Origin of the sequence: Pseudomonas sp. R11-23-07, assembly GCF_003852295.1 — a bacterium.
GTDB lineage: Bacteria > Pseudomonadota > Gammaproteobacteria > Pseudomonadales > Pseudomonadaceae > Aquipseudomonas.
Genome location: NZ_CP027761.1, coordinates 3192466 through 3653838 on the forward strand (window position 1 = coordinate 3192466; position 461373 = coordinate 3653838).

Annotated in this window: 410 protein-coding genes, 14 tRNA genes, 6 pseudogenes and 1 riboswitch (2 of these 431 cut by a window edge); of the genes and pseudogenes, 198 read left to right on the top strand and 232 right to left on the bottom strand. The window is 61.0% G+C overall.

Annotated elements, in window-relative coordinates:
* Positions 1–336, bottom strand: partial view of an aldo/keto reductase gene (locus C4J84_RS14540; RefSeq protein ID WP_124435601.1) — the beginning only. Its footprint begins 669 nt before the window's first position; the window shows 336 of its 1005 coding nt (coding positions 1–336); its start codon is at positions 334–336; its stop codon lies beyond the left edge, outside the window.
* 112 nt (positions 337–448) lie between these two features.
* Here C4J84_RS14540 and C4J84_RS14545 point away from each other — a divergent pair, with 112 nt between their 5' ends.
* Together C4J84_RS14545 and C4J84_RS14550 are read left to right on the top strand one after the other, a co-directional pair.
* Positions 449–1342, top strand: coding sequence for a LysR substrate-binding domain-containing protein (locus tag C4J84_RS14545; RefSeq protein ID WP_124435602.1), 894 nt, complete (start codon positions 449–451; stop codon positions 1340–1342).
* A gap of 191 nt (positions 1343–1533) precedes the next feature.
* Positions 1534–3696: a TonB-dependent siderophore receptor gene (locus C4J84_RS14550; protein WP_124435603.1), complete on the top strand. Its 2163-nt coding sequence runs from the start codon at positions 1534–1536 to the stop codon at positions 3694–3696.
* 3 nt (positions 3697–3699) lie between these two features.
* Here C4J84_RS14550 and C4J84_RS14555 read toward each other — a convergent pair whose 3' ends face one another.
* From C4J84_RS14555 to C4J84_RS14575, 5 genes and pseudogenes are all read right to left on the bottom strand, one after another.
* A complete protein-coding gene (locus tag C4J84_RS14555) occupies positions 3700–4137 on the bottom strand; it encodes a carboxymuconolactone decarboxylase family protein (protein ID WP_124435604.1) in 438 nt (145 codons plus the stop codon).
* Between the two features lie 93 nt (positions 4138–4230).
* On the bottom strand, positions 4231–5676 hold the full coding sequence (locus tag C4J84_RS14560; RefSeq protein ID WP_124435605.1) for a mechanosensitive ion channel family protein: 1446 nt from the start codon (positions 5674–5676) through the stop codon (positions 4231–4233).
* 119 nt (positions 5677–5795) lie between these two features.
* Positions 5796–5891: pseudogene (locus C4J84_RS26790) on the bottom strand (N-acetyltransferase); the annotation flags it as partial.
* A 65-nt stretch (positions 5892–5956) separates the two neighbouring features.
* A complete protein-coding gene (locus tag C4J84_RS14570; RefSeq protein WP_124435606.1) occupies positions 5957–6823 on the bottom strand; it encodes a pirin family protein in 867 nt (288 codons plus the stop codon).
* A gap of 76 nt (positions 6824–6899) precedes the next feature.
* Positions 6900–8105, bottom strand: a complete 1206-nt coding sequence (locus C4J84_RS14575; RefSeq protein ID WP_124435607.1) for a multidrug effflux MFS transporter — start codon at positions 8103–8105, stop codon at positions 6900–6902.
* A gap of 100 nt (positions 8106–8205) precedes the next feature.
* On the opposite strand from C4J84_RS14575, the gene C4J84_RS14580 reads away from it, so the two are divergent.
* From C4J84_RS14580 to C4J84_RS14605, 5 genes and pseudogenes are all read left to right on the top strand, one after another.
* The gene (locus tag C4J84_RS14580; RefSeq protein ID WP_124435608.1) at positions 8206–9312 is read left to right on the top strand and encodes an efflux RND transporter periplasmic adaptor subunit; all 1107 of its coding nucleotides are present in this window, start codon (positions 8206–8208) and stop codon (positions 9310–9312) included.
* 2 nt (positions 9313–9314) lie between these two features.
* Positions 9315–12388 (top strand): annotated as a pseudogene (locus C4J84_RS14585) (efflux RND transporter permease subunit).
* Positions 12389–12498: 110 nt separating this feature from the next.
* Positions 12499–17343, top strand: coding sequence for an RHS repeat-associated core domain-containing protein (locus C4J84_RS14590; RefSeq protein WP_124435609.1), 4845 nt, complete (start codon positions 12499–12501; stop codon positions 17341–17343).
* A 480-nt stretch (positions 17344–17823) separates the two neighbouring features.
* A complete protein-coding gene (locus C4J84_RS14600; protein ID WP_124371013.1) occupies positions 17824–18240 on the top strand; it encodes a hypothetical protein in 417 nt (138 codons plus the stop codon).
* Between the two features lie 151 nt (positions 18241–18391).
* On the top strand, positions 18392–18811 hold the full coding sequence (locus tag C4J84_RS14605) for a hypothetical protein (protein ID WP_124371014.1): 420 nt from the start codon (positions 18392–18394) through the stop codon (positions 18809–18811).
* A gap of 89 nt (positions 18812–18900) precedes the next feature.
* Here C4J84_RS14605 and C4J84_RS14610 read toward each other — a convergent pair whose 3' ends face one another.
* Complete coding sequence (locus C4J84_RS14610) at positions 18901–19551, bottom strand: hypothetical protein (protein ID WP_124371015.1); 651 nt, start codon at positions 19549–19551, stop codon at positions 18901–18903.
* Positions 19552–19963: 412 nt separating this feature from the next.
* Between C4J84_RS14610 and C4J84_RS14615 the strand changes: the two genes are divergently transcribed.
* Positions 19964–20377, top strand: coding sequence for a hypothetical protein (locus C4J84_RS14615; protein ID WP_305955286.1), 414 nt, complete (start codon positions 19964–19966; stop codon positions 20375–20377).
* 64 nt (positions 20378–20441) lie between these two features.
* Here the strand turns inward: C4J84_RS14615 and C4J84_RS14620 are convergent, their stop codons facing one another.
* From C4J84_RS14620 to C4J84_RS14630, 3 genes are all read right to left on the bottom strand, one after another.
* Entirely contained in the window at positions 20442–21671 is a 1230-nt protein-coding gene (locus C4J84_RS14620; RefSeq protein ID WP_124371017.1) for a M20/M25/M40 family metallo-hydrolase, read from the bottom strand.
* A 48-nt stretch (positions 21672–21719) separates the two neighbouring features.
* Positions 21720–22778 carry a diguanylate cyclase gene (locus C4J84_RS14625; protein ID WP_124371018.1) on the bottom strand — a complete coding sequence of 353 codons (1059 nt, stop codon included), beginning with the start codon at positions 22776–22778 and terminating at the stop codon, positions 21720–21722.
* A gap of 81 nt (positions 22779–22859) precedes the next feature.
* On the bottom strand, positions 22860–23492 hold the full coding sequence (locus C4J84_RS14630) for a LysE family translocator (RefSeq protein ID WP_124371019.1): 633 nt from the start codon (positions 23490–23492) through the stop codon (positions 22860–22862).
* Positions 23493–23648: 156 nt separating this feature from the next.
* Here C4J84_RS14630 and C4J84_RS14635 point away from each other — a divergent pair, with 156 nt between their 5' ends.
* On the top strand, positions 23649–25061 hold the full coding sequence (locus C4J84_RS14635) for a PLP-dependent aminotransferase family protein (RefSeq protein WP_124435610.1): 1413 nt from the start codon (positions 23649–23651) through the stop codon (positions 25059–25061).
* A gap of 12 nt (positions 25062–25073) precedes the next feature.
* Here the strand turns inward: C4J84_RS14635 and C4J84_RS14640 are convergent, their stop codons facing one another.
* Positions 25074–25544 (bottom strand): Lrp/AsnC family transcriptional regulator, encoded by a 471-nt coding sequence (locus C4J84_RS14640; RefSeq protein WP_124435611.1) that lies wholly within the window; start codon positions 25542–25544, stop codon positions 25074–25076.
* 123 nt (positions 25545–25667) lie between these two features.
* Here C4J84_RS14640 and C4J84_RS14645 point away from each other — a divergent pair, with 123 nt between their 5' ends.
* Positions 25668–26909, top strand: a complete 1242-nt coding sequence (locus C4J84_RS14645) for a methionine gamma-lyase (RefSeq protein ID WP_124435612.1) — start codon at positions 25668–25670, stop codon at positions 26907–26909.
* Between the two features lie 42 nt (positions 26910–26951).
* On the opposite strand, the gene aqpZ is transcribed toward C4J84_RS14645, so the two are convergent.
* From aqpZ to C4J84_RS14660, 3 genes are all read right to left on the bottom strand, one after another.
* Complete coding sequence (gene aqpZ, locus C4J84_RS14650) at positions 26952–27656, bottom strand: aquaporin Z (protein ID WP_124435613.1); 705 nt, start codon at positions 27654–27656, stop codon at positions 26952–26954.
* Between the two features lie 308 nt (positions 27657–27964).
* Positions 27965–29149, bottom strand: a complete 1185-nt coding sequence (locus C4J84_RS14655; protein WP_124371024.1) for a sugar transporter — start codon at positions 29147–29149, stop codon at positions 27965–27967.
* Positions 29150–29303: 154 nt separating this feature from the next.
* Entirely contained in the window at positions 29304–30302 is a 999-nt protein-coding gene (locus C4J84_RS14660; RefSeq protein ID WP_124435614.1) for a bile acid:sodium symporter family protein, read from the bottom strand.
* An 85-nt stretch (positions 30303–30387) separates the two neighbouring features.
* Here C4J84_RS14660 and C4J84_RS14665 point away from each other — a divergent pair, with 85 nt between their 5' ends.
* Entirely contained in the window at positions 30388–31176 is a 789-nt protein-coding gene (locus tag C4J84_RS14665; protein ID WP_124367360.1) for a helix-turn-helix domain-containing protein, read from the top strand.
* Positions 31177–31285: 109 nt separating this feature from the next.
* Positions 31286–31717: a hypothetical protein gene (locus tag C4J84_RS14670; protein WP_124371026.1), complete on the top strand. Its 432-nt coding sequence runs from the start codon at positions 31286–31288 to the stop codon at positions 31715–31717.
* Between the two features lie 120 nt (positions 31718–31837).
* Here the strand turns inward: C4J84_RS14670 and C4J84_RS14675 are convergent, their stop codons facing one another.
* The 5 genes from C4J84_RS14675 to C4J84_RS14695 all read right to left on the bottom strand — a co-directional run bounded on the left by C4J84_RS14675 (position 31838) and on the right by C4J84_RS14695 (position 36980).
* Positions 31838–33082, bottom strand: a complete 1245-nt coding sequence (locus C4J84_RS14675) for a zinc-dependent alcohol dehydrogenase (RefSeq protein ID WP_124371027.1) — start codon at positions 33080–33082, stop codon at positions 31838–31840.
* A gap of 60 nt (positions 33083–33142) precedes the next feature.
* Positions 33143–34282, bottom strand: a complete 1140-nt coding sequence (locus tag C4J84_RS14680) for a carboxylate-amine ligase (protein WP_124371028.1) — start codon at positions 34280–34282, stop codon at positions 33143–33145.
* A gap of 6 nt (positions 34283–34288) precedes the next feature.
* Positions 34289–35233, bottom strand: coding sequence for a class I SAM-dependent methyltransferase (locus C4J84_RS14685; protein ID WP_124371029.1), 945 nt, complete (start codon positions 35231–35233; stop codon positions 34289–34291).
* 10 nt (positions 35234–35243) lie between these two features.
* Positions 35244–36623, bottom strand: a complete 1380-nt coding sequence (locus C4J84_RS14690; protein WP_124371030.1) for an iron-containing redox enzyme family protein — start codon at positions 36621–36623, stop codon at positions 35244–35246.
* 177 nt (positions 36624–36800) lie between these two features.
* Positions 36801–36980 carry a stability determinant gene (locus C4J84_RS14695; RefSeq protein ID WP_124372439.1) on the bottom strand — a complete coding sequence of 60 codons (180 nt, stop codon included), beginning with the start codon at positions 36978–36980 and terminating at the stop codon, positions 36801–36803.
* Positions 36981–37174: 194 nt separating this feature from the next.
* Here C4J84_RS14695 and C4J84_RS26795 point away from each other — a divergent pair.
* A pseudogene (locus C4J84_RS26795) lies at positions 37175–37270 on the top strand (N-acetyltransferase); the annotation flags it as partial.
* An 84-nt stretch (positions 37271–37354) separates the two neighbouring features.
* On the opposite strand, the gene C4J84_RS14700 reads toward C4J84_RS26795, so the two are convergent.
* From C4J84_RS14700 to C4J84_RS14725, 6 genes are all read right to left on the bottom strand, one after another.
* Complete coding sequence (locus C4J84_RS14700) at positions 37355–39097, bottom strand: ABC transporter substrate-binding protein (RefSeq protein WP_124363236.1); 1743 nt, start codon at positions 39095–39097, stop codon at positions 37355–37357.
* 161 nt (positions 39098–39258) lie between these two features.
* Entirely contained in the window at positions 39259–39531 is a 273-nt protein-coding gene (locus tag C4J84_RS14705) for a DUF2160 domain-containing protein (protein WP_124363237.1), read from the bottom strand.
* A gap of 11 nt (positions 39532–39542) precedes the next feature.
* Positions 39543–40343: a carbohydrate ABC transporter permease gene (locus C4J84_RS14710; RefSeq protein ID WP_003232361.1), complete on the bottom strand. Its 801-nt coding sequence runs from the start codon at positions 40341–40343 to the stop codon at positions 39543–39545.
* Between the two features lie 10 nt (positions 40344–40353).
* A complete protein-coding gene (locus C4J84_RS14715) occupies positions 40354–41220 on the bottom strand; it encodes a carbohydrate ABC transporter permease (protein ID WP_124363238.1) in 867 nt (288 codons plus the stop codon).
* Complete coding sequence (locus C4J84_RS14720) at positions 41217–42314, bottom strand: ABC transporter ATP-binding protein (protein ID WP_124371031.1); 1098 nt, start codon at positions 42312–42314, stop codon at positions 41217–41219. Before C4J84_RS14720 ends, C4J84_RS14715 begins: the two co-directional genes overlap by 4 nt.
* Positions 42314–43408 (bottom strand): ABC transporter ATP-binding protein, encoded by a 1095-nt coding sequence (locus tag C4J84_RS14725; protein ID WP_124404513.1) that lies wholly within the window; start codon positions 43406–43408, stop codon positions 42314–42316. The genes C4J84_RS14720 and C4J84_RS14725 overlap by 1 nt, the downstream gene beginning before the upstream one ends.
* 337 nt (positions 43409–43745) lie before the next feature.
* Between C4J84_RS14725 and C4J84_RS14730 the strand changes: the two genes are divergently transcribed.
* The gene (locus tag C4J84_RS14730) at positions 43746–45563 is read left to right on the top strand and encodes a sigma-54-dependent Fis family transcriptional regulator (protein WP_124435615.1); all 1818 of its coding nucleotides are present in this window, start codon (positions 43746–43748) and stop codon (positions 45561–45563) included.
* A gap of 29 nt (positions 45564–45592) precedes the next feature.
* On the opposite strand, the gene C4J84_RS14735 is transcribed toward C4J84_RS14730, so the two are convergent.
* The 3 genes from C4J84_RS14735 to C4J84_RS14745 form a co-directional block, all read right to left on the bottom strand.
* On the bottom strand, positions 45593–47710 hold the full coding sequence (locus C4J84_RS14735; RefSeq protein ID WP_124436324.1) for a TonB-dependent receptor domain-containing protein: 2118 nt from the start codon (positions 47708–47710) through the stop codon (positions 45593–45595).
* An 81-nt stretch (positions 47711–47791) separates the two neighbouring features.
* Positions 47792–48073 (bottom strand): hypothetical protein, encoded by a 282-nt coding sequence (locus tag C4J84_RS14740; RefSeq protein WP_124371033.1) that lies wholly within the window; start codon positions 48071–48073, stop codon positions 47792–47794.
* 123 nt (positions 48074–48196) lie between these two features.
* A complete protein-coding gene (locus C4J84_RS14745) occupies positions 48197–48937 on the bottom strand; it encodes a hypothetical protein (protein WP_124435616.1) in 741 nt (246 codons plus the stop codon).
* A gap of 215 nt (positions 48938–49152) precedes the next feature.
* On the opposite strand from C4J84_RS14745, the gene C4J84_RS26470 reads away from it, so the two are divergent.
* On the top strand, positions 49153–49287 hold the full coding sequence (locus tag C4J84_RS26470) for a hypothetical protein (RefSeq protein ID WP_256657416.1): 135 nt from the start codon (positions 49153–49155) through the stop codon (positions 49285–49287).
* A gap of 8 nt (positions 49288–49295) precedes the next feature.
* Here C4J84_RS26470 and C4J84_RS14750 read toward each other — a convergent pair whose 3' ends face one another.
* Positions 49296–50216, bottom strand: a complete 921-nt coding sequence (locus C4J84_RS14750; RefSeq protein ID WP_124435617.1) for a LysR family transcriptional regulator — start codon at positions 50214–50216, stop codon at positions 49296–49298.
* A gap of 84 nt (positions 50217–50300) precedes the next feature.
* Between C4J84_RS14750 and C4J84_RS14755 the strand changes: the two genes are divergently transcribed.
* The 5 genes from C4J84_RS14755 (at position 50301) to C4J84_RS14780 (ending at position 56271) form a co-directional block, all read left to right on the top strand.
* Entirely contained in the window at positions 50301–51104 is an 804-nt protein-coding gene (locus tag C4J84_RS14755) for an NAD(P)H-dependent oxidoreductase (RefSeq protein WP_124435618.1), read from the top strand.
* Positions 51105–52002: 898 nt separating this feature from the next.
* Positions 52003–53718, top strand: a complete 1716-nt coding sequence (locus tag C4J84_RS14765) for a carbamoyltransferase N-terminal domain-containing protein (protein ID WP_124435619.1) — start codon at positions 52003–52005, stop codon at positions 53716–53718.
* A gap of 75 nt (positions 53719–53793) precedes the next feature.
* Positions 53794–54969 carry an MFS transporter gene (locus C4J84_RS14770; RefSeq protein WP_124435620.1) on the top strand — a complete coding sequence of 392 codons (1176 nt, stop codon included), beginning with the start codon at positions 53794–53796 and terminating at the stop codon, positions 54967–54969.
* A complete protein-coding gene (locus C4J84_RS14775) occupies positions 54935–55642 on the top strand; it encodes an HAD family phosphatase (protein WP_256681353.1) in 708 nt (235 codons plus the stop codon). Before C4J84_RS14770 ends, C4J84_RS14775 begins: the two co-directional genes overlap by 35 nt.
* The gene (locus tag C4J84_RS14780) at positions 55642–56271 is read left to right on the top strand and encodes a YdcF family protein (RefSeq protein WP_124435621.1); all 630 of its coding nucleotides are present in this window, start codon (positions 55642–55644) and stop codon (positions 56269–56271) included. Before C4J84_RS14775 ends, C4J84_RS14780 begins: the two co-directional genes overlap by 1 nt.
* Positions 56272–56589: 318 nt before the next feature.
* Here the strand turns inward: C4J84_RS14780 and C4J84_RS14790 are convergent.
* A tRNA-Ser gene (locus C4J84_RS14790) sits at positions 56590–56680 on the bottom strand.
* Positions 56681–56832: 152 nt separating this feature from the next.
* Here C4J84_RS14790 and C4J84_RS14795 point away from each other — a divergent pair.
* Positions 56833–57504, top strand: coding sequence for a Bax inhibitor-1/YccA family protein (locus C4J84_RS14795; RefSeq protein ID WP_053256786.1), 672 nt, complete (start codon positions 56833–56835; stop codon positions 57502–57504).
* 71 nt (positions 57505–57575) lie between these two features.
* Here C4J84_RS14795 and murB read toward each other — a convergent pair whose 3' ends face one another.
* The 8 genes from murB to C4J84_RS14835 all read right to left on the bottom strand — a co-directional run bounded on the left by murB (position 57576) and on the right by C4J84_RS14835 (position 64432).
* Positions 57576–58595 (bottom strand): UDP-N-acetylmuramate dehydrogenase, encoded by a 1020-nt coding sequence (murB, locus tag C4J84_RS14800; RefSeq protein ID WP_124435622.1) that lies wholly within the window; start codon positions 58593–58595, stop codon positions 57576–57578.
* Positions 58592–59056 (bottom strand): low molecular weight protein-tyrosine-phosphatase, encoded by a 465-nt coding sequence (locus C4J84_RS14805; RefSeq protein WP_124435623.1) that lies wholly within the window; start codon positions 59054–59056, stop codon positions 58592–58594. The genes murB and C4J84_RS14805 overlap by 4 nt, the downstream gene beginning before the upstream one ends.
* The gene (gene kdsB, locus C4J84_RS14810) at positions 59056–59820 is read right to left on the bottom strand and encodes a 3-deoxy-manno-octulosonate cytidylyltransferase (RefSeq protein WP_124363254.1); all 765 of its coding nucleotides are present in this window, start codon (positions 59818–59820) and stop codon (positions 59056–59058) included. Before kdsB ends, C4J84_RS14805 begins: the two co-directional genes overlap by 1 nt.
* Positions 59817–60002, bottom strand: coding sequence for a Trm112 family protein (locus C4J84_RS14815; RefSeq protein WP_003174668.1), 186 nt, complete (start codon positions 60000–60002; stop codon positions 59817–59819). The genes kdsB and C4J84_RS14815 overlap by 4 nt, the downstream gene beginning before the upstream one ends.
* A gap of 24 nt (positions 60003–60026) precedes the next feature.
* Positions 60027–61037 carry a tetraacyldisaccharide 4'-kinase gene (gene lpxK, locus C4J84_RS14820; protein ID WP_124435624.1) on the bottom strand — a complete coding sequence of 337 codons (1011 nt, stop codon included), beginning with the start codon at positions 61035–61037 and terminating at the stop codon, positions 60027–60029.
* Entirely contained in the window at positions 61037–61465 is a 429-nt protein-coding gene (locus C4J84_RS14825; RefSeq protein WP_124363256.1) for a biopolymer transporter ExbD, read from the bottom strand. The genes lpxK and C4J84_RS14825 overlap by 1 nt, the downstream gene beginning before the upstream one ends.
* Positions 61462–62097, bottom strand: a complete 636-nt coding sequence (locus tag C4J84_RS14830; RefSeq protein ID WP_122676958.1) for a MotA/TolQ/ExbB proton channel family protein — start codon at positions 62095–62097, stop codon at positions 61462–61464. The genes C4J84_RS14825 and C4J84_RS14830 overlap by 4 nt, the downstream gene beginning before the upstream one ends.
* A 109-nt stretch (positions 62098–62206) precedes the next feature.
* Positions 62207–64432 carry a DNA internalization-related competence protein ComEC/Rec2 gene (locus tag C4J84_RS14835; protein WP_124371044.1) on the bottom strand — a complete coding sequence of 742 codons (2226 nt, stop codon included), beginning with the start codon at positions 64430–64432 and terminating at the stop codon, positions 62207–62209.
* 135 nt (positions 64433–64567) lie between these two features.
* On the opposite strand from C4J84_RS14835, the gene C4J84_RS14840 reads away from it, so the two are divergent.
* On the top strand, positions 64568–65083 hold the full coding sequence (locus C4J84_RS14840) for a DUF2062 domain-containing protein (protein WP_124363258.1): 516 nt from the start codon (positions 64568–64570) through the stop codon (positions 65081–65083).
* A 3-nt stretch (positions 65084–65086) separates the two neighbouring features.
* On the opposite strand, the gene C4J84_RS14845 is transcribed toward C4J84_RS14840, so the two are convergent.
* Positions 65087–66445 (bottom strand): sensor histidine kinase, encoded by a 1359-nt coding sequence (locus tag C4J84_RS14845; RefSeq protein ID WP_124371045.1) that lies wholly within the window; start codon positions 66443–66445, stop codon positions 65087–65089.
* The gene (locus tag C4J84_RS14850) at positions 66432–67160 is read right to left on the bottom strand and encodes a response regulator transcription factor (protein WP_124371046.1); all 729 of its coding nucleotides are present in this window, start codon (positions 67158–67160) and stop codon (positions 66432–66434) included. Before C4J84_RS14850 ends, C4J84_RS14845 begins: the two co-directional genes overlap by 14 nt.
* A 205-nt stretch (positions 67161–67365) precedes the next feature.
* On the opposite strand from C4J84_RS14850, the gene C4J84_RS14855 reads away from it, so the two are divergent.
* The 4 genes from C4J84_RS14855 to C4J84_RS14870 all read left to right on the top strand — a co-directional run bounded on the left by C4J84_RS14855 (position 67366) and on the right by C4J84_RS14870 (position 72181).
* Positions 67366–70119 (top strand): response regulator, encoded by a 2754-nt coding sequence (locus tag C4J84_RS14855; protein ID WP_124371047.1) that lies wholly within the window; start codon positions 67366–67368, stop codon positions 70117–70119.
* 159 nt (positions 70120–70278) lie between these two features.
* Entirely contained in the window at positions 70279–71268 is a 990-nt protein-coding gene (locus tag C4J84_RS14860; protein WP_124435625.1) for a 2-hydroxyacid dehydrogenase, read from the top strand.
* Positions 71269–71339: 71 nt separating this feature from the next.
* A complete protein-coding gene (locus tag C4J84_RS14865) occupies positions 71340–71780 on the top strand; it encodes a hypothetical protein (protein ID WP_124371049.1) in 441 nt (146 codons plus the stop codon).
* Complete coding sequence (locus tag C4J84_RS14870; RefSeq protein WP_124435626.1) at positions 71777–72181, top strand: META domain-containing protein; 405 nt, start codon at positions 71777–71779, stop codon at positions 72179–72181. Before C4J84_RS14865 ends, C4J84_RS14870 begins: the two co-directional genes overlap by 4 nt.
* A gap of 140 nt (positions 72182–72321) precedes the next feature.
* Here C4J84_RS14870 and C4J84_RS14875 read toward each other — a convergent pair whose 3' ends face one another.
* Positions 72322–72783, bottom strand: coding sequence for a TlpA disulfide reductase family protein (locus C4J84_RS14875; protein ID WP_124435627.1), 462 nt, complete (start codon positions 72781–72783; stop codon positions 72322–72324).
* 115 nt (positions 72784–72898) lie between these two features.
* Here C4J84_RS14875 and arsC point away from each other — a divergent pair, with 115 nt between their 5' ends.
* From arsC to C4J84_RS14890, 3 genes are read left to right on the top strand one after another with little or no spacing between them, the layout of a single operon-like run.
* Entirely contained in the window at positions 72899–73252 is a 354-nt protein-coding gene (arsC, locus tag C4J84_RS14880; RefSeq protein ID WP_124435628.1) for an arsenate reductase (glutaredoxin), read from the top strand.
* On the top strand, positions 73249–73863 hold the full coding sequence (wrbA, locus tag C4J84_RS14885) for an NAD(P)H:quinone oxidoreductase (protein WP_124367392.1): 615 nt from the start codon (positions 73249–73251) through the stop codon (positions 73861–73863). Before arsC ends, wrbA begins: the two co-directional genes overlap by 4 nt.
* The gene (locus C4J84_RS14890) at positions 73847–74254 is read left to right on the top strand and encodes a DUF2069 domain-containing protein (RefSeq protein ID WP_124435629.1); all 408 of its coding nucleotides are present in this window, start codon (positions 73847–73849) and stop codon (positions 74252–74254) included. The genes wrbA and C4J84_RS14890 overlap by 17 nt, the downstream gene beginning before the upstream one ends.
* 62 nt (positions 74255–74316) lie before the next feature.
* Here C4J84_RS14890 and C4J84_RS14895 read toward each other — a convergent pair whose 3' ends face one another.
* Complete coding sequence (locus tag C4J84_RS14895) at positions 74317–74988, bottom strand: DNA-3-methyladenine glycosylase I (RefSeq protein ID WP_124363268.1); 672 nt, start codon at positions 74986–74988, stop codon at positions 74317–74319.
* 67 nt (positions 74989–75055) lie between these two features.
* On the bottom strand, positions 75056–75880 hold the full coding sequence (ttcA, locus tag C4J84_RS14900; protein WP_124363269.1) for a tRNA 2-thiocytidine(32) synthetase TtcA: 825 nt from the start codon (positions 75878–75880) through the stop codon (positions 75056–75058).
* A gap of 295 nt (positions 75881–76175) precedes the next feature.
* Here ttcA and C4J84_RS14905 point away from each other — a divergent pair, with 295 nt between their 5' ends.
* Both C4J84_RS14905 and C4J84_RS14910 read left to right on the top strand, forming a co-directional pair.
* On the top strand, positions 76176–76778 hold the full coding sequence (locus C4J84_RS14905; protein WP_124435630.1) for a Yip1 family protein: 603 nt from the start codon (positions 76176–76178) through the stop codon (positions 76776–76778).
* A gap of 128 nt (positions 76779–76906) precedes the next feature.
* A complete protein-coding gene (locus C4J84_RS14910) occupies positions 76907–77401 on the top strand; it encodes a SprT family zinc-dependent metalloprotease (protein WP_124363271.1) in 495 nt (164 codons plus the stop codon).
* Positions 77402–77494: 93 nt separating this feature from the next.
* Here the strand turns inward: C4J84_RS14910 and C4J84_RS14915 are convergent, their stop codons facing one another.
* Positions 77495–78670, bottom strand: a complete 1176-nt coding sequence (locus C4J84_RS14915; protein WP_124435631.1) for a CaiB/BaiF CoA-transferase family protein — start codon at positions 78668–78670, stop codon at positions 77495–77497.
* 159 nt (positions 78671–78829) lie between these two features.
* Here C4J84_RS14915 and tusD point away from each other — a divergent pair, with 159 nt between their 5' ends.
* From tusD to C4J84_RS14945, 6 genes are all read left to right on the top strand, one after another.
* On the top strand, positions 78830–79222 hold the full coding sequence (gene tusD, locus C4J84_RS14920) for a sulfurtransferase complex subunit TusD (RefSeq protein ID WP_124435632.1): 393 nt from the start codon (positions 78830–78832) through the stop codon (positions 79220–79222).
* 1 nt (position 79223) lies between these two features.
* Positions 79224–79574: a sulfurtransferase complex subunit TusC gene (gene tusC / locus C4J84_RS14925; RefSeq protein WP_124429884.1), complete on the top strand. Its 351-nt coding sequence runs from the start codon at positions 79224–79226 to the stop codon at positions 79572–79574.
* Entirely contained in the window at positions 79574–79852 is a 279-nt protein-coding gene (gene tusB, locus C4J84_RS14930) for a sulfurtransferase complex subunit TusB (protein WP_124435633.1), read from the top strand. The genes tusC and tusB overlap by 1 nt, the downstream gene beginning before the upstream one ends.
* Positions 79849–80184: a TusE/DsrC/DsvC family sulfur relay protein gene (locus C4J84_RS14935; RefSeq protein ID WP_124410224.1), complete on the top strand. Its 336-nt coding sequence runs from the start codon at positions 79849–79851 to the stop codon at positions 80182–80184. The genes tusB and C4J84_RS14935 overlap by 4 nt, the downstream gene beginning before the upstream one ends.
* A complete protein-coding gene (locus C4J84_RS14940; RefSeq protein WP_124435634.1) occupies positions 80181–81182 on the top strand; it encodes a glycosyl transferase family protein in 1002 nt (333 codons plus the stop codon). Before C4J84_RS14935 ends, C4J84_RS14940 begins: the two co-directional genes overlap by 4 nt.
* 88 nt (positions 81183–81270) lie before the next feature.
* Positions 81271–82266, top strand: a complete 996-nt coding sequence (locus C4J84_RS14945; protein WP_124435635.1) for a glutathione S-transferase family protein — start codon at positions 81271–81273, stop codon at positions 82264–82266.
* 114 nt (positions 82267–82380) lie between these two features.
* Here C4J84_RS14945 and cysG read toward each other — a convergent pair whose 3' ends face one another.
* From cysG to C4J84_RS14975, 6 genes are read right to left on the bottom strand one after another with little or no spacing between them, the layout of a single operon-like run.
* Entirely contained in the window at positions 82381–83775 is a 1395-nt protein-coding gene (cysG, locus tag C4J84_RS14950; RefSeq protein ID WP_124404539.1) for a siroheme synthase CysG, read from the bottom strand.
* Entirely contained in the window at positions 83776–85056 is a 1281-nt protein-coding gene (serS, locus tag C4J84_RS14955) for a serine--tRNA ligase (RefSeq protein ID WP_124435636.1), read from the bottom strand.
* A 16-nt stretch (positions 85057–85072) separates the two neighbouring features.
* Positions 85073–85447, bottom strand: a complete 375-nt coding sequence (gene crcB / locus C4J84_RS14960; protein ID WP_124435637.1) for a fluoride efflux transporter CrcB — start codon at positions 85445–85447, stop codon at positions 85073–85075.
* Positions 85444–86769 carry a replication-associated recombination protein A gene (locus tag C4J84_RS14965; RefSeq protein WP_124435638.1) on the bottom strand — a complete coding sequence of 442 codons (1326 nt, stop codon included), beginning with the start codon at positions 86767–86769 and terminating at the stop codon, positions 85444–85446. Before C4J84_RS14965 ends, crcB begins: the two co-directional genes overlap by 4 nt.
* A gap of 28 nt (positions 86770–86797) precedes the next feature.
* Complete coding sequence (lolA, locus tag C4J84_RS14970) at positions 86798–87421, bottom strand: outer membrane lipoprotein chaperone LolA (protein ID WP_124363283.1); 624 nt, start codon at positions 87419–87421, stop codon at positions 86798–86800.
* A 54-nt stretch (positions 87422–87475) separates the two neighbouring features.
* On the bottom strand, positions 87476–89884 hold the full coding sequence (locus C4J84_RS14975; RefSeq protein ID WP_124363284.1) for a DNA translocase FtsK: 2409 nt from the start codon (positions 89882–89884) through the stop codon (positions 87476–87478).
* A gap of 499 nt (positions 89885–90383) precedes the next feature.
* On the opposite strand from C4J84_RS14975, the gene aat reads away from it, so the two are divergent.
* From aat to infA, 3 genes are all read left to right on the top strand, one after another.
* Positions 90384–91064, top strand: coding sequence for a leucyl/phenylalanyl-tRNA--protein transferase (gene aat / locus C4J84_RS14980; RefSeq protein WP_124410229.1), 681 nt, complete (start codon positions 90384–90386; stop codon positions 91062–91064).
* 56 nt (positions 91065–91120) lie between these two features.
* Positions 91121–91828, top strand: a complete 708-nt coding sequence (locus C4J84_RS14985) for an arginyltransferase (protein WP_124435639.1) — start codon at positions 91121–91123, stop codon at positions 91826–91828.
* A 100-nt stretch (positions 91829–91928) separates the two neighbouring features.
* Positions 91929–92147: a translation initiation factor IF-1 gene (gene infA / locus C4J84_RS14990; protein ID WP_002553999.1), complete on the top strand. Its 219-nt coding sequence runs from the start codon at positions 91929–91931 to the stop codon at positions 92145–92147.
* A gap of 242 nt (positions 92148–92389) precedes the next feature.
* Here infA and clpA read toward each other — a convergent pair whose 3' ends face one another.
* Positions 92390–94660: an ATP-dependent Clp protease ATP-binding subunit ClpA gene (gene clpA, locus C4J84_RS14995; RefSeq protein WP_124363287.1), complete on the bottom strand. Its 2271-nt coding sequence runs from the start codon at positions 94658–94660 to the stop codon at positions 92390–92392.
* A 29-nt stretch (positions 94661–94689) separates the two neighbouring features.
* Positions 94690–95058: an ATP-dependent Clp protease adapter ClpS gene (gene clpS / locus C4J84_RS15000; protein ID WP_124363288.1), complete on the bottom strand. Its 369-nt coding sequence runs from the start codon at positions 95056–95058 to the stop codon at positions 94690–94692.
* Between the two features lie 224 nt (positions 95059–95282).
* On the opposite strand from clpS, the gene cspD reads away from it, so the two are divergent.
* Entirely contained in the window at positions 95283–95549 is a 267-nt protein-coding gene (gene cspD, locus C4J84_RS15005) for a cold shock domain-containing protein CspD (protein ID WP_124371064.1), read from the top strand.
* Positions 95550–95624: 75 nt separating this feature from the next.
* On the opposite strand, the gene icd is transcribed toward cspD, so the two are convergent.
* Complete coding sequence (icd, locus tag C4J84_RS15010; RefSeq protein WP_124363290.1) at positions 95625–96881, bottom strand: NADP-dependent isocitrate dehydrogenase; 1257 nt, start codon at positions 96879–96881, stop codon at positions 95625–95627.
* A gap of 494 nt (positions 96882–97375) precedes the next feature.
* Between icd and C4J84_RS15015 the strand changes: the two genes are divergently transcribed.
* A complete protein-coding gene (locus C4J84_RS15015; protein ID WP_124435640.1) occupies positions 97376–99601 on the top strand; it encodes an NADP-dependent isocitrate dehydrogenase in 2226 nt (741 codons plus the stop codon).
* A 69-nt stretch (positions 99602–99670) separates the two neighbouring features.
* Here C4J84_RS15015 and C4J84_RS15020 read toward each other — a convergent pair whose 3' ends face one another.
* The 5 genes from C4J84_RS15020 to C4J84_RS15040 form a co-directional block, all read right to left on the bottom strand.
* Positions 99671–100549 carry a LysR family transcriptional regulator gene (locus C4J84_RS15020; protein WP_124371066.1) on the bottom strand — a complete coding sequence of 293 codons (879 nt, stop codon included), beginning with the start codon at positions 100547–100549 and terminating at the stop codon, positions 99671–99673.
* Between the two features lie 139 nt (positions 100550–100688).
* Entirely contained in the window at positions 100689–102245 is a 1557-nt protein-coding gene (locus C4J84_RS15025; protein WP_124435641.1) for an FAD/NAD(P)-binding protein, read from the bottom strand.
* Between the two features lie 61 nt (positions 102246–102306).
* Positions 102307–103830, bottom strand: a complete 1524-nt coding sequence (locus C4J84_RS15030) for an acyl CoA:acetate/3-ketoacid CoA transferase (protein WP_124371068.1) — start codon at positions 103828–103830, stop codon at positions 102307–102309.
* Positions 103827–104252, bottom strand: a complete 426-nt coding sequence (locus tag C4J84_RS15035; RefSeq protein ID WP_124371069.1) for a cupin domain-containing protein — start codon at positions 104250–104252, stop codon at positions 103827–103829. Before C4J84_RS15035 ends, C4J84_RS15030 begins: the two co-directional genes overlap by 4 nt.
* A 39-nt stretch (positions 104253–104291) precedes the next feature.
* The gene (locus C4J84_RS15040; RefSeq protein WP_124371070.1) at positions 104292–105188 is read right to left on the bottom strand and encodes a DMT family transporter; all 897 of its coding nucleotides are present in this window, start codon (positions 105186–105188) and stop codon (positions 104292–104294) included.
* A gap of 270 nt (positions 105189–105458) precedes the next feature.
* Here C4J84_RS15040 and C4J84_RS15045 point away from each other — a divergent pair, with 270 nt between their 5' ends.
* The 21 genes from C4J84_RS15045 (at position 105459) to nuoN (ending at position 128930) form a co-directional block, all read left to right on the top strand.
* Positions 105459–105905, top strand: a complete 447-nt coding sequence (locus C4J84_RS15045; protein ID WP_124371071.1) for an NUDIX hydrolase — start codon at positions 105459–105461, stop codon at positions 105903–105905.
* 59 nt (positions 105906–105964) lie between these two features.
* Positions 105965–107089: a tRNA 2-thiouridine(34) synthase MnmA gene (mnmA, locus tag C4J84_RS15050; RefSeq protein ID WP_124371072.1), complete on the top strand. Its 1125-nt coding sequence runs from the start codon at positions 105965–105967 to the stop codon at positions 107087–107089.
* Complete coding sequence (gene hflD / locus C4J84_RS15055) at positions 107086–107709, top strand: high frequency lysogenization protein HflD (protein ID WP_017137510.1); 624 nt, start codon at positions 107086–107088, stop codon at positions 107707–107709. Before mnmA ends, hflD begins: the two co-directional genes overlap by 4 nt.
* Before the next feature lie 125 nt (positions 107710–107834).
* Positions 107835–109205, top strand: coding sequence for an adenylosuccinate lyase (gene purB, locus C4J84_RS15060; protein ID WP_124363294.1), 1371 nt, complete (start codon positions 107835–107837; stop codon positions 109203–109205).
* Positions 109206–109288: 83 nt separating this feature from the next.
* On the top strand, positions 109289–110455 hold the full coding sequence (locus tag C4J84_RS15065; RefSeq protein WP_124435642.1) for a cupin domain-containing protein: 1167 nt from the start codon (positions 109289–109291) through the stop codon (positions 110453–110455).
* Positions 110448–110870 (top strand): GNAT family N-acetyltransferase, encoded by a 423-nt coding sequence (locus C4J84_RS15070; RefSeq protein ID WP_124367415.1) that lies wholly within the window; start codon positions 110448–110450, stop codon positions 110868–110870. Before C4J84_RS15065 ends, C4J84_RS15070 begins: the two co-directional genes overlap by 8 nt.
* 220 nt (positions 110871–111090) lie before the next feature.
* A complete protein-coding gene (locus tag C4J84_RS15075; protein WP_124435643.1) occupies positions 111091–111828 on the top strand; it encodes a secretin N-terminal domain-containing protein in 738 nt (245 codons plus the stop codon).
* 177 nt (positions 111829–112005) lie between these two features.
* The gene (gene aceA / locus C4J84_RS15080) at positions 112006–113331 is read left to right on the top strand and encodes an isocitrate lyase (protein ID WP_124367417.1); all 1326 of its coding nucleotides are present in this window, start codon (positions 112006–112008) and stop codon (positions 113329–113331) included.
* Positions 113332–113972: 641 nt separating this feature from the next.
* Positions 113973–114386, top strand: a complete 414-nt coding sequence (locus tag C4J84_RS15085) for an NADH-quinone oxidoreductase subunit A (RefSeq protein WP_003192109.1) — start codon at positions 113973–113975, stop codon at positions 114384–114386.
* A gap of 10 nt (positions 114387–114396) precedes the next feature.
* Entirely contained in the window at positions 114397–115071 is a 675-nt protein-coding gene (locus C4J84_RS15090; RefSeq protein ID WP_124367418.1) for an NADH-quinone oxidoreductase subunit B family protein, read from the top strand.
* Positions 115072–115142: 71 nt separating this feature from the next.
* Positions 115143–116927: an NADH-quinone oxidoreductase subunit C/D gene (gene nuoC / locus C4J84_RS15095; RefSeq protein ID WP_124435644.1), complete on the top strand. Its 1785-nt coding sequence runs from the start codon at positions 115143–115145 to the stop codon at positions 116925–116927.
* A gap of 2 nt (positions 116928–116929) precedes the next feature.
* The gene (gene nuoE, locus C4J84_RS15100) at positions 116930–117427 is read left to right on the top strand and encodes an NADH-quinone oxidoreductase subunit NuoE (protein ID WP_003232080.1); all 498 of its coding nucleotides are present in this window, start codon (positions 116930–116932) and stop codon (positions 117425–117427) included.
* Positions 117424–118782, top strand: a complete 1359-nt coding sequence (gene nuoF, locus C4J84_RS15105) for an NADH-quinone oxidoreductase subunit NuoF (RefSeq protein ID WP_057024316.1) — start codon at positions 117424–117426, stop codon at positions 118780–118782. Before nuoE ends, nuoF begins: the two co-directional genes overlap by 4 nt.
* 136 nt (positions 118783–118918) lie before the next feature.
* Positions 118919–121633: an NADH-quinone oxidoreductase subunit NuoG gene (gene nuoG / locus C4J84_RS15110; RefSeq protein WP_124435645.1), complete on the top strand. Its 2715-nt coding sequence runs from the start codon at positions 118919–118921 to the stop codon at positions 121631–121633.
* A complete protein-coding gene (nuoH, locus tag C4J84_RS15115; protein ID WP_003174724.1) occupies positions 121630–122637 on the top strand; it encodes an NADH-quinone oxidoreductase subunit NuoH in 1008 nt (335 codons plus the stop codon). Before nuoG ends, nuoH begins: the two co-directional genes overlap by 4 nt.
* An 11-nt stretch (positions 122638–122648) precedes the next feature.
* On the top strand, positions 122649–123197 hold the full coding sequence (gene nuoI / locus C4J84_RS15120) for an NADH-quinone oxidoreductase subunit NuoI (RefSeq protein WP_003174725.1): 549 nt from the start codon (positions 122649–122651) through the stop codon (positions 123195–123197).
* A 9-nt stretch (positions 123198–123206) separates the two neighbouring features.
* Positions 123207–123710, top strand: a complete 504-nt coding sequence (gene nuoJ, locus C4J84_RS15125) for an NADH-quinone oxidoreductase subunit J (protein ID WP_065884950.1) — start codon at positions 123207–123209, stop codon at positions 123708–123710.
* Positions 123711–123712: 2 nt separating this feature from the next.
* Complete coding sequence (nuoK, locus tag C4J84_RS15130) at positions 123713–124021, top strand: NADH-quinone oxidoreductase subunit NuoK (protein WP_003174727.1); 309 nt, start codon at positions 123713–123715, stop codon at positions 124019–124021.
* Positions 124018–125871 carry an NADH-quinone oxidoreductase subunit L gene (nuoL, locus tag C4J84_RS15135; protein ID WP_124404549.1) on the top strand — a complete coding sequence of 618 codons (1854 nt, stop codon included), beginning with the start codon at positions 124018–124020 and terminating at the stop codon, positions 125869–125871. Before nuoK ends, nuoL begins: the two co-directional genes overlap by 4 nt.
* 55 nt (positions 125872–125926) lie before the next feature.
* The gene (gene nuoM, locus C4J84_RS15140; RefSeq protein WP_025858974.1) at positions 125927–127459 is read left to right on the top strand and encodes an NADH-quinone oxidoreductase subunit M; all 1533 of its coding nucleotides are present in this window, start codon (positions 125927–125929) and stop codon (positions 127457–127459) included.
* 7 nt (positions 127460–127466) lie between these two features.
* On the top strand, positions 127467–128930 hold the full coding sequence (nuoN, locus tag C4J84_RS15145) for an NADH-quinone oxidoreductase subunit NuoN (protein WP_124367423.1): 1464 nt from the start codon (positions 127467–127469) through the stop codon (positions 128928–128930).
* Positions 128931–129562: 632 nt separating this feature from the next.
* Here the strand turns inward: nuoN and C4J84_RS15150 are convergent.
* Positions 129563–130315: an outer membrane beta-barrel protein gene (locus C4J84_RS15150; RefSeq protein WP_124371078.1), complete on the bottom strand. Its 753-nt coding sequence runs from the start codon at positions 130313–130315 to the stop codon at positions 129563–129565.
* Positions 130316–130567: 252 nt separating this feature from the next.
* On the opposite strand from C4J84_RS15150, the gene C4J84_RS15155 reads away from it, so the two are divergent.
* Positions 130568–130804: a DUF6555 family protein gene (locus C4J84_RS15155; RefSeq protein ID WP_124363304.1), complete on the top strand. Its 237-nt coding sequence runs from the start codon at positions 130568–130570 to the stop codon at positions 130802–130804.
* Between the two features lie 43 nt (positions 130805–130847).
* Here the strand turns inward: C4J84_RS15155 and C4J84_RS15160 are convergent, their stop codons facing one another.
* Together C4J84_RS15160 and C4J84_RS15165 are read right to left on the bottom strand one after the other, a co-directional pair.
* Positions 130848–131045, bottom strand: coding sequence for a DUF6021 family protein (locus tag C4J84_RS15160; RefSeq protein WP_124367427.1), 198 nt, complete (start codon positions 131043–131045; stop codon positions 130848–130850).
* A gap of 14 nt (positions 131046–131059) precedes the next feature.
* A complete protein-coding gene (locus tag C4J84_RS15165) occupies positions 131060–131239 on the bottom strand; it encodes a hypothetical protein (protein ID WP_124367428.1) in 180 nt (59 codons plus the stop codon).
* 113 nt (positions 131240–131352) lie between these two features.
* Between C4J84_RS15165 and C4J84_RS15170 the strand changes: the two genes are divergently transcribed.
* Positions 131353–131862, top strand: coding sequence for a DUF3087 family protein (locus tag C4J84_RS15170; RefSeq protein WP_124368982.1), 510 nt, complete (start codon positions 131353–131355; stop codon positions 131860–131862).
* On the opposite strand, the gene C4J84_RS15175 is transcribed toward C4J84_RS15170, so the two are convergent.
* The 3 genes from C4J84_RS15175 to C4J84_RS15185 form a co-directional block, all read right to left on the bottom strand.
* Positions 131857–133230, bottom strand: coding sequence for an MFS transporter (locus tag C4J84_RS15175; RefSeq protein WP_124363308.1), 1374 nt, complete (start codon positions 133228–133230; stop codon positions 131857–131859). The genes C4J84_RS15170 and C4J84_RS15175 overlap by 6 nt on opposite strands.
* Positions 133231–133347: 117 nt before the next feature.
* Positions 133348–133737, bottom strand: coding sequence for a hypothetical protein (locus C4J84_RS15180; protein WP_124407561.1), 390 nt, complete (start codon positions 133735–133737; stop codon positions 133348–133350).
* A gap of 86 nt (positions 133738–133823) precedes the next feature.
* The gene (locus C4J84_RS15185) at positions 133824–134705 is read right to left on the bottom strand and encodes a Dyp-type peroxidase (RefSeq protein WP_124435646.1); all 882 of its coding nucleotides are present in this window, start codon (positions 134703–134705) and stop codon (positions 133824–133826) included.
* 138 nt (positions 134706–134843) lie between these two features.
* Between C4J84_RS15185 and C4J84_RS15190 the strand changes: the two genes are divergently transcribed.
* Both C4J84_RS15190 and C4J84_RS15195 read left to right on the top strand, forming a co-directional pair.
* Entirely contained in the window at positions 134844–136460 is a 1617-nt protein-coding gene (locus C4J84_RS15190; protein ID WP_124435647.1) for an NADP-dependent glyceraldehyde-3-phosphate dehydrogenase, read from the top strand.
* A 153-nt stretch (positions 136461–136613) separates the two neighbouring features.
* Positions 136614–137675 (top strand): FUSC family protein, encoded by a 1062-nt coding sequence (locus C4J84_RS15195; RefSeq protein ID WP_124363311.1) that lies wholly within the window; start codon positions 136614–136616, stop codon positions 137673–137675.
* A 166-nt stretch (positions 137676–137841) separates the two neighbouring features.
* Here the strand turns inward: C4J84_RS15195 and C4J84_RS15200 are convergent, their stop codons facing one another.
* Entirely contained in the window at positions 137842–138594 is a 753-nt protein-coding gene (locus C4J84_RS15200) for a TetR/AcrR family transcriptional regulator (RefSeq protein ID WP_124367434.1), read from the bottom strand.
* 352 nt (positions 138595–138946) lie between these two features.
* On the opposite strand from C4J84_RS15200, the gene C4J84_RS15205 reads away from it, so the two are divergent.
* Genes C4J84_RS15205 through C4J84_RS15220 form a run of 4 tightly spaced genes read left to right on the top strand, consistent with a single transcriptional unit; the run spans position 138947 to position 143555 of the window.
* Positions 138947–139654 (top strand): ABC transporter ATP-binding protein, encoded by a 708-nt coding sequence (locus tag C4J84_RS15205; protein ID WP_124367435.1) that lies wholly within the window; start codon positions 138947–138949, stop codon positions 139652–139654.
* Complete coding sequence (locus C4J84_RS15210) at positions 139651–140850, top strand: ABC transporter permease (protein ID WP_124371084.1); 1200 nt, start codon at positions 139651–139653, stop codon at positions 140848–140850. Before C4J84_RS15205 ends, C4J84_RS15210 begins: the two co-directional genes overlap by 4 nt.
* Positions 140843–142321 (top strand): TolC family protein, encoded by a 1479-nt coding sequence (locus C4J84_RS15215; protein WP_124435648.1) that lies wholly within the window; start codon positions 140843–140845, stop codon positions 142319–142321. Before C4J84_RS15210 ends, C4J84_RS15215 begins: the two co-directional genes overlap by 8 nt.
* Positions 142311–143555, top strand: coding sequence for an efflux RND transporter periplasmic adaptor subunit (locus C4J84_RS15220; protein WP_124435649.1), 1245 nt, complete (start codon positions 142311–142313; stop codon positions 143553–143555). The genes C4J84_RS15215 and C4J84_RS15220 overlap by 11 nt, the downstream gene beginning before the upstream one ends.
* A gap of 103 nt (positions 143556–143658) precedes the next feature.
* Here the strand turns inward: C4J84_RS15220 and C4J84_RS15225 are convergent, their stop codons facing one another.
* The 12 genes from C4J84_RS15225 to C4J84_RS15280 form a co-directional block, all read right to left on the bottom strand.
* On the bottom strand, positions 143659–145053 hold the full coding sequence (locus C4J84_RS15225; protein ID WP_124435650.1) for an FAD/NAD(P)-binding protein: 1395 nt from the start codon (positions 145051–145053) through the stop codon (positions 143659–143661).
* Positions 145054–145065: 12 nt separating this feature from the next.
* Positions 145066–145833 carry an ABC transporter ATP-binding protein gene (locus C4J84_RS15230; RefSeq protein WP_124367440.1) on the bottom strand — a complete coding sequence of 256 codons (768 nt, stop codon included), beginning with the start codon at positions 145831–145833 and terminating at the stop codon, positions 145066–145068.
* Positions 145834–145836: 3 nt separating this feature from the next.
* On the bottom strand, positions 145837–147177 hold the full coding sequence (locus tag C4J84_RS15235) for an ABC transporter substrate-binding protein (RefSeq protein ID WP_124435651.1): 1341 nt from the start codon (positions 147175–147177) through the stop codon (positions 145837–145839).
* A 21-nt stretch (positions 147178–147198) separates the two neighbouring features.
* Positions 147199–148248 (bottom strand): branched-chain amino acid ABC transporter permease, encoded by a 1050-nt coding sequence (locus tag C4J84_RS15240; protein WP_124435652.1) that lies wholly within the window; start codon positions 148246–148248, stop codon positions 147199–147201.
* A gap of 4 nt (positions 148249–148252) precedes the next feature.
* On the bottom strand, positions 148253–149134 hold the full coding sequence (locus C4J84_RS15245) for a branched-chain amino acid ABC transporter permease (RefSeq protein WP_124404562.1): 882 nt from the start codon (positions 149132–149134) through the stop codon (positions 148253–148255).
* Positions 149134–149904, bottom strand: a complete 771-nt coding sequence (locus C4J84_RS15250; protein WP_124435653.1) for an ABC transporter ATP-binding protein — start codon at positions 149902–149904, stop codon at positions 149134–149136. The genes C4J84_RS15245 and C4J84_RS15250 overlap by 1 nt, the downstream gene beginning before the upstream one ends.
* A complete protein-coding gene (locus C4J84_RS15255) occupies positions 149901–150749 on the bottom strand; it encodes an AMP-binding protein (protein ID WP_124435654.1) in 849 nt (282 codons plus the stop codon). Before C4J84_RS15255 ends, C4J84_RS15250 begins: the two co-directional genes overlap by 4 nt.
* A 112-nt stretch (positions 150750–150861) precedes the next feature.
* The gene (locus C4J84_RS15260; RefSeq protein WP_124435655.1) at positions 150862–152295 is read right to left on the bottom strand and encodes an LLM class flavin-dependent oxidoreductase; all 1434 of its coding nucleotides are present in this window, start codon (positions 152293–152295) and stop codon (positions 150862–150864) included.
* On the bottom strand, positions 152295–152621 hold the full coding sequence (locus C4J84_RS15265; protein ID WP_124435656.1) for an acyl-CoA dehydrogenase: 327 nt from the start codon (positions 152619–152621) through the stop codon (positions 152295–152297). Before C4J84_RS15265 ends, C4J84_RS15260 begins: the two co-directional genes overlap by 1 nt.
* Positions 152622–152633: 12 nt before the next feature.
* Positions 152634–153830: an SfnB family sulfur acquisition oxidoreductase gene (locus C4J84_RS15270; protein ID WP_124435657.1), complete on the bottom strand. Its 1197-nt coding sequence runs from the start codon at positions 153828–153830 to the stop codon at positions 152634–152636.
* Positions 153831–154128: 298 nt separating this feature from the next.
* On the bottom strand, positions 154129–154479 hold the full coding sequence (locus tag C4J84_RS15275) for a hypothetical protein (protein WP_124371096.1): 351 nt from the start codon (positions 154477–154479) through the stop codon (positions 154129–154131).
* 186 nt (positions 154480–154665) lie between these two features.
* Complete coding sequence (locus C4J84_RS15280; protein ID WP_124429917.1) at positions 154666–155229, bottom strand: helix-turn-helix domain-containing protein; 564 nt, start codon at positions 155227–155229, stop codon at positions 154666–154668.
* A 92-nt stretch (positions 155230–155321) separates the two neighbouring features.
* Between C4J84_RS15280 and C4J84_RS15285 the strand changes: the two genes are divergently transcribed.
* The 7 genes from C4J84_RS15285 (at position 155322) to C4J84_RS15315 (ending at position 162467) form a co-directional block, all read left to right on the top strand.
* The gene (locus C4J84_RS15285) at positions 155322–156251 is read left to right on the top strand and encodes a DMT family transporter (RefSeq protein ID WP_124435658.1); all 930 of its coding nucleotides are present in this window, start codon (positions 155322–155324) and stop codon (positions 156249–156251) included.
* Positions 156252–156424: 173 nt separating this feature from the next.
* Positions 156425–159349 (top strand): monovalent cation/H+ antiporter subunit A, encoded by a 2925-nt coding sequence (locus tag C4J84_RS15290; RefSeq protein ID WP_124371099.1) that lies wholly within the window; start codon positions 156425–156427, stop codon positions 159347–159349.
* On the top strand, positions 159349–159693 hold the full coding sequence (locus C4J84_RS15295; protein WP_124363330.1) for a Na+/H+ antiporter subunit C: 345 nt from the start codon (positions 159349–159351) through the stop codon (positions 159691–159693). The genes C4J84_RS15290 and C4J84_RS15295 overlap by 1 nt, the downstream gene beginning before the upstream one ends.
* Positions 159690–161372: a monovalent cation/H+ antiporter subunit D gene (locus C4J84_RS15300; protein ID WP_124371100.1), complete on the top strand. Its 1683-nt coding sequence runs from the start codon at positions 159690–159692 to the stop codon at positions 161370–161372. Before C4J84_RS15295 ends, C4J84_RS15300 begins: the two co-directional genes overlap by 4 nt.
* Positions 161369–161857 (top strand): Na+/H+ antiporter subunit E, encoded by a 489-nt coding sequence (locus tag C4J84_RS15305; protein ID WP_124371101.1) that lies wholly within the window; start codon positions 161369–161371, stop codon positions 161855–161857. The genes C4J84_RS15300 and C4J84_RS15305 overlap by 4 nt, the downstream gene beginning before the upstream one ends.
* Positions 161854–162132 carry a K+/H+ antiporter subunit F gene (locus C4J84_RS15310; RefSeq protein WP_005789171.1) on the top strand — a complete coding sequence of 93 codons (279 nt, stop codon included), beginning with the start codon at positions 161854–161856 and terminating at the stop codon, positions 162130–162132. The genes C4J84_RS15305 and C4J84_RS15310 overlap by 4 nt, the downstream gene beginning before the upstream one ends.
* Positions 162129–162467: a Na+/H+ antiporter subunit G gene (locus tag C4J84_RS15315; protein WP_124371102.1), complete on the top strand. Its 339-nt coding sequence runs from the start codon at positions 162129–162131 to the stop codon at positions 162465–162467. Before C4J84_RS15310 ends, C4J84_RS15315 begins: the two co-directional genes overlap by 4 nt.
* A gap of 139 nt (positions 162468–162606) precedes the next feature.
* On the opposite strand, the gene C4J84_RS15320 is transcribed toward C4J84_RS15315, so the two are convergent.
* On the bottom strand, positions 162607–163725 hold the full coding sequence (locus C4J84_RS15320) for an acyl-CoA dehydrogenase family protein (protein ID WP_124371103.1): 1119 nt from the start codon (positions 163723–163725) through the stop codon (positions 162607–162609).
* Positions 163726–163788: 63 nt separating this feature from the next.
* Entirely contained in the window at positions 163789–164550 is a 762-nt protein-coding gene (locus C4J84_RS15325) for a GNAT family N-acetyltransferase (protein WP_124371104.1), read from the bottom strand.
* A 366-nt stretch (positions 164551–164916) separates the two neighbouring features.
* Between C4J84_RS15325 and C4J84_RS15330 the strand changes: the two genes are divergently transcribed.
* Positions 164917–165246, top strand: coding sequence for a helix-turn-helix domain-containing protein (locus C4J84_RS15330; protein ID WP_124367459.1), 330 nt, complete (start codon positions 164917–164919; stop codon positions 165244–165246).
* Here C4J84_RS15330 and C4J84_RS15335 read toward each other — a convergent pair.
* On the bottom strand, positions 165243–166025 hold the full coding sequence (locus tag C4J84_RS15335; RefSeq protein ID WP_124371105.1) for an SDR family oxidoreductase: 783 nt from the start codon (positions 166023–166025) through the stop codon (positions 165243–165245). The genes C4J84_RS15330 and C4J84_RS15335 overlap by 4 nt on opposite strands.
* Complete coding sequence (locus C4J84_RS15340) at positions 166022–166348, bottom strand: nuclear transport factor 2 family protein (RefSeq protein ID WP_124371106.1); 327 nt, start codon at positions 166346–166348, stop codon at positions 166022–166024. Before C4J84_RS15340 ends, C4J84_RS15335 begins: the two co-directional genes overlap by 4 nt.
* Before the next feature lie 704 nt (positions 166349–167052).
* Here C4J84_RS15340 and C4J84_RS15345 point away from each other — a divergent pair.
* The gene (locus tag C4J84_RS15345) at positions 167053–167388 is read left to right on the top strand and encodes a DUF6124 family protein (protein WP_124371107.1); all 336 of its coding nucleotides are present in this window, start codon (positions 167053–167055) and stop codon (positions 167386–167388) included.
* A 182-nt stretch (positions 167389–167570) separates the two neighbouring features.
* On the opposite strand, the gene cysS is transcribed toward C4J84_RS15345, so the two are convergent.
* Together cysS and C4J84_RS15355 are read right to left on the bottom strand one after the other, a co-directional pair.
* The gene (gene cysS / locus C4J84_RS15350; RefSeq protein ID WP_124371108.1) at positions 167571–168959 is read right to left on the bottom strand and encodes a cysteine--tRNA ligase; all 1389 of its coding nucleotides are present in this window, start codon (positions 168957–168959) and stop codon (positions 167571–167573) included.
* A gap of 18 nt (positions 168960–168977) precedes the next feature.
* Entirely contained in the window at positions 168978–170678 is a 1701-nt protein-coding gene (locus tag C4J84_RS15355) for a glutamine--tRNA ligase/YqeY domain fusion protein (protein WP_124435659.1), read from the bottom strand.
* Between the two features lie 248 nt (positions 170679–170926).
* Between C4J84_RS15355 and C4J84_RS15360 the strand changes: the two genes are divergently transcribed.
* Complete coding sequence (locus C4J84_RS15360; protein WP_124410256.1) at positions 170927–171433, top strand: peptidylprolyl isomerase; 507 nt, start codon at positions 170927–170929, stop codon at positions 171431–171433.
* Complete coding sequence (gene lpxH / locus C4J84_RS15365) at positions 171430–172179, top strand: UDP-2,3-diacylglucosamine diphosphatase (RefSeq protein ID WP_124435660.1); 750 nt, start codon at positions 171430–171432, stop codon at positions 172177–172179. Before C4J84_RS15360 ends, lpxH begins: the two co-directional genes overlap by 4 nt.
* Positions 172180–172333: 154 nt before the next feature.
* On the opposite strand, the gene C4J84_RS15370 is transcribed toward lpxH, so the two are convergent.
* The 8 genes from C4J84_RS15370 to C4J84_RS15415 all read right to left on the bottom strand — a co-directional run bounded on the left by C4J84_RS15370 (position 172334) and on the right by C4J84_RS15415 (position 185712).
* Entirely contained in the window at positions 172334–173863 is a 1530-nt protein-coding gene (locus C4J84_RS15370; RefSeq protein WP_124367467.1) for a DHA2 family efflux MFS transporter permease subunit, read from the bottom strand.
* Complete coding sequence (locus tag C4J84_RS15375; protein ID WP_124371111.1) at positions 173863–175062, bottom strand: efflux RND transporter periplasmic adaptor subunit; 1200 nt, start codon at positions 175060–175062, stop codon at positions 173863–173865. Before C4J84_RS15375 ends, C4J84_RS15370 begins: the two co-directional genes overlap by 1 nt.
* 15 nt (positions 175063–175077) lie before the next feature.
* Complete coding sequence (locus C4J84_RS15380; protein WP_124435661.1) at positions 175078–176529, bottom strand: efflux transporter outer membrane subunit; 1452 nt, start codon at positions 176527–176529, stop codon at positions 175078–175080.
* Entirely contained in the window at positions 176529–176999 is a 471-nt protein-coding gene (locus C4J84_RS15385; RefSeq protein WP_124371113.1) for a MarR family winged helix-turn-helix transcriptional regulator, read from the bottom strand. Before C4J84_RS15385 ends, C4J84_RS15380 begins: the two co-directional genes overlap by 1 nt.
* 559 nt (positions 177000–177558) lie before the next feature.
* Entirely contained in the window at positions 177559–178926 is a 1368-nt protein-coding gene (gene ltrA / locus C4J84_RS15395; RefSeq protein WP_124435662.1) for a group II intron reverse transcriptase/maturase, read from the bottom strand.
* A 669-nt stretch (positions 178927–179595) separates the two neighbouring features.
* Positions 179596–183270, bottom strand: a complete 3675-nt coding sequence (locus tag C4J84_RS15405; RefSeq protein WP_124435663.1) for a translocation/assembly module TamB domain-containing protein — start codon at positions 183268–183270, stop codon at positions 179596–179598.
* Positions 183270–184997 (bottom strand): autotransporter assembly complex family protein, encoded by a 1728-nt coding sequence (locus C4J84_RS15410; protein WP_124435664.1) that lies wholly within the window; start codon positions 184995–184997, stop codon positions 183270–183272. The genes C4J84_RS15405 and C4J84_RS15410 overlap by 1 nt, the downstream gene beginning before the upstream one ends.
* A gap of 64 nt (positions 184998–185061) precedes the next feature.
* Positions 185062–185712, bottom strand: coding sequence for an N-acetyltransferase (locus C4J84_RS15415; protein ID WP_124367473.1), 651 nt, complete (start codon positions 185710–185712; stop codon positions 185062–185064).
* Positions 185713–185881: 169 nt separating this feature from the next.
* Here C4J84_RS15415 and xthA point away from each other — a divergent pair, with 169 nt between their 5' ends.
* On the top strand, positions 185882–186694 hold the full coding sequence (xthA, locus tag C4J84_RS15420; protein WP_124363347.1) for an exodeoxyribonuclease III: 813 nt from the start codon (positions 185882–185884) through the stop codon (positions 186692–186694).
* A 198-nt stretch (positions 186695–186892) separates the two neighbouring features.
* Positions 186893–188224 carry a substrate-binding domain-containing protein gene (locus C4J84_RS15425; protein ID WP_124435665.1) on the top strand — a complete coding sequence of 444 codons (1332 nt, stop codon included), beginning with the start codon at positions 186893–186895 and terminating at the stop codon, positions 188222–188224.
* Between the two features lie 121 nt (positions 188225–188345).
* Here the strand turns inward: C4J84_RS15425 and C4J84_RS15430 are convergent, their stop codons facing one another.
* Entirely contained in the window at positions 188346–189575 is a 1230-nt protein-coding gene (locus tag C4J84_RS15430) for an acyl-CoA dehydrogenase (protein WP_124363349.1), read from the bottom strand.
* A 151-nt stretch (positions 189576–189726) separates the two neighbouring features.
* Between C4J84_RS15430 and C4J84_RS15435 the strand changes: the two genes are divergently transcribed.
* The 3 genes from C4J84_RS15435 to C4J84_RS15445 all read left to right on the top strand — a co-directional run bounded on the left by C4J84_RS15435 (position 189727) and on the right by C4J84_RS15445 (position 192073).
* On the top strand, positions 189727–190662 hold the full coding sequence (locus C4J84_RS15435) for a LysR family transcriptional regulator (RefSeq protein ID WP_124363350.1): 936 nt from the start codon (positions 189727–189729) through the stop codon (positions 190660–190662).
* A 102-nt stretch (positions 190663–190764) separates the two neighbouring features.
* The gene (locus tag C4J84_RS15440; RefSeq protein ID WP_124363351.1) at positions 190765–191157 is read left to right on the top strand and encodes a MerR family DNA-binding transcriptional regulator; all 393 of its coding nucleotides are present in this window, start codon (positions 190765–190767) and stop codon (positions 191155–191157) included.
* 16 nt (positions 191158–191173) lie between these two features.
* Positions 191174–192073, top strand: coding sequence for a hydroxymethylglutaryl-CoA lyase (locus tag C4J84_RS15445; protein WP_124435666.1), 900 nt, complete (start codon positions 191174–191176; stop codon positions 192071–192073).
* Between the two features lie 675 nt (positions 192074–192748).
* Here C4J84_RS15445 and C4J84_RS15450 read toward each other — a convergent pair.
* Positions 192749–194380 carry an AMP-binding protein gene (locus C4J84_RS15450; RefSeq protein WP_124435667.1) on the bottom strand — a complete coding sequence of 544 codons (1632 nt, stop codon included), beginning with the start codon at positions 194378–194380 and terminating at the stop codon, positions 192749–192751.
* A gap of 150 nt (positions 194381–194530) precedes the next feature.
* Here C4J84_RS15450 and C4J84_RS15455 point away from each other — a divergent pair, with 150 nt between their 5' ends.
* The 4 genes from C4J84_RS15455 to C4J84_RS15470 all read left to right on the top strand — a co-directional run bounded on the left by C4J84_RS15455 (position 194531) and on the right by C4J84_RS15470 (position 200175).
* On the top strand, positions 194531–195694 hold the full coding sequence (locus C4J84_RS15455; RefSeq protein ID WP_124435668.1) for an isovaleryl-CoA dehydrogenase: 1164 nt from the start codon (positions 194531–194533) through the stop codon (positions 195692–195694).
* An 11-nt stretch (positions 195695–195705) separates the two neighbouring features.
* Positions 195706–197313: a carboxyl transferase domain-containing protein gene (locus C4J84_RS15460; protein ID WP_124435669.1), complete on the top strand. Its 1608-nt coding sequence runs from the start codon at positions 195706–195708 to the stop codon at positions 197311–197313.
* A gap of 133 nt (positions 197314–197446) precedes the next feature.
* Complete coding sequence (locus C4J84_RS15465) at positions 197447–198253, top strand: gamma-carboxygeranoyl-CoA hydratase (RefSeq protein ID WP_124435670.1); 807 nt, start codon at positions 197447–197449, stop codon at positions 198251–198253.
* Entirely contained in the window at positions 198250–200175 is a 1926-nt protein-coding gene (locus C4J84_RS15470; protein WP_124435671.1) for an acetyl/propionyl/methylcrotonyl-CoA carboxylase subunit alpha, read from the top strand. The genes C4J84_RS15465 and C4J84_RS15470 overlap by 4 nt, the downstream gene beginning before the upstream one ends.
* Here the strand turns inward: C4J84_RS15470 and C4J84_RS15475 are convergent.
* Entirely contained in the window at positions 200172–200807 is a 636-nt protein-coding gene (locus C4J84_RS15475) for a LexA family transcriptional regulator (RefSeq protein WP_124365171.1), read from the bottom strand. The genes C4J84_RS15470 and C4J84_RS15475 overlap by 4 nt on opposite strands.
* Before the next feature lie 130 nt (positions 200808–200937).
* On the opposite strand from C4J84_RS15475, the gene C4J84_RS15480 reads away from it, so the two are divergent.
* Together C4J84_RS15480 and C4J84_RS15485 are read left to right on the top strand one after the other, a co-directional pair.
* On the top strand, positions 200938–201288 hold the full coding sequence (locus C4J84_RS15480) for a DUF6124 family protein (protein ID WP_124363358.1): 351 nt from the start codon (positions 200938–200940) through the stop codon (positions 201286–201288).
* Positions 201289–201751: 463 nt separating this feature from the next.
* A complete protein-coding gene (locus tag C4J84_RS15485; RefSeq protein WP_124435672.1) occupies positions 201752–202903 on the top strand; it encodes a M14-type cytosolic carboxypeptidase in 1152 nt (383 codons plus the stop codon).
* A gap of 7 nt (positions 202904–202910) precedes the next feature.
* Here the strand turns inward: C4J84_RS15485 and C4J84_RS15490 are convergent, their stop codons facing one another.
* Positions 202911–203450, bottom strand: coding sequence for a cytochrome b (locus tag C4J84_RS15490; RefSeq protein WP_124435673.1), 540 nt, complete (start codon positions 203448–203450; stop codon positions 202911–202913).
* Complete coding sequence (locus tag C4J84_RS15495) at positions 203447–204529, bottom strand: catalase family peroxidase (protein WP_124435674.1); 1083 nt, start codon at positions 204527–204529, stop codon at positions 203447–203449. Before C4J84_RS15495 ends, C4J84_RS15490 begins: the two co-directional genes overlap by 4 nt.
* Before the next feature lie 168 nt (positions 204530–204697).
* On the opposite strand from C4J84_RS15495, the gene C4J84_RS15500 reads away from it, so the two are divergent.
* The 4 genes from C4J84_RS15500 to C4J84_RS15515 all read left to right on the top strand — a co-directional run bounded on the left by C4J84_RS15500 (position 204698) and on the right by C4J84_RS15515 (position 208473).
* Positions 204698–205204 (top strand): RNA polymerase sigma factor, encoded by a 507-nt coding sequence (locus C4J84_RS15500; protein ID WP_124367485.1) that lies wholly within the window; start codon positions 204698–204700, stop codon positions 205202–205204.
* The gene (locus tag C4J84_RS15505) at positions 205201–205938 is read left to right on the top strand and encodes an anti-sigma factor (RefSeq protein WP_124435675.1); all 738 of its coding nucleotides are present in this window, start codon (positions 205201–205203) and stop codon (positions 205936–205938) included. The genes C4J84_RS15500 and C4J84_RS15505 overlap by 4 nt, the downstream gene beginning before the upstream one ends.
* Positions 205939–206036: 98 nt before the next feature.
* Positions 206037–207131 carry a cell division protein ZapE gene (gene zapE / locus C4J84_RS15510; protein WP_124435676.1) on the top strand — a complete coding sequence of 365 codons (1095 nt, stop codon included), beginning with the start codon at positions 206037–206039 and terminating at the stop codon, positions 207129–207131.
* 40 nt (positions 207132–207171) lie between these two features.
* Positions 207172–208473 carry a protein kinase gene (locus C4J84_RS15515; RefSeq protein WP_124436326.1) on the top strand — a complete coding sequence of 434 codons (1302 nt, stop codon included), beginning with the start codon at positions 207172–207174 and terminating at the stop codon, positions 208471–208473.
* 411 nt (positions 208474–208884) lie between these two features.
* Here C4J84_RS15515 and C4J84_RS15520 read toward each other — a convergent pair whose 3' ends face one another.
* Together C4J84_RS15520 and C4J84_RS15525 are read right to left on the bottom strand one after the other, a co-directional pair.
* Complete coding sequence (locus C4J84_RS15520; RefSeq protein ID WP_124367488.1) at positions 208885–209592, bottom strand: YebC/PmpR family DNA-binding transcriptional regulator; 708 nt, start codon at positions 209590–209592, stop codon at positions 208885–208887.
* 99 nt (positions 209593–209691) lie between these two features.
* Entirely contained in the window at positions 209692–210549 is an 858-nt protein-coding gene (locus C4J84_RS15525) for a LysR substrate-binding domain-containing protein (protein WP_124435677.1), read from the bottom strand.
* Between the two features lie 111 nt (positions 210550–210660).
* On the opposite strand from C4J84_RS15525, the gene C4J84_RS15530 reads away from it, so the two are divergent.
* From C4J84_RS15530 to C4J84_RS15540, 3 genes are all read left to right on the top strand, one after another.
* Positions 210661–211770 (top strand): 2-aminoethylphosphonate--pyruvate transaminase, encoded by a 1110-nt coding sequence (locus tag C4J84_RS15530; RefSeq protein ID WP_124435678.1) that lies wholly within the window; start codon positions 210661–210663, stop codon positions 211768–211770.
* A gap of 28 nt (positions 211771–211798) precedes the next feature.
* Positions 211799–212626, top strand: a complete 828-nt coding sequence (gene phnX, locus C4J84_RS15535) for a phosphonoacetaldehyde hydrolase (protein WP_124435679.1) — start codon at positions 211799–211801, stop codon at positions 212624–212626.
* A 111-nt stretch (positions 212627–212737) separates the two neighbouring features.
* Positions 212738–213292 carry a cytochrome b gene (locus tag C4J84_RS15540; RefSeq protein ID WP_124371133.1) on the top strand — a complete coding sequence of 185 codons (555 nt, stop codon included), beginning with the start codon at positions 212738–212740 and terminating at the stop codon, positions 213290–213292.
* A gap of 1 nt (position 213293) precedes the next feature.
* Here C4J84_RS15540 and C4J84_RS15545 read toward each other — a convergent pair whose 3' ends face one another.
* Both C4J84_RS15545 and C4J84_RS15550 read right to left on the bottom strand, forming a co-directional pair.
* Positions 213294–214184 carry a 1-aminocyclopropane-1-carboxylate deaminase/D-cysteine desulfhydrase gene (locus tag C4J84_RS15545; RefSeq protein ID WP_124435680.1) on the bottom strand — a complete coding sequence of 297 codons (891 nt, stop codon included), beginning with the start codon at positions 214182–214184 and terminating at the stop codon, positions 213294–213296.
* A 68-nt stretch (positions 214185–214252) separates the two neighbouring features.
* On the bottom strand, positions 214253–216292 hold the full coding sequence (locus C4J84_RS15550) for an NADPH-dependent 2,4-dienoyl-CoA reductase (protein ID WP_124435681.1): 2040 nt from the start codon (positions 216290–216292) through the stop codon (positions 214253–214255).
* A gap of 211 nt (positions 216293–216503) precedes the next feature.
* On the opposite strand from C4J84_RS15550, the gene C4J84_RS15555 reads away from it, so the two are divergent.
* From C4J84_RS15555 to C4J84_RS15565, 3 genes are all read left to right on the top strand, one after another.
* Positions 216504–217634: a carbon-nitrogen hydrolase family protein gene (locus C4J84_RS15555; protein ID WP_124435682.1), complete on the top strand. Its 1131-nt coding sequence runs from the start codon at positions 216504–216506 to the stop codon at positions 217632–217634.
* A 4-nt stretch (positions 217635–217638) separates the two neighbouring features.
* Positions 217639–218673: an AraC family transcriptional regulator gene (locus tag C4J84_RS15560; protein ID WP_124435683.1), complete on the top strand. Its 1035-nt coding sequence runs from the start codon at positions 217639–217641 to the stop codon at positions 218671–218673.
* A 331-nt stretch (positions 218674–219004) separates the two neighbouring features.
* Positions 219005–220012 (top strand): pyruvate dehydrogenase, encoded by a 1008-nt coding sequence (locus C4J84_RS15565; protein ID WP_124435684.1) that lies wholly within the window; start codon positions 219005–219007, stop codon positions 220010–220012.
* 27 nt (positions 220013–220039) lie between these two features.
* Here the strand turns inward: C4J84_RS15565 and C4J84_RS15570 are convergent, their stop codons facing one another.
* The gene (locus C4J84_RS15570) at positions 220040–220510 is read right to left on the bottom strand and encodes a MarR family winged helix-turn-helix transcriptional regulator (RefSeq protein WP_124435685.1); all 471 of its coding nucleotides are present in this window, start codon (positions 220508–220510) and stop codon (positions 220040–220042) included.
* A 144-nt stretch (positions 220511–220654) separates the two neighbouring features.
* On the opposite strand from C4J84_RS15570, the gene aceE reads away from it, so the two are divergent.
* Entirely contained in the window at positions 220655–223315 is a 2661-nt protein-coding gene (gene aceE, locus C4J84_RS15575; protein WP_124371139.1) for a pyruvate dehydrogenase (acetyl-transferring), homodimeric type, read from the top strand.
* Position 223316: 1 nt separating this feature from the next.
* On the opposite strand, the gene C4J84_RS15580 is transcribed toward aceE, so the two are convergent.
* On the bottom strand, positions 223317–224141 hold the full coding sequence (locus C4J84_RS15580; protein WP_124371140.1) for a DUF2242 domain-containing protein: 825 nt from the start codon (positions 224139–224141) through the stop codon (positions 223317–223319).
* A gap of 233 nt (positions 224142–224374) precedes the next feature.
* On the opposite strand from C4J84_RS15580, the gene nhaA reads away from it, so the two are divergent.
* Positions 224375–225718: a Na+/H+ antiporter NhaA gene (nhaA, locus tag C4J84_RS15585; protein ID WP_124371141.1), complete on the top strand. Its 1344-nt coding sequence runs from the start codon at positions 224375–224377 to the stop codon at positions 225716–225718.
* A gap of 81 nt (positions 225719–225799) precedes the next feature.
* Here nhaA and C4J84_RS15590 read toward each other — a convergent pair whose 3' ends face one another.
* The 10 genes from C4J84_RS15590 to C4J84_RS15635 all read right to left on the bottom strand — a co-directional run bounded on the left by C4J84_RS15590 (position 225800) and on the right by C4J84_RS15635 (position 235226).
* Positions 225800–227674, bottom strand: coding sequence for a SurA N-terminal domain-containing protein (locus C4J84_RS15590; protein WP_124371142.1), 1875 nt, complete (start codon positions 227672–227674; stop codon positions 225800–225802).
* Between the two features lie 231 nt (positions 227675–227905).
* Complete coding sequence (locus C4J84_RS15595) at positions 227906–228178, bottom strand: HU family DNA-binding protein (protein ID WP_003174819.1); 273 nt, start codon at positions 228176–228178, stop codon at positions 227906–227908.
* Between the two features lie 149 nt (positions 228179–228327).
* Positions 228328–230724 (bottom strand): endopeptidase La, encoded by a 2397-nt coding sequence (lon, locus tag C4J84_RS15600; RefSeq protein WP_124367501.1) that lies wholly within the window; start codon positions 230722–230724, stop codon positions 228328–228330.
* A gap of 190 nt (positions 230725–230914) precedes the next feature.
* Positions 230915–232198 (bottom strand): ATP-dependent Clp protease ATP-binding subunit ClpX, encoded by a 1284-nt coding sequence (gene clpX, locus C4J84_RS15605; protein ID WP_010209414.1) that lies wholly within the window; start codon positions 232196–232198, stop codon positions 230915–230917.
* 112 nt (positions 232199–232310) lie between these two features.
* Positions 232311–232946, bottom strand: a complete 636-nt coding sequence (gene clpP, locus C4J84_RS15610; protein WP_003174822.1) for an ATP-dependent Clp endopeptidase proteolytic subunit ClpP — start codon at positions 232944–232946, stop codon at positions 232311–232313.
* 91 nt (positions 232947–233037) lie between these two features.
* The gene (gene tig, locus C4J84_RS15615) at positions 233038–234348 is read right to left on the bottom strand and encodes a trigger factor (RefSeq protein ID WP_124363387.1); all 1311 of its coding nucleotides are present in this window, start codon (positions 234346–234348) and stop codon (positions 233038–233040) included.
* A 400-nt stretch (positions 234349–234748) separates the two neighbouring features.
* A tRNA-His gene (locus tag C4J84_RS15620) sits at positions 234749–234824 on the bottom strand.
* 77 nt (positions 234825–234901) lie between these two features.
* Positions 234902–234986: transfer RNA gene (locus C4J84_RS15625), tRNA-Leu, on the bottom strand.
* Positions 234987–235041: 55 nt separating this feature from the next.
* Positions 235042–235117, bottom strand: a tRNA-His gene (locus tag C4J84_RS15630).
* A gap of 32 nt (positions 235118–235149) precedes the next feature.
* A tRNA-Arg gene (locus C4J84_RS15635) sits at positions 235150–235226 on the bottom strand.
* Positions 235227–235500: 274 nt separating this feature from the next.
* Here C4J84_RS15635 and folD point away from each other — a divergent pair.
* Positions 235501–236355, top strand: a complete 855-nt coding sequence (folD, locus tag C4J84_RS15640; RefSeq protein WP_124371143.1) for a bifunctional methylenetetrahydrofolate dehydrogenase/methenyltetrahydrofolate cyclohydrolase FolD — start codon at positions 235501–235503, stop codon at positions 236353–236355.
* Between the two features lie 206 nt (positions 236356–236561).
* Positions 236562–237485 carry a D-alanyl-D-alanine endopeptidase gene (gene pbpG, locus C4J84_RS15645; RefSeq protein WP_124363392.1) on the top strand — a complete coding sequence of 308 codons (924 nt, stop codon included), beginning with the start codon at positions 236562–236564 and terminating at the stop codon, positions 237483–237485.
* 114 nt (positions 237486–237599) lie between these two features.
* Here the strand turns inward: pbpG and C4J84_RS15650 are convergent, their stop codons facing one another.
* A complete protein-coding gene (locus tag C4J84_RS15650) occupies positions 237600–238262 on the bottom strand; it encodes a peptidase C39 family protein (RefSeq protein ID WP_124371144.1) in 663 nt (220 codons plus the stop codon).
* 213 nt (positions 238263–238475) lie between these two features.
* Between C4J84_RS15650 and C4J84_RS26290 the strand changes: the two genes are divergently transcribed.
* Entirely contained in the window at positions 238476–238637 is a 162-nt protein-coding gene (locus C4J84_RS26290; protein ID WP_164485263.1) for a hypothetical protein, read from the top strand.
* On the opposite strand, the gene C4J84_RS15655 is transcribed toward C4J84_RS26290, so the two are convergent.
* On the bottom strand, positions 238634–239044 hold the full coding sequence (locus tag C4J84_RS15655; RefSeq protein ID WP_124371145.1) for a hypothetical protein: 411 nt from the start codon (positions 239042–239044) through the stop codon (positions 238634–238636). The two genes, C4J84_RS26290 and C4J84_RS15655, sit on opposite strands and share 4 nt — an antisense overlap.
* Positions 239045–239249: 205 nt before the next feature.
* Between C4J84_RS15655 and C4J84_RS15660 the strand changes: the two genes are divergently transcribed.
* From C4J84_RS15660 to C4J84_RS15675, 4 genes are all read left to right on the top strand, one after another.
* Entirely contained in the window at positions 239250–242471 is a 3222-nt protein-coding gene (locus tag C4J84_RS15660; protein ID WP_124435686.1) for an efflux RND transporter permease subunit, read from the top strand.
* Positions 242461–243630, top strand: a complete 1170-nt coding sequence (locus C4J84_RS15665; RefSeq protein ID WP_124435687.1) for an efflux RND transporter periplasmic adaptor subunit — start codon at positions 242461–242463, stop codon at positions 243628–243630. Before C4J84_RS15660 ends, C4J84_RS15665 begins: the two co-directional genes overlap by 11 nt.
* Positions 243614–245032: an efflux transporter outer membrane subunit gene (locus C4J84_RS15670; RefSeq protein WP_124435688.1), complete on the top strand. Its 1419-nt coding sequence runs from the start codon at positions 243614–243616 to the stop codon at positions 245030–245032. The genes C4J84_RS15665 and C4J84_RS15670 overlap by 17 nt, the downstream gene beginning before the upstream one ends.
* A gap of 222 nt (positions 245033–245254) precedes the next feature.
* Positions 245255–245713 (top strand): transposase, encoded by a 459-nt coding sequence (locus C4J84_RS15675; protein WP_124435689.1) that lies wholly within the window; start codon positions 245255–245257, stop codon positions 245711–245713.
* Positions 245714–245832: 119 nt separating this feature from the next.
* Here C4J84_RS15675 and C4J84_RS15680 read toward each other — a convergent pair whose 3' ends face one another.
* Complete coding sequence (locus C4J84_RS15680; protein ID WP_124435690.1) at positions 245833–247116, bottom strand: Zn-dependent hydrolase; 1284 nt, start codon at positions 247114–247116, stop codon at positions 245833–245835.
* Positions 247117–247200: 84 nt separating this feature from the next.
* On the bottom strand, positions 247201–248688 hold the full coding sequence (locus tag C4J84_RS15685; protein WP_124435691.1) for an NCS1 family nucleobase:cation symporter-1: 1488 nt from the start codon (positions 248686–248688) through the stop codon (positions 247201–247203).
* Positions 248689–249291: 603 nt separating this feature from the next.
* Here C4J84_RS15685 and hydA point away from each other — a divergent pair.
* The 3 genes from hydA (at position 249292) to preA (ending at position 253537) form a co-directional block, all read left to right on the top strand.
* Positions 249292–250731: a dihydropyrimidinase gene (gene hydA / locus C4J84_RS15690; protein WP_124435692.1), complete on the top strand. Its 1440-nt coding sequence runs from the start codon at positions 249292–249294 to the stop codon at positions 250729–250731.
* A 164-nt stretch (positions 250732–250895) separates the two neighbouring features.
* Positions 250896–252263, top strand: a complete 1368-nt coding sequence (locus C4J84_RS15695; protein WP_124435693.1) for an NAD(P)-dependent oxidoreductase — start codon at positions 250896–250898, stop codon at positions 252261–252263.
* Positions 252263–253537 carry an NAD-dependent dihydropyrimidine dehydrogenase subunit PreA gene (preA, locus tag C4J84_RS15700; RefSeq protein ID WP_124435694.1) on the top strand — a complete coding sequence of 425 codons (1275 nt, stop codon included), beginning with the start codon at positions 252263–252265 and terminating at the stop codon, positions 253535–253537. Before C4J84_RS15695 ends, preA begins: the two co-directional genes overlap by 1 nt.
* A 111-nt stretch (positions 253538–253648) precedes the next feature.
* On the opposite strand, the gene C4J84_RS15705 is transcribed toward preA, so the two are convergent.
* Positions 253649–254269 (bottom strand): TetR/AcrR family transcriptional regulator, encoded by a 621-nt coding sequence (locus C4J84_RS15705; RefSeq protein WP_124367514.1) that lies wholly within the window; start codon positions 254267–254269, stop codon positions 253649–253651.
* 116 nt (positions 254270–254385) lie between these two features.
* On the opposite strand from C4J84_RS15705, the gene copC reads away from it, so the two are divergent.
* The 9 genes from copC (at position 254386) to C4J84_RS15750 (ending at position 263048) form a co-directional block, all read left to right on the top strand.
* Positions 254386–254751 carry a copper homeostasis periplasmic binding protein CopC gene (gene copC / locus C4J84_RS15710; RefSeq protein WP_124429965.1) on the top strand — a complete coding sequence of 122 codons (366 nt, stop codon included), beginning with the start codon at positions 254386–254388 and terminating at the stop codon, positions 254749–254751.
* Positions 254752–254754: 3 nt separating this feature from the next.
* Complete coding sequence (copD, locus tag C4J84_RS15715) at positions 254755–255612, top strand: copper homeostasis membrane protein CopD (protein ID WP_124435695.1); 858 nt, start codon at positions 254755–254757, stop codon at positions 255610–255612.
* Between the two features lie 274 nt (positions 255613–255886).
* A complete protein-coding gene (locus C4J84_RS15720; RefSeq protein ID WP_124435696.1) occupies positions 255887–257149 on the top strand; it encodes an OprD family porin in 1263 nt (420 codons plus the stop codon).
* 226 nt (positions 257150–257375) lie between these two features.
* A complete protein-coding gene (locus C4J84_RS15725) occupies positions 257376–258191 on the top strand; it encodes an NAD(P)-dependent oxidoreductase (RefSeq protein ID WP_124363408.1) in 816 nt (271 codons plus the stop codon).
* 30 nt (positions 258192–258221) lie between these two features.
* Positions 258222–259097, top strand: a complete 876-nt coding sequence (locus C4J84_RS15730) for an SMP-30/gluconolactonase/LRE family protein (RefSeq protein ID WP_124435697.1) — start codon at positions 258222–258224, stop codon at positions 259095–259097.
* Between the two features lie 51 nt (positions 259098–259148).
* Complete coding sequence (locus C4J84_RS15735) at positions 259149–260111, top strand: TRAP transporter substrate-binding protein (RefSeq protein ID WP_124367518.1); 963 nt, start codon at positions 259149–259151, stop codon at positions 260109–260111.
* 74 nt (positions 260112–260185) lie between these two features.
* Positions 260186–260713, top strand: coding sequence for a TRAP transporter small permease (locus tag C4J84_RS15740; RefSeq protein ID WP_124435698.1), 528 nt, complete (start codon positions 260186–260188; stop codon positions 260711–260713).
* A gap of 1 nt (position 260714) precedes the next feature.
* Complete coding sequence (locus tag C4J84_RS15745) at positions 260715–261995, top strand: TRAP transporter large permease (protein WP_124367520.1); 1281 nt, start codon at positions 260715–260717, stop codon at positions 261993–261995.
* Between the two features lie 147 nt (positions 261996–262142).
* Positions 262143–263048: an aldose 1-epimerase gene (locus tag C4J84_RS15750; protein ID WP_256681354.1), complete on the top strand. Its 906-nt coding sequence runs from the start codon at positions 262143–262145 to the stop codon at positions 263046–263048.
* 72 nt (positions 263049–263120) lie between these two features.
* Here the strand turns inward: C4J84_RS15750 and C4J84_RS15755 are convergent, their stop codons facing one another.
* The 5 genes from C4J84_RS15755 to C4J84_RS15775 form a co-directional block, all read right to left on the bottom strand.
* Complete coding sequence (locus tag C4J84_RS15755; protein WP_124435699.1) at positions 263121–264266, bottom strand: HlyD family secretion protein; 1146 nt, start codon at positions 264264–264266, stop codon at positions 263121–263123.
* Complete coding sequence (locus C4J84_RS15760) at positions 264263–265909, bottom strand: MFS transporter (RefSeq protein ID WP_124371165.1); 1647 nt, start codon at positions 265907–265909, stop codon at positions 264263–264265. Before C4J84_RS15760 ends, C4J84_RS15755 begins: the two co-directional genes overlap by 4 nt.
* 109 nt (positions 265910–266018) lie before the next feature.
* Positions 266019–266822 (bottom strand): sulfite exporter TauE/SafE family protein, encoded by an 804-nt coding sequence (locus C4J84_RS15765; protein WP_124435700.1) that lies wholly within the window; start codon positions 266820–266822, stop codon positions 266019–266021.
* Positions 266823–268067 (bottom strand): FAD/NAD(P)-binding oxidoreductase, encoded by a 1245-nt coding sequence (locus tag C4J84_RS15770; RefSeq protein WP_124435701.1) that lies wholly within the window; start codon positions 268065–268067, stop codon positions 266823–266825.
* Between the two features lie 51 nt (positions 268068–268118).
* Positions 268119–268454 carry a helix-turn-helix transcriptional regulator gene (locus tag C4J84_RS15775; RefSeq protein WP_005789341.1) on the bottom strand — a complete coding sequence of 112 codons (336 nt, stop codon included), beginning with the start codon at positions 268452–268454 and terminating at the stop codon, positions 268119–268121.
* Positions 268455–268548: 94 nt separating this feature from the next.
* On the opposite strand from C4J84_RS15775, the gene C4J84_RS15780 reads away from it, so the two are divergent.
* Positions 268549–269412: an MBL fold metallo-hydrolase gene (locus C4J84_RS15780; protein ID WP_124435702.1), complete on the top strand. Its 864-nt coding sequence runs from the start codon at positions 268549–268551 to the stop codon at positions 269410–269412.
* 121 nt (positions 269413–269533) lie between these two features.
* On the opposite strand, the gene bkdR is transcribed toward C4J84_RS15780, so the two are convergent.
* Positions 269534–270022 (bottom strand): Bkd operon transcriptional regulator BkdR, encoded by a 489-nt coding sequence (gene bkdR, locus C4J84_RS15785; RefSeq protein WP_122489983.1) that lies wholly within the window; start codon positions 270020–270022, stop codon positions 269534–269536.
* 194 nt (positions 270023–270216) lie between these two features.
* Here bkdR and C4J84_RS15790 point away from each other — a divergent pair, with 194 nt between their 5' ends.
* The 5 genes from C4J84_RS15790 (at position 270217) to C4J84_RS15810 (ending at position 276379) form a co-directional block, all read left to right on the top strand.
* The gene (locus C4J84_RS15790) at positions 270217–271452 is read left to right on the top strand and encodes a 3-methyl-2-oxobutanoate dehydrogenase (2-methylpropanoyl-transferring) subunit alpha (RefSeq protein WP_124435703.1); all 1236 of its coding nucleotides are present in this window, start codon (positions 270217–270219) and stop codon (positions 271450–271452) included.
* A gap of 1 nt (position 271453) precedes the next feature.
* Complete coding sequence (locus tag C4J84_RS15795; RefSeq protein ID WP_124363420.1) at positions 271454–272512, top strand: alpha-ketoacid dehydrogenase subunit beta; 1059 nt, start codon at positions 271454–271456, stop codon at positions 272510–272512.
* On the top strand, positions 272513–273772 hold the full coding sequence (locus C4J84_RS15800) for a dihydrolipoamide acetyltransferase family protein (protein ID WP_124435704.1): 1260 nt from the start codon (positions 272513–272515) through the stop codon (positions 273770–273772).
* A 4-nt stretch (positions 273773–273776) separates the two neighbouring features.
* The gene (gene lpdA, locus C4J84_RS15805) at positions 273777–275156 is read left to right on the top strand and encodes a dihydrolipoyl dehydrogenase (protein WP_124371171.1); all 1380 of its coding nucleotides are present in this window, start codon (positions 273777–273779) and stop codon (positions 275154–275156) included.
* A gap of 203 nt (positions 275157–275359) precedes the next feature.
* Complete coding sequence (locus tag C4J84_RS15810; RefSeq protein ID WP_124371172.1) at positions 275360–276379, top strand: branched-chain amino acid aminotransferase; 1020 nt, start codon at positions 275360–275362, stop codon at positions 276377–276379.
* Positions 276380–276508: 129 nt separating this feature from the next.
* On the opposite strand, the gene C4J84_RS15815 is transcribed toward C4J84_RS15810, so the two are convergent.
* The 5 genes from C4J84_RS15815 to C4J84_RS15845 all read right to left on the bottom strand — a co-directional run bounded on the left by C4J84_RS15815 (position 276509) and on the right by C4J84_RS15845 (position 282304).
* Positions 276509–277399 (bottom strand): GNAT family acetyltransferase, encoded by an 891-nt coding sequence (locus C4J84_RS15815; RefSeq protein ID WP_124435705.1) that lies wholly within the window; start codon positions 277397–277399, stop codon positions 276509–276511.
* A 799-nt stretch (positions 277400–278198) separates the two neighbouring features.
* Positions 278199–279032: a TIGR03915 family putative DNA repair protein gene (locus C4J84_RS15830; RefSeq protein ID WP_124435707.1), complete on the bottom strand. Its 834-nt coding sequence runs from the start codon at positions 279030–279032 to the stop codon at positions 278199–278201.
* A complete protein-coding gene (locus tag C4J84_RS15835; protein ID WP_124371175.1) occupies positions 279029–280249 on the bottom strand; it encodes a putative DNA modification/repair radical SAM protein in 1221 nt (406 codons plus the stop codon). Before C4J84_RS15835 ends, C4J84_RS15830 begins: the two co-directional genes overlap by 4 nt.
* 114 nt (positions 280250–280363) lie before the next feature.
* The gene (locus C4J84_RS15840; protein ID WP_124371176.1) at positions 280364–281701 is read right to left on the bottom strand and encodes a lysine N(6)-hydroxylase/L-ornithine N(5)-oxygenase family protein; all 1338 of its coding nucleotides are present in this window, start codon (positions 281699–281701) and stop codon (positions 280364–280366) included.
* Positions 281702–281821: 120 nt separating this feature from the next.
* Positions 281822–282304 (bottom strand): sigma-70 family RNA polymerase sigma factor, encoded by a 483-nt coding sequence (locus C4J84_RS15845; RefSeq protein ID WP_124363428.1) that lies wholly within the window; start codon positions 282302–282304, stop codon positions 281822–281824.
* Between the two features lie 256 nt (positions 282305–282560).
* Here C4J84_RS15845 and C4J84_RS15850 point away from each other — a divergent pair, with 256 nt between their 5' ends.
* From C4J84_RS15850 to C4J84_RS15915, 14 genes are all read left to right on the top strand, one after another.
* A complete protein-coding gene (locus tag C4J84_RS15850; RefSeq protein WP_124371177.1) occupies positions 282561–283730 on the top strand; it encodes an efflux RND transporter periplasmic adaptor subunit in 1170 nt (389 codons plus the stop codon).
* 1 nt (position 283731) lies between these two features.
* On the top strand, positions 283732–285705 hold the full coding sequence (locus C4J84_RS15855; protein WP_124371178.1) for a MacB family efflux pump subunit: 1974 nt from the start codon (positions 283732–283734) through the stop codon (positions 285703–285705).
* Positions 285698–287110, top strand: a complete 1413-nt coding sequence (locus C4J84_RS15860; protein WP_124371179.1) for an efflux transporter outer membrane subunit — start codon at positions 285698–285700, stop codon at positions 287108–287110. Before C4J84_RS15855 ends, C4J84_RS15860 begins: the two co-directional genes overlap by 8 nt.
* Before the next feature lie 108 nt (positions 287111–287218).
* Positions 287219–287974: an alpha/beta fold hydrolase gene (locus C4J84_RS15865; protein WP_124371180.1), complete on the top strand. Its 756-nt coding sequence runs from the start codon at positions 287219–287221 to the stop codon at positions 287972–287974.
* A 108-nt stretch (positions 287975–288082) separates the two neighbouring features.
* Entirely contained in the window at positions 288083–288850 is a 768-nt protein-coding gene (locus tag C4J84_RS15870; protein ID WP_124367538.1) for a FadR/GntR family transcriptional regulator, read from the top strand.
* A 224-nt stretch (positions 288851–289074) separates the two neighbouring features.
* Complete coding sequence (locus C4J84_RS15875) at positions 289075–290277, top strand: ABC transporter substrate-binding protein (protein ID WP_124371181.1); 1203 nt, start codon at positions 289075–289077, stop codon at positions 290275–290277.
* 41 nt (positions 290278–290318) lie between these two features.
* Entirely contained in the window at positions 290319–291179 is an 861-nt protein-coding gene (locus C4J84_RS15880; RefSeq protein WP_124363435.1) for a branched-chain amino acid ABC transporter permease, read from the top strand.
* Between the two features lies 1 nt (position 291180).
* Complete coding sequence (locus C4J84_RS15885; protein WP_124435708.1) at positions 291181–292191, top strand: branched-chain amino acid ABC transporter permease; 1011 nt, start codon at positions 291181–291183, stop codon at positions 292189–292191.
* Positions 292188–292937 (top strand): ABC transporter ATP-binding protein, encoded by a 750-nt coding sequence (locus tag C4J84_RS15890; protein ID WP_124367542.1) that lies wholly within the window; start codon positions 292188–292190, stop codon positions 292935–292937. The genes C4J84_RS15885 and C4J84_RS15890 overlap by 4 nt, the downstream gene beginning before the upstream one ends.
* A complete protein-coding gene (locus C4J84_RS15895; RefSeq protein ID WP_124367543.1) occupies positions 292937–293632 on the top strand; it encodes an ABC transporter ATP-binding protein in 696 nt (231 codons plus the stop codon). Before C4J84_RS15890 ends, C4J84_RS15895 begins: the two co-directional genes overlap by 1 nt.
* A gap of 13 nt (positions 293633–293645) precedes the next feature.
* Entirely contained in the window at positions 293646–294914 is a 1269-nt protein-coding gene (locus tag C4J84_RS15900) for a Zn-dependent hydrolase (protein WP_124367544.1), read from the top strand.
* A complete protein-coding gene (locus C4J84_RS15905) occupies positions 294911–296317 on the top strand; it encodes an amidase (RefSeq protein ID WP_124371186.1) in 1407 nt (468 codons plus the stop codon). Before C4J84_RS15900 ends, C4J84_RS15905 begins: the two co-directional genes overlap by 4 nt.
* Before the next feature lie 146 nt (positions 296318–296463).
* Entirely contained in the window at positions 296464–297327 is an 864-nt protein-coding gene (locus C4J84_RS15910) for a LysR family transcriptional regulator (protein WP_124367546.1), read from the top strand.
* Positions 297328–297385: 58 nt separating this feature from the next.
* Positions 297386–298390, top strand: coding sequence for a LacI family DNA-binding transcriptional regulator (locus tag C4J84_RS15915; protein ID WP_124363442.1), 1005 nt, complete (start codon positions 297386–297388; stop codon positions 298388–298390).
* On the opposite strand, the gene C4J84_RS15920 is transcribed toward C4J84_RS15915, so the two are convergent.
* From C4J84_RS15920 to C4J84_RS15965, 10 genes are all read right to left on the bottom strand, one after another.
* Positions 298387–299112 carry an SDR family oxidoreductase gene (locus C4J84_RS15920; RefSeq protein ID WP_124367547.1) on the bottom strand — a complete coding sequence of 242 codons (726 nt, stop codon included), beginning with the start codon at positions 299110–299112 and terminating at the stop codon, positions 298387–298389. The two genes, C4J84_RS15915 and C4J84_RS15920, sit on opposite strands and share 4 nt — an antisense overlap.
* Positions 299113–299419: 307 nt before the next feature.
* Positions 299420–300952 (bottom strand): FGGY-family carbohydrate kinase, encoded by a 1533-nt coding sequence (locus C4J84_RS15925; RefSeq protein ID WP_124435709.1) that lies wholly within the window; start codon positions 300950–300952, stop codon positions 299420–299422.
* Positions 300953–300954: 2 nt separating this feature from the next.
* Positions 300955–302034 (bottom strand): alcohol dehydrogenase catalytic domain-containing protein, encoded by a 1080-nt coding sequence (locus C4J84_RS15930; protein WP_124435710.1) that lies wholly within the window; start codon positions 302032–302034, stop codon positions 300955–300957.
* 26 nt (positions 302035–302060) lie between these two features.
* A complete protein-coding gene (locus C4J84_RS15935; RefSeq protein WP_124363446.1) occupies positions 302061–303053 on the bottom strand; it encodes an ABC transporter permease in 993 nt (330 codons plus the stop codon).
* Entirely contained in the window at positions 303019–304527 is a 1509-nt protein-coding gene (locus C4J84_RS15940) for a sugar ABC transporter ATP-binding protein (protein ID WP_124371190.1), read from the bottom strand. Before C4J84_RS15940 ends, C4J84_RS15935 begins: the two co-directional genes overlap by 35 nt.
* A 63-nt stretch (positions 304528–304590) precedes the next feature.
* Complete coding sequence (locus tag C4J84_RS15945; RefSeq protein ID WP_124435711.1) at positions 304591–305514, bottom strand: substrate-binding domain-containing protein; 924 nt, start codon at positions 305512–305514, stop codon at positions 304591–304593.
* 333 nt (positions 305515–305847) lie between these two features.
* Positions 305848–307290, bottom strand: a complete 1443-nt coding sequence (locus C4J84_RS15950) for a hypothetical protein (RefSeq protein ID WP_124435712.1) — start codon at positions 307288–307290, stop codon at positions 305848–305850.
* 149 nt (positions 307291–307439) lie between these two features.
* Positions 307440–308504, bottom strand: coding sequence for a lipocalin-like domain-containing protein (locus C4J84_RS15955; RefSeq protein WP_124435713.1), 1065 nt, complete (start codon positions 308502–308504; stop codon positions 307440–307442).
* Entirely contained in the window at positions 308494–310956 is a 2463-nt protein-coding gene (locus tag C4J84_RS15960) for an FtsX-like permease family protein (RefSeq protein ID WP_124371194.1), read from the bottom strand. The genes C4J84_RS15955 and C4J84_RS15960 overlap by 11 nt, the downstream gene beginning before the upstream one ends.
* 1 nt (position 310957) lies before the next feature.
* Positions 310958–311626: an ABC transporter ATP-binding protein gene (locus C4J84_RS15965; RefSeq protein ID WP_124371195.1), complete on the bottom strand. Its 669-nt coding sequence runs from the start codon at positions 311624–311626 to the stop codon at positions 310958–310960.
* Between the two features lie 280 nt (positions 311627–311906).
* On the opposite strand from C4J84_RS15965, the gene C4J84_RS15970 reads away from it, so the two are divergent.
* The 5 genes from C4J84_RS15970 to C4J84_RS15990 all read left to right on the top strand — a co-directional run bounded on the left by C4J84_RS15970 (position 311907) and on the right by C4J84_RS15990 (position 317883).
* Positions 311907–312584 carry a histidine phosphatase family protein gene (locus C4J84_RS15970; protein ID WP_177412778.1) on the top strand — a complete coding sequence of 226 codons (678 nt, stop codon included), beginning with the start codon at positions 311907–311909 and terminating at the stop codon, positions 312582–312584.
* A gap of 187 nt (positions 312585–312771) precedes the next feature.
* Complete coding sequence (arnT, locus tag C4J84_RS15975) at positions 312772–314427, top strand: lipid IV(A) 4-amino-4-deoxy-L-arabinosyltransferase (RefSeq protein ID WP_124371196.1); 1656 nt, start codon at positions 312772–312774, stop codon at positions 314425–314427.
* Between the two features lie 21 nt (positions 314428–314448).
* Positions 314449–315966 (top strand): glycosyltransferase family 39 protein, encoded by a 1518-nt coding sequence (locus tag C4J84_RS15980; RefSeq protein WP_124371197.1) that lies wholly within the window; start codon positions 314449–314451, stop codon positions 315964–315966.
* Between the two features lie 599 nt (positions 315967–316565).
* A complete protein-coding gene (locus C4J84_RS15985) occupies positions 316566–316871 on the top strand; it encodes a DUF6124 family protein (protein WP_124371198.1) in 306 nt (101 codons plus the stop codon).
* Positions 316872–317574: 703 nt separating this feature from the next.
* On the top strand, positions 317575–317883 hold the full coding sequence (locus C4J84_RS15990; RefSeq protein ID WP_124371199.1) for a DUF6124 family protein: 309 nt from the start codon (positions 317575–317577) through the stop codon (positions 317881–317883).
* 151 nt (positions 317884–318034) lie between these two features.
* Here C4J84_RS15990 and C4J84_RS15995 read toward each other — a convergent pair whose 3' ends face one another.
* A complete protein-coding gene (locus C4J84_RS15995) occupies positions 318035–318904 on the bottom strand; it encodes a hypothetical protein (protein WP_256681355.1) in 870 nt (289 codons plus the stop codon).
* Positions 318905–319027: 123 nt separating this feature from the next.
* Positions 319028–319975, bottom strand: a complete 948-nt coding sequence (locus tag C4J84_RS16000) for a type III secretion protein (RefSeq protein ID WP_177412750.1) — start codon at positions 319973–319975, stop codon at positions 319028–319030.
* A gap of 298 nt (positions 319976–320273) precedes the next feature.
* Here C4J84_RS16000 and C4J84_RS16005 point away from each other — a divergent pair, with 298 nt between their 5' ends.
* Entirely contained in the window at positions 320274–320501 is a 228-nt protein-coding gene (locus C4J84_RS16005) for a hypothetical protein (protein ID WP_124371200.1), read from the top strand.
* Positions 320502–320529: 28 nt separating this feature from the next.
* Here the strand turns inward: C4J84_RS16005 and C4J84_RS16010 are convergent, their stop codons facing one another.
* The 8 genes from C4J84_RS16010 to C4J84_RS16045 all read right to left on the bottom strand — a co-directional run bounded on the left by C4J84_RS16010 (position 320530) and on the right by C4J84_RS16045 (position 327822).
* Complete coding sequence (locus C4J84_RS16010) at positions 320530–321462, bottom strand: pyridoxamine 5'-phosphate oxidase family protein (protein ID WP_124371201.1); 933 nt, start codon at positions 321460–321462, stop codon at positions 320530–320532.
* Positions 321463–321542: 80 nt separating this feature from the next.
* Positions 321543–322427, bottom strand: a complete 885-nt coding sequence (locus tag C4J84_RS16015) for a LysR family transcriptional regulator (protein WP_124371202.1) — start codon at positions 322425–322427, stop codon at positions 321543–321545.
* Entirely contained in the window at positions 322427–323347 is a 921-nt protein-coding gene (locus C4J84_RS16020) for a LysR family transcriptional regulator (protein ID WP_124371203.1), read from the bottom strand. The genes C4J84_RS16015 and C4J84_RS16020 overlap by 1 nt, the downstream gene beginning before the upstream one ends.
* A 16-nt stretch (positions 323348–323363) precedes the next feature.
* On the bottom strand, positions 323364–323990 hold the full coding sequence (locus C4J84_RS16025) for a glutathione S-transferase family protein (RefSeq protein WP_124371204.1): 627 nt from the start codon (positions 323988–323990) through the stop codon (positions 323364–323366).
* Between the two features lie 141 nt (positions 323991–324131).
* Complete coding sequence (locus C4J84_RS16030; protein WP_124371205.1) at positions 324132–325379, bottom strand: ATP-grasp domain-containing protein; 1248 nt, start codon at positions 325377–325379, stop codon at positions 324132–324134.
* A complete protein-coding gene (locus tag C4J84_RS16035) occupies positions 325376–326293 on the bottom strand; it encodes a DMT family transporter (protein ID WP_164487779.1) in 918 nt (305 codons plus the stop codon). Before C4J84_RS16035 ends, C4J84_RS16030 begins: the two co-directional genes overlap by 4 nt.
* 19 nt (positions 326294–326312) lie before the next feature.
* Complete coding sequence (locus tag C4J84_RS16040; RefSeq protein WP_124371206.1) at positions 326313–326873, bottom strand: phosphoribosyltransferase family protein; 561 nt, start codon at positions 326871–326873, stop codon at positions 326313–326315.
* Positions 326851–327822 carry a cysteine synthase family protein gene (locus C4J84_RS16045; RefSeq protein ID WP_124371207.1) on the bottom strand — a complete coding sequence of 324 codons (972 nt, stop codon included), beginning with the start codon at positions 327820–327822 and terminating at the stop codon, positions 326851–326853. Before C4J84_RS16045 ends, C4J84_RS16040 begins: the two co-directional genes overlap by 23 nt.
* A 491-nt stretch (positions 327823–328313) precedes the next feature.
* Here C4J84_RS16045 and C4J84_RS16050 point away from each other — a divergent pair, with 491 nt between their 5' ends.
* The 5 genes from C4J84_RS16050 (at position 328314) to C4J84_RS16070 (ending at position 331817) form a co-directional block, all read left to right on the top strand.
* A complete protein-coding gene (locus tag C4J84_RS16050; RefSeq protein WP_124371208.1) occupies positions 328314–329390 on the top strand; it encodes an aldo/keto reductase in 1077 nt (358 codons plus the stop codon).
* A 70-nt stretch (positions 329391–329460) separates the two neighbouring features.
* Positions 329461–329697, top strand: coding sequence for a hypothetical protein (locus C4J84_RS16055; protein WP_124363466.1), 237 nt, complete (start codon positions 329461–329463; stop codon positions 329695–329697).
* Positions 329698–329736: 39 nt separating this feature from the next.
* Positions 329737–330567 carry a 5'-nucleotidase, lipoprotein e(P4) family gene (locus tag C4J84_RS16060; protein ID WP_124371209.1) on the top strand — a complete coding sequence of 277 codons (831 nt, stop codon included), beginning with the start codon at positions 329737–329739 and terminating at the stop codon, positions 330565–330567.
* Between the two features lie 33 nt (positions 330568–330600).
* Positions 330601–331158 carry a helix-turn-helix transcriptional regulator gene (locus C4J84_RS16065; RefSeq protein ID WP_124371210.1) on the top strand — a complete coding sequence of 186 codons (558 nt, stop codon included), beginning with the start codon at positions 330601–330603 and terminating at the stop codon, positions 331156–331158.
* An 86-nt stretch (positions 331159–331244) separates the two neighbouring features.
* The gene (locus C4J84_RS16070) at positions 331245–331817 is read left to right on the top strand and encodes an HD family hydrolase (RefSeq protein WP_124367567.1); all 573 of its coding nucleotides are present in this window, start codon (positions 331245–331247) and stop codon (positions 331815–331817) included.
* Between the two features lie 6 nt (positions 331818–331823).
* Here the strand turns inward: C4J84_RS16070 and C4J84_RS16075 are convergent, their stop codons facing one another.
* The 17 genes from C4J84_RS16075 to C4J84_RS16155 form a co-directional block, all read right to left on the bottom strand.
* Positions 331824–332246 (bottom strand): RidA family protein, encoded by a 423-nt coding sequence (locus C4J84_RS16075; RefSeq protein ID WP_124371211.1) that lies wholly within the window; start codon positions 332244–332246, stop codon positions 331824–331826.
* Positions 332247–332423: 177 nt separating this feature from the next.
* Positions 332424–334007: an FAD-dependent oxidoreductase gene (locus C4J84_RS16080; RefSeq protein WP_124371212.1), complete on the bottom strand. Its 1584-nt coding sequence runs from the start codon at positions 334005–334007 to the stop codon at positions 332424–332426.
* Between the two features lie 11 nt (positions 334008–334018).
* Positions 334019–334942: an ABC transporter substrate-binding protein gene (locus C4J84_RS16085; protein ID WP_124371213.1), complete on the bottom strand. Its 924-nt coding sequence runs from the start codon at positions 334940–334942 to the stop codon at positions 334019–334021.
* 18 nt (positions 334943–334960) lie between these two features.
* Positions 334961–335734 (bottom strand): amino acid ABC transporter ATP-binding protein, encoded by a 774-nt coding sequence (locus C4J84_RS16090; protein ID WP_124435715.1) that lies wholly within the window; start codon positions 335732–335734, stop codon positions 334961–334963.
* Complete coding sequence (locus tag C4J84_RS16095) at positions 335727–336698, bottom strand: amino acid ABC transporter permease (protein ID WP_124430012.1); 972 nt, start codon at positions 336696–336698, stop codon at positions 335727–335729. Before C4J84_RS16095 ends, C4J84_RS16090 begins: the two co-directional genes overlap by 8 nt.
* Positions 336699–336717: 19 nt before the next feature.
* A complete protein-coding gene (locus C4J84_RS16100) occupies positions 336718–339111 on the bottom strand; it encodes a TonB-dependent siderophore receptor (RefSeq protein WP_124435716.1) in 2394 nt (797 codons plus the stop codon).
* 462 nt (positions 339112–339573) lie between these two features.
* Complete coding sequence (gene gspD / locus C4J84_RS16105) at positions 339574–341700, bottom strand: type II secretion system secretin GspD (protein ID WP_124436328.1); 2127 nt, start codon at positions 341698–341700, stop codon at positions 339574–339576.
* Between the two features lie 5 nt (positions 341701–341705).
* Positions 341706–342206: a general secretion pathway protein GspN gene (locus C4J84_RS16110; protein WP_124371216.1), complete on the bottom strand. Its 501-nt coding sequence runs from the start codon at positions 342204–342206 to the stop codon at positions 341706–341708.
* Positions 342203–342805 carry a type II secretion system protein GspM gene (gene gspM / locus C4J84_RS16115; RefSeq protein WP_124371217.1) on the bottom strand — a complete coding sequence of 201 codons (603 nt, stop codon included), beginning with the start codon at positions 342803–342805 and terminating at the stop codon, positions 342203–342205. Before gspM ends, C4J84_RS16110 begins: the two co-directional genes overlap by 4 nt.
* Positions 342780–343772 (bottom strand): type II secretion system protein GspL, encoded by a 993-nt coding sequence (locus C4J84_RS16120; RefSeq protein WP_124435717.1) that lies wholly within the window; start codon positions 343770–343772, stop codon positions 342780–342782. The genes gspM and C4J84_RS16120 overlap by 26 nt, the downstream gene beginning before the upstream one ends.
* Entirely contained in the window at positions 343769–344470 is a 702-nt protein-coding gene (locus C4J84_RS16125; RefSeq protein WP_124435718.1) for a general secretion pathway protein GspK, read from the bottom strand. The genes C4J84_RS16120 and C4J84_RS16125 overlap by 4 nt, the downstream gene beginning before the upstream one ends.
* Entirely contained in the window at positions 344467–345075 is a 609-nt protein-coding gene (locus C4J84_RS16130; protein ID WP_124435719.1) for a prepilin-type N-terminal cleavage/methylation domain-containing protein, read from the bottom strand. The genes C4J84_RS16125 and C4J84_RS16130 overlap by 4 nt, the downstream gene beginning before the upstream one ends.
* On the bottom strand, positions 345072–345404 hold the full coding sequence (locus tag C4J84_RS16135; RefSeq protein ID WP_124363481.1) for a type II secretion system protein: 333 nt from the start codon (positions 345402–345404) through the stop codon (positions 345072–345074). The genes C4J84_RS16130 and C4J84_RS16135 overlap by 4 nt, the downstream gene beginning before the upstream one ends.
* Positions 345401–345826 carry a GspH/FimT family pseudopilin gene (locus C4J84_RS16140; protein WP_124371221.1) on the bottom strand — a complete coding sequence of 142 codons (426 nt, stop codon included), beginning with the start codon at positions 345824–345826 and terminating at the stop codon, positions 345401–345403. Before C4J84_RS16140 ends, C4J84_RS16135 begins: the two co-directional genes overlap by 4 nt.
* A gap of 7 nt (positions 345827–345833) precedes the next feature.
* Positions 345834–346244, bottom strand: coding sequence for a type II secretion system major pseudopilin GspG (gene gspG / locus C4J84_RS16145; protein WP_124363483.1), 411 nt, complete (start codon positions 346242–346244; stop codon positions 345834–345836).
* 19 nt (positions 346245–346263) lie between these two features.
* Positions 346264–347460 (bottom strand): type II secretion system inner membrane protein GspF, encoded by a 1197-nt coding sequence (gene gspF, locus C4J84_RS16150; RefSeq protein WP_124371222.1) that lies wholly within the window; start codon positions 347458–347460, stop codon positions 346264–346266.
* Positions 347457–349124, bottom strand: coding sequence for a GspE/PulE family protein (locus C4J84_RS16155; RefSeq protein WP_124371223.1), 1668 nt, complete (start codon positions 349122–349124; stop codon positions 347457–347459). The genes gspF and C4J84_RS16155 overlap by 4 nt, the downstream gene beginning before the upstream one ends.
* A 663-nt stretch (positions 349125–349787) precedes the next feature.
* Between C4J84_RS16155 and C4J84_RS16160 the strand changes: the two genes are divergently transcribed.
* The 12 genes and pseudogenes from C4J84_RS16160 to C4J84_RS16220 all read left to right on the top strand — a co-directional run.
* Positions 349788–350123, top strand: coding sequence for a hypothetical protein (locus C4J84_RS16160; RefSeq protein ID WP_124371224.1), 336 nt, complete (start codon positions 349788–349790; stop codon positions 350121–350123).
* 178 nt (positions 350124–350301) lie between these two features.
* Entirely contained in the window at positions 350302–351159 is an 858-nt protein-coding gene (locus C4J84_RS16165; protein WP_124371225.1) for a hypothetical protein, read from the top strand.
* A gap of 2 nt (positions 351160–351161) precedes the next feature.
* Complete coding sequence (locus C4J84_RS16170) at positions 351162–354737, top strand: hypothetical protein (protein ID WP_124371226.1); 3576 nt, start codon at positions 351162–351164, stop codon at positions 354735–354737.
* The gene (locus C4J84_RS16175) at positions 354734–356092 is read left to right on the top strand and encodes a hypothetical protein (RefSeq protein ID WP_124367584.1); all 1359 of its coding nucleotides are present in this window, start codon (positions 354734–354736) and stop codon (positions 356090–356092) included. The genes C4J84_RS16170 and C4J84_RS16175 overlap by 4 nt, the downstream gene beginning before the upstream one ends.
* A gap of 16 nt (positions 356093–356108) precedes the next feature.
* The gene (locus C4J84_RS16180; RefSeq protein WP_124435720.1) at positions 356109–366521 is read left to right on the top strand and encodes a peptidoglycan-binding protein; all 10413 of its coding nucleotides are present in this window, start codon (positions 356109–356111) and stop codon (positions 366519–366521) included.
* Positions 366522–367860: 1339 nt separating this feature from the next.
* Complete coding sequence (locus C4J84_RS16190; RefSeq protein WP_124435721.1) at positions 367861–368094, top strand: hypothetical protein; 234 nt, start codon at positions 367861–367863, stop codon at positions 368092–368094.
* Positions 368091–368312 carry a hypothetical protein gene (locus C4J84_RS26480; protein ID WP_124435722.1) on the top strand — a complete coding sequence of 74 codons (222 nt, stop codon included), beginning with the start codon at positions 368091–368093 and terminating at the stop codon, positions 368310–368312. Before C4J84_RS16190 ends, C4J84_RS26480 begins: the two co-directional genes overlap by 4 nt.
* A gap of 165 nt (positions 368313–368477) precedes the next feature.
* Positions 368478–369611, top strand: a complete 1134-nt coding sequence (locus C4J84_RS16200; protein WP_124435723.1) for an ImmA/IrrE family metallo-endopeptidase — start codon at positions 368478–368480, stop codon at positions 369609–369611.
* Positions 369608–370105 carry a DUF4411 family protein gene (locus C4J84_RS16205; RefSeq protein WP_046382958.1) on the top strand — a complete coding sequence of 166 codons (498 nt, stop codon included), beginning with the start codon at positions 369608–369610 and terminating at the stop codon, positions 370103–370105. The genes C4J84_RS16200 and C4J84_RS16205 overlap by 4 nt, the downstream gene beginning before the upstream one ends.
* Before the next feature lie 108 nt (positions 370106–370213).
* The gene (locus C4J84_RS16210) at positions 370214–370540 is read left to right on the top strand and encodes a DUF2388 domain-containing protein (RefSeq protein ID WP_124435724.1); all 327 of its coding nucleotides are present in this window, start codon (positions 370214–370216) and stop codon (positions 370538–370540) included.
* 185 nt (positions 370541–370725) lie between these two features.
* Positions 370726–370944: a hypothetical protein gene (locus tag C4J84_RS16215; RefSeq protein ID WP_124435725.1), complete on the top strand. Its 219-nt coding sequence runs from the start codon at positions 370726–370728 to the stop codon at positions 370942–370944.
* Positions 370945–371017: 73 nt separating this feature from the next.
* A pseudogene (locus C4J84_RS16220) lies at positions 371018–371182 on the top strand (helix-turn-helix transcriptional regulator); the annotation flags it as partial.
* Between the two features lie 83 nt (positions 371183–371265).
* Here the strand turns inward: C4J84_RS16220 and C4J84_RS16225 are convergent.
* Positions 371266–372567, bottom strand: coding sequence for an IS4 family transposase (locus C4J84_RS16225; RefSeq protein ID WP_124436329.1), 1302 nt, complete (start codon positions 372565–372567; stop codon positions 371266–371268).
* Between the two features lie 122 nt (positions 372568–372689).
* On the opposite strand from C4J84_RS16225, the pseudogene C4J84_RS16230 reads away from it, so the two are divergent.
* Positions 372690–372995: pseudogene (locus C4J84_RS16230) on the top strand (SOS response-associated peptidase family protein); the annotation flags it as partial.
* A 504-nt stretch (positions 372996–373499) separates the two neighbouring features.
* Here the strand turns inward: C4J84_RS16230 and C4J84_RS16240 are convergent.
* Positions 373500–374690 carry a hypothetical protein gene (locus C4J84_RS16240; protein ID WP_256681356.1) on the bottom strand — a complete coding sequence of 397 codons (1191 nt, stop codon included), beginning with the start codon at positions 374688–374690 and terminating at the stop codon, positions 373500–373502.
* A 480-nt stretch (positions 374691–375170) separates the two neighbouring features.
* Here C4J84_RS16240 and C4J84_RS26485 point away from each other — a divergent pair.
* Positions 375171–375323, top strand: a pseudogene (locus C4J84_RS26485) (integrase); the annotation flags it as partial.
* A gap of 78 nt (positions 375324–375401) precedes the next feature.
* On the opposite strand, the gene C4J84_RS16250 reads toward C4J84_RS26485, so the two are convergent.
* From C4J84_RS16250 to thrS, 9 genes are all read right to left on the bottom strand, one after another.
* Positions 375402–375478, bottom strand: a tRNA-Pro gene (locus tag C4J84_RS16250).
* Positions 375479–375568: 90 nt separating this feature from the next.
* Positions 375569–375925, bottom strand: coding sequence for a MerR family transcriptional regulator (locus C4J84_RS16255; protein ID WP_003174972.1), 357 nt, complete (start codon positions 375923–375925; stop codon positions 375569–375571).
* Positions 375906–376208 carry an integration host factor subunit alpha gene (ihfA, locus tag C4J84_RS16260; RefSeq protein ID WP_002553164.1) on the bottom strand — a complete coding sequence of 101 codons (303 nt, stop codon included), beginning with the start codon at positions 376206–376208 and terminating at the stop codon, positions 375906–375908. Before ihfA ends, C4J84_RS16255 begins: the two co-directional genes overlap by 20 nt.
* 3 nt (positions 376209–376211) lie before the next feature.
* Entirely contained in the window at positions 376212–378590 is a 2379-nt protein-coding gene (gene pheT / locus C4J84_RS16265) for a phenylalanine--tRNA ligase subunit beta (protein ID WP_124435728.1), read from the bottom strand.
* A gap of 26 nt (positions 378591–378616) precedes the next feature.
* On the bottom strand, positions 378617–379633 hold the full coding sequence (pheS, locus tag C4J84_RS16270; RefSeq protein WP_034099107.1) for a phenylalanine--tRNA ligase subunit alpha: 1017 nt from the start codon (positions 379631–379633) through the stop codon (positions 378617–378619).
* A gap of 109 nt (positions 379634–379742) precedes the next feature.
* Entirely contained in the window at positions 379743–380099 is a 357-nt protein-coding gene (rplT, locus tag C4J84_RS16275; protein WP_005789679.1) for a 50S ribosomal protein L20, read from the bottom strand.
* Positions 380100–380128: 29 nt separating this feature from the next.
* Complete coding sequence (rpmI, locus tag C4J84_RS16280) at positions 380129–380323, bottom strand: 50S ribosomal protein L35 (RefSeq protein WP_002553160.1); 195 nt, start codon at positions 380321–380323, stop codon at positions 380129–380131.
* Between the two features lie 60 nt (positions 380324–380383).
* Positions 380384–380935, bottom strand: a complete 552-nt coding sequence (gene infC / locus C4J84_RS16285) for a translation initiation factor IF-3 (protein ID WP_015884933.1) — start codon at positions 380933–380935, stop codon at positions 380384–380386.
* Positions 380935–382857: a threonine--tRNA ligase gene (gene thrS / locus C4J84_RS16290; RefSeq protein WP_124367643.1), complete on the bottom strand. Its 1923-nt coding sequence runs from the start codon at positions 382855–382857 to the stop codon at positions 380935–380937. The genes infC and thrS overlap by 1 nt, the downstream gene beginning before the upstream one ends.
* Positions 382858–383222: 365 nt before the next feature.
* On the opposite strand from thrS, the gene C4J84_RS16295 reads away from it, so the two are divergent.
* On the top strand, positions 383223–383537 hold the full coding sequence (locus C4J84_RS16295; protein WP_015884935.1) for a hypothetical protein: 315 nt from the start codon (positions 383223–383225) through the stop codon (positions 383535–383537).
* Positions 383538–383826: 289 nt separating this feature from the next.
* On the top strand, positions 383827–384039 hold the full coding sequence (locus tag C4J84_RS16300; RefSeq protein WP_003234260.1) for a cold-shock protein: 213 nt from the start codon (positions 383827–383829) through the stop codon (positions 384037–384039).
* 77 nt (positions 384040–384116) lie between these two features.
* Here the strand turns inward: C4J84_RS16300 and C4J84_RS16305 are convergent, their stop codons facing one another.
* Positions 384117–384437, bottom strand: coding sequence for an I78 family peptidase inhibitor (locus tag C4J84_RS16305; protein WP_124363571.1), 321 nt, complete (start codon positions 384435–384437; stop codon positions 384117–384119).
* Between the two features lie 144 nt (positions 384438–384581).
* Complete coding sequence (locus C4J84_RS16310) at positions 384582–384887, bottom strand: hypothetical protein (protein ID WP_124404693.1); 306 nt, start codon at positions 384885–384887, stop codon at positions 384582–384584.
* 156 nt (positions 384888–385043) lie between these two features.
* Between C4J84_RS16310 and C4J84_RS16315 the strand changes: the two genes are divergently transcribed.
* The gene (locus C4J84_RS16315; protein WP_124363573.1) at positions 385044–385250 is read left to right on the top strand and encodes a hypothetical protein; all 207 of its coding nucleotides are present in this window, start codon (positions 385044–385046) and stop codon (positions 385248–385250) included.
* A gap of 33 nt (positions 385251–385283) precedes the next feature.
* Here C4J84_RS16315 and C4J84_RS16320 read toward each other — a convergent pair whose 3' ends face one another.
* The 7 genes from C4J84_RS16320 to C4J84_RS16350 are packed head-to-tail and all read right to left on the bottom strand — an operon-like array spanning position 385284 to position 392252.
* Positions 385284–386312, bottom strand: coding sequence for a nucleoside hydrolase (locus C4J84_RS16320; protein ID WP_124435729.1), 1029 nt, complete (start codon positions 386310–386312; stop codon positions 385284–385286).
* 26 nt (positions 386313–386338) lie between these two features.
* Complete coding sequence (gene rbsD, locus C4J84_RS16325) at positions 386339–386743, bottom strand: D-ribose pyranase (protein WP_124363575.1); 405 nt, start codon at positions 386741–386743, stop codon at positions 386339–386341.
* A complete protein-coding gene (gene rbsK / locus C4J84_RS16330; protein ID WP_124435730.1) occupies positions 386740–387657 on the bottom strand; it encodes a ribokinase in 918 nt (305 codons plus the stop codon). The genes rbsD and rbsK overlap by 4 nt, the downstream gene beginning before the upstream one ends.
* A gap of 24 nt (positions 387658–387681) precedes the next feature.
* On the bottom strand, positions 387682–388704 hold the full coding sequence (locus C4J84_RS16335) for a LacI family DNA-binding transcriptional regulator (protein WP_124363577.1): 1023 nt from the start codon (positions 388702–388704) through the stop codon (positions 387682–387684).
* 3 nt (positions 388705–388707) lie between these two features.
* Positions 388708–389685 (bottom strand): ABC transporter permease, encoded by a 978-nt coding sequence (locus C4J84_RS16340; protein ID WP_003174987.1) that lies wholly within the window; start codon positions 389683–389685, stop codon positions 388708–388710.
* The gene (locus C4J84_RS16345; RefSeq protein WP_124435731.1) at positions 389682–391235 is read right to left on the bottom strand and encodes a sugar ABC transporter ATP-binding protein; all 1554 of its coding nucleotides are present in this window, start codon (positions 391233–391235) and stop codon (positions 389682–389684) included. Before C4J84_RS16345 ends, C4J84_RS16340 begins: the two co-directional genes overlap by 4 nt.
* A gap of 57 nt (positions 391236–391292) precedes the next feature.
* Positions 391293–392252, bottom strand: coding sequence for a sugar ABC transporter substrate-binding protein (locus tag C4J84_RS16350; RefSeq protein ID WP_124359095.1), 960 nt, complete (start codon positions 392250–392252; stop codon positions 391293–391295).
* Between the two features lie 450 nt (positions 392253–392702).
* Between C4J84_RS16350 and C4J84_RS16355 the strand changes: the two genes are divergently transcribed.
* The 3 genes from C4J84_RS16355 (at position 392703) to C4J84_RS16365 (ending at position 394902) form a co-directional block, all read left to right on the top strand.
* Entirely contained in the window at positions 392703–393791 is a 1089-nt protein-coding gene (locus C4J84_RS16355) for an asparaginase (protein ID WP_124435732.1), read from the top strand.
* 165 nt (positions 393792–393956) lie between these two features.
* Complete coding sequence (locus C4J84_RS16360; protein ID WP_124404699.1) at positions 393957–394208, top strand: DUF1654 domain-containing protein; 252 nt, start codon at positions 393957–393959, stop codon at positions 394206–394208.
* 4 nt (positions 394209–394212) lie between these two features.
* Positions 394213–394902, top strand: coding sequence for an endonuclease (locus C4J84_RS16365; RefSeq protein WP_124371242.1), 690 nt, complete (start codon positions 394213–394215; stop codon positions 394900–394902).
* Positions 394903–394936: 34 nt separating this feature from the next.
* On the opposite strand, the gene C4J84_RS16370 is transcribed toward C4J84_RS16365, so the two are convergent.
* On the bottom strand, positions 394937–395302 hold the full coding sequence (locus C4J84_RS16370) for an SPOR domain-containing protein (protein WP_124436330.1): 366 nt from the start codon (positions 395300–395302) through the stop codon (positions 394937–394939).
* A gap of 260 nt (positions 395303–395562) precedes the next feature.
* Between C4J84_RS16370 and csrA the strand changes: the two genes are divergently transcribed.
* On the top strand, positions 395563–395757 hold the full coding sequence (csrA, locus tag C4J84_RS16375) for a carbon storage regulator CsrA (RefSeq protein WP_003192511.1): 195 nt from the start codon (positions 395563–395565) through the stop codon (positions 395755–395757).
* A gap of 208 nt (positions 395758–395965) precedes the next feature.
* The gene (locus C4J84_RS16380; RefSeq protein WP_124435733.1) at positions 395966–396229 is read left to right on the top strand and encodes a hypothetical protein; all 264 of its coding nucleotides are present in this window, start codon (positions 395966–395968) and stop codon (positions 396227–396229) included.
* Between the two features lie 4 nt (positions 396230–396233).
* On the opposite strand, the gene C4J84_RS16385 is transcribed toward C4J84_RS16380, so the two are convergent.
* Entirely contained in the window at positions 396234–396905 is a 672-nt protein-coding gene (locus C4J84_RS16385) for an HAD family hydrolase (RefSeq protein WP_124435734.1), read from the bottom strand.
* 201 nt (positions 396906–397106) lie between these two features.
* Here C4J84_RS16385 and C4J84_RS16390 point away from each other — a divergent pair, with 201 nt between their 5' ends.
* Genes C4J84_RS16390 through C4J84_RS16400 form a run of 3 tightly spaced genes read left to right on the top strand, consistent with a single transcriptional unit; the run spans position 397107 to position 399477 of the window.
* Positions 397107–397367, top strand: coding sequence for a DUF2790 domain-containing protein (locus tag C4J84_RS16390; RefSeq protein ID WP_124435735.1), 261 nt, complete (start codon positions 397107–397109; stop codon positions 397365–397367).
* A 41-nt stretch (positions 397368–397408) separates the two neighbouring features.
* Entirely contained in the window at positions 397409–398080 is a 672-nt protein-coding gene (locus tag C4J84_RS16395; protein ID WP_124367657.1) for a heavy metal response regulator transcription factor, read from the top strand.
* A complete protein-coding gene (locus C4J84_RS16400; RefSeq protein WP_124435736.1) occupies positions 398077–399477 on the top strand; it encodes a heavy metal sensor histidine kinase in 1401 nt (466 codons plus the stop codon). Before C4J84_RS16395 ends, C4J84_RS16400 begins: the two co-directional genes overlap by 4 nt.
* Positions 399478–399489: 12 nt before the next feature.
* Here C4J84_RS16400 and C4J84_RS16405 read toward each other — a convergent pair whose 3' ends face one another.
* From C4J84_RS16405 to C4J84_RS16420, 4 genes are all read right to left on the bottom strand, one after another.
* On the bottom strand, positions 399490–399936 hold the full coding sequence (locus C4J84_RS16405; RefSeq protein WP_124371247.1) for an anti-virulence regulator CigR family protein: 447 nt from the start codon (positions 399934–399936) through the stop codon (positions 399490–399492).
* 65 nt (positions 399937–400001) lie between these two features.
* Positions 400002–400631, bottom strand: a complete 630-nt coding sequence (gene pcp, locus C4J84_RS16410) for a pyroglutamyl-peptidase I (protein WP_124435737.1) — start codon at positions 400629–400631, stop codon at positions 400002–400004.
* Positions 400632–400638: 7 nt separating this feature from the next.
* Positions 400639–401589, bottom strand: coding sequence for a DUF979 domain-containing protein (locus C4J84_RS16415; protein ID WP_124435738.1), 951 nt, complete (start codon positions 401587–401589; stop codon positions 400639–400641).
* Positions 401586–402302 (bottom strand): DUF969 domain-containing protein, encoded by a 717-nt coding sequence (locus tag C4J84_RS16420; RefSeq protein ID WP_124435739.1) that lies wholly within the window; start codon positions 402300–402302, stop codon positions 401586–401588. The genes C4J84_RS16415 and C4J84_RS16420 overlap by 4 nt, the downstream gene beginning before the upstream one ends.
* Before the next feature lie 156 nt (positions 402303–402458).
* On the opposite strand from C4J84_RS16420, the gene C4J84_RS26295 reads away from it, so the two are divergent.
* A complete protein-coding gene (locus tag C4J84_RS26295) occupies positions 402459–402821 on the top strand; it encodes a hypothetical protein (RefSeq protein WP_164487814.1) in 363 nt (120 codons plus the stop codon).
* A gap of 35 nt (positions 402822–402856) precedes the next feature.
* On the opposite strand, the gene C4J84_RS16425 is transcribed toward C4J84_RS26295, so the two are convergent.
* Positions 402857–402933: transfer RNA gene (locus C4J84_RS16425), tRNA-Val, on the bottom strand.
* Positions 402934–403117: 184 nt separating this feature from the next.
* On the opposite strand from C4J84_RS16425, the gene C4J84_RS16430 reads away from it, so the two are divergent.
* The gene (locus tag C4J84_RS16430; RefSeq protein WP_124435740.1) at positions 403118–404401 is read left to right on the top strand and encodes an FAD-binding oxidoreductase; all 1284 of its coding nucleotides are present in this window, start codon (positions 403118–403120) and stop codon (positions 404399–404401) included.
* Between the two features lie 157 nt (positions 404402–404558).
* Here C4J84_RS16430 and C4J84_RS16435 read toward each other — a convergent pair.
* The 19 genes from C4J84_RS16435 to leuC all read right to left on the bottom strand — a co-directional run bounded on the left by C4J84_RS16435 (position 404559) and on the right by leuC (position 423461).
* Positions 404559–404635, bottom strand: a tRNA-Asp gene (locus C4J84_RS16435).
* 106 nt (positions 404636–404741) lie between these two features.
* Positions 404742–404818 (bottom strand) — tRNA-Asp (locus C4J84_RS16440).
* 56 nt (positions 404819–404874) lie between these two features.
* Positions 404875–404950 (bottom strand) — tRNA-Val (locus C4J84_RS16445).
* Positions 404951–405050: 100 nt separating this feature from the next.
* Positions 405051–405815: an SDR family oxidoreductase gene (locus tag C4J84_RS16450; RefSeq protein WP_065892472.1), complete on the bottom strand. Its 765-nt coding sequence runs from the start codon at positions 405813–405815 to the stop codon at positions 405051–405053.
* An 11-nt stretch (positions 405816–405826) separates the two neighbouring features.
* Complete coding sequence (locus C4J84_RS16455; RefSeq protein WP_124435741.1) at positions 405827–407038, bottom strand: O-succinylhomoserine sulfhydrylase; 1212 nt, start codon at positions 407036–407038, stop codon at positions 405827–405829.
* 66 nt (positions 407039–407104) lie between these two features.
* On the bottom strand, positions 407105–408610 hold the full coding sequence (gene purF / locus C4J84_RS16460) for an amidophosphoribosyltransferase (RefSeq protein ID WP_124363594.1): 1506 nt from the start codon (positions 408608–408610) through the stop codon (positions 407105–407107).
* A 40-nt stretch (positions 408611–408650) separates the two neighbouring features.
* Positions 408651–409208, bottom strand: a complete 558-nt coding sequence (locus C4J84_RS16465; RefSeq protein ID WP_003192538.1) for a CvpA family protein — start codon at positions 409206–409208, stop codon at positions 408651–408653.
* A gap of 247 nt (positions 409209–409455) precedes the next feature.
* Positions 409456–410115 (bottom strand): SPOR domain-containing protein, encoded by a 660-nt coding sequence (locus C4J84_RS16470; RefSeq protein WP_124367669.1) that lies wholly within the window; start codon positions 410113–410115, stop codon positions 409456–409458.
* The gene (gene folC, locus C4J84_RS16475; protein ID WP_124435742.1) at positions 410099–411406 is read right to left on the bottom strand and encodes a bifunctional tetrahydrofolate synthase/dihydrofolate synthase; all 1308 of its coding nucleotides are present in this window, start codon (positions 411404–411406) and stop codon (positions 410099–410101) included. The genes C4J84_RS16470 and folC overlap by 17 nt, the downstream gene beginning before the upstream one ends.
* The gene (accD, locus tag C4J84_RS16480; protein WP_005789754.1) at positions 411403–412323 is read right to left on the bottom strand and encodes an acetyl-CoA carboxylase, carboxyltransferase subunit beta; all 921 of its coding nucleotides are present in this window, start codon (positions 412321–412323) and stop codon (positions 411403–411405) included. Before accD ends, folC begins: the two co-directional genes overlap by 4 nt.
* A gap of 245 nt (positions 412324–412568) precedes the next feature.
* On the bottom strand, positions 412569–413201 hold the full coding sequence (locus tag C4J84_RS16485) for a phosphoribosylanthranilate isomerase (protein ID WP_124435743.1): 633 nt from the start codon (positions 413199–413201) through the stop codon (positions 412569–412571).
* A gap of 64 nt (positions 413202–413265) precedes the next feature.
* The gene (gene truA / locus C4J84_RS16490) at positions 413266–414090 is read right to left on the bottom strand and encodes a tRNA pseudouridine(38-40) synthase TruA (protein ID WP_124368998.1); all 825 of its coding nucleotides are present in this window, start codon (positions 414088–414090) and stop codon (positions 413266–413268) included.
* 162 nt (positions 414091–414252) lie between these two features.
* Positions 414253–416772: a FimV/HubP family polar landmark protein gene (locus tag C4J84_RS16495; RefSeq protein ID WP_124435744.1), complete on the bottom strand. Its 2520-nt coding sequence runs from the start codon at positions 416770–416772 to the stop codon at positions 414253–414255.
* Between the two features lie 161 nt (positions 416773–416933).
* Positions 416934–417944 carry an aspartate-semialdehyde dehydrogenase gene (locus C4J84_RS16500; protein WP_124435745.1) on the bottom strand — a complete coding sequence of 337 codons (1011 nt, stop codon included), beginning with the start codon at positions 417942–417944 and terminating at the stop codon, positions 416934–416936.
* Positions 417945–418187: 243 nt separating this feature from the next.
* Complete coding sequence (gene asd / locus C4J84_RS16505; RefSeq protein ID WP_124363600.1) at positions 418188–419300, bottom strand: aspartate-semialdehyde dehydrogenase; 1113 nt, start codon at positions 419298–419300, stop codon at positions 418188–418190.
* Positions 419301–419364: 64 nt separating this feature from the next.
* Positions 419365–420447 carry a 3-isopropylmalate dehydrogenase gene (gene leuB / locus C4J84_RS16510; RefSeq protein WP_124371256.1) on the bottom strand — a complete coding sequence of 361 codons (1083 nt, stop codon included), beginning with the start codon at positions 420445–420447 and terminating at the stop codon, positions 419365–419367.
* A gap of 53 nt (positions 420448–420500) precedes the next feature.
* Positions 420501–421265, bottom strand: coding sequence for a class I SAM-dependent methyltransferase (locus tag C4J84_RS16515; protein WP_124435746.1), 765 nt, complete (start codon positions 421263–421265; stop codon positions 420501–420503).
* 124 nt (positions 421266–421389) lie between these two features.
* Entirely contained in the window at positions 421390–422031 is a 642-nt protein-coding gene (gene leuD, locus C4J84_RS16520; RefSeq protein ID WP_124435747.1) for a 3-isopropylmalate dehydratase small subunit, read from the bottom strand.
* Positions 422032–422042: 11 nt separating this feature from the next.
* Complete coding sequence (gene leuC, locus C4J84_RS16525; protein ID WP_124363604.1) at positions 422043–423461, bottom strand: 3-isopropylmalate dehydratase large subunit; 1419 nt, start codon at positions 423459–423461, stop codon at positions 422043–422045.
* Between the two features lie 140 nt (positions 423462–423601).
* Here leuC and C4J84_RS16530 point away from each other — a divergent pair, with 140 nt between their 5' ends.
* On the top strand, positions 423602–424492 hold the full coding sequence (locus C4J84_RS16530) for a LysR family transcriptional regulator (RefSeq protein ID WP_124410373.1): 891 nt from the start codon (positions 423602–423604) through the stop codon (positions 424490–424492).
* Positions 424493–424557: 65 nt separating this feature from the next.
* Complete coding sequence (locus C4J84_RS16535; RefSeq protein ID WP_124435748.1) at positions 424558–427836, top strand: EAL domain-containing protein; 3279 nt, start codon at positions 424558–424560, stop codon at positions 427834–427836.
* A 65-nt stretch (positions 427837–427901) separates the two neighbouring features.
* Here the strand turns inward: C4J84_RS16535 and C4J84_RS26490 are convergent, their stop codons facing one another.
* The 12 genes from C4J84_RS26490 to uvrB form a co-directional block, all read right to left on the bottom strand.
* The gene (locus C4J84_RS26490; RefSeq protein WP_256681357.1) at positions 427902–428858 is read right to left on the bottom strand and encodes a hypothetical protein; all 957 of its coding nucleotides are present in this window, start codon (positions 428856–428858) and stop codon (positions 427902–427904) included.
* A gap of 85 nt (positions 428859–428943) precedes the next feature.
* On the bottom strand, positions 428944–430002 hold the full coding sequence (locus tag C4J84_RS16545; protein ID WP_124435749.1) for a hypothetical protein: 1059 nt from the start codon (positions 430000–430002) through the stop codon (positions 428944–428946).
* 384 nt (positions 430003–430386) lie between these two features.
* Entirely contained in the window at positions 430387–431346 is a 960-nt protein-coding gene (locus tag C4J84_RS16550) for a tRNA-dihydrouridine synthase (protein ID WP_124371264.1), read from the bottom strand.
* 55 nt (positions 431347–431401) lie between these two features.
* Positions 431402–431836, bottom strand: a complete 435-nt coding sequence (locus C4J84_RS16555) for a thioesterase family protein (RefSeq protein WP_124367683.1) — start codon at positions 431834–431836, stop codon at positions 431402–431404.
* 39 nt (positions 431837–431875) lie between these two features.
* Positions 431876–432709, bottom strand: a complete 834-nt coding sequence (locus tag C4J84_RS16560; protein WP_124367684.1) for an alpha/beta hydrolase — start codon at positions 432707–432709, stop codon at positions 431876–431878.
* A 14-nt stretch (positions 432710–432723) separates the two neighbouring features.
* Positions 432724–433263, bottom strand: coding sequence for a TetR/AcrR family transcriptional regulator (locus C4J84_RS16565; RefSeq protein ID WP_124404730.1), 540 nt, complete (start codon positions 433261–433263; stop codon positions 432724–432726).
* Positions 433264–433445: 182 nt separating this feature from the next.
* A tRNA-Glu gene (locus tag C4J84_RS16570) sits at positions 433446–433521 on the bottom strand.
* A 78-nt stretch (positions 433522–433599) separates the two neighbouring features.
* Positions 433600–433675 (bottom strand) — tRNA-Ala (locus C4J84_RS16575).
* Between the two features lie 49 nt (positions 433676–433724).
* Positions 433725–433800, bottom strand: a tRNA-Glu gene (locus C4J84_RS16580).
* 78 nt (positions 433801–433878) lie between these two features.
* Positions 433879–433954: transfer RNA gene (locus tag C4J84_RS16585), tRNA-Ala, on the bottom strand.
* A gap of 147 nt (positions 433955–434101) precedes the next feature.
* Positions 434102–435583, bottom strand: a complete 1482-nt coding sequence (gltX, locus tag C4J84_RS16590; RefSeq protein WP_124367686.1) for a glutamate--tRNA ligase — start codon at positions 435581–435583, stop codon at positions 434102–434104.
* A gap of 185 nt (positions 435584–435768) precedes the next feature.
* Positions 435769–437784, bottom strand: a complete 2016-nt coding sequence (gene uvrB / locus C4J84_RS16595) for an excinuclease ABC subunit UvrB (protein ID WP_124363613.1) — start codon at positions 437782–437784, stop codon at positions 435769–435771.
* Between the two features lie 342 nt (positions 437785–438126).
* Between uvrB and C4J84_RS16600 the strand changes: the two genes are divergently transcribed.
* Positions 438127–439323 (top strand): amino acid aminotransferase, encoded by a 1197-nt coding sequence (locus C4J84_RS16600; RefSeq protein WP_124371269.1) that lies wholly within the window; start codon positions 438127–438129, stop codon positions 439321–439323.
* Positions 439324–439424: 101 nt separating this feature from the next.
* On the top strand, positions 439425–439634 hold the full coding sequence (locus C4J84_RS16605) for a hypothetical protein (RefSeq protein ID WP_124371270.1): 210 nt from the start codon (positions 439425–439427) through the stop codon (positions 439632–439634).
* A 108-nt stretch (positions 439635–439742) separates the two neighbouring features.
* Here C4J84_RS16605 and C4J84_RS16610 read toward each other — a convergent pair whose 3' ends face one another.
* On the bottom strand, positions 439743–440615 hold the full coding sequence (locus C4J84_RS16610) for a LysR family transcriptional regulator (RefSeq protein ID WP_124371271.1): 873 nt from the start codon (positions 440613–440615) through the stop codon (positions 439743–439745).
* Between the two features lie 105 nt (positions 440616–440720).
* On the opposite strand from C4J84_RS16610, the gene C4J84_RS16615 reads away from it, so the two are divergent.
* Positions 440721–442112: an aldehyde dehydrogenase family protein gene (locus C4J84_RS16615; RefSeq protein ID WP_124371272.1), complete on the top strand. Its 1392-nt coding sequence runs from the start codon at positions 440721–440723 to the stop codon at positions 442110–442112.
* 275 nt (positions 442113–442387) lie between these two features.
* Here C4J84_RS16615 and C4J84_RS16620 read toward each other — a convergent pair whose 3' ends face one another.
* On the bottom strand, positions 442388–442690 hold the full coding sequence (locus C4J84_RS16620; protein WP_124371273.1) for a protealysin inhibitor emfourin: 303 nt from the start codon (positions 442688–442690) through the stop codon (positions 442388–442390).
* Positions 442691–442718: 28 nt separating this feature from the next.
* A complete protein-coding gene (locus tag C4J84_RS16625) occupies positions 442719–443780 on the bottom strand; it encodes a M4 family metallopeptidase (RefSeq protein ID WP_124371274.1) in 1062 nt (353 codons plus the stop codon).
* 135 nt (positions 443781–443915) lie between these two features.
* Here C4J84_RS16625 and C4J84_RS16630 point away from each other — a divergent pair, with 135 nt between their 5' ends.
* From C4J84_RS16630 to C4J84_RS16645, 4 genes are all read left to right on the top strand, one after another.
* Positions 443916–444842 (top strand): DNA/RNA non-specific endonuclease, encoded by a 927-nt coding sequence (locus tag C4J84_RS16630; protein WP_124435750.1) that lies wholly within the window; start codon positions 443916–443918, stop codon positions 444840–444842.
* Between the two features lie 37 nt (positions 444843–444879).
* A riboswitch (cobalamin riboswitch) is annotated at positions 444880–445074 on the top strand.
* A 114-nt stretch (positions 445075–445188) separates the two neighbouring features.
* Positions 445189–446199: an ABC transporter substrate-binding protein gene (locus C4J84_RS16635; protein ID WP_124435751.1), complete on the top strand. Its 1011-nt coding sequence runs from the start codon at positions 445189–445191 to the stop codon at positions 446197–446199.
* Positions 446196–447200, top strand: a complete 1005-nt coding sequence (locus C4J84_RS16640) for an iron ABC transporter permease (protein WP_124435752.1) — start codon at positions 446196–446198, stop codon at positions 447198–447200. Before C4J84_RS16635 ends, C4J84_RS16640 begins: the two co-directional genes overlap by 4 nt.
* Positions 447197–447961 carry an ABC transporter ATP-binding protein gene (locus C4J84_RS16645; RefSeq protein WP_124435753.1) on the top strand — a complete coding sequence of 255 codons (765 nt, stop codon included), beginning with the start codon at positions 447197–447199 and terminating at the stop codon, positions 447959–447961. Before C4J84_RS16640 ends, C4J84_RS16645 begins: the two co-directional genes overlap by 4 nt.
* Here the strand turns inward: C4J84_RS16645 and C4J84_RS16650 are convergent.
* The 3 genes from C4J84_RS16650 to C4J84_RS16660 all read right to left on the bottom strand — a co-directional run bounded on the left by C4J84_RS16650 (position 447953) and on the right by C4J84_RS16660 (position 453291).
* Positions 447953–451792, bottom strand: a complete 3840-nt coding sequence (locus C4J84_RS16650; protein WP_256681418.1) for a response regulator — start codon at positions 451790–451792, stop codon at positions 447953–447955. The two genes, C4J84_RS16645 and C4J84_RS16650, sit on opposite strands and share 9 nt — an antisense overlap.
* A gap of 93 nt (positions 451793–451885) precedes the next feature.
* Entirely contained in the window at positions 451886–452851 is a 966-nt protein-coding gene (locus C4J84_RS16655; RefSeq protein WP_124435755.1) for an alpha/beta hydrolase, read from the bottom strand.
* Complete coding sequence (locus C4J84_RS16660; protein ID WP_124363626.1) at positions 452851–453291, bottom strand: TspO/MBR family protein; 441 nt, start codon at positions 453289–453291, stop codon at positions 452851–452853. The genes C4J84_RS16655 and C4J84_RS16660 overlap by 1 nt, the downstream gene beginning before the upstream one ends.
* Before the next feature lie 210 nt (positions 453292–453501).
* On the opposite strand from C4J84_RS16660, the gene chrA reads away from it, so the two are divergent.
* Positions 453502–454701, top strand: a complete 1200-nt coding sequence (gene chrA / locus C4J84_RS16665; protein WP_124371281.1) for a chromate efflux transporter — start codon at positions 453502–453504, stop codon at positions 454699–454701.
* On the opposite strand, the gene C4J84_RS16670 is transcribed toward chrA, so the two are convergent.
* Positions 454690–455262 carry a nucleotidyltransferase family protein gene (locus C4J84_RS16670; RefSeq protein ID WP_124371282.1) on the bottom strand — a complete coding sequence of 191 codons (573 nt, stop codon included), beginning with the start codon at positions 455260–455262 and terminating at the stop codon, positions 454690–454692. The genes chrA and C4J84_RS16670 overlap by 12 nt on opposite strands.
* A 417-nt stretch (positions 455263–455679) precedes the next feature.
* On the opposite strand from C4J84_RS16670, the gene C4J84_RS16675 reads away from it, so the two are divergent.
* Together C4J84_RS16675 and C4J84_RS16680 are read left to right on the top strand one after the other, a co-directional pair.
* On the top strand, positions 455680–455913 hold the full coding sequence (locus C4J84_RS16675) for a DUF6124 family protein (RefSeq protein ID WP_124371283.1): 234 nt from the start codon (positions 455680–455682) through the stop codon (positions 455911–455913).
* A 319-nt stretch (positions 455914–456232) separates the two neighbouring features.
* Positions 456233–456703, top strand: coding sequence for a hypothetical protein (locus C4J84_RS16680; protein ID WP_124371284.1), 471 nt, complete (start codon positions 456233–456235; stop codon positions 456701–456703).
* Between the two features lie 417 nt (positions 456704–457120).
* Here the strand turns inward: C4J84_RS16680 and C4J84_RS16690 are convergent, their stop codons facing one another.
* The gene (locus C4J84_RS16690; RefSeq protein ID WP_124371286.1) at positions 457121–457507 is read right to left on the bottom strand and encodes a hypothetical protein; all 387 of its coding nucleotides are present in this window, start codon (positions 457505–457507) and stop codon (positions 457121–457123) included.
* 589 nt (positions 457508–458096) lie between these two features.
* Here C4J84_RS16690 and C4J84_RS16700 point away from each other — a divergent pair.
* Positions 458097–458522 (top strand): hypothetical protein, encoded by a 426-nt coding sequence (locus tag C4J84_RS16700; protein WP_256681358.1) that lies wholly within the window; start codon positions 458097–458099, stop codon positions 458520–458522.
* Positions 458523–458763: 241 nt separating this feature from the next.
* Complete coding sequence (locus tag C4J84_RS16705; protein WP_124371287.1) at positions 458764–459201, top strand: VOC family protein; 438 nt, start codon at positions 458764–458766, stop codon at positions 459199–459201.
* Positions 459202–459282: 81 nt separating this feature from the next.
* Here C4J84_RS16705 and C4J84_RS16710 read toward each other — a convergent pair whose 3' ends face one another.
* Complete coding sequence (locus tag C4J84_RS16710) at positions 459283–460197, bottom strand: LysR family transcriptional regulator (protein WP_124371288.1); 915 nt, start codon at positions 460195–460197, stop codon at positions 459283–459285.
* Between the two features lie 140 nt (positions 460198–460337).
* On the opposite strand from C4J84_RS16710, the gene C4J84_RS16715 reads away from it, so the two are divergent.
* Positions 460338–460733 carry a RidA family protein gene (locus C4J84_RS16715; protein WP_124435756.1) on the top strand — a complete coding sequence of 132 codons (396 nt, stop codon included), beginning with the start codon at positions 460338–460340 and terminating at the stop codon, positions 460731–460733.
* 229 nt (positions 460734–460962) lie between these two features.
* Positions 460963–461373: the start of an alpha/beta fold hydrolase gene (locus tag C4J84_RS16720; protein WP_124435757.1), read on the top strand. It continues 489 nt past the right edge of the window; only the first 411 of its 900 coding nucleotides appear in the window; its start codon is at positions 460963–460965; its stop codon lies beyond the right edge, outside the window.

Genomic DNA, 461373 nt, shown 5'->3' on the forward strand with positions numbered 1-461373 from the left:
GTAGTCATTGAGCATTTTGTTCGGACGGCCGTGCTCGAACACACCGCTTTTCTCGCCCAGGTCACGGGCGCTTTCTTCGACCTCGTCGAGAATCACCCGGCCGACCTTGGTGCTGAGCACATAGTCGTCGCGGTTGTAATGGGACAAGGCCTGGCCCAGGCGGATTTCCGACAACCCCGAACCGTAGAACGGCGCGGTATCGAAATAACGCACGCCGTGATTCCAGGCAGCCTCGACGGTGGCCTGGGCTTCGTCTTCAGGAATGGCGCGGAACATATTGCCCAGCGGTGCGGTGCCAAAGCCCAGGACGCCGGGCAGTTTGTCTTTCAAGCTCATGGTGGTTCCTCAATCGGTTCAGGGTCGCGATGACCGTTGAGCAGATCCTAGATTGCCTGGATCGGACCGTCCAAGACATACTACGACCAACTTGAGTCCCGATAGGTCTTACATGATTGATCTACGCCAACTGCGCTACTTCGAAGTGGTCGCCGAAGAACAACACGTCGGCCGCGCCGCCGAGCGCCTGCACATCTCCCAGTCACCGTTGAGCCGGCAGATCGCCCAGCTTGAAGAGCGCCTGGGCCTGACGCTGTTCGAACGCAGCCAGCAACGTATCCGCCTGACCCGCGACGGCCAGACCTTCCTCGCCGAAACCAAGGCGCTGCTGACCCACGCCAACCGCCTGGAGTCCCTGGGCAAGCGCCTGGGCCGAGGTGAAGAAGGCGGTTTGTGCATCGGCTATATCGAGAACGCCATGCACGCCGGGGTATTGCCCACTGCCTTGCGCGTGCTGCGCGATGACCGGCCTAACGTGCATATCAAGCTGTATAACCTGCCCTCCCTTGAACAGTTGGAAGGCCTGCGCCAGCGCAGCCTGGACATTGCCCTGGTGGGCGAACCACCAGCGGCCGACGATCCGGACCTGACCGCCCGCCAGGTGCTCGATGAACCAATGCTGCTGGCCTTGCCCGAACATCACCCGCTGACGCAGCAGCGCGAGCTGTTGCCCGAGCACCTGGCCGACCAACAATGGATCGGCGTACAGCGCAAACCCGGCGCCAGCCCGGCTGATGACTTCGTCGCCGCGTGCATCCGTGCCGGTTTCACCCCGCAGATTCCCATGGAAGCCAGCGAGCCCTTCACCGCCTTGGGCCTGGTGGCCTCCGGACTGGGCGTGGCCATGGTCCAAAAAGGCCTGAGCCGCAACGCACCGCCCGGCGTGGTGTTGCGCGAGCTGCCCTGGCTGAGCTACACCACCCCGCTATGGGCGGCCTGGCACCGGATCAACCTGCGGCCGTTGGTGGAGACGTTTCGCAAAGTGCTGACCGAACCCCAAGGCTGACGCGATCCAAACTGTGGGAGGGGGCTTGCTCCCGATAGCGGTGGGTCAGTCAGCTCATCTATGGCTGATATACCGCAATCGGGAGCAAGCCCCCTCCCACAGTTTGACCGAGTCCATACTGGCATCTTGTAAAGTCCCCCACTTCCCCCTAGCTTATGCGCCCCCCGCCCAGCGCTTTAAGGCCTTGCCCCATGGTTTTGCGTTTTCGTCCCGTCGTCACTTCACGTTTCGCCCTTGGCCTGTTGTTCAGTGGAGGCATCGGTCACAGCCTGGCGGCGCAGGTTGAACTGCCGGCGGTGCAGATCCAGGGCCAGGATGAGGCCGGCTATCGCACGCAAACCGCCGCGGTCGGTGGCTTCGATGAGGCGCCCCTGCTCGATACGCCCGCCTCGATCAGCGTGATCGACACCACGCTGATCAAGGACCAGCAGGCCCGCCTGCTCAGTGAGGTGCTGCGCAACGACGCCTCGGTGGGCGACAGCTACGCACCCATCGGCTACTACGAAAACTTCGTGGTGCGCGGCTTCTCGCTGAATGCGGCGAGCAGTTACAAGATCAATGGGCGCACCATCACCGGCGAGCAGAACGTCGCCCTGGAAAACAAGCAACAGGTGGAAGTGCTCAAGGGCTTGGCCGGGTTGCAAAGCGGGATTTCCGAGCCCAGCGGGGTGATCAACTACGTGACCAAGCGCCCCGAGGACGTGCGTTCGGTGACGGTGTCCAGCGATGATCGCGGCAGCGGTTATGTGGCCACCGATGTCGGCGGCTGGTTCGGCAGTGAGCAGCAGTTCGGCCTGCGCGCCAACGTCGCCCGCGAGGACCTGAATTCGTACGTGGAGCATGCCAACGGCCAGCGCGATTTTTTGTCCCTGGCCTTCGACTGGAACATCAGCCCGGATGCCGTGCTGCAACTGGATGCCGAATACCAGAACAAACAGCAGCGCTCGGTGCCGGGTTATCAATTGTTGGGCGGTACCGAGGTACCCCACGACGCCTCGCCGAAAAAGCTGCTCGGCCACCAGACCGGCTCCAGACAAGTGGGCATCGACTCACTGAACCTCAACGGCAAATTCGAGTATCGTTTCAGCGATCAGTGGAAAGGCAACATCAGCGCGGCGCGCAGCAAGGTGGTGATTGACGATTACAGCTCATTTGCCTGGGGCTGCTACGGGTCGACCAGCTGCAGCTCGGCAAGCGTGCCGAACTACTTCAGCCCCGAAGGCAATTACGACGTCTACGACTACCGCAGCCCCGACGACACCCGCCGCGACGATGAAGTCCAGGCCGCCATGACCGGCCTGTTCGACACGGCCGGACTGGGTCATGAGCTGACCTTCGGCACCAGCGCGTTTCGCCGGGTGATCGACAAGCGCAAGTCGGTCAATGAGCTCATTGGCACCGCCAATATCGACGCAGATGCGCCGAGCTTCCCGCCGACTGACAAACCGTTAAACGACAGCCATCGCACCCTCGACAGCCGCCAGTACGGCCTGTTCGTCACCGATCGCATTCGCTTCAACGAGCAATGGCAAACCATCCTCGGCGGCCGCGAAGTGCGCCTGGACGAAACAGCCTTCGACGGCGTCACCGGCAACCAGGCCCGCCACACCCAACAGTATGTGTTCCTGCCGCAGGCTTCGTTGATCTACAAACCGATTGAAAACATCTCGCTGTACACCAGCTATAGCAAAGGGTTGTCCCTGGGCGGCACCGCGCCCTGGTTTGCGAACAACGCCGATGAAACCCTGGCGCCTACCACCTCGCGGCAAATCGAAGCCGGGGTGAAATACGACTGGCGCCGCATCAGCTTCGCCGCCGCCGTGTTCCAGACACGCCAGGCCTATCAGTATGCAAAGCCCGAAGACGGTGGGTTCAACTATGTGCAACAAGGCGAGCAGAAAAACACCGGGATCGAAGTGTCGGCCAACGGCTGGGCCACCGACCGCCTGCAGGTTTCCACCAGCGTCGCGGCGATCCGGGCGCGGGTGAACGGCAGCGGTACGCCGGAATACGAAGAGCACCAGGCGATCAACGTGCCCAAACTGCGCGCCAGTGTGTATGCCGACTATGCGCTGCCGTGGGTCAATGGTCTGGCGGTGCTTGGTGGTGTGCAATACAGCGCCAAAAAGTACGCCAACCGCACCGGCAATGTGGAGGTGGGGGATTACGCGGTGGTCAATATCGGCAGCCGCTATACCACCCGGGTCGATGGCTATGAAACGGTGTTTCGCCTGAGCGTCGACAACCTGTTCGACAAGCGCTACTGGCGCGACGCGGGCGAATACATGGGCGATGACTACCTGTTCCAGGGCGCACCGCTGACGGCGCGCCTGAGTGCTTCGGTGAATTTATAAGGGTTACTTGGGCATCTTGCGAAAGCCAACGGCCAGGCGATTCCAGCTGTTGATGGTGGCGATCACCACGCTCAGGTCAACCTGTTCCTGCGGGCTGAATTCGGCGGCCAGTGCGTTGAAGTCTGCGTCCGGGGCGTGGGTCTGGCTGAGCAGGGTCAGGCTTTCGGCCCAGGCCAGGGCGGCGCGTTCGCGCGGGGTAAAGAACGGCGTCTCACGCCAGGCCGACAGGGTGTACAGGCGGCGCTCGGTTTCGCCGCCCTTGCGCGCGTCGGCGGTGTGCATGTCGAGGCAGAATGCGCAGCCGTTGATCTGCGAGACGCGCAGGCGCACCAGTTCCAGCAGCGGCAGTTCGATGGACAGTTTGCCGACCGCCGCCTCGAGGGCAAGCATGGCTTTCATGGCGTCGGGGGAAGCGGTGTAGAAATCGGTACGGGTTTGCATGGTGGAACTCCAGAACGGTGGGATTGGTGAGCAGGTTAGTCACCTGGGCGTTCTGGAGAAATAGCCAATCCGGGCGAAGAACAGGTGACCAATCTACAGGCCACGGTTCTTCAACCACTGCAGGAAACCCTTCTTCACCGGCACCACCGGCGCGTCCTCGGTCAGCGCCTGGGCGGCATGCACGCGGAAATCCAACAGCGCCTTCATGGCTTCGCCGATGTCATGCCGTGCATCCAGGCAGGGCTTGAGGTATTCGTTTTCGATGCGGTACAGGGTGCAATAAGTCTTGGCGGTGAAGTCCGCCAGCGTGGCCTGGTCGGACAAGATGCCGGACTCGCCGATCACCTCCCCCGGCCCCATGCGCCCGGCTTCGAACTTATGGCCACCCTTGAGCAACATCACCGAAACCACGCCGGATTTAATGATGAACAAATGGTCGCTGACCTCCCCCGCCGGCAGGATCATGTCACCGGCGCGGTAGGTGTGCAGGGTCATGTTCTGGCTGAAGGTGTCTTTTTCCTCCTGGCGCAGCGTGGAAAAGATCGACGAACGCTCAAGCAAGGCCCGCGCGCCGGAGACCGTGGCGGGCGTGCTGCCTTCGGTGGCAGACAACAGGCCCACACCCGCCGCCTGCAAGTGCCGGAATGCCAGGTCGTAAAGCTGGTTGCGCACTTCGCGCTTGAGGCCCATGGCCGGCACAAAGCCGCTGATTTCATACTCCACGCCGCCACTTGCCGACGCCTTGAACGCCACACTGGGCGCCGGCTTGGCCAACAGCGCCCGGCAGCCCTGCATCGCCCGCTCGAGGGCCTCGATCACCGTTTGCGGGCGCGCATGGGGGCTCACTTGCAGGCTGACCGCCAGGCCGAACATATCCGCCGGGCGCGAGAAGTTGATGATCTTGGCCTTGGCCGCCAGGGAATTGGGGATGACCGCCAGGCTGCCCTGAGACGTCTGCAACCGCGTGGCACGCCAATCGATGTCGGTGACGCGGCCTTCGGTGCCGTCAATGGAGATCCAGTCGTCGATCTGGTAAGGCTTGGTGGTGTTGAGGACGATCCCGGAAAACACGTCGCTCAGGGTGCTTTGCAGCGCCAGGCCGACGATGATCGCCACGGCGCCGGAGGTAGCGAGCACGCCTTTGACCGGTAGGTCGAGCACGTAAGCCATGGCGGCGATGATCGCGATCAGGAAAATCACGGCGCCCATCAGGTCCTGCAACAACCGCCCGGTATGGCCGACCCGCTGCATCATCACCGCGCCGAGCAATACCGTGAGGGTGCGCGCGGCGAACAGCCACCAGCCGATCTGCAACGCGGTGGCCGCCAGGTGCAGGGTGGTGTCATCGGCGTAGGGCGCCGCTTGCATGGGGTTCATGCCGTCGTTGAACAACACCGCGCTGAACACCGCAAAGATCACCAGCCGCGCCGCGAGTTTCCAGTTGGCGAGCGTGGGCGAGATAAGGCGCCACACGGCAATGTCGATAAGGATCAGCGCCACGGCGCACAACATCGGGTGATCAGCGATAAATGAGGGCATCCAGGCGACTCCAGGGCGAATGCCGAGAAGATCGCATGAAATGGCGATGGCGGGTATAGCGCAGAAAAAAATGTGGGAGGGGGAAAGCCCTGATGCCAGTCAGTCAAGGCGACACCGAACCTGTGGCGAGGGAGCTTGCTCCCGCTGGACTGCGCAGCAGTCCCATTGTTTGGGGCCGCTTCGCGCCCCAGCGGGAGCAAGCTCCCTCGCCACAAGTTAGTTCTCGCTCCTGCTACTTCTTAACTGACTTGCATTAGGGCAAGCCCCCTCCCACGGGCTTTCAGGCCTGCATCCGCCCGAACTTGCCCGACTGGAAGTCGGCAAAGGCCTGGTGGATTTCCTGCTCGGTGTTCATCACGAACGGCCCGTGGCCGACGATGGGCTCGTCGATCGGCTCACCGCTGAGCAACAGCACCTTGGCGTCGTCATTGGACTCCAGGGTGAGCCGGTCACCGTCGCGCTCGAACAACGCCAGTTGCCCTTGACGCGCGACTTCCTCGCCGTTGATCAACACCGTTCCACTCAAGATCACCAGCGCGGTGTTACGCCCGGCGTGCAGGTCCAGCGTAACGGCCTTGCCGGCCTTCAAGCGCAAGTCCCACAGGTCAATCGGCGTGAAGGTACGCGCAGGCCCTTGAGTGCCGGCGAATTCACCGGCGATCAAGCGCAGTTGCCCCGCGTCGCCCGGCAGCGGCAACACCGGGATATCGTCATCGACGATGGTCTGGTAGCCGGCGTCGGCCATTTTGTCCTTGGCGGGCAGGTTGACCCACAGTTGCACCATCTCCAACGCTCCGCCTTTGCGCGCGAAAGCTTCAGAATGAAATTCTTCATGGAGAATGCCTTTGGCGGCTGTCATCCATTGCACATCGCCCGGGCCGATTTTGCCGCCGGCACCGGTGGAGTCGCGGTGTTCGACTTCGCCGTCATAGACGATGGTCACCGTTTCAAAGCCGCGATGGGGGTGCTGGCCGACACCGCGACGTGTTTCGGTAGGCGTGAAATCGGCCGGGCCGGCGTGGTCCAGCAGCAGAAATGGGCTGATGTGTTTGCCCATCGTGTCGTAGGAAAACAGGGTGCGCACCGGAAAGCCGTCGCCGACCCAATGGGCGCGAGGGCTGGTGTAGATACCGATCAGTTTTTTCATGGTGTACCTCCAAAGTGCCTACACCATAAGTCTCCCAACCGTTGAACACTAGGCGGCGAACGCGGCTTTGAGCGTTCTATGTATAGGACAATGCCTTGGGCGTACGCTGGCGCAACAGGTGGAACGCGACGAAGGCCGCGACGGCAAAAACGGCTTGAATAACGATCATCGGCGTCGCGCTGCCATCACGTAAATGGCTCAACAGCACGCCGCTGCAGGTGGCGCCGAACATCTGCGCAAACCCCATCAATCCGGCGGCCAGCCCGGCGCGATGGGCGTTGGGCATTACCCCGCCCGTGACCGCACCGGGCAGCACCAGCCCGCCCCCAAGCGTGGCCAGGGCAATGGGCAGGTCCAGGCCGACCACCGAGAGCCCGAACAGCGCATAAATCACCAGTGCCAACACCCCGCCGGCGGCCACCAGCGTCACGCCCATCGTCACAATCCGCTGCGGTCCCAGGCGCAAAATGTTGCGTCGGGTATAGGTGGAACCGACGATCAGCATCGACACGATCAGGCCAAAATTGATGCCGTACTCCAGGCTGCTCAACCCCAGCAGGTTGATGAACACCGCCGACGAACCAGCAATTACCGCGAACATCGCGCCGTAGGTACAGGCCAGCGCCACGGCATAGGCGCGGTACTGGCGGCCCCTGAGCAAATCCAGGTATTGCCCGCCGAGGGTGCGCCAATGCGCGGCCTTGGGATCGAGGTGAGGGTTACTCTCGCGAAAGAACGCCACCGCCAGCAGCCACACGACGCTGCCGATGACCACAGCGAGCACGATGGGCGCGTGCCAACCGAACAGCTTGATCAGCAAGCCGCCCGCCATCGGCGCCACGACAATGGCATAGAGCATGCCGATCATGGTCAGCGCCAGGGCCGGGCCCGCCTCGGTTTTCCACACATCGCGTACCACCGTGCGCGCCAGCACCAACGCGGCGCATGCCCCCAGGCCCTGCAGCACGCGGGCGGCGATAAATTGCTGGATGTCCGTCACCAGCAGCATCGACAGCGTCGCCAGCACGTACAGCGTGAGGCCGGCGATCAATACCGGGCGGCGGCCGATACGGTCCGACAACGGCCCGAACAGCAACTGCCCCAGGCCGAACGCGGCCACAAATGCCGACAGTGCCATCAACGCCGAGCCTGGCGGCGCCGCCAACGCCTGCTCGATGGCGCCCAGGCCCGGGATGATCAATTGCGTCGAGACTTCACCCAGCGCTGTCAGCGCAACCAGTAAGAACAACAAGCGGCGCGAAGGTGCCGGGGCGTTTGCCATGGGGAATGTCCGGGGGCTGGATTAATTTATATTTCGACCATAATATGAGCGAAAAATTATGTCCATAATTTTTTGCCCTGTGGTCACCCTGGAGTCCGTCATGCCGCCCCTTTCCCTTCGCCTCTTAACGCCCCTGGCTCTGTTGATGGTCCTCAGTGGCTGCAACAGCAAGGCGGACAGTGCCGCTCAAACCTCCCCGCCGCGTCCGGTACTCGCCGTCAAGGTCGAGGCTGGCGGCACCCAGCAAAGCGCGTACACCGGTGTGGTTGCCGCCCGTACCGAAAGCAACCTGGGCTTTCGGGTCAGCGGCAAGGTGATCGAACGCAAGGTCGATCCAGGCCAGCACGTCTCTCGGGGCGACACCCTGCTGGTGCTGGACATCGGCGATTTCGAACTGGCGTTGCGCTCGGCAAAAAACCGCGTCAACGCCGCCCAGGCGCAACTGCGCCAGCGCCGCGACGACGAAAACCGCTACCAGCGCCTGGCCAGTACCGGCGCGGTGTCGCGGCAGATTTTCGACCAGTCGGCGACCAACCTGCGCGTCGCCGAAGCGGAACTGGCGGCGGCGCAATCGGATGCCAGCCAGATCGAAAACCGGCGTACTTATAGCGTGCTCAAGGCCGATGGCGACGGCGTCATCACTGACGTCCTGGCGGATCGCGGCCAGGTGGTGGCCGAAGGGCAGATCGTCGCGCGCCTGGCCCATGACGGCGCCCGCGAAGCCATCGTCAACCTGCCGGAACAGCAGCGCGCCCAGGCCGCGCAAAACGCCCTGGCCTTCCCCTTCGGCGCCCCGGACCAGGCCGTCACCGCTACCCTGCGCGAGCTGTCCGCCAGCGCCGATCCCACCACCCGCACCTACCGCGCGCGCTATGTGCTGCATGGCCCGCTCGAACGTTTCGCCCTCGGTTCCACCATCACCGTGCGCCTGCAAGGCAACGGCCAGGCCCAACAAACCCGCGTGCCCATCGGTGCGTTGCAGGATGCGGGACAAGGCACCGGCGTGTGGCTGATCGGTGAAGACAACCGGATCAGCTTCGCCCCGGTGAAAGTCGCCAGTCTCGGTCAGGAAGAGGCCCTGCTCGACAGCGGCGTCACGCCCGGCCAAACCATCGTCGCCCTCGGCGCGCACCTGTTGCACAGCGGTGACAAAGTACGCCTGCTGCCCGCCCAGGCGCTGGCCCTCAACCGCAAACAGGACCAATGAGCATGCGTGGAATCGACCTTTCGGAACTGGCGGTCAAGCACCGTGCCGTCACGCTGTTCCTGATCATCGCGATTATCGCTGCCGGGATCTTCTCGTTCGGCAAACTGGGGCGCGCCGAAGACCCCTCGTTTACGGTCAAGGTCATGACCATCACCGCCGCCTGGCCCGGCGCCACTGCCGAAGAAATGCAGGAGCAAGTGGCCGACCGCCTGGAAAAGCGCCTGCAGGAACTGGACTACTACGACCGCGTCGAGACCATCGCCCAACCGGGTTTCGTTTCGATGCGCATGACCTTCCTTGAATCCACGCGCCCGAGCGAAATACAGGAGCTGTTCTACCAGACCCGTAAAAAACTCAGCGACGAAGCCGCGAAACTGCCCAAGGGCGTGATCGGGCCGTTTTTCAACGATGAGTATTCGGATGTCTACTTTGCGCTGTATGCCCTGGAGGCCGAACACCTGCCCCATCGCCAGCAGGTACAAATGGCCGAACGCTGCGCCAGGGCCTGCTCAACCTGCCGGGGGTGAAGAAGGTCAATATCCTCGGCGAACAGGCCCAGCGGGTGTTTGTCGAGTTTTCCTACGAGCGCCTGGCGACCCTGGGCATCAAGCCCGAACAGATCTTCGCCGCCCTCGCCGCACAGAACGCCGTGGCGCCCTCGGGGTTCGTCGAAACCGCCGGCGCCCGCGCCTACATCCGCATCGATGGCGCCTTCGACAGCCTGGCGCTGATCGAGAACGTGCCGGTGCAAGCCAATGGCCGGGTGCTGCGTATCGCCGATGTCGCTACCGTCAGGCGTGGCTATGAAGACCCGCCCAGCTACCGCATCCGCCATCAGGGCGACCCGGCGCTGATGCTTGGGGTGATCATGCAGAAGCATTGGAACGGCCTGGAACTGGACAAAAGCCTGCAGGCCCAGGAAGCCCGAATCCAGGCCGACCTGCCCCTGGGCGTAAATTTTGCCAAGGTGTCCGACCAGGCGAAAAACATCAGCCTGGCGGTGAACGAGTTCATGCTCAAGTTCTTCGTCGCCCTGGCGGTCGTGATGCTGATCAGCCTGTTGGCCCTGGGCTTTCGCGTGGGGTTGGTGGTGGCGGCGGCCGTGCCGCTGACGCTGTCGATCGTGTTCGTGATCATGCTCGTCACCGGCCGTGAATTCGACCGCGTCACCCTCGGCGCCCTGATCATTTCCCTGGGCCTGTTGGTGGACGACGCCATCATCGCCATCGAAATGATGGTGGTGAAACTTGAAGAAGGCTTTGACCGCATCCATGCGGCCACCTATGCCTGGAGCTCCACGGCAGCACCTATGCTGACCGGCACGCTGGTAACGATCATCGGCTTTTTACCCGTGGGGTTCGCGCGATCCGGTGCGGGCGAGTACGCCGGGAATATCTTCTGGATCGTAGGCTTTGCCTTGATTTCATCCTGGTTGGTGGCGGTGGTGTTCACGCCGTATCTGGGCGTGAAGCTGTTGCCGCAGATCAAGCCAGTGCCCGGCGGGCATGATGCGATTTATGCCGGGCGCTATTACCAGAAACTGCGCGGCCTGGTGGAGGCCTGTGTGCGAGGGCGCTGGCTGGTGACCGGGCTGGTGGTGGCGGCGTTTGTGCTGTGCGGCCTGGGGATGGCGGTGGTAAAGAAACAGTTCTTTCCCGACTCCGACCGCTCCGAGCTGATTCTGGAGGTGTACATGCCGCCCGGCAGCGCGTTCAAAAGCACCGAAGCGGTGGCGGCGCAGGTGGAAAAAGCCCTGTTGCAGGAACCGCAGACGAGCCTGGTCGACACCTATGTAGGCGGCGGCGCACCGCGCTTTTTCCTGTCGCTGAACCCTGAGCTGCCGGACCCGGCGTTCGCCAAGCTGATCGTGCAAACCCCGGATTCCCACGCCCGCGATGCCTTGAAAGTGCGCATGCGCGCGCGCATCGCTGCCGGCGAGTTTCCCGCCGCGCGGGTGCGCGTCACGCAACTGGTGTTCGGCCCGCCGGTGCCGTTCCCCGTGGTGTTCCGTGTGTCCGGGCCGGACCTGGATACGCTGCGCGGGCTGTCCGAACAGGTGCGCCAAGTGGTGGCCGGCAACAAACTGACCCGCGACGCCTTCCTCGAATGGGGCGAGCGCGCCAGCGGTTACCGCCTGGTGCTCGACCAGGATCGCCTGCGCCTGCTGGGTTTCACCCCCGACGAGGTCAAGTCGCAGCTCAACGCCCTGCTCAGCGGCAACCCGATCACCGAAGTGCGTGAAGGCAACCGCACTGTGTCCGTGGTGGCCCGCGCCCAGGGCAGCCAACGCGAAGACCTCGGCAACCTCAACAACATGACCCTGACCAACAGCGCCGGCACGTCGGTGCCGCTGGCCCAGGTCGGGCATTTCCAGGCGGTGATGGAAGAACCGATCCTCAAGCGCCGCAACCGCGCCACCACCGTGGAAGTGCGCGCCGACATCATCGACGGCGTACAACCGCCCGATGTGGAAATGGCCGTTTACAAAGACCTGCAGCCGCTGATCGCCCAACTGCCCACCGGCTACCGGATCGACATCGGCGGCCCGGTGGAAGAAAGCGCCAAGGCAAACGTCGCCCTGGCGGCGCTGTTCCCGATCATGATCCTGCTGACGCTCACGGTGATCATGTTCCAGGTGCGCTCCTTTGGCGTGATGTTGATGGTCTTCGCCACCGCGCCGCTGGGCCTGATCGGCGCGGTGCCGACCTTGCTGCTGTTCAACCAGCCGTTCGGGTTCAATGCGATCCTCGGGCTGATCGGCATCGGCGGGATTCTGATGCGCAATACGCTGATCTTCACCGACCAGATTCGCCAGAACCAGGACCACGGCATGCCGATCCGCGAGGCCATCGTCGAGGCCACCGTGCGCCGAGCGCGGCCGGTGATCCTCACCGCACTGGCGGCGGCACTGGCATTCATTCCGCTGACGTTGTCGGTGTTCTGGTCGTCCCTGGCCTATGTACTGATCGGCGGGGTGCTGGTGGGCACGGTGTTGACGCTGCTGTTCCTGCCGGCGCTGTGCAGCCTGGTGCTGCGCGACAGGGTTGCTGAAACTTCCCACGTAACCGCCGGATAAGCTCTACTCCCCTGCCCCGGAAACCTCTGCAAAGTCCTTCGCCTGATTAAACAGTGCGAGGGAGTGCAGATGGTTTTTCCAGTGAGAGCCCTGATCGATGGGGCTCACCCATGATCGAAGCAACCGGCCGAGCCATCGGCTTTCTGGTGCTGGCCGCGATGGATTCAAAGACGCGGGACGTCGAATCCGTGCTCAGCGATTTCCGCGGTTGCCTCAACCACTACGACACCTGGGCGCAGAACTTCTTCAGCTCTGCGGCACTGGATGTGGAGCAGGTGTTCAAGGTTGGGAACGAGGTGGCGCTGGTCGCCCCGATCAACCGTTCGATCTTCCCCAGCAGCACCGTCGCTACATGCCAGGCCAACGGCACGCTGACCCTAGTGCATATGTTCCAGAGCTCGCGCTTCGTGCCGATCGGCAACACGCCGGTGATGTTGCAGCGCATCGATCCAGACGGTGGCCCGCTGGGCGAGCCCATTCATAAAACCATCGGCCCAAGCGGCATCCTCGAAGTCACCGAGTGCGACCGCAACCAGCAGTACCGGGTCAGTTTCTACCCCGACGTTTCCTCGGCGCATTTCAAGGCGCTGTATGCCTCTTATCAGTCGGTCATCACGCCACTGGAAGACTGGCTGCGCAGCGAATGGGACACCACCTTCGAACCGCTATGGAAGAACTATTCCGAAGCGAATTTTCTCCAGCGCTACCTCTCGCTGCACCGCGCTTATGCCCAAGGCTTCGGCGAAGTCCTCTACTCGGTTTGGGACAACATCACGCAGTTACTCCAGTGGTTGTCCGACCCGCTGGCCAACGCTGAAAAGCTACTGCATTACCTTTCCCAGGACGAGCTTGAAAAGTTACTCGCGTTAAGTGCCGAGACCCTCGCCAAGGGTTTGCTGGTGCTCAGCGATGAGCCTTTGCTGTTCGTTCACCTGGCAGCCCTGGTCAGCTGGATGCGCATGCTGCCACCGCCATATATGAACGAAATGCTCGGGGCGATTGGCGCCGAAGTCGTCATCACCCTGTTATTGGGGCTGGCGACGGCCGGCATGGGTTTTGTGGTGCGCATCAGCACCAAAGTACTGGCCGGCATCAAGTCACGCCGGGTGCGCAGGTGGCTGGAGCAGATAGCCGCGCAGTTCGGCACAGCTCGCTTGGAGGGGCACACCGAAGCGCTTAAGCCGGTGCTGCTGGGCAGTGCCCCAATTCCGGTCAAGGCGGTGCCGGTGGCGCCGTTGAAGGCGGGTGACACGCTGGTTTCGAACCCGGTGCCGGCGGTGCGCAGCAAGACCCAGCGTACCGCCTTGGTGCGGCAGGAAGCGGTGGATGATGTGCCTGCCCCGTCTAAAAATCCGGCTGGGGAGGCTGCTGACTCTGCGGATAAAACCGTCACCCACGGCTGCCCGGTGTCGATGGTCACTGGCGAGGAACTGCTGACCCTTACCGATGGCGCGCTGGATGGGATTTTGCCGTTTGAGTGGACGCGTCTGTATCGCAGCAGTGCGGTGGAAGTGGACTGTGGCTTGGGGTTTGGCTGGAGTCATGCGCTGGCGCAGCGGCTTGTGGTGGCGGGCGATTCGGTGGTGTGGACGGACCACGAAAATCGCGCGACCACCCTGCCCTTGCCGACGGTTTCTCGACCGGCGATTACCAACAGCCTGGCGGAAGCGGCGATCTATTTGGGCTCGGTTCCTGACGAGTTGGTGCTGGCCCAGGCTTCTCGGTTTTATCACTTTTGCGACGGCGTGCTGACGGCGATCAGCGATGCGTATGACAACCGGTTGTTGGTTGTCCGGGATCGGTTGGGGCGGATTGAGCGGCTGGATAACGGCGTGGGCCGCTCTTTGCTCTTGCGCTACGAGCTGGATCGCATTGTCGCGGTGGACTACCAAGTTCATCGCGCCACGGGGCATGAACCCTTTGTTTGGGTGACCGAGCAGAACGTCGTTGCCTACGCCTATGACGACAGTGGACGACTGGTTTCAGCGACCAATGCTGTCGGTGAATGTGAGCGTTATCGGTACGACGAGCAGCACGTCATTCTTGAGCGCCAACTGGCCGGTGGGGCGAGTTTCTTTTGGGAATGGGAACGCGCCGGCAAAGCCGCGCGCTGTATTCGGCACTGGGCCAGTTTTTCGCAGATGGACACGCGGTATGTCTGGGGCGATGACGGTCGCGTCACCGTGCATAACGCCGACGGCAGCCAGGAAGTTTACGTACATGACCAGCGGGCGCGGCTGATACAGCGCATCGATCCCGACGGCGCTCAACACTTCAAATCCTACGATGACAAGGGCCGCCTGACGGTCGAGCAGGACCCGCTGGGTGCGGTGACGGCCTATCAATACGACGACGCCGGACGCTTGGTCGCGCTGTTTCCGGGGGATGACGAGCCAACATCCTACGAGCATGACAACGGTTTCGTACGAGTTGTAAGGCGCGGTGAGGCGGTCTGGAAATACGAGCGTAATGACCAGGGCGATGTCATTCGCCAGATCGATCCGGATGGCAACGCGACTGACTACAGCTACGACACACAGGGACAATTGACCGGGGTTTGGTATCCCGACAACAGCTGCCATCGCTTGGTGTGGAACGAACGCGGGCAGCTCGTTGAAGAGCAGTTACCGAATGGCGGGATCAAGCGCTACCGCTATGACGACCTGGGCCGGCAGGTTGCGCGTGAGGATGAAAATGGCGCGCTGACCCAGTATCAGTGGGACGCCATAGGCCGCCTGCTAAAGCTGACCCAGCCCGGCGGTACTTGCCGGGAATTCAGCTACAACCCCTACGGAAAAATCACCGCCGAACGCGACGAACTCGGCCACGTCACCCGCTACGAATACGCCGACGGCCTGCACCTGATCAGCCGCCGCATCAATGCCGACGGCACCCAGGTCAACTACCGCTACGACAACGCCCGCTTGCTGCTCACCGCCATCGAAAACGAAGTCGGCGAAACCTACCAGCTCGACTACCACCCCAACGGCCTGATCCAACAGGAAACCGGCTTCGACGGCCAACGCACCGCGTACGCCTACGACCTCAACGGCAACCTGCTGGAGAAAACCGAATACGGCGACGACGGCAGTCAGCTCGTCACTCAATACCAGCGCGACTATGCCGGCCGCCTCGTAAGAAAAACCCTGCCCGACGGCAGCGCTGTCGATTATGCCTACGACCGCCAAGGCAACCTCCTCAGTGTCGACGACGGCCACTGGTTCCTGGCCTACGAGTACGACCGCCAAAACCGCCTCACCGCCGAACACCAGGGCTGGGGCACGCTGCGCTACGGCTACGACGCCTGCGGCCAACTTCAACATTTACGCCTGCCAGACAACAACCGCCTCGCCTTCAACCACGACAAAGGCGGCCACCTTGCCACCGTCGAACTGAACGGTTCGCTGCTGACCTCACACCTGTTCAAAGCCGGCCGCGAACACCAACGCCAACAAGGCCAACTGCTCAGCCACTACCACTACGACGATCAAAACCGCCTGCACACCCACGCCGTCACGCAACAGCAAAACCACCTCTACCAACGCCACTACGACTACGACAAAACCGGCAACCTCACCCGCCTGCACGACACCCGCAAAGGCGAACACCTTTACCGCTACGACCCACTCCACCGCCTGACCCGCGCCGATCACTCGCAAGACATACAAGAACGTTTCGGCCACAACCCTGCCGGCAACCTGCTCATGCAAGATCGTCCTGGCCCGGACATCCTCGCGGGCAACCGCCTGGTGATCCAAGGCGATCACCATTACGACTATGACGCCTTCGGCAACCTGATCCGCGAGCGGCGTGGCAAGAGTCATCAACTCGTTACCGAATACCGCTACGACTGCCAGCACCGGTTGATCGGCATCACCAAGCCCAACGGCCAAACCGCCAGTTACCGTTATGACCCGTTTGGTCGGCGTATCAGCAAAACCGTCGACGGCATCACCACAGAGTTCTTCTGGCAAGGTGACAAGCTGATTGCCGAACATCATGCGGAACGCCATCCCAGCTACCTCTACGAACCAGACAGCTTCCGCCCGCTGGCACTGCTGGAAGGCTTCGGCCCAGCAGAAACCAAGCCCTATCACTACCAACTCGACCACCTCGGCACACCCCAAGAACTCACCAGCCCGGAAGGCGACATAGTCTGGTCCGCCCACTACCGCGCCTACGGTGAAATCAGCCGCCTCGACGTAGGCAAAATCGACAACCCGCTGCGTTTCCAAGGCCAATACTTCGACCCGGAAAGCGGCCTCCACTACAACCGTCATCGCTACTACAATCCAGATATTGGTCGTTACCTGACGCCAGATCCGGTGAAGCTGGCGGGTGGGATCAACGCATATCAGTACGTACCTAATCCGACAGGCTGGGTAGACCCGCTAGGCTTGAATAAATGCCCAGGCGGCGATGGCTGTAAACCAAGCGTTAGTGCCCAAAACCCTACGGCAAGTATTGACCACGGAGAGCCGGCATTACCGCAACTGACCCGTGCGGAACGGCAGGCTAGAATTGATGAGCTCGCAGAATCAAATGCTCATCGGCGTTTATCGGAGCTTGAAGCGTCAATTCCGGGTGCCCACTTTTTAGAAAAACACGGTGCTCAGACGTCGCTCGCATCTCAACTAGAGCGAGTAATAACAGCCAGAAACCCCACCACAGGAGAAGTTGAAAAACACCTAAAAGGGCCACGCATAGGAAAACCACGACCGCCAAGCGCTGCGACTCACTTTCTAAGCCATAGGGACCAATTGAATGCCATTTACCGTGCACAGCTAATTTTCAAGCTTCTTAACTTATCGGCGTCCAAACAACCTATGCATATGGGAAAAATAATTGGACAAGGGTATAAACGAGATGGTTATAAATATGACCATACGAAGAAGGCTAGAGTTTTCTTAAACGAAGACGGACAACCTATCACAGCATTTGCGGATCTCGAATGAAACTCAAGCCAAGCCTCTCGATAATACAAGGTCTGCTTTTCACATACTGCATCGAAAATACCACGAGCGCAGATAGAGAAGAGCTTATCACTTCAATAAACGTAAATAACCACGAGGAACTCACCGGACTATTTAACGAGCTAACCAAACCAGAATTTATCAGATACAAGCGAGATGAAAGAGAATGGCACATCAACACACTTCAACACTTTCTAAGTACCGACGAAAACTTCGAGTCAGTGTTCTACCTTTTTGACACCCATTTCAACGATGAAATAACCGATAAACGACAATTCATGAAAATCCTATTAGATTGCCTTAACAGATACAACCTTGAGGCCGGCGAGCACGAATCAAACACAGCCCCCTAACCCTTACCTATGACGAGCGAACCGTTCGCTCGCCACAAATAAAGCTGAGGCGCCACGCTCTCCACCTCAGTGCGTTCCTCAGGTCAGAATCACTTGTCGAGGAAAGACGATGTTGAAAGACCCATTCTTAAATGAGCTATTTTACCCAAGCCTAATGTGGTTTATCGGGGCCTTTGATATTTACGACCGCGAGCAAGAGCTCAGCATAGAGCTCAGTAAATATGACCCAAATAACAAGTCGGACAGAGAAAAACTAATAAAGCGTTACGCATTGAATTTAAGCTACCTATCATATAGACATAAATACGCGTTAATTGAAAACTTAAAAGACAAGCTGAATGACGAAACTTACAACTTTCATAGCTTATTTGAGATAAGCGAAGACGACACAGGATCGTGGCCAAGAGCCGAATGGTATCAACTGGACAACCCAAAAGATTTTCTAAGAGAGATTTATCTTCTAGCTAAAGATGTGTGGAAAGACGACCTTCAAAAAGCAAGCTGCGAAGACCAGTCGACCTGGTAGAAACGCCGACACTTTTCCGGAAAAAAATCAACCTCCTCTGGCGAGTGAGATAGCGCGTCCGCTACAAAAAATTCGCCAGCCAAAGTCCCGTGCCTATAGCAATAAGCGCGCACCAAACAAACCCGTAAACTTTCCAACGAATAAATAAAAAATGCTATTTCACCCATATTCGGACACTATCCACTTCGACGCCAGCCTTTACTATTTTGTGGGAATTTTTGATATTTATGACAGGGAGGAAACCAAGGGGAAGGAGCTCGCTTGCTTCAATCCTAATGACCGTAAAGATAGAGAAAGCCTCATAGTAAAATACTGCCTAGATCCATACAAAAAACTATCCTATCGACACAGATATAAACTAATAGAAAACTTATCTATCGCATTAAACACCCAAAACTTTAACTTCCACTCTTATTTTGAGGACAACCCAGAAAAGTGCTCTACTATGGCCTGGGATGAAACCGAAATAGCCGATCCCCGAGGTTTCTTCGCCGATATCTATCGCCTAGCCAACGAGGCCTGGAAAGACGATCTCGAAAAAGCCGGCCTCGAAGATCAATCAACTTGGTAAAACTAACACCGCTCTGCAAGACAACGCCCCACCTTGCAGTGCACAAACTTTCCCGCTCTCGGCTGCGAGCGACGCCAGCCGGATAAGAATTAATCTGAAGTGCTTGCAACCAATACACTTAGAGTACTCTTCCTTGGATTCCACACGGTCAGGCACCAAATGCCCCACCACTCCAGCCCCCACTCGAAAAACCCATCCCAAGGCCGCTCTACTGGCAGACTACCGTCTGGTCGCCGCCCCCATTTTTCCTCATACGCATCCACCCAATTTATGACCACAACGTCGTTCTGTGCTTCGATACCAAGCAATTGCAACCATTCACAATATAAAGACTGAGCCTCACTCTCACCTCTTTTAAACCGAGCGCTATAAGGCGGATGGCAAAAAGCGCTATAGAGCGCAGTAGGACCGAATAGATTTTTTTGCATAACCGTCAGGTTTTTGACTTCAGCTAATGTCAACGGCGTAGCCTCCGCACGCTCCACATCCCAATCCGGAATCGGAGCATAGTGAGAAGGGAGATAGTCGCCTGTCTCCGCCAGCTCTGGCGTTCTGTATGCAGCAGCCTGATAGCAACCCATGCCTAATAAAGCCTGCCGGTGGACATGCTCATCAACAGCGATATTGAGCTTTGGAGAAAACACTACAAACTCAAACACACAACCTGCTGTGCACATACGTTTGCGCAAAGAGGTAGTTTGCTCCTGCTCAACAACAGTTAAAAGAAACGGGGATTGCATGTTTATCCTTATGATTACTGCGATCGGTGGTCTCGCGTTAAAACATGTTATACCTCAGATTAAATGCGCAATGTCTTGCGCACAGACCTGTAACGCACGCCGCCAGTGCGTTTTACCGATTTGTAGCTAAATGCATCTAACCGCTAGGCATAAATAATTTAGATTGCCCCACCCCTAATACAAAAAACCCTCGACAACAAGATCCAGCCGATAAAATCGAAAAATCCTACAACGTATTCTCAAGAATCGAGCAACGCCATGCTTGCGCTGGCCCGCGAAGCTGCCCCAATCAAGGCGATGGGGTATTTCAGGTAGTTTAATTAATATATAAAAACCTGAATAACGTCGAAGTCAGATTCGACAACGAGGACAATTCGCCCACTCACTGCATTTCCGTACTGAGGTCACAATATTGAAATCGCCATTTGGAAATATGCCTTTTACGCCCAAGATCTCTTATATTTTGGCAGCACTGTCAATATACGACCTAGAGGAGACCAAAGGCGAAGCGCTTTGGAGATATAATCCTAACGACGCCAAAGAGCGAGAAACGATAATAAAGGACTTTATTCTTAAAGACCTTATGCACCTTACTTACAGGCATCGCTTCATATTAATAATAATGCTTCAAACTCCTTTAAAAAACCCTGAAATTGACTTCGCCAAAGAATTCGAAAGCGATTACGACGAATATATAACAATGGCCTGGGACGAAACTGAAATAGCCGATCCCCGAGGTTTTTTCGCTGACATCTACCGACTCGCTAACGAGGCCTGGAAAGACGACCTCGAAAAAGCCAGCCGCGAAGACCAATCAACCTGGTAGCCCCCTGAAATACCCCCACTTGTGGCGAGCAAGCAAGCTCCCTCGCCACAAGTACACGACCCGCTCAGCGCTTGGAAAGCTCCATAATCATCCGACTCAACAAATACACCCGAGGCACCACACTCTCCACCTCGGCATATTCCTCCGGCGTGTGAATATTCCCGCCCACTATCCCAAACCCATCCAATGTCGGCGTGCCGACCCCGGCCGACAAGCTTGCATCCGCGGCGCCGCCGCTGCCTTCGATGGTCAGGGTCTTGCCCAATTCGCCGTAGATGCCTTGGGCAATCGCGACCAATTTGTCTGACTCCGCCGTTTGCGGCATCGGTGGCAAGCCGCGTTGCAGGCTGGTCTTCACTTCTGTGTCCGGGATCAGTTTGTTCGCGGAGACCCGCGCCAGGTCCTTCTCGATGCGGTCGAACTCTTCCGGCTGCGCGGCGCGTACGTCGGCCTTGGCGGTGGCTTGGTCGGGGATGACGTTGGTGCGGTCGCCGGCCTTGAGTACGGTGAAGTTGATGGTGGTTTTTTTCTCGGCGTCGCCCAGCTTGCCCAGTTGCAGGATCTGGTGTGCGGCTTCCATGGCGGCGTTGCGCCCCAGTTCAGGCGCGACGCCGGCGTGGGCGGCTTTGCCTTTGACTTCAACCAACGCGGTGGCGCTGCCTTTGCGCCAGACCACCAGGCCGTCGGCTGGGCGGCCGGGTTCCAGGTTGAGGGTTACGTCGTGGCCCTTGGCGGTGGTGCGGATCAGTTCGGAGGCGGCGTCGGAGCCGGTTTCTTCGCTGGCGTCGAGCAGGAAGGTGATTTGTGCATAGTCCTTGAAACCTTGGCTTTTCAGGACTTTCAATGCGTAGATGCCGGCGACGATGCCGCCCTTGTCGTCCATCACGCCGGGGCCATAGGCGCGGCCCTCCTTGATGTGGAACGGGCGTTCGGCGGCCGAGCCTTCCTTGAACACGGTGTCCATGTGCGCCATCAGCAGGATTTTGGCCTTGCCGGTGCCCTTGAGAGTTGCGATCACATGGCTGTTGTTGGCGGCTTTGTCCGGCACCAGCTCGATGCTGAAACCCAGCTGTTTCAACTCATCCACGGCGATGTCGCGCACTTGGGTCAGGCCGGGCTCGTAGCCGGAGCCGGAGTCAATATTCACCAGGCGCTCCAGCAGTTTCAGGGCCTCGGCCTTGTACTGTTCGGCGTCCGCCTGGATCGGCTTGTGGGGTTCGGCGCTGTAGGCCGGCACGGCGAAGGACAAGGCCAGGGTGGCGGCCAGCAGGGTGCGGGGGAAGGTGAAGAGCATGGACCGATCCTTGTTTTTCATTGAGGGGGGCCGCCACACCCTACCCCACTAAACGGACCGCAACCAAGCCCCCTGCAGCGAACTGACCCGGTTGCGCCCGCTGCTTTTGGCCTCGTACAAAGCCTGGTCGGCATCGTTGAGCCAACTGGTGGCGTCGGCGTGGCTCGGCAGGTATGGCGCCAGGCCGATACTCAAGCTGGCGCGCAAGGTCGGGTCCTGGGCGTAGGCAAGGGCGTTGAAACGATCACGCAGGGCGTCCATCACTTCAGTGGCACGGTGGAGCGGCATGTCCGGCAGGATCACGCAGAACTCATCGCCGCCGTAGCGTCCGGCAAGGTCGGTGGCGCGCAGGTTCTGGCGCAATACCCGGCTTAACTGGCGCAGGACGATATCGCCGGTGACATGGCCATAGGTGTCGTTGATGATTTTAAAGTGGTCGATATCGATCAGCGCGATGGCCGCACCGGCAGGGCCGCGGCGGCAACGGTGGAACTCGATTTCCAATTGATCCTTCCAGGCGCCGTGGTTGAGCAGGCCCGACAGGCTGTCGGTGCGGCTCAGGGCCAACAGTTCGCGCTTGTGCCGCGCCAGGGTCACGGCCTGGCGGTAGCAGATCCAGCCCAGGGCCAGGGGATACAACGTCAGGATCGGCAGGCAGGCATACAGCTGGGCCTGGGTGGTGACGCCGATGAATGCGGGCGCGACTATCAGCAGCGCCGTGGCGATGCCCAGCGCCTGGGCCACCCACCCCGCCAGCAAAAAGCGCGGCCCGCCGATGGCGACGTTGTTCATGCTCATCATCGACAAGGTGGTGACGCTGGGCAGCGGGTTGAAGTGCATCGCGCCGACCCAGAAGCCGCCGCAGAAGGAATCGAACAGCAGGTTGCGACGCTCACTGCGCAGGGTATGAGCGGCACGCAAAGACGCTTGGAACGCCAGGTGCGGCCAGATAAACGCGTTGATCAGCATCCAGGCCCACACCCATGGGGACGGGTTCAGCGGATACATGCCGAACGCCACGCAAACAAAGCCGAGCGCCAGCCCCAGGAGGCGGGATTTGTACAAGCGCGAAGCGAGCGGAAGTCCATTTCCTCCGACGGCTGCCATGATGGGGGGGTAATCCTGGGTGAGTCCCTGGAGTCTATCAGGGCGACGGCAAATCGCCACCACTGCTTACAGGCTGATACTTCAGTGCGAAAACCCGCGTGCCAGCATCAATGCCACGCCGAGCAACATTATTGCCGTGATCCGCTGCAACATCACGCGCCGCTTGGGGTTTTCCAGCAGGTGTTTGATGCGCTGGCCGAAATAGCAGTAAAGGCAGCCACTGGCAAATTGCAGCAACAGGAAGGTCAAACCGAGGATCGCGATATCCGCCGCCGAGCTGTGCTCCCCGCCTCCGGCGAACTGCGGGAAGACGGCGCTGAACATGATGATGGTCTTGGGGTTGGAAAAGCCGGTCAGCAAGCCCTTGCCGAACAGGCTGCGCGAGCCCTCCACCGCGCCGGCCTTGTCGATCGACACGCCGCTGCTGGTCCACTGCTTGTAGGCCAGGTAAAGAATGTAGGCCACGCCGACAAACTGGATGGCCTGGGTAATCGCGAGGTTGCCCTTGATCAGCTCGGAAAAGCCCACGGCAAAGATCAGGATCGAAATCAGGTACGACACACTGGCGCCGATCTGCGCCGGGATCGAACTGCGCAGGCCGTCCTTCAGGCCCAGGCTCAATAACAACAGGGTCATGGGGCCGGGACTGAAGGTCATGGTCGCGCAAAACAACAGGAAGTAGAGAAACGAAGACAGCGTTAACGCACTTGTCATGGTCAGGGACCTTGAATGGATAGACAGGCAACAACGGTCAATTGCTGGCGAGATGGCGCGCAGTCTAGGGGAATGGCATTGCGCCAGGCAAGTAAAGTAATGCCTAATACGGCCTAACTTCACCGGTAAAAGTACCGGCAAACATAAGGACGCTTCATGTTGGTATCCGCCATCGCCTTTGTGGAAGGCACACCCAAGGTCCAGCAGATCGTCGAGGCCTTCAGCCAGGCCATCGAGGCCAGTGAATGGGCGCCCGGCAGCAAGTTGCCGTCGGTGCGGGCGTTGACCGAAATCCTCGGCGTCAGCAAATTCACCCTCAATGAGGCCCTCGACCGCCTGCGCGGGCGCAACCTGCTCACCTCCCGCCAGGGCCGGGGCTATTTCGTGGCGATGGACACTGCGCGCCCGGCGTCGGTGACCTGGGTCGACCTGCTGCCTCAGGACCTGCTCAGTGTGTTGCGCCGCCCTCTGGCCACCGCCAGTGGCGAGCTGCGCCCCGGCGGCGGGCACTTGCCGGAAGACTGGTTGAACGGCGAAGCGATCCGCCAGGCCATGCGCAGCGTGGTGCGCGCGCCGTCGCTGCGCATCGCCGGGCTCGGCACGCCGGCCGGGCTGTTGCCGTTGCGCCAGGCGCTGCAACAGAAACTGCACGGCGAAGGCCTGTCGGTGCCGGTGGAACAGATCATTACCACGCCCAACACCGTGCAAGGCCTGGACATGCTCATGCGCTTGCTGGTGCGTCCCGGCGACACGGTGCTGCTGGACGCGCCGTGCTACTTCAACTTCCACGCCAACCTGGCCCTGCACGGGGTCAAGGTGGTGACCCTGGAACGTCGCCCCGACGGCTTCGACTTCACCGCCTTGGAACACCTGCTGGCCGAACACCGGCCCAGCCTGTACCTGACCACCAGCGTCTTGCATAACCCCACTGGCCATTCCTTCAGCCCCAGCCAGGCGTTTCGCCTGCTGCAACTGACCCAGCAGTACCACTGCCATATCGTCGAGGATGATCTCTACGGCGACCTGCACCCCAACCCGCCGCCACGCCTGGCCGCCGTCGCCGGGCTGGATCAGGTCACCTACCTGTCGGGATTCTCCAAAATCCTCAGCGCCAACACGCGCGTCAGTTACGTGGTGGCCGCGCCACAGCTGGCCGCCAACCTGACCAATATGAAGTTGATGAGCGGCGGCGTGACCTCGGAGCTGTTCGAGCAGATCGTGTACCGCATGCTCAGTGAGGGCAGCTATGCCAAGCACCGCAAGCGCATGGTCCAGCGCCTGATGGAAGCCGGTGGGCGCGTCGAACAGTGGCTCAAGCGCTGCGGTTGCGAACTGCCGATGGCGTTTGAAGGCGGCATGTTTATCTGGGCGCGCCTGCCGCCCGGCGTCAACGGCGAACTGCTGGCCCAGGAAGCCTTGAAGCGCAGCATGGTGCTGGCGCCCGGCACGCTATTTGGCTATGACCCGGCGCATCGCGACCTGATGCGGTTCAATGTGGCCCACAGTGATGAGCCGCGGGTGCAGCGGGTATTCGAGGCGTTGTTGGTGCAGGCGGTACGGGCGGCTTGAGTGGCGGTGCCGTCACCCCGGCAACGGAATCACCCGCAACGGCCGCACCGACTTGTAGGAAAAGCTCGAATAGATTTCTTTCACACAGGGCAACGTCTGCAGGACTTCCCTGGCAAATTCGCCGAACGACTCCAGGTCCTTGGCCACCACTTCCAGCAAGAAGTCATAGCGCCCCGACACGTTATGGCAGGCCACAATCTCTGGAATCGCCAACAGCCGCTGCTCGAACGCCCGGGCGATTTCCTGGGTGTGGCTTTCCATCATGATGCTGACGAAGGCGGTCACCCCATAGCCCAGGGCCTTGGGGGACAGGATCGCCTGGTAACCGCTGATCACCCCGCTCTCTTCCAGGTTGCGCACCCGTCGCCAGCACGGCGATGTGGTCAGGGCAACGCGCTCGGCGAGTTCGGCCACGGTCAGGCGGGCGTTGCCCTGCAACGCGTTTAACAGGGCTTTATCGGTGCGGTCCAGGCTGACAGGCATAATGTGCCTCTATTCATTGTTTTTATCGGGTTTTCATCCATGAACGCCGGCGTATCCAGCCATTTTCGCAACGTTCAACTGTGGTTATGAGCATAGCATTGTAGGAAATAAGGAGCGCCCGACATGAACAATAAACGCCCTGCGTTCGGTTTTTCTACCCGCGCGATTCACCACGGTTACGACCCCAAGGACCATCACGGCGCCCTGGTACCGCCGATTTACCTGTCGGCCACCTTCGCTTTTCCGACCGCAGAGTACGGCGCGGCCTGCTTTGCCGGGGAGGCCAGCGGCCACTTCTATACGCGTATTTCGAATCCGACCCTTGCCCTGCTGGAGTCGCGCATGGCCGCCCTGGAAAACGGCGAGGCGGCGGTGGCGTTCAGTTCCGGGATGGGCGCGATTGCTGCGACGTTCTGGACCCTGCTGCGCCCAGGCGACGAGGTAATCGTCAGTCAGACGCTGTACGGCTGCACCTTCGCCCTGCTGCATGGCATCAGCGAATTCGGCATCAAGGTGCGCCATGTCGACCTGACCGACCTGGCCGCCCTGCAAGCGGCACTCGGCCCCGCGACCCGCATGATCTACTGCGAGACCCCGGCCAATCCCACCCTGCGCCTGGTGGACATCGCCGCCGTGGCCCGGCTCGCCCACCAGCAACCGAATGTCACCGTGGTAGTCGATAACACCTATTGCACGCCCTACCTGCAACGGCCCCTGGAGCTGGGCGCCGACGTGGTGGTGCACTCGGCCACCAAGTACCTCAGCGGGCATGGCGACATCACCGCAGGCATTGCGGTGAGCAGTCACGCGATAGCGCAACGCATCCGCCTGCAAGGGCTCAAGGACTTGACCGGCGCGGTGATGTCCCCGCAGGACGCCGCCTTGCTGATGCGCGGCCTCAAGACCCTCGCCCTGCGCATGGACCGCCATTGCAGCAACGCCCAGGCGGTGGCCGAAGCCCTACAGGCGCATCCCGCCGTGCAATGGGTGACCTACCCTGGGCTGGCGTCCTTCCCACAATACGAACTGGCTGCGCGGCAAATGAAGCGTTCCGGCGGCATGATTGCCTTCGAGCTCAAAGGCGGGATCGATACCGGGCGGCGCTTCATGAACGCGCTCAAGCTGTTTACCCGCGCGGTCAGCCTGGGCGACGCCGAATCACTGGCCCAGCACCCGGCCAGCATGACCCACTCCACCTACACCCCCGAGGAACGCGCGCAACACGGCATCAGCGAAGGCCTGGTGCGCTTGTCGGTGGGGCTTGAGGACGTCGCCGACCTGTTGGCGGATGTGCAACAGGCATTGGGCAAGTGTGCCCGTGCGGTTGCGCGTCCAACGTTGCTGGCCGCGCACGCGGGGAAATAACCGTCGGGCTGTGGTAACGGGCTATAAGGAGCCCCAGGTGCATCAATCCGGATCGCGGTCATCCAACGCACACGCCGCCAACGCACCCATCACCCCGCCTGCGATTGGCGCCAGCCAGAACAACCAGAGCTGTGACAGGTATTGCGCCCCGGCAAACAACGCCGGCCCCGTGCTTCGCGCGGGGTTGACCGACGTGTTGGTCACCGGGATCAGCGCCAGGTGAATCAGGGTCAGCGCCAGGCCGATGGCGATGGGTGCAAAGCCGGCAACCGCGCCCGGCGCCGTGGCGCGCATGATGATCAACACAAAAAAGAACGTGGCGATCAGCTCGGCCAATGCAGCGGACTTCATGTCGAAGTGCCCGGGACTCAGCGGGCCATAACCGTTGGCGGCAAAACCGCCGAGTTCGAAACCGGGCTGGCCGTTGGCGATCAAGTACAGTGCTGCGGCCGCCAGAATTGCGCCAATCACCTGCGCCGCGATGTAAGGCAACACATCAGCACCACACACTCGACGCCCCGCCCATAAGCCAATGGTCACCGCCGGGTTGAAATGCCCGCCGGAAATACCGCCCACTGCATAGGCCATGGTCAACACGGTAAGACCGAATGCCAGAGACACCCCTGCAAAACCAATACCCAACTCTGGAAACGCCGCCGCCAGGATGGCACTGCCACATCCGCCGAAGGTCAGCCAGAAAGTACCCAGAAGCTCTGCGATCAAACGCTTTTGCACAATTGACTCCATTGCAGTTCATGCCGTCACACGGGGGGTGGGCGGTCCCGCGCGACGGTAGCAATGGACATTGATGAGCCCTATAGGACTTGTCCGGTTTTGTGTGGGAGGGGGCTTGCCCTAATGCCAGTCAGTTAAGCGTACACCACCGTCTGTAGGAGCGAGCTTGCTCGCGAAAAACTCACAGGCACCGCGTTTATTCAGGAAGCACGCGTTATCGTTGACGTTTTTCGCGAGCAAGGGCTAGCCGCCCGCCTCGCTCCTACAAAAAGCCTTGACTGACTGGCATTAGCCCCAGGGCCGCCCTCTATTTTTCCCGTTCAGCTCTGCACCACACCCGTCCCAAACCGCCGAATCGCCAGGCAATACCCCACCAACCCCAGCGCCGCCAGCAACCCGCCCGCCGCACCGATCCAGGCGAAGCCGAAGTGGCTGCCGACCCAGCTGCCCATCAGCGCGCCGCCGCCGATGCCGATGTTGTAGATGCCGGAAAACATCGCCATCGCCACGTCCGTGGCGTCCGGCGCGAGCACCAGTACCTTGGACTGCATCGCCAGGCCGAAGCCCATGATCGCCATGCCCCAGAACACGCTCAGCACCACCAGGTAGGATTGGGCGCCGCTCAACGGCAGCATCAGCGCCAGGCAGGCCGCGAGCAGGAACACGCAGCTGATCACGAACACGTGCGGATTGAACCGATGCACCAGGCTGAACAGCAGCGAGCCGATGATGCCGGCGCCGCCGAACACCAGCAGGATCAGGGTGACCGCACTGCCGCCCAGGCCGGCGACACCTTCGACGAAGGGTTCGATGTAGCTGTAGGCGGTGAATTGTGCGGTGACGGTCATCGCGGTCAGCACGTAGAGCGCCACCAATGCCGGGCGCTTGAACAGCAACGGCAGGCTGCGCAGGGAGCCTGAGTTCTGGCTCGGCAGCGGCGGCAAGGTGCGCGCCAACCAGAACACCAGTGCGGCCGCAAACGCGGCGATCACCAGGAAGGTGGTGCGCCAGCCCATGGCTTCGCCGAGCAGGCGGCCAAGGGGAATGCCCAGCACCATCGCCAGGGAGGTGCCGGTGGCGAGCAGGCCAAGGGCTTGCACCTGCTTGCCCACCGGTGCCAGGCGTACCGCCAGGGAGGCGGTGATCGACCAGAACAACGCATGGGCCAGGGCGATACCGATGCGGCTGACCATCAGCAGGCCGAAGCTGGTCGCCACGCTGGACAGGATATGACTGGCGATAAACAAGCCAAACAACACGATCAGCAACTTGCGCCGTTCGACGTTACGCGTGAGCAGCATCACCGGCAACGATGTCAGCGACACAATCCACGCGTAAATAGTGAGCATCAGGCCGACGCTGGCCACGGGCATATCAAAGCTGGCGCCGATAGCGCTGAGCAGGCCGACCGGCACGAATTCGGTGGTATTGAACACAAACGCGGCCAGCGCCAGGGCGATGACCGGTTGCCAATTGGCTTGAGGGGTTGCGGCTGAAAGGCTCATTGACGGGCGAGGTACTCTGACAGTGATCAAACGGCCGCGCAGGACACGCGGGGCCGTTGAGCATTCTATAGGTTTCCTGCGGTGCTGTTGGCGCCGATCCTGCGACAATCGCGCGCAGTCTCAGGGCAAAGGCCGCCCGTCGATCAAGCCTGACTCACGGATCCACCTGCGTCATCAACTCAGGAATGCTCTCCGGTCGATTCGCATAGCGCTGGGCCAACGCCGCGCACACCATCAGCTGGATCTGGTGAAACAGCATCAGCGGCAGGATCAGCACGCCCATGGTCGCCCCGGCGAACAGCACCTGGGCCATGGGCACGCCGGTGGCCAGGCTTTTCTTCGAACCGCAGAACAGGATGGTGATGCGGTCTTCCTGGTTAAAGCCGAACGCCTTGCCCAGCAGCGCGGAGGCCACCAGCACCAGGGCCAGCAACACGCAGCACGCCACCACCAGCCCGCCCAGTTCCCACAGCGGAATCTGGTGCCAGATGCCTTCGTTGACCGCTTCGCTGAAGGCGCCGTACACCACCAGCAAGATCGAGCCCTGGTCGACGAATTTGAGCCAGTTTTTATTGCGGCCCACCCAGTCGCCGATCCAGCGCCGGGCGATTTGGCCGGCGACGAACGGCAGCAACAACTGCACGCTGATCTTCAGGATCGCGTCGACGGTGGAGCCGCCATCGCCGTGCACATCAAGCAGCAGGGTCACCAGCAACGGCGTCAAGAAGATCCCGAACAGGCTCGAGGCCGCCGCGCTGCAGATCGCCGCCGGGATGTTGCCGCGCGCCAGGGAGGTGAAGGCAATCGCCGATTGCACGGTGGCCGGCAGCGCGCAGAGATAAAGCATGCCCATGTACAGCTCGTTGCCGATCAGCGGTGACAGCAGCGGCTTGAGCGCCAGGCCGAGCAGCGGAAACAGCACGAAGGTCAGGCTGAACACCAGCAGGTGCAGACGCCAGTGCCCGGCCCCGGCGACGATGGCCTGGCGTGACAGCTTGGCACCGTGCAGGAAAAACAGCAGCGCGATGGCGAGGTTGGTGACCCAGCCGAAGGCCACAGCGGTCTGGCCGCTGGCCGGCAGCAAGGAGGCGAGGATCACCGTGGCGATCAGGGTCAGGGTGAAGTTGTCGGGCAGGAAACGTGGACGGGTCATAAGCAAATCTTCCAGGGGTTGCCAAGAGCATCTTGGCGACTCTAACGTAACGACCTGTTACCGACTAACGCCAATGAGCCAGTAAATGCCGCCTAAAGGACACGAAAAAACCGTCCGCCGCAGCGTACCCGGGCTGTCCAGCCTGCCACGACCGGTGTATGGGCGCACCGAATCCTTGCCCAACCGCGCGCTGACGCGGCGGCACAGCCATCCATGGGTGCAGTTGTCGTATGCGATTTCCGGGGTGCTGGAGATCCAGACCAGCGCCGGCCGCTTCGTTGCGCCACCGCAGCGTGCGGTGTGGATTCCGGCGGGCATGCCCCATCGCGTTTATAGCTCGCCCCATACGGAAATGCGCAGCCTTTACCTCGATTGCCGCGTGACCGCCTGGGCGGCCGAGCGCTGCCAGGTGCTGGCGGTGAGCAATTTGTTGCGCGAATTGATCCGCAGCTTCAGCGAACTGCCCGTGGAATATGCCGAGGATGGCCCCGACGGCCGCCTGGCCCAAGTGGTGTTGGACCAACTCGCTGCAGCGCCCCACGTGGATTTGATGCTGCCCTTGCCCCACGACCCGCGCCTGCGCCAGATTTACCGCAGCCTGAATCTGCATCCGGAGCAGCAGACCACCCTGGGCGAGTGGAGCCGCAAGCTGGGGGTGAGCGAAAAGACCCTCAGCCGTTTGTTTGTGCGCGACACAGGGTTGACGTTTCGCGCGTGGCGCCAACGCCTGCGACTGTTGAGCGCCCTGCCCGCCCTGGAGCAAGGTGAACGGGTGACAGATGTGGCGCTGGGCTGTGGTTATGAATCGACTTCGGCGTTTATCAACGCGTTTCGCCAGCAGTTCGAGGCCACGCCCGGTGAATTTTTTCGCTGAGCGTTGTCCAGTTGACCAAGCGCCACGTTCAAATAATCCCCAAACACGCGCTCGGCTGGTATTGTGCCGCGCTTTGAAAGACCGCTACCGACTTGCGAGGAAATGGACGTTGAACACTGACGAAAAAATGACCGGGGACCTGTTCGAGGTTGATAAGCGCCTGTCACTCAAGCCCGTGGTGGACTTCAACGCCTACCTGCGCAGCGCTTTCGGCGACGGCCCGTGCACCTGCATCCGCTGCAGCGCCAGCGGCGGCGATGAGAGCGGTTATGCGTTCCAGCACACCTTCAATTTCGACGGCAAGCCCACGCACCGCCGCTTCGCCTCCACGGCGGGCAGCGATGTGGTGATGGTGCTGAAGAAAGCCTGGTTGTCCTACACCAAGGCGGAGTTGCCGCTCAGCGGCGTGCTGGTGCTCGATACCGTCAAGGAATTCGTCGAGCCACAGTTGCATAAGCGCGTGGCGCCACTGCTGCTGGCCAGCGGGTTGGTCAAGGACCTGGATGACCAATTGCACATTCAGCCACAGGCTATGACTTGAGTTCACATTAAATGTGGGAGGGGGCTTGCCCCCGATGGCGGTGTGTCAGCTACCTATTACTTAGCTGGCCCACCGCTATCGGGAGCAAGCCCCCTCCCACATAGGTTTTGTATTAGCAAATTAAAACCCGGGAACGCCTTGCACCCGGATCTCAGGCGTCAGTTCTTCCAGCGGCTCGGTCAGCGGCCGATCGCTGCTCCCCGGCACCAGAATCACCTTGCGGCACTCCTCCTCGCATTTATCGAACAGCTCATAGCCGCGCGCCGCCTGCTCCAACGACAGCCGGTGGGTGATGATCGCTTCCGGGTTCAGGTGGCCCAGTTCGATATGCTCCAGCAGCTCCGGCAGGAAGCGCTGCACATGGGTCTGGCCCATCTTGAAGGTCAGGCCCTTGTCGAACGCGTCGCCAAACATGAAGCCGTGAATAAAGCCGGCATACACCCCGGCCACGCTGACCACGCCACCACGGCGTACGGCGGCGATGCATTGGCGCAGGGCCTTGCCGCTGCTGCCTTCGATCTTCAAGGTGGTGAGGATCGTTTCTGTGGTGCTGCCCTTGGCTTCGAAACCCACCGCATCCACTACGCCATCGACACCGCGCATGCCGGCGGTCTGGCGGATGATGGTGTCGGCGGGGTCGTCGTCCTCTTCGAAGTTGATCGGGATCACGCCGTACATCTTTTGCGCGTAGGCCAATCGATAGGGATGGTCGTCGACCATGAAAATCTGTTCGGCGCCGAGCATCTGCGCGCACGCTGCGCTGAGCAAGCCCACCGGGCCAGCACCATAGATCGCCACGCTGGAGCCTTTGCCGATACCGGCGTTGGTCACCGCCTGCCAGGCGGTGGGCAGGATGTCGGAAAGGAACAACACCTTTTCATCCGCCAGCACACCTGGCACCTTGAACGGCCCGGCGTTGGCCTTGGGTACGCGCACCAGCTCGGCCTGGCCACCGGGAATGCCGCCATACAGGCGGCTATAGCCGAACAGCGCGGCCCCCGGCGGGATCGCCTTTTTATTCAGGATCGCACCGCGCCCGTCGTTGGTGGTTTCGCAGGCTGCGTATTGCTGCAGCTGGCAGAAAAAACAGTCGCCACAGGCAATCACGAAGGGGATCACCACGCGGTCACCCCGTTGCACCGCCGTCACGGCCGGGCCGGCTTCTTCGACGATGCCCATGAACTCGTGCCCGAAGATATCACCATGCTCCACGGTCGGAATTTTGCCTCGGTACAGGTGCAAATCCGAACCGCAGATCGCCGTGGCGGTGACGCGCAAAATGATGTCGTCGGGCTGTTCAATGATCGGGTCAGGTACCGTATCGACCTGGACTTTGTGGGCGCCTTGGTAGGTCATCGCGCGCATGCTCTGCACTCCTGTGGTTGGGCTTATTAGTTAAGGGCGCACGCAGTGCCCAGTGTTCCCTCAACCTGCTGCGGCAACCGATAAATGGTCGCCGCGGCTCTGGGCCAGGAGCCCATCCACCACGCGGCACAGGCCGCCCGACGCATCGACACCCGCGCTGCGCGCCTGCGCGTACCAATGCAACTGCTCGGTTGCACTGTTACCACGCCGCAGCAACCTGTGCAGGCTGTCGAACAGCTGGCCTTCACCCAGGGCGTCGGCCGTGTCGGCGAACCTCTGGCAAGCGCGTTGCAACCACTGGTGCGCGCTGCAAAGGGCGCCTGAGGCGTCCAGCGCAAAGGTACCGGCTGCGCCAAAGCGCTTGGCTTGCCAGCGGTTTTCCTTGAGCAGCCAACGCGTCTCGGGGGTGAAGCCCGCACCGGGCTGCTGCATCGCGCAGGCATGGCTGACCATCACTCGAAATAACGTCGCCAGGGCCAGGCCATCTTCCAGCCGTGGGCATGCATCGGTCATGCGCAGTTCAAGGGTGGGATAGCGCGCCGCCGGGCGAATGCCCCACCAGCCGTTGCCATCGGCTTCGATCGCGCCCATGCGCTGCAACATTGCCAAGTAGCGCTGGTACTCGTCCCAGTCGGCAAAATGCTCCGGCACACCCATGCGCGGCCACTCATCGCAAGCGACCTGGCGGTAGCTCATGAACCCCGTGGGCGCACCGTTCCAGAAGGGTGAGGAGCAGCTGAACAACAGCAGTAACGGCAACCAGGGCAACACCTCGTTCATCACCGCGATGCGATCGACCCGTGCCGGTACCTCGACATGCACGTGCAAGCCACACAACACACTGCGTCGCGCCACGTACTGCACGTCCTCGAATAACTGCCGGAAATGCCCGTGCTCGGTGGGCCGTTGCTCACGCCAATCGGCCAAGGGATGGCTGCCGGCGCACACCACGCCCAGGCCGAAGTTGGCCAAGGCCCGCGCCAGGTCGCGGCGCACCGTTGCCAGGTAGTGGGCCGCCTCCTCGCCGCAGTGAAACACTGGTGAGGCGGCCTCTATCTGGCCCTGGAACATTTCATGGGTGAAGCCCTCGCCGATAGCCTCCCGGCAGGCCGCGATCACGGCTGCCGAGGGCGCGGCGAGCATCTGGCGCGTGTGCAGGTCAGTGATGAAATACTCCTCTTCGATACCGAAGGTGAGCATGAGCGTTCAGCGCAGGCGCGTAACGGTGAGTGCAACCACAGCGATCCGCTCGACGCGTTCATACCCCGGTTTATCGAGTTCTTCGCCGAAGACGTCGGGGTCCAGTTCACGGTAGGTCCAGCCATAAGCGTCGCTGGTCAGCAACGGCTTGACCGCTTCCAGAAACGCATCGCCGCCCGCCACCATGGCCACGCCGGTATACAACACCAGGCTCCCGCCAATGGCGAGGCGTGGGAGCGATTCGCTGACGATGCGCACCGACAGCTGTTCGCCCAACGCGCCACCGCCGTGGCGATAGGCGCGCTGGCGGTCGTCATTCATGTACGGCGGGTTGGCGACGATCAGGTCGAATTCACCCTCGACGCTGGTCAGCACATCACTCTGGTACACACTGACATTCGCCAGGCCGGCCAGCTCGGCATTCACCGCAGTCAGGCGCAGCGCACGGGGATTGATATCCACCGCCAGCACCTCGGCGTCGTGCCGCGCATGGGCGATGACCAGCGCGCCGACCCCCGCCCCGCAACCGATGTCCACCGCACGCTTGAGCGGTTCGAAACGCTGCTGCAGATGGGCTTGGATAACCTGGGCGAATCGATAGCTGTCGGGGCCGAAAAACACCGCGTCCGCCTCGACGGTGGGATACGGCGAATGGGCAAACAACAGGTCATCCAGGCTCGACCAGCGCACACTGCTGCGCCACAGCGCGTCGTGTTTTTCGATCACCTCGGCCTGCTGCAACTCGTCACGAAATGCCTCGGGCAACAGCTCGTTGTCGAACGGCATCGACCAGCCAAATACGTCACGCATACTCATCGCCAAGGGCGTGCCAAGGCGCCGGTACACGCGCTCGTGGGTCAGCGGCGTCGGCGTGATAAAACGGTAACCGCTCTCCTTCAAACCTCGGCCGAGGTTCAGCAGGGCGCGGTCAGCCAGTTGTTGTGCAGACATGGATGTTTCCTTAGCGCAGGCGTGCGCGCAGTTGGATAAAGCGGCGGGTGGCGTACAACCCTGCGGGACTGCAGTGGCGTCGCGCTGACATCCACGGGATCAGCGCGGTGAGCTGCTGGTCATCGGGCAAGTTCCATAACGAATCCACCAGGGCCTGGGTGTCAGGATCCGCAGGGCGATGCTGCTCGCGGGAGAAACGGCTGCCACGGCCCGGACGAACCGGCGGCACGCGCTGGCTGCTGATCCAGTCACCGGCGATCCAGTCGTGCAGCACCTGTTTTTCATAACCGCTGAACACGCCGAACATCGCCGCTCCTGCCCCCTCGATCAACTGCCAGAAGCGGCTCTCGGCGGGGTCCTGGTTGCGCTTGATCCAGCCCTTGTCTTCCATCGCCCGGAGAAAGTCTCCGATCTGGCCGGGCTTGGCCAGCCATTGGTTGACGGTCTTGCCTTCGAAGCGGCAGTAGTCCGAGTGCATGTGCTGGCCAAAGGTGCGCTTGCGTTCGAGCATGGCCACCACCTCTTCCTGCAGATCGAAATCTGCGATGACCGCCGTGGTGCCTGGGCCGAGATCGTTGAGGCGATACCCGGCCGCGACGCGACGGTAGAACGCCTCCCTGCCCTCGCCCAGCGGCAGCAGGTTCAACACCGATTGCGCGGCTTTGCTGGCGTGGCCGCTGCTGGCGTTGTCGATGGTCACGTGGAGGGTGAAGTAATAGGGGTCGATGCCCAGCTCACTGAGTTCGTATGACGTAATCAGCAGGTGCAGTGGCAACTGCTCGTAACCCAGGTTGTAACCGATGACTTCCGGCAGGAATTCGTCGGCGCACAGGCCCAGGGCCAACTGCAGGGCGCCTTGCAAATAGTGGCCGTCCTCAAGCCCCGCCTCGCTGTCGGCATCGTGCTCACTGAGCAGCTTGCGATAGATCACCACGTGGTTCTGCGCCGCTTCGCCGTCGCCCAACTCTTCGAGGTAGGTGGTCAGCAGGCCGTCGAAGCGCTGGTCCTGCCAATAGCGCAGCAGGCCGTAGAGCCAGGCGCCGTCGACCTGTTTGGTCGGGGCCACGCGCTGCAGCACATACAACGCGTGCGCCTTGTTCTGGAAATAGCGACGTGGCCGGCCCTGCTGGCGTTGCTCCAGGTACTCGGCATACGCCTGGGCCACGGCGGCGCAACGCTGTTCGACCCAGGCCAGCAACTGCTCGGGCACTTCGGGCAGGTCGCAGGCGGTGCTTTCCACGTGCGTCAGCTGATCCTGCAGGTAGTCACGCGCCAATGCCGCCGCGCCTGGAGCTTCGCCATACAGCTGTTGATACACCCGTTGATGCCGGCCAGGGGCCGAGTCGGTGAGAGAGGCCGGTTGGCCCGACAGCGCAGTGAGGAGTGTCATGGTGGCAGTTTCCGCAAAGTCCGTTACAACGGGCCACCCTGCAAGGCGGCCCCGCAAAAGCGCTTCAAAACACACGCTTATGGGATGCAGAGCATCGGAATGTGCGAAAAATTCAAATGAGGTTGTAAAAGGGGGGATAAGCGGTCGCGATTTCCTTCAAGCAGCAGGCGTTGGCAGCTAATCATGCTCAGCTTGTTGAATAATCGCCTCTACCCTTGCCATGACCTCATCATGCGCCACACCGGGGCCAGGATTGGTCAGGCTTTTTTCGACTTTTTTCCGAAACCAGAGATCATGGCTACTCGCCTGCTCTTCGGTTTCAAACTCCGAAACAATTGGGGAAAGTGGAACTGCCATCAGGTCACCTCCTGGATGAATGCTCAGCAGTTTAGCCGCAACCCTGGAAGCTGTCTTGAACCACCAGATGAAATGCAGCCAGCTCACCCGCAAGACGAAAAATGGCACACACGGCTCCGTTCTGCCCCAAGTGATGTGGGAGGGGGCAAGCCCTAATGCCGGTCAGTTAAGAAGTAGCAGGAGCGAGAACTAACTTGTGGCGAGGGAGCTTGCTCCCGCTGGGGCGCGAAGCGGCCCCAAACAATGGGACTGCTGCGCAGTCCAGCGGGAGCAAGCTCCCTCGCCACAGGATCGGTGTCGCCTTAACTGACTGGCATTAGGGCAAGCCCCCTCCCACACTGGTACTCAGCGCATCCAGGGTTTTCGTAGCCCTATTACTTACGCGCCGCCTCCCACTGCTTGAGCAGGTCGTTGTAGTTCACGGTCTCGCCTTTAGGCTTCTCGTTCGCCAGTTTCGGCTTCGGCGCGCCTGGCTGGTCGAACCAGTATTGCGCGTCACGCTCGGGGTTCATTTTCGGGCCGCACACCGGTTGCACCTTGGAGCGCTCCAGGCGCGTCATAATCGCGTCCTGTTCCTTGGCCAGGTTGTCCAGGGCCTGTTGCGGGGTTTTCTCGCCGCTGGCGGCGGCCGCGATGTTGCTCCACCACAGTTGCGCCAGGCGTGGGTAGTCCGGCACGTTGGTGCCGGTCGGCGACCACTCGGTGCGGGCCGGGCTGCGATAGAACTCCACCAGGCCGCCGAGTTTGGGGGCCATGTCGGTCATGGCCTGGGAGTTGATATCGGACTCACGAATCGGCGTCAGGCCGACTATGGTTTTCTTCAGCGACACGGTTTTCGAGGTCACGAACTGCGCGTAGAGCCAGGCCGCGAGTTTCTGCTTCTCCGGCGTGGACTTGAGGAAGGTCCAGGATCCTACGTCCTGATAGCCCTTTTTCATGCCCTTTTCCCAGTAAGGTCCGACCGGTGACGGCGCCATGCGCCATTTCGGCGTACCGTCGGCATTCACCACCGGCAGGCCCGGCTTGACCATGTCGGCGGTAAACGCGGTGTACCAGAAGATTTGTTGGGCGATGTTGCCCTGGGATGGCACCGGGCCGGATTCGGAGAAGGTCATGCCCGCCGCTTCCGGTGGCGCGTAGGCTTTCATCCAGTCCACGTATTTCTGCGTGGCAAATACCGCGGCCGGGCCGTTGGTGTCGCCGCCACGGGTAACGCTGGAGCCCACCGGGTGGCAGTCCTCCACGCGAATGCCCCACTCGTCCACGGGCAAGCCGTTGGGCAAGCCCTTGTCGCCGCCGCCGGCCATGGAGAACCAGGCATCGGTGAAGCGCCAGCCCAGGGACGGATCTTTCTTGCCGTAGTCCATGTGCCCGTAAATGCGCTTGCCGTCGATTTCCTTGACGTCTTCGCTGAAGAATTTGGCGATGTCTTCATAGGCCGACCAGTTCACCGGCACGCCGAGATCATAGCCGTACTTTTCCTTGAACTTGGCTTTCAGCTCCGGGCGCTCGAACCAGTCGGCGCGGAACCAGTAAAGGTTCGCGAACTGCTGGTCGGGCAACTGGTAGATTTTGCCGTCCGGGGCGGTGGTGAAGGACAGGCCGATAAAGTCCTTGAGGTCCAGGGTCGGCGAGGTGAAATCCTTGCCTTCGTTGGCCATCAGGTCAGTGATGGACTCGGTCTTGCCGTAGCGAAAGTGCGTACCGATCAGGTCCGAGTCGTTGACCCAGCCGTCATAGATATTCTTGTCGGACTGCATCTGGGTTTGCAGCTTTTCCACCACGTCGCCTTCCTGCAGCAGGTCGTGGGTCAGCTTGATCCCGGTAATTTCGCTGAAGGCCTTGGCCAGCACCTTGGATTCATACTCGTGGGTGGTGAGGGTTTCCGACACCACGTTGATCTTCATCCCACGGAACGGCTCCGAGGCCTTGATAAACCACTTCAATTCCTCCAATTGCTGTTCGGCCGTGAGGGTGGACGGCTTGAACTCGCTGCCGATCCATTTTTTCGCGGCATCTTCATACGCATCGGCCCAGGCCGTAGCGCTCAAACCACTGAGGGCCAGTACGGCGGCCAATGAAATGCTATGTCGCAGCTTATTGTTTTTATTCAACATAGAGACCTCCTGGTTAATTTCAAGACGGGACTCGCAGACACCCCTCTCTTGTAGGAGCGAGCTTGCTCGCGAAAAACTCAAAGACACCGCGGGCTACCAGGAACACCGCGTTATCGTTGACGATTTTCGCGAGCAAGCCCGCTCCTACAGGGTGTGCACACCTAGCCCCAGCGCATCACACTCAACAGCCACACCAGGGACAGCGCAGTCGCCACCCAGATGCTCCAGCCGGTGGCGCCGATTACCAGCAAATGCAGGTAGGCGCTGCCGAGAAGACCGATAAACAAGCGATCACCACGGGTGGTGCTGATCGGCAGAAAACCACGCCGAGGGATACTCGGCGCGCGCAACTCCCAGGTGGTCATGCCCGCCAGAATCAGCGCGATGCCGCCAAAGAACAGTGCAGTCGGGGTGGTCCAGGCCATCCATTCCATCATCGATTCCTCTAGACCCGGCCCAGGGCGAAGCCCTTGGCCACGTGGTTACGAACAAACCAGATCACCAGCATGCCCGGCAGGATGGTCAACACCCCCGCCGCCGCCAGTACGCCCCAGTCGATACCCGAGGCCGAGACCGTGCGGGTCATCACCGCTGCGATGGGCTTGGCATTGACCGAGGTCAAGGTGCGCGCCAGCAACAGTTCGACCCAGGAAAACATGAAGCAGAAAAACGCCGTGACGCCGATACCGGAGCCAATCAACGGGATAAAAATCTTCACGAAGAACTTGGGGAACGAGTAGCCGTCGATGTAGGCGGTTTCGTCGATTTCCTTGGGCACCCCGGACATGAACCCTTCCAGGATCCACACCGCCAACGGCACGTTGAACAAACAATGCGCAAGCGCCACCGCGATATGCGTGTCAAACAGGCCGATGGACGAATACAACTGGAAAAACGGCAGCAGAAACACCGCCGGCGGCGCCATGCGGTTGGTCAGCAGCCAGAAGAACAGGTGCTTGTCGCCCAGGAAACGGTAGCGCGAAAACGCGTAGGCTGCCGGCAATGCCACGCTCAGGGAAATCACCGTGTTCAAGCTCACGTAGTACAGCGAGTTGAGGTAGCCGGTGTACCAGCTGGGGTCGGTGAAGATCACCTTGTAGTTGGCCAGGGTGAAATCCTGCGGAAACAGGGTCAGCCCGCCAAGGATTTCGGTGTTGCTCTTGAACGACATGTTCAGCAACCAGTAGATCGGCACCAGCAGGAACAGGATGTAGATCAAAAGCGGTATCAGCTTGCGCTTGCTCATGTTGGTGGCCTCAGCGGTTGGCGTCGGAGTGGGTCATGGCGGTGTAGAACAGCCAGGACACCAACAGGATGATCAGGAAGTACACCAGCGAAAACGCCGCCGCCGGGCCGAGATCGAATTGGCCTACGGCCATCTGGGTCAAGGTCTGACTCAGAAAGGTGGTGGCATTGCCCGGCCCGCCACCGGTGAGTACGAACGGCTCGGTGTAGATCATGAAACTGTCCATGAAGCGCAGCATCACCGCGATCAACAGCACGCTTTTCATCTTGGGCAACTGGATGTGTCGGAAAACCGCCCAGGCCGACGCCCGATCGATGCGCGCAGCCTGGTAGTACACGTCCGGGATCGCCCGCAGCCCCGAATAGCACAGCAACGCCACCAATGAAGTCCAGTGCCACACGTCCATCACCAGCACGGTGACCCAGGCATCCATGGTGTTCGCCGCATAGTTATAGCTGATACCCATGGCGTTGAGGCTGTAACCGAGCAGGCCGATATCGGCGCGACCGAAAATCTGCCAGATGGTGCCGACCACGTTCCACGGAATCAGCAAGGGAATCGCCAGCACGATCAACACCAGCGACGACCAACGGCCTTTGGTCGGCATGGTCAGGGCGATGGCGATGCCCAGCGGGATTTCGATCAGCAGCACACAGGCCGAATAGATGAACTGGCGCAGCAGCGAGTCATGCAGGCGCGGGTCGAGCAGCACCTGTTTGTACCAGTCGGCGCCGACGAAATAGCGGCTGGACTGGTCGAAAATGTCCTGCACCGAGTAGTTGACCACAGTCATCATCGGGATCACGGCACTGAACGCCACCAGCAGGAACACCGGCAACACCAGCCACCAGGCCTTGTTGTTCTGCACCTTGTTCATGGCAGTTCCTCCAGCAGGTAATCGTCGGCGTAGAGCATCAGCCATTGCGCGGGGAAGCTGATGCAGGCGCGGCCTTCGGGCACCGGTTTGTCTTCGGCCAGGCGCACTTTGAGGGTGGCGCCGTCGAGGTTGAGGGTCATGATTTTGTAGGTGCCGAGGTCTTCCAGGTGTGTGACTTCGGCCTGCAAGGCGTCAGGGTTATGCTCGTCCCACACATGGATGAATTCCGGGCGAATACCCACCTGAAGCTTTTTGTAATCGGTGGCAGCGAGGCGTTGCTGCAACGCCTCGGATAACGGCAACAGCGTGTTGGCAAACCGCACCCCGCCCGCCTCGGCCTGCACCTCGATCAGATTCATCCCAGGGCTGCCGATGAAATAACCGACAAAGGTGTGGCTCGGCCGCTCGAACAATTCGCGCGGCGTACCGAACTGCACGATCTGCCCGCCGTACATCACGGCGATTTTATCGGCGAAGGTGGATGCCTCAAGCTGGTCGTGGGTGACGTAGACCATGGTGATGTTGAACTGCTCGTGAATCTGCTTGAGCTTGCGCCGCAGTTTCCACTTCAGGTGCGGGTCGATCACCGTCAGCGGTTCATCGAACAGGATGGCCGACACGTCGTCGCGCACCAGGCCACGGCCCATGGAGACTTTCTGTTTTTCGTCGGCGGTGAGGTTGCGGGCTTTTTTGCTCAACAGGTTTTGCAGGTCGAGAACCTCGGCAATTTCCTGCACCTTGCTGTGAATTTTCGCCTCGGCCATGCCTTGGTTGCGCAAGGGAAACGCCAGGTTATCGAACACTGTCATGGTGTCGTACACCACCGGGAACTGAAACACCTGGGCGATATTGCGCTTTTCCGGGGTGAGGTCGTTGACCACTTGGGTATCGAACAACACCTGGCCCTCGGACGGGCTGAGCAGGCCGGAAATGATGTTGAGCAAGGTCGACTTGCCGCAGCCCGACGGCCCGAGCAAGGCGTAGGCTCCGCCCTGCTCCCACACATGGTTCATTTCCCGGATGGCGTAATCCTCAGGGCCGCTCGGGGTCGCGCTATAGCTGTGCGCCAGGTTCTGCAAATGGATCTCGGCCATCAGGCAACCCTCGCGACACGGCGCCCGGGGGCCTGGACCAAACGTCCCTGGCCATCGAACACAAACAGTTTATGGGTGGGGATGTAAACGCGGATCGGCGCATCGACGTCGTACTCGTGCACCCCCGGCAGGTGCAACACCAGCAGGAAGTGTTCGCTGCGCACATGCAGGAAGGTTTCCGAACCGCTGATCTCGGCGACTTCCACGGTCACCGCCAGCTCCAGGTCATCGTCGTTGCTCGGCACCAGGCTGATATGGCTGGGGCGCACGCCAAAGCGGAACTCACCTTCGCCGATGGGGCGCAGGTCGACATTGAGCGGGAAATGCACGAAGTTGGCGAAACTCACTTCGTTGCCACTGATGCGCCCGGGCATCAGGTTGATCGGTGGCTCGGAAAACAACTCGGCCGCTAATACGCTTTGTGGCTGGTGATAGACCTCGGCGGCCTTGCCGCTCTGGATCACCCGGCCTTCGTGCAGGATGGTGGTAGTACCGCCCAGCGCCAGCGCTTCGTTCGGCTCAGTGGTGGCGTAGATGGCGATGGTGTGGCGCGCCTTGAACAGTTCGCGCATTTCCTGGCGCAGTTCTTCGCGCAACTTGTAATCCAGGTTGACCAACGGCTCATCGAACAGGATCAGCTCGGCGTCCTTCACCAACGCCCGCGCCATGGCCGTACGCTGCTGCTGGCCACCGGACAGTTCCAGCGGGTGGCGCTGCAGGAATTTCTCGATGCGCAGCATCCGCGCCGTTTCCAGCACCTTGCTCTGGATCAGCTCGTTGGACACACCGGCCTGGCGCAAAGGCGAGGCGATGTTCTCGAACACGGTCATGGTCGGATAGTTGATGAACTGCTGATACACCATCGACACGTTGCGCAGGCGCACCGGTTTTTGCGTGACATCCACACCGTTCATCAGGATGCGACCGCTGTCGGGCTTATCCAGGCCGGCCATCAGACGCATCAAACTGGTCTTGCCGGACAGGGTACGACCGAGCAACACGTTGAAGGAGCCCGCCTCGAAGCGCAGGTTGACGTCGTCGATCCAGGTTTGACCTTCGACAACGCGGGAGACATGTTCCAGGGTCAATGACATGACACGACCTTTTTATTATTGGAATGAATCTGGCCAGTTATCAGAGCGAGTTTCGTGCCAGAAATGGCAGGTGGTTGATGCATAAGGAAATGGGTCAATCTGGATGTTCAGGAATGAACACCCTGGCTGAACAAATGAACACTGAGGGGGTTGACAATGAACAGTTCTGAACAACACTGATCAGACTGTGGGAGGGGGCTTGCTCCCGATAGCGGTATATCAGTAAAAGAAATGCTGACTGACACACCGCTATCGGGAGCAAGCCCCCTCCCACATGGGTCTGGTTACATCCGTTAGATTGTGCACACTCAATAACAATAAAAATGAAGGTCAACACATGGCCGAACCACTGACTCACGACACCATCATCCAGGACTCCTGGCGCCGTTGCCGCGCGTTCGGCCTGGATCACCAGAGCGTCCCCAGCTTCGACCAACTGCCCGCCGAGGGCATTCGGCAGTTGTTGGAGAGCCAGCATTCACTGGTGCAGACCACCCATCAGGAAGTGCTGCCCTACTACGAGAACATCCTGAGCAATTCCAACTGCCTGATCATGCTGGCTGACAACCAGGGCCAGGTCCTGACGTCGTGGGGCACCCAGCGCTTTATCGAGCCCGGGCTGGCCCGTGGTTTCAGCGCGGGTGCGAGCTGGATGGAACACGCCAGCGGCACCAACGCCATCGGCACCGCGCTGGCTTGCGCCCAGGCGGTGCATATCGAGCACGACGAACATTTCCTCAAGGCCAACCGCTTCATGACCGGTTCGGCGGCGCCGATTTTCGACGCGCAACGCGAGATCATCGCAGTGCTGGATGTCTCCAGCGACAGCTACCTGCCGCCCTCCCACACCCTGGGCATGGTCAAGATGATGAGCCAGACCGTGGAAAACCGGCTGATCCTCAACCTGTTTCGCGGCGAGCATTTCCAGCTGACGTTCAACACCGGCCTGAGCAACCTCGACAGCCAGTGGGCGGGCCTGCTGATCTTTGATGAAAGCGGCCAGGTGCTGTCGGCCAACCGGCGCGCGGACAACCTGCTGGGGATCAGCTTGTCGAGGGTGATGATCGACAGCTTATTCAAGGTGTCGCTGCTGGAGTTGTTGAATCAGCCGGAGGGGCTGGCGTTTTCCCTGCAAGCGGCGGGACGCAATCGCTTCCAATGCCTGCTCAAGCGCCCCAGGCAGACGCCGGTACAAGCGCGGATGTTCAATGAACCGGCGCCTGCAAAGCCGAGCGCCGTGAGCCTCACCACCCTGCATTTTGGCGACGCACGCGTGGAGAAAGCCGTGCGCCAGGCCGAGCGCCTGCTGGAGAAGGACATTCCGTTGTTGATCCACGGCGAGACCGGCGTGGGCAAAGAGGTCTTCGTCAAAGCCCTGCACCAGGCCAGTTCCCGCAGCCGCCAGGCATTGATCGCGGTGAACTGTGCGGCGATTCCGGCTGAGCTGGTGGAATCGGAACTGTTCGGCTATGAAAAAGGCGCGTTCACCGGCGCCAATCAAAAGGGCAGCATCGGCCTGATCCGCAAGGCCGACAAGGGCACGCTGTTTCTCGATGAGATCGGCGATATGCCACTTCCCACCCAGGCGCGGCTGTTGCGGGTACTGCAGGAGCGCTGCGTGCAGCCGGTGGGCAGCAGTGAGGTGTTCCCGGTGGACTTGCGCATCATCTCGGCGACCAACCGCGCGCTACGGGAGCTGGTGCAAGCCGGGCGTTTTCGGGAGGATTTGTATTACCGCATTGGTGGCCTGACCCTGGAACTGCCGCCGTTGCGCGAGCGCAGCGACAAGCAGGCGTTGTTCCAGCAACTGTGGCAGCGACACCGCGACCCCACGCAGTGGGCCGGCCTGAGCGCCGAGGTGCTGAAGCTGTTCGAACAGCATCCATGGCCGGGCAATCTGCGCCAGGTCAGCAGTGTGTTGCAGGTGGCATTGGCGATGGCTGAGGAACAGCCGATCCGCCCGGAGCATCTGCCCGATGACTTTTTTGTGGATTTGCAGGGGCCGATACCGCAGCCCGCCAGCGAGCGATTGGATGACAGCATCGACCTGACGCAACGCTTGAAGGCGGCAGGCGGCAACATATCGCACCTCGCCCGCGAACTCGGGGTGAGCCGCAATACCCTGTACAAGCGCCTTCGCCAGAACGAAGGCTGAGCGGGCGCGTCACTCAGCCAGATGCCCCTTCAGCGCCAACGCCACGACACGCCGGTATAGAGGCCCCGGCCATCGGCCGGTGTGGAGCGCGCGACATCCAGGCCTTTGTCGTCATAGCCCGGGGTAACGGTGTTGGCATAACGCCGATTGGTCAGGTTGCGCAGGTCGACCCAGGCCTGCCAATCCTGCTTGGGCGCGTCAAAGCCAAACGTGGCGCCCAGGGTGGTGTAGGCCGCGGCGTAGTAAGAGTTGGCGTAGTCCACCGCCACCCGCGAGGCATGCTCGGTGTTGAGGCTGGTGTAGAAACCGCTCGGATGGCTGTAGCGCAACTGCGCCTGATAATAATGCTTGGGAATGCCGGGCAAGGTGTTGTCACCGAAACGCTCGTCATCGCGGTAGTGGAAATCGCTGAAGGTGTAGGCTTGGCGCAGCGCAAGCTGGCCGTTGCGACCGCCCTCCCACAGCGGGCTGAGCAGGCTCAGTTCCACGCCCTGATGCACGGTGGGGCTGGCGTTGGCTTCGGCGACGATGGCATTGCTGGTTGCGGTCTGGGCCTGGGTTTCCACAGTCAACAGCTCGTGGCGAACTTCAGAGCGGTAGAGCGCCAGGTCCCACTGGCCGAGCCAGGCCTCACCGCGGCCACCGACTTCCAGCGTCGTCGCCGTCTGGTTGCGCAACTTCACGCCTTCGCGCTGTAAGCCGGTGGCCGCGCCACTGCCGGTACCAAAGTATTTGTTGGAACCCCAGATCATCGACCAGGCGTGCGGCGGCTCCACCGAGCGGCTCAGGTTGGTGTACACCTGCAATTGCGGGGTGAAGTCATAGCGCAGGCCAATGCGTGGCGCGTAGTCCCAATCGTGCTGGCTGGTCGGGGCTTGGCCGTCTGGATAGGTGACCTGGGTTTCGCGGCGGGTATAGATCGCGGCCAAGCCGCTGGTCAGCCATAGGTCAGGCACCAGCTCCAGTTCGTTGCCGATATGCAGCACGGTGTCGGAACCCAGGTAGGTGTAGTCACGGGTCTTGGTGCCCGGAGCGTAGCCGGCCGTATTGCCCGCCGGGGTGCGCACGTACTCCGAGGCGCCGTTGTTCGGCATCGCCTGGGTGGTGCGCAAGCCGAGCGTGGTTTTGCTGTCGTGGCCGAACAGGCTGTCCTGGCGAATGTAATTGAGGGTGCCGCTGATGTCGGTGTAGGCGACTTTCAGGCGGTTGGTGCCTTCGCGCAGGTCCATCGGGTAGTCGTGATAGGCCAGCCCGACTTCGACGCGCGAAGCGTCATCCAATTGCAAGGTGGTCTTGTTCGCAATCCAGGTGGAACCCGGTTGCAAGCGCTTGGAATCGCGGGCGGCGTTGAGGCTGTTGGCGGCACGCGGGTCATGGCTGATCTGGTAGCGCGTGAGCTTGCCCGGGGTGTCGTTGGTGGTTTCGCGGTAGCGAAAATAGAAGCGCGTTTCCAGGTCCGGGTTGAAGCGATAGCCAAAGTTGGCCGCGACGCCCTTGCCGGTGCCGGCGCTCTGGTGTTGGTAACCGTCGGACGCAGAATCGGTGAGGCTGATGTAGTAATCGGCAGCACCGAGCACCTGGCCGGAACTGATCTCGCGCTGGGCGTAACCATGGCTGCCCGCCTCATAGCGCAGTTGCAGTTTGGGCGCGTCAAGACCGGTGCGGCTGACATAGTTGACCGCGCCGCCCAGGGCCAACGCGCCCCGGTCGAAGCCATTGGCGCCGCGCAGCACTTCTACCTGGCTTTGCCACAGCGCGTCCTTGAGTTCATAGGGCGTGCCGCCGGGACCGGTGAGCGGCAGGCCGTCGAACATTTCGTACAACCCGGAGGCATGGGCACCGGGGCTGCGGTTCAAGCCCGAACCGCGAATGGACAGCTTGACCCCTTCATTGTTCGCCGCCTTGGCGTACACCCCGGCCTGGTACTTGAAGACGTCCTCATTGGAGCTCACCCGGCCCTGTTGCACACTGTCCATGTCGATAAAATTAGTGCCGCCGGGCACGCTTTTGAGCTGTGCCTGGGCGATTTCGCCGGCGCTGGCTTCAGACGCAGTGACTTCGACCGGCGCCAATTGCAGGTCTTCGGCCTGTACCTGAGAACTGAGGGTCAGGGCGGCGAACAGTAGCGCAGGTTGTCGCAACAGCATGGGCAGGTCCTTGGAATACGGGGGCGTGGACGGCAGCGCCGGCACGCGAACAGTCATGGGAAGACGTCCACACCCGTCAGGTCACGTGCGCTCCTGGTTGCCCGGCAACTCCAGCGTCTGCATCAAGTCGTCAGCATCCGAGCCGATGGGGAATCTGAAACCATACATTTCATCGGTGGCCAGGATCTCGGCAAGCGTGTCGCGCAGCTGCATCTCCGTAGGCGAGCCGCGCAGCAGTTTGTGCGCGGGTAACAACACTTCCGAAGCGACTCCTTGAGCGCTCGCGGCGTCGATTACAGCAAACAGGATGAATCGCAGACGGATTTCGCGATCAGTAGGCCAAACCGTTTTTCGCTTACCCAAGGTAGGCACTCATGTTTAAGAAAAGTCCGAGGCTAGGGCTGACCGGTGCGTGGTTCAAGCGGTCCAGGGCATGAAAGGCAGTTTCCTACAGAGGAAAGGGAAACACCGCACCCAATGGCCCTGTCACTGCACAGGCAGGAAATTCATCAGCAACAGACTTTGCGCATAATTGAGGCCGATGCGTCGGTAGCGCTCATCGAGTATCTGGGTCAGCAGATCCAAGCGCGCGACGATCTTGCCGAATTCGACGGCGAAACTGAGGTTGCTGCCCTCCTCCGATATTTCATTGGAAAACAGCAGCAACACGCCATTGGCGTCTTGGCGCTGGCCGAGCAACCAGGTGGCTTTCTCGATATTCCGTGTGGCGTTGCTGACAAACTGCGGGTTAATCGAGTCGGTCACATAAAATTGCGTGCGCCCGCCGTGTGCGGTCACCAGCATGCTGCCGATCGCGTAGATGAACGCCCCCACCCGATCCCCCCGAAACTCCGGGCTCAGGGAGTAACTCAAGGCCGCCAGATCACGACGTTCCCCCAGCGCAGGCAATGGCTGACGCTTTTCGATAGCCTGGCGAATAGTGCGCGCAGCAGTTACCGCATCCGGATAACCGGACTGGCGCCACTGGCTGGGGTTACGCAGGTAAAGCTTGCTCATCAGCAGATAAAGGCTTTGCAGGTTGTCGCGCATGCCCAGGGTGGCCATGCGATCAACGCTGGTTTGAAAAAACTCATCGGGCTTGCCATCGCTGAACTGCCTGGCAATGTCGCGCCCCTGTTGCTGGCTGCAACCGACGGCACACAGCGCCAGTATCGCAACCAGCCACCGCGGCCATCGGGTGATAAAAACAGTTAGCGTTCGATGCATCGGTACCGGGTCTGTGGCTGTTGGCCACCCGCAGGATATGGGTGGCTGGGACAGAGGTAGATCAGAGGAATGGAAAAAAGTGCAGCCCTGGGGTTCAGATAAGCATCGGACTACAGGCCTGGCCTTCAACTATTAAACGTGTAGAAAATTTGAATTAGCGAGTTGCCCCCTCGGTCAAGAATTATGAACGCAGTAAATCTGACGAGGTAACCGCAATGACTATCCAGGCAGAGACACTCGTAGAACTGACCGAAGCGCTGAAAAAGCGCGGCCTGAATCTGGTTTCAGATGTGCACTTCACCCGCGCGCCCTATCGGCATAATCACCGCTGGATCTGCACGGTCGAGTAACGCTCCCATCAAACCTCTGGGTCGGGAGCCGCTTGCAACGTCGAGGCAATTAGATCGCGCAGCCACCGATGGGCGGGATCGCGGTGCAGCCGCTCGGGCCATAACATGAGCATTTCAAAACCTGGAATGGCCAGTGGAGGTGCCTGCACGTGCAGTGCTGGCTCATCCCGCACCAGCCTTTCCGGCACCACCGCAACCAGGTCGCTGTGCACCAGTGCCGAGACAAGCGAGTTGAAATTGGACACTGACAATACGACGCGTCGCTCCAGCCCTTTAGCGGCCAGCGCCTGGTCGGTACTCCCGACGAACCCGCCGCCATTGGGTGACATCACGGCATGTTCAAGGCCGCAGAACGCTTTGAGCGATAGCTTCGTCGCCAAAGCGGGATGACCGCGCCGCCCTGTCAGCACGTAACGCTCGTGAAGCAACGACCGCTGACGCAGTTTTGGCGGCGCATCATCGCGCGTGTGCAAGGCCAGATCGAGCTGACCGCTTTCCAGATCGTTAGCGAGGCTGGCGGGATGTTTGTTCAGCAATGCCAAGCGGGTATTCGGAGCCAGGCGCCTGAGCAGGGCCAGTGACGGCCAGACCAAAGCCGTCGCGGCGTAATCACTGGCCGCAACCCTCCACGTCTGATCAGACAGTGCAGGCTCAAACGTGCCGCCAGGACTCAGCGCGCCTTCCAATGCGACCAACGCGTCACGCAGCGGCCCGCGCAATTCACGGGCACGCTCGGTAGGCGACATCCCTCGCGGGCCGGGCAGCAACAATGGATCGTCGAGAAGTTCTCGCAGCCGACCCAGTTGCAGGCTGACGGTCGATTGCGCGAGATTGAGCAAGCGCGCCGCCCGTGTCACGTTTTGCTCAGACAACAGCGCATCCAGCGTGACCAGCAAATTGAGATCCAGACGTCGCAAGGTATTGTGCATGTAAATACCATATGTTTCGGAAATTCATTTCTATCATACCGCGTGGGTCGCTACGGTGAGGTATACATCCACTCGGAGCCCACCATGAAGCTGCTACTGATCTACGCCCATCCTGAACCTCGCTCACTCAATGGCGCTCTCAGGGATTTCGCGATCGCCCACCTGGAAGCCGCAGGCCATGAGGTCAAGGTCTCCGATCTATACGCCATGCGTTGGAAAGCGCCCATCGATACGGACGACGCCCCAGGCTATGACGACGCAAACCCCTTCAATCCGGCCATGGAATCGCAACGTGTATTTGCCGCCGGCACCCAACCGGCAGACATCGAGCAAGAGCAGGCCAAACTGCGATGGGCGGACGCCGTGATCTTTCAATTTCCACTGTGGTGGTTCTCGATGCCCGCGATCCTCAAGGGCTGGGTCGAACGCGTCTACGCCTACGGATTTGCCTACGGTGTCGGCGAACACAGCGAAAGCCACTGGGGCGACCGCTACGGCGAAGGCAGCATGACTGGAAAGCGCGCGATGCTGGTGGTCAGCATGGGCGGTTGGGAGTCCCACTACAGTGGTCGAGGGGTGAACGGTGCGCTGGATGACCTGCTATTCCCTATCCAGCATGGGATGCTCTTCTATCCTGGATTCACCGTTGTGCCGCCCTTCCCCATCTATAAGACCAGCAAGATGGACGCCACGCGGTTCGAACAACTATGCACGGCCTATGCTGCTCGGTTGGACAACCTGTTCATTGATCAGCCGTTGCCATTTCGTCGTCAGAATGCCGGTGACTATGACATTCCGGCATTGACACTCAAACCCCATCTTGCGCCCGGCCGTCAGGATTTGGGCATTCATATCGATATAGATGGGGGCGTCACGTCAGGAGACTAGCCGCTCACTGGCGTCCGGTGAGGGCTGCGATGGCAATTCAGACACTAGGCAATACCGGTGACCAGCAGCTCGATCGCAGCCAGTTCCGGCGCGGCGACGGACTACGTCTTTCGGGCCTACCCCGGTCCGCCCATACACTGCGCAGTACTGCAGAGTAATGCTCCGGCGTGTTTGACAAGGCTTCGCCACTCATCACTCGAGATGAGATCGGCTCGCTCCATGGCGTCAGCCCGCCGCAGCAATTCGAAGTATTTAACTTCTGCATCCATTCGATTTCCGCCCAGTGCGGAAAGCTCGCGCCATGCTGTCAGGGTCAGTCTTCGCTGCGCCTCTCTCATGGGAGCCTCTATCTCGATTGCTGGTGAATTCAGCATAGTCGCGGTGGCGAGTCTCAGATCTGGCTTTAGACCAATGGAGCCGCTAAACAGGCGGTGGAGGTCGTGCCCGACGGCAACTACCTTCGAAGCGGTAGGTAGGTCGACTCATGGCTTTGCACAGCGAAAAGCAAGACTTGAATGAGGTTGGTAATAACGTACGTGGTGCTCTTTTTCCTAATAGGTGAAAACGCTGGGCACATCAAGCAGGGCTTGGCGGGATTGAGTCCGAGCGTCTCGCGTTGGCAAAGCTCATATTCAGCATGTACAGCTACAAGAATTTAACTGCGTTCTCGGACAATCAATACTTATAACCAAATCCATGCAAAATTTTTCTTTATGAAAAATCTTCATACGGGTGTCACAATCCACTGCTACGCTGTTTGTGTCAGAGGGCAGGAACGCCCACTTGGGAGCTATTAAACGGCCCACTGGACGCCAGGGAATATTCTGAGGACAGAATTATGGGCGGTACTGATGCAGTGATCTCTGATAATCACTGAACTGCAAAACATGGAGTTGTTATGATAGTTTTAGGAATTACTAACAATGATTTATCAGGTGCTTGCCTGGTCCGCGACGACCGAATCCTCTCGGCGGTGAGTGAAGAACGTTTTACCCGCATCAAAGATGACAAAGTCTGGCCTGCGCAATCTATTTCATTTGTACTAGGTGAGGCGGGTGTAAGTTTAGAGGACGTAGACTATGTCGCCTATGGCTGGAACGCAGGCTTCACCGCTGAAAAGCACTTACCTTTATATTTCGATCGCATTGTAGATGAAGTTAAGAACAACCCTGATGGGCTACCTCTTTTTCGAAAACGTATTACTGACGAAATCACCAACGACAAAGAAAAAAGAGCTGAGTTCGATAAGTTTATCGCAGATAACGCGCTGTCCGCATACTACATAGACCACCATGAATGTCACGCTTTGGGTGCTTATGTATGCTCCCCCTTTGATGAAGCTTTAACCTTAACATGTGATGGGCGAGGTGATTTTCAATCACTGACGCTAACACATTACACACCCAACGAAACCACGGTATTACAGCGTGAAACAAGCGTTGATAGCTTGGGGTACTTCTACGGACGCATCACCCATCTGCTAGGTTACAAACCTAATCGTCATGAAGGCAAGATCACAGGCTTAGCTGCATTCGGCGATCCTGAGAAATTGCTTGGCGTAATGCAACAAATGATTAATGTTGAAGATGGGCGAATTAGAGCCAAATGCGGAGATCTTTTCCTGCCTTCATATAATGGTTATAGCGATACATTACAAAGTTTACTGGCCAAGGAAAAACCGGAAGATATCGCAGCCGCCGTTCAACGCCATGTCGAAGACATGCTAGTTAAAGTCGTAACTTACCATCTAGAAAAGATAGGGAGTAGTAACCTTTGCTTGGCGGGTGGTGTATTTGGCAACGTGAAGCTTAACCAGCGGTTACGAGAAATCCCTAAAGTGCGTAACGTTTATGTGCTGCCATGCATGGGAGACGGCGGCCTGGCATTGGCTGCTGCAGTGGGGGCTGCTTACTTAGAAAAGGGCACACGATTCAAAAACCCGGCGATGACGCTGGGCCCAGCGGCACGTAGTGTTTCACAAAACATAAACCTGATAAATCGTGACTACCCTGAATTGGGTTATCACAATCCGACTAATATCATTGAAACGCTCGTAGATGCTTTAATGGAAAACCAAGTTCTAGGAATGTTCAAAGGAAAAATGGAATTTGGCCCTAGGTCGTTATGCAACAGGAGTATCGTTTACCATGCCAAAGATGCTGACGTGAACGACTGGCTCAACAAACGGATGCACCGAACTGAGTTTATGCCGTTTGGCCCAGTGACAGCTGTCGAGCAGGCCGCCGAATGCTATATCGACTGGTCCGAAGAGCATATTGCCGCTGATACCATGACGATGACATATGATTGCCATCCGCAGTTTATCGAGGCCAGCCCTGCTGTCGTGCATATTGACGGTACTGCTAGACCACAGGTAATTCGTCCTGAAGCGGATCGTTTTATGCACAAGCTTCTAAATGCCTGGCACTCTCGAACAGGGCAATCTGCTTTGATAAACACTTCTTTCAATCGTCATGAAGAGCCGATTGTATGCTCTTCACAAGATGCCTTGGCTGCCCTTAAAGACGGCATGGTCGATTTGGTAGTTATGAGCGAGTCGTTAATCATATGGCGTAAAAACAAGAATAGTTTCGCATTACAGCGCTTTGAGTAAAACCGATGCGCTTAGGGGCTTCCTGAAGCCCCTTTTTTTCAAGATTGGTGTTCAACTGTTTTATTTGGTGACCCGATGTACATGATATTTTTTGGTTTTTTTGCAGCCGAGGGCATTATCTATCCATTCTGGCCAACTTGGCTAGATACTTTAGGATTTGGCGCCAGTCAGATAGGTTTGCTGATCGCGGCAGCTTATTGGCCTCAAATTGTAACAGGGGTATTAATTACTTACGTCGCGGACTGGCGCGTAGATCAAATTTACTTGGCCGCACTATTAAGTTTTTCAGCAGCTATTAGTACTCTGCTGTTTTATTTTCTACCCCCCTCTCTATTTACTTTTATCGCGCTAAGCATTTCGTTTGGCGGACTATGGATGGTCGTGCTGCCTCTGTCCGAGTCGTATCTGCTCAAACGAGACAAACAGTCCATTCAAAATTACGGCTGGGTAAGAGCAGTTGGCTCTTCAGCCTTTATTCTAACGTCAACACTTGGTGGTGTTTTTTTTACTATTTATGGGCTTTCCTGGGTGCCTGTCATTGTTGCCGCAAGCATGATTTTTACAGCGCTAAGTTGCTTATGGTTGAGATATCGAATTCCAAATATAAACTTCTCCAGCGATACTCAGATCATTAAAAAACCAGATTGGAGACGGCTATTCGAAAACAAAATACTGCTACTTGCAATCGCCTCTGCCAGTATAATTCAATTAAGCCACACACTATATTTTGCCACAGCCTCAATAAACTGGGGAATCAAAGGCTACTCATCAACTACAATTGGATTATTTTGGTCAGTCGCTGTAATTGCTGAAATCACATACTTTGCGCTCTCAAATAAAATTTTGAACTTTTTCTCTCCGTTATCCATTGTAATTCTGTCCAGTTTATGTGCATCGCTTCGCTGGGCGTTCTTCTCTAATAGCGATGCCCTATCACTAATCATTGTAGGGCAATGCATGCACGCGCTGAGTTTTGCTGCTTATCACACGGCGATTATGCGCTTTATCCGAGATAACGCTCCGCAAGACATACAGACTTTAACGCAGGGATTCTATTATTCTTTCGCAGTAGCAATACCGATGGGGGTGGCCACGCCTTTTTCCGGCTACCTTTACGAGATAATACCCAATGGCTCTTTTTATGTAATGGCCATTATAGCCTTACTCGGCGCGCTTCTAGCTTTAATCGCTCATCAAAAAATGCGGAACTCTAAACATGATGACACACACGTTTACAGCGGTCTGTTTTGATATGGACGGTGTTCTTATTCAGTCACGGCAAGTTATTGAACATGCCTGGATGAGCGTGGCACGGGAATACGGAATTGAAATCAGCCAAGATTTTATCCATGAGCACATCCATGGCCGACCAGGGGAATATACGCTTCACGCGCTCTTTCCTAACTTTAATCAGCCCACCCGCAGCATTATCAAAAAACAAGTAGATGCTGCTGAAGAGGTAGCAGTCTGTTTGTTGGTACCTGGGGTGAGAGAGCTAATTTCTCAATTGCGGGAACGCTCAGTTCCGTTGGCATTGGTGACTAGTAGTTGGCCCGCTCGTATCGCCTACGTACTCGAACAACATGGCTTGGAAACTAGCTTTGACTGTAGAGTCTCACGCGAGGACGTCAGCAATGGAAAGCCAGCTCCTGATTGTTATCAGCTAGCGGCTCGAAAACTAAACACCCCCATAAATGAGTGCCTGGTCTTCGAAGACTCCGTAAGCGGTGTGCAGTCGGCGGTAAGCAGTGGCGCATGGTGTATCGGTATCGGCAATGACGTTTCGCTAAGCAACTACGGCGCTAAGGCTGTGTATACTGACTTTACCACGCTGCCAACAATCGAACGTTTGACACCAACCTCCCTTTTTAATGACAAATTCTTGATTCTCGGCAACCATAGCTCTAGGAGATTACCTTCTTAATGACATCAACACTAAAGTACGCCGCTATTCTTTGGGAGTTCTTATCTGAAGGACGTCAGCATGAGAACTGTGATTTGTTAGTAGTCTGTGGATCGTACGATCTGCGTGTCTGCGATTACGCTTGCGAATTGCTTCGCAAGGGAGTAGCTGGACATTTATTGTTCACAGGCAATACCGGCAACTGGACTAGACATTTATGGGACAAGACTGAAGCCGAAATTTTTGCTCAGCGCGCGCTAGATCTCGGAGTTTTACATGAGCAATTCAGCTTAGAAAAACGAGCCACTAACTTTGCTGAAAATATTGCCTTTACCAAAGAAATATTTCCACAAATTAAGAGCGCTACTTTTCTTACCAAGCCAAACTCAATCCGCCGAGTAAGGTTAACTTTACCTATCCAGTGGGCGGGCCTTGACGCTTGGGTTGATGCGCCGAGGTATTGTTTCCCTGAGCAAGTTTCCAATCAGGTGGGGGTGCTCGGATTAATCGATGAAATGGTGGGAGATATACAGCGTATTATGCTGTATCCAAAAAAGGGATTTCAGATCGAAGAAGAATTACCGGAAAAAGTCCTAGCGGCCTGGAAGTACTTAATTGAGCAGGGATTTAAAAACCACCTTATTGGTTAGTATGGCGGAATAGAAGAGATAGGCCATGGCAGCAGAACCGCAGAAAGATCGCTTGGCCAAGTCTGCCAGGACGCGCGTGGCGAATGCCGAAGAGGAATTGAGGCTCGGGGGTTAGCCCAGGCACCCGGCAGGCCCTGGCCGCTCTGATGGAATGGTCAGGCATTACTGAGCAGAGCGAGGCGATGACGCTGATGATTCATCACCTTCATGCGCTGGGCTCAGCTAAGTGCCTGCCACCCTCGAATCCGCCGCGCCACGAAATTGCGCCTGCCCCCAGAAACGCAAAAGCCCCGCACTGCGGGGCTTTCGTGTAAATCTTGGCGGGAAACCAGGGATTCGAACCCTGGAGACGCTCTTAACGTCCGCCGGTTTTCAAGACCGGTGCATTCAACCACTCTGCCAATTTCCCTTGTGCGTTACAGAATCATAATAGCTCATCCTGCGTCAGCGGGCGCAATAATACCCGAATGAAACACACTGTCAAACTCTCTGCATAGCTTGTTACAGAGCGTCTGTTATGATCTTTGCGACTGAACGTTTCAAAACTGAAGGAGAGTCGCCATGCGCGAACAGAATTACGCAGTGAATGGCAACGCGCAGGCTGAGCAGCTTGAAGTCAGCCGCGTCTTGCGCAATACGTACGGCCTGCTCGCCCTTACCCTCGCATTCAGCGGCGTGATGGCTTATGTGGCCCAGCAGATGCGCGTCGGTTATCCCAATATCTTTGTCGTGTTGATCGGCTTCTATGGTCTGTTCTTCCTGACCAACAAGCTGCGTGACTCGGCCTGGGGCCTGGTGTCGGCCTTTGCCTTGACCGGTTTCATGGGCTTTATCCTGGGCCCGATCCTTAACCGTTACCTCGGCATGGCAGGCGGCGCGGAAGTGGTGAGTTCGGCATTTGCCATGACCGCGCTGGTGTTTGGTGGCCTGTCGGCGTACGTGCTGATCAGCCGTAAGGACATGAGCTTCCTGGGCGGCTTCATTACCGCGGGCTTCTTCGTGTTGCTGGCGGCAGTGGTAGCCGGCATGTTCTTCCAGATCAGCGGCCTGCAACTGGCGATCAGCGCAGGTTTCGTGCTGTTTTCCTCGGTGTGCATCCTGTTCCAGACCAGCGCCATCATCCATGGTGGCGAGCGTAACTACATCATGGCGACCATCAGCCTGTATGTGTCGATCTACAACCTGTTTATCAGCCTGTTGCAGATCTTCGGCATCATGAGCCGTGACGACTGATTGTTAACGCTATAAAAAATGCCCCGTATCGCGAGATACGGGGCATTTTCATTTCCGGGGCCCAAGGACGATCAGTACTGGTTAGGTTCCATTTCCAGTTCCACCCCGAAGCGCTCGACAATATCCTGCTGGATACGCAGCGCCAGGTTGGCAATCTCACGCCCGGTGGCCGAGCCATAGTTCACCAGTACCAGCGCTTGCAATGCATGCACGCCAGCGTCGCCCTCACGAAAGCCCTTCCAGCCCGCCTTGTCGATCAGCCAACCGGCGGCGAGCTTCGTTTGCCCGTCTGCCTGAGGGTAGGCCACCAGGTCCGGATACTGGCTTTTCAGCTCAGTAGCCAAGGCCTGGGGCACCAGCGGGTTCTTGAAGAAACTGCCGGCATTGCCAAGCTGAGCCGGGTCGGGCAATTTTTCGCGGCGAATGCTGCAAATCGCCCGGCTTACATCCATCGGCGTGGCATCGGTAATCCCCTGCCCGGCCAGACGCTGCTGCACCGGGCCGTAGTCGAGTTTCAGGTGGCTGGCGCGGCTCAAGGCAAAGCGTACCCGCAGGATCAACCAGCGGCCGACTTCATGCTTGAACAGGCTGTCGCGGTAGGCAAACCGGCACTCCTGCAGGCTGAAATCCCGCAGTTCGCCGGTCTGACGATCCAGCGCAGTGAGGCCGGCGAATACATCCTTGATCTCCACGCCGTAGGCACCGATGTTTTGCATTGGCGCCGCACCGACCGTGCCGGGGATCAGGCTGAGGTTTTCCAGGCCGCAGAAACCCTGTTCCAGAGTCCACAACACAAAGGGGTGCCAGGCTTCGCCCGCTTCGGCTTCGACCACCACCTGCAGGCCATCATCGTGCAGCACGCGAATGCCTTGGGTGGCCATACGCAACACCAGGGCAGGCACGTCCTGGGTCAGCAGCAGGTTGCTGCCGCCCCCGATCACCAGCAGCGGCACACTGTGCGCCTCGGCGTAGGCCAAGGCTTCTCGCACGTCGGCATCACTACGGGCCTCGGCAAATAGCTGGGCGCGCACGTCGATGCCAAAGCTGTTGAACGGCTTGAGGGAGACCTGCGCCAGTACTTGCAAGGTCATAACCGCCCCTTCAATTCGATCACCAATAAATCACAGGCGCGCTCGATAAGGTCCAGGACCCGCTCAAAACCTTGTTCGCCTTCATAATAAGGGTCTGGCACCTCGTCCACTTCACCGCCGAAGCGGCGCAGGAATATATCCAACTGCGCCTTACCCTGTGCAGGCCGCATGGCTTTGAGGTGGCGCAGGTTGCTGTGGTCCATGGCCAGGATCAGGTCATAGCGCGCAAAGTCGGCGCGGCAGACCTGCTGTGCACGTTGGGATGACAAGTCATAGCCCCGCGCCAGCGCCGCACGTTGGCTGCGCTGATCCGGTGGGTTGCCGATATGCCATTGCCCAGTTCCCGCTGACGCCACCTCAACCTGGCCGGACAAGCCTGCTTCGCGCAACTTATGGCGCAAAACGCCTTCGGCGGTGGGCGAGCGGCAGATATTGCCCAGGCAGACAAACAGGACCTCCATCAAGCCCCCAGCAGGCGACGGACGCGCTCGAGGTCTTCCTGGGTGTCGACGCCTGCAGGCGGCGCTTCCAGCGCATCGCCCACATGGATGCGCACGCCGTGCCACAGGGCCCGCAGCTGCTCCAGGGACTCGGTGTTCTCCAACCAGCACGGGCCCCAGCTGACGAAGTCATGCAGGAAGCCGGCGCGATAGGCATAAATGCCGATATGGCGGCGGTACGGCACACCTTGCGGCAGTGCATCGGGGTTGCTGGCGAAGGCATCCCGCGCCCAGGGCAGGATCGAGCGGCTGAATGTCAGGGCCAGGCCGTTGATATCGCTGACGACCTTCACCACGTTGGGGTTGAACAAGGTTTCGCTGTCTTCGATCGGTTCGGCCAAGGTGGCCATGCGCGCTTCGCCATGGGCCGCCAGATTGGCGGCGACCTGGTCGATGACGCTTGGCGGGATCAACGGCTCGTCGCCTTGCACGTTCACCACGATGGCGTCGGGCGCCAGGCCCAGTTGCGTGGCCACTTCGGCCAGGCGGTCGGTGCCGGAATTATGGTCTTCGCGGGTCAGCACCGCCTCGGCGCCGAAACCTTTGCAGGCTTCGATGATGCGCGGATCATCGGTCGCCACCACCACCCGTTCAGCGCTGCTTTTACAGGCCTGTTCCCATACCAGCTGGATCATCGGCTTGGCACCGATCATTTGCAGCGGCTTGCCCGGCAGGCGGGTCGACGCATAGCGCGAGGGAATCACCACGGTAAAGGCGGTAGTCATTTATCCAGGCGCTCATCGGTCGTCAGGGTACGGGCTTCGCTTTCCAGCATCACCGGAATGCCGTCACGGATAGGGTAAGCCAGGCCGGCACCTTTGCTGATCAGCTCGGTTTTGTCGGCGCTGAGCTTGAGCGGGCCTTTGCAGATCGGGCAAGCAAGGATGTCGAGCAGTTTGGTGTCCATGAGTAGTTCCTGGAAATAAACGGTTTAAGGCAAAAGACGGTTGGGCAGCAAGCGCATCAACTGCGTATCGAACCAGGCGACGAATGCTGGCGACGGCAGCGCATCCACCGCAAGGTACCACCAGTCGGGCCGGGCGAAGGCGCGGCACTTCACCGCGTCTTTTTCGGTCATGACCAGCGGCAATAGCGGCGTGAAATCCAGCACCTCGGCGCTATAGGGCGCGTGGTCGGCAAACGCATGGGGGATCGGCTGCCAGTGTAGCGTTTCAAGGGTATTGAAGAAACGTTGCGGATTGCCGATACCGGCAACCGCGTGTACCGGTTGGCCTACCGGAAAGTAGCTGACCGGCTTCCGCTCGCCGCTGTGCAGGTTGACCAGCGCAGAGGGTTGCAGACGGAAGGCAAAGCCGTCTTCGCGGTCCGAGGCGGCGCCGTTATAGAGCAGCGCATCAACGCTCTGCAGGCGCTCAACCGGCTCACGCAACGGCCCGGCCGGCAGGCAGCGGCGATTGCCCAGGCCACGGGCGGCATCGATCAATACCAGCTCGAGATCACGGGCCAGACGATAGTGCTGCAAGCCGTCGTCGGAAAGGATCAGATCCAGGGTTTCGCTGGCCAACAGCGCTTTCACCGCACGACTGCGGTCCGGATCGATCATCAACGGTACCCCGCAGCGCTGCACGATCAGCAACGGTTCGTCGCCGGCCACTTCGGCACTGTGGTTGGCCTCGACCCGCCACGGCAACTGTGGCGGCTTGGCGCCATACCCACGACTGACCACGCCTACGCGCAACCCACTGCGCCGACAGTGCTCGATCATCCACAGGATCAGCGGCGTCTTGCCAGTCCCGCCTACGGTGATATTACCCACGACCACAACGGGCACCGGCGACTGGTAGACAGCGCCCTCACCCGCCAGGAAGCGCGCGCGCTTGCGCTGCACCACCCGGCGATACAAGCACTCCAGCGGCTTTAACAGCACGAGGGCCGGATGCCCGTCGTACCAGGCCTTGAGCAAACGATCGGACATGGCCATCAGGGTGGGCTCGCCGCCTCGACGGTGGTCATGCGCAGATGACTGAAACCGAGCTTGCCGGCAGCGTCCATCGCGGTAATCACTGCCTGGTGCTGGGTTTTGCCGTCAGCGCTGATCGACAGTGGCATGTTGGTGTCGCCCCCGGACTCCTTCTGCAAGGCCTCCATCAAGCTGGCCAGGTCGTTTCTCTCCAGCAACTGGTTGTTTACCGAAAACACGCCATCGGCGCTGATGGCGATATCCAGTTGCTTGACCTGCTGGTCTTCGGCTGGGGAGCCGCTCACGGCTTCGGGCAAGTCGACGCGCAGCTGGGTTTCCCGGGTGAACGTGGTGGTAACGACGAAGAACAGCAGCAGGATAAACACCACGTCAATCAGCGACGCGAGGTTGATATCGACATTTTCCCGTTGCTTGCGGCGAAATTTCACGCTTTGCCCTCGACCAGGTCCACATCACGGTCGCCCTGCACCACCTCCACCAGCTTGATGGCTTCCTGTTCCATGCCGACCACCAGTTCATCGATGCGCCGTTGCAGGAAGCGGTGGAAGAACACCGACGGGATACCCACCATCAGGCCCGCAGCCGTGGTGATCAGCGCTTTGGAAATACCACCGGCCAGCACCGCAGCGTTGGTGGTCATGCCCGAGCCCATGAACGAGCTGAAGATGTCGATCATGCCCAGCACCGTACCCAGCAAACCGAGCAGCGGCGCCATGGCGGCGATGGTACCGAGGGCGTTGATGTAGCGCTCCAACTCATGGATCACCCGCGCTGCGGCTTCCTCGATGCACTCTTTCATGATCTCGCGACCATGCTTGGAGTTGGCCAGGCCGGCGGCGAGGATTTCACCCAGTGGCGAATTGGCGCGCAGTTCCTTGAGCTTCTGCTTGTCGAGCTGCTTGTTCTTGATCCAGCCCCAGACTTGCCCCAGCAGATGCTCGGGGGTAACGCGACTGGCACGCAGGGTCCACAGGCGTTCGGCGACGATGCCGAGTGCGGCAATGGAACTCATGATGATCGGCAACATCATCCAGCCGCCGGATTTGACCAATTCCCACACAGTGAATGCCCCCTCGAAAAAGTGCGCCACTTTATCATATAGGTTCGGCAGCGGGGTTCGTTGGCCGCAGACCGGACTGTCGCAGCCCGCGGTGTTTGGTAACGCCGGATTACGGTAACGGTTCGCGCCAGAACCGGCGTTGACTGCGCGCAACAACGGCGGGGTGGAACGCGCCCAACTGAAGACGCACGGCACCTTGCTCGGCGCTGTCGTATAGCCGGCTGCCCAGGGCCCGATAGCGTTCTACCACTTGCGAATGAGGATGACCAAAGGCATTGCCCCGGCCTCTGGAGATCAGCACCGATCCAGGCGCAAGCCGTTGCACAAAAGGCCTGGATGACGAGCTGCGGCTACCATGATGGGGCGCCTGCAGCCAATCGGTGGGCACCGCCAACGGTGTGTCAAGCAATGCGCGCTCCGCCGCACGGTCGATATCCCCGGTGAGCAGCAGCCGCTCACCGCTGGCCTGCACCTGCAATACACAGGATTTGGCGTTGCCACTGATGGCGCCGGACCACTGCCATAACACGAACGACACACCATCCCACTCCCATCGTTCGCCACTGATACAAGGCTCGGTCCCCAGAAACGCCGGCAACCCGTCGGTTTCACCGCCAACCACGCGCCGGATGGGCAGCCCACGGGCGATAGCTGCAGCACCACCGGCATGATCGGCGTCGGCATGGCTCAGTAGCAGCATGTCCAACCGCTCTACTCCGAACTTTTTCAACGACGGCAGAACCACGCGCGCGCCCAGGTCGACCGCCCCCGAACGCGGCCCCGCGTCGTAAAGCAAGGCGTGGTTGCGGGTGCGCAAGATCAATGCCTGCCCCTGGCCGACATCCAGCTGCACCACCGTTACCTGCCCATGGGGTACCGATTCCTTGGGTGGAAACACGGCCAACAGCAGCATGGGCCAGCCCAGCAACCGAAATGGCACGCCCTTGGGCAACAGCAATAACACCGCGCCCGCCAGGCTGACCAGCCAATAAACCAGCGGCACCTCAGCCAGCGTCCAGGCCGGCAACTGCCCCGCCAGCAGGGTCAGCCCCTTGAACCATCCCTCCAGCGCTCCGCCGGCCAACCAGAGCAAACCGTCACCGGCCAACGGCAGCCACAGCAGCGCCGTGCCCAGCAACGCCAAAGGCAACACCACCAGACTGATCCACGGCACGGCGAATAAATTGGCCACAGGCGCAGTGAGGCTGATGGGTAAACCCAGCACCAGCAGGACTGGAAACAAACCGATGGCAATCAGCCACTGAGGACGCGTCCAGGCCTGCCAGACACTCCAGGGCCCGAGCCGTCCGCCGAACGTCAGCACCAGGATCGCAACCGCTGCAAAGGACAACCAGAAACCCGGCTGCAGACTGGCCAGAGGCTCAAGCAGCAGCACAGCGTTGAAGGCCAGCAGCAACGGCCACCACACGCCCAAATGCCGAAAGCGCAGCCGCCATAGCAATACCAGGCCCACCATCACGCAGGCCCGCTGCACCGGCACGCCGAAACCCGCCAGCAGTCCATAACCCAGCGCTGCCATAAAGGCCAGGCCGCAGGCCCACGGCAGCCATGGCAGGTTGCGTGGCCAGCAACCGTAACGCGCCATCCCGGCCACCAGTGCGTAGATCAGCCCGGCCAGCAAACCAATGTGTTGGCCGGAAATGACCAACAGGTGCACGGTGCCGGTGTCTTGCAACACCTGCCATTGCTCCGTGCGCAGCCCGGAACCGTCACCCAGCACCAACGCCGCCACGGCGGCTTCATGGGTTTGCGCATCCGCAGCCATCAGGCGCTGGCGCAGGCTGTCGCGCAGGGCATTGCGGGCTGGCGCGAGGCGCTCACCGTCTTTCACCGAGCCCGTGGCGCCGATGCGTTGCGCCAGCAGCCAGGCCTCGTGGTCGAAACCGTGAAAATTGAGCAGGCCGGACGGCCGCTTGAGGGTGACAGCCAAGCGCCAGCGTTCTCCACTGCGCACCGGCGGCCCGCCGTGCCAGGACACCCGGATGCGCTTGGGTAGCCGGGCTTTGCGCGACCGGCTGTCGGCCAGGTCAAAACGCACGCCGGTGTCGGTCTGCTGAGGCAAGCCGATCACGCGCCCTTCCACCCATCGCGTTTCGCCGTCCAGTGTTGGTCGCAATCGATCATCCAGTGCCCACTGCGCGCTGATGCACGCCCAGCTCAAGCCCAGCAGGAAAAACGCCAGCGGATAGGTACGAAACGGCACTAACATCAATGCCAGCACCAGCATGGCCAACAGCCATCCGGTGGGCGGCAACACCGGTAGAAAACGCAGGGTCAGCAGCCCCAGCGCAAGCGCGAACATCCCTGTCCTCATGAGTCATTCCTTTAAATGATTCACTCAGTCTTAGCCGGGGTTCCCAACGGCGCCTTTGATGTTTTGTCACAAAGTCTGAATTTTCTGTTTATAGAATGCGCGCATACTTGCCCCTCGAACTGACCTGGACCCCTTATGCCCCGGCGCTTATTCAAACGGTACATGCCCGACCCCAGCAGTATCAGGGAACACAAGTCATTACAGTTTCTTGGCACCCTGCTGCATGACCCGAACCTCTGGCACCTCAACCGGCACTCGGTGGCCCGCGCCATGGCCGTGGGTCTGTTTGCCGCGTTTATCCCCATTCCCTTGCAAATGCTGCTGGCCGCGATCCTGGCGATCGTGGTGCGCGGTAACATGCCGATTGCCGTCAGCCTGGTGTGGCTGACCAACCCGATCACGATGCCGGTGGTGTTTGTCTGCACCTATATGACCGGTGCCTGGTTGATGAATGTGCCGCCACGCAGCCTCCCCGATAACCTCACCTGGGAATGGATCAGCGGCGAATTGAGCACGATGTGGCAACCATTCCTGCTGGGCTCGGTGGTATCCGGATTGGTCTTGGGCGCATTGGCCTATTGCCTGACCATGGGCTATTGGCGCTGGTGGGTCGCGCACCAGTGGAAGAAACGCAAACTGCGCCGCCGCTGATGGCTAACGGGCAGGCAAACGCAGATGTACGCGCAGGCCCTGCCCGGTATTTTCCGCCCAGATACGCCCGCCCTGGCGCTGCACCGCGTTGCGCGCAATGCTCAAGCCCAGGCCGAAGCCGCCGTCACCGGGCCGGGAACCGTCCAACCGGATAAAGGGCGCGAAGATACGCTCCAGGTCGGCCTCATCGATGCCGCCCCCCTGATCCTCCAGCCAGACATGCCAGTGCGCGCCTTCGCGTGCGCCGTCCAATGTCACCCGGCCTTGGCCTGGTGAGTGGCGTATTGCGTTACGCAGGATGTTTTCCAGGGCCTGGGCCAGTGCATTGAGATTGCCGCGCACCCAGCACTCAGCTGGCAACAGGCAGGGTAAACGCGATGCCGGCCAATGGCTTTCGAAACACGCGTTTTCCCGCAGCATGTCCCACAGCGCCGGCAGCTGAATGTCCTCCTGGGGCAGTGGCGCCCGGTCGCTGTCGAGCCAGGCCAGTTGCAGGCTGTCTTCCACCAGGCGCTGCATGGCGTCGATTTCCCGATTCAAGCGTTCACGCAACCGCGCCAGGTCCTGCTCGCTGTCGCAGGCCACGCGCAAGCGGCTCAGGGGCGTGCGCAACTCATGGGACATGTCCCGCAGCAGCTGTTGCTGCAACTGCACCGTGCCCTGCAAGCGTTCGGACATATGGTCGAAGGCGCGTCCCAATTCACCCAACTCGTCCTGGCGGCTGGTCGCGTCGCCGGACATCCGCGCCGTCAATTGGTCCGCACGCCAGGCATTGGCCTGCGCACGCAATTGATTGAGGGGCATGATCAGCAATCGATACAGGCCGATACACAGCAATAAGGTAAACAACCCAGGAATCAGGCCGTTGGTGATGACCCGCCAGAACAGTTGATAACGCCCCGGCATAAAGCGCTTGGGCAACTCGATCACCAGTGACCCCGCATCGGGGTCGACCGGGAAGGCGATTTTCAACCAGGGCAAGCCTTTGGCATGCCGGCTCACCGGCCAGTCCAGTCCGCGCAAGAAGGTCAGGCGCTGGCTTTGCTTGTCGCTCAACGGTGCGCTGCCAAGGGATTGCAAGTCATTGCCAATGACGCCCAGCCACGTGGTTTCACGCTCAGCCATATGCTGCAACCACGCATCCACACCGGCACTGCCCTGGGTACTCCACGCCAACTCGGCGCCGGCTGCATAGCCGCGGAGCGTGTCGCGGGCTTCGTCAGTGAGGTAGGCACTTTGCTGTTCCATGTAGCGGCCCCAGGACCAACTGAGCCAGATCATCAGCAAACAAAACGCGATCAGCAGGCACGCCAGCTTCCAGAACAACGAATGCCTGCCCGGCAACCGCTCAAAGCCCTTCATCGTGACCGCTCAACACATATCCCTTGCCCCACACCGTGCGCACTTCGCGCTCGGTGTAGCCGATCGCCTTGAGCTTGCGGCGAATCTGGCTCACATGCATGTCGAGACTGCGATCGTGTGGGGCATAACCGCGCTGCAGCACGTGCTGATAAAGGAAAGCCTTGCTGAGTACCTCTTCGGCGTTGCGGTGCAAGGTTTCCAGCAGGCGGTACTCACTGCGTGTCAGGCCGGCCCAGTGCGTGTGGTAGACGACATCGCACAGCCCCTCGTCAAACCGCAGGACCTGCGCATCATCGCGCAGGGGCGCAAGGCCCGGCGGCGGGCGACGGTCCAGGGCCACCCGGCGCAGGATGGCTTCGATGCGCACCCGCAGCTCGATCATGCTGAACGGCTTGGGCAGGTAATCGTCGGCGCCCAGGCGAAAGCCGCTGACACGGTCGGCTTCGGCGCCCAGGGCCGACATCAGGATCACCGGTATGGCATGACTCTGGCGCAAATGCGTAAGGACTGACAGCCCGTCCAGCCCTGGCAGCAGAACGTCCATCAGCACCAGGTCGAACGCTTGGTCGCGGGCCAGCTGCAAGCCTTGCTGGCCATTGCGGCACCATGTGACCTCGAAGCCACAGCGGCCCAGATGTTCATGGACGTAGGCGCCCAACACGGGGTCATCCTCGATGGTCAGGATACTGGGTAGGCCAACGGCTGCGGGATTCATTAGCGTCTGCAAGTCATTCTCAATGACTGATTATTCAAGATTAAAGTGTTACAGGCAATCGCAGGCCGCTACCGAATGGCCCGAAGATTGCCGTGTGTCATTAATTTACGAGATTCCTGGCGGCGCAAATGGCTACACTGCGCAGGTAGCGCGGGCCGGACGCCCGTGCGGAAGATTGATATCAATGTGGTAGCAGGAGAGTGGCGTGCTTAGAAGAATGGGGATAAAAGGCCGCGTACTGTTGCTTACGTTATTGCCGACCAGCCTGATGGCGCTGCTGTTGGGGGGCTATTTCACCTGGATGCAGCTCTCCGAGCTGCAAACTCAGTTGCTGCAACGCGGTGAGATGATCGCCGAGCAGTTGGCGCCGCTGGTTGCGCCCGCCCTGAGCAGCAAGAACACTGACCTGCTGGAACGCATCGCGACCCAATCCCTGGAACAACCGGACGTGCGCGCGGTGTCGTTCCTGGCGCCGGACCGCTCCTCCCTGGCCCATGCCGGCCCGACCATGCTCAATCAACCCCCCACCGGCAACAGCTCGCACCTGCTGCAGCGTACCGGCAACGATGCCACCCGTTACCTGATGCCAGTGTTTGGCCGTCATCGCAACCTCGCCGGCGAGCTGATTCCGGATGAGTCCGACCGCCTGTTGGGCTGGGTCGAGGTGGAACTGTCCCACAACGGCATGTTGCTGCGCGGTTATCGCAGCCTGTTCGCCAGCCTGCTGCTGATCGCTATTGGCTTGATCTGCACCGCGGCACTGGCCCTGCGCATCAGCCGCACCATCAATTCGCCGATCGGCCTGATCAAGCAAGCCGTGGCCCAGCTTAAAGACGGCAACCTGGAAACCCGCCTGCCGCCCTTGGGCAGCCAGGAGCTGGATCAGTTGGCGTCGGGCATCAACCGCATGGCCGAAACCCTGCAAAACGCCCAGGAAGAACTGCAACACAGCATCGACCAGGCCACCGAAGACGTGCGCCAGAACCTGGAAACCATCGAGATCCAGAACATCGAGCTGGACCTGGCCCGCAAGGAAGCCCTGGAAGCCAGCCGGATCAAATCGGAGTTCCTGGCCAACATGAGCCATGAAATCCGCACGCCGCTCAACGGCATCCTCGGGTTCACCCACCTGCTGCAAAAAAGTGAGCTGTCGCCACGTCAGCTGGATTACCTGGGCACTATCGAAAAATCCGCCGACAACCTGTTGGGCATCATCAACGAGATTCTCGACTTCTCCAAGATCGAAGCCGGCAAGCTGGTGCTCGACAGCGTGCCCTTCAACCTGCGCGACCTGCTGCAAGACACCCTGACCATCCTCGCCCCGGCCGCCCACGCCAAACAGCTCGAACTGGTCAGCCTGGTCTACCGCGACACGCCGCTGGCGCTGGTGGGCGACCCACTGCGCCTCAAGCAGATCCTGACCAACCTGATCAGCAACGCGATCAAGTTCACCCGCGAAGGCACTATCGTAGCCCGTGCGATGATCGAGGATGAGCAGGAAGACAGCGTACAACTGCGCATCAGCGTGCAAGACACCGGCATCGGCCTGTCCAACCAGGACGTGCGCGCACTGTTCCAGGCCTTCAGTCAGGCGGACAATTCGCTGTCACGCCAGCCAGGTGGCACCGGCTTGGGCCTGGTGATATCCAAGCGCCTGATCGAACAGATGGGCGGCGAAATCGGCGTCGACAGCACACCGGGCGAAGGCTCGGAGTTCTGGATCAGCCTGAACTTGCCCAAGACCCGCGACGACATCGAAGACCTGCCCAGCGCGCCGCTGCTCGGTCGCCGCGTGGCCGTGCTGGAGAACCACGAGCTGGCGCGCCAGGCCTTGCAGCACCAGCTGGAAGACTGCGGCCTGGAAGTCACGCTGTTCAATACCCTGGAAAGCCTGACCAACGGCATTACCAGTGCGCATCAGACCGAACAGGCGATCAACTTGGCGGTGCTCGGCGTCACCGCCAATGACATCCCGCCCGAGCGCCTCAACCAGCACTTGTGGGACCTCGAACACCTGGGCTGCAAAGTGCTGGTGCTGTGCCCGACCACCGAGCAAATGTTGTTCAACCAATCGGTGCCCAACCCCAACAGCCAGTTGCAGGCCAAGCCAGCCTGTACGCGCAAGCTGCGCCGCTCCCTGGCCGACCTGATCAGCCCGCGCCCCTCGCGCAGCGAGCCGGGTGAGCCGTTGTCCAGCCGTGCGCCGCGGGTGCTGTGCGTGGACGATAACCCGGCGAACCTGTTGCTGGTGCAAACACTGCTCGAAGACATGGGCGCCAAGGTTCATGCCGTGGAAAGCGGCTTTGCGGCCATTGACGCCGTGAAGCAGGAAACGTTCGACCTGGTGCTGATGGATGTGCAGATGCCCGGCATGGACGGGCGCCAGAGTACCGAAGCGATTCGCCAATGGGAAAGCGAACGGCATGGCACGCCGCTGCCGGTGGTCGCCCTCACCGCCCATGCCATGGCCAACGAGAAACGTGCCCTTCTGCAAAGCGGCATGGACGATTACCTGACCAAGCCCATCAGCGAGCGGCAGCTGGCCCAGGTGGTGCTGAAATGGACCGGCCTGGCCCTGCGCAACCAGGGGCCCGAGCGCGTCCCCGAAGGCCTTGGCCCAGGCGTGCAACTGCTGGTGCTGGACCATGAGGAAGGCCTGCGCCTGGCCGCCAACAAGGCGGACCTGGCGGCCGACATGCTCGCCATGCTGCTGGCCTCCCTGGAAGCCGATCGCCTGGCGATTACGGTCGCCCGCGAAGCCAATGACAACCACGCCCTGATCGAGCGCGTCCACCGCCTGCATGGCGCCACCCGCTACTGCGGCGTGCCGCAATTGCGCGCGGCCTGCCAACGCGCCGAAACCCTGCTCAAGCAGGACGACGCCAAGGCCATGGCCGCGCTGGATGAACTGGATATGGCGATTGCGCGGCTGGCCAGTGAAGCGCGGGTCAGCGCCTGACCCGATTTCATGGACGACGCCAATCAAATGTGGGAGGGGGCTTGCCCCCGATGGCGATGTGTCAGTCGAAATATCTGTCACTGATACACCGCTATCGGGGGCAAGCCCCCTCCCACATTCAGCTCGCATTTCAATTCGTAAATTGCAGGGAGCCTTTTAATGCGCGTGATTCTTTTCAGTAGCCAGGCCTACGACCGCGAGAGTTTTCTCGGTGAGCCGCGCCCTCAGGGCATTGAGCTGCAATTCCAACCCGCCCGCCTCAACCTCGACACCGTCGCCCTGGCCGAACGGCACGAGGTGGTCTGCGCGTTTATCAACGATGACCTCAGCGCCCCGATGCTCGAGCAACTGGCCAGTGGCGGTACGCGCCTGATTGCGTTGCGCTCGGCCGGCTACAACCATGTTGACCTGCACGCCGCCAAGCGCCTGGGCCTGAGCGTGGTGCGCGTACCAGCCTACTCGCCCCACGCCGTGGCCGAACATGCCGTAGCACTGATCCTTGCCCTGAACCGTCGCCTGCACCGCGCCTACAACCGTACCCGCGATGGCGACTTCAGCCTGCACGGGCTCACCGGTTTCGATCTGGTCGGCAAAACCGTCGGCGTGGTCGGCACCGGGCAGATCGGCGCCACCTTCGCCAGAATCATGGCCGGTTTTGGCTGTCAGTTGCTGGCCTACGACCCCTTCCCCAACCCTCAGGTGCAAGCCATGGGCGCACGCTACGTAAGCCTGCCCGAATTGCTCGCCGAGGCGCAGATCATCAGCCTGCATTGCCCGCTGACCGCCGAGAGTAAACACCTGATCGACACCCGCGCCCTGGCACACATGCAACCGGGTGCCATGCTGATCAATACCGGTCGCGGCGGCCTGGTCGACACGCCCGCACTGGTCGAAGCGCTCAAGAACGGCCAACTCGGTTACCTGGGGCTGGATGTCTATGAGGAAGAGGCGCAGCTGTTTTTCGAGGACCGCTCGGACCTGCCCCTGCAAGACGACGTGCTCGCCCGCCTGCTGACCTTTCCCAATGTGATCATCACCGCCCACCAGGCCTTCCTGACCCGCGAGGCGCTGGCGGCGATTGCCGGCACTACACTGGCCAATATTGCGGCGTGGGCCGATGGCCGCGCGCGGAACCTCGTCGAGGGATGATCAGCGGTCACATACCGGGCTCATGATGAGCCGGCACCCGTGATAGGATGCCGCGCCTATTTGGAGGATCCATGGCCGAACACGATTTCCGCTTCAGCTTGCTGAGCCCGCAACACACCCTGATCGAATGCCGCGCCTTGGTGCCGGGCCGTTATCAAGTCACCGGCAACGGTGGTTCGATCAAGCATGGCGACGTGCTGATCGTCACCCTGCGCGGCAGCAAAACCCTGTCGATGCGCCTGACCGTGGAAGGTGACGCGCGCTACTCCATCCGCCCGGCGGGCCAATGGGTCGCCATGGCCCTGGGGCCGAAATTCGGCGAGTTGGAGATTCACACCTGGAAGGTCAATTGCGACAGCTGCGACAGCGTGCTGGAGTTTGAATTCGCGGTGGAAACCAAGCTGACCAAAGAACCGCTGCAGCCGGCCGCCAACGCACGCATCAAAGAACTCGGCTGGGCCAGCGAAGGCGACCAGCACCGCTGCCCGAAATGCCAGCGGGCCGCACAATGAAGGGCCTGCTGCTGCTCGCCGCCGTGGGCGCGGCCCTAGGTGGCTGCGCCGGCGATGCGGCCAAGCTCAAGCAGGATCACAGCTATGTGGTGGAGTGGATAGGTGAGCGGCCCTTGATGGACTACGCGCACCTGACCGTGACCCTCGGTGCCGATGGGCGCGCCTATGGCAATGGCGGCTGCAACCACTGGTTTGCGCCGTACACCCTCGAAGGCGACAAGCTCAGCTTCGGCCCGATCGGCAGCACCCGCAAAATGTGCGCCGAGGCGTTGATGGAACAGGAGCACCGCTTCTTCCAGGCCCTGCAAGGCGTACAGCGCTGGGACATCTCGCCGATCGAACAGACCCGCTTCTGGCCGGCCCAAGGCAAGCCGATCCGCCTGTGGCTTGAAGAAGGCTGAATCTCCAAGCTGTGAATTGATGAGGATCCCAATGTGGGAGGGGGCTTGCTCCCGATAGCGGTGTATCAGCCAGCAATTATTAAGCTGACCCACCGCAATCGGGAGCAAGCCCCCTCCCACATTGGCTCTGAGTTGATGCTTTAACCGCGCAGGGCCTTGAGTTTGGCCAGTACCCCTTCCGCCGTCTGCTCACCCATCAGTTGTTCGCGCACCTTGCCTTTGTCATCGATGATATAGGTCACCGGCAGCGCCTCGCTGCGTGGAATATCGAAGATCCCTTCCGGGTTCTGCGCCAGCACGGTGAACTTGATACCCAGCTTGTCGCTGGCGGCTTTGAGCTCCTCACCCTGCACATTGTCGAAATTGACCCCGAACACGCCCACGTTCTGCGCTTTGAGTTGCTCGGCCAAGGCGTTGAGCTCGGGGATTTCCGTGCGGCACGGGCCACACCATTCAGCCCAGTAATTGACCACCAGCCACTGCTTGTCCAGGCGTTCGGCCGGTATTTTCTGGCCATACTGGTCAACGCCGTAATCGTTACCGCAGCCACTGAGCAGCAGGGTTGTGATGATCGCCAATGCACCGATCAGTCGCCTAGTCATGGGGTAATCCTTCGTAAAAATGAACATTGGCTGCGGCCTATCGCCTCTTACGGTTTAAGGACGGCCCGCAGCGCAGGTAGAATACCCGCCACCTTACGCAAGATGCGACCCGCACATGACCGATCTGACGCTTTATCACAACCCGCGCTGCTCGAAATCCCGCGGTGCGCTTGAACTGCTGGAAGCCCGCGGCCTCACGCCTACCGTGGTGCGCTACCTGGAAACCCCACTGAACGCGGCGCAACTACAGGCGCTGCTGATCAAACTTGGCCTAAGCGCCCGCCAATTGTTGCGCAGCGGCGAAGAGGAATACAAAAGCCTTAACCTGGCCGACGCCAGTCTCAGCGAAGCGCAGTTGATCGCCGCCATCGCCGAACACCCCAAGCTGATGGAACGTCCCATCCTGGAAACCGCCGATAAAGCCATCATTGGCCGTCCGCCGGAAAATGTACTGGAGCTGCTGCCGTGACTACCCCCTATGTGCTGGTGTTGTATTACAGCCGCAATGGCTCGGTCAGCGAAATGGCCCGGCAGATTGCCCGGGGTATCGAGCAAGGCGGCATGGAAGCCCGGCTGCGCACCGTGCCGGCGATCTCCACCGAGTGCGAAGCCGTGGCGCCGAGTATTCCGGACGAAGGCGCGCTGTATGCCAGCCTGGATGACCTGAAAAACTGCTCGGGCCTGGCCCTCGGCAGCCCGACGCGTTTTGGCAACATGGCTGCGCCGCTCAAGTACTTCCTCGATGGCACCAGCAACCTGTGGCTCACCGGCGCCCTGGTCGGCAAACCTGCTGGCGTGTTCACCTCCACCGCCAGCCTGCACGGCGGCCAGGAGACCACGCTGATGTCGATGCTGCTGCCGCTGTTGCACCACGGCATGCTGATCACCGGCCTGCCCTACAGCGAGCAGGCGCTGCTCGACACCCAGGGCGGCGGTACGCCGTATGGCGCCAGCCACCATGCCGGGCCTGATGGCAAGCGCATGCTCGACCCCCATGAAATCACCCTGTGCCGCGCCCTGGGCCTGCGCCTGGCAAAAACCGCCACACTGCTGGAGAACGGCCGTGGCCAGGCAGCCTAAGGTCCTGCCGCCCCAGGCGTGGCTGGAGCCGCGGGTCAAGCTCGCGCGCGCACTCAGCCTTCTGGCGTTTTTTGGCCTGGTGGGCTTGTTGTGCGTGTACTACCTGTTCGTCGCCGACCTGCACGGCGCGCGTCCGTGGGTGATCCTGCTGATCGAACTGGTGCCGCTGCTGGTGCTGGCGCCAGGCATGATCCTGGGCAGCGCACGCGGGCATTCGTGGATGTGCTTTGTGGTGAACCTGTATTTCATCAAGGGCGCGCTGGCAGCGTATGACCCGAACCGCCAGGGATTCGGGGTGCTTGAGATGGTGGCGAGCCTGGTGCTGTTTTGCACGGCGTTGCTGTATGTGCGCTGGCGCCACCAGTTGAATCGGCGGTTGGCGCCAGCCTGATACAGCAAGGTCTGGGACGCAGAGCGTCCTGGGCAGCATTCCCACGCAGAGCGTGGGAACGATCAATGGTTGACGGTGTAAGCCAGCATCATCGACAACTGGCACATCGGCCGCCCACTTTCGGCATGCCACTGGTTGAAGGCGCCCTGCACCGTCGCCAGGTCGCGCAGGCTGGTGGGCACCTTGTCGACGATCTTCTGCGCATTCAACGCCGCCACCACGTCATAGCTCGGCACGAACGTATCCTTGCCTACCATGCGCAAAAAGCGCGGTGCCGACAGGCCGCCCAATTGGTGGCCGTGCTTGCTCAGGTACTTCCATAGCCCAACGATATCGGTGACTGGCCACTCGGCGATAAACGCGCCGAAGCTGCCCTTCTCCTGGGTGATATCCAGGATCATCTGCGCATTGCGCGGCACGCTCTTGAGCTTGCCCAGGTGACGGATGATGCGGGCGTCCTGCATCAGGCGTTCCAAGTGCTCGGCGCCCATCAGCACGACTTTTTCCGGGTCGAAGCCAAAGAACACCTGTTCGAACGCCGGCCACTTGGCGTCCACCACGCTGTGCTTCAAGCCGGCACGGAACACGCGCAGCGCCAGGGTCGACAGGTAGCGGTCAGCGCTGATCCTGCGCAATTGCGCCGGGGTCTTGGGCACCGGCAGATGGGCTTCCAACTGGGCCGCTGAACCAAAACGGTTCAGACAATATTCGTGCAGCCACTTGTAATCGCGCATGCCCTCTCCTGGCAGGTGAAATGAAAACGGCGCCCGTGAGCGCCGTCCTTCAGAGCGTTGTAGAGCGTTAGAGGTTCACTACATTGACGAAACGCGACGCCGCGGTTTCATCGATTTTCAGGCTGGTGAAGTCGAACAGGTTGCGGTCGGCCAATTGCGACGGGATCACATTCTGCAGGCTGCGGAAGATGCTCTCGGTGCGGCCCGGCGTCTTGCGTTCCCACTCCAGCAGCATGTCCTTGACCACCTGGCGCTGCAGGTTTTCCTGGGAGCCGCACAGGTTGCACGGAATGATCGGAAACTGCTTGAAGTCGGCATACGCCTGGATGTCTTTCTCGTTGCAATACGCCAGCGGGCGGATCACCACGTTGCGCCCGTCATCGGCACGCAGCTTGGGCGGCATGGCCTTGAGCGAGCCGTTGAAGAACATGTTGAGGAAGAAGGTTTCGACGATATCGTCGCGATGATGCCCCAGGGCCATCTTGGTCGCGCCGATCTCATCGGCAAAGGTATAGAGCGTGCCCCGCCGCAGGCGCGAGCACAGCGAGCAGGTCGTCTTGCCTTCGGGGATCAACTGCTTGACCACCGAATAAGTGTCTTTCTCGACGATGTGGTACTCGACGCCCAGTTCCTTGAGATAGGCCGGCAGCACGTGCTCGGGAAAACCTGGCTGTTTCTGGTCCATGTTGACGGCGACGATCTCGAACTTGATCGGCGCGACCTTCTGCAGGTGCAGCAGCACATCGAGCAGGGTATAGCTGTCTTTGCCGCCGGAAAGGCAGACCATGACCTTGTCGCCCTCCTCGATCATGTTGAAATCGGCGACCGCTTCACCGGCCAGGCGACGCAGGCGTTTTTGCAGTTTGTTCTGGTTGACCGTAAGAGTGCCCATGGCGCTTGGATCCGCTGCAAGTGTGTGACGAAAAGCGGGGTATTTTAGCGACCTGAGCGCCCTCGATTCAATGTGGGAGCAAGCCCCTCCCACCTTGAATGCATTGCCCGCTACAGACCGTGCCGCGATTAGCACCTATGTTTACAGCGCGATTTACTCTAAAGGCCCTACAGTTTTCCAGGTCATCACTTCCTATACTGCGACTAGAGGTCGCACGACTATCCGGACCTTGCAGGCCATTTGGCCGGTAGCGCTCCGCTGGGGGGCGATGGTAATAACGACAGGAGTGACTGGCATGATCCATCACGTCGTGGGGCTGTTTACCCATCCCGATCAGGAATGGCGGGAAATTCGTGGCGATAAAGAAGAAAGCATCAGCCACATGTACCTCACCCATACCCTGGTTCTCGCGGCGATTCCTGCCGTCTCTGCATTTATCGGCACCACCCAGGTCGGCTGGGTGATCGGCAACCGCGCACCGGTCATGCTGACCCAGGAAAGCGCGCTGTGGATGACCCTGATGTCCTACGCTGCAATGCTCGGCGGCGTGGCGGTGATGGGCGCGTTCATTCACTGGATGGCCCGCACCTACGACGCCAACCCCAGCATGGCGCGTTGCATTGCCTTCGCCACCTACACAGCGACGCCTCTGTTTATTGGCGGGCTGGCGGCGCTGTATCCGCACATGTGGCTGGGCATGGTCGTGGGCACGGCGGCGATCTGCTACACGGTATACCTGCTGTATGTGGGGCTGCCGACCTTCATGAGTATCGACCCGGATGAAGGCTTCCTGTTTTCCAGCTCGGTACTGGCTGTAGGACTGGTGGTACTGGTGGCGATCATGGCGTTTACCGTGATCGTCTGGGGCCTGGGCGTTGGGCCGATCTACACCAGTTAAGCCTTTTTTACCGCAGGCAAAGCCACCACAAGGTGGCTTTGTGCGTTATGCATGACCATTCGGCGCCTGACAGATTCGGAAACACCCTGCTTTGCGGCATACTGGACGTCTCTGGAGATATGTACAGCATGCCCGAGCAACTCAATACCCGCGTCGAAGATTGTTTCCTGCAAGCCGAATCCTTTTTCAAACGAAGCTTCAAACGCCCCAAGGTCAGCCTCAAGCTGCGGGGCCAGAAAGCCGGTGTCGCGCATTTGCACGAAAACCTGCTGCGCTTCAACCCTCAGCTTTACCGTGAAAACAGCCAACATTTCCTCAAACAAACCGTGGCCCACGAAGTAGCGCACTTGATTGCCCACCAACTGTTTGGCGAGCGCATCCAGCCCCATGGTGAGGAATGGCAGTTGATCATGCGTGGGGTTTACGAACTGCCGCCGGACCGTTGCCACACCTATGAAGTCAAGCGGCGTCAGGTGACGCGCTATATCTACCGGTGCCCATGTGCCAACAGCGACTTCCCGTTTTCGCCGCAGCGCCATGGGCTGGTAGGCCAGGGGCGGCGGTATTTGTGTCGGCGGTGTCGGCAGACTCTGGTATTTACTGGGGAAACTCGGGTGGAATGAGGGCCTCATCGGGGGCAAGCCCCCTCCCACACTTTGATTTGTGAATACATTCAAAATGTGGGAGGGGGCTTGCCCCCGATGGCATCAGAACAGTCACCCAACAACCTTGGCCTGGCGCAAATCCGCAATCCGCTGAGCACTGAAGCCCAATTCCCCCAGCACTTCATCACTGTGCGCGCCGACAGCCGCGCCAATATGCCGTGGCGCCGGCAACCCCTCGGAAAACTTCAGTGGGCAGGCGATCTGCGCCTGGGTCGAGCCATCGCCCCTGGGTACCTGGCTGATCAGCCCGCGCGCCTGCAGCTGCGGATGCGCTACCGCTTCACTCAAGTTCAACACCGGTTCCACGCACGCATCCACTCCAGCAAACAACGCGCACACTTCATCAAAGCTGCGTTTTTCGAATTCCACCTGCAGCGCCTGCTTGAGGGCCGGCTGCTGCTCAGGCTTGAGGCTGTGCAGCGCCAACTCCGGTCGCCCCAGCGCTTCGCACAATTGCTGCATGAAGGCCGGTTCCAGGCTGCCCACCGACATCCAGCGCCCATCACGGGTGCGGTAATAATCGTAAAAACTGCCGCCATTGAGCACATGGTTTTCCCACGCCGGTTCCACCCCGCAGGCCAGGTAACCCGCGCCGGCCATGGCGTTCAGGCTGAACGCGCAGTCGGTCATGCTCACATCCAGGTACTGGCCGACGCCGCTCTGCTGCCGTGCGATGACCGCCGCGAGCAAGCCCACCACCGCATGCAACGACCCGCCGCCGATATCCGCCAGCTGCACGCCCAACGGCAACGGCCCGCTGTCGCGCCGCCCGCTGTGGCTGGCCACGCCGGCCACGGCCAGGTAGTTGATATCGTGGCCGGCTCGATCCCTGTAAGGGCCGGTCTGGCCGTAGCCGGTGATCGACACGTAGATCAGCCTCGGGTTGATCGCGTTCAAGGCCGCATACCCCAGGCCCAGACGCTCCATCACGCCGGGGCGGAATTGTTCGATGAGGATGTCGGTGCCCTTGACCAGCTCGAACACGATCTGCAGCGCCTCGGCCCGCTTGAGGTCCAGCGCCAGGCTGCGTTTGTTGCGATTGAGGTAGGCATGGCTCGCCGAGGTGCCCTGATCATGGGGCGGCAGGACGCGCAACAAATCCATGCGCGTCGGCGATTCGATGCGCAGCACCTCGGCGCCCATGTCCGCCAGCATCAGTGAGGCGAAGGGGCCGGGCAACAGGGTGGAAAAATCCAGCACTTTGAGGGACGCCAAGGGGCCTGTCATACAAACTCCGTTTCCGATTCGACGGTTCACAGCGTAGTCAGCCTTGAGCGTCGACGGCAATCGTCGGAACGATCAACCCCCCTGACCGTTTTGATCACGGCGGGCTTTTTCGTCGCCACGGCTTTATCATTGGCCCACGTTTTGTTGGCAGAGTGTTCCATGAAGTTCGCGATTGCAGTGTTCAGCGCCGCCCACGCGCCCTCCTCGCGCCGCGCCCTGTTGTTCGCCCAGGCGGCCCTGGCCGGCGGGCATGAGATTGTGCGGCTGTTTTTTTACCAGGATGGCGTGTACAGCGCGTCCAATAACGTCGTCGCGCCCCAGGACGAGCAAGACATCGCGCGCCAATGGCGCGAGTTCGTCAGCGCCCACCAGCTCGACGGCGTCGTGTGTATCGCCGCAGCCCTGCGCCGTGGCGTGCTCAACGCCGAGGAAGCCACGCGCTATCAACGCAGCGCGGTGAACCTGGACGCGCCCTGGGCGCTGTCGGGCCTGGGGCAACTGCATGACGCGATCCAGGACGCGGACCGCCTGATCTGTTTTGGAGGTTCATGACATGGCCAAGTCATTGCTGGTGATCAGCCGCCAGGCGCCGTGGTCCGGCCCCAGTGCGCGGGAAGCGCTGGATATCGTGCTGGCCGGTGGCGCGTTCGATCTACCGATCGGCCTGCTGTTTCTGGACGACGGCGTGTTCCAGCTTGCACCGCACCAGGACGCCAAGGCCGTGCAGCAAAAGGATTTGAGCGCCAACCTGCAAGCCCTGGGCCTGTTCGGCATCGATGACGTGTTCGCCTGCAGCCACAGCCTGGCCGAACGCGGGCTGGGTGTGCCGGCAAGCGCGCAGCCTTTGGACCCTGCCGCCATTTCCCAACTGATTGACCGTTACGACCAGGTGATTACCCTCTGATGTCGACTCTACATGTGGTGTCCCACTCCCCCTTTACCGACAGCCGTCTCGACAGCTGTCTGCGCGTCTGTGCCAGCGCGGATGCGATCCTGCTGTGCGGCGACGGCGCCTACGGCCTGCGCAGCCCGGCCCTGCACACCAAAGGCGTGAAGGTGTTCGTGCTGGCTGAAGACATGCAGGCGCGCAACCTGCCGTTGCCGGACTGGGCCGACAGCGTGGACTATCCGGGTTTCGTGCAGTTGTCGATCGACTATGACAAGGTCAACACTTGGTTATGAATACGCTGACCGTAGGCACGCGCACCCTCGAACTGGACAAGGACGGCTATCTGGTCGACCTCGACGCGTGGTCTGCCGAGATTGCCAACGCCCTGGCCGCCGCAGAATCGCTGGAACTGACCCCGGACCACTGGGAAATCCTCGAACTGCTGCGCGGCTTTTACGCGCAATATCAGCTGTCGCCGGCCACGCGCCCGCTGATCAAGTACGCCGCCTTGAAGCTCGGCCCGGACAAGGGCAACAGCCTGCACCTCAACAAACTGTTCAACGGCACTCCCGCCAAACTTGCCGCCAAGCTGGCGGGCCTGCCCAGGCCGACGAATTGCTTATGACCGACTTTGCCCCACTGACCCTCTCAACGCCTGAAGAGCACCCTTTTGCGCAGTTCGTGCGCATCCTCGGCAAGGGCAAGCGCGGCGCGCGCAACCTCACCCGTGAGGAAGCGCGGGAAGCCATGGGCATGCTGCTCGACGAAAAAGTCGAAGACACCCAACTGGGCGCCTTTCTCATGCTGTTGCGTCACAAGGAAGAAAGCCCGGAAGAGCTCGCCGGTTTCACCGAAGCGGTGCGCGAGCGCTTGAATCCGCCCGCCTTGAAGGTGGATATCGACTGGCCGACCTACGCCGGCAAAAAGCGCCATTTGCCGTGGTTTTTGCTGGCGGCCAAATGCCTGGCGCAAAACGGCGTGCGCATCCTCATGCACGGCGGCGGCGCGCATACGGCGGGCCGCCTGTACACCGAGCAATTGCTGGAGCGTTTGCAGATACCGTTGTGCCGCAATTGGCAGCAGGTCGAGGCGGCGTATGAACAAGGCAACCTGGCGTTTATCCCGCTGGGCGACTGGGCGCCTCAGTTGCAGCGCATGATCGACCTGCGCAACACCCTGGGCCTGCGCTCGCCGATCCATTCCCTGGCACGCTTGCTCAACCCACTGAATGCCCGTTGCGGCCTGCAAAGCATCTTCCATCCGGGTTACCAGGGCGTGCACCGCGATGCCAGCGGCCTGCTGGGCGACAACGTGATTGTGGTCAAGGGCGATGGCGGCGAAGTGGAAATCAACCCCGACACCCTCAGCCACCTGTACGGCACCACCAGTGGCCTGAGCTGGGACGAAGAATGGCCCGCCCTCTCCGCCCAGCGCCACGTCAAACCGGCGAGCCTGGAGCCTGAGCATCTCAAAGCCCTGTGGCGTGGCGAGGTCGAGGACAGCTACCCGCAACTGGCGCTGATCGCAACCATGGCCCTGGCCTTGCGCGGCCTCGGACACACCCGGGAGCAGGCATTTGAACTGGCCCAGCAGTATTGGGATGCGCGCGACAAATCGATTTAATCGATCATTCACCTCGGGTCTTTGCGCTTTTAGTTCGAACTCATCCCTTTAGACTGGGCTCCAACGCTTATTAGCCAAGGAGCCAGTCATGGGTTTGCTGATCGAAGGACACTGGAAAGACCAATGGTACGAAAGTAGCGCAGACGGCGCGTTCCAGCGCGAACAGGCGCAACGCCGCCACTGGGTGACCGCCGACGGCCAGCCCGGCCCGAGTGGCGAAGGCGGCTTCAAGGCCGAGGCAGGTCGCTATCACCTCTACGTCTCCCTCGCCTGCCCCTGGGCCCACCGCACCTTAATCCTGCGCAAGCTCAAGGGCCTGGAAAGCCTGATCGACGTCTCGGTGGTCAGTTGGCTGATGCTGGAAAACGGCTGGACCTTCGACAAGGCCCACGGCTCCAGCGGCGACGCGCTCGACGGCTTCGACTTCATGCACCAGCGCTACACCGCTGAGACCGCTGACTACACCGGGCGTGTCACGGTGCCGGTGTTATGGGACAAGAAGCTCAAACGCATCGTCAGCAATGAGTCGGCGGAAATCATCCGCATGTTCAATAGCGCATTTGATGAGCTGACCGGTAATACCCTGGATTTCTATCCCGACGCACTGCGCCCGGCCATCGATGCGCTGAACGAACGCATCTACCCGGCCGTGAACAACGGCGTGTACCGCGCAGGCTTCGCCACCTCGCAGCAGGCCTATGAAGGTGCCTTCGATGACGTGTTTGCCGAGCTGGACCATTTGGAACGCCACCTGGGCGAGCACCGCTACCTGGCCGGCGAGTACCTGACCGAGGCGGATGTGCGGCTGTTCACCACGTTGATTCGTTTTGATGCGGTGTATTACAGCCACTTCAAATGCAACCTGCGACGAATTGCCGATTATCCGAACTTGTCCAATTGGTTGCGGGAGATGTATCAGTGGCCGGGGGTGGCCGAGACGGTGAATTTTGAGCACATCAAGGGGCATTACTACGCCAGCCATCGGACGATAAACCCGACGGGGATTGTGCCGAAGGGGCCGCTGCAAGAATTTGACAACAGCCATGATCGGGCGCGACTTTCAGGTAAAGGTGTCTTTAGCTGATCTGGAATATCGGTCGTATTTGATGGCCTCATCGGGAGCAAGCCCCCTCCCACATCTTAGTCTGTGAACACAGTCAAAATGTGGGAGGGGGCTTGCTCCCGATGCTTTTGAGGTTCAGACCTGAGACTGGGCGCCTTCGAACCACTTGAGCTTCTCGCGCAACACCACCACCTCACCCACGATCACCAGCGTCGGCGCATGGACTTCATGCTCCGCCACCATGCGCGGCAAGTCGGCCAGGGTGCCGGTGAATACGCGCTGGTTGGCGGTGGTGCCCTGCTGAATCAACGCTGCTGGCGTATCTGCCGCGCGCCCGTGCTTGATCAATTGCTCGCAGATGATCGGCAACCCAATCAAGCCCATGTAGAACACCAGGGTCTGTGACGGTCCCACCAGGTCCTGCCAGGGCAGGTCCGAGGTGCCATTCTTCAAGTGGCCGGTGATAAACCGCACCGACTGTGCGTAGTCACGGTGCGTCAACGGAATGCCCGCATACGCCGCGCAACCACTGGCCGCCGTGATCCCCGGGACCACCTGGAACGGGATGCCATGGGCCGCCAATTCCTCGATCTCTTCGCCGCCCCGCCCGAAAATGAACGGATCGCCGCCCTTGAGGCGCAGCACGCGCTTGCCTTGCTTGGCCAGGTCCACCAGTTGCTGGTTGATCTGGTCCTGCGGCACGGCATGATCGGCGCGACGCTTGCCGACGTACACGCGCTCGGCATCCCGGCGGCACAGTTCCAGGATCGCTGGAGCCACCAACCGGTCATACAACACCACGTCGGCTTGCTGCATCAGGCGCAAGGCGCGGAAGGTCAACAGGTCTGGGTCGCCCGGGCCTGCACCCACCAGGTAAACCTCACCCGGCGCGTAAGGCGGCGCGCCATTGACCTTCTCGATCAACAGGCGCTCAGCCTCATCGCCCTGCCCGGCCAGTTGCCGGTCGGCAATCGGGCCCTGGAACACTTCTTCCCAGAACGCCCGTCGCTGCTGCACATCCGGGTACAAACCTTTGACCTGGGCACGAAAACGCGCCGCCAACCCGGCCAACTGGCCATAGGTGGACGGAATCCAGGTTTCCAGCTTGGCCCGGATCAAGCGCGCCAGTACCGGCGCATCGCCGCCACTGGACACCGCGATCACCAACGGCGAACGGTCGACGATCGCCGGGAAGATCACGCTGCACAGGGCCGGCGCATCCACCACATTGACCGGTACACAGCGCCGCTTGGCATCACTGGACACTTGCGCGTTCAGTGGCTCGTCGTCGGTGGCCGCGATGATCAGCACGCAACCGTCGAGGTCCGTCTCCTGATAACCGCGCAACATCAGGTCCCCGCCACTGCCCAGCACCAGTTCACGCAACTGGTCTTCGATCTGGGGAGCAACCACCCGCAGCAACGCCCCGGCATCGGCCAGCAGCCGGGATTTGCGCAAGGCAATCTCCCCGCCGCCGACGACCAGCACACGACTGCCGCGCAGGTTATGAAACAGCGGCAGAAATTCCATTTAGCCGATGACCTCGACGCCCGCCATGTAGGGCTTGAGCACCTCAGGCACACGAATCGAACCGTCGGCCTGCTGGTAGTTTTCCAGCACTGCCACCAGCGTACGGCCTACCGCCAGGCCCGAACCATTGAGGGTGTGCACCAGTTCCGGCTTGCCGGTTTCCGGGTTGCGGAAACGCGCCTGCATGCGTCGGGCCTGGAAATCGCCGCAGTTGGAGCACGACGAAATCTCGCGGTACTTGTCCTGGCTCGGCACCCACACTTCAAGGTCGTAGGTCTTCACGGCGCTGAAACCCATGTCACCGGTGCACAACGCCAGCACGCGATACGGCAGCTCCAGCAACTGCAGGACGCGCTCGGCGTTGGCCGTCAGGCCTTCCAAGGCTTCCATGGATTTGGACGGCTCGACCACCTGGACCATCTCGACCTTGTCGAACTGGTGCTGGCGGATCATGCCACGGGTGTCGCGCCCCGAGGCGCCGGCTTCACTGCGAAAGCACGGGCTATGGGCGACAAACTTGAGCGGCAGTTGCTTGGCATCGAGGATTTCGCCAGCGACGATATTGGTCAGCGACACTTCGGCGGTCGGGATCAGGTACAGGTCGGCTTCGCCGTCGCGGCTGATCTTGAACAGGTCTTCCTCGAATTTCGGCAACTGGCTGGTGCCCATCAACGCCGGCGCTTGCACCAGGTACGGGGTGTAGGCCTCTTCGTAACCGTGCTCGGCGGTGTGCAGGTTGATCATGAACTGCGCCAGGGCGCGATGCATGCGTGCGATCGGGCCACGCAACAGGGCGAAACGCGCGCCGGACATTTTCGCGGCGGTTTCGAAATCCAGGCCGCCGGTCAATTCGCCCAGGGCAACGTGGTCCTTGACGTCGAAATCGAAGGCTTTGGGCGTGCCCCAGCGACGCACTTCAACGTTGCCGTCTTCGTCCGCGCCAATCGGCACGGATTCGTGGGGCAGGTTGGGGATGCCCAGCAGGATCGAATCCAGCTCGGACTGAATTTTGTCCAGCTCGGCTTTGCCGTCGGACAGCTCGGTACCCATGCGCTCGACGTCCGCCATCAACGGCGCGATGTCTTCGCCGCGCTGCTTGGCCTGACCGATGGACTTGGAACGCGCATTCCGCTCAGCCTGCAGTGCTTCGGTGCGGGTCTGGACGGTCTTGCGCTGTTCTTCCAGCGCTTCGATGCGCGCAACATCCAAGGCAAAGCCACGGGATGCCAGGCGGTCCGCTACGTCCTGAAGGTTGCTACGTAACAGTTTGGAATCGAGCATGTCGGTCTCTCGTTTATCAAAGTTTGGTCAAGGACAGGCCGGCCCAGGTGGCAAGCAGCCCGCCGAATACGCTGATAGCTGCATAGCCAATCGCCAGCAGCACTTGCCCGCTTTCCAGCAGGCGTACGGTATCCAGTGAAAATGATGAAAAGGTCGTCAGGCCGCCAAGGAAGCCAACCATCAGGCCGGCGCGCACCTCAATCGGTACTTCGGGACGCACCAGGAACAGGCCGTATAAAACACCGATCACCAGGCAGCCCACGATATTAACGGCCAGCGTCGCGGTATAGAAGTGCTTGGGCCAATTCGCGTTGATCCAGTTACCCGTCGCAAAGCGCAGCAGTGTACCCGCGATACCGCCCGCCGAGACGGCGACCACCAAGGGAATCATGATTTTCTCCGCTGCCTGGGACTTAAACGATCAAGTGCGGCCAGATGATTGAGCTTTTCGCCAATCTTCAACTCCAGGCCACGGGGCACCGGCTGATAGAGCGGCAACGGTTCCAGCTCATCGGGAAAGTAGTCTTCACCGGCCGCGTAAGCGTCCGGCTCATCATGGGCATAGCGGTACTCGTCACCGTAACCCAGCTGTTTCATCAACTTGGTCGGTGCGTTGCGCAAGTGCATCGGCACTTCGAGCGAACCATGTTCGGCCGCCGCGCGCAGCGCCGACTTGAAGCCCATGTACACCGCGTTGCTTTTGGGCGCGCATGCCAGGTAGGTAATGGCCTGGGCCACCGCCAGCTCGCCTTCCGGGCTGCCGAGGCGCTCTTGCACGTCCCAGGCGGCCAGGCACAGGCTCAGGGCGCGCGGGTCGGCATTGCCGATGTCCTCGCTGGCCATGCGCACCACGCGGCGCGCCAGGTACAACGGGTCGCAACCGCCGTCGATCATGCGTGCAAACCAGTACAGCGCGCCGTCCGGGTTGGAGCCGCGGACGGATTTGTGCAGCGCCGATATCTGGTCGTAGAACGCTTCGCCGCCCTTATCGAAACGCCGGCGTGTGTCACCCAGCAGGCTTTGCAGCAGGTCGACGCCAATCTCGCCGCCATCTTCGGCAAGGTCCGAGGCGTTCTCCAGCAGGTTGAGAAACCGCCGGCCATCACCATCGGCGGCGGTGAGCAGGATCTTGAAGCCCTCCTCACTGACGCTCAGCTGGCGCTTGCCAAGCCCCTTGTCTTCGCTCAAGGCGCGCTGCAACAGCTTCTGCATGGCCGCCTCGTCCAGGCTCTTGAGCACGTAGACACGCGCCCGCGAGAGCAGCGCGTTATTCAATTCGAACGAAGGGTTCTCGGTGGTGGCGCCGATAAAGATCAGCGTGCCGTCTTCGACGTACGGCAGGAACGCATCCTGCTGGGACTTGTTGAAGCGATGCACTTCGTCGACGAACAGGATGGTGCGCTTGCCGTATTGCCCGGCCTGCTGCTTGGCGATTTCCACCGCCTGACGGATTTCCTTGACCCCGGCCAGCACGGCGGAGACCGTTTCGAAGTGCGCATCCGAGACCTTCGCCAGCAGCCGCGCCAGGGTGGTTTTACCCACCCCCGGCGGCCCCCAGAAAATCATCGAGTGCAGCGCACCCTGCTCCAGGGCTTCACGCAGGGGCTTGCCGCGAGCGAGCAGGTGTTCCTGACCGACGTACTCGTCCAGGTTGGTCGAGCGCAGGCGCGCGGCCAGAGGCTGGGCAATCGGGTCACTTCGAAACAGATCCATGGGCAGCGTTTGAAACCTCTGGGGGAGTTTATTCCTGGATCACGTCGGCACCCTTGGGGATGTCGAACTTGAACTTGGACGCGGGCACCGGCTGGTTGGCCTTGACCCCGGAGAACAGGATATCGGTGCGCTGGCCGACGCTGTCGATCAGGCGCATGTTATTGATCACACCGTTGCCGAACGACAGTTGCAGGCTGTCAAACAGCGTGTCCTTGGATTTTGGCTTGAGGGTGAATTCGATCACGTTGCTGGTTTGCTTGGAGGTGATATCGAAACTGTCGTTGATCTTCGATACATCGCCCGACAGCAGCAGCGCTGGCGTCTGGTTCAGCCGTGGGTCGAGCTTCTTGATGGTCGCCTGCTCCAGGTCCGGGTCCCACAGCGTGACTTTCTGGCCGTCGGAAACGATGGTCTGTTCGGCCTTGCCTTCGGTATGCCAGTAGAACAGGCCAGGACGCTGCACAGCCATTTCACCCGCGGTTTCCTGTAACTGGGTGCCACCGGCGTCCAGGGTCAGCTGGGAAAAGCGCGCGGTCAGGGTCTGGGATTTGTCCAGCAGGTTCTTCAGGCTGGCCACCGAAGCCGGGTCAGCGTGAGCCGAAGCGGCGGTCAGGGCCAGTACCGGCAACAACAGCATGCGGATAATGCGCATGGGAATCCTCATTGAGTAATCAGGGCGCGCCGCGTGCTGCCACGCGGCGCGGGATCAGTCGCGCATCTGCCCGGGGGCGATGATTTCACGCGAGCCGTTGGTGTTCATTGCAGTGACGACGCCAGCGTTTTCCATGGCTTCGATCATGCGGGCTGCGCGGTTGTAGCCAATCTTCAGCTTGCGTTGCACCGCAGAAATCGAGGCGCGACGGCTTTCCAGCACGAACGCCACGGCCTCGTCGTACAGCGCGTCGGTTTCGGCGTCATCGTCGCCACCGCCGCTGCCGCCGTCGAAGCCGCTACCGGCCTCTTCAACGCCGGCGAGGATCTCGTCGTTATATTCCGGTGCACCACGCAGTTTCCAGGCTTCCACCACGCGATGCACTTCATCGTCGGACACGAAGGCACCGTGCACACGAATCGGCAGGCTGGTGCCGGGCGGCATGTAGAGCATGTCACCGTGGCCCAGCAGTTGCTCGGCGCCGCCCTGGTCGATGATGGTCCGCGAGTCGATCTTGCTCGACACCTGGAACGCCATGCGCGTGGGGATGTTGGCCTTGATCAGGCCGGTGATCACATCCACCGACGGCCGCTGGGTTGCGAGGATCAAGTGGATCCCGGCCGCACGGGCCTTCTGGGCGATGCGTGCGATCAGTTCTTCGACCTTCTTGCCGACGATCATCATCATGTCGGCGAATTCGTCGACCACCACCACGATGGTCGGCAACTTGGTCAGCAGCGGCGCTTCATCGTGAATGTTCTCGCGCTTGTACAGCGGGTCGGTCAGCGGTGTGCCAGCGTCCTGGGCTTCCTTGACCTTGGCATTGAAGCCAGACAGGTTACGCACGCCCATCTTCGCCATCAGCTTGTAGCGACGCTCCATCTCGGCGACGCTCCAGCGCAGGGCGTTGGCGGCGTCCTTCATGTCGGTGACCACCGGGCACAGCAGGTGCGGGATGCCTTCGTAGATCGACAATTCCAACATTTTCGGGTCGATCATGATCAGCTTGGCGTCGTCCGGGCCGGATTTGAACAGGATCGACAGGATCATTGCGTTCACGCCCACCGACTTACCGGAACCGGTGGTACCGGCCACCAGCAGGTGCGGCATTTTTGCCAGGTCGGTGATCACCGGCTTGCCGCCGATGTCATGGCCGAGGGCCAAGGTGACCGGCGATTTGAAATTGTCATATTCCGGGGTTGAAAGCACCTCGGAGAACCGCACGATCTGGCGGTCTTCGTTGGGAATCTCGATACCCACGGTGGTTTTGCCGGGAATCACTTCCACCACGCGCACGCTGGTCACGGCCAGGGAACGGGCCAGGTCTTTGGCCAGGTTGGAAATACGGCTGACCTTGACGCCTGCGGCTGGCTGGATTTCGTAACGGGTAATCACCGGGCCTGGGTGAATCGAGTCTACCGACACTTCGACGCCGAATTCCTTGAGCTTGATTTCCAGCAGGTGGCCAACGGCCGCCAGGGATTCGGGCGAGTAGTTGAGCTGTTTCTTTTCCGCCGGGTCGAGAATCGAGATCGGCGGCAAGGTGCCTTCGACGGCGCTGTCGATGAACAGCGGAGCCTGTTTCTCTTTCTGCACGCGATGGCTTGGCTCGGGCGCCTTGGGCGGCGCGGGAGCGATCACCGGCGGCACCTGCTTCTCGCGGTCCGACATGTGCTTGCTCAGGGCCTGTTCGCGCTCGATCAGGCGCTCCTTGACCTTGGCTTGCTCGCGGCGGTCCGGCGTGCTTGGAGCCACCACTTCGTTGACGCGGGTGTCCACTTCGCGCAGCTGCGCAACCATTTGCTTGCGCTCGACACGCGCCGCCCACCAGCGGTTGGCGGCCCCCTGGAACAACTCGAACAGATCGAGGGTGATCTTGCCGGTCACGTCCATCACTTTGAACCAAGACAGGTCGGTGAACACCGTAAGGCCGAACAGAAACAGCGCGATGAACATCAGGGTGCTGCCCTGGATATTCAGGGTGCGGCGCGCCAGGTCGCCCAGGCTTTCGCCCAGCGCCCCGCCCGCACCTGCTGGCAAACCGGTGGGCGCGTGGAAATGGATATGCGCCAGGGCGGCGCCGGACAACACCAGGAACACCAGCCCGATCAGGCGCCAGGAAAACAGCCAGCCGCTCCACTGCCACGGCTCATGCCGCTGGCGGAAGATCTGCCAGGTCTTGATCGCCAGCAGCAGCGGGAAGATGTACGCGAAATAACCGAGAATCATGAACAGGATATCGGCGCTGTAGGAACCCACCGGGCCACCGAAATTCTGCACGTCGTCGATTTTGCTGTTATGGCTCCAGCCAGGATCGTCCTTGCCATAGGTGAGCAAGGCCATCATCAGGAACAGGCACAGCGCGCCGATAGCGATCAGCGCACCTTCCTTGAGTCGGTAATGCAGGTGCTGACGCCAGGCCGGCACGACTGCTGCTTTGGGTGTTGCGGCGGATTTCTTCAAAACGGGTCTTTTCCTGCGCCTTTTAGCGCGTCCATCTGTTGAATGACTGCACACGACTGCTCTGTTCCGAGCAGCTGAAAAATGACGAATGTTGCTGAATCTACTTTTAACACTGCCAAACCCATAGGCGAAATGGCGATAACGCCACGATCGCCGCATTGTACGGGTTTGCGTGCGCGATGCCACGCACTTGCCCGTCACCCGGCAGCACGGAACCTCCAGGTGTTGCAGCCTGTTCAATTTGAGCATGCATTGTCTTTGCTGACAAAGGCTTATGCGCTGTATTTAGTAAACCAGGCAAGCTTGGCAAATGGCCTGCACCGGCCAGACCCGATTACGACCGCGCCTTATGCACAGAGTTGCAGAAACACCCTTACACGCTAATCCGCGCCAAAAACCTATTCGGGCTGGCCCCGTGGCGCTGTGTCGACAATAATCACCGCCTGGGGCAGGCGCCTACAACCTGCCACTCCCCTCCCCTTCCGTAAGCCTGGATGCCATGCTGACCTGGTTGCAACGCGACACCCTCACCTTTCCGCCACTGGCCAAGGCCATGCGCGAACCCAACGGCCTGCTTGCCGCCGGCGGCGACCTGTCAGCCGAACGGTTGATCCAGGCCTATCGTCACGGCTGCTTTCCCTGGTTCTCCGAAGGCCAACCGATTCTCTGGTGGTCGCCGGACCCACGCACAGTGATATTCCCCGACGAGCTGCACGTCTCGCGCAGCCTCGGCAAATTATTGCGCCAGCAGCGCTATAGCGTGACCTTCGACCAGGACTTCGCTGCGGTTATTCAAGGCTGTGCGGCGCCACGCGCGTATGCCGATGGCACCTGGATCACGCAAGGCATCCAGAGCGCCTACCTGGAGCTGCATCAGCGGGGTTACGCCCACTCGGTGGAGGTGTGGGACCAGGGGGAACTGGTCGGAGGCCTTTACGGCCTGGCGATGGGCCAGTTGTTTTTTGGCGAATCCATGTTCAGCCGCGCCGACAACGCCTCCAAATTCGGCTTCGCCACGCTGACCCGGCAATTGCAGGCCTGGGGCTTTGTGCTGATTGACTGCCAGATGCCCAACGACCACCTGCACAGCCTGGGCGCGCGCGCCATACCGCGCAGTGAGTTCGCGCAGTGGCTGCGCAATCACCTGGACGTGCCCAGCTCTGGGCCGTGGGTTTCTTAAGCGCCATCCGCGTACCTGGCTTACACTTATTTCAAAGCTTATCCCGAGGGTTGATCATGACCGAGCTGGCGCGCTTGAAGTTCTATGCCACTCAAGCCCACTCTTGCAGCTATCTGCCCGACGAGCAGGCCACTACGCTGTTCCTCGACCCCAGCCAACCGATGGACGTGCATGTGTACGCCGACCTGTCGGAGATGGGCTTTCGGCGCAGCGGCGATCACCTGTACCGGCCTCACTGCCAAAATTGCAACGCTTGCGTACCGGCGCGGATTCCGGTGGCGCAATTTGTGCCGGATCGCAACCAGAAACGCATTCTCAAGCGCAACGCCGACCTCACGGTAACCGCGGTCAAACCGCAGTACAGCGAAGAATATTTCGATCTTTATCAACGCTACATTGAACAACGCCACGCCGACGGCGATATGTTCCCGCCCAGCCGCGATCAGTTTTCCACCTTCCTGGTGCGCGACCTGCCTTTTTCGCGCTTCTACGAATTCCGCCTCGACGGGCGGCTGCTGGCGGTGGCGGTCACCGACCTGCTGCCCAACGGCCTGTCGGCGGTGTACACCTTCTATGAACCCGCCGAAGAGCGCCGCAGCCTGGGACGCTTTGCCATTCTCTGGCAGATAGGTGAAGCACTGCGCCTGGAACTGGAGGCGGTGTACCTTGGATACTGGATCAAGAACTGCAAAAAGATGAACTACAAGACCCAATATCGGCCCATTGAACTGCTGATTAATCAAAGATGGGTAACGCTTAACTAGAACCCCTTGGCTTGAACACCCTTTTTCGGGCACAATGCACGCCGCTTTTGCCTGGCGCAGTTGCACCGGGCCATTCACTGGATACCGAGGGCTTTACTGCATGTCGAAAGAAGACAGCTTCGAAATGGAAGGCACTGTCGTCGACACCCTGCCCAACACCATGTTTCGTGTGGAGTTGGAAAATGGGCACGTCGTAACCGCGCATATCTCCGGCAAGATGCGCAAGAACTACATTCGTATTCTTACCGGTGACAAAGTGCGCGTCGAGCTGACGCCCTATGACTTGAGCAAAGGGCGCATCACTTACCGCGCTCGCTAAGCAAGTCAATACAAAACGCCCGGTTCTGCCGGGCGTTTTTGTGTGCGTAGAGTTTTTGGGCCACCAATAACCAAATGTGGGAGGGGGCTTGCTCCCGATAGCGGCGGTTCAGCCGGTGCATGTGTGACTGATATACCGCTATCGGGAGCAAGCCCCCTCCCACATTGGAACTCCATCATTTTTGGAATAGCATTCCAGCAAAAAGGCGCCTTTCGGCGCCTTTGTGTTATTGCAGTGAACGATCAGGCCATTTCAGCGGTGGTTTCGAAGTCGAAGGTCAGCTCGCCGTCCTTCAGATCGATATGCACCACGCCACCATGGTCGGAAAGCTCGCCGAACAGGATCTCTTCGGCCAGCGGCCGCTTGATCTTGTCCTGGATCAGACGCGCCATCGGGCGAGCGCCCATTGCCGCGTCGTAGCCGCCTTCCGCAATCCAGCTTCGCGCCGCTTCCGACACCTCCAGCTGCACGCGCTTGTCTTCCAACTGCGCCTGAAGCTCGGTGAGGAACTTGTCCACCACGCTTTTGATGACCTCATGGCTGAGGCGACCAAACTGGATAATGGTATCCAGGCGGTTGCGGAACTCCGGTGTGAAGCTCTTCTTGATCACTTCCATCGCATCGGAGGAGTGGTCCTGATGCGTAAAGCCGATCGACGCCCGCGCAGCGGTTTCAGCGCCGGCGTTGGTGGTCATGATCACGATCACGTTGCGGAAATCCGCCTTGCGCCCGTTGTTGTCGGTCAGGGTGCCGTGGTCCATCACCTGCAACAGCAGGTTGAAGACTTCCGGATGCGCCTTCTCGATTTCATCGAGCAACAATACGCAATGCGGCTGCTTGGTGATCGCCTCGGTCAACAGGCCACCCTGGTCGAAGCCGACATAGCCCGGAGGCGCACCGATCAGGCGCGACACGGTGTGACGCTCCATGTATTCGGACATATCGAAGCGCACCAGCTCGATCCCCATGGCTTTGGCCAATTGACGCGCCGCCTCGGTTTTGCCGACACCGGTGGGGCCGGCGAACAGGAACGAACCCACGGGCTTGTCCGGCGACTTGAGGCCCGCGCGCGACAGCTTGATCGCGGTGGACAACGCATCGATGGCCGCGTCCTGGCCAAACACGGTCAGCTTGAGGTCACGTTCCAGGTTACGCAGCAGCTCTTTATCGGAGCTGTTGACGTGTTTAGGCGGAATACGCGCGATCTTCGCCACGATGTCCTCGACCTGAGGCACGTCGATGCGCTTCACACGTTTCTCGACCGGCTGCAGGCGCTGGTAGGCCCCCGCCTCGTCGATCACATCGATCGCTTTGTCCGGCATGTGCCGGTCATTGATGTAGCGCGACGCCAGCTCAGCCGCCGCACGCAAGGCCTCATCGGTGTACTCGATGCCATGATGCGCTTCAAACCGGCCCTTGAGCCCGCGCAGGATGCCGATGGTGTCTTCAACCGAAGGCTCGGACACGTCGACTTTCTGGAAGCGGCGCGCCAGGGCACGGTCTTTTTCGAAGATCCCGCGGAATTCCTGGAACGTGGTCGAGCCAATGCAGCGGATATCACCCGACGACAGCAGCGGCTTGAGCAGGTTGGACGCGTCCATCACCCCGCCCGACGCGGCGCCGGCACCAATGATGGTGTGGATTTCGTCGATGAACAGAATCGCCTGCGGGCGTTTTTTCAGCTCGCCGAGCAGCGCCTTGAAGCGCTTCTCGAAATCGCCACGGTACTTGGTCCCGGCGAGCAACGCGCCCAGGTCCAGGGAGTAGACGACGCTGTTGGCCAGCAGGTCCGGCACCTGATTGTCCACGATACGCTTGGCCAGGCCCTCGGCGATCGCGGTTTTCCCCACACCCGCTTCACCCACCAGCAACGGGTTGTTCTTGCGGCGGCGCGCGAGGATCTGCGCTACACGTTCAACCTCGAGCTCACGCCCCACCAGCGGATCGATCCGCCCCTGGCGCGCCAACTCATTGAGATTGCTGGCATAGGCATCCAGCGGATTGCTTGAAGAAGAAGACTCACCGCCCTCGTCGTCCTGCATATCCTGCTCACCCTCGGAATGATCGCCGTGCCCCGGCACCTTGGAGATACCGTGGGCGATGTAGTTAACAACATCAATACGGGCAACGCTCTGCTGCTTGAGCAGAAATACGGCCTGGCTTTCCTGTTCGCTGAAAATCGCCACCAGCACATTGGCGCCCGTGACTTCACGCTTACCGGAGCTCTGTACGTGGAATACGGCACGCTGCAATACCCGCTGGAAGCCCAGGGTCGGCTGGGTCTCACGGTCCTCGTCATGCACGGGAATCAGTGGCGTGGTGGAGTCGATAAACTCCTGCAGGTCATGCTTGAGTTTGTCGAGGTTGGCGCCGCACGCACGTAGAACGGTGGCGGCAGCTTCGTTATCCAAAAGTGCCAGCAGCAGGTGCTCGACGGTCATGAATTCATGACGCTTCGAACGAGCCTCCTTGAAGGCAAGATTGAGGGTGACTTCGAGCTCGCGGTTTAACATAGCTTCACCTCATACCCAAGTGGTCGGCGTTAACCGTCCTTCTCGATTTCACAGAGTAGCGGATGCTGGCTGTCCCTGGCGTACTGGTTGACCTGCATGGCCTTTGTCTCGGCGATGTCGCGGGTAAACACTCCACATACTGCCCGTCCTTCTGTGTGAACGGCCAGCATTACCTTGGTCGCCAACTCGCGGTTCAGGTTAAAAAACACCTCGAGCACTTCGACCACGAAATCCATCGGTGTGTAGTCATCATTGAACAAAACCACCTTGTACATCGGCGGCGCCTGTAAAGCAGGCTTGGCCTCCTGAACAGCAATGCCTGCAGAACCGTCGTCGTCATGTTCCTGATCCGGGCGATCCTGATTGAATGTTAGTCGAATCTGGCTATTTGCATGCATGGAAAGAAAGGTTCGTCAGTGGTTCAAATACAGTGGTGGGGGCGAGCTGTCAGAATTTCAACTCTGACCGGTTGATCGCCTTGACTATCGGCAAATCGGTGTTACAACCAATAGAGCCCACAGTGGGTAAAAAAGGTCCGCGCAGTCAACCTTATTTATTCGGGTTAGGACGGATAGACAGGATGATACTCCAGTGATGGAGTCTGGTGCAGAGGGATAAGGGAATGGCTAGTGGTAAGGTCAAGTGGTTCAACAATGCCAAGGGTTATGGCTTCATTCTTGAAGATGGCAAGGATGAAGACCTTTTTGCGCATTTCTCAGTGATCGAGATGGATGGCTACAAGACATTGAAAGCGGGTCAGGCTGTCTGCTTTGAGATTATTCAAGGCCCCAAGGGCATGCATGCCGTAAAAATCAAAGCGCTGGAGGCTGTTAAAGACGCGCCGAAAGTAGAAGCGCCTGCTCTGCAATCGACGACGCAACTGGCCTGATCAGCCACTGAGCAAAGTTTTGAAAGCCCAACCGGCCATTCTGAGTTAATCAGCACGGCCGGTTTTTCTGCTTGTTTACATATGCTTGATCAGCGCATCACCAAAGCCCGACGACGACACCAGCGTAGCGCCCTCCATCAGGCGCTCGAAATCATAGGTCACGGTCTTGGCCGAAATCGCGCCGTTGGTGCCCTTGATGATCAAATCGGCCGCCTCTACCCAGCCCATGTGCCGCAGCATCATTTCCGCCGAAAGAATCAATGAGCCCGGGTTGACCTGATCCTTGCCCGCGTACTTCGGTGCCGTGCCGTGGGTGGCTTCGAACATGGCCACGGTGTCGGACAGGTTGGCACCCGGCGCAATACCGATGCCGCCCACTTCCGCCGCCAGGGCGTCAGACAGGTAGTCGCCGTTCAGGTTGAGCGTCGCAATCACGTCATATTCAGCCGGGCGCAGCAGGATCTGCTGGAGCATGGCATCGGCAATCGCATCCTTGACCACCACGTTCTTGCCGGTCTTCGGGTTCTTGAACTGCATCCACGGCCCGCCATCGAGCAGGGTCGCGCCGAACTCCTCGGCCGCCACTTCGTAGGCCCATTCCTTGAAGGCACCTTCGGTGAACTTCATGATGTTGCCTTTATGCACGATGGTCAGCGAGTCGCGGTCGTTATCCACCACATATTGCAGGGCCTTGCGCGCCAGGCGCTTGGTGCCTTCCAGCGATACCGGCTTGATACCAATGCCGCAATCCTGGTCGAAGCGGATCTTGGTGACGCCCATCTCCTCCTTGAGGAACTTGATCACCTTGATCGCCTCAGGCGAACCGGCCTTCCACTCGATGCCGGCGTAAATGTCCTCGGAGTTCTCACGGAAGATGGTCATGTCCACATCCCCCGGCTTCTTGACCGGGCTGGGCACGCCTTCGAACCAGCGCACCGGGCGCAGGCATACATAGAGGTCGAGTTGCTGGCGCAGGGCCACGTTCAGCGAACGGATGCCGCCACCGACCGGGGTGGTCAGCGGGCCCTTGATGGACACCACGTAATCCTTGACCGCATCCAGGGTTTCCTGAGGCAGCCAAGTGTCCTGGTCGTAGACTTGGGTGGCCTTCTCGCCGGCGTACACCTCCATCCACGAGATTTTGCGCTTGCCGCCGTAGGCCTTTTCAACAGCTGCGTCGACCACCTTGATCATCACCGGGCTGATGTCGACGCCAATACCGTCACCTTCGATATAGGGGATGATCGGTTGGTCAGGAACATTGAGAGAATGGTCTGCATTGACGGTGATTTTGTCGCCGACTGCAGGAACCTGAATCTTCTTGTATCCCATGCTGAACTCCATCTATGGATTGAACATCTGGCTGCGTTCGAGCCTACTCCAGATAAATGGCGACTGAAACCTTGCGCCATGCTCATTTGCATCGAAAACAGCATAAATTGTCGCCTACAAGCCTGAAAGCAAAGGCAAAATCGCCAATCTTGAGCACCACGTGCGACTTTAGCCGCACAGGCGCTGCCTGCGACCTTTAGACCAATGGACGACCCACCTTTTGTATGAAGGCTCAGCGTAAGCATAGCGACCTATGTATAATGCCGCCGCTGACCAAAGAGTCACGACGGTTGACCGCTCTAGACAGTAGCCTTCAGCCAGAAAGCAGGACTATTACAATAGTCCAAACGCTTGACGCTCGACTGATGCAACCCAACATCACCGCGAAGAAACCTCGACATTTCGCTCATGGATGACTTTGAACGAACGCGCTCCACCCGGCGCATCTCGAGTTTCTGCGCACGCTTTCAGCAAAGAAGAGAGTTAATCCGAATATGCCCACCCGCTCGAAGATCATCTACACCTTCACCGACGAAGCCCCAGCCCTCGCCACCTATTCACTGCTGCCTATCGTAGAGGCCTTCACCGCTTCCGCTGATATTGCCGTGGAAACCCGCGATATTTCCCTCGCCGGGCGCATCCTCGCAAGCTTCCCCGAGCAACTGGGCGACAAGGCTATCCCGGACCACCTCGCCGAACTGGGCGACCTGGCCGTTACGCCTGAAGCCAACATCATCAAGCTGCCTAACATCAGCGCCTCGACCCCGCAGCTGCAAGCCGCGATCAAGGAACTGCAGGCCCAGGGCTACGCCCTGCCGGACTACCCGGAAACCGTAACCACCGACGCGGAAAAAGAAACCCGTGCCCGTTACGACAAGGTCAAGGGCAGCGCCGTGAACCCGGTCCTGCGCGAAGGCAACTCCGACCGCCGCGCACCGCTGTCGGTCAAGAACTACGCACGCAAGCACCCCCACAAGATGGGCGCCTGGTCTGCCGACTCCAAGTCGCACATTGCCCACATGAGCAATGGCGACTTCTACGGCAGCGAAAAAGCCGTACAGATCGAAACCGCTGATGCTGTCAAAATCGAGCTGATCGCTCAAGACGGCACCGCCACCGTCCTGAAAGAAAAGACCTCGGTACAGGCTGGCGAGATCATCGACACCGCCGTACTGAGCAAGAAAGCCCTGCGCGCGTTCATCGCCGCCGAGATCGAAGACGCCAAGAAACAAGGTGTGCTGCTGTCGGTTCACTTGAAAGCGACCATGATGAAGGTCTCCGACCCGATCATGTTCGGCCAGATCGTTGCCGAATTCTATAAAGACGCCCTGGCCAAGCACGCGACCGTGCTGGAACAGATCGGCTTCAACCTGAACAACGGCATCGGCGACCTGTACGCGCGCATCAAGGCCCTGCCTGCCGAGCAACAAGCGCAGATCGAAGCGGACATCCAGGCGGTCTATGCCGCTCGCCCTTCGCTGGCGATGGTCAACTCCGACAAAGGCATCACCAACCTGCACGTGCCGAGCGACGTGATCGTCGACGCCTCGATGCCAGCCATGATCCGTGACTCCGGCAAGATGTGGGGCACCGACGGCCAACTGCACGACACCAAGGCCGTGATCCCGGATCGCTGCTACGCCACCATCTACCAGGCGGTCATCGAAGACTGCAAGGCCAATGGCGCCTTCGATCCCACCACCATGGGCAGCGTGCCAAACGTTGGCCTGATGGCGAAGAAAGCCGAAGAGTACGGCTCCCACGACAAGACCTTCCAGATCAAGGCTGACGGCGTAGTCCGCGTCACCGACAGCAAGGGCAACCTGCTGATGGAACAGAACGTCGAAGCGGGCGATATCTTCCGCATGTGCCAGACCAAAGACGCGCCGATCCAGGACTGGGTCAAGCTCGCCGTCAACCGTGCCCGCGCCAGCAACACCCCGGCCATCTTCTGGCTGGACCCGCAGCGCGCTCACGATGGCGTGGTGGTCGAGAAAGTTCAGGCCTACCTGAAAGACCACAACACCCAAGGCCTGGACATCCGCATCATGGCCCCGGTCGACGCGATGAAGTTCACCCTGGAGCGCACCCGCAAGGGCCTGGACACCATCTCGGTGACCGGTAACGTACTGCGCGACTATCTGACCGACCTGTTCCCGATCATGGAGCTGGGCACCAGCGCCAAGATGCTGTCGATCGTGCCGCTGATGAACGGCGGCGGCCTGTTCGAAACCGGCGCAGGTGGTTCGGCACCGAAACACGTGCAGCAGCTGCTGGAAGAAAACTTCCTGCGCTGGGATTCCCTGGGCGAGTTCCTGGCCCTGGCCGCGTCCCTCGAGCACCTGGGCGTGACGTACAACAACCCGAAAGCCCTGGTCCTGTCCAAGACCCTGGACCAGGCCACCGGCCAGTTCCTCGACAACAACAAGTCGCCATCGCGCAAAGTCGGCAACATCGACAACCGCGGCAGCCACTTCTACCTGGCGCTGTACTGGGCCCAGGCCCTGGCCGCCCAGACCGAAGACACGGCACTGCAAGCGCAGTTCGGCGAACTGGCCAAGACCCTGGCCGCGAACGAAGCAACCATCGTTGCCGAGCTCAACGCCGTACAGGGCAAGCCAGTGGATATCGGCGGCTACTACGCACCGAACCCGGAGCTGACCAGCAAGGCCATGCGCCCAAGCAACACGCTGAATGCGGCGATTGCCAAGTTGAAGTAGGGTTGTAAAGCGATACCACAAACCCCGGCCGAGTGCCGGGGTTTGTGTCTTCGGCGAGTGAGACTTTAGTCATAGGGAAGCATTGACGTACTCTGCAACCCATACGGAGCGAATCAACTCAAGCACCTCACGCCTGTAAACGGGATTCCAACCCGCTCGTTCTTTTGGCATCACGGCAAACTGAGGTAGCACGGGCAAACTGGAAATGCCTTCAAGACTCTTTAAACCCGATACCTGCGCGACAAACGGAAGCAATGTGATCCCAACTCCGGCCTGCACTGCAGAACGCAACGATATCAAGTCCTCTGACTCATAAACGCAATGCCATTTAATGCCGCGCTCCTCCAGACTTCGGATCGCAAGACTGCGAAATCCACAAGGCGGCTTGAACAAGGCGAGCGGAATATCATGTGGCTTATCGACCATGTCAACACTATCGCTGGCAAACCACCTGACCGATAACGCATGCCACGGTTGCTCATGCATTTTTTCCAGTTCGTCTATCACGAGGCACAGATCAATCTTTCCCTCTATTATCGCATCCAATAGCAAGCCGGATCTAGCAACCTTGACCACCATTTGTATTTTTGGAAAGTGAGTAGCCATGCTGGAAATAATCTTAGGGAGCACCTTCTCACAAAAATGCTCTGGCATGCCCACTATGAGTGTTTCTCGCTTTTCGGCTCTCTCAAATAGCGCACCGACTTTATCGTTACAAATAACAATATCCTTCGCATAACCAAAAAGCCTTTCTCCTTCCACGGTCAGTAATACCTGTCGATTTTCTCTTACAAACAACTCAACACCCAACAGATCCTCTAATCGTTTGATTTGCTGACTAATAGCGGGTTGGGTCAAGCTTAACGCTTCGGCTGCGCGCGTAAAGCTTTTGGTCTCGCCTACTTTGATAAAACTTCGCAACGACTGAACATCAAGATTGACTCTCATGGCACGCCACCGATCGAAACTGGTCTTCCGATTGTGGCAAATCAACGCTTTACTCGCCACTAGCTATTCGGCTAGGTACAAGCTAACTCCATGTATGAAAACATCCTGAAAATGTTTAAAAAAAGAATCGTCTGTCATCCTATGCCGACAATCGAGCACCGAACGTATTCACGTGCGTATCGGAAGTCAGCGCCAATTTCGCCAGAATGTACTCTGCTCGCGTCGCCGAATGACGAGCATTTATCTCTAAAGCACTGGTAAAAAAGAACGCACCACTTGTCAGCTCTCCCAAAACAATGATTCTGTCATCCACATGCCCTAACTGATTTATTAAGCCGCCCGACTCAGCGGATACCTTCACCCCGCCGAATGGGTCCGCACACGCTATTCCCCGCTCAAGAATATGTTGCACCAATGGGTTATCAAACTTGGTCACATCACGGGGCGTGCCTGTAGCCACCACAACGGAATCGTAGGTATGGAAACTTCTATCTGACTGATTAGCCACTTGCAAAACAAAACGCCCATCGCACTCAATTGCCTCAAGCTCACCCTTGATGATTGATAGTTGCCCAGATTCAAGTAATGACTTAATCTTTAGCGCATTTTCAACCGGAATAGAGACACGGTGAGCCATCCACCAACTCGAGTAACCCAAGAATATCTTTTTATCTTCATCCGGCATTGCAGGCCATATCAAATCAAGTACGGCATTTGTGGAATAAAGAACAGATTGCCAAAATCGAGGATGATGGGCAGCAGCTATTTCCGCTTCAAGAAATTCTACTGCTGGACGTTGAGAACATTTTGTTGACCAGTCAGGCCTGCATATCGGCTTGCCCTCCAAGGCCAACTCCTGCATCGTCCAACGAAGCACATCTTCAAGTCGCACCACCCCAGTTTGAGAGATACAAGATCTAACAGTTTCCGGTGTCAGTATCACCGGCTTATAGCGCCCCTGAGTTCCTCTGACACTTGGCAGGGCTCCCGTGCGCGAATGCAACGTAATGGGCCCTTCATGGCCATTAGCAGTAAGACCTATCACCGCATCAATAGCACTCAATCTCGATCCAACAATCGCAACACTCGCTTGCTTTTGAATCAGCCTGCATGTGCGTTTGATTGGATAAGGGCTGCAGAAAAAGCCTTTCATAGTAGTAAGGTGTTGGTATTCCAAGCTACACGCGTTACCACAGCTCAATACTACATGATCGCTAGGGAACGAGAGATTCCCCTTCGTTGAAACTACGACCCTGCCGTCATGTGAAAAGCTCATGTTGACGACCTCGTCGCGCACCGGAATCAACTGACACCCGAGCTCTACCGCTTTTTTGACTAGGAGCTGAATCATGTGCGCAAGATATAAACCAAACAAGGGTCGAGGTAGGAACGCCTCCGGACACAACTCAACATCACTGAAATCATCTTCCCAAATCTCACGACTAGCTAATAACCAGCGATAGAAATGCCCAGACTGATCAGGAAAAGGCGAAATGAATTCCGCTCGCGTATTTAAAATATTTGTCCTGCAGTCTTCAGAATAGGCAAGCCCGCGACCACATTGAAACTGCCTGTCTACCAAGAATATCGACACATCCGAATGACAGCCATATCTCCCTAAGCCATTTAAGACCGTATAGACAAAGGAGACGCTTGAAGCGCCACCCCCGATTACCGTAATCACCTTGTCAGCCATAACAACCTCCCACGGTTTTCCGTATGAAATATTTTATTATGCTACAGCCCTGAGCGAACACTTACATCGAAAAAACATCATCCGACATAGACTTGCAAGTGCCCGACACTACAAACCCGCCTTCTATGAAGGGCATAATTTCTTGCTCGACACTTATACCTGGAGCAACTTCCTCTAAATACACCACCCCATCTCTTAATGCAAAAACAGCTCGCTCCGTGATAAATATAACTTTTTGGCCCAATGATTGAGAGTAGGCGCCATTAAAAGTCATATGCGAGACTTGACGAACAAATTTATTTACACGACCTTCCCGGACTATGCGCAGCTTCCCTTCACTTATACCCAGCACCAATCCTATCGCTGTAAAAGTTCCGCAAAAAATGACATATCGAGCTGACTGAGAGATATTGATGAAACCGCCGGCACCTTGTAGCCTACGGCCGAACTTCGAAACATTGACATTGCCGAAGCTATCCATTTCAGCAAAGCCCAAGCACGCCACATCAATCCCACCGCCCTCATAAAAATCAAACAACGCCGCCTGCTCAATAATACTGACTGGACGATAACTGGCCCCAAACGACAATCCACGTGCAGGCCTACCACCTATAACACCAGATTCAACGGTAAAGCTCATTAGATCCGCACAGCCCAATTCTTCAGCTATCTGGCCGACGGCCACCGGTATACCGATGCCAAGATTGATAACGCGCGCATTTACGTACCGAATTTCCTGTAAGGCTCTTTTGGCAATTATTCTTTCAGCGCATGACATCGTACTTACACTGGGAATGAGCACTCCCGGACGTGTAAATGTTGAATTATGCGCCTCACCATAAGTTTGAGGATGCTCATCAGGGCGCGACACCGTCACATAATCGACCAATATTCCGGGTATTTTTACATCCTGCGGCTCAATATCATGCAACCCTACCAAGCTTTCAACCTGCACAATCACTATGCCACCGCTGTTCTTGACTGCCATTGCCTGCGCGAGCGCATCACTATAAGACACTTCCCGCTCCATCGAAATATTTCCTAAAGGGTCACAAAACGTCCCTCTCAATAACGCACAATTAACATTAAGTGCGGGAAAAAAAAGCGTTGAGTTTCCGTTAATAACGATCTTCTGAACCAGCGTGCATTCCGCTCGTTGATTCAAGCGCGCACCTTGGTGGTCGGGATCAACGAAGGTATGGAGGCCTATATTCGAGATCACACCAGGTTTCTTCGCCGCGATCGCACGAAATAGCTGGCTGATCACGCCTTGCGGCCAGTTATGTGCCTCTATCTCCCCTTGGCGCGCCATATTTCCCAATTGCGGTACAAGCCCCCAGAATCCTCCAATGGCCTTAGCGACCAAGCCACTTTGGGCTAAAATGTCCACGCCCCTTCCGTTAAGATCTCCAGCAGCGGAGGCAAAGAGCAGGCCAAGATTACGAGGCCGTCCTTCCCGCTTGAAACGATCGCTGATTGCCCGAGTAAGCCCATCAGGATGTCCACAACTACCAAACCCTCCCGGTATGATTGTCCATCCATCTTCAATTAGCTCTGCCGCCTGTCGCTCGCTTACAACTTTCATACTGCAGCCTCTGCATCCTGATCCGGCGCAGGCTTAACCGGCTGCTCCCAAACCACAAGAAACGTGCAACCTGATGGAGAGGAAAGTTGGTGTGTAGACCCAGGCGGGTATATTTGTAATGCTCCTTTAGCATGTCGGCCTCTATCATCAACAAGCTCACCATCAACCACCAATATTAACTCCCAACCCAAATGTCTATGCCTTGGTGTTAGAGCTCCACCGGCGTAACGAATCAACGCAGCAACTGGTCCTTTCGCATTAATCCGCGCATCATAAAGATAAAATATTGAAACGCCCTTGCGCCCATCAATATCGTAAGGCTTGAAAATTAGAGCATCGAGCTTGTCAACATACACCCCACCTCCAATACGACGTATTTCATTGTCAAATAGCTTTTTATCAGTTATCTCGATGTTAGACATTATTATTCTCCTGATAGGCCGGTTTAAATAATGAGTAGCTCACTTCGTTCGCGAATGATTCATTAAATAAACCCCAGCCCCCGAAACAATAAACCCCACTATTGCCACAATACTCGGCACCTCACCCAACACCAACGACGCCATAATCTGCGTGACCGCTGGAATCATATGAAACAAGTTCGTCGCTTTGCTCGCCTCCCCGCGCCGAATCATCAAATAGAGCAGCGTCAGCGCACCCACGGAGTTCATCAGCGTGATCCAGGCCACAGATGCTGCGAACGGAGCCCACTCAGTCACCTGCATGGTTTCGGTGGTATATGCCAACAGCAACATGACCAGTGACGCGGTAACCATCTGTATGAAACAACCCACCCATAGATTCACCCCGCCAAGGAAACGCTTCTGATAGAGCGTGCCAAGCGTGATACCCAATAGCGCTAAGCCCACCGCGCCGTAACCGCCAACTGACGCCTCGGAGCCAAAAAAACTGCTGGCCACGACGATGGCCACGCCGCCAACACCCAGGATCGAACCCGGCAGATCGCGCCAACTCAATTGTTCACCCAAGCAGAAATAGGCACCGATCACGACGAACACCGGCATCAGCCCGACGATCAACGCCGCCTGCCCAGCTGGGACGCCCTGACTTATCCCGGTGTAGAGACCGCCGAATTGCAGGGCTTGCAAAAGCAGGCCGACTGCCGCCGCATGAAGGTAAGGCGTAAGCCGCCGGGGCCACTGCGCCTTGATGACGAGCGCCACCCCCAGGAACACGAGGGCGGCCAAGGCAAATCGATAGAACGTCATGGTGAAGGGCTCGCCATAACGCACACCGAACGCACCGCCGATGTAGCCGGAACTCCACAGCAGGATGAACGTTATGGGCAGTGGCGATGTAAGGCGCACTTGGTAGCGTTTATGAGCAACCGGGTTCATGACACTCTCCAAACTGATAGTCCTGGAGAGATAAGCTGCGCCATGTGCTGAAATCGGTAAAATCATAAAATGTCAGATGTATCATGCAGATTGCTTATGCATCAGCTCTGAAGAAACCGAATCCAAATGTGGGAGGGGGCTTGCCCCCGATGGCGGCGTGTCAGCCGCCAATGTACTGGCTGACATACCGCTATCGGGAGCAAGCCCCCTCCCACACTGACCGCAATTCTGCTTGAAGAGCGGGTTGTATCCTGAATCGAGAGGCATCCCATGACCTGGCTCCCCCACATCACCGTCGCCACGATCGTTGAAGACAATGGCCGTTTCCTGATGGTCGAGGAACTCAAGGGCGGTCGCGCTGTGCTCAATCAGCCGGCCGGCCATCTCGACCCAAACGAAACTCTGACCGAAGCCGCGGTGCGTGAAACCCTCGAGGAGACCGGCTGGGACGTCGAAGCCACCGGCATCGTCGGCATCTACCTGTACACAGCCCCGAGCAATGGCGTGACCTATCAACGGGTCTGCTTTATCGCCAAGGCCCTGAAACACCACCCGGAGTATCAACTCGACGAAGGCATCCTGCGGGCCCGCTGGCTGACCCGTGATGAACTGTTGGGCCTGCGCGACGACTGGCGCAGCGAGCTGATCATCCGCTGTATCGATGATTATCTGGCTGGCCAGCGTCACAGCCTGGAATTGATCCGCCCTTCTCTTTAGCCTTGCGGGCCCAGGCCTGCTAGAATCGCGTCCTTTTTCAAGACACCCGTTGAAACCCTATGCGTGATCCAGCCCCTTCTGACACACAAAAGAAGCGCGTCATCGTCGGCATGTCCGGCGGCGTGGACTCTTCCGTTTCCGCCGTTCTGCTCATGGAGCAGGGTTATGAGGTGGAAGGCCTGTTCATGAAGAACTGGGAAGAAGACGATGGAACGGAATACTGCACCGCCATGGACGACCTCGCGGACGCCCAGGCCGTGTGCGACAAGATCGGTATCAAGCTGCACACCGCCAACTTCGCCGCCGAGTACTGGGACAATGTGTTCGAGCACTTCCTCGCCGAATACAAGGCCGGGCGCACGCCGAACCCGGATATCCTGTGCAACCGCGAGATCAAGTTCAAGGCGTTCCTCGACTACGCCATGATGCTCGGCGCCGATCTGATTGCCACCGGCCACTATGTGCGCCGCCGCGATATCGATGGCCGCACCGAACTGCTCAAGGGCCTGGACCCGAACAAGGACCAGAGCTACTTCCTGCACGCCGTCGGCGGTGAACAGATCGCCAAGACCCTGTTCCCGGTGGGCGAACTGGAAAAGCCCGAAGTGCGCAGGATCGCCGAACAACACGGCCTGGCCACCGCCAAGAAGAAGGATTCCACCGGAATCTGCTTTATCGGCGAGCGCCGCTTCAGCGACTTCCTCAAGCAATACCTGCCGGCACAACCGGGCGAGATCAAGACCACCGACGGTGAAGTGATCGGGCGCCACCACGGCCTGATGTACCACACCATTGGTCAGCGCCAGGGCCTGGGCATCGGCGGCCTGAAAGATGCCGGCGAAGAGCCGTGGTACGTGCTGGTCAAGGATCTGGAAAACAATGTGCTGATCGTCGGCCAAGGCAATGAGCATCCCTTGCTGTTCTCCGGTGCCCTGCTCGCTTCAGAAATCTATTGGGTCAACCCCATCGACCTGAGCACCCCGCGCCGCCTGACCGCCAAAGTGCGCTATCGCCAGAGCGACCAGCCCTGCACCCTGGAAAAAACCGCTACCGGCTACCGTGCCACCTTCGATGACCCGCAGCGCGCAGTCACCCCTGGCCAATCCGTGGTGTTCTATGACGGCGAAGTCTGCCTGGGCGGCGGCGTGATTGAAGTCGCGCAGGCCTGGAGCAACCCGGCATGAGCCCGACCCAGGAGCAATTGACCGCGCTGGGCGGGGTTTTCCTTGCAGCGGTGCTGGTGGACAAGATCGCCAAGACCGGCCAGGTCACCGAGGCGGGCCTGACCTGCATGCTCGGCAGCCTGCTGATCCGCGACCCCAAGGACACCCTGGAAGTCTACGGTGGCGACGACCTGGCGCTGCGTGAAGGTTACCGCGCCCTGATCGGCGCGTTGGAACGCGACCCCAGCACCCTGCAGCGCGAACCCTTGCGCTACGCCCTGTCGATGCTCGGCCTGGAGCGTCAACTGGCCAAGCGCGACGACCTGCTGGAGACCATTGGCAAGCGCCTGCCGCAGATCCAGTCCCAGGTGGAGCACTTCGGCCCGGCCCACGAGAACGTGATCGCCGCCTGTGGCGCGCTGTACCAGGACACCCTGAGCACCTTGCGCCAGCGCATTCAGGTGCACGGCGACATGCGCAACCTGCAACAACCGAACAACGCCTCGAAAATCCGCGCCCTGCTCCTGGCGGGTATTCGTTCGGCGCGGTTGTGGCGCCAGTTGGGTGGCCATCGCTGGCAACTGGTGATCAGCCGACGCAAATTGCTCAAAGAGCTTTACCCGTTGATGCGCAACGAATAAGTCGCACCAGCAGACCTTTTTCAAGCTGTTACGCGTAATACGCCGGTCAGTTGGCGACGGACCGGCGAATGTTTTCATGTATGATACGCGCCCCATTTCGTTGCCCGACTGTCCGAGAACACCCCATGCAGCTTTCTTCGCTCACTGCGGTTTCCCCTGTTGACGGCCGCTACGCCGGCAAAACCCAGGCCCTGCGCCCTATTTTCAGCGAGTACGGCCTGATCCGTGCCCGTGTCCTGGTTGAAGTGCGCTGGCTCCAGCGCCTGGCCGCTCACCCTGCCATCAGCGAAGTGCCGGCGTTTTCCGCCGAAGCCAACGCTGTCTTGAACACCCTGGCGGAAAACTTCTCCCTGGAGCACGCCGAGCGTGTGAAAGAGATCGAGCGCACCACCAACCACGACGTCAAAGCCATCGAGTACCTGCTCAAGGAGCAGGCGGCCAAGCTGCCGGAACTGGCCCAGGTCAGCGAGTTCATCCACTTTGCCTGCACCAGCGAGGACATCAACAACCTGTCCCACGCGTTGATGCTGCGCGAAGGCCGTGATGAGGTGATGCTGCCGCTGATGCGCCAGACCGCCGAGGCCATCCGCGAGCTGGCGATCCGTTTCGCCGCCGTGCCGATGCTGTCGCGTACCCACGGCCAGCCGGCCTCGCCGACCACCCTGGGCAAAGAACTGGCCAACGTGGTGTACCGCCTGGAGCGTCAGATCGCTCAAGTCGCCGCCGTGCCATTGCTGGGCAAGATCAACGGTGCCGTGGGCAACTACAACGCCCACCTGTCGGCCTACCCCGAGATCGACTGGGAAGCTAACGCTCGCGCCTTCATCGAAGACGAGCTGGGCCTGGGCTTCAACCCCTACACCACGCAGATCGAACCCCACGACTATATTGCCGAGCTGTTCGACGCAATCGCGCGCTTCAACACCATCCTGATCGACTTCGATCGCGATATCTGGGGCTACATCTCCCTGGGCTACTTCAAGCAGCGCACCATTGCCGGTGAAATCGGTTCGTCGACCATGCCGCACAAGGTCAACCCGATCGACTTCGAAAATTCCGAAGGCAACCTGGGCATCGCCAACGCCCTGTTCCAGCACCTGGCCAGCAAGCTGCCGATCTCGCGCTGGCAGCGCGACTTGACCGACTCCACCGTACTGCGCAACCTCGGCGTGGGCTTTGCTCACAGCGTGATCGCGTACGAAGCCAGCCTCAAAGGCATCAGTAAGCTGGAACTCAACGAGCAGAAAATCGCCGCTGACCTGGACGCCTGCTGGGAAGTGCTGGCCGAGCCGATCCAGACCGTGATGCGCCGCTATAACATCGAAAACCCCTACGAGAAGCTCAAAGAGTTGACGCGCGGCAAGGGGATTACCTCCGACGCACTGCAAACTTTCATCGATGGCCTGGACATGCCAGCCGCTGCCAAGGCCGAGCTGAAACTGCTCACCCCGGCCAACTACATCGGTAACGCTGTAGAGCAAGCCAAGCGCATCTGATCCACGCGAGCCCCTTGAGACGCCCGGCCGCGCCGGGCGTTTTTATTCCTGTCTTAAAAGTGCTTTTTTTCAATAGGTTACACATGAATCCTGATATCCCTCTTCAACTTCTGGGCGGCATCACGGCACGGGAATTCCTGCGCGACTACTGGCAGAAAAAACCGCTGTTGATCCGCCAGGCCATCCCTGATTTCGAAAGCCCGATCGACGCCGACGAACTGGCCGGCCTGGCGCTGGAAGAGGAAGTCGAATCGCGCCTGGTGATCGAACACGGCGAGCGTCCGTGGGAACTGCGTCGCGGCCCGTTCGCCGAAGATGCCTTCAGCACCCTGCCCGAGCGTGAGTGGACCCTGCTGGTGCAGGCGGTCGACCAGTTCGTGCCGGAAGTTGCCGAATTGCTCGAGCATTTCCGCTTCCTGCCAAGCTGGCGCATCGACGATGTGATGATCAGCTTCGCCGCGCCGGGTGGCAGCGTCGGTCCGCACTTCGACAACTACGATGTGTTCCTGCTGCAAGCCCAGGGCAAGCGCAATTGGAAGATCGGCCAGATGTGCAGCTCTGAAAGCGCGCTGCTGCAGCACGCCGACCTGCGCATCCTCGCCGAATTCGAAGAAAGTGCCGAATGGGTGCTCGAGCCGGGCGACATGCTGTACCTGCCGCCGCGCCTGGCGCACTTCGGCATCGCCGAAGACGACTGCATGACTTACTCGGTGGGCTTTCGCGCCCCAAGCGCCGCCGAAGTGCTGACCCACTTCACCGACTTCCTCAGCCAGTACCTGACCGACGAAGAGCGCTACACTGACGCCGACGCCCAGCCGGTCAGCGACCCGCACCAGATCCAGAGCGACGCCCTGGACCGCCTCAAGAGCCTGTTGGCCGAGCACATGAGCGACGAGCGCATGCTGCTGACCTGGTTCGGCCAGTTCATGACTGAACCGCGCTACCCGGAGCTGGTGGCGGGTGAAGAGTTGGGCGAGGACGATTTCATCAGCAGCCTGCAAGACGGCGCGATCCTGGTACGCAACCCGAGCGCGCGCCTGGCCTGGTCGGAAGTGGACGACGATGTGCTGCTGTTCGCCAGCGGCCAGAGCCGTTACCTGCCGGGCAAACTGCGCGAACTGTTGAAACTGGTGTGCTCGGCAGACGCCCTGCACAACGAAAATCTGGGCGCTTGGCTGGCGGACGAAGACGGTCGCGACCTGCTGTGCGAACTGGTCAAGCAAGGCAGCCTGGGGTTTGCGGATGAATAAGATTCACGTAAGTGTCGCGGACTGGCGAAAGGATATCGACGAGATTCGGCGCATTCGTGAAGCGGTATTTATCGCTGAACAATCGGTTCCACCTGAGCTGGAGTGGGATGCGGACGACGCCGGTGCGATGCATTTCCTGGCATTCGAAGGCGACTTTCCGATTGGCACCGCTCGCTTGCTGCCCAGTGGCGAAATCGGACGCGTATCGGTGCTCAAGGACTGGCGCGGGCTTAAAGTCGGCGACAAGCTGATGGAAGCGGTGATCGGCCAAGCCGAGAAGCGTGGCCAGACCCGGCAATTCCTCAGTGCGCAGGTGTACGCGGCACCGTTTTATGAGCGGCTGGGCTTCAGGATCGTCAGTGATGAGTTCCTGGAGGTCGGGATTCCGCATGTTGATATGGTGCGCGAGGGCTGAGCCGAGACCGCAGCGCTGCCATCGGGGGCAAGCCCCCTCCCACATTTTGACCTGTGAACCCAATCAAGTGTGGGAGGGGGCTTGCCCCCGATGACTATTCCAGCAACACCCCAAAATGCCCTGCCTTGCCAGGGCATTTTGCCGTCCACGATTCAACTTGCACCCCGCCAGGCCGACAAACTGGCACTATCAAGCCAAATGACTCGCCGAGATCACGGACATGTTCCTACGCACCCTGCTCACCGCCCTCCTCCTGACCGCCAGCGTTTCGGCCCTGGCAGACACCCAAGTCGTCAACCTGAGCAACCGCACCAGCGCCGACCTGCTGCCGGTGGCGCAGAATTTCATCGGTAAGGACGGTACGGTCAGCGCCTATGGCAACCAACTGATCGTCAACGCCGAACCGGGCAAGATCGAGGCGTTGCGCGCCCTGCTTACCCAATTGGATACCCCCGCCAAGCGCCTGCTGATCACCGTCGACACCAACGAAAACAACCAGCAGAATAGCGGCGACAGCCAGACCCGCATCATCAGCTACGGCACTACCAGCCGCGATGGTGGCATCCAGCAGATCCAGGCCAGCGAAGGCGTACCCGCGCTGATCCAGGTCGGTCAAAGCGTACCGCTGACCACGACCCAGCAGGACAGCTACGGGCGCCTGCAGAACCAGACCCAGTATCGCAACGTCACCCAGGGTTTCTACGTGACCGCCAGCGTCACCGGCGAGACCGTTCACCTCGCCATTAGTACCAACCGTGACCGCATGAGCCAGGAACGTCCTGATGTAGTGAACGTGCAAAGTACCGACACAAGCGTCAGCGGGCGCCTCGGTGAATGGATCTCACTGGCCGGCGTCAACCGCGAAACCCAAGCCGACAAATCCTCCACAACCCGCAGCTACTCTACTCAGGGCCGCGACGACCTGACTTTGCGAGTCAAGGTCGACACGCTGAACTGAAGCACCAAAAACTGACCGTCGAGTCGTCCCGGAACAAATATGTAGTGCCTGAAAAAAAGCACTACAAAACATTTGACGCCCTCAAAAAGGCTGTGCATGATGGCCTCGCTCCCGCTTATCAGGGGCCCTGGCAAGGGCCTTCGAACCCTACAAGACGCGACGACGAGGTTTATCTACATGGCACTGACACGTGAACAGCAAATTGCAGCCCTTGAGAAAGACTGGGCTGAAAACCCACGCTGGAAAGGCGTGACCCGCGCTTATTCCGCTGCTGACGTCGTCCGCCTGCGTGGCTCGGTCCAACCCGAGCACACCTTTGCAAAACTCGGCGCCGAGAAGCTGTGGAACCTGGTCACCCAAGGCGCCAAGCCGTCCTTCCGTCCCGACAAAGATTTCGTCAACTGCATGGGCGCCCTCACTGGCGGCCAGGCAGTGCAACAGGTAAAAGCCGGCATCCAGGCGATCTACCTGTCCGGCTGGCAAGTGGCAGCGGATAACAACTCCGCTGAATCCATGTACCCCGACCAATCGCTGTACCCGGTGGACTCGGTGCCAACCGTAGTCAAGCGCATCAACAACGCGTTCCGTCGCGCCGACCAGATCCAGTGGAAAGCCGGTAAAGGCCCGGGCGACCAAGGCTACATCGACTACTTCGCGCCGATCGTGGCTGACGCTGAAGCCGGTTTCGGCGGTGTACTCAACGCCTATGAGCTGATGAAGAGCATGATCGAGGCGGGCGCTGCCGGCGTGCACTTCGAAGACCAGCTGGCTTCGGTGAAAAAATGCGGCCACATGGGCGGCAAAGTACTGGTTCCGACCCAGGAAGCTGTACAGAAGCTGACCGCCGCCCGCCTGGCCGCTGACGTTGCCGGTACGCCGACCATCATCCTGGCGCGCACCGATGCCAACGCCGCCGACCTGCTGACTTCGGATTGCGACCCGTACGACCAACCGTTCGTGACCGGCGAACGCACTCAGGAAGGCTTCTACAAAGTACGCGCCGGCCTCGACCAGGCGATCGCCCGTGGCCTGGCCTACGCACCGTACGCCGACCTGATCTGGTGCGAAACCGCCAAGCCGGACTTGGACGAAGCCCGCCGCTTCGCCGAAGCGATCAAGAAGGAATACCCGGACCAGTTGCTGTCTTACAACTGCTCGCCTTCCTTCAACTGGAAGAAGAACCTGGACGACGCAACCATTGCCAAGTTCCAGCGTGAACTGTCGGCCATGGGCTACAAGCACCAGTTCATCACCCTGGCCGGCATTCACAACATGTGGCACAGCATGTTCAACCTGGCGCACGACTACGCCCGCAACGACATGACCGCCTACGTGAAGCTGCAAGAGCAGGAGTTCGCTGACGCCGCCAAAGGCTACACCTTCGTGGCGCACCAGCAGGAAGTGGGCACCGGCTACTTCGACGACATGACCACCGTGATCCAAGGCGGCACCTCGTCCGTGACCGCGCTGACCGGCTCGACCGAAGAAGAGCAGTTCCACTGAGTGACTGAGTACCCGGCCATTGCGGCACCAGGGAAGACCTAACCGCAGTGCCGCACAACATCACGCCCCGACTGGTTCGGGGCGTTTTTTTTGTTTCAGTCACACCCAAAATCTAATGTGGGAGGGGGCTTGCTCCCGATAGCGGTGTGTCAGTCAGCACATCTGTTGCTGATCCACCTCCATCGGGAGCAAGCCCCCTCCCACATTGGAATGCGATCAGCCTGAGGATTTGTGCAAAACCTTGATCCAGAGCGGTATTCGCTGCAGATAAATCGGTTACAAAATCCGCTCCATCAACCGACGACAATCACACAAGTAACGACAACTTCCCCCGCCACACGAGAAACATTCGCTTAAACCCTGCGCAAACAATATTCATTATCATTTAAACCATGAAAACTTTCTTACCGGTCAAACAAAACGCAATTGTTCAAAAGCCCGCTAATGCCCATGCTGCAAGGGCTACAGCCCCACAACGGTGCACTATGTGCTTATTCCATCGAATAATTTCGCCACAGGAATTTTACTTGCCCGGTGTTTAGCCATAAAATCACCGCGATTGATTGCAGTGCGACATATCGTCACTGCATCGTTACTTTTTCGAGCTCAGAGACCTTTGCTCTCTGTTAAGGATTTCCAGCATGACCGACGCGACAGGACTCATGGCCCACAACTGGGGCTTTGCCATTTTCCTCCTCGGTGTTGTAGGCCTTTGCGCTTTCATGCTCGGCGTCTCCAGCCTCCTCGGGTCAAAAGCCTGGGGCCGCAGCAAAAACGAACCGTTCGAGTCCGGCATGCTACCTACAGGTGGCGCCCGCTTGCGGCTCTCAGCCAAATTCTATCTGGTCGCGATGCTCTTCGTGATCTTCGATATCGAAGCCCTCTTTCTCTTTGCCTGGTCTGTGTCCGTCCGCGAAAGCGGCTGGACCGGATTCGTCGAAGCTCTCGTTTTCATAGCAATTCTGTTGGCAGGTCTTGTCTACCTGTTCCGAGTGGGCGCCCTTGACTGGGCTCCGGAAGCTCGTCGCAAGCGGCAAGCGAAGCTGAAACAATGAGGCTTTGGCGATGCAATACAATCTCACCAGGATCAACCCGGACGCTCCTAACGAGCAGTACCCCATCGGCGAACGCGAAACCGTTTCCGACCCGTTAGAAGACCAAGTCCACAAAAACATCTACATGGGCAAGCTGGAAGACGTGCTGAATGGCGCAGTCAACTGGGGGCGCAAAAACTCCCTGTGGCCGTACAACTTCGGCCTTTCGTGCTGCTACGTGGAAATGACCACCGCCTTCACGGCGCCCCACGACATCGCGCGCTTTGGCGCCGAAGTCATCCGGGCATCACCGCGCCAGGCGGATTTCATGGTTATCGCCGGTACGCCGTTCCTGAAAATGGCCCCCATTATCCAGCGCCTGTATGAACAGATGCTGGAACCCAAATGGGTCATTTCCATGGGCGCCTGTGCCAATTCCGGCGGTATGTACGACATCTATTCCGTAGTGCAGGGGGTCGACAAGTTCCTCCCCGTGGATGTCTACGTGCCCGGCTGCCCGCCCCGTCCCGAAGCTTTCCTGCAAGGCTTGATGCTGTTGCAGGAATCGATTGGCAAGGAGCGTCGCCCGCTTTCCTGGGTCGTCGGTGATCAAGGCGTGTACCGCGCCGAGATGCCGTCCCAAAAGGAACAGCGCCGCGAACAGCGAATCGCAGTCACCAATCTGCGCAGCCCCGACGAAGTCTGATCCAGCCCGCTTCTTTTATAGAACGAAAACCTGGCTTCATTCTTTACGTTGACCGAAAGCGATAAAAAACCATGACTACAGGCAGTGCTCTGTACATCCCGCCTTATAAGGCAAACGACCAGGACGTGGTCGTCGAACTGAACAACCGTTTTGGCGCCGAGGCGTTCACCGCCCAGGAGACCCGCACCGGCATGCCCGTGCTGTGGGTTGCCCGCGCCAGGCTCATCGAAGTCCTGACCTTCCTGCGCAACCTGCCCAAGCCCTACGTCATGCTCTATGACCTGCATGGCGTGGACGAGCGTCTGCGCACCAAGCGCCAGGGATTGCCGAGCGGCGCCGATTTCACCGTGTTCTACCACTTGATGTCGCTGGAACGTAACAGCGACGTGATGCTCAAGGTCGCCCTGAGCGAGAGCGACCTGAGCGTACCGACCGTCACCGGAATCTGGCCGAACGCCAACTGGTACGAGCGTGAAGTCTGGGACATGTTCGGCATCGACTTCCCGGGGCACCCGCACCTGACCCGCATCATGATGCCGCCGACCTGGGTAGGTCACCCGCTGCGCAAGGACTTCCCGGCGCGCGCCACCGAGTTCGACCCTTTCAGCCTCACCCTGGCCAAGCAACAGCTTGAGGAAGAAGCTGCGCGCTTCAACCCGGAAGACTGGGGCATGAAGCGCTCCGGCACCAACGAGGACTACATGTTCCTCAACCTGGGCCCGAACCACCCTTCGGCCCACGGTGCCTTCCGTATTATCCTGCAGTTGGACGGTGAAGAAATCGTCGACTGCGTACCGGACATCGGCTACCACCACCGTGGTGCCGAGAAGATGGGCGAGCGCCAGTCGTGGCACAGCTACATTCCGTACACCGACCGCATCGACTACCTCGGCGGCGTGATGAACAACCTGCCGTACGTGCTCTCGGTCGAGAAGCTGGCCGGCATCAAGGTACCGGACCGCGTCGACACCATCCGCATCATGATGGCCGAGTTCTTCCGGATCACCAGCCACCTGCTGTTCCTGGGTACCTATATCCAGGACGTCGGCGCCATGACCCCGGTGTTCTTCACCTTCACCGACCGTCAGCGTGCCTACAAGGTCATCGAAGCCGTCACCGGTTTCCGCCTGCATCCGGCCTGGTACCGCATCGGCGGTGTGGCCCACGACCTGCCGAACGGCTGGGAACGCCTGGTCAAGGAATTCATCGACTGGATGCCCAAGCGCCTGGACGAATACCAGAAGGCCGCCTTGGACAACAGCATTCTCAAGGGTCGTACCATCGGCGTCGCCCAGTACAACACCAAGGAAGCGCTGGAATGGGGCGTCACGGGCCCAAGCCTGCGTGCGACCGGCCTGGACTTCGACTTGCGCAAGGCGCGCCCTTACTCCGGCTACGAAAATTTTGAGTTTGAAGTGCCGCTGGCGGCCAACGGCGATGCCTACGACCGCTGCATCGTGCGCGTCGAAGAAATGCGCCAGAGCCTGAAGATTATCGAGCAGTGCATGCGCAACATGCCGGCCGGCCCGTACAAGGCGGATCACCCGCTGACCACGCCGCCGCCCAAAGAGCGCACGCTGCAGCACATCGAAACCCTGATCACGCACTTCCTGCAAGTCTCGTGGGGCCCGGTGATGCCGGCCAACGAGTCCTTCCAGATGATTGAAGCGACCAAGGGCATCAACAGTTATTACCTGACGAGCGATGGCGGCACCATGAGCTACCGCACCCGGATTCGTACTCCAAGCTTCCCGCACTTGCAGCAGATCCCTTCGGTGATCAAAGGCGAGATGGTCGCGGACTTGATTGCGTACCTGGGTAGTATCGATTTCGTTATGGCCGACGTGGACCGCTAAGCATGAACAGCACGCTTATCCAGACAGACCGTTTCACCTTGAGTGAAACCGAGCGCTCGGCCATCGAGCACGAGCTGCATCACTACGAAGACCCGCGCGCGGCGTCGATCGAAGCCTTGAAGATCGTCCAGAAGGAACGTGGCTGGGTGCCGGACGGCGCCCTCTACGCCATCGGCGAGATCCTCGGCATCCCGGCCAGCGACGTTGAAGGGGTGGCGACGTTCTACAGCCAGATCTTCCGCCAGCCGGTCGGCCGCCACATCATTCGCGTGTGCGACAGCATGGTGTGCTACATCGGTGGCCACGAGTCCGTGGTCAGCGAAATCCAGGCCAAGCTGGGCATCGGCCTCGGCCAGACCACCGCCGACGGCCGCTTCACGCTGCTGCCGGTGTGCTGCCTGGGCAACTGCGACAAGGCGCCGGCGTTGATGATCGACGACGACACATTCGGTGACGTGCAGCCTGCTGGCGTGACCCAATTGCTCGAGGGCTACCCATGACCCTGACTTCCTTCGGCCCGGCCAACCTGATCAAGCGTTCGGCCGAGACCCACCCGCTGACCTGGCGCCTGCGTGACGACGGCGAGCCCGTGTGGCTCGACGAGTACCAGGCCAAGAACGGCTACGCGGCCGCGCGCAAAGCCTTCGCCGACATGGCCCAGGACGACATCGTCCAGACCGTGAAAGATGCCGGCCTCAAAGGCCGTGGCGGTGCAGGCTTCCCCACGGGCGTGAAGTGGGGCCTGATGCCCAAAGACGAATCCATCAACATCCGCTACCTGCTGTGCAACGCGGATGAAATGGAGCCCAACACCTGGAAAGACCGCATGCTGATGGAGCAACTGCCCCATCTGTTGATCGAAGGCATGCTGATCAGTGCCCGCGCGCTGAAAACCTACCGTGGCTATATCTTCCTGCGCGGTGAATACACCACCGCCGCCAAGCACCTCAACCGTGCCGTGGCCGAAGCGAAGGCGGCGGGCCTGCTGGGCAAGAACATCCTCGGTTCGGGTTTTGACTTCGAGCTGTTCGTGCACACCGGCGCCGGGCGTTATATCTGCGGTGAAGAAACCGCGCTGATCAACTCCCTCGAAGGCCGCCGCGCCAACCCGCGCTCCAAGCCGCCCTTCCCTGCCGCCGTGGGCGTGTGGGGCAAGCCAACCTGCGTGAACAACGTCGAGACCCTGTGCAACGTGCCGGCGATCATCGCCGACGGCGTGGACTGGTACAAATCGTTGGCCCGTGAAGGCAGTGAAGACATGGGCACCAAGCTCATGGGCTTCTCCGGCAAGGTCAAGAACCCTGGCCTGTGGGAGCTGCCGTTCGGCGTGACCGCGCGCGAGCTGTTCGAGGACTACGCCGGCGGCATGCGCGACGGCTACACCTTGAAAGCCTGGCAGCCAGGCGGCGCCGGCACCGGTTTCCTGCTGCCCGAGCACCTCGACGCACAGATGTATGCCGGCGGCATCGGCAAGGTGGGTACCCGCATGGGTACCGGCCTGGCAATGGCGGTGGACAACACGGTGAACATGGTCTCGCTGCTGCGCAACATGGAGCAGTTCTTTGCCCGTGAATCCTGCGGCTTCTGCACCCCGTGCCGTGACGGTCTGCCGTGGAGCGTCAAGCTGCTGATGGCCCTGGAAAACGGCGAAGGCCGCGAGGGTGACATCGAAACCCTGCTCGGGCTGGTCGGTTTCCTCGGCCCAGGCAAGACCTTCTGTGCTCACGCACCGGGCGCCGTGGAGCCATTGGGCAGCGCAATCAAATACTTCCGCCCTGAATTCGAGGCCGGCATCGCGCCAACCCGCGCGGGCGAACTCACTCAGGTGGTATCACCGACCATGGTCGGTGCGTAACGCTTAAAGAAGCGAAGGGTTCGTGCCCTTCGCTTTTCTCATGTGCGGACGCCTTGATGGCTGTGTAGATGCACATGAATAACAAGATTCCATTAGCCACGCCCGCTGACAACGGGCCAACGAAGAACTTTGAACCATGGCCACTATCCACGTAGACGGCAAAGCGCTCGAAGTCGATGGGGCAGACAACCTGTTACAGGCATGTCTGTCACTCGGCCTCGACATCCCGTATTTCTGCTGGCACCCCGCGCTCGGTAGCGTCGGTGCCTGTCGCCAGTGCGCGGTCAAGCAGTACACCGACGAAAACGACACCCGTGGTCGTATCGTCATGTCCTGCATGACCCCAGCCACCGACAACACCTGGATTTCCATCGACGATGATGAATCCAAGGCGTTCCGCGCCAGTGTCGTCGAATGGCTGATGACCAACCACCCCCACGACTGCCCGGTCTGTGAGGAAGGCGGTCACTGCCACCTGCAAGACATGACGGTGATGACCGGCCACAACGAGCGCCGCTATCGCTTCACCAAGCGTACCCACCAGAACCAGGACCTCGGCCCGTTCATTTCCCACGAGATGAACCGCTGCATCGCCTGCTACCGTTGCGTGCGTTTCTATAAGGACTACGCCGGCGGCACCGACCTCGGCGTATTCGGTGCCCATGACAACGTGTACTTCGGTCGCGTTGAAGACGGTGTGCTCGAAAGCGAATTCTCCGGCAACCTCACCGAGGTCTGCCCGACCGGTGTGTTCACCGACAAGACCCACTCCGAGCGCTACAACCGCAAGTGGGACATGCAATTCGCCCCGAGCATCTGCCATGGCTGCTCCAGCGGTTGCAACATCTCGCCGGGCGAGCGCTACGGCGAACTGCGTCGTATCGAAAACCGCTTCAATGGCTCGGTCAACCAGTACTTCCTGTGCGACCGTGGCCGCTTCGGCTATGGCTATGTCAACCGCGAAGACCGCCCGCGCCAGCCACTGCTGGCCGATGGCGCCAAGCTGAGCCTGGACGCGGCGCTGGATAAAGCCGCCGACCTGCTGCGTGGCCGTAACATCGTCGGTATCGGTTCGCCGCGCGCCAGCCTCGAAAGCAACTTCGCACTGCGCGAACTGGTCGGCGCCGAGCACTTCTACAGCGGTATCGAAGCCGGCGAGCTGGAGCGCATCCGCCTGGTCCTGCAAGTGCTGAACGACAGCCCGCTGCCGGTACCGAACATGCGCGACATCGAAGATCACGATGCGATTTTCGTGCTCGGTGAAGACCTGACCCAGACCGCCGCGCGTATCGCGCTGTCGCTGCGCCAGTCGGTCAAAGGCAAGGCCGAAGCCATGGCCGACGCCATGCGCGTGCAGCCTTGGCTCGACGCCGCAGTGAAAAACATCGGCCAGCACGCGCTGAACCCGCTGTTTATCGCCTCCCTGGCTGAAACCAAGCTCGACGACATCGCCGAAGAATGCGTCCACGCCGCACCGGACGACCTGGCGCGCATCGGTTTCGCCGTGGCCCACGCCCTTGACGCCAGCGCGCCTGCCGTCGACGGCCTGGACGCTGAAGCCGTGGCACTGGCCAAGCGTATCGCCGACGCCCTGCTGGCGGCCAAGCGTCCGCTGATCATCGCCGGCACCTCGCTGGGTTCCAAGGCGCTGATCGAAGCCGCCGCCAACATCGCCAAGGCCTTGAAGCTGCGCGACAAGAACGGCTCGATCAGCCTGGTGGTACCGGAAGCCAACAGCCTCGGCCTGGCCATGCTCGGTGGCGAGTCCTTGGACGCCGCTCTGCAAGCGGTGACCGACGGCAACGCCGACGCCATCGTGGTGCTGGAAAACGACCTGTACACCCGCACCGATGCGGCCAAGGTTGACGCTGCGCTCAACGCCGCCAAGGTGCTGATCGTGGCCGACCACCAGAAAACCGCCACCAGCGAGCGTGCCGACCTGGTGCTGCCAGCTGCCACCTTCGCTGAAGGCGACGGTACCCTGGTCAGCCAGGAAGGCCGCGCCCAGCGCTTCTTCCAGGTGTTCGATCCCAAGTACATGGACGCCAGCATCCTGGTTCACGAAGGCTGGCGCTGGCTGCATGCCCTGCGCGCGACCCTGCTGAACCAGCCGATAGACTGGACCCAGCTCGACCACGTCACCGCCGCTACCGCTGCAAGCGCACCGCAGCTGGCGCGGATTGTCGATGCTGCCCCGTCTGCTTCGTTCCGCATCAAGGGCCTGAAACTGGCCCGTGAACCGCTGCGTTACTCCGGTCGTACCGCCATGCGCGCCGACATCAGCGTGCATGAACCGCGGACCCCGCAAGACATCGACACCGCGTTCGCCTTCTCCATGGAAGGTTATTCGGGTTCGGCCGAACCGCGTCAGCAGGTGCCGTTCGCCTGGTCGCCGGGCTGGAACTCGCCGCAGGCCTGGAACAAGTTCCAGGACGAAGTCGGTGGGCATATCCGTGCTGGCGACCCAGGCACCCGCCTGATCGAAAGCACCGGTGACTCGCTGAACTGGTTCGCTGCCGTACCGCGCCCGTTCAACCCGGCGCCAGGCACCTGGCAGGTGGTGCCGTTCTTCCACCTGTTCGGCAGCGAAGAGACTTCTTCCAAGGCCGCGCCGGTTCAAGAACGCATTCCAACCGCCTACGTGGCCCTGGCCAAATCCGAAGCCGACCGCCTGGGCGTCAACGACGGTGCCCTGCTCAGCCTGAACGTGGCCGGCCAGACCTTGCGTCTGCCGCTGCGCATCAACGAAGAGCTGGGTGCCGGCCTGGTTGCACTGCCTAAAGGCATCGCCGGTATTCCTCCAGCGATCTTTGGCCAAACCGTTGACGGTCTGCAGGAGGCAGCGCAATGACCTGGTTCACCCCTGAAGTGATCGACGTGATCATCTCGGTCGTCAAGGCCATCGTGATCCTGTTGGCCGTGGTCGTCGCGGGCGCTCTGCTCAGCTTCGTCGAACGTCGCCTGCTGGGCTGGTGGCAGGACCGTTACGGTCCGAACCGCGTTGGCCCGTTCGGCATGTTCCAGATCGCCGCCGACATGCTGAAGATGTTCTTCAAGGAAGACTGGACCCCGCCGTTTGCCGACAAGGTGATCTTCACACTGGCGCCGGTGGTGGCCATGAGCGCCTTGCTGATCGCCTTTGCGATCATCCCGATCACCCCGACCTGGGGCGTGGCGGACCTGAACATCGGCCTGCTGTTCTTCTTCGCCATGGCTGGCCTGTCGGTGTACGCGGTGCTGTTCGCCGGTTGGTCGAGCAACAACAAGTTCGCCCTGCTGGGCAGCTTGCGTGCCTCGGCGCAGACCGTCTCCTATGAAGTGTTCATGGGGTTGGCGCTGATGGGCATCGTGGTGCAGGTTGGCTCGTTCAACATGCGCGATATCGTCGAGTACCAGGCCCAGAACCTGTGGTTCATCATTCCGCAGTTCTTTGGCTTCTGCACCTTCTTCATCGCCGGCGTGGCTGTGACTCACCGTCACCCCTTCGACCAGCCGGAAGCGGAACAGGAACTGGCCGACGGTTACCACATTGAATATGCCGGCATGAAATGGGGCATGTTCTTCGTCGGTGAGTACATCGGCATCATCTTGATCTCGGCCCTGCTGGTCACGCTGTTCTTCGGCGGCTGGCACGGTCCGTTCGGCATCCTGCCGCAGTTGGCCTTCTTCTGGTTCTTCTTGAAGACCGCGTTCTTCATCATGCTGTTCATCCTGCTGCGCGCCTCGATTCCGCGCCCGCGCTATGACCAGGTGATGGATTTCAGCTGGAGATTCTGCCTGCCGCTGACCCTGATCAATTTGCTGGTGACGGCCGCCGTCGTGTTGTTGAACACGCCAGCAGCCGCGGTTCAGTGAGGATTTGACCCATGTTCAAATATATTGGCGACATCGTTAAGGGTACCGGTACCCAATTGCGAAGCCTGGTGATGGTGTTCGGTCACGGCTTTCGCAAACGCGACACCCTGCAATACCCGGAAGAAGCGGTATACCTGCCGCCGCGCTATCGCGGCCGCATCGTGCTCACCCGCGATCCCGATGGCGAAGAGCGTTGCGTCGCCTGCAACCTGTGCGCCGTGGCGTGCCCGGTGGGTTGTATCTCCCTGCAGAAAGCTGAAACCGAAGACGGTCGCTGGTACCCGGACTTCTTCCGCATCAACTTCTCGCGCTGCATTTTCTGCGGCCTCTGCGAGGAAGCTTGCCCGACCACCGCGATCCAGCTCACACCGGATTTCGAGATGGCCGAGTTCAAACGTCAGGACCTGGTGTACGAGAAAGAAGATCTTTTGATTTCCGGTCCCGGTAAAAACCCTGATTACAACTTCTATCGTGTTGCAGGTATGGCCGTTGCCGGTAAGCCCAAGGGCGCCGCACAAAACGAAGCCGAGCCGATCAACGTGAAGAGCTTGCTGCCTTAAGGAAGAAAGATGGAATTCGCTTTCTATTTCGCATCGGGTATTGCAGTGGTGTCCACGCTTCGCGTGATCACCAACACCAACCCCGTGCACGCCCTGCTCTACCTGATCATTTCGCTGATCGCCGTGGCCATGACCTTTTTCGCCCTCGGCGCACCGTTCGCCGGTGTGCTGGAAGTGATCGCCTACGCCGGCGCCATCATGGTGCTGTTCGTGTTTGTGGTGATGATGCTCAACCTCGGGCCGGCCTCGGTCGCCCAGGAACGCGTCTGGCTCAAGCCCGGCATCTGGCTCGGCCCGGTCGTGCTGGCAGCGCTGCTGCTGGGTGAACTGCTGTATGTGCTGTTCGCTCACCAGAGCGGCCAGGCCATCGGCCACACCACCGTAGACGCGAAAGCCGTGGGCGTCAGCCTGTTCGGCCCATACCTGCTGGTGGTCGAACTGGCGTCGATGCTGCTGCTCGCCGCAGCCATCACCGCCTTCCACTTGGGCCGCAACGAAGCCAAGGAGCAATGACGATGCCTGCTATCCCTTTGGAGCATGGTCTGGCGGTCGCCGGCATCCTGTTCTGCCTTGGCCTGGTCGGCCTGATGGTTCGCCGTAACATTCTGTTCGTGTTGATGAGCCTGGAAATCATGATGAACGCTGCCGCACTGGCGTTCATCGTGGCGGGTGCGCGTTGGGGCCAGCCGGATGGACAAGTCATGTTCATCCTGGTGATCAGCCTGGCAGCCGCCGAGGCCAGTATCGGCCTGGCGATCCTGCTGCAACTGTATCGTCGCTTCCACACGCTTGATATCGACGCTGCCAGTGAGATGCGCGGATGAACATGATCTTTCTGACTTTCGTATTTCCCCTGATCGGTTTCCTGCTGCTGTCGTTCTCTCGCGGACGCTGGTCGGAAAACCTCTCGGCCCTGATCGGCGTCGGCTCGATCGGCCTGTCGGCCATCGTGGCGGCCTACGTCATCTGGCAATTCAACGTGGCGCCGCCGGAAGGCGGTCATTACACCCTGGTGCTGTGGCAGTGGATGTCGGTGGAAGGCTTCAAGCCCAACTTCGCCCTCTACGTCGACGGCCTGTCGATCACCATGCTCGGCGTGGTGGTGGGTGTAGGCTTTCTGATCCACCTGTTCGCGTCCTGGTACATGCGCGGTGAAGCGGGCTACTCGCGCTTTTTCTCGTACACCAACCTGTTCATCGCCAGCATGCTGTTCCTGGTGCTCGGCGATAACCTGTTGTTCCTGTACTTCGGCTGGGAAGGCGTGGGCCTGTGCTCGTACCTGTTGATCGGTTTCTACTACAGCAACCGCAACAACGGTAACGCGGCACTCAAGGCCTTCATCGTCACCCGCATCGGCGATGTGTTCATGGCCATCGGCCTGTTCATCCTGTTCCAACAGGTGGGCACGCTGAACATCCAGGAACTGCTGGTGCTGGCACCGCAGAAATTCCAGGTCGGCGATTTCTGGATCACCCTGGCCACCCTGATGCTGCTGGGCGGCGCCGTGGGTAAATCCGCGCAACTGCCACTGCAAACCTGGTTGGCGGACGCGATGGCCGGTCCTACCCCGGTATCGGCATTGATCCACGCCGCGACCATGGTGACCGCCGGCGTCTACCTGATCGCGCGTACCCACGGCCTGTTCACCCTGGCGCCGGACATCCTGCATCTGGTAGGCATCGTCGGTGGCGTGACCCTGGTGCTGGCCGGCTTCGCCGCGCTGGTGCAGACCGACATCAAGCGCATCCTCGCCTACTCGACCATGAGCCAGATCGGCTACATGTTCCTGGCCCTGGGCGTCGGCGCCTGGGACGCGGCGATCTTCCACCTGATGACCCACGCCTTCTTCAAGGCCCTGCTGTTCCTTGCTTCCGGTGCGGTGATCGTGGCCTGCCACCACGAGCAGAACATCTTCAAGATGGGTGGCCTGTGGAAGAAACTGCCGTTGGCCTACGCCAGCTTCATCGTCGGCGGAGCCGCGCTCGCCGCCCTGCCGCTGGTGACCGCCGGTTTCTACTCCAAAGACGAGATCCTCTGGGAAGCCTTTGCCAGCGGTAACCAGAACCTGCTGTACGCAGGCCTGGTGGGTGCGTTCATGACCTCGCTGTACACCTTCCGCCTGATCTTCATCACCTTCCACGGTGAAGCCAAGACCGAAGCGCACGCAGGCCACGGCATCTCCCACTGGTTGCCACTGTCGGTGCTGATCATCCTGTCGACCTTCATCGGCGCCCTGATCACTCCGCCACTGGCCGGTGTACTGCCGGAAAGCGTCGGCCATGCCGGCGGCGAAGCCAAGCACAGCCTGGAAATCGCCTCCGGCGCCATTGCCATCGCCGGTATCCTGCTGGCGGCCCTGTTGTTCCTCGGCAAGCGTCGCTTCGTCAGCGCCGTGGCCAACAGCGGTATCGGCCGCTTCCTGTCGGCCTGGTGGTTCGCTGCCTGGGGCTTCGATTGGATCTACGACAAACTGTTCGTCAAACCTTACCTTGCGATCAGCCACGTGCTGCGCAAAGACCCGCTCGACCAGACCATCGGTTTGATCCCGCGCGCCGCCAAGGCCGGTCACACCGCCCTGAGCCGCAGCGAGACCGGCCAATTGCGTTGGTATGCGGCGTCCATGGCAGTGGGTGCCGTGCTGGTGATCGGCGCCATCGTCGTGGTGGCGGTCTGACTATGTTTAAGTGCACTGCGTACTTTGCGAACTTGCGAAAGGAAACGAGCCCGTCATGATTCTGCCCTGGCTAATCCTGATCCCCTTTATCGGCGGCCTGCTCTGCTGGATGGGTGAACGCTTCGGCGCCACCCTCCCCCGCTGGATTGCGTTGCTGACCATGTCCCTGGAACTCGCGCTCGGCCTCTGGCTGTGGGCCCATGGCGACTATTCATTCGCCCCCGCTCCGGGTGTCGATCCGACCTTCGCGCTTGAATTCAAGCACGTGTGGATCCAGCGCTTCGGCATCAACGTGCACTTGGCCCTCGACGGCCTGTCGCTGTTGATGATCCTGCTGACCGGCCTGCTGGGTATCCTCTCGGTACTCTGCTCCTGGAAAGAAATCCAGCGTCACGTGGGCTTCTTCCACCTGAACCTGATGTGGATCCTGGGCGGCGTTGTCGGCGTGTTCCTGGCGCTGGACCTGTTCATGTTCTTCTTCTTCTGGGAAATGATGCTGGTGCCGATGTACTTCCTCATCGCGCTCTGGGGTCACAGTTCTTCGGACGGCAAGAAAACCCGGATCTACGCGGCGACCAAGTTCTTCATCTTCACCCAGGCTTCCGGCCTGATCATGTTGGTGGCGATCCTGGGCCTGGTACTGGTCAACTTCAACAACACCGGCGTGATTACCTTCAACTACGCCGACCTGTTGAAAACCAAGATGTCCCTGACCACCGAGTACGTGCTGATGCTGGGCTTCTTCATCGCCTTCGCGGTGAAGCTGCCGGTGGTGCCGTTTCACTCCTGGTTGCCTGACGCCCACGCCCAGGCGCCGACCGCCGGCTCCGTGGACCTGGCCGGTATCCTGCTGAAAACCGCTGCCTACGGCCTGCTGCGTTTCGCCCTGCCGCTGTTCCCGAATGCCTCGGCCGAGTTCGCGCCGATCGCCATGACCCTGGGTCTGATCGGGATCTTCTACGGTGCGTTCCTGGCCTTCGCGCAAACCGACATCAAGCGCCTGATCGCCTTCTCGTCCGTTTCCCACATGGGTTTCGTACTGATCGGCATCTACTCCGGCAGCCAACTGGCGCTGCAGGGCGCGGTGATCCAGATGTTGGCCCACGGTGTCTCGGCCGCTGCACTCTTTATCCTGAGTGGCCAGTTGTATGAGCGCCTGCACACCCGTGACATGCGTGAAATGGGTGGGGTGTGGTCGCGCATCGCGTACCTGCCGGCAATCAGCCTGTTCTTCGCCGCCGCATCGCTGGGCTTGCCGGGTACCGGCAACTTCATCGGCGAGTTCCTGATCCTGATGGGTGCCTTCGTGCAGACGCCGTGGATCAGCGCCATTGCTACCTCCGGCCTGGTGTTCGGTTCGGTCTACTCGCTGATCATGATCCACCGCGCCTACTTCGGCCCGGCCAAGTCCGACACCGTCCTGCAAGGGATGGATGCGCGCGAACTGATCATGGTGCTCGGCCTGGCGGTACTGCTGATCTACATCGGCGTATACCCACAGCCGTTCCTGGACACTTCTGCCGCAACGATGCATGGCGTGCAGCAGTGGTTCGGCACCGCCTTCTCTCAACTCGCTTCGGCCCGGTAAGAGCGCTATGGAATTCACGATCCAACACTTTATCGCGCTTGCGCCGCTGCTGATCACCAGCCTCACCATCGTGGTGGTGATGCTGGCGATCGCCTGGCGCCGCAATCATTCGCAAACGTTCCTGCTGTCCTGCGCCGGGTTGAACCTGGCCCTGCTGTCGATCATCCCGGCCCTAAAGGTCGCACCACTGGCGGTCACGCCATTGATGATGGTCGATGACTTCGCGCTGCTGTATATCGCGCTGATCCTGGTCGCGACCCTGGCCTGCGTCACCCTCGCCCACGCCTACCTCGGCGAAGGCGGCACCGGCTACCCAGGCAACAAGGAAGAGCTGTACCTGCTGATCCTGCTGGCTGCGGCCGGCGGTATCGTGCTGGTCAGCGCGCAGCACCTGGCCGGCTTGTTCATCGGCCTGGAACTGCTGTCGATCCCGACCTACGGCCTGGTGGCCTACGCCTTCTTCAACAAGCGCTCCCTGGAAGCCGGCATCAAGTACATGGTGCTGTCGGCCGCCGGTTCCGCGTTCCTGTTGTTCGGCATGGCGCTGCTCTACGCCGAAGCCGGCAGCTTGAGCTTCACCGGTATCGGCCACGCCCTGGCCGCCACCAACAGCCCGGCGCCGATTGCCCAACTGGGCCTGGCGATGATGCTGATCGGCCTGGCGTTCAAGCTCTCCTTGGTGCCGTTCCACCTGTGGACCCCGGACGTGTACGAAGGCGCCCCGGCGCCTGTGGCCGCGTTCCTGGCCACTGCGTCGAAAGTGGCGGTGTTTGCGGTGATGGTGCGTCTGTTCCAGATCTCGCCTGCCGCCAATACCGGCGTGCTGAGCAATGTACTGACTGTGATTGCCATCGCGTCGATCCTGTTCGGCAACCTGCTGGCGCTGACCCAGAACAACCTCAAGCGTCTGCTGGGTTACTCGTCCATCGCTCACTTCGGCTACCTGCTGATCGCCCTGGTGGCGAGCAAAGGCCTGGCCGTGGAGGCCATCGGCGTGTACCTGGTCACCTACGTGATCACCAGCCTTGGTGCATTCGGGGTGATTACGCTGATGTCCTCGCCATACAAAGGCCGTGATGCCGACGCCCTGTACGAATACCGCGGCCTGTTCTGGCGCCGTCCGTACCTGACCGCCGTACTCACCGTGATGATGCTGTCCCTGGCGGGTATCCCGCTGACTGCCGGCTTTATCGGCAAGTTCTACATCGTCGCCACCGGCGTCGAGGCCCACCAGTGGTGGCTGGTCGCATCCCTGGTCCTGGGCAGCGCCATCGGCGTGTTCTACTACCTGCGCGTGATGGTCACTCTGTACCTGATCGAGCCGAACCTGCGCCGTGTGGATGCCGAGCTGCATTGGGAACAGAAGGCAGGCGGCGTGATGCTGCTGGCCATCGCCCTGCTCGCCTTCTTCCTGGGCGTGTACCCGCAACCGTTGCTGACGTTGGTGCAGCATGCGGTGCTGGGGGTTTGATCGCTTAGGTTGATGCAGTAAACAGAACGGCGCCTTCGGGCGCCGTTTTTGCGTTTCAGGGGGGAACACATTAGAGATGCAGTGCAACCACTATCGCCTTCGCGGGCAAGCCCACTCCACATTTGGAATGCACTCCCCTAGGGGGAGTGGGCTTGCCCTGCTAATGCCAGTCAGTTAAGGCTTTTTGTAGGAGCGAGGCTAGCCCTTGCTCGCGAAAAACTCACAGCCACCGCGTTCATTCAGAAAGCACGCGTTATCGTTGACGCTTTTCGCGAGCAAGCTCGCTCCTACAGACGGCGGTGTACGCTTAACCGACTGGCATTAGGGCTTCGCTACAGAACTGTTTGACTCAATACAGGGAGGGATACTCTGAGCTAACGGCCACGGGCAAAAAAACGCCCCGACCCATATCGGAGCGTTTTTATGATCGTTCCCACGCTCTGCGTGGGAATGCCACCCGGGACGCTCCGCGTCCTGCTTTAAGCGCAAGATCCGGCACTTGCGCAAGGGTGACGCGGAGCGTCCCGGGATGCATTCCCACGCGGAGCGGGGGAACGATCAACTGGGCTGATCTGAAACAGCTGCAAAAAAAACGCCCCGAATGTTCGGGGCGTTTTTATAGTGCAATAACGTCAGAACGCGATACCGACCTTCAAACCATACTCATCACGCTTGAGCTTGGTGTTGTCAGCGACATAGGAGTCGTCATCGAGCTTATACTCGGTGCGGGTGTAGTAAAGGCCCGCCATCACCGGCAGATCGCCCTTCTGGTTCATCAGCAGGCTCACTTCGGCGTATGGGTTGGTGCGGTCCTTGAGGTCCACGCTGTCGCTGCCGACGCCATCCACCTTGAGTTTGGCGCGACCATCGATGGTATGACGGGCGCCGGCTTCAACGCGCAGGGTCATGTCATCGAACTGGTGGTTGTAGCCCAGGGCTGCCTTGGCGAACGGCGACTTGTTGGTGAGCTTCATGTCGTAGCCATTGGTGTCCGGCTCATAACGGGTCCAGGTGTAGCCACCGCCGACGATCACATCGACAAAGTTGCGCGCATCCAGCGCGGCACGCCAGCCGAGGTCGAGGTCGGCCTGGCCTTCCTTGAGTTTGTTGTCGCTTTTCTCACCGTACTTGGCTTCGATACCGGCCTGGTAGATAAAGCCGGATTCAGCGGTGAGCTTGTTGCCGAAGTTGTAGAACAGGCCCGCTTCGGGCATGTGCTCCTTGTCGCTGTCGCTACCGCCTTCGAGTTTGAAGTCGTTATAGCTGCCGAGAATCCCGAAGGTGGAAATCGGGTCGGTGGACGGCGCAGCGAACACCACGGTTGGCGCGGCCACCAGGGCCAGCAACGAGGTGTTCTTGAGAAATTTTCCGAATAGTTTGGACATCGTTTACATCTCCATTTTTGAGTGGGCAAAGTATTCAGGAATCGGTTCGAACCTTGGCGGTTGCAAAAAGTTCGAACGGATTTGCACCAAAATGGACAAAAAACGGTTCAGCGAAGGCTCTAGGTCAATACTCTTCGCTATCGGCCAGGAGCCAGTGTTCAAGTCCACGCGCAAGTGCCGCTGCGAATTGTGATTTTGAATGAACCTTTCCGCGCGCCTACCTATCCATCTATAACAAGACAGGGAGGCAACATGAGTACCGCTAAGATCTACACCATCCACTATCAACTGCACGGTAAACCCAAGTCTTTCGTGGTACGCGCCGAGGTGATGAACAGCACCGAAGCCTGGCATTGGGCGGCCGTCGATGCCGACATCGCGCACGTCAGCCGCATCGGCCGCGTGGGGCACGAACAGGTGAAGAAAACCACCCGGCCCTGGGCTGAAAAGTACGGCATCACTGACGTGAGCTGGAACCCTCCAAAATAAGCCCCTCCAAATAAACAAAGCCCCGCAAATTGCGGGGCTTGGTTCACTTCTTCAAGTCGCCCAGCGGATCGTAGGGCGGCTTTTTTTCCGGCTGCTCTTTTTGCTTGTCCAGCGGCGCGATGGCCGGGCCGACGGGGTCGACCTGCGGGTCAGCCAGGTCAGGCGAGTCAGGGTCGAAACCCAACTCATCGTTACCGCTGGCGTGTTCGTCGGAACGCGGGCCGTTCGGGGGATTACTCATGAAGACCTCCTTGCTTACAACGGGCGGGCTTTGTCGTGAAGGGTTTCCAGGTCGTGTTCGACCCGCTCCACGTCGTCGTTGTCTTGACGCTCCGCCGGATCATTGGGGCGCAGTGCATCGTTATCGCGCTCCTCTTCACCGGGCGTTCGATCAGGATCAGGCGTGCCAGGTGGCGGTTGCTTGTGTTCGGACATGATGACTTACCTCATGGGGACTTCACGGATTTAGAGGAACCCCCTGTGGCCATCGTTCAACTTGATTGCTTCAAGCATGAGAAGATGCCCTCCCGTGCTGGAGGCCCGACCCGATGTTCGAACTCAAACCCTGTGACCCCGCTGTCTACCGGCAGCAGACCCGCCGCAGCACGCTGATCGTCGCTGTGGTGTTCCTGGCCCTGGCGATGTTGCTGTCGAGCCTGGCGGTGATGCTGTTCGGTGAACCGGGCGGTGATAACTTACGCTTCAATGTCGGCGGGGTGTTTGCCGGAGTGTTGATCACTGTCGCCCTGGTGCGCGGCCCGTTCTGGAACCAGGCGTGGTTGGCGCCGGCGGTATACGGCTGGCAGCTCAAGCGCAGCCTGATGAGCGTGACCAATGTGATGCATAAGGTCAGCGAACGGGTCCAGGCCAATGACCCCAGCGCGATCAAGCTGCTGCGCTTCTACCACCTGGGGCTGACGCAGATGCATGCCCTGGATGCCAACTCCAGCGCCCAGGCGCAACTGGCCGGTGAGATCGACGCGCATGCGGCGAAAATGCAGGCACTGGGCATCGATACCGAACAAACCCGCCTCGATCCCGCTTGGCTACAGCTATAAAGGCTGATCCGTGCGTTTATAGGGCAATAAACGCAGGCCGCTGGCCACGGCCCCGGCCAGCGCGAACACGCACCCCAGCCACAGCGCGTATTGCGGGCCACTGTCCACGAACAGATGAAAACACAACGCTACCAACGATGCGCCCAACGTCTGCCCCAGCAGCCGCGAGATCGCTACGATGCCACTGGCCCCGCCGCTGCGAGCCAACGGTGCGCTGGTCATCAAGGCCTTGAGGTTGGGCGACTGGAAAAAGCCGAAACCGGCGCCGCAGAGGGCCATGCGCCAGCCGATCTCGAAGGCCGAGGCGTCAGTGCCCAAGGTGGCCAGCGCGGCCATGCCGACGCTGAGCATCAACAAACCAATGCCACACAGCAGGCCCAGTGACACACGATCGGCCAGGCGCCCTGCGATCAAAGCCATGACCGCCACCACGGCCGGCCACGGTGTCATCAGAAAACCAGTTTCCACTTGGCTGTGGCCCAGCGTCGTTTGCAACAGAAACGGCAGCGCCACAAACGCCAGCCCCTGGGCACTGAAGGCACAGATCGCCGTCAACGAAGACAATGCAAACACCGGGCGCTTGAACAAATCCACCGCCAGCATCGGCGCCGGGTGCCCGGCCTCGCGGCGCAGCAGCAACGCGCCGAACACCAGCGCCAGCGCGATCAGCCCCAGGGTCAGCGCGCCCTGTGCGCCATGCACGGCGGCGCCCAGTCCCAAGACCAGCAAAGCGAACAAGCCTGCGCACAACAGCGCCGCCAAGCGGTCGAAAGCGTGACCCATGATTGGCAGCACGGGTAACGAACGCAGGCCCAGGCCGAGGGCCAGCAGCCCCAACGGCACATTGATCAGGTACAGCCAGTGCCAGGTGGCGACCGAAAGGATCGCCGACGCCGCGGTGGGACCCAAGGTGAACGCCAGTCCCACCACCAGCGAGTTATAGCCCAGGCCACGCCCGAGCATGTTTGCGGGGTAGATATGCCGCAGCAACGCGGTGTTGACGCTCATCAGCGCCGCCGCCCCCAGGCCTTGCGCCACCCGCGCGGCGGTCAGGGTCAGCAGCGAATCGGCCAGCCCGCACAACAACGACGAAACAATGAACAGCAGCAACCCGCCCAGGTACACGCGGCGATGCCCCAGTACATCGCTCAGCGCCGCGAACGGCAGCACCGTCGCGACAATCGCCAACTGGTAGGCGTTGACCACCCAGATCACCGAAGCCGAGTCAGTGCCAATACCCTCCGCCAGCGTCGGCAAGGCGGTATTGACGATGGCGGTGTCGAGGGTCGCCATGCCGATCCCCAAGGACAGGGCAATCACGGCCGGCAAGCGTTTGTTGAGGGGCAGCCCATCGGCAACAGAAGACATGAACGATCCGCACGGGTGGCAAGGGCGGTTAGATTACGGCCAGTGCAGATTTTTTTCAGCGGTCATTGGCGTGGCTGTCAATTTTTTCATGTTCGCCGAGGCCAGGCCTGGCCCGGATCAATAGGTGATCTGGACGGTGGTAACGGACGGGCTCATGCAGCGATTACAGGCTAACTGATCAGCCGCCATCTGCGGATTCCAAGGGCCAATCACGCCGTCGCGCTTGCCGTTGTCATCCACTGAATCCAGCGCCTTCAGGACGTTGTCACGTTTGAGTACTTCGCGGGCCAGTTGGGTTTCATTGTCTTTTTGCGCGTCGCCCGTCAGCGAACGTCCCGCCACTTCACGGATTTTGTCCGTGGTTGCATTCGCAGTGGTCGGGTGTTTGAACGCCTGGAAGTTGTCACCAAACGCCTTGGCCAGATCCGAATCCGACATCTTCGAATACTGGTTGGGGGACGGACGTGCCGGCGCGGCGTGCGACACGGAAATGCTTGAGATCAGCATGGTTAAGTGCTCCTGGAAGTTTGCCGAGGTCGCTGTTCTGTGGCCAGCGACCATCGGTCAGTTCCAAGGCTTCAGGGGGCAAGCTGTCACCTGTGGATCGGCGTAGCCGGGGTAATCGCGCTCAGGTCCAAATGCCCCTGTTTCAACGGCGGGCACCAGTAGTAGCCACCGGTCAACGGTGTGCTGATGCGATACAAGCCATCGACAATCCCGTCTTCCAGGCCACTCATGCGGCGCAGTTGCGCTTCGAATGCATCGAAGGAATGCCCGAACGCGAGAAACATCAGCCCCGCCTGGCCGTTCTCGGCCCATGGCATCGAACGACGCACCACGAAGGCCTCCGGGGTGAAGCTTTCCTGGGCGGTGCGCTTGGTGTGGGCAAATTGGGGGGCGTCGTCGAGCTCTTCGTTGTCACCATGGCGGCGGCCGATGATGTGGTCGCGCTCCTGGGCAGGCAGCGCAGCGAAACCGTCGAGGTCGTGCTGCCATTGCTGGATAGCGGCGAAGCTGGCGCCGCTGTCCGTCAGGGCCGCTTCAACGGCCGCGTCGTCGTGAGGGTTTTCGGTGCCGTCTTCGTAGTCGGTCAGGTCGAAACCGGTCTTGTAGCGAAAGCCTTCGGTCATTTGTACCAGGCGCAACGCCGGCGCCAGGGCTTTTTCGAACGCGCGACTGCGCAGCAACAACTCACCCCGGTCCACGCCATGCAGCCATACCCACAGGGCCTGCTGGGTGGAGGGGTTATGCGCGCCGGGGCCGCTGAGGGCCGGGAAGCTACGCAAGCCTTCGACGCGTGCACCCAATGCGTTTACCAGCGGCTCACCGAAACCGACCACCGCCGCGGAATCCGTCAACTGCACCAGTGCGTCCAGCGCAGCGGGCAAGGCCTGTGGTGACTCAATGGCAAAAAACAGATGGCGTGCCTGCAACGGCACCGGTGCGGCAAGAATGCCCGGCTGGTACTGACTCATGTGAACTCCTTCAAGAAAGCCGCGCAGTTTATCCCGAAGCACCCGGAATGCGCAGGGGAAAGCGCGCAAGCCTTGCCATAGAGCCCTGGTATGGGTGACTCTCTAGTCATGTTTTGCAACTATTCCAGGGGTAGCGCCATGACCACCAGTAACCTGCTCGCCCAGTTGTTTCCCGCCTCCACCGCCGACATTCCCGAGCCATTTCGCCTGGGCGCGCCGATTGAACAGCGTGATTACCTGGTCGACGGCCAGTTGCGGGTGTGGAATGGCCCGTTGGCGCGCATCCAAAGCCCGGTGCAACTTGGCGATGAACGCGTGCACATCGGCAGTACCCCGCTTCTGGACGCCGAGACCGCCCTCACCGCCCTCGACGCAGCCGTGCGCGCGTACGACCGGGGCCAGGGTGAATGGCCGACTTTGCGCGTGGCCGAGCGCATCCAGCATGTGGAAGCCTTCCTGCGGCGCATGCGCGAACAGCGCGACGCGGTGGTCAAGCTGCTGATGTGGGAGATCGGCAAGAACCTCAAGGACTCGCAGAAAGAGTTCGACCGCACCTGTGACTACATCACCGACACCATCAACGCCCTCAAGGAACTCGACCGGCGCAGCAGCCGCTTCGAACTGGAACAGGACACCCTGGGGCAAATCCGCCGCGTACCGCTGGGCGTGGCGCTGTGCATGGGGCCTTATAACTACCCGCTCAACGAGACCTTCACCACGCTGATCCCGGCGCTGATCATGGGCAATACCGTGGTGTTCAAGCCGGCCAAGCTCGGCGTGCTGTTGATCCGCCCGTTGCTGGAAGCGTTCCGCGACAGCTTCCCGGCCGGGGTGATCAACGTGATCTACGGCAGCGGCCGCGAAACCGTCAGCGCGCTGATGGCCAGTGGCAAGATCGATATCTTTGCCTTCATCGGCACCAACAAAGCCGCCAGCGACCTGAAAAAACTGCATCCAAAACCCCACCGCCTGCGCGCCGCATTGGGCCTGGATGCGAAAAACCCCGGCATCGTGCTGCCCGAGGTCGACCTTGATAACGCGGTCAGCGAAGCGCTCACCGGCTCGCTGTCGTTCAACGGCCAACGCTGCACCGCGTTGAAAATCCTGTTTGTGCACGCGGATGTGGTCGATAGCTTTATCGAGAAGTTCAACGCCAAGCTAGCGACGCTCAAGCCCGGTATGCCTTGGGACGATGGCGTAGCGCTGACGCCGCTGCCAGAAGTGGGCAAGGTGGATTATCTCAACGAACTGGTGGCCGATGCGGAGCGGCACGGCGCCAAGGTTGTCAACGCCGAAGGTGGCAGCAGCCGTGGGTCGTTCTTCTACCCGGCGGTGCTATACCCGGTGAGCCCGCAGATGCGCGTGTACCATGAAGAACAATTCGGCCCCGTCGTGCCGATCGTGCCCTACCGTGACCTGGATACCGTGATCGATTACGTGCTGGACTCTGATTTCGGCCAGCAGTTGAGCATTTTCGGTACCAACCCCGTCGAGGTCGGACGCCTGGTGGATACCTTCGCCAACCAGGTCGGCCGGATCAATATCAACGCCCAGTGCCAACGCGGGCCGGACACCTTCCCCTTCAACGGGCGCAAGAACTCGGCCGAGGGCACGTTGTCGGTACATGACGCGCTGCGTGTGTTCTCGATCCGCACCTTGGTCGCGACCAAGTTCCAGGAGAGCAACAAGGCGTTGCTCAGCGATATCCTGCGCAACCGTGACTCGAGCTTCATCAGCACCGACTACATTTTCTAAGCACAACGCCGATCTGAATGTGGGAGGGGGCTTGCCCCCGATGGCGGTGGATCAGTAAAGAGTCTGTTAGCTGACACACCGTCATCGGGGGCAAGCCCCCTCCCACATTGTTTGACCGAGTTTACCCTGATGGATGAGGCCCCTTTACTACCGATGAACCTGCCTATGCTCGCCCGGCGCCTGCTGCGCCCTGTGCTCGACCCGTACCGCCGCTATCGCCATGCCAAGCTGATCCACGCGGTACGCGTGTCCATCGGCTTGCTGGCGACGATCCTGCTGACCACCGGCATCAACCTGCCCCATGGTGAGTGGGCGTCGGTGACCATGCTGATCGTGATCGGCGGGTTGCAGCACCACGGCAATATCGGCAAGAAAGCCGTGGAGCGCGCCTACGGTACGTTGATCGGGGCCAGCGTCGGCTTGTTGGTGGTGGTGCAACATGCCTGGCTGGGTATGCCGCTGCTCACCTACTTATTGATGTCGGCGGTGTGTGGGTTCTTTTCCTACCACGCCATCGGCAAGGGCGGCTATATCGCGCTGCTGTCGGCGATCACGGTGTTCATCGTGGCCGGGCACGGCGACAACCCGATCTCGGATGGGTTGTGGCGCACCGTCGACATCCTGATCGGCATCGCGCTGGCCCTGGCGTTTTCCTTCGCCCTGCCGTTGTACGCGGTGTACTCGTGGCGCTACAACCTGGCCAGTGCCTTGCGCGATTGTGCAGCGATCTACAGCCGGATCATCAATGGCCAATCGGTCACCGATGACGAACACCTCAAACTCCTCAACCGCTTGAACGCGGCCATGCTGCAACTGCGCTCGCTGATGCCGTCGGTGTCCAAGGAAGTGCGAATTTCCATGACCGAGCTGGATAAACTCCAGCGGCACCTGCGCATGTGCATCAGCACCCTGGAGATTCTTGGCAATACCCGACCGGACCCGCGTGATGAGCAAGCTACCGCGCGGATGCGCGTGATGCTCAAGGCCGAGCATCGGCAGATTCGGGTGCAGTTGGTGGGAATGGCACGGGCGTTGAAATCGGGCGTTACGGAGCGTCTGCAACGCCCCCATACCGCCAGCGGCACCCAAACCACACTGGATGCACCCGTATACAGTGCGCTGGATGGTTATCGATTGTTGACCGTACAACTGGCGGATAACGTGGATCAGATGCGCCAGCGGCTGGCGAAAAGTGCCCCTCGCTGGAAAATTTAGAGAAGGCCTTTGGGTAAATTTGCTCGCATTAACGTATTCACACTTTCTCTTACATATTTTTCACGTTTTATTCACAAGCCGAGACGTAGTGTGAAGCCTCATCCGTTACAAACGTTGCATATCAAGCCCGCCGCCCCAGCGGGCTTTTTTTTGCCCTGGATTTGACCTAGCGCGCAACCTTGCCGGCAGGCGTTGTTGCCTGCTCACGAATCGCCCGCTGGGTCTCCAGCACTTTGGCCAAGGCCGTTTCGGCCTCAGCGCTCTGCTGCGGCACACGAATGGCCGCCGATACCAGGGTGATCAACTTGGCCATCACTTCGGCATCCGTCGCCGGGCGCCCGAGGCTCATGGAGTTCATCAACAGGCGCAATTCAGTGCCGGCCATTACCCCGGAAATCGCCTTGAGCGCGAATTGCAGGCGCACGCCCAGTTCATTGCGTGGCAAATCCGGCAATGCCAGGGCGAACGCCTCGAAGAAACGCTGGAACACCGGCTGGTAATGCACCTTGAGGTATTCCTGGATAAACGGCGAGGTGTCGCTGTACACCCGACCGAGAAAACGGATGAAGGAACGCCCTTCCCCACTGGCTGGATCGCTGCGTTCCAGGCCCATGGCCGGGGCGAACAGCACGCCGAGCAGCGTGTCGCAGTCCAGCGGGCCATCGGATTCGGCCTCGCAACGCGCCAGCAATTCCAGGCGCTGCTCGTTGAGCGGCTCCAGGCGCTGCATCAGCAGGGTTTTCATCAGGGAGTCCTTGTCCCCGAAGTGATAGTTCACCGCAGCCAGGTTGACCTGGGCGCGCTCGGTAATCTGCCGTAATAAAACCGCGTCATATCCGTACTTAATAAAGAGCGCCTCTGTCGCATCCAGCAGTCGAGTCTTGGTAATGTTTGGAGCGCTGAGCTTCTTCGCGGCCATAAGGGTTCCACGGGGGAAATATTGTTTTAAAAAATAATTTGATTTTTTATACCGGGGCCTTCGTTCGAATGCAAGTAATGACACGGTGCCATATGAGCAAAAGCCTTGCATGCGCGAATATTCATGGCCGCCAACGAATTTTCAACCCTTCGCGAGGCCTGCGCAAACGTCGTCTCAACGCAGCAAACCGCTCTACATCCATAGCTGGCGAAGCGGATTGAACGCGGTTACTATTCAAACAATTTTTTAAAAACAAGAAATTAAACTAGTCGGTGACGGCATCGGCAGCCCCGCAAACTTGTTACAAAGATTTGCAGGGCCACCCAAGACCGTCGAGACTGCAGGCGTAGTCATGATGACCGAGACCCCCGCGCACCCCAGCTTGATTTCCCTGCAAGGCATCGGCAAAAGCTATCAGCTTGCCGGGCAACAGCTGTCGATTCTGAATGACGTGTGCCTGTCCATCGCCAGCGGTGACAGCTGCGGCATCCTCGGCGCATCCGGCTCCGGCAAAAGCACCCTGCTCAATATCCTCGGCCTGTTGGACTTGCCCAACTGTGGCCAGTACCACTTCGCCGGCCATGACATTTTCAACGCCACGGCGGATGAACTGGCGGCGATCCGTAACCAGCAGATCGGTTTCGTGTTCCAGAGCTTCAACCTGCTGCCGCGCCTCAGCGCCCTCGACAACGTCGCACTCCCCCTCAGTTATCGTGGCGTATCTCGCCATGAATCGGTGGAGCAGGCCTTGCGCATGCTCGAGCAAGTCGGCCTGGCCGAGCGCGCCCACCATCGCCCCGCCGACCTCTCCGGTGGTCAACGCCAGCGCGTGGCCATCGCGCGGGCGCTGGTCGGCAAGCCCTCGGTCATCCTTGCCGACGAACCCACCGGCAACCTCGACAGCAGCACCGCCCAAGACATCATGGACCTGCTCCTCACCCTCAATCGCGAGCAACAGGTAACGCTGATCATCGTCACCCACGACGCGCAGATCGCCGAGCGGCTGGAGCGCAAGATCCGGGTGCGCAACGGCGTAGTGCACGAGGACCAGCGCCGATGAGCCTGCGGGTCGAGCAGAGCCTGAGCCAACTGCTGCATGAAGCGTTCATCAGCCTGCGCACCCTGGGCAAACGCTCGGTGCTGGCCCTGCTGGGTATCGTGATCGGCAGTTCATCGGTGGTGGCGTTGATCAATATCGGCCATAACGCCGCGACCGACGCCGCGATGATTTTCAAGGACATGGGCACCGACACCCTGGTCGTCCAGTTCCCGCCCAAAGGCACCAGCAACGTAGCGATGCGCAGCCAGATCGACCTGGAACCGGTGCGCCAGGCTGTGCCGGGCATCGCCCATATCGGCGCGCTCAGCCTGTTCAGCGGGCCCATCGTGTTCCATGGCCGCAGCGCCAATGCCAACTTCGTCGGCAGCACCCCCGATGTGCACGCCGCTATGCGCCTGGCGCTGCGCGAGGGGCGTTTCCTGTCCGCCTTCGATGCCAATGAAACCTATGGGGTGATCGGTGACCAGGTCGCCCAGGCGCTCGGCGCACCCGGTGAGCCGCTCAAACTGGGCGACCGCGTGCGCATCAACGACTACCTGTTCCTGATCATCGGCATCCTGCACAACCAGCCCCGCGCGATGCTGATGCCGGTACAAGCCAATGAATCGCTGTTCATTCCCGTCGAGGGCATGCGGCGTATCCTCGCCAGCCCGCAGATCAACAATGTGATCATCCGCGCCCAGCCTGGACAAGACATGGAACGTGTGGCGCGGGACGCCGCCGCCGCGCTGCAACCGCAATTGACCGAGCACACGGTCGACATCACCGTGCCCCAGCAAATGATCGATGGCATGACCCGCCAAAGCCGCACCTTCGCCTATCTGCTGTTGGCCCTCGGCGCGATTTCGCTGGTGGGCGGCGGTGTCGGGGTGATGAATGTGATGCTGATGAACGTATCTGAGCGGCGCCGTGAGATCGGCATCCGCATGGCCCTGGGCGCGCGCCAGCGGGATATCCGCAACCTGTTCCTGCTCGAAGCCGTCAGCTTGACCGCCGTCGGCGCGTTGTGCGGCGCGGTATTGGGCATGACCGCCGCCTGGTTCTACGCGTGGCTGTCGGGCTGGGCATTTTCCCTGGCGGTGGCCGCCCTGCCCCTGGGCGTCGGCAGTACGTTGCTGGTGGGTCTGTTCTTTGGCATCTACCCGGCGGTCTCGGCCTCACGGTTGCAACCGGTGGAGGCCTTGCGCGATGAATAAAGGGCTATTGCTGCTGGCGCTGGTCAGCCTGCCTGGCATGGCGGCCGACGTGGTGGTCAAACCCTCGGCGCCCAGCAGCACCCGCAGCGGCTATGACCGCGGCGTATCGCTGAACGCCCAGGTGACGACCTTGACCCTGGGCGACGCCGTGTACCTGGGCCTGCGCAACAACCCGGCGATCCGCAGCGCTTACCTGCAGCGGGTCGCGCAGAAGTTCGACCTGCGGGTCGCCGAAGACGTGTTCAACCCCAAGCTCACCCTCAACAGTTATTACCGTGGCACACGCGGTTCCCAGGACAGCGCGCGCAACGCCAACCTCGCACCGTCCACCAGCCTGCTCGGCGAATACGGCACCCGTTTGAGCATGGCCTGGACCCAGCAATTGAACAACGCTGACCGTGCCGGCCGTTACCGCAGCGACGGCCTTGACCTGGCCGTCATCCAGCCGCTGATGCGCGGCGCCGGCTGGGACGCCACCACGGCGCCGTTGCGCCTGTCGCGCCTGGCGGAACAGGCCAACCGTCTCAACCTCAAGGCTACCGTGGCGCAAACCATCAGCCAGATCATCGCGACTTACCGCGAGCTGCTGCGGGCCCAGGAACAACAGGTGATCGTCCAGGACGCGCTCAAGCGTTCCAACACCCTGCTGGAGGTGAACAAGGCATTGATCAGCGCCGGGCGCATGGCCGAGTTCGAAATCGTGCAGACCGAAGCCGACATCGCCACCCAGCAATTGGGCGTCGAAGAAGCGCAGAACCAACTGGATACCAGTCGCCTGGCCCTGCTGCGCCTGCTGGCCCTGGACCTGTCCACGCCGATTCGCGCCACCGAAGCCCTGGAGGCCAGGCCCATGGAAATAGACAGGCGCCAGGCGTTCAACCTCGCGCAAACCCAGCAACCGGAATACCTCGCCGCGCTGCTGGGCAGCCAGCAAGCCGACCTGAACCTGGTGATCGCCAAGGACTCCGGGCGTTGGCAAGTGGACCTGGTGGCCGGTGCGAATCAGGTGCGCGACGCCTACGATAACGATAACGGCCGTACCAATAACCGCACCTGGGACAGCTACGCCGGGGTACAGGTGCAGATCCCCATCGGTGACATCAGCACGCGCCAGGCAGAAGTACGCGCGCGGGTGAATGTCGAGGACCAGGAAATTCGCATCACCGACGCCCGCCAGGAACTGGAACGCAACGTCAACGACGTGGTGCGCGACCTCGGCACCCGTTGGCGCCAATATGAAATCTCCCAGCGCGCCGTGGAGCTGTCGCGGCGCAAGATCGAGATCGAACGGGAAAAACTCAGCGCCGGGCGCTCCACCAACTTTCAGGTGCTGAGCTTCGAGACTGACCTGCGCAACGCCGAAAACGCGCGCCTCAATGCGCTGATCGCTTATTTGAACGCTCAGACCCAGCTTGACTTGACGCTGGGCATGACCCTGGAAAGCTGGGAAATCGCCCTCAATGACTATTAATCGCAAACGCCTGCTGGGTGCTGGGTTGATCGTGCTGCTGGCAGCGGCGGGGCTCGCCCTGCGCAGCCCGGCCGAAGGGCCGGCCACCCGTGAACAATGGCTGGCGGTGAAGCCCGACCCGCTGGTGCACCAGATCGGCCTGGTGGGCAAGATCGAACCCGACACCACCGTTACGCTCACCGCGCCGTTCGACGGCAATGTCTTGGCCAACCTGGTCGAGCAAGGCCAACGCGTCGAGGCCGGCCAGGTGCTGTTGCGCATGGACCCGGCCACCTTAGAAGTGCAACTGCGCGAAGCCCTTTCGGCCCAGCTCAAGGCCCGGCGCACCGTGCAGGAAATGCAGGACTGGGACAGCAGCGCCGCCGTCAGCCGGGCCCGGCGCAGCCTGCGCACCGCAGAAATGACTGCCGGCAATACCCAGCGCAAACTCACTGAAAGCGAAAACCTGTTCAAGCGCGGCATCATCCCGCGCAACGAGCTCGACGACCTCAAGCAACAGACCCAGCAGCAACAGCTGGACCTGACAGCGGCGCGCAGTGAACTGCAACAGGCGCTGGAGCAGGGCAAGGGCGTATACCGGCAGATCGCCGATATGGAGCTGACCAACGCCACGGTCAAATATGACGCCCTGCACACCCTGCTCGAAGGCAAGGAGGTCAAGGCGCCCTTCTCCGGCATCGTGGTGCCCGCGCCCGGCATCAGCACCTCGTCCCAGGGCGGCAGCACTAACAACGCACCGGTACAAGCCGGCAGCAAGGTCAGCCAGGGCCAGGTGCTGTTCGGCCTGGCCAATATCGAGCGTTTGAAAATCGTCGCGAAGGTCTCTGAACTGGACATCAACCAACTGCATCAAGGGCAAGCGGTGGAAGTCATGGGCGATGGGTTTGACGGTGAGCGGCTGACGGGTTCGGTAAGCGTGGTCAGCGGCCTGGCGATCGCCAACGACAGCCAGGGCAGCGCGCAGTTTGCGGTGACCTTGTCGATCCCCAGGCTCACGCCGCAGCAATTGCAGCGGGTGCGGCTGGGGATGAGCGCGCGGTTGACCATTGTGACTTACAACAATGCGCAGGCGATTGTGGTGCCGAGCGAGGCGATCCAGGCGGACATGACCGTGGAATACCGCGAGGCGATGGATAAACCGGTGGAGCGGGTGAAGGTGACGACCGGGCAATCGACTGCTCAAGGGGTTGAGGTGTTCGGCCTCAAGCCCGGACTGGTGAAAATCTCAAAATAAATGTAGTTCCAAATGTGGGAGGGGGCTTGCCCCCGATGGCGATGGGTCAGTCACAGGTGCAGTGGCTGATATACCCTCATCGGGGGCAAGCCCCCTCCCACATTTAGATTTGGGTCAGTTTCAAGGCCAGTGCTTTGGCCTGGATCGCTACATCGGTGACCGCCGTGCTTTCCCACCACATCCCGCGCAATGGCGGGCCCATGGCGAACAGCCGCCCGCTCACCTGGCCCTGAGCATCGAGCACCGCACCGGACACATCCGCCGCAATCCCCAGCGCCAACGGCCCCGGCTGGATCAACCCGCGCTTGAGCAGTTGTTGCGGCAACGGCCTGGCTACGCGGCGCCAGTCGTATTCGATGCCGCTGGAGTTGATCAGCGCCGCTCCGTGTACCTGGGTGAGCGCCTGCTCACCGCGATGGCGCAGGCGAATCGCCACACCGCTGGCCGAAGGCACCAGCCCCTTGAACGACGCCGCGTGAATCTGCAGGCGTCCTTCTGCATGCAAGCGTTCCACCAACTGCGCACTCAACGGCGGCGAACGGTGGTGATGGCTTTCCCACCACGGCCGCACATGCCGCACGAACTGGCGTTTCTCGCGGTCGCTGGCCTGGCTCCACAGCCTTGCGATGTGCACCCGCACCGTGTCCAGCGGCGCCTGCCAATCGACGTCCTGCTCAAGCGCGATGTGGCATTGCCGCCGCACCTCACGCACCAGTTGCCGAGGGCTGCGCAGCCCGTAATCAGCGCCAAGAAAGTCGTCCCAGCCCGGCGGCTGGCGGCGCACATGGGGCAACAGACCATGGCGCGAGAACACCTCGATCGGCCCACGGTGCCCGGCGTGTTCCAGGGACACCACGGCATCCACCATGGTCAGCCCGGAGCCGATGATCAGCACGGTCGCATGCGGGTCGAGCTGGGTCATGGCCTGTACGTCCCACGGGTCCAGCGCCGCAGCGTTCAGTCCGCTGGATTCGGTCTGCGGCGTGCGGGCCGCCGGGAACATGCCGGTGGCCAATACCGCAAAGGTGCCACGCAGGCGTCCGCCGTTATCCAGGGACACCAAGGTGCCGGCAGCCTCAACCTGTAAGTCGACCACCTCTGCACGGACATGCTCGACCGTGGAAGCCGACAGCGCCTTGGCCTCAGCCAGGCGCTGCTGCGCGTACAGACCAAAAATCCCCCGTGGCGGGAACAGTTCGCTGATGGGCACGGGCTGTTGGGCCGATTCCGGCCACCCCCCGGCGCCAATGTAGGCGGTGAGCCATTGGGTCAGGTCATCGGCATTGTCCGGGTCGACACTCATGCGCGCCGCATTGCCGTTCAAGGTGTGGCCCAGCTCGACCGCACTATAGGCCTCGCCCCGCCCCAGTTCAGCGCGCGGCTCAATCACCAGGATGCGCCGCCGGCCTGGCAGGCGCAGCAACTGCACCGCCAGCATCGTGCCGCTCAGGCCGCCGCCGACGATCAGTACATCAGCGTTGCGGATGGATTCACTCATGCACGTTCGCCCTTAGCGTTTACCCAGATAAATGTCATGCAAATCACCCCGTGCCAACAGCTCGGCGGCACTGCCACTCAACACCACCCGCCCAGTATCCAACACGTACCCGTGGGACGCATAGGTGAGCGCAACATTGATATTCTGCTCGGCGATCAGAAAGCTCACCTGCTCGTCGCGGTTGAGCTGGGCAATGATCGCGAAGATCTCCTGCACGATCATCGGTGCCAACCCCATCGATGGCTCGTCGAGCAGCACCAACGCAGGACGGGTCATCAACGCCCGGCCAATGGCGACCATCTGCTGCTCGCCCCCGGAGGTCAGCCCTGCGCGGGTGTGGCGCTTGGTCTTGAGCCTGGGGAACCAGGTGTAGATGCGCTCCAGGTCGCTGGCCAGCTCCTTGCGACTCAAGCGCCGCACAAAACCGCCGCTGCGCAGGTTGTCTTCCACCGTGAGCTGGCCGAACACATGGCGGCCTTCCAGCACATGCACCATGCCCTGGCGCACGCGCTGGCTGGGGTCTACGCCTGCCAGGTCGTGGCCGGCGTATTCGATGCGGCCACGGCTGACTTCGGCGCGCTCGGCCCGCACCAACCCGGAAATGGCCTTGAGGGTGGTGCTCTTGCCGGCGCCATTGGCGCCGAGCAACGCAACGATGGCGCCCTTGGGCACACTCAGCGACACCCCGGCCACCGCCAGGATCGCACCGTCATAGATCACCTCGATGTCGTCGACCGTCAGCAACGCCGGGCGCCCTGGCTCGATGGCAGGCTGATTCATGGTTTATTCATCCCCGGTGCAGGTGCGTGGCGTCAGGTGTTTTTCCTTGGCGAACGCAGCGGATTTTTCATCGATCAGCGGACGCAACAGCGCACGGTCAGCGGCGATCCAGTCGCTGATCAGCGCCCAGTTGGCACCGTCCCACTGCTGCACCCGCGCCGAGCCGCCGCCCTCGTGGTCGCGGCAGGACAGCTTGAGGTTCTGCATCAGGCCCAGGTAGCCCATGTCTTTGAGGCGCGCATCGTCGATATTCAGGTGTTCCAGGCCCCAGCGGCCCTCTTCGCCATTGAGCGGGCGCTTGCCGAAGCGGGCCTGGCCCGTGCGGATCGCCTCCACCGCCACAGCGGCGTTCACCAGGCCTGAGTTGTAGTAAACACTGCCGAAGTTTTTCAGGTCCTTGAGGTCGCTGTGGCCCTTGTCGAGGACGTATTGCTTGAGGCGTTTGTGGATCTCGAAGTCGCTGCCTGCCGGGTACGGCGTAAGCGCCAGGTAGCCTTTGGCGGCAACACCGGCGGGTAACACGTCTTCGCTGGAACTGGCCCAGATATCGCCGATGATATGGTCGACCGGGAAGCCGAAGCGCGCCGCCGTCTTCACTGCCACCGGGGTCGACACGCCCCAGGTGCGCAGGAATACCCAATCCGGATTGGCCTGGCGGACCTGACGCCACTGCGCCGACTGCTCGTTGCCGGGGTCGGCCACCGGGATCTGGATATTTTCAAAGCCGTACTTTTCGGCAAGCAGCTTCAATGGGCCGAGGGTTTCGCGACCGTAGGCCGAGTCGTGATAGACCGTGGCGATCTTCTTGCCCTTGAGTTTGTCAAAGCCGCCTTCGCGCTCGGCGATGTAGTTCACCAGGGTCGAGGCCTCGCTGTAGAAGGTCAGCATCACCGGAAAGTTGTAGGGAAATACCGTGCCATCGGTGGCTTCGGTGCGCCCGTAACCCAAGGTGATCAGCGGGATCTTGTCCACTTCCGCCCGTTCGCTGAGGGCGTAGGCCGCCGGCGCGCCGTTGGGCTGGTACACCGCGACCGGCGCGCCGTCCAGGCCATTCTTGAAGCGCTCGTAGCACTCGATGCCCTTCTCCGCCGTCCATTCGGTCTCGCACTCCTGCCACACCAGCTTCACGCCGTTGATGCCGCCTTCGACTTCATTGATATAGCGCAGGTAGTCGATCATCCCGGCCCACACCTGCACGCCGCTGGAGGCATAGGCGCCGACCCGGTAGGTGGCCAGGGGAATGAATTGCTGGTCGGGCGAAGCCCAGGCCTGGGGCACGGCGCCAGCCAAGGCCGCCAGCGCGAATGCGCTGCCGACCAGGGAACGTTTCAGGGATGCACGCATGGAAATTCTCTTGAGGGAGGGTTAGAAGCGCAGCGGCCAGTGCCGCAGACGCTCACGCAGGTTGTGCAACAGGCGAATCAGGCCCTCGGGCTCCTTGATCAGGAACACGATGATCAACACGCCAAAGATGATTTTCTGCAGGTTCTGCAACTGCCCCGCATCCACCGCGCCGCCGAACAGCGCCTGCCCGGCGTGGCTGAGCAGGATCGGCAGCAAGCTGATAAAGGCCGCGCCCACGAAGTTGCCGGCGATGCTGCCCATGCCACCGATAATGATGATGAACAGGATCTGGAACGAGCGGTTGATATCGAAACTGCTGGCGCTGGCCGTGCCCAGGTAGGCGAAGGCCCACAGCGCACCGGCTACGCCTAAGTAAAACGAGCTGACCGCGAACGCCAGGCGCTTGTAGCGCACCACCGGGATGCCGACCACGGCGGCGGCGGTGTCCATGTCGCGGATCGCCATCCAGTTGCGCCCCACTTGGCTGCGCACCAGGTTGACGGCGGTCCAGGTCAACAGCAGCACCGTGACCAGGGTCAGCCAGTAGCGGCCCAACGGGGTATTGAGGTCGTGGCCGAACAGCGTCAGCTGCGGGGCGGAAATGGTCCCGGAAGAGCCGTAGTTATAGAGCCAGGGGAATTTGACGAACAACCATTCAAGGAAAAACTGCGCCGCCAACGTCGTCACCATCAGGTAAAAGCCCTTGATCCGCGAGCTGGGCAGGCCGAACAACAGGCCCACCAGCGCGCTGATAATCCCGCCGCCGAGCAACGCCACCGGCAAGCCCAACTCCGGCAGGCGCAGCAGAAAACCGTAGGTGGCGAAGGCCCCGACCGCCATGAAGCCCGCCGCGCCGACCGATGTCTGCCCGGTGTAACCGGTGAGCAGGTTCAGGCCCAGCCCGGCCAGCGACAGCACCAGGAAGGGCACCAGAATCGCATTGAGCCAATAATCATTGCCCCACAGCGGTACCGCGATAAACGCCAGCGCCAGCCAGGCGAACAGGCCCCAGGGCAAGCGACGCGGCACCAGCAGCAGCGGCGCGGTGGGTTGTGCAACAGAGGTCGACATGGCTTCAGACTCGCTCGATGGCGCGCTCGCCAAACAGGCCGGCGGGACGGATATACAAAAAGGCCAGGGCCACGACATAGGCAAACCACGGCGTGATGCCGCCGCCGATCCACGGGCCGATATACACCTCGGCGAGGTTCTCCGATGCGCCGACAATCAGCCCGCCGACAATCGCCCCGCCAATCGAGGTGAAGCCGCCGATGATCAGCACCGGCAAGGCCTTGAGCACCACCAGCGACAAGGAGAACTGCACGCCCTGGCGCGCGCCCCACAACAGCCCGGCCACCAGCCCGACGATGCCGGCCACTGCCCAGACGATCTGCCAGATGCGGTTGAGGTTGATGCCGATGGACAGCGCCGCCGTGGTGTCATCCGCCACCGCGCGCAACGACACACCGATACGGGTCTTGTTGAACAGCAGCGCGAGCACCGTCACCAGCACCACGGCGGTGGCCGCAGCGATCAGGTCGAACTGGCTGAGCATCAGCGGGCCGACGAACAGCGGCACGTCGTCGATGCCCAGGTCCAGCGCGCGCACCTGCGAGCCCATCAAGCCTTGCGCCAGGCCCTCGATGATGAACGAAAGGCCCAGGGTGGCCATGAACAGGGTGATCTGCGAACGGTTCACCAGCGGCCGCAGCACCAGGCGTTCGATGAGCAAGGCGCCGACGACCATCACGATCACCGTCAGCAGCAACGCCAAGGCAAACGGTACGCCCTGGTCATGCAGGCTGACGAATGTCAGCGCGGCAAACAGCAGCATCGCGCCCTGGGCAAAGTTGAACACGCCGCTGGCCTTGTAGATCAGCACGAAGCCGATGGCGACCAGCGAATACAAGGTGCCGGCGAGCAGGCCGCCGAGCAGGGTTTCAAAGAAGAAGGTCATCAATGTGTCACTCCCAGGTAGGCCGCAATCACCTCGGGATTGGCCTGCACCTCGGCGGGTGTGCCGTCGCCGACCTTGCGCCCGTAGTCGAGCACCACTACATGGTCGGACAGGCCCATCACCACGCCCATGTCGTGCTCGATCAACACCACGGTGGTGCCCAGGTCGCGGTTCACGTCGGCGACGAAGCGCGCCATTTCCTGTTTTTCCTCGGCGTTCATCCCGGCCATGGGCTCATCCAGCAACAACAGACGGGGCCCGGCGATCAACGCCCGGCCCAGTTCCACGCGCTTTTGCAAGCCATAGGACAGGTTGCCCACCAGCACCTCGCGATGGGCTTGCAACTCCAGGAAGTCCAGGATGCCCTGGGCGCGCTCACGGAACGCTTCGGCTTCTCGCCGCGCGCGGGGCAAGCCGAGGGCCTGCTCGATGAAGGTGCTGCGCATATGCCGCGACAGGCCGGTGAGGAGGTTGTCCAGCACGCTCATTTTCTTGAACAGCGCATTGTTCTGGAACGTACGGCCAATGCCTCTGCGTGCAGCGCCCAGCGGGTCGATGCGATGCAAGCGTTGCGCCTCGAACAGGATCTCGCCGGCATCGAAGCGATACACACCATTGAGCACATTGAGCAACGAGCTTTTACCGGCGCCGTTAGGGCCGATCAACGCGCAGATCTCACCGCGCCGCACCTCGAAAGACAACGCGTTGATGGCCTTGACGCCTTTGAACGACAGCGAAATATCACGCACCTGGAGAATGGCCTGGCTCATGCAATGTCCCGTTTGAATTCGGCCAGCCAGGTAGGCTCGGCAGTGGCTTTAAGCGGTTGCCAGATGTAGCCCAGGCGCTGGAAGCCCAGCAGCGTGCGCACACGATTCTTCAGCAACCGGCGCAGGCCGCTTTGCGGATGGGCGATGGCCCAGTCACACAGGCGTCGACGCCAGATGCCGCGTGGGGCAAGGCGGTTTTCGATGTCGTCGGCCAGGTGCTGCAAGCGTTCGGGCGACAGCAGCAGACCGGTGGGGGCAACTTCGCTGCGGTCGCGCCGCGCCGAGGCCAGGGTCTCCGGGAAGGCCAGGCCGTGGCCGCTGTTCAGCCATTGTTCCAACACCACCGCGAGGCCACCTTGCCAGTGGGTGCCCTCTTCGCTCCACAGCAGGGTTTCGCCAGTGGGGTGCCACCAGCGGCTGATGCGTTGCGCGGGGTCCACGGGGCCAAGCAACTGGGCGAAGTCCAACCGTTGGGTGAACTCCCAATCGGGTTGGCGACCCTGCACGTAGGCGTGGCTGGGGCGAATGCGCCACAGCTGTTGCTGCAAGGCCTGGGGCTCCAGGCTGTCGGCCAGCGTCAGCACCTGCCCGCCCACCGACTGGGCGGCCAGCGCCAGCAACAATAGGTTCGGCTCAAATGCGCCGCTGAGCGCCAGCCGCGACTGTTCGCTGAAGCCCTGCTGGCGCAAGCCGTCAGCCACGCGTTCGACGTCGCGCAACGCGTCGATCCAGCGCCAGGCATGCCATTGGCCCTGGCGCTTGTGGCGCAGGGCGATGTGCAACGGCGTGAGCTGTGCCCAGTGGTGCAGGCGTTCCAGGGCGGCTTTGGGTTCGGGCACGCTCATAGGGGTGATGCTCCTATTAGGGGTGGGCGTGCGGTGGTCCGCTGGCTGGGTTCTATCAAACAAAGAAGAACAAAATGTGGGAGGGGGCTTGCTCCCGATGGCGGTGGTTCAGTTAAACCACCTTTGACTGGCCCACTGCTATCGGGAGCAAGCCCCCTCCCACATTGGTTTTGTGTAGGGTAGAGATGTCGCGGTAGCCGGCGCCGGGGTGATTGGCGCCCAACCTCGGCCCCTCGCCAAACAACTTCTCGCGCAAGGTGCCCTGGGCGTATTCGGTCTTGTACACCCCGCGCTTCTGCAACTCCGGCACCAACAAATCCACCGCGTCGATGAAGGTTTCGTGGGTCAGCGCATAGGCCAGGTTGAAGCCGTCCACATCGGTCTCTTCCACCCATTCCTGGAGCAGGTCCGCCACCGTCTGCGGCCCGCCGACAAACAGCGGGCCAAAGCCGCCGATGCCGACCCAGTCGGCCAGTTCATTCGGCGTCCAGACCTTGTTCGGATCCGCCGTGGAGAAGGCTTCCACCGCCGACTGGATGGCGTTGGTCTGCACATGCTTGAGCGGCTCATCGGGCCTGAACCGGCTGAAATCGATACCGGTCCAGCCAGAGATCAGCGCCATCGCGCCTTCGTAGCTGACATAGGACTTGTAGTCGTCGAACTTGGACTTGGCCTGCGCGTCAGTCTCGCCGACGATCACCGTCTGCAGGTTGAAGATCAGGATTTTGCGCGGATCACGCCCGGCCTCGGTCGCGCGCCGGCGAATATCGGCCACGGTCTTTTTCAGCAGCACCTTGGACGGCGCGGCCACGAACACGCACTCGGCCTGTTCGGCGGCGAACTGCTTGCCACGGCTGGATGCCCCGGCCTGGTAGAGCACTGGCGTGCGTTGCGGCGACGGCTCGCACAGGTGAATGCCGGGTACCTGGAAGTGTTTGCCGACGTGGCGGATTTCGTGGATTTTGCTGGGGTCGCTGAAAATCCGGCGTTCGCGGTCACGCAGCACGGCGCCCTCTTCCCAGCTGCCTTCCCAGAGTTTGTAGCAAACTTCCAGGTATTCCTCGGCGTAGTCATAACGTGCGTCGTGTTCGGTCTGGGCCTTCTGGCCGAGGTTCTTGGCGCCGCTTTCCAGGTAGGAGGTGACGATGTTCCAGCCGATGCGGCCCTTGGTCAGGTGATCGAGGGTGGAAAGCCTGCGGGCGAACGGATACGGATGCTCGAACGACAATGACGCCGTGAGGCCGAAACCCAAGTGCTCGGTGACCAGCGCCATCGGTGCGATCAGCGACAACGGGTCGTTGACCGGCACCTGGGTCGCCTGGCGGATCGCCGCGTCGCCGTTGCCGTTGTACACGTCATAGATGCCCAGCACGTCGGCGATAAACAGGCCGTCGAACTTGCCGCGCTCAAGGATCTTCGCCAGATCGGTCCAGTATTCCAGGTCTTTGTATTGCCACGAGCGGTCACGCGGGTGCGCCCACAGGCCGGGGGATTGGTGGCCGACACAGTTCATGTCGAAGGCATTCAAGCGGATTTCACGGGACATCAAAGCACTCCGTTGAGGTGGTAGTTGCCGACAATCTGGTATTTCCAACGCAGCGGGTCATCGAGTGTGGGTGGCAGCGCGGTGCGTTGGCCGGTCAGTTCGAATTCGGCATTACTGGCGACGATGAGGGCTTCGGCAGCCGCAATTTGCGCTTCGGCCAAGGCGACCGGGCTCGGATGGGTTTCGGCGCGTTCAAACAAAGCGGCGGCCACGTCGACGCGAATCTGCAAATCACCGAAGCGGCTGATCACGTAAGGGTCATCACTTTTTGCGACAAAACGTCGGGTACTTTCCATCAGTTGGCGCGCCTGATTCAGTGCGGTCATGGGTAAGGTTCCTCAGTTCCAGGCGTGGCGCGCAGGCTTCACGCCGTTGAGCACGAAGTTGCCGATCAGGTGGTACTTCCAGCGCGCCGGGTCGTGCAGGGTGTGGGTGCGTGCGTTACGCCAGAAACGGTCGAGGTTGTGCTTGCCGGTCACCGAGCGGGTGCCGGCCAGTTCGAACAGCTTGCTGCTGGCGAGCAAGGCGGTTTCCGCCGACAGCACTTTGGCTTGGGCGACGACCAACGAGGCGTGGGCCACGCTGTCTTCGCTCGGCTCGGCCAGCGCCTGGTCCACTGCCTTGCCGGCTTTGGCGAGAATGGCTTCGGTGCCGTGCACGCGCCACTCCAGGTCGCCGATGGCGGCAATAGTGAACGGGTCTTGCCAGCCGTGTTCCTGCTGGCTGTCGATCCAGGGTCGTGCCTGGCGGGCGTGAATCTTCGCCTGCTCCAGAGCTCCCAGCGCGATGCCGGTGTCGACTGCGGCCTGGATAATCTGCGAGATCGGGCCGTTGGCGGTGGGTTGATCGAACGCCAGGTGTGCGGGGATGACCGCACTCGAGGGCACGCTCACACCGTCGAGGGTTACGCCACCACTGGCGGTCGTGCGTTGGCCGAAGCCATCCCAACTGTCGATCACCGTGAGGCCGGGCGCATCGCGTTCGATGAAGGCAATCAGCGCCTGCCCGTGCTCGTTGTTGCCGACGGCCGGTACGATGTGCGCAAACAGCGCGCCGGTGCAATAGAACTTCTCGCCGTCAATGCGCGCGGTGTCGCCGTCGACGCGAATCTGCGTGTCGAAGGTCCCGGCGTTTTTGCTCTTGGCTTCGGAAAACGCATTGCCGAAGCGATAGCCCGCCAGCACCTTGCCGAAGTAGTAGCGCTTTTGCTCCTCAGTGGCGGTTTGCAGCAGGATATCCACCACGCCCAGATGGTTCTGCGGGATCTGCCCCAGGGACGGGTCGGCGGCGGAGATCAACTTGATCACTTCGGCCACCGTCACATAGGACACCCCGGCGCCGCCATAGGCTTTGGGAATGGTGATGCCCCACAGGCCGCTGGCGGAAAACTCGTCGAGTTCGGCAACGGGCAGGCGGCGGTCACGGTCACGCGCGCTGGCGTCGACGGCAAAACGTTCGGCCAGGCGCGTGGCGATCTCGATGGCCTCGGCGTCCGAGCGAATGATGTGGGCAGGGTGTTGAGGGTGGGCTGACATGGGCCGACTCCAGGCTCCGAGGGGATAACGGAGTGATTGCAGGAGTCATGCCTGAACATAATATTGAATAAATTCAAATAGTTAAAATCTTACAAAAATAAGACCACGCACAATAAATCAGCAAACTGTTTGTTCTCTGTTGTTCAGCGAACAGTGTGAGTTAATCCAGAAATCTGGCGACCGCTATAGGATAGGTATCCCAAAACAGGGATAACGGGCGGACGCACGAGCAGGAAGACCCCAGCATGGGGGAGATGCCAAAACTACAGCAGGAGTCTTGCCTGAAACTAAACGACTTTCACTCGCTCGGATAGCCTAGTACTTTGTAATGAACTTTTGCGGAGTGAAATAATGGTTCGCCATCTAATTCCACAACATATAACGCAGTGACTTCAGGACAGTGAAAAACCTGCGGATACATTTTGACAATGTACTGTTTGACTTCTGTCACTTCAATAAAACCAAGAAGCACGCCATCACCATAGACTCTCCACTTAATAGTTTGCCCAGATGCCATATCCTTGTAGGGATTTATAATCAAAACCCCCTTACCATCCACTATATCTTGAAAATGAATAACACCATTATGCAGCGGCTCGATAGAAGGTGCTGGAACCATTTTATCCGATTCAGTATATATGCTGTTCATTAGACTATCTCCGTATGCTTAGTTATGTAGTAACTCTAAGAATGCTCGGCAGAGACAAAACATGTAGTTTTGTAAAAAAACACCGAATCTATATGAGGACTACCCAGTCAACATAAGCTTTTGCTACCGTCTTGACACCTGTGAACATTGACAGTTGACAGTGCAGTAACCGTCTTAAAGTTAAATCTAAAGCACCACGTTGCGTACGAAACGAGCTGCCATGACGCCATCATTGCGATAAGCGTGGGCCTGGCGGCTGGCAAACATGTAGAACTCACCAGCCACGACATGTGTCTCCTGGCCGTCCAATAGCAAGGTCAGGCAGCCTTCGAATACAAACAGCTGCACGCTCCAGCCTTCCGGGTCCGGTTCGGGGCTGTAGCGGTCTCCCGGCTCCAGACGCATCTCCCACAACTCTACTTCGCGCCGGGCAGTGGCCTTGGCGAGCAGCACGGCCTTGCTGCCGGGGATCTCACCCGCCCAGGCCAGTTCGTTGATGCGGCTGTGGTCGGGCGCATCCGGGGCCTGGATCAGGTCGCTGAACGCCACATCCAACGCTTCGGCCACGCGGTCGAGGGTGGAAAGGCTGACGTTCTTCTCCCCCGCCTCGATCGCCACCAGCATGCGCCGGCTGACCCCGGACTTTTCCGACAGCGCGGTCTGGCTCAGGTCGGCGGCGTGGCGCAGGCGACGCACGTTCTGGCTGACGTGTTGCAGGACCGAAGCCCGGTGTGGATTTTCTTTGTGCACTATATTGCTCAATGGGAGGGTGTGCGCAGTATACTGCCCAGGGTGCGGCGCATTGTGCGGTCCGTGCCTTTCCCTTGCAAGACCGAGCCGCCATGACTGCCCCGAACTCTCCTTCGCGTTTCAATCGCTTCAGCAAAGCCGAATGCATCCTGGTGGTGATCACCATGATCTGGGGCGGCACCTTCTTGCTGGTGCAGCATGCCATGACCGTCAGCGGGCCGATGTTTTTCGTCGGCCTGCGCTTTGCAGCCGCAGCCATTGTAGTCGGCTTTTTTTCCTTGCGTACCTTGCGCGACCTGACCCTGTTCGAGTTGAAGGCCGGGGTGTTCATCGGCGTGGCGATCCTGTTCGGCTACGGCTTGCAGACCATTGGCCTGCAGACAATCCTGAGCAGCCAGTCGGCGTTCATCACCGCGCTCTATGTTCCGTTCGTACCGTTGTTGCAGTGGCTGGTGCTGGGCCGACGTCCAGGGTTGATGCCGAGCATCGGCATCATGCTGGCGTTTGCCGGGTTGATGCTGTTGACCGGCCCGGCCGGAGCATCGCTGAATTTCAGCTCCGGTGAAATCGCCACGCTGATCGGCGCCGTGGCGATTGCCGCCGAAATCATTCTGATCAGCGCTTATGCCGGGCAAGTGGATGTGCGTCGGGTGACCGTGGTGCAACTGGCCACGGCGTCGCTGTTGTCGTTCCTGATGGTGGTGCCGATGGGCGAGGCATTGCCGGGCTTTTCATGGTTGTTGCTGTTCAGTGCGGTGGGCCTGGGCTTGACCAGCGCGGTGATCCAGGTGGCGATGAACTGGGCGCAGCAGAGTGTTTCGCCGACCCGGGCTACCCTGATTTATGCCGGCGAGCCGGTGTGGGCGGGCGTGGTCGGACGGCTTGCCGGCGAGCGATTCCCGCCGATTGCGATGGTAGGGGCGGCGTTGATTGTGCTGGCGGTGATTGTGAGTGAAATGAAAACCAAGGGGCAGAAGGCTTTCGAAGCACAGGATGAGATGGAACAGGAGCGCCAGGGCTAAGGTCGGATGATTGATCGTTCCCACGCTCCGCGTGGTAACGCCGACCTGGACGCTCCGCGTCCACGTTGTAGCTGTATTCTATTGCTCTTGTAGGATCCTGCCACATCTTGCCGTTTGGTGATCAAGAAAGCGGCACGTATGATGCATCCCAAACTCCCGCAGATTAGAAGCCTATGTCCCTGATAGTTCTACTGCTTCTGCCATTCGTTGGCAGCTGTCTGGCGGCCTTGCTGCCGCACAACGCGCGTAACACCGAGTCCTTGCTGGCCGGCCTGGTGGCCTTGGTCGGCACCGTACAAGTCGCCATGCTTTACCCCCAGATCGCCCACGGTGGCGTGATCCGTGAAGAATTCATGTGGTTGCCCAGCCTCGGGCTGAACTTCGTGCTGCGCCTGGATGGCTTCGCCTGGCTGTTCTCGATGCTGGTGCTGGGCATCGGTGCGCTGGTGTCGCTGTATGCGCGTTACTACATGTCGCCGGACGACCCGGTGCCGCGTTTTTTCGCGTTTTTCCTGGCTTTCATGGGCGCCATGCTCGGCCTGGTGATTTCCGGCAACCTGATCCAGATCGTGTTTTTCTGGGAACTGACCAGCCTGTTCTCGTTCCTGTTGATCGGTTACTGGCACCACCGCGCCGATGCCAGGCGCGGTGCCTACATGGCGTTGATGGTCACCGGCGCGGGCGGCCTGTGCCTGTTGGCCGGGGTGATGTTGCTCGGGCATATCGTCGGCAGCTATGACCTGGACCAGGTGCTGGCGGCGGGCGAGCAGATTCGCGCGCACTCGCTGTACCCGGCGATGCTCGCCCTGGTGTTGATCGGCGCCTTGAGCAAAAGCGCGCAGTTCCCCTTCCACTTCTGGCTGCCCCACGCCATGGCGGCGCCAACGCCGGTTTCAGCCTATCTGCATTCGGCCACGATGGTGAAGGCCGGCGTGTTCCTGCTGGCCCGCCTGTGGCCGTCGCTGTCGGGCAGCGAAGAATGGTTCTGGATCGTCGGCGGCGCCGGCGCCATCACCCTCCTCCTCGGCGCTTACTGCGCCATGTTTCAAAACGATCTCAAGGGCCTGCTGGCCTACTCCACCATCAGTCACCTGGGGCTGATCACCCTGCTGCTGGGCCTCAATAGCCCGCTGGCGGCCGTCGCGGCAGTGTTCCACATCCTCAACCACGCCACGTTCAAGGCCTCGCTGTTCATGGCGGCGGGCATCATCGACCACGAAAGCGGCACGCGGGATATCCGCAAGCTCAGTGGGCTGGTGCGCCTGATCCCGTTCACCGCGACCCTGGCGATGGTGGCCAGCGCCTCGATGGCCGGCGTACCGTTGCTCAATGGTTTCTTGTCCAAAGAGATGTTCTTCGCCGAAACGGTGTTTATCTCGGCGACAAAATGGGTGGAAATCACCCTGCCGTTGATCGCAACCATCGCCGGCACCTTCAGCGTGGCCTATGCGTTGCGGTTCACCGTGGATGTGTTCTTCGGTCCGCCTGCCACCGACTTGCCCCACACGCCCCACGAACCCCCGCGCTGGATGCGCGCGCCGGTTGAACTGTTGGTGTTCACCTGCCTACTGGTGGGGATTTTCCCGGCCCAGATGGTCGGCTCGATCCTCGCCGCCGCCGCGTTGCCCGTGGTGGGCGGCGTGCTGCCCGAGTACAGCCTGGCGATCTGGCACGGCTGGAACGCACCGTTGATCATGAGCCTGGTAGCCATGTGCGGCGGTGTGGTGCTGTACCTGATGCTGCGCAAACAACTCAAGCGTGGCCGCTTCGCCTACCCGCCCCTGGTCGGCTATTTCAACGGCAAGCGCGGCTTCGAGCGCTGCCTGGTGCTGATGATGCGCGGCGTGCGTCGCCTGGAAAAACGCATCAGCACCAAGCGCCTGCAGACCCAGTTGTTCCTGCTGGTGATCGTCGCGGTGATCGGCGCCATGATCCCCATGTTCAACAGCGGCCTGAGCTGGGGCGACCGGCCGAAAATCCCCGGTTCCATCGTGTTCGTCACCCTGTGGTTGCTGGCGATTGCCTGCGCGCTGGGCGCCGCCTGGCAGGCCAAGTACCACCGGCTGGCGGCCCTGACCATGGTCAGCGTATGCGGCTTGATGACCTGCATTACCTTTGTGTGGTTCTCGGCGCCGGACCTGGCGCTGACGCAACTGGTGGTGGAAGTGGTGACCACCGTGCTGATCCTGCTCGGCCTGCGCTGGCTGCCACGGCGGATCGAAGAAGTCTCGCCGCTGCCCAGCTCGCTGCGCAAGGCGCGTATCCGGCGCCTGCGCGACTTTCTGCTGTCTACCGTGGTGGGCGGCGGCATGGCGCTGCTGTCTTACGCGATGCTGACCCGCCAGACGCCCAACGATATCTCCTCGTTCTACCTCAGCCGCGCCCTGCCCGAGGGCGGCGGCAGCAATGTGGTGAACGTGATGCTGGTGGACTTCCGCGGCTTTGACACCCTTGGCGAAATCACCGTGCTCGGCGCGGTGGCGCTGACCGTGTACGCGCTGCTGCGGCGCTTCCGCCCGTCGAAAGAAAGCATGGAGCTGCCGCCTCAACAGCGCCAGCTCGCGCCCGATGTCGCCACCGACCTGGTCAACCCGCGCCAGGCCAGCGACACCGCCCTGGGCTTCATGATGGTGCCGGCGGTGCTGGTGCGCCTGCTGTTGCCGATAGCGCTGGTGGTGTCGTTCTACCTGTTCATGCGCGGCCATAACCAACCGGGCGGCGGCTTTGTCGCGGGGTTGGTGATGTCGGTGGCGTTCATCCTGCAATACATGGTGGCCGGTACGCAGTGGGTCGAGGCGCAGATGAGCCTGCGGCCGATGCGCTGGATGGGCTTCGGCCTGCTGTCGGCGACCCTCACCGGGCTTGGTGCGTTGTTCGCCGGGTACCCGTTCCTCACCACCCACACCTGGCACCTGAGCGTGCCGGTGCTGGGCGATATCCATGTCGCCAGCGCATTGTTTTTCGACGTCGGCGTATACGCCATGGTCGTCGGCTCGACCCTGCTGATGCTCACCGCCCTCGGTCACCAATCGGTGCGCGCGCACAAACCGAGCAACCAGCTCAAAGCCGTCGCCAACCCACAAGGAGCTGCCGCCTGATGGAAGAAGTCATTGCAATTGCTATTGGGGTGCTGGCAGCCTCCGGCGTCTGGCTGATCCTGCGACCACGGACATTCCAGGTGGTGATGGGCCTGTGCTTGTTGTCCTACGGCGTCAACCTGTTCATTTTCAGCATGGGCAGCCTGTTTATCGGCAAGGAGCCGATCATCAAGGATGGCGTGCCCCAGGACTTGCTCAACTACACCGACCCCCTGCCCCAGGCACTGGTGCTCACGGCGATCGTGATCAGCTTCGCCATGACTGCGTTGTTCCTGGTGGTGCTGCTGGCCTCGCGGGGCCTGACCGGTACCGACCATGTGGATGGCCGGGAGCCCAAGGCATGAATTGGGTCAATCAACTGATCGTTGCGCCGATCCTGCTGCCCTTGCTGACCGCCGCGCTGATGCTGATGCTCGGCGAGAAACGCCGCCCGCTGAAGGCAAAAATCAACCTGGTCTCGAGCATGCTGGGGCTGGGCATCGCCGTGCTGCTGTTGTACTGGACGCAAAAAGGCGGCCCCGGCTCGATCGGCGTGTACCTGCCGGGCAACTGGCAAGTGCCGTTCGGCATCGTGCTGGTGGTGGACCAACTGTCGGCGCTGATGCTGGTGTTGACCGGGATTATCGGCGTGAGCGCGCTGCTGTTCGCCATGGCCCGCTGGGACCGTGCCGGCACCAGCTTCCATGCGCTGTTCCAAGTGCAGATGATGGGCCTGTACGGCGCCTTCCTCACCGCTGACCTGTTCAATCTGTTCGTGTTTTTCGAGGTGCTGCTGGCGGCGTCCTACGGCTTGATGCTGCACGGTTCGGGCCGCGCACGGGTGTCGTCGGGGCTGCATTACATCGCAATCAACCTGCTGGCGTCGTCGCTGTTCCTGATCGGCGCGGCGATGATCTACGGGGTCACCGGCACGCTGAACTTCGCTGACCTGGCGCTGAAAATCCCGCTGGTGCCGGAGGCCGATCGCGGCCTGTTGCACGCCGGTGCGGCGATCCTGGCCACCGCATTCCTGGCCAAGGCCGGTATGTGGCCGCTGAACTTCTGGCTGGCCCCGGCCTACTCCTCGGCCAGCGCGCCGGTGGCGGCGATGTTCGCGATCATGACCAAAGTGGGCGTGTATACCGTGCTGCGCTTGTGGACGCTGCTGTTCTCCGGCCAGGCCGGCGCTTCGGCGTTGTTTGGCGGTGACTGGCTGGTGTACGGCGGCATGGCCACGATTGTCTGCGCGGCACTGGCAATGCTCGCGGCGCAGCGCCTGGAACGCATGGCGAGCCTGAGCATTCTGGTCTCGGCCGGCATCCTGCTGTCGGCGGTGGGCTTTGCCCAGCCGAGCCTGACGGCGGGGGCGCTGTTTTATCTGGTCAGCTCCACCCTGGCGCTGAGCGCGCTGTTCCTGCTGGCTGAATTGATCGAACGCTCGCGCTCGGCCAATGACCTGCCACTGGACGAAGAGATCGACGCACTGCCCAAGGCCATGGAATCCCTGCATCCACGGCCCGGCGTCAACCTCGACGATGAACAGAAAGCCGTGGTCGGCCAGGTGATTCCCTGGACCATGGCGTTCCTGGGGTTGAGCTTTGTCGCCTGCGCGCTGCTGATCATCGGCATGCCGCCGCTGTCCGGGTTTATCGGCAAGCTCAGTTTGTTAAGCGCGCTGGTCAACCCGCTGGGCCTGGGCAATGCGGTGGATGAACCCATTCGCCCGGCGGCCTGGGGCCTGGTGGCGCTGTTGATCCTGTCTGGCCTGGCCTCGCTGATCGCCTTCGCACGGCTCGGCATCCAGCGCTTCTGGACACCCGAAGAGCGCCCATCGCCCCTGCTGCGCCGCTACGAATGTATACCGATCTTCCTGCTGCTGGGCCTGAGCATTGCGCTGACCTTCAAGGCCGAGCCCTTGATGCGCTACACCCTGGCCACCGCCAACAGCCTGAATAACCCTGAGCATTACGTAATGGCAGTGATGGCGACGCGCCCGGTGCCCAGCCCTGAAGCCAAGGCCGCCGCCCTGGAGGTGCAGCCATGAAACGCCTGTTTCCCGCGCCGTGGCTGTCGCTGGCGTTATTGGGCTTATGGCTGGTGCTGAACCTGTCCATCAGCCCCGGCAACCTGCTGCTCGGTGCGCTGCTGGGCGTGCTTGCGCCGTTGATGATGGCGCCACTGCGCCCGCAACCGATCAGCCTGCGCCGTCCCGGCGTGATCCTGCGCCTGTTCCTGCTGGTGGGCCGCGACGTAATTGTCTCCAACCTGCAAGTGGCCTGGGGCGTCTTGACCTGTGGCTCACGCGCGCCGCGTTCGCGCTTTATCAAGATCCCCCTGGACCTGCGCAGCCCCAACGGCCTCGCGGCGCTGTCGATGATCACCACGGTGATCCCCGGCACCATCTGGTCCGAACTGGCGCTGGACCGCAGCATCCTGCTCTTGCACGTGTTCGACCTGGACGAGGAAGCGCCGTTTATCGAGCACTTCAAAGCCACCTATGAGCGGCCCCTGATGGAGATCTTCGAATGAGCGCCCTGCTCTCCAATGCGATCCTGTTCAGCCTGTTCCTATTTTCCCTGGCGATGGTGCTGACCTTGATCCGCCTGTTCAAAGGCCCCTCGGCCCAGGACCGGGTACTGGCGCTGGACTATCTGTACATCCTGGCGATGCTGATGATGCTGGTGCTGGGCATTCGCTATGCCAGTGACACCTACTTTGAAGCGGCGCTGTTGATCGCGCTGTTCGGCTTCGTCGGCTCGTTCGCCCTGGCCAAATTCCTGCTGCGTGGGGAGGTGATTGAATGATGCCGTTGTGGATGGAAATCGTCGTGGCAATACTGCTGGTGCTCAGCAGCGTGTTCGCGTTGATCGGAGCGATTGGCTTGCTGAGGATGAAAGACTTCTTCCAGCGCATGCACCCGCCAGCCCTGGCCTCGACCCTTGGGGCGTGGTGCGTGGCATTGGCGTCGATTATCTATTTTTCGGTGCTCAAGTCCGGGCCGGTGTTGCACGGTTGGTTGATCCCGATTTTGTTGTCGATCACGGTGCCGGTGACCACCTTGCTATTGGCCCGTACCGCGCTGTTCCGCAAGCGCATGGCAGGGGACGATGTGCCCGCCGAGGTCAGCAGCCGCCGTTGATTTAAAATGTGGGAGGGGGCTTGCTCCCGATAGCGGTGGTTCAGTCAGACATCTGTGACTGACACTCCGCCATCGGGGGCAAGCCCCCTCCCACATTTGGTTTTGTGTCAGGCGAAAGATCTGGTTCCCCCCAACCTTTTCAGCCCAGTTGCTCACATAGAAATGCGCTGCTGGCGACCCTGGAAGTCGGGTGGAACGCCAACACACGCGTTGCCACCAGCAGATAGGCGACTTCTTCCGACGATATGAACGCCATGCCGCCCATGAGTTCGAAGGCACGCGTGCCGATACGATTGACCGCTTCCTGCACCGAGAAGCGTGTGGCCTGTGCACGCGCCAGGTCGGCGCGCAAGAAGCGGTTTTCGTCTATCGAAGTGGCCAACCCCTGCAACGCCATCGTCGCCCCTTGCAGGTCGATCAGCAACAGTGCCCGGTCTTCCGGCGAACCTTTACCCGCCGTCAAAGCACGCGAGACCAACGCGGACGCCATGCCCAGGTAGGACGCCGCAGCCAGCAGCTGGAACCAGATCGCAAACAGGTGGTTACCCATCCCCTGTTGATCCTCATCGAGCTGCTCATCCACCGTGTTGCTGAAATGCATCATGGAATCGGGAACCACCAGGTTATTGAAGATGACCTCATGGCTGTCCGCCGCTTGCAGATGAGGAACGCCCCAGAACTTCTTACGCTCGATACGTGGATCACCCGCCAACCCCGCGCCGATGCCAAGATGCGTGCGGTCTTCTGGATCGATGTAATTGACGCCAAACGTGATCACGTCGAAGTGATGGGTCATCGTGCAGGGTTTCTTACTGCCATTCACGACATAGCCGTCGGCGGTTTTTTCCACGGTCATGGTCGAGGCCAGAATATCCGAATGCGCACGCCCTTCGGCGAACCCGGACGCCACCAACAAGTCGTTGCGTGCAACCAGGCTCAACAACTTCTCAAGATCAGGAAAGAAATAACTGGCGGCCATCATGCCGGCGATGGTGTGGTGGTGCATGGTCATCATCACTGCCAGTGAAGGGCAATGTGCGCCGACCCACGTGTGCAACTGCGCCAATTGGCGTGCACTGACACCCCCACCACCCAGCGCTTCGGCAATGGCAAGCCCAGGCCGGCCAACGGTGCGAAACAGATCGGCCAGTCGTTGGGACGGGCCCTGTTCCAGTTCCAAAAGCGATGCGGACTCAAGAAAGGCTGCCAATTGCGGTAGCAGTTCAAATGCAGTGGTTCGTTCTTCTGTCAACAACATAGCGTTAACCCCTTCGATGGTTCATGCAGCATCCCGATTCACACTAACGGAGTGCCGGCTTATTTACTTCACGTAATGGCGCGCATAGCGCTGATCTATATTCGATAACGGCATCAACACAAAGAAGTCAGCCGTATGAAAATCACAGTCCCAGGCCGGGTCGCCACATACCCAGGCACCACCGCGCAAATAACCTTTTAATAAGGGTGGCATGGGCACAGGTTTTTCATTTTTAACGTCATGAAGTGCAAAGGGTATATGAGGGGTAACACGGTATTCAGACGGCGCGAATTGTTTGGGTGTAATTGCACGATAAATGGCCGACGCTTGGTAACCGCCATCGGCCAAACTGACGCTGGCGCACCCCATTAAATAATCACATCCTTTACGTTGCATGTAGGCTATCAAGCCCGACCACAGCATCATGATCACGCTGCCGCTGCGGTAGTCAGGGTGCACGCAGGCATGCCCCACTTCGGTAATACGATCGCGCAAATGATCCAATCGGCTCAGGTCGAATTCCTTTTCCGAGTAGTATCCCAGGTGTCGGGCTGCCGTAGGACTCATTAAGCGATAGGTACCGACCACACAGCCAGTCGTGATGTCCCGTACTATAAGATGGTCGCAATAATCATCAAACTCATCGGCATTCAAACCTTGCGCGTTCGTAAGTGCCGTCGCCTGAAAAGTTTCATTGAATACTTTATAACGAAGGGCTTGTACTTCTCGCAGTTGCTCTGACGTACTGGCGAGGCCGACGATCAACTTACCGCCATGCGGCGGCAAGCCTGAACCCGCGTCTCTGGTTTCTGTAAGCATTTGCATATAGTTTCCCTTCTTACAACGACAAGTAATAAACAAAACATTAGCTGCCCTGCTTGAGGGGAGACTGTAAGGAAACTCTGAAACCTCGGGTTAATTTGGCAAGACTATAATCAAAGCGAAAGTCATCATTTTGACCGCCAGTCAGTTCCGACAGTGTTTAGGGTGTTGCTTGGAAAATGGCTGCACACCCTTCGGCGGTTGCTGCAAATTCATCGACCGCGTTTCGCGGCCCGGTTAAACTCCGAGCGCACAACGCCCGCACCTGGGTAGCGGGCGTTTTTTACGCCTGATGTAAAATGTGCAATCGATGCCAAGCGATGGATCGCATTCGTGCCGCCCATTTTGCCACCTTCCAGGAATCGAGCGATGAGCAACGCCTACACCCCCGCCACCGCCGCAGCCGACGTCGAAACCACCCTCGCCTGGCTCGGCGGGCGCTGGAAGCTGATCATCCTGTTCCACTTGTTCGGTGGACAGGTACAGCGCTATTCCGACCTGGAGCGGCTGATCCCGGATATCTCGCAGAAGATGCTCGCCCAACAACTGCGCCAGCTCGAAGCCGACGGCCTGGTGCACCGCACGGTCTACCCGGTAGTCCCGCCCAAGGTCGAATACCGCATGACCGAGTGGGGCCAGAGCCTGTGCCCGGTGCTCGATGGCCTGCTCAAATGGCAGGCGGTCAAGCCGGCGATTTAGACCGTGGGCACGGTACCGCCGTCGATCACGTACTCGGTACCGCTGATCGAAGCGGCCCGGGGCGATACCAGGAAGGCGATCAAATCAGCCACCTCCCGAGGTTTGGCCGGACGCCCGAGAGGAATGCCGCCCAGCGCCTGCATGATGATCTGTTTGCCGCCCTCATAATCCGTTCCCGCCTGGTGCGCCAGGCGCTCTGCCAGAGCCACCACCGCGTCGGTCTCCACCCAGCCCGGCGAAACCCGCACCACCCGAACCCCCTTTGGCGTCACTTCCTTTGACAGGCTTTTGCTGTAAGTCGCCAACGCCGCCTTCGCGGCAGCATACGCCGTAGTCGATTCGGGCAACGGCAACTCATGCTGAATGGACGTGACATGAATAATCACCCCAGCCCCACGCTTTATCATCCCCGGCAACAGTGCCCGATCCACCCGCACCGCCGCCATCAGGTTCTGCCCCAACGCACTTGCCCACTGCTCATCATCCAGCACGGCAAAACCACCGCCTGGTGCGCTGGAACCACCGAGCACATTAACGATGATATCCACACCGCCAAACCGGTCTTTCACCGCCTCGGTTGCGCTCGCACACCCGGCGGCAGTGCCGAGGTCGGCGGCGATGAAATGCACGCCTTCGGGTGTCGAATCTGCCGCCGAACGTGCGACCGAAAACGCTTGGGCGCCCTGTTCATGCAGCACAGCTACCACGGCGGCGCCGATGCCCTTGGTGCCGCCGGTGACCAGCGCGCGGAGGCCTTTCAGGCCGAGGTCGAAGCTCATACGCCGATCTCCAGCGCGGCAATCCTGTCGCGTTCCAGACTGAAGCAATACCGCAAGTCCAGCGGGCTTCCCGGGAAATTCCCTACCAGATGGCTGGTCACTACGGTTTTACCGCCCTGCTCTTCACAGGCAAAAGGTTCGCTGGTGTAGCTGTACTTGCCGGCGGTGTCGGTTTTCCAAGCCTGGATAGCCGGCAAACCGACATAGGTGTAGCCCTCGTCCTTGACCACCGCGTCGGCGGTGAAACACTCGCTGAAATCGCCTGCCTTGGCGGCGTCGGCGGCGAAGTAACGGGCGATGGCTGGAGGAAGCGCGAGGGTCATGGTGGGTACTCCTGAACATTCGATAGGCCGTCAGGATAGAAACCGCCGGAACTCGCCACAAGAACGCACAAAAAGGTAATGGGCTTACTGCAAAGTAAGCCATTGGATTCACGGGCCGGCCCGGACATTGAAGTGCGCGCATCCCCAATAAATGTGAAACCGAAGACTTCGCAAGGTGAGCACAGTCAAAAATGTGGGAGCGGGCTTGCTCGCGAATACGGTGTGTCAGCCACTGCTGCTCTGAATGAAAGACTGCATTCGCGAGCAAGCCCGCTCCCACAGTTGGTTTTGCATCAGACGAAAGACCTGATGCGCGCCGCCCATTTTGATCGTTCCCACGCTCCGCGTGGTAATGCCGCCTGGGGCGCTCCGCGTCCCGCCGAACAACTCAGATCAAGCATGAGGCTCAGACGGAAATTTCCGACAGCGTTTTAGGGTTGTCGCTCGGAAGATGGCTGCCTAATCTTCGGTGGTCGCTGCAAATTCAGCGACCGGGTTTCGCAGCCCGGTTAAACTCTAGACGCACAGCGTCCACCTCAGATAGCGGGCGCTTTTTTTATGCCTGATGTTATGGCGGCTGTGCGCGGGATACCTTCGGGTATGCCGGGTGCCTAGAGTCCCGGTCTGCGAACCTGCGTACAGCTGCCACCCTAATATCGTTTCGCAGCGATGGGTGGTGACTCCAATACTCTAGGAGCTTCGCCATGATTAAAGACAGTCCGAATCCGCCGCTTGATTCATCCCAGTTTCAAGTTTCTGCTCATCAAGCGATTAACCATTATTTGAACCCATCTTCGAAACCAGAGCCGTCAGGTAACGGAACAGGTCTGTTTGCTGTGCGCGAAGGATTAGATGCAGAAACCTTATTGATCAACGCTTCAGAGGACCTGGCGTCAGTTCAAGCGCTGGCAAATCATCTAGCTTTTGAGATCGACGGTAATCCGCGCAGCGTGGCTCTGGGAATTTGTCGAATGCTGGAAGGGATTCAGTTGATGGTGGAGAAAACACTAAACCTCAATGAAAGTAGACTTCAGAGATAAATCTGAGATCGAAGATTGGGCTAATCCATGGGAGGGGGCTTGCCCCGGATGGCGCTGGATCAGTGATCGCTCCCACGTCCTGCGCACTTGTGACGCAGAGCGTCACGGGATGCATTCCCACGCGGAGCGTGGGAACGATCGCCCCGAACCAGTCGGGGCGTTTTTCGTTCAGCGTTTACCAATCAGGCCTGATCAGCCAACCGCCAGGTCGTCCCGCCCTTCCCGTCTTCCAACACCACACCCATCGCGGTCAGTTGGTCGCGGATACGGTCGGATTCCGCCCAGTCTTTATTGGTACGAGCCGCCAGACGCGCCTGGATCAACGCATCCACCTCAGCCGCATCCACACGCCCTTCGGCGCCGGCTTGCAGGAAGTCATCAGCCTCCATCTGCAACACGCCCAGCACGCTCGCCAGTTCTTTCAGACGAGCCGCCAGACCCGCCGCCGCGTCGACATCAGTCTCACGCAAACGGTTGATCTCACGCACCATCTCGAACAGCACCGCACAGGCTTCCGGCGTGCCGAAGTCGTCGTTCATCACTTCGGTAAACCGTGCCACAAACGCTTCGCCGCCGGCGGGGGCCACGGCGGGCAGGCCTTTCAACGCATGGTAGAACCGCTCCAGGGCGCCCTTGGCGTCCTTGAGGTTGTCTTCCGAGTAGTTGATGGCGCTGCGGTAGTGGCTGGACACCAACAAATAACGCACAACCTCCGGGTGATACTTTTCCAGCACGTCGCGGATGGTGAAGAAGTTGTTCAAGGACTTGGACATCTTCTCGCCATTGATGCGGATCATGCCGCAGTGCATCCAGGCATTGGCGTAGGTCTTGCCGGTGGCGGCTTCGCTCTGGGCGATTTCGTTTTCGTGGTGCGGGAACTCCAGGTCGCTGCCGCCGCCGTGAATGTCGAAGGTCTCGCCCAGGCAGCAGGTGGACATCACCGAGCATTCGATGTGCCAGCCCGGACGCCCGGCGCCCCACGGCGATTCCCAGCTCGGCTCGCCGGGCTTGGTGGCTTTCCACAGCACGAAGTCGAGCGGGTCCTGCTTGGCCTCGTCGACTTCGATGCGCGCGCCGATGCGCAGGTCTTCGATTTTCTTGCGCGACAGCTTGCCGTAGCCCATGAACTTGGCGACGCGGTAGTACACGTCGCCGTTGCCCGGGGCGTAGGCGTAACCCTTGTCGATCAGGGTCTGGATCATCGCGTGCATGCCAGGGATGTGGTCCGTGGCGCGCGGTTCCATGTCCGGCTTGAGGATATTGAGGCGCGCCTCGTCCTCATGCATGGCGGCGATCATGCGCTCGGTCAGCGCGTCGAACGCCTCGCCGTTTTCATTGGCGCGGTTGATGATCTTGTCGTCGATGTCGGTGATGTTGCGCACATAGGTCAAGTCGTAGCCGCTGAAACGCAACCAGCGGGTCACCAGGTCGAAGGCAACCATGCTGCGGCCATGGCCGATATGGCAGTAGTCGTACACGGTCATGCCGCACACGTACATGCGCACCTTGTTGCCATCCAGCGGCTTGAAGACTTCTTTGGTCTTGCTGAGTGTGTTGTAGATCGTTAGCACAACGGCTTCCTTAGAGAATCACTGGCCCCACGAATCACGCAAGGTCACGGTACGGTTGAATACCGGATGACCAGGTTTGGAGTCCTTGATATCCGCGCAGAAGTAACCTTCGCGCTCGAACTGGAACCGATCTTCCGGCTGTGCGTCGCCAAGCGATGGCTCGGCACGACAACCCGTGAGGACTTGCAGCGAATCTGGGTTGATGTTGTCGAGGAAGCTTGCGCTGTCTTCGGCTTTCTCAGGGTTCGGCGAGCGGAACAGCCGATCGTACAGGCGCACTTCGCACTCGATGCTGGCAGCGGCCGGGACCCAGTGGACCACGCCCTTGACCTTGCGGCCTTCGGGGTTCTTGCCCAGGGTGTCCGGGTCGTACGAGCAGCGCAGTTCGACGATGTTGCCATCGGCGTCCTTGATGGTTTCATCGGCACGGATCACGTAGCTGCCGCGCAGGCGCACTTCGCCATTGGGTTCCAGGCGTTTGTAGCCCTTTGGTGGTTCTTCCATGAAGTCATCGCGATCGATGTAGATTTCACGCGCGAACGGCAGCTTGCGCACGCCCAGCTCTTCTTTCTGCGGATGACGCGGCAGTTCGAGGTTTTCGACCTGGTCTTGCGGGTAATTGGTGATCACGACCTTCAACGGACGCAACACGCACATGGCACGCGGGGCGTTCGCGTCGAGGTCCTGGCGGATGCTGAACTCGAGCATGCCGAAGTCGACCACGCCGTCGGAACGGTTGGTGCCGACCATCTCGCAGAAATTGCGGATCGACGCCGGGGTGTAGCCGCGACGGCGGAAGCCCGACAACGTCGACATGCGCGGGTCGTCCCAGCCGAACACGTGCTTTTCATCCACCAGCTGCTTGAGCTTGCGCTTGCTGGTGATGGTGTAGTTCAGGTTCAGGCGGCTGAACTCGTACTGGCGCGGCTGTGCCGGCACCGGCAGGTTGCTCAGGAACCACTCGTACAGCGGACGGTGGCTTTCGAACTCCAGGGTGCAGATGGAGTGAGTGATGCCTTCGATGGCGTCCGACTGACCGTGGGTGAAGTCATAGTTGGGGTAGATGCACCACTTGTCACCGGTCTGGTGGTGGTGGGCATGGCGGATGCGGTACATGATCGGGTCGCGCAGGTTCATGTTCGGCGAGGCCATGTCGATCTTGGCGCGCAGCACGCGGGCGCCATCCGGGAACTCACCGGCACGCATGCGGGCGAACCAGTCGAGGTTCTCTTCTACCGAACGGTCGCGGAACGGGCTGTTCTTGCCCGGCTCGGTCAGGGTGCCGCGGTATTCCTTGGCCTGCTCCGGGCTCAAGTCGTCGACGTAGGCCTTGCCGGCCTTGATCAGCTCGACGGCCCAGTCGTGCAACTGGTCGAAATATTGCGAGGCATAGCGCACTTCACCGGACCATTCGAAACCCAGCCATTTCACGTCGCTTTCGATGGCGTCGATGTATTCCTGGTCTTCCTTGGCCGGGTTGGTGTCGTCGAAACGCAGGTGCGTGACGCCGCCGAATTCCTGGGCCAGGCCGAAGTTCACACAGATCGACTTGGCGTGACCGATGTGCAGGTAGCCGTTGGGCTCTGGCGGGAAACGGGTGACGATCTGCGTGTGCTTGCCCGAATCCAGGTCCGCCTGGATGATCGGGCGCAGGAAATTGACCGGGACGGCAGGTCCGGCCTTGGAATTCGAGGTAGGGTCGACAGTGGGCTTGCTCATAGGATCCTTGAACAGACAGGTTCGTGGCCGGGTGAGGCCAGATAAAACAAAGGGCTTATCATAGCCGAACCTGTCAACCGCCTGACAGAGCGCGGTCAAAAACTGCTGCTTTAATTGCCTTGGCGGTAAAAAACCACCTCGAAATTCCTGCAGGGCACGCTAAACTGCGCGACTTGGCCGCCGTTTAGCCAGGCAGGTAAAGCGTTTATTCGCCCAACCCCACGAATTCCCTGAAAAGAGTAGTGAACATGACTCAAGTCAAACTGACCACCAACCACGGTGACATCGTCATCGAGCTGAACGCCGAGAAAGCGCCGATCACCGTCGCCAACTTCATCGAGTACGTCAAAGCCGGCCACTACGAAAACACCGTTTTCCACCGTGTCATCGGCAACTTCATGATCCAGGGCGGCGGTTTCGAGCCCGGCATGAAAGAGAAGAAAGACAAGCGCCCAAGCATCCAGAACGAAGCGGACAACGGCCTTTCCAACGACAAGTACACCGTCGCCATGGCCCGTACCATGGAGCCGCATTCGGCCTCCGCGCAGTTCTTCATCAACGTGGCCGACAACGCCTTCCTCAACCACAGCGGCAAGAACGTGCAGGGTTGGGGTTACGCGGTGTTCGGTAAAGTTACCGCAGGCACCGACGTTGTCGACAAGATCAAAAGTGTGTCGACCACCTCCAAGGCCGGCCACCAGGACGTTCCAGCCGAAGACGTGATCGTCGAGAAAGCCGAGATCATCGAAGCGTGATATTGCTGATTTCAGATTTGCATCTGGAAGAGGAGCGCCCGGACATCACCCGGGCGTTTCTGGATCTGCTCCACGGCCGCGCCCGTGGCGCCCAGGCGTTGTACATTCTGGGCGACTTCTTCGAAGCCTGGATTGGCGACGATGGGATGACACCGTTCCAGCGTTCGATCTGCGCCGCACTGCGCGAACTGAGCGACAGCGGCACCCCGATTTTCATCATGCACGGCAACCGCGATTTCCTGATCGGCAAGGCGTTCTGCAAAGCGGCAGGCGCAACGCTGCTCAAGGACCCGAGTGTCGTGCAGCTCGCCGGCGAACCCGTGCTGCTGATGCACGGCGACAGCCTCTGCACCCGCGACCTCGGCTATATGAAGCTGCGGCGCATTCTGCGCAACCCGATGGTGCTGTTCATCCTGCGCCACCTGCCCCTGCGCACCCGCCACCGGCTGGCACGCAAGCTGCGCAGTGAAAGCAGCGCCCAGGTACGGATGAAGGCCAACGACATTGTCGACGTCACGCCGGAAGAAGTGCCACGGGTCATGCAACACTTTGGCGTGCGCACCCTCGTTCACGGCCACACCCACCGCCCCGCCATTCATAAGCTGCAGATTGGTGACCAGGCGGCCAGGCGCATTGTGCTGGGGGATTGGGACAAGCAAGGGTGGGCGTTGCAGGTGGATGAGCAAGGCTTTCAACTGGCGGCGTTTGACTTCGTCAACCCGCAGTTGGCATTGCCTGGCGCCTAAACTTCAAACATCACCTATTGAATGTAAACAGAGATCAAAATGTGGGAGGGGGCTTGCTCCCGATAGCAGTGGGTCAGTCAGCCAATCTGTAACTGACCCACCGCAATCGGGAGCAAGCCCCCTCCCACATTTGATTGCATTTCACTCTTGAAGGTCAGTGCCCGGACGCTTCCGGCCCGGCCTTGGCGCCAAATGGCGGCTTGGCCAGCCACACCAACAGCATCAACCCCACGAAGACCCACCCCATCAACGTGAAGTAATCTACGGTAGACATCATGTACGCCTGGCTGGTGAGAATCTGGTCCAGTTGCGCATAGGCCTTGTGCCCTGCCCCACCCAGCGCCTGCACGGCATCGCGCGTGGTCGAGTCATAGACGGTCATGTTCTCGCTCATGTAGGCATGGTGCTGGTCGGCGCGGCGAATCCAGATCCAGGTGGTGAGCGACGCCGCGAAGCTGCCGCCCAGGGTCCGCAGGAAGGTCGCCAGACCGGCGCCGTCGGCAATCTGCTGCGGTGGCAGGTCGGACATCAGGATGCTCAAGGTCGGCATGAAGAACAGCGCCACGCCGATACCCATGAACAACTGCACCAGGGCGATGTGCTGGAAATCCACCTCGTTGGTGAAGCTCGCACGCATGAAACAGCTCAAGCCCATCGCCAGGAATGACAGCCCCGCCAGCAGGCGCAGGTCGAACTTGTGCGCGTACTTGCCCACGAACGGCGACATCAGCACCGGCAGAATACCGATCGGCGCCACCGCCAGGCCGGCCCAGGTGGCGGTGTAGCCCATCTGGGTCTGCAGCCATTGCGGCAGAATCAGGTTGATGCCGAAGAAACCCGCATAGCCGCCGACCAACACAATGGTGCCGATACGGAAGTTGCGATAGGCAAACAAGCGCAGGTTGACCACCGGGTGCTTGTCGGTCATTTCCCAGATGACGAATACCGCCAGGGCGATCACCGAAATGGCCGCACCGATGATGATGAAGTTGGACTCGAACCAATCCAGGTCATTGCCCTTGTCGAGGATGATCTGCAAGGCGCCGACCCCAACGATCAGGCTGAGCAGCCCGACGTAATCCATCGGTTGGTGGCTGGTCTGCACCGGGCGTTTCTTGAGCTGCGCACGCACCACCATCACCGCAAAGATGCCGATGGGCACGTTGATGAAGAAGATCCATGGCCAACTGTAGCTGTCGGTGATCCAGCCGCCGAGGATCGGCCCGGCAATCGGCGCCACCACCGTGACCATCGCCAGCAACGCCAGAGCCATGCCGCGCTTGGCCGGCGGGTACACCGCGATCAGCAAGGTTTGCGTCATCGGGTACAGCGGCCCGGCGACCAGGCCCTGCAGCACGCGAAAGCCGATCAACTCGGGCATCGAGGTGGAAATACCGCACAGGAACGACGCCAGCACGAACAGCAGGGTCGCCCACAGAAACAGCTTCACCTCGCCGAAGCGCCGGCTCAACCAACCGGTGAGCGGCAAGGCAATGGCGTTGCTCACCGCAAACGAGGTAATGACCCAGGTGCCCTGCTCCGAACTCACGCCCAGGTTGCCGGAAATGGTCGGCAACGCCACGTTGGCGATGGTGGTGTCGAGCACCTGCATGAAGGTCGCCAGCGACAGCCCGATGGTGGCCATCACCAGGCTTGGCGGCGTGAACGAGGCGTTATTGCTCATCAGCGTTGCGCAGCCTTGGGAGCGGCGACGCTGTTGTCATGGATCAACTGGTTGATCATGGCATCGGCTTCGGCCAATTGGCGGTCATACACGTTGGTGGTAAACGAAGCCTTCTGCGGCGCCTGTTGCGCCAGCACCGGGCCGCTCTGGTCATGCAGGTCCACGTTGACAACGGTACTCAAGCCGACCCGCAACGGGTGCTTGGCCAGCTCTTCGGCGTTGATATGGATGCGCACCGGCACCCGCTGCACGATCTTGATCCAGTTGCCGGTGGCGTTCTGCGCGGGCAACAAGGCAAACGCGCTGCCAGTGCCGGCGCCCAGGCTGTCGACGGTGCCGCTGTACTTCACATCGCTGCCGTAAATGTCCGATTCGATATCCACCGGCTGGCCGATGCGCATATCACGCAGCTGGGTTTCCTTGAAGTTGGCATCGATCCACAGCTGGTCCAGCGGAATCACCGCCATCAGCGCGGTACCCGGTTGCACGCGCTGGCCCAGTTGCACGGTGCGCTTGGCCACATAGCCTGTGACCGGGGCGATCAAGGTGCTGCGCGCGTTGGCCAGGTACGCCTGGCGCAGTTGCGCGGCGGCCGCCTGCACATCCGGGTGGGACGAAATCACCGTGTCATCCACCAGGGCATTGCTGGTTTTGAGTTGCTGCTCAAGGTTGGTCAAGGCGTTCTTGGCGGCGGTCAGGCTGTCACGGGCGTGGGACAATTCTTCCTGGGAGATCGCTCCGCCCTGGGCCAGGGTCTTACGCCGGTTGTAGTTGTCCTGGGCGGTCTGCACGTCCGCTTTCTGCGCGTTGACCTGGGCTTTCATCCCATCGACATTGCTGTACAAGCCGCGGACCTGGCGCACGGTGCGGGCCAGGTTGGCCTGGGCACTTTGCAGGCCGACGGCGGCGTCGTTGGGATCGAAGTTGACCAGCACCTGGCCTTCATGGACCAGGTCGCCATCATCGGCACCAATGCTGACCACGGTGCCGGTGACCAGCGGGGTGATTTCCACCACGTTGCCATTCACATAGGCGTCATCGGTGCTTTCGTTGAAGCGCCCGTAGAACTCGTACCAGGCCCAGACGCCAATGACACCGAGGATGACGATCAGCGCCAGGCCGATCAGCATGACTTTGCGTTTGCGCGGGTTGTTGTCTTTGGTTTGTTCGGGTGCGGTGTTGCTGTCGGCAGTGGCCATGACAAATACCTCAAATTATTCCGTGCGGTTGGCTGGGGTGGTCGCGGCCACGTTGCTGGCGTTGAACCCGCCACCCAGGGCCTGCATCAATTGAATCGACAGATCGATCTGCGCAGCATTCAAGGTCGCCAACTGACGCTGGGCCTGCAGCAATTGCTGCTCGATGCTGAGCACATCCAGATAGTTACCGATGCCGGAGCTGTAGCGTTGCACCCCGGTGTCATAAGACTGCTGGGCGATATCGGCGGCGTGTTGCTGCGCCTGAATCTGCCGCCCGGTGTCGCGCAGTTGCGACAGGGTGCTGCCGATGTCGCCCAGGGCTTGCACCAGAGTTTTGTTGTACTGGGCCACGGCCAAGTCGTAATCGGCGTCGCGGGCGTCGAGGTCGGCGCGCAGGCGGCCACCGTCGAAGATCGGCAGCGATATCGTCGGCGCGATATTGAAGAAGCGGCTGGCCGAACCGAACATGGCGTCGCCCAACAACGATTCGGCGCCGGCGCTCGCGCTCAGGTTGAGGTTGGGGTAGAAACGGGTCTTGCTGGCGGCGATGTCCTTGCTCGCAGCTTCTACCCGCCAGCGCGCGGCGATCAGGTCCGGGCGCCGGCCGAGCAGCTCGGCGGGCAACACCGACGGCACGGCGACCGCCGTGGGTTTCAATACATTCGGGCGCGCCAGTTCGTTACCACGGTCCGGGCCTTTACCGAGCAGCACGGCCAGGGCGATCTTGGCACTTTGCAGTTGTTTTTCCGCATCGATCAATTGCGACTGGGAGCTGGCTTCCAGGCTTTCGGTTTGCTGGTATTGGTATTCGCTGTCGATGCCGGAACTCAGGCGGCGCTTGCTCAGGTCGAGCATCTGGCGGGTGCGCTTGAGGTCGTCGGCAGCCAGGTCACGCACGATATGCGCCTGGCCCAGATCGCTGTAGGCCTTGGCCACGTTGGCGGCCAGGGTCAGGCGCGCGGCCTGCTGGTCGACTTCGGCGGCGCGGGCCTGGCCCAGGGCGGCTTCCCAGGCGGCGCGCTGGCCGCCCCACAGGTCGAAGTTGTAATTGAAGCTGGCGCCGATGTTGCGCACCGTCGAATAGGCATCGCCCTCCCCGCGCGGGTCCTGGTCCTTGGCCAGCCGCGAACGGCTGACACCGGCGCTGGCATCCAGGGTGGGCATGCGCGCGGCGTTGGCGGCATAGGCCGCAGCTTCGGCCTGGTGCGCACGGGCACTGGCGACCTGCATATCGGGGCTGTATTGCAGGGCTTCCTGGATCAGGCCGTCGAGCTGTGGGTCGCCGAGGCTTTTCCACCAGTCGGCGGCCGGCCAGGCGGCGCTGGACAGGCTGACACCGCTCAGGGATTTGCCGGTGTGCAAGCTATTGGCGTCGAGGCGTTTGCCCTGGGTGTCAAGGCCGCTGTAGTTGGCACAACCGGCCAACGTCATCGCCATCAGCACCAGGCTGAATGCGCGTGTGTTCATCATTGTCCTACCCGCTGAAGGGTGATGGGATCACCCGCAGCTATCAGAATTTTCTTGAGGATCCGCTCCAGGGTTTCCAACTCGCCCGCCTCAAGCACACCGGCCAGTTGGTTGAGGGCCTGGGCACCGATCTGCGGCAGCATGTCTGCCAGACGCTGGCCGTCGGCGGTGAGCACCAACTGCACCTGGCGGCGGTCCAGGTCGGAACGCTTGCGACTGAGCAGCTTTTTCTGCTCCAGCCGGTCGAGCATGCGCGTCATCGAACCGCTGTCCAGGGACAGGTTGCGGCACAGCTCGGCCGGCGTGTCGACACCGAACTGGGCCATGATGATCAACACCTTGAACTGCGCGGCGGTAATGCCGTGAGGTTCCATATGGGTGTCGATGATGCGGTCCTTGAGGATCGCAGCGCGGCCCAGCAACAGCCCGAGATGGCAGTTGTGGAAGTTTTCAGGGGTGAAATGCGGCATCGGAAGTCACCTTATTACTGCCTAGGCAGTGAATGTGTGACGAGATATTACTGCTTAGGCAGCGAATGTCAAATGGAATAGTTAGGTTGCTTGGTAACTGAATGGAATAAATACCAATGTGGGAGGGGGCTTGCCCCCGATAGCGGCCAGTCAGTCAGCTTATCTGCAGCTGACCCACCGCTATCGGGGCATAGGTATCTACACAACTTTGTAGCAGCCAACAGTAACCACGATGCGAAGCGAGCCGCTCTTGATCTTGCTCTTGATCTTAAGCGCCCCGTTAAACCACGCTGGCCGGAATTCGACAGTGATTTGGGGGGTAAACCGGCAGGGATGCCGGTTTAGCCGCCCCGCGCCATGGATGGCGCGTGGCGGCGGCCCCCCAAATCACTGTCGGATTACGGGCACACCGAGCCTAGGCGAGGTGCCGAGTGGTGGGGCAAGAGCGTTTTGCTTACTTTTGCGCTTTTCAAATCGGCATAGGGGGCGGCCATCTGGCCGCTCCCCTGCCACACCACCCGGCATGCGGGTCCGCACCGGGCGGTTCGAGAAGTTCAGGTTAACTGAGGCGGGGAAGCCCCAGCCGATCAAACCACGCGACCGTCAGAACGCTATGAATCAGCCCGGCGCTGTTGTGCCAGATCCTGTGGCTATCCACCGCTATTTGCGCAGCTAGATCCGGGGTCGCCCCCATCCTGCACAGCTCACGATAGGTCGTCCTGCCGGTCTTCCACTGCTTGAGCTGGATTGCCCTGAGTCTTCGACGTATCCATCCATCCAGCCGTTTCCACATCGCTATGGTTTGCGACAGGCAGAAATACGCCTTCCAGCCCAGTAGGTACGGCCTCAATCTTCCAATGACCTGCTCCAGGCTTCGACCGCCGTTACGCGAAGTCAATTCCCGGATGCGTTGTTTGAAAGCCTGGAGTGCCTTGTTTGTTGCCCAGCGCCTGATCTTTCCGTCGGGTGTCAGCCAGAAGCCGTACCCAAGGAATTTTCGACCGAACACACTGGCAACTGCGCTCTTGCCTTCGTTCATGCGCAACCCAAGGCGACCGTAGAGGCGTTGGAGCACTGCCATCACCCGCAGGCCGGCTTTGGGGCTGCGTACATAAACATTGGCATCGTCCGCATACCTGACGAAGCAATGACCTCTTCGTTCCAGTTCCTTGTCCACTTCATCCAGCACCACATTCGCCAACAGCGGTGAAAGCGGGCCGCCTTGCGGCGTCCCCTGCCTGTTGATCACTACGTCTTTTCCGATCAACGTCCCGCAGTTCAGGTGGGCCCGGATCAGGCACAGTACGCCCCGATCAGTCACCCTCCTGCTCAGTCGGGCGATCAGCAGGTCATGGTTGACGCAATCGAAAAACTGCTCGATATCGACATCCACCACAACCTGACGCCCCGAATGGATATATTGCTGCGCCGCCAGAACGGCCTGGTGAGCGCTGCGCCCCGGACGAAAGCCGTAGCTGTGTTCACTGAAACCAGGATCCAGCAACGGCTGGAGAACCTGCAATAGTGCCTGCTGAATGAGTCTGTCCGTGACCGTCGGGATGCCAAGCTTGCGCTCGCCACCATCCGGTTTCGGGATCAGGACCCTGCGCACGGGAGCAGGCCGGTATTCACCTGCCAGTAACTGGCTGCGTATTCCCGGCCATGCCGTTTTCAGGTGTTGCACGGTTTCGTCGATCGTCAGACCGTCCACACCCGCAACACCTTTGTTAGAACGCACCCGTTTGAGGGCAAGCAGTAAGTTTTCTTTGCTAAGGGCTGCTTGTAGCAGCCCCTCTCCTGTGGGGTTTGGATCATGTCGCGGACAGCCAGCTTCAACGCTGGACGCGCAGCTTGGAGATTCACCCTTCGCCGTCGCTTCCCGCCCCGGTTGCCCGGGCATCTGTTGCATGGCCTGCTGTATCGTCATGTCAAACCGCTTTTCTTCTCGTTTGGTCCTTCACTGCCAAGCAGCTACTACGACCTCTGCTGACTTCTCGCTCCGGCTCACACCGTCGCCCTTTCAGGCATGAGGCGAGATCTCCCCGGGTAAGAACGCCATCCTTCACCTCACAACCGCCGCATTTACGTATCCGGCCTTTAGGCCACAAGAGCTTCGCAGGCACTTGGCTGCTCGCCCTGACCGAATCCGCCTCAGATGCGATTCGTGTACCTCGGCTCGAGGTTTATGCTCCACGCTTCCTCCCCACAGTCGGTCACCCTTCTGCAGTTGCGCTTCGCTTCGTTCGCTGTGGCCAGCTTACGAGAGGACTTTCACCTCCAAGATGGCGCCCATGCCGGGCGCACAAGTGAGACGCCGTAAGGGCGGAACCCATAGCAGCCGTTACCGCAGCAACGGATATGTACTCGCCTTGACCCAATATCCTGGTCGGCTGTCAGGCCGCCATCGGGAGCAAGTCGAATCGTCGCACCGCCCCTCCCACATTTGGATCGCGCGGCATCAGTCAGATAGCTATAGGCCGCCAGGTCGCCACGGGAGCAAGCTCCCTCGCCACAGGTTCAGGGCTACGCCAAAGTTGTGTAGATATCTATGGCTATCGGGGGCAAGCCCCCTCCCACATTTTTAACCGCGTAGGGCTTAGAAATCGCGCTTGTAGAAGATGTCCAGCGAACTGGCGACGCCGGTGGCCACTTCCAGGTACACCTTCTTGCTCAGCAGGTAGCGCAAAGCGATGGTATTGGCCGGTTCGAACACCCCAACCCCGTAACGCAGGCTGAGTTTTTCGTTGATCTTGCCGCTGGCCACCACCGCCGTGCTGTTGCCGCTGCCTTGGGTATCCAGGTCGAAATCCTGGATGCCCAACTTGGTGGCGATGTCTGAGGTCACCCCGGCGCTGCCCATCAGGCCCAGGCCCAGGGCGGCTTCGGCGAGCATGTTGTTGTCTTCACCGTTGTTGGTGCGCGAACGCCCCAGCACCAGGTAGGACAACGCGTCTTCCTGGGCCATGGCGGGCTCGGAGAAGATCTGCGTGGTCGGCTGCTCGGCGCTGCCGCTCAACCGAATGCCGGCGGTGACCGTGCGGGAGGACTCGGTGGTCACGCGTACCGCCTCGATATCCAGGAACGGCTGATCCAACGGCCCGGCGAACAACAGGCGCGCACGGCGCACATTCAGGCGCTGGCCGTAGGCCCGGTAACGACCATCGTTGAGCCACAGTTCGCCACGGGTGTCCATGTTGTCGCCGATATGCACATGGCCTTGCACTTTGGCGGTGAGGCCAAAGCCGGCGAAGTTGAGTTGGTCTTCGCCCACTTCCACGTCGATATCCATGGCCATCGCCATCGGCGGCTTGCCCTCTTCGGTCTGGCTGCCGACGATCACCGTGTCATCGGACACCTTGACCGTCGACGGCGGCAGCTCGCGCACGGTGATATCGCCGCGCGGGATGTGCACCTTGCCGGCAATCGCCAGCTTGTCGTCCTTGAGGCTGATCTTCAGGTCGGGCGCCACTTCCAATACGGCATAGGGCTCGACCGTCACCGGCAGTTGCGAACCCTTGAGGCTCAGGTCCACCACCAGGGCGCGGCCCCAGTCGATCTGGCCCTTGAGACTGCCCTGCCCGGCCTTGCCACTGTGCCAGGCGCCATTGAGCTGTACGCTTTCGCCGGCAATCAGCGCTTGCACGTTCAGGCCTTCCAGGCTCACTGGCAGCTCGGGCCCGGAGATTTCGCCGTCGACCAGATTGACGCTGCCGTTGACCTGGGGTGCGAGCAAGCCGCCGGAAATTCGCCCGTTACCATTGAGCTTGCCGCTGAGTTTTTCCACCATCGGCACAAACGGCCGAGCCACCGCCAGGTCCAGCCCGGTAAGGCTGAAATTGCCGGTGATCGGCTTGTTGGCCGGCAGCGGATTGATCTGCGCCTGCAACAGCAACTCGCCGAGCTTGCCGCCACGGAAGTTCAACTGAGTGTCGATGCGCTTGGGGTTGAGGGTGGTTTCCAGCTTGAGGGTGTCGTACGGGAAATCCAGCCACTGGTGCTTGTCCTTGACGCGCAGGGTGCCGCCACCGGCGTCCACCGACACTACGCCTTTGGGGCCGCTGGCCGGCAGATCGAGCTGCACGTCGGCATTGAGCCTGCCCTGCCAGGCGAAGTCTTTGGGCAAAAAGCCCGCGAGGCTGTCGAGGGGGAATTGCTTGAGGTGGTACCGCAGCTTCGGCTCGGGCATCAGGCGCTGGTCTTCGCCGCACAGGCTGGCGCCACCGGACACCCAGCAATGGGCGGCAAAGGTCAGCTTGCCATCGGCCAGGCGCTCGATTTTCGCCGGGGCTTGCAGCCGCCAGTCCTGGCCACCTACTTGCACGTCGCCGCTGGCCAGGCGCCCGCGCCAGTTGCCTTTATCGAGGTTGCCGTCCAGGGCCAGGGCCAGCTTGAGCAAAGGACCGGCCAGATCCAGTTGGACCTTCTGGCTCTTGATATCACCCTGGGCGCTGGCGGTGAGCGTACCGACCTGGGTCTCGCCGCTCTGGATGCCGCTGCCTTTGAGGTCGATCCTGGCGCGCTGGGCGCTGTCCAGTGTCGCGTCGAGGCTGAGGTTTTGCAGGCGATTGTCGGCCAATGCCAGTTGCTGGCCCTTGAGATCGAGTTTGCCTTGCGGCGCCTTCAAAGTGCCGGTGACATCGACGCGGCCGTTGATCTGCCCACGCAGTTGCGGCCAGAGCTGGGCCAGGCGGGCCAGCTTGATGTCGATCTGCCCGGCCAGGCGTTGCTGCAGGCTGCCGCTGCCGTTGATGCGGTTGTCGCCTAAGCGGATGTCCAGGTTGGCGAGGGTCCATTGTTCGCCCGCGCCTTCGGCCTTGGCGGCCAGCACGGCGGTTTGCCCGCGCAGACGGCCCTTGAGGTCGAGGTCGGCGTTGAGCTTGAGTTGCCCGTTGTTGAATTCGCCTTTGCTGCGCAGCGGCCCGGCCAGGGTGCCGGGCAATTCGGCGACCCAATAGGCCGGGTTCAACGCGGTCAAATCCAACGCGGTGTCCCAGGCGATGCCGTCCGCGAACTGTACGCTCAAACGGCCTTCGGCCTTGCCCTGGCCGGCCGTCAGCTTCAGCTCGGGCAGGAAGATTTGCTTGAGGTCGCCACTGAACGGCGTGACCACATTGAACTTGCCCGCCGGGCCGTCGAGATCGGCCTTGAGGTTGCCCAGGTAGTTGCCGTCTTTATAGGAAACTTCACCGTTGAAGGTGCGCAAGGTCACCTGCGGTTCGTCGATCAGCGGGTACAAACGATGCCAGGGGAAGTCCAGCCAGGCGACCTTGGCATCGGCACTGAAGCCTTGTTGCCAGTCCAGGTTGGCGCTGAGCTTGAGGCTTTGCTGGTCGCCGGCTGTCAGGTCCAGGCCGGCGATCTGTGCGCCCTTGGCGTCGACCTTGCCTTGCAGCAGCAGGTCCACCGGGCCTTTTTCCGCCGGCAGTACCGCTTTGCCCAGCAGTTGGTAACCGTTTTTCAGGTCGCCCTTGGCGCTCAGGTCCAATTGATTGAGTTGCAGGTCGGCGCTGGGTTTGAAGGCGTCTGCGGTGATGCGCAATCGCGCCGGCAGATTGTCCACCAGCGGCTGCAGCTCGCCACTGAGCTTGGCCGGCAGATAGCCGCTGCTGTCGGCGTCGAGCTTGAGTGTCTTGAGCAAGTCGCCATCGACCTTGAGGGCCACCGTCCAAGGTGCGCCGCCCGGCGCGTAAGGCAGGCTGAGATTGCCGCTGGCCGTCAAAGGCCAGTCGCCGACGGGTTGCAGCAGGCCGGCGAGGTCCAGCACCAGGCCGTCCCGTTGCAGGTGCACGGCGTCGATCTGCATACCTGCGGAGGTCCAGTGCGCCGCCAGTTGCAGGCCCTTGAGTGCTTCGCTGCCGTTGAACAACAGGCTACCGACGCGAACGTCGCCCAACTGGATGGCCAGCGGCAGTTTCAGCTCGGGCAATGCGATGGGCCCGCTGCTGCTCGCTTCGGCGCCGGGGGGAAATTGCAGGCTGACCCGCTCCACATCCAGACGATCAATACACAGGGTCATACGCAACAGGCATCCCGGCGACCAATCAAACTTGGGCGCATCAAGCTCGACGCGGCTGCTGTCTTGCTGCCATAGCAGGTGATCGGCGCTCCACTGTCCGCCCAGGCGCCCCTGGAAGTTCTCCAGGCTCAAACCCGGCACCTGGCCCAGTGCCCAGCGACTGCCCGCCTGGGTTCCCAATACCGACCACAGCGCCAGTACCATCACGGCGAGGATGGCCATCAGGAGCAGCCCCGCTATTTTCAAACCACGCATCACAGCTCAGGCCCCATGGAAAAGTGCAATCGAATGCCGCCCGGGTCTTCCAGGGCATGGGCCAGGTCGAGGCGGATCGGGCCAACCGGCGAGACCCAGCGCACGCCCACACCTACACCGGTTTTCAGGCTGGGCATTTCCAGGGTATTGAACGAGTTGCCCTGGTCGATAAAGGTCGCGATCCGCCATTTGTCGGCGATGGAATATTGATACTCGGCACTCAGCGCCACCATATAGCGGCCGCCGATGCGGTCACCGCGATCGTTTTCCGGCGACAGGGTCTGGTATTCATAGCCGCGCACGCTCTGGTCGCCACCGGCAAAGAAGCGCAGCGACGGCGGCACCGACTTGTAGCCGTTGGTGGCGCTGCCGCCCACTTGCGCGCGGCCCAGGAACCGATGGTTATCCCACAAGGTGGTCAAGCCCTTGATCGTGGCGGTGCCGTACAGCAGATTGGTATCGGAACCGAGCCCTTCCTTGGCGACCTTGCTGTCGAACATCAGGCGATAACCGTTGTGCGGATCGATGCGGTTGTCGCTGCGCAGGTAGGAGTAGCTGATCCCCGGCATCACCAGGTTGCTCAGGCCCGAGTCATTGCCCAGGCGGTATTCTTCGCGCTGGTATTTGAGCGAGATAACCCGTGTCCAGCCGCTGGGCAATTTACTGTGCCATTCGGGCCCGACGGTGAGCAGCTTGCTCAGGGTGTCGGTGTTGGCCAGCTCTTCATTCTGGTAACCGCCGGCGAAGCGCAGTTTGTCGGTGAGCGGTGGGTCGAGCGGAACGTCATACCACAGGCCGACGTTCTGCCGTGGCGCCGAAAGCTCGGCCTCCCAGCCATAACTGTGGCCCTGGGGATTGACCCAGTGGCGCGTCCAGTTGGCCTTGCCGCGCGGGCCGACGTCCGTCGAGAAACCCAGGCCCAGGCCCATCGTGCGTGGCTTGCGCGTGTCCAGTTGCACGGCCACCGGAATTACGTCGTTGGTCGAGGCCGTGGGGCTGGCGTCCACGCGCACGCTGTCGAAGAAGCCACTGCCTTGCAGGTTCTGGTTGAGTTCGGCGATCAGCTCGGAGTCGTAAGGGGTGCCACTTTCAAAGGGCACCATGCGTTGCAGCAGTTCTTCATCGAAGGGGGTGTCGCCGCTAAAGCTGACCTTGCCCATGCTGTAGCGCGGGCCGCTGTCGTAAACCAGCTCGATATCGGCGACGCCCGCCTGGGGATCGACGGAGAGCGTCTGACGCGTAAAGCGCCCGCTGAAAAAGCCGTAGCGCGAGGCCTGGTTCTGGATCAGACGCTTGGCATCATCGTAATGACCGTGGTTGAGCACCGCGCCGGGCTTGAGATCGTCACTGGCGGGCACACGAAACGCCTTGAGGCTCGCCGCCGGGCCGTCGACCCGCAGGGTGACGTTGCGCAAATGCACGGGCTCGCCGGGGTCGATGGTGAGGATCAGGCGCGGGTTCTTGCCGCCCTGCACATCGCTGGCGATCTGTGGCTGATAGAAGCCCAGGGCCTGGGCCGCTTTGCGCGCCTGCTCCTCGGCGCCACGGCTGAACCGCAGCAGCGCTTCTTCATCACGATCGCCCATCCCGCCGATGTAGCCTTCGATGTTGGCTTTCAGCGCGTCGTTAGAGGGCTTGATCCGCACGTCCAATTCGCTTTGCGCCCATGCGCCGCAGCTTGTGAACAGCAGGATCAAGCCGCTGGTAAATCTTCCTGGAAACTTCATAGGCGCGGATGCTACACGAGCGAGAGAGGAACTTTGAACCCGGATTTGTCTGAATAATTCTGTCTCAAGTCGCTGCAGCACTTAACGGCTGGGGGTTGGGATGGAAAAACACATGCTCCAGCACAGGTCCTACGGCAATTTCACCGATTTCCTCATAGCCCTGGCGCTTATAGAACTCCAGGTAACGGGAATTGCCCGTGTCGAGCACCACGCCCGATGAATGCGGGTCTTCGGCGCACCAATTGTGAACCGCTTCAAGCAATTGTTCGCCGTAGTGGTGGCCCTGCAATTGCGGGTGAATGCCCAGCAATGGCAACACATGCACCGACTCGCTGGGCAGGCACGCCAGGACGGCCTGATGGTATTCAAGGTAACGCCGCGTGCCGCGTACCCCGGTGCTCAGCCACATGCGGATTTGCCAGGCCCAGCTCTCGGTGATGCCCAAGCGCCGTTGCGGCGGGGCGATCAGGGCAACGCCGACCAGACGGTCGTTGACGAACAGGCCAATGGCGGGAAGCTTCTGGAAGAAATGTTGCTTGACCAGCTCGCGCACGGTGGCGCGTACCCGCTGTTCATAACCGGGGCGCTCGGCTTCGAAGATGTAGGCGAAGGTCGGTTCGTGACGGTAGGCCTGGTACAGCAGGGAACGCGCTTCGCGGGAATAGCCGCTATTGAGCACACGGATTTCGGCAGCGGCCGTCGAAGTGTCAGGCATAACAGTCAATCTCCTGGGCGCCACTCAAAGAGGTGGCGTTCTTATGGGTACGAACCTGCGCAGCGCCAGTCGTTCCCAGACAGTAGCAGCGCATTCGCCCTACCGCCACGCTGGCCGCCGTCCGACTTGTCGGCTAGCATCGCCCTTTTGCCAGACTGGACTGCCGACCATGAAAATCGTCTCCTTCAATATCAACGGGCTGCGCGCCCGCCCTCATCAGCTGGCGGCGCTGATTGAAAAGCATCAACCGGATGTCATCGGCCTGCAGGAAACCAAGGTCCACGATGACCAGTTCCCGTTGGCCGAAGTCCAGGCGCTGGGCTATCACGTTTATTACCATGGCCAGAAAGGCCATTACGGCGTGGCCCTGCTCTCGCGCAAAGAGGCATTGAGCCTGCACAAAGGCTTTGCCAGCGATGAAGAAGACGCCCAGCGCCGTTTCATCTGGGGCACCTTCGCCGACGAGAACGGCCACCCGGTCACTGTCATGAACGGCTACTTTCCCCAAGGCGAAAGCCGCGACCACCCCACCAAATTCCCGGCCAAGCAGCGTTTCTACGAAGACCTGCAACAGCTATTGGAAAGCCAGTTCAGCAACGATCAGGCCCTGGTGGTGATGGGCGACGTGAATATTTCCCCGCAGGACTGCGACATCGGCATCGGCGCCGACAATGCCAAACGCTGGCTGAAAACCGGCAAGTGCAGCTTCCTGCCGGAAGAGCGCGAATGGATGGCCCGCCTGAAAAACTGGGGGCTGGTGGACAGCTTCCGGCACTTGAATCCTGAGGTGACCGACCGCTTCAGCTGGTTCGATTACCGCAGCCGTGGCTTTGAGGATGAGCCCAAGCGCGGGCTGCGCATCGACGTGATCATGGCGTCCACCGGCCTGGTGCCTCGGCTCAAGGACGCGGGAGTGGATTACGATTTGCGCGCGTTGGAAAAACCGTCGGACCATGCGCCGATCTGGTTGGAGCTGAGCTGATATCACGACGGGTGAAGATCAAATGTGGGAGGGGGCTTGCTCCCGATAGCAGTGTGTCAGTCAGCTGATCTGTAGCTGATACACCGCCATCGGGAGCAAGCCCCCTCCCACATTTTGATCTGCGATGTTTCAGTCACATTGCTGTAATCCCCCTGACTTAATCTCGCGGCACTCCCTTTGGCTGACGAAGGTGTCGGCATGATGCTGCGCGTTCTATTACTGCTGGCCCTTTTCCCTTTCTTCGCAGTGTCCGCCCCGCTGCCCCTGCCTGACCAAGGCCCGGCATTGCGTATCCAGGGCTCCAACACCATTGGCGCGGGTTTGGTCCCGGCATTGGTCAGGGGCTTGATGGAGCAGCAGGGTTTGCAAGGCGTGCACAGCGAACCCGCCGAGAGCGCCAATGAACAGCGTGTGACAGGCAAGACCCGTGAGGGCAAGACCGTGAGGGTCGACGTCGCCGCCCATGGTTCCAGCACCGGGTTTGCCGCGCTGAAAAACCACAGCGCTGACCTGGCCGCCTCGTCCCGCCCGATCAAGGACAGCGAACGGCTAGACCTCGCGCCCCTCGGCGACCTGAAAAGCCCCGGCGCCGAACACGTGATTGCCATTGACGGCCTGGCGATCATCCTTAACCTGCGTAATCCACTGAACAGCCTCAACACCGAGCAACTGGCGCAGATTTTCAATGGCGAGATCAGCACCTGGGAAACGCTCGGCGGCAGTGGCGCAGCTATTCATCTGTACGCGCGGGACGATCAGTCCGGCACCTATGACACCTTCAAGGAGCTGGTGCTGAACCGACGCGGAAAACCGCTGGCCGCGTCAGCCCAGCGTTTCGAGTCCAGTGAAGCGCTGTCCGATGCGGTCAGCCAGGACCCCCAAGGCATCGGTTTTATCGGCCTGCCCTACGTGCGCCAAGCCAAGGCCGTGGCGATTGTCGATGGCGACTCGCAACCAATGCCGGCGCTGAACAGCCTGATCGCCACCGAGGATTACCCGCTGTCACGGCGGTTGTACTTTTATCTGCCGCCGGCGACGCGTAATCCCTGGGCCAAGGCCATGGTGGACTTTGCTCAAAGCGATCAGGGCCAGGCGATCGTGGCGGCCAACGGCTTTGTCGCCCAGCATGTGCAGGCGATTGGCGTAGCGCCACGTGCCTCGATGCCCGAGGCGTATCAGGCGATTGCGCGCAACGCCCAGCGCCTGACGGTGAATTTTCGTTTCGAGGAAGGCAGCGCCAGCCTGGACAACAAGGCGCGCCAGGATGTGCAGCGGGTGGTGGCGTATCTGGAAAGCCACGACAAACTGCACAAGCAGGTGACGCTGGTGGGCTTCGGCGATGCCAAGAATGATCCGCAGCGGGCGGCCCTGCTGTCCAAGTTGCGGGCGATGGCGGTGCGCAGGGAACTGGTGAAAAGCGGCGTGGTGCTGCGTGATATTCGCGGGTTTGGCGCGCAGATGCCGGTGGCGGCGAATACCGAGGATGAGGGGCGGATCAAGAATCGGCGGGTGGAGGTTTGGGTGTACTGAAACTTGGGGTTTGTGGTGCTTGGACTGGCCTCATCGGGAGCAAGCCCCCTCCCACATTTTGACTGTATTCACAAATCTAAGTGTGGGAGGGGGCTTGCTCCCGATGGCAGGCGCCGCGGTGCTACTGCCCGCCGCGCATCAGCTCCTTGGGCACATACTTGCCAATCTCGAACTTGCCGATCGCCGCGCGGTGCACTTCGTCCGGGCCGTCGGCCAGGCGCAGGGTGCGTTGCATGGCGTACATATAGGCCAGCGGGAAGTCGTTGGAAACGCCGGCGCCGCCGTGAATCTGGATCGCACGGTCGATCACCTTCAGCGCCACGTTCGGCGCGACCACCTTGATCTGGGCGATTTCGCTTTTGGCGACTTTATTCCCCACGGTGTCCATCATGTACGCCGCTTTCAAGGTCAGCAGCCGCGCCATATCGATCTCCATGCGCGAGTCGGCGATCTTGTCGATATTGCCCCCCAGGCGCGCCAGCGGCTTGCCGAACGCGCTGCGGCTGACCGAGCGCTTGCACATCAATTCCAACGCGCGCTCAGCCATGCCGATCGAGCGCATGCAGTGGTGGATACGGCCAGGGCCGAGGCGGCCCTGGGCGATCTCAAACCCACGACCTTCACCGAGCAGTACGTTTTCGTACGGCACGCGCACGTTGTCGAACAGCACTTCGGCGTGGCCGTGGGGCGCGTCGTCGTAGCCGAACACCGGCAGCGGGCGCAGGATTTTTACGCCGGGGGTATCCACCGGTACCAGGATCATCGAATGCTGTTGGTGGCGTGGCGCATCCGGGTTGCTCAGGCCCATGAAGATCAGGATCTTGCAGCGCGGGTCGCAGGCGCCGGAGGTCCACCACTTCTTGCCGTTGATCACCCATTCATCGCCCTGGCGTTCGGCGCGGGCGGCCATGTTGGTGGCGTCCGAGGAGGCCACGTCCGGCTCGGTCATGGCGAAGGCGGAACGAATCTCACCGCGCAGCAGCGGTTCAAGCCAGCGTTGTTTCTGCTCTTCATTGGCGTAGCGCACCAGCACTTCCATGTTGCCGGTGTCGGGGGCGGAGCAGTTGAACGGTTCCGGACCCAACAGCGAGCGGCCCATGATTTCGGCCAGCGGTGCATATTCGAGGTTGCTCAGGCCGGCGCCCAGCTCGGATTCCGGCAGGAACAGGTTCCACAACCCTTCGGCTTTGGCCCGGGCTTTGAGTTCTTCCATGATCGCAGTGGGCTGCCAGCGATCACCTTCGCTGACCTGGCGTTCGAACACCGGCTCGGCCGGGTAGACGTAAGCGTCCATGAATGCGCTGACGCGTTCACGCAGTTCCTGAACCTTGGGCGAATAGGCGAAATCCATGAGCAGCTCCCTTCTCTGAGAGGTTGTTTAAGTCATGCAATCGATGCTAGAACAGCGCTGATAATTTACCTAGCCTATTCTCGGCGTGTATTAACATTCATCACCGATATATGATCGGCGTATGAATACCTAACAATAAGAGTGCAACGACATGAATCTGAGCAAGGTCGACCTCAACCTCTTTATCGTCTTTGACGCGATCTATACCGAAGCCAACCTGACCCGTGCCGGGCAGATTGTCGGCATCACCCAGCCGGCGGTGTCCAACGCCCTGGCACGCCTGCGCGAGACCTTCAACGACCCGCTGTTCGTGCGCACCGCCCAGGGCATGGTGCCCACACCGATGGCACAGAACATCATCGGCCCGGTGCGCAATGCGTTGTCGTTGCTGCGGGTTTCAGTGCAGGAGAGCCGGATTTTCAATCCGCAACAGGCGGCCAAGACCTACCGCATCAGCATGACCGACCTGACCGAAGCGGTCATTCTGCCAGCGCTGTTCCAGCGCCTGCGTCGCCTGGCGCCGACGGTGGTCATCGAGAGTTTTTTGTCCAAACGCCGCGAAACCACCAAGGAGCTGGCCGCCGGGCGCCTGGACTTTGCCGTGGATGCGCCGCTCAACACCGACCCGCAAGTGCGTCACGTCAAGCTGATGGAAGACCGCTACGTATGCGCCATGCGCAAGGGCCATCCGATGGCAGGCAAGGACAAATTCAGCCTGGATGACTACCTGTCCCTGACCCATATCCATATTTCCAGCCGCCGCAACGGCCTGGGCCATGTCGACCTGGCCCTGGGCAAGATGGGCATCCAGCGCAAGATCGCCCTGCGCTCCCAGCACTACCTGATGGCGTCGCAGGTATTGCAGCAGACCGACATGGTCATGACCGTACCCGAACGCTTCGCCCGCCGCCATGAACTGCACTGGTTCAACCTGCCGGTCAATGACGTGCCAGCGGTGGAAACCCACCTGTACTGGCACGAAAGCACCGACCAGGACCCGGCCAACCGCTGGATGCGCGAGCAGATGATCGAGTTGTGCCAGCAGGTAACAGCCCACGAGAAGAAACTCGACAGGCTAACGGTTTGAATCATTGTGGGAGGGGGCTTGCCCCCGATGGGCGCGCAGCAGTCCTTGACGTTTACGTCAACCTGCAATTAGCTTAGCGCCAAGACCTTCCTGAGCACCGCCATGAGTACCACCTACAGCATCTCCGACCTTGCCCGCGAGCTGGATATCACCACCCGCGCCATTCGTTTCTATGAGGAACAAGGCCTGCTGGCCCCGGAACGTCGGGGCCAGGAGCGTATCTACTCGGCGCGGGACAAGGTCAGCCTCAAGCTGATTCTGCGTGGCAAGCGCATCGGTTTCTCCCTGGCCGAATGCCGCGAGCTGATCGAACTCTATGACCCCACCAGCGGCAACCACATCCAACTCAACAGCATGCTCGCAAAAATCGCCGAACGCCGCGAGCAGCTTGAGCAACAGTTGCTGGATATCGAACAGATGAAGCTGGAACTGGACACCGCCGAAGAGCGCTGCACCCAGGCACTGGCAACTACCATGAGCCAGGCCGGCCATTGATCAGAAGGTAACCCTCATGTCCCTCCCCTCACACGTACGCTTGGTGGAAGTCGGCCCGCGCGACGGTTTGCAGAACGAAGCCCAGCCGATCAGCGTGGCCGACAAGGTGCGGTTGGTGGACGCCTTGAGCGGCGCTGGCTTGAGCTATATCGAGGTCGGCAGTTTCGTGTCGCCCAAATGGGTGCCGCAGATGGCCGGCTCCGCCGAGGTGTTCGCGCAGATCCAGCGCAAGCCTGGCGTGACCTACGGTGCGCTGGCGCCGAACCTGCGCGGCTTTGAAGATGCGCTGGCGGCCGGGGTCAAGGAAGTCGCGGTATTTGCGGCGGCGTCCGAAGCGTTTTCCCAACGCAATATCAACTGCTCCATCAGCGAGAGCCTGGAGCGGTTTGCACCGATCATGGCGGCGGCCCGGCAGCATGGGGTCAGCGTGCGCGGGTATGTGTCGTGTGTGTTGAGTTGCCCCTATGAAGGCGAAATCGCCGCGCAGCAGGTCGCGGCAGTCGCCCGCGAACTGTATGCCATGGGCTGCTATGAAGTGTCCCTGGGCGACACCATCGGCACCGGCACGGCCGGCGCGACCCGGCGGCTGTTCGAGGTGGTCGGTGCACAGGTGCCACGCGACAAGCTCGCAGGGCATTTCCATGACACCTACGGCCAGGCGATCGCCAATATCTATGCCAGCCTGCTGGAAGGTATCCAGGTATTCGACAGCTCTATCGCGGGCCTCGGCGGCTGCCCTTATGCCAAGGGCGCGAGCGGTAACGTCGCCACCGAGGATGTGGTGTACCTGCTCAATGGGCTGGGGATCGACACGGGTATCGACCTGGAACGCTTGATTGACGCAGGCCAGCACATCAGCCAGGTGCTGGGACGGGCGAGCGGGTCACGGGTGGCGAAGGCGCGTAACGCCGGTTGAGTAGCACGGATGTGACAATGTGTTACCGCACGCCGACACAGCGGGTAACGAGGGAACAGAATCCGTCGCGTTGTTTGAAAGATATGACGTGCTAAAAAATCAACTGCTTGATTTTAAAGGAATTTAAAAAGTTGGCACGGCTTCTGCTATCTCTACTGCATAACAAAAATAAAAAGCGCCAAACCTAATAAAAATAAGACGAAACGACTCTGACATAACAAAAACAACACGGCAGAGACGCAGCTAACAGATTTTTTTGGAGAAGATGTGCTTCGCAGGGTACGGCATGCCGAAACCCGCAACCGGTCAGAGAAAAATAAAACTACCTCAGGTAGCTGCCCACTGGTTGGATCGTTTACGAAGAAGCAGATCAGCGTTCAAAAAAATACGTTTGCTCTTGACCCCGGATGGGGGTCGCCAAAACAGCGGTAAAGGGTAACGGTTGCCAAAAACAACAATAGACCGCCCCTCAATAATAAAAAAAGAGCACGCAACGACAAATTAAAGGGGACCTTCGGGTCCCCTTTGTGCTTTCTGGCTGATCGTTCCCACGCTCTGCGTGGGAACGCTTCCTGTGACGCTCCGCATCGCGCCAGCCGCCGCACGTTTCGGCGACTGCGCTAAGGTGACGCGGAGCGTCACGGGCTGCATTCCCACGCAGAGCGTGGGAACGATCTAGCGTGTTTGCAGCTCTTCAATCGAGATTTCGCGCATGCGGAATTTCTGGATCTTGCCCGTCACCGTCATTGGAAACGCGTCTACGAACTTGAAGTGCCTGGGCATCTTGAAGTGTGCGATGCGGCCCTTGCACCAGGTTTGCAGTTCCAGTTCGCTCGCCACATGGCCTGGGTGGAGTTTGATCCAGGCGACAATTTCCTCACCATAGCGCTCATCGGGAATACCGATGACCTGCACATCGGCCACTGCCGGATGGGTGAAGAAAAACTCTTCAAGCTCGCGTGGATACACGTTCTCGCCACCGCGAATAATCATGTCCTTGTTGCGCCCGGCGATGCACACATAGCCATGCTCGTCCATGGTCGCCAGGTCACCGGTGTGCATCCAGCCCTCCGCGTCGATAGCATCGCGGGTGCCCTCGGGGTTGTTCCAGTAGCCGAGCATCACGCTGTAGCCGCGCGTGCACAGTTCGCCTGTCTCACCGCGTGGCACCGTGTTGCCGTCAGCGTCGATGATTTTGTTTTCCAGCTGCGGCTGGGTGCGGCCCACGGTGGTCACGCGGCGTTCCAGGTCGTCATCCGCGCCGGTCTGCAACGACACCGGGCTGGTTTCGGTCATGCCATAGGCGATCTGCACTTCACTCATGTGCAACTGGCCAATGACGCGGCGCATCACCTCGATCGGGCAGGTCGACCCGGCCATGATCCCGGTACGCAGGCTGGATAAGTCGAATTCGCCAAGGCGCGGGTGATCGAGCAGCGCAATGAACATGGTCGGCACGCCGTACAAGCCCGTGGCGCGTTCTTCGGCGACGGCGGTAAGCGTGAGCAGTGGGTCGAAGCCGTCATTGGGGTAGATCATGGTGGTGCCGTGGGTGATGCAGCCAAGGTTACCCATCACCATGCCGAAGCAATGGTAAAGCGGCACCGGGATCACCAGGCGGTCGTGCGCCGTAAGGCCAAGGCTCTGGCCGACCATGTAGCCGTTATTGAGAATGTTGTGGTGACTGAGGGTAGCGCCCTTGGGGAAACCGGTGGTGCCGGAGGTGTACTGGATATTGACCGGTTGGTCGGCGTGCAGGCCGGCTTGGCGAGCGCGCAGTTGTTCAGGCGCAACCTGCGCCGCCAACGCCGACAGGTGTGACCAAGGCAGGAATCCTGCGGGCGGGTCGGGGTCGAGACTGACGATGGCGCGCAGGTCGGGCTGGAGCGCTTGCAGCATGGCGTGGTAATCGGAGGTCTTGAACGAACCGGCGCACACCAGCCACGCGCAGCCGGATTGCTTGAGCACATATTCCAATTCACTGCTGCGATAGGCCGGGTTGATATTGACGAGGATCACCCCGAGCTTTGCGCTTGCCACCTGGCAGATCAGCCATTCGGCGCAGTTGGGCGCCCAGATGCCCAGGCGGTCGCCGACCTGCATCCCCAGGGCCATGAACGCACGGGCGTGCACGTCCACCGTCTCGGCCAGTTGCTGCCAGGTGTAGCGGCAATCCTGATGACGCACCACCAGCGCTTCACCATCAGGATAACGCGCGACAGTCCGATCAAAGGCCTGGCCAATGGTCTCGGCCAGCAAGGTCTTGTCCTGGGAGCCACGGCTGTAGCTCAGGTTCGGTTGATCCATAACGGCCCCTGTTGTCTTTTTTGTAGGTTGACGTAAACGTAAACTACGATTGACAGCGCCCCAACGCAAGCTTACGTTAACGTAAAGGTGAGCGCCCTCCTCCGCGCCTCGCCGACACAACAACAAAAGCTCACATTAAGGTGCCTGTCCATGAGTTACCCGTCCCTGAACTTCGCCCTCGGTGAGACCATCGACATGCTGCGCGACCAGGTGCAGGCCTTCGTGGCCAAGGAAATTGCTCCCCGCGCTGCCCAGATCGACATCGACAACCTGTTCCCCGCCGACCTGTGGCGCAAGTTCGGCGATATGGGCCTGCTGGGCATCACCGTGCCGGAAGAGTACGGCGGTGCCGGCCTGGGTTACCTGGCGCATGTGGTGAGCATGGAAGAAATCAGCCGTGGCTCGGCCTCGGTGGCGTTGTCGTATGGCGCTCACTCCAACCTGTGCGTCAACCAGATCAACCGCAACGGCAGCCACGAACAAAAGCTCAAGTACCTGCCCAAGCTGATCAGCGGCGAGCACATCGGCGCGCTGGCCATGAGCGAGCCGAACGCCGGCTCCGACGTGGTCTCGATGAAACTGCGCGCCGACAAGCAGGGTGACGCTTACGTGCTCAACGGCAGCAAGACCTGGATCACCAACGGGCCCGATGCCCACACCTACGTGATCTACGCCAAGACCGACCCGGAAAAGGCTGCCCACGGCATCACCGCGTTCATCGTCGAGCGTGACTGGAAAGGCTTCAGCCGCAGCAACAAGTTCGACAAGCTGGGCATGCGCGGCTCCAACACCTGCGAGCTGTTTTTCGATGACGTGCACGTCCCCGAGGAAAATATCCTCGGCGTGCTCAACGGCGGCGTCAAAGTGCTGATGAGCGGCCTCGACTACGAGCGCGTGGTGCTCTCCGGCGGCCCCACCGGCATCATGCAGGCCTGCATGGACCTGATCGTGCCCTACATCCACGACCGCAAGCAGTTCGGCCAGAGCATCGGCGAATTCCAGCTGATCCAGGGCAAGGTCGCCGATATGTATACCCAGCTCAACGCCAGCCGCGCCTACCTCTACGCGGTGGCCCAGGCCTGCGAGCGCGGTGAAACCACGCGCAAGGATGCGGCCGGGGTGATCCTCTACAGCGCCGAGCGCGCCACGCAAATGGCCCTCGACGCGATCCAGATCCTCGGCGGCAATGGCTATATCAATGAATTCCCCGCCGGGCGCCTGCTGCGGGACGCCAAGCTGTACGAAATCGGCGCCGGCACCAGTGAGATTCGACGGATGTTGATCGGTCGCGAACTGTTCAACGAAACCCGCTGAGGAGCGCGCCCATGGCCACCCTGCACACCCAGCTCAACCCACGCTCGGCGGAATTTATCGCCAACAGCGCGGCGATGGGCCAACAGGTCGACGCGCTGCACCACCTGCTCGCCCAAGTACAACAAGGCGGCGGCGCCAAGGCCCAGGAACGCCACACCTCACGCGGCAAGCTGCTGCCGCGCGAGCGCATCGATCGCTTGCTCGACCCGGGCTCGCCGTTCCTCGAATTGAGCCAGTTGGCCGCCCATCAGGTGTATGGCGAAGACGTGCCGGCCGCCGGAGTGATTGCCGGCATCGGCCGCGTGGAAGGCGTCGAATGCATGATCGTCGCCAATGATGCCACCGTCAAAGGCGGCTCCTATTACCCGTTGACCGTCAAAAAACACTTGCGCGCCCAGACCATCGCCGAGCAGAACCGCCTGCCGTGCATCTACCTGGTGGACTCCGGCGGAGCCAACCTGCCGCGCCAGGACGAAGTGTTCCCGGACCGCGAGCACTTCGGGCGGATCTTCTTCAACCAGGCCAATATGAGCGCCCAGGGCATCCCGCAGATTGCCGTGGTGATGGGCTCGTGCACGGCCGGTGGCGCATATGTGCCGGCCATGGCCGACGAAGCGATCATGGTGCGCCAGCAAGCGACCATCTTCCTCGCCGGCCCGCCGCTGGTGAAGGCCGCCACCGGCGAAGTGGTCAGCGCCGAAGACCTCGGCGGTGCCGATGTGCACTGCAGGATTTCCGGCGTGGCCGACCACTATGCCGACAACGATGAACACGCCCTGGCCCTGGCCCGTCGCAGCGTGGCCAACCTCAATTGGCGCAAACTGGGTGAGTTGCGCCAACGTCCGCCAGTGGCGCCGCTGTACAGCAGCGAAGAGCTTTACGGCGTGATCCCGGCCGATGCCAAGCAGCCGTTCGACGTGCGCGAAGTGATCGCCCGGCTGGTGGACGGTTCGGTATTCGATGAGTTCAAGGCGCTGTTCGGCGCCACCCTGGTCTGTGGCTTTGCGCACCTGCACGGCTATCCGGTGGCGATCCTGGCCAACAACGGGATCCTGTTCGCCGAAGCGGCGCAAAAAGGCGCGCACTTTATCGAGCTGGCCTGCCAACGCGGCACTCCACTGCTGTTCCTGCAGAACATCACCGGCTTCATGGTCGGCCAGAAGTACGAAGCCGGCGGTATCGCCAAGCATGGCGCCAAGTTGGTCACGGCGGTGGCGTGCGCCAAGGTGCCGAAGTTCACGGTGATTATCGGCGGCAGTTTCGGCGCTGGTAACTACGGCATGTGCGGTCGCGCCTATGACCCGCGTTTCCTGTGGATGTGGCCCAACGCACGCATCGGCGTGATGGGCGCCGAACAGGCGGCGGGCGTGCTGGTGCAGGTCAAGCGCGAGCAGGCAGAGCGCGCAGGCTTGGCATTCAGTGCCAGCGATGAAGCGGCGATCAAGCAACCGATCCTCGACCAGTATGAAACCCAGGGCCACCCCTATTATTCCAGCGCACGCTTGTGGGATGACGGCGTCATCGATCCGCTGCAGACCCGCGATGTGCTGGCCCTGGCGCTGTCCGCCGCGCTGAATGCCCCTATCGAGCCGAGCCGCTTCGGCGTGTTCCGCATGTAACCTGTAGGAGCGAGCTCGCTCGCGAAAAACGTCCAGTCAACGCGTGCATCCTGGATACCCGCGTTATCGTTGACGACCTTCGCGAGCAAGCTCGCTCCTACAGGAGGCCTCTCATTTTCATGGAGCTTCTTGCATGAGCGAATTCAACACCCTCGAACTGATCACCGACAGCCGTGGCTTCGCCACGCTGTGGCTCAGTCGTGAAGCCAAGAACAACGCGTTCAACGCCCAGATGATCCGCGAACTGATCATCGCCCTCGACCAGGTACAGACCGACCCTGCCCTGCGCTTTCTGGTCCTGCGCGGGCGCGGCAAACACTTCAGCGCCGGCGCCGACCTGGCCTGGATGCAGCAGTCAGCCGAGCTGGATTACCACACTAACCTGGACGACGCCCGTGAGCTGGCCGAGCTGATGTACAACCTGGCCAAGCTGAAAATCCCTACGCTGGCGGTGGTGCAAGGCGCGGCCTACGGCGGCGCGCTGGGCTTGATCAGTTGCTGCGACATGGCAATTGGCGCCGATGACGCGCAGTTCTGTCTGTCGGAAGTGCGTATCGGCCTGGCGCCGGCGGTGATCAGCCCGTTCGTGGTGCAGGCCATCGGTGAACGTGCGGCCCGCCGCTATGCCTTGACGGCCGAGCGGTTTGGCGGACAGCGCGCGCGCGACATCGGCCTGTTGGCGGAAAGCTACCCGGCCGACACGTTGGACCAGCGGGTGGATGAGTGGGTCGCCAACCTGCTGCAAAACAGCCCGGCGGCGATGCGCACCAGCAAAGACCTGTTGCGTGAAGTGGGCAATGGCGCCCTCACCCCGGCGCTGCGCCGCTACTGTGAAAACGCCATCGCGCGTATCCGGGTAAGTGCCGAGGGCCAGGAAGGCTTGCGCGCCTTTCTGCAAAAACGCACGCCGAGCTGGCAATCCCGGGAGCCGCGCCCATGAGCACACTCACCACCGTGCTGGTGGCCAACCGGGGCGAAATCGCTTGCCGGGTCATGCGCACCGCCAAGGCGATGGGGCTGACCACCGTGGCCGTGCACAGCGCAATCGACCGCGACGCCCGGCACAGCCGCGAAGCGGATATTCGCGTCGACCTGGGCGGCAGCAAGGCCACTGACAGTTACCTGCAGATCGACAAACTGATCGCCGCCGCCCACGCCAGTGGCGCCCAGGCAATTCATCCGGGCTACGGCTTCCTCTCGGAAAACGCCGGGTTCGCTCGGGCCATCGAGGCAGCGGGCTTGATCTTCCTCGGCCCGCCCGCCTCGGCGATCGACGCCATGGGCAGCAAGTCGGCGGCCAAGGCGCTGATGGAAACCGCTGGCGTGCCGCTGGTGCCGGGTTATCACGGTGAGGCCCAGGACCTGGAGACCTTCCGCGAGGCCTGTGCGCGCATCGGTTACCCCGTGCTGCTCAAGGCCACGGCCGGCGGTGGCGGCAAAGGGATGAAGGTGGTCGAGGATGTCAGCCAGTTGGCGCAAGCCCTGGCCTCGGCCCAGCGTGAGGCCCTGTCGTCATTCGGCAACGGGCAGATGCTGGTGGAGAAATACCTGCTGCAACCGCGCCATGTGGAAATCCAGGTGTTTGCCGATCAACACGGCAACTGCCTGTACCTCAATGAGCGCGATTGTTCGATCCAGCGGCGTCATCAAAAGGTCGTGGAAGAAGCCCCCGCGCCGGGGCTCGGCAGTGAACAGCGCAAGGCCATGGGCGAAGCGGCGGTCCGCGCGGCGCAGGCGATCGGCTATGTGGGCGCGGGGACGGTGGAATTTCTGCTGGATGCGCGCGGTGAGTTTTTCTTCATGGAGATGAACACGCGCCTGCAAGTGGAGCACCCGGTCACCGAGGCGATTACTGGCCTGGACCTGGTGGCCTGGCAGATTCGCGTGGCCCAGGGCGAGGTGCTGCCGATCACTCAAGCGCAGGTACCGCTGATGGGGCATGCGATCGAGGTGCGGCTGTACGCCGAAGACCCGGCCAATGACTTTTTGCCCGCAACCGGACGCTTGGCGGTGTACCGCGAGCCCAACCCCGGTCCGGGTCGGCGCGTGGACAGCGGCGTCGAGCAAGGCGACAGCGTTTCGCCCTTCTACGACCCGATGCTCGGCAAGTTGATTGCCTGGGGCGAGGACCGTGAGCAGGCGCGGCTGCGCTTGCTGAGCATGCTCGACGAATGTGCGGTGGGCGGGCTCAAGACCAACCTGGGATTTCTGCGGCGCATCATTGGTCACCCGGCCTTTGCCGCGGCTGAGCTGGATACCGGATTCATTCCGCGCTATCAGCAAGAGCTGCTGCCGGCGGCCGGCGCGCTGGACGATGAGTTCTGGCAGGCAGCGGGGTCGGCTTTCATGCTGAGCCTGCCGGCCGGTGACGGGCCGTGGGCAGACACCCGGGGCTTTCGTGCGGGGTTGCCGGCGCAGGTCACACTGCATCTGAGCTGTAACGGGCAGGATCGCCTGGTCACACTGGCCGGGCAATCGTCGCAGCTCACCGGCGAGCAACTGGTGATCGAACACCAGGGCGTGCGCTGCTCCCACCTGGCCGTGCGCGGTGAAGGCACGGTGTATCTGCGCTGGGACGGCGAGATGCAGGCGGTCAGCCTGTTCGACCCGATTGCGGCGGCCGAGGCCAGCCACTCCCCTCAAGGCGGACTCACCGCGCCCATGAACGGCAGCATCGTGCGCGTGCTGGTGGAGGTCGGTCAACGCGTCGAAGCCGGCGCGCAACTGGTGGTACTGGAAGCAATGAAGATGGAACACAGCATCCGCGCACCTGAGGCGGGTGTGATCAAGGCGCTGTTTTGCCAGGAGGGCGAGATGGTCGCCGAAGGCAGTGCGCTGGTGGAGCTGGAAACGGCGGACTAGAACTTCGCCGTGGCTTGCACGACGACGCCAAGGATGCGGCACTCGTCGGTGAACAGCAGCTTGGGATAGGTGGGATTGAGCGGCGCCAGGTAAAGCTGGCCGCTGTCTGCTTGCAACTGGCGAAAGGTCGCCTGGGGATTGTCGAGCCATTGCGCAACCACCAGTTTACCGGGCTCGGCCTCGATGGCCGGGTCGACCAGGATCAGCATGCCTGCGCTGATGCTCAGGCCACTGGGCGCGGTCATGGCGTCGCCGACCACCGGCAGCCAGAAGGCGTCGCCGTGGGCATGGTAATCCGTCAATTCGAAACGTGCCGGCCCATAGCTGGCGCGTGCTTCGCGCAGCTCGCACACGCCGTTCCAATCGCTGACCGGGTAGCGAAAGTACGGGTTGTGGTGATGCTCCAGTGCCGCCTTGGTGTCCGCCCTCTCGCGAATCTCCAGCGCGACCTCCAGATAGCCCAGCCCCAGTTCCGCCAGTACCCGGTTCATGTCCGCCAGGCTCGGCACGCGGCGCTTGTTGAGCCAGTGGCCGACGCCGCCCTGGGACATGCCCAGGCGCTCCGCCAGTTCATCCTGCGTGACCTTGCGGTCTTTCATGTTGGCTCGCACCAACGCTATCCAGTTATCCATGGCGCTGACAATACGTTGCGTATTTTCCAGGGCAATAAACAGTTTGTAGTAATCCATAAAACGACATAAATACGATACGTACTATCATCGACATAAAGGTTTTCGACACCCACCCGGAGCACCGCCCCTTATGACGACGAGCCCGTATCATCTGCCTGAAACACCCGAACACACTGACCTGCATGACATGCGCTGCAGCGGCGCCGCCCAGCGCGCGCTGGACTATTATTTGAAAGAAGATATGTCTGCGCGAGACGTGGACGAGGCCTTTTTCACCATCAAGCCAGGCATCAGCCAGGAAGAAGCGCTGGTGCATGCCTCGGACCTGCTGCGCAGTGCTGCGGCAACGGCCTACGAATCGGCGAGCAGCCATCAAGGCAATCATCGTGACCTGGCGTTTTCGGTGGTTTACTTGATCGATATGGCGAAAGCGATGGTGGAGCGGTCGTTGCGAGCGACTGAGGCGCAGGCGAACATTTAAAGGACGTGCACGAAAAAATTTCTATCGAGCGGATAAAAACATTTGACTTGCAAATGATAATGATTATTATTGGACCCAGCTGATCGCGAGATCAGTCGATAGACCAAGAGACCTTAGGTCGGACTCTTGGAATATCTCCTCATCAGGCTAATCACGGTTTTTGACCCGGCTCTTTGGCCGGGTCTTTTTTTGCCAGTTTTTCCTGGCGTGGCTTCAGGCTAATGAAGACTGTGTGCTGCTTGATGGCGCGCATGGTAGCAAAAGCCCATCGCGAAAAGAAAGGCGCAGCACCGCTCTAGCCCGGATCTTTGCGATTTAGCGCTTGAGAATCAATCTCACAAACCCTAAGCTGCGGCGGCGTCACGGATGACGCCCCCTCCCCCGTGCAACAATTTTGCTTCCAGAATGTGCCTACCGCCTGTGTAAGATAGCCGCCACATCCTCATATTCAGGCAACCAGACTATGACCGTGGCCTTGACCTCCATCAAGATCAGCACTGCTTTCGACAGCGGCAATATCCAGGTCCTGGATGCCAGCGATGCCTACCAGCTATTGCTGGCCATCAAGCCCGACACTCGTAGCCAGCACTACCAGTGGTTCCACTTCAAGGCCGAAGGCATGCACGTGGGCCACACCCACACGTTTCGCCTGAGCAACGCGGGCCGCTCGTCTTACAAGCATGCCTGGAGCGGCTATAACGCCGTAGCGTCTTATGACCATGTCAATTGGTTCCGCGTGCCGTCGCGCTTTGACGGCGAAATCCTGCATATCAGCCTCCAGACCCGGGAAAAACACGCGTGGTTCGCCTACTTCGAACCTTATAGCCGCGAACGCCACGACTGGTTGATCGAGCAGGCCCTGAAGTACGCCGGCGTCAAGCTATTGGCCACCGGCAAGAGCGTCGAGGGGCGCGATATCCAACTGCTGCGCCGTGGCAAAGGCGGCGAAGGTCTCCGCAAGGTCTGGATCATCGCCCAGCAACATCCCGGCGAACACATGGCCGAATGGTTCATGGAAGGCGTCATCGAACGCCTGCAACAGGACGGTGACGCCGAGCTGAAAAAGCTGCTGGCGGTGGCCGACCTGTACCTGGTGCCGAACATGAACCCCGATGGCGCGTTCCATGGTCACCTGCGTACCAACGCCATGGGCCAAGACCTCAACCGCGCCTGGCAGAGCGCCAGCCAGGAGCTCAGCCCGGAAGTGCTGTTCGTGCAACAGCAGATGGAAAAACACGGTGTCGACCTGTTCCTCGATATCCATGGCGACGAAGAAATCCCCTACGTCTTCACCGCCGGCTGCGAAGGCAATCCCGGTTACAGCCCGCGTATCGAAGCCTTGGAAAACCGTTTCCGCAGCAACCTGAGCCACCTGACCCGTGACTTTCAGACCACCCACGGCTACAGCCGTGATCTACCCGGCGAAGCCAATATGACCCTGGCTTGCAATGCGGTGGGTGAGAAATACGACTGCCTGTCACTGACCCTGGAGATGCCCTTCAAAGACAATGACGACGCACCCAACCCGAAAACCGGTTGGTCCGGCGATCGCTCCAAACAGCTGGGCAAGGATGTGTTGAGCAGCGTGGCCGATATCATCGGCCACGTGCGTTAACGCTCGGTCAGTGTTTGGTGCCGGTCATGCTTTGCAGCACGCCGTCACGGCGGATCAACCCATGAAACAGCGCGGCCGCCAAATGCACCAGCACCGTCAGGAACAACAGGTAGGCGAGATAACCGTGGGCCTTGCGCAATAGCGCAAACAACGGCGCATTCGCCGAGACCAGTGCCGGCAGTTGCACGGCACTGCTAAGCATCACCGGGTCGCCGGCGGCCGAAATCATTGCCCAGCCCAGCAACGGCAACACCAGCATCAACCCGTACAAAACCACGTGAGAAGCCTTGGCCGCCAACACTTGCCACAGCGGCAAGTCCGTCGGCAGCGGCGGTTGGCGCGTGGAAAAACGCACCACCAGCCGCACGATGACCAGCGCCAGAATGGCGATCCCCAGCGGCTTGTGCAGGTGAATCAACCACTCGTGGCGCTCGGAAACCGACGCCGCCAGCCCCGCGCCAATAAACAGCATGGCGATGACCATCAGCGCCATCAGCCAGTGCAGCAAACGCGCCAACGGGGCGAAAAACCTTGGTTGAACATTCATGGCTTCGACTCCTGAGAGGCACTGTGCAACGGGCCGACTTCACCGGCACGCCGCAGGTAGGAACTGGCATAGGCGGCTGAACGTGCAGCCAGCAGCGGGTCATTGGAGGCCTCGATACCGCTGGGCAGGATCAGCGGGTCGAAGTTGATATCGCGGCAATCGCCGTCGGCTTGTGGCTGGCTGCTCTGCAACACCAGGGTGCCGGCATTGAGCACTTTGTGTTCACCGGTCCAGGTCTTGCTGGCGTCATCCAGCGGGTCGCCGGGGTTGGCCAGCGTCATGTTCAATTGCCACTCTAGCGGCCCGGCAGCCAGGCGCTGCAACAGGTCTTTCTCCAGGAAGTCGCCGCCCTCGGGCGCAGTATCTCCGGCGGCGTCGCGGCTCTGTGGCACCACGGCCCAGCGCACGGCCTGGCGCTTGCCGTCGGCGCTCACCAGGTAAAACGCGTTGATGCCGTTGTAGGTTTCGGTCGCGTAACTGGCCGATGGCTTGGCGGTTTTAACCCACGCCAGGAACGCTGCGGTCTCCGGGTGTGCGGCAAAAAACGCCGGCATGCTCGAAGGGTTCGGCTTGCCGGTGGCGGGATCCGGCGCGCCGGCCTTGAGCAATTGGTAGAACGCCTCGGGCGTGCCCACCGGGAACACCGGCATGCTGTTCATCCCGGTGCGCCACTGCTGGCCGTTGGCCTGGCTGAACTGCACGGCAAAACTGCGGATCGGCACGCTGCTGTCCGGTGCGTAAGGGTTGCCGCTGGGCAAGGCAAACCGCCCGATCACCGGGGTTTTCGCCTCGTTGAACAGCTGGGCGCTGGAGTAGGTGCGCACCTCGGGATTGCTCTGGAAGTACCCGGCCACGCACACGCCCTTGGCATGGTTACGCCGAAACCCCGGGTGCACACCGTTATTGGTTTCCAGGGCATTGACCAAGGTTTTTGGCCGCAGGCGTTGTGGGTCGAGGGTGCCGTTGACGTAGGCAAATGCCCCGGCAACAACGGCAACCACAGCACCAATACCTGCAAGCCGCGCGATCAGGCTCGCAGTGCTCAACGCAGGACGAGGCGGTGAAGAGTGATCTACCATGCATGAACTCCAGGGCCAGAGGCCTTAGGGGGTAAAACATAAGGTCGGAACACTAAAGACGCACGCCAACAGGCTCTATTCCCTGGCCGCGTTTATTTTTCAACCGATGGAATAACCTTGAGCGCCGGACGTCTCCCTAGTCCCAGCGTAGCGACCAGCCAGCCCCCCATGCATGAACTCGACGAACAGTTACGTGAACTCATCCCCAGGCTGCGGCGCTTTGCCGTGTCCCTGACCCGTAACGCCAGCAGCGCCGACGACCTGGTGCAGGCCACCCTGGAACGGGCGATCATCGCGTGGGCCGACAAACGCATCGAAGGCGACCTGCGCGCGTGGCTGTTTTCGATCCTCTACCGGCAATTCCTCGATGCTCACCGGCGCAGCCGCCGCTACGCCCGCATGCTCGAATTCTTCACCGGCCGCGACGATGCGCAGCCCTCGGTGGAGCGCACAGTGATGGCCCAATTCACCCTGCAAGCCTTCGACCAGCTCACTACCGAGCAACGCGCCCTGCTGCTGTGGGTTTCGGTCGAAGGCTTGAGTTACAAGGAAGTCGCCGAAATACTCGACGTGCCCATCGGTACCGTGATGTCGCGCCTGTCCCGCGCCCGCCAGGCCCTGCGTCAACTCAGCGATGGCGAAATTGCCAGCCCTTCCCTGCGGATACTCAAATGATCAGCCTGCCCCCCAGCGAACGCGACTTACACGCCTACGTCGATCACCAATTGCTCGACAGTGATCGCCGGGCACTTGAAACCTGGCTGGCGAGCCACCCCGACGTGGCCGCCCAGGTGCATGCCTGGCAACAGGATGCGCAATTATTGCGCGCTTCTTTAAGCGGTGCCCTGCAACAGCCGGGTAACCCGGCACTGGACCCGGCGCTGATTCGCCAGCGCATCAAGCGCCAGTCCCGCCGCCACCTCGCCACGGCGGCGCTGCTGCTGATTGCCGTCAGCCTCGGCGGGATGGGCGGCTGGCACGCCCGCGATGTCGCCCAGCCAGCGCTGCTGCCGATGGCCGATGCCATGCAGGCGTATCGCCTGTTTGCCCAGGACGGCATCATGCCCGCCGACTACAGCGCCCAGGATCGCAATACGATGCAAGCCTGGCTCGACCGCTATTTCAACCAGGCCCATCGCTTGCCCGACTTGAGCCAGGCGGGGTTCACCCCGGTCAGCGGGCGCCTGCTCACCACCGACCAAGGCGCGGCGGCCATGGTGCTGTACGAAGACGCGCAAGGACGGCGCATCAGCTTCTACATTCGTCCGCCAGGCCCGAACAACGGCTTCCTGCCCCGTGGCAGTCGCAGCGCCGACGGTTTGCAGGCCGACTACTGGTCGGGCGGCGGGTACAACTATGCGATGGTCAGCCCGGTGGATCAGGCCGCCCCGCCGCAAATCAAGTTCTAGACGCCCACGTCCGGCCAGCTATGCACCGCCTTCTCTATTGGTCAAATCGCATCAGGCGCCCTAAAGTAAGCGACCAACGCAATAACGAGTGAGCTGTATTGGCCGTGCTTTCCCTGATCCGCCGCCTGCTGGGCAACACCCATCGCGTTTCGCGCGCCTCGCCTGTTCCGGCGTTTTTCCACAACAAGGCCCGGCAACAGGGCTACACCCTCAGTGCCGGCCAGGTGCAGGCAATTGCGGCCATGGCCCGCGAGACCCAGCACCTGCTCGATGGCCGACCCACGCGCAGCCTGTACCTGCACGGCCCGGTGGGGCGCGGCAAAAGCTGGCTGCTCGACGGTTTTTTCCAGGCGCTGCCGATCACCGCCAAGCAGCGCGTGCACTTCCACGACTTTTTTGCCGAACTGCACCGGGGCATGTTCCGGCACCGCGAGCAGAACGACGCGCTGGCCGTCACCCTCGACGAACTGCTGGCGGGCTGCCGCGTGCTGTGTTTCGACGAGTTCCATGTGCACGATATCGGCGATGCCATGCTTATCAGCCGCTTGTTCCAGGCCTTGTTCCGGCGCGGTGTGCTGGTACTGGTGACCTCCAACTATGCGCCCGAGGGCCTGCTGCCCAATCCGCTGTACCACCAGCGCTTCAAGCCGGTGATCGATCTGATCGCTGCGCGCATGGACGTGCTGGAAGTCAGCGCTCCCGAGGATTTTCGCCGCCTGCCCCAAGCGCATGCCGAGCAGCGCTTCAGCACTGGCCAGTACGTCTGGCCCGGCAGCGTGGCGCAACGTGCGGCGCTTGGCCTGCCCGCCGCCGATAGCCCGGCGCTGCCCTTGGCCGTCGGCAACCGGCAATTGCTGTGCCGCCGCTGTGAAGCACGCAGCATCGCCTTCACCTTCAACGACCTGTGCGAACAGCTCACCGCCGTGATGGATTACCTGTTGCTGTGCCAGGATTACGACCACTGGGTCATCGACGGTCTGCCCCACCTCGCCGACTGCCCGATTGCCGTGCAGCAACGCTTCATCAACCTGATTGACGTGCTCTACGACCGCGACAAACAGCTGATCCTGATCGGTGAACAACCCCTGGAGCACGCCTTGAGTGGCGAGGCCATCGACCTTGCCCGTACCGCCAGCCGCCTGGGGCAATTGCACGTGAGCAGCGTGCAACCGGCGCCCGACCCGGTATCATGAGCGCCTTTTCACGCCCCCTTGCCGAGTGACCGCGCCGTTGATCAATACCCTCGCCCACCTCAAGGCCGGCCAATTGGCCGGTGCGACACGCCTGGACCTGGCCTGCGGGCTGACTGAGTTTCCCCGGGAAATCTTCGAACTAGCCGACTCGCTGGAAATCCTCAACCTCACGGGCAACGCCTTGAGCAGCCTGCCCGACGACCTGCACCGCCTCAAACACTTGCGCGTGCTGTTCTGCTCGGATAACGCTTTCACCGAACTGCCGGCATGCCTGGGCCAGTGCGCCGCGCTGAGCATGATCGGCTTCAAGGCCAACCAGATCCGCCACGTGCCCGCCGCCGCCCTGCCGCCGCAGTTGCGCTGGCTGATCCTCACCGACAACTGCATCAGCCAGCTACCCGACGAACTCGGCCAGCGCCCGCTGCTGCAAAAGCTGATGCTGGCCGGCAACCAACTGACGCACTTGCCGCCCAGCCTGGCCCAGTGCGAAAACCTTGAGCTGATCCGCATCGCGTCGAACCGCCTGACGCACCTGCCGCACTGGCTGCTGACGCTGCCGAGCCTGACGTGGCTGGCCTATGCCGGCAACCCGGTGGAAATGGCCGTGGACATGGCCGGCGACGACGAGACAGCGGATATTCCCTGGGCCGAACTGGAACTGGGTGACGTACTCGGCGAAGGCGCCTCGGGGATTATTCGCAAGGCCTTGTGGAAGCCCCGCGCGTTACCCGTCGCGGTCAAACTGTATAAAGGCACGATCACCAGCGACGGTTCGCCGCTGCACGAAATGCAAGCGTGCATCGCCGCCGGGCTGCACCCCAACCTGATCAGGGTGCAGGGGCGCATCGTCGGCCACCCCGCTGACCAGGCTGCGCTGGTGATGGACCTGATCGACCCGAGCTACCGCAACCTCGCGGCGTTACCGAGCCTGGCGTCCTGCACGCGGGATATCTACGAACCGAGCCTGCGCCTGAGCCTCGACGTGGCGCTGCGCATGGCCCGCGGCATCGCCTCGGTGGCGGCGCACCTGCACCGGCACGGCATTACCCATGGCGACCTGTACGGCCACAATATTTTGTGGAACAGCGCGGGCGAGTGTTTATTGGGGGATTTCGGCGCGGCGTCGTTTCATGCCACGGCGGACACCCTGGAAACCAGGGCGTTGCAACGCATTGAGGTACGCGCTTTTGGGGTGTTGTTGGGGGAGTTGCTGGAGCGGGTTGATACGACGGTCCCCGACGAACTGGAAGACCTGCGCAAAAGCTGCTGCCAGCCCGATGTGCTGGCGCGCCCGAGCTTCAAAGTTATCGAAGCCGTACTGCAATCTTTCCAACACCACTAACCAATGTGGGAGGGGCGGTGCGACGATTCGACTTGCCCCCGATGGCGGAGTATCAGCCACGCTGTCCGTGTCTGACCCACTGCTATCGGGGGCAAGCCCCCTCTTATCAAACTTAAAATAACTCGCTGATTTTAAAGGATTAATTTTTCAGTTAAAAACTGAAATTTCACATTCAAAGATCGTTCCCACGCTCCTGCGTGGGATTGCAGCCCGTGACGCTCCGCGTCACCTGTGCGCAATCGCCGAAACTTGCAGCGCTTGGCGGGACGCGGAGCGTCCCAGGAGGCATTCCCACGCAGAGCGCGGGAACGATCACCTCAGCGCCAAGAATATTTGTAGGCGCCCCCAGTTTGCTGCGCGACAGCGCTACGTCGAAGAGGTAGTGGGGCCTCCCACATTTTTTACCGCGCTTTAACCCGCCAGACCGACAAACATATCCTGCACATCATCGTGGTTGTCCAGGCCTTCCAGGAAGGCTTCGACTTCCGCCATCTGCTCCTCGCTCAAGCCGGTCACCGGGTTCTTCGAGATGTAGCCCAACTTGGCCGACAGCACGGTGAAACCCTGCTCCGGCAAGGCTTTCTGCACCGCATCCAGGTCGGTGGTTTCGGTGATGAACAGGCTGGTGCCAGCTTCTTCGCCGTCTTCGAAATCCTGGGCGCCAGCTTCGATGGCGGCCATTTCCGGGTCAGCGTCCGGGGTGTCCGGCGATGCTTCGATCAGGCCGACGTGGTTGAAGTCCCAGGCCACCGAGCCGGAAGCGCCCAGTTGCCCCTTGCGGAACGCCACGCGGATTTCCGCCACGGTGCGGTTGATGTTGTCGGTGACGCACTCGACGATCAACGGCACCTGGTGGGGGGCGAAACCTTCGTAGGTCACGCGGTGGTACTGCACGGTTTCACCGAGCAGACCGGCGCCCTTCTTGATTGCGCGGTCCAGGGTTTCCTTGGGCATCGAGGCCTTCTTGGCCTGCTCCACCACCAACCGCAGGTGGGCGTTGGTCGAGGTGTCCGCACCGTTGCGGGCGGCGATGGTGATTTCTTTCACCAGCTTGCCGAAAATCTTGCCCTTGGCATTGGCTGCCGCTTCTTTATGTTTGACTTTCCACTGTGCGCCCATGACTCACTCTCTACTATCCATGGCGCCGAAACGTCTACTGGCCGGCGCTTTGGGGGCAGAGTTTATAGCGCAGCCACGCATCGTTCCACCAAAAAACCCTCAAGGCGCCAACTCGAAAAACGCCTGGATCAAGCGCAACGACCGGCGCCGCTCCAGGCAGCCGAGACTGTGCCGGTTCAGCAGGCCATCGCCGAGGATCGGCACGGCGTGTACGCGCGGGTCCTGGCTGACCTCTATCGACGACACCACCCCCATGCCCAACTCGGCGGCAACCGCTTCGGTCACCGCTTCCCGGCTGTCGAGTTCCAGCAGCACCCTGGGCCGCACCTGGGCGGCCAGGCACGCGTCGTCAAAGGTACGCCGGGTGATGGAGCTGGGCTCGCGCAGCACCATGATCACCTCGTTCAACTGCGCCAGTTCAATGCCCTCGGCCTGCGCCGCCCACGGATGCCCGGCCGGCACCAGCGCGCAGATACGCGACTCGCCCAAGGGTTGCAGGTGCAGGCCATTGCGCGGTTCCACTTCGGTCAGCACCGCCACGTCTGCATGCTCCGACAACAAGGCCGCGAGGGTTTCCTGGGCATTGCCCAGGCGCAGGTTCACCGTGATCCCCGGATAGCAGGCCCGCAAGCGGGCGATCATCGGCATCACCAGATGCGGGCCGTCCGCCGCCACTTCCAGGCGGCCGGTGAGCAATTGGCGGTTGGCTTCAAGCATGGCCTGCGCCTCGTCGACCAGACCGAAGATCGCGCGGGTGATCGCCGCCAGGCGCGCGCCCTCTTCGGTCAACTCCACTCGCCGCGCGGTGCGGCGCAGCAAGGGAATCTGGTAGTGCTCTTCCAGGGCCTTGATATGCCCGGTCACCGCCGGCTGGCTGATGAACAGCCGGGCCGCCGCCCGGGTAAAACTGCCCTCGCGGGCTACGGCATCGAATGCGCGCAGTTGAAACAGGTTCATGGCTATCGGCCTCACTGATAGCCCGCATAACAACAAACAATTTGATTGATGACAAGCCAAACTGCAATTTAGGCGCCGTAGAGTCGACCCGTTGTTTTACGAGGAGCCAAGATGCGCACTGCCACGCCAATCCTGCTGACCCCCGGCCCCCTGACCACGTCAAACCGCACCCGTCAGGCGATGATGGTGGACTGGGGTTCATGGGATGAGCGTTTCAACCAACTCACCGCCAGCGTGTGCGAGCAATTGCTGGCGATCATCCAGGGTGCCGAGCGTCATCATTGCGTGCCGTTGCAAGGCAGCGGCACCTTCGCCGTCGAAGCCGCCATCGGCACCCTGGTACCGCGCAACGGCAAGGTGCTCGTATTGGTCAACGGCGCCTACGGCAAGCGCCTGGCGAAGATCTGCGAGGTGCTCGGCCGGGCGTTCAGTACCTTTGAAACCCGGGAGGACGAACCCACCGCCGCCGCCGATGTGGAACGCCTGCTGCACGCCGACACCGCCATCACCCATGTCGCGCTGATCCACTGCGAAACCAGCACCGGCATCCTCAACCCGCTGGCGCAGATCGCCGAGGTGGTCAAACGCCACGGCAAGCGCCTGATCATCGACGCCATGAGCTCCTTCGGTGCATTGCCGATCGACGCCCGCGAAGTGCCGTTCGACGCGCTGATCGCCGCCTCCGGCAAATGCCTGGAAGGCGTGCCGGGCATGGGGTTTGTCTTCGTCGAAAAAACCGCGCTGGCCGCCAGCCGAGGCAACTGTCACTCCCTGGCGATGGACCTGTTCGACCAGCATTACTACATGGCCCAAACCGGCCAGTGGCGCTTCACCCCGCCCACCCACGTGGTCGCTGCCCTGCACGAAGCGCTGCTGCAATACCACGAAGAAGGCGGCCTGCCCGCCCGCTATCAACGCTACGCCGATAACTGCCAGACACTGCTGGACGGCATGGCCGAACTGCACCTGCGCAGCTTCCTGCCAGCGGCGATCCAGGCACCGATCATCGTCACCTTCCACGCACCGAAGGACCCGCGCTACCAGTTCAGGGAGTTCTACGAACGGGTCAAGGCCAAGGGTTTCCTCCTGTATCCGGGCAAATTGACCCAGGTCGAGACCTTCCGCGTGGGCTGCATCGGCCAGGTCGATGCCGCAGGCATGCAGGCCGCCGTCAACGCCATTGCCCAAGTGCTGCAAGACATGGACGTGCTGGACATCTGATTTCCCCTTTACCGACAGGATCTGCACCATGAACTATCAAAACCCCACCACCCTCCAGGCCGTCATCCTCGATTGGGCCGGCACCGTGGTCGACTTCGGCTCGTTTGCGCCCACGCAGATTTTCGTCGAGGCCTTCGCCGAGTTCGGCGTACAGGTTTCCATCGAAGAAGCCCGTGGCCCGATGGGCATGGGCAAGTGGGACCACATTCGCACGCTTTGCGACCAGCCGCAGGTTGCCGAGCGCTACCGCCAGGCGTTCGGTCGCACGCCCACCGACGACGACGTAACGGCGATTTACCAGCGTTTCATGCCGTTGCAGATCGAGAAAATCGCCGAACACTCGGCGCTGATCCCCGGCGCCCTCGACACCCTCGCCGGGTTGCGCGCACAAGGCATCAAAATAGGATCCTGCTCCGGCTACCCCAGGCAAGTGATGGACAAAGTGGTCGCCCTGGCCGCCAGCAACGGCTATGTCGCCGACCATGTGGTGGCCACCGACGAAGTCCCCAATGGCCGTCCGTGGCCGGCCCAGGCCCTGGCCAATGTGATCGCGCTGGGCATTGACGATGTGGCGGCGTGCGTGAAGGTCGACGACACCGTGCCGGGCATACTGGAAGGCCGCCGCGCAGGCATGTGGACCGTGGCCCTGACCTGCTCCGGCAACGCCCTGGGCCTGACCTACGAGCAATTCCGGGGCTTGGACAGTGCCGCATTGGCCAGCGAGCGCCAGCGTATCGAAGCGCTGTTCGAAGGCTCACGCCCGCACTACCGGGTGGACACCATTGCCGAGCTGCCCCAGGTGATCGCCGATATCAACGCGCGCCTGGCGCGTGGGGAAATGCCGCAAAGCGACTGACCGAGGTCAAGGCAACCGCGTTCGCAACGGGCGAAGCGCTTGAAACAGGCATACAGTTACCCTACTCCGTCAAAGAACGGAGGCATGCCCTGACAAGTGAGGAACCCAGTAATGCCGTGGAAAAATTCCGATACACGCTACAGCACCATGTCGATTGCGCTGCACTGGTTGATGGTGGTGCTGCTGGCGGTGGTTTACGCCTGCATTGAACTGCGCGGGCAGTTCCCCAAAGGCAGCGGCGCACGCACGCTGATTGTGGAAATGCACTTCATGCTTGGCCTCAGCGTGTTCGTGCTGGTGTGGTTGCGCCTGTTTGCGCGCAGCCTGGGCGTTGCACCGAAAATACTGCCGCAGCCGCCGCAATGGCAGAGCCTGCTGGCAACCCTGATGCACGCTGCGCTGTACGCCCTGATGATCGGCATGCCGATTGCCGGTTGGCTGATCGTCAGTGCCGAGGGGCATTCGGTGATGTTCTATGGGATGGAATTACCGCCGCTGATTGGCGAGAACAAGGCATTGGCCAAGCAGATCGAAGGCTGGCATGTGTGGTTCGGCAAGGCGGGCTATTGGCTGATCGGGCTGCATGCGTTGGCGGGGATCTTTCATCATTATGTGCTGCGCGATAACACGGCACTGCGCATGATGCCGGGCCGGAGTGTTCGCTGAGCTAGGCGTTGAAGCCTCGGCGGCCTTGCAAGCCGCCGGTGTGAATGAAGATCAGCCGAGTGCCGGCCGCAAAGCGTCCCGCCTCGATCTGCTGCTTCAACGCCAGCAGCGCCTTGCCGGTGTAGAGCGGTTCCAGGGGTATGCCACAGGCCTGTTGCGTGCTGTCGATGAAGTCGAGCAGTAGCGGGTCGACGCTGGCAAAGCCGCCACGGCTGGCGTCAAGCAAGTGGTAGCCGTGCTGCACAATGGTATTGACGTTCTGCGCCACGCCGTGATCATCCGGCACCGCCATCGCCCCGTACACCGCATGCGCGCCCGCCTCGGCCAGCGCCAGGCCGGCCAGGGTGGTGCCAGTGCCGGCCGCCAGCCACCAGGCGTCGTAGTCGGCCCAGCCCAGGTTCGCCAATTGCGCCCGCGCCTGTTCGAGCAATACCGTGCAACCCAACGCTCCGGTCAATCCGCCACCGCCTTCGGGCACCGGGTACAAATGCGGATACTGCTCATGCCAAGGCAACCAGAACCCCGGCGCATGCCGCTCGCGATAACCGCCATAGCCCAGCCAATGCAGGTGCATGCCGAAGGCTTTCAGGTCGAGCACGGTGGGGGTGTCTTGGGCATGGCCGCGCAGCAGGCCGACGGTGGCGAAGCCAAAGCGCTTGCCCGCCGCCGCCAGTGCGTGCAGATGGTTGGAGTAAGCCCCGCCGAGGCTGATGATACCGCTGGCGCAGGCCTGTTGCGCCTGGGCCAGGTGGCCGCTGAGCTTGAACCATTTGTTGCCGCTGATCAGCGGGTCGATACGGTCCAGGCGCAGTACGGCCAATTCGACGCCCTGCAGCCAGTCCAGTTGCACGGGTTCAAGAGGAGCATGGGGGAGCCAGTCGAAAGGACCCATGAGGGCGCATCTGCCTGAAAAAAGAGCGGCAGTCTACCACCACTCCTGTTCTTCACCGCTCCTGTGCTTCAAAGCTCAGCGGCGAGACGCGAGCCCTGGTTGATGGCGCGCTTGGCGTCCAGTTCGGCCGCCACATCGGCACCACCAATCAGGTGCACGTGCTGCCCGGCGGCGACCAGGCCGTCGTGCAGTTCGCGCAGCGGGTCCTGGCCGGCGCAGATGACGATGTTGTCCACCGCCAGCACCTGGGGCTCGCCCTCGGCGCCGATGCGGATGTGCAGGCCTTCATCATCGATCTTCAGGTATTCGACGCTGTTAAGCATCTGCACCTGTTTGTTTTTCAAGCCGGTGCGGTGGATCCAGCCGGTGGTCTTGCCCAGGCCGTCGCCGACCTTGGACGCCTTGCGTTGCAGCAGGAATACCTCACGCGCCGGTGCATGCCGCTCGGGCTTGATCCCGGCGACACCGCCACGGGCCTCAAGCAGGGTGTCGATGCCCCACTCCTTCCAGAACGCTTCACGGTCCAGGCTGGTAGACACGCCCTGATGCACCAGGAATTCCGACACGTCGAACCCGATGCCGCCAGCGCCGATCACCGCCACACGCTTGCCCACCGGCTTGCGCTCGAGGATCACATCCAGGTAACTCAGCACCTTGGCGTGCTCCACACCGGGGATCGCCGGGGTACGCGGCGCGATACCGGTGGCCAGGATCACCTCGTCATAACCGCGCGCCACCAGTTGCGCCACGTCGACACGGGTGTCGAGGCACAGCTCGACATGGGTGGTCTGCAATTTGCGCTTGAAGTAGCGCAGGGTTTCAAAGAACTCTTCCTTGCCCGGCACACGCTTGGCGATGTTGAACTGGCCGCCGATCTCGCTGGCGGAATCGAACAGCGTCACTTGGTGGCCGCGCTCGGCGGCCACCGTTGCCGCCGCCAGGCCTGCGGGGCCGGCGCCGACTACCGCGATTTTCTTGATCTGCTTGACCGGCAAGTAATTAAGCTCGGTTTCATAGCACGCCCGCGGGTTGACCAGGCAAGTGGTCAGCTTGCCGCCGAAGGTGTGGTCCAGGCACGCCTGGTTGCAGCCGATGCAGGTGTTGATCTCGTCGGCACGCCCGGCCGCGGCCTTGTTGACGAACTCCGGGTCGGCAAGAAATGGCCGCGCCATGGAGACCATGTCGGCATCGCCTTCGGCGAGGATCTGCTCGGCGACTTCGGGGGTGTTGATGCGGTTGGTGGTGATCAACGGGATCTGTACCGCCCCGCGCAATTTGGCGGTGACCTTGCTGAACGCCCCGCGCGGCACCTTGGTGGCGATGGTCGGAATGCGCGCTTCATGCCAGCCGATGCCGGTGTTGATCAGGGTCGCGCCGGCCTGCTCGATGGCCTTGGCCAGCTGCACGACTTCGTCCCAGATGCTGCCGCCCTCGACCAGGTCGAGCATCGACAGGCGGAAGATAATGATGAAATTCGGGCCTACCGCTTCACGCACCCGGCGCACAATTTCCACGGCCAGGCGCATGCGGTTTTCAAAGCTGCCGCCCCAACGGTCGGTGCGGTGGTTGGTGTGGGCGGCGAGGAACTGGTTAATGAAGTAGCCTTCGGAACCCATGATTTCCACGCCGTCGTACTCGGCGACCTGGGCCAGCAGCGAGCAGGTGACGAAATCCTGGATCTGCTTTTCGATGCCTTCCTCGTCCAGTTCCTTGGGCTTGAACGGGTTGATCGGCGCCTGGATCGCGCTCGGCGCCACTTGCTTGGGGCTGTAGGCATAACGCCCGGCATGCAGAATCTGCATGCAGATCTTGCCACCGGCGTCGTGCACGGCCTGGGTGACGATCTTGTGTTTTTGCGCTTCTTCGTCGGTGGTCAGCTTGGCCGCACCGGCATACACGCCGCCTTCATCGTTCGGGCCGATGCCGCCAGTCACCATCAGGCCGACGCCGCCACGGGCGCGCTCGGCGAAGTAAGCCGCCATGCGCTCAAAACCGCCGGGCTTTTCTTCCAGGCCAGTGTGCATGGAGCCCATCAGGGTGCGGTTGCGCAGGGTGGTAAAACCCAGGTCCAGCGGGGCCAGCAAATGCGGGTAGGCAGCAGCGGTCATGGTACAGCTCCACAACGGATCATCACGGGACGTGGAGAGCTCGAATGGCACCCCATCGGTTTATGTCCCACAGACTAAGAGGCGATCACCTACCGCTCAATGACTGAAACTGACAAGTTATTGATCCAAATGCACAGCACCCCTTGGCAAGCCAGGCCATGGGCCCTACCCTAGTCGCGAACCCTGCCCCCGGTGTGTTGTCTGTTGCCCCATGCGTAAATTACTCGTGTTCACCGTCTCCATGGCCCTGGTTGCCGCCCTTGCCGCGTATCTGGTCTGGACCCAGGAGCGCCCCGTGGGGCATTACCTGTCAGACCTGCGCATCACCCTCGCCGTCAACGAAGGCCAGCCGGCCGAGCGTGGCAACCTGCTGGGCATCCAGCCGGAGCTGTTCCCTGCCGACTACCAGAGCCTGGAACGCCTGCACTTGAAGCTCTCGGCCTATCTGCAAAAGGCCCGTGAGCTGGGCTTGATCAACGACAAGACCATCGTGGTACTGCCCGAGCACATCGGCACCTGGCTGATGCTGGGCGGCGAGAAAAACGAGTTGTACCAGGCGCCTCATCTCAGGGACGCGATGAACTGGTTGTCGATCAGCAACCCGGTGCAGTTCATGCGCGCCTGGATCAGCGCCACCGGCGAGAACCGCATGGACGATGCGTATTTGCGCATGAAAGCGCCAGGCATGGCGCGCGATTACCAAGTGCTGTTTGGCGGCTTGGCCAAGGAGTTCGGCGTGACCCTGGTGGCCGGCTCCATCGCCCTGCCCAACCCGAGTGTGAGCCTGGGGCAACTGCAGGTCGGCCACGGCGCGCTGTACAACGTCAGCCTGGTGTTTGCCGCCGACGGTTTGCCCCTGGGCCAGCCGCAACGTCAGTTGTACCCGATCTACGACGAACGCGGCTTTATCGAGCCCGGCGATGAAAATATCGTCAGCGTGGTCGACACCCCGGCCGGTCGCCTGGGCATCCTGATAGGCAGCGACAGCTGGTACCCGGATAACTACCGCAAGCTCAACGAACAACGCGCCCAACTGATCGCAGTGCCGGCCTACGTGACCGGCCGCGACACCTGGGACCGCCCGTGGCGCGGCTTCAAGAGCGTGTCGACGCCTTCGGAAGTCAGCCTCAAGCCCGAAGAAACCAGCGAGGGCGAAGCCTGGCGCCGCCTGACGTTGATCAGCCAGCCACCGATCAGCCAAGCCACGGCAGGCATGAGCGTGTTTTTGCGTGGGCAGTTCTGGGACCTGGGCAGCGCCGGGCAAAGCTTCCTCAGCCGCAACGGGCAACTGTTCGCCGACGGCGATGCCCGTGGCGCGCGCCTGCTGAATATCTGGCTGTAAGCGCGTGAAGCCGGTGCGCCTGGGGGATTTGTCGGTGGGCTTCGTGCACACCCTGGCCGATGCCGTGCACAGCCACGGCTTGGACCCGCAACCGCTGCTGCTGCAATACGGCCTGGACCCCGCCCGCCTGGCCGAAGCGGGCGCGCGTTTGTCGATACCGCGCTATATGCGCCTGGGCCATGCGGCCATCCAACTGACCGGCGATGCGGGGCTGGGCCTGCGCATGGGCCAGCTCAGCCGCCTGAGCCAGGCCGGGCTCGCCGGTGTCACCGCGGCCCAGGCACCGAATGTGCGCGAAGCCGCGCGCACGCTGACGCGTTTCGAACCCTTGTATGGCTCCAACTACCGTGGGCAATCGAGTTTTCATGAGGACGCCGAAGGCGCCTGGCTGCGGTTCTATTCGATCAGCCCCTACAACGCCTACAACCGCTTTGTGGTGGACTCGATCATCGCCGGCTGGCTGCATCAACTGTCGAGCCTGGCGCAACAAAGGGTGCAGGCCCAGCGCATCGAAATCGAGTTCGAAGCTCCCGAGTACAGTGAGCGGTATGACGTGCTGGGGGCCGCACCGCTGCAGTTCGGTGCCGAGAACAATCAACTGCGCCTCAGCCAACCTACCCTCGCCCTGCGCAACCCGCACCACTGCCCGAGTACCTGGCAGCTGTTGCTGCAACTGTGTGAACGGGAACTGGAGCAGCTGACGCGCACCCGCAGCCTGCGCGAGCGCATTACCCGGTTGCTCGGGCCGATGCTCAATGGCGGCCGGGAACCCGACCTGGAAGAAGTGGCGGCACGCCTGAAGCTGCCCACCTGGACACTGCGCCGCAAACTGGCCGACGAGGGCACCCAGTTCCGCGCGATTCTCAACGACACCCGCCGCGACCTGGCCATGACCTACATTCGCGATACGGAACTGGCTTTCGGCGAGATCGCCTACTTGCTCGGTTTCGCCTCAGCCCAAGCCTTCCAACGCGCCTTCAGGCGCTGGAACAACCAGACCCCAGGGGAATTTCGCCGCAGTCAGCGGCATTCCGCCTGAAGTCGGGCTTACAGCTCGGTGGCATCGTCGACCGGGTCCAGCGGGTCGAATTCGAATGCCTGGTACTCCAATAGTTCTTCCTGGTAATCGTCCATGGGGGACTCCTCGTTGAGTTAAAGCGACCGCACGATTAATGACCTGCACGATCAGCCTAAAGTGCCGTCATGACGAAAAAATGTCTGTGCCATGACGTTCCTGCACTCGAAGCTTAAACGCGTCGGCGGCGGACAAATTTAGCAGGTCAGCGCTGGCGCGCAATTGCAATCATTGCAATTGCAATTACAAGTCGAATTCCATTAGGGTAGGCCCTCTGTTGTCAGGAGCCACGCCCATGCCCGCCTCTACCGCGAATGCAGCGCAATTGTGCATCGACGCACTCACCCCCTGCGCGCACGCGCGCAACTCGCCGCTGTACACGGTCATGACCATGGCCAACACCTTGGAATCGAGCCGCCAAGCCTGGGTGATTCGCGGGCAGTCACGTAGCCGGCGTGTGGGCAATTGGCCCACCTGGTTTGCGCGCAACACCGGCGAAAAACCGCTGCTCTACCTGCACAGCGTGACGTCGTCCGCGCAGCTGTGCGCATTGTCAGACCAGACCGCCCAGCGCGGCATCTTGTGCAACGACAGCGAAACCCAGCCATCGCCTTGGCCGAAGGGCGCGCAGCCGTCGTTGCCATTGTGGCTGTCGGCCAATCCACGCTGCACGCCCTACGACCCCGCCTCAGGCGAAGAAGCACAGGCGATCGTGCTGGCGGGGTTGCGCACGTTATACGTCGATGGCTCGCCGGGGTTTTATTACCTGGCGTTGCATGACCAAGAAAGTGCCATCGCACCGCAGGCGCTGGACCGTGAAGGCACGGTCAAGGGCATGTACTCCGTGCGGCGACCGTGCGCAGGGGCGGCAGTGCGCCTGCTCGGTGCCGGGCAGGCACTGGAGGAAGTCATGCACGCCGCGCAGTTGCTGGAAGATGAATGGGGCATTGCGGCGCACGTCTGGAGTTGCCCCAGTTACACCCGGTTGGCCCGCGAAGCGGCGGCCGCTGAGCGCTGGAACCGCCTGCATCCGCATGCGCCCAGGCGTAGCTGCCATCTGCGCGACTGCCTGGCGGGGAGCCGGGCCCCGGTGATTGCCGTCACCGGCTACCCGCAGGCGGTTGTCGATCAGTTGGCGGCGCATGTGGATACGCGCTTCGTGGCGCTGGGCGCAGGCTCAGTGCAGGCGGCAGCACCGAATCGGTATTGGATTGCGGTGTTGGCGCTCAAAGCGTTGGCCGATGAGGGGCATCTGGACACACAAAGGGTGGAAAATGCGCTGCAGCGCTATCAATTGAAATGACTGGAATGCAGCCTCTTTCTCACTTCATCAGGTTTTGCGCCGGCCACGGATTTGCACAGCCGCCCCCATCGCCAATCCCGCCGTACGCTCCAGCGCATCGGCAAAGGCCTGGCGATGCTCGGGCTCGATCTGCGACAGGAACAGCTCGTCCACGGTGCTTTCGTAGATTTTCCACATTTTTTTGCGCAGGGTACGGCCCGCCTCGGTGATCGAGGCAAACGCCGCCCGGCCATCACCGTCGGAACGCGAGCGCACCACCAAGCCGTCTTTCTCCAGGCGATCAACCAGACGCGTGAGGTTGTAACGCTCGATGGCCAGTACATCGGCCAGTTCATGCATACGGCGGGTGCCCTCAGGGCCGCTCTCCAGTCCCCACAACGCGTCGTACCAGGCGTACGGCGGCAGTTGCGCCTCGGCCAACCGGCGCTCGATCTCACGGATGACCGTCCTGTGAGCCCTGACAAAACGGAACCATACATCAGGCTCTTTCGACGACATGCAACACCATCCGGGGAATTTCAAGAAGGTTGCAATAGTAGCTCATCCCGGGCTAAATTCCGGCATGTCGTTGCAATTGCAATTATATTGCGTCACGCCCACAAGGCGTTCGCCGCCTGGAATCCGCTTACCCTGGAGCCTCATATGAACCCGAATAACGCCGCGTCCCTGGACAACGATCCGCAGGAAACCCGCGAGTGGCTGGACTCCATCGAATCGGTGCTGTCGGCCGAAGGTCGCCCCCGCGCCCACTACCTGATCGATCAGTTGCTGGATTTCGACGTCGCGCGCCACGGCGATTTTTACGGACGGGTGACCACCCCATACGTGAATACCATTGCCGTCGATCGCCAGCTGCCCTACCCCGGCAATCTGGAAATCGAACGCCGGACCAACGCATTTATCCGCTGGAATGCCATGGCGATGGTATTGCGTGCAGGCAAACACTCCGGGGTGGGTGGGCATATCGCGACCTATGCGTCAGCCGCCGTGCTGTACGACGTAGGCTTCGACCATTTCTTCCGAGGCCGAACTGACACGTTCGACGGCGACCTGGTGTACATCCAGGGCCATTCCTCCCCTGGCATCTATGGCCGCGCATATCTGGAAGGCCGTATCAACGAAGCCCAACTGGATAACTTTCGCCGCGAGGCCGGCGGCGAAGGCCTGTCGTCATATCCTCACCCACGGCTGATGCCGGACTTCTGGCAATTCCCTACGGTTTCCATGGGGCTCGGGCCGATCACCGCTGCGTACCAGGCGCGCTTTATGCGTTACCTGGAGTTTCGTGATCTCAAGCCACACCAGGGTCGCAAGGTCTGGGCGTTCCTGGGCGATGGCGAAATGGACCAGCCGGAATCCCTGGCCGCCATTTCCGTCGCGGGCCGTGAAAAACTCGACAACCTGATCTTTGTGGTCAATTGCAACCTGCAGCGCCTGGACGGCCCGGTGCGCGGTAATGCCAAGGTGATCCAGGAGTTCGAGAGCCTGTACCGCGCCGCCGGCTGGAATGTGATCAAGGTAATCTGGGGCGGTGGTTGGGATGCGCTGCTGGAAAAGGACCACAGCGGCCTGCTGCGCCAACGCATGATGGAATGCGTGGACGGCGACTACCAGAATTACAAATCCCAGAATGGCGCCTACGTACGCGAACATTTCTTCGGTAAATATCCGGAGCTGCTGGCATTGGTTGCAGATATGTCCGACGACGATATCTGGAAGCTCTCACGGGGCGGGCATGACCCGGACAAGGTCTACAACGCCTACGCCGCCGCCGTGCGGCACAAGGGCCAGCCTACGGTGATCCTGGCCAAGACCGTAAAAGGCTTCGGCATGGGCGAAGCCGGCGAAGGCCAGAACATCAACCATCAATTGAAAAAGATGGGGGCCGACGCGGTGAAAGCCTTCCGCGACCGCTTCGGGCTGGAAGTGGCCGATGACCAGCTCGACGAAATCCCCTACCTCAAACCCGCCGCCGACAGTGTCGAAGCCCGCTACTTTGCCGCCCGACGCCAGGCCTTGGGCGGCTATGTGCCCGCTCGGCATAGCAGCGTCGCGGCGTTGACGATCCCGCCGCTGTCCGCATTCGCCACTCAACTCAAGGACACCGGCGAGCGCGCAATTTCCACCACCATGGCGTTCGTGCGCATCCTCGGCACGCTGCTCAAGGACCCACATCTGAGCAAGCTGATCGTCCCCATCGTGCCGGATGAGTCGCGCACCTTCGGCATGGAAAGCCTGTTCAGACAGATCGGCATCCACTCCGCCGTCGGCCAGTTGTACACCCCGCAGGACGCTGGGCAACTGAGCTACTACAAAGAGAGCAAGGACGGACAGATCATGCAGGAAGGCCTGAATGAATCGGGTGCCATTTCCTCGTGGATCGCGGCGAGTACGTCCTACAGCAACCACGGCCTGATGACCGTGCCTTTCTATATTTTCTATTCGATGTTCGGCTTCCAGCGCGTCGGCGACCTGGCCTGGGCGGCCGGGGATGCGCGGGCCCGTGGTTTTCTGCTGGGGGCCACGGCCGGTCGCACCACCCTGATGGGCGAAGGTTTGCAACATGACGACGGGCACAGCCATATCCTGGCGTCAGTGATTCCGTGCTGCGTGGCCTATGATCCGACCTTTGCCTACGAGCTGGCGGTGATCATTCGCGAGGGCATGCGCCGTATGTATGTCGAGCAAGAAGACATTTACTACTACATCACCCTGCTCAACGAAAACTACCCGCACCCGGCGATCCCCGAAGGCGTGGAGGATGGCATCCTCAAAGGTATGTACCCGTTGAGCACACACCCCGACTCACAGGTGCAATTGATGGGCAGTGGTTCGATTTTGCGCGAAGTGATCGCCGCAGCGGCCCTGCTTGAGCAGGACTTTGCCGTGCACAGTGACGTATGGAGCGCCACCAGCCTGACTGAGCTGCGCCGTGACGGGCACGCAACAGAGCGCTGGAACCTGCTGCATCCGGAGGGTGAGCTACGCCTGAGCTACGTGGAGCAGTGCCTCGTCGGTAAAGCCGGGCCAATGGTGGTGGCAACGGACTACATGAAGTTATTCGCAGACCAGATCCGCCCTTTCGTACATGGCCGCCGCTTCGTGGCGTTGGGAACCGATGGTTTCGGGCAGTCGGATACGCGGGAAGCGTTGCGCGAGTTTTTTGAAGTGGATCGACACTTCATCGTGCTGGCGGCCCTGAAGGCACTGGCAGATGACGGCGTGATAGGCCGTGACAAAGTCGTGGAGGCCATCAGCCGCTACGGGATCAATGCCGACAAGGCAGACCCCGTAGCGGTGTGAGTTACTGCGCAGGCGTTGGCAGGGGTGGAATCGCCTCTGTCGGCGCTGGCAGGTTCGGGTTGGTCGGTGCCGGTGCAGGTTCTGCTGCCGGGGCCGACGTGGCGTCCGGTACGGGCTCCGGCGCGACGCTCGGCGCGATCGGTGCGGCTTCGGCTGGCGGTGCAAGCGGTTGCGCAGCGGCAGGCGTTGCCGGTGTCTCCTGGGGCGCCTCGACCTTCTCGGCGGCCGGTGCGGCCTTGGGTTCAGGCATGCCAAGCTCATCCTTGGGCTTTTCGGGGATGTGCGCAGCCTGCTTCACTTCCTGGGGCAGGAACACATCCACCAACGCAAAGTAACGCTCATAGAACTTGGGCGCCGAAACGGTCTCGCTCGCCACCTTGACCATCGAGTCATCGGTGGAGCCGATCGGCATCGACACCGAACCCAGTACCCCTACCCCGAGACTCGCGGAGTTGTTGACCTTCTTCAGCGCATAGCGATCCTGCAAGGCGTTGGCAAACATCGTCGAATGATTGCTGCCTTTGCCATCCGCGGCGCACACCACGTTGAAGCTGATCTGCAGGTGGCTTTCGCCGGTCTGCTGGAAACTCTTGTTACCGGCCACCAGCTTCGGGTCGCTGCTGGTGATGATATAGCCCTGGCTCAGCAGGGCACGGCGCGCGGCTTCACAGGCCGCCACATCGCTCACCGGGTAATCGCGGGAAAACGTACCGGAATCATCGAAATTCTCATGTTCGTAAATAGCGGTCTTGGGCGACGAGCAACCCGCCGCGCCCGCCAGCACCAGCGCCAACCCTAGGTTTCGCAAGTGAAATGATGTCGACATCGAAAATCCTGAGAAAAACAGTCCGGGCGGTATTGTGCAACAGAACGAGGCGTTGGCGCGCGCATTCCTGTCGGTAAAACGTCACAGGCTTTTGGGACCGGTGCCGCTGACTATGACAAGTTTGTTTACAACTTATTCCCCAACTTCCTATTATCGCCCTGGGTGCGCTGCTGCATACGGCACAGCGCAGGTTAAAGGATAAGCGTTGGTCGGGCCGCCAATGGAGATTTGTCGTGCCTGATAAACACCCCGCCATCCCTCGCCCTCAGCGTTTGACCGAGGGCGCACTGTCGGCCCTCGAGCGCTTTTCACGGATTGAAGCCGTCAGCGGCATCGTTTTGCTGCTGGCTGCCATCGTCGCATTGATCTGGGCCAACAGCCCGGCGGCCGACACCTATGAGCACTTCTGGAACACACCGGTCACCCTTGGGTTGGGCGACTACAGTGTGTCGCGCTCCCTGCATTTTCTGGTCAACGACGGCCTGATGACCATCTTCTTCCTGGTGGTGGGCGCCGAGATCCGTCAGGAAATCAAGGACGGCGCGCTCGCCAACCTCAAGCTGGCCACCCTGCCATTAGGCGCTGCACTGGGCGGCGTACTGATGCCGGCGCTCATTTACACCCTGCTCAACCACGGCACTGCCGCCGCCAGTGGCTGGGCCGTGCCCACCGCGACGGACATCGCGTTTGCCGTCGGCGTGCTGGCACTGTTGGGTAAGTCGATCCCCAGCGGCGTGCGTATTTTGCTGCTGGCCCTGGCGATTATCGATGACATCGTGGCGATCCTGATCATTGCCGTTTTCTTCACCGCCAGCCTCGATTACATGGGGCTGGTGATTGCCGTCGCCGGGCTGGCACTGGTGCTGGTTTTCCAGCGCATGGGCATCGGTAAGGCCGCGATCTACCTGTTGCCTGGGGCGATTGTGTGGTTCGGCCTGCTCAAGACCGGCATTCACCCAACGCTCGCCGGCGTGATCCTGGGGCTGATGACCCCGGTTAACTCCAAGCCCACCACCGAGCGCCCGCTGGACACCATAGGCCGCACGCTCAACGAATTGATGGAGCGTTTTTCCCAGTCGCCTGAAGGCCCAGGGCACGTTACCCGGCCGTTGAAGCAATTGCGCGAAGCACAGCGGGAAATATTACCGCCAGTGCAAAGGGTGCAATCGGCGCTGCACCCGTGGGTGGCGTTCGGCGTGATGCCGTTGTTCGCCCTGGCCAACGCGGGTGTCAGCCTGAGCGGCTTCAACCTGGACGATCCCCTGCCCCACGGTGTGTTCATGGGCGTCATCTTCGCCCTGGTGCTGGGCAAACCCATCGGCGTGATGCTGGCGAGCTTCACGCTGGTCAAGCTCAACCTCTGCAAGCTGCCGGACGGCGTTACCTGGACAGGTGTGGGCCTGGTGGGTCTGCTGGCGGGGATTGGTTTCACCATGTCGATCTTCATCTCCTCCCTGGCCTTCTCCGACCCGGCTTTGCTGGCGGCGGCCAAGCTGAGCGTATTGACGGCCTCGACCCTGGCGGCGGTCATCGGCCTGAGCTGGGGCAAGCTCAAGTTCTCGGGCAAGCGGACTTGAGAAAGAAGGCTCGAACGCTTTAACGCGCGCAAAAAAAGACCCCGGCCTTTTCAGGACGGGGTCTTTTCATTCAAGCCGGCATCAGAACTTCTTGATGTCTGCCTGGGTTTCCAGCTGCTTGCGGTAGGCCGCAAAATCCTGCTGGCCAATACGCGAAGCGAGGGCGCGGCGGTATTGCGCCTTTTCTTCGTCCGTAGGCGCAGCAGCTTCATTGACACCGTTCAAACGCACGATCACTTGGCTGCCATCGCGCAGGCTGACAGTGGTGAAGCTCGGCTTGTCCTTGCCCGCAGGCTTGGGCATGCGGAACAGCGCTTGCAGCACGGCAGGGTCGACAGCTTCCTGGCCACGGGTAGCGGCTTCAGTCACCTTCCAGGCTTGGCCATCAATCGGCTGGCTCAGGGCGATCTTGCCATCACGCAGGCCGGCGATCAGCTCGTCGGCATGGGCTTTGGCGGCAGCGCTCGCACGCTCCTTGGTCATCTGTGCGCGAATCGCCGTGGCAACCTTTTCCAGCGGCAGCTGGGCAGGCTTGAGGTGCTCTTTGGCGCGCAGCACGATGATGGTTTCCGGGTCGAGCTCAATGGCGCTGCTGTTGGCACCCTCATCCAGCACTTCCGGGCTGAACGCTGCGGTGACCACGGCACGGTTGGCCGCGACGCCTTCGCCACCTTCACGGCCGAACGGCGCGGAAGTGTGTACGGTCAGCTTAAGATCGGACGCCGGCTGGGCCAGGTCGGACGCTTCGAACGCCGCATCTTCCAATTGCTTGGTCGCTTCGACAAACCGCTGTTCAACCTGCTGGGTCTTGAGCTCGCGGGTCAGCTTGTCTTTCAGGCTGGCAAACGATGGCACCTCGGGTGCTTCAACGCCCAGCAGCTTGATCAAGTGCCAACCGAAGGACGTACGCACCGGCACCGACACCTGGTCCTGCTTGAGGCCGTACAGCGCCGTCTCGAAGTCTGGATCGTAGACGCCAGGACCGGCAAACCCGAGATCGCCGCCATTGCTGGCCGAACCCGGATCCTGGGAAAACTCCTTGGCCAGGGCTTCAAACTGCTCGCCCTTGGCCAGGCGCGCCTGGATGTCTTCGATCTTGGCCTTGGCTTGCGCCTCGGTGACCTTGTCGTTGACCTCGATCAGAATGTGCGCAGCACGACGCTGTTCAGCGAGGTTGGCGGTTTCTTTCTCGTAGGCAGCCTGCAGTTCATCGTCCTTGACGGTGACCTGGTCGAAGAACGACGACTTCTTCAGCTCCAGGTAGTCGATGACCACCTGGTCCGGGGTCATGAACTCCTTGGCATGCTGGTCGTAGTACGCCTTGACTTCGTCATCGGTGAGTTTCACCGCTGCCGGGTCGGCTTTAACGTTGACGGTGGCGAAATCGCGCGTCTGTTTTTCCAGACGGGCAAATGCCAGCACCTCGGCATCGGTCACGAAACCACTGCCAGCGATGCCTGCGCGAACCTGGCCGATCAGCATTTCCTGAGTCAGCATCTGACGGAATTGCAGGCGGCTATAGCCCAATTGACGGACCACCTGGTCAAAGCGTTCGGCGTTGAACTTGCCGTCCACCTGGAACTCCGGCGTCTGCAGGATCACCTGGTCCAAGGCCGCTTCCGAGAAACCGAACTTGGCATCAGCAGCGCCTTGCAGCAGCAGCTTGCGATCGATCAGGCCCTTGAGGGCCGCGTCGCGCAGCAGTTTTTCGTCCAACAGGGAAGCATCGAAATCCTTGCCCAGTTGTTGCATCAGCTGGCGCCGTTGCATATCGACGGCCTGGCTCAATTCGGTCTGGGTGATTTCCTCACCGTTGACCTTGGCCACGTCCTGCTTGTTATTACCCGAAGCCTGGAAAATAGCCTCGATACCGGTGAACGCCATCAATGCGACGATGATCCCGATAATGGTCTTGGCAATCCAGCCTTGTGAATTGTCCCTGATATTTTGCAGCATGCGTCCCCCAGAAACGGTTGAACATCAAAAATAGGCAACCGTGGAGCGTGGGTAGAATCCGGATAGAAGAAAGGCGCATCCGAGGATGCGCCTTCTCGTAACTGGCGGAGCGGACGGGGGTTTTAACTCTGACCCCCGGCGTGGCGACCCAATGGATACGTGGGTCAGCTACCGCTCCGCTGCCAGGCCAGACCTGCGTCCGACCCGGGTAAGCAAAGGCTTGATCGAAGCTTAGTTAACGGCTTCTTTCAGGGCTTTACCGGCTTTGAAACCTGGTTTCTTGGCAGCAGCGATTTGCAGTGCTTTGCCGGTCTGTGGGTTACGGCCAGTGCGAGCTGGGCGGTCAGTCACAGAGAAAGTACCGAAGCCTACCAGTACCACGGAGTCGCCGGCCTTCAGAGCGCCAGTGACGGATTCGATTACTGCGTCCAGCGCACGGCCGGCAGCAGCTTTCGGGATATCAGCGGATGCAGCGATAGCATCAATCAGTTCCGACTTGTTCACTCTAAGTCCCCTTATATATCTATGAGTATGATTCTAAGTTTTTTGGTAAAAAGCAAAAACCAGTGCTGAATGGCCTACAGACACTTAAGAGCCGCTTTATAACAAGGGCTCTAAAAAGCTGTCAAGGAAGCCCCCCAGGCTTCAACACCTTAATGCGTGCTAATTCTTTCCTTGGAATCCGACTCGCGCTTTTCGTCCTTCGCGACAATCTCCGGAGCCACATCCGGCAAGGGCTCCGGCGCGTATTGCAGCGCAATTTGCAGGACTTCGTCAATCCATTTAACCGGTTTAATCTGAAGATCCTGCTTGATATTGTCAGGAATTTCCTTCAAGTCGCGAACATTCTCTTCAGGAATGATCACGGTCTTGATTCCACCCCGGTGTGCAGCGAGTAATTTCTCTTTCAGCCCACCGATGGCCAATACCTGGCCGCGCAGGGTAATTTCCCCGGTCATCGCCACATCGGCGCGCACCGGAATACCGGTCAATGCCGACACCAGCGCCGTGCACATGCCTACACCGGCGCTCGGGCCGTCCTTCGGCGTCGCGCCTTCCGGCATGTGGATATGGGTGTCGTGCTTCTCGTGGAAGTCCAGGGGAATACCCAGGCTCCTGGCGCGACTGCGCACCACGGTCTGCGCGGCGGTGATCGATTCGACCATCACATCGCCGAGAGAGCCGGTCTTGATCAACTGGCCCTTGCCCGGGATCACGGCAGCTTCGATGGTCAGCAACTCGCCGCCCACCTGGGTCCATGCCAGGCCAGTCACCTGCCCTACCTGGTCCTGCTGCTCGGCCAGGCCGTAGCGGAATTTACGCACACCCAGGAAATGCTCCAGCGCGTCGGCCGTTACCTTCACCGAGAAGCGTTTTTCCAAGGAATGTTCCTTGACCGCCTTGCGGCAGATTTTCGCGATCTGACGCTCAAGGCCCCGTACACCGGCCTCGCGGGTGTAATAGCGCACGATGTCACGGATCGCTTCGACGTCAAACTCGATCTCGCCTTTCTTCAGGCCGTTGGCCGCAGTCTGCTTGGGCGCGAGGTATTTGACGGCGATGTTGATCTTCTCGTCTTCGGTGTAACCCGGCAGACGAATCACCTCCATCCGGTCCAGCAAGGCTGGCGGAATGTTCATGGAGTTGGAGGTGCACAGGAACATTACGTCAGACAGGTCGTAGTCGACTTCCAGGTAATGGTCGTTGAAGTTGTGGTTCTGCTCAGGATCGAGCACCTCAAGCAACGCCGACGCCGGATCGCCACGCATGTCGCTGCCCATCTTGTCGATTTCATCGAGCAGGAACAGCGGGTTGCGCACACCCACTTTTGTCATCTTTTGAATCAATCTTCCTGGCATCGAACCGATGTAAGTCCGGCGATGGCCACGAATTTCCGCTTCGTCACGCACGCCGCCGAGGGCCATGCGCACGAACTTGCGGTTGGTCGCACTGGCAATCGACTCGGCCAACGAGGTTTTACCCACCCCAGGCGGACCGACCAGGCACAACACCGGGCCGCGAATTTTCTTCACGCGCTTTTGCACGGCGAGGTATTCAAGGATACGTTCCTTGACCTCTTCAAGGCCGTAGTGGTCGGCATCGAGGATTTCTTCGGCGCGGGTCAGGTCCAGGCGTACCTTGGTCTGAGCCTTCCACGGCACCTGCACCAGCCAATCGATGTAGGAACGAACCACAGTGGCTTCGGCCGACATCGGCGACATTTGCTTGAGCTTGTTCAGCTCGGCCGTGGCCTTGGTCAGCGCGTCTTTCGGCAGGCCGGCGGCATCGATACGCTTTTTCAGCTCTTCGATTTCGTTGTGGCCTTCCTCGCCGTCGCCGAGTTCTTTCTGAATGGCCTTCATCTGCTCATTCAGGTAGTACTCGCGCTGGCTGCGCTCCATTTGTTTCTTCACGCGGCCGCGGATGCGCTTCTCAACCTGCAGCAGGTCGATTTCGCCATCCAGCAGCGCCAGCACATGCTCGACACGGGCCGACAGATCGATGATTTCGAGAATATCCTGCTTCTGCTCGATCTTCAGCGCCATGTGCGCAGCCATGGTGTCGACCAGGCGACTTGGCTCATCGATGCTGTTGAGCGACGAGAGGACTTCAGCCGGGACTTTCTTGCCCAACTGCACATACTGCTCGAACTGCGAAAGCAGGCTGCGCACAAACACTTCGGATTCACGTTCAGGGGCTTCGACTTCGTCGATCAGCGCCACTTCGGCGCGCAGGTGACCATCCACCTCCATGAAACGCTCTACCGCGCCGCGCTGCTCGCCTTCCACGAGTACCTTGACGGTACCGTCAGGCAGCTTGAGCAATTGCAGGACAGTCGCAACGGTGCCGACCCGATACAGGGCGTCTTCGCCTGGATCATCATCAGCAGGATTCTTCTGGGCCAACAGCAGGATCTGCTTGTCGCCCGTCATCGCGGCCTCGAGGGCTTCGATAGACTTCTCGCGCCCCACGAACAGCGGGATAACCATGTGCGGATAGACGACGACATCACGCAACGGCAGGAGAGGCAATTCGATGGTTGTCTTCATGATTTCGCCTCTATGACAGTTGAAAAATAAGCTTGAAACCAAGATGGGGGTTGCATGCAAAAAAAACAAGCGCAATGCCAGCACTTAAACGCATGAATAAACGCGATTTAATCTACCACCCCGCAAAAACACCCGAAAAAAACAAGGGGCCCCGAAAGGCCCCTTGCTTGTACCGCCACTGCAAAGACGCTTACGCGTCAGGTGCAGCCTTGGCAGCCGGCTCACTGTTTTCGTAGATATACAGTGGCTTGGACTTGCCTTCGATAACGCTTTCGTCGATCACCACCTTGCTCACCTCGGACTGCGAGGGGATTTCGTACATGGTGTCGAGCAACACGCCTTCGAGGATCGAACGCAGACCACGTGCACCGGTCTTGCGCTCCAATGCCCGCTTGGCCACTGATTTGAGCGCGTCGGTACGGAACTCGAGGTCCACACCTTCCATCTCGAACAGCTTGGCGTATTGCTTGGTCAGGGCGTTTTTCGGCTCGGTGAGGATCTGAATCAAAGCCGCCTCATCCAGCTCGTCCAACGTCGCCAGGACCGGCAGACGACCGACGAATTCCGGGATCAGGCCGAACTTGACCAGATCGTCAGGTTCGACTTCACGCAGGGACTCACCTACCTTCTTGCCTTCTTCCTTGCTACGCACTTCCGCGCTGAAACCGATGCCGCCACGGGTGGAACGCTGCTGAATAACCTTTTCCAGCCCGGAGAACGCACCGCCACAGATAAACAGGATGTTACGCGTATCGACCTGCAGGAATTCCTGCTGCGGGTGCTTACGGCCGCCCTGGGGCGGTACCGAAGCGACCGTGCCTTCGATCAGCTTCAACAGTGCTTGCTGCACGCCTTCACCGGAAACATCCCGAGTAATGGACGGGTTGTCCGACTTGCGCGAGATCTTGTCGATTTCGTCGATGTAGACAATGCCCATCTGGGCCTTCTCTACGTCGTAGTCGCACTTCTGCAGCAGTTTCTGAATGATGTTCTCGACATCTTCACCCACGTAGCCAGCCTCGGTGAGGGTGGTGGCGTCGGCGATGGTGAACGGAACGTTCAGCAGGCGAGCGAGGGTTTCCGCAAGCAGGGTTTTACCCGAGCCTGTAGGGCCGATCAGCAGGATGTTACTCTTGCCGAGTTCGACTTCGTCGCCTTTCTTGTCACGCTGGTTCAAGCGCTTGTAGTGGTTGTACACCGCTACGGCCAGAACCTTCTTTGCACGCTCCTGACCAATTACGTACTGGTCAAGGATGCCGCTGATTTCTTTAGGCGATGGGAGTTTGTGCGCACTGCTCTCGGCCTGGGCTTCCTGCACCTCCTCGCGGATGATGTCATTGCACAGGTCGACGCATTCGTCGCAGATAAACACCGAGGGGCCGGCAATCAATTTGCGTACTTCATGCTGGCTTTTGCCACAGAAGGAGCAATAGAGCAGCTTGCCGTTGTCCTCGCCGTTGCGGGTGTCAGTCATTCGTTCGATCCAAATCCGATAGGCTTGCAACACAAGATGAAGGCTTATGCGGGCTTTTTCAAGCCCGCCAGTGGTCGGACATGCCGACCAGCCCTATTTTGAGCGGCTTATATTAAGCGGGGCGCTTTTCGATCACTGCGTCGATCAACCCGTACTCACGGGCGGCTTCAGCGCTCATGAAGTTGTCACGGTTGGTATCACGCTCGATTTCTTCAAGTGTGTGCCCGCTGTGCTTGGCCATCAGCGTGTTGAGGCGCTCACGAATGAAGAGGATTTCCTTGGCATGGATTTCGATGTCCGATGCCTGGCCCTGGAAACCACCCAGTGGCTGGTGAATCATCACGCGTGAGTTCGGCAGGCAGTAACGCTTGCCCTCGGCGCCGGCGGTCAGCAGGAATGCACCCATGCTGCAGGCCTGGCCAATGCAGGTAGTCGACACGTTCGGCTTGATGAACTGCATGGTGTCGTAGATCGACATGCCCGCAGTCACCGAACCGCCCGGCGAGTTGATGTAGAGATGGATGTCCTTGTCCGGGTTTTCCGCTTCAAGGAACAGCAGTTGCGCACAGATCAGGTTGGCCATGTAGTCCTCTACCGGGCCAACCAGAAAGATCACTCGCTCCTTGAGCAGGCGCGAGTAGATGTCGTAGGCGCGTTCACCACGAGCGGACTGCTCGACAACCATCGGGACCAGGCCGCCAGCGGCCTGGATATCAGAGTTCTGCTGAATATAGGAATTACGGAACATGCTCTGCAGTTACTCCCAAATAGTCATGTCTTGAAAACGCATAAGCCAGCGCGAGGCTGGCTTATGGTTGAATTTCCAACGAGTTGGACAATCAGTCGGCTTGTGCTGCTTCCGCCGGTTTGACTGCTTCTTCGTAAGAGACCGCTTTATCGGTCACCTTAGCCTTCTGCAGAACAGTATCCACAACTTGTTCTTCCAGCACAACCGAACGTACTTCGTTCAGCTGCTGGTCGTTCTTGTAGTACCAGGACACGACCTGCTCAGGTTCCTGGTAGGCCGACGCCATTTCCTGGATCATTTCGCGAACACGGTCTTCGTCTGGCTTGAGGTCGAACTGCTTGACCACTTCAGCCACGATCAGGCCCAGCACGACGCGGCGCTTGGCTTGCTCTTCGAACAGCTCGGCCGGCAGTTGGTCAGGCTTGATGTTGCCACCAAACTGCTGAACCGCTTGTACGCGCAGGCGATCCACTTCGTTGGACAGCAGAGCCTTAGGCACTTCGATCGGGTTGGCGGCCAGCAGACCGTCCATGACCTGGTTCTTGACCTTGGACTTGATCGCCTGACGCAGCTCACGCTCCATGTTCTTGCGAACTTCGGTGCGGAAGCCTTCGATACCGGTTTCCTTGATGCCGAATTGCGCGAAGAACTCTTCGTTCAGCTCTGGCAGCTTAGGCTCGGAAACGCTGTTGACGGTCACGGTGAACTCGGCGGCTTTGCCGGCCAGGTCCAGGTTCTGGTAGTCAGCAGGGAATTCCAGGTTCAGAACGCGTTCTTCGCCGGCCTTGGCGCCAACCAGGCCGTCTTCGAAGCCAGGGATCATGCGGTTGGAACCCAGCACCAGCTGAGTGCCCTTGGCGGAGCCACCGGCGAATACTTCGCCGTCGACCTTGCCAACGAAATCGATGTTCAGTTGGTCTTCGTTCTGGGCGGCACGCTCGACCACTTCGAAACGGGTGTTCTGCTTGCGCAGGATTTCGAGCATGTTGTCCAGGTCCGAATCAGCCACTTCGGCGCTCAGGCGCTCGATAGCGATACCGTCGAAGCCCGCTACTTCGAATTCCGGGAACACTTCGAATACGGCTACGTATTCCAGGTCCTTGCCGGCTTCCAGGGACTTGGGCTCGATCGAAGGCGAGCCAGCCGGGTTCAGCTTTTGCTCGACAACGGCTTCGTAGAAGGAAGCCTGGATCACGTCACCTACAGCTTCCTGGCGCGCATCGGCACCAAAACGACGCTTGATTTCGCTCATCGGCACTTTGCCTGGACGGAAACCAGCGATCTTGGCCTTCTGGGCAGTCTGCTGCAGACGCTTGTTGACCGCAGTCTCGATACGCTCTGCCGGCACGGTGATGCTCAGGCGGCGCTCGAGAGCAGTAGTATTTTCAACAGAAACTTGCATGGATATTCCTCGTTGCACAGACATTAGCCGGCCATTTCCGACCCCAATCAAGGGCATGCATTCTAGTGGGTCAAACTCAAGAAGTCACCCTACTGAAAATACACCCGGAAACCGCCGGCAATTTATCGGTACGAAGGCACTGAAGTACCCCGCCCCGGTGACAAATACAGCCAATTGCGCCAGGGCTCTGCGCCGCCCTTCTATATATAGAAGAAGCTGCCATTCATCTCCCTGACGGCCCACGCCGCGAGCGGAGCGGACAGGCAACGCGGCATCATCGAGACACACAAATACGACGAAACGCGCTGCCGATGCGGCCCAGTACCTGCGACCGCCGAGATAATCAAACCGCCAAAACCAAAAAAGGCGCCAGACTGTTAAATCTGGCGCCTTTCGAATATGGGGTGGACGAAGGGGATCGAACCCTCGACAACGGGAGTCACAATCCCGTGCTCTACCAACTGAGCTACGCCCACCATATTGCGTTAACAAAGAAACCAAACCACTTCTTTGTTAAACCCTGCCCTGCCTGACGGCCTAGCAACGTTTTATTTGGTGCGGATGAAGAGACTCGAACTCTTACGCCTCGCGGCGCTGGAACCTAAATCCAGTGTGTCTACCAATTCCACCACATCCGCGCTTAAAGCTCTTAAAGCAAAGGCGCCAGACGATTAATCTGGCGCCTTTCAAATATGGGGTGGACGAAGGGGATCGAACCCTCGACAACGGGAGTCACAATCCCGTGCTCTACCAACTGAGCTACGCCCACCATCTAACGCTACTTGTGCCAAAGCTGCCTAATGGCGCACCCGGCAGGACTCGAACCTGCGACCATCCGCTTAGAAGGCGGATGCTCTATCCAGCTGAGCTACGGGCGCCTGATTAATCTGTACTCTTGGAGGATTACAAACTAAGTGTTTCCAGCCTTGCAGCACAACAATTCTGCTCGACCTTCTAACCAGTGCTAGGCTGTGCCCGACAAGTGCGACGAATAGTATAGAGGGTCCCGAAACCCGTCAAATCTTTTTTAAAAAAAACTGATTTTATTTAAGGGGTTAGGGCAATTTGCAGACCAAGCGCCTTTGCCCTCGCGCCCTGGCGTGCGAGAATGCGCGCACTTTTCTTCCCCCTCTCGATGGTTAATCACGCGTAATGACTGCACAACTTATCGACGGCAAATCAATCGCCGCCAGCCTGCGCCAGCAGATCGCCAAACGCGTCACCGAGCGTCGCCAGCAAGGCCTGCGCACGCCTGGCCTCGCGGTGATCCTGGTCGGCAGCGATCCTGCCTCTCAGGTTTATGTCTCGCACAAGCGTAAAGACTGTGAAGAGGTCGGCTTTATCTCCAAAGCCTATGACTTGCCTTCGGAGACCACTCAACAGGCCCTGACCGACCTGATTGACAGCCTCAACGATGACCCGAACATGGACGGCATCCTGCTCCAGTTGCCGCTGCCCGAGCATCTGGACGCCTCCAAACTGCTGGAACGCATCCGCCCGGACAAAGACGTCGATGGCTTCCACCCTTATAACGTCGGCCGCCTGGCCCAGCGCATCCCACTGCTGCGCCCCTGCACGCCCAAAGGCATCATGACTCTGCTGGAAAGCACCGGGGTCGATCTGTATGGGCTCGACGCGGTTGTGGTTGGCGCCTCGAATATCGTCGGCCGCCCGATGGCCATGGAATTGTTGCTGGCCGGCTGCACCGTGACCGTTACCCACCGCTTCACCAAGGACCTCGCCGGCCATGTGGGCCGCGCTGATCTGGTGGTGGTCGCCGCGGGCAAGCCGGGCCTGGTGAAGGGTGAGTGGATCAAGGAAGGCGCAATCGTGATCGACGTCGGCATCAACCGCCAAGATGACGGCAAGCTGGTGGGCGACGTGGTGTACGAGACCGCCCTGCCCCGCGCCGGCTGGATCACCCCGGTTCCCGGCGGGGTAGGCCCGATGACCCGGGCGTGCCTGTTGGAAAACACGCTGTATGCAGCAGAAACCCTGCACAGCTGATAACCAGGCGTACTGAAAAAGCCCTGCCTTATCGCGGGGCTTTTTATTGCCCGAAAAAAACCTGTTTATTCATAGTTTTTAAGTACTTTCGTCCGGTTCTGGAAGAACATTCGACAGTTTCTGATCCATACTCCTAAAATGTAACGCCATTTGTCATCAAACCCGTTCCCAAACGGTACTTCTTACTTTTTAGCGAGTTCATCCGCGTGAAAATTCGTCTTTCCATTGTCAGCCTATTTTTTGCACTGACGGGCACCTTCGCAAACGCCGCCGAAACCACCTTGGCCCCGCGTGACGCCTCCAAACTGCAAATCGCCTCCGGCAGCGCCATGCTCGTGGATCTGCAGACCAACAAGGTCATCTATTCCAGCAACCCCGACGTGGTGGTCCCCATCGCTTCCGTCAGCAAGCTGATGACCGGCCTGATCGTGCTGGAAGCCAAGCAGGACATGGATGAATACATCGACATCAACATCACCGACACACCAGAGATGAAGGGCGTGTTCTCCCGGGTGAAGATCGGTAGCCAAATGCCGCGCAAGGAAATGCTGCTGATCGCGCTGATGTCCTCGGAAAACCGCGCCGCCGCGAGCCTGGCCCACCATTACCCGGGCGGTTACGCGGCATTCATTGCCGCGATGAACGCCAAGGCCAAGGCGCTGGGCATGACCAGTACCCATTACGTGGAACCTACGGGCCTGTCGATCCATAACGTGTCGACCGCCCGCGACCTGAGCAAGCTGCTGGCCTATGCACGCAAGTTTCCGATGTTGAGCCAGCTGAGTACCACCAAGGAAAAAACCGTGGCGTTCCGCAAGCCCAACTACACCCTGGGTTTCTCCAACACCGACCACCTGATCAACCGGGCCAACTGGGACATCAAGCTGACCAAGACCGGTTTTACCAACCAGGCCGGGCATTGCCTGGTGCTGGTGACCAGCATGGGTAACCGCCCGGTGTCGCTGGTGATCCTGGATGCTTTCGGCAAATTCACCCACTTCGCCGATGCCAGTCGTATTCGCAGCTGGGTCGAAACCGGCAAGGGCGGCGCGGTGCCGGATGTGGCGTTGCGCTACAAGGCTGACAAGAACCTGAAGAACCGTGCAGGTGTGACAGAAGTGCGTCGCTAGTCAACTGACAGCACCGATCAAATGTGGGAGGGGGCTTGCCCCCGATAGCGGTGGGTCAGATACATGAATATCTACTGATCCAGCGCATCGGGGGCAAGCCCCCTCCCACATTTATTATTTTCGTTCTGCCAGGACCTTGATAGCCTGGGCCGCCGCCCCTTCCTGCCCGGCCTGGGCCGTAGCGTTCGCCGCCTCGCGCCAACGCTGCGCGTCCACATTCGCCGGCAACTGGCTCGGACGCTGGGTAAGAATCGCCCAATTCCCTGCGCTCTTCCACGCCGACTCAAAGTCGCTGAATCCCATCATCAATCGCCGCTCCCTGCCGGAACGCAACAGCACCGTGCTCTTCTGCTGGTTGAATCCCACCACCACGACATAGCGCGGGTCAGACCAGAAGCTTGAGTTGATCCGCGCCATCACCGGGTAACCCGCCGCCACCTGCGCCAGCACCGCGGTCAACTTGGCATCCAGTGGATACACCATCAGCCCGTACTCGCGCGCCAGCTTTTGCATGTTGCGCTCAAGGTCGGCCTCGGCGCCTGGCAAGTGCAGCGGCTTATCAAGTAGCCCCGGTGTCATGACAATGCCTTGTTGCGACAGCATGCTGGCCAGAGCCGTAGGACCGCTCTGATAAGCCTCGCTGCGAAAGGTCGGTACGCCGTTGAGTTCAACCCGCTCCGGCAAGCCGGGGAGTTTCGAAGGGTGGCTGGAACAGGCTACCAGCCCCAGGGCGCAGGCCAGCAGGATGGATGCTTTAAGGTTCGACCGTAAGCGCAATTTTTTACTCTCTTGATCAACTGCCGGTGAGGGCCCCGATCATAGGACGCTCTTGGGCGGGGGTATAGCCTTCAGCGTAGGTAAAACGCCGGCGATAGAGCAAACGAGTTGGACAGACACGACCATTGGTCAATAGCAGGCAACCCCGGGGTAGCTAGACTGTCCATTGGAAAGACTGTGTATAGACCCCGGATGGGGCGAAGGGAGGCCTGAATGAGCCTTGCAACGACGATTTTCATGCTGATCTGCGGTTGGCTGGCGGTGGCCGCCGCCATGTTGTGGGGGGTCATGCGCGTGACCCGCCGCCATCATCACCCCCACGTCAAACCCACTGCGCCCGCCAAGCCGAGCAAGGCGACGGCGCATCACGCCTAGCCGGGCATGCAGGTAAAATCCTGCGTGGCGGCAACCTCCTTGCCGTGCCCATCCTTGAGCGCTGCGCGCACCGTGGTCCCGAGGCTCGACTCTTCCAAGGTGTAATGCTCACCCGCCTTGAAATGCCTGTACTCAACCCGGCCCTGGCAGTCCTGCTGATTATCGTCGCCGGGCTCTTCTTCAAACAACGTCACGTCCAGGCGATGGTCCCCAGGGCTCACTTCAAAGTAGCGCCCGTCATCCACGCGCTGACCGTCGACGCGCTCGGCCAACAGGTCGTTCGGTGCTTCTTCTTTCAAGCCGATCCAGGCTTCGCTCGGGTCGGCCTGGGGTATCGGGCCGGCACACGCCGACAACACCAAGGCGGCAGCCAGGGCGGGAATCAACAACAGGGTTTTCGGTGACATGGCAGGGCTCCAAAGCACATCAGTAAAAAAGGCGTATCCGATGGCTGACAAGCTTGAAGAGCTGCCGTTTGTAGAACAAATGAATACACATGAAAGGATCTTCAGCCGTTACCTAAATCTTCCTTCACCTGGCTGAAAGGTGCGTGTTAGGTGGGTCGGGCAAGACTGCCGGGGTTTGCAACCCTGCTCTTTCGGAGATCCACGCATGCTCGGGCTGGTAAAGACCGCACTGCACAAGCCGTACACCTTCATCGTGTTGGCCATTTTCATCTGCATCATCGGGCCGATGGCGGCCCTGCGTACGCCCACGGATGTGTTCCCCGATATCGGCATCCCGGTGGTCGCCGTGGTCTGGCAGTACAACGGCCTGTCGCCGGACGCCATGGCCGGGCGGGTGATCTACACCTACGAACGCTCCCTGAGCACCACCGTCAACGACATCGAACATATCGAGTCCCAATCCCTGCCCGGCATGGGCATCGTCAAAATTTTCTTCCAACCCGGCGTGGATATCCGCACCGCCAACGCCCAGGTCACGGCGGTGTCACAGACCGTGCTCAAACAGATGCCACCGGGCATCACACCACCGCTGATCCTCAACTACAGCGCCTCCACCGTACCGATCCTGCAAATGGCGTTCTCCAGCCCGAGCCTTTCGGAAGCCAGGATCCGCGACCTGGTGCAGAACAATATCCGCCTGCCGCTGAGCGCCCTGCCCGGCCTGGCGATGCCCACGCCCATGGGCGGCAAGCAGCGCCAGATCACCCTCGACCTCGACCCCCAGGCCTTGGCCGCCAAAGGTTTGTCGGCCCAGGACGTCGGCAATGCCCTGGCGCTGCAGAACCAGATCATCCCGGTGGGCACCGCCAAGCTCGGCCGCAACGAATACACGATTCTGCTGAACAACAGCCCCAAGGCGATCGATGAGCTCAATGACTTGCCGATCAAGAACGTCGACGGCGCGATCATCACCATCGGCCAGGTCGCTCACGTGCGGGATGGCTCGCCACCGCAGACCAATATCGTGCGCGTCGACGGCCACCGCGCCGTGCTGATGCCGGCGTTGAAGAACGGCAGTATTTCCACTCTGTCGATCATCGACGGCATCCGCCAGATGCTGCCGCGCATCAACGAAACCCTGCCGCCGTCGCTGAAAACCTCACTGCTGGGCGACGCCTCGGTGTTCGTCAAGCAGTCGGTGGGCAGCGTGGCCCAGGAAGGTATCATCGCCGCCCTGCTGACCAGTGCGATGATCCTGCTGTTTCTCGGCAGCTGGCGCTCGACGCTGATCATCGCCGCGTCGATTCCCCTGGCGGTGCTGTCAGCCATCGCGCTGCTGGCGGTCAGCGGGCAAACCCTGAATGTGATGACCCTGGGCGGCCTGGCCCTGGCGGTGGGCATTCTGGTGGACGACGCCACGGTGACCATCGAAAACATCAACTGGCACCTGGAACAAGGCAAGGCGGTGAAGACGGCAATCCTCGACGGCGCCGCGCAAATCGTCGGCCCGGCGTTCGTCTCGCTACTGTGCATCTGCATCGTGTTCGTGCCGATGTTCTTGCTGCAAGGCATCGCCGGGTATCTGTTCCGGCCGATGGCGCTGGCGGTGATTTTTGCCATGGCCAGTTCATTCATTCTCTCGCGCACCCTGGTGCCGACACTGGCGATGTACCTGCTCAAGCCGCACACGCCGGAGCAAGGTGCAGGGCATCATCCGGAAGATGAATTCATCAATCACCATGAAGGTGATCAGCACAAGAAACCGCGCAATCGAGTGCTGCAAGCGGTGCTGAATTTCCAGCAGGGGTTCGAGCGGCATTTCTCGAACATCCGTGACACTTACCACGGCCTGCTGCTGCTCGCGCTGGGCGCGCGAAAGCGCTTTATCGTCGGTTTTCTCGCCTGCGTGCTGGCCTCGTTCGCGTTGCTGCCGAGCCTGGGCGAGGATTTTTTCCCGGCGACCGATGCCGGTGCGCTGGCACTGCATGTGCGCCTGCCGCTGGGTACGCGCATCGAGGAAAGCGCCGCTGCGTTCGACCGCATCGAAGCGCGGATTCGCGAAGTGATCCCGGCCCAAGAGCTGGACACCATCGTCGACAACATCGGCATCCCCCTCAGCGGCATCGACATGGCCTACAGCAGCAGCGGCACCATCGGCCCGCAGGACGGCGATATTCAGGTCACGCTGAAGAAGGGCCACGCGCCCACCGCTGACTACGTAAAAAAACTACGTGAAGCCCTGCCGCAAAGCTTCCCCGGCAGCCACTTTGCGTTTCTGCCGGCGGACATCAGCAGCCAGATCCTCAACTTCGGCGCGCCGGCACCGCTGGACGTGAAAATTTCCGGGCGCAGCGATGCCGAAAACCGCGCCTATGCCGTGGAGCTCGAACGGCGCCTGCAACACGTGGCCGGCATCGCCGACCTGCGTATCCAGCAATCCACCGGTTATCCGTCGCTGCAGGTGAATGTGGACCGCCTGCGCGCCAATGGCCTGGGCATCACCGAGAAAGACGTGACCAACAGCATGGTCGCCTCCCTCGCCGGCAGTTCCCAGGTGGCGCCGACGTTCTGGCTGAACCCGGCCAATGGCGTGTCCTACTCGATCGTCGCCGCAACGCCGCAATACCGCCTCGACAGCCTGCCTGCGCTGGAGGCGCTGCCGGTAACCGGTGCCGACGGCCAGTCACAAATCCTCGGCGGCGTGGCGAGTATCTCGCGGGTACAAAGCCCGGCGGTGGTCACGCACTACAACATCGAGCCCACCCTGGACCTGTATGCCAACGTGCAGGGCCGCGACCTCGGCGGCGTCGCCCGTGATGTGCAAAAAGTGCTGGATGACACCGCGTCCATGCGCCCCAAAGGCGCAACGATCAGCCTGCACGGGCAGATCGATGCGCTGCACGAGGCGTTCAGCGGGTTGAGCTTCGGCCTGCTCGGCGCGGTGGTGCTGATCTACTTGCTGATCGTGGTCAATTTCCAGTCCTGGGCCGACCCTTTCGTGATCATCACCGCGTTGCCCGCTGCACTGGCGGGGATCGTGTGGATGCTGTTCCTCAGCGGCACCTCGTTATCGGTGCCGGCCCTCACCGGCGCGATACTGTGCATGGGCGTGGCCACCGCCAACTCGATCCTGGTGGTGAGCTTCTGCCGCGAACGCCTGGCCGAGCATGGCGATGCCTTGAAAGCCGCCATGGAGGCCGGTTACACGCGCTTTCGCCCGGTGTGCATGACCGCCTTGGCGATGATCATCGGCATGCTGCCCCTGGCGCTCTCCGAGGAGCAGAACGCGCCGCTGGGCCGCGCGGTGATCGGCGGCTTGATCTTCGCCACCATCGCCACCCTGTTGTTTGTTCCCGTGGTTTTCAGCCTGGTCCACGGCCGTCACCCTACTCGCGCAACTGCTGGAGAAATGCCCCATGTCGTCTGATCACAAACCCTCGCGCAAGCGTCTGATGCTCCTGGGTGTCGGCGGCCTGACCCTGGCCGCCCTGTTGGTCGCCAACGGCTTGCACGCCCGTGTGCTGCATGAACAGTCGGTCAGCGCCTGGACTGAAACCGCGGCTATTCCCCAGGTGCTGGTGTTCCAGCCCAAACAGAATGCCGCGGGCGATACCCTGCGCTTACCCGCGCACCTGGAGGCCTGGAGCAAAGCGCCGATCCATGCGCGGGTCAGCGGCTACCTGAAAGACTGGAAGGTCGACATCGGCAGCCAGGTCAAGGCCGGGCAGGTCCTCGCACAAATCGACAGCCCGGACCTGGACCAACAACTGGCGCAAACCCACGCACACCTGGTTCAGGAGCAGGCGAATGCGCGCCTTGCCGCCACCACCGCAACGCGCTGGCAAAACCTGTTGGCCAGCCATTCGGTGTCGCGCCAGGAAGCCGATGAAAAAACCTCGAACGCCGCCGCCGCCAAAGCCAATGCCCAGGCTGCCGCCGCCGACTATGCGCGGCTGTGCGCGCTGGAAAGCTACAAGACGATCCGTGCGCCGTTCGCCGGCACCATCACCGCGCGCAATACCGATATCGGCCAGTTGATCAAGGCCGATACCGACAGTGATCCGGAACTGTTCAGCATCGCCGACACCCACCAACTGCGCCTGTACGTGCCGGTGCCACAGAACTACGCGGCGGTGATCCGTCCTGGTCTGGAAGCCGAGCTGAGCGTGCCCGAACATCCGGGCGAACACTTCAAGGCGCACCTGATCGGCGACTCCACCGCCATCGACCGGCGCTCCGGCACCCTGCTCGCGCAGTTCGTCGCCGACAACCCGAACGGTGAGTTGCTGCCCGGCGATTATGCCGAAGCCACCCTGCCGATTCCGGCGGACACCCACGGCGTGAGCATCCCGGCCAGCGCCTTGATCTTCCGTGCCCAGGGCACCCAGGTCGCGGTGCTGGACCCGCACAACCATGTGCACCTGCAAGACATTCATATCGGCCTGGACCTGGGCGAACGCCTGGTGATCGACCAGGGCCTGAAACCCGCCGACCGCATCATCGACAACCCGCCCGACGCCCTGCGCGAAGGCGACCCGGTACAACTGGCCGACGCCACAGGGGGTGCCCATGCGCCCAAGGCTTAAACCTTTTGCGGCCTGCCTGTTGCTGGCGTTGCAAGGCTGCTCCCTGGCGCCCAGCTACCAGGTGCCGTCGGTTGACCTGCCAGCGGGTTATCGCGAACACACCAGCGCTGGCCCGTGGCACAGCGCGCAGCCGTCCGATCAATTGATGCCGCAGTGGTGGAAACTGTACAACGACCCAACGCTCGATGAGCTGCAACAGCAACTGCTCAAGGCCAACCCGGACCTGGCCGCGGCGCTGGCGCATTTCGACGCGTCCCAGGCGTATGCCAGTCAATTGCATGCCGGGCTTTTCCCACAGATCAGCGCCAGCGCGCAGCCGTTGCGCCAGCGGCAATCGGATTCCAGACCGTTGCGCGGCACGACACAGCCGTCGGTGTACAACAGCGACACCGCCGGGTTTTCGTTGAGTTACGACCTGGACCTGTGGGGCAAAATCCGCAACCAGGTCGCGGCCGGCGATGCCCAGGCCCAAGCGTCCGGCGATGACTTGGCGGCAGCGCGGTTAAGCCTGCAACGCCAGTTGGCGACGCTGTATGTGCAGCTCAACGGGCTGGATGCGCAGAGCCGGATTCTCGCCCACTCGCTGGAGGATTTCAGCCAGGCGCTGCAACTCACCCGCAGCCGTTATGAGGGCCAGATCGCGTCGGAACTGGACCTGACCCGTGCGCAGAGTCAACTGGCCGAGGCCAAGGCGCAGCTGGATGACGTGCGCGGGCAGCGCAACCTGACCGAGCATGCCATCGGCGAACTGGTCGGCGCGGCGGCCAGCGATTTCTCCCTGCCGCCGAGCCCGCAATTGATTGCCTTGCCAGGCATTCCCTCACAGCTGCCGAGCCATCTGCTGCAACGTCGCCCGGATATCGCGGCGGCCGAACGGCGCGTGTTTGCGGCCAATGCCAACATCGGCGTGGCCAAAGCGGCCTGGTATCCGGACTTCAGCCTGACCGGGTTGATCGGCGGCCAGACCCAGGGCGTGGGCAACCTGCTTGCGGCGGGTAATCGCTATTGGGCGCTGGGGCCGTTGATGAACCTGCCGATCTTTGATGGCGGGCGCTTGAGTGCCAACGAACGCCAGGCCAAGGCCGAGTTCGAAGAAGCATCGGCGCAGTACCGCAGCCAGGTGCTGAAGGCCGTGCGCGAGGTCGAAGATAACCTGGCGCAACTGCGGGATTTGCAGCAGGAGGCGCAGGATGAACAAGCGGCGGCGGATGCGGCGCAGCACACACAAGTATTGGCGATGAACAGCTATCAGGCCGGAGCCGTGAGTTATCTGGACGTGGTCACCGCGCAAACGGCGGCGTTGCAGGCACAGAGGACGTTGCAGGCGGTGCAGACGCGGCAGTTGCAGGCGAGTGTGGGCTTGGTTACGGCGCTGGGGGGTGGCTGGAAACCGGGGGGCTGAGGCTGCACGTTCGGCGGCGTTAGTTCCGGCCTCATCGGGAGCAAGCCCCCTCCCACATTGGTTTTGTGCCAGACACAGAATGTATGAACACTGCCGGGCCCATGTGGGAGGGGGCTTGCTCCCGATAGCGCCCTTCCAGACACATCCTGCCAAAAGCCTGCACGACACCTTCATCCCACCCCTTCTAGCCTTTCAGCATCCACTTAGCAGAGAGGCCAAGGAATGCCTGATCTACCCGCTTCACATCGACTGCGCATCGGTCGGTACAGCGAACCGAACCGCATCTACTTGATCACCACCAATACCCATGAGCGCATTCGCCTATTCAACGACTTTCACCTCGGCCGCCTGGTCGTCTGGCAGTTTCGGCTAGCCCAATACCAAGGGCTGGCCAACTCTCTGGCTTGGGTGATCATGCCCGACCATTTCCACTGGATTATCGAGTTGAAAAAAGGCTCGCTGGCAAACCTGATGTGCCAGGTGAAATCCAAAAGTACACGAACCGTCAACGGCGCGACCGGACGCAAAGGCCGCCTCTGGCAGGAAAGCTTCCACGACCGGGCACTGTGCAAAGAAGATGACCTTGTAAAAATAGCCAGGTATGTAGTGGCCAACCCATTGCGAGCGGGTCTGGTCGAGCGAATTGGCGACTACCCATTGTGGGATGCCATCTGGGTCTGAAGCACACCGTTCAAATGTGGGAGGGGGCTTGCTCCCGATGGCGGTGTATCAGCCAAAAACTTATCGACTGACCCACCGCCATCGGGAGCAAGCCCCCTCCCACATTTTTTAACCGCATTTCAGGCCGCAAGCGTGCCACTGGCAATGGCCGCCGAAGCGGCCAGCATGGCGCGCAACAGCACCGCACACCCCGCCGCCAGATCATCCGGCGCGGCGTTCTCGATTTCGTTATGGCTGATGCCGCCTTCACACGGCACGAAGATCATCCCTGCCGGGCCCAGTTCGGCGAGGAAAATCGCGTCGTGCCCGGCCCCGCTGACGATGTCCATGTTCGACAAGCCCAAGCCATTCGCCGCATCGCGCACGGCGTCTACGCAGCCTTTGTCGAAGTACAGCGGCGGGAAGTCGGCGGTGGGTTCCAGCTCGAAACTCAACCCATGTTTGGCGCAGGTCTCATCAATCACCGTGCGCACCTGGGCAATCATCGAATCCAGCCGCGCCGGCTCCAAGTGACGAAAATCCAGGGTCATGCGTACTTCACCGGGAATCACATTGCGCGAACCGGGATACGCCTGCAGGCAACCCACAGTCCCACAGGCATGCGGCTGATGCCCCAGCGCCGCCGCATTCACCGCAGCCACCACCGCTGCCGCGCCGACCAGGGCGTCCTTGCGCAGGTGCATCGGCGTAGGCCCCGCGTGTGCTTCGACGCCACGCAGTTTCAGGTCGAACCATTTCTGCCCGAGCGCGCCGAGCACCACGCCGATGGTCTTTTTCTCATCCTCCAGGATTGGCCCCTGTTCGATATGCGCTTCGAAGTACGCCCCGACCTTGTGCCCGCTGACCGGCCGCGTTCCCGCATAGCCGATCGCACCCAACGCATCGCCCACGCTGACGCCGTCCGTATCGACCTTGGCCAAGGTCTCGGCCAGGGTGAATTTCTCGGCGAACACGCCGGAGCCCATCATGCAGGGTGGAAAGCGCGAGCCTTCTTCGTTGGTCCACACCACCACCTCCAGCGGCGCCTCGGTTTCGAGCTTGAGGTCGTTGAGGGTACGCAAGACTTCCACCCCGGCCAGCACTCCGAAGCAACCGTCGAACTTCCCGCCCGTGGGCTGGGTGTCGATGTGGCTGCCGGTCATCACCGGCGGCAGGTCAGGATTGCGCCCGGGGCGCCGGGCGAAAATATTGCCGATGCCGTCGACGGTCACCGTGCACCCGGCCTGCTCGCACCACTGCACAAACAGGTCGCGGGCCTTGCGGTCGAGGTCGGTGAGGGCCAGCCGGCACACCCCACCTTTTGGGGTGGCGCCGAGTTTGGCCAGGTCCATCAGCGACTGCCACAAGCGGTCGCGGTTGATGTGCTGATGGGACGATTGCAGGACGTCGAGGGCAGCGTTCATGGGGATCTCCTCAGGCTACATTTCTTATGATTGGACCGCATTCCAATGTGGGAGGGGGCTTGACCCCTCCCACATTGACTGTGTTCACAAGGATGATTTGGCTGCGACTGGGGTGATCGCGCGCCTGGCATTGAGCGCGTAATACAACAGCCCGCCCAATGCCGAACCGGTAAACCAGCCGTAGCTGTAGAACCAACTGAATGCATCGCTGCCCAGGGACAGCAAGGTCAGCACTACCGGCACGCCAAAGGCGACGAAGCCGCTCCAGTTCCACGCCGGGTACACGTCGTCGCGGTACAAACCGGCCAGGTCCAGCTGCTGTCTGCGGGTGATGAAGTAGTCCACCACCATGATCCCGGCGATCGGCCCCAACAGGCTGGAGTAGCCGAGCAGCCAGTTGGAATACACCGTTTCCAGGCTGACATCGGACACGATCAGCCCGAGTTTTTTCAGCAGCTCATGGGCCATCAACGCCAGCCCCACCACCCCGGTAAGAATCACCGCCGTGGTGCGGTTGATCAACTTGGGCGCGATGTTCTGGAAGTCGTTGGTCGGCGAGACAATGTTCGCCGCCGTGTTGGTGGACAAGGTGGCGATGATGATCAGCGCCATGGCGATCGCGACCCACACCGGGCTCTGGATATGGCCGATCAGGGTGACCGGGTCGGACACGCTGACCCCCACCAGTTTCACCGAAGCCGCAGTCATGATCACGCCAAGCGCAGCGAACAGGAACATAGTCAGCGGCAGGCCGAAAATCTGCCCGAGAATCTGGTCCTTCTGGCTTTTGGCATAGCGGCTGAAGTCCGGGATATTCAGCGACAAGGTGGCCCAGAACCCGACCATGGCAGTCAGGCCCGCCATGAAATAACCCGTTAGGCTCGCGCCTTCGGGGCGCTTGGGTGGAATCGCCATCAGCTCACTGAGGGACACATTCGGCATTGCCCACACCAGCAAGCCAATGCCCACGGCGACCAGCAACGGCGCCGACAGGGTTTCCAGACGCTTGATCGACTCGGCGCCGCGCAGCACCACCCACAAATTCAGGCACCAGAAAATCATGAAACCGATCACTTCACCGGTGCCGCCAAGGGATTTCCAGCCCTCGAAAATCGAGCCCAGGAACAAGTGAATCGCCAGGCCGCCAAACATCGTCTGGATGCCAAACCAGCCACACGCCACCAGCGCCCGAATCAGGCATGGCACGTTGGAGCCGAGGATGCCGAACGATGAGCGCAACAGCACCGGAAACGGGATGCCGTATTTCGTACCGGGAAACGCATTGAGTGTGAGGGGGATGAGCACCACGATGTTGGCCAGCAAAATCGCCATCAGCGCCTCGCCCACCGACAACCCGAAATACGCGGTGAGCACACCGCCCAGGGTGTAGGTCGGCACACAGATCGACATGCCGACCCACAGCGCAGTGATGTGCCATTTGTTCCAGGTGCGTTCGTGCACCTTGGTCGGTGCCATGTCGTGGTTGTAGCGAGGGCTGTCGAGGACGTCGGGGCCGGCGTCGAGTTCGTACAGGCCGTTACGTTCGATGACTTGCGATCTGTTCTGTTGCATGGCCGCTCCACGGTTTTTTTAAAATTATTCTTGCTCACCTGCACGGTTAAGGCAGGTGGCCGGAGTACCTCGTCGACAACATGACATCTCGGGCCCGGCCAGCCGCCACTGCACTCAATAACCGTGCCGATAACTGCTTCCCGACCCACGCTGCATCTATAACTGGCTGATGTTTATCAGCTTTATCCGGTTGACCGATTGCGTCTTCGGAACTTGCCCTGGGAACTCAGGGTGAATAGCAAGGAAGTTGTCCGAACCTTCAGGACTCAATCTGGTGCAACACAATTATTTTTATTTCCCGGCCCCGTCAAGCGCCATCGTTCAACCGGCTGATTTGCAATAAGAAATGTTGTTCAAATCGACAACCTGTCAAGTGCGTCAAAATGGTGTGAGGCTGCTTCATTTTGGTGAATTTTGATTTTTAATCTTATAAATCAAAAAGTTATAGTAGTTATAAGCTTAATAAAAATATTCTTGCTCAATCGAAAAACTCGGGCTAGTTTCTATTCCTGTCACCGATGACAGGAATCAACCAGTTATCGGCGAGCCGTATTACAACACTTAGAACTGGCACAAGCCGGTCAAGCCTGTGAGGAACTCGACATGTCGCTGTTGATCCGTGGCGCTACCGTTGTTACCCATGATGAAAGTTACCGCGCCGATGTGTTATGCGCAGGCGGTCTGATTCGTGCTATCGGCACGGACCTGGATATTCCCGCCGGCACTGAAACACTCGATGGCAGCGGCCGGTACTTGATGCCCGGTGGCATCGATCCCCATACCCATATGCAACTTCCGTTCATGGGCACCGTGGCCAGTGAAGACTTTTTCAGTGGCACGGCGGCGGGGCTGGCCGGTGGCACCACGTCGATCATCGACTTCGTGATCCCCAACCCGCAGCAGTCGTTGATGGAGGCGTTCCACCAGTGGCGCGGCTGGGCCGAAAAGTCGGCGTCCGACTACGGCTTTCATGTGGCGATCACCTGGTGGAGCGAACAGGTCCGCGAGGAAATGGCCGAGCTGGTCAGCCATCACGGCATCAACAGCTTCAAGCATTTCATGGCCTACAAGAACGCGATCATGGCGGCCGACGACACCCTGGTGGCCAGTTTCGAACGTTGCCTGGAACTGGGCGCGGTGCCCACGGTGCATGCGGAAAACGGCGAGCTGGTCTATCACCTGCAACGCAAGCTGATGGCCCAGGGCATCACCGGGCCGGAAGCGCATCCGCTGTCGCGCCCTTCCCAGGTGGAAGGCGAAGCCGCCAGCCGTGCAATTCGTATCGCCGAGACCATCGGCACGCCGTTGTACCTGGTGCACGTTTCCACCCAGGAGGCGCTGGACGAAATCACCTATGCCCGGGGCAAGGGCCAGGCGGTCTACGGGGAAGTGCTCGCCGGCCACCTGCTGCTGGACGACAGCGTCTATCAACACCCCGACTGGCAGACCGCCGCCGGCTACGTGATGAGCCCACCGTTCCGCCCGCGCGGGCACCAGGAAGCGCTGTGGCACGGTTTGCAATCGGGCAACCTGCACACCACCGCCACCGACCACTGCTGCTTCTGCGCCGAGCAAAAGGCCGCCGGGCGTGACGACTTCAGCAAAATCCCCAACGGCACCGCCGGTATCGAAGACCGCATGGCGCTGCTGTGGCATGAGGGTGTCAATACCGGGCGCCTGTCGATGCAGGCCTTCGTCGCGCTGACCTCCACCAACACCGCGAAGATCTTCAACCTCTACCCGCGCAAAGGCGCGATTCGCGTCGGCGCCGATGCCGACCTGGTGCTGTGGGATCCCGAGGGCACACGCACCATTTCCGCCAAAACCCATCATCAGCAAGTCGATTTCAACATCTTCGAAGGCAAGACCGTACGCGGCGTGCCGAGCCACACCATCAGCCAGGGCAAGCTGGTCTGGGCCGATGGCGACCTGCGCGCCGAGCGTGGGGCCGGGCGATATGTGGAACGGCCGGCGTATCCGGCGGTGTTCGAACAGTTGCGCAAGCGGGCGGAGCATTCCAGGCCCACTGCGGTGAAACGCTGAACATACAGCGCACATGATCATTCCCACGCTCTGCGTGGGAATGCAGCCAGGGACGCTCCGCGTTCCAAGAGCGGACGCAGAGCGTCCAGTGAGACATTCCCACGCAGAGCATGGGAACGATCGCCCATCAGAGGCAGCACCTCAATAACCGTGAGGCCACCACCGTGATCCAGACCCTGACCCACCTCCCCCATCCCCATGACGACGGGCCCACCCTCGCCAGCCACTTCACCGACCTGGCTCCGCCCCTCAATGCCCGCCAGGCCCAGCTGGAAGCTTCGCGCTGCCTGTATTGCTACGACGCCCCCTGCGTGAACGCGTGCCCCAGCGAAATCGACATCCCCTCGTTCATCCGCAATATCCACACCGACAACGTCCAGGGCGCAGCGCAGAAAATCCTCTCGGCCAACATCCTCGGCGGCAGTTGCGCTCGAGTCTGTCCCACGGAAATCCTGTGCCAGCAAGCGTGCGTACGTAACAACGCCGACGAATGCGCCCCAGTGCTGATCGGCCTGTTGCAACGCTATGCCATCGACAACGCGCACTTCAGCCAGCACCCGTTCCAGCGTGCCGCGCCCACCGGCAAGCGCATCGCGGTGGTCGGTGCCGGGCCGGCGGGCCTGGCCTGCGCCCACCGTGCGGCCCTGCACGGGCATGACGTGGTGGTCTTCGAAGCCCGGGAAAAAGCCGGCGGCTTGAATGAATACGGAATCGCCAAGTACAAACTGGTGGACGACTTCGCCCAGAAGGAACTGGATTTCCTCCTGCAAATCGGCGGCATCGAGATCCGTCACGGCCAGCGCCTGGGCGACAACCTCACCCTGAGCGAGTTGCACGCGCAATTTGACGCGGTGTTTCTCGGCCTCGGCCTGGCGGCCAGCAAACGCCTCGGCCTGCCCGACGAAGACGCCCCCGGCCTGCTCGCCGCCACCGACTACATCCGCGAACTGCGCCAGGCCGATGACCTCACCCAGCTGCCGCTGGCCGACCGCTGCATCGTGCTCGGCGCCGGCAACACCGCTATCGACATGGCCGTGCAAATGGCGCGCCTCGGTGCGCGTGATGTGAACCTGGTGTACCGCCGTGGCCTGGATGACATGGGCGCGACCCACCATGAGCAAGACATCGCCAAGGCCAACCAGGTTCGCCTGCTGACCTGGGCCCAGCCGGAACAGGTGCTGCTCGATGACCAGGGGCATGTACGCGGTATGCGCTTCGCTCGCACGCGCATGGAGAACGGTCGCCTGCACCCCACCGGAGAAACCTTCGAATTGGCCGCAGACGCCATCTTCAAGGCCATTGGTCAGGGTTTTGACAACGACGCGCTGCACGACCCGCTGGCCCAGCAGTTGCACCGCGTGGGCGAACGCATCTTCGTCGACGAGCACCTGCGCACCAGTATTCCCGGGGTGTATGCCGGCGGCGACTGCGTCAGCCTCGGCCAGGACCTCACCGTGCAGGCGGTGCAACACGGCAAGCTGGCCGCCGAGGCCATGCACGCTCAACTCATGCTCAACGTGGAGGCCGCGTAATGGCTGATCTGTCGATTGTGTTCGCCGGCATCAAAGCGCCCAACCCGTTCTGGCTGGCCTCCGCACCGCCCACCGACAAGGCCTACAACGTGGTGCGCGCGTTCGAGGCCGGATGGGGCGGCGTGGTGTGGAAAACCCTGGGGGAAGACCCGGCGGCGGTCAACGTGTCGTCGCGCTACTCGGCGCACTACGGGGCGAATCGCGAAGTGCTGGGCATCAATAATATCGAGCTGATCACCGACCGCTCCCTGGAGATCAACCTGCGCGAAATCACCCAGGTGAAAAAGGACTGGCCGGACCGCGCATTGATTGTGTCGCTGATGGTGCCCTGTGTTGAAGAATCCTGGAAAAATATCCTGCCGCGGGTGGAAGCCACCGGCTGCGACGGTATCGAGCTGAATTTCGGCTGCCCCCACGGCATGCCCGAACGCGGCATGGGCGCGGCGGTCGGCCAGGTGCCTGAGTACGTGGAGCAGGTGACGCGCTGGTGCAAGACGTACTGCTCGCTGCCGGTGATCGTCAAGCTCACGCCCAACATCACCGATATCCGCGTGGCCGCGCGGGCGGCCTATCGCGGCGGCGCGGATGCGGTGTCGTTGATCAACACCATCAACTCCATCACCAGCGTCGACCTGGAACGCATGGTCGCCCTGCCCATGGTCGGCAGCCAGAGTACCCATGGCGGCTACTGCGGCTCGGCGGTGAAACCGATTGCCCTGAACATGGTCGCCGAAATCGCCCGCGACCCGCAGACCCAGGGCTTGCCGATCTGCGGTATCGGCGGCATCGGCAACTGGCGTGACGCCGCTGAATTCGTCGCCCTGGGCTGCGGCGCGGTGCAGGTGTGCACGGCGGCGATGCTGCATGGGTTCCGCATCGTCGAAGAGATGAAGGACGGGCTGTCGCGCTGGATGGACACTCAGGGCTACCAGAGCTTGCAGGAATTTTCCGGGCGTGCGGTGGGCAACACCACGGATTGGAAGTACCTGGACATCAACTACCAGGTGATCGCCAAGATCGACCAGGCGGCGTGTATCGGCTGTGGGCGTTGCCATATCGCCTGTGAGGACACCTCACACCAGGCCATCGCCAGCTTGAAGCAGGCGGATGGTACGCATAAATATGAGGTGATCGATGACGAGTGCGTGGGCTGCAATTTGTGCCAGATTACTTGTCCGGTGGCCGATTGTATCGAGATGGTGCCGGTCGACACGGGCAAGCCGTTTTTGAATTGGACTCAGGATCCGAGGAATCCCTACAGGGAGGCTGTGTAGGCCTTCAGACCGCTATCGGGGGCAAGCCCCCTCCCACATTTGATCGGGTTCACACAGCCAAGTGTGGGAGGGGGCTTGCTCCCGATGGGGCCCTCAACCTCACCACACTATTCAAGGCTCCAACCCAATCCCGCGCAATATCACCCCGGTCACCGTCTGTATCGCCCGCTCAAACTGCATATCTGACAACGGCTGATGATCATTCAAAATGTTCACCTGATGATCGAAGTCGGCATAGTGCTGGGTCGATGCCCAGATCATGTACAGCAGGCTCGACGGCTCCACCGGCAGGATGCGTTTGTCTTCCACCCAATGGCGAATTTTCGCTTCCTTCATCTTGGCCCAGTCGTACAGGCTTTCATCCAGCGCCTCACCCAGGGTGGGCGCACCGTGGATGATTTCATTGGCCCAGACTTTCGAACCATACGGCCGTGTGCGCGAGCGCTGCATCTTGGCGCGAATGTAGCTGCTGAGCACCACCCGTGGGTCATCGAAAGTTTCGAAGCTCAGGGCGTCCTGTTTCCACAGGTCCAGCAGGTCGAACAGCACCGCGCTGTACAGATCGCTCTTGGTGGTGAAGTAGTAATGCAGGTTCGAGCGCGGTAGTTGCGCCTCTTTGGCGATATCGGCCATGGCGGTGCTGCCATAGCCTTTTTCAGCGAAGACTTTCTCTGCGGCCAGCAGGATTTTCTCGACGTTGATCCGCCGAATTCCGATCTTGTGATTGCCCATAAGGTCTCCCTGACAACAACACGACCTAGAGACTACCATCCGCTCTAGATCGGGGCGACACGCCGAACCGAAACTTCGTACACTGCTCGCTTCCATCCTCTGATTGGTATTGAACAATGTTGATCAAGAAGTCCCTGACCATCGTCGCCCTGCTCGCCTCCCTGCTGGGCGCGTCTGCAGCCTTTGCCCACGCGCACCTGAAAGGCGCCACGCCAGCGGCAGACAGCAATGTTGCCGCACCGACAGACCTGCGCCTGACCTTCAGCGAAGGCGTCGAAGCGACGTTCACCAAGGTGTCCCTGAGCAAGGACGGCACGGAAATCGCGATCAAGGGCCTTGAAACCCCGGACACCGACAAAAAAACCCTGGTGGTCACCCCTGCCGCTCCGCTGGCGGCCGGTACTTACAAGGTCGAGTGGCACGCCGTGTCCGTCGACACCCACAAGAGCGAAGGCACTTACAGCTTCAAGGTTGGCCAATAATCCATGGCGACCCTGCTGGTGCTGTGCCGTTTTGTGCATTTCATCGTGGTGCTGCTGATGTTCGGGGCCTGTGTGTTCAGGCCTCTGTTGCTCGGCGCGGCTGCGCAACCGGCACTCGACCGGCGCCTGCTGCGCTTCACCCGAGGCCTGGCCTGGCTGGGGCTGGGCTCCGGGGTCGCGTGGCTGCTGCTGATCACCGCGAGCATGGCCGGCGGGTGGGACGCCGCACTACGACCGGCCACGGTGATGTTGGTGCTGAGCAACACCTTCTTTGGGCAGGTGTGGGTTTGGCACGTGCTGCTCAACCTGCTGCTGGTGATCGTATTGATCAAGCCGTGGCCGGCTCTGCGCCTGCCGCTGATTGCGCTGGTGCTGGCGACCCTGGCTCCGGTGGGCCACGGCGCCATGCTCGATGGCCTCAGCGGGCGACTGCTGATCCTCAACCAAGTGGTGCACTTGGCGTGCGTCGGTGCCTGGCTGGGCGGCTTGCTGCTGCTGGTGTTGATCCTCAGACAGCCACAGCCGCTGACCCTGCAGCCGATCCTGCGGCGCTTCAGTGGCGTGGGTTATGGCCTGGTTGCCGGCCTGCTGGTGACCGGTTTGGTCAACGTGCGCGTGCTCACCGGGCAACTGTGGCCTACCCCGCCGTTTGAAGGGTTTGCCTTGATTCTGCTGATCAAGGTGCTGCTGGTAGCGGGCATGTTGGTGCTGGCCTTGCTGAACCGATTGCGCCTGGAACAGTGTGGACAGCGAGTGGGCAGCTTGAAGGCCAGTGTCCTGCTGGAATGGCTATTGGGTATTGCAGCAGTGGCAGCGGTTTCCCTGCTGGGCACCCTGCCGCCAATGGTCATGGCCGGCTGAAACCCCGCCATTCTTATGATTGGTCACCAATCAAATGTGGGAGGGGGCTTGCTCCCGATGGCAGTGTGACAGTCAACTTATGTGTAGCTGACCCACCGCTATCGGGAGCAAGCCCCCTCCCACATTTTGACCGTGTCCACATTTAGATAGACCGAGCAAGTCATCCCATAACTTCTGCTTGACACTCCTTTAAAACCCCGTAAATATCGCGCCCATCGTTGTACGACAACGTATGACGAATAATAAAAACAACAAAAGAAAAGGGAGCCTCACTGTGAGTCAATTCGCCCGTCATTTGTCCTCGCGTCTCGGTTTGATCAGCCTTAGCAGCATCGCATGTACCTTACCCCTCACGGCCCACGCCGATGGGTTTGTCGACGATGCCAAGGCCACGCTCAACCTGCGCAACGCCTACTTCAACCGCAACTTCACCAACTCCGCCAATGCCCAAGGCAAGGCCGAAGAGTGGACGCAGAGTTTCATTCTGGATGCCAAGTCTGGCTACACCCGTGGCACCGTGGGTTTCGGCATCGACGTACTGGGCCTGTACTCGCAAAAGCTCGACGGCGGCAAAGGCACCGCTGGCACCCAATTGCTGCCGGTGCATGACGATGGGCGCCCCGCCGATAATTTCGGACGCCTGGGCGTGGCGTTGAAAACCAAGTTATCGAAGACAGAGTTGAAGGTCGGCGAATGGATGCCGGTGCTGCCGATCCTGCGCTCCGATGACGGCCGCTCCCTGCCCCAGACCTTCCGCGGCGGCCAGGTGACGTCCAACGAGATCGCCGGCCTGACGCTCTACGGCGGCCAGTTTCGCGGCAACAGCCCGCGCAACGACGCGAGCATGGAAGACATGTTCATGAACGGCAAAGCCGCGTTCACCTCCGACCGGTTCAACTTCGGCGGCGGCGAATACACGTTCAATGACAAGCGCACCCAGGTCGGCCTGTGGTACGCCGAACTCACCGATATCTACCAGCAACAGTACCTCAACCTCACCCACAGCCAGCCGGTGGGCGACTGGACCCTGGGCGCCAACCTCGGCTTCTTCAATGGCAAGGAAGACGGCAGCGCCCTGGCCGGCGACCTCGACAACAAGACCGTGTTCGCCCTGCTGTCGGCCAAGTACAACGGCAACACCTTCTACGTGGGCCTGCAGAAACTCACCGGCGACAGTGTGTGGATGCGCGTCAACGGCACCAGCGGCGGCACGCTGGCCAACGACAGCTATAACTCCAGCTATGACAACGCCAAGGAAAAATCCTGGCAGCTGCGCCATGACTTCAACTTCGTGGTGCTTGGCATTCCTGGCTTGACCATGATGAACCGCTACATCAGCGGCAGTAACGTGCACACCGGGGCAATCACCGACGGCAAGGAATGGGGCCGCGAATCGGAACTGGCCTACACCGTGCAGAGCGGTGCGCTGAAGGACCTGAACGTCAGGTGGCGTAACTCGACCATGCGTCGGGATTTCAGCAACAACGAATTCGACGAGAACCGGATATTTGTGAGTTATCCAATCTCACTGCTCTAAAGGGTGGCGAAGGTCTGAAAACCACTGCAAAACCAATGTGGGAGGGGGCTTGCCCCCGATGAGGGAGTGTCTGTGAATACATTTCTGACTGGGCCATCGCTATCGGGAGCAAGCCCCCTCCCACATTTGAATCTCACTCGCCTGCAAGAACGTTGACAACCTGGGGATCCCTAACAATACTTCGGCCTAGTCATACGACAACCTACAACAAAAAATTGGACTACCCATGACCACCACTACCCCCGTTCCCTTCAACCGCATCCTGCTCACCGGTGCCGCCGGCGGCCTGGGTAAAGTGCTGCGCGAGCGCATGCGTCCCTACGCCCAGGTGCTGCGCCTGTCAGACATCGCTGATATGGCCCCCGCCGCCGCCCATGAAGAAGTACAAACCTGCGATCTTTCCGACAAACAAGCCGTGCACCATCTGGTGGAAGGCGTCGATGCGATCCTGCACTTTGGCGGCGTGTCGGTGGAGCGCCCTTTCGAAGAAGTGCTCGGCGCCAATATCAGCGGCGTTTTCCACATCTACGAAGCCGCGCGCCGTCATGGTGTGAAGCGCGTGATCTTCGCCAGCTCCAACCATGTGATCGGCTTCTACCCACAGGACGAAAAGCTCGACGCCCACTCACCGCGCCGCCCGGACAGCTACTACGGCCTGTCCAAGTCCTATGGCGAAGACATGGCGAGTTTCTACTTCGACCGCTACGGCATAGAGACCGTGAGCATCCGTATCGGCTCCTCGTTCCCGGAACCGCAGAACCGCCGGATGATGCACACCTGGTTGAGCTTCGACGACCTGACCCAACTGCTCGAACGCGCGCTGTACACGCCGAACGTCGGCCATACCGTGGTCTATGGCATGTCGAATAACCAGGACACCTGGTGGGACAACCGCTACGCCGCGCACCTGGGTTTTGCGCCCAAGGACAGCTCCGAAGTGTTCCGCGCCCAGGTCGAGGCCCAGCCGCCGGTGGCTGACAACGACCCGGCCAAGCTCTATCAGGGCGGCGCGTTCTGCGCTGCTGGGCCATTCGGTGACTGAGTTCACAGCAACCCAAGGGAATGAGTGGCCATGAGTGCAGAATTGATTGTCGACGCCCGCAACGCCGTGGGCGAATGCCCGGTGTGGGTGCCCGAAGAAAACGCCCTGTACTGGGTGGATATTCCCAACGGTCGCCTGCAGCGCTGGGACGCGACCACAGGCCAGGTGGCAGCCTGGCAGGCCCCGCAGGTGCTCGCCTGTATTGCTCGCACCGATAAAGGCAACTGGGTCGCCGGCATGCAGAGCGGTTTTTTCCAACTGACCCCGCACAACGATGGCAGCCTCAAGACCACGCCGCTGGCCGGCGTCGAGCACCCGCGCGCGGATATGCGCCTGAACGACGGCCGCTGTGATCGCCAGGGCCGCTTCTGGGCCGGCAGCATGGTGCTGGACATGGGCTTGAACGCCGCCGAGGGCATTCTCTATCGCTACGCGTCAGGTGCGGCGCCCCACGCACAGCTGGACGGTTTCATCACCCTCAACGGCCTGGCGTTCAGCCCCGATGGCCGCACGATGTATGCCTCCGATTCTCACCCGTTGGTGCAGCAGATCTGGGCCTTCGACTACGACATCGAGACCGGCACGCCGTCCAACCGCCGCGTGTTCGTCGACATGCATCACCACCTCGGGCGGCCCGATGGCGCAGCGGTAGACGCCGACGGCTGCTACTGGATCTGCGCCAACGACGCCGGGTTGGTCCACCGCTTCACCCCGGACGGTCGCCTCGACCAGTCGCTGCCCGTACCGGTAAAAAAACCCACCATGTGCGCCTTTGGCGGCAGTCGCCTGGACACCTTGTACGTCACCTCGATCCGTGACGACGCGAGTGAACAATCGCTGTCCGGCGGCGTGTTTGCCCTCAACCCTGGCGTGCAGGGACTGCCCGAACCCAGCTTCATCCTCTAGCTGCATCGCTGTGCCTTGAATACAACAATAACAAGACAGGAATGACCGCCCATGGACTTCAAACGCACCTTGCTCGCCGCCACACTCGTGGCCCTCAGCAGCGCCGCCCACGCGCTGGAAATCAAGTTCGCCGACATACACCCCGCCGGCTACCCCACCGTTGTCGCCGAAAAAAACATGGGCGAGGCCCTGACCAAGGAGAGTAACGGCGAACTGACCTTTAAGTACTTTCCAGGCGGCGTGCTGGGTTCGGAAAAGGAAGTGGTCGAACAGGCCCAGGTCGGCGCCGTGCAGATGACCCGCGTCAGCCTCGGCATCGTCGGCCCGGTGGTGCCGGACGTCAACGTATTCAACCTGCCCTTCGTGTTCCGCGACCAGGCGCACATGCGCAAGGTCATCGACGGCGAGATTGGTGACGAGATCCTGGCCAAGATCACCGATTCCGAGTTCGGCCTGGTCGCCCTGGCCTGGATGGACGGCGGCACGCGCAATCTCTACACCAAAAAACCGGTGCGCAAGATCGAAGACCTCAAGGGCATGAAAATTCGCGTCCAGGGCAACCCGCTGTTCATCGACGCCTTCAATGCGATGGGCGCCAACGGCATTGCCATGGACACCGGCGAGATCTTCAGCGCATTGCAGACCGGTGTGATCGACGGCGCGGAAAACAACCCGCCGACGCTGCTCGAGCACAACCATTTCCAGAACGCCAAGTACTACACCCTCACCGAGCATTTGATTTTGCCCGAGCCCATCGTGATGTCGAAGATCACCTGGAACAAGCTCAGCCCCGCGCAGCAGGACATGGTCAAGAAAGCCGCCAAGGCCGCCCAGGCTGACGAGCGCGTGCTGTGGGATGCCAAGTCCGCCAGCAGTGAGGAAAAACTCAAGAAGGCCGGGGTCGAGTTCATCACCGTCGACAAGAAACCCTTCTATGACGCCACCGCACAGGTTCGCGCCAAGTACGGCGCGCCTTACGCCGACATCATCAAGCGTATCGACGCCGTTCAATAACGCCCTCCTTCCTGACAAGGCCCGGCGCGGCCCGCTGCTCATGCAGGGGGCCGCGCCCGGTTACGGTGAACGCCATGAAGAATCTACTGCTGCGCATCAACGACCGCATCTACATGACCTGCATCTGGGTCGCCGGCCTCTCGGTGCTCGGGGTCGCACTGATCATTCCGTGGGGCATTTTCGCCCGCTATATCCTCGGCACCGGCTCAAGCTGGCCGGAGCCCACCGCCATCCTTCTGATGCTGGTCTTTACCTTTATCGGCGCGGCCGCCAGCTACCGCGCCGGTGCGCATATGTCGGTGGCCATGGTCACCGACCGCCTGCCGCCCGCCCAACGCCGCGTCGTCGGCATTGTTTCGCAACTGCTCATGGGCACCATCTGCCTGTTCATGACGATCTGGGGCACCAAGCTGTGCCTGTCCACCTGGAACCAATTCATGAGCGCCATCCCGACGCTGCGGGTCGGCATCACCTACATGCCGATTCCGATTGGCGGCTTGCTGACCTTGATATTCGTGGTGGAAAAACTGCTGCTGGGCGACCAGAGCAACCGGCGCGTGGTGCGCTTCGACCTGGTTGAAGAAAGCGAAGGGGCCGCCTGATATGGACGCGTTTATTCTGTTGGGCAGCTTTATCGCCTTGATTCTGATCGGCATGCCGGTGGCCTATGCCCTGGGCTTGTCGGCGCTGATCGGCGCATGGTGGATCGACATTCCGTTCCAGGCCCTGATGATTCAGGTGGCGGGCGGGGTCAACAAGTTTTCGCTGATGGCGATTCCGTTCTTCGTACTGGCCGGCGCGATCATGGCCGAGGGCGGCATGTCGCGGCGGCTGGTGGCGTTTGCCGGGGTGCTGGTGGGCTTCGTGCGCGGCGGGCTGTCGCTGGTCAACATCATGGCCTCGACGTTTTTCGGCGCGATCTCCGGCTCCTCGGTGGCCGACACCGCGTCGGTCGGTTCGGTGCTGATTCCGGAGATGGAACGGCGCGGCTATCCGCGCGAATTTGCCACTGCGGTGACGGTCAGCGGCTCGGTGCAGGCGTTGCTGACGCCGCCCAGCCATAACTCGGTGCTCTACTCCCTGGCGGCAGGCGGCACCGTATCGATCGCCTCGCTGTTCATGGCCGGCGTGGTGCCAGGCCTGTTGATGAGCGCGTGCCTGATGGTGCTGTGCCTGATCTTCGCGAGAAAGCGCGATTACCCCAAAGGCGAAGTCATCCCCTTGAAGCAGGCGCTGAAGATCGCCGCTGACGCGCTCTGGGGCCTGATGGCCATGGTGATCATCCTCGGCGGTATCCTGTCGGGTATCTTCACCGCCACCGAGTCTGCCGCGATTGCAGTGCTGTGGGCGTTCTTCGTGACCATGTTCATCTACCGCGACTACAAATGGAGTGAGCTGCCCAAGCTGATGCACCGCACGGTGCGCACCATTTCCATCGTGATGATCCTGATCGCCTTCGCCGCCAGCTTCGGCTACATCATGACCCTGATGCAGATCCCGGCGAAGATCACCACGCTGTTCCTGACCCTGTCGGACAACCGCTACGTGATCCTGATGTGCATCAACGTGATGCTGCTGTTGCTCGGGACGGTGATGGACATGGCGCCGCTGATCCTGATCCTCACACCGATCCTGTTGCCGGTGATCCTCGGCATCGGCGTCGACCCGGTGCACTTCGGCATGATCATGCTGGTGAACCTGGGGATCGGCCTGATCACCCCGCCGGTGGGCGCGGTGCTGTTCGTAGGCGCGGCGGTGGGCAAGGTCAGCATTGAGAAGACCGTGAAGGCGCTGCTGCCGTTTTATGCGGTGCTGTTCCTGGTGTTGATAGCGGTGACCTACATTCCGGCATTGTCGTTGTGGCTGCCGAGCGTGGTGCTGTAACCCAGTGATTAAATGTGGGAGGGGGCTTGCTCCCGATAGCAGTGGGTCAGTCTGAGCATCTTTGACTGAAACACCGCTATCGGGAGCAAGCCCCCTCCCACCTTTCGGGCAGCGCTGTTTTTACTATTTCCATACGGCAGGTCGATCGTGTCTTTGAACTTCGTTGAGCTTACGGATCAATTCACCCATCTGGTACTCGCCCCCGCCCTCGGCGGCAGCCTCGTCAACTGGACGGTGCGCTCCACCGGCCAACCGCTGTTGCGGCACAGTGATGAGCAGGCAATCAATACCGGTTTGCCGGGCAAGCTGGGCTGCTATCCGTTGGTGCCCTGGTCCAACCGCATTGCCCACGGCGGTTTCGCCAACCCTGACGGCTGGCTCGCGCTCAAGCCCAACAGCCTCACCGATCCGCTGCCGATTCACGGCTCGGCCTGGCAGCAAGCGTGGCAGGTGGTCAGCCAGTCGGCGGATGAGGTACTGCTGCAAGTGCTCTGTGACACACCGTTCGCCTATCGCGCCGAGCAGCGCATCCGCTTGAGCGGTGGGGTGCTGAGGATCGAGTTGCGCGTCACGCATCTGGCCGAAACAGCCGCATGGCATGGCGTAGGCTTGCACCCGTACTTCCCGCGTCGGCCGGGTACGCGGTTGCAGGCCAAGGCGGCGCAGGTGTGGATGAGTGACGCGGCCAAGCTGCCGACGGGGTTGGCGCCGGTGCCGCAGGAGTGGGATTTCAGGCAACCCCAAACCCTGCCGGAAGGCCTGGTGGACAATGGATTCTGCGAGTGGGATGGGTACTGCTTGATCGAACAACCGGAGCTTGGATATACCCTCGAATGCCAGGCCAGCGGCGCCGATTACTTCCTGTTGTACTGCCCGCCGGGGCTGGGGTTTTTCTGCATCGAGCCGGTAAGCCATCCGGTCAATGCCCATCACTTGCCGGGTAGGCCGGGCCTGAAACTGCTGGAGCAAGGCCAGTCAATCCAACTCAATTTCAACCTGAAATACACTCCAAATGTGGGAGGGGGCTTGCTCCCGATAGCTGTGGGTCAGTAATCAATGGGGTGACTGACACACTGCAATCGGGAGCAAGCCCCCTCCCACAGTTTGTCCTGCACTGTGTCAGTGTCAGGGTGGTGAGTTTTTAAGCCTTCCTGCCGTGTCGATACTCACCACCACCGACAACCCCGGCCGCAACCGCTCGCTCTCGGCCTGGTCGGGGTCTACCGTGATCCGCACCGGCACGCGCTGGGCGATTTTCACGAAGTTGCCGGTGGCGTTGTCCGCCTGCAACAGGCTGAACTCCGACCCGGTCGCCGGGGAAATATGCTGCACCGTGCCGTGAAACTTGCGGTGGTTCAGCGCGTCCACGGTGAAGGTCACCGGCTGGCCGACCTGCACATTGTCCATCTGGGTTTCTTTCATATTGGCGATCACCCACAACTGCTTGGGCACCAGCGCCATCAATTGCGCGCCGGAGTTGACGTAGGCCCCCAGGCGCACGCCAATCTGCCCCAGTTGGCCGTCCCGTGGCGCGGTGACGCGGGTGTTGGACAGGTCGATCCGCGCCAATTCCACCGCCGCCTCCGCGCTGGCCACTGCCGCTTCCAGGGAGCCGCGATTGACGATCACCGTCTGCAGGTCCTGCCGGGCGATTTCCAGGCTGGCCTGGGCCTGGGCCACGGCAGCGATAGTCTGGGCATTGGCGGCGCGGGTCACGTCCAGTTCGCGCCTGGACACCGAGCCGTCGCTGATCAACTCCTCGTTGCGGCGCAAGTCTGCGGTGCTTTTGCGCGCCTGGGCCTGGCTGTCGACCAGCGCGGCCTGGCGCAATTTGATGGTCGCTTCGGCGCTGTTGCGTTGCTGCGCCACATTGGCCAACGACGCTTTCTGCACCGCCAGTTGCGCCAGGGCCTGGTCCAGGCGTTGCTTGTAGATACGGTCATCGAGGCGCACCAGCAGGTCGCCCGCTTTCACATACTGAAAGTCCTGCACCGACACTTCGAATACATAGCCGCTGAGCTGCGGGCCGATAATCGTCACCTGCCCGCGCACCAAGGCATTCTCAGTGGTTTCCACGGCGCTGCTGAACGGCGGCAGTTGCCAGGCATACAGCACGATCAGCACGCCGACGATGGCAATCGCGGCAAAGCCCAGGGACGAAAGGATGCGCACCCGCAACGAGCGCGGTTCGGTCACCGCAGCGCCCGGCGGCGTGGTGCCCTCGGGGGTGGAGGCGATCGCATTGGTAGTGGTGGTCGTGGGTTCGGTCATGAAGAGGCGCCGACAGGTTGAACGGGAGGGGTTGCCGCTTTGGTGGTGCTCATCAGCCACAGGCTGCGGATAAAGATCCAGATCATGGTCAGGATCGCGATGATCGCGATCAGCATGAACACATCGTTGTAAGCCATCACGTTCGCTTCACGGGTGGCCGCCGTGGCCAGGCTGCGGATGCCCATGAGGTTGCGCAACTCCGGGTCGGCGACGATACCGCCATAGGCCGAGCCACCACTCTGCACCCGCGCCGCGACACGCGGGTCAAGCAGGGTCAGGTGCTCGGTAATCAGGCTTGAGTGATACTTCTCGCGCACGATCTGGAAGGTGCCAAGCAACGCCGCGCCGATCAGGCCGCCGAGGTTCTGGCAAATCCCGAACATCACCGAGAAACTCACCAGGTTGCGCGGGTTGGTCAACACGTTCTTGGTGCCCAGCACCATGGTCGGCCCGAGAAAGAAGGTACCGCCAAAGCCTAGCAGGAACTGGCTGATATACAGGTTCTGCGGCCGAGTGAGGTTGCTGGAAAAACTGTCCATCACCGACCCGGTCGCCATCAGCGCCAGGGAAATCACCAGCGGCATCAGCAAGTGCGCCGGGTTGATCGTCAAGGCGCTGACCACCAGCCCGGCAATCGCCCCGGCCAGCATCACCACGTACAGCGTATGCATCTGCTGGTAACTCATGTTCAGCATCTGCATGAAACCTACCGCGCCGGTGGATTGTTCGGACAGCACCATGCGAATCAGGATCACCGCCAATGCCAGGCGAATCATGGTGCCGCTGCCCAGCCAGCGGGTCATCAGCAGCGGGTTGGCGCGGTTATGCTCAATAGCCAGCCCGGCCATGATCAACACCAGGGAACACGCCGAGGCGATGCCGATCCACGGTGCTTCCAGCCACCAGTCGATACGGCCCAGGGACAGTACCGCGCAGAGCAAGGCGACGCCGGTGGCCAGGATCGCGAAGGTGAGGAAATCGAGTTTTTCAAAGGTCTTGAAGCGGTCGCCGGGCGGCAGCTTGAGCAGGAACACACAGCCCAGGCAGATCAACGCCAGGCCCAGCTCGAACAGGTACAAGCCACGCCATTCGGCGATCTGCAGCAAGTCCTCGGAGAACAGCCGCGCCAGGGGCAACGCCAGCTGCGCCGTGCCCAGCCCCAGCACCAGGGCTTTCAAGCGCCATTTGGCCGGGAACGCCTGGATCATGTAGTACAAGCCCAACGAACTCAGCGCGGCCCCCACCATGCCATGGGCCGCGCGCACGGCGATGGCCGAATTGAGGTCGTTGACGAATAAATGGCCGAAGGTCACCAGCGCATACAGCACCAGGAACACTTCGGTAAACGCGCGCAGGCCGAACTGCTGGCGAAACTTCACCAGCAGCAGGTTCATGCACACGTTGGTCATCACATAGGCGGCGGGCAACCAGGCCATTTCCGCCGTGGTCGCGCCCAGGGCGCCTTGCAGGTATTGCAGGTTGGCGATGACCAGCGCGTTGCCCAACCCGCCGGTGATTGCCACCAGTACGCCGACCAGCGCAAACAGCCAGCGCTTATGGGTGGGGTGCAACGGCGTCGACGGCGAGCCGGGCAGGCTCGGCCGCTCGTGGGGTTGCCAGGCGTGTGGGGTGTATTTATCCATTCGGTGACCTTGATGAACCGACGCGCAAGGCCGGTGAAACCATGACTCAGAGAACAGTAAACCTGAGCGGGGTTCATTTTGTCACTTTTGAGCGCATAACTGAGGGTCCCTAGAAAGCCTTGAGCAGCATGCCTGCGGCCACAATCACACACAGACTGGCGAAGCCCACCTGCAGCGCACGCGCAGGCATCACCGAGCACAAGCGCCGCCCGGCCAACATGCCGACGATACTCGCGCCGATAAACACCCAGCCCACCGGCTCGATGCTCACCCCGGCGTGAAAGGCCCCCACCACGCCGATCAACGACAGCAGGCTGACGACCATCAACGAGGTGGCGACGATCCCGCGCATCTGCACATCGGTGAGTTGCTTGAACGCCGGCACGATCAGGAAACCGCCGCCCACGCCGAGCAGTCCCGACACGGCGCCCGTCACCGCCCCCAGCGCCGCCAGGGTCGCGGTGCATTTGGCGGTCCAGGCCAGGCGGCCGGTCTGCTGGTTGAGCATGCAATTCTTCTGGCCCCAGGAGGCGGCGCCATGGTCGCTCGGCCCGGCCTCGAGCTTTTCGCGCCGCAACATGCGCCAGGCCACCAGCACCATCAATGCGCTGAACAGGCCCATCAGCACCGGCTCCGACAGTTGATGGGCGACGAACACCCCCAGCGGCGAAAACAGCGCGCCCAGCAACGCGATCAATAAGGCCGCGCGGTAACGCACCAGGCCATGGCGCAGGCCGTCGATCGCGCCCACCGCAGCCGCCGCGCCCACCGCGAGCAATGACACCGGCGCGGCCTGGGTCATGGTCAGTCCCAACCCCAGCACCAATGCCGGCACCCCGAGGATGCCGCCGCCCGCACCGGTCAGGCCCATGACCAGGCCCATCAATACACCCAACACACTCGCCAGCAGCATTCAGTCCACCTTGCTCAGGCGGGTCAGCCACTCGCGGCCCTTGAGCATGCCGTTCCAGTAGAACCACGGCAGCAGCGTGGCCTTGAGGAACCACATCGAGCGGCGCGCCCGGGTCGGGTCGAGGGGAAAAGTCGGCAGCAGCTTGCCGCCATAACCGAACTCGGCCAGCACCACCTTGCCCTTCTCCACCGTCAACGGGCAGGAGCCATAACCGTCGTACTTGAGCGGCAGCGGCGCCTGTTTGCGCAGGGCCAGCAGGTTCTCGGCAACCACCACGATTTGCTTGCGCACCGCCGCAGCGGTCTTGGCGTTGGTGGTGCCGCACACATCGCCGAGGCCGAAGATATGCGGGTAGCGCAGGTGTTGCAGGCTGTGGGGGTTGACTTCGCACCAGCCGCCGGCGTCGGCCAGCGGGCTTTGGCGGATAAAGTCCGGGGAGACCTGCGGCGGCACCACATGCAGCAGGTCGAAGACTTTTTCGACGACACTGACGCTGCCCTCGGCGTCCTTCACTTCAAACCAGGCCTTGCGTGCCGGGCCATCGACCTTGATCAGGTTGGCATTGAACGCCAGGCGTGCGTTGTATTTCTCGACGTATTTCATCAACGGCGGCACAAAGGCCGGCACGCCGAACAGCGCGGCACCGGCCAGGTTGAATTCCACCTCGATGTTTTTCAGGACGCCCTGCCTGAGCCAATGATCGCAGGACAGGTACATGGCCTTCTGCGGCGCACCGGCGCATTTGATCGGCATGGCCGGCTGGGTGAAAAGCGCCTTGCCGCCGTTGAGTTGCTGCACCAGTTGCCAGGTGTAGGCGGCATGCTCGTAGCTGTAGTTGGAGGTGACGCCATGGCGGCCGAGGGTATCTTGCAGGCCTTCGATCTTCTCCCAGGCCAGGCGCAGGCCGGGGCAGACGATCAGGTGGTTCCAGCTGACGCGCTGGCCGTTGTCGAGCACCAGGCTCTGCTCGTCAGGCAGCAACTGGCTGACCGCGGCCTGGACCCAGGTGACGCCGTTAGGCAGTACGTCGGCCAGCGGGCGCCGGGTCTTTTGCAGGTTATAGGCGCCGCCGCCGACCAAAGTCCAGGCGGGTTGATAGCAATGGAAGTCGTTGGGTTCGATCAGGGTGATGTTCAGGTGCGGGTCGCGCTTGAGCAGGCTGGCCAGCAGGCCGATGCCTGCGGAGCCGCCGCCGATGACTACGATATCGCCACTGATGGTAGGTCCCCAGTGTTGTTCGGTCATTGTCTACTGCCTTTTTGAGTCAGTGCACACAAGGGTCGCTGCCGGATGGCGTCACGCCCAGCTTTTTATGACCGCGCCGCAGTACAGGCCGGACAGGGTCTTCATCACTTGAATCACTTCGTGGCTGGCCAATCCGTAGAAGATGTATTTGCCTTCCCGACGGGTGGCAACCAACCCTTCGTCCCGCAGGATGCCCAACTGTTGTGACAGCGTAGGCTGGCGTACGCCGGTCAGCGCTTCCAGCTCGCCGACGTTGCGCTCGCCCTGGGTCAACTGGCACAGGATCAACAGGCGGTCTTCGTTGGCCAGCGCCTTGAGCAAGGAACAGGCCTTGGACGCCGATGCACGCAACTGGGCGACTTCGCCCTCACTCAACGTAGATTCCATTTGCCTCGGCTCCTTTATCTCACTTAAGCTCAAAACATTATGTGTAAACGTAAACTGATTGTAACTACTTTTTTCCGCATCGGGGACAGCCGCCATGCCAGCGTTGATTCAAGCCTTTCTGGACGAGGCATCGTCGACCTATACCTACGTGGTCTATGAAGCGGACGGCGGTGCCTGCGCCATCGTCGACTCGGTGCTCAACTACGACCCGGCTTCCGGGCGCACCGAGACCACGCAGGCCGACCAGGTGATTGCCTTTGTCCAAGAGCATGGCCTCAAGGTGCAATGGCTGCTGGAAACCCATGCCCATGCCGACCACCTGTCCGCCGCGCCTTACCTGCGACGCACCCTGGGCGGCAAGATTGCCATCGGCCAGTCCATCAGCCAGGTGCAGGGCGTGTTCAAGCACCTGTTCAACCTGGAACCGGAGTTTCGCGTCGATGGCTCGCAGTTCGACCACTTGTTTGCGCCGGATGAGATCTTTCACATTGGCGGCCTGCAGGCCCAGGCGCTGCATGTGCCCGGGCATACCCCGGCGGACATGGCCTACCTGATCGATGGCCGCTTGATCCTGGTGGGCGACACCCTGTTCATGCCCGACGTCGGCACCGCGCGCTGCGACTTCCCCGGCGGCGATGCGCGGCAGTTGTACGCGTCGATGCGCAAGTTGCTGGCCTTCCCCTCGGATACCAAGCTGTACGTGTGCCACGACTACCCACCCGAGGGCCGTGAGGCCAAGTGCCTGACCACGGTGGCGGAACAACGGGCGGGGAATATCCATGTGCATGACGGGGTGGATGAAGCGGCATTTGTAGCGATGCGCACCGCCCGTGATGCGGGGCTGGGAATGCCGACGCTGCTGTTGCCGGCGATCCAGGTGAACGTGCGGGCGGGGAATATGCCGCCGGCGGAAGAAAACGGCGTGACGTACCTGAAGATTCCCCTCAACCAACTTTAGGAACACAGGACCAAATGTGGGAGGGGGCTTGCTCCCGATGGCGGTGGGTCAGCTACAGATAAGCTGACTGTCACACCGCTATCGGGGGCAAGCCCCCTCCCACATTTTGTTCCGTGTTGAGTCAGGTACCTAGGCTGATGCCGTTGGCTGGCAGTGGCAGTGCGGTTTTGTAGCGCACTTGCTTCAAGGCAAAGCTGGAACGGATGTTCGCCACACCCGGCACCTTGGTCAGAAAGTCCATCATGAAGCGCTCCAGGGCCTGGATCGTCGGCACCAGCACCCGGATCAGATAATCCGGATCGCCCGCCATCAGGTAACACTCCATCACTTCCGGCCGGTCGGAGATCGCCCCTTCGAACTGCTGCAACGCCAGTTCATTCTGCTTTTCCAGGCTGACATGGATGAACACATTCACATGCAGTCCCAGCAGGTCGGCATCCAGCAGCGTCACCTGCTCGCGAATCAAGCCCAACTCCTCCATCGCCTTTACCCGGTTGAAGCACGGCGTGGGCGACAGGTTGACCGAGCGGGCCAGGTCGGCGTTGGTGATGCGCGCGTTCTCCTGCAGGGCGTTGAGAATGCCGATATCGGTACGGTCCAGTTTGCGCATGAGACAAAATCACCTGTTTATTATGTTTATGCAGATTTTTTATCCGCAAATGATCTTGAGCGCAACGAAACACAGATAAATATTCTTCTACGCCACGCCTATGATTGTTGTAGGACAAGATTTCTTCTACCCGAAGACTGACTGTCAGCTAGCGCGCCCACTACAAGAAATTCACAAGATCGAGCGTAGAAGCCATGACCCAGCCGTACGAACCGCTGCGCCTGCACGTCCCTGAACCCTCGGGCCGTCCAGGCTGCAAGACCGACTTCACCTACCTGCGCCTGACCGACGCCGGCCTGGTGCGCAAACCCACCATCGACGTAGAGCCGGCCGACACCGCCGACCTGGCCAAGGGCCTGATCCGCGTGCTCGACGACCAGGGCCAGGCCTTGGGCCCGTGGGCCGAGGGTGTTTCCACCGACATCATGCGCAAAGGCATGCGCGCGATGCTCAAGACGCGCATCTTCGACAACCGCATGGTGGTCGCCCAGCGCCAGAAAAAAATGTCGTTCTACATGCAGAGCCTAGGCGAAGAAGCCATTGGCAGCGCCCAGGCCCTGGCCTTGAACATCGACGACATGTGCTTCCCCACCTACCGCCAGCAAAGCATCCTGATGGCCCGCAATGTGCCGCTGGTCGACCTGATCTGCCAACTGCTGTCCAACGAGCGCGACCCGCTCAAGGGCCGCCAGTTGCCGATCATGTACTCGGTCAGGGACGCCGGCTTCTTCACCATTTCCGGCAACCTCGCCACCCAGTTCGTACAGGGCGTGGGCTGGGGCATGGCCTCGGCGATCAAGGGCGATACCAAGATCGCCTCGGCCTGGATCGGCGACGGCGCCACCGCAGAATCGGACTTCCACACCGCCCTCACCTTCGCCCACGTCTACCGCGCCCCGGTGATCCTCAACGTGGTGAATAACCAATGGGCCATTTCGACCTTCCAGGCCATCGCCGGTGGTGAAGCCACTACCTTCGCCGGACGCGGCGTGGGTTGCGGCATCGCTTCCCTGCGGGTCGACGGCAACGACTTCATCGCGGTGTACGCCGCGTCTGCCTGGGCCGCCGAGCGTGCGCGCCGTAACCTGGGGCCGAGCCTGATCGAGTGGGTTACTTACCGCGCCGGCCCGCACTCGACCTCGGATGACCCGTCCAAGTACCGCCCCGCCGATGACTGGAGCCACTTCCCACTGGGCGACCCGATTGCCCGTCTCAAGCAGCACCTGATCAGGATTGGCCAGTGGTCCGAAGAGGAACACGCGGCAGTCAGTGCCGAACTTGAAGCCGAAGTGATCGCTGCGCAAAAACAGGCCGAACAGTACGGCACCCTCGCCGGCGGCCAGATTCCAAGCGCCGCGACCATGTTCGAAGACGTTTATAAAGAGATGCCGGAGCACTTGAAGCGCCAGCGTCAAGAGCTGGGGGTCTGACATGAACGATCACAACAACAGCATCGAACTGGAAACCGCCATGACCACCACCACCATGACCATGATCCAGGCCCTGCGCTCGGCCATGGATGTGATGCTTGAACGTGACGACAACGTGGTGGTGTTCGGCCAGGACGTCGGTTACTTCGGCGGCGTGTTCCGTTGCACCGAAGGCCTGCAGACCAAGTACGGCAGCTCACGGGTATTCGACGCGCCGATTTCCGAAAGTGGCATTATCGGCGTGGCGGTGGGCATGGGCGCCTACGGCCTGCGCCCGGTCGCGGAAATCCAGTTCGCCGACTACGTCTACCCCGCCACCGACCAGATCATCTCCGAGGCTGCGCGCCTGCGTTATCGCTCGGCCGGCCAGTTCACCGCGCCCTTGACCATGCGCATGCCGTGCGGCGGCGGCATCTACGGCGGCCAGACCCACAGCCAGAGTATCGAAGCGGTGTTCACCCAGGTCTGCGGCCTGCGCACGGTGATGCCGTCCAACCCTTACGATGCCAAGGGCCTGCTGATCGCCTCCATCGAAAACGATGACCCGGTGATCTTCCTTGAACCCAAGCGCCTGTATAACGGCCCGTTCGATGGCCATCACGACCGCCCGGTGACGCCGTGGTCGAAACACCCGCAAGCGCAAGTGCCGGACGGTTACTACACCGTGCCGCTGGACGTGGCCGCCATCGTGCGTCCGGGTTCGGCCGTGACCGTGCTGACCTACGGCACCACCGTGTACGTGTCGCAAGTCGCCGCCGAAGAAACCGGCATCGACGCCGAAGTCATCGACCTGCGCAGCCTGTGGCCGCTGGACCTGGAAACCATCGTCAACTCGGTGAAAAAGACCGGCCGTTGCGTCGTGGTGCACGAAGCTACGCGCACCTGCGGGTTTGGCGCCGAGCTGGTGGCGCTGGTGCAGGAGCATTGCTTCCACCACCTGGAAGCGCCGATCGAGCGCGTCACCGGCTGGGACACCCCCTACCCGCACGCGCAGGAGTGGGCGTATTTCCCAGGCCCGTCCCGAGTGGGCGCGGCGTTGAAACGGGTCATGGAGGTCTGAATGGGCACGCACGTAATCAAGATGCCGGACATTGGCGAAGGCATCGCGGAAGTTGAACTGTCGCAGTGGCATGTCAAGGTCGGCGACATGGTCGTCGAAGACCAGGTGCTGGCGGATGTGATGACCGACAAGGCGATGGTGGATATTCCCTCGCCGGTCCACGGCAAGGTGATTTCCCTCGGCGGCGAGCCAGGTGAAGTCATGGCGGTGGGCAGTATTTTGATCAGCATTGAAGTGGAAGGCGCGGGTAACGCCAAGGAAGCGCCAGCCGTGGCCGCACCGGTAGAAAAAGCCGCGCCGGTGGTGGAGAGCAAACCGGCACCGGTTGAAGCCAAGCCCGCGCCTGTCGCCACCAAACCTCAAGCCCCCGTGGCCCGCGATGCGGCTGACCGCCCGCTGGCTTCTCCCGCCGTGCGCAAGCGTGCGCTGGATGCGGGTATTGCGTTGCGCCTGGTACAGGGCACAGGCCCGGCCGGGCGGATTCTGCATGAAGACCTCGACGCCTACCTTCAGCAAGGCACGAGCAACACCGCGACAGCGGCCAACCCCTACGCCGAACGCAACGACGAGCACCAGATTCCGGTGATCGGCATGCGCCGCAAGATCGCCCAGCGCATGCAGGACGCCACCCGCCGCGCCGCGCATTTCAGCTATGTGGAAGAAATCGACGTCACGGCGCTGGACGAGCTGCGCGTGCACCTCAATGAAAAACACGGCGCCACCCGCGGCAAGCTGACCCTGTTGCCGTTCATCGTGCGCGCCATGGTGGTGGCACTGCGCGATTTCCCCCAGATCAACGCGCGCTACGACGACGAAGCCCAGGTCATCACCCGCCTCGGTGCGGTGCATGTGGGCGTCGCCACCCAGAGCGACGTTGGCCTGATGGTGCCGGTGGTGCGCCACGCCGAAGCCCGCAGCCTATGGGGCAATGCCGAAGAAATCGCACGCTTGGCCACGGCTGCGCGCAGTGGCAAGGCCAGCCGCGACGAGCTGTCGGGCTCGACTATCACCCTGACCAGCCTCGGCGCGCTGGGCGGGATTGTCAGCACGCCGGTACTGAACCTGCCGGAAGTCGCCATCGTCGGCGTCAACCGCATCGTCGAGCGGCCCATGGTGATCAAGGGCCAGATCGTGGTGCGCAAGATGATGAACCTCTCCAGCTCGTTCGATCACCGCGTGGTCGATGGCATGGACGCGGCGCAATTCATCCAGGCCATTCGCAGCCTGCTCGAACAACCCGCCAGCCTGTTTCTGGAGTAAGGGCATGACTTCGACATTACACACCACCCTGCTGATTATCGGCGGCGGCCCGGGCGGTTATGTGGCCGCGATTCGCGCCGGCCAGCTGGGCATCCCGACCATTTTGGTGGAAGGCCAGGCGCTGGGCGGTACCTGCCTGAACATCGGCTGCATTCCGTCCAAAGCCTTGATCCACGTGGCCGAACAGTTCCAGCAAAGCGTTCACCACAGCCAGGGCTCGCCCCTGGGCATCGAAATGGATGTGCCCACCCTGGACATCCGCAAAAGCGTAGAATGGAAAGACGGTATCGTCGACCGCCTGACCACCGGCGTCGCCGCGCTGCTGAAAAAACACAAGGTGCAGGTGGTTCACGGTTGGGCCAAGGTGGTGGACGGCAAGACTGTCGACGTGGGCGACCAGCGCATTCAGTGCGAACACCTGCTGCTGGCCACCGGTTCGAAAAGCGTCGAGCTGCCGATGCTGCCGCTGGGCGGGCCGGTCATTTCGTCCACCGAAGCCCTGGCACCGACCCGTGTGCCGAAGCGGCTGATCGTGGTGGGCGGCGGTTATATCGGCCTGGAGCTGGGGATTGCCTACCGCAAGCTCGGGGCCGAGGTCAGTGTGGTCGAGGCCCAGGAGCGCATCCTGCCGGCCTATGACGCCGAGCTGACCCAACCGGTCGGCGAGTCGCTCAAACGACTGGGCATCAAGCTGTACCTCCAGCACGCCGTCACTGGGTTTACCGACAACCGCCTGCAGGTGCGCGACCCTAATGGCGACACGCTGGCGCTGGAGACCGACCAGGTGCTGGTGGCCGTGGGTCGCAAACCCAACACCCAGGGCTGGAACCTCGAAGCGCTGAACCTGGCGATGAACGGCGCGGCGATCAAGATCGACAGCCGTTGCCAAACCAGCATGCGCAACGTCTGGGCCATCGGCGACCTGAGCGGCGAGCCAATGCTGGCGCACCGCGCCATGGCCCAGGGCGAAATGGTTGCCGAACTGATCAGTGGCAAATCCCGCGAATTCAACCCGGCGGCGATCCCGGCCGTATGCTTTACCGACCCGGAACTGGTGGTGGTCGGCAAGACGCCTGACGAAGCCAAGGCAGCCGGTGTGGAGTGCATCGTGTCGAGCTTCCCCTTCGCCGCCAATGGCCGGGCCATGACCCTGGAGTCGAACATCGGTTTCGTGCGGGTGGTGGCACGGCGTGACAATCACCTGATTGTCGGCTGGCAGGCGGTGGGCGCCGGTGTATCGGAACTGTCTACGGCGTTTGGCCTGAGCCTGGAAATGGGCTCGCGCCTGGAGGATGTGGCCGGCACCATCCATGCCCATCCGACGCTGGGTGAAGCCGTACAGGAAGCGGCGCTGCGCGCCCTGGGCCACGCGTTGCATCTGTAAATAACACACCACCTGTAGGAGCGAGCTTGCTCGCGAAAATCGCCAACGATAACGCGTGAAACCAGAATGAACGCGGCGCCCTGGAGTTTTTCGCGAGCAAGCTCGCTCCTACAGAGGACGTGGGGGATGCGAACGGGCCCGCGAATGAAGTATTGTTGCGCCCATCCAGAAAAAAATCCGACTTGACCAAGATAGAGGGTGTCATGGGTAACGAGAGCATCAATTGGGACACGCTGGGTTTTGACTACATCAAGACCGATAAGCGGTTTCTCCAGGTCTGGAAAAACGGCGAATGGCAAGACGGCACCCTGACCGACGACAACGTGCTGCACATCAGCGAGGGCTCCACCGCCCTGCACTACGGCCAACAGTGCTTTGAAGGCCTCAAGGCCTACCGCTGCAAGGACGGCTCGATCAACCTGTTTCGTCCGGACCAGAACGCCGCGCGCATGCAGCGCAGCTGTGCCCGCCTGCTGATGCCGCATGTGACGACCGATGCGTTCATCGACGCCTGCAAACAAGTGGTCAAGGCCAACGAGCGCTTCATCCCGCCTTACGGCAGCGGCGGCGCGCTGTACCTGCGCCCGTTCGTGATCGGCACCGGTGACAACATCGGTGTGCGCTCCGCGCCGGAGTTTATCTTCTCGGTGTTCTGCATCCCGGTCGGCGCCTATTTCAAAGGCGGCCTGGTGCCCCACAACTTCCAGATCTCCACCTTCGACCGCGCCGCGCCACAAGGCACCGGTGCCGCGAAAGTCGGCGGTAACTATGCCGCCAGCCTGATGCCAGGTTCGGAAGCAAAAAAATCCGGCTTCGCCGACGCGATCTACCTGGACCCGATGACCCATTCGAAAATCGAAGAAGTCGGCTCGGCCAACTTCTTCGGCATCACCCATGACAACCAGTTCATCACACCGAAGTCGCCTTCGGTACTGCCGGGCATCACCCGCCTGTCGCTGATCGAACTGGCCCAGAGCCGCCTGGGCCTTACCGTGGTCGAGGGCGAGGTGTTCATCGACAAGCTGGACCAATTCAAGGAAGCCGGCGCCTGCGGCACCGCTGCGGTGATCTCGCCGATCGGTGGCATCCAGTACAACGGCAAACTGCACGTGTTCCACAGCGAGACCGAAGTGGGCCCGGTTACCCAGAAGCTCTACAAAGAGCTGACGGGCGTGCAGACCGGTGATGTTGAAGCGCCAGCGGGTTGGATCGTCAAGGTCTAATAGCCACAACGCAAAACCCAATGTGGGAGGGGGCTTGCTCCCGATGGCGGTGTATCAGTCAACATCTTCGGTGACTGACACATTGCTATCGGGAGCAAGCCCCCTCCCACATTTTGATTACCGGTATTTTCAAGATTGGGGGATGTTACTGGCAATCCTCTTGCCCATGCTGATCCTCTGTTCCACCCCATACCCCAACGCCTCGTAAAACCCCGCCACCGCATCATTGCTGCTGGTGATCTGCAGGTTGATCTTCATGCAACCCAGTGCCGTCAACGCCTGTTCCGCGTGACGCACCAACGATGATCCCAGGCCGTGGCGACGATAGTCGGCGTGCACCGCCACCGAATACAGCCAGCCACGATGGCCGTCGTACCCGGCGAGGATCGTGCCGATCACGGTTTTTTTGTCGGTGGCGACAAAGAAAAGCCCGTCATTGACCGCCAGTTTCTTATCGATCGCCAGGGTCGGCAGGTTATGCGCGGTGTCATAGCCGAACGCTTCCTGCCATAACGCAACCACCTGCGCACGGTGCTGGCGGTCGCGATACGGGCCGATGGGGTGCCGAGACAGCAGCGCCTTTTCCATGACCAGCGTACGCTCGTTGCCGTGGTAGACATCGCGCACGGTATGAAAACCCAGCTTGCTATAGAACGGCTCGGCGGTCAGCGAAGACGGCACACTCAACACGCTCACCCCGGCTTCACGGGCGCGCAGCTCGATCTCGATCATCAGCAGCCGGCCAATGCCCTGCCCTTGCAGCACCGGATTGACGAACACCGAGCGCACCACATTGGCGTCCAGGGCCGCCGTGGCGACGATCACATCGGCTTTTACCGCCACCAGCACCACACGACGCTTGAGCAGTTCCAGCACCGCCTCGGGTGTGAAATTGCTCGCCACGCGAGCGATCACATCCGCCGGGTAATCCCGTGCATTGCTGCCGTGCAAGGCGGCGAGGATGACCTGGCTGATGCCCTCGGCATCTGAGGCTTGGGCAGTACGAACGACGGTAGACATGCTTGCTCCTGGCTGACGGCGCTATAACGAGCACCACAATACCAATGTGAGAGGGCCATGCCCTAACGCCAGTCGGTTAAGGCGACACCGAACCTGTGGCGAGGGAGCTTGCTCCCGTGGCAGCCTGGCGGCCTATAGCTATCTGACTGATGCCGCGCGATCCAAATGTGGGAGGGGGCTTGCTCCCGATGGCGGCCTCAGGGCCGACCAGGATGCTGGATCAGAGCGAGTACATATCCGTTGCTGCGGTAACGGCTGCTATGGGTTCCGCCCAACGGCGGCTCACTTTTGAAAAGCGCAAAAGTAAGCAAAACGCTCTTGCCCCACCACTCGGCACCTCGCCTAGGCTCGGTGTGCCCGTAATCCGACAGTGATTTGGGGGGCCGCCGCCACGCGCCATCCATGGCGCGGGGCGGCTAAACCGGCATCCCTGCCGGTTTACCCCCCAAATCACTGTCGAATTCCGGCCAGCGTGGTTTAACGGGGCGCCTAAGATCAAAAGCAAAAGCAAAAGCAAAAGCAAAAGCAAGAGCGGCTCGCTTCGCATCGTGGTTACCGTAGGCTGTGCTACAAAATCGTGTAGATACCTATGGCCATCGGGGGCAAGCTCTAATGCCAGTCAGTTAAGAAGTAGCAGGAGCGAGAACTAACTTGTGGCGAGGGAGCTTGCTCCCGCTGGGGCGCGAAGCGGCCCCAAACAATGGGACTGCTGCGCAGTCCAGCGGGAGCAAGCTCCCTCGCCACAGGTTCGGTGTCGCCTTGACTTACTGGCATCAGGGCAAGCCCCCTCCCACATTTTCTAACCGTGCCCACTTGAAATACGTTTGCCGGGTTTGGCGCCAACCAGCTTGGCCTGCCCATCTTTCTGCTTGCCCGTGCGCGCCTCGCTGATCAGCCCCGGAATCAACTTGCCCTCCGGCAGGTTCTTCCAGAACCGGCTCGGCAAATGTCCTTCCATCACCTTGGGGTTCAACCGCGCCGGGTTGAAGATGTGGCTGTAGTAGGTCAACCACATGGCGCTGTGCGGGTCCTCGACATTCTGCGCCAGTTGCTGCCAAGCCTCGGGGCACTGGCGTTGGTGAATCAATTGCTCGCCGTCGTAATACACCCCGTCCAGGGGCGTTGCGATCATCCAGCGATGCCGGCCCATGCGCCCGACAAAATGCTGGCTGGCGCTGTGCAGAATATCGTGAGCCGGTTCGTGCCAGGCCACGTACTCCGGCAGCTCCGGCCCTGCCCCCGGCGGCAGTGCGATAAACCGTACAAATGCGTGCAAGTGGTGGGCTTCACGACTGACCTGCTTGATGCGCCGCTGCAACTCGCTGCCCAACTTGTCACCGGCCAGCATCGCCGTGCGATCGCCATGGCTGACCCGCCACAACACCTCGTACAGCAAACTCCAGCGCTGGTCGCCGTGGTAGCAGGCGGCCGACTCCAGCAGGTGCAGCAACGCCTTGGGAATGCGCGCCTGGAACGGGCCAGGCCCAGGCGGAATCGGCTCTTCGGTGGCAAACAGATCCGCCACCTCGGCTTCGCCCCAACTCACCTGGCTGGGGTCGACCTGGTGGCTGAGCAGCCAGCGCGCCTGTTCGCGCCAGGTGCTGAACAGGTTGTCGCATTCCAGGCTGATCATCCCCACAACCCCATCTGTTGCGGTTGCGGGCGATCACGCAGCTGCTCGCGCAGCAAAACGCTGGTGGTGTCCGCTTGTTGGGGGTGGTAATCGCTGGTGATGAAAAACGGCTTGGCCTTGGCCAGTACGCAGCGCATGCGCGCCAGGTCTTCGAAGCGGATCTTGCGTTCGCGGCGCAGGTCGACCAGGCGCTGGGTGGTGCGCAGGCCAATGCCGGGGATGCGCGCGATCAAGGTCGGTTCGGCGCGGTTCAGGTCCAGGGGGAACACCTCCCGATGTTCCAGGGCCCAGGCCAGCTTGGGGTCGATATCCAATGCCAGGTGGCCGGGGCCTTCGAACAGCTCGTTGGCGCTGAAACCGTAGCTGCGCAATAGAAAATCGGCCTGGTACAAACGATGCTCGCGCATCAGTGGCGGCGCGGCCAAGGGCACGCTTTTCGGGCTGTTAGGGATGGGACTGAAGGCCGAGTAATACACGCGGCGCAGCTTGTAATTGCCATACAGGGCTTCGGCACCGTGCAGGATGGTGCTGTCGTCGGTGTCGTCGGCGCCGACGATCATCTGCGTGCTCTGCCCGGCCGGGGCGAAGCGCGGCGCGCGGGGTTCGTTGAGCACGGTCTGCTCACCGGTGTAGATGGTTTGCATGGCCTGCTTGATCGAGACAATCTGCTTTTCCGGCGCCAGGGTTTGCAGGCTGGCATCGGTGGGCAGTTCGATATTCACGCTCAGGCGGTCGGCATAACGCCCGGCCTCGGCGATCAGCGCCGGGTCGGCTTCGGGAATGGTCTTGAGGTGGATATAGCCGCGAAAGTCATGCTCCTCGCGCAACAGCCTGGCGACCCGCACCAATTGCTCCATGGTGTAGTCGGCCGAACGGATGATGCCGGAACTGAGAAACAGGCCGCTGACGCAATTGCGCTTGTAGAAGTCCAGGGTCAGGGTGACCACCTCCTCCGGGCTGAACCGCGCACGGGGCACATCGCTGGAACGGCGGTTGACGCAATACTGGCAGTCGTAGAGACAGAAGTTGGTGAGCAACACCTTGAGCAGCGACACGCAACGGCCGTCAGGCGTATAGCTGTGGCAAATGCCCATGCCGTCGGTGGAACCCAGCCCCGCCTTGCCTTCGGAGCTGCGCTTGGGTGCGCCACTGCTGGCGCATGACGCGTCATACTTGGCGGCGTCGGCGAGGATGCTGAGTTTTTCGATCAACTGCATGGAGAGCTACCGATACTGGTTTTTTGTACAGTATCAGGGGGTAGATGTAAGCTGCAAGCTTTTAGCTTCAAGCTTCAAGCTCCAAGCTTGCGGCTTGCGGCTTGCGGCTGGAACTCAGCTCGCCGTCGCCAACAACAGGTCCTGCACCGAACGCGCTGAATCATGGCTGCGGTCATTGGCATACAACGACGCCGCAATCTCATCCGCGCGAATCGGCAGCACCGACAGCAACGTATCGCTCAAGCCATGGCTGGCCTGGCTGAACCCCTGGATATAGATACCCGCCTTGCAGCGCTCATCGGTGACGATACGGTAGTCGCGGGCCACTTCGAAGTCGCCCATGTAGGCGTGCAGCGGCGCGAGCAGTTCGCGGTGCATCTGGCGCTCGTAACCGGTGGCGAGGATCACCGCGTCGTAGTGGCCGACGCTGGTTTCGCCGCTGGCGTTGTTGCGCAGCACCAGTTCGATGCCGAGCGGGCCGGGGGTGGCCTTTTCGACAACGGTCATGGTGCGGAACGCCTGGCGTGCGATGCCGGAGACTTTCTGCCGATAGAAAATGCCGTAGATACGTTCGATCAGGTCCAGGTCCACCACCGAGTAGTTGGTGTTCTGGTACTCGGCAACCAGCCGCTCACGCTCGGCGCCGACTTGCTGGAACACCAGGTCGGTAAAGGCCGGCGAGAACACTTCATTGACGAACGGGCTGTCGTCGGCGGGTTTGAGCGCCGAGCCGCGCAGGATCAAGTCGACCTGCACCGAGGGGAAGCTGTCGTTGAGGTCGATAAAGGCTTCGGCCGCGCTCTGGCCGCCGCCGATCACCGCAATGCGCATGGCCTTGCCGTCGACACAGGGCTGGCTGGCCATGCGCTCCAGATACTGGGAATGGTGAAACACCCGGCTGTCGCCCTTGAGCGCCTTGAAGGCTTCGGGAATACGCGGCGTGCCCCCGGCGCTGACCACCACCGCGCGCGTGGTGCGCACATGCTGTTCACCCTGGGCGTCACGGGAAATCACGCGCAGCGCTTCCACCTGCTGCTGGTGCAGGATCGGCTCGATGGCCAGCACTTCTTCGCCGTAGCGGGCCTGGGCCTGGAATTGCCCGGCGACCCAGCGCAGGTAATCGTTGTACTCCATGCGGCACGGGTAGAACGTGCCCAGGTTGATAAAGTCCACCAGGCGCTCGTGGGCCTTCAGGTAATTGACGAAGGAATACGGGCTGGTGGGGTTGCGCAGGGTCACCAGGTCCTTGAGGAAGGAAATCTGCAGTTCGCTCTGGGTCACCAGGGTATTGCCGTGCCAGCGGTAGTCGGCTTGTTTGTCGAGGAACAGCACGTCCAGTTTGCCCTGGGCCTTTTCACGCTCCTGCAGGGCGATGGCCAGCGCCAGGTTCGAAGGGCCGAAGCCGATACCGATCAGGTCGTGAACCGCGGGCGAAGCAATTGCCTGTGTCATTCCAGTGTCCTCTGGATAAGCCCCTTGGCGGTTGGGGCGGGAATACCTTCATGGCCTGCACAACAGGCCGTGTGTTGATAGGAAACGAGGACAGTGAAATAAAATTTAACTAACGGCGCATCAGTGGGCTTCCCACTCGCGCATGCGTGACCGGCAATGCTTCATGGCATTGACGATGTGCTTTTCCACCAGGCTGCGGGAAATGCTCAGGCGCTCGGCGATTTGCAGATGGGACAGGCCGTCGAGTTTGCGCAGCAGGAAACTGTCGCGGCAGGCCGCCGGCAACTCGGCCAGGGCGCGCTCGAGCAGCTCCAGACGCTGGCCCTGGTCGTGGCTGGCGTGGGGTGAACACGGGGCGAAGCGTTCTTCGCTGTCCAGCACCTCCAGCGGCTCGACCTGGCGCAGGGCGTTGCGCCGATGGCCGTCGATCACCAGGTTCAACGCGGTGCGATACAGGAACGCGCGCGGCTGTTCGATCGGGGTGTCACTGGAACGCTCCAGCACCCGCACATACGCGTCATGCACCACATCCTCGGCCACCTGACGGTTGCCCAGCTTGGCGTTGAGGAAACACACCAGCTCACGATAGTAGTTTTCCAACATGACTCCTGGCCCCATGGCCGTGGTGCTAACGATGCCAGTCCGAGTAGGAACAGGCCCATCGATGATGGCAGTTTGAGTAGGTGCAATTTATAGTAATTCTCATCTACTTTTAAAGAAGTCTCGCATCAACGGCCGATTTTTTTCGCCGCGCGTGCTGTAACCGCGCGTGTAACCGCCTAAATCCTGCGGCATTTTCTTCGTTTAACTGTCAGCTCTGCGCAACTGCGCCCCGATCTTTCCTGGCTGGAACCTACGCATGAAACGCCCTCGACCTGCCCGACGCGCCCTGCTTGTGGTGGCGTGCCTGATTCCCATCGTTGCGTTTGCCACCTGGCAAGGCCTGGCGCCGGGTCGCGACACCCTGGCCACCGTCACCGTCACCCGTGGCGATATCGAAAACAGCGTCACAGCCCTGGGCACCCTGCAACCGCGGCGTTATGTGGATGTGGGCGCCCAGGCTTCCGGGCAGATCCAGAAGATCCACGTCGAAGCCGGCGACCAGGTCAAGGAGGGCCAATTGCTGGTAGAGATCGACCCCTCGACGCAAAAGGCCAAGCTCGATGCCAGCCGCTACGCCATCGAAAACCTTGAGGCGCAGTTGCAGGAGCAGAAGGCCCAGCATGCATTGGCGCGCCAGAAGTACCAGCGCCAGCAACGCTTGAGCGCCGGCAACGCCACGCGCGAAGAGGATGTACAAACCGCCAAGGCCGAACTGAGCGCGACCCAGGCGCGGGTCGAGATGTTCCAGGCGCAGATCCGCCAGGCGCGGGCCAGCCTGCGCAGCGACGAAGCGGAACTGGGTTACACGCGTATCTATGCGCCGATGGCCGGTACCGTGGTCGCGGTGGATGCGCGGGTCGGCCAGACGCTCAACGCGCAACAACAAACCCCGCTGATTCTGCGCATCGCCAGGTTGTCGCCGATGACCGTATGGGCCGAAGTCTCCGAAGCGGATATCGGCCATGTCAAACCCGGTATGAGCGCGTACTTCACCACCTTGAGCGGCGGCAGCCGGCGTTGGACCAGCACCGTGCGCCAGATCCTGCCGATTCCGCCCAAACCCTTGAACGAAACCCAGGGCAGCGGCAGCCCGAGCAGCGCCAGCAAAAGTGGCAGCGGCCGCGTGGTGCTGTACACGGTGCTGCTGGACGTGGACAACGCCGATAACGCGCTGATGGCGGAAATGACCACCCAGGTGTTTTTCGTCGCAAACCAGGTCAAGGGCGTCCTCACCGTACCGGTCGCCGCGCTGCAAGGCACTCCCAACGCGGACACGCAAATCGCCCGGGTGGTGGCGAAGAACGGCAGCATCGAGCAGCGCACGGTGCGCCTGGGTGTCAGCGACCGCCTGCGCGTCCAGGTGCTCGACGGCCTCAGCGAAGGCGATCACCTGTTGATCGGCCCGGCCGACAGCAGCGGGGGTTGAATTGACCACGCCCCTGATCGAACTCAAGCACATCCGTAAATCCTACGGCGGCGGCGACAGCCCGCAGGTCGACGTGCTGCGTGGCATCGACCTGTCGATCCATGCCGGGGAGTTCGTCGCCATCGTCGGCGCGTCCGGCTCCGGCAAGTCCACATTGATGAATATCCTCGGTTGCCTCGACCGCCCAAGCGACGGTGACTACCTGTTCGCCGGTGAAAACGTTGCCCACCTGGGCAGCGACGAACTGGCCTGGCTGCGCCGCGAAGCCTTCGGTTTCGTGTTCCAGGGCTACCACTTGATCCCGTCGGCGTCGGCCCAGGAAAACGTCGAGATGCCGGCGATCTATGCCGGCATCAGTGCCAGCGAACGGCACGCCCGCGCCACCGCCCTGCTCACCCGCCTGGGCCTGGCCGACCGCACCGGCAACCGTCCGCACCAGCTCTCCGGCGGCCAGCAGCAGCGGGTGTCCATCGCACGCGCGCTGATGAACGGCGGGCATATCATCCTCGCCGACGAACCCACCGGCGCCCTCGACAGCCATAGCGGCGCCGAAGTGATGAGCCTGCTCGACGAACTGGCGAGCCAGGGCCATGTGGTCATCCTGATCACCCATGACCGCGAAGTGGCCGCACGGGCCAACCGCATCATCGAGATTCGCGACGGCCTGATCATCAGCGACTCGGCCGGCGCCCAGGCCTGCGCGCCCGCCGAAGCGGACAGCACTGCGCTGCAGGCCGTGGACCTGCGCCAGCGCCTGGTCGACGGCGCCGAACACAACGGCGCCTGGAAGGCCGAACTGCTCGACGCATTGCAAGCGGCTTGGCGCGTGATGTGGATCAACCGCTTTCGCACCGCGCTGACCTTGCTCGGAATCATTATTGGCGTGGCCTCGGTGGTGGTCATGCTGGCCGTGGGGGAAGGCAGCAAGCGCCAGGTCATGGCGCAGATGGGCGCGTTCGGCTCGAACATCCTGTATGTCAGTGGTTCGTCGCCCAACCCGCGCACGCCCCTGGGCATCATCACCCCACAGGATGTGGCCGCCCTGGCCACCCTGCCCCAGGTGAAACGGATCATGCCGGTCAACGGCGCCGAAGCCGGCGTGCGTTTCGGCAACATCGACTACATCGCCTATGTCGGCGGCAACGACACCCAGTTTCCGAGCATCTTCAACTGGCCGGTGGTCGAGGGCAGCTACTTTACCGAAGCCGACGAACGCAACGCCGCCACCGTCGCGGTGATCGGCGCCCGGGTGCGTGACAAGCTGTTCAAAGGCCTGGTCAACCCCATCGGCCAGTACATCCTGATCGAAAACGTGCCGTTCCAGGTGGTGGGCGTGCTCCAGGAAAAAGGCTCCAGCTCGGGCAACAAAGACAGTGATGACCGCATTGCCATCCCCTACTCCGCCGCCAGCATCCGCCTGTTCGGCAGCTATAACCCGGAGTACGTGGTGATTGCCGCAGCCGACGCCACCCGGGTGAACGCCGCCGAGCAGGCCATCAATCAGTTGCTCAAGCGCCTGCACCAGGGCAAGGACGATTATCACCTGACCAACAACGCCGCGATGATCCAGGCCGAGGCGCGCACGGCCAACACACTGTCGTTGATGCTAGGTTCGATTGCGGCGATTTCCCTGTTGGTGGGCGGCATCGGCGTGATGAACATCATGCTGATGACCGTGCGCGAACGTACCCGCGAGATCGGCATCCGCATGGCCACCGGTGCCCGTCAGCGCGACATCCTGCGCCAGTTTCTCACCGAGGCGGTGATGCTCTCGGTGGTCGGCGGGCTGCTGGGTATTGCCCTGGCCTTGCTGGTGGGCGGCGTGCTGGTACTGGCCGAGGTGGCGGTGCAGTTTTCCCTGATGGCGGTGCTCGGCGCCTTTGGCTGCGCGCTGGTCACCGGTGTCGTATTCGGCTTTATGCCGGCCCGTAAAGCTGCCCGGCTCGATCCGGTTAAGGCGTTGACCAGTGAATAAACGACCCCTCGCACCGCCGCTGGCGCTGCTCAGCCTGTGCTTGTTGCTCAATGCCTGTGCGGGTAATGCGCCCGCCGTCGACAGCGGCATCGCGCCGCCCGCCGCCTGGCAATACGCCGAGCGCGCGGCCAGCCAAGCCGCCAACCAGCGCTGGTGGACGCAATTTGGCAGCCCCTCGCTCAACCGCCTGATCGACCAGGCCCGCCGTGACAGTTTCGACGTTGCCGCCGCCATGGCCCGCGTGCGCCAGGCGCAGGCAACGGCGGTGATTGCCGGCGCGCCGCTGCTGCCTGAGGTCAAGTTCAACCTCACCGCCACCCGTGAAAAGCTGCTGCGCGGCAGCGGCAACTCGGACCTGAACGCCACCGAGAGCAACAGAACCGTCAGCAGCTATGACGCCAACCTCACGGCCAGCTACGAACTCGACTTCTGGGGCGGCCGCGCCGCCGCACGGGACGGCGCACTGCAGAGCCTGCAGGCCAGCCAGTTCGACCAGGCCAACGTTGAGCTGACCCTGCTCAGCAACGTGGCCGACCGCTACGCGCAAACCCTGGCCGCGCGCCAGCGCCTGCAGATCGCCGAGCTGAACCTGGCGAATGCGCGCAATGTGCTGAAGCTGGTGCAAACCCGCTACGACGCCGGTTCCGCCACAGCCCTGGAGCTGGCGCAACAGAAAAGCCTGGTGGCCAGCCAGCAACGGCAACTGCCGCTGATCGAGCAGTTGGCCGAAGATTCGCGGATCACCCTTGCCGCGTTGCTCGGCCAGCCCGTGCAGGCGCTGGCCCTGGGCAACGAGGCGTTCCAGGCACTGACCTGGCCAAGCATCGGGCCCGGCGTGCCGAGCCAGTTATTGAGCCGGCGCCCCGACCTGGCCCAGGCCGAGGCACAACTGGCGGCGGCGAGCGCCGACGTGCGCGTGGCCCGTGCGGCGATGTTGCCTGCCGTCACCCTGGGCGCGACCCTGGGTTCGGGCGCGTACAAAGCCGACGACATCCTGCGCAGCCCGTTCTACACCCTGACCTCGGGCCTGGTGGCGCCGATCTTCAACAACGGTCGTTTAAGCGCGGAACGCGACAAGGCCCGCGCGCGCCAGGATGAGCTGCTGCACACCTACCGAGGGGCGATCATCAACGGCTTTGCCGACGTGGAAAAAGCCCTCAGCAGCATCACCCGCCTGGACCAGCAGCGCCAATGGCAAGCCGAGGAGCTGCAACAGGCACAGACCGCGTTCCAGATCGCAGAAAGCCGTTACCAGGCCGGTGCCGAGGATTTGCTCACGGTGCTGGAAACCCAACGCACCTTGTACGCGGCCCAGGACTTGAACGTGCAACTGCGACTGTCGCGCTTGCAGGCCAGCATCGCGTTGTATAAAGCGCTGGGCGGTGGCTGGAGTAGCGGCAACTGAAAAACGAAACTCCAGTTTCGTACACAAACCGTTTAATCGCCTTACATTATTAGACCCAAGGTCCTTGGTAAAAAAGCCGCCTTCACACGGCTCTTCCAGGACCTTTTAATGAAACCCAGCGTTGTTGGAAAATGCCTGGTTTGCCTCGGCGCCTGGCTGATCGCCCACCTGGCCCTGGCCGATCCCTTGATCACGCCCACCGCCATTGACTGGTTACTGGATTGCCCCTTCCCGGCGTTTGAACGCCTCGACCCCGAAGTCCTCGCGCGCACCCAATGCGGCCAGGTGACGGTGCCCCGCGACCATGCCGCACCCGGCCGCGGCCGCCTACGCCTGAGCGTGACACGCGTCGGCGCACGCGACCCGCTCAACCGTGAGGGCGTGGTGTTTATCCAGTCCGGCGACCCGCGTGCAGCTAAAAACGCCACCTTTGCCCTGCATCTGGTCGGCCGCTGGGAGTCTTATGCCACCCAGGCTTACCGCACGTTGGTCGACCGCTACGACGTCATCGAACTGAGCCCCCGCGACCTGCAACAGGACGCCGCCGTCGAACAGGCGGCGCGGGATATGGAGTATGTCCGTGAGCAACTGGGCGAGGCTCAACTCAACTACGTCGGCAATGCCGACGCGGCGCGACTGGGCAACCGCTATGCCACGCTGTTTCCCGAACGCATCGCGCGCATGGTGCTGGTCAACGCCGGGCGCGGCGAACCTGTGGCTTCCGGCGTCGAGCTGCTGCTGCTCAAGGAACCCGCCCAGGCCAGCGGTGACGGCTGTGTCAGCCGCTGGCTCGGTGATTTTCTGGTTTTCGGCAAACGGCCACCGGCGAACACACGCTGCCTCGACCGTGGCGGCTGGGACTGACCCTGACGTTTACGACCTGTTGATACCAGAAACGACACCCTGCGTTGACGCTGCGGCCCGATCGTTATTAAGTGCTATTTATCCGCATTAATACGATAAATCGAAACCATGCTGAGCCGTCCACTACGCCGCAAACGCCAGAAGCTGTCCGATGTGATCGTCGAGTCGGTCAAGCGCTCCATCGTCACCGACGCCTTGAAGCCCGGCGACCGCTTGCCCACCGAACGCGAGCTGATGGAAAGCTTCCAGTGCTCCAAGGGCTCGGCCCGCGAAGCGCTCAAGGCGCTGGAAGTCGAAGGCCTGGTGAGTACGCGCACCGGCCCCAGCGGCGGCGCCTACCTGAACCAGGCCGGCACCGAACCCGCCAGCCGCGCACTGCGCAACTACCTGCACTTCCAGCACCTGGACGGCGAGCAGGTGTATCAACTGCGCAAGGTCATCGAAGTGGAGCTGGCGCTGTCGGTGCTCGGGCGCTTGAGCGAGAGCGACTACCAGGCCTTGCAAGACAACGTGGACTTTTGCAGCGCCCCCGAAGACAGCGAAGCCGGCCAGCGCGAACAGCGTCTGGCGGAACTGGAATTTCACAACCTGCTGGCCAAGGCCTGCCCCAACCCGCTGCTCGGTTTCATGGCGCAGTTCCTCAACGACCTGCTGCGCGACCTGGTGGTGCTGAAAAAAGCCTACAAGCCCAAGCGCAAACAGTTCGATGCGGCCAACCTCGACTACCACAAGCAATTGCTGATCGCCTTTCGCGCTGGGGATGAAAGCGCGGTGCGCAGCTTGATGCATGAACACATGTGCGATGCCGAACACCACATGACTGCACTGGAAGGCCAAGTCAGCCCGCACTTCCTGCTGGAGTTCGATCACTCTTAACCCAAACACCACAAATCCAATGTGGGAGGGGGCTTGCTCCCGATGACTGAGTGTCAGCCACTGCATCTGTACCTGATCCACCGCTATCGGGAGCAAGCCCCCTCCCACACTTGACCGAGTTCACCCGCTGAATCGAGTTATCCCATAAAAGCCTGCCCACAGGCCCTTGCTCCACCGTATCGCCCTTGCCGCTCCTGCCAATAACTAAACCAGGGAGTCACCCCATGCAGCGTCGTACGTTATTGAAAGCCAGTCTCACCTTCGCCTCCGCCCTCAGCCTCCCGCTGAGCGTGCGTGCGGCATTCGCCGCCGAGCCCTTTACCTTTTACGGCCTCAAGTCCATGTCTGGCGCCTTTGCCAGCTATGGCAAGTTTGCCGACATGGGTTCGCGCCTGGCGGTGGAGCAGCACCCGCAAGTGCTCGGCCGCCCGTTGAACTACAAGGTCATCGACACCGAAGGCAATGCCGGCAAGGCGGTGCGCAAGGTGCAGGAGGCGATTCAGCAGGACGGCGCGCGGTTCTTCCAGGGCTGCACGCTGTCCTCGTCGGCCCTGGCAGTGGCCAAGGAGGTCGACAAAGTCGGCGGCGTGTTCATGACCCCGGTGGGCGCCGACGAGGTCACCGGCAAGGACTGCAACAAGGCCACGTTTCGCTGGTCGGTGCCCACCTACGGCGCCATCCGCGAAACCATGCTGCCGCTGATCAAGCTGCTGCCGGACGCCAAGCGCTGGTACACCATCACCCCGCAATACGTGTTCGGTGAAGCTTTGCTCGAAGGCGCGAAAAACGTACTCAAGGAACACGGCCTGGAACACGTCGGCAACAGCTACCACTCCTTGCAGGAGCAGGAATTCTCCGGCTACCTGACCAACGCCATCTCCACCAGGCCCGATGTACTGGTGCTGCTCAACTTCGGCAGCCAGTCATCCAACACCCTGCGCCAGGCGGTGAATTTCGGCATCAAGGAACGCATGAAGGTGCTGCTGGTGTGGTCCGCCGGCCTCGACCAGTTCCAGGAACTGGGCAGCGATATTCTCGAAGGCGTGTACCTCGGTGCGCAGTACTGGCACCAGGTCGATACGCCGCTCAACCGCGAGCTGGTCAAGCTGACCCAGGCCAAATACGGCATCAACCCCACCTACCCGCTCGCCGCTGACTACATCAGCACCAAGGTGATGCTCGAGACCATCGTCGCTACCGGCAGCTTCGACGGGCCGACCGTGGCCAAGGCCCTGCAGGGCCTGAGTTATGAAGGCCCGACCGGCAAGGAATCGATCCGCGCCGGCGACCATCAGGTGATCAAGGACTACTACCTGCTGATAGGCAAGGCCGCCGCCGATATGACCGACAAGGACGACCTGGCCAAGGTGCTCAGCGCCGGCCAGTCCTTCCCGCCGGTGGAAGCCACGGGCTGCACGCTCGTCTGAGTTTCTGACTATCGCACCGGCATCCTGCTGAGGGCTTGCGCATGCTTAATCTTTACCTGTTCCAGATACTCAACGGCCTCGGGTTGGGAATGATCTACTTCCTGATCGCGGTCGGGCTGACGATCATTTTCGGCCTGCTCAACTTCGTCAATTTCGCCCACGGCGCGTTCTTCCTGCTGGGCGCCTATATCTGCTACACCGCCGTCAGCCTCACCGGCAGCTTCTGGCTGGCGCTGCTGATCGCGCCGCTGGTGGTGGCCGCGCTGGCGTGGGTGATCGAGCGCCTGCTGATCCAGCGCATCTATCACTTGCCGCATATGTTCCAGATCCTGGTAACGCTGGGCATCGCGTTGATCATCCAGGAAGCCAGCGTGATGATCTGGGGCCCGGTGGGCAAGAGCGTCGCGGTGCCGGAACTGCTGCGGGGCGTGCTGGTGGTGGGCGATTTCGTCTACCCCTACTACCGCCTGTTCCTCATCGTGTTTTCCGCGGTGGTGGGCCTGGGCCTGTGGCTGCTGCTGGAACGCACGCGCTTCGGTGCACTGGTACGCGCCGGCAGTGAGAGCACCGAAACCGTATCGCTGCTTGGCACCAATATCTTCCGCCTGTTCTCCATGACCTTCGCCCTCGGCGTTGGCCTGGCCGGCATGGCCGGTGTGCTGTTCGCGCCGTTGCGCGGTGCGCAGCCGTTCGTGGGCCCGGAGATTCTCGGCATCGCCTTCGTGGTGGTGGTGATCGGCGGCATGGGTTCGTTCAGCGGTGCGCTGGTCGGCGGTTTGCTGGTGGGCGTGGTGCAAAGCCTGATGACCACACTCTGGCCCCAGGGCGCGAGCCTGATGATCTACGGCGCAATGGCCGTGGTGATTCTGGTACGCCCCTACGGCCTGTTCGGGAGAGCCTGACATGAGCGAGAAAACCCCCCTGCCGTTTGCCAAGACGCAATCGCGCGCCATGTTGCTGTGGGTCGTGGCGGTGCTGATCGGCCTGCCGTTGATACTGCCTTCGGCGACCCTGGCCAGCGAAATCCTGATCTTTGCCATGGCCGCCCTGGCCTGCAACCTGTTGCTGGGCTACACCGGGCTGTTGTCGTTCGGCCAAGGCATTTTCTTTGGTGCCGGTGCGTATTGCGCGGCGTTGCTGATGATCCACCTGCAATGGGGCCTGTTCACGGCGTTGCTGGGTGCTGCCGTCGTCGGTGGTTTCCTGGCGTTGCTGGTGGGCGCCCTGGCGATCCGCCGCACCGGCATCTACTTCGTGATGCTCACGTTGGCGTTCAGCCAGATGGCTTACTTTGTCGCCTACACCCTGAGCGACTGGACCGGCGGCGACAACGGCCTGCTCAGCGTGCCGCGCCCGGAGATCCGTATCGGTGACAGCGTGCTGCTGTCACTGGCCGACGCCCGCGCCTTCTACGGCTTTGTCGCCGCGCTGTTCCTGCTGATTTTTATCGGCGCGCGCCGGGTTATCGCCTCGCCGTTCGGCAGCACCTTGATGGCGATCCGCGAAAACGAAACCCGCGCCTCGGCCATCGGCTACGACACGCGGCACTTCAAGATCCTGGTGTTTGTGTTGTCCGGCGCGGTCACCGGCATCGCCGGGGCGCTGTACGCGATGCTGCTGCACTTTGTGCCGCTGTCGAACATCGACCTGGCGATGTCCGAGAACATCCTGATCATGACCATCGTCGGCGGCACCGGCTCGCTGTTCGGCTCGTTGCTGGGTGCCGGTTCCATCGTGCTGCTGGGGGATTTCCTGTCGGACCTGTGGCCGCGCTGGCTGATGCTGCTGGGGGTGATTCTGATCCTGGTGGTGATCTTCATGCGCGGCGGTCTGTGGGGCGGGTTGGCCGCGCTGTACGAAAAAGTACGCGCCAGTCGCAAGCCCGGCGTCGTCACCAAGGAGGAAGTGCTATGAGCATCCTGCTGCAAACCCAAGACCTGGAACTGGCCTACGGCGCCTTCCATGCAGTCAATGGCGTCAACCTCAAGGTCGAGGCCGGCACCATCCACACCATCATCGGCCCCAACGGCGCGGGCAAGACCAGCCTGTTCCACTGCCTCACCGGTGAGCGCCAGGCCACTGCCGGTGCGATCCACTTCGACGGCAGGAACCTGATGCGCAAACCGGCCCACGCCCGCGTCGGCCTGGGCATGGCGCGTTCGTTCCAGCTCACCAGCCTGTTCCAGAACCTCAGCGTGCGCGAAAACCTGCGCCTGGCCGCCCAGGGCCGTGACGGGGCGCGCGCCCTGAATTTCTGGCGCCGCGTGGACAGCAAACGCGAACACCTGGAGATGGCCGACCAGGTGCTCGAGCGCCTGCAACTCACCGCCCGTGCCGACACCCTGGCCGGCGAGTTGTCCCACGGCCAGCAGCGGGTGCTGGAAGTGGGCATGTCGATCTGCTCCAGGCCCAAACTGTTGATGCTCGACGAGCCCACCTCGGGCATGGGCATCGATGACATTCCGATCATGACCCAACTGATCAGCGATCTGGGCCGCGACCACACGGTGCTGCTGATCGAACACAACATGAGCATCGTCATGTCCATCAGCCAACGCATCACCGTGATGAGCCACGGGCAGATCCTGGTGGAAGGCACGCCGGAATTCGTGCGCGCCGATGAACGCGTGCGCAGTGCTTATCTTGGGGAGGCTGCCTGATGCTGATCGTCGAGAATATCCATTCCTACTACGACAAAAGCCACGTGCTCGAAGGCGTGTCATTGACCGTCAACCCCGGCGAACTGGTGACGCTGCTGGGCCGTAACGGCGCCGGCAAGACCACGACATTGCGCAGCATCCTGGGCATCATCTGCCCGCGCCAGGGCCAGATTCACTTCAACGGGCAGGCGCTGGTGGGCCAGAAGATTTTTCAAATCGCGCGCCAGGGACTGGCGCTGGTGCCGGAGAACCGTGGGATTTTCCGCCTGCTCAGCGTCGAGGAAAACCTGCGCATCGCCGCCCGCAAGACCAGCCGCTGGCAGCTGGAGGATGTGTACGGCATGTTCCCGCGCCTCAAGGAGCGGCGCAAGAACGCCGGCCATGCACTCTCCGGCGGCGAGCAGCAGATGCTCGCCATTGCCCGCGCGCTGCTCAACGATCCCAAGCTGCTGATCCTCGATGAACCTACCGAAGGCCTGGCCCCGGTGATCGTCGACGAACTGGTGAAGATCCTGCGCAAGGTCAAGGACGACGGCCTGCCCGTGCTGCTGGTGGAACAGAACCTGATGGTCTGCGACAAGCTCGCCGACCGCCATTACGTACTCGAACAGGGCCGCGTGGTGTACGAAGGCAGCGCTGCAGATTTTCGCGCCGACCCGACCATCAAGAATCGTTACCTGGCCCTGAGTGCCTGACCGGAGAATGCCCATGAACAGCTTTGCGCAACCGCTAACCAGCAACGCCCCGCTGATCGATCGCGACCGCCTGTGGCAATCCTTGATGGACCTGGCCCGGCTTGGCGCCACGGCCAAAGGCGGCGTGTGCCGCCTGGCCCTGACCGACCTGGACCGCCAGGCCCGTGACCTGTTCGTGCAGTGGTGCGAAGCCGCCGGGTGCAGCGTCAGCGTGGATGCCATCGGCAATATCTTTGCCCGCCGCGCCGGGCGCAATCCCGCCCTGCCCCCGGTGATGACCGGCAGCCACATCGACACCCAGCCCACCGGCGGCAAGTTCGATGGCTGCTACGGGGTAATGGCCGGCCTGGAAGTGATCCGCACCCTGAACGACCTGCAAATCGAAACCGAAGCGCCCATCGAAGTGGTGGTGTGGACCAACGAAGAAGGCTCGCGCTTCCCGCCGTGCATGATGGGCTCCGGGGTATTCGCCGGTAAGTTCGACCTGCAGGACACCCTCGACAAACAGGACGAACATGGCCTGTCGGTGGGCGCAGAGTTGCAGCGCATCGGTTATGCCGGCTCCCGCCCTGTGCTGGGCCATCCGGTGGGCGCGTATTTCGAGGCGCATATCGAACAGGGCCCGGTGCTGGAGGACCAGGCCACCACCATCGGCGTGGTGATGGGCTGCCTGGGCCAGAAATGGTTCGACCTCACCCTTACCGGTGTCGAAGCCCATGCCGGGCCGACGCCGATGCACCTGCGCAAGGACGCCCTGGTGGGAGCCGCCGAGGTGGTCAGCGCGGTCAACCGCATCGCCCATCAGCAGCAGCCTCACGCCTGCGGCACCGTCGGTTGCCTGAGCCTGCACCCCGGCTCACGCAATGTGATTCCCGGCCAGGTGCACATGACCCTCGACCTGCGCCACCTGCATGCGGACAAGTTGCACGCCATGGTCGACGAAGTGCGCGGCGTGATCGAAGCCAGCGCCGCCCGGCACGGCTTGACGTTCGAACTGACCCCCACCGCCGACTTCCCGCCCCTGGACTTCAACCCCACCTGCGTGAACGCCGTGCGCGACGGCGCGAAGGCCTTGGGCTTGAGCCATATGGATATCGTCAGCGGCGCCGGGCATGACGCGATCTTCGTCGCCGAACTGGGCCCGGCCGGGATGATCTTTGTGCCGTGTGAAGGCGGCATCAGCCATAACGAAATCGAAAACGCCGCGCCGGATGACCTGGCGGCGGGTTGCGCGGTATTGCTGCGCGCCATGGTCAATGCCGCACAGGGAGCCCAGCCATGAGCGAAATAGGCCAACTGACGGCGGTGCAACTGCTGCAGCATTTTCGCGACAAGACCCTGTCGCCGGTGGAGGTCACCGAGGATGCGCTGTTGCGTATCGAGCGCTATAACCCGCTGGTGAATGCCTACTGCCATGTGGACCCGCAAGGTGCGTTGAATGCGGCACGCGCCGCCGAGCAACGCTGGCTCAAAGGCCAGCCCTGCGGCGCGCTGGATGGCGTGCCGGCCTCGATCAAGGATTTGACCTTGACGATGGGCATGCCCACCCGCAAGGGTTCGCGCACCACGTCCGCCGAAGGGCCGTGGGACGTCGATGCGCCCTTCACCGCCTTCATGCGCAAGGCCGGCGCGGTGCTGCTGGGCAAAACCACCACCCCGGAGTTCGGCTGGAAAGGCGTCACCGACAACCCGCTGTACGGCATCACGCGCAACCCCTGGGACACCCGCACCACGGCAGGCGGTTCGTCCGGTGGCGCCGGGGCGGCGGCTGCGCTGAACCTCGGCGTGCTGCACCAGGGCAGCGACGCGGGCGGCTCGATCCGGATTCCCTGTGCGTTCACCGGCACCTTCGGCATCAAGCCGACCTTTGGCTATGTGCCGCAATGGCCGGCAAGCTCGATGACGATCCTGTCGCACTTGGGCCCGATGACGCGCACCGTGGAAGACAGCGTGCTGATGCTGCAGGCCGTGGCGCAGCCGGACGTGCGGGACGGGCTGATCGGTGCGCCAAGGACCACGCCGTGGCTGACGCCAGGTAACGACCTGAAGGGATTGCGCATCGCCTACAGCCCCACCTTTGGTTACGTGGATGTGGACCCGCAGGTGGCCAGGGTGGTCGCCGCAGCGGTCGATGGCCTGGTGCAGTTGGGCGCCCATGTCGAACAGATCGACCCCGGCTTCAGCGACCCGTTGGAGGTGTTCAGCACCTTGTGGGCCGCCGGCGCCGCGCGCCTGACTCGCAGCATGAGCGAGGCACACAAGCAACTGCTCGATCCCGGTTTGCTGCGCATTGCGCAACGAGGCGAACGCTTGAGCCTGGATGATTTCAATGCGGCCCTGGAAGCCCGTGCGGCGCTGGTCGCGCGGATGGCGGCGTTCCATGAGCACTACGACGTGCTGGTGTCACCAATGATGCCGATCACCGCGTTCGAGGCCGGGCATACCGTCCCGCCGGGTTCGGGCCTGGAGGAATGGACGCAGTGGACGCCGTTCACCTACCCCTTCAACCTCACCCAGCAACCGGCCGCGTCGGTGCCGTGCGGGCTGGCGGCGAATGGGCTGCCGGTGGGGTTGCACGTGGTGGGCGCGCGGTTTGCCGATGAGCAGGTGTTGAGGGTGTGCCACGCCTACGCCAAGGCATTCCCCACCCAACACCTGCAAGCCCCAATCACCGGAACACTGTAGATCCAATGTGGGAGGGGGCTTGCTCCCGATGGCGGTGTGTCAGCCACTACATCCCTAGCTGACCCACCGCCATCGGGAGCAAGCCCCCTCCCACAGTTTTGACCGCATTCCACTACAATGCCCTCCATTCATTTCCGGGGGGCTTCATGGACATCGAACTGGCACGCACCTTCCTCGAAATCACCCGCTGCGGCAGCCTGGCCGCGGCGGCGGAGAAACTGCACGTCACCCAGACCGCCATCACCGCACGGGTGAAAAACCTGGAAAACCAGTTGGGCAGTACGCTGTTCGTGCGCAATCGCGCCGGGGCCAGGCTGACCGCCGATGGCGAGGCCTTCGTGGTGTACGCCAACCAGTTGCTGCAAACCTGGGAAGCGGCACGCCGTGACCTGCCGTTGCCCGATGGCTATCGCAATGTGCTGCATATCGGCGGCGAAGTCAGCCTGTGCAACCCGTTGATGCTCGGCTGGGCCAAGGCGCTGCGCGAGCGGATACCGGGGCACGCGTTGCGCACTGAAGTGCGTGAAGGCGAGTACCTGTTGCGCCAGTTGGAACTGGGCGTGCTCGACGCCGCGCTGGTGTTCCAGCCGCAGTACTGGCCGGGCTTGCAGGTGGAGCAGGTGCTGGAAGAAAAACTGATCCTGGTGCAACTGGCGAGCAAGCCCGAGCCCTACGTGTATATCGATTGGGGCCCAGGCTTTCGCCAGCAGCACGACGCCGCCCTGCCCGACCGGGCGCGCGCGGCGGTGAGTTTCAACCTGGGGCCGCTGGCGTTGCAGTACATCCTCGAGAACGGCGGCGCCGGGTACTTCCGCACGCGGGTGGTGCAGAGCTACCTGGACAGCGGCGTGATGCAGCGCGTGGCCAAGGCGCCGGAGTTCAGTTTCCCGACCTATTTGGTGTACTCGCGGGCCCGGGACTCGGCGGTGCTGCAGCAGGCGTTGACGCTGTTGCGCGAGGTGGTCAAGGCCGAAGGTGACTGGTCCCAACGCTGGGACCCGCTGATTTGAATCACCCTGCCCCTGCGCCCATGCTAGCCTGCGGGTGTTTCCTCTCGCAGCCTTACCGATGAACAAGAAAAAGTCCGTCACCATCAGCGACATCGCCAAACGGGTGGGCATGACCACCATCACCGTGTCCCGGGCGCTGAGCAAACCTGACCTGGTCAAACCCGCCACCCTGGCGCGCATTCTGGAAGTGGCGCGCGAGCTCGACTACGTGCCCAACGCCTTCGCGCGCGGGCTCAAGCGCAGTGAGAGCCTGATCATCGGTGTGATCACCGCATCCGTAGACAACCCGTTCTACAGCGAGATGATCAAGGCGATTTCCCGCGAAGCGAAAAAACACGGCTACACCATCATGCTGGTGGACACCGATGAGCTGGAAGAACTGGAAAGCAAGGCCGTCGATACCCTGCTGGGGTATCGCGTGGCGGGGATCATCCTGTCGCCGGTCTCCGATGAGCCAAGTTACCAGCCCGACTATCTCGAGCGCCTGGGCAACGGCAAGACACCGGTGGTGCTGCTTGACCGCACGCTGCATGACAGCCCATTCAGCCGCGTGGTGCTCGACAACTACCACAGCGGCATCCAGGCCGCGCAGTATCTGTTGCGCCAAACCCCGAACCTTGAGCGCCTGCTGGTGCTGACCGGCCCCGAGCACTCGCGCATCACCGTGGAACGCCTCAAGGGCCTGCGCGAAGTGCTCGCCGAACATCCCCAGGTGCAGGTCGAAGTGCAGGCCGGGGACTACACGTTGATGCCGGCTTACCTGCACACCCTCGACTACCTCGCCGCGCACTCGGCGCCGGACGCGATCATGGGTTTCAACCAGTTGATCACCCTCGGCGCCCTGCGCGCGTTGCGCATGCACAACATCGCCCATGACAGCCTGACCATCTGCGGCATCGACCGCCTGCCCTTCGCCGACATTTTCGGTGTGCCCATCGCCTGTGTGGCCCACGACGCATCCCTGGCTGGCAGCAGCGCGGTGCGCCTGCTGCTCGATCGCCTGCAAGACCCGCACAAACCCCGGGACAAGGTGGTTATCGCCGGGCAGCTGGAGAACGGCTAGCGGCTGGTATAGCCGCCATCGATGGGCAGGCTCACGCCGCTGATCATGCTGGCGGCATCGCTGAGCAGGAACAGCACGGGCAACGCCACTTCCACGGTTTGCGCAAACCGGCCGAGGGGAATCGCGGCCAGCGCCGGATCGCGCTTGGCCGGATCCGACCAGGCCATGGTCGCCATCGGCGTGAGCGTGACGGTGGGGTTGACGCTGTTGACGCGAATGCCGAAGCGGCCCCATTCAGCGCATTGCACGCGGGTGATCGCATCCAGCGCGGCCTTGGAGGCGCAGTAGCCGAGGTGATCATCCAAGGCCACCAGCGAGGCCTGGCTGGACACGTTGACGATACTGCCGGCGATGCTCGCCTCGATCATCCTCGCCGCGACACGGCTGGCCACCTGCGCAGCGGCGCGGGCGTTGACGTTCATCACCTGGTCGAAGGCCGCAGCGCTGATGGAAACGGCGGGCTCCAGGCGTGAAATGCCGGCGCAGTTGACCAGGCCGTGCAGGGGCGGCAAGTCTTGCAATGCTTTATCGAGGGCCGCGCTGTCGGCGATATCCAGGCTCAGGGTATGGCAGCCTAATTCGGCCAAAGCTTGAGCATCGCGGCCCAGGGCGAATACTTCAGCGCCGCTGAGGATGAGCTGCCGGGCGATCTCGCGACCGATGCCACTGCTGGCGCCGGTGACGAGGATGCGGTGACGGGTGAAGTCAAAGCTGGCCTGCATAAATGAATTCCCAAAATAATGAAGAACCCCTGTGGGAGGGGGCTTGCTCCCGATGAGGGCGTGTCAGCCAATGCAGCTGTGACTGACCCACCGCCATCGGGGGCAAGCCCCCTCCCACATTTGGATGGTGTTGAATCAGGTGGGGCCGAGGTGCAAAGCTGGCCTGCATAAATGAAATTCCGAAAACAACGAAGATCCCCTGTGGGAGGGGGCTTGCTCCCGATGAGGGTGTGTCAGCCACTGCTGCTGTGACTGACCCACCGCTATCGGGAGCAAGCCCCCTCCCACATTTTTGGGCGGTGTTGGCTCAGGTAGCTTGCAGGTTGTGCATGATCGGTTTCAGGGCTGGGTAGAGCTTCAGATATTCGGAAAACGCCTGGTCGTAGATCGCGACGTTCTCGCGCTTGGGCTGTGCGCGCAGCGTCAACTGCACCCAGCCCTTATCCATCTGCCCATCACTGACCATCCCCACCGTATGCGCCGCCAACAATGCGGCCCCGAGCGCTGCTTCGACTTCCTGGACAATGGTGTACACCGGGTAGCGCGTCACATCCGCGATGATCTGCATCCACAGATCCGAATGGCTCGCACCGCCCACCACGATCAAACGCGGGTCAAGGGAATGCGCGCCCTGGGTGCCGGCTTCGATGTTGTGGCGCAGGGCAAAACTCACCCCTTCGAGCACGGCGCGGTACAGGTGCAGGCGCGTGTGATACAGGTTCAGCCCGACAAAACTGCCACTGGCGCGGTCATCCCATACCGGGCTGCGCTCCCCCATCAGGTACGGCAGGAACAACAGGCCCTCGCTGCCCGCCGGGATCGTCATCGCGCCCTGTTCCAGCAGCGCGAGGCTGTCCTGGCCGGTGGCCTGGGCGCGTTGCTCCTCGGCCTGGCAGAACTGCTCGCGAAACCAGCTGACCGACGCCCCGGCGGTGATCGCGCCGCCGAAGATGTACAGGTCGCGATGGCCGTTATAGACATGGGGCATGCTCACCAACCCGTGGTGCGCGTCGACCTGCTGGTTGAGGTATCCCCAACACATGCTGGTGCCGATCATCGCCACATGGTTGCCCGGTTGGGTGACGCCTGCGGCCAGGGTCGCCATGGCCGCATCCACGCCACCGGCGAGCACCGGCGTGCCTGCCTGCAAGCCCAGGCGGTCGGCCCAGTCTTCCAGCAGACCGCCCACCACTTCACCGGAATACACCAACCGCTCGGGCATCATCGATTGCGCGATGCCCAGCGCGTCGAGCATCTCGCCCGACCAACTGCGCGCAGCCACATCGTAGACACCGCCGATATTGCCGGCGCTGCTGTGGTCCACCGCCAGCGCGCCAGTCAGGCACCAGTTGATGTAGCTGTTGGGCGGCAGCAGGTAGCGCGTTTTGGCCCACACCTCAGGCCGATACTGCTTGAGCCAGAGCATCTTGGTGAAGCCGTAGTAACTGTCCACCGAATTCCCGGTGATCGCGAACAGCCGCTCCAGGTCCATGTGCTCACGCACCCACTGCACCTGCTCGCCAGCGCGCCGGTCCATCCAGATCAGGCACGGGTGCAACGGGGTGATCTGCGCATCCACCGCAATCCCCGAACCGCCATACAGGCTGCTGATGCACAGCGCCTTGACCTGCGCCTGCTCCACACCGGCCTTGACCATGCACTGCGCCACGCACGCCTCGACCGCCGCCAACCAGACCTGCGGCCATTGTTCGGCCCAGCGCACTTTCGGGGTATCCACGCGATACCCCTGGCTGTGCTGGGCGATGAGCGTGCCGTGGGCATCCACCAGCAGCGCCTTGGTGCTCTGGGTTCCGATGTCGACCCCGATCACGTAGTCCATGGTCAGAGCACCGGCTTCAACAAGACCTTGATCGACTTCGTGGAATTGGCCAGCTCGAAGGCTTCGGCAAAGTCATCCAGCGGGAAGTCATGGGTCACGATGCCCTGGGAGGTGACCAGGCCGCGCTCGAACAGGTCGATGGCGATCGGGTAGCAATACGGGCCGAGGTGGGCGCCGCGCACGTCCAGCTCCTTGCGGTCGCCGATGATCGACCAGTCCACGCTGGTCTCGGCGCCGAACACGCTGAACTCGACGAAACGCCCGAGCTTGCGGATCAGGTCCAGGCCCTGGGTGACGCCGGCCGGTACGCCGGTGGTCTCGATGTACACGTCGCAGCCGTATTTATCAGTAAGGCCGTTGATGATCTCGCGGGCGTTGTCGCGGGACGGATTGATCACCACATCGGCACCGAACTTCTTCGCCAACGCCAGGCGCTCGTCGACCATGTCGATCACCACCAGTTTTTTCGGCGTCTTCAGCGCCGCCACCTGCACCATGCACAGGCCCAGGGTACCGGCGCCGGCAATCACCACCACGTCATCGAGCTGGATATCGCCACGGTTGACCGTGTGGATCGAGCAGGCCATCGGCTCGACCAGCGCCGAGTCTTCCAGGGACACCGACTCGGGAATCCGGTGCACGATGGCGGTCTTGGGAATGCGCATGTACTGCGCCATGCCGCCCTCGGCGACTTCACGCTGGAAGCCGAAGATGTTGTGCACTTCGCACATCCAGTATTTGCCCGACTTGCAGAAACGGCACTTGGCGCACGGCACGATCTGCTCGGCGATCACCTTGTCACCCACCGCCACTTCGAAGTGTTCCTCGGCGCCCTCGCCCGCCTCCACCACATAGCCAAAAAACTCGTGGCCCGGCACCACCGGCGCCTTGACCCAGGGGTTGTCGCCGCCCCAGAACATCGCCGCGCCGGAATGGCACTTGCAGTCGCTGGCGCAGATACCGCACGCGGCGATACGGATCACCAGTTCATTGGCGCGCGCCTGGGGTTTGCCGATGCGCTCCAGGCGGTAGTCTTTGGGGCCGTGGCAGACGACGGCTTGCATCTCGGTGTGCTTGTCCATGGTGTTCGTCCTGTGTTGATCAGTGTTTATCGATGGCGCTGACGGCTGATAAAGATCGCCAGCAAAATGATTGCGCCCTTGATCACGCTCTGCACGTAAGGCGAGACGCCAAGCATGTTCAGGCCGTTGTTCAAAACGCCGAGCAGCATCGCGCCCAGCAACGTGCCGACGATCACCCCACGCCCTCCGGCAATTGATGCACCGCCCAGTACCACGGCGGCAATCGCGTCCAGCTCGAACGACACGCCGGCATTCGGCTGGCCGCTCATCAAGCGCGACGTCAGCACCAGCCCGGCAATCGCGGCGGTGAGGCCGCTGATGCCGTACACCAGCAACTTGAAGCGCGCCGCCCGCACCCCGGACAAGCGCACCGCCTCTTCATTGCCGCCGATGGCGTAGATGTAGCGACCGATGCGTGTGTGCTGCAGCAGCACATAAGCCGCCAGGTAGGTGAGCAGCATGATCAGGATCGGCACCTGGATGCCCCACACGCTGGCGCGGCCGAAGAAGGCGAACCACTCCGGCAGCCCGGAAATCGGGTAGCCGTCGGTGTACATCAGCCCGAACCCACGGGCGATGCCCATGGTCGCCAGGGTCACGATGATCGGCGGCATATGCAGGTAGGCCACGAACAGGCCGTTGCCGATGCCGAACGCCACACCCACCAGCATCCCGGCGCCGATGGCCAGGCCCGGCGGCACACCCGCGACCATCAAGCCGGCCGTGAGCGTGCCGGACAACGCCATCACCGGCCCCACCGACAGATCGATGCCGCCGGTGAGAATCACGCAGGTCATGCCCACCGCGATAATCGCGTTGATCGACACCTGGCGGGCGATGTTCGACAGGTTGCTGGCGGTGAGAAAGGTGTCGCTGGCCAGGATCATCACCAGGGTCACCACCACCAGCCCGACGAAGGGATAAAACGCCGGCGAGCGCAGCAGCCGCGCCAGGTTCAGGCGCAACCGGCCGCTGCCTGCAAGGTTAATGGACGTATTCACTGGAGCCCCCTGTTGCATGGCGCATGACCTCTTGAGGATTGACGGCGGACGCTTCCAGCACCTTGACGATCGCGCCCTTGTGGAACACCGCGACGCGGTCGCACATGCCGATGACTTCCGGCAGTTCGGAGGAAATCATGATGATCGCGTAGCCCTGTTCGGTCAGGCTGCGCATCAGCGCGTAGATCTGCGCCTTGGCCCCCACATCGATGCCACGGGTGGGTTCGTCGAACACCAGCACGTCGCAGTGGTGGTTGATCCAGCGGGCGATCACGACTTTCTGCTGGTTGCCGCCGCTGAGGTTGAACACTCGGCTTTCCGCGCTGGGCGCCTTGATCGACAGCTGGCGCATCAGGGCTTCGACGCTGGCGCATTCCCTGGCCTTGTCGATCAGGCCCGTGGCGTTCTGGTATTTGGGCAGGTTATTCAGCGAGATATTTTCGCGAATGCTGAAGTCAGTGATCAGCCCTTCGCTCTTGCGGCTCTCCGGCAGCAGGCCGATGCCATGGGCAAGTGCCTGGGCCGGGTCGTCGAGGCTGACCTTTGCGCCGCGCAGCCATACGTCTTTGCTCACCGAGGGCAGCGCGCCCATCATGCCCAGGGCCAGCTCGGTACGGCCCGAACCGACGAGGCCGGCAAAGCCGAGGATCTCACCCTGGTGCAGGTTGAAGCGGTTGTGCGGGCCGTTGCGCACCAGCTGGATGTCCTTGACCTCCAGCAGCAAAGGCCCGCGTGCAGTGGTGGGCTTGGGCGGGAAACTGCAGGCCAGGCGGCGGCCGACCATCATTTCGACCAAGCGGTCGATGTCGCTGTCGGCCACATCGGTGACGCCCACGTTAGCGCCGTCGCGCAGCACGCTGATGCGGTCGCACACCTGGAAAATCTCCTCCAGATGGTGCGAGATAAAGATCACCGCCACGCCCTGGCGCTTGAGCTCGCGCATGATCTCGAACAGCAGCTCGGCTTCGCTGGGGGTCAGCGTCGCGGTGGGCTCATCGAGCACCAGCAAGCGCGCGTCCAGGGCCAGGGCCTTGGCGATTTCGACAAACTGCTGCTCGGCCACGCTCAGGTGCTTGACCGCGCAATCAAGGTTGATCGACACACCCAGGCGCTTGAACAGCGCTTCGCAGGCCTCACGCATGTCGCGCTTGCGCAACAGGCCGAAGCGGTTGCTCAGCTCATGGCCGAGAAAGATGTTTTCCACGGCCGTGAGGTAGGGAATCAGGCTGAACTCCTGGAACACGATGCCGATGCCGGCGGCAATCGCGTCCCGGTAGGTCGCAAATTGCCGGGCCTGGCCGTCGATCAGGATCTGCCCTTCGTCCTGATGCTCGACACCGCCGAGGATTTTCATCAGGGTGGATTTGCCCGCGCCATTTTCCCCGAGCAACGCGTGGATTTCGCCGCGCTCCACTTGCAGGTTGATGGACGTGAGGGCTTGCACCCCCGGGTAACGCTTACAGATGTTTTCCAGCTTCAGAAGACTGCTCATACCGCCGACCTCGCATTCAGAAGGACAACCCGAGCCCCACGGCGGGCGTGGGGCGCGGGCGATTTACCAGCTGAAGTCCTTGGCCTTGGCCTGGTCGATCAAGGTGATGTCCACCGGCAGCGTGGCGGGCACTTGCGCGCCCCACTTCCGGGCCAGGGCAATGCCCAAGGCAAGGCGGATCTGGTCGCGGGGGTATTGGGCCGAGGTGGCGATGAACTTGCTGCCGGGTTTCTGGATCGCCTTGATCGCTTCCGGCGCGCCGTCGACGCTGACCAGCTTCACATCCAGGCCGCTGGCTTCGATGGCCGACAGCGCACCGAGGGAGCCATTGTCGTTCACGCTGAAAATGCCCTTGAGGGTGGGCTGGGCCTGCAACATGTTTTCGGTGACGGTCAGCGCCTGGTCACGTTCCTGCTTGCCGTTCTGGATGCTGACAATCTTGATCTGCGGGTGCTTGGCCGCCGCCTCCTTGCAACCGCGCACACGTTCCAGGATCGGCACCACGGCGATGCCGTCGAGGATGGCGATGTTGCCTTTGTCACCGATATTTTTGGCCAGGTATTCGCAGGCCTGGAAACCGGCGTCGTAGTTTTTCGAGCCGACGAAGGAATCCAGCGGGCCATCGGCCTGGGCGTCCACCGCCACCACGACCACACCGGCGGCATGGGCGGACTTGACCGCCGATTGCACGCCCACCGAGTCGGTCGGGTTGATCAGCAGGATATCGATGCCTTTTTGCAGCATGTCTTCGACATCGCTGACTTGCTTGGACACGTCATGGCGGGCGTCGGTGATGATCAGTGTCGCACCAATGCTCGCGCCAGCTTCTTCCAGGGCGTTTTTCATGGTGACGAAATAAGGATTGTTGATTTCCTGGAACGAAGCGCCGATGCGGATCGGTTTGGCGACGTCGGCAAAAACGGCGGAAACGCTGCCCAGGGTGATGCTGGCAGCCAGTAAACACAGGGTTTTCGGGAGCATTTTCATGGCGTGGGTCTCTGTTTTGTTTTTATTTTTAGAGCAAATGTTATCGTTAACATTTTGCGAGAAGCTAGCAAGTAAATGAGGCCCGCGCAAGGGGCCGTTGATCAGTCTTGATTCAAATGTGGGAGGGAGCTGATCGTTCCCACGCTCTGCGTGGGAATGCCTTCTGCGACGCTCCGCGTCGCGCCAACCGCTGCACGTTTCGGCTACCGCGCACAGGTGACGCAGAGCGTCACGGGCTGCATTCCCACGCGGGAGCGTGGGAACGATCTATACACACGAAGCAAAAAAAGGGACAGCCTCTGGAGGCTGCCCCTTCTGTTTCACATCACGCTGTCAAGGGATGATGGTCTGGGTGCAGATATGCCCCAGGCTGACGTATGGCTTGCTATCACCGCCGACGCCCACGCCGGGGAACTCGGCCAGTTCGATGCGCCAGCCACCCTCGTTGTAGGTGGTTCTCCACCGGTACGGCACACCGGTGCTGCTGTCGTTGATCACCGTGGTGTAATCACCGAAGCAGGTGCCGATATTGGCCGTGGCCGTGGACGCACCGGCGCTGTTGGTGGTCGCCGGGTAGTCGACCCAGTGGAAGTTCAGGTCAACGAAGTGGTTGTCCACGCGCAGCACCGGGGTGACGCCCAGCAACGGCGCGCCGGTGGAGTCAGACCACTGGGTGGACCAATTCAATTGCCGTGCGGTTTGGGTGGCCAGCGGAGCCTCGCTGACCGGCACCCGCACGATGTTGTCACCCTTCACATCAAACGTCTTCAGGCTCGGCGTGGAACCCAGGCTCAACTGGTAATACTTGCTTGGGTCCTGCGCCACCGCCGGGTTGGCCCGCACACGCACCTTCACCGTAGTGCCCGGCGCGACGCTCGGGTAGGTCGAGGTGGAACCCGCCGGCACGGTGATCCAATTGGCACCATCGAAGCGATCGAAGATCCACTGCTCACGGCTGCCGTTCTCGTCGCCCGCCAGGTACATGCTCACGCTTTGGCCACGGACCGCCTTGAAGTCGAAATAATCCACGTCGCCGGCATTGTCGAGGTTACCGCTGAGCTTGTTCATCGAGTCCGGCAAGACGAACGCGGTTTGCGCGCTGTCGTTGGGCTCAAACGCGTCGACGTTGCTGTCCACCGCCACGCCGAAACTGAACTGCGCGTTATCGGCGACATTAGCCACCATGTACCAGTAATAATCACCGGCCGGCAGTACGCCGTTGAGGTATTCATCGGCATTGCCCGCGGCATCCGAAGTCCCTACCACACTCAGATTGCCCTGGCCGTCGTCCTGAAACAGGGTCAGCGCCATATCCGCGCCTGCGCTCTGGTTGACCAGTTGCACCTGCACCCGCGCGTTCTGCGGCAGGTTGAAGTGGTAGGCAAATTCGTTACCGGCCTGCACTCCATCGACGGTGTAGAGCGTGTTGATATCCAGGGTTGGGAACAGCGGCTCAAACGCTGCAACCGCCGCGTTTTTCAGCTCGCTTTGCGCCGGTTTCTTCAGCTCACCGACCACGCTGTCGAACGGCGCGGACTTGGGGGCTTTGGTCACTGCCTTGGATTGGCCGGACTTGGCCACCGACAGTTTCTTTTTGAGTTGCGGCGAGACCTGCGAGGCGTCCAGCTTGCCGCCGGACTTGAGCGCTTTGTTCGCGGCCTGCTTGACCGCTTCGGCACTGAGTGTCCGAGGCGCTTGATCAGCGAGGGAGAAGGCCGAGACGAAGCAGGAGGCCATCACGGCAGCACTTAGCATAAGGGCTTTTTTCGATTTCATTTTTTTATCCATCCATAGTTAAAAAATTGAAGCTCAGGTGAGCGGTGACATCCGGTCACCTGGGATGGACTGTAGGACAGCACTGTTTATATGTACAGTATTTTCTGAATTTTTTGTCGGACATGTCGGAGCAAGCCCGATGAAAAATCCTAGTACCCGGTCATCTCCAAATACCCTACTCCACCGTCGAACTTCACCGGCCCTTCCCAGTAGGGAATCCCCAGGTTCATCCACGCTTTCGGGTTGACGGCTTCGGTAGTGATATCCAGGTGTTTGCCGGGAATTTTCAGCGACCAGCGCGTGGGGATACTGCGCCCGTCGATCTGGGTGCTGGTCAGCGGCGCCAGTTGGATATCGGCGTTGTGCAAGGTCTCGGTACGGCCTTGCGCATCGATCCAGGTGCCGGTGAGGTAGCCGCCACCGTCCTTCTGCCGCACGCGAAACAGCATCAGGTGTTCGCCTCGGTCCAGGTGCAGGGAGAACCAGTCCCAGCCGGTCTGGTTCGCGGCCAGTGGCTGGCTGCTCCATTCACGGTCGAGCCAGGCAGGGCCGCTGACTTGGTAGGTCTGGCCGTCGATGCTGAGGCTGCCGTTGGCGTTGAAGAACGGCTGGCTGTAGTAGTAGGACGCCTGGCCCTGGTCGGATTTGCGGCTGTAGCCGTTGTCGCCCTGCAGCACCAGCGGGCGGCTGGAGGTCAGCTGCAGGTCGTAGGCGAACTGCGCGCCACGGGCCTTGAGTTGCATGGCGGCCAACGGGTTGGCGGCGCCGGCGCGGGTGGCGAAGGTCCAGTCGTCGATCCAGGCGTTGAAGGGCTGCGCCTGCGCCCCGGCCTGGCCGACGCCACCCCGGGCGAAGCGCTCGGCGGCGGAGTGCCGGGTGGCGGAGGTGACGGCGGCATGGCCGAGCCAGATCGTGGGGTCGCGCCAGCCCGCTTGTGTCGGCCCCGCTTTCACGGCATTGCGAAACAGCGTCCATTGCACGCCGAAGGCATTGCCCTGGGCGTCCTTGAGGTTGGCGGTGACGTACCACCATTCAATGCGAAAGCCCGGATGGGGGCCGTGGTCCTCGGGGAAGCTGAAGACTTTGCCGGGCACCACTTGGACGAAGTCTGCCGCGTCGCTGCCCAGGCCAGCAAAGCTCTCCTGGGGCGCCGGCGCCTGGTCGCAGGCGCTCAGCAGCAGCAACACCGCCCACCCCAACGCTTTAATCTTCATGGGCAAAGGTCCTCAACAAATCCGCCGGGCGGCTGCGATACAGCTGCCACAACGGCCAGGCCGAGGCGAGCAAGGTCGCAAGCATCGCCAGCCCCATCAATTGCGCCAGCTGCCACGGGAACACCTGCAACGGCAGGCGCCAGCCAAAGGCTTGTACGTTGATCACCGCATCCAGGCACCACGCCAGCAGCAGCCCCAACGGCAACGCCAGCACCAGGGTGAGTACCGCCAGCAGCCAGGTCTGGCCGAGGTTGAGCAGCATCAGTTGGCGCCGCGTCACCCCCAATGCCCACAGCGGCGCGAGTTGGCCGAGGCGGCTCTGACTCTGGGTCAGCAGGCTGATGAACAGCGCCACACCGGCCACGCCAAGGGTCAGGCTGTTCAACGCGGCGGTGGCGGCGAAGGTGCGTTCGAAGACCTGGCTGGACCAGCCCTTGAGTTGTTGTTGATCGACGATGCGGCTGTCTTCCAGGGCGAATTCACGCTGCACTTCATGTATCAGCGGCTGCACGTCCTGGGGCGCCACGCGCAAGTTGAAACGCACCGGTGACAGGCTCGGCCAATGCGCCAACAAGTGCTTGGCGTTGACCAGCAGATGGCCCTTGGGGTTGCCGTAATCGGCGTAGATTCCGACGATTTCCGGCGCCCATAGGCCTTGGGGCGTGGGGACTTGTACCGTGTCGCCCAGCCGGACGTTCAAGCGCCGCGCCAATTGCTCGCTGAGCATCACGCTGTCGTCCTGCAGCAAGCGGTCCCAGGGCGTACTCGCTGCCTCCAGCAACGGCCAGTGCTGGCGATAGGTGGGGTCGTCGACCACGCCAAACACCTCCGCCGGCCAGCCTTGCAGTTGCACCGCGACCTGCCAGCTGGGCAGTACCGCACGCACCAGCGGTTGTTGCGCCAGCCACGCCTGCAGGTGCTGCGCCTGGGCCGGATTTTGCGGGTTGAGGTACAGCTCGGCGGTAAGGCGCTGTTCCAGCCAATTGTTGAACGTGCTGCGAAAACCCGAGGTCATCGAGCCTGCACCGATGTTCGCCGCCAGGGCCAACAGCAACGCCATCAATGCCAGGCTCAAGGCCGGCAGTTGCTGGCGGCAATCGGCCAGGAACCACTGGCCCAGCACCGAACGGCTGCGCCCCAGCACACCCTTCAACAGCACATTGAGCAGAACCGGCAAGCCAAGTGCGGCGCCCAGCAGCAAGGCTGCCATCAGTACGAACCCGGCGGCCAGGCTGTTGCCCCAGACCAGCGCCAGCAAGGCGATGAGCAGGGCCGCGGCCGCCACCCAGCCCTGGCGTCGCAACCAACGCCCATGGGCCTCATGCCAGGCCTGGGCGTTGGCCAGCGCCAGCAGCGGCAAGCGTGCCGCACGCCACAGGCTGCTGGCCCCGGCGAGCAACGCACCGAGCAGGCTCAAGCCCAAACCGGCCAGCCACCACCACGGGCTCAAGCTCAGTTGGCCGGCGACTTCGGCACCGTACAGGCCGCGCAGGCTGGCCGCGACATCCGGCAGCAACAGGCTGGCGAGCAGGTAACCGCTGGCCACACCGAGCACGCCGCCGAGCAAGGCGAGGAACCCCAGCTCAACGCCCAGGCTCAGGATCAGCATGCGTGCGCTGACCCCGCAGGCGCGCAGGGTGCGCAGCAGGCCCCGGCGTTGCTCCAGGGCCAGGCCGATGGCCGCGTGCACGATAAACAGCCCCACCACAAAGGACAGAAAGCCCAAGGCGTCGAGGTTCAGGTGAAAGCTTTCGGTGAGGCGCGAGAGGTTATTGTCGTCGCCCTGTTTGAGTTGCAGCCCGGCGGGCGGCGTGGGATGGCCGGCGGCGAAGCGGTTGTCCAGGAGCAGGCGCGACAGCCGTCCATGCATGTCGAGCAAGGGCTGGGCAAAGCCGATGTCGGTGAGCAACATGCCGGGGGCCATGTCCGGCTGCACCTGCAGCGGCGGCAGGCGTTGCCCGTTAGCCGTCAGTGGTTGTTCGCCTGGGCGCAAGCCAAGGGCCTGCAAGGTTTGCGCGGCAATCCAGGTGCGCCCCGGCGCCTCGAAAAATGCCAGCATCTGTGCCTGGCTCAAGCGTTGCCCCGCCACGCTGCCGCTACCGGGCAACGACACCGGCTCGATGCCCATCAATTGCAGGCGCTGTTCTTCATGCCCTTTGAGCACTATTCGCCCCTGCACCACCGGTGACACCGGCCAGCCAGCGCGGCGCAGCTCGGCGAACAACGCCTGTGGGAAGCCGGCACCGTCCGGCGCGCTCAAGCTGGCTTGCGGTGCGCCGCCGATCAACTGGCTGGCGCGCGCATAGCCGTCGCGCGCCTGGCTGTTGAGGGCCTGCACCCCGGTCAATAACGCGGTGGCCAGCCACAGGCCGGTCAGCACGCTGAAAAACTGCACGGGGTGGCGCCGCCAATGGCTCAACAGCGCCCGCAGCGCCCAATGGAACACCGCCATCTCAGCGCGGGTCCATCGGCACGACGCGGCCGTGGTGCAGCACCACCTGCCGATCCAGGCGCGCGGCGAGACGCGGGCTGTGAGTGACCATCAACAGGCTGGTGGGGCTGTCGCGCAGCAGGTCGAGCAGCAGTTGCAGCACCTCGTCGCTGGTAGTTTCGTCGAGGTTGCCAGTGGGCTCGTCGGCCAAGAGCAGGCCGGGGCGCGACGCCAGTGCGCGCCCCACAGCCACCCGCTGTTGCTGGCCGCCGGAGAGCTGCTCCGGGTAACGCTTGAGCAGGTCGCCCAGCCCCAGGCGCTCCACCAACTGCGCCTGCCACAGCGGATCGAAACGCCCGGCCAGGCGCGCCTGGAACGCCAGGTTGTCCTCGACGCGCAAACTGCCGATCAGATTGAACTGCTGGAACACCAGGCCGATTTCGGTGCGTCGCCAATGGGCCAACTGCCCTTCGTTAAGGCGATCGAGGCGCTGGCCGCCGATCAGGATGCTGCCGCCATCCACGCGGTCGAGCCCGGCCACCAGGTGCAGCAACGTGCTTTTGCCACTGCCCGACTCGCCCATCAGCGCGAGGCTGCTGCGCGCCCCCAGGTGCAGATCGACGCCTGCCAGAACGGCCAGCGGGCCTTGAGGGGTCGCGTAATGTTTAACAACACCTTCTACCTGCAACATCACCAACACTCGGGTTAAGGACTGCAAACGAGAATAACGGCTGCCGCGCGTTTCTACGCAATTTTTTCACATTGATTTCACCGCGCGCCCACCCCAGACACTTTAAATTCCCACCCACGCCTCATTAACCGGACACTTCAAAGTTGCCCAAAGCAGTGTTTCTTAATATCCATATGTTCAGCTAAAAGACAGCAGCCCTATGACAGGCTTTTGCTCCACTAAGGGCATCTGCCGTATTAGTTGCGTCTGTCTTTTAACAACAAAACATTCATTCGTGTCCATGGTGAACAACGTGGCAGACATCACCCTGACCAAACCCCCACGGGCGAGGTTAAAGCGCCTGAAGAAATTCCGCGTGCCAGTAGCAAGTATCATTGTGTTCGCACTGCTCTTGACCGGTTTTGTATTCTGGCCACGGTCACCGGAAGATCTGGGCATCGGCAACCGCCTGGTCACCTCCGGGGTGCTCGCCAGCTGGCGCAACGGCGACCTGGTCGTGCTGGTGCGCCACGAAGAGCGCTGCGACCGCTCGCACAACCCCTGCTACGGTCCGGCCGACGGCCTGACGGTCAATGGCACGCAACGCGCGGCCGACCTGGGCATAGCCTTTGAGACACTGGGCATGGAGCGCACCGACGTGCTCAGCAGCCCCACCACGCGTACTGCGCAGACGTCGCTGTTCATGTTCGGCAAGACCGAGCTGTCCCCTGGCCCCCTCGCCATCTGCGGTAATGCCATGGGCGAAGAAATCCTCAGCCATAAACAGGCGGACCGCAACCTGATGCTGATCACCCATAGCGCCTGCATGAGTGATTTCCAGGAGGCACTCGGCTACCCCCATGCGCAAGCCGCCGAGTATGGCAGCGCACTCTTCGTACAGGTATTGCCCAACAGCACACTCAAAGCAATCGGCACGATGAAAATCCAGGAGTGGGCCGCCGCGCTGAAGCAACTTTAAATACACTTTTTTACATATTGCCCAGTAGTGCGTTCAGCAAGACGACAGCCTGCGTCTGGCATTTTAAGTGCGCCTGTTAGTTCAGGACGCCCTAACTTCCCAATGAATTAGTGACCCTCTTAATGCCTGACGTCTTTAACTGTTCAAACTTCGCACGCACGACTGAACGCCATGGCGTGACACGGTCATGAGCCGATTGCAGCCCTTGCCGGTGTTCTTGCTTGGCCTGGTCATTTTCTTCGTGCTGCCGTTGGGTTTGCACGGCTTATGGATCCCGGATGAAACCCGCTATGCCCAGGTCAGCCAGGAAATGTTGATGAGCGGCAACTGGGTGGCGCCGCACTTCATGGGCGTGCGTTATTTCGAGAAGCCAGCTGCGGGTTATTGGCTGATCGCTCTGGGCCAGGCGGTGTTTGGCGAGAACCTGTTCGGCGTGCGTATCGCCTCTGTCCTGACCACGGCGTTGAGCGTGCTGTTGGCCTACGTGATTGCCCGCCGCCTGTGGAACGAGCCGCGTAAAAGCTTCGCCTGCGCTCTGCTGTACATGAGCTTCGGCCTGGTAGCCGGGCAAGCGGGCTATTCCAACCTCGATCCGCAATTCACCTTCTGGGTCAACCTGAGCCTGGTCGCGCTTTGGTTTGCGCTCGACAGCGCCACCCCACGCGGTCGCCTGGGTGCCTGGGCCTTACTGGGGCTGGCCTGCGGCGTGGGCTTCATGACCAAGGGCTTTCTGGCGTGGCTGCTGCCGGTGCTGATCGCCGTGCCGTACCTGATGTGGCAGCGACGCGTCGGCGAGTTGCTGCGGTACGGGCCTTTGGCGATCCTGGTCGCGGTGCTGGTCTGCTTGCCGTGGGCGTTGGCGATTCATGTGCAGGAACCGGATTACTGGCGCTTCTTCTTCTGGCATGAACACATCCGCCGCTTCGCCTCGGACACGGCGCAGCATGCGCGGCCGTTCTGGTTTTTCCTGCCGATCATGGTGGTGGCATGCCTGCCCTGGTCAGCCCTGTTGCCCGTCACCCTGCTCAAGGCCTGGAAAGACAAGCGCCAGCCCGCCATTGCCTTTCTCGCCTTGTGGCTGTTGCTGCCCCTGGGTTTTTTCAGCCTGAGCAGCGGCAAGCTGCCGACCTACATCATGCCGTGCCTGTTACCTTTGGCGCTGCTGATGGGCCATGCTTTGATCGACCTGATCAACCAACACAAGCCCCGTGCGATCTTCATCAACGGCGCGCTCAACTTCATCCTCGGCATGGCGGCCATGGTCACGCTGATTTACCTGCAGATCGCCAACCCGATCTACAGCAACAGCCACGCCGAGATGTTCAGCCTGTCCCTGACCTTTATCGTGCTGCTCGGCTGGATCCTGGCCAATCTGCTGCAAGCGATGCGCCCGTTGAGCTTATGGGCGACGCCGGCCCTGGGTATCGGCCTGCTGGTGGCGCTGCTGCCGGCGGGCATGCCGCACACCATCGCGGCGAACGAAATGCCCGACCAGTTCGTGCTTGAACATCTGGATGAACTGCAACACACCCATGCTTTGCTGAGCAATGAACTGGGCTCGGCGTCGGCCCTGGCGTGGCGCCTGCGCCGGCCGGACGTGGCGTTCTACAACACCGCGGGCGAACTGCGCTACGGCCTGGACTACCCGGATTCGCAGCCGCGCAAGGTCACCCTGGACAGCGTTCAGTCCTGGCTGACCGAGGCCCGCCGCCAAGGTTCGGTCGGCGTGCTGATGCGCGTCATGAGCACCAGCGAACACCTTGAGGAAGGCCAACTGCCGCCCGGTGGCAAGCGCTACCGCAAGGGCGACCTGGTGCTGACGATTTACCCCCAACAACCTTGATCGACTCACAGGAAAGAGCCCATGCGCTTATGGAAAACCGAACGCGGCGCCCTGGCTTTACTGCTGGGTGTCTCGGCCTTGCTCCTGCTGCTGGGCCTGGGCAGTCGCGAATTGTGGGGGCCGGAGACGCGCTGGGCGAATATCGCCCTGCAGATGCTGCAAAGCGGTGACTACTTCGATCCGTACCTGAAGGGCACGCCCTATTACGACAAACCCCTGCCCTCCTACTGGTTGATCACCGGCTTCGCCAACTTGATGGGTGGCCTTGGCCCGTGGTCACTGCGCCTGTCCTCGGTGATCGCCGCCTGGCTGAGCATCTGGCTGGTGTACCTGATCGGCGAACAGCTGTTTCGCAAAGGCACCGGGCTGATTGCCGGCTGGATGCTGGCCACCACCTTCTACTTCCTGTTCTGGGCCCGCGTGGCCACGGCCGATGTGTTGACCGTGTGCGGCGTACTGGCGGCGGTCTGGTGGTACTGGCGCGGGCCGGATGACACCCGGCTGGGCCGCTATACCGTATTCTTCCTGCTGCTGGCAGCCACATCGCTGTTCAAGGGCCTGATCGGGTTTGTGCTGCCGGGGCTCGCGCTGTTGCCACACCTGCTCAGCGAACACCGCTACAAACGCCACCTCAACCTGCGGCTGGTACTGGCCCTGCTCATCGCCGGCGCGTTCTACGCCATTCCCTTCGGACTGTCCCACCTCTACGGCGCCCCCACCTACGGCGAGAGCGGCCTGGAATTGGTGTTTCGCGAAAACGTCGTGCGCTTCTTCGACCCCTTCGACCATATGGGCCCGATCTACACCTACCTGATCTACCTGCCGGTCTACACCCTGCCGTGGGCGCCATGCTGGATGCTCGGCGCGTGGCTCGCCCTGCGCCACTGGCACCGCACGCCGCACAACGTACGCTGGCTGGTGTGGAGCCTGGGCCTGTTGTTCGTGTTCTTCACCGCCAGCGGCAGCCGACGCAGTTACTACGTACTGCCCCTGGTGCCCTTCGCACAGTTACTCGCCGCCTGGTGGCTGAGCGAGCACCTGCGCCAACACCCGGCCCGTTGGCCGCGCTGGCAAAAAAGCTTCGGCATCGCCGCCGGCCTGCTGCTGTTGGTGCTGGGCGTGATCTATCCCTGGACCACCGGCAACGGCGGCGTGACCCGCTTCGCCGAGGACGTCCAAGCCCAGGCGGTGAAGAGCGCGCCGTGGAACCAATGGCAACTGGTACTAGTGGAAGTCGACAACAAGTTACCCATGTACCTGCAGAACGGCGGCAAACCGTTCTACTACGTGAACGAAACCCAGGACTTCCCGCGCCAGGGCGACAGCGCCGCGTTCATGGCCTGGCTGGAAAAAACCAGCGGCCAGGGGTTCGACCCGCAGCACACGATTATCGTCGCGCAGTACTCCAGGGAAGATCCCGCGCCGCTGGCGTTTCTGGGGGCGGATCATCAGGTGGTCACGACGCAACCGGATAATGGGGAGCGGTTGTTTCAGAAGCGGTCGGGGGGGAGCGTGGCGTTTGTTCCCGAAGGGCATTGAGACGCGGGCAATGCATAAGCGAGCACGGCCACTGTTGGGTCACACAATAGCTGGCGTTTCGTCATGTTTAACAAAGACCGGGCCGCTTCGCGCCCCAGCGGGAGCAAGCTCCCTCGCCACAGGGGACCGAGAGGTGTCAGGGCTGCCTGCGATCGTTCCCACGCTCCGCGCGGGAATGCAGCCCGTGACGCTCTGCGTCACCTGTAGGCAGTAGCGGTTGGCGAGACGCGGAGCGTCCCAGGAGGCGTTACCACGCAGAGCGTGGGAACGATCCCCTGTCGTTCACCCGCTGAAACATTTTCAAAGGGCCAGCAAGCCACATCTCTTTAAATTGCAGGACGTTTCCGAGACAATCCCCGCCGCCTTGTGCCGGTTGGAATCGGTGGCTAGTCTGCGGCCTGTCACTGCTCATCAGTGATCGGGTTTAGTCGCTCGGATTCCAGTTGTGCGCAAGCTGTCACCATGTTCATGGTGGCTGTGCGCAGGGCACCTTAGGGTGCGCCGGGTCCAACTGGCCGGTCGACTAACCTGCGTACAGCCGCCACCCTCCGTTTAGTCGCGAAGGGTGTGGCTCCTTACCTTCCAGTTGGAGTTACACCATGAACAAAGTCCTCCCCGATCCACCCTTCGATCCCGCCAAAGACCGTGCCGCGTTCAACCGGGCCATCGACCATTACCTTCCCACCCAAGGATTCCACAGCGTCAACGAAGATTTGAGCTTCGAAGATGCGCTGCTCTACACCGCCAGCTTGCTCGACAGCGCTTCGGCGACGGCGTTGGATTGCGGGGAGTTGCTGAGCAGCCCTGAGCGGGCGAAGATCCTGGCGGTGTGGCATTTGCTGGAGATTGCCAAAACAACCGTGGATCGCTCCATCGAGTGCATGAAGCCTTCGAAAACGGCCTGATATGCAATATTTTCTTCGGCTGTCAGGCCGCCATCGGGGGCAAGCCCCAATGCCAGTCAGTTAAGGCTTTTTTGTAGGAGCGAGCTTGCTCGCTAAGAACTCAGGGCCCCCGCGTTTATTCAGAATGAACGCGTTGCCTGGCCGTTTTTCGCGAGCAAGCTCGCTCCTACAGTGGCATTGGGGCAAGTCCCCACAGTTGGATCGTGGAGTCTCAGTTGGATACCCGGCGGTTATCAAGCCCACCCGCCAAGGCGATCGTTCCCATGCTCCGCGTGGGAAAGCAGCCCGTGACGCTCTGCGTCACCTGTGTCCAGTAGCGGTTGGCGGGACGCGGAGCGTCCCAGGAGGCGTTACCACGCAGAGCGTGGGAACGATCCCCTGTCGTTCACCCGCTGAAACATTTTCAAAGGGCCAGCAAGCCACATCTCTTTAAATAGCAGGACGTTTCCGAGACAATCCTCGCCGCCTTGTGCCTGTTGGAATCGGAGGCTAGTCTGCGGCCTGTCACTGCTCATCAGTGATCGGGTTTAGTCGCTCGGTATGTCACAAGGCGCATGGTCACATGGAGTTTTATGGTGGCTGTGCGCAGGGCGCCTTCGGGCGCGCCGGATTTCCTTGTGGCCGGTCGACTAACCTGCGTACAGCCGCCACCTTCGTTTAGTCGCGAGAGGCGTCGGCTCCAATACTCACAAGGAGCTACACCATGAACAAAGTCCTCCCCGATCCACCCTTCGATCCCGCCAAAGACCGCGCTGCGTTCAACCGGGCCATCGACCATTACCTGCCCACCCAAGGATTCCACAGCGTCAACGAAGATTTGAGCTTCGAAGATGCGCTGCTCTACACCGCCAGCTTGCTCGACAGCGCTTCGGCGACGGCGTTGGATTGCGGGGAGTTGCTGAGCAGCCCTGAGCGGGCGAAGATCCTGGCGGTGTGGCATTTGCTGGAGATTGCCAAAACAACCGTGGATCGCTCCATCGAGTGTATGAGGCCGTTGAAGACAACCTCATAAAATGTGGCGAGGGAGCGTGCTCCCTCGCCACGGCTCAGCGCTGTTTCTTGATTGACTGGCTTTGCTGCCGCGAGAAAAAAGGGTCGCGCAGGTGAATCTGTGTACCGCGTTGGGCGATGCGTGGGGCGAGCCACCGAGCCTGGCGGTCGCGCTAGAGCAACTTCAGGCCGATATAGGAATAGCCGTTCCAGTCGCGTCCATTCAGTTGCTGTTTGTCCCCATAACTATCCAAAAAGCCGTCGACCACTGCCATTGAATGACGCAAGTCGGCTATCGTGCCGCTGGCTCCGTTGAGGAAGTCCTGGACGGTTGCGGGGGCAACGAAGTTCTTTAAGCCCAGGCGACGCAACGCCTGCCCCGGATACTCGCCATCATTCAAACTGCGCATCGCGGCGGCAAAGCTCTGATTGGCCGTGCCGTCGTTATTTTCGAGATACGCGCGCTTGGCGCTGACGGCATATAAGAACTGCGCATTGACCAGTACATCATTGGGTCGGTCGGCGCCGAAGTTCGCGCCGGCCTGGGCCTGGTGCAACTCATCACGGGTGATGTCCAGCTTGAACCCATCACGCATGACGATACGGTAGCCGGCGTCGGTGGCGTGGACGGAGGTGTAAATACCGTGAGGGTTGTGACCGAATCTCATCATGGCGGCTTTAATGGCGGATATCGTCACGCAGTTGCCTTCCTGCAACTGATAGAAGTCCTTGAAAATATCAGCAGGTTTGACGCCCCTATTCGTCGACGTTCCCTTCAGGAAGTCGTGGCGATTATCGACGGGCCGTTCATTCACTGAGTCGTTATCATAAGGTAGATTATCCATCGGGTCAGGCGAGGGTTTCACGTCGACTTGCGTTTTAAATCGCGCTGACAGCAGTACTAATAAACGCCCCAACTCCGTGACCAGCCCACTTAACTGTTCAGCCGCTCCGGCGCGTGCAACTTCAATCGAGGAACCTGGAGAAATGACGGCGGCACTTGCCTCGGCAAAACCAGGCGCAGCATAACTAACGCTAGGCACTAACATCTTCAGTCACTCACATAATTGACTTAAAAAAAGGCGCACGAAACTTGAGCGCCATAATCACCATGGCCCAGTGTTCCAATGACAATAAGCAGATTTAATACGCTGTACTTATCCCATTCAATCGCTAAGCGTTACAACCTTCAACGACGGCGAAACGGGCTGGTTATATAACTGCCCCTCCATGACCCCATCAAAGAGCGCACCATTCTTGTGTCGCTCGCCCTTGTCCAATGGCACCCCGACGCGCGCGCCCAGTGCACTGGCATCGATGATCTGCATATGTTCTTTGAGGCCCAGGTACGACAACGCCGCGCCGCCGCCGATGCCCTGTCCCGCTGCCGCCAGTACCCCCGGATAAGTACGGTGGGCGTGGTAAGCGCTGTCCTTGCCATAAATGCTGTAGAACGGGTCCGTTGCATTGTTGCGCGCCTGCTCCAGGTGCTGACGCTTGCTCATTACCCCAAACAGAAATTGCGCATCCTTGACCATGCCTTCATCGCCGCCACTGAATTTCGCCGCCTTGGCCGCCAGTTGCAGCTCTTCACCGGTGATATGCAGCTTGAAGCCGTCTTTCATCGTGACGTTATAGCCATCTCCACTCTTGACGACTTGCGTGAACACCCCGGTTGGATTTTGCCCGAAGGTGGCCATGGCCACCTTGATCGCCGCCACGTGTTCTTCTCTGCCCGTGGTACCCAGGTAGGGAAAGTTCTCATAGGTGGCGCGCAGCCCGTTGCGGATATCGTCGGGTTTTTGCCCTGGGGCTTTTTCAGACAAAAACGTGTTCGACGGCTCGCTGTTGTTATCGGAAAACATTTCAATAAGTTCAGTATCGAAAGCGTTTCGGCTACTGGCCAGATCTGACCGATTCATGAACGGTGCCAGTTGTTCTTTCCATCGGCTTCTACTGGGCTGCGCGGCATCGGGGATCGGCGCGATATCGACCGGCGGCCTGGGAATAAACGGTTTGGGTATTACGGTCACGGGTGGCTGTGGGGTGGGAGGCAAACTTCCCTCGTTCATCCACGTTTTAAGTGTTGTTACCAGCGTCGTGAGTAAGTTCAACAGCTCAGCTGTTCCTCGATCATTACCGCTCGACTGGACAGTTCGACCAATCGCATGATGAGCTGGCACTTGTCCGAAACGATTGAATCGATCGGAAGTTGAAGGGCCCTGTGTGTTTTCAACTTGCGCAGACGTTGCATAGGCGCAATAAGCCTGTCGAGTGTCAGACGTGTTAAGCGTGACCATCTTGTATAGCCTCATTTAGCAAAGGATGGGAATCGCACCAGGCAACTCACACTGCGATTCAGGAAACATTACTTGCCAACCGACACCGTCGGTCTTGATGCAACAAGTCCTCATGCGTGGCAAGCCAGTGGGAAAGGTTCCTGATATCAGAGGCGTAACAGGTAACAACGTCCTTCTATTTCAGCTGATTTCCATCGGACAATTCCTCAACGGCGACGTTTTCATCCGAACAATCCTCAGCGCAATTTCAGCTGCCGCAAGCGATTTGATGGCGGTGCATCAGCCACAAATGAGCCAGCTGAACCGCCGCTATCGGGGGCAAGCCCCCTCCCACATTTGACCTCCAGCGCCCGCCAGACCGCGCCTGGCTACCAGCTTCCCATCGCCAGGCTATAGGGCGAAAACTCGGCGAACTGCCAACGCAAGGCCAATGCTGCCGGACGGCGGACCACCTGTTCCACGGTCACCGTCCATAACCGCTGCGCCCCTTCGAACTCGGCCACTTGCGGCCCGCTGAGGATCAGCGAAGTACGCCCGGCCACTTGCAGTACGTCACCCGATTCAAAATCGATGAATAACAACCCCGCCAGCGGGTTGGCTTGCAGGTTGCCGAGGGTGTTGAAGAACAGGTTGCCGGCAAAGTCCGGAATGGTCAGCACATTGCCCTCGACCCGCACAAAACCGGTGCTGCCGCCGCGATGGGAAACATCCACCGAGCGCTCGCCGTGCAGGTCGACATAACTGGCGACGAAGAAGGTGTCGGCATTGCGGATCATTGTGTGTGCAGCGCCATCCAGGCTGTCGCTGCGCTCAGCCACGCTGCCAGGTTGGCGCGCAATGGTATCGACAGGTCGCAGTTGGATGTATTTGGGACAGTTGCCGAAGCTCTGCACCACGTCCACCGCAAAGCCGTCGTGATCCAGCGCGCCGATGCGCCCGTTCATGCGATTGCGACGGCGGGTGTTCAAGTCGATACCGAGCACGCCGACGGACGCGCCGACCGCTAGGCCCGCCCCGGCGGGATCGCTTCTGCAGGGCAGGCTGTCGATTTGCAACCGCTGCGGATCAGGCGAATGGGCGAAGCCTGGCGCGCCTTCGAGCATCGTTGCCCATGGAATGCCGTGTTCATCCACCACGCCCAGCATCAGGTAAGGCAACAAGGGAAAGAAATCGCGATGCTGCTCCGGCAGGTGATCGCGTATCACCTTGGGGCCGATCACGGCCATGCGTTCGGCCACGCCGGCACTTTCCTGCAGTTGCCTTTCGCCGCTATGCCAGGGGGATGCGTCGATCGCGTTCATGGCGTTCACCTCTCGTTGTGATAGCTGGATGCTGCGCCTGACCTGTCGCCGAGAGAATGACCACCCCAGGCAATCCACTGTTACTCCAACTGAAACGCCGGGTGCTCGCGCAAGGCCGCCACACAGTCATCCACAAAACTGCGCACGCGCATGGACGCATGGCGACCTTCGCGATACACCACCTGCACCGGTACCGCAGGCAATTCAAAGCCAGGCAATACGCGACGCAGCCGGCCGCTCAGCAAGTGCTCGTGCACCGGGTAGCTCAGGCAACGCAGCAGCCCTGCCCCCGTTAAGGCCGCATTGATGGAACCCTGCACCGTGGCGCAGCGCAGCCGTGCGCGGGCCTTGAGCTGATAGTGCGCGAAGTCCCACTGCACCGGGTCGGTATTGGCGATCAAATGATGCTGCTTGAGGGCGGCGGGATGCTGCGGTTCTCCGTGGGCGGCCAGGTAACCGGGGCTGGCGCAGAGGATATGCCGCACATGCCCCACCGGCCGTGCGATCAATGACGAGCTGGGCAACTCGCCGATCAGCACCGCCACGTCCAGCCCTTCTTCGTGCAGGTTCGGGTAGTAGTCGTGATAGTGAGCCACCACACGTATCTGCGGGTAACGGTCCATATACGCGGCCAGTACCGGCGCCATCACATAGCGGCTGAACAGCAACGGCAAGAATATCCGCAGATTGCCCTGGGCCTGGCTATGCAACCCTTTGGCCGAAGCTTCAGCCGCCTCCACCGCCGCCAGCAGCCGCACACAGTCGGCCATATAGGCATCGCCCGCGTCGGTCAGGCTGACCCCACGGGTACTGCGCTGCAACAACGTTACGCGCAAACGCCCTTCCAGACGCGCAATCGCCCGCACCAGGGTCGGGCCGGAGACCTGCGCCACGCGCGCCGCCGCCGCCAGGCTCGGTTGCCCGGCCAGCGCCGCGAACAACTGCATATCGCGATAACGTTCCATCAGTCGCGCGGCTTAATCAGCGGTTTCAGGGCCACGTCACGCCCCAGCCGATCGGCAAGGAAATCGACGAAGGTGTGAACCTTGGCCGGCACTCGCCCGTTGTTCTGGAATACCACCTGCACCGGCAGCGCTGCCGGCTCGAAATCCTGCAGCACAAGCTCCAGCTCACCCGCCGCCACCGCCGCCGCCACCTGATAGGACAGCACCCGCGTCATGCCCCAGCCCAGGCGCGCCAGGTTGATCGCGGCGTTGTTCGCAGTGACCACCAGGCGCGGCTCGATAGCTACCGTCAGCGCCTGGCCGGCGTCGACAAATGCCCATTCATCCAGGCGTTGGCTGGCGGATGAGGCCACGATCTTCGCTTCACGCAAGTGTTCAGGCCGTTGGGGTCGCCCATGCCGGTCGAGGTAAGCGGGCGATGCGCACACCACCCGGCGCACTTCGCCGACCTTGATCGCCTGCTGCCCCGGCTCGTGCAGATGACCGATGCGCACGGCCACGTCGACGCCTTCGTCGCTCATATTGACCACACGGTCGACCAGCAGCGCATTGATGCTCACCTGGGGAAAGCGGTCGAGATAATCGCCCAGCGTCGGCGCCACGAACAGCTCGCCGAACAGCACCGGGGCGGTCACGTTCAGTTGCCCGCAGGGGATCGAATAACTGCCCGCTGCCGCTTCCTCGGCCTCGTCCAGCTCGGCGAGGATGCGCCGACAGTCTTCCAGGTAACGCTGCCCGGCTTCGGTCAAGTGCAGGCTGCGGGTGGTGCGCGCCAGCAGCTGGGTGCCGATGCGTTGTTCCATGGCGGCAATCGCCCGGGTCACGCTGGGCGGCGAGGTGTTCAGACGCCGTGCGGCGGCGGCAAAGCCGCCCTCGTCGGCCACCGCGAGGAACACCTGCATTTCATGAAAACGGTCCATCGACGCCCCTTGCTGGTTACTCTGATTGCAGACCCGCCGCCGTGCGCGGCATGCCGACGAAACCCGGCAGCGCTTCAATGCTGGCCAGCCAGGCGCGCACCTGAGGATAGTCGGCCAGCGACACATTGCCTTCCGGCGCATGCGCCGTGTAGGTGTAGAACGCGATATCGGCAATGCTCGGCGAATCGCCAGCCAGGAAGCGGCTCTCGCCCAGTTGCTGCTCCATTACGTTCAGCAGTGCATGGGCACGGTTGATGGCGACGTCCGCGTCCACGTCGGCGCCAAACACCGTGGCCAACCGCGCAGTGGCAGGCCCGGCATGCAATTGACCGGCCGCAGCCGAGAGCCAACGCTGCACCCGTGCCTGCCCGACCGGATCAGCGGGCAACCACTGGCCGTTGCCATAGGTGGCAGCCAGGTAGACCAGGATGGCATTGGAGTCCGCCAGTATCGTCCCGCCATCGTCGATCACCGGCACTTGGCCAAAGCGGTTAAGGGTGGCAATGAATTCGGGCGATTTATGCGCGCCTTGCTTGAGGTCCACCAGGATAAATTCCATGGGCAGGCCCAGCAGGGACAGCATCAGCTCGGCCCGATGGGAGTGGCCGGACAAGGGGAAACCATACAGTTTGATTGCGGGCATGACGGACTCCAGGGCGTTGTCGACCGAATATCGTGTCGATGGCTGCAATCTTCTTATGTACCAACCGTCAGCGGAATTACCAGATTGTACAATCCAGCATTTCAGATAATGAAACAATAACGCGATTCCGCGCTGACGCTGCTAGCCGGCAGTCAGATAAGCTCCCTGGAATTCGAGTGCGCGAATCCTGCGGTAATCCGCCTCGATCACCACTGGGTCGGTATGAACCAAATACACTGTGCCCGGCTGACTGAATACATCCTGGGTCACGCCGATCGGCTGGCCGTTCTCAACGTAAAACACTGCCTCGAAAAACGACTCGAGCTTGAGCAGTTGTTGCAAAAAACCATCCTTTTCGAAGCTGCCTTCTGAGCGGTTGATCAAGCAAACGTTGTAGGCATGTTGCAGGCGCCGATAATCAACCTTCCGTGCCAACCGCTGCCGAAAGACCTCCGGCTGCAGGAGGGATAAAACCACAGCGTCGATCTGTCCAAGGCCAGTGGTTTTCCTTGAGACGTCTGGTCGAAGAATGCCGTCGGTGCGGGCGGCAATTTCCACTAATTTCGGCCCGTCTTCAGTGAACATGACCTCCGCATGGCTAGGACCGTTTTGAATGCCGAGACACCGCACTACTGCTCGTGTGTAGTCGACAAGCACTGGATAAATCGGCGAATCGGACCCCATCAGTTCATCGATGTCGTAGAGAATGCCACCGCTCGGCGTTCGCTGCTTTTGGTAACGTACGACTTCAGTAACAAGCTGTTGTCCGTTGAGGGAGACCATATTCACCACATACTCCAGCCCCGCCAGGTATTCCTGAATAAGAACTTGGGTGTTAGGAATATCCAACTTATTGGTCGTCCCCAACAGACGCTCCACAGCAGCCTTGCAGGCGTGCCTATCTTCACAGATAAACACACCATCGGCGCCTGCGCTTTCGAGGGGTTTGATGACCACCGGATAACGTCCGTGCTCATCGATCCAATGTTGAGCAGCCTCCCAACAACCAGCCATGAACTGCCGTGCAGCCGGAATCTGCGCCTGGGTTATGCACTGGATCATTTCGTACTTGTTTCGACGCGCGTTGGTTTTGTCGAAATGATTGCGATAAGGCAGTTGCAATCGCTCATTCAGATAGTCAGCCAGGAGCACACCCGTTTCTGCGCCTGCAAGAATGAACTGCGGTTTGAAGCGTTGGACTTCCGCCAAAGTCGTTGCAAAATCACGATTGACGATCATCTGCTCATAGAGCGCGCAGTCAAAACCCTTGTAATAGTAACTGTCCAGCGTTTCTGATGAAGCCACATGCACCAGTACACAGCCTTCGTCCTTCAATCGCTTCGCCAAGAACTTCCCGGATGAAAACCCATCGACCATGACGACTCTCATACAACCTCCCTTTTCAATGCATGCAACGCCCTGCCCAACAGCAAAAAAACAATCACAGTAACCGCTGCAACGCTGGCAAAGGAGAATTCAACTCTCGCATCCATGTACTGCAGCAACAAGACAAATACAGGAAGCGTCAGCAATACCAGGGAAACGTGAATAGGCGCGAGGTAATAGATAGTTTTCTGGATCAGGTAAATAGGCAGCAAATGCCCTAACACCACCAGCACCGCCATAGGCGGAATCAACTCACGATCGAGTAAAAAACTGCCCCCCGTGGCAGGAATTGCAACGGCACAAACGCCAACCATTGCGATATTCCTAATACCCAGAATCTCGTAGACAGACCATTGGCGAGCGAACATTTCCTTGGAGAAAACCGTGTACATGACCGTGCCCAACGCGCACGCCAATACGCTAGCAATACCCAGGACTCGCTGCCCGCCGGTGGTGGTGACTACACCACTGTCCCCCATAAAGGAATTAAACAACATGATCGCTACCGAGATGAGTACCAGCCATGAAACCAGCGCATCCGCGAGAGCAACCTTGACGCTACGTTTGTTAAGCAACGAAATAACCAATGTGAGTGCAGGACCACAGGCTACCGAGGCAACCCCAACTACTGCAGGTTCGAGATAACGCAGCGCGTAGAACAGCCCTCCCCAATTGAGTAGAACCGCAAGATTGACCATCACAACCAATGGCCATTGGGCTCTTAATTTGGAGCACAGCGAACGCATATTTCGAAAGAACGCCCAAGCACCAAAAAAACAGGCTGATGTGATAAAACAATAAAAGATAACGTTCAGCGTACTGATCGATTGGGTGATCAACGCAACGTAGACGTCGAACGCTGCACTGATCAAGCAAAATACCAAGCCGATGATCAATCCGGTTCGTTGCATTAACATTTAGCGCGCTCGATGGTTTTCATTCAATGCTCACCCCATTCTCGCTAACCGCCACTTTCATAATTGTTTTAACGGCAAGCCCCGTCGTTCTCCTTACATTATCAGCCCCACCGTTTCCAACCTTCTCTACGGCGCATACGATATCTACCAACTCACCCCCAGCTGCTTTTACAGCTTCGACCAATGCAATGACCGCACCACCAGAACTTAATGTGTCATCAATAATGACCACTCGATCACCCGCCTCAACTCCATTGAGATAGAGCTGCCCTTGAAAGTATTCCGATTCAATAGCAACCACTTGCTCATTGAGACCACCAAGACTATAGGAATACCACCTTGCTATGGCTAAGGGAATGCCTGTTAATAGAGAGACGGTGGTCGCCAATGCCACACCCTTATCCTCCTCTGTGACAATTTTCGAAATATCATGATTCATAACTTTGATTACTTTATGAGCAACCTCCATCAGAACTTCTGGCCGCAATGCAGGTATCTGATCAGTAAACTCGTTCACGGTGGTAAGTGATTTCCCTGACCATACGACGTTGGCTTTTCTATAAATCTCTTCCAGTAACATAGTTCACCTCACTGTACTCAGGGTAGAGCCCATCCCAACGGCTCGCGTATTTCCAGGAACTATCAAAAAACACGGTAACTATGGTCTTGTTTTTGAGCGTTCGAACGAGCTCATCACACATCAGCAGATTAGCGCCACAGGTGGGTCCAATGGGGAGCTTTTCTGCCCTAATAAACTGTTTCATCCGAGACCACGTGCCAGAGCCATCAACCACCCTTACTTCATCAACTAGATCGGGATCTGTATTAGGCGACATCACCCCCGCGCCTAACCCCATTAAATTATGGGGACGATGATTAAACGGCAGTTTATTTCTCTGTGAGAACAAAGGCGCCGAACTACTAACTTCCAACGCTATCGTTATAATTTCGCCGTACGCTTGCTTTAATACCTCAGCAATACCAGAGAACGTGCCCCCTGTGCCAATTGAGCATACAAAAAAATCAGGCACGACATTCTGCACACCAAACTGCCTAATTATTTCATTGCCACAGACCCTCCAACCGTCTTTATTCAACAAACAACTGGACTGATCCAGATAATAGCTATTCTCAGACGGATTTTCCGACAAGTAAGCTTTCGCTTGGAGCACTGAACCCGACAAGAACAATTCTTTTGGAGTTTCCACTATTTCAGCATTATAAGAGCGTATCTGCGCTTTCCGCTCCTCAGTCATACCTTCAGGCATAAATATCTTTACTTTGTAGCCTTTTAATCTGCCGATCCAAGCCAGTGCGGCGCCTCCATTTCCAGTAGAGCAGTCAATCAGCGTCATACCCGGCTTAATAATTCGGGCCTCTTCCAGTCGACTCACAATATTTAAATACGTTCGATCCTTATGACTTCCGGAAGGGTTCAGAAACTCGCATTTGGAAAAGACCCTATTCCCATTTTCGGAAAGCGACGCCAATTCGACTAGCGGCGTGTTGCCAATATCCTCCAGCTCCATCTCCAAACCCCTGAACACGTTGCGGTAGCCTCAAACGCTAGCAAATCATTCGAAAAAATAATAGCTAGCAAAACGGATAGGTAGGCACAGGTAAAACACCCATCTATTCGCCTGAAGAAATGTAGGTAAGAACTTTCTAGCAAAACGCCCAAAAACTACGTTTGGGGTTAATTATTAATACATACACTAAGGAACTTTCCTACAGTACTTTTAACTTACAAGCGCACTCCTCAAACCGCTCCTGCAAAGTCCGATGACTGCCCGAGAACCACCGCCGGTACATCAACAGCACTACCCCTACCGTGCCCAACACTGGCGCTGCCGCAAAAATCAATCACGGGTCGAACCGCGCCAGTCCTCATGCCGGGGAGGCGGTGGGATTCCTGATTGCCTCACCAACAACCTGTGGCGCGAAGTTTTCACGAAAAAATTCAAACTATCGCCACTCTCATCGTTCACACCTTCACGTGCAACGCAAAGTAGGAGGCAACATGCAATACCGACAACTGGGTCATTCCGGCCTGCTGGTCTCGGAAATCATCCTGGGCACCGTGCCGTTTGGCGGTCGCGCCGAGTTCGAGAAATGCGGTGCGGTGGACGTGCCCCAGGCCAGGCGTATGTTCGATATCGCGTTCGATGCCGGGGTGAATATGATCGATACCGCCGACCTGTACTCCCATGGCCTGGCCGAGGAAGTGGTTGGTAAAGCCCTGGGCGACAAGCGCAACGACATCTTGCTGGCAACCAAGGGCCGCAGCCCGGTGGACCAGAACCCGAACAATTCCGGCTCATCGCGCTATCACCTGATCCGCGCCTGTGAAGCCAGCTTGAAGCGCCTGGGCACCGACCATATCGACTTGTACCAACTGCACAACTGGGACGGCCTGACCCCCATCGAAGAGACGCTCGAGGCGCTGCGCCTGTTGGTCGGTTCGGGCAAGATCCGCTACTTCGGCACCAGCAACTTCACCGCCTGGCAAATGATGAAAACCCTGGGCAAGGCCGAGTTGCACGGCATGCTCAAGCCGATCACCCAGCAGATCTACTACACCCCCGAATCCCGCGAGGCCGAGTACGAGCTGCTGCCGCTGGCATTGGACCAGCAGGTCGGGACGCTGGTGTGGGGACCGATGGGTGAAGGCCTGCTGACCGGCTCGACCCGGCGCGGGCATAAACCACCGGCCAATACCCGCCAGGGCAGCGACTGGCCGGAACCCTACGTGCACGACCAGGAACGCGCGCTGGACATCATCGAAACCCTGGCTGCCGTGGGCGATGAACACGGGGTCTCGGTGGCGCGCACTTGCCTGGCGTGGCTCAAGGATCGCCCGGGGATCACCTCGCTGATCGTCGGCGCCCGCACCGAGGCGCATCTGCGCGACAACCTTGCCGCCACCGAGCTGAAGCTGACCGAGGAGCAATCCTCACGCATCGAGGCCGTGACGCGTCGCCAGCCGCTGTATCCGTACTGGCACCGGTTTACCGCAGGGATCGATCGCTTCGATCCGGCGGAGCAGCCGTTCCTTGCCGAGCATCAAAAAACCATGGATGCGCGCAAGGACAAATAACCTTCGGCGACACAGCCGTTCAACAGGTGGGAGGGGCCTGTGCCCTCTCACCTTGATCAAGGAGATCGCTTTGATCGCGCAAATCATGATCGCCGCCCTCGGCGTCGTCGCTATCTGGTTCAGCCAAAGCAAACGCCTGCACGTACGCCGCTACGCCTGCCTGTTCGGCATGGCCGGCCAGCCGTTCTGGTTCTGGTCGTCGATCAATGCCGAGCAATGGGGCATCGTGCTGCTCAGTTGTTTCTATACGGTGGCCTGGGCCAAGGGCATCAAGACCCATTGGATTGATCGCAAGGCCGACGGGTAGCGCTTATGATTGAGCCTACCCATCGCTGAGAGCCTTTCAATGCGCAACCTGATTTTCGCCAGCGCCTGCCTTTTATCCATTGCCCTCACCGGTTGCCAGCAAACCCCACCGGCCAACGACCAGCTCGACGCCGTGCTCTGGACCCAAACCTCCATCGAGCACGAGCTGATCTACCGCCAGCTGTTCGCCAACGCTACCCGCCAACTCGATACAGCCCTGGCCGATCCCACCTGGGACGCCCTGCCCTTGCCTGCACGGGATTTGAAAGGATTGCCCCCGGCCGTGGTGGTCGATATCGACGAAACCCTGCTGGACAACGTGCCGCTCAATGCCCGTGACATTATCCATAACCAGGTCTATTCCTATGACCGCTGGAACACCTGGGTCGATCAAGCCAAGGCCCAGGCGCTGCCCGGTTCGGTGGCGTTCCTGCAGGCGGCTCGGCAAAAAGGCATCGAGGTCTATTACCTCACCAACCGCGAACACAGCCAGGTCGCGGCCACAGTCAGAAACCTGCGCTTGCGTGGTTTTCCGATCGAGCGCGACGAACAGATCCTGGCCGCCAGCACCCCCATCGGCCATTGCGAAAGCGCCGGCTACGGCAAGACCTGCCGCCGCCAATGGGTCGCCAGCCACGCGCGCGTGCTGCTGATGGCCGGCGATTCCCTGGGGGATTTCGTACAGGCCGAGCACAACACCCTGGCGGCCCAGCGCAAGGCAGTGGCGCCCTATGTGAACTGGCTGGGGCAGCGCTGGTTTCTGCTGCCCAATCCGACTTACGGCAACTGGTACAGCGCGCCGTATGGGGATAATGAGACGTTGCCATTCGAGCAAAAGCGCAGGCTCAAACAGCAGGCATTGCAGTTGTAGCCCGCCGGCCTGTCATTGACGAGGAAACGCGAAATGCCCGCCCTGATACTCCAGCCCGCCATTCCGGGCATTGCGCTGCGCCGATGGCGCCTGTTACACCGCGTCAAGCAAACCCATGCCGCACAGATGTTCAACGTAAACCAATCGACGTTGTCCCGCTGGGAGAATGGCCTGCAAGCCATGGACGCTGCCGCGCATCAACAGCTGGAACGGTTGCTGTCCGCTCGGCTTGACACCGCAGCTGATCAGGCCCTGGCTGGGCTGGTCAGAGACAGCTCGCGCGCCGTACACCTGGTGTGCGACCTGACGCACCGCCTCCTGGCCTGTTCGCCCTCCCGCGCCGCCCAGTTCAGCCGCCCGTTGGTCGACTTGATGGGCCAATCGCTGTGGCGTTATGCGACAGCGGAAATCCGCCAGGTGGAAGCCGCGTTGGATCACACCGGCTGGCGCGAGAACCAGGCGCCGCCAGCGCTTCAATTCAGCACCGGCAGCAACGACTCCAGCCTCGTGCCGATCCGCCCAAGCCTGTGTCGCTGGACACGCCTGATCCTCAGCGATGGCAGCGCCGCGCGTCTGGTCGAGACGCTCTGACCGGCCTCGTGCATTTTTTATGCGTGGACGCACCGCGCCAGCGCACCTAGGCTTACCTGCATCATCAACCTGATGGAGGCAGCGTCATGGACTTCGAAAAAATCAAAGGCCGCCTCGACTTTCTGCGCGAAGCCGAGAAACTCAAGGACGTGCTCAGAAGCGCCCACACCGCTTCGGGACGCACGGAAAGTACCGCCGAACACAGTTGGCGCCTGTGCCTGATGGCGATGGTGTTCGCCGATCAACTGCCCGGCCTGGACCTGCTTAAAATCCTCAAGATGTGCGTGATCCATGACTTGGGCGAAGCCATTAACGGTGACATTCCAGCAGTCAGCCAGGCGGCGTTTCCCAACAAGGGCGAGCAGGAGCGGCGCGACCTGCTGCAGTTGACCCAAGCCCTGGATGGGCCCCTGAAAAGCCAGATTCTGACGCTGTGGGATGACTACGAGAACGCACTGTCGCCGGAAGCCAAAGCCGTCAAGGCGATGGACAAGCTGGAGACCCTGCTGCAGCACACCCAGGGCCTCAACCCGCCGGATTTCGATTACGCTTTCAACCTGGCATACGGCAAGAAACATACGGATGCCGAGCCCTTATTCGAGGCGCTGCGTGCGCTGATCGACCGCGCTACCCAGGAACGCCTCGACGCCGCGCAGTGACTGACATCACCCGGCCCTGGCCGCCACCGCCTCCACTTCCACCAACGCCCCCGGCAGGGGCAGCGCCACCACCTGCAACGCGGTGCGCGCCGGTTTGTTCGGTTGTTCGAGGGTGCCGAAGAACTGCGTATAACCGCGCTGCAACCCGGCGAAATCCAACCTGCCGTCGGTTTCAGCGGCGCCCACCAAAAACACCCGCAACTGCACGATATCGCCCAGGTCCAGGTCCTGCTGCTGAAGGATTTTGCGCAGTTTGTTGAACACCGAAACCGTTTGCACTTCGGTGTTGCCGTAAACCCCAGGGACGTTCGGGTCGGCCAGGTCCGGCAAGGTGCCGCTGACGAAGATCAGGCTGGCCGAGGCCGGTACGGTCACGGTTTGCGAGATGGGAAAATCGCCGACGCTGGTGCGTTGGATACTGTCGCTCATGGTGTTGCTCCTTGATTGAAGGTTTACACAAATCTCGAAGGCTGCCCCATACCCTTTGTGGCGAGGGAGCTTGCTCCCGCTGGGCCGGGATGGCGGTCACCCAGCTCCCAGCTCAACACGATTGGGACCGCTACGCAGTCCAGCGGGAGCAAGCTCCCTCGCCACGACAGCGCAGTCTCATGACGCGGCCACGGCCGCGATCTGTCGTTGTTGGGTGACGCGCTCGGCCAGTTGCGCAACCACATGCCGCGCCGAATTGGCCGCCGATTCCTGCCAGATGCCCACGCCGCTTTGCACCAGACCGTCGCCGGCGAAGTACACGCGGCCGTGGGCCTGTTCGAGCAGCGCGCTGGCATCGGCCGGGAAGTGTTCGCGTTGCAGCCACGGGCCTTCGCTGTAGGGGATCTGCTCCCAGGACACCGCCAACGGATGGCGCAGGTGCCTGGAGTAACCGGGATGCAGCAGTTCCACGGCGTGCCGGGAAGCGGCGTATTGCGCGTCGAACGACTGCGCGCCGAACACGTCGGCGCCCTCCCCGGTGACGTAACCGGCCACCAGCACGCCTTCGCGGGTATTGAGGTCGTTGCTCGGGTACCACAGCAAGCGCGCCGGGTGTTCGACCCAGGACAGGCCGCCATAAGTGCGATAATCGGTTTCCCAGAAGCGCGGCGATTGCCACGCCACTTTGGTTGCCTGGTCGCTGCGGGTGCTGAGCAAGGCCGCCTTGATCGGGTCGCTGAAGTCGGTGTCGAGTTTGGCCAGCAACGGCAGCGGCAAGGTAGAGACCAGGTAATCAGCGCGCACCACCTGTTCACGGCCGCTGTGCTGGTCGTGATAGGTCACCGCGACGCCGTCTCCCAACTGGCGAATCTGCCGTACCTGTGCGCCCAGCTGCACCTGCTCGCGCACGCGCTGGTAGAACGCCTCGGTGATCCGGTCCATGCCGCCCACCGGCTGGAACATGGTTGCCGAAAACTCCGGGAATTCGGTGTGCAGCAGCGCGCCCCACAGCTCTGGATGCAGCAGGCGTTCAAGATCGAGCGGCCGCGCGCTGGCTGGCAGTGCACCGGGGTGCGCAGGCGATTCCAGGTGGCCGGAACGCAAGCTGCCCTCGTACGCCAGCGCTTGGGAAAGGTCGCCATACACCTGCAGGAACGCGAGCAGTCGCGTGCGTTCATCAAGGGTCAAGACGTCGTCAAGCGCATCACGCTGCACCGCCTTGGCGAGCAAGCCGGACAGATGCCCGCGTGCATCGTTGACCGCCTGGCCGACGGTGAACGCCGGTTGCTGCAGGTCGGGCCGCACCTGGGCGCCATGGCTGCTGTTGACCAGCACTTCCAGGGGCACGCCCAATTCGCTGCAATAGTCGAGGATCGTGCGATGCTGGCTGGGAATACGCGCAGGGCCGGCGTTGAAATACTGGCCCGGATCGAACGCCACGGTTTGCGAGCGGCCATCCTTGTAGTCCACGCGGTCGCCGTTGCGCAGGGTCCAAGTGCGCCCACCCACGCGGTCGCGCGCCTCCAGCACCTGCACGGTGAACCCGGCCCGGCTCAGTTCCAGCGCGCTGACCAGCCCGGCAATCCCGGCGCCCAGCACCAGCACGCGGGTGCCCTGCCCCACGCCGTTCTTGAGTTTCAGCGGTTGCGGGCGCCGGTGTGAAGACGGCCCCAGGCCCAATGCGGCCAGCGCATCCTCGACCGCCTTTTCGCCGCCGACTGCAGCAATGCTGGACAGCGCTTCACGTCGTGTCAGTGTCATGTTCGCGACTCCTAATCCGGTAGGCCCGGTGGGTTGATCAGCGATGCATCGACGCGCTCCACATCCAGCCCCCAGCGCTGCAGCACCTGCGCGTATTGCCCTCCGGCAATCGCACCTTCCAGGGCGGTGTGGATCGGCTTGACCAGGCCGTTGTCCTTGCGCGTGGTCACGGCGATATCCGCCTGCAACGGCCAGCCGCCATTGACGGTGCCGACGCGCTTGATGCCGCCGGTGATTGCCGCCGAATAGGCGTACACCGAGTTGGGCCCGAACAACGCATCGCTGCGCCCCGACTGCACCGCCAGCTGCGCGGCGGCCTGGTCGTCGAAGTACTGCAACAGTGCAGGCTTGAGGCCGGCCTTTTCATTGGCCTCGTTCCACGCCAGCAAGACTTTTTCCTGATTGGTCCCGGAGCCGACGATGATCTTCAGCCCGGCAATGTCGGCGGCCTGTTTGATCTCGCTGATCGGGCTGGTGCTCTTCACGTAAAACCCGAGCACGTCCTGTCGATAGGTGGCGAAGTCAAAGCGCTTCTTGCGCGCCTCGGTCACGGTGACGTTGCTGATCACCGCGTCGTACTTGCCCGAACTGACGCCCAGGGGCCAGTCTTCCCAACTGGTCTGCACAACGTTCAGTTGCAGGCCGAGGCTGTCGGCGACCAACTGCGCGGTGTCGGCTTCGCTGCCGATGGTGGTCTTGTCATCGCTGGCCAGCAGCGCCAGTGGTGGCCCGGCCACACCGGACACGGCCACGGTGAACTTGCCCGGCTGGGCGAACTTGAAGCCCGGCGGGATTTGCGCGATGGCCGCCTCGTTACGGGGCGCATGAATGCGCGGGCGGTCGGGGCTGAGGTCGACCTGCTGCACAGCAAACGCGTGTTGTGCGGTGCCGACGGCAAGCGCCAGCAAGGCCACGCGCAGGGGATGGTTAAACATGGGCAGTCACTCCTTGAACTAAAGCACCTTGCCGAGAAAGGCCTGGGTGCGGGGATGTCGGGGTTGGCGCAAGATCTGTTCGGGCGGGCCTTCTTCGATCAACTGGCCGTCGCAGAGAAACACCACATGGTCGGCCACCTCGCGGGCAAAGCCGATTTCGTGGGTGACGATCACCAGGGTCGCGCCCAATCGGGTCAGGCCCTTGATCACGTCGAGCACTTCGCCCACCAGCTCCGGGTCGAGGGCCGAGGTGGGTTCGTCGAACAACAACACCTTGGGGTCCAGCGCCAGGGCACGCGCAATGGCGACGCGCTGTTGCTGGCCGCCGGAGAGTTGGCGTGGGTAGGCCTTGAGCTTGTCCGCCAGGCCGACCTTGGTCAGCAGTTCGGCGGCTTTGCCCTGGGCTTCGGCCCTGCTCCAGCGTTTGTGGGCCAACGGCGCTTCGGCAACGTTTTCCCAGGCGGTGAGGTGCGGGAACAGGTTGAAGTTCTGGAACACGAAGCCCACGTCGATGCGCCGCTTGAGAATTTCGCGCTCCTTGAGCTCGTAGAGCAGGTCACCCTTGCGCCGATAGCCGACGTACTCGCCGTCGATGGTGATATGCCCGCTGTCGATCTTTTCCAGGTGATTGATGGTGCGCAGCAAGGTGGATTTGCCCGAGCCGGACGGCCCGAGGATCACCGTGACTTTGCCCGGATCGATGGTCAGGTCGATGTTATCGAGTACCTGATGGTTGCCGAACCGCTTGCCCACGCCCTGGATCTGGATGCGTCCTGCGCGTGCTTCAGCCATGGGATTTCTCCTTGAGCCAAAGGCGCAGGCGTTGCAGCGGTGTCGGCGGCAACACGCGCGCGGTGCCACGGGCGAAATGGCGCTCGACGTAATATTGGGCGCTGGTCAGCACCGTGGTGATGATCAGGTACCACACCGTGGCCACGATCAGCAGCGGGATCACCGCCTGGGTGCGGTTGTAGATGACCTGCACGGTGTAGAACAGCTCCGGCAGGGCCAGCACGTAGACAATGGACGTGCCCTTGACCAGGCCGATGATTTCGTTGAAACCCGACGGCAAAATCGAGCGCAAGGCCTGGGGCAAGATGATCCGGAAAATCCGCCGCGAGGCCGGCAGCCCCAATGCCGCCGCCGCTTCATGCTGGCCGGCATCCACTCCGATCAAGCCGCCGCGGATGATCTCCGCCGCGTACGCCGCCTGCATCAGGCTCAGGCCCAGCACCGCCACGGTGAACTGGCTGAGCACATCCACGGTGGACCATTGCGCGAACACCTGCTCGGTGAACGGCACGCCGATCACGATGTGGTCGTACAGGTAGGCAAAGTTGTAGAGGATGATCAGCACCAGCAGCGCCGGCATCGAGCGGAAGAACCAGATATAACCCCAGGCCAACGCCGCCAGCAGCGGCGAGCCCGACAATCGCGCCAGGGCCAGCGCGGTGCCGAGAATGACGCTGAACAGCGTGCTCAGCAGCGTCAGCAACAGGGTCTGCCCCAGGCCGCGCAGCACCGACGGCGAGAAGAACCACTGGCCGAACACGCCCCACTCCCAACGCGGGTTGGTGGCCAGGGAGTGCACGATGGCGAGCAGCACCAGCGCGGCAAAGATCGACCCGGCCCAGCGCCACGGATGCCGGGCCGGCACCACCTGCAGGGCCTTGATCGGCGTGGAGGCGCGGCGCGTGCGGATCGGGTAATGGTTGACCTCATCGATCAGGTCGTAGGGTTTGGCGACAATGGGCATGTTCTATTCCTCGCAGGCCTCAGAAGGCATAAGTCAGCCGGGTGTAGTAGTACCCGCCGGTAAAACCATAGGGCGAATAGGTGCCGTAGCTGGCGAGCATGGTGCTGCTCGGCACGCCTTGTTTCTTGGGGTAAATGTCGAAGAGGTTCTTGGCGCCGATGGCCAGGTTGAGGTCTTTGGTGAGGTTGTAGCCAAGGTCGAGGTCGGTGATCCATTTGGCGCTGTAGACGCGGTCCAGGTCGCGATTGGCCGAGGCGTTGACTTCCTTGTAGGCGCCGTAGCGCGTCAGGGCCAGGTTGAGGTTCACGCGCCCGATGCTCCAGTCACCGCCGAGGATCAGCTTGGTGTTGGGTTGCACGTCGGTGATCAGGTTGCGCGCCTCGCGATCCATCAGCTCGTAGGAGGTGCCGAGGATAGTGGTCGACTCTTTGTAATTGAGGATCTTGGTCTGGTTCCAGTTGAACGCGGCCGTCCACTTCACGGCACCGAACGCGCCCAGGTCGTGGTTGTAGCTGCTGACCAGGTCCAGGCCCTTGGTGCGGGTGTCGGCACCGTTGATGAAGTACTGGCCGCCGGAGGTGGAGTTGACGCCGTTGTTCTGCAACACCTGGGTAACTTCCGGCCCGAGCAAGGTGCCCGTGAGGGTGATGCGGTCGCGCAGGTTGATCACGTAGGCATCGGCGGTGAAGCTCAGGCGGTCGGTGGGGGTGAGGGTGAAACCGAGGCTGAAGTTGGTGGAGCGTTCGGGCTTGAGGTCCTCGGCGCCCAACGCCTTGGCCGCCGCCGAACCGACTGGCAATACGCCGTAGTTGATCGACTGGTACACCCCGTCGACCACGCCATAGGTGGTCGAGCGTGCACTGAACAGGCTGTTGGCCAGGGATGGCGCACGGAAGCCATTGCTCACGGTGGCGCGTACGGCCAATTGCGGCGTGAAGTCGTAGCGCGTGGTCAATTTGCCGCTGCGAGTAGCACCCACGCCCTGGTTGTAATGCTCATAACGCACGGCGGTGCCCACGTACCAGTCCGGCAGCGGGTTGAAGCCCGCATCCACGTAACCTGCGACGCTATTGCGCGAGGCGGTGCTTTCTTCGTCCGGGGAAATGCCGTTGGTGACCTGGGCCCCGGACGACGCGCAATTGCCCGGTGCCACGCAGTAGCCGCCGTTGGCATAGGACGCGTAGTCACCGGCCTGCACCTCATAGGTGTCGCGCCGGTGCTCGAGGCCATAGGACAGGTCCAACGGCTTTTGCAGGCCGATATCGAAGCCGCGCTTGACGTCCAGGTTGGTGGTCAGCTCGGTGGAAATCCAGGTGCCGGAGGTGAAGCTGTTCGGCGTGGCCTCGCCCAGGGACGGGTTCTGGTTATGGGTGGTGCCCTGCTCCGCTTCGTTGCGCCCGTAGGTGGTGGACAGGTCCCAGTCCCACTCGCCCACGGTGCCTTTGCCGCCGAAGGCGGCCTGGAAATCGTCTTCGTCGATGTACCAGGTGGGCGTGTAGCCGGCCGGATAACCGTTGGGCCCGGTGGTGATGGTGTTGGTGATGGTCGGCAGGCGAAAGTTCTGGCCCTGCTCGGCCTTGCGCCGTGAGTAAGTGGTGAAGGAGTACAGGCTCAGGCTGTCGTCGATCGGCAGTTCGGCGTTGTAGCCCAGGGTCAGCAGGTTGGTCTTGGGCGTGCCGTAGCCGCCGTAAGTGGACTTGCCGGCCAGGCCGTAGGCTTGCTCATAGCTGTAGCCGTTGGCGCTGGCCTTGTTGTCGTCATTCTGGCTGCGCGCATCCAGGGCCAGTTGCACGATGCCGCCGTCGCCGATTTCAAAGCCTTTGTTGAGGCTTTGCTGCACGGTCTGCTTCTTGCCGTCATAGCCAAGGCCGGCGTTGGTCATCGAGGTGCCGCTGGTGTCGGCCTTGAGGATCACATTGATCACCCCGGCGATGGCGTCGGAACCATACTGGGCGGCGGCGCCGTCGCGCAGCACTTCCACATGGTCGATGGCGCTGATGGGGATCAGGTCCAGGTCAGCCGGTGCGGCGCCGGTGTTGATGCCGTTGATGTTCAGGGTCGCGCTGGTATGACGACGCTTGCCATTGACCAGTACCAGCACCTCGGCGGCGCTCAAGCCACGCAAGTTGGGCGCGCGGGCAATGCCGCTGGCGTCCCAGCCGGTTTTTTCCGGTAGCGTCAGCGATGGAATCACCGCACTGAGCGCTTCCATCAAACCGGGTTTACCGGTGCTTTGCAGTTGTTTGGCGCTGACCACATCGATAGGCACCGGGCTGCTGGTGACCGTGCGTTGCTCGGCGCCACGGTTACCGGTGACGACCACGGTGGACAGGGTGCTGTCGCCCTGGGCCTGGGCCGCGGCGGCCAGCAGGGACAAGGTCAAGGCTGCGGTGGGGGGTAGAACATGCTTCATCGCTGATCCCGGTTTTTCAAATCGCAGGGTCGGGCAGGCACGCGCCAGACGCGGCATGGCCGGTGTTCAAGGTGTGGGTGCGGTTTGAATTAGGTGTGGGGCGAGCGAGGGGCTTGAAGGGGCAACATACGTTGAACTCCGTTCCAACGATTCTGCTGCCGGGGATTACCCGGTCAGGTGCGCAGAATCTGAATCACGCTGGGTACCATCCGGGGTTTGGGGTAGGCTGTTGAGACCAAACATAACGGAATGAATTTCAAAAATATAATGCTATTTGGGCATAAGCTAATATTTGTTAATTTCATTATTTATAAATATCTTTATTCATATAAATAATATTTTAGACATACAGAGATTCAAATGTGGGAGGGGGCTTGCCCCCGATAGCTGAGTGTCAGTCACTGCATCCACAGCTGATCCACTGCTATCGGGGGCAAGCCCCCTCCCACATGGGTACGGCGTTTACTGAACGGGCCGCAACAGCTGCATCTGCTGGCGATAATCATCCGTCACCTGCCGTGCCTGGCTGCTGCTGGTAATCACCCGTGGGGTAATCAGCACGATCAACTCCGTGCGGTCCTTGGATTTACTGGTGTTGCCAAACAGCCAGCGCAGGCCGGGGATCTTGCCCAGGTACGGCACGGCGCTGACACTCTCGGCGTTGTCCTGTTTGATCAACCCACCCAACAACACCGTCTGCCCGCTTTGCACGGCGACCTGGGTCGACACCGAGCGCGTGGAAATCCGTGGATTGACCGGCGTTTCACTGTCGCTGCCCGCGCTCTGTGCATCGCTGACCTGCTGCTGGATATCCATGTACACCAGCCCGCCCGGATTGATGCGCGGCACCACGTCGAGGATCACGCCGGTCTGCACGTATTCGACGCTGCTCAAGGTGGTATCGGCATCCCCGGTGTTGACGGTGGTCTGGCTGATGGGAATGTTGTCCCCCACCTGGATCTGCGCCGGCTGGTTGTTCATCACCACCAGCGACGGCGCCGACAGCACCTGGGTGCGGCCGTTGGTTTCCAGGGCGTGCAAGGCCACTTGCAGGTTGGAGCTGACGAAGGAATAGAACAACGAATCCGCCGCCCCCAGCCCTGCCCCGCCACCGCCCAATGCGCCCTGGCTGCCGGAGGCGTTGGCCACCGTGGTACTGGTGGAATTGCCGGCCAGGCGGCCGAGGTACCACTGCACGCCAAGGTCGAGTTCGCCGGTCAGTTTAACTTCGAGAATGCGCGTCTCGATCTGCACTTGGAGCGGTGGGTTGTCGAGGCGCTTGATCGCCGCTTCGATTTCTTTCCATTGCGCCGGACGCGTGCGCACCAGCAGTTGGTTGCTGCTTTTTTGCGCGGTGATACGGGTGCCGGTTTCGAGGTCGCTGATGGGCGGCGCCGGGGTCTCCTCGCTGCTCTCCTGCGTGGATTCCTCGGCGGCGGGCGCGGGGGTGTTGGCCTGCAGCCCTGCGCTGGTGGAGGAGGACAGCGTGGTGGTGCGCAACCCCGGCGCGACCTTGGCCGGGGTGTCGTCCTTGATCGCGCCATTGCCGTAGATCTGCCGCAGGTACCTGGCCAGGTCCGCAGCCTTCATGTTGCGCACGTCGTACACGTACATCTGCGGCTCATTGCCGCCGCCCTCGTCGATGGTGCGAATCCAGTCGCCCACTTCGCTGAGGTACTGGGGCTGGGAAGAAATCGCCACCACCGAGTTGGTGCGCTCCACCGGCAAGAACCGCAGCATGCCCGCCAGGGGCGTGCCGCTGTCGGCGCCGAACATGGCTTGCAGCTCGGGCATCAGCTCGGCCACCGAGGCGCGTTGCAGGCCGAACACGCCCACCGACATGCCCTTGAGCCAGTCCACATCGAAGGTGTCGATGGTGTCCTGGTAGTTGGCCAGTTCTTCCGGGGTGCCGGCCAGGCTCAGCACATTGCGCGCAGGGTCCACCAGCAGGAAGGCGTTCTCCCGGGCGAAGGGCTTGAGTAGTTTCTGCATCTCGGTGGCGGAGATATAGCGCAGCGAAAACAGGCGTGCCGAGAGCCCGCTGGCGGGCTGCGCGACGCGCATCTGCGGCACCAGCTTGCCGGCCACCGCCTGATTGGCCGGCAGGATTACATAGCGGTTGCCCTGGCGGATCATGGCGTTATCGGTCCAGGACAACAGGGTTTCGAGGATCGACAGCGCCTGCTGCTTATCCACCGGTTTGGAGGTGGAGAAGCTGACGTTGCCCTTCACGCCTTGGGCGATGCTGTAGTTTTCGTGCAGCAGGTCGCCCATTACGCTGTTGATCACCGCTTCGATGGGCTGGTCCTGAAAGTTGAACACGATGTCGCCGCCCGCCTCCTTCAACGCAGGCGTTGATGCAGGCGCGCGCAGGAACTGCTGGTTGCCGCGAATCAACTGGCGCGGCGCGGGTGACTTCGCCTCGGGCTGGGGGCTTTGCAGCACGGGCGCTTCGCTGGGTGGGCGTTGCGAACCGGTGCCCTGCAGGGCTTCGTGGAGCAGTTCTTTATCCGGGTCGAGGCGGTCGGGCAACGCACCGCAGCCGCCGAGGGCGACGGTGGTGGCCAGGCAAAACAACGGGGTGCGCATATCAATCAAGGGAGGGGCTCGCGAGAAGGAGAAATCGAGGGCAACCGCTTGCCGTACAGGCTCAGGGTCTGGGTGCGTCCGTCCAGGGCGAAGCGCGCCGATTGCGGGGTGAGGTGTTCCAGGCGCCAGCCGTTGGGCAGGCTCTGGCCCAGGCGCACCGTCAGGGGTGGGCCGTCGGCTTGTTTAAGCATGACCATTTGCAGGTTGCCGGTGATCAAGATGCCGCTGAGGCTCAGGCTGGACAGGCTGGTGACCCGCGCTTTGCCCGCCACACGGTCAGGGCTGCGATCCGGGCTGAACAGCGGCGCCTGCCAGGTACCGGCGAGGTCGGCCAGGGCCACCGTGGGCGGCGCCTGCAGGTTGACGGCGGGCTGCACCGGCGCGGGCTCCTCGGGCAACCACTGCGGTTCATCGCCGATGCTGCTGAGGATCACGGCCATCAACAGTCCCAATAGCCCGGCCAGGCCGAGCAAGCCCCACTCCAAGGGGCGCAGTGTGCCGTTCATGGTGCCACCCGCGCCGGTTGCAAGTAGCCGCGTACCAGCAGGTTCACCACCAACTTGCCCGCCCCGCCCCGTGCGGGCGCCTCGCGACTGCGCCGGATGCGCAGCTCATCGACGAACAGATACGGCGGCTGATACTCCAGCGCATGCAGAATCGCGGTCAACGGTTCGATGGCGCACTCAAGGGTCAGGCTGACCTTGACCTGGCGATACGGCTCGCCAGCGTCTTGCCCTGCGGTGATGGGCTTGCGCTGGGTCAGGCTGCAACCGCCGCCACGGCCGGCCTGGCTGGCGATCAGGTCGGCGAGGCGCTGCATCAGGTCGGCGGCGACCACGTCGGAGTCGTCCCCCGGCAACAGGCTGGCGCTGCTGGCCGGGTCCTGCCGTGCCTGCTCAAGCTGCTGGCGCAGTGCATCGCCCTGGCGCAACAGGCTGGCATAGCGTTGCTGTTGTTCGCGCAACTGTTCGGCGTGGGTACCCATGCTGCGCAGCGGCCCGGCGAACCAGCTGTCGATCAACAGCCAGTAGGCTGCGCCCAGCACAGCGGCCAGCACCAGCAAGGCGGCTCCGCGACGTTCACGGGGTGTGAGGGGTCGGCGCATCGGCAGCCTCCTGGCGCAAGTGGGCACGCAGGGCAAACTGATCCTTGCCGGTGCGCGCATCGGGTTGAATCACCCCTTCGAACTGGGCGTTTTCCAAACGGTGGCAGCCTTTGATCCGGGTAATCAGGCCGCTGGCCTTGGCACTTTGACCGGCGATGGAAATCTCACCGTCCTTGACGTCCAATTGCTCAAGCCAGGTGTCGGCCGGCAGGCAGCGGGTCAAGTCATTCAGCAGACCGGCCAAGGGCGGCTGCGCCAGTTTGCGGCGCGTGAGGTACTGCGCCGCGCCCTGGGTGTTGAGCAGTTGCTGGCGCAGGGCATGCACCTGGGCCACCTGGGCTTTTTGTTGCTGGACGCTGTGCTGCATGGCATCGAGGACACGCTGGCGGTCGTTGAGCCACAGCAGCATCGCCGCGATCAGCAAGGCGCCGCACAGCCACGGCAGGCTGCGTTGCAAGCCTAAGCCCTGTGCGCGTTGACGCGGGCGCAGGCTGGCGGGCAACAGGTTAATGCCCAGGTCTGCCACATCCACCCGATGAGGCCGCAGGCCCAGGGTGGCGCAGTCGGCGAGAATCTGGTCCAGGCGTTCGCGCAGGATCGCTACCAGCGTCACCTCAAGGTGCGTAGCGGTGCGCTGTTCCTGGCGTACGACGAAGTACAACTGCTCGGCATCGAACGGGGTATAGCGGTCCAGTTCATACCCCACCACATTGGCCAGGTTGCGCGCGGCGGCCAGGGGCAGGTGCAGGGTTTGCCGCAGCACGTCGTCAGGGCCGAGCATCAGCACTTGGCCCGCTTGGCCCAGTTCGAGCGGCGCGCTCAGCGGCCAGTGATGGATGCGCTCCTGCGGCTCCTTGAGTGCCAGCCAGCCCGGCACACAGCCGCGCAACTCCGTGAGCCACAGGCGCCAGGCCTGTTGGGCCAGGCTGCCGCGCCAATGGCGGGCGATAGGTTCGAGTCGATTCATTCTTGCCACCGCAGCACCCGATAGGGCTGTGCGCTGTCCTCCGCTGGGCTCAGTGAAACGGTAATGCGCACGCGCGCCTGGTAACCGCCGGGGCGCTCGGCGCGGCTGTCGATTTCCACGACTTGGCCGGGGTCGGCGCCCTCGGCGTTGCGGCTTGGCAGGTTGAGCGCCTTGCGCATCAAGGGGCTGGCGAACGCCGGATCGGGTCGATCCAGGTCGCTCCACAAGGTGATTTCGGGCAGCAATTGGCTGTAGAGCGCCTGGGTCATGCCCGGCAGCTGACGCACTTCTTCGAGCACCCGAAACGGCGCCAGGCCCTGGCGGCGCCGGGCCTCGAGCGCCTTGACCCATTGCTGCGCCTGGGCCGGCGTGGCGCCGCAGGCCAGGGCCAGGCGCGTGAGGTCATCGGCCGTGGCGTTGATCAGGTACAACTTGCCGCGCTCGCTGCGCAGGCTGACCTGCAGCCGCGCATCGTCAAAGCCCAGCGCAATCGCGCGCCCATCGGCCACCCAGTGCTGCTGCGCCATCACCATGGCGATGCCGGCCTGGGCCGCCAATTGCGTCTGGGTATGCTGTTTGAGCCACAGGGCCTGGCGACTTTGCAACTGCACCCAACCGGCCAGGCCGCCGAGCAACACGCTGAGCAATGCCAGCACCCAGAGCACCAGCAGCAACGCCGCACCGCGCTGGCGCTTCATTCTTCCAGGCTCCCACTGGACAGGTTCAGGCGCAGCGCAATCACTTGGGCGACCCACGGCACCGGCCCGTTGACGTGGGCCACGATGCGCACCGCATAAGGCAAGCGCCTCGGCCAGGGCCAGTCAGCGACCCAGCCGGTCGGCTGGCCCAGGGGCGTCAGGCCGCGGTAGCTGAACTGCAACTGCTCGACGTGGGTGAGCAGCACCTGCGGTTCAACGCGGGCCGGGTTGATGTGGGATTCCAACTGTGCGAACTGCACCTGCAAGGCCTGGTCGACCCGCTGCAGGGTAAAGCGCTGGATGCCGCCGCCGAGCACACCGGGCAAGGTCGACACAAACTGCAGGCGCTCGGCCGTGCCGCTGAAAAAGCCCTCGGCCTGGCTGTCGTCTTCCGTCACATCCAGGGGCAGCGCCTCGCTGATGGCGGTGCGCAGGAACTGCTGGGCGGCACGCATTTCGTCCAGGCTGACGGTGTAGCGCTGGGCCTTGGTCACCGCACGATTGGCGCCCAGCAAGGCGCCGCCGACCAGCACCAGCAGCACTGCGAGCAAGCTGAGTACCACGAGGATTTCCAGCAAAGTGAAGCCCTGCTCGCGGCGCTTCACAGGCGCGCCTTCAAGGTACTGAAATGCGCCTGGTGCGGGCCTTCGCTGACGGTCAGGTCGAGGCGATACAGCTGCGGCTGTTGGCGGCTGAGGGTCAGTTGCCAGTGGATGCCATCCAGTTCGCCCTGGCGCACACCGCTGTCGAGGCGGCCGGCGGTTTCCTGATCAAGCACCGTGAGCGCCGCATGCGCCAGCCGATCACTGCGCGCCACCTGCGCCAGGGAACGCGCGCTCTGGCCGAAGGCGACCAGCAATACGCTGCTGCACACCGCCAGCAGGGTCAGGGCGGCGAGCATTTCGAGCAGGGTGAAACCGGCCTGGCGCTTCATGGCAACGCCTTGGACTGCACGCTGCCGGTCAGCCAGCCGATATCGATGCGCCAGCGCCGAGTGCCGCTGACCAACAACAGGTTGCCGCCGGTGGAACTGCCGTCAGGGTAGAACTCAACCGCCGAGCCGGCCTGCTCGGCGGTGTGCACGCTCAGTTGCAGCGCTTGCGGCCAGTGCAGCGGCGCCCGGCCAGGCGCGCTGAACGCACGGTTGGGCAGATCGAACTCGGTACGCGCCGCCTGGCCGCTGATAATCGCCCCGGCCCGCGTGGTGCGCAGCGCCTCGACCATCTGCCCGACCACCCGACGCTCCTTGGCCGCTTGCAGGCCCTGGCGCAGCCCGACGCTGAGCAAGCCGGCAGCAAGGCTGATCAGCAGGATCACCACCAGCATTTCCAGCAGGGTAAATCCACGCTGGGCCATGGGCCGCTTATTCCCAATTGCCCAGGTCGGCACTGTAGCCCTCGCCGCCGGGTTGGCCGTCCTGGCCGTAGAAGATCAAGTCAAAGGCGCCATGCTCACCGGGAAAGCGATAGCCGAACGCGTGGCCGAACGGGTCTTTCAATTCCGACGGCTTGGCGTAGGGCCCGGCCCAACCGGACGCCGTCGCGGGCTTGTCCACCAGTTGTTGCAGGCTGGTGGGCGGCGAGCCAACGTCCAGCGCGTAGCTGTCGATCTTCATGCTCAAGCCGGCGAGTTGGGCCTTGCCCGCGCCGTACTTGCCCTTGTCCACATTGCCGCCGACCTGGCGTACCACGATGGTCGCGACAATGCCCAGCAGCACGATCACGGCAAGCATTTCCAGCAGGGTAAAACCGCTTTGGCGGCGTCGGGCATTCATCGTTATAGCTCCTTGAAGTTCATATATGGCTGGTGAGGCTCATCAGCGGCAGCATGATCGCGAGCATGATCACCGCCACCAGCACCGCCATGACCACGGTCAGGGTGGGCACCAGTGCGGCGAGCAATCGGTCGATGCCGCGCTTGGCCTCGACGTCGAAAATATCGGCAACCTTGAGCAGCATGCTGTCCAGTTCACCGGCCTGTTCACCGACCTCGATCATTTGCAGCGCCAGTTCGGGCAGCAAGGGTTGGCCGCCAAACGCCTGGCCGAGGCTGCCACCGGCTTTCACCGATTCGGCGGCCATCGCCACCTGCGCCTGCAGCGCACGGTTGCTGCAGACCTGCCGGGCAATCACCAGCGCCGGCAGCAGCGCCACGCCATTGCTGAGCAAGGTGCCCAAGGTGCGCGTCAGCCGTGCCGCTTCGACCCGTTGCAGCAGCGGGCCGAGCACGCGCAGGCCGAGCACGCGGCGATCACAGCGCTCGCGGCGGCGCGGGTCGCGCAGGCCGATGACCAGCGCCCACAGCAGGGCAATCAACCCGGCCAGCACCAGTAGCCCATAGGCGCCGAGAAACTCGCCGAGCCCCAGGATCACTTCGGTGATCAGCGGGATCGGCACGCCCAGGTCCTGGAAAATCGGCACGAATTGCGGCACCACGTACGCCAGCAACAGCGCCAGCGAACCCAGCACGCCCACCACCAGGAACGCCGGGTAGATCAGCGCGTTGATCACCTCGCCACGCAGGCGCTGGCTGCGCTCCAGGTAGTCGCTGAGCTGGCGCAGGGTACGCTCCAGCGCGCCGCCCGCCTCACCGGCGCGCACCATGCTCAGGTACAGCGGCGAGAAGCTGCCGCCCTCCTGTTCCAGCGCGGCCGATAACGGTTTGCCGGCCTTGACCTCGTCGCGGATGCGTTCGATCAAACCGCGCACCTGGGGCGAGCCGGGCTGCTTGAGCAGCAGGCCGAGGCAGCGTTCCAGGGGCTGGCCGGCGCCGAGCAAGGTCGCCAGTTGTTGCGTGAAGCTGACCAGGCCCGCGCCTTTCAATGCTCCGCGCGCGGGGCTCAACAGGGGCCGGCCCGCTGTCTCGATCTGCAACAGCAGCAGGCCGCGCTTGTGCAATGCGGCGACGGCAGCGGCTTGGTCCTTGGCTTGCAGGGTGCCGTTGTGGGCGACACCCTGGCTGTCGAGCGCACGAAACTTGAACAGCGTCACGCCGGTTCCCCACGGGTGACGCGCAGCACTTCTTCCAGGCTCGTGACGCCGGCCAGCGCCTGGCGCAAGCCCTCTTCATACAAGGTGCGCAAGCCGGCGCGGCGAGCGGCTTGCTCGAGGGTAGCGGCGTCGGCGTGGCGCATCAACAGGCCGCGCACTTCATCGTTCATCACCAGCAACTCGGTGAGGGCGCTGCGGCCATGGTAATCGCCGTGGTAGAGCAGGATCGGGCGCTGGTCGGTCAGACGGTCCAGGCCGTGTTCTTCGATCAACGCGGCTGGCGCTTCGAACGCGACGCGGGTGGCCGGGTCCAGGCGGCGCACCAGGCGCTGGGCAAGGATGCCGCTGACGGTCGAGGCAATCAGGTAACTTTCGACGCCCATGTCCAGCAGCCGCGTGATGCTGGCAGCGGCGCTGTTGGTGTGTAGGGTCGACAGCACCAGATGGCCGGTGAGTGCGGACTGGATGGCGATGCGGCAGGTTTCCAGGTCACGGATTTCGCCGATCATGATCACGTCCGGGTCCTGGCGCACGATGGAGCGCAGAACACCGGCAAAGTCCAGGCCGATGGCCGGTTTTACCTGGATCTGGTTGATGCCTTCGAGCTGGTATTCGACCGGGTCTTCGACGCTGATGATCTTGCGCTCAGGGGTGTTGAGGCGCGACAACGCGGTGTAGAGGGTGGTGGTCTTGCCGGAACCGGTCGGCCCGGTCACCAGCAGAATGCCGTGGGGCCGTTCCAGCAGTTCAAGAAAAGTGGCCAGGCGCTGACCATCGAAACCCAGGCTGGGGAAATCGAACTGCACGGTCTGCCGGTCGAGCAAGCGCATCACCACCGATTCGCCGAAAGCGGTGGGCACCGTGGACACGCGCAAATCCAGTTCCTTGCCCTGGATACGCAGCATGATGCGACCGTCCTGGGGCAGGCGGCGCTCGGCAATATCCAGGCGCGCCATGATCTTCACCCGGGAAATCACCGCTGCCGAGGAGCTGGCCGGCGGCGCCTCGGCGTCGTGCAGCACGCCGTCGATGCGGTAGCGCACCTTGAGCTGGTGTTCGAAGGGTTCGATGTGAATATCCGAGGCGCGCTGCTCCACGGCGCGCTGCAGGATCAGGTTGACCAGGCGGATCACTGGCGCTTCGGAGGCCATGTCCTTGAGGTGCTCGATATCTTCCAGCGCACCGCCCTGCTCGCCCAGGTTCTCCACCAGTGTGCCCATGGCGGATCGGCCCTGGCCGTAGTAGCGCTCGATCAGGCTGTCGACTTCCGTGCGCGGGCCGATGGCCAGCCAGATCGGCACCTGGCAGGCATAGGCCAGGGCCTGGAATGGATACAGCTGGGCCGGGTTGGCCGCGAGTACGCGCAGCCCGCCATCGGCCCAACCGATGGGCACCAGCTGGTAGTGGCGCATGAAGCGCTCGGTCAGCGCGGGCATAGGGTCGAGCAACGGCGGCGCCGCATCGGCGTGCACCAGCGGCGCATCGAGCAAGGCGGCCCAGGCGCGGGCCAGTTCGATTTCGCTGACCAACCCCAGGCGCGTGAGCAGACCGAGCAGGTCGCTACCCTCGGTGGATAAGCGTCTGGCGCGGTCCAGGTCGACGGTCTTCAGCCCTGCATGCGCCATCAACCATGCGCACACCTGCTCGGTGTGCGGGACAGGCATCTGGCAGGCATTGATGGGGGCTGACGACATAATGAATGTGATATCTGATAGGGCGAGAAGTATGGCTATTTGGAACTACCGAACAATGCCATTAGTTCGCCATAGCCCTGCCGGGAGTTAGCCGGGGGTATCGACTGGAAGTTATAGCGCTAGTTCCTGTGCGAGGGAAATATAAATACAAAACATTGCTGAATGCACTGATTTAGAGCGTTGGCAGCCAATTGCCACTGGTTGCAAATAGCCATACGCCTTAATTATTCACACACTTTCCCTTAAATAACCGGCGAGGAAAAACAGGCAAGCGTTTTACTCCGGCACCACGCGCGAAGGTGTATCGCCGGGAAAGGATTTTTACCGCCTCTTCCATGGCCAATACTGCTTTTTCGCATGGGCATGCCCAGGGAACTGATCGAACGACTATTTCGGCCTAACGATGCTTATAAAACGCTATTAGAGGCATTTAGCCATACCCTGCCCCATTCCAAAAAGCCATCTGATTACAGTCAGTTGGACGCTAAGCAAGCCACGCGCTCGTCGCAAAACTGGCGAAAAAATGCACCAAATTCTGTTTACGCCCTGCCTTTACAGGCGAAGAAGCACGCCTAGACTCTCACTCGATTCAGCTCCCTGGATCATGACCAACACTGGAAAAGGATATTCAAAATGAACGCCTTCACTTCGGTAAATACCGTCACCACGCCCCTCACCATCAACTGCAACTCCGTGACCACGTATAACGGCGATCCCAACGAAACCACCAAGGTCACGTTCAACTACCAGAACAACCTGCTGTGGGCTACCCAAGTCAATAACACTGCCTCAACGCAAACGCTCTCCGCCGACGCCCCTGCCGGACCGGTGATCCTGCGCGCGGGCGCCAAGGTGACGCTGCAAAACGTCGGCGCGGGGTTCAGCATCCTGTTCACTGGCGTCATCGTCGACAGCGGTTCCGAGACGCCTTTCACCAGCACCAACATCGGTACATTCAGCCTTTCCTGATCCATACGGGTTCTTTAGCCAGACCCCATCCTTGAAGCCGGCGGACGCGCACGTACGCCGGTTTCATTAACGCAGTACGGGACATGGACGGTACCCTCCCGTGACAAAGCATCGGATGCTTTATACCCGGGTTTGCTGGTTAACACTGGGCGCGATTCTGGCAAGCATCCTGTGGGTAATGGCGACCGGCAGACATGCGCCGACGGCTTCGCCTGACGGGTTCAGCCATACTTTTTCCAGCGTCGAGTACGCCTCCCTGACCTCGGGCTGCGCCGACCTTGTTCCCGCTCCTTCCGCCTCTTCGGCGACCCCGGCACCCTGCCTGCCAGGGCCGATACTGCTGCCCGGCATGAGCGTCAGCCGTCAGGTGGGTCCGGTGCTGTTCGTTCTGGTCGTCGACAGTCGCGAGGCCCGGGTGAACGCCGAACTGTCCATGGGCGGCGCTGGCCTGACCGGGTTGAGCATGACGGCCGACACACCCACTGCCACCTTTGACCTGGCCAGCGATGGGCAACGCATACGTGGCAGCCTGGGCGCATTTTTCTGTGCCCCTCCGAACACTTCGCATGTGCTCGCCGACTTCAATATCGAAGGCACGCACGAGGACAACAAGGACAGCGCGCAAGCCTATCGCGGCGACCTTATCCGCTGGCAGAGCCCAACCACCAGCGTGATTGCCCACTACCGCCAACCCTTGTTGCCGGACCTGCAAGTGACCGTGGAACTGCTTGATCCCTACAAACCCGACAGCAGCAACGCGTTGACGGCCCAAGTGAGTTTCTACTACGCCACGAACCTGATCGACCGCTACACCGTCATGGCTACCGCCACCCCCGTGACCCTGCGCAAATCCAGCGTCGGGCCGGTGCATATCCAGGGAGGGGCCTTGTCGTTTCGTCCCGCCACCCAGGAACAGCGGGGGCAGCTCAGCCTCGATGGCACTTTCCAGTCCGGCCATAACCTGCCCAACCACTACGCCGGCAGCATCGCCGACTGGTCGTGGATTCGTGGCCGTGCCGACAATTGCAGGGGATAGACATGACCAGCCGCGCCACCACCCCATCCGACTATCAGCAAATTGCCAACAGCGCGGCCTATGCCCTGCCCGATGACAGTGGTTATGGCTGGCGCGGCTACGTGATGCCCCAAGGCACCCTACCAGCCGATTTGCCGGCCAGCCTGAGCCCTGCCGATGCGTTCGATAAGCAGGCCGGCCATTACCTGTTCGCCCCCAGCGAGCCGGTCAGCCTACGCAGCGACCCGTCGGCTTTCGTCACCGCCCTCTATGCCTTTCTGTTTGCCGTCGAGCAGCGCAACTTCGTCGGCAGGGCGCTGCTCTGGTTGCCGGGCAGCAACCTGCCGGCGCCCAAACGCTTCAACGACTATGGGTTGCGCATCAGCCTGGGGACGTCCTGCCAAGTGCAGAACAACCTCAACATAAAGCTCGGCGACCGCCTGACCTTCTTCATCAACTTCGGCACCTTCGTCAGATACGATGCCGACCTCAACGCGTTGCGCCTGAAGTCCAGTACCGGGATCAGCATGGGCTTCAACGACAAACTGCAGGCAGACAGCGGCCTGCAACTGACTCCCCCGCTGCAGCCGTTGGCCTATATACCGCTGGACGGTAGCCAGGCCGCAAGCCTGGTTTATGCCTTGACCTACAACCCTGTGGCTGCGCTGCGGTATTTCCAGACCGGCTTTGCCTATGTGGTCAACACCGGGAACGGCAACACCCTGCTCAACTACCCGGTGTTCAACCCGATCGGCATGCCGGCCACGTTGAACATGGGCGGTGTCCTCGACCCGCTGGACCGGCTGAACCAGCACATCAGTGCAACGCAACTGGCCGCCGGGTTGATCCGAACCGGCCTGGCCTTCGCCGCTGCCGGCAGCACCTTGCTGCCCAGTCAATGGCGCAGCACTGCCGGCAACCCTATCAATCTGGTCCCGCTCAATGGCCTCGATGCCAATGGCTGGCCCCTGCCCCACGCGGCCAGCCTGGTGTTCTGTGATGATGGCGCGAGCTACAGCCTCACCCTGAGCGGTGACTATGGCTTAAGTGTGCCGACCCTTCCCGCCGCCGTCGGGCAATCGCTGTTGTGCGGCATCTTCGGTACCGAATGGCTGAGCTTTTCCAACTACAATCCTGCGGCCAGCCCCACCGAAAATGACCGCATACGCCTGCTCGCCGCTCAATCGGCGTATGCACCCGTCTTCCCATTCCCGACCAGCAGCCTGGTGTCCCCCACCAGCGGCGCGGTCACCGCCCTGCTGACCGGCGACTACCGGACCTCCTGGAGCAGCCTGATTGCCGGCGCCTCTATCCCGGCCTACAGCGCACAGCCCGACGGCAGCCCGCTTTATGGCCAGGCCGCCGCAGCTGGCGCCACCGTGATGCTGGCCCCCGCCGCGCCACGCACACCGCTCCCGCAAACCCCCGGCTTCGCCTTCCCCCTGGTGCCGTATGCCGGCATGCCCAATACACCGGGCGTCAACCTGACCCAGTTCGAGAGCGAGATTCTTGCGGCCTCGCGCAAGAGCCTGATCAGCGCCGCCACCCTGCCGGGCAGGCGGGCCGCACGGCTCAAACGCCTGCAACGGGCCCCGGCTGGCGCGGCCGAAAAACCCGACCGGGCGACCACACCGCAAGGCTTGCTGGTGGACCTGGACCCGGACGGTATCGGCTACCGCAAAGTGCTGCTGGCACGCTCGAAATCTGCCGAGAGCATGCTGGATTTTGCCTTCGAACAGCCCACCGAGGCACTGCACGAGGCGCTGCAAACCAATCAGTTATTTCTCGTCGGCGTCAACCCGCAACCGTTTTTCACCCAGGGCGCAACGTTCAGCAACCACCTGGAGATCGCCGGCTGGCACTTCATCGCCAATATCGGTGCCGGCGTGCAAACCACCAGCTACCGCAACGTGCTGATCATGAAATATTGCAGTGGCAGCCTGAAAGAGCGCATCGACAATCCCAACCGCTGGACCCTGCCCGAGACGTTCTCGAAAACCGCAGACCTGATGCCGGGGCTTGAGACCCTGGCCTACACCGGTTTGTCCCAGTGGCTGCAGGACTTCATCAGCGCCGCCGAGCTCAAGGCCGCCGCAACACCGGACAGCCTCTATGCGGACTTCGTCGCCCAGGTCAACGACCCCGAATGGAAAGGCTTTATGGTGCTCAACGCCGACCTGCCCTTGGACAGCCTCCCCGAGCAATTGGCCGGGATCGCCGCCGGCATCGATTACAGCCGCTTTCTCGCCCACCACTTCGGCGCCAGCGTCAGTCGCATCAGCCATCAGGACGACACCTTGGATATCCAGGGCATTTCCAACCTCTTCGGACTGATCGACTATCAGAACCCGGCTTATGAACAGGCCCGGGCCAACGGCGCGGACGCCGACATGCCCATCGCCCTGGCCACGACCGAAGGTTATGCCTTCAGCGTCCTCCAGCTCCAGGCACTGTTTCGTCAGTCCAGGCTGGTGACCTTCAACAGTCGCATCCAACTGAGCCTGGACCGCCTGTTCGGTTCAGCGATCCAGGCCACACGACGCGCCGAAAATCCGAGTGCCGTAAATGCCATGGTCCTCGACGGCAGCGCCCTGCAACAAAACGACACCACCACCTATGTCTTCGAACAAAGCCAGAGCTACCTGTTCAACCTGGACAGCAACGTGCTGCCGGCAGCATCCGTCAATCGCATCCAGTTCAACACCCTGGGCAGCCCGGACAGCGGCGTCACCACCGCCAGTCGTTTCCTGTTGTGGGGCAAGCTGGACTTCGCCCTGCTCGAGACCTCCTCCGGGCCATTCGACCTGTTGTCCTTTGGCAGCGAAGACGGCAGTCCGCGCAACGAGGGCCTGGCTTATACCAACCTGCAGATCGGCATGAGTTTTCCCAGCGCCACACCCAACGCCGTGAGCTTCAGCTTCAATCCCGGCAACCTGGGATTCGATCCGGTCACCAGCCAGGTTCGCGGCAAAAGCCTCTACAAGGGTTTGACCCTGCAGCTCAAGCAATTCATCCAGGCGCCGGAACAGAAGAAACCCGCGGACTACGGTTTTCTCCCGGTCCTGCCGGAGAACCTGTCGCTCAAGCCTATGTCCGGAGCCTGGTCGGGCATTGTCTACAAAGTCACCATGGGATCGCCCGGCGCCCTGGTCTCGGGCGCTGGTTTCGAGTCCGACCTGTTGGTTGCCTGGTCGCCCGACAGCCAGAGCACCGACGCCAACCCCATGCTGTTCGTTGGCTTGAGCCTGCCGGGCGCCGCGCCATCCGCCAGCGTGTTTTCCCTGCAGGGAATCATCAAGGTGTCCACCGGACCGATCAAACTGCTCTACCAGACCATCCCAGGACAGCCCGATCCGCAAGCGAAATTCTTCAACCTGCAACTGACCGATATCGGCATCAAGATCCTCGGCATCGCCAAGTTGCCCCCAGGGGCGACCCTGCAGTTTTTCCTGTTTGGCGACCCTCGGTCCTCCGGCAGCCTGGGTTGGTATGCCGCCTACGTCAAAGATCCGGACAGCGACACCGAACGCCTGCTGGCCCTGACGCCGGATACGTCCACGCATCCGGCACTGACCGGGCCATCGGAGATCGCCTCATGACGCGCGTCCTGTACTGGAACATCGAGAGCTTCGGCTATAACAAGATCCGCCCCTTGAGCACCAAGCGGAACCGCGCCGGGGCGTTTATTCCCGACCTGAACGCTGCGGACCGACTGGCGCTGATCCTGGCCCATATCACCGCCTTCAACCCGGACATCTTCGTGGTGGTAGAGACCGCCAGCGGCCCGAGCCACGGCCCAGGCTCACTGATTTCCCCAACCGGCGGCTGGCAAGGTTGCGTGGAGCTGTTGTTGCGCATCCGCAACCTGACCGGCCTTGCCTGGAACCTGGTGCCGCCCCTGGTGGTCGGCCAGGCCGGGCGAGCCGAGGGCGTCGCGGTGTTCTACAAACCGGTGATCCCGGCGGGCCCCGGCGTGGCGGCCGGCAGGCGCTTGTTCACCGGCCCCAACGCCTGGTCACCAGCGGGCAATGGCATCAGCTTCAACCCCACCGTTTTGCCCGCGCCCGCCGCCGGCAACTACCCGCCGCTACAGACCAACGCTTGTTTTACCGTCGCCGGTCGCGCTATTCCCCCTGCCGCCCTTAACCCCGGCAACCTGTCCGAAAGCCGGTGCGCGGCGCGGGTCGATTTCGTCGATAACCTCGGCGCGCCCCTCAACTATGGCGGCCTGCGCGAACCCTATATGGTGACGTTCTGTGAAACCGTCGACGGCCCGCCCGTGGTGGTGCAGCGCAACCTCACGCTGTTTGCCATCCATTCGCCGCCGCAGTACGTGGCGGCCAATGCCTACCTCAACGGTCTGGCCAACGTGCGTGACATCAGCGCCGCCCTGGGCGCGTTGGAAACCCGGGTCATCACCGGTGATTTCAATGTCAACCTGCTGAGCCAGACCGGCAATGATCCACTGCGCTACGCCCCGCTCACGGGCCTGGGGTACGCCCTGCAACTGCAGCCACCGGCTGCGGCCCCGCCTCCGGCCCTGGATGCCTACATGGGCTATTTCGCCACCCACCTCAAGAGCAAGAAATCGACGATCTTCTGGTCGACCAACGTGGGCGCCGTGCCTTATCCGGGTTACCGCTACATCGGCTCGTCGAGCAGCAGCAACCTGTATTCGATCGACAACATCCTGGTGCGTGGCGGCGCGGCCGGGAACTTCACCATCGCCAACACCGTGGTCGGCACGCCGCTGAATGTGGTCAACCCCGCGCCTGGCGGTGCGCCCGTGGGCATGGTGGCCATCGCCAGCGATTTCCAGGCGCCTCCGCTCGGCTGGCCGCCATCACCGGCGCCGGCATTCGCCGCTGGCGACCGGCAACGTTTCCGTGGCTGGCGAAACATGGGGCACATCCGCTCCACCAGCGATCACCTGGCCCTGTTCGTGACGGTCTGATTCAAGGAGAAGACAGATGGCCAACAACCCACTGAGCAACCTCGCTGCGGCACTGACTCGCGATGCCGGCGCCCCGATCCTCCTTACCCGTGACTACCTGATCGCAGGCCTGGCTGACGCCGGCGTCAGCGTTTCCGACAGCCTGGACAGCGACCTCAACGCGGCCTTCCAATCGTCTGTCGCCGGGTTGTCGATCAGCCTGACCGCGCAAAGCGTGCAACCGCTGAACCCGGCCAGCCAGACGTTCAAGGTCACGGGCGTCAGTGCGCGGTTTCTGCAGCAGGACGTGCAGCAGGGGCTGGTGCTGACCTTCGGCCTGAGCGGCATCGACGGCGCGCAGGCCCTGAGCCTGGAGATCGTCACCACGCCGGCCAGTTGGAGCTGGTCCGATCTGTCGAGTTTTGCCACCGGGATTCCCTTCAAGTGGGCAGCGATCAGCAACGCGGTGTTCACCTTCAATGACAACCTGGGTCCCTGCCAGGGTTTTGCCGCCAACCTGACGCCGCCCGCCCAGCTCAGCAATGCGGTCGCGGTGGTGCAGGGCCTGGGCTTTCCAACCCTGGCCCTGCCCTTCAGCGGCAGCATGGATTTCGCCAAGGTCGACGGGATCGATATCTTCATGCCGACCACGACCCTGCAGGCGCCTTTCCTCGGCGCGGACAGCGGCCTGAAACTGTTGTACCTGAGTGTCGATGCGCCGGTTTTCGGGTTGATCATCGGCCCACCGGAACTGCAGGACGGCGACGACCCGGCGCAAGCCTTCTACGACCAGCAGGTCAGCCTGTATCTGGGCCTCGACCTGAGCCTGACGGACCAGCGCGGTCAATCCATCGACTACCAGATGCGCGCCCTGGCCCAGATCAACAATGGCAACGCGTTCAATTTCTACCTCGGTCACAGCGACGACGGCAGCGCCCTGTTGACCCCGGCCACGGTCATCGACCTGCTGGACAACAAAGGCAGTTTTTTCACGGGAACCCCACCGGTCTTGCAGCAGTTTCTCTCCGGGATCGGCCTGCGCAGCCTCAGCCTCAGCGGCACCACCAGCCCCAGCCTGGCCCTGAGCAGCGCCAGCGTGACCTTGGGGGCAGACCCGACGGTGATCAATGCCGAGCACCCTTGGGTCCCCTTGCAGGACCCGACCAACCAGTTGGTTTTCGGCGTCACCGATTTCGAGTTGGTGTGGGGCATCAACTATCTTCCCCAAGGCAGTGCCTATAGTTTTCTGTTCCAGACCCAGTTCCTGTTGTTGCCCGAGGTGTTCAAGGGCAAGACCACCGGCGAAAACGGCCTGTTCTTCGTCCAATTCAATTCCGACCTCCAGTTGCTTGCACGTTTCGACGGTACCGCCAATCTCAACGACCTGATTGCCACGCTCACTCTGGGTTTGATCCGCATTCCCAAAAGCTTCGTCGATGCCTCGCTGTCCGACGTAGGCCTGAGCCTTGACGTGGGCGCCAAGAGCTACGCCTTCAACGCCGGCTTCGAACTGGACCTGAACCTGTTCACGCTCGACGGCCTGCCGATACTCTCGGTCACCGACGGTCAGCTTTATATCAAGGCCACCACCCCCACCAGTGCCAGCGGTGTCGCCAATACCGCGCCGGTCACCACTTACCAGGCAGGCATCGGCGGACTGGTCGGCATCGGACCGTATTTCGCCAACGCCAGCATCGACTATGACGGCACCGAGTCCCCAGCCACCTGGACAGTCGCCGCACGGCTGGCGCAACCGGTGGATGTGCAACAGCTGGTCAGCCAATTCCTCAGCTTCGGTGGCGCCTTCACATTCCCCGACTTCCTGCCCGGCACCCTGCTGGTCGACACGCTTGAGGTGGACGCCACTCTTGCAACCGGTGCGACGCCGATCGACCGCTACACCGTCGCCGGTAGCCTGCGCTGGACCTTCAACCTGGGCCAGGCCTTCAGCGTCGACACCCTGGCCACCCTGAGCCTGAGCTACGACGCCAGCAAACCCGCCCAACAGCAGTACAGTGGCAGCGCCACTACGCTGTGGGATTTCAGCTTCCTCAACGACAGCGTGCTGCTGGGCTATAGCTTTGCGCCCGACAATCAGGGCAGCAATGCCCAATTGAGCCTGTCCTGGGAAGGCTTGACGGCGATTTATCAGGTCGACAAGAAAACCCTGACCTTCACCCTGAAAAACTGGAGCCTGGGGCGTCTGATCCAGAAACTCATGCAGTCCCTGGGCGACCCCTACTTCACGCTCGACTCACCCTGGGACGTGCTCAACCAGGTTTCCCTCGACGGCCTGTCGCTGGTCATCAGCCTGGAAACCAGCAACGGCAGCACGCCGACCATCGCCGCCAAATACACCCTGGCGAGCAAGATCGACCTGGGCTTCATGAGCATCGACGGCCTGGTGTTCGAGCGCAAGAAGGTCGACGGCGTTGACAAAATCACCCTGGGCATCGACGGCTCTTCTGTGTTCAAAGGCAACAATCCCGAGGAACAACAGGATTGGAGCAACCTGCTGGATCCCCAGAAAGGTCAGCCCGTGGACAAGTTGCCTTCGGTTCCGGGCCAAGGTACGGACTATTTCAGCCTACCGTTGCTGGTACTTGGCCAACGCGTGGCCATCAGTGGCTACGACAGCTTCGCCAATACCAAAGCGGTGATCGACGCCTTGAAAGCGGTGCCTTCAACCACCGGTTCCAGCAACCCGCTGAACCCTGGCGACAGCGGTACCAAGGGCACGCCGTACTACAACCGCAACAGCGACTGGCTGATCGCCGGGCAACTGTTGCTGCTCAAGACCGGCAAGGACTGGACCGTCGACCTGATGCTGGTATTCAACGACCCCAACCTCTACGGCCTGCGCCTGGCCCTTGCCGGAGAGAAGGCCAAGGCGCTGGGTAATCTGGTACTCGACATCCTCTACAAGAAAATCACCGACGATGTGGGCGTCTACCAGATCGAATGGACCTTTCCCGACAGCATCCGCAACCTGAACTTCGGTGCGGTATCGATCGTGCTGCCGGAGATCGGAGTGAAGATCTATACCAATGGCGATTTTTTCATCGACATCGGCTTCCCCTACAATCTCGACTTTAGCCGCTCGTTCTCGATTAGCGCGATCGTCTACGGCGTGCCAGTGCTGGGTGCCGGTGGTTTCTACCTGGGCAAGCTCTCGTCGGTCACCGCGACCCAGGTACCGAAGACCACCCAGGGCACTTTCGACCCGGTGATTGTCTTCGGCCTGGGCCTGCAACTGGGCCTGGGCTACAACTTCGTCAAGGGGCCGCTCAAGGCCGGCTTCGCGCTGACGGTATTCGGCATCCTGGAGGGCACTATCGCCGCCTTTCACGCCTATCGCCCGTCCACCGCGCTGGTCACGGCCAACGGCAGTGTGCAGGACGACTACTACTTCAAGATCCAGGGCACAGTCGGGGTCATCGGCCTGCTCTACGGCAGCATCGACTTCGCGATTATTTCGGCGGCGGTCAACGTGCGCATCACCCTGTCGCTCTCGCTGACGTACGAGAGCTACATGCCAATTCCTATCGCCGCCCGAGCCACAGTGGAAGTCAGCGTCAAGGTCAAGATCGACCTGGGATTGTTCAGTTTCAGCATCAGCTTTTCATTCCATGCCGACGTCTCGGCGCGCTTTGAGATCAATGCCCTCAACAGCGGCCCGGCCCCCTGGGCCGAGCCGACCGCGCTGCTGGCTCGCCAGGCTCGGCATCTGCAGCTCGCCGGCCAGCGACGGGCCGTCACACCCAAGGCAATGTCGGTGCCGCGCAGTGCAACCAAGCCGGCATTGAACCTGTACGCGACGCCGCAATTCACCGTGATGTGCAACGAAGGCGTGAACAGCTACAGCGGCCAGCAAGGTGCTTTCGTGTTCCTGTTGACCATGGACGCACCGTCCCCGACTCAACAGACACGGCAGGCGGTTGGCTCCAGCAGTTTCGAGCGCCTGTGCGCCGATTACCTGCCGTGGCTGATCGGCACCCTGGGCTCAGCCAGAAGCGAGCAGGACACCCTGGCCGACATCCTCGGCACGTTGGTGGACAAGGCCCTGCTGGAGGTGGATATCGAACGCATTGCCGACCTGGCCAACCCGCCGTTCGGCATCAGCGAGTTGTTGACGTTCCTGTCGTCCTTCGACGTCAGCATCACCTTGCCCGACGCTGCCAACCAGGCGCAGATCAAGCAGGTGCTGGAGGCCGGCTCGGTGCTGTTCCCTGTCTTCGACGGCCTGTCCCTGGACGTCCCCCTGGCAAACGCCGGCAGCGCGACCCTGGACTTTCTCCAGTACGTGGGCACCAACAGCACCTATCGCAGCAACGTCGCGCAGTTATTCAAGGAACTGGCGGCCGTTGTCACGGCCAAGGATGAGCGCAGCGCGCCGCCGCTGCGCGCTGCAGACGATGCCAACAAATCGATGGCGGCCGTGATTTTTACCGATGCCTTCATGGTTATCGGCCGGCAACTGTTGCAGGTCGCCCTCAATGCCTTTGACGACTACGCCTATGCCACGGCCAACGGCAACTCCATCGAGCAGATCCTGCAATGGACCAATGAAGCGCGTGGCAACAGCCTGACCCTCGACGATATTGTCCGGCCCAATGCCGAAGTCGCCTTGACCGATGGGTTGACTCTGAACATCCCTCTGCCCGCCTATACCCTGCAAAGCAGCGACACCCTGGCAAGCGTCGCACGGGCCTGGTCCGACAGCGCCGTGCCAGCCCGTTGGACGACCACTGCGGCGGGTTTGATCCTGGCCAACGGCAACTCGACGGTGATTGCCGCCGGTCAACTCATCAGCCTGATGGTGGGCAACGACATTCACCAATACACCACGGGCCCCGGAGAAACGTTCAACAGCCTGGCCAGGGCCCTGGGAATCGACCTGCCCGCACTGGCCCGGGACAGCGCGCTCTACATCATGGCCGACCTGCTGTTGCCGGGCCAACCGTTGCTGCTGCCGAGCCTGGCGTACCAGACCGCCGCCGGCGACAGCCTGAACAGCAGCGGCGCACGCTTTGGCGTGAGTGCCATGGCCCTGTTCAGCGATCCGCTGTCCGCCAACGTCAGTGTCGGGCCGCTATTTGCTACGCAACAGATCACCCTGACAGCCCTCGATAGCCTCTTTACCCAAGACCTGTGGGCCGTGGTGGTGGGCACCGATCAACTGGCCCAATTGGCCGGCATGCTTTCGCGCTTTTTGGCCTATGGCCTGCGCCTGCCGTCGAACCCGGCAGGCATGGGCGGCCTGAGCCTGGGCGCGCAATTTCTCTACCCAAACAACCAGAGCGCCTATGGTCTCTATCAACTCACCGGCCAGCAGTTCCCCACGCCAACCGACCAGATGCCCGGGACTGACTTCCCCATCAGCCTGAGCCGGGACGCCAGCAGCCATGGTGTCGACTTGTCGTTCGTAACGATCGCCGGCGGCAGCAGCGGCTCAATGAACCTGAACGAGGCCTACAGCAACCTTTGCGTGGTGCTGGCCTACGCGCAACGAGGCAAGTTCCAGCCGGCACCGAGCATCAGCCTGCTGCCGACCGTTGCCCGCAGCCCGAAAGACTATGCGGTTAAAAGCATCTCCCTGTGGTCGACCGCTGACCTGCAGCAGTTGCGTGACCTCTGCCAGCCGAACCTGCGAGCCTCAACCGAAGAGGCGCCCAGCGTGCAACCGATACTCTGGTCCCTGCCGGATGGCCTGGTCCGGCTGAGCAACCAGCGGGTGGGCTGTCTCGCCTCACAGCTGCCTGATCTCTCGCAGCAACTGCCCTACCTGCCGGCCTTCACCCCCTGGGAAGTTTCAACCGACCCCGCGACCCTCGAAACCACTCGCCGCGAAATAGCCTCCTACAGCTACGCGACCCGGGTTGACTTCACCATCAAGCGGCTGCCCCAGGCCCAGCCCGGCGTCATTGCCAGCGATGGCAGCAGCCTGGCGTATACCTACCAGCTGCTCGGCCCTTCGGCCACCGATGCGCAATTACTGGAGCGCCTGTTGAGCGCGGTGAGCGAGCTGGGCACGTCAATCATCAGCGGCCAGTTCCTGCTGATGCCCCAAGGCAATGCCAAGGCCAGCAACCTGCTGAGTCAGGCACAGAGCGACTTCCTCGCGTTCCTGACGCAGACCAACCTGTCGACCGAAACCAACCCGCCACCCGACTTGATGACCCCGCGCACGGCCGACGACGCGGGGCCGCGCGGCATCCTCAATCCCCCCCAGGAAGTGGTAAAACTGCTCTGGGAACTGTCTACCGTCCGTTCGGGCGGCTACTACTTGAGCTATTACGACGTAATCGCCGCCAGCGGGTTGCCCGATGGGATTTTCGACGACAGTGGCACGGCGACCCTGACCCTGGTAATGACCTATCCACGGGGTGCCCTGCTAGGCCGCCTGTGCAACTTCATCAATGCCTTTGTGACCACCGATACGGTGATCCAGCAAGGCAGCCACATGGCCCTGCGCTCGGCCAGCACCGCCGGTGTCAGCCAGCCGACCCGCGCCAGTGACAGCCTGGAAAGCCTGGCGACGTTCTACGGTATCGGCTCCGGCCGCATTGCCGAACTCAATCCGGGCGCGACACTGACCACGAACGCACAAGTACCGATAGACGGCATCATTCACTTGGTGACACCGGCCGACTCCAGCGCAGGCAATGGCGTGCCCGCGGCAATCCTCGACAATCTGGCCCGCTACTACTCGGTGGGGGCACTGCAACCGGTCAGCGCCGCGCAGATCGCGGCCCTCAACCCAGGCGTCAGCGCCGCCAGCACCGTGGCGCTGTTCATCCCGGCACTGGTCTATGTCGTTGACGGCAGCCTTGCACCGGGCAACAGCCTGCGGTCCCTGGCCGACTACTACGGGCTCGATCTCGATGCACTGGCGGTCGGCGCCGAGCGGGTAGCCGGGCTGCTGGTGAGCGGCAGTGCATTGACGCTGGATACCCGGACCTTCGATTTGCAAGCGGTGTTCAACCAAGGCAATGCCGCTTTCAGTGTCCTGCGTGACAACCCGCCACCGGTGGATTCCCCGAGTGTGGACCCGGACGGTTATGCCAGTGCCTACCTGTACAACCTTTACTCGGTGCTGAGTGCAGGCATCGACGGCTCGCCCTGGTTCATCGCCAGCGACCTGGCCCTGCCCTTCGGGCCACAGCGGCCTGACATCGGGGCGGATGAACTTGAGGCGCAAATCCATCGTCGAGCCATGCGCAACCCGCAGAGCCGACGCGAGGCCCTCAACGCCCTGGCCGAGGACAGCCAGTACTTCTATCAGCAAACCCTTGGCCTGGCCCGCCGCGCCACCAGCAATGCCGCCCCGCAGCCGGTGGCCCCAGGCCTGCCGTCCGCCGCCGACAACCCCTATCGAGGTGTGGGCAGCTTCGCCCAGGTGAACCTCTCCTGGCTGGACATCTTTGGCAATATCACCGTGACGCCCTTCCAGCAGCCACCGGCCGGCTACAGTGGCAGCCTCAACCATCCCCCGCTGCCGTTGCGCTACAACGATCGCCTGATCGCCCTGTCGGCCTGGCCCAACACCCGCGCCTTCTACACCTATGAAGCCGCTGCCGGCGGCGTGCAACTGGTTATCCACCTGAGCCTCGACACCTCCAGCTACGACCCGGCCGGCGGCGGCGACATCAAGGTCCAGGCCGGTAAGGATCTGGAGATGTTCAGCCTGATCTACTACCAACTGAACCAGTCCTACCAGGACTTGAACCTGCCCTGGTGCAACGGCCGCGCGGTCAGCGTGGAACTGGTCAACAGCCTGTTCGCCCAGCCGCTGAGCCAGCTCGACGTCAGCCAGTCGCAGCCGTTGCTGGACTACATCAACGGGGTGATTCTGTACCTCGGGCAATTGCTCCAGGACGCCACTGCAGCACCACCCGCTACCGTGCGCCTGTGCCTGGCGGTGGATATCGATAGCCTCGCGCCCGGCTCGATCCTGCCCCTGAGCCTGACCCTCAGCCTGCGGCGGGTCTCGACCCTGGTGGCGCCGGATGTCGCCGGCCTGGCAGGCGGCGTGGCAGTGACCAGTACGCTGCTGCCGGTCCCCGATCCAGTGACCGCCAGCACCAGTGGATATAGCGTGTTCGCTGCAGCCTTCGAGACGCTGTTCCTGCGCCCCGGCGCCTGGCTGACACGGGTCGGCAGCGGCACCGCAGACCCCGGCAGCACGCCGGACGGGCGCAGCCAGACGCTGTGGGCCGTCCGTTTCGCCGAGCAGGAGGGCGCGGCAGGTATTCGCTACCGCATCGATCCGGTCCCAGGCTACTTCGCAGCCCGGCCGATCGCTAACAGCCTGACCTCCGACAGCGTGCAGATCTACCCCACCTACCGGCCGGACCAGCCGTTCCCTGGCGATGACCTGGCGACACTCAACCTCACGGGCGTCGATCAGAACCTCTGGTTCGAAACAGCCCTCAAGGCCATCGACGGCTTCCTGTCACCGACCTATGCCCCCTCGGTGTTCCTGCTCGACACCCTGCTGGGCAGCAAGGACCCGCTCAAGGACGGTTATCTCGGCAAAATCCTCAGCGCCAAACAGGTGCTGGCTGACGACATCGCGTCCACCCTGGAACCGGTGCTATCGGCAGGTCCGCAAGATGGGCCAACCCTGGCCGCCGCGGCTGAAAAACTGCGCCAGACCTTGCTCAACCAGCTGTACTCGGCCTACAGCACCACCGCTATCGTCGGCTTCTGCGTGCAAGGCAGCGCGACCGACCAAACGTTGTCGCTGTACGGCCAGCCGACCGTACCGGGTACCAGCCAGCCACCGCCCGGCACAGGGAACGACAACTACGCCTTCGGCAGCGGGCGCATTCGCTTGCAGGCTTCGGTTGGCGAAAGCGCCCTTGCGTTTGTATTCAATTCCCGCAACGAGGCAGCAAGGAGCTATGTACCACTGGAACTGGCGTTGCAGGTCAGTCACCTGGAACACGACGTGCGCAGCGTCCCGCGGATCAGCGGCTACACCCAGTCGAACTGGATCTCATTGATCGGCGGGCCGTTGCTGATCCCCTTGGCCGGAGGGCAGACCATGAACCTGCCGGTGTTGCTGCGAGCCTTGCCTGAACCCCCGACGGTCCAGCGCCAGACAGCGACAGCCTGGGCGCAGCCGGCACACAGTGCCTCGGACCTGAGCAAGTGGACTTATGCCTTTGACTCCCTGGTCCGGGGTGCCGCCCAGGACAGCCTCAACGTCGCCATAGCCCTGAACACCCCGACAACCAACGGCGCGTTGCGCAGCACCGGTAAAAGCCTGGTCGCGGCATTGGCCCAGTTCGTCACTGTTTACCCGAGCATCGAAGTGGCCATGCAGCAAAACCTCACCGCGATCAATGTCAGCCAGCCGACCGAAGTGCAAATCGCTGCGGCCCAGCATGCGGTGGCGGCCTTCGTGTACATCGTCAAGGAGGTCACCGATGCCTACCATGCCTGGGCCAGTCCGATCCGCAGTAAAACCGCGTTTGTGCCTCCCCAGGCCCTGACCTGCGCCTTCAGCCAAGTGCTCGCCGGGGTGATGGTCGACGGTCAAGAGGTGGCCGAGACCCTGCTGCTGGACATGACCATCAACGATGTGGCGGCCAGCTACGATCCAGGTACCGGCCGAATCAGCGCTACCCTGGCGCAATGGGGCGAGGTCAGCCTGCCGGCGCCACGGGTGGAAATAGATCCGACGCAGTACGAGGCGGTGAGTGTCATCGATCCGGACATCCCCGGGGCGGTCGCCTACCGTTATCGCCTCAAGAATGTGGGGCCGGCAGAATGGCTCGATTATGCGCAAGCGCTGCTGGTCAACGAGCGCTGTACCAGCCTGCCGGCCCTCAACGTGTTCGATCATCAGGACGCGTGGGCTTCGCTGTCGGTGGAGCGCAACCGCATCCTGTTCCCCGCCGCGCAGATCGGCACCTTGCACACCAACCCGGTGTTCCGCTTCTCCACACCGGTCGTGCGTTTTGTCGACAGCATCAGCCCCCACATCATCCAGGACAGCTTTTCCCTGGACAGCCTGCCAGTGGCGAAGGCGAGTCTGGAGGATTACTTGAATGTGTTTTTTGCCGCCCTGGGTTCAGGCAGCAACGGCACCACGGTCCAGGTGGGCATGGAGGGGCGCTACAGCTACGACATCGCCGGGCAGGGAGTCGTCGCGCGCACCGTGCTGCCGGCCGCGCTGATGTTGCCGGTGAGCACTTCGCTGAATACCCCGCCCGCCTTCATCAGCACATTCAGCCAGGCCATCGATCGCTGGCGCCTGGCCGAAAAAGCCACGGTCCAGGGCAACGCCCGGGTCGACCTGACCCTGCGCGCATTCAGCGCCGACGATCCGACCCAACTGGCACAGGGAGCATTGCCCTCAGACAACCAGCCGCCGTTGCTGAGCATCGAAAATCTTTGGATATCGGCCAACAAGGTTCCCCCGGGACAAGGAGGTCTATGAGGCAAAAACGCTGCTGACCAGGCAGGTCGCTTTCAGCGGAGCAATGAGATGGTCATGAACCTGGCGTCGAGGCCATCCAGCTAGAACGTCCTGCCTATCGGGCCAAGTGGCGAACAGATCAGCAAGCGCCAGGCGGAATGCCGTCTTTGTTGAAGTCCTTCAAGCGCTCACGCTCTTGCTCAGTGGAGTGCGCTGGGGTTTCCTGCTCGGGCTCTTTCTTCTTTTCTTCAGTCATCGCTATATCCTCTGGGTGGTAGCTGTTTCGGCACCTAGTGGAATCAGCAGTTCAAATCAATCAACTCCACCGCCCAGGCATAGCCCGGCAAGGACTTCCCGTGAGCATAGAGGCCACAGGTCAGCCATTCCGCCGATTTTGAGAGTGCTGGGCTCGACTGAAGTCTAGATTGAGCATGGCGTGAAAAAACGACAAGTCGCGCAAAAGTCACGCACATGAAAAAGGCCAATGCTGTGAACATTGGCCTAAGTCATTGAATAATATGGTCGGGACGGAGTGATTCGAACACTCGACCCCCTAGCACCCCATGCTGGGGGCTTTATCTACATAACTCATTGTTTTATTTATAAAAATATGGATTTTCCTGATAGCAAATCAGCGCATTTTCTGTGCTCATGCAAACGGAAACACGCGGCCTCCAGCGCAGTTTTGCGCACGACACGCCACCGGATAGAGACATTATTTTGTAGCTTGGTTACCAGCGTAAGCATGAGGGATATTCATTTTACAACCTCCGTGATATCTTAGCGCCATCAACCGAATGTCGGATCAGCTTAGAAATGAGCCTTCCGCAAACGACCAGTTGGGTTGCTGTCGCCGCTCTCGCTGGAGGGAATTGTCTATATGGCACCCCGTAAACAGAGAATAGGCAGCACAGTCTGAATCTCCCCGCCAGCTGCTTTATGAGACTGGGAGAACAGCTAGGGAGGATTGCCATGGGCATTTCTGAACAAGCTGGTTCAGCAGCTCTACACCTTCGCCTCGCGGCGTTAGGCAGCTTCGTCGGGGTGCTTTGCACTTACGGCGCCGCCCCGGTACTCGCTGTTGGACTAGGGCTTATCGCTGCTTTTGTTTTAACAAGGATGTAAAGCTAGGATGGTCATGTGCGCGAACATGGCCATTCGAACCTTTAACGGCTTCACTTCATTGGCGTCCTGCCGTACTACACAAACCTATTTCGAAATACTCCTGGCGTACACCTGGCACTCTCGCAGAGTGATCAGTCTTTGTCCTCAGCCATCAGCAATGGCGAAAATGCATTGAGCATGTGCTGGGGCTACGGTAGGTTACTTCTTCACCAAGACAGTCACATCGATTGATTGTATGCCCCTGACAAAACCCAACCAGCAGCTGCGTCGTGATCTCAAGGCTATAGCTTTCAACCTTGAGCAATCCTGTGTCGATTTGGGAAAGCTTGCGAAAAAGCTCAGTGATGGCGACGCCATAGCCCTGATGGGGTTGGTGGGTACGCTCTACGAAGAGGCTAATCAATTGGTGGGTTATGCGGATGAGGTGAAGAACGGTCGAATAATTCGCGCTGCGGAACAGAAAAAATGACTGCATGGCGAGAGCAGAGCTTCTGGAGCAAGGTTGGAGTCATTGCTTGCCTGGCTTTCCTCATGATGATCCCCGGCTATTCCGACGCAGCAGGTCTTAGCTGGAGCTCATCCGGTCGCAAGCGAGTGTTCAGCCCTGGCTTCATTGTGCTCTGCGTTTTCGTGGCTGTGTTTGAGTTGATCGCGCTGAACCACTTCTATGGAGTGCGGATGAGGTGAGGACGGGCCGAATCACGAGAGCTAAGCGTTAGCAGCTTCGGCGCGCGAGCTGCGCGATGAACGGGCTGGCTCATCGGTGACGAATAGCTTTTAGAGTCCGTCTATGTCGCGTAGAGTCAGGCCCATGCTAGGTGTTTGTGTAATGTCTAATGAAAGGTTTCGCACATGGAAGCGCTAATCAACCCAGAAATACTGAGATGGGCCCGTTCCAGGGCGAGAATCAGCGCGAGCACGCTTGCGAAAAGTATCGGGACAGCTGAGGACAACGTGCTTGCTTGGGAAGACGGAGCGAAACGGCCTTCTTTTAACCAAGCCATTAACTACGCGCATCATACCCACATCCCTTTTGGCTATTTGTATCTAGCAAAACCGCCTGTTGAAGACCTGCCTCTACCCGACCTTAGAACCGTTAACGGTCGAGAGCCAAGCTATAGTCTCGCTCTCAGAGACACAATCCGTTGGGCGATGGAACGACAAGATTGGTACCGTAGCTGGTTAACTTCCCAGGGATATGAGAAAAACGAAGCGGTTGGAATCCTAAGTATTAACGATGGAATTCTCGCAGTTGTGGTTAGCATGCGGGAGAAGTTGGGAATACCTGAAATGCCAAAACGCGGAACTTTCGATGATTATTTTACTAAGCTGGTTCAAAGCATAGAAAACATCGGAATTCTGGTTATGCGTAATAGTATTGTAAACAACAATACGAGTAGGCCTCTTTCGGTTGATGAGTTTCGCGGCTTTGCGATGAGCGACGCTCTAGCTCCTGTAATATTCATCAATACTGCCGACTGCCCCGAGGCCCGACTCTTCACTCTCATCCACGAGCTTACGCATATCTGGATTGGGAAGTCTGGCGTATCTGACGCAGAGCCACAGACGCACAATAGAGAAGAGATATTCTGCAATGCCGTTGCCGCTGAACTGCTGGCGCCAGAACGTGAGTTTCGTATTGCCTGGAAGCATTTTGAGGATTGGAAAGATAATCTCCCTTTCATCACACGGACATTCCATGTCAGTGAGTGGGTGATTGCTAGGCGCGCATTGACGCTGGGGTTCATAAGCCAAGCTGATTACAGTAATTTTATTGGTAGCAAAATAGCAGCGCACAAAGCCAGAAATAAAGATGGAGCTCCTCCCTACTCGCGACTACAGACTGGACGAATCAGTAAGACTCTGGCCAAAGCCGTGGCGAGTGAGGCATTAAGTGGCCGCATGCTATTCAGGGATGCCTCTAGGCTGATGGGAATAAAGCCACACAAGATTTCTGAATATTCTAAGAAGGAACTTGGATTTTGAGCTACCTGCTAGATGCCAACTCTTATATACAAGCTAAAAACGCGCACTATCGAATGAATTTCTGTCCTGGCTTTTGGGATTGGCTCGATACGGCTTTTCAGCTAGGACAACTATCGAGCATAACCATGGTGTACAAGGAATTGTCCGATTATGGTGATGAGCTATCGGATTGGGTAAAGATACGTCAAGCGCAGTTCGATACAATTGACGACAAGGATACTCAGGAGTTTTTCGGGCGAATTGCTGAGCATGTAATGAGTATGAAGCTCCCTACAGATCCTGAAAAGATTCGTTTCTTAGGTGGTGCAGATCCTTGGTTAATTGCGAAAGCAGCCACGACCGGTAAAACCATTGTGACTCATGAGGTTTTAGCCCCCGACAATAGCAAAAAAATTAAAATCCCAAATATTTGCAAGGATTTTGATGTCAACTACATAACATCATTCGACCTACTAGATGTACTCCAGGCCAGGCTTGTTATCGAGAGGCCTTAGGTTTAATTTAGACTCCCCAAGCCCGGCCCAGCGCCGGGCTTCTTGTATCTGGCGAATCCCCTACTCTGCTAAGGTGGCGCCCTTTTCTCGCAATGGAAGCATCGAAGAATGGATTTATGGAAGGCGTTAGCAGCCGTCATCACAGTATCGATCAGCGCTGACGCGGTGGCGTGGTATGTCGAAAATCCAGTAGAGCGTGCGTTGACAGTCACCACGTTGCTTCCGACAATGGTCCTCGGAGCAACAACTGCATTTACAGTTGACGGCCCAGCAATGATGAAAAAAGCGAAGAGCGATGCTCTCGCATTCATAGGGTCTGATGGTGAAATCCGCGGCGCTCAGTTTGAGCAAGCATCTCGGTTCTATCGCTCGACCTACACGCCGCCTCTCATGTCTGACATCCAGCTGGCCCAAGCAATCGCTACTTCTTTCTGATCGACCTTCAAGCTTGCTGCGACACCAGACCATCCGTTTTTGGGACATCCTTTTCACCTGGCATTTACACGACAGTGAGTAAGGTCGCCCTACTCCTTTGAAGAATTCCCATTAGGCCCGCACATAAGCGGGCCATTTTTTTGCCTGCGGCTATGTTTTCTATTCCCTTTACTGGAGACGAAGCGATGTTTGCCCCCCAATACTCCCTTCCGGACACCCTGGAGCGAATCTACGAGAACCAGCTTGCTCTTGAAGCTGCACTGATGGAGCTGGCGTTGCTCATCGAAAGCCAAGGCAATGCTGAGGCTGGGAATAATGTCCGCGGCGCTCTGGAGACGATTGGCGAGAACGCCGGGCACATCAAACAAGGGTTGGCGCGTATCAAACAGAACGGCAAGGTATAACTTGAAGAAATTGAGGCTTCGGCCGCAGGAAAGTGATGTTTTCTGAAAGCGCTAGTGCAACGAGGAGCAATCTATGAACAGCCTCCAAGATAGACAGCCTATCGAGTTTATCCGGCTGCCAGCCGTTAAAGCACTGACAGGACTAGGTACCACAAAAATTTACGACATGGTAAAGAAGGGTTCATTCCCGCGTCAGATTCCTTTAGACGGTCGTGCAGTGGCGTGGATCAAGTCGGAGGTACTGGCCTGGAATAAACAGGAAGTCGACGAAGCACGCACTTCGCAATCCATCTATGGACTCCGCCTTAACGACCAGCCCTTTCAAGGTCTTTTGATTTTAGCGGCCTTGAGCACCCGATCCGTCGACACATGGGCATTCGCGGCTTTGCCTTCCAGCCATTCCTTGGGTTTAGGCACCTTCGGCCCCCGCTTGCTCTTGACGACCGCTTTGGGCTGGATATTTCGAGCAAGTGCAAGCAGATATTGAGCCAGCCCCGCTGCGGGGATAGGGATGGATAAATATTCTGGCAAGGCTATTTGCATTCCCTCGTAACCGCTGCGTACCTGCACCGTCAGGTGAAAAACCGATGCTTCCCAATCGTCGTGCAGAGTTTGGCGATGAGCTTGTTCGACGCTGCGTTTGAGCACGGCCAGAACGTTGTAAGCCAACACGGCCGATGCAAATCCCAACAGGGCTGCCCTAGGGTTGCCCAAGGTTTCGATTTCACTGTCCAACACCGCTTCCAGGCGCTGGAACATCCCTTCGATGCTCCAACGACGGCGGTACAAATCGGCGATTTGCTCAGCACTGATAGAGTCGGGCAAGTTGCTCCAGAACAGCAGCGTGGTGTCGCCGGATTCGGTGGGGTTTTGCAGGCTCAGTTCGACTCGCCGCCACTGGCGTCCACCTTTTACTTCGATGATTTGCTCACGCACGCTGCCTGCCGCGACCGCAACAGGCAGCTGCCAGTCGCTTTCCTTAAGCAGGCGTGGATGTTTGCTCTGTTCGCGAATGATGAACGAGGCCCCGGTATCTTCGCAGGCCTCCATGACTGGGAGCGTGCAGTAGAGTCGGTCAGCCATCCACAGTTGTCCCGCACAGGCCTTTTCCAGCAACGGCAGCACGCTGACGCGTTCGCTGGCATAGGCATCTTCACAAGGCTGAAGATCAACGACCTGGTCCAGATCGGGGTCGTAAACCACAACGGAAAAACCAGGCCGGGCGGCGCCTCGTTCACGGCGCAAAGCGCCCAGACGCTTTTCGCTGGAAGGCAGGTGGTTACCGTCAACGACCCGTAGTTGCCAGCCAGGCAAAATGGCTGTGTGCCCCAGTTCTTTTATCGTCGGTGCCAAACGCTCTGCGCTACCGGTAACCAAGGCGCGCAGTAGCGCAGGCTCTGTACGACTGACCTTGTCATACAGCGCCGCCAAGCTGACAGGAAGATCTTCCATCTGTCGCGCGGCGGCATGCAGCGAAGGTCGCAAACCCAATGGAACAAGGGACATCAGTTCAACGATGGTTGAAAACAAAAGCTCTCGTGGGTACTGCCGCTGACGGTGCTCTTCGAACACCTGGTCGACCCATTCAGCAGGAACAGCCTGCTCCAATATCACTCTGGTCATGACACTGGCCGGTGCTTTTTTTTCAAACCGCGCTAGAACCTCTGCCCACATCGCTTTCGTCACCCTGATCGGAGTTTTGCAGGATTTTATCAAAGACCTTGAAAGGGCTGGCCTTAACGACGAAAAGCAAGAGGCCAATGCTCTCGGGCGCACTTGCCCAGGCTCACCCGGGTATAGAGTCTCATGAAGGTGAGCGGTTCGTGGTTATCAACGCCGACGGCATGGCGGGTATTCACGATCGCCTGCCCGTGGTGCTAACGCCGGACCTGCCCCGTGAGTGGCTGGGCCCGGCCACGTCAAAAGAGCGCGCCGAGCAGATGGTGTTGCATCAGGGCGAACCCTCCGAGGTGTCCGAGTGGTTCAAGGTAGACACGGCCGTGGGCAACGTGCGCAACAAAGGGCCTGAGTTGATTGCGCCAAAGCTCTAATTTATACGCCGATGATGCAGCAGTATGGGTTGGAGCAGCGCACAGACCTCGTGCATCGTGGCTTTCAGAGATCAGGCGTCTAAAACTCTACCGTCATTTGGCTGCGGTTTTGATCAATGAATGCTGAGTAGCTTGAGATAGTTTTAGACAGCAAATCCACCCCATTTCTATACCGACTTGCCATCAATTCGCACGCTGGCTACGCCGCTGCCTGAGTTCGGAATCCACACCTCTACCCGCTTCCCCGACTCCGTAGTAACCCTGATGACGACGCTGGTGGGGGGCGGTCGCAGGTCGTCTCCACATATCAGTTCGACAACGTCTTCGCCTGATGCGCTTTCTTCAAGCGGATCCCACAAGTCTCCGTTAACAAGTGGTGCAGTTACTTTCATCGACATCCCATATCCCCACTTAGCTAGGTTTAGGCTCCGACGCTATCAGATGTCAGATGCCCAAGATACGCCTGCGATCTGTCAGTGACTGCGAAGGCTGCATACGGAAAGCCTAGTCCGTCGGCTTCGGTGGTGGAGGCACCCATGACATGAGTGCTTCAGCACTATCTGCACACGCAAGCAAATTCTTCGCCTCGTGAACCTTGGATAATAGCCGCGCTCGATCTTCGTTATTCATAGCGACTGACTTAGCAGCAATATCGTCGAAGAACGCCTGAACCTTTCTGTCGTGACTCCATGTCTCAATAATTTCCTGTAGATTTTTTTGAGACTCTTCTCGAGCACGAATGATTAGAGATCGCTCGTGTCGCAAAAACGCTATTGCGCTCTCAGCCTCCCAACGCTTTCGATCTTCATCGGCTTGTCGATCAGCCTCTTCCACTTCAAGCGTTACGGTCATCGCCCGGTCCAACAAATACGCAACAATGTCGTCACATTGTTTAGCCAAGCTCCCTTTGTCCTCGGTCCAAGTATGTTCCCAATTAACGCGCGGATATGGACTATAAGCCCTCAAACACAGTCGCTTGGAGGCAATACGCTGAGTGCTCCGACTGTATAATGTCTTAGCTTTTCGATCCCAAAGCCCAGGCTTAAGTTCTTTAGCCTCCTTGACCGGCACATACCGCCCATCGAGGTACACCATTTCTTTTTCCACTGTTTGCTCGTAGATGCTGAGCCCGATTGCTACCTCATCAATGAATACCAATGTTGGGCTGCGCGGTGACCAGAGATCTGTTTCAAAGCCCGATCTTTTCAGCCGACCTTGCTCGTTTCCTAGGACCTTACGCGTGTACCCACCATCACTACAGGCAACGGAAATTCGACATTTGGCATCATGGAAGCGGTTAGCAAGCTTCTGCAGAGCTGATGCAGCCCTACTGAGAGACGGCTCTGTAACCACAAAGTCAGGAAGATTCCGTTTCACTGGTTTGAGATAGCCGTCCCCGGCGACTCGCCCTTTGGTGAATGAACTAAGCACCCCCATCAATATTAAGCTCTGGGATCCGGCCTTCTTCGGGTTAGAAATGATCGGCTTAGGTACAGCAGTGCGGGGTAACTGATCTCCCCTTCTCCATTCGCTCGGAATACCAACTGTAGGCGCGGGCAGGGGAGGAATCTCTAGCCTCTGCCCCGAACGCTTCCTTGCCCAATAACCTCGTGATGGACGAGGTATGTTCAGCCGGGCACAAACCCGCGATAGGAACACCGCAGAAACTCCGTATTTGGGAGCAAGGGAGGCCATAGGCGTAGTCCACACTTCGGAGTACAGAGTATCTCTATGGACACGATCTTGATCCATTGTCATCGCCTCAGGGAATCCTCAGAAGGTGAGTAGTTAAGCTGACGTTTTCCCCCAAGTCGTCAAAACCACAGCCATAACCATCGCCCCAGCCCCTCCATCGCCTAAGCCATTACTGTTTTGTATCTCGAGCTAGAGTTTCATGGCCGTGACCTAGTATCCGGCCGGTCAGTCCGGTATCCATTAACCATGGCCGCTCGCTGCGCCGGGCTGACCGTTAACTATCCCGCGAACTTGCAGAAGCTGTCGCAAGTAGAAAGATTCGATGCTTAGGGGGAGCGCGTACTCAAAGATCCCCGGACTCGCTCTGCTAAAAAAGCCATAGGTACAAAAAGTGGTACGGCTCTAACCCCTCCAGGGCGTTCTGCCGACCGATCTCCCAAACAAATAATTTGGCTGCTACGCTATTCCCTCCAAGGAGGAACGCTGCACCTGTACAAGAAAGCTGGAAAGGATGGGCAGAAGATCGCTGGCCACGCGAGCGAAGACATGACCAAAAACTACCAGCGAGACCACGAGGAGATCATCTGCTCAAAGGCGATTCCGGACCTAAATATCAGCGAAATCACCGGTTAGTTTTGCGCAGGTTTCGCACAGGCACAAAAAAGCCGATCTAGCTGATCGGCTTAAGCGTCTGATTTTAATCAGGAATAATGGTCGGGACGGAGTGATTCGAACACTCGACCCCTAGCACCCCATGCTAGTGCGCTACCGGACTGCGCTACGCCCCGACTAGGCGTGTTACTGGGTTTGCTTCTTAACGAAGCGAACCGGAATATACCGCAAGCTTTTGAAATGTGGAAGTATTTTTAAAGCCTGAATCACTTCTTCAGCACCACCAGCACATCTTCGAGTTCGGAGATCATCTGGCGGATCAGTTGCTTGTATTGGGTGGTGTCGTCTTTGGCTTCATCACCGGACATGCGCTGGCGTGCGCCGCTGATGGTGAACCCCTGGTCGTACAACAACGCGCGGATCTGTCGGATCATCAGCACATCCTGGCGCTGATAATACCGACGGTTCCCAGTGCGTTTGACGGGGTTGAGTTGAGGAAACTCCTGCTCCCAGTAGCGCAGCACGTGCGGTTTTACCGCACACAGCTCGCTGACTTCACCGATAGTGAAGTAGCGTTTGCCCGGGATGACGGGTAGTTCGTCGTTATGACTTGGTTCCAGCATAAGCCTCAACTCGGGCCTTCAACTTCTGCCCTGGACGAAAGGTGACCACACGGCGAGCCGTGATCGGGATTTCTTCTCCCGTTTTTGGATTGCGGCCAGGCCGCTGGCGTTTGTCCCGCAGGTCAAAATTGCCGAAACCGGACAATTTGACCTGTTCGTTGTCTTCCAGAGCGTGCCTGATCTCTTCAAAAAACAACTCGACCAATTCCTTGGCCTCGCGCTTGTTCAGACCCAACTCTTCGTACAGACGTTCCGCCATCTCAGCTTTCGTCAAAGCCCCCATACGTCACTTCCTTAACGTGGCGTTCAACCTTTGTTCGAGCGAGGTGAGGATATTTTGTGTCGTGGTATTCACCTCATCGTCATTAAGAGTGCGCGATGGATGCTGCCAGGTCAAGCCAACCGCAAGGCTTTTTCTATGCGGATCAATGCCTTTACCCTGATAGACGTCAAATAGCCTGAGGTCTGTCAGCCATTCCCCTGCATTTTCTCGGATTACATCCAGAACGGCAGTGGCAGCGACTTCACGGTCGGCGATCAGGGCCAGGTCGCGACGCACTTCTGGGAAGCGCGAAAGCTCGCTGAATTTAGGCATTTTGCCCGACGCAATTTCAGCCAGGACCAGCTCGAAAACGAAGACTGGACGATCCAGGCCCAGGGTTTTCGACAACTCCGGGTGAATGGCGCCGACAAAGCCGACCAAACGACCTTCGCGCTCGATACGCGCCGTCTGGCCTGGGTGCAGCGCAGGGTGTTTGCCTGGCAGGAACGTGAAGGCGTCCAGCGCACCGGCAAAGCCCAGCACCGCTTCCACGTCAGCCTTGACGTCAAAGAAGTCCACGGCATCGCGGCCTTGTGCCCAGCCTTCCGGCAGGCGGCTACCGCAGACCACACCCGCCAGCATCGGCTCTTGCTTCAAGCCATCGAGCTGACCGACAAAGCGCAGGCCGCTTTCGAACATGCGCACGCGATCTTGCTGGCGGTTCAGGTTGTGGGACAGCGCCTTGATCAAGCCTGGCCACAGCGACGAACGCATGGCCGCCATATCGTTGGAAATGGGGTTGGCCAGCAACAGCGGCTCAACACCTGGGTTGAACAGCTCGAACTGCTTTGGATCGATGAAGCTGTAAGTCACCGCTTCCTGATACCCACGGGCAACCAGCAGGCGACGCAGTTCCGGCAGATGTGCACGGGCTTCAGCTTTCGGCTGGGGGGCCAGACGCGCTTGCGGGTAACGAACCGGCAGGCGGTTGTAGCCGTACAGGCGGGCCAGTTCTTCGATCAGGTCAACTTCCAGGCTGATATCGAAGCGATGGCTTGGCACTTCAACGTGCCACTGCCCTTCCCCACCCGCAGAAATGGCGAGGCCGAGGGCCGATAGCAGTTGCTCAATCTCGGCTGGCTCGATCACCAGGCCGAGCATTTGCTCAACGCTTTTGGCGCGCAGCGTGACTGGCGCAACGGACGGCAGGTACTGTTCGCTGACAGTCTCGGTGATCGGGCCGGCTTCGCCACCGGTGATTTCCAGCAGCAGGCCAGTGGCACGCTCCATGGCTTCACGGGCCAGCTTCCAGTCCACGCCACGCTCATAGCGGTGCGACGCATCGGTGTGCAGGCCGTATGAACGGGCCTTGCCGGCGATGGCGATCTGGTCGAAGAACGCGCTCTCAAGGAAAACGTCGCGAGTGGTCGCCGATACGCCGCTGTGCTCGCCACCCATTACGCCGGCAATCGCCAAGGCACGGGAGTGGTCGGCGATGACCAATGTGTCGGCGCGCAGGCTGACTTCCTGGCCGTCGAGCAGTACCAGCTTCTCGCCTTCCTCTGCCATGCGCACGCGGATGCCGCCATTGATTTCGGCGAGGTCAAACGCGTGCAGCGGCTGGCCCAGCTCCAACATCACGTAGTTGGTGATATCGACGGCCGCATCGATGCTGCGTACGTCAGCGCGGCGCAGGCGCTCGACCATCCACAGCGGGGTCGGCTTGGACAGGTCGACGTTACGGATTACACGGCCCAGGTAACGTGGGCAGGCGTTTGGCGCCAGCACTTCAATCGAGCGCACTTCGTCGTGCACGGCAGGCACGCTGGCAACCACCGGGCGGGTAACAGGCACGTTGTACAGCGCGCCCACTTCACGGGCCAGACCGGCCAGGGAAAGGCAGTCGCCACGGTTCGGGGTCAGGTCGACCTCGATGCTGGCGTCTTCCAGCTCCAGGTAAACACGGATGTCCTGGCCCACTGGCGCGTCGGCCGGCAGTTCCATCAAGCCGTCGTTACCCTCGCCTACCTGCAGCTCGGCCTGGGAGCACAGCATGCCGTTGGACTCGACGCCGCGCAGCTTGGCCTTCTTGATTTTGAAGTCGCCCGGCAGTTCGGCACCGATCATGGCGAACGGAATCTTCAGGCCCGGGCGCACATTGGGCGCTCCGCACACGACCTGGAAGGTTTCGGCGCCATTGCTGACCTGGCACACCCGCAATTTGTCGGCATCCGGGTGCTGCTCGGTGCTCAGCACCTCGCCCACTACCACGCCGCTGAATACACCGGCGGCCGGGGTAACGCTATCGACCTCAAGACCGGCCATCGACAGACGAGCAACCAGCTCGTCGCGATCTACCTGCGGGCTTACCCAGCCACGCAGCCATTGTTCACTGAATTTCATCCTGCTCTCCTAAAGATTCGTTACGACTAGCGAAATTGCGCGAGGAACCGCAAGTCGTTGTCGAAGAACAGACGCAAGTCGTTCACGCCGTAACGCAGCATGGCCAGACGCTCAACGCCCATGCCGAAGGCAAAGCCCGAAAACTCTTCCGGATCGATCCCGGACATGCGCAGCACGTTAGGGTGGACCATGCCGCAGCCCATCACTTCCAGCCAGCCGGTCTGCTTGCACACGCGACAGCCTTTACCGCTGCACATCACGCATTCCATATCGACTTCAGCGGACGGCTCGGTAAACGGGAAGAAGGATGGACGGAAACGCACCGCCAGCTCTTTCTCGAAGAACACCCGAAGGAACTCTTCGATGGTGCCTTTGAGGTCGGCGAAATTGATATCGCGATCAACCAGCAGGCCTTCGACCTGGTGGAACATCGGCGAGTGGGTAATATCGGAGTCGCTCCGGTACACACGGCCTGGGCAGACGATGCGGATCGGCGGCTTGTTCGCTTCCATGGTGCGGACCTGTACCGGCGAGGTATGGGTGCGCAACAACATGTTCGCGTTGAAATAAAAGGTGTCGTGCATCGACCGGGCCGGGTGGTGGCCTGGGATGTTGAGCGCCTCGAAATTGTGATAATCGTCTTCGACCTCAGGGCCTTCGGCGATGCCGTAGCCAATGTGGGTGAAGAACTGTTCGATACGTTCCAGAGTCCGGGTGATCGGGTGCAAACCGCCCGAGGCCTGGCCACGGCCAGGCAAGGTCACGTCAATGGACTCGGCGGCGAGCTTGGCCGCAAGATCGGCCTCCTCGAGCGACGCCTTGCGCGCATTGAGAACCTCGGTGACGCGCTCCTTGGCAACGTTGATCAGCGCACCGACCTGCGGGCGCTCTTCAGCCGGCAAATTCCCCAGGGTCTTCATCACCTGAGTCAATTCACCCTTTTTACCAAGGTAGTGAACCCGGATTTGCTCCAGGGCATTGATATCTTCAGCGCTTTGCACAGCCTCAAGAGCTTGAGCGACGAGCGCGTCCAGGTTTTCCATGTACAGACTCCAGATACAAAATAGGGGAAGAGCTTGAAGGCTCTTCCCCTATTTATGACGTTTACCACCTTGGGCTACAGGAGTAACCCAGGGTGACTGTCGGGGGTACTTAAGCCAAGGAGGCTTTAGCTTTCTCGACAATCGCAGCAAACACCGCTTTTTCGTTCACGGCCAGTTCAGCCAGAACCTTACGGTCGATTTCGATGGACGCTTTTTTCAGGCCAGCGATGAAACGGCTGTAGGACAGACCGTTAACACGTGCACCAGCATTGATACGAGCGATCCACAGGGCGCGGAACTGACGTTTTTTCTGACGACGGTCACGGTAGGCGTATTGGCCTGCCTTGATTACCGCTTGTTTGGCAACACGGAATACGCGTGAACGCGCGCCGTAGTAGCCTTTAGCAAGTTTCAGAATTTTTTTGTGACGCTTACGGGCAATGACGCCACGCTTTACACGAGCCATGAGTTACTTCCTCTATTCTTGATCCAAAATTAACGAAGGCGCAGCATGCGCTCGACTTTTGCCACGTCAGACGGATGCAGCAAGCTGCTACCGCGCAGTTGACGCTTACGCTTGGTCGACATTTTGGTCAGAATGTGGCTCTTGAAAGCGTGCTTGTGCTTGATACCGTTAGCAGTTTTCAGAAACCGCTTAGCAGCACCACTTTTAGTCTTCATCTTTGGCATGTTCGGATACTCCGCATTCAGTTGATAAACATAATCAGAAGGCCTGCCGTGCCCTGTTGATTACTTCTTCTTTTTCGGGGCGATGACCATGATCAGCTGGCGTCCTTCCATCTTAGGATGCTGTTCGACCGAACCGTACTCGAGCAGGTCAGCTTCAACCCGCTTGAGGAGTTCCATCCCCAGCTCCTGGTGGGCCATCTCACGGCCGCGGAATCGCAAGGATACCTTGGCCCTGTCCCCATCACTCAGGAAACGTACCAGGTTGCGCAGTTTTACCTGGTAATCCCCTTCCTCCGTCCCTGGACGAAACTTGATTTCTTTTACTTGAATCTGCTTCTGGTTCTTCTTCGCTGCGGCAACCTGTTTCTTCTTCTCGAAGATCGACTTGCCGTAGTCCATCACCCGGCAAACGGGTGGGATTGCATCGGCGGAAATTTCCACCAGGTCCAGCTTGGACTCTTCTGCAATACGAAGCGCTTCATCAATCGAGACGATGCCAATCTGCTCGCCATCAGCGCCAATTAACCGAACCTCGCGTGCCGAGATATTCTCGTTGATCGGGGCTTTCGGTGCAGCTCGTTTATCTTGTCTCATTTCACGCTTAATAATAATTACTCCGAATCTGGGCGACCACGCCGGGAAACCGCTTGCGCGAGGAACTCAGCGAACTGGGCGACGGGCATCGAGCCCAGGTCAGCACCTTCACGAGTACGCACAGCGACAGTCTGCATCTCGACTTCCCGATCTCCGATAACCAAAAGATAGGGAACCTTGAGCAAAGTATGCTCGCGGATTTTAAAGCCGATCTTTTCATTTCTCAAGTCGGACTTGGCACGAAATCCGCTTTCGTTGAGTGTTTTTTCAACTTCAGCGGCAAAATCTGCCTGTTTATCAGTGATATTCATGATCACTGCCTGAGTCGGAGCCAGCCACGCCGGGAATGCACCCTCGTAGTGCTCGATCAGGATCCCGACGAACCGTTCGAACGAACCGAGGATCGCCCGGTGCAGCATAACCGGGTGTTTACGGCTGTTGTCTTCGGAGACGTATTCGGCTCCCAGACGGATCGGCAGGTTAAAATCGAGCTGCAGGGTACCACACTGCCAGACACGGCCAAGGCAATCTTTCAGCGAGAACTCGATCTTGGGACCGTAGAAGGCGCCCTCCCCCGGCTGCAGGTCGTACGCAAGGCCCGCGCTGTCGAGCGCGGCGGCCAGTGCAGCTTCGGCGCGATCCCAGAGCTCGTCGGAGCCGACGCGCTTTTCCGGACGAGTGGACAGCTTCATCTCGACCTCGGTGAAACCGAAATCGCGGTAAACGTCCATGGTCAACTTGATGAACGCGGCGGATTCAGCCTGCATCTGCTCTTCGGTGCAGAAGATATGGGCGTCATCCTGGGTGAAGCCGCGCACACGCATGATGCCGTGCAACGCACCCGATGGCTCGTTACGGTGGCAGGCACCGAATTCGGCCAGGCGCATCGGCAACTCGCGGTAGCTCTTCAGGCCCTGGTTGAACACCTGCACGTGGCACGGGCAGTTCATCGGCTTGATGGCGTAGTCGCGGTTTTCCGACTGGGTGGTGAACATATTGTCGGCGTAGTTGGCCCAGTGCCCGGATTTCTCCCACAAGCTGCGATCAACCACCTGCGGGGTCTTGATCTCGAGGTAACCGTTTTCACGCTGGACCTTGCGCATGTACTGCTCGAGCACCTGGTACAGGGTCCAGCCGTTCGGATGCCAGAACACCATGCCCGGCGCTTCTTCCTGGAGATGGAACAGGTTCAGGCGCTTGCCGATCTTGCGATGGTCGCGCTTCTCGGCCTCTTCGATACGCTGGATATAGGCAGCCAGCTGCTTCTTGTCAGCCCAGGCGGTGCCGTAGATCCGTTGCAACTGCTCGTTCTTCGCGTCGCCGCGCCAGTAGGCGCCAGACAATTTGGTCAGCTTGAACGACTTGAGGAAGCGCGTGTTCGGCACGTGCGGGCCACGACACATGTCGACGTATTCTTCGTGGTAGTACAGGCCCATGGCCTGCTCGTCCGGCATGTCTTCCACCAGGCGCAGCTTGTAGTCTTCGCCACGGGCAGTGAACACATCAATCACTTCGGCACGCGGGGTGACTTTCTTGATGACGTCGTAATCTTTTTCGATCAGCGCGTGCATGCGCTGCTCGATCGCCGCCAGGTCGTCCGGTGTAAAAGGACGCTCATAAGCGATGTCGTAATAGAAGCCTTCGTCGATGACCGGGCCAATCACCATTTTCGCGGTGGGGTACAGCTGCTTGACCGCGTGGCCAATCAGGTGCGCGCAAGAGTGGCGAATGATCTCCAGCCCCTCTTGATCCTTGGGCGTGATGATCTGCAGGCTGGCATCGGCGGTGATCAGGTCGCTGGCATCAACCAGCTTGCCATCGACCTTGCCGGCCACGGTGGCCTTGGCCAGGCCGGCACCAATGGATGCGGCGACTTCGGCTACGGAAACCGGATGATCGAACGAACGTTGACTGCCGTCGGGTAGAGTAATAGTTGGCATGGCGCCTCCTCTCCTAGTGGTGACCCCTACCAAAGGTCACGTGGGTTGGGATGAGCCAGTACAAGATCCAACACCAGGCCGCTCAATACTGAACGCCTGCCTTACAGCGGCAGGAGCCTTTCGGCCAACCGGTAATCGAACCAGAGTGACTGGAGTGAACAAAAAAGAGCTGGCAAGGCGGCACAGAGCGCACCTGGAAAAAGCCAAGCTCAGGATGCTAGCACAGATGAACGGTCATCGCGCCGACACGAACTGCGGTAGAAGTAAATTCCATGCCTTATGGCCGTAAAAGTGAACTTGAGCTGTACGCCACGCCTCAAACACCCCGAGAATCGCCGTTCGTCCTCGACCCAAAGGAGCATCCCATGATGCGTTTTACCTCGACACTCGCCCTCGCCGCTTCCCTGACCCTGCTTTCCCTCGGCGCGCAAGCAGCGGCACCTTCGAACTGGCCAGCTGGCGCCCGTGACAGCTTCGTCAGCGACTGCAGCGCTGCCGCCAGCCAGAACGTGGACGCCAAAACCGCCAAAGCCCATTGCGAATGTGGCGCCGACAAGATCAACGCCGAATTGAGCACTGCGGAAATCAAAGAATTGATGACCAACCAGAACGCCAGCCCGGAGCTTAAAAACAAAGCGGTCGCGGCTATTTCCTCCTGCAAAGTGGTCAAGAAAAAGTAAGAACGCTCACTGATCGGGCGTCTTTTTTGCCAGAAAAACAGCCTGAAAACGGCTGTTTCTCACAAATTACGCAGCTTTTACGGCTTTTTTTAACAGCTGATATTTCGCTCCAAAGCCCCGTAGAACGGGGCTTTCAGCCAAAACAGGCACGCAACGCAACGCGATTGATTAGCAAACAATGCCTTGGGGGGGCTCCCAAGCCGAACATTTCGACTATGATAGCCCTGTGTGCCCAGTTGGCCTGAGCAGCACAGCACTACTGAAAATATATGTTTCTTGGAGATACACCATGTCTAATCGCCAAACCGGCACCGTTAAATGGTTCAACGATGAAAAAGGCTTCGGCTTCATCACTCCTCAAGGTGGCGGTGACGACCTGTTCGTACACTTCAAAGCTATCGAAAGCGACGGTTTCAAAAGCCTGAAAGAAGGCCAAACCGTTTCCTTCGTGGCTGAGAAAGGCCAAAAGGGTATGCAAGCTGCACAAGTTCGCGGCGAGTAATTCTCCGCTGAGCTAAAAAAACCCCGTCCATGTGACGGGGTTTTTTATGGATGCTGCAAAAGCCAGTGGCTAGGCTATCAGCCGCAATTGACCCGCGTGATCACCAAGTTATCGTCGGTGTTCAGGTTCAGGCGGTCGGAGCGATACTCCAGCGTGATCATGTCGTTGGGTTTGAGGATGCGTGCGTTCTGCGCACCGGCACGCGTACGCGCCTGCTCCAGCAGTTGAGGCGAGGCTTTCTGGCCGATCGTGAACTCGGCAGCCTTCGACTCACAGCGGCTATGACCAGCATCGGTCACGGTGGCATCTTTGCCTGGCTCAGAGGCACCCGGGGTGCTGCAACCCGCCAACGCGAGCGCTGCCAACAAAGTACCGAATGATGCGAGCTTCCAAGGCATGAAGCCTCCTATGATAAAAAATGGACAGAGATCGTGCGACAGCGAGTGAGCAGATTGGTTTCAAGACGTTAACGTCTGACGCGCAAGTCTGCCTGAGTCACGCCCGGCAAGCGCCCCGTCAATCGTGACTAGATATGAATATGTTCAGTAGATATCGATGTAGTCAGACGACGGCGTTGGCCAATTCTGCTTGAGCGCGTTGAAAATCTGCATCACCCAGACTTCGTCGTTCGCGGCCACGTTACCCACATAACCGGAACCCTTTGCCCAGGTCTCCAGGCGAAACAGCAAACCACCTATATCAGCGCCCCCGACCACGCCTGAAGAAATGTAGGCGATACCCGCCTTGCTGACCCGCAGCTGGGTGTGCTCATCGTCACTGGCGCTGGCCAGCAGTTGGCGCACAGCGGCCAGCGTAAGACTCTCGGGGTTATTCAAATCGATCTGCACGCAGTGTTTCCCGGCCAATAAACAGGCGGACAGTGTCGCACACCCCCTTCCTCATGCCTAAGTAGCAGTGCCAACTTGCGCGCAAAATGGTTAACTGCGCCCGCTGCAGCCACACGCCAGCGCATTGCCCAGCACCTACAGACCGCGAGATTTCCCATGACCACCGTAACGCTCCAAGCCGATATCAAAGCCAAATGGCCCCAAGGGCAAAGCTCCTACAGCCCCGGGAGTCCAGAGGAATTGGCGATCATCGGTATCGACCTGCTGGTCAAGGAGCTCGGCACCAAGGGCGCGCAAGCATTCATCAGCCAGGTATTCGAGAAATACCCTGCCGACCACATGGGCGCACCCGAGCGCGAATAAGAACCGGCCGGCGAACGCCGACCGGTAAGGGATTTACTTCAAACGCGCCAGGCGTTCGGTCAACAGATCGAAGAAGCCCTGGGCGTCGCCGTTTTCGACCCAGAACGCATTCTTGTCCTGCTTCAGGCCGTCGTACCAATCGACGATGGTCTGGCCGAAGGTCGGGCCTTCCCGGCTGTCGACGACCACATTGACCTGGCGACCGCTGAACAACGACGGCTTGAGCAGGTAGGCGACCACCGTGGCGTCATGCACCGGCCCGCCAGGAATGCCGTAGTGTTCCATATCGCCTTTGACGTACTCGTTAAGAATATTGCTCACAACCTTGCTTGCGTTGTTGTTCAGGTCGGCAATTTTCCTCAGGCGAGCCTCGCTGGTCAGCACCTTATGGGTCACGTCCAACGGCAGGTAGGTCAACTTCACGCCGCTTTTAAGCACGATCTCGGCGGCCACCGGGTCGGCGAACAGGTTGAACTCGGCCACCGGCGTGATATTGCCGCCATTGAAGTGCGCACCGCCCATCACCACCACTTCCTTGATGCCCTGGGTGATTTCTGGTGCCTGGGTCAATGCCAGGGCCAGGTTGGTCTGTGGGCCGAGCATGGCAATAGTGATGCTGTGGGGCTTGGCGGCCGTCAGGGTCTTGATCAGGTAATCCACGGCATTGCCGTCAGCCAGGCCTTGTTTCGGCTCATGTACGGTGACACCGGAAATCCCTTCCTTGCCATGGATATTCTCGGCATAGATCGGCTTGCGCAGCAGCGGTGCCGGAGCCCCCGCGTATACCGGGATGTCCTCGCGCCCTGCCCACTCGCGCGCCAGGCGTGCATTGCGCGAGGTTTTGTCCAGGCGCACATTGCCGGCCACGGTCGTCAGCGCGCGGATGCTCAGCTCTTCCGGCGACGCCATGGCGAACAGCAAGGCAACCACGTCATCGGCACCTGGGTCGGTATCGATGATCAGGTCGATTTTTTCTGCCGCCTGGGCGCTTGCAGCTGTGAGTGCGGACAAAAGCAGAACACTCCGAAACAGGTTTTTCAGGGATGGAAGACCACGTTGCATAAAACACTCCTTGTCGTAGGGGGACTCTAGAAGGTTACGCCGGAGACCAGCGCGATATTGCAGTACGGTTGACATTCGCCGGTGCGCACCACGGCGCGCGCCTTGCCACTCAGTTGCTTGAACGCGTCATGGCTTAGCAGGCGTCGTTCGCCCAGCGCAGCCTGTGCGGTCAGCGCATTGAGCTCGGTCAGCGCCGGCGGCTGCTTGAGCAGGATTTCTTCAGCCAGCACGTGGCTTTCCACCTGCATTTCGCTAAGCACAACGCGCAGGGTGCTGATGAAATCCGGGATGCCCTGGGTCAGCGCCAGGTCGATCAACTCGACGCCAGGTGGCACCGGCAGGCCGGCATCACCGATGACCAGGATGTCGCCGTGCCCCAGTGACGCGATCACGCGCGACAGGGCGATATTGAGCAGAGGGGTCTTTTTCATGAGGGCACAAAACCTTGTACGTCGTGCAGGGTAGGAATAGAAGGTTGGGCGCCGGCACGGGTCACCGACAAGGCTGCCGCGACCTGGCCAAACCGGATCGCCTCGGCTTCGCTCTTGCCTGCGGCCAATGCCGCAGCAAAGCCACCTACGAAGGTATCGCCGGCAGCCGTGGTGTCCACCGCCGTGACCTTGGGCGCGACCAAGTGTTCGAAGCTATTGCCATCAGCAAACAGTGCGCCCTTGGCGCCCAGGGTGATGATGACTTTGGCGGCGCCAGCCTTGATCAACGCGGTAGCGGCAAGCTTGGCGCTGTCGAGCGAGTCGACCGTTACGCCGCTCAAGGCGCTGGCTTCACTTTCGTTGGGGATCAGGTAGTCAATCGAGGCATACCACGCAGCCGGCAAGGGCCCACTGGCCGGCGCCGGGTTGAGGATCACCGTCTTGCCCAGCTCGCGGCCGCGTTTGAGCGTATGCCCGACGGTTTCCATCGGTACTTCAAGCTGGCAGATGATCACGTCGGCGGCCTGCAACACCGCGTCGCAGGCCGTCATCGAGTCGGGCGTCAACTGACCGTTACTGCCCGCCACAATCACAATCGCGTTCTGGCTGCTGTCATCCACCACGATCAGCGCGACACCACTGGAGCCTTCCACGGTGCTGACGGCCTGACAATCGATCCCTTCGATCACCAGCGCATCACGCAGTTGGCCGCCGTAGGCATCGGTGCCGACGCAACCGATCATCGCCACATCCGCCCCCAGGCGCGCCAAGGCCACGGCCTGGTTGGCGCCCTTGCCACCGGGCACAGTGGAAAACGTCTGGCCGATCAGTGTTTCACCGGCACGCGGCAAGCGACTGGCGCGGGTGACCAGGTCCATGTTCAAGCTGCCTACTACCACTACTTTTGCTGGCATACATCAGTACTCATCAATTCTGGTTCAGCGGTATTGGGCGAACACACCGGCCAACGGCGCCGTCGACTCACGCAAGACAATACTCGGCGTCACGATACGTTGATCGATCGGGCGTTGGGGTGTCGCTATACGTCGCAATAATAATTCAGCCGCTGTCTCGCCCAGTTGCAGGATCGACTGCCCGACCGTGGTCAGCGCCGGATAAACATACCGGCCCATTTGAATGTCATCGAAACCAATCACCGACAGCTCGCCCGGCACGCGGATATTCTGCTCTGCCGCAGCGCGCAGCACGCCGAAACCGATCATATCGTTGCAGGCAAATATCGCACTGGGGGGTTGCTGTGCAAGCAGTTGCACAGCGGCGGCATACCCGCCGGTGCTGGTAAAATCACTTTCCCGGATGCGCTCAGCCGCTATTTCAACCCCGGCTTCGCGCAGCGCGCGCCGATACCCTGCCAGACGCATTTGCGCCACGCGAGTATGGGCCGGGCCGGCGATGCAGGCGATGTCGCGATGGCCCAATTCAAGCAAGTGCCGGGTCGCCAGGTAAGCCCCCTCTTCATGATCGATGCGCACCAGGTCGACGTCGATACCGTCCAGTGCCCGGTCGACTATCACCATGGGCGTGCGCACCGCACTCAAGCCAGCGGCGAGGCCACTGTCATCGCCGCCCACCGAGGTCACGATCAAGCCGTCGACGCGTTTCTCCAGCAGCACGCGCAAATAGCTGCGCTGCTTTTCGGCATTGTCGTCGGAGTTGCAGAGGATCACGCAGTAGCCGTTGCGCTCGCAGTAGTCCTCAATGCCCCGGGCCAGTTCGGCGAAATACGGGTTGAGGCTGTTGGGCACCAGCAGCCCGATCGTCGCGGTGGTCTTGGCCTTGAGCGAGCGCGCGACCGCACTCGGCACATAGTCCAACTGCTTGATCGCCGCCTCGACCTTGATGCGCACCGGCTCGCTGACCGGGCGCGTCTTGTTCACCACATGGGACACCGTGGTGTAGGAAATCCCCGCCAGCGCTGCCACATCCTTGATCGTTGCCATGGTTCAGCCCCGCCGACTGGCGCGCTGGCTGCGGTAAGTATCAAGGACCACGGCGATCACGATCACCGCACCGGTAATGATGCGTTTGGTCGGTTCTGTCGCGCCGATCTGCGCCAGGCCCGCAGCCAATACCGAAATAATCAGCACACCAAAAAAGGTACTGATGACCGAACCGCGCCCGCCCATCAGGCTGGTACCGCCGATCACCACAGCAGCGATCACTTGCAGTTCCAGGCCCGAGCCGGCATTCGGATCCGCCGCTTCCAGACGCGAAATCTGGAACAGCGCGGCCACGCCGGCCAACAGACCCATCAGGCTGAACACCAGGATCTTGTAGGGCTTGGGGTTGATGCCGGCCAGGCGCACCGCCTCTTCGTTGGTGCCGATACCGATCAGGTAGCGACCAAACACAGTACGGGTCAGTACTAACTGGGCGGCGATGATCACCAGCAACGCAATGATGAACGACGGCGAGATCCCGAACGCAATCGGGTTGGACAGCCAGGCAAACGAGTCACCGATATACGCGGTGCGCGAGCCGGTCATCTGATACGCCACGCCCCGGGCCATCTCCAACACGCCGAGGGACACGATAAAGGAAGGGATCCGCCAGGCCACGGTGATGGAACCGGTGAGTGTGCCGGCCAATGCGGCGCAGCCCATGCCCAGCACGGCGGCCGGCAATACGCTCCAACCCCAACTCAGAATCGCCACGCTGACCGCCGACGCCGCCAACGCCAGTACCGAGCCCACCGACAGGTCGATGCCACCGATGATCAGGATGAAGGTCATGCCCACCGCCAGTACCATCAGGTCTGGAATCTGGTTGGCCAGGGTGCTGAATGTGTCATAAGACAGGAAGTGATCGCTGAGCACCGAGAACAGCGCAATCATCGCCAGCAACGCACCTGCCAGCCCCAGGTAGGTGCCCAGGCCGTAGAAGTTGCCGCCAGTCTTACCGGGGGAAGTGGTTGTTTTCATGGGGTATTCCTAGGCGCTGCATCGTTGAGCAGCGCATCACGTTTCTGATAGCCGGCAAAGGCGGCGGCGAGCAATTCGTCCTGGGTCCAGCTGTCGCGCTCAAAGGTCTCGATCAGGCGCCCGGCGGACAATACGCCGATACGGTCGCAGATCAGCATCAGCTCGCGCAGGTCACTGGAGACCACGACCAGCGCTTTGCCCTGGCGCGTCAACTCGCCGAGCAAGGCGTAAATGTCGAACTTGGCACCGACGTCGATGCCTCGGGTGGGCTCATCGAACAGCATCACCGAACAATCACGCTCCAGCCAGCGGCCAATCACCACCTTCTGCTGGTTACCGCCCGACAGTTCGGAGACCAACTGCGCCGGGCTGGAACTGCGGATACGCATGGCGTCGATCTGGCGCTTGGCCAGGGCGGTTTCATCGCGGCTGTTCACCAGCCCGCCAGCGGAGATTTCCGGCATGTTGCCCAGAGCGATGTTGGCGCTGATCGACTGGGTCAGCAGCAGGCCTTCTCCCTTGCGGTCCTCGGTGATCAGGGCAATGCCATGACCGACCGCATCGACTGGGGAGCGAATGCTCACTACATTGGCCTGCGGCCCCAGCGCCACGGTGCCGCTGTCGGCCGGGTCGGCGCCGAAAATCAGGCGCAGCAACTCGGTACGACCGGCGCCGATCAGGCCGGAAATACCGTAGATTTCACCGGCGCGCACCTGGAACGACACGTCACGGACCTTGTCCGAGCGCGTCAGGCCTGTGACCGTCAGGGCCGGTCCGCCGATGGTGCGCGGGCCCAGGTCGATATGCTCGCCCAACTCGCGCCCCACCATCAGCGTCACCAATTGTTCGCTGTTGTAATTGGCCATCGGCTCGACACACACCAGCTTGCCATCGCGCAATACCGCAATGCGCTGGGCCACACGGGCCAGCTCTTCCAGCCGGTGCGAAATATAAATAATCGCCACGCCTCGGGCCTGCAGGCGAGTGATTTGTTCGAACAGCATCTCGACTTCACGGGCAGTGAGCATCGCCGTAGGTTCGTCGAGAATCAGTACGTGGCAGTCGCCGATCAGGTTGCGGGCAATCTCGACCATTTGTTGATGGCCAATGCCCAGGCTGCCGACCAACGTGTCCGGGTCGATGGCGTCCAGGCCAACCTGGGCCATGGCTTCGGTCGCGGCTTTGCGCAGCTGTTTGCGGCTGATCCAGCCACCACGGCTGGGCAGGTTATGCAGGAACAGGTTTTCAGCCACCGTCAGCGTTGGCAGCAGGTTGAGTTCCTGCATGACCATGCGCACACCCAGCGCTTCGGCCTGGGTGCGGCTGGCGGGGTGATAGGCCTGGCCATTGAATTGCATGTTCCCGGTGGTTGGCGTGACGAGCCCGCCGATGATCTTCGACAAGGTGCTTTTGCCTGCGCCGTTTTCACCGGTCAACGCCAGCACTTCACCGCGATTGAGCGTGAGCGTGATGTCGGACAGAACCGGTTGGGCATAGGTCTTACCGATACCGCTGACCGAGAGGACAGCGTTCGGGGCGGAAGATGACATAGGAAAATCTCCAGGCGCCCGCTCAGGACGAGCGGGCGCTGTTGGCTACTGCCGGGATTACTTCTTGAGGACGAGTTCGACCGGGGTTTCGATCACGCCGTCGGTGGCGTCGACCTTCTCGCCCTTGACCAGCTTGAGCGCGTTCTGGATGCCGAACACAGCTTGCTGGGCAGCCGCTTGGTCGGCGGTTGCGAGCACGCGACCGTCCTGCAGCATCGGCTTGATGGCTTCGATGTTGTCATAGCCCACCACCAGCACTTTACCGGCCTTGCCTGCCGCACGTACGGCGGAGACCGCGCCCAGGGCCATGTTGTCGTTACCGGCCAGCAGTGCCTTGAGGTCCGGGTATTCGCTCAGCATCGCCGATGCGACTTTCTGGCCCTGGTCGATTTCCCAGTTACCGGATTGGGTGGAGACGATCTTCATGCCTGCAGCATCCATCGCATCCTTGAAGCCTGCGGTGCGCTGCTGGGCGTTGGTGGTGGTCGGTACGCCTTCGATGATACCGACCTTGTCGCCTGCGGCCAGTTGCTTGGCCAGGTAATCACCCACCAGCTTGGAGCCTTTGCGGTTGTCCGGGCCGACGAAGGGAATATCGAGTTTTTTGCTTTTCAGCACGTCCGGGTCCAGACGGTTGTCGATGTTGACCACCTTGATGCCGGCATCCGAGGCTTTCTTCAGCACGGTGACCAGCGCTTTGGAGTCGGCGGGTGCAATGACAATGGCGTTGACCTTGGCCAGAATCATCTGGTTGACGATATCGATCTGCGCGCTGGTGTCGGTTTCGTTCTTGATGCCGTTGGTGATCATGTCGAAGTCGGCGGCGTGGGATTTCTGGTAATCCTTGGCGCCCTCCTGCATGGTCACGAAAAATTCGTTGGCAAGGGACTTCATCACCAGGCCAACCTTGGGTTTGGCGGCGGCGTCGTCAGCGAAAGCAGAAGAGAGAGGCAGGGCAGCGGATGCGGCGGCAAGCACAGCGACAGCGAGAAGACGTCCTGCAAATGGCAGCTTCATGGGTGTACTCCGATCTTATGATTATTGTGAGCAACGCTCGCGCCGAAGAAACATCTCGCAAACGTTTGCGTTGTCAGAACTATGAGAACCTTGTCGAGATTTGTCAACGGCAGTCGTTCACCTTTCATCCTGAACCCACCCTGCCCTTTTCCCGTTGGTTGAAACGACAGGCGCAACGACGATCTCATACATAACCTGCGCCAACCCGAGCTGGCTTTCGGACAACCGAACAGCGAAGCGCCTTCCGTTCGGAAAGCCGGACGGCGTCGCGTCAGCCCAGACTGAAAATCCCATTTAAATTGTTTTAAATCAATAGCTTATTTTATCTCTCCGAGCATGATTGGCTTGGTACAAATCCTGCTCTTTCTCAGCACCTCGAGGCGTTCAGAGTCGCCCGGGTGTTCTGGATGAACCTGCTACCGCACTCATCAAAAACCAGAGAGAAAAATAATGAAATCTGCATTGAAGACCTTTGTTCCTGGGGCGCTGGCCCTCCTGCTGCTGTTCCCGGTTGCCATTCAGGCAAAAGAAGTCGACACCAAGACCAAGCTTTCCAACGTGGTGATCCTCGCCACTGGCGGCACCATTGCCGGGGCTGGCGCCAGTGCGGCCAACAGCGCCACTTACCAGGCCGCCAAAGTCGGCATCGAACAATTGATCGCGGGTGTTCCTGAGCTTAGCCAGATCGCCAATGTACGCGGCGAACAAGTGATGCAAATTGCTTCGGAAAGCATCAATAACGACAACCTGCTGCAACTGGGTCGCCGCGTCGCCGAATTGGCTGACGACAAGGACGTGGATGGCATCGTGATCACCCACGGTACCGACACCCTTGAAGAAACCGCCTACTTCCTCAACCTGGTTGAAAAAACCGACAAGCCTATCGTCGTAGTCGGTTCCATGCGCCCTGGTACCGCCATGTCGGCAGACGGCATGCTCAACCTGTACAACGCCGTTGCCGTCGCGGGCAGCAAGGACGCACGGGGCAAAGGCGTGCTGGTGACCATGAACGACGAGATCCAGTCGGGTCGCGACGTAAGCAAGATGATCAATATCAAGACCGAGGCGTTCAAAAGCCCATGGGGCCCGCTGGGCATGGTCGTTGAAGGCAAATCCTACTGGTTCCGCCTGCCGGCCAAGCGTCACACCATGGATTCGGAATTCGACATCAAGACCATCAAGAGCCTGCCTGACGTCGAAATTGCCTACGGCTACGGTAACGTGAGCGACACCGCCTACAAGGCCCTGGCCCAAGCCGGCGCCAAGGCGATCATCCATGCCGGCACCGGCAATGGCTCAGTGTCGTCCAAGGTCGTTCCCGCGCTGGTGGAATTGCGTAAGCAAGGCGTGCAGATCATTCGCTCTTCCCACGTCAACGCCGGCGGCATGGTGCTGCGTAACGCCGAGCAACCCGACGACAAATACGACTGGGTCGCCGCCCTGGACCTGAACCCGCAGAAAGCACGCATCCTGGCGATGGTCGCCCTGACCAAGACCCAGGACAGCAAAGAGCTGCAACGGATGTTCTGGGAGTATTGATTCCAGGCTTTATCTGTAGGAGCGAGTTCGCTCCTACAGTTTCTCGCAAAAAATCACAGCAAATTTCCAAATCCGCTGTCAGACGGAATTCTTTGAATTTAAGCAGTTGCGAAATTACCTACAGTTAAATACTGTATGTGCGTACAGCTTACTAAGGAATACTCCGTGGCAAAGCCCTCCTCCGCAGCACCCGCACCGCCAGATGCCTACCAGCGCCTGGCTATTCGCGTTCAAAAAATCATCAATTCGACCAACGCGCAGAAGGCCAAGGCGGCGTTGATCTTCCGCCTGCCGGATGAGCCCGAAGACGAATGGGCGCGCTTGCTTGAAGAGATTGCGGAAAACGACAACGTCACCCTCGCCTACAGGGATGACGGCGGCGTGCAGATTTTCTGGGTTGTGCCGAAGGAAGATTGATTGAATGAGTGTCCGTTTTTTTGCTGTGTGCTGCCTGTTGTTTGCTGTCACCGCCAACGCCCAAGCCCCCCGCACTTTCAGTGAAGCTAAAAAAATCGCCTGGAAGCTCTACGCTCCGCAGTCCACCGAGTTCTATTGCGGCTGCAAATACACTGGTAACCGTATAGACCTGAAAGCCTGTGGTTACATCCCGCGCAAGAACGCCAACCGCGCCGCACGCATCGAGTGGGAACACATCGTGCCCGCCTGGCAGATCGGCCATCAACGTCAGTGCTGGCAAAATGGCGGGCGTAAAAACTGCACGCGTCACGACGACGTATTCAAGCGCGCCGAAGCAGACCTGCATAACCTGGTGCCGAGCATCGGCGAGGTGAATGGCGACCGCAACAACTTCAGCTTCGGCTGGCTGCCGGTGCAAAGCGGGCAATACGGTTCATGCCTGACGCAAGTGGACTTCAAGGCCAAGAAGGTCATGCCGCGTCCGTCCATCCGCGGAATGATCGCGCGCACCTATTTTTATATGAGCAAGCAATACGGCCTGCGCCTGTCGAAACAGGATCGCCAGCTGTATGAAGCCTGGAACAAGACCTACCCGGTGCAAGCTTGGGAGCGCCAGCGCAACCAGACGGTGGGCTGTGTGATGGGCCGTGGCAATGAGTTCGTCGGCCCGGTGAACCTGAAGGCATGTGGCTGAAGAAGGTGGGCGCAAAACCCGCCCACCCCGCTTGTTACTGGGTGGCCTTGTGTTCGATGACCTCTGACACGGTGTCGTTTTTCTTGGCCCGCGCCATCTTTTCATTGAGCAGGGCCTGCTTCGCCTCAGCCTCGGCCTTGCTGGCAAACGGCCCCAGCAGGACCTGATCCTTGCCGTCGACCTTGACGATATAAAAACTGAAACCATGCTCCAGCAACCAGGCGGTCAGGTCCGTGATCGCCTGCAGCTTGTGATCCGGCGGGCCCACCCATACATCCCATTCTTGAGCGGCAATCGCACCGGTTTGTGGCTGGCTTTGGGTCACGACAGGCTTGGCCTTGGGCGCATCGGCAGGTTTACCTTCGCCGCATCCGGCCAACGCCAACACCGCAATTGCCATCGCTACTTTACGCACTGCCCTGCTCCTTTGAAGATAAAGAGGCGACTTTACCATTCACTGTCTATTCTGGCCGTCATAAACATTGGCTTAAACAATGCGAATGATGTATCGCGACCTGTATGATGCCGCCATGGGAATTAATGTCGCCTCTATGCGTCCTAAAAGAGGCAGTCACAGGGAAGCGCTTCGCAGTAAGCTACGCACATCCGACACCTGCCCTGTCTGAACATGTGTCCTTAAAAGTAATCAAGGAGAAGTCCATGCTTATACTCACCCGCAAAGTTGGTGAAAGCATAAACATCGGTGATGACATTACGATCACCATCCTGGGCGTTAGCGGCCAGCAAGTACGAATCGGCATCAACGCCCCCAAGGATGTTGCCGTGCACCGCGAGGAAATTTATCAGCGCATCCAGGCCGGCCTCACTGCGCCGGACAAAAACCAGACGCCTTGAAGCACCTCCAGTAGCCAGCCTTTTGCTTCACCGTAACGGCTGGCGAAAACCCTGATTGACCCGTCCGCTTTTTTTCATCCGAGCTGTGCGCCTCGTACACAGGCCTGCGCTGCAAGATGAAACTGCCATGATCCCCGGAACTTGTTGCATCATTTGCAGCCAAATCCCACGTCATCCTGCGGTCCGAGTGCATTTCAGGAGCACGTCGATGAGGCCAACCGTTACACAGCCCATGGTTTCCCTTTCCTGGACGATCGCCTTGCTGATAGGGCTGGTCTTTCTGGCGCTCGGGTATGGCCTGCGATTGGAAGTCGAGGCGGCTGTCGACGCCGCAGACCATTCCTGGCTGGACCTCGCCTTACTCTTGTGTGCCTACCTGTTTGCGTTCTGTCTCAAGCCGATTCAGAAGGCTATTTTGCGTAAGCTGTGCCAGCGCGAGGCACATCGCGCTGATCAAAAAACCGCACGCTGACGGCCTATTTCTCCCGCAGCGTCAGCAGGCCATCCGCATCTCGCACCACTTGCAACCCCTCATACCCCTCGATACAAGCATGTTCAGTCGCCATGGGCGCCAGGTGCGTCAAGGTCACTACCATCACGTCAGCTCCCGCCGCTTCTGCTGCTCGAATGCCTACCCTCGCGTCCTCGAACACCAAGCAGTCTTGCACCGGCACGCCCAGGCGCTGGGCGCCAAGCACGTAACACGCAGGATCCGGCTTGCCGCTGGCGACATCTTCGGCCGTCACCATTACTGCCGGCGTGGAAATACCGGCCGCTTGCATTCGGCGCAACGCCAGTGCCTTGGGCGCAGACGTGACCAGCGCCCACTGATCGGCCGGCAAGCGGTTCAGAAACTCGACCGCACCGGGAAGCGCCACGATGCCCTCGACGTCGTTCAATTCAGCGTCGGTAATCCACGCAGCTTCCTTTTCAGCCTCCACACCCGGCAACGCCTGGCGCGTGATCGTATCAATCGCGCGGGCGCCATGAATGGTCGTCAGGAAAGCCTGCACAGCCAGGCCATGGCGTTCAGCCCAGCGGCTCCATACACGCTCGGCAGCGGCGATGGAATTGAGCAGGGTGCCGTCCATATCGAACAGGAAGGCACGGTAACGCTGACTGAATACGGCTGGATTTCGACTGGACACTACGCGGCTTCTCCATGGGTTCAAGCAATGATCGACCCACGCAATCTACGGTTCACCTCGGCACTTGTAAACGCTGCGAGGCGCCAGCGTTAAACCTTGAATGACGAACTTGTCATCATCCTGTTGGTTAGCTGTTCGGGTCGCCTGGTTACTGTGAACTCACTGCCAACCCCGGCAGCCACTTTAAACAGAGATCTCGCCATGAAACGCTTTGCCCTCGCCTTTGCTGCGTTGCTCGCCACCGGCTCGGTATTCGCTGCCGACACCGCTTCAACCGCGCCCGTGATCCATGATCAGACCGGCTTCTTCGTCCACCTGGATGTCGCCAAGGTTTTGTCCAGTACCGACTCCTACGGCCAATGCGGTATCGTCCCGGCACAACTGCGCTACCTGGACCACCAGGACCGTGAGCATGTGCTGAATTACCGCGTGCAGGGCACCGGTTGCGCCAGTGACAATTGATCAGGCTAAACTTGCGCACCCCATCGAACCAGGGCTTTCCCATGAACATCCTCGTAGTCGAAGACGAACCCAAGGCCGGCAATTACCTGCTCAATGGCCTGCAGGAGCTGGGCTACAGCGTGAGCCTGGCCCGCGATGGCGTGGACGGTTTGCACCAGGCCCTGGAAACCCCGTTCGACGTGATCGTGCTCGATGTGATGATGCCGAAGATGGATGGCTGGGAAGTCCTGCGCCGCTTGCGCAAGGAAGCCGACACGCCGGTGCTGTTTCTCACCGCCCGCGATGACATCGCCGACCGCATCAAAGGCCTGGAGCTGGGCGCCGACGACTACCTGATCAAGCCCTTCTCCTTCGCCGAGCTGGTCGCACGCCTGCGCACCCTGACCCGACGCGGCCCGACACGAGAGGAAGAACACCTGCACATCGCCGACCTGCAAATCGATGTGCTCAAGCGCCGCGTCACCCGCGCCGGCACGCGCATCACCCTGACCAATAAAGAGTTCGCCCTGCTGCACCTGTTCGCCACTCACCAGGACCAGGTGCTGTCGCGCTCGCTGATTGCCTCGCGGGTATGGGACATGAATTTTGACAGTGACACTAATGTGGTCGACGTGGCTGTGCGGCGCCTGCGCTTGAAAATCGACGACCCGTTCCAGCTCAAGCTGATCCACAGCGTGCGTGGCATCGGCTACCGCTTCGATACCCAGCCATGAGCCGCGCTCGCCATTATTCGCTGACGCTGCGCCTGGCGCTGATCTTCGCCTTGCTCGCTTTTGCCTTGCTGGCCACCTTGGGCGTAGCACTTTACCGTGAGCTGGAGCGCGAGTTGGTGCGCCGCGACGACACCGCGCTGATATCCCGAGTGGATCAACTGCGCAACCTGCTCAACGACAGCAATACCCTGGGCCTGATCCAGACAAAGCCCGAGCTGTTCCAGAATATGCTGGGCAACCGCGAATCCGTATTGAGCATCGGCGCCCCCGGCCAACAACCGTTGCTGCTGGTGAACCCGGCGAATATCGAGCTGCCCTCGGTCAAACCGGTGCCCAAGGATCACGTACTGGCGCTGAGCGATGTGCAGCATCTGCCGGGCCTCAACGGCATTCCTTTTTCAACCGTGGCCGCGACCATCGACTCCGGCGACCTGGGCAGCCTGCAAGTCACCAGCGGCCGCCTGATGACCGAGCGCACCGCCGTACTCGCCAGCTATCGGTTGAGCGTTTACATCCTGGCGAGCATCGCTGCGATCGTCCTGGCGTTGGCCGGTTACCTGCTGGTGCATCGCGGCTTGCTGCCCTTGCGCCGGCTCGCCCGGCACGCGCAAGGGATCGGCGTCGGCAACCTGGCCGAGCGCCTCGACGGCCAGGGCGCACCCAAAGAATTGCTGCCGATGATCGAGTCGTTCAACACCATGCTTGAACGCTTGTCCAAAGGCTTTGTGCAATTGGGCCAGGTGTCCACCGACATGGCCCATGAACTGCGCACGCCGATCAACAACCTGCTCGGCGAAACCCAGGTTGCCCTGCAACAGCAGCGCAGTATCGAAAGCTACCAGCAGCTGTTGGCCTCCAATGTCGAAGAACTCGAACGCTTGGCGCGGATGCTCGACAACATGCTGTTTCTGGCGCGCACCGATCCCGCCAGCGCGTTGCGCCAACGCCAGGCGCTGGACGCTGCGGATGAAGTGGAACGCATCGCGGATTATTTCGAAGGGTTGGCCGCTGACGCAGGCATGCACATCGTGGTCGAGGGCGAAGGTGTGATCTGGGCGGAGCCGATGCTCCTGCGGCGTGCCCTGGCCAACCTGTGCGCCAACGCCATCAAGTATGGTTCGCCGGGTTCAAAGCTGAGCATCCAGGCCATTGCAAATGACGAGGGCATCAACCTGAGGGTCAGTAACCACGGTGAAACCATTCCCGCCGAGCACCTACCACGGTTGTTCGAACGCTTTTACCGGGTGGATGAATCCCGCGAGCGGTCCTCCCAGTCCAATGGGCTGGGGCTGTCGATCGTGGCAACCATCATGCAATTGCACAACGGGCGGTATGGCGTCAGCAGTGAAGACGGCGTCACGCGTTTCGAGTTGTTTTTCCCCGCCCGGGAAGCGTGAGGCACCGCCGGGTCAATCAAAAGCCCCGTTGAGCACTTCGTAGATGATACCGGTGGCGATGGTTACCAGAATCAAGTCAGTGCCGGCTTGCTGCCATTCATACCCGTCGTAGTGAGGCAGGCGCCCCGCCAGGCGACCATCGAGTTTCTTGGCGATACCGGGCGGCAGCGGCTTGCCGCGCGCCAGATTTTTCTGAATACCCGGAGGCAGCGCAGGCCCAGGGCTCCAGTAATCGCGGTTACCGCCCACCAGGCTCAGCACACTGCCCCGATCAACGCTGGGGCCGTGATTACCCGCCGAACCTTTGCCACCAGGCTTGCCGTGGCCCTGCCCCGCCTGGTTATTCCCTTTGTTATTGCCCTGGCCTTTGCCATTGCCGGGATCAGCCAAGGCGATACTGCTGCCTGCAAACAATGCGAGCGACAACACTACGGACACACACTTCGGGCACTTGATCATGATGTAGTTTTTCCAGGGGGATACCTGATCAACTGTAGTCGAGGTTTAGCCCACCGCGTACTGAATCAGCTCACCCGCCCACCTGTTTCCACAATATCCACCTGAGTCTGCCAGGCTGCCGAGACCGCCAGGCGCAAGCCTTCCACCAACACCGGCAGCGCCATTGACGGCTGACCCGACTCAGGCAAGCCCGGCACATGGATAAACCCACTGCGCACCGCTGAACCCGCCAGCGCATGCTGCAATCGATAAAACACCTGATTACACACGAACGTGCCCGCCGTCTGCGAAACCGAGGCAGCAATACCCGCTTCCCGCACCGCCCTGACCATGCCCTTGATCGGCAATGTCGAGAAGTAAGCGGCCGGGCCACCCTCTACCACCGCCGTATCAATCGGCTGGGCGCCCAGGTTGTCCGGGATGCGTGCGTCATTGACGTTGATCGCGACCCGCTCGATAGAGATGTCGCTGCGCCCAGGGCCCAGCCCCGTGGCGATGACCATTACCGGATGTAATTCGTCGATCAACTCCATCAAGGTGTCGGCAGCAGTGGCAAAGGCACAGGGCAATTGGCGCGCGACGATCCGCACGTCATCGCTCAGTTGCACCCCCTCCAGCTGGCGCACCGCTTCCCAGGATGGGTTGACGTCGTCGTGATCGAAAGGCTCGAAGCCTGTCAGCAATAAGGTATTCATCCTGGCCTCACATCAACAGATAAAGCAGCACGATATTGACCACCAGCATCATCAAGGCGGTGGGCAATTGGGCCTTGATCACCGCGTTCTTGTCTGGCAGCTCAAGCAGCGCGGCCGGTACGATATTGAAGTTGGCCGCCATCGGCGTCATCAGCGTACCGCAGTAGCCGGAGAACATGCCGATCGCTGCCATTACCGCCGGGTTGCCGCCGTAGATCCCTACCAGCACCGGCACGCCGACGCCACCGGTCATCACCGGAAAGGCGGCGAAGCCGTTGCCCATGATCACGGTAAACAAGGCCATGCCCAGCACATACACCATGACCGCCACCAACTTGAAATCCAGGTTGATGTAGGTGGTGGTGATATGAGCGACCGCCGTGCCCACCCCGGCTTCATTGAACAACAGCCCGAGCATTGCCAGCATCTGCGGCAGCACCATGGCCCAGCCAAGGGCTTCGGTCAGGCGACGCGATTCGCGCAAGGCTTGCACCGGCGTATCGCGGGTCAGCCAGCAGGCCAGGCCGAGGGCGATCAGGCAGCCGATGCCGAGCGAGACGAAGGTGGTGTTCTTCGGATCGAGCAGCGGCACGCCGCCAATTTCGGTGTGCTTGAGCAATACCGAGCCAATCACCGTGGTCAGCGGAATCGCCAGCGCCGGGATAAACAGCTTGTGACCCAGGCGACCGGCACTGGCACGGGAAGCCTTGACATGCAATTCGGCGTGCTGGCCACGGCCAACGCCGCCCAGGCCCGCAATCAACGCCATCACCACAACGCCGACACCGATGACCACCGAGGGCAGCCGCTCCCCCACCAGGAACGGAATGGCAAACAGCAGCCAGAACAGCGCGCTGGACCAACGCTTGGGGTGGGTGCGATCCAACACGATCATGCCTGCAGTGATCAGCAACAGCACCCCGGCCAGCCAGTACAGGTATTGAATGGAAATAATCATTGCGCGGCCTCCACCGACGGGGCGGCGGCGGTCATCTCACGGGTCAACCTGCGATCGAACCGGTGCAGGCGAATGGCGTGGATGATAAAGGCACAGATCGCCGTGGGGATGCCCCACACCGCAATATGCAGCGGATCTACATCAATCCCCGAGCCGAGCAGGAAGGTGTGCATCAAGGCGATCGCACCAAAGGCGACGAAGATGTCCTCGCCAAAAAACAGCCCCACGTTGTCGGTGGCGGCGCACATGGCCAATACCTTGTGACGCAGTTTGTCCGGCAGCTTGCCATAGCGTTTTTCCGCCGCCCCTTCGGCCATCGGCGCCAGCAATGGCCGTACCATCTGCGGATGCCCGCCCAGGCTGGTCAGCCCCATGGCCGCGGTCGTTTCACGTACGAACAGATAGATGATCAGCAAACGCCCGACCGTCGCGCGCTCGAAGCGGGCGATCCAGTTCTGCGCATGCAGGCGCAGGCCATGACGCTCCAACAGGCCAATCACCGCCAGCGGTAATAACAGGATCAATTGCAGCGCACGGGTTTGAAGGAAGCCATCACCCATGGTTGCGAGAATTTTTTCCAGCGGGAAATGGGCGGCGAGCCCGGTAGCGATAGCGGCGGCGGTCACCACCAGCAACGGATTGAAGCGCAATACAAAGCCGGCCACGATGACAAGTACGCCGATCAACGGCCATAAGTTCACAACAGTTTGCATGGCGGAGAGGTCCTTTAGTGCGCGCTGCGGCGCCATTACAGCAGGATGTGAGCAAAGGGCTCACAGCATGAAAGTGGCGTGCAGTCGGCTCGGTTTTTTTATTGTTGACCCGGAAGGTCGAGCAGTGGCGGCAACTTTGCTGCCTTGAGGTGGGAGGTGTCCAACAAGAAAAACTGTTGCTGCAGACCAATAAATTTTGTCGATATTGGCAGCGAAGGCCCCGACAACTGGAGGGATTCGGGATTGGCCCTATACTCAGCCATGATGGTCCTGCGGATCATCCACGGTGCGATTGCCGACAATGAGGGCTCCAGCTATGTATGCCGGTCACATGAGCAGTATGGCGACAGCAATTGGCGAAATACGTTGCCAGATGGTGGTCCAGATTATTTGCCTGCTGTCGGTGGCTACGCTTTTCTGTTGATCGAGACGCGTAGCCCTCAAGTGCGCCGTGAGGTGTCACTTTGGCGAGGTATTGCCCGAATTCCGAGCAACAAAAAAGGGCTCACCTTTCGGTGAGCCCTTCTAGACCGCCCAGCAGAGCGGATTTTGTTTGGTAGGCGCGATTGGACTCGAACCAACGACCCCCACCATGTCAAGGTGGTGCTCTAACCAACTGAGCTACGTGCCTGCTGTGAGGCGGCATTCTACGGAATTCCGTAGGGGTGTCAACATCTTTTTTGCAGCTAAGCCTATGAATATGCGAATTTTTTATTCGCGGGCGGCACGCCCGCGATTTACGGGTGGCTGGCAGGCAATTTTCAACTCAGGTAGGATCGCCGCACTCGTAAAAAATATAAAACAGAGGTTCCAGGATGGCGAACACCCCCTACCCCCAGTCCTATTACGCCGCCTCCGCGAACGCGGTTCCGCCGCGCCCGGTGCTGCAAGGTGAGATCGAAACCGATGTCTGTGTGATCGGCGCCGGTTACACCGGCCTGTCCAGCGCGCTGTTTCTGCTCGAGAACGGCTTTCGCGTGACGGTGCTGGAAGCCGCCAAGGTAGGTTTTGGTGCGTCCGGTCGCAATGGCGGGCAGATTGTCAATAGCTACAGCCGCGACATCGATGTCATCGCACGCAGCGTCGGGCCCAAGCAGGCGCAGTTGCTCGGCGAGATGGCATTCGAGGGTGGCAGGATCATTCGTGAGCGCGTGGCCAAGTATCAGATCCAGTGCGACTTGAAGGACGGCGGTGTGTTCGCCGCCCTCAACAACAAGCACATGGGCCACCTGGAATCGCAGAAGCGCCTGTGGGAGCGCTACGGCCATACGCAGCTGGAGCTGCTGGACGAGCGCCGGATTCGCGAAGTAGTGGCTTGTGACAACTATGTAGGCGGCCTGCTGGACATGAGCGGCGGGCATATCCACCCGCTCAACCTGGCCTTGGGCGAGGCGGCAGCCGTTGAATCCCTGGGCGGCACGATCTATGAGCAATCGGCAGCGGTGCGCATCGAACGCGGCGCCAATCCGGTGGTACATACCGCCGAAGGTAAAGTCAGGGCCAAGTTCATCATCGTCGCGGGGAATGCCTATCTGGGTAACCTGGTGCCGGAGCTGGCGGCGAAATCAATGCCGTGCGGCACCCAAGTGATCACTACCGCCCCCTTGGGCGATGAATTGGCCAGGACGTTGCTGCCGCAGGACTACTGTGTCGAAGACTGTAACTACCTGCTCGATTATTACCGCCTCACCAGCGACAAGCGCCTGATCTTCGGCGGTGGCGTGGTGTATGGCGCGCGCGACCCGGCGAATATCGAAGCGATCATTCGGCCGAAAATGCTCAAGGCTTTCCCGCAGCTCAAGGACGTAAAGATCGACTACGCATGGACCGGCAATTTCCTGCTGACCCTGTCGCGCTTGCCTCAGGTTGGCCGCCTCGGCGACAACATTTATTACTCACAGGGCTGCAGCGGCCATGGCGTGACCTACACACACCTGGCGGGCAAGGTATTGGCCGAAGCCCTGAGAGGCCAGGCAGAACGCTTCGATGCGTTCGCCGACCTGCCCCACTACCCGTTTCCCGGCGGTCAGCTCTTGCGCACGCCTTTTGCCGCAATGGGCGCGTGGTATTACGGGCTACGGGACAAGCTGGGTTTTTGACGCACAACGGGAGCCGGTTCGCCGGCTCCTTGCCTAGAAAGCCAAATCGCAGGCACAAAAAACCCCGGTCTTTCGACCAGGGTCTTTGCTATCGGGTCAAAGTCAGCCAATGGCTTTCTTTGTGCTTCAAGGCGTTCAGTGGGCCTTGAGGCAGATATGGCGCAGCGGACGGGACTCGAACCCGCGACCCCCGGCGTGACAGGCCGGTATTCTAACCGACTGAACTACCGCTGCGTATCGCTTGGCTGACTGAGGCTAAATCCCTCAATCACCTTTAAACATCTGACTGATCAGCTTTCGCTGTTCAATCTCAAGTCCGACACATCGGACCTGGAAAATATGGCGCAGCGGACGGGACTCGAACCCGCGACCCCCGGCGTGACAGGCCGGTATTCTAACCGACTGAACTACCGCTGCGCGTCGGTGCAACCTTTAACGTTGCGTCTTGCCACAAGGGCAAAACTCTCAAGAAGTGGTGGGTGATGACGGGATCGAACCGCCGACCCTCTGCTTGTAAGGCAGATGCTCTCCCAGCTGAGCTAATCACCCTTTGCTTCGTTGAGGCCGCGAAATTTACGCAGGTAGCGGACCTAAGTCAATAGCCCGCTTGAAGTTTTTCTGAAAAAGACAAAAATGCTTCAAGACCGCCCTACTCGCTGTAAATCATCTTCTTGCTCATGCCACCGTCCACCACGAACTCCTGCCCGGTGACAAAGCCGGCCTGGCGCGACAGTAACCACGCTACCATGGCGGCTACGTCTTCCACCGTGCCTACCCGGCCCGCCGGATGCTGAGCGTGATCGGCATCGGTGAGCGGCTCGGCACGCCGCGCAGCGGGATCACGCGCATCGATCCAGCCAGGGCTGACCGCATTGACGCGCACTTCCGGGCCCAGGCTCATCGCCAACGCGTGAGTCAGCGCCAGCAGGCCACCCTTGCTCGCCGCATACGCTTCGGTGTCCGGCTCCGATTGGCGCGCCCGTGTCGAGGCCAGGTTGACGATAGCGCCACCGTGGGCGCGCAGGTACGGCGCGCAGTGCTTGGCCAGCAGCATCGGCCCACTGAGGTTCACTGCCAGTACGCGGTTCCAGTAAGCCAGGTCGAGGCTTTCCAGGGTGATATTGCGCGGATCGGCCACCGCCGCATTGCACACCAACGCATCCAGGCGCCCGAACTGCCCCAATACCTCCGCGACACCTTGGGCCACTTGCTTCTCGTCGGCCACGTCCATGGTGATGAACCAGGCATTCTCGCCCAGCACCTTGGACACCTTGGAGCCGCGCTCGCGGTCCAGGTCGGTCAACACCACCTGCCAGCCTTCGCTGATCAGCCACGCCGCGATCCCGAGACCAATGCCCCGCGCTGCACCGGTCACCAGTGCCACGCGCCCGTTACTGGCCGCTGCGGCCTCCATGGACCACTCGATCACAAGGCCGCCAGCCCGCGAGCCAGGTCGGCCTGCAAGTCAGCCACGTCTTCCAGCCCGACCGCGATGCGAATCAGACTGTCACGGATGCCTGCCGCTTCACGCTCCTGCGGCGCCAGGCGCCCATGGGAGGTGGTGCTCGGGTGCGTGATGGTGGTTTTGCTGTCACCCAGGTTAGCGGTGATCGAGATCAGGCGCGTGGCATCGATAAAGCGCCAGGCGCCCTCTTTGCCGCCCCTCACTTCGAAACTCACTACCGCGCCGAACCCGCGCTGCTGGCGCTGCGCCAATGCGTGCTGCGGGTGGCTCTTGAGGCCGGCGTAATGCACTTTCTCGATCCCGTCCTGCTGCTCCAGCCACTCGGCCAGCGCCTGGGCATTGGCGCAATGGGCCTTCATGCGCAGGCTGAGGGTTTCCAGGCCCTTGAGGAAAATCCACGCGTTGAACGGGCTCAGGGTCGGCCCTGCGGTACGCAGGAAGCCCACCACTTCCTTCATCTGCTCGCTGCGACCGGCCACCACACCGCCCATGCAACGGCCCTGGCCGTCGATGAACTTGGTGGCCGAATGCACCACGATGTCTGCGCCCAACTTCAACGGCTGTTGCAGAGCCGGGGTGCAGAAGCAGTTGTCGACGACCAGCATCGCGCCCTTGGCGTGCGCCACTTCGGCCAGCGCGGCGATATCCACCAGTTCAGCCAGCGGGTTGGACGGCGACTCAACGAACAGCAGCTTGGTATTGGCCTTGATCGCCGCCTCCCAACCGGACAGATCCGCCAGGGGCACGTAATCCACTTCGATACCGAAGCGCTTGAAATACTTCTCGAACAGGCTGATGGTCGAACCGAACACGCTGCGCGATACCAGCACGTGGTCGCCAGCGCTGCACAGGCTCATCACCACCGCCAGGATCGCCGCCATGCCGGTCGCCGTGGCCACCGCCTGCTCAGCCCCCTCCAGGGCGGCGATACGCTCTTCGAACGCACGCACGGTCGGGTTGGTATAGCGCGAGTAGACGTTGCCCGGCACTTCACCGGCAAAACGCGCAGCAGCGTCGGCCGCCGTGCGGAATACATAACTGGAGGTGAAGAACATCGGATCACCGTGCTCCCCTTCCGGGGTGCGGTGCTGGCCGGCGCGCACAGCCAGGGTATCGAAAGCTACGCCATCGAGGTCGCTGTCCAAACGACCGGCATCCCATTCCTGACTCATGCTGCGACTCCTTACTCGAATTCTTTATTTAAGATACAAAACCGGCCCCTCAGGGCCGGTGTTCACTCAGTTGTTGTACAGATCGATGATCGCGCTGACCGCCTGGGTCTTGATCTTCGACGAGTCGTTGCGCGCCTGCTCGATCTTGTTCAGGTAGGCCTCATCGACGTCACCGGTCACGTACTTGCCGTCGAACACGGCACAGTCGAACTGGTCGATCTTGATCTTGCCGCCGCCGACCGCTTCGATCAGGTCAGGCAGGTCCTGGTAGATCAACCAGTCGGCGCCGATCAGGTCGGCCACGTCCTGGGTCGAACGATTGTGGGCGATCAGTTCGTGGGCGCTCGGCATATCGATACCGTACACGTTCGGGTAACGCACGGCAGGCGCGGCGGAACAGAAGTACACGTTCTTCGCACCGGCTTCACGGGCCATCTGGATGATCTGCTTGCACGTGGTGCCGCGCACGATGGAGTCATCCACCAGCATCACATTCTTGCCACGGAATTCCAGCTCGATGGCGTTGAGCTTCTGGCGCACCGACTTCTTGCGCGCTGCCTGGCCGGGCATGATGAAGGTACGGCCGATGTAGCGGTTCTTGACGAAGCCTTCGCGGAACTTGACGCCCAGGTGGTTGGCCAGTTCCAGCGCGGCGGTACGGCTGGTGTCCGGGATCGGGATCACCACGTCGATGTCGTGCTCGGGACGCTCGCGCAGGATCTTCTCGGCCAGCTTCTCACCCATGCGCAGGCGCGCCTTGTACACCGAAACACCGTCGATGATCGAATCCGGACGCGCCAGGTAGACGTGTTCGAAGATGCAGGGGGTAAGTTTCGGCGCAACGGCGCACTGACGGGTGTGCAGCTTGCCGTCTTCGGTGATGTACACAGCTTCGCCCGGTGCCAGGTCGCGAATCAACGTAAAGCCCAGTACATCCAGGGACACGCTTTCGGAGGCGATCATGTACTCGACGCCTTCGTCGGTGTGACGCTGGCCAAACACGATCGGGCGGATGCCGTGCGGGTCACGGAACCCGACGATGCCATAACCGGTGATCATCGCCACGACGGCATAGCCGCCCACGCAACGGTTATGCACGTCGATCACGGCGGCAAACACGTCTTCTTCGGTGGGCTGCAGCTTGCCGCGCTGGGCCAGCTCATGGGCGAACACGTTGAGCAGCACTTCCGAGTCGGAACTGGTGTTGACGTGGCGCAGGTCAGATTCGTAGATCTCCTTGGCCAGTTGCTCAACGTTGGTCAGGTTGCCGTTGTGCGCCAGGGTAATGCCGTAAGGCGAGTTGACGTAGAACGGCTGAGCTTCGGCCGACGTCGAGCTACCAGCGGTTGGGTAACGCACATGGCCAATGCCCATGTGACCGACCAGGCGCTGCATGTGACGCTGATGGAACACGTCGCGCACCAGGCCATTGTCCTTGCGCAGGAATAACCGGCCGTCGTGGCTGGTCACAATACCGGCAGCGTCCTGGCCGCGGTGCTGGAGGACGGTTAGCGCGTCATACAGCGCCTGATTGACGTTCGACTTACCGACGATACCGACGATGCCACACATGCGACGCAACCCCTACTTAATGGATCTTGACTGAACACTCTTACTGAGGCGTTTTGGCCGGCAAGAGATGTTCCTTGAACGGAAGATCAGCGGGTACGCTGATTCCGCTGGCCAGCCACTGACTGCTCCACCCCAATATGAGGTTCTTGGACCAGTCTGCAACCAATAGAAATTTTGGCACGAGCACCGACTCCTGCCACCACGAATCCTGCTGTACCGGCCCCAGGCTCAACAGCCCGACCGCCACGACCACCAGCAACGCGCCACGCGCGGCGCCGAAGGCCATGCCGAGAAATCGATCGGTCCCGGACAGGCCGGTGACACGTATCAACTCGCCAATAAGATAATTGACCATTGCCCCCACCAGCAGCGTGGCGATGAACATGATGGCGCAGCCCGCGATGACGCGAGCCGAGGGTGTCTCTATGTACCCGGCCAGGTAGACCGACAGTGAACCACCGAACATCCAGGCTACGACTCCTGCGATGATCCAGGTCAGCAACGACAGTGCTTCTTTTACGAAGCCGCGGCTCAGACTGATCAAAGCGGAGATGGCGACGATTGCAACGATCGCCCAATCAACCCAGGTAAATGGCACAGTGCAGCCTACGTACGGATAAGGCGGCGCATTTTAGCAGAGCGCCGGGCTATCGGTAAGCGGTGATTGCGGGTGCCTTGCAAATCAATAGATTGGGCAGTGCGAACGGTATTTCAAGACCGCTGAAAACCAATGTGGGAGGGGGCTTGCTCCCGATGGCTGTGGTTCAGTGTCAGATACACTGACTGACCCACCGCTATCGGGAGCAAGCCCCCTCCCACACTTGACTGCATTTCAAGTCTCGAAATCAGCCGCGCTCAGGCTGAAAGCGAGTGACGAAACCCTTGAGGTTCTGCTGACGGTCCAGTAGATCCCGCAGGCGGTCGGCTTCGGCGCGCTCGATCAGCGGCCCGATAAACACGCGGTTCTTGCCGTCGGCGCTACGGATGTAGGCGTTGTAACCCTGGGCGCGCAGCTTTTTCTGCAAGGCGTCGGCGCCTTCGCGGTTGCCCAGGCTGGCCACTTGAATCGACCAGCTGATCGGCAGACCATTCGGGTCGATACGGCTCTGCCCCACGTCAGGCTTGCCCGGCGCGGCAGGCTGTGGCGCTACCGGTTTGGGCGCAGGCGCTGGCGTCGCGGGCTTGGCGGCAACAGCCGGAGCGGGTGCCGGCTTGACCACCGGCACGCTTGGCTGCACCGGCATGGACGGCGCCTGTTGCGCGGCGACCTCTTCATCGCTCGGCACCGGCTCTTCTTCAGGCAGCGCCTGCGGCTCAGGCACCACCACCGGTTCAACCTGGACCTGAGGCACCACCGGCGCCTGGGGCGCAGCCGGAGCCTCGACGACCACCTGGCGCTGTTCGTCCTGACGGGAAAACAGCATCGGCAAGAAAATCACCGCCAATGCCACCAACACCAGGGCTCCGACCATTCGCTGCTTGTATGCGCTATCCAGTAATGCCATGTGCAGCTTCCTCCGTGGAGCGCCGGGCCAGCCATTCGAGCGCCTCGGCAACACAATAAAATGATCCGAACAACAGAATCTCGTCCTCGGCCGTCGCTACCGCACACTGCGCCTCGAGGGCCGCGGTGATGCTTGCATACGACGTCACCGACGCACCAAGGTTCTGCAAGGCCGTTTCCAGCTCAACTGCCGGACGGCTACGTGGCGTATCCAGCGGCGCAACGGCCCAGGACTGAACCCCGCTCAGCAACGGCGCAAGCACGCCGTCGAGATCCTTGTCGGCCAGCAGGCCAAACACCGCCAGGCGGCGGCCGGACGGCGGCGTTTGCGCCAAGCGCTGCGCCAGATACTCAGCAGCGTGAGGGTTATGGCCCACATCCAGCAGCAGGTTCAGGCGCTTGCCCTGCCACTCCACGGCACGTCGATCCAGACGCCCTACTATGCGCGTTGCCAGCAGGGTTGCGGCTATTTGCCCGGCATTCCACGGCAGATCCAGTAGCAGATAGGCTTGCAGCGCCAGCGCGGCATTCTCCATCGGCAGGTTCAGCAGCGGCAAATCGCGTAACACTACCGGCTGGCCCCGCGCATCGCGCCCGGACCATTGCCAATGCTGATCGCCGATCTCCAGATTGAAGTCGCGCCCGCGCAGGAAGAACGGGCAGTCGAGCTCAAGCACCTTGTCCAGCAAGGGTTGCGGAGGGTCAAGATCGCCGCACAATGCAGGCTTGCCCTGGCGAAAGATCCCGGCCTTTTCGTATGCTACGGATTCACGGGTGTCACCCAGGTAATCGACATGGTCGACGCCGATGCTGGTGACCAGCGCCATGTCCGCATCCACCACGTTGACCGTATCCAGACGCCCGCCAAGGCCCACTTCCAAGACGACGACATCGAGTTGCGCACGCTCGAACAGCCACAACGCCGCCAGGGTGCCCATTTCGAAATAGGTCAGGGAAATCTCGCCACGCCCTGCATCGAGGGCGGCGAAGGCTTCGCAGAGCTGCTCGTCGCTCGCTTCGCGGCCATTGAGCTGCACCCGCTCGTTGTAACGCAGCAGGTGCGGCGAGCTGTAGACGCCGACGTTCAGCCCTTGGGCCTGCAGCAGCGCCGCGACAAAGGCACAGGTGGAGCCTTTGCCGTTGGTGCCGGTGACCGTGATCACACGCGGTGCCGGCCGTCCCAACCCAAGGCGGGCCGCTACCTGTTGCGAGCGCTCCAGGCCCATGTCGATGGCGGACGGATGCAACTGCTCAAGGTAGGCGAGCCATTCGCCGAGGGTACGTTGGGTCATAGGTTTGCTGGCACCGGTGGCACGACGATCGGCTCGACCTTGGGCGCGACGTAGACAGGCGTCGGCAGGCCCATCATTTGCGCCAGCAGGTTACCCAGGCGTGGGCGCAGCTCACCGCGCGGGATGATCAGGTCGATGGCACCGTGCTCCAGCAGGAACTCGCTGCGCTGGAAACCTTCCGGCAGTTTTTCACGCACGGTCTGCTCGATGACGCGTGGGCCGGCAAAGCCGATCAGGGCTTTTGGCTCACCGACGATCACATCGCCGAGCATCGCCAGGCTGGCGGAAACACCGCCGTAGACCGGGTCGGTCAGTACCGAGATGAACGGAATGCCTTCTTCGCGCAGACGCGCCAATACCGCCGAGGTCTTGGCCATTTGCATCAGGGAAATCAGCGCTTCCTGCATACGCGCGCCACCGGAGGCGGCGAAGCAGATCATTGGGCAGCGGTTTTCCAGGGCATAGTTGGCGGCGCGCACGAAACGCTCGCCGACGATGGCACCCATGGAGCCGCCCATGAAGGAGAACTCGAACGCCGAAACCACCACCGGCATGCCCAGCAGCTTGCCGCTGACGGAGATCAGCGCGTCTTTCTCGCCGGTCTGCTTCTGCGCACCGACCAGACGGTCCTTGTACTTCTTGCTGTCGCGGAACTTGAGGCGGTCGACCGGCTCCAGGTCAGCGCCCAGCTCGTTGCGGCCGTCGGCGTCGAGGAAGATGTCGATACGGGCGCGTGCGCCAATACGCATGTGGTGGTTGCACTTGGGGCAAACGTCCAAGGTCTTTTCCAGCTCCGGGCGGTACAGCACCGCGTCGCAGGATGGGCACTTGTGCCACAGACCTTCAGGAACCGAGCTTTTCTTCACCTCGGAACGCATGATCGAAGGGATCAGTTTGTCTACTAACCAGTTGCTCATGCTTTCTTTCTCCAGTACCGGTGGCTTGAACACAGCCCCGCGTATGCCCTTGAGCTAAATTCATATGTGGCGATGAGGCCGGCGGGACGGGGTCAGAGGTTCGACCAGCCATTTCCCGCCTGCATCCTCAGCCTTCCAGACAACCTGCCAGCGCAGGGTTGCCACTTCGTTTCCGGGCCTCCCGCAGGCGGCGCCGGTGCTGTTTTACACAGTGGTAGTTATGGACGGCGGCAGACTGCCAGCCGTCACATCGCACCGCTGCTGTTGCGCACGGCCCGCAGGAATGCGCGAATCTTGTGGTGATCCTTGATGCCCTTGCCCTGCTCCACCCCGCCGCTGACATCCACCGCATACGGCCGGACCTGCTCGATAGCCGCGCCGACATTCATCGCGTTGAGCCCTCCCGCCAGGATGACCGGCTTGCTCAAACCCGCCGGGATCAGCGACCAGTCGAAGGCTTCTCCCGTACCGCCGGGAACGCCTTCGACGTAGGTGTCCAGCAGAATCCCGCGCGCGCCCGCATAGGCGGCACAGGCGGCGGCGATGTCATCGCCGGCCTTGACGCGCAACGCCTTGATATAGGGGCGCTGATAGCTGTCGCATTCGTCCGGAGTTTCGTCGCCATGAAACTGCAGCATGTCCAGCGGCACGGCATCCAGGGTTTCATTGAGTTCACAACGGCTGGCGTTAACGAACAAACCCACGGTGGTCACGAACGGTGGCAGCGCGGCGATGATGGCCCGCGCCTGCAACACATTCACCGCCCGCGGGCTCTTGGCATAAAACACCAGGCCAATGGCATCCGCCCCCGCCTCGACCGCCGCCAACGCGTCTTCGATGCGGGTAATCCCGCAAATCTTGCTGCGAACGGCTGACATATCGTAGAAACCTCAGGGATTGAACCGAGAAAGTCCCGGATGGTAACAAAAGCTTTTCCAGGCGTCAGCCGCCAAGTTCACTGAAACCTGTGAGGAAGTGTGGCCCGATAAAACGCTCCGGCAGCTCGAACTCGTCGCGGTACTCCACATCCACCAGATACAAGCCGAACGGATGCGCCGTCACCCCACCGGTACGGCGAATGCGGCTTTGCAGCACTTCCCTGGCCCATTCCACCGGACGCTCGCCGGTGCCAATGGTCATCAGTACGCCCGCAATATTGCGCACCATATGGTGCAGGAACGCCCCGGCACGTATATCCAGCACAATCATCTTGCCATGCCGGGTCACGCGCAGATGGTGGACTTCCTTGATCGGCGACTTGGCCTGGCATTGGCCGGCACGAAACGCGCTGAAATCATGCACACCCACCAGATGCTGCGCGGCCTCGGCCATGCGCTCGGCATCCAGCGGGCGGTGGTTCCAGGTGATTTCCTGATTCAGGTGCGCCGGGCGGATCTGATCGTTGTAGATCACGTAGCGGTAGCGTCGGGCGATGGCCTTGAAGCGCGCATGAAAATGCGCCGGCATCACCTTGGCCCAGGTGACGCTGACGTCATGGGGCAGATTGATATTGGCGCCCATCACCCACGCCTTCATCGAGCGTTCGGCCTGGGTGTCGAAGTGCACCACCTGGCCGCAGGCATGCACGCCTGCGTCGGTACGCCCGGCACACATCAACGATACCGGCGAGTCAGCGACTTTCGACAGAGCGTTTTCCAGGGTTTCCTGCACCGTCAGCACACCGGAGGCCTGGCGCTGCCAGCCGCGATAGCGCGAGCCTTTGTATTCCACGCCGAGGGCGATGCGGTGAAAGCCTGCGGCCGCCATTTCGGCGGCCGCGTTATCTATATTTGCCAAGAACTGAGAGCCTGATGAGTTGCGCGAAGACGGGGATTATAAAGGCGCCGGCTGCGCGACGGGCGCTTTTGTTGGGGGGACGCCGCGCCAACGGTGGCAGGGAGCAAGCCCTCTCCCCGTTGGGCGCAGCCTTCAGATTCGGCCGAGCATTTCCTTGGCCTCGCCGCGCTGGGTCTCATTGCCCTCGGTCAGCACTTCGGAAAGGATGTCCTTGGCGCCATCGGCGTCGCCCATGTCGATATACGCCTGGGCCAGGTCCAGCTTGGTGGCGACTTCATCGGAGCCCGACAGGAAATCGAACTCGGGCTCGTCGTCACCGAGCGCTGCATCTTCAGCCGTGAAGGACGGCTCGATGGAGGGATGCTCCAGGCTCTGGGACAGGCGGTCCAACTCGGCGTTGACGTCGTCCAGTTCCGAAGCGAAGGCATCGGGCTTGGCCGTCGATTCGGGCTCGTCCGCCAGGGAGAGGTCGAAATCTTCCGGCAAGTCGAAGTCGTCCAGTGCTGCCGGGGTCAAGGTCGGCGGCTCGGCGGCCGGTACGTCTTTCATCTGTTCTTCGAGACCGGACAGGAAGTCGTCATCGGACTGCGCGGAAGCCGGTGCATCCAATTGCAGATCCAGGTCGAAATCCGACAGGTCATCTGCGCTGGCGTTGGCGGCCGTCTGCTGCTCAAGAAGCGCCTCGAATGTCGACTGATCGCCCTTGACCTCTGCCGGCGATGCCGCCTCCAGGTCGTCCAGGCTCAGGTCGAAATCGGTATCCAGAGGCTCTGGCTGCGGCGCAGCCGGCTGGTCTTCCAGCAGGTCCTTGACGTACTGGGCATCCAGGGCGGCGGCGGCCACTGCGGCGCTCACACCTGCTGCCAACACCGCCATGGCCGGGAAACGGCCCTTGAGCTGCTCGACCTGGGCGTGGTTTTCACCCGTAGCCACCAGCTGACGCTCCTGGCTGACAAAACCGTTCTTGTCATTCTGCAGGCCGTAGACTTCCATCAGTTTCAAACGCAGGTCACTGCGCTTGGGCTCCTGCTTGATCGCTTGCTCAAGCACATCCGCCGCCTGGTTCAGGTGGCCCCGGTCGATATGGGACTGGGCTTGGGACAACGCGTCACTGGAGGTCGGGGCGACGGCAGCCGCCAGCGGTGCCAGCACGGAGGCGACGGTAGGCACAACTGGCTCAACCACCGGAACGGGTGCAGGCGCGGGTGCCCGCGTGACACTCGGCGGCGGTACTTCCAGGCCTTCGAAACTGTCGGGTGGCAGGTCGCGATCGATATTCGACGTGAACTCCGGCTCTTCAGCCAGCGCGCGCGCCATGCGCAGGTGCTTTTCTTCTTCAAGACGGGCGTTGCGATGGCGCACCCACAGCAGCAGGAGCAGCAACGCCAGAATCACGGCCGCGCCACCGAGCACACCGAGCACCACAGGGTTAGTCAGCAGCTCATTGAATTTGCCTTCGGTGGTTGCAGGCGCGGCAACCGGCTTGGTCGGCTCGGGAGCAGGGGTTGCTACCGGGGCTGCCGGGGCTGGCACCGGTTCACCGGCCAACTGCGCAGGCGCTGCCGCCGCTGCGGGCACAGCCGCGTCGCCCTTCTCGGCCTGCAGACGGGCCAACTGATCATTCTTCAGTTGAATCAGCTTTTGCAGCTTGTCCAACTGGCTTTGCAGATCTGCCGCACGGCTTTTGAGCTCTTCATTGTCACGACGGGTGGTGTCCAACTGTTCTTGGGTCATCGCCAGCTTGTCGTTCAACGCGCGGCTATCACCGGCCTTGCCTGCTGCACCTTTTTTGGCGGATTCGGCCGACACCAGGCTCAAGTTGTCCTTGGCGCTGGTGCTCGACGGTGCATTGCCAGTCTCGGTGCGCTTGGTAGCATCCAGCTGGGCCTTACCCGCCACTTGCTGGGCGGCGGTGCGGCGGCCCTGACGCCAGGCAGCGTTCTGCGCCGTCACTTCGGCGATCGCTTGCGGTTGCCCCAGCGCGGTGCTTTGCACGGTGTCCGGCAGGCGCAGGACCTGGCCGGTTTTCAGGCGGTTGATGTTGCCGTTGATAAACGCATCCGGGTTGAGCGCCTGAATGGCCAGCATCGTCTGCTGCACAGAGCCACCATTGCGGTTTTTCTCGGCAATTTCCCACAAAGTATCGCGAGCAGTGGTGGTATGTTGCGCTGGCTTGCTGACGGCGGTCGCGGTACTGGCCGGCGCACTCAAGCGCGGCGCTGGCGCACTGGCAGCCGGTGTTGATTGGTCGAATTTGGCGGGATCGAGCAGCACGCTGTAGTCACGCATGAGTCGGCCGTTCGGCCACTGCACCTGCAACAGGAAGCGCACATAGGAATCAGGCAACGGTTTGCTGGAGGTGACACGCACCACGCTGCGGCCGTTGGGATTGACCACCGGCGTGAAGGTGAGGTCGTCAAGAAAGGCCTGGCGATCGACACCGGCATCGACGAAAGCCTGGGACGAGGCCAGGCTTGGGGTGATCTCGGACGCCGTAAGGCCGCCGACGTCGAGCAACTCGATTTCCACCGACAGCGGCTGGTTCAACTTCGACTTGAGGGTCATCTCCCCGAGTTGCAGCGCCTGCGCCATACCGGAGGACAGCGCCGAGGCGGCCGCTATTGCTAACACCAGTTTGCGAACTTGAACCATAGCCTCATCCTTTGTCTGAACACTCCCCGGCTTTCGAGAAGGTTGGTAACCGCTGCCATAAGGCATGGCGAGCCGATAGGTCACCGACGCGCTTGTGTTCCGCTTTTGGCCAAGCATAGCGCTTGGTGAGAATCAATCTACAAATTGGCGCCAAGTATCTTTTACGCAAGGTCTTTTATCAACAACCGCGCCAGCTGCACGGCATTGAGCGCAGCGCCTTTGCGTACGTTATCTGACGTCAGCCACACATTTAGTTCCGCCGGGTCGTCCACACCTGCGCGCACACGTCCTACATAAACAACGTCCTGCCCCACCGCATCGCCTACTGCCGTTGGGTAATCGCCCGCCTCGACCAGCTCGATACCCGGCGCCGCATCGAGTACACGGTTCACTTCAACCAAATCGGCCGCAGCCCCCAACTGCAGCGACACAGTCAGGCTATCGCCAAAAAACACCGGGGCTTGAACGCAGGTTGCGGAAATCTTCAGCAACGGAGTTTCCAGCACGGCCCGCAGTTCATGTACGAGACGTTTCTCCAGGGCTGTGTGACCTTGGGCGTCTGGCGTGCCGACTTGTGCCAACAGGTTGAAGGCCACCTGCCGATCAAAGAAGGTCGGCTCCAACGGGCGTACATTCAATAGCTCGGCCGTCTGGCGGGCCAACTCGCTGACGGCCTCGCGGCCCAGGGCCGACACGGCCAGGTTGGCGGTGACGCTCACGCGCTGGATATCCAGCAGACCGCGCAACGGCGCCAGCAGCACCGCCAGGTTGGTGGCGGACGGGCTCGGGCTAGCGATTTGAAAGGGTTTTTTCAAGCCCTTGAGCACATGAGCGTTGGCTTCCGGCACCACGGGCGGCGCCTGTTCGGCAGGCAATGCGCCAGACAGGTCGATCACCGAGCAACCGGCGGCGATGGCACGTGGGGCGAAGCTCAGGGTCACCGCCGGGCCGGCCGCGAAAAAGGCCAACTGCGCCTTGCTGAAGTCGAATTCATCGACTTCCTTGACCCGCACGTTCTTGCCCCGGAACGGTACCGATGCACCGGCGGAGTTGTTGCCGGCCAGCAAATACAGGGTGCCTACCGGGAAGTCCAGCTCTTCGAGAATCTGCACCAGGGTTTCGCCAACGGTACCGGTGGCGCCGATCACGGCGATTTCAAAGGTCTGGGTCATGGGGCTGCCTCGGGCATTGCAGGGGGAGCGGCACTTTACCGGGTGGTTGGGGGTGAGGCAATTGGGGTGGAGCTGATGGCCCCATCGGGAGCAAGCCCCCTCCCACACTTGAATGTGTGCACAGATCAACATGTGGGAGGGGCGGTGCGACGATTCGACTTGCTCCCGATAGCGTCCGAAAGAACAATAAAAAAACCCCGCGCCTGTCACCAGAACGCGGGGCTCTTCAAAGCCTGCAAGCGATCAACGCTCCAGCAGAATCCGCAGCATACGACGCAACGGCTCAGCCGCGCCCCACAGCAGCTGGTCGCCCACGGTGAACGCGCCGAGGAACTGGCTGCCCATGTTCAGCTTGCGCAAACGGCCTACCGGCACATTCAGGGTGCCGGTGACCTTGGTTGGGCTCAGTTCCTGCATGCTGATCTCACGGTTGTTCGGCACCAGCTTGACCCAGGGGTTGTGCTGGCTGATCAGCCCTTCGATATCGGCGATCGGCACATCTTTGTTCAGCTTGATGGTCAACGCCTGGCTATGGCAGCGCATGGCGCCGATGCGTACGCAGATGCCGTCCACCGGGATCGGGTTCTTGAAGCGCCCGAGGATCTTGTTGGTCTCGGCCTGGGCCTTCCACTCTTCGCGGCTCTGGCCGTTCGGCAGTTCCTTGTCGATCCACGGGATCAGGCTACCGGCCAACGGCACGCCGAAGTTTTCGGTCGGATAGGCGTCGCTGCGCATGGCTTCGGCCACGCGGCGGTCGATATCGAGGATCGCACTGGCCGGGTCGGCCAATTGATCGGCCACCGCCGCGTGGGTCGCGCCCATCTGCTTGATCAGCTCGCGCATGTTCTGCGCACCGGCGCCGGAGGCCGCCTGGTAGGTCATGGCGCTCATCCACTCGACCAGGCCGGCTTCGAACAAGCCACCCAGGCCCATCAGCATCAGGCTGACGGTGCAATTGCCGCCGACGTAGTTCCGTGTACCGGCATCCAGTTGCTGGTCGATGACCTTGCGGTTGACCGGGTCGAGGATGATCACTGCATCGTCCTGCATGCGCAGGCTCGACGCGGCGTCGATCCAGTAGCCCTGCCAGCCGGCTTCGCGCAGCTTGGGGAAGACTTCGCTGGTGTAGTCGCCGCCCTGGCACGTCAGGATCACATCGAGGGTCTTCAGCTCTTCAATGCTATAGGCGTCTTTGAGCGGGGCAATATCCTTGCCCACGGACGGCCCTTGGCCACCTACGTTCGAAGTGGTGAAAAACACCGGCTCGATAAGATCGAAATCCTGCTCTTCCAGCATCCGCTGCATGAGCACGGAACCGACCATACCGCGCCAACCGATCAGACCTACACGTTTCATCGCAACTACACCTTGTTAAAAAGTGGGCCGCCTTGCAGCGATAACTGCAAGCGGGCCCGAGAGATTACAGATTCCGCAGCGCGGCGACTACAGCGTCGCCCATTTCTTGCGTGCCGACCCGGGTGCAGCCCTGCGACCAGATGTCGCCGGTGCGCAAACCCTGGTCCAGCACCAGGCTCACGGCCTTCTCGATCGCGTCGGCCGCGTCAACCAGGTTGAAGCTGTAACGCAGCATCATCGACACCGACAAAATGGTCGCCAGCGGGTTGGCGATACCTTGGCCGGCAATGTCCGGCGCCGAGCCGTGGCAAGGCTCGTACATGCCCTTGTTGTTGGTATCCAGGGACGCCGACGGCAGCATGCCGATGGAACCGGTGAGCATCGAGGCCTGGTCGGAGAGGATGTCGCCGAACAGGTTGTCGGTGACGATCACGTCGAACTGCTTCGGCGCACGCACCAGTTGCATGGCGGCGTTGTCGACGTACATGTGGCTCAGTTCGACGTCCGGGTAGTCCTTGGCGACTTCTTCGACGATTTCGCGCCACAGTTGGCTGGAGGCCAATACGTTGGCCTTGTCCACCGAGCAGACCTTCTTGCCGCGCACGCGGGCCATGTCGAAACCGACGCGGGCGATACGGCGGATTTCGCTCTCGCTGTACGGCAGGGTGTCATAGGCCTGGCGCTCGCCGTTCGCAAGCTCGCGCACACCGCGTGGCGAGCCGAAATAGATACCGCCGGTCAGCTCACGCACGATCAGGATGTCCAGGCCGGCGACCACTTCCGGCTTGAGGCTCGACGCCTCGGCCAACTGCGGGTAGAGAATCGCCGGACGCAGGTTGCCGAACAGGCCCAGTTGCGCGCGGATTTTCAACAGGCCGCGCTCAGGGCGAATATCACGCTCGATCTTGTCCCACTTCGGCCCGCCCACGGCGCCCAGCAGCACGGCGTCGGCGGCGCGGGCGCGTTCCAGGGTCTCGTCAGCCAGGGGCACACCGTGCTTATCGATGGCCGCGCCGCCGATCACGTCGTGGCTCAGCTCGAAGCCCAGGCTGTACTTGCTGTTGGCGAGCTCCAGGACCTTGACCGCTTCGGCCATGATTTCCGGACCGATACCGTCGCCAGGGAGAATCAGAATCTGCTTGCTCATGGGTTCCTCATTTCATCGAGCGACCTGCCCATGGGCAGGTCGGGAAAAATCAATCAGCGTTCGGCCCACACCACCAGCACGTCGGTGCTGAAGGTGCCGTCGGCTTGAATTTCGTAATAATCACGCACTTCCTGGCCCATCGCCTGTTGCAGCTCCAAGATCGCCGCGCGCAAGGCCGGCGGGGTGCGCATGCGCTCGACCCACGAGGTGTATTCCAGGCGCAGGCGTTGGCGGCTGCTGTTGCGTACATGCAAACCGGCTTCGCTGAGCTGGCCCATCCACTCGGCGGCAGAATAATCGCGCACATGGCTGGTGTCGCGCAGCACTTCAACGGTTTGCAGGTAAGTGTCCAGCAACGGGCTGCCCGGTGACAACACATCCACGAACGCCGCCACGCCACCGGGTTTGAGCACCCGACGCACTTCGCGCAGGGCCAGGCCGAGGTCGCTCCAATGGTGGGCGGAGTAGCGGCTGAACACGAAGTCAAATTCGCCATCGGCAAACGGCAGGCGTTCAGCCGCGCCGTTAACCGTGCTGATATTGGTCAAACCGCGATCTTGCGCAGCGGCGGCGACCACATCGAGCATCTGCTGGGACAGGTCGTAGGCCACCACTTCCTTGACCAGCGGGGCCACCTGGAAACTCACATGCCCGGCGCCGCAGCCCAGGTCCAGCAGTCGCGCCGCGCCCTGCCCGGCCAGTTCGGCCTGGAGCAGCGCGAATTCGGTGCCCTGGGCGTGCACGGCACTGCTCAGGTAGGCAGAGGCTTGCTCGCCGAATTGTTTTTGCACGACTTGGGTGTGGGCGGTGCTGGTCATGGGGGCTTTCCTTGGGTTTTGTGGTGTTGACACTGGCCTCATCGGGGGCAAGCCCCCTCCCACATTTGGAATGCGTACACCTGTGGGAGGGGGCTTGCCCCCGATAGCGGCGATCCTGCCTACATCAATCGCGAAACAACCAGGGCTGGCTCGCCCGGTGCCTGGTTTCAAACGCTGCAATCGCGTCGCCGTCCTGCAAAGTCAGGCCGATATCGTCCAGGCCATTGATCAGGCAGTGCTTGCGGAAGGCATCCACCTCGAAGTGATACACCTTGCCGTCCGGACGAGTCACGGTCTGCGCGGCCAGGTCCACGGTCAGTTGGTAGCCCACATTGGCTTCCTCTTGCTGAAACAGCTCATCCACTTCGGCGTCGCTCAAGATGATCGGCAGCAAGCCGTTCTTGAAGCTGTTGTTGAAGAAGATGTCGGCGTAGCTCGGCGCGATGATGCTGCGAAAGCCATATTCTTCCAGGGCCCACGGCGCGTGTTCACGGCTGGAGCCGCAACCGAAGTTTTCCCGGGCCAGCAACACGCTGGCGCCCTGGTAACGCTCGGCGTTGAGCACGAAATCCTTGTTCAGCGGGCGCTTGGAGTTGTCCTGGTAGGCGTAGCCCACGTCCAGGTAGCGCCATTCGTCGAACAGGTTGGGGCCAAACCCGGTGCGCTTGATCGACTTCAAGAACTGCTTGGGGATGATCTGGTCGGTGTCCACGTTGGCACGGTCCAACGGCGCTACCAGACCGGTATGCTGGGTAAAAGCTCTCATCGGGTTTTCCTTTAGATCAATTCGCGAACGTCGATGAAACGACCGTTGACGGCAGCGGCGGCAGCCATGGCCGGGCTGACCAGGTGAGTACGGCCACCGGCGCCCTGACGCCCTTCGAAGTTACGGTTGGAAGTCGATGCGCAATGCTCGCCGGATTCCAACCGGTCCGGGTTCATCGCCAGGCACATGGAGCAGCCCGGCTCACGCCATTCGAAACCGGCTTCGAGGAAGATCTTGTCCAGGCCCTCGGCTTCAGCCTGGGCTTTGACCAGCCCCGAGCCGGGAACCACGATGGCTTGCTTGATGGTCGAGGCCACTTTGCGGCCCTTGGCGATCACGGCGGCGGCGCGCAGGTCTTCGATCCGTGAGTTGGTGCAGGAGCCGATGAACACGCGATCCAGCTGGATATCGGTAATCGCCTGGTTGGCCTTCAGGCCCATGTACTTGAGGGCGCGCTCGATGGAGCCGCGCTTGACCAGGTCGGTTTCCTGGGCCGGGTCCGGCACGTTCTGGTCGACGGCCAGCACCATTTCCGGCGATGTGCCCCAGCTGACTTGCGGTTTGATCTGGGTCGCGTCGAGCTCGACCACGGTGTCGAACACCGCATCGGCGTCGGACACCAGGTCTTTCCAGGCGTGCACCGCTGCGTCCCAATCGGCGCCTTTCGGTGCGAATGGGCGACCCTTGACGTATTCAATGGTCTTTTCGTCCGCCGCTACCATGCCCACGCGGGCACCGGCTTCGATGGACATGTTGCAAATGGTCATGCGGCCTTCGATGGACAGGTCACGAATGGCGCTGCCGGCGAACTCGATGGCATGCCCGTTACCGCCGGCGGTGCCGATCTTGCCGATCACCGCCAGCACGATGTCCTTGGCGGTCACGCCGAATGGCAACTGGCCTTCGACGCGCACCAGCATGTTCTTCATTTTCTTGGCCACCAGGCACTGGGTAGCGAACACATGCTCCACCTCGGAGGTGCCGATGCCGTGGGCCAGGGCACCAAAGGCACCGTGGGTCGACGTGTGCGAGTCACCACACACCACCGTCATGCCCGGCAAGGTCGCGCCCTGCTCCGGGCCGATCACGTGGACGATACCTTGACGCACGTCATTCATCTTGAATTCGGTGATGCCATATTCGTCGCAATAGTCGTCGAGGGTCTGCACCTGCAAGCGCGACACAGTATCGACAATGGCGTCGATCCCGCCCTTGCGCTCCGGGGTGGTCGGCACGTTGTGGTCCGGCGTGGCGATGATGGAGTCGACGCGCCATGGCTTGCGCCCGGCCAGCCGCAGGCCTTCGAACGCTTGGGGCGAGGTCACCTCATGGATGATGTGACGGTCGATGTAGATCAGCGACGACCCATCATCGCGCCGTTTCACTTCATGGGAATCCCAAAGCTTGTCGTAAAGCGTTTTGCCGGCCATCAGTCGGTCCTCATCAGCGGTGTTTCTTTGCGCCGGGCTTTTCTATAACCCTTTGGCTTGTGAGGCTGATGGTAGGGCGCTAGATTAAATAACTCAAATTCATATTTTTCATGCTTTGGATTACCAACTGGAATACCACCATGGACCTGGCCAACCTCAACGCCTTTATCGCTATTGCCGAGACCGGCAGCTTCTCCGGCGCCGGTGAGCGCCTGCACCTGACCCAACCGGCCATCAGCAAACGCATCGCCGGCCTGGAGCAACAATTGAAGGTGCGCCTGTTCGATCGCCTGGGCCGCGAAGTGGGCTTGACCGAAGCCGGGCGGGCCTTGCTGCCGCGTGCCTATCAAATCCTGAATGTGCTGGATGACACCCGCCGCGCCCTGACCAACCTCACCGGAGAAGTCAGCGGGCGCCTCACCCTGGCGACCAGCCACCATATCGGCCTGCATCGCCTGCCGCCGGTCCTGCGTACCTTCACTCGGCAGTACCCGAACGTGGCGCTGGATATTCAATTCCTCGATTCGGAAGTGGCCTACGAAGAAATCCTCCACGGTCGCGCCGAAGTGGCGGTGATCACCCTGGCGCCCGAGCCGCACAATCTGGTACGCGCAATGCCGGTGTGGGACGACCCGCTGGATTTCGTAGTGGCCCCCGAACACAGCCTGATCAGCAACGGTTCCGTCAGCCTGGCCGATATCGCCGGGCACCCTGCGGTGTTTCCCGGAGGGAACACCTTTACCCACCATATTGTCAGCCGTCTATTCGAGGCCCAGGGGCTGACGCCGAACATCGCCATGAGCACCAACTACCTGGAGACGATCAAAATGATGGTGTCCATCGGCCTGGCCTGGAGCGTGTTGCCACGCACCATGCTCGACGCCCAGGTGGCAAGTATCGCTTTGCCGGGCATACAGCTCAGTCGCCAGCTAGGCTATATCGTGCACACCGAAAGGACGCTGTCGAACGCTGCGCGGGCTTTCATGAGCCTATTGGATGCACAGGTCGATCTGCCAGGGATACCGGCATGACATTGTGCGGCCTCGGGTTTCAGGTAAACCGCGCTGTCTTCCATCGAGCCAAGGCCCTTTGAATAATGCCTAACCCCGTCGATTCTGTGCCACCGCTACCCCGCATCTACGCCCTGGACCCTCAAGAGGCGGAACAACGCTGGGACAGCGCCCCGCAACTGCTGTCGGCACTCAATGCCGCGCGGCTGGGCGCGTGGTGCTGGGAAATCGAAACGGGCAAGATCAGCTGGTCGCGAGGCACTCAGGCATTGTTTGGCTACGACCCGCGCCAGCCCCTGCCCAACGACCTCAATTACCTCGACCTGCTGGCGCAGGAAGACCGTGCCCGCGTGGTACGGGCGTTTCACGCGGTGCTGGCCGGCGAACCGGTCGAACAGGCCATGCATCACCGCATCCAGTGGCCCGATGGCAGCCTGCACTGGCTGGAAATCAATGGCAGCCTGGTGCCGGACAAAAACGGCAGGCGCCGGATGATCGGGGTGATCCGCGAGATCACTCACCAGCGCGAGCGGGAACAGGCGCTCAGCCACTCTGAAAAGCGCTTCGCCACGCTCTTCCACCTGTGCCCGAACATGGTGCTGCTGACGCGTCAGGCCGACGGCCTGATCAGCGAGGCCAACCAGCATTTCGAGATGCTGTTCGGCTGGCCGGTGGCTCAAGCCATCGGCCGCACCACTCTGGAGCTGGGCCTGTGGCGTCACCCGGAGCAGCGTGCACACCTGGTCAAGGCCACCCAGCGCAAAGGTGAATCCATCACCATGGAAGTGCAGTTCTGCGCCAGCAACGGCCAGATCCACGATGGCACGCTCAGCGCGCAAAAGGTCGAACTGGACGGCGAGGCCTATCTGATCAGCACTTTCCTCGACACCACCGAGCGCAAAAACGCCGAGCAAGCGCTGAAAGACAGTCAGGAACGCCTGGATCTGGCGCTGGACTCGGCACAGCTGGGCACCTGGGACTGGCACATTCCCACCGGCATGCTCTACGGCTCGGCCCGCGCCGCCCAACTCCACGGCCTGCCGTGCGAACCCTTCCACGAATCCTTCGATGCATTTTTTGAAGGCATGTCCGATGCGGACCGCGAGGGCATGCGCCATGCGTACCGCAACCTGCGTGAAGGCCCGGGCGACAATTACCAGCTGACCTATCGCGTGCCGGTCGAGGACGGCAGCTCGCGCTATCTGGAAAGCCGCGCACGCCTGTATCGCGATGAATCCGGCAAGCCCCTGCGCATGGCCGGGACCTTGCTCGATATCACCGATCAGGTGGAGCGCGAACAACGCCTGAGCGCTTCCGAGGAGAAATTCGCCAGCCTGTTCCAGGCCAGCCCCGATCCAATCTGCGTCACCTGCCTGGATAGCGGCGCGTTTATCGAGATCAACCCGGCGTTCACCCAGACCTTTGGCTGGACCGCCGCCGAAGTGTTCGACAAAAGCGCCGAGCAGATCGGCTTGTGGGATGAGTCGAGCAAGCGCCTGCAACGCATCGAGCGGGTGATTCGCGAGCAGTCATTGAGCAATGTGGCCATCGTGGTGCATGCCAAGAACGGCCAGAGCCTGACATGCGTGATTTCCAGCCGCCTGGTCAAGGTCAATGAGCAGCCGTGCATCGTCACCACCCTGCGCGACATCACCCAGCAGCAACGCTCGGAGGCGGCGCTCAAGGCCAGTGAGGAGAAGTTCGCCAAGGCCTTTCATTCCAGCCCCGACGCCATATCGATCACCGAGCGCGACACGGGACGATATGTGGAGGTCAATGACGGGTTTTGTCGCCTGACTGGCTATCGCGCCGAAGAAGCCATCGGCCTCACCCTGTACCAGATTGGCATCTGGGCCGATGAAAGCCAGCGTACCGCGCTGTTGGCCGAGCTGCAGATCAAAGGACGCATCCATCATCTGGAAATGCTATGGCACAACAAACTGGGCGACGTGCTGGCGGTGGAGGTGTCGGTCGAACCGATCACCTTGAATGAAACGCCGTGCCTGCTACTGACCGCGCGTGACGTGAGCCTGCTGAAAAACGCCCAGGCCCAGATCCGCCACCTGGCCTATCACGACCCGCTGACCAACCTGCCCAACCGTGCGCTGCTGATGGACCGCCTGAGCCAGCAGATCGCCCTGCTCAAGCGCCATAACCTGCGCGGCGCCTTGCTGTTTCTCGACCTCGACCATTTCAAGCATATCAACGACTCCCTCGGCCACCCGGTGGGCGACACCGTACTGAAAATCGTCACCGCACGCCTGGAAGCCAGCGTGCGCATGGAAGATACGGTGGCGCGCCTGGGCGGTGATGAGTTCGTGGTGCTGCTCAGCGGCCTGGAGGGCTCACGCACGCAAGTCAGCGGCCAGGTGCAGGAACTGGCCGATACCCTGCGCGAATTGCTCTCTGAGCCGATGTTCCTCGACGGCCACCGCCTGCAAGTAACGCCAAGCATCGGCGTGGCGCTGATCCCCGACCATGGCACCACGCCCGCCGATTTACTCAAGCGCGCCGACATTGCCCTGTACCGCGCCAAGGATTCCGGGCGCAACACCATTCAGATGTTCCACAACAGCATGCAGAAAACCGCCAGCGAGCGCCTGCGCATGGAAACCGACCTGCGCCTGGCCTTGTCACGCGGCGAATTCAGTGTGCATTACCAGCCCCAGGTGGATGCGCGCGGCAACAAGATTGTCGGCGCCGAGGCGCTGGTGCGCTGGCAGCATCCCCAACTGGGTGCGCAGTCGCCGGCCGAATTTATCAAGGTGCTGGAGGACAGCGGCTTGATCCTGGAGGTCGGCACCTGGATCCTCGACGAAGCATGCAGCGCATTTGCGCAGTTGATTGCCGACGGCCTGGTGGACCCGCTGAATTTCAGCCTGTGCGTGAATATCAGCCCCCGGCAGTTTCGCCAGAACGACTTTGTGGAACGGGTCGAACGCAGCCTCACACAGCACCAACTGCCCTACAGCTTGCTGAAGCTGGAAATCACTGAAGGCATCGTGATCCAGAACCTGGACGATACGGTGTTGAAAATGCGTCGCTTGAAAAAACTCGGCATCAGCTTTGCGATGGATGACTTTGGTACGGGCTACTCATCCCTGACCTACCTCAAGCGCCTGCCGGTGGACGCGTTGAAAATCGACCAGTCGTTCGTGCGCGACGCGACGCACGATCCCAATGACGCTGAAATCATCCGCGCCATTGTCGCCATGGCCCGCAGCTTGAATCTGGAGGTGATTGCCGAAGGCGTGGAAACTACAGAGCAACTGGCGTTCCTGCAAAAGCTCGGCTGCCATTTGTACCAAGGGTATTTGCATAGTCGGCCATTGCCGATAGAGGGGTTCAGGCAGTTGTTGAAATAGATGTCTTTGAAACCCAGCATTGAAACAAATGCAGCCTGGGTTATCCCTGCCCAGGTGCATCATGGTCACATCAGTGCGACGGCATGACCATGCGTCGGGACTCGCCCCTGTTTACCCCACATCTCCTCGCGGCCATTGATGACCGCCACCGAATGCCCGGTCCGGTTGCACATGCCTATCTGCCCGCGTGCAAGCTCACTGACCGACACTCTTTTCATGTGGCTTTTTAACCCAAGGCGCAGAAAGCCTTCTCCCGGACCGCTCTCATCCTCTCCATCGTTCAGACTGCGGATCGCTGCCTGAAAACTGCGACCGGCCGTACGGTCGTTGTTTTCCATCTGCGCACGCTTGGCGCTGACGGCGAACAGGAACTGCGCATCCTTCAGCATGCCTGTGTCGGGCCCGCTGAACTTGGCGCCCCGGGCGCCCTCCGCCAGCTCGCGGTCGGTCAACGTGAGCCGAAAACCATCACGCATGAACACCTGATAACCGTCGTTCGTCCTGGTCACCTCCTTGAAAATATCCGTGGGGCTTTGACCGAATCGATACATCGCAGCCTTGATCGCCGACACTGTCACACAATTACCATCCGGGCCTTGGCGGAAGCCACTCCAGATATTGTCCGGTTTCGCACCGCCACGCTTGGTCGACAAACCCGGAATGTTCGCTGCGGCATCAGGCTTGGGTAATACCGGTTGGGGCGTTACCTGCGGAACAATAGGCGGGGGTAAAGGATTAGTGTCAGGAACATGCTTGTCTTTTTTATCAGCTACGAGAGCGAGCAGCTGAGAAAAGAGTGAAGCAAATATAGCCACGATTGCACTGATCGATGGCGAGTCGTTCCCGGCACTTGGCAAACTTTGCGATTTATCAACATAGGCCATGCCAGACATTATCCTGACCGATTCGCGACCAACTTTGGGTCTGATCGCAGTTTCATTACTGGCAGTGAGTGCATCGATTGACAGTGACGGCCTTACATCAATGACCCGCGCAATATTATTAATAGGAAAGAGTGACATAGAGTTCTCCACACAGGCATCCCCTCGAAACGAACTTTCGAAAAGATGCCTGCACTTATAAAAGATTGAAACGCGACAGCTATCGTTAGAACCTGGAACTTAGCCGATGATTAAAGCGTCCATGCCTGCCAGCGTCGACAGGACCTGGACTGGTCAGATCCGGGGCGGGAGTGTCGGGCAAAGGCGTCGGTTTTGTATCCGGCAACACCTGGGGTTGAGGCTTGATATCCATCGGCACGTTCGGCCTCGGGATATTGCCCGGAAGCACCGCAGGCTGGGGCTGGGCGTCTGGCAGTATGGGTGGCTGAGGCCGCGTATCCGTGGAAACCCTCGGTGTCGGCAGTCGGTCCGGCGACACCTTTCCATCCGGGCAATGGCAATGATTAAGGACCACATTCACCTGAACGTTTGTCTTGGGGTCATTGTTTACGCTTATCTCGGGCTTGGGCACCGTTGGCGGAAATGGCGAGGGGCGCGGCTTATTTCCGTCGGGCACGATGACCGAAACATCAGCAGGTTGCGGCAGCACTCGCACCGTGGTGGCGTCCGGTTTTACCAGCTCCTTGCGGCTATCCGGCACCACCGGCAGCGTGCCTGCGTCCGGCTTGACCAACTCCTTGCGGGCATCCGGTAGCACCGGCAACTTGCCTGCGTCCGGCTTGACCAACTCCTTGGGGGCATCCGGCAGCACCGGCAACTTGCCTGCGTCCGGTTTGACCAGCTCCTTGGGGGCATCCGGCAGCACCGGCAACTTGCCTGCATCCGGCTTGACCAACTCCTTGAGGGCATCCGGCAGCACCGGCAACTTGCCTGCATCCGGCTTGACCAGCTCCTTGCGAGTGTCCGGCGCAACCGGTTGTTTGTCCGGATCGGGCTTAATCGTGGTCTTGCCTGAAAATATGTCGCGCATGGTCCTGAAGATGCCTTCCAGCATATCGAACAGTTGCCGCAAAGCAGTCTCGGGGGTCAGCGCCGTATTGCGCAAACCTTGAGTATCGTCAAGACGCAATGACGTCTGAAGCACCGTTGCCCCAGGGGTCTGAGCGTTCGGCTTTACAATAAGCTTATTGTTCGAAACTGCTGGCTGATCAAGACCAGATGTATCGCCCCTTACCAAAGGCGGAGTGTGAATCGACATAGACATTCGCGAGTTCCTTTATTCCATACAACCTGACCAGTTAATGGCCAGAGGGAGTGATAGTTTTAAGACTGAATAACCACAGCGCTGTTTCGCAGTCCCCCCATTCGTGGGGAGTTAGGCTATCGAGTTCCGAAATTCGCAGTTCATATAAGGAAACCAAAGCGCATTATCAGACTTTGCCTCATGGACAATTTACGCCAAGCCTTGATTCATGGCTTATTTGAGGTTCAAGTGTGGTCACACGCGCTAATACTCGGTAGGCAAGTCACTCATCGATAACATTTCGCGCATCTACCCGTCGGTGGTTTGTGTTAATTCGCCGACAAAAAAAGGCGCCTGCAGTGGCGCCTTCTTTAGATGGATATAAGCAGTGGTCGTTGACTGGCGTCAGGCAGCCAGTGGATGAGGCATCCCCAACAGGCGACTGACCTGCTCCAGGTCGGTCTCGCGGCGCATCGCCGTAAACAGCTCCACCGCCTCAGGGTAGTTGCGCGTCAGCATCGCCAGCCATTGCTTCAAGCGGCCGGGCGCCTGTCGCTCAGTCAATTGCGCCACCGATTGGGTCCAGAACTCCTGGAGCATCGGCTGCATTTCGGCCCAGGTCATTTCCACCACCTCTTGCCCTGCGCGCGCCGCCGCGATCTGCCGCGCCAGGTCAGGGCGCGCCACCAGGCCACGGCCCAACATGATGTCTTCGGCGCCGCTGACTTCGCGGCAACGCTGCCAATCTTCGACGCTCCAGATGTCACCATTGGCAAACACCGGCACCTTGACCACTTCCTGCACCCGCGGGATCCACTCCCAATGGGCCGGCGGCTTGTAGCCATCGGTCTTGGTACGTGCATGCACCACGATATGCGCGGCGCCGCCTTCGGCCAGCGCCGTGGCGCAGACCAGCGCGCCATCCGGGCTGTCAAAGCCCAGGCGCATTTTAGCAGTGACCGGGATATGGGCCGGCACCGCACGGCGCACATGCTCGACGATCCGGTTGAGCAGCTCCGGCTCCTTGAGCAGCACTGCACCGCCTCGGGACTTGTTGACGGTCTTGGCCGGGCAGCCGAAGTTGAGGTCGATCACCTGCGACCCCAACTCGCAGGCCAGGGCGGCGTTTTCCGCCAGGCATACCGGGTCAGACCCCAGCAACTGCACGCGCAGCGGCACGCCCGCCGCAGTCTGAGCGCCATGCAGCAGTTCCGGGGCGAGCTTGTGGAAATAGGCAGGGGTGAGCAAGCGGTCGTTGACGCGGATGAATTCGGTCACGCACCAGTCGATACCGCCCACGCGGGTCAGCACGTCCCGCAGGATGTTGTCGACCAACCCCTCCATGGGCGCCAAAGCAATTTGCATGGAAAACACTCAACAAAAATCGTGGCGCAGTTTACTGGGTTTCCCCCAACAACCGTTAACCCCCTGTCAGCGCAGGCCCGTAGCCCTCGATAAACTCGACAGGCATGCGTTTGGGCCTGCCGCTGGACAGCTCGATGCACACGAAGGTGGTTTGCGCGCGCAGCAAGGTGGCGCCGTCACGCGGGCGTATCAGCTGGAAACGCCGCGTCATCTTCAGACGCTGGTCCCAATCGACGATCCACGTGGCCAGTTGCAGTTCATCGCCTTCGTAGCCGGCCGCCAGGTAGTCAATCTCATGACGCACCACGGCCATGGCGCGGTCCAGACGCCGATACTCGGTGAGGTCCAGCCCCAGGCGCTGGGAATGGCGCCAGGCGCAACGCTCCAGCCAGGACACGTACACCGCGTTATTGGCGTGCCCCAGGCCGTCGATGTCCTCAGGGGCGACCTGCAGATCGATGATAAACGGCGTTGCCAAATCCCAGCCCATGCCTTGCTCCAGTCGATTGATGTCGGCGGGCGCAGTGTATCAGGCGGTTTGGCGCGCCTGTAAATGGCAGCTCGCCAATAGGGCAAGTACGCCTTCGATCACGCGCGGGTCGGCCAGGACCTTCTGATGCCCGCCCTGCTCCAGGCGCAGCAGGCGGCTGTCGAACCAGGCCTCGTGAATGGCTTGAGAGGCTTTGACCGGGACGAACGTATCGTCTTCGGCATGCACGATCAGGCCGGGAAGGTTCATGTGGTAATGGGCGACATCCAAGTGCTTGAGCGGCATACCGAAAGACAGCTCCACCGCGTGGATAAACGCTGAACGTGCGCGCGGCGGCAAACCCACCATTCGCGTGAAACCGCGTAGCGCATCGAGGAACCGCGACGGCGCAGCGATGCTCACCAACGCCTGCGTGCGCAGCCCCAGTTGCACCGCCAGCATCGCGCTGGCGCCGCCCATCGAGTGGCCGACCACCGCATGCAGCGCAGGCAACTCGGCCGCCGCCTCGAGCATGGCACGGGCGAACAACAGCACGTTTGCTTCGCGCCCCGGCGAATGCCCATGGGCCGGGCCGTCCAGCGCAATCACCGAATAGCCGTTCTCTACCAACGCTGTAATCAGGCTGGCGAACTGGGTAGGCCGCCCTTCCCAACCGTGCATCAGCAACACCGCCGGCCCCTGCCCCCAGCGCAGCGCCGACAGGCCGAAACGCAAGGTGATGCGCTCAGATTGCGCCAGCAACGGCAGCTCCCACGCGCGCGGCGGCAGCTCACGGGGCGTCATGAAGGTGCGACGCATCCGGTTGGCCGCCATTTGCGGAGCAAGTCGGCCGACAGTGCCGTTGAAGCCACGAACCCAGGTCAAGTCGCCCATGCGGTGAACCCTCTTCAGCGTACCGCCGACTTGGCGGCGCGCAATACACGATCGGACAGCTCGCCGGGGCCGAGGGCCCGCGCCAGTGTCAGGCCGCCGATCATCAACGCCATGTCAGCCAGCGCCTTGTCGGTGTCTTCCGGGCTGGCCGCCAGTTGAGCTGCCATCAGCTCGCAGTGTTCGCTCAAGGCCTGGCGGAATTCGTCCGGCAAACGGCCCATCTCGCCGACTGTCGCCGGCAGCGGGCACGCCTGGGCGGTGGAGTCGCGGTGTTTGCGCGACAAGTAAAACGCCGCCACCAGGCTTCGGCGCTCTTCGCCGGTGAGTGTTGAGTCGATGTCTTCGATCGCCGCGCGGCGCCTGGCCAGCAACTGGGTGAACGCCTCCAGCATCAGCGCGTCCTTGCTTTCAAAGTGCGCGTAAAAACCACCGACCGTCAGCCCCGCCGCCCCCATGACTTCGCCGACGCTCGGCTCAGCCGGGCCACGCTGGACCAATGCCGCGCTGGCAGCCTGCAATATGCGTTCGCGAGTTTGCGCTTTCTTGTCGCTCATCAAAGCCTCCGTCTGTCATGGGTTGAATATTATTACCATAATAATATTGCGCAAGCGAGAAGCGTGACCACTGGTCAGAACGCAAAAAAGGAAGTAAGGAGAGAGTTGGCCAAACGCCAGACAAACAAAAGGGCCATTCAATAATTGAATGACCCTTAAAAATCCCGCAAAGCGGGTAATCGTGGCGTCCCCTAGGGGACTCGAACCCCTGTTACCGCCGTGAAAGGGCGGTGTCCTAGGCCACTAGACGAAGGGGACACAAACCTTCTGTACAGTGATCGGTGCTTGGACCGATCGATTCAAGGACGGTGTGGCCGCAACCTTGAACCTGTAAATTGGTGGAGCTAAACGGGATCGAACCGTTGACCTCTTGCATGCCATGCAAGCGCTCTCCCAGCTGAGCTATAGCCCCGATTTTTCGCCTGGCGGCGCAGCAGACCTTTCGAACTGCTTGTTGAAACTGGCGTCCCCTAGGGGACTCGAACCCCTGTTACCGCCGTGAAAGGGCGGTGTCCTAGGCCACTAGACGAAGGGGACAAAACCTTCTGTACAACTGATCGGCGCTGAGTGCCGATCGATTCAAGGACGGTGTGGCCAGACCTTGAATCTGTAAATTGGTGGAGCTAAACGGGATCGAACCGTTGACCTCTTGCATGCCATGCAAGCGCTCTCCCAGCTGAGCTATAGCCCCTCATCGGTGAGGACGGGGCGAATCTTAATGGCGGTTTCGAAACGTGTCAAATTTATTTTCAACAATTTTCAAAATTTTTTGCCGGGATAACAATCACTTACCGACAAAACCCCGGAAAACCGGGGTTTTGTCCCTGCAGCCGCCTGCTTAAGCGATAGCGCCCAGCAGTTTTTCCCACTCTTTGTTTTCTTTCTTCGACACACCACCAAGCAAATCAAGGGCTTGGCGCAGACGGAAACGCGTGAGGTCCGGGCCGAGGATTTCCATCGCGTCGAGCACCGACACCGAACTGGCCTGCCCGGTAATCGCGGCAAACATCAGCGGCATGGCATCGCGCAATTTCAGTTCCAGAGACTCGACCACCGCCTGGATCGTCGCGGTGATAGCATCCTTCTCCCACTGGCGCAGGCTTTCGAGCTTCCACAGGATCAACTGCATCAGCTGGCGTACCTGGTCACCCGAGAGCTTTTTCGATTCGAACAGCTTGACGTCCGGGTTCACGCCACCGGCGAAGAAGAAGCTGGCCAACGGCGCGACCTGGCTGAACGTCTCCACCCTGCCCTGCACCAGCGGCGCGATCTTCATCATGTACTCGGGGTTGAGCGCCCATTGCTGCACGCGGCTGGCAAACTCTTCCACCGGCAGGTCACGCAGCCACTGGCCGTTGAGCCACGACAGCTTCTCGATATCGAAAATCGGCCCGCCCAGGGAGACGCGGGACAGGTCGAAATTATCGACCATTTCCTGCAGCGAGAACTTCTCGCGCTCATCCGGCATGGACCAGCCCATGCGCCCCAGATAGTTGAGCATCGCCTCGGGCATGAAGCCCATGCGCTCGTAGAAGGTCACCGACGTCGGGTTCTTGCGCTTGGACAGCTTGCTCTTGTCGGGGTTACGCAGCAGCGGCATGTAGCACAACTGCGGCTGTTCCCAGCCGAAGTATTCGTAAAGCAGGATCAGCTTCGGCGCCGACGGCAGCCATTCTTCGCCGCGCAGCACATGGGTGATGCCCATCAGGTGATCGTCGACCACGTTGGCGAGGAAGTACGTCGGCAGGCCGTCGGTCTTCATCAGCACCTGCATGTCCATGCGATCCCACGGGATCTCGACGTCACCGCGCAGCATGTCCGGCACCACGCATACGCCTTCGCTCGGCACTTTCATGCGGATCACATGGGGCTCGCCGGCGGCCAGGCGCGCGGCCACTTCTTCTTTCGATAGCAGCAATGCGCGGCCGTCGTAGCGCGGCGTCTCGCCACGGGCCTGTTGCTCGGCGCGCATCTGGTCGAGTTCTTCGGCGGTGCAGAAGCAGGGGAACGCATGGCCCATGTCCACCAGCTGCTGGGTGTACTTTTTATAGATGTCGCTGCGCTCGCTCTGGCGATACGGGCCGTGAGGGCCGCCGACGTCCGGGCCTTCGGCCCAAGTGATACCCAGCCAGCGCAGCGCATCGAAAATCTGCTGCTCCGACTCGCGGGTGGAGCGCAGTTGATCGGTGTCTTCGATCCGCAGGATGAATTCACCGCCGTGCTGCTTGGCAAAGCAGTAGTTGAACAAGGCGATGTAAGCAGTGCCGACGTGGGGATCCCCAGTAGGCGATGGCGCAATGCGCGTGCGGACGGTGGTCATGGCAGGTCTCGAATGGGCGATATAACTGAAAATTGAAACAAGGGGCGAATGGTAACAGCCCAAAGCGCCTTATTGTAGGAGCGAGCTTGCTCGCGAAGAACGCAAGGACACCACGTTTAGCCAGAAGACCCCCGCGTTATCGTTGACGATTTTCGCGAGCAAGCTCGCTCCTACAGTGGGTGGTTTTATACGGTGAGCAACCGCTCGCGCAACTTGCCAATCTCATCACGCGTCTGCGCCGCTGCCTCGAACTCAAGATCCCGCGCCAACTGGTACATCTTCTCTTCCAACTGGCGAATCCGCTTGGTGATCTCACTCGGCGAGCGCAGTTCGTTCTCGTACTTGGCGCTTTCTTCGGCGGCCTTGGCCATGCCCTTGCGCTTCTTGCTGCGCGAGCCGGGCACGGTGGCGCCTTCCATGATGTCGGCGACATCCTTGAACACGCCTTTGGGCGTGATGCCATGCTCCAGGTTGAACGCGATCTGCTTCTCGCGACGGCGATCGGTCTCGCCAATCGCCCGCTCCATCGACCCGGTGATGCGGTCCGCATACAGGATCGCCCGGCCATTGAGGTTACGCGCCGCACGGCCGATGGTCTGGATCAGCGAGCGCTCGGAGCGCAGGAAGCCTTCCTTGTCCGCGTCCAGGATCGCCACCAGCGACACCTCCGGCATGTCCAGGCCTTCGCGCAGCAGGTTGATGCCCACCAGCACATCAAAGGTACCCAGGCGCAGGTCCCGAATGATTTCCACACGCTCCACGGTGTCGATGTCCGAGTGCAGGTAGCGCACGCGCACGCCGTGGTCGGCCAGGTAATCGGTCAAGTCTTCGGACATGCGTTTGGTCAACGTGGTGACCAGCACGCGCTCTTCCAGGGCCACGCGCTTGTTGATTTCCGACAGCAGGTCGTCAACCTGGGTCAGCGCCGGGCGGATTTCGATTTGCGGGTCCACCAGGCCAGTCGGTCGCACCAACTGCTCGATCACCCGGCCGGCATGTTCGGCCTCATAGTTGCCGGGGGTGGCGGACACAAAGATGGTCTGCGGGCTGATGGCTTCCCATTCGTCAAAGCGCATCGGCCGGTTATCCAGCGCCGATGGCAGACGGAAGCCGTATTCCACCAGGGTTTCCTTGCGGGAGCGGTCGCCCTTATACATCGCGCCCACTTGCGGCACGCTGACGTGGGACTCGTCGATCACCAGCAAGGCGTCCGGCGGCAGGTAATCATAGAGGGTCGGCGGCGGCGCACCGGACTCGCGGCCCGACAGGTAGCGCGAGTAGTTTTCAATGCCGTTGCAGTAACCCAGCTCGAGGATCATCTCCAGGTCGAAGCGGGTGCGCTGCTCCAGGCGCTGGGCCTCCACCAACTTGTTGTTGGCGCGCAGGTATTCCAGGCGCTCGGCCAACTCGACCTTGATGCCCTCGATGGCGCCCATCAGGGTTTCACGCGGGGTCACGTAGTGGCTTTTTGGGTAGAAGGTGAAGCGCGGCAGTTTGCGGATCACCTCGCCGGTCAACGGGTCGAAGGCCGACAGGCTTTCAACTTCATCGTCGAACAGCTCGATACGGATCGCTTCCAGGTCGGATTCTGCCGGGTAGATATCGATCACATCGCCGCGCACGCGGAATGTGGCGCGGGCAAAGTCCATGTCGTTGCGGGTGTACTGCAGGCTTGTCAGGCGCCGCAGCAGTTCGCGCTGGTCGAGTTTGTCGCCACGGTCGACGTGCAGCACCATTTTCAAATAGGTTTCCGGACTGCCCAGGCCGTAAATGCACGACACCGTGGTGACGATGATCGCGTCCTTGCGTTCCAGCAGGGCCTTGGTCGCCGACAGCCGCATCTGCTCGATATGGTCGTTGATCGACGCATCCTTCTCGATAAACGTATCGGAGGACGGCACATACGCTTCCGGCTGATAGTAGTCGTAGTAGGAAACGAAATATTCAACCGCGTTGTTCGGAAAGAACGCTTTGAACTCACCGTACAACTGTGCGGCGAGGGTCTTGTTCGGTGCCAGCACCAGGGTCGGGCGCTGCACCTGCGCGATCACATTGGCGATGCTGAAGGTCTTGCCTGAACCGGTCACCCCGAGCAACGTCTGATGCGCCAGGCCGGCCTCGATACCTTCGACCATCTGGCGGATGGCTTCCGGTTGATCGCCGGCGGGTTCAAAACGGGTGACGAGCTGGAAATCCGACATAACGTACCTCGTGTGGTCACCCCAGACTCAACACCGCCAGGGACGAAATAGCTCAGCAACCCGCGAATAGTCATCGCAGGCTGCAGGAAAAAACCATGATAGCCGTAGTAGTGGTGACGAATGTGACGGGTTTCAAGGCAATCGCCCTACCTTCGTCCGGGATCAATATTGCAATAAGACTAACGGTCGGCAAATAAACCGAAAAACTTGGCCGAAAAGCCATTTCGGCTGTCGCCCTCAGCAGTGATGGCCTCTATACTAGCTCCCCGTTTGTGCACCGCTCTAGTGCATCCGGCTGGAGCGCGACACGTCCCTCCCTTCCCCCATAGAGCTGCCGCAAAAATGAGCCTGTTCTCCGCTGTCGAAATGGCACCACGCGATCCAATCCTGGGCCTCAACGAAGCATTCAACGCTGATACACGAACCACCAAGGTCAACCTTGGCGTGGGCGTTTACTGCGACGAGGAGGGGAAGATTCCACTCTTGCGTGCCGTTGCCGAAGCGGAAGCCATTCGTGTGGCGCAACACGCTGCCCGTGGCTACTTGCCGATCGACGGAATTGCCGCCTACGACAAGGCCGTGCAAACCCTGCTGTTCGGTGCCGAGTCGCCGCTGCTCAACGCTGGCCGCGTGGTCACCGTGCAAGCCGTCGGCGGTACCGGCGCGCTGAAAATCGGCGCTGACTTCCTCAAGCAGCTGCTGCCCGACGCCGTCGTCGCCATCAGCGACCCGAGCTGGGAAAACCACCGCGCGTTGTTCGAAACCGCCGGTTTCCCGGTGCAGAACTACCGCTATTACGACGCCGCCACCCACGACGTCAACCGTGCCGGCCTGCTCGACGACCTCAACGCTCTGCCGCCGCAGTCCATCGTGGTGCTGCATGCCTGCTGCCACAACCCCACCGGCGTCGACCTGAGCCCGGCCGACTGGCAGAACGTGCTGGACGTGATCAAGGCCCGCAACCTGGTGCCGTTCCTCGACATGGCCTACCAGGGCTTTGGCGACGGCATCCACGAAGACGCCGCCGCCGTGCGCCTGTTCGCCGAATCGGGCCTGACCTTCTTTGTGTCCAGCTCTTTCTCCAAGTCGTTTTCCCTGTACGGCGAACGCGTGGGCGCCTTGTCCATCGTCAGCGAATCCAAGGAAGAAAGCGCGCGCATCCTGTCTCAGGTCAAGCGTGTGATCCGTACCAACTATTCCAACCCGCCAACCCACGGCGCGGCGATCGTTGCAGCGGTACTGAACAACCCTGAACTGCGCGCCCAGTGGGAAGCCGAACTTGCCGAAATGCGCCTGCGCATCCGCGGCATGCGCGAGCAGATGGTGGCCGAACTGGCCAAGGCGGCTCCCGGCCACGACTTCAGCTTCGTTGGCCGCCAACGCGGGATGTTTTCCTACTCCGGCCTGAGCGTTGAGCAAGTCACCCGCTTGCGCAGCGAGTTCGGCATCTATGCCCTGGATACCGGGCGTATCTGTGTGGCGGCGTTGAACCAGTCCAACATTGGTGCTGTGACCAGCGCGATCGTTCAGGTGCTGTAAATCTGCCAGCGTTATACGAAGGGGGAAGCCAATGGCTTCCCCCTTTTTGCTGGCGAACCCACTAGACTGGACACCAACTGCCCTTTTGCTGCGAGAGCCCTATGAGAAACGACGACCTGGACCTGCGCGCCGACCGCGACGAACTGGACCACTTCACCCCACGCGTGCCCCAAGCCAAGCGCCAGAAAAGCCTGGTGCTGCAAGTGGCGCTGGGTGTGTTCCTCGGTGGCTTGGCGTTGTGGCTGGTGCAATTGGGCGCCACGGCGATCATGGCCAAGCTGGCCATGGGCACCTTCCAGTTCGGCGGCTGATGAAGATCAAACTGTGGGAGGGGGCTTGCTCCCGATGGCGGCAGTCCAGTCAATATTTCAATTGACTGATACACCGCTATCGGGGGCAAGCCCCCTCCCACATTGGATCTATGGCGCCACCAGATTGCGTTCCTCCAAGAGTTTTACGAAGCTGTTCAAACTTTGCGACACCGTACCCCTGCGCCAGATCAGCCAGGTGTTCAGCACGCGGTAGCTGTCGGCCAGCGGCCACACGCTCACCGCCGCAAACCCCGGCATGCTTTCCAGCATGCTGCGCGGCATCAACGCCAGCCCTGCCCCGGCACTGACGCATGCCAGCATGCCGTGGTAAGACTCGATTTCGAAGATTTTGCCCGGCATCGCGCCATCCTGTGAGAACCAACGCTCGAAGTGATGCCGGTAGGAGCAGTTCGAGCGGAAGGTGTAGATATTCTCGCCATTCACCTCCCGCCCCCGCGTAATGGGCGCATGGTGCAGCGGTGCGATCACCACCATTTCTTCCTCGAACACCGCGACGCCCTCCAGGGTGGAGTGCAATACCGGGCCATCGACAAAGGCCGCCGTCAGCCGCCCGGACAGCACGCCTTCGATCATCGTGCCCGAAGGTCCCGTGCTCAGGTCCAGCTCGACCTTGGTGTGTTTCTGGTTATACGCCGCCAGCAACGCGGGAATACGCACCGCCGCCGTGCTTTCCAGCGAGCCAAGGGCAAACGCGCCTTGGGGTTCCTCCCCCGCCACCGTTGCGCGGGCTTCTTGTACCAGATCGAGAATACGCCGCGCATAGCCGAGGAAATTCCACCCGGCCGGTGACAGGCGCAGGCGGCTCTTCTCGCGGATGAACAACTCCACGCCCAGATCCTGCTCCAGTTGCTTGATGCGGGTGGTCAGGTTTGACGGTACCCGATGGATCAACTGCGCGGCGGCGCTGATGCTGCCTTGCTCGGCAACGGCCTTGAAGATTTCCAACTGCACCAGATCCAATTCATTCTCCAATCGTGAACGTATTGCTTAATATTATTCAGTTTCCAGAAAAGATACAGCCCCGTACGCTGGGCTCCATTCCAATCATCCCAGCAGGACGGTGCCATGAACGCTATTTCTCACCAGACCCACGCCTTGTCGATCAACCCGGCCAGCGGTGAAACCGTTGCCAGCTACGCGTACGAAAGCCAATCGCAGCTGGATGCCGCCCTCAACCGTTCCACTGCGGCCTTCCACACCTGGCGCCGCCAACCCGTCGGCCAGCGCGCCGAATTGCTGCTGGCCCTGGCCAGCGCCCTGCGTGAGCAGGCCGAAGCCATGGCGCAGATGATCACCCTGGAAATGGGCAAACCCATCGCCCAGGCCCGCGCCGAAATCGAGAAGTGCGCCCAGCTCAGCGAGTGGTATGCGCAGCACGGCCCCGCCATGCTCGCACCGGAGCCAACCCTGGTCGACAACGGCACCGCCCACATCGAATACCGCCCGCTGGGCCCGATCCTTGCCGTGATGCCGTGGAACTTCCCGGTGTGGCAAGTGCTGCGCGGCGCCATCCCGACCATGCTGGCCGGCAACACCTACGTGCTCAAGCATGCGCCGAACGTGATGGGCAGCGCCTACCTGATCCAGCAGGCGTTCCAAAAGGCCGGCTTCGCTGAAGGCCTGTTCGAGGTCATCAACGTCACGACCGAGGGTGTCTCCAGCGCCATCGCCGACCCACGCATTGCCGCCGTGACCCTCACCGGCAGCGTGCGCGCCGGTATCGCCATCGGCTCCCAGGCCGGTGCGGCATTGAAGAAATGCGTGCTGGAACTGGGCGGCTCCGACCCGTTTATCGTGCTCAACGACGCCGACCTCGACGCAGCCGTACAGGCCGCGCTGATCGGCCGATTCCAGAACAGCGGCCAAGTCTGCGCCGCCGCCAAGCGCCTGATCATCGAAGACGGCGTGGTCGACGCCTTTACCGCCAAGTTCCTCGAAGCCAGCCGCAACCTGGTGATGGGCGACCCGACCTCGGCTGCCACCTACATCGGCCCCATGGCGCGCTTCGATCTGCGCGATGAACTGCACGGCCAGGTCCAGGCCACCGTGAAAGAAGGCGCGACCCTGTTGCTCGGCGGCAACAAAGTGGCCGGCGCCGGCAACTATTACGAGCCCACCGTACTGGCTGACGTCACCGACCAGATGACCTCGTTCAAACAGGAACTGTTCGGCCCCGTCGCGTCGATCATCACCGCACGCGACGCCGACCATGCAGTGGCACTGGCCAACGACAGCGAATTCGGCCTGACCGCGAGTATCTTCACCCGCGACTCGGCGAAGGCACGGGACATCGCCAACCAACTGGAAACCGGTGGGATCTTCGTCAACGCGTTCAGCGTCTCCGACCCTCGGGTGGCCTTTGGTGGCGTGAAGAAAAGCGGGTTCGGGCGCGAACTGTCGCACTTTGGCGTGCGCGAATTCTGTAATGCGCAGACGGTGTGGTTCGACCGTAAATAAACAGCCCTGGCTTCAACACACATCAAATGTGGGAGGGGGCAAGCCCTAATGCCAGTCAGTTAAGGCGACACCGAACCTGTGGCGAGGGAGCTTGCTCCCGCTGGACTGCGCAGCAGTCCCATTGTTTGGGGCCGCTTCGCGCCCCAGCGGGAGCAAGCTCCCTCGCCACAAGTTAGTTCTCGCTCCTGCTACTTCTTAACTGACTGGCATTAGGGCAAGCCCCCTCCCACATTGGATCCAGGCAGCCCTGAAGGGCCGTATCAGACTTTAAGCAATCAGCGAATATGCCGTCGCACGCACTGCACCAACCCGTCCAGCGCCTGCGACTTCACCGGCGCCAATACGCACACCGTGTGTTCACGCTCACCTTCACTTACGGTGAGCGTGTAATGCACCTGCCCCGGGTTGTCGGAGGAGGGTTGGGTGCTTTGCGGCAACTGGAAAAACTCCGATTTCTCGATCAGTTGCCGCAACTCCCGCTGGTCCTGCTCGGGTAACTTGTCCAGCTCGACACTGCGCGGCTGGGCCAGGCCCGGAAAAAACGCCGGGCCGCCGTTTTCCTTGATCGAGATGCGCATGGCTGTTCCTCTCCGCCCTGGCGGATTGTCAGACGTTAATGCCCACTGCTTTCCAACCTTCCTTGACGGCCTTCTGCTCATCCTTGCTCGCGCCGTAGAGACGCCCGGCGACATCGTAAGTGATACGTGCAAAACGCAGAAACCCTGAGTTCGGCCGCAACCGCGCATCGCGCAAAGCGTCGTACCAGATGCGCCCGGCGCGTTCCCAGGCGAAGCCGCCGATGCGGGTGGCAACCTGATAGAACGCATGGTTGGGGATGCCGGAATTGATATGCACGCCGCCGTTGTCGTCGTAGGTGTGCACAAAATCATCCATGTGCCCCGGCTGCGGGTCCTTGCCCAGCAACTTGTCATCAAACGCGGTGCCGGGCGCCTTCATCGAGCGCAGGGCAGTGCCTTTGATTTTTTTGGTGAACAGCCCCTTGCCGATCAGCCAGTCGGCGTCTTCGGCCTTCTGCTGCAGCGCGTACTGCTTGATCAATGAGCCGAACACGTCGGACAGCGACTCGTTCAACGCACCGGACTGGTTGAAGTACATCAGTTTGGCTTCATCCTCGGTGACCCCGTGGGCCAACTCATGGCCGATCACATCGAGTGCCACGGTGAAGCGGTTGAACAGCTGCTGGTCGCCATCGCCAAAGACCATCTGGGTCGAGTTCCAGAACGCATTGTTGTAGTCCTGGCCGAAGTGCACCGTGGCATCCAGCGCCATGCCGGCATCGTCGATGGAATTGCGGTCGAAGACCTGGTCGAAAAAGTCGAAGGTCGCGCCCAGGCCGTCATAGGCCTCGTCCACCGCCGCATCACCGCTGGCGGGTTGCCCTTCGCTGCGGATCAGCTTGCCCGGCAGGCTGTCGGTGTTGTCGGCGCTGTAGATCGAGCGCTGTTTCTCGGCACCCGCCACCAGCGCCATGCGGGCGGGGCCTCTGGCGGGTACGGCGACCATGCGCAACGAGCGGAACGTGCTGTCCTTGGCGCGCGTACGCAGCGCCACCTCGCGTTGGGCTTTATCGCCGTGGCGTGCAATCTGGTCGAGCATGTACGGCGGGATCAGGCAGAAAATCGGGTTGCGCGATTGGCGAACACACATAAGCTGGCTCCTTTTTGGCGTGTGGTGAACGTCCGGTTAACGACTTCAGGATAGACCGGAGTCTGCCGCCTGGGCCAAATTGTCATGAAATCATGTTGCAGTCGTGTTTATCCGATCCTCATCAGGAAGCCTTCCATGCCCGCACGTAACGTCAAAATCGACCTGGCCTACCGCCCAAGGCTTGCCGACCTTCGCCCCTTGGTCACGCCCACACCCTCCCTGCTGGAAGCCAGGGCCGCCGCGCCACGCGTCAGCGCAGCCAAGGACTTGCAAGACCGGCGCGGCTACGCCGAGGATTTTCTCGGCAGCTTCGCGGTGCCCTGGCCCACGCTGGACCCGACCCAGGCAAGCGACGCCCAGCCCCGCCTGGACTACATGCACTTTTCCATCAGCATGTCGCGTTCCCGACGGCTGGCGCTGTATGTCGGTGTCAACATCGACGGCGCCAAGCACGTCGATATCGTGCGCAGCAACGACACCTGGGCCTACGACGGCCGCCTGCCCATCGACGCCCAAGTGGGCGAAGACCTCTACGCCGGCAACGGCCTTGACCGTGGCCACCTGGTGCGGCGCCAGGACCCCAACTGGGGCGCCGACGCAAACACCGCCAACGGCGACACCTTCCATTTCACCAACTGCTCGCCGCAGATGAGCGGCTTCAACCAGAAGACCTGGCTGGAACTGGAGGACTACATTCTCGACAACACCCAGCGCTGGAAAGCCCGCGCCAGCGTATTTACCGGCCCGGTGTTCGCCGACGACGACCGCCTGTACCGGGGCGTGAAAATCCCCAAGGCGTTCTGGAAAGTAGTGGCCTACCTTAGTGACGACGGCAAACCTTCCGCCAGCGCCTATATGATCGACCAGAGCCGCGAGCTGGGCCAACTGGACCTGGTATTCGGCCCGCTCAGAACCTACCAGCGCAGTGTGATCCAGATCGAGCAGTTGACCGGCATCCGCTTCGGCAACCTGGCCGACTACGACGGTTTCAGCAATGAAGAGCGCGCCACGGGAACGCGGATCGAAGCGCTGATCCGGGGGCCTGGGGACATTCGCCTGTAACCGGTGTCACTTCCACCTCCCTCTCGTGGGCCGAATCAACTACCATAGCGCCGCCGGTTCCCCCACGGGACTAATAGGGAATTCGAAACGCCGCCCGCGACGTCAATCGAAACTGCCCCCGCAACTGTAGGTGCCGAGCCTGCTCCCCACTGCCACTGGACGTTGTCCGGGAAGGCCGGAGCCGGGCGACGACGCATCAGTCAGGAGACCTGCCGGCCCAGTGACTCACTAACCGGCGGGGTGTCCGGGAAGGCCATCCTTGCCCTGCCCGGCCGGCAGCGCTCGTGGGTGTATTTCCGTACCGTACCTGCCCTGCTTCACCGACGGTTCAAACGGAGATTGCCCCATGCTGCCACGCGTTACGGCCCTGATCATCGGCCTGGGTTGCTGCGCCCTGGCCCACGCCGCGCCTACCCACTACCCGCTGACCCTGGAAAACTGCGGCAGCCCCGTCACGTTCCAGCAGGCGCCCGCGCGTAGCGTGACCATCGGCCAGGCCGCCACCGAGATGCTGTATGCGTTGGGCGTGGCCGATAAAGTGGTCGGCACCTCGCTGTGGTTCAACACCGTATTGGCGCAGTACCAGGCGCAGGACGCGCGCATCGAGCGCCTGGCCAATAACGAACCGAGCTTCGAAGCAGTGATCGCCAAGCGTCCGCAACTGGTGGCCGCCGAGCTGGAATGGGTGGTCGGGCCCCAAGGCGTGGTCGGCACCCGCGAGCAGTTTCAGGAGCTGAACATTCCGACCTACTTGCTGCCCTCCGACTGCGAAGGCAAAGACAACCGGGTGGGCGCCGACGGCACGCGACTGCAGCCGTTTCGCATCGAGACGATCTACAAGAGCCTCAGCCAACTGGCCGAGATCTTCGACGTGCAGGCGCGTGGCCAACAACTGACCGATGAACTCAAGGCGCGCCTGGCCACGTCCATCGCCACCGCGCAGCGCAAAGGCCTGCAGCAAGCCAGCGCGCTGGTGTGGTTCTCCAGCGCCGAAATGGCCAGCGACCCCTACGTGGCCGGCCACAAAGGGGTGCCCGAATTCATGCTGCACACCCTCGGCCTGCGCAACGTGGTGCAGTCCGATGAAGAATGGCCCGCCGTCGGCTGGGAAACCCTCGCCAAGGCCAACCCCACGTTCCTGGTGATCGCGCGCATGGACCGGCGCCGCTACCCCGCCGACGACCATGAAAAGAAGCTGGCCTTCCTACGCAGCGACCCCGTGACCCGCAACATGGACGCGGTGAAACACAACCGCATCATCATCCTCGACGCCCTGGCGCTGCAGGCCAGCCTGCGCACATTCGACGGCCTTGACCAACTGGCTGCGGCCATCGACGGCTACGACCTGGCGCAATGATACGGACCCTGCTCGCCCTCACGCTGCTGCTGATCGCCCTGCTCGCCGGCGTGGCCATCGGCGAAACCGCCATCTCGCCGCAGGTGGTGCTCCAGGTGCTCGCCAACAAACTCTGGGCGGCCGGCTACGCACTCGACCCCATCGATGAAGGCGTGGTGTGGAACTACCGCCTGACCCGTGCCCTGGTGGCCGGCGCCTGCGGTGCGGGCCTGGCAACGTGCGGGGTGATCCTGCAATCGTTGCTGCGCAACCCGCTGGCCGATCCGTATCTGTTGGGCATCAGCGCCGGCGCCTCGACCGGTGCGGTGCTGATCGCGTTGATCGGGGTGGGCGGCGGTTTGATTTCGCTGTCGGCCGGCGCATTCGTCGGCGCCATGGCCGCATTCGCCCTGGTGATTCTGCTGGCGCGGGCCAGCGGCTCGTCCAGCGGCACCGGGCAGATCATCCTCGCCGGCATCGCAGGCTCCCAGCTGTTCAATGCGCTCACCGCGTTCCTGATCACCAAATCCGCCAGCTCCGAACAGGCGCGGGGCATCATGTTCTGGCTGCTCGGCAACCTCAGCGGCGTGCGTTGGCCGTCGGTGTGGCTGGCGGTGCCGGTGGCGGTCGTGGGGCTGCTGGTGTGCCTGTGGCACCGTCGCGCCCTGGATGCGTTTACCTTCGGCACAGATTCGGCGGCCGCCCTCGGCATCCCGGTGCGGCGCGTGCAATTCGCGCTGGTGGGCTGCGCGGCGGTGGTGACGGCGGTGATGGTGTCGATTGTCGGCTCCATCGGTTTTGTCGGGCTGGTGATCCCCCATGCCATGCGCTTGATGCTGGGCACCGGGCACTCGCGCCTGCTGCCCGCCAGCGCCCTGGGCGGCGCGTTGTTCCTGATCGCCGCCGATGTGCTGTCGCGCACCCTGATCAAAGGCCAGGTGATTCCGGTGGGGGTGGTCACCGCACTGGTCGGCGCGCCGGTGTTTGCGCTGATCCTGATCGGTCGGAGGAATGCGCGATGAGTGTGTTGAGCTGCAGTGGGCTCGGCTTCAAGGTTCGCGAGGCCGAGTTGCTGTGCGACGTCCACCTTGAGGTTGCGGCGGGTGAAACCCTGGGTATCGTCGGGCCGAACGGGTCGGGCAAATCGACCTTGCTCAAGTTGCTCGCGGGGTTGCGTACGCCGGCCAGCGGTGAGGTACGCCTGGGCGACAAGCGTTTAGGCGATTTGTCGCGCCGCGCCATCGCGCAGCACCTGGCCGTGGTGGAACAACAGGCCGATACCGACGACGCCATTCGCGTGTTCGATGCGGTCGCCCTGGGCCGCACGCCGTGGCTGTCGGCGCTGAGCCCGTGGTCGGGCGAGGATGCCGCCATCGTGCGCCAGGCCTTGCACGACGTGGACGCCACACACCTGAGCCATCGCGCCTGGCGCAGCCTCTCCGGCGGCGAACGCCAACGCGTGCATATCGCCCGCGCACTGGCGCAGCGCCCGCAGATTCTGCTGCTGGACGAGCCGACCAACCACTTGGACATCCAGCACCAACTGACGATTCTCAAAGGCGTGCAGGCGCTTCCCGTCACCACCTTGATTGCCCTGCACGACCTCAACCAGGCGCTGACCTGTGATCGCCTGGCCGTGCTCGACCGTGGCCGGCTGGTGGCGCTGGGTAAACCGCTGGAGGTACTGACTCCCCAACGGTTGCAGGCCACCTTCGGCGTGCAGGCGCATTACCTGACCGACCCGTTCGACGGCGCACAGATTCTGCGCCTGCGCTCAGCCTGAGCCCGCAGGTGTCGAACAGGCCCTGCGCAGGATCAGCAACAGTTGATGAATGGAATACGGCTTGTGCAGCAGGTCGAAACCGTGGGTGCCTTGTTGCGCCAGCACATGGCTGTAGCCACTGGTGAGCACGATGGGCAAGGCGGGCCACAGCCGTTGGATTTCCTTGGCCAGCTCAAGCCCGTTCATGCCGGGCATCATCACATCGGAAAACACCACGTCGAACGCGTCGGCCTCATCGGACAACAATTTGAGGGCCTGCTCGGCATTCATCGCCCAGGTCGCCTGAAAGCCCAGTTCCTCCAGCGCCTGGGTGGCAAAGGTACCCACTTCGACGTTGTCTTCCACCACCAGGACATGGGTGCCACGGCCCTCGGTCATCGGCGCCGCCTCGAGCTCCACCTCGGGTTCCCGCGGCCGCGCAATGACTTTGGGCAGGTACAACGTAAACGTCGAACCTCGACCGAATTCGGTGCTGACCCGCACTTCGCCGCCTGACTGTTTGGCAAAGCCGAACACCTGGCTAAGGCCAAGCCCGGTGCCCTGCCCGACGTTCTTGGTGGTGAAAAACGGCTCGAATATGCGCTCCAGATGCTCAGGGCGTATGCCGCTGCCGGTGTCGCTCACCGCGATCGCCACAAACGCCCCCGGCACCGCAGGCTGGCCGCGCAGGGCCGGGAGAGTGTCGACGGAGGCTACCGCGACGGTCAGGGTACCCACGCCCTTCATCGCATCACGGGCATTGACCACCACGTTGACCAGCGCCGAATCGAACTGGCTGGAGTCGGCATAGACGAAACAATCGTAGGGCGCAAGCTCAGTGATGACGCGGATATGGGCACCACACAGCGATTCGATCATTTCCACCAGCGAGGTCACGCTGTGGCTGACGTCGAACGCCTGCGGCTTCAATGCCTGGCGACGGGCGAACGCGAGTAACTGCCCGGTGAGACGCGCCGCTCGGTTGACCGTGTCGGAAATCGCCGCCAGGTAACGGCTGCGCCGCGCTTCGGGCAGTTCCGGACGCTCCAGCAGGTCGAGCGAAGAGCGAATCACCGTCAACAGGTTATTGAAGTCGTGGGCCACGCCGCCGGTGAGTTGGCCCAGGGCTTCGAGTTTTTGCGCCTGGCGCAGTTGTTCTTCGGCCTTGCTGCGCTCTTCCATGGCCTCGGTGATGCGCTGTTCGAGGGTTTCATTGAGGGCCTGCATGCCCAGCTCGACCCGTTTCTGGTCGGTGATGTCCTGCACCAGGCCGAACATTTTCAGGGTGCGCCCGTGGGCGTCGAGTTGCGGCATGCTGCGCACCAGGATCCAGCGCACCTGCTGGTCATCTACGCGGCGGATGCGGCACTGGAAATCCCAACTGCTGCCCTGGGCCACCGCGCGCGTGAACGCCGCCTCGACCGCGTCGCGGTCTGCGGGCAGCACATGTTCCAGGAAAGTCCGCATGCCCCAGTGCGGCACCCGCTCGTGGTAACCGAAAATCTGGTCATGCCGCTCGGCGCGCACCGAGCTGTCGGTGCCGATATCCAGTTCCCACTCACCGATCTGCCCGGCGTCGATCGCCAGGCGCAGCCGCGCTTCGCTTTCGCGCAATGTCGCCACGCGGCGGTTGCGGGCGCGCTCCAGATGGGAGGTGACGCGGGAGACCAGCTCGCGCGCCGAAAACGGTTTGATCAGGTAGTCATCGGCGCCGGCGGCCAGGCCCTCGGCGCGGGCTTCTTCACCCGCACGGGCCGACAGCAGAATCACCGGCGTCGTCTGCAAGCGCGGGTCTTCACGCACGGCGCGCAACAGGCCAAAGCCGTCGAGGACCGGCATCATCACGTCGGTAAGGATCAGTTGCGGCGGGTTTTCGCGGGCCGCCTGCAGCGCGGCCTGCCCATCTGTCACGGTCTCCACGTCCAGGCCGGCGGCGTACAGCAAGCGCGCGACGTAAGCGCGCATATCGGCGTTATCGTCCGCCAGCAGCACGTGGCCCTGGAAGGACTCGGCCTCGGGCTCAGGGTGTGTCTGGGCCACGTCAACCAGCGCTGACGCATCCGGCAACCAGCCAAGCGCCTCCTCCACGTAGGCACTCACATTGGTGGTCGAACCGTACTGCAATGCCTCGGTGTGCAGCGGCTTGGGGACATGCCGATTGCCCAGCGGCAGCCGGATGCTGAACGTCGTGCCTACCCCTAGCTCACTGCTCACTTCCAGCGTGCCGCCTTGCAGCCTGACCAGTTCATCCACCAGCGCCAGGCCGATACCCGAGCCTTCAAACGAGCGCCCCGCAGGGTTTTCGATCTGGTGGAAGCGCTCGAACAAACGCGGCAGTTCATGGGCCGCGATGCCGGTGCCGGTGTCACTCACGCACACCTGCGCAGCGCTGCCATCGGCGCTGGGCGCAACGCTGACGCGGATGTGCCCGGCCAGGGTGAATTTGAAGGCGTTGGAGATCAGGTTCAGCACCACCTTTTCCCACATGTCGCGGTCGACGTAAGCCGCCTCGGGCAAGGGCGTGGTGTCGATGAGCAACGCCAGGCCGGCGCGCTCGCAGGCCGATCGGAAGTTGGAGGCCAGGTCAGCGGTGAGTGCCGGCAAGTCCACTGGCGCATAGGTCGCCTGGGCGCGGCCGGCCTCGATGCGGGAAAACTCCAGCAGCGAGTTGACCAGTTTGAGCAGGCGCTGGCCGTTGCGATAAGCCAGCGTGACCCGCTCACGCTCATCCTCGGGCAGCGTATCGCCCAGGGCCAACGACTCTTCCAGCGGCCCGAGCATCAAGGTCAGGGGCGTGCGAAATTCATGGCTGATATTGGTGAAAAAGGTGGTCTTGGCCTGGTCGATAGCCGCAAGGGCGTCGGCACGCTGGCGCTCATACTCGCGCGCACGCACGGTGGCCAGTGCCGCCGAGAGCGCTGCGCCCAGCAGTTCGTAGAGCCCTCGGTAAATATCGTTCATCGGCAAACGGGGTGACGCGCCGGCCACCAGAATCAACGGGGTCTGTGCGTCGTCCGGCACCACCAGCGGCAATACAAAGGCGGTCTGGGGCGGCTCCGGGTAGGGCCCGCAGGCCACGCCGGCAAACAGCGCCTCGATCTTGTCCACCTGCAGCGTGCGCTTTTGCTCGCACGCGGCGCCTAACGGCCAGGGCGTGGCGTCGACCGCATCGATCCAGGCCGGTGACGCGGCGGTGTTGGCGGCGATACCGCTGTGTTGTGCCAGGCGGTAACCCTTGCCTTGGGCGTCCCACTCATAAAACAGCAGGAACGGAATATCGAAGTTGAACTCCGCCAGCGTCCGCACCGTCAACGCGATCAGTTTGGGCAAGTCATCGGCAACCGCCAACTGCCCGGTCAGATCGCGCAACGCACGGGTGCGCCGCTCGGCGAGGATGGTCACCGTGGTTTCCGTCACCGGGTGAAACAGCCCGCCGATGCCGCCGGTTTCATCACGAATAGGCGAAATGGAAAAGGTGAAGAAAGTCTCTTCCAGGTAACCATTGCGGGTGAGGAACATGCGCTGGTTTTCCAGAAAACTGGTTTGCCCCTCCAGCGCCTCGGTGAAGGGCCCGCCGATGGCCGGCCACGCACTGGCCCAGGTCACGTGGTAACCCTCGCCCAAGGCGCGCGGATGCGACTCGCCGCACACTACCTTGTAGCCGTCGTTGTAGATCTGGGTGTTCTCCGGGCCCCAGATGATATTGATCGGGAAATTGGACGCCAGGCACAGGCTGACGGTGGTGCGCAGGCTCTGGGGCCAGGATTCGATCGGCCCCAGCGGGGTTGCCGACCAATCTTTGGACTGGATCAGGGAGGCCTGTTCGCCACCGCCCGACAAGAAGGAATGCATAATCACGGGTTTGGACCACCAACAGATTTAGGCGATTGCAAAGGCATGTATCTGTCACTGTGACCGCCGCCGAATGAAAACCTCCCATTGAACTCATTCAGGGCCAGGGTCGACGGCGTTGCAGGGCGTCGAGAGTTGCGGGGTGTGCAGACGCGCCGTTATCCAGCTACGGCTGTACACCAACACCCTGTCTGCCATCGCCACGGGAAAATGAATGAACCCATGGGCCGACTCCGGCAACAGATGCGCCTCCACCTGACTCCAGCGCTCGGCGATCAACAGCGTGTCGTCCTTGAGCGGGTCCAGTTCGCCGACGAACATCAACGCCGGCGGCATGCCGGCGAAGTCACCGTACAAGGGTGACAAGGGCGGCTGTCGACGCTCGTCGTCGCTGATCCCCGGCGTGAGCAAGCGCAGCGCCGTGACCATTCCCGGCCCATCGAGCAACAGCGTTTGCGGCCCGGCGTTGCGCACACTCGGCGTGCCGGTCAAGTCATACACCCCGTAGTACAACACCGCGCCATGGACACGTTGGAGCAACAGCGGCCATTGCTTCAACGCCAGCAACGTCGCCGCCGCCAGGTGCCCGCCGGCCGATTCGCCGACAAAAAAAACCGGCAGGCCGGCAAACTCCGCACATTCCGCCAACAGCCAGCGCGCAGCGGCCAGGCAGTCTTCCAGCAATCCTTCCACCGGCGTGTTGACCGCCAACCGATAGTCCACCGACACCACCGCCACGTCGCACGCGCGCACCATGCCGAGGTTGAGGTCGTCATTCATTTGCGCATTGCCGATCACCCAGCCGCCGCCGTGGATATCCAGCACCACGCCCTTGGGTGCACCGGCGGGCCGCAGGATACGCACCGGCACGGCGCCGATGAGCCGGATTTCCACCACAGGCGGTTTCTGGAACCTCTGCCGGGTGCGCAGCAGCGCCTGGATCACACGCGGCGTGACGCGGTTGCGGATCTTGAAGCGCGGCAGCCACGCAAGCGTGCGATTGAAGCGGCGCATCTGGGCCAGTTCGGTCTCGCTGGCGGGCCAGTGTTGGTAAGCCATCAACGGTTATTCCGCAGGATCGAGAAGTTCAACGCCGCCGCTACGCACAGCCAGGCCAGGTACGGAAACAGGATCAGACCGGTAATCAGGTCCAGACGCACTGCCAGCACCACCATCGCCGCCACGGTCAGCCACAGCAGCACAATGATCACCATCCCGGCGAGCAAGCGATGCGCGCCGAAGAACACCGGCGTCCACAGCGTATTCAACGCAATCTGCGCCGCCCACAGCGCCAACACCATCTCGCTGCCCGGGATCAGGCTCAAGCGGTAACCGGCCCAGGCCAGCAGCAGGTAGATAATCGTCCACGCCACCGGGAACAACCAGTTGGGCGGGGTGAAGCTGGGCTTGACCAGGGATTCGTACCAGGCGCCGGGTTTGAAAATCACACCGGTACTGGCGGCGGCGGCGCAGGCGAGCAGGAAGATGAAGAAGGTCATGGTCGGTCCTTGAGGTTAAAGGGTTGGAAGGCAAGGCTATGCTTTAAGTGACTCAGCTTAAATGACTCAAATCGGCGCCGATAAATTCAATGTGCACGGCAAAAATGACAGGCAGGCCGTCTCTTCTGCGCGTCATGAAAAATCGATAAAGTGCCCCACCAGCCCACATCGATTTGCCGGGTTCTGCACACGCCACGAGGGAGCCTCACCTTGCCCGCTACCCCTGCCGATCACCGCAGCAGCCTTGGGTCAGTGTTCCTGATCTTCCTGCGCCTGGGCCTGACCTCCTTCGGCGGGCCGATTGCGCACCTGGGTTATTTCCGCGAGGAATTCGTCACCCGCAGGCGCTGGCTCAGTGAACACAGCTACGCCGAACTGGTCGCCCTGTGCCAGTTCCTGCCCGGCCCGGCCAGCAGTCAGGTCGGCATCGCGTTGGGCCTGTCACGCGCAGGTTACGCGGGTGCCGCGGCGGCCTGGGCCGGGTTCACCTTGCCGTCGGCCATCGCGCTGATTCTGTTTGCCCTGGGCCTGTCTCACTATGGCAGCGCCCTGCCCGCCGGCGCGCTGCATGGCCTCAAGGTTGTCGCCGTGGCGGTGGTGGCCCAAGCCGTGTGGGGCATGGCGCGCACCCTGTGTCGGGGCTGGGTGCGGATAATATTGATGCTGAGCGCCGCCGGTTGGGTACTGCTGCAATCGTCTGCCTTGAGCCCGGTGGCAGTGATCGTCGTGGCTGGGGTGGTCGGCCTGCTGCTGTTCAAGCCCTCGCCCCGTGCCGAGCCCGACGCATTGCCCATCGCCATCAGCCGCCGTGCCGCAACGCTGTGGCTGGCGCTGTTCCTGCTGTTGCTGGTGGGCTTGCCGCTGCTGGCCGACTGGGCGAGCGACCCCACGCTGGCGCTGGTGGACGCCTTCTACCGCACCGGCTCACTGGTGTTTGGAGGCGGCCACGTGGTGCTGCCGTTGCTGCAAGCCCAGGTAGTGCCCAGCCAATGGGTGAGCAACGACATTTTCCTCGCCGGCTACGGCGCCGCCCAAGCCGTGCCCGGCCCGCTGTTCACCTTCGCGGCCTTTCTCGGCGCCTCGATGATCCACGCCCCTACCGGCTGGCTGGGCGGCCTGATCGGCCTGCTGGCGATCTTCGCGCCGTCATTTTTGCTGATCTTCGGTGCGCTGCCCTTCTGGGCCAGCCTGCGCCACAGCCCGCGCACCCAGGCCGCGCTGGCCGGTGTGAACGCGGCGGTGGTGGGTTTGTTACTGGCGGCGTTGTACCGGCCGGTGTGGACCAGCGCGATTTTCAGCGTTTACGACCTGGCCCTGGCAGTGCTCGCCTTGGCGGCACTGATGCTGATGAAGTTGCCGCCGTGGCTGGTAGTGATCGGGTGCAGCGTGCTCGGCGGTTTATTCGGCTGACCCCGGTGGCACAATCCTGAGCCAAGGCCAGCGTTCCTGATAACTCCTGGCCTTGCGCAAAAACAGCTCGGGCTCTGCATGCAGCGGGTTGATGCGCAGCACGCCCTGTTCCACATCCGCCAAGCCATACGGCGCATACACCTCACCCGTGGCAATATCCAAGGCAATGCACGTACCCGCCACCAGATAACGGTCCACCCCTTGCCTGGCCGAGTGCAACTGAGGATACGGCCGGCCAAAGCGCTGCCCATACCAGAGATGAACCCGCGCCTGGTTCTTCACCTCCACATTAACCCCCAAGTCCCGGAACAACGACTCGGCCCTGCGGATCACCGCATCCTCAGCCTCGTAGGACACATCCTGGTCGAAGTAGAAAACGTCATAGTCCTTCACCCCCGCATCAACCGGCCGACTCGCCTGATGATTCCACACCGCCTGGAACAGACAGCCCGCCGTGAGCATGCACTGCTCCACCCCGAGCGACGGCAAGCGCGCGGTGATTTCAGCGTTGACGGGGTTGGCCATGGCCAGTTTGAGCAAGGTGTCGACGGTCAATGTCATGGGGTCCCTGGGTGGTCAATTCGGTGTGCAGAGACTCTACAACAGCGCAGTGAAGGATTTGATGAGGCGCTGAATTTTTGTTGGCTCGAAGGGGGACAGCGTCCGCTACCCTGCCGCAACTTGCTCCATTGCCTACGCTTGCGTCAGAATCCGCCGGCTTGTGCGCTGGGGTGGCCGTATTTAAGGTGGCTCGGTCGCTGAATTTCTCGGCGATCGGGTTTAGTAGCCCACGGTTTAACCTAACAAGTGCACACGCTCTCTCCATCAGACTTCCCGTCTGTGCTTGATGGTGGCTGTGCGTAGGGCGCCCTCGGGCGCGCCGGTTTTGTTAGGTTTCACCGGTCTACTAACCTGCGTACAGCTACCGCCTTATTGTTTAGTAGCGATGAGGTCGTGGCTCAAGCAAGGAACTTAACAATGGTTACCGATTCAACCGCGCTCTTTAGCGTCACCCCCCACGCCAGCAACGAAACCCTCATCACCAACAGCTACGAAACCTTCACCAGCGTCAGCACCCTGCTGCTCGACCTGTCCGAAGACCTCCACGGCAAACACCGCGACGTCGCGCTGGCGATCCACCAATTGAGTGAACTGGGCGTACTGCTCGCCGGCAGACTGCTTGACCGTGAGGCGCCGTGTACGGGTGATTGACAGCATTTGACTCACAAGCCCAATCCATCGCTGAGTCGTTGCAGGCCGTATGCAACGGTTTGGCGATTTGCTTTTTGATGAGCCTGGTGGGGGCGTATGCAATACAAAATGAGGTGACCCGCTGCAAGCGGCAGGCGTTTAGTAAGCAAGCCGTTGGTAGATCCTAAAGACAGAGGGGCCTAATCAAACAGCTACTATTGGATCGAATGAGTGGGTGGCGGCTTTCGGCCAGAAGCGGTCTGTCGTGATCAGAAAGGTTTGACGACAACGAGTGGCTCTCGCACTCTGTTGAACTCCCATGTGTGCATTAGGCTCCCCCATGTCATTAGCGACCGTAGTGCTGCTCGACTCCTGGCCACAGCCAAGCACGTCTCCCGAACCCGTGGTGTTCGCCACGGATACGCAGCTATGTTTACGGTATTGCACCGCTGGAGAAGAAGTAGCTGTAGTTCATTTTCCGCTAGTAAAGAAAATCCAGTTCGGCTCGCCTAACGACGAGACTTTGGGCGGCCATCCGCTTATTGGACTTGGCCTTAAGCATTACCAAATTCATCGGATAGATAATTCGCCTTGGCTAGCAGAGCTTGAGCAGAGAAACGCCATTCACCCTCGACACGATAAACAGCGGTTCATGGAAAATGCTATCCATTACGTCTTTACGTTTCAGGACTCTACCCTGGAATGCATCGTCATTGAGGGGCAGTTCTGGCAGCCAAAGGTACAGGTCTTCACCTCGGAGCAGGAGGCAAAGGATGGCTGGTGCAAACTTGTAAATGACGTGGTTTTATGAATCCAATAGTCAGGAGAGGAAAGCTGCCGGCCTTGAAGGGCTGCGGTCAACCCAAAGTGGTCGTAGTGCAGCTTCCGGATCAGGTCTTGAATGGATCGATCCATCCAGGCCGAAGTCCTGCCTCGTATTCTTTGCGTACGTAGGCGAGTGACTCTGCGCATCCCATTTCCGCCTCTATAGCGCCTGTGCATCCCCAGCAATCGCCACCGGTATTGCCTGATAGCGGATCATCCGGATTGTCGAGTAGGCATCCGCAGATCGTGCAGTATTGCGGCTTTTTGCTGCTTGTCATAATACACTTCCGATACGTTCCGTCCTGGCCGATTACGGCACTCGCGACAGGCAGAGATCGGCCAAAAGCGGCGTTCGATCCACCACCTTCCAGCCGAAAAGCGAAAACCTCTCGATCTGTGAAAGCTAGTCTCTAAGGGTACGCATTATTTCCTCGACCACATGCTTCGTGTATTTCTCACTGGAGTCAGTTTCCGGTGGGTCGTTACTGCGGAACCATTCACCTTGATCGAATGCCTGGTAGAGCGAGAAAGCGGGCAGAGGCATATCGTTAGTCATCCCTACTTCAACCACAGCATTTATGATCCCGTTCATAACGCCGTCGCAAAAATCATAGGGTAGAGATCCTTGTAGATAGCCTTCCGCAACCGCGACGGACAGTTCGTTCAGCACATCATGCGGTGCAACGCCGAACCTTTCGCAAATGGGGACTAGATCACTCAGCATTAAACCCTCTGCTTCCGCTTTCACCGACAGTTCCTTGAGTTCGACCTTCGATAACACCATGATCATGAGCTTCTTCCTGTTAGGTGCGAAGGTAGCGCTTACAGAGTGGCCGCACAGCGGTGTCACACTTCAATTCCATGCTGCAATACGGATTCATGGTCGGTCAACTTCAGCTACAGGCAATGTCCGCTTTGGGTCGTTTCATGCCCCTCACGACAGGCAACATTCGGCCGATTGTGTTGAAAAAGTCGACCCGGCCTGAGTACCCATGCATTGAGCGGTGAAAACGCCTTTTTTGCACGCTGCTACGTCAAATCTGAGCCCTGAACCTTCTGCGCAAAACACAGATTTCAATCTCAGACGCGTACTTTTCTGCCATGGAAACCGAAGCCGACTTTTTCAACAGAATCGGCCAAATGCGGCCATTGCGCCTATCTAGTAAACCAGGGACGATTCACCTTTATTTCAAGCCTGGTCAAACGCTCGTTCTTCTCACTTATTGCTTGACTCATTCTGATTGGTCAGGCCTGTTAACGCCGCGTCTTCCGCCATTAATAAGGAAATTATGAAGCCTCTTTACCTGTGTTCAGTTCTGCTGCTTGCAGGCTGCGCCCCAGCGCCGAAATACCTTGTGCCTGCGGGGGCGCCCCAGGCGATGATCCGCAGCGAACTGGTCTCTATGGAAAATTATCGAAACGGCGTGACTCTGGTCCAGGCGCCTGCCATCGGCTGCAAATACGGCAGAACCGTGGCGACTGAGTCGGGAATGGGGAAGCAGCTGGTTTCCGTTTATAAGAATGTCTCGACGCCGGAGGGTTTTTTTCCGATTGAAGCCGGCAAACCGCTGCACTTGGAAATGCGCGGCGTGGCCAATGCCAATCGCTCGTGCAGCGTAGCGTTTGTCAGCGAATTTGCGCCGGGCGCACGCTATGTGATCAAGGGAGGGATTGTCGACGTCCCGGGCTCGCTGAGCCGGTGTTACATCGACATATTCAATGTCGATTCGGGCGTACGCTTGCCCACCGCCGGTGAGCCGAAAATAGAACGTACTTGTGCGTTGGACCGGTTACCGACGCTGTAGCGTAAAAACGGGGCCAGGCTACCATCGTAAAAGCGGGGGTTATATTTGACCTGTGGTCTGATCCCGGTTTTACGTTGTATGCCGGTCATTGTATGTCGCGAGAGGCTGCTTTCGGCCAGAAGCAGCCACTTAACGCATCTCGATAATTCCCATCCGACCGTACATCATCACGCTCACTTTGATTCCTTCGCGGTGCAGAACATGCCGCCCGCATATAAGTCTTTGAAATGGAAGTCATCTCATGTTCGAACGCAACAAACTGGTTCCGGAAATTATGGTCACCAACCTCGAAAGCAGCCTCGCTTTCTGGGTTTCTTGCCTTGGGTTCACAGTAGCCTATCAGCGCCCGGAAGATGGATTCGCCTACCTTGATTTGAATGGTGCTCAAGTAATGCTTGAGCAGGTTGATTCGCAGGCAGGCCAATGGCTGACTGCGCCGTTGACCAAGCCGTTTGGAAGAGGAATCAACCTACAGATTGATGTTGATGCCGTTGCCCCCATCTTGCGAAAACTTGATCAGGCTGGATTTCCACTCTTTCGAGAATGCAAGGACACCTGGTATCGGGCTGACAATGTAGAAGTAGGCCAGCGCGAATTCATCGTCCAGGATCCCGACGGTTATCTCATCAGGTTGGTAGAGCGGCTGGGTGAGAGACCGGCTTGCTCAATCTGCGTTTGAATCTGAACCACGCCGACCATCAGCGATCGGCCAATTACAGACGTTTAGAGCATCTAGCCCTGAAACGGCTTTACACCTATTTCACCTAACCACCGGCGCATGCTCGGCCATCAACTCTATCACCCAGTCGATAAACACCCGCACCTTGGCGCTGACATGCCGATTCGGCGGGAATGCCAGGTACATCGGCATCGGCGCCATGTGCCAGTCCTCGAACAGCGGCAGCAACTCGCCGCTGGCCAGGTGCGGTTTGGCCATGTACTGCGGTAGCCAAAGCATGCCCAGGCCCGCCAGGCCGGCGGCGAGGTACGCATTGCCGTCGTCGACCGTCAGTTGCGGGCGCCCCTGGATCTCGATGCGTTCCTCACCACGCTGCATCGCGTAGGGCAAGGATTTGCCTGTGCGAAACCAGAGGAAGCCAACGGTACTGTGCCTGCCCTCCTCCAGCTCACGGGGGTGGGCTGGCGTACCGAAGCGTTGCAGATAGCCGGGCGCGGCATAAATGCCGATGTGCAGATCGCCCACATGCCTTGCCATCAGCGACTGATCGATGATTTCGCCGCCGCGCACCACGCAGTCGACGTTTTCGCCAATGATGTCGACAATCCGATCGCTCACGCCCAGGGTCAGTTGGATTTCCGGGTAGCGTGCAAAGAACCCCGGCAAGGCCGGTATCAGCAGCATTCGCGCAAACGGGCTGGGCACATCCACCCGCAGCCGCCCGCGCGGTGTCATCGACGCGCTGGACAGGCTGGTCTCGGCGTCGTCCATATCGACCAGTAGCCGGATGACGCGCTCGTAGTAGACCGCGCCATCGGCGGTGACGTTGACCTTGCGTGTGGTGCGGTTGAGCAAGCGCACACGCAGCCTCGCTTCCAGTTGCTGGACGAGCTGCGTCACGGTGGTCTTGCTCATGTGCAGGGTGGCTGCCGCCTTGGTGAAGCTGCCGGTTTCCACCACTCGGGCAAAGGCCTGCATTGCATCGAAACGGTCCATTTCACGCCTCACTGGGGTCTGGATAGTTTGGATTCTACAAACAGTCATGACCAGCGTTGCGCGTTTATTCAGGTCGCCCGTCTTTTTACACTGGCTCCATCGTAAACAGCGGGCCATGTCGGCCCCGAAGGAGAGATGCAATGACCAGCAAACGTGATGTGGTTTTCCCGCCTGACCGCCATGCATTGTACGAGCTCCACCGCTACTCACCGGCGATTCGCTCCAACGGTTTTCTGTTCGTATCCGGTCAGGTCGGCAGCCGCAAGGATGGCTCGGCCGAGCCGGACCTCGCGACACAGGTTCGCCTGGCCTTCGCCAACCTCAACGCGATCCTGACCGAGGCCGGCAGTAGTTTCGCGGATGTGGTCGACACGACCATCTTCATGGTCGACCCTGCCTCGACATTCGAAACGATCTGGGAAGTGGTGGCCGAGTACTGGGGCGAAGCTCCCTACCCGACGGCGACCGCTATTGGCGTGACCTGGTTGTCCGGGTTCGACTTCGAGATCAAGGTGATTGCCAAATTACCCCAATAAACTCGGCTCAGCCGTCCTCCGACTGTCAAAGGGGCCATCTTGTTTTTCTGGGAGGATGCTAAGGATTGCAGGCGGCGCTAGTTTTCTAGTGCCTGTGCGCGCCGTATAGTGGAAATATTTTTTCGGTCAAAGGAATGGCGATGAATCCGTTAACCTGCCTGTTCGTCGGTGTAATCGGCGCCCGTGAAATTGTAAAAGTCATCTCGCATTGCGCGAAAAGGAGAACGCCATGCGTGCAGAAATGATTCTTGCCGGGATCGGCACCACGTTGGCGCTGTTGTCTGCATCGCCAGCCCAGCCTGCGCCCCTGCCGCTGGAAACTGTCAACCAGGGTGTTATCTCGGTGCGGGTACAAGGCTCGGGGACAGATATCATCCTGATTCCAGGATTTGCCTCGTCTCGCGACGTATGGGCTGATTTGGCCTCCAGACTACGACAGAGCCATCGGCTCCACCTTGTACAGGTAGCTGGCTTTGCCGGCTCGCCTGCCGTGTCCGAACCAGAAGGGAAAGTAGTCGCGCCGACGGTCGAGGCAATCGCTGAATACATACGCAGCCAGCGCCTCGAAGCGCCGATCATCATCGGTCATTCGTTGGGTGGTGAGGTGGCACTGATGCTGGGTGCTCGTCATCCCGATCAA

Coding starts and splice junctions, on each gene's coding strand:
- C4J84_RS14545 (WP_124435602.1), top strand. CDS start 449: ATGATTGATCTACGCCAACTGCGCTACTTCGAAGTGGTCGCCGAAGAA.
- C4J84_RS14550 (WP_124435603.1), top strand. CDS start 1,534: ATGGTTTTGCGTTTTCGTCCCGTCGTCACTTCACGTTTCGCCCTTGGC.
- C4J84_RS14555 (WP_124435604.1), bottom strand. CDS start 4,137: ATGCAAACCCGTACCGATTTCTACACCGCTTCCCCCGACGCCATGAAA.
- C4J84_RS14560 (WP_124435605.1), bottom strand. CDS start 5,676: ATGCCCTCATTTATCGCTGATCACCCGATGTTGTGCGCCGTGGCGCTG.
- C4J84_RS14570 (WP_124435606.1), bottom strand. CDS start 6,823: ATGAAAAAACTGATCGGTATCTACACCAGCCCTCGCGCCCATTGGGTC.
- C4J84_RS14575 (WP_124435607.1), bottom strand. CDS start 8,105: ATGGCAAACGCCCCGGCACCTTCGCGCCGCTTGTTGTTCTTACTGGTT.
- C4J84_RS14580 (WP_124435608.1), top strand. CDS start 8,206: ATGCCGCCCCTTTCCCTTCGCCTCTTAACGCCCCTGGCTCTGTTGATG.
- C4J84_RS14590 (WP_124435609.1), top strand. CDS start 12,499: ATGATCGAAGCAACCGGCCGAGCCATCGGCTTTCTGGTGCTGGCCGCG.
- C4J84_RS14600 (WP_124371013.1), top strand. CDS start 17,824: ATGTTGAAAGACCCATTCTTAAATGAGCTATTTTACCCAAGCCTAATG.
- C4J84_RS14605 (WP_124371014.1), top strand. CDS start 18,392: ATGCTATTTCACCCATATTCGGACACTATCCACTTCGACGCCAGCCTT.
- C4J84_RS14610 (WP_124371015.1), bottom strand. CDS start 19,551: ATGCAATCCCCGTTTCTTTTAACTGTTGTTGAGCAGGAGCAAACTACC.
- C4J84_RS14620 (WP_124371017.1), bottom strand. CDS start 21,671: ATGCTCTTCACCTTCCCCCGCACCCTGCTGGCCGCCACCCTGGCCTTG.
- C4J84_RS14625 (WP_124371018.1), bottom strand. CDS start 22,778: ATGGCAGCCGTCGGAGGAAATGGACTTCCGCTCGCTTCGCGCTTGTAC.
- C4J84_RS14630 (WP_124371019.1), bottom strand. CDS start 23,492: ATGACAAGTGCGTTAACGCTGTCTTCGTTTCTCTACTTCCTGTTGTTT.
- C4J84_RS14635 (WP_124435610.1), top strand. CDS start 23,649: ATGTTGGTATCCGCCATCGCCTTTGTGGAAGGCACACCCAAGGTCCAG.
- C4J84_RS14640 (WP_124435611.1), bottom strand. CDS start 25,544: ATGCCTGTCAGCCTGGACCGCACCGATAAAGCCCTGTTAAACGCGTTG.
- C4J84_RS14645 (WP_124435612.1), top strand. CDS start 25,668: ATGAACAATAAACGCCCTGCGTTCGGTTTTTCTACCCGCGCGATTCAC.
- aqpZ (WP_124435613.1), bottom strand. CDS start 27,656: ATGGAGTCAATTGTGCAAAAGCGTTTGATCGCAGAGCTTCTGGGTACT.
- C4J84_RS14655 (WP_124371024.1), bottom strand. CDS start 29,149: ATGAGCCTTTCAGCCGCAACCCCTCAAGCCAATTGGCAACCGGTCATC.
- C4J84_RS14660 (WP_124435614.1), bottom strand. CDS start 30,302: ATGACCCGTCCACGTTTCCTGCCCGACAACTTCACCCTGACCCTGATC.
- C4J84_RS14665 (WP_124367360.1), top strand. CDS start 30,388: ATGCCGCCTAAAGGACACGAAAAAACCGTCCGCCGCAGCGTACCCGGG.
- C4J84_RS14675 (WP_124371027.1), bottom strand. CDS start 33,082: ATGCGCGCGATGACCTACCAAGGCGCCCACAAAGTCCAGGTCGATACG.
- C4J84_RS14680 (WP_124371028.1), bottom strand. CDS start 34,282: ATGCTCACCTTCGGTATCGAAGAGGAGTATTTCATCACTGACCTGCAC.
- C4J84_RS14685 (WP_124371029.1), bottom strand. CDS start 35,233: ATGTCTGCACAACAACTGGCTGACCGCGCCCTGCTGAACCTCGGCCGA.
- C4J84_RS14690 (WP_124371030.1), bottom strand. CDS start 36,623: ATGACACTCCTCACTGCGCTGTCGGGCCAACCGGCCTCTCTCACCGAC.
- C4J84_RS14695 (WP_124372439.1), bottom strand. CDS start 36,980: ATGGCAGTTCCACTTTCCCCAATTGTTTCGGAGTTTGAAACCGAAGAG.
- C4J84_RS14700 (WP_124363236.1), bottom strand. CDS start 39,097: ATGTTGAATAAAAACAATAAGCTGCGACATAGCATTTCATTGGCCGCC.
- C4J84_RS14705 (WP_124363237.1), bottom strand. CDS start 39,531: ATGGAATGGATGGCCTGGACCACCCCGACTGCACTGTTCTTTGGCGGC.
- C4J84_RS14710 (WP_003232361.1), bottom strand. CDS start 40,343: ATGAGCAAGCGCAAGCTGATACCGCTTTTGATCTACATCCTGTTCCTG.
- C4J84_RS14715 (WP_124363238.1), bottom strand. CDS start 41,220: ATGAACAAGGTGCAGAACAACAAGGCCTGGTGGCTGGTGTTGCCGGTG.
- C4J84_RS14720 (WP_124371031.1), bottom strand. CDS start 42,314: ATGGCCGAGATCCATTTGCAGAACCTGGCGCACAGCTATAGCGCGACC.
- C4J84_RS14725 (WP_124404513.1), bottom strand. CDS start 43,408: ATGTCATTGACCCTGGAACATGTCTCCCGCGTTGTCGAAGGTCAAACC.
- C4J84_RS14730 (WP_124435615.1), top strand. CDS start 43,746: ATGGCCGAACCACTGACTCACGACACCATCATCCAGGACTCCTGGCGC.
- C4J84_RS14735 (WP_124436324.1), bottom strand. CDS start 47,710: ATGCTGTTGCGACAACCTGCGCTACTGTTCGCCGCCCTGACCCTCAGT.
- C4J84_RS14745 (WP_124435616.1), bottom strand. CDS start 48,937: ATGCATCGAACGCTAACTGTTTTTATCACCCGATGGCCGCGGTGGCTG.
- C4J84_RS26470 (WP_256657416.1), top strand. CDS start 49,153: ATGACTATCCAGGCAGAGACACTCGTAGAACTGACCGAAGCGCTGAAA.
- C4J84_RS14750 (WP_124435617.1), bottom strand. CDS start 50,216: ATGCACAATACCTTGCGACGTCTGGATCTCAATTTGCTGGTCACGCTG.
- C4J84_RS14755 (WP_124435618.1), top strand. CDS start 50,301: ATGAAGCTGCTACTGATCTACGCCCATCCTGAACCTCGCTCACTCAAT.
- C4J84_RS14765 (WP_124435619.1), top strand. CDS start 52,003: ATGATAGTTTTAGGAATTACTAACAATGATTTATCAGGTGCTTGCCTG.
- C4J84_RS14770 (WP_124435620.1), top strand. CDS start 53,794: ATGTACATGATATTTTTTGGTTTTTTTGCAGCCGAGGGCATTATCTAT.
- C4J84_RS14775 (WP_256681353.1), top strand. CDS start 54,935: ATGATGACACACACGTTTACAGCGGTCTGTTTTGATATGGACGGTGTT.
- C4J84_RS14780 (WP_124435621.1), top strand. CDS start 55,642: ATGACATCAACACTAAAGTACGCCGCTATTCTTTGGGAGTTCTTATCT.
- C4J84_RS14795 (WP_053256786.1), top strand. CDS start 56,833: ATGCGCGAACAGAATTACGCAGTGAATGGCAACGCGCAGGCTGAGCAG.
- murB (WP_124435622.1), bottom strand. CDS start 58,595: ATGACCTTGCAAGTACTGGCGCAGGTCTCCCTCAAGCCGTTCAACAGC.
- C4J84_RS14805 (WP_124435623.1), bottom strand. CDS start 59,056: ATGGAGGTCCTGTTTGTCTGCCTGGGCAATATCTGCCGCTCGCCCACC.
- kdsB (WP_124363254.1), bottom strand. CDS start 59,820: ATGACTACCGCCTTTACCGTGGTGATTCCCTCGCGCTATGCGTCGACC.
- C4J84_RS14815 (WP_003174668.1), bottom strand. CDS start 60,002: ATGGACACCAAACTGCTCGACATCCTTGCTTGCCCGATCTGCAAAGGC.
- lpxK (WP_124435624.1), bottom strand. CDS start 61,037: ATGGCCATGTCCGATCGTTTGCTCAAGGCCTGGTACGACGGGCATCCG.
- C4J84_RS14835 (WP_124371044.1), bottom strand. CDS start 64,432: ATGAGGACAGGGATGTTCGCGCTTGCGCTGGGGCTGCTGACCCTGCGT.
- C4J84_RS14840 (WP_124363258.1), top strand. CDS start 64,568: ATGCCCCGGCGCTTATTCAAACGGTACATGCCCGACCCCAGCAGTATC.
- C4J84_RS14845 (WP_124371045.1), bottom strand. CDS start 66,445: ATGAAGGGCTTTGAGCGGTTGCCGGGCAGGCATTCGTTGTTCTGGAAG.
- C4J84_RS14850 (WP_124371046.1), bottom strand. CDS start 67,160: ATGAATCCCGCAGCCGTTGGCCTACCCAGTATCCTGACCATCGAGGAT.
- C4J84_RS14860 (WP_124435625.1), top strand. CDS start 70,279: ATGCGCGTGATTCTTTTCAGTAGCCAGGCCTACGACCGCGAGAGTTTT.
- C4J84_RS14865 (WP_124371049.1), top strand. CDS start 71,340: ATGGCCGAACACGATTTCCGCTTCAGCTTGCTGAGCCCGCAACACACC.
- C4J84_RS14870 (WP_124435626.1), top strand. CDS start 71,777: ATGAAGGGCCTGCTGCTGCTCGCCGCCGTGGGCGCGGCCCTAGGTGGC.
- C4J84_RS14875 (WP_124435627.1), bottom strand. CDS start 72,783: ATGACTAGGCGACTGATCGGTGCATTGGCGATCATCACAACCCTGCTG.
- arsC (WP_124435628.1), top strand. CDS start 72,899: ATGACCGATCTGACGCTTTATCACAACCCGCGCTGCTCGAAATCCCGC.
- C4J84_RS14895 (WP_124363268.1), bottom strand. CDS start 74,988: ATGCGCGATTACAAGTGGCTGCACGAATATTGTCTGAACCGTTTTGGT.
- ttcA (WP_124363269.1), bottom strand. CDS start 75,880: ATGGGCACTCTTACGGTCAACCAGAACAAACTGCAAAAACGCCTGCGT.
- C4J84_RS14905 (WP_124435630.1), top strand. CDS start 76,176: ATGATCCATCACGTCGTGGGGCTGTTTACCCATCCCGATCAGGAATGG.
- C4J84_RS14910 (WP_124363271.1), top strand. CDS start 76,907: ATGCCCGAGCAACTCAATACCCGCGTCGAAGATTGTTTCCTGCAAGCC.
- C4J84_RS14915 (WP_124435631.1), bottom strand. CDS start 78,670: ATGACAGGCCCCTTGGCGTCCCTCAAAGTGCTGGATTTTTCCACCCTG.
- tusD (WP_124435632.1), top strand. CDS start 78,830: ATGAAGTTCGCGATTGCAGTGTTCAGCGCCGCCCACGCGCCCTCCTCG.
- tusC (WP_124429884.1), top strand. CDS start 79,224: ATGGCCAAGTCATTGCTGGTGATCAGCCGCCAGGCGCCGTGGTCCGGC.
- tusB (WP_124435633.1), top strand. CDS start 79,574: ATGTCGACTCTACATGTGGTGTCCCACTCCCCCTTTACCGACAGCCGT.
- C4J84_RS14935 (WP_124410224.1), top strand. CDS start 79,849: ATGAATACGCTGACCGTAGGCACGCGCACCCTCGAACTGGACAAGGAC.
- C4J84_RS14940 (WP_124435634.1), top strand. CDS start 80,181: ATGACCGACTTTGCCCCACTGACCCTCTCAACGCCTGAAGAGCACCCT.
- C4J84_RS14945 (WP_124435635.1), top strand. CDS start 81,271: ATGGGTTTGCTGATCGAAGGACACTGGAAAGACCAATGGTACGAAAGT.
- cysG (WP_124404539.1), bottom strand. CDS start 83,775: ATGGAATTTCTGCCGCTGTTTCATAACCTGCGCGGCAGTCGTGTGCTG.
- serS (WP_124435636.1), bottom strand. CDS start 85,056: ATGCTCGATTCCAAACTGTTACGTAGCAACCTTCAGGACGTAGCGGAC.
- crcB (WP_124435637.1), bottom strand. CDS start 85,447: ATGATTCCCTTGGTGGTCGCCGTCTCGGCGGGCGGTATCGCGGGTACA.
- C4J84_RS14965 (WP_124435638.1), bottom strand. CDS start 86,769: ATGGATCTGTTTCGAAGTGACCCGATTGCCCAGCCTCTGGCCGCGCGC.
- lolA (WP_124363283.1), bottom strand. CDS start 87,421: ATGCGCATTATCCGCATGCTGTTGTTGCCGGTACTGGCCCTGACCGCC.
- aat (WP_124410229.1), top strand. CDS start 90,384: ATGCTGACCTGGTTGCAACGCGACACCCTCACCTTTCCGCCACTGGCC.
- C4J84_RS14985 (WP_124435639.1), top strand. CDS start 91,121: ATGACCGAGCTGGCGCGCTTGAAGTTCTATGCCACTCAAGCCCACTCT.
- infA (WP_002553999.1), top strand. CDS start 91,929: ATGTCGAAAGAAGACAGCTTCGAAATGGAAGGCACTGTCGTCGACACC.
- clpA (WP_124363287.1), bottom strand. CDS start 94,660: ATGTTAAACCGCGAGCTCGAAGTCACCCTCAATCTTGCCTTCAAGGAG.
- clpS (WP_124363288.1), bottom strand. CDS start 95,058: ATGCATGCAAATAGCCAGATTCGACTAACATTCAATCAGGATCGCCCG.
- cspD (WP_124371064.1), top strand. CDS start 95,283: ATGGCTAGTGGTAAGGTCAAGTGGTTCAACAATGCCAAGGGTTATGGC.
- icd (WP_124363290.1), bottom strand. CDS start 96,881: ATGGGATACAAGAAGATTCAGGTTCCTGCAGTCGGCGACAAAATCACC.
- C4J84_RS15015 (WP_124435640.1), top strand. CDS start 97,376: ATGCCCACCCGCTCGAAGATCATCTACACCTTCACCGACGAAGCCCCA.
- C4J84_RS15020 (WP_124371066.1), bottom strand. CDS start 100,549: ATGAGAGTCAATCTTGATGTTCAGTCGTTGCGAAGTTTTATCAAAGTA.
- C4J84_RS15025 (WP_124435641.1), bottom strand. CDS start 102,245: ATGGCTGACAAGGTGATTACGGTAATCGGGGGTGGCGCTTCAAGCGTC.
- C4J84_RS15030 (WP_124371068.1), bottom strand. CDS start 103,830: ATGAAAGTTGTAAGCGAGCGACAGGCGGCAGAGCTAATTGAAGATGGA.
- C4J84_RS15035 (WP_124371069.1), bottom strand. CDS start 104,252: ATGTCTAACATCGAGATAACTGATAAAAAGCTATTTGACAATGAAATA.
- C4J84_RS15040 (WP_124371070.1), bottom strand. CDS start 105,188: ATGAACCCGGTTGCTCATAAACGCTACCAAGTGCGCCTTACATCGCCA.
- C4J84_RS15045 (WP_124371071.1), top strand. CDS start 105,459: ATGACCTGGCTCCCCCACATCACCGTCGCCACGATCGTTGAAGACAAT.
- mnmA (WP_124371072.1), top strand. CDS start 105,965: ATGCGTGATCCAGCCCCTTCTGACACACAAAAGAAGCGCGTCATCGTC.
- hflD (WP_017137510.1), top strand. CDS start 107,086: ATGAGCCCGACCCAGGAGCAATTGACCGCGCTGGGCGGGGTTTTCCTT.
- purB (WP_124363294.1), top strand. CDS start 107,835: ATGCAGCTTTCTTCGCTCACTGCGGTTTCCCCTGTTGACGGCCGCTAC.
- C4J84_RS15065 (WP_124435642.1), top strand. CDS start 109,289: ATGAATCCTGATATCCCTCTTCAACTTCTGGGCGGCATCACGGCACGG.
- C4J84_RS15070 (WP_124367415.1), top strand. CDS start 110,448: ATGAATAAGATTCACGTAAGTGTCGCGGACTGGCGAAAGGATATCGAC.
- C4J84_RS15075 (WP_124435643.1), top strand. CDS start 111,091: ATGTTCCTACGCACCCTGCTCACCGCCCTCCTCCTGACCGCCAGCGTT.
- aceA (WP_124367417.1), top strand. CDS start 112,006: ATGGCACTGACACGTGAACAGCAAATTGCAGCCCTTGAGAAAGACTGG.
- C4J84_RS15085 (WP_003192109.1), top strand. CDS start 113,973: ATGACCGACGCGACAGGACTCATGGCCCACAACTGGGGCTTTGCCATT.
- C4J84_RS15090 (WP_124367418.1), top strand. CDS start 114,397: ATGCAATACAATCTCACCAGGATCAACCCGGACGCTCCTAACGAGCAG.
- nuoC (WP_124435644.1), top strand. CDS start 115,143: ATGACTACAGGCAGTGCTCTGTACATCCCGCCTTATAAGGCAAACGAC.
- nuoE (WP_003232080.1), top strand. CDS start 116,930: ATGAACAGCACGCTTATCCAGACAGACCGTTTCACCTTGAGTGAAACC.
- nuoF (WP_057024316.1), top strand. CDS start 117,424: ATGACCCTGACTTCCTTCGGCCCGGCCAACCTGATCAAGCGTTCGGCC.
- nuoG (WP_124435645.1), top strand. CDS start 118,919: ATGGCCACTATCCACGTAGACGGCAAAGCGCTCGAAGTCGATGGGGCA.
- nuoH (WP_003174724.1), top strand. CDS start 121,630: ATGACCTGGTTCACCCCTGAAGTGATCGACGTGATCATCTCGGTCGTC.
- nuoI (WP_003174725.1), top strand. CDS start 122,649: ATGTTCAAATATATTGGCGACATCGTTAAGGGTACCGGTACCCAATTG.
- nuoJ (WP_065884950.1), top strand. CDS start 123,207: ATGGAATTCGCTTTCTATTTCGCATCGGGTATTGCAGTGGTGTCCACG.
- nuoK (WP_003174727.1), top strand. CDS start 123,713: ATGCCTGCTATCCCTTTGGAGCATGGTCTGGCGGTCGCCGGCATCCTG.
- nuoL (WP_124404549.1), top strand. CDS start 124,018: ATGAACATGATCTTTCTGACTTTCGTATTTCCCCTGATCGGTTTCCTG.
- nuoM (WP_025858974.1), top strand. CDS start 125,927: ATGATTCTGCCCTGGCTAATCCTGATCCCCTTTATCGGCGGCCTGCTC.
- nuoN (WP_124367423.1), top strand. CDS start 127,467: ATGGAATTCACGATCCAACACTTTATCGCGCTTGCGCCGCTGCTGATC.
- C4J84_RS15150 (WP_124371078.1), bottom strand. CDS start 130,315: ATGTCCAAACTATTCGGAAAATTTCTCAAGAACACCTCGTTGCTGGCC.
- C4J84_RS15155 (WP_124363304.1), top strand. CDS start 130,568: ATGAGTACCGCTAAGATCTACACCATCCACTATCAACTGCACGGTAAA.
- C4J84_RS15160 (WP_124367427.1), bottom strand. CDS start 131,045: ATGAGTAATCCCCCGAACGGCCCGCGTTCCGACGAACACGCCAGCGGT.
- C4J84_RS15165 (WP_124367428.1), bottom strand. CDS start 131,239: ATGTCCGAACACAAGCAACCGCCACCTGGCACGCCTGATCCTGATCGA.
- C4J84_RS15170 (WP_124368982.1), top strand. CDS start 131,353: ATGTTCGAACTCAAACCCTGTGACCCCGCTGTCTACCGGCAGCAGACC.
- C4J84_RS15175 (WP_124363308.1), bottom strand. CDS start 133,230: ATGTCTTCTGTTGCCGATGGGCTGCCCCTCAACAAACGCTTGCCGGCC.
- C4J84_RS15180 (WP_124407561.1), bottom strand. CDS start 133,737: ATGCTGATCTCAAGCATTTCCGTGTCGCACGCCGCGCCGGCACGTCCG.
- C4J84_RS15185 (WP_124435646.1), bottom strand. CDS start 134,705: ATGAGTCAGTACCAGCCGGGCATTCTTGCCGCACCGGTGCCGTTGCAG.
- C4J84_RS15190 (WP_124435647.1), top strand. CDS start 134,844: ATGACCACCAGTAACCTGCTCGCCCAGTTGTTTCCCGCCTCCACCGCC.
- C4J84_RS15195 (WP_124363311.1), top strand. CDS start 136,614: ATGAACCTGCCTATGCTCGCCCGGCGCCTGCTGCGCCCTGTGCTCGAC.
- C4J84_RS15200 (WP_124367434.1), bottom strand. CDS start 138,594: ATGGCCGCGAAGAAGCTCAGCGCTCCAAACATTACCAAGACTCGACTG.
- C4J84_RS15205 (WP_124367435.1), top strand. CDS start 138,947: ATGATGACCGAGACCCCCGCGCACCCCAGCTTGATTTCCCTGCAAGGC.
- C4J84_RS15210 (WP_124371084.1), top strand. CDS start 139,651: ATGAGCCTGCGGGTCGAGCAGAGCCTGAGCCAACTGCTGCATGAAGCG.
- C4J84_RS15215 (WP_124435648.1), top strand. CDS start 140,843: ATGAATAAAGGGCTATTGCTGCTGGCGCTGGTCAGCCTGCCTGGCATG.
- C4J84_RS15220 (WP_124435649.1), top strand. CDS start 142,311: ATGACTATTAATCGCAAACGCCTGCTGGGTGCTGGGTTGATCGTGCTG.
- C4J84_RS15225 (WP_124435650.1), bottom strand. CDS start 145,053: ATGAGTGAATCCATCCGCAACGCTGATGTACTGATCGTCGGCGGCGGC.
- C4J84_RS15230 (WP_124367440.1), bottom strand. CDS start 145,833: ATGAATCAGCCTGCCATCGAGCCAGGGCGCCCGGCGTTGCTGACGGTC.
- C4J84_RS15235 (WP_124435651.1), bottom strand. CDS start 147,177: ATGCGTGCATCCCTGAAACGTTCCCTGGTCGGCAGCGCATTCGCGCTG.
- C4J84_RS15240 (WP_124435652.1), bottom strand. CDS start 148,248: ATGTCGACCTCTGTTGCACAACCCACCGCGCCGCTGCTGCTGGTGCCG.
- C4J84_RS15245 (WP_124404562.1), bottom strand. CDS start 149,134: ATGACCTTCTTCTTTGAAACCCTGCTCGGCGGCCTGCTCGCCGGCACC.
- C4J84_RS15250 (WP_124435653.1), bottom strand. CDS start 149,904: ATGAGCCAGGCCATTCTCCAGGTGCGTGATATTTCGCTGTCGTTCAAA.
- C4J84_RS15255 (WP_124435654.1), bottom strand. CDS start 150,749: ATGAGCGTGCCCGAACCCAAAGCCGCCCTGGAACGCCTGCACCACTGG.
- C4J84_RS15260 (WP_124435655.1), bottom strand. CDS start 152,295: ATGTCCCGTGAAATCCGCTTGAATGCCTTCGACATGAACTGTGTCGGC.
- C4J84_RS15265 (WP_124435656.1), bottom strand. CDS start 152,621: ATGACCGCACTGAATCAGGCGCGCCAACTGATGGAAAGTACCCGACGT.
- C4J84_RS15270 (WP_124435657.1), bottom strand. CDS start 153,830: ATGTCAGCCCACCCTCAACACCCTGCCCACATCATTCGCTCGGACGCC.
- C4J84_RS15275 (WP_124371096.1), bottom strand. CDS start 154,479: ATGAACAGCATATATACTGAATCGGATAAAATGGTTCCAGCACCTTCT.
- C4J84_RS15285 (WP_124435658.1), top strand. CDS start 155,322: ATGACTGCCCCGAACTCTCCTTCGCGTTTCAATCGCTTCAGCAAAGCC.
- C4J84_RS15290 (WP_124371099.1), top strand. CDS start 156,425: ATGTCCCTGATAGTTCTACTGCTTCTGCCATTCGTTGGCAGCTGTCTG.
- C4J84_RS15295 (WP_124363330.1), top strand. CDS start 159,349: ATGGAAGAAGTCATTGCAATTGCTATTGGGGTGCTGGCAGCCTCCGGC.
- C4J84_RS15300 (WP_124371100.1), top strand. CDS start 159,690: ATGAATTGGGTCAATCAACTGATCGTTGCGCCGATCCTGCTGCCCTTG.
- C4J84_RS15305 (WP_124371101.1), top strand. CDS start 161,369: ATGAAACGCCTGTTTCCCGCGCCGTGGCTGTCGCTGGCGTTATTGGGC.
- C4J84_RS15310 (WP_005789171.1), top strand. CDS start 161,854: ATGAGCGCCCTGCTCTCCAATGCGATCCTGTTCAGCCTGTTCCTATTT.
- C4J84_RS15315 (WP_124371102.1), top strand. CDS start 162,129: ATGATGCCGTTGTGGATGGAAATCGTCGTGGCAATACTGCTGGTGCTC.
- C4J84_RS15320 (WP_124371103.1), bottom strand. CDS start 163,725: ATGTTGTTGACAGAAGAACGAACCACTGCATTTGAACTGCTACCGCAA.
- C4J84_RS15325 (WP_124371104.1), bottom strand. CDS start 164,550: ATGCAAATGCTTACAGAAACCAGAGACGCGGGTTCAGGCTTGCCGCCG.
- C4J84_RS15330 (WP_124367459.1), top strand. CDS start 164,917: ATGAGCAACGCCTACACCCCCGCCACCGCCGCAGCCGACGTCGAAACC.
- C4J84_RS15335 (WP_124371105.1), bottom strand. CDS start 166,025: ATGAGCTTCGACCTCGGCCTGAAAGGCCTCCGCGCGCTGGTCACCGGC.
- C4J84_RS15340 (WP_124371106.1), bottom strand. CDS start 166,348: ATGACCCTCGCGCTTCCTCCAGCCATCGCCCGTTACTTCGCCGCCGAC.
- C4J84_RS15345 (WP_124371107.1), top strand. CDS start 167,053: ATGATTAAAGACAGTCCGAATCCGCCGCTTGATTCATCCCAGTTTCAA.
- C4J84_RS15355 (WP_124435659.1), bottom strand. CDS start 170,678: ATGAGCAAGCCCACTGTCGACCCTACCTCGAATTCCAAGGCCGGACCT.
- C4J84_RS15360 (WP_124410256.1), top strand. CDS start 170,927: ATGACTCAAGTCAAACTGACCACCAACCACGGTGACATCGTCATCGAG.
- C4J84_RS15370 (WP_124367467.1), bottom strand. CDS start 173,863: ATGAGCAATAACGCCTCGTTCACGCCGCCAAGCCTGGTGATGGCCACC.
- C4J84_RS15375 (WP_124371111.1), bottom strand. CDS start 175,062: ATGGCCACTGCCGACAGCAACACCGCACCCGAACAAACCAAAGACAAC.
- C4J84_RS15380 (WP_124435661.1), bottom strand. CDS start 176,529: ATGAACACACGCGCATTCAGCCTGGTGCTGATGGCGATGACGTTGGCC.
- C4J84_RS15385 (WP_124371113.1), bottom strand. CDS start 176,999: ATGCCGCATTTCACCCCTGAAAACTTCCACAACTGCCATCTCGGGCTG.
- ltrA (WP_124435662.1), bottom strand. CDS start 178,926: ATGACGATACAGCAGGCCATGCAACAGATGCCCGGGCAACCGGGGCGG.
- C4J84_RS15405 (WP_124435663.1), bottom strand. CDS start 183,270: ATGCGTGGTTTGAAAATAGCGGGGCTGCTCCTGATGGCCATCCTCGCC.
- C4J84_RS15410 (WP_124435664.1), bottom strand. CDS start 184,997: ATGAAGTTTCCAGGAAGATTTACCAGCGGCTTGATCCTGCTGTTCACA.
- C4J84_RS15415 (WP_124367473.1), bottom strand. CDS start 185,712: ATGCCTGACACTTCGACGGCCGCTGCCGAAATCCGTGTGCTCAATAGC.
- xthA (WP_124363347.1), top strand. CDS start 185,882: ATGAAAATCGTCTCCTTCAATATCAACGGGCTGCGCGCCCGCCCTCAT.
- C4J84_RS15425 (WP_124435665.1), top strand. CDS start 186,893: ATGATGCTGCGCGTTCTATTACTGCTGGCCCTTTTCCCTTTCTTCGCA.
- C4J84_RS15430 (WP_124363349.1), bottom strand. CDS start 189,575: ATGGATTTCGCCTATTCGCCCAAGGTTCAGGAACTGCGTGAACGCGTC.
- C4J84_RS15435 (WP_124363350.1), top strand. CDS start 189,727: ATGAATCTGAGCAAGGTCGACCTCAACCTCTTTATCGTCTTTGACGCG.
- C4J84_RS15440 (WP_124363351.1), top strand. CDS start 190,765: ATGAGTACCACCTACAGCATCTCCGACCTTGCCCGCGAGCTGGATATC.
- C4J84_RS15445 (WP_124435666.1), top strand. CDS start 191,174: ATGTCCCTCCCCTCACACGTACGCTTGGTGGAAGTCGGCCCGCGCGAC.
- C4J84_RS15450 (WP_124435667.1), bottom strand. CDS start 194,380: ATGGATCAACCGAACCTGAGCTACAGCCGTGGCTCCCAGGACAAGACC.
- C4J84_RS15455 (WP_124435668.1), top strand. CDS start 194,531: ATGAGTTACCCGTCCCTGAACTTCGCCCTCGGTGAGACCATCGACATG.
- C4J84_RS15460 (WP_124435669.1), top strand. CDS start 195,706: ATGGCCACCCTGCACACCCAGCTCAACCCACGCTCGGCGGAATTTATC.
- C4J84_RS15465 (WP_124435670.1), top strand. CDS start 197,447: ATGAGCGAATTCAACACCCTCGAACTGATCACCGACAGCCGTGGCTTC.
- C4J84_RS15470 (WP_124435671.1), top strand. CDS start 198,250: ATGAGCACACTCACCACCGTGCTGGTGGCCAACCGGGGCGAAATCGCT.
- C4J84_RS15475 (WP_124365171.1), bottom strand. CDS start 200,807: ATGGATAACTGGATAGCGTTGGTGCGAGCCAACATGAAAGACCGCAAG.
- C4J84_RS15480 (WP_124363358.1), top strand. CDS start 200,938: ATGACGACGAGCCCGTATCATCTGCCTGAAACACCCGAACACACTGAC.
- C4J84_RS15485 (WP_124435672.1), top strand. CDS start 201,752: ATGACCGTGGCCTTGACCTCCATCAAGATCAGCACTGCTTTCGACAGC.
- C4J84_RS15490 (WP_124435673.1), bottom strand. CDS start 203,450: ATGAATGTTCAACCAAGGTTTTTCGCCCCGTTGGCGCGTTTGCTGCAC.
- C4J84_RS15495 (WP_124435674.1), bottom strand. CDS start 204,529: ATGGTAGATCACTCTTCACCGCCTCGTCCTGCGTTGAGCACTGCGAGC.
- C4J84_RS15500 (WP_124367485.1), top strand. CDS start 204,698: ATGCATGAACTCGACGAACAGTTACGTGAACTCATCCCCAGGCTGCGG.
- C4J84_RS15505 (WP_124435675.1), top strand. CDS start 205,201: ATGATCAGCCTGCCCCCCAGCGAACGCGACTTACACGCCTACGTCGAT.
- C4J84_RS15520 (WP_124367488.1), bottom strand. CDS start 209,592: ATGGGCGCACAGTGGAAAGTCAAACATAAAGAAGCGGCAGCCAATGCC.
- C4J84_RS15525 (WP_124435677.1), bottom strand. CDS start 210,549: ATGAACCTGTTTCAACTGCGCGCATTCGATGCCGTAGCCCGCGAGGGC.
- C4J84_RS15530 (WP_124435678.1), top strand. CDS start 210,661: ATGCGCACTGCCACGCCAATCCTGCTGACCCCCGGCCCCCTGACCACG.
- phnX (WP_124435679.1), top strand. CDS start 211,799: ATGAACTATCAAAACCCCACCACCCTCCAGGCCGTCATCCTCGATTGG.
- C4J84_RS15540 (WP_124371133.1), top strand. CDS start 212,738: ATGCCGTGGAAAAATTCCGATACACGCTACAGCACCATGTCGATTGCG.
- C4J84_RS15545 (WP_124435680.1), bottom strand. CDS start 214,184: ATGGGTCCTTTCGACTGGCTCCCCCATGCTCCTCTTGAACCCGTGCAA.
- C4J84_RS15550 (WP_124435681.1), bottom strand. CDS start 216,292: ATGACCGCTGCTGCCTACCCGCATTTGCTGGCCCCGCTGGACCTGGGT.
- C4J84_RS15555 (WP_124435682.1), top strand. CDS start 216,504: ATGCGTAAATTACTCGTGTTCACCGTCTCCATGGCCCTGGTTGCCGCC.
- C4J84_RS15565 (WP_124435684.1), top strand. CDS start 219,005: ATGCCCGCCTCTACCGCGAATGCAGCGCAATTGTGCATCGACGCACTC.
- C4J84_RS15570 (WP_124435685.1), bottom strand. CDS start 220,510: ATGTCGTCGAAAGAGCCTGATGTATGGTTCCGTTTTGTCAGGGCTCAC.
- aceE (WP_124371139.1), top strand. CDS start 220,655: ATGAACCCGAATAACGCCGCGTCCCTGGACAACGATCCGCAGGAAACC.
- C4J84_RS15580 (WP_124371140.1), bottom strand. CDS start 224,141: ATGTCGACATCATTTCACTTGCGAAACCTAGGGTTGGCGCTGGTGCTG.
- C4J84_RS15590 (WP_124371142.1), bottom strand. CDS start 227,674: ATGCTGCAAAATATCAGGGACAATTCACAAGGCTGGATTGCCAAGACC.
- lon (WP_124367501.1), bottom strand. CDS start 230,724: ATGAAGACAACCATCGAATTGCCTCTCCTGCCGTTGCGTGATGTCGTC.
- clpX (WP_010209414.1), bottom strand. CDS start 232,198: ATGACTGACACCCGCAACGGCGAGGACAACGGCAAGCTGCTCTATTGC.
- clpP (WP_003174822.1), bottom strand. CDS start 232,946: ATGTTCCGTAATTCCTATATTCAGCAGAACTCTGATATCCAGGCCGCT.
- tig (WP_124363387.1), bottom strand. CDS start 234,348: ATGCAAGTTTCTGTTGAAAATACTACTGCTCTCGAGCGCCGCCTGAGC.
- folD (WP_124371143.1), top strand. CDS start 235,501: ATGACTGCACAACTTATCGACGGCAAATCAATCGCCGCCAGCCTGCGC.
- C4J84_RS26290 (WP_164485263.1), top strand. CDS start 238,476: ATGAGCCTTGCAACGACGATTTTCATGCTGATCTGCGGTTGGCTGGCG.
- C4J84_RS15655 (WP_124371145.1), bottom strand. CDS start 239,044: ATGTCACCGAAAACCCTGTTGTTGATTCCCGCCCTGGCTGCCGCCTTG.
- C4J84_RS15660 (WP_124435686.1), top strand. CDS start 239,250: ATGCTCGGGCTGGTAAAGACCGCACTGCACAAGCCGTACACCTTCATC.
- C4J84_RS15665 (WP_124435687.1), top strand. CDS start 242,461: ATGTCGTCTGATCACAAACCCTCGCGCAAGCGTCTGATGCTCCTGGGT.
- C4J84_RS15670 (WP_124435688.1), top strand. CDS start 243,614: ATGCGCCCAAGGCTTAAACCTTTTGCGGCCTGCCTGTTGCTGGCGTTG.
- C4J84_RS15675 (WP_124435689.1), top strand. CDS start 245,255: ATGCCTGATCTACCCGCTTCACATCGACTGCGCATCGGTCGGTACAGC.
- C4J84_RS15680 (WP_124435690.1), bottom strand. CDS start 247,116: ATGAACGCTGCCCTCGACGTCCTGCAATCGTCCCATCAGCACATCAAC.
- C4J84_RS15685 (WP_124435691.1), bottom strand. CDS start 248,688: ATGCAACAGAACAGATCGCAAGTCATCGAACGTAACGGCCTGTACGAA.
- hydA (WP_124435692.1), top strand. CDS start 249,292: ATGTCGCTGTTGATCCGTGGCGCTACCGTTGTTACCCATGATGAAAGT.
- preA (WP_124435694.1), top strand. CDS start 252,263: ATGGCTGATCTGTCGATTGTGTTCGCCGGCATCAAAGCGCCCAACCCG.
- C4J84_RS15705 (WP_124367514.1), bottom strand. CDS start 254,269: ATGGGCAATCACAAGATCGGAATTCGGCGGATCAACGTCGAGAAAATC.
- copC (WP_124429965.1), top strand. CDS start 254,386: ATGTTGATCAAGAAGTCCCTGACCATCGTCGCCCTGCTCGCCTCCCTG.
- copD (WP_124435695.1), top strand. CDS start 254,755: ATGGCGACCCTGCTGGTGCTGTGCCGTTTTGTGCATTTCATCGTGGTG.
- C4J84_RS15725 (WP_124363408.1), top strand. CDS start 257,376: ATGACCACCACTACCCCCGTTCCCTTCAACCGCATCCTGCTCACCGGT.
- C4J84_RS15730 (WP_124435697.1), top strand. CDS start 258,222: ATGAGTGCAGAATTGATTGTCGACGCCCGCAACGCCGTGGGCGAATGC.
- C4J84_RS15735 (WP_124367518.1), top strand. CDS start 259,149: ATGGACTTCAAACGCACCTTGCTCGCCGCCACACTCGTGGCCCTCAGC.
- C4J84_RS15740 (WP_124435698.1), top strand. CDS start 260,186: ATGAAGAATCTACTGCTGCGCATCAACGACCGCATCTACATGACCTGC.
- C4J84_RS15745 (WP_124367520.1), top strand. CDS start 260,715: ATGGACGCGTTTATTCTGTTGGGCAGCTTTATCGCCTTGATTCTGATC.
- C4J84_RS15755 (WP_124435699.1), bottom strand. CDS start 264,266: ATGACCGAACCCACGACCACCACTACCAATGCGATCGCCTCCACCCCC.
- C4J84_RS15760 (WP_124371165.1), bottom strand. CDS start 265,909: ATGGATAAATACACCCCACACGCCTGGCAACCCCACGAGCGGCCGAGC.
- C4J84_RS15765 (WP_124435700.1), bottom strand. CDS start 266,822: ATGCTGCTGGCGAGTGTGTTGGGTGTATTGATGGGCCTGGTCATGGGC.
- C4J84_RS15770 (WP_124435701.1), bottom strand. CDS start 268,067: ATGACCGAACAACACTGGGGACCTACCATCAGTGGCGATATCGTAGTC.
- C4J84_RS15775 (WP_005789341.1), bottom strand. CDS start 268,454: ATGGAATCTACGTTGAGTGAGGGCGAAGTCGCCCAGTTGCGTGCATCG.
- C4J84_RS15780 (WP_124435702.1), top strand. CDS start 268,549: ATGCCAGCGTTGATTCAAGCCTTTCTGGACGAGGCATCGTCGACCTAT.
- bkdR (WP_122489983.1), bottom strand. CDS start 270,022: ATGCGCAAACTGGACCGTACCGATATCGGCATTCTCAACGCCCTGCAG.
- C4J84_RS15790 (WP_124435703.1), top strand. CDS start 270,217: ATGACCCAGCCGTACGAACCGCTGCGCCTGCACGTCCCTGAACCCTCG.
- C4J84_RS15795 (WP_124363420.1), top strand. CDS start 271,454: ATGAACGATCACAACAACAGCATCGAACTGGAAACCGCCATGACCACC.
- C4J84_RS15800 (WP_124435704.1), top strand. CDS start 272,513: ATGGGCACGCACGTAATCAAGATGCCGGACATTGGCGAAGGCATCGCG.
- lpdA (WP_124371171.1), top strand. CDS start 273,777: ATGACTTCGACATTACACACCACCCTGCTGATTATCGGCGGCGGCCCG.
- C4J84_RS15810 (WP_124371172.1), top strand. CDS start 275,360: ATGGGTAACGAGAGCATCAATTGGGACACGCTGGGTTTTGACTACATC.
- C4J84_RS15815 (WP_124435705.1), bottom strand. CDS start 277,399: ATGTCTACCGTCGTTCGTACTGCCCAAGCCTCAGATGCCGAGGGCATC.
- C4J84_RS15830 (WP_124435707.1), bottom strand. CDS start 279,032: ATGATCAGCCTGGAATGCGACAACCTGTTCAGCACCTGGCGCGAACAG.
- C4J84_RS15835 (WP_124371175.1), bottom strand. CDS start 280,249: ATGCAGTTGATCGAAAAACTCAGCATCCTCGCCGACGCCGCCAAGTAT.
- C4J84_RS15840 (WP_124371176.1), bottom strand. CDS start 281,701: ATGACACAGGCAATTGCTTCGCCCGCGGTTCACGACCTGATCGGTATC.
- C4J84_RS15845 (WP_124363428.1), bottom strand. CDS start 282,304: ATGTTGGAAAACTACTATCGTGAGCTGGTGTGTTTCCTCAACGCCAAG.
- C4J84_RS15850 (WP_124371177.1), top strand. CDS start 282,561: ATGAAACGCCCTCGACCTGCCCGACGCGCCCTGCTTGTGGTGGCGTGC.
- C4J84_RS15865 (WP_124371180.1), top strand. CDS start 287,219: ATGAAACCCAGCGTTGTTGGAAAATGCCTGGTTTGCCTCGGCGCCTGG.
- C4J84_RS15870 (WP_124367538.1), top strand. CDS start 288,083: ATGCTGAGCCGTCCACTACGCCGCAAACGCCAGAAGCTGTCCGATGTG.
- C4J84_RS15875 (WP_124371181.1), top strand. CDS start 289,075: ATGCAGCGTCGTACGTTATTGAAAGCCAGTCTCACCTTCGCCTCCGCC.
- C4J84_RS15880 (WP_124363435.1), top strand. CDS start 290,319: ATGCTTAATCTTTACCTGTTCCAGATACTCAACGGCCTCGGGTTGGGA.
- C4J84_RS15885 (WP_124435708.1), top strand. CDS start 291,181: ATGAGCGAGAAAACCCCCCTGCCGTTTGCCAAGACGCAATCGCGCGCC.
- C4J84_RS15890 (WP_124367542.1), top strand. CDS start 292,188: ATGAGCATCCTGCTGCAAACCCAAGACCTGGAACTGGCCTACGGCGCC.
- C4J84_RS15895 (WP_124367543.1), top strand. CDS start 292,937: ATGCTGATCGTCGAGAATATCCATTCCTACTACGACAAAAGCCACGTG.
- C4J84_RS15900 (WP_124367544.1), top strand. CDS start 293,646: ATGAACAGCTTTGCGCAACCGCTAACCAGCAACGCCCCGCTGATCGAT.
- C4J84_RS15905 (WP_124371186.1), top strand. CDS start 294,911: ATGAGCGAAATAGGCCAACTGACGGCGGTGCAACTGCTGCAGCATTTT.
- C4J84_RS15910 (WP_124367546.1), top strand. CDS start 296,464: ATGGACATCGAACTGGCACGCACCTTCCTCGAAATCACCCGCTGCGGC.
- C4J84_RS15915 (WP_124363442.1), top strand. CDS start 297,386: ATGAACAAGAAAAAGTCCGTCACCATCAGCGACATCGCCAAACGGGTG.
- C4J84_RS15920 (WP_124367547.1), bottom strand. CDS start 299,112: ATGCAGGCCAGCTTTGACTTCACCCGTCACCGCATCCTCGTCACCGGC.
- C4J84_RS15925 (WP_124435709.1), bottom strand. CDS start 300,952: ATGGACTACGTGATCGGGGTCGACATCGGAACCCAGAGCACCAAGGCG.
- C4J84_RS15930 (WP_124435710.1), bottom strand. CDS start 302,034: ATGGACAAGCACACCGAGATGCAAGCCGTCGTCTGCCACGGCCCCAAA.
- C4J84_RS15935 (WP_124363446.1), bottom strand. CDS start 303,053: ATGCAACAGGGGGCTCCAGTGAATACGTCCATTAACCTTGCAGGCAGC.
- C4J84_RS15940 (WP_124371190.1), bottom strand. CDS start 304,527: ATGAGCAGTCTTCTGAAGCTGGAAAACATCTGTAAGCGTTACCCGGGG.
- C4J84_RS15945 (WP_124435711.1), bottom strand. CDS start 305,514: ATGAAAATGCTCCCGAAAACCCTGTGTTTACTGGCTGCCAGCATCACC.
- C4J84_RS15950 (WP_124435712.1), bottom strand. CDS start 307,290: ATGAAATCGAAAAAAGCCCTTATGCTAAGTGCTGCCGTGATGGCCTCC.
- C4J84_RS15955 (WP_124435713.1), bottom strand. CDS start 308,504: ATGAAGATTAAAGCGTTGGGGTGGGCGGTGTTGCTGCTGCTGAGCGCC.
- C4J84_RS15960 (WP_124371194.1), bottom strand. CDS start 310,956: ATGGCGGTGTTCCATTGGGCGCTGCGGGCGCTGTTGAGCCATTGGCGG.
- C4J84_RS15965 (WP_124371195.1), bottom strand. CDS start 311,626: ATGTTGCAGGTAGAAGGTGTTGTTAAACATTACGCGACCCCTCAAGGC.
- C4J84_RS15970 (WP_177412778.1), top strand. CDS start 311,907: ATGGTGAACAACGTGGCAGACATCACCCTGACCAAACCCCCACGGGCG.
- arnT (WP_124371196.1), top strand. CDS start 312,772: ATGAGCCGATTGCAGCCCTTGCCGGTGTTCTTGCTTGGCCTGGTCATT.
- C4J84_RS15980 (WP_124371197.1), top strand. CDS start 314,449: ATGCGCTTATGGAAAACCGAACGCGGCGCCCTGGCTTTACTGCTGGGT.
- C4J84_RS15985 (WP_124371198.1), top strand. CDS start 316,566: ATGAACAAAGTCCTCCCCGATCCACCCTTCGATCCCGCCAAAGACCGT.
- C4J84_RS15990 (WP_124371199.1), top strand. CDS start 317,575: ATGAACAAAGTCCTCCCCGATCCACCCTTCGATCCCGCCAAAGACCGC.
- C4J84_RS16005 (WP_124371200.1), top strand. CDS start 320,274: ATGCGTGGCAAGCCAGTGGGAAAGGTTCCTGATATCAGAGGCGTAACA.
- C4J84_RS16010 (WP_124371201.1), bottom strand. CDS start 321,462: ATGAACGCGATCGACGCATCCCCCTGGCATAGCGGCGAAAGGCAACTG.
- C4J84_RS16015 (WP_124371202.1), bottom strand. CDS start 322,427: ATGGAACGTTATCGCGATATGCAGTTGTTCGCGGCGCTGGCCGGGCAA.
- C4J84_RS16020 (WP_124371203.1), bottom strand. CDS start 323,347: ATGGACCGTTTTCATGAAATGCAGGTGTTCCTCGCGGTGGCCGACGAG.
- C4J84_RS16025 (WP_124371204.1), bottom strand. CDS start 323,990: ATGCCCGCAATCAAACTGTATGGTTTCCCCTTGTCCGGCCACTCCCAT.
- C4J84_RS16030 (WP_124371205.1), bottom strand. CDS start 325,379: ATGAGAGTCGTCATGGTCGATGGGTTTTCATCCGGGAAGTTCTTGGCG.
- C4J84_RS16035 (WP_164487779.1), bottom strand. CDS start 326,293: ATGTTAATGCAACGAACCGGATTGATCATCGGCTTGGTATTTTGCTTG.
- C4J84_RS16040 (WP_124371206.1), bottom strand. CDS start 326,873: ATGTTACTGGAAGAGATTTATAGAAAAGCCAACGTCGTATGGTCAGGG.
- C4J84_RS16045 (WP_124371207.1), bottom strand. CDS start 327,822: ATGGAGCTGGAGGATATTGGCAACACGCCGCTAGTCGAATTGGCGTCG.
- C4J84_RS16050 (WP_124371208.1), top strand. CDS start 328,314: ATGCAATACCGACAACTGGGTCATTCCGGCCTGCTGGTCTCGGAAATC.
- C4J84_RS16060 (WP_124371209.1), top strand. CDS start 329,737: ATGCGCAACCTGATTTTCGCCAGCGCCTGCCTTTTATCCATTGCCCTC.
- C4J84_RS16065 (WP_124371210.1), top strand. CDS start 330,601: ATGCCCGCCCTGATACTCCAGCCCGCCATTCCGGGCATTGCGCTGCGC.
- C4J84_RS16070 (WP_124367567.1), top strand. CDS start 331,245: ATGGACTTCGAAAAAATCAAAGGCCGCCTCGACTTTCTGCGCGAAGCC.
- C4J84_RS16075 (WP_124371211.1), bottom strand. CDS start 332,246: ATGAGCGACAGTATCCAACGCACCAGCGTCGGCGATTTTCCCATCTCG.
- C4J84_RS16080 (WP_124371212.1), bottom strand. CDS start 334,007: ATGACACTGACACGACGTGAAGCGCTGTCCAGCATTGCTGCAGTCGGC.
- C4J84_RS16085 (WP_124371213.1), bottom strand. CDS start 334,942: ATGTTTAACCATCCCCTGCGCGTGGCCTTGCTGGCGCTTGCCGTCGGC.
- C4J84_RS16090 (WP_124435715.1), bottom strand. CDS start 335,734: ATGGCTGAAGCACGCGCAGGACGCATCCAGATCCAGGGCGTGGGCAAG.
- C4J84_RS16095 (WP_124430012.1), bottom strand. CDS start 336,698: ATGCCCATTGTCGCCAAACCCTACGACCTGATCGATGAGGTCAACCAT.
- C4J84_RS16100 (WP_124435716.1), bottom strand. CDS start 339,111: ATGAAGCATGTTCTACCCCCCACCGCAGCCTTGACCTTGTCCCTGCTG.
- gspD (WP_124436328.1), bottom strand. CDS start 341,700: ATGCGCACCCCGTTGTTTTGCCTGGCCACCACCGTCGCCCTCGGCGGC.
- C4J84_RS16110 (WP_124371216.1), bottom strand. CDS start 342,206: ATGAACGGCACACTGCGCCCCTTGGAGTGGGGCTTGCTCGGCCTGGCC.
- gspM (WP_124371217.1), bottom strand. CDS start 342,805: ATGCGCCGACCCCTCACACCCCGTGAACGTCGCGGAGCCGCCTTGCTG.
- C4J84_RS16120 (WP_124435717.1), bottom strand. CDS start 343,772: ATGAATCGACTCGAACCTATCGCCCGCCATTGGCGCGGCAGCCTGGCC.
- C4J84_RS16125 (WP_124435718.1), bottom strand. CDS start 344,470: ATGAAGCGCCAGCGCGGTGCGGCGTTGCTGCTGGTGCTCTGGGTGCTG.
- C4J84_RS16135 (WP_124363481.1), bottom strand. CDS start 345,404: ATGAAGCGCCAGGCCGGTTTCACCCTGCTCGAAATGCTCGCCGCCCTG.
- C4J84_RS16140 (WP_124371221.1), bottom strand. CDS start 345,826: ATGGCCCAGCGTGGATTTACCCTGCTGGAAATGCTGGTGGTGATCCTG.
- gspG (WP_124363483.1), bottom strand. CDS start 346,244: ATGAATGCCCGACGCCGCCAAAGCGGTTTTACCCTGCTGGAAATGCTT.
- C4J84_RS16155 (WP_124371223.1), bottom strand. CDS start 349,124: ATGCCTGTCCCGCACACCGAGCAGGTGTGCGCATGGTTGATGGCGCAT.
- C4J84_RS16160 (WP_124371224.1), top strand. CDS start 349,788: ATGAACGCCTTCACTTCGGTAAATACCGTCACCACGCCCCTCACCATC.
- C4J84_RS16165 (WP_124371225.1), top strand. CDS start 350,302: ATGGCGACCGGCAGACATGCGCCGACGGCTTCGCCTGACGGGTTCAGC.
- C4J84_RS16170 (WP_124371226.1), top strand. CDS start 351,162: ATGACCAGCCGCGCCACCACCCCATCCGACTATCAGCAAATTGCCAAC.
- C4J84_RS16175 (WP_124367584.1), top strand. CDS start 354,734: ATGACGCGCGTCCTGTACTGGAACATCGAGAGCTTCGGCTATAACAAG.
- C4J84_RS16180 (WP_124435720.1), top strand. CDS start 356,109: ATGGCCAACAACCCACTGAGCAACCTCGCTGCGGCACTGACTCGCGAT.
- C4J84_RS16190 (WP_124435721.1), top strand. CDS start 367,861: ATGCCCCTGACAAAACCCAACCAGCAGCTGCGTCGTGATCTCAAGGCT.
- C4J84_RS26480 (WP_124435722.1), top strand. CDS start 368,091: ATGACTGCATGGCGAGAGCAGAGCTTCTGGAGCAAGGTTGGAGTCATT.
- C4J84_RS16200 (WP_124435723.1), top strand. CDS start 368,478: ATGGAAGCGCTAATCAACCCAGAAATACTGAGATGGGCCCGTTCCAGG.
- C4J84_RS16210 (WP_124435724.1), top strand. CDS start 370,214: ATGGATTTATGGAAGGCGTTAGCAGCCGTCATCACAGTATCGATCAGC.
- C4J84_RS16215 (WP_124435725.1), top strand. CDS start 370,726: ATGTTTGCCCCCCAATACTCCCTTCCGGACACCCTGGAGCGAATCTAC.
- C4J84_RS16225 (WP_124436329.1), bottom strand. CDS start 372,567: ATGACCAGAGTGATATTGGAGCAGGCTGTTCCTGCTGAATGGGTCGAC.
- C4J84_RS16240 (WP_256681356.1), bottom strand. CDS start 374,690: ATGGCCTCCCTTGCTCCCAAATACGGAGTTTCTGCGGTGTTCCTATCG.
- C4J84_RS16255 (WP_003174972.1), bottom strand. CDS start 375,925: ATGCTGGAACCAAGTCATAACGACGAACTACCCGTCATCCCGGGCAAA.
- ihfA (WP_002553164.1), bottom strand. CDS start 376,208: ATGGGGGCTTTGACGAAAGCTGAGATGGCGGAACGTCTGTACGAAGAG.
- pheT (WP_124435728.1), bottom strand. CDS start 378,590: ATGAAATTCAGTGAACAATGGCTGCGTGGCTGGGTAAGCCCGCAGGTA.
- pheS (WP_034099107.1), bottom strand. CDS start 379,633: ATGGAAAACCTGGACGCGCTCGTCGCTCAAGCTCTTGAGGCTGTGCAA.
- rplT (WP_005789679.1), bottom strand. CDS start 380,099: ATGGCTCGTGTAAAGCGTGGCGTCATTGCCCGTAAGCGTCACAAAAAA.
- rpmI (WP_002553160.1), bottom strand. CDS start 380,323: ATGCCAAAGATGAAGACTAAAAGTGGTGCTGCTAAGCGGTTTCTGAAA.
- thrS (WP_124367643.1), bottom strand. CDS start 382,857: ATGCCAACTATTACTCTACCCGACGGCAGTCAACGTTCGTTCGATCAT.
- C4J84_RS16295 (WP_015884935.1), top strand. CDS start 383,223: ATGATGCGTTTTACCTCGACACTCGCCCTCGCCGCTTCCCTGACCCTG.
- C4J84_RS16300 (WP_003234260.1), top strand. CDS start 383,827: ATGTCTAATCGCCAAACCGGCACCGTTAAATGGTTCAACGATGAAAAA.
- C4J84_RS16305 (WP_124363571.1), bottom strand. CDS start 384,437: ATGCCTTGGAAGCTCGCATCATTCGGTACTTTGTTGGCAGCGCTCGCG.
- C4J84_RS16315 (WP_124363573.1), top strand. CDS start 385,044: ATGACCACCGTAACGCTCCAAGCCGATATCAAAGCCAAATGGCCCCAA.
- C4J84_RS16320 (WP_124435729.1), bottom strand. CDS start 386,312: ATGCAACGTGGTCTTCCATCCCTGAAAAACCTGTTTCGGAGTGTTCTG.
- rbsD (WP_124363575.1), bottom strand. CDS start 386,743: ATGAAAAAGACCCCTCTGCTCAATATCGCCCTGTCGCGCGTGATCGCG.
- rbsK (WP_124435730.1), bottom strand. CDS start 387,657: ATGCCAGCAAAAGTAGTGGTAGTAGGCAGCTTGAACATGGACCTGGTC.
- C4J84_RS16335 (WP_124363577.1), bottom strand. CDS start 388,704: ATGGCAACGATCAAGGATGTGGCAGCGCTGGCGGGGATTTCCTACACC.
- C4J84_RS16340 (WP_003174987.1), bottom strand. CDS start 389,685: ATGAAAACAACCACTTCCCCCGGTAAGACTGGCGGCAACTTCTACGGC.
- C4J84_RS16345 (WP_124435731.1), bottom strand. CDS start 391,235: ATGTCATCTTCCGCCCCGAACGCTGTCCTCTCGGTCAGCGGTATCGGT.
- C4J84_RS16350 (WP_124359095.1), bottom strand. CDS start 392,252: ATGAAGCTGCCATTTGCAGGACGTCTTCTCGCTGTCGCTGTGCTTGCC.
- C4J84_RS16355 (WP_124435732.1), top strand. CDS start 392,703: ATGAAATCTGCATTGAAGACCTTTGTTCCTGGGGCGCTGGCCCTCCTG.
- C4J84_RS16365 (WP_124371242.1), top strand. CDS start 394,213: ATGAGTGTCCGTTTTTTTGCTGTGTGCTGCCTGTTGTTTGCTGTCACC.
- C4J84_RS16370 (WP_124436330.1), bottom strand. CDS start 395,302: ATGGCAATTGCGGTGTTGGCGTTGGCCGGATGCGGCGAAGGTAAACCT.
- csrA (WP_003192511.1), top strand. CDS start 395,563: ATGCTTATACTCACCCGCAAAGTTGGTGAAAGCATAAACATCGGTGAT.
- C4J84_RS16380 (WP_124435733.1), top strand. CDS start 395,966: ATGAGGCCAACCGTTACACAGCCCATGGTTTCCCTTTCCTGGACGATC.
- C4J84_RS16390 (WP_124435735.1), top strand. CDS start 397,107: ATGAAACGCTTTGCCCTCGCCTTTGCTGCGTTGCTCGCCACCGGCTCG.
- C4J84_RS16395 (WP_124367657.1), top strand. CDS start 397,409: ATGAACATCCTCGTAGTCGAAGACGAACCCAAGGCCGGCAATTACCTG.
- C4J84_RS16400 (WP_124435736.1), top strand. CDS start 398,077: ATGAGCCGCGCTCGCCATTATTCGCTGACGCTGCGCCTGGCGCTGATC.
- C4J84_RS16405 (WP_124371247.1), bottom strand. CDS start 399,936: ATGATCAAGTGCCCGAAGTGTGTGTCCGTAGTGTTGTCGCTCGCATTG.
- pcp (WP_124435737.1), bottom strand. CDS start 400,631: ATGAATACCTTATTGCTGACAGGCTTCGAGCCTTTCGATCACGACGAC.
- C4J84_RS16415 (WP_124435738.1), bottom strand. CDS start 401,589: ATGATTATTTCCATTCAATACCTGTACTGGCTGGCCGGGGTGCTGTTG.
- C4J84_RS16420 (WP_124435739.1), bottom strand. CDS start 402,302: ATGCAAACTGTTGTGAACTTATGGCCGTTGATCGGCGTACTTGTCATC.
- C4J84_RS16430 (WP_124435740.1), top strand. CDS start 403,118: ATGGCGAACACCCCCTACCCCCAGTCCTATTACGCCGCCTCCGCGAAC.
- C4J84_RS16450 (WP_065892472.1), bottom strand. CDS start 405,815: ATGGAGGCCGCAGCGGCCAGTAACGGGCGCGTGGCACTGGTGACCGGT.
- C4J84_RS16455 (WP_124435741.1), bottom strand. CDS start 407,038: ATGAGTCAGGAATGGGATGCCGGTCGTTTGGACAGCGACCTCGATGGC.
- purF (WP_124363594.1), bottom strand. CDS start 408,610: ATGTGTGGCATCGTCGGTATCGTCGGTAAGTCGAACGTCAATCAGGCG.
- C4J84_RS16470 (WP_124367669.1), bottom strand. CDS start 410,115: ATGGCATTACTGGATAGCGCATACAAGCAGCGAATGGTCGGAGCCCTG.
- folC (WP_124435742.1), bottom strand. CDS start 411,406: ATGACCCAACGTACCCTCGGCGAATGGCTCGCCTACCTTGAGCAGTTG.
- accD (WP_005789754.1), bottom strand. CDS start 412,323: ATGAGCAACTGGTTAGTAGACAAACTGATCCCTTCGATCATGCGTTCC.
- C4J84_RS16485 (WP_124435743.1), bottom strand. CDS start 413,201: ATGTCAGCCGTTCGCAGCAAGATTTGCGGGATTACCCGCATCGAAGAC.
- truA (WP_124368998.1), bottom strand. CDS start 414,090: ATGGCGGCCGCAGGCTTTCACCGCATCGCCCTCGGCGTGGAATACAAA.
- C4J84_RS16495 (WP_124435744.1), bottom strand. CDS start 416,772: ATGGTTCAAGTTCGCAAACTGGTGTTAGCAATAGCGGCCGCCTCGGCG.
- C4J84_RS16500 (WP_124435745.1), bottom strand. CDS start 417,944: ATGACCCAGACCTTTGAAATCGCCGTGATCGGCGCCACCGGTACCGTT.
- asd (WP_124363600.1), bottom strand. CDS start 419,300: ATGAAACGTGTAGGTCTGATCGGTTGGCGCGGTATGGTCGGTTCCGTG.
- leuB (WP_124371256.1), bottom strand. CDS start 420,447: ATGAGCAAGCAGATTCTGATTCTCCCTGGCGACGGTATCGGTCCGGAA.
- C4J84_RS16515 (WP_124435746.1), bottom strand. CDS start 421,265: ATGACCAGCACCGCCCACACCCAAGTCGTGCAAAAACAATTCGGCGAG.
- leuD (WP_124435747.1), bottom strand. CDS start 422,031: ATGAGAGCTTTTACCCAGCATACCGGTCTGGTAGCGCCGTTGGACCGT.
- leuC (WP_124363604.1), bottom strand. CDS start 423,461: ATGGCCGGCAAAACGCTTTACGACAAGCTTTGGGATTCCCATGAAGTG.
- C4J84_RS16530 (WP_124410373.1), top strand. CDS start 423,602: ATGGACCTGGCCAACCTCAACGCCTTTATCGCTATTGCCGAGACCGGC.
- C4J84_RS16535 (WP_124435748.1), top strand. CDS start 424,558: ATGCCTAACCCCGTCGATTCTGTGCCACCGCTACCCCGCATCTACGCC.
- C4J84_RS26490 (WP_256681357.1), bottom strand. CDS start 428,858: ATGTCACTCTTTCCTATTAATAATATTGCGCGGGTCATTGATGTAAGG.
- C4J84_RS16545 (WP_124435749.1), bottom strand. CDS start 430,002: ATGTCTATGTCGATTCACACTCCGCCTTTGGTAAGGGGCGATACATCT.
- C4J84_RS16550 (WP_124371264.1), bottom strand. CDS start 431,346: ATGCAAATTGCTTTGGCGCCCATGGAGGGGTTGGTCGACAACATCCTG.
- C4J84_RS16555 (WP_124367683.1), bottom strand. CDS start 431,836: ATGGGCTGGGATTTGGCAACGCCGTTTATCATCGATCTGCAGGTCGCC.
- C4J84_RS16560 (WP_124367684.1), bottom strand. CDS start 432,709: ATGGGCGACTTGACCTGGGTTCGTGGCTTCAACGGCACTGTCGGCCGA.
- C4J84_RS16565 (WP_124404730.1), bottom strand. CDS start 433,263: ATGAGCGACAAGAAAGCGCAAACTCGCGAACGCATATTGCAGGCTGCC.
- gltX (WP_124367686.1), bottom strand. CDS start 435,583: ATGACCACCGTCCGCACGCGCATTGCGCCATCGCCTACTGGGGATCCC.
- uvrB (WP_124363613.1), bottom strand. CDS start 437,784: ATGTCGGATTTCCAGCTCGTCACCCGTTTTGAACCCGCCGGCGATCAA.
- C4J84_RS16600 (WP_124371269.1), top strand. CDS start 438,127: ATGAGCCTGTTCTCCGCTGTCGAAATGGCACCACGCGATCCAATCCTG.
- C4J84_RS16605 (WP_124371270.1), top strand. CDS start 439,425: ATGAGAAACGACGACCTGGACCTGCGCGCCGACCGCGACGAACTGGAC.
- C4J84_RS16615 (WP_124371272.1), top strand. CDS start 440,721: ATGAACGCTATTTCTCACCAGACCCACGCCTTGTCGATCAACCCGGCC.
- C4J84_RS16620 (WP_124371273.1), bottom strand. CDS start 442,690: ATGCGCATCTCGATCAAGGAAAACGGCGGCCCGGCGTTTTTTCCGGGC.
- C4J84_RS16625 (WP_124371274.1), bottom strand. CDS start 443,780: ATGTGTGTTCGCCAATCGCGCAACCCGATTTTCTGCCTGATCCCGCCG.
- C4J84_RS16630 (WP_124435750.1), top strand. CDS start 443,916: ATGCCCGCACGTAACGTCAAAATCGACCTGGCCTACCGCCCAAGGCTT.
- C4J84_RS16635 (WP_124435751.1), top strand. CDS start 445,189: ATGCTGCCACGCGTTACGGCCCTGATCATCGGCCTGGGTTGCTGCGCC.
- C4J84_RS16640 (WP_124435752.1), top strand. CDS start 446,196: ATGATACGGACCCTGCTCGCCCTCACGCTGCTGCTGATCGCCCTGCTC.
- C4J84_RS16645 (WP_124435753.1), top strand. CDS start 447,197: ATGAGTGTGTTGAGCTGCAGTGGGCTCGGCTTCAAGGTTCGCGAGGCC.
- C4J84_RS16650 (WP_256681418.1), bottom strand. CDS start 451,792: ATGCATTCCTTCTTGTCGGGCGGTGGCGAACAGGCCTCCCTGATCCAG.
- C4J84_RS16655 (WP_124435755.1), bottom strand. CDS start 452,851: ATGGCTTACCAACACTGGCCCGCCAGCGAGACCGAACTGGCCCAGATG.
- C4J84_RS16660 (WP_124363626.1), bottom strand. CDS start 453,291: ATGACCTTCTTCATCTTCCTGCTCGCCTGCGCCGCCGCCGCCAGTACC.
- C4J84_RS16670 (WP_124371282.1), bottom strand. CDS start 455,262: ATGACATTGACCGTCGACACCTTGCTCAAACTGGCCATGGCCAACCCC.
- C4J84_RS16675 (WP_124371283.1), top strand. CDS start 455,680: ATGGTTACCGATTCAACCGCGCTCTTTAGCGTCACCCCCCACGCCAGC.
- C4J84_RS16680 (WP_124371284.1), top strand. CDS start 456,233: ATGTCATTAGCGACCGTAGTGCTGCTCGACTCCTGGCCACAGCCAAGC.
- C4J84_RS16690 (WP_124371286.1), bottom strand. CDS start 457,507: ATGATCATGGTGTTATCGAAGGTCGAACTCAAGGAACTGTCGGTGAAA.
- C4J84_RS16700 (WP_256681358.1), top strand. CDS start 458,097: ATGATCCGCAGCGAACTGGTCTCTATGGAAAATTATCGAAACGGCGTG.
- C4J84_RS16705 (WP_124371287.1), top strand. CDS start 458,764: ATGTTCGAACGCAACAAACTGGTTCCGGAAATTATGGTCACCAACCTC.
- C4J84_RS16710 (WP_124371288.1), bottom strand. CDS start 460,197: ATGGACCGTTTCGATGCAATGCAGGCCTTTGCCCGAGTGGTGGAAACC.
- C4J84_RS16715 (WP_124435756.1), top strand. CDS start 460,338: ATGACCAGCAAACGTGATGTGGTTTTCCCGCCTGACCGCCATGCATTG.